The sequence below is a fragment of the Bradyrhizobium sp. LA2.1 genome, assembly GCF_040547725.1.
GTDB lineage: Bacteria > Pseudomonadota > Alphaproteobacteria > Rhizobiales > Xanthobacteraceae > Bradyrhizobium > Bradyrhizobium barranii.
The window spans coordinates 53,124-383,538 of sequence record NZ_JBEPQI010000008.1 but is presented as its reverse complement, the minus strand read 5'-3'; the positions used below and the strand labels follow the sequence as shown (position 1 = coordinate 383,538).

General features: G+C 64.2%; 312 protein-coding genes, 5 tRNA genes and 7 pseudogenes (1 of these 324 running past the window's edge). 151 read left to right on the top strand and 173 right to left on the bottom strand.

The features are described 5' to 3' along the window. The first annotated feature begins 97 nt into the window (after nucleotides 1-97). A complete protein-coding gene (locus ABIB95_RS18860; RefSeq protein WP_354241148.1) occupies nucleotides 98-439 on the top strand; it encodes a hypothetical protein in 342 nt (113 codons plus the stop codon). Next, entirely contained in the window at nucleotides 436-1,134 is a 699-nt protein-coding gene (locus ABIB95_RS18855) for a hypothetical protein (protein ID WP_354241146.1), read from the top strand. Before ABIB95_RS18860 ends, ABIB95_RS18855 begins: the two co-directional genes overlap by 4 nt. A 27-nt stretch (nucleotides 1,135-1,161) precedes the next feature. Here ABIB95_RS18855 and uvrA read toward each other — a convergent pair whose 3' ends face one another. The 6 genes from uvrA to ABIB95_RS18825 form a co-directional block, all read right to left on the bottom strand. After that, nucleotides 1,162-4,140 (bottom strand): excinuclease ABC subunit UvrA, encoded by a 2,979-nt coding sequence (gene uvrA / locus ABIB95_RS18850; protein ID WP_071913691.1) that lies wholly within the window; start codon nucleotides 4,138-4,140, stop codon nucleotides 1,162-1,164. A gap of 304 nt (nucleotides 4,141-4,444) precedes the next feature. Beyond that, complete coding sequence (locus ABIB95_RS18845) at nucleotides 4,445-5,200, bottom strand: outer membrane protein (protein WP_354241143.1); 756 nt, start codon at nucleotides 5,198-5,200, stop codon at nucleotides 4,445-4,447. Between the two features lie 145 nt (nucleotides 5,201-5,345). Continuing rightward, nucleotides 5,346-6,110, bottom strand: coding sequence for an outer membrane protein (locus ABIB95_RS18840; RefSeq protein WP_354241141.1), 765 nt, complete (start codon nucleotides 6,108-6,110; stop codon nucleotides 5,346-5,348). Nucleotides 6,111-6,299: 189 nt separating this feature from the next. Further along, nucleotides 6,300-7,052 (bottom strand): outer membrane protein, encoded by a 753-nt coding sequence (locus tag ABIB95_RS18835; protein WP_354241139.1) that lies wholly within the window; start codon nucleotides 7,050-7,052, stop codon nucleotides 6,300-6,302. 223 nt (nucleotides 7,053-7,275) lie between these two features. After that, the gene (locus ABIB95_RS18830; protein WP_354241137.1) at nucleotides 7,276-7,965 is read right to left on the bottom strand and encodes an outer membrane protein; all 690 of its coding nucleotides are present in this window, start codon (nucleotides 7,963-7,965) and stop codon (nucleotides 7,276-7,278) included. A gap of 233 nt (nucleotides 7,966-8,198) precedes the next feature. Then, entirely contained in the window at nucleotides 8,199-8,960 is a 762-nt protein-coding gene (locus tag ABIB95_RS18825) for an outer membrane protein (RefSeq protein WP_354241135.1), read from the bottom strand. Nucleotides 8,961-9,409: 449 nt separating this feature from the next. On the opposite strand from ABIB95_RS18825, the gene ABIB95_RS18820 reads away from it, so the two are divergent. The 3 genes from ABIB95_RS18820 (at nucleotide 9,410) to gyrA (ending at nucleotide 13,415) form a co-directional block, all read left to right on the top strand. Beyond that, the gene (locus ABIB95_RS18820) at nucleotides 9,410-9,907 is read left to right on the top strand and encodes a single-stranded DNA-binding protein (RefSeq protein ID WP_028153432.1); all 498 of its coding nucleotides are present in this window, start codon (nucleotides 9,410-9,412) and stop codon (nucleotides 9,905-9,907) included. 202 nt (nucleotides 9,908-10,109) lie between these two features. Beyond that, entirely contained in the window at nucleotides 10,110-10,508 is a 399-nt protein-coding gene (locus tag ABIB95_RS18815) for a DUF2306 domain-containing protein (protein WP_166096654.1), read from the top strand. 168 nt (nucleotides 10,509-10,676) lie between these two features. Next, nucleotides 10,677-13,415, top strand: a complete 2,739-nt coding sequence (gene gyrA / locus ABIB95_RS18810) for a DNA gyrase subunit A (protein WP_166096653.1) — start codon at nucleotides 10,677-10,679, stop codon at nucleotides 13,413-13,415. 88 nt (nucleotides 13,416-13,503) lie between these two features. Here the strand turns inward: gyrA and ABIB95_RS18805 are convergent, their stop codons facing one another. The 5 genes from ABIB95_RS18805 to ABIB95_RS18785 form a co-directional block, all read right to left on the bottom strand. Continuing rightward, nucleotides 13,504-13,698 carry a hypothetical protein gene (locus tag ABIB95_RS18805; RefSeq protein WP_283016573.1) on the bottom strand — a complete coding sequence of 65 codons (195 nt, stop codon included), beginning with the start codon at nucleotides 13,696-13,698 and terminating at the stop codon, nucleotides 13,504-13,506. Next, nucleotides 13,695-14,858: a PepSY-associated TM helix domain-containing protein gene (locus ABIB95_RS18800; RefSeq protein WP_354241132.1), complete on the bottom strand. Its 1,164-nt coding sequence runs from the start codon at nucleotides 14,856-14,858 to the stop codon at nucleotides 13,695-13,697. The genes ABIB95_RS18805 and ABIB95_RS18800 overlap by 4 nt, the downstream gene beginning before the upstream one ends. Before the next feature lie 4 nt (nucleotides 14,859-14,862). After that, nucleotides 14,863-17,265, bottom strand: a complete 2,403-nt coding sequence (locus ABIB95_RS18795) for a TonB-dependent siderophore receptor (protein ID WP_354241130.1) — start codon at nucleotides 17,263-17,265, stop codon at nucleotides 14,863-14,865. A gap of 370 nt (nucleotides 17,266-17,635) precedes the next feature. Further along, nucleotides 17,636-19,489, bottom strand: coding sequence for a potassium transporter Kup (locus ABIB95_RS18790; RefSeq protein WP_354241163.1), 1,854 nt, complete (start codon nucleotides 19,487-19,489; stop codon nucleotides 17,636-17,638). A gap of 192 nt (nucleotides 19,490-19,681) precedes the next feature. Further along, nucleotides 19,682-19,939 carry a hypothetical protein gene (locus ABIB95_RS18785; RefSeq protein ID WP_063983166.1) on the bottom strand — a complete coding sequence of 86 codons (258 nt, stop codon included), beginning with the start codon at nucleotides 19,937-19,939 and terminating at the stop codon, nucleotides 19,682-19,684. A 249-nt stretch (nucleotides 19,940-20,188) separates the two neighbouring features. Between ABIB95_RS18785 and coaD the strand changes: the two genes are divergently transcribed. From coaD to queA, 5 genes are all read left to right on the top strand, one after another. Beyond that, on the top strand, nucleotides 20,189-20,686 hold the full coding sequence (gene coaD / locus ABIB95_RS18780) for a pantetheine-phosphate adenylyltransferase (protein WP_085404698.1): 498 nt from the start codon (nucleotides 20,189-20,191) through the stop codon (nucleotides 20,684-20,686). 40 nt (nucleotides 20,687-20,726) lie between these two features. Then, on the top strand, nucleotides 20,727-21,302 hold the full coding sequence (locus ABIB95_RS18775; protein ID WP_135213705.1) for a peptidylprolyl isomerase: 576 nt from the start codon (nucleotides 20,727-20,729) through the stop codon (nucleotides 21,300-21,302). Between the two features lie 9 nt (nucleotides 21,303-21,311). Then, complete coding sequence (locus ABIB95_RS18770; RefSeq protein ID WP_354241128.1) at nucleotides 21,312-21,722, top strand: UCP034077 family protein; 411 nt, start codon at nucleotides 21,312-21,314, stop codon at nucleotides 21,720-21,722. After that, nucleotides 21,719-22,183, top strand: coding sequence for a peptidylprolyl isomerase (locus ABIB95_RS18765; protein WP_071913717.1), 465 nt, complete (start codon nucleotides 21,719-21,721; stop codon nucleotides 22,181-22,183). Before ABIB95_RS18770 ends, ABIB95_RS18765 begins: the two co-directional genes overlap by 4 nt. Before the next feature lie 143 nt (nucleotides 22,184-22,326). Beyond that, entirely contained in the window at nucleotides 22,327-23,400 is a 1,074-nt protein-coding gene (queA, locus tag ABIB95_RS18760; protein WP_354241126.1) for a tRNA preQ1(34) S-adenosylmethionine ribosyltransferase-isomerase QueA, read from the top strand. Nucleotides 23,401-23,500: 100 nt separating this feature from the next. Here queA and ABIB95_RS18755 read toward each other — a convergent pair whose 3' ends face one another. The 4 genes from ABIB95_RS18755 to ABIB95_RS18740 all read right to left on the bottom strand — a co-directional run bounded on the left by ABIB95_RS18755 (nucleotide 23,501) and on the right by ABIB95_RS18740 (nucleotide 27,647). Continuing rightward, nucleotides 23,501-24,538: an aspartate-semialdehyde dehydrogenase gene (locus tag ABIB95_RS18755; RefSeq protein WP_354241124.1), complete on the bottom strand. Its 1,038-nt coding sequence runs from the start codon at nucleotides 24,536-24,538 to the stop codon at nucleotides 23,501-23,503. 218 nt (nucleotides 24,539-24,756) lie between these two features. Further along, on the bottom strand, nucleotides 24,757-25,359 hold the full coding sequence (locus tag ABIB95_RS18750; RefSeq protein WP_208086976.1) for a PepSY domain-containing protein: 603 nt from the start codon (nucleotides 25,357-25,359) through the stop codon (nucleotides 24,757-24,759). Nucleotides 25,360-25,610: 251 nt separating this feature from the next. Next, the gene (locus ABIB95_RS18745) at nucleotides 25,611-26,357 is read right to left on the bottom strand and encodes a TetR/AcrR family transcriptional regulator (RefSeq protein WP_354078853.1); all 747 of its coding nucleotides are present in this window, start codon (nucleotides 26,355-26,357) and stop codon (nucleotides 25,611-25,613) included. Nucleotides 26,358-26,492: 135 nt separating this feature from the next. Further along, nucleotides 26,493-27,647 carry a patatin-like phospholipase family protein gene (locus ABIB95_RS18740; RefSeq protein WP_063983174.1) on the bottom strand — a complete coding sequence of 385 codons (1,155 nt, stop codon included), beginning with the start codon at nucleotides 27,645-27,647 and terminating at the stop codon, nucleotides 26,493-26,495. A gap of 243 nt (nucleotides 27,648-27,890) precedes the next feature. On the opposite strand from ABIB95_RS18740, the gene tgt reads away from it, so the two are divergent. Continuing rightward, nucleotides 27,891-29,039 (top strand): tRNA guanosine(34) transglycosylase Tgt, encoded by a 1,149-nt coding sequence (tgt, locus tag ABIB95_RS18735; RefSeq protein WP_063983175.1) that lies wholly within the window; start codon nucleotides 27,891-27,893, stop codon nucleotides 29,037-29,039. Here tgt and ABIB95_RS18730 read toward each other — a convergent pair whose 3' ends face one another. Beyond that, nucleotides 29,040-29,258 (bottom strand): hypothetical protein, encoded by a 219-nt coding sequence (locus ABIB95_RS18730; protein ID WP_063983176.1) that lies wholly within the window; start codon nucleotides 29,256-29,258, stop codon nucleotides 29,040-29,042. Nucleotides 29,259-29,481: 223 nt separating this feature from the next. Between ABIB95_RS18730 and cysK the strand changes: the two genes are divergently transcribed. Beyond that, complete coding sequence (cysK, locus tag ABIB95_RS18725; protein WP_063983177.1) at nucleotides 29,482-30,459, top strand: cysteine synthase A; 978 nt, start codon at nucleotides 29,482-29,484, stop codon at nucleotides 30,457-30,459. Nucleotides 30,460-30,462: 3 nt separating this feature from the next. Further along, nucleotides 30,463-30,702, top strand: a complete 240-nt coding sequence (locus ABIB95_RS18720; RefSeq protein ID WP_028152108.1) for a BrnA antitoxin family protein — start codon at nucleotides 30,463-30,465, stop codon at nucleotides 30,700-30,702. A 43-nt stretch (nucleotides 30,703-30,745) separates the two neighbouring features. Here ABIB95_RS18720 and ABIB95_RS18715 read toward each other — a convergent pair whose 3' ends face one another. The 5 genes from ABIB95_RS18715 to solA all read right to left on the bottom strand — a co-directional run bounded on the left by ABIB95_RS18715 (nucleotide 30,746) and on the right by solA (nucleotide 35,249). Continuing rightward, on the bottom strand, nucleotides 30,746-31,498 hold the full coding sequence (locus ABIB95_RS18715; RefSeq protein ID WP_085404707.1) for an amino acid ABC transporter ATP-binding protein: 753 nt from the start codon (nucleotides 31,496-31,498) through the stop codon (nucleotides 30,746-30,748). A gap of 11 nt (nucleotides 31,499-31,509) precedes the next feature. Then, nucleotides 31,510-32,352, bottom strand: a complete 843-nt coding sequence (locus ABIB95_RS18710; RefSeq protein WP_354241121.1) for an amino acid ABC transporter permease — start codon at nucleotides 32,350-32,352, stop codon at nucleotides 31,510-31,512. Then, nucleotides 32,349-33,092: an amino acid ABC transporter permease gene (locus ABIB95_RS18705; RefSeq protein WP_354241119.1), complete on the bottom strand. Its 744-nt coding sequence runs from the start codon at nucleotides 33,090-33,092 to the stop codon at nucleotides 32,349-32,351. Before ABIB95_RS18705 ends, ABIB95_RS18710 begins: the two co-directional genes overlap by 4 nt. A 98-nt stretch (nucleotides 33,093-33,190) precedes the next feature. Continuing rightward, nucleotides 33,191-34,003: a transporter substrate-binding domain-containing protein gene (locus tag ABIB95_RS18700; protein WP_028152112.1), complete on the bottom strand. Its 813-nt coding sequence runs from the start codon at nucleotides 34,001-34,003 to the stop codon at nucleotides 33,191-33,193. 76 nt (nucleotides 34,004-34,079) lie between these two features. Next, nucleotides 34,080-35,249, bottom strand: coding sequence for an N-methyl-L-tryptophan oxidase (gene solA / locus ABIB95_RS18695; protein ID WP_354241116.1), 1,170 nt, complete (start codon nucleotides 35,247-35,249; stop codon nucleotides 34,080-34,082). Between the two features lie 119 nt (nucleotides 35,250-35,368). Here solA and ABIB95_RS18690 point away from each other — a divergent pair, with 119 nt between their 5' ends. Next, nucleotides 35,369-36,334 (top strand): LysR family transcriptional regulator, encoded by a 966-nt coding sequence (locus ABIB95_RS18690; protein ID WP_354241114.1) that lies wholly within the window; start codon nucleotides 35,369-35,371, stop codon nucleotides 36,332-36,334. 55 nt (nucleotides 36,335-36,389) lie between these two features. Here ABIB95_RS18690 and ABIB95_RS18685 read toward each other — a convergent pair whose 3' ends face one another. Together ABIB95_RS18685 and ABIB95_RS18680 are read right to left on the bottom strand one after the other, a co-directional pair. Beyond that, nucleotides 36,390-37,817, bottom strand: a complete 1,428-nt coding sequence (locus tag ABIB95_RS18685) for a caspase family protein (protein ID WP_354241112.1) — start codon at nucleotides 37,815-37,817, stop codon at nucleotides 36,390-36,392. Between the two features lie 204 nt (nucleotides 37,818-38,021). Next, nucleotides 38,022-38,897, bottom strand: a complete 876-nt coding sequence (locus ABIB95_RS18680; protein ID WP_354241110.1) for a DMT family transporter — start codon at nucleotides 38,895-38,897, stop codon at nucleotides 38,022-38,024. 147 nt (nucleotides 38,898-39,044) lie between these two features. Here ABIB95_RS18680 and ABIB95_RS18675 point away from each other — a divergent pair, with 147 nt between their 5' ends. Beyond that, nucleotides 39,045-39,443, top strand: coding sequence for a RidA family protein (locus tag ABIB95_RS18675; protein WP_038955466.1), 399 nt, complete (start codon nucleotides 39,045-39,047; stop codon nucleotides 39,441-39,443). A gap of 59 nt (nucleotides 39,444-39,502) precedes the next feature. Here the strand turns inward: ABIB95_RS18675 and ABIB95_RS18670 are convergent, their stop codons facing one another. The 3 genes from ABIB95_RS18670 to ABIB95_RS18660 form a co-directional block, all read right to left on the bottom strand. Continuing rightward, nucleotides 39,503-40,048 (bottom strand): hypothetical protein, encoded by a 546-nt coding sequence (locus ABIB95_RS18670; RefSeq protein WP_354241108.1) that lies wholly within the window; start codon nucleotides 40,046-40,048, stop codon nucleotides 39,503-39,505. Further along, nucleotides 39,993-40,337: a hypothetical protein gene (locus tag ABIB95_RS18665; RefSeq protein ID WP_014495138.1), complete on the bottom strand. Its 345-nt coding sequence runs from the start codon at nucleotides 40,335-40,337 to the stop codon at nucleotides 39,993-39,995. The genes ABIB95_RS18670 and ABIB95_RS18665 overlap by 56 nt, the downstream gene beginning before the upstream one ends. Before the next feature lie 208 nt (nucleotides 40,338-40,545). Next, nucleotides 40,546-41,133, bottom strand: coding sequence for a formyltransferase family protein (locus ABIB95_RS18660; protein WP_354241106.1), 588 nt, complete (start codon nucleotides 41,131-41,133; stop codon nucleotides 40,546-40,548). Nucleotides 41,134-41,322: 189 nt separating this feature from the next. Here ABIB95_RS18660 and ABIB95_RS18655 point away from each other — a divergent pair, with 189 nt between their 5' ends. Continuing rightward, on the top strand, nucleotides 41,323-41,607 hold the full coding sequence (locus ABIB95_RS18655; RefSeq protein WP_354241104.1) for a hypothetical protein: 285 nt from the start codon (nucleotides 41,323-41,325) through the stop codon (nucleotides 41,605-41,607). Nucleotides 41,608-41,945: 338 nt separating this feature from the next. Then, nucleotides 41,946-42,179: a hypothetical protein gene (locus ABIB95_RS18650; RefSeq protein WP_354241102.1), complete on the top strand. Its 234-nt coding sequence runs from the start codon at nucleotides 41,946-41,948 to the stop codon at nucleotides 42,177-42,179. A gap of 5 nt (nucleotides 42,180-42,184) precedes the next feature. Here ABIB95_RS18650 and ABIB95_RS18645 read toward each other — a convergent pair whose 3' ends face one another. Next, nucleotides 42,185-42,487, bottom strand: a complete 303-nt coding sequence (locus tag ABIB95_RS18645; RefSeq protein ID WP_063983186.1) for a hypothetical protein — start codon at nucleotides 42,485-42,487, stop codon at nucleotides 42,185-42,187. Between the two features lie 203 nt (nucleotides 42,488-42,690). Between ABIB95_RS18645 and ABIB95_RS18640 the strand changes: the two genes are divergently transcribed. Then, a complete protein-coding gene (locus ABIB95_RS18640) occupies nucleotides 42,691-42,906 on the top strand; it encodes a hypothetical protein (RefSeq protein ID WP_354241100.1) in 216 nt (71 codons plus the stop codon). Between the two features lie 6 nt (nucleotides 42,907-42,912). On the opposite strand, the gene ABIB95_RS18635 is transcribed toward ABIB95_RS18640, so the two are convergent. Both ABIB95_RS18635 and ABIB95_RS18630 read right to left on the bottom strand, forming a co-directional pair. After that, nucleotides 42,913-44,958: an acetoacetate--CoA ligase gene (locus tag ABIB95_RS18635; protein ID WP_354241098.1), complete on the bottom strand. Its 2,046-nt coding sequence runs from the start codon at nucleotides 44,956-44,958 to the stop codon at nucleotides 42,913-42,915. 292 nt (nucleotides 44,959-45,250) lie between these two features. After that, nucleotides 45,251-45,475 (bottom strand): hypothetical protein, encoded by a 225-nt coding sequence (locus ABIB95_RS18630; protein WP_166096636.1) that lies wholly within the window; start codon nucleotides 45,473-45,475, stop codon nucleotides 45,251-45,253. 256 nt (nucleotides 45,476-45,731) lie between these two features. Here ABIB95_RS18630 and ABIB95_RS18625 point away from each other — a divergent pair, with 256 nt between their 5' ends. From ABIB95_RS18625 to ABIB95_RS18615, 3 genes are all read left to right on the top strand, one after another. Then, nucleotides 45,732-46,451: an outer membrane protein gene (locus ABIB95_RS18625; protein WP_354241095.1), complete on the top strand. Its 720-nt coding sequence runs from the start codon at nucleotides 45,732-45,734 to the stop codon at nucleotides 46,449-46,451. A 190-nt stretch (nucleotides 46,452-46,641) separates the two neighbouring features. Further along, a complete protein-coding gene (locus ABIB95_RS18620; RefSeq protein WP_085404720.1) occupies nucleotides 46,642-47,727 on the top strand; it encodes an AI-2E family transporter in 1,086 nt (361 codons plus the stop codon). A gap of 97 nt (nucleotides 47,728-47,824) precedes the next feature. Further along, entirely contained in the window at nucleotides 47,825-48,217 is a 393-nt protein-coding gene (locus tag ABIB95_RS18615; protein ID WP_028152127.1) for an NUDIX hydrolase, read from the top strand. A 136-nt stretch (nucleotides 48,218-48,353) separates the two neighbouring features. On the opposite strand, the gene ABIB95_RS18610 is transcribed toward ABIB95_RS18615, so the two are convergent. The 3 genes from ABIB95_RS18610 to ABIB95_RS18600 form a co-directional block, all read right to left on the bottom strand. Beyond that, nucleotides 48,354-48,596 (bottom strand): hypothetical protein, encoded by a 243-nt coding sequence (locus ABIB95_RS18610; RefSeq protein ID WP_063983193.1) that lies wholly within the window; start codon nucleotides 48,594-48,596, stop codon nucleotides 48,354-48,356. A 193-nt stretch (nucleotides 48,597-48,789) separates the two neighbouring features. Continuing rightward, nucleotides 48,790-49,032, bottom strand: a complete 243-nt coding sequence (locus ABIB95_RS18605; protein ID WP_028152129.1) for a hypothetical protein — start codon at nucleotides 49,030-49,032, stop codon at nucleotides 48,790-48,792. 673 nt (nucleotides 49,033-49,705) lie between these two features. Then, a complete protein-coding gene (locus ABIB95_RS18600) occupies nucleotides 49,706-49,996 on the bottom strand; it encodes a hypothetical protein (protein WP_354241093.1) in 291 nt (96 codons plus the stop codon). 97 nt (nucleotides 49,997-50,093) lie between these two features. Between ABIB95_RS18600 and ABIB95_RS18595 the strand changes: the two genes are divergently transcribed. Further along, nucleotides 50,094-50,462: a hypothetical protein gene (locus ABIB95_RS18595; RefSeq protein WP_049807936.1), complete on the top strand. Its 369-nt coding sequence runs from the start codon at nucleotides 50,094-50,096 to the stop codon at nucleotides 50,460-50,462. 87 nt (nucleotides 50,463-50,549) lie between these two features. On the opposite strand, the gene ABIB95_RS18590 is transcribed toward ABIB95_RS18595, so the two are convergent. Then, a complete protein-coding gene (locus ABIB95_RS18590; RefSeq protein ID WP_167541702.1) occupies nucleotides 50,550-50,720 on the bottom strand; it encodes a hypothetical protein in 171 nt (56 codons plus the stop codon). Between the two features lie 271 nt (nucleotides 50,721-50,991). Between ABIB95_RS18590 and ABIB95_RS18585 the strand changes: the two genes are divergently transcribed. Together ABIB95_RS18585 and ABIB95_RS18580 are read left to right on the top strand one after the other, a co-directional pair. Next, nucleotides 50,992-51,660, top strand: a complete 669-nt coding sequence (locus tag ABIB95_RS18585; RefSeq protein ID WP_354241091.1) for a hypothetical protein — start codon at nucleotides 50,992-50,994, stop codon at nucleotides 51,658-51,660. Nucleotides 51,661-52,042: 382 nt separating this feature from the next. After that, nucleotides 52,043-52,312, top strand: a complete 270-nt coding sequence (locus ABIB95_RS18580) for a hypothetical protein (protein WP_354241089.1) — start codon at nucleotides 52,043-52,045, stop codon at nucleotides 52,310-52,312. Between the two features lie 366 nt (nucleotides 52,313-52,678). On the opposite strand, the gene ABIB95_RS18575 is transcribed toward ABIB95_RS18580, so the two are convergent. Both ABIB95_RS18575 and ABIB95_RS18570 read right to left on the bottom strand, forming a co-directional pair. Beyond that, complete coding sequence (locus ABIB95_RS18575; RefSeq protein ID WP_354241087.1) at nucleotides 52,679-52,966, bottom strand: hypothetical protein; 288 nt, start codon at nucleotides 52,964-52,966, stop codon at nucleotides 52,679-52,681. Nucleotides 52,967-53,154: 188 nt separating this feature from the next. Next, a complete protein-coding gene (locus tag ABIB95_RS18570) occupies nucleotides 53,155-53,427 on the bottom strand; it encodes a hypothetical protein (protein WP_063983199.1) in 273 nt (90 codons plus the stop codon). 435 nt (nucleotides 53,428-53,862) lie between these two features. Here ABIB95_RS18570 and ABIB95_RS18565 point away from each other — a divergent pair, with 435 nt between their 5' ends. Beyond that, entirely contained in the window at nucleotides 53,863-54,099 is a 237-nt protein-coding gene (locus ABIB95_RS18565) for a hypothetical protein (protein WP_085404758.1), read from the top strand. A gap of 14 nt (nucleotides 54,100-54,113) precedes the next feature. Here ABIB95_RS18565 and ABIB95_RS18560 read toward each other — a convergent pair whose 3' ends face one another. Beyond that, nucleotides 54,114-54,392, bottom strand: coding sequence for a hypothetical protein (locus ABIB95_RS18560; RefSeq protein WP_354241085.1), 279 nt, complete (start codon nucleotides 54,390-54,392; stop codon nucleotides 54,114-54,116). 267 nt (nucleotides 54,393-54,659) lie between these two features. Here ABIB95_RS18560 and ABIB95_RS18555 point away from each other — a divergent pair, with 267 nt between their 5' ends. From ABIB95_RS18555 to ABIB95_RS18500, 12 genes are all read left to right on the top strand, one after another. Continuing rightward, nucleotides 54,660-55,934, top strand: a complete 1,275-nt coding sequence (locus ABIB95_RS18555) for a tyrosine-type recombinase/integrase (protein WP_354241083.1) — start codon at nucleotides 54,660-54,662, stop codon at nucleotides 55,932-55,934. Further along, nucleotides 55,934-56,494 carry a hypothetical protein gene (locus ABIB95_RS18550; protein WP_354241081.1) on the top strand — a complete coding sequence of 187 codons (561 nt, stop codon included), beginning with the start codon at nucleotides 55,934-55,936 and terminating at the stop codon, nucleotides 56,492-56,494. The genes ABIB95_RS18555 and ABIB95_RS18550 overlap by 1 nt, the downstream gene beginning before the upstream one ends. A gap of 60 nt (nucleotides 56,495-56,554) precedes the next feature. Beyond that, a complete protein-coding gene (locus ABIB95_RS18545) occupies nucleotides 56,555-56,758 on the top strand; it encodes a helix-turn-helix transcriptional regulator (RefSeq protein ID WP_354241079.1) in 204 nt (67 codons plus the stop codon). 51 nt (nucleotides 56,759-56,809) lie between these two features. Further along, the gene (locus tag ABIB95_RS18540; protein WP_354241077.1) at nucleotides 56,810-57,502 is read left to right on the top strand and encodes a hypothetical protein; all 693 of its coding nucleotides are present in this window, start codon (nucleotides 56,810-56,812) and stop codon (nucleotides 57,500-57,502) included. An 18-nt stretch (nucleotides 57,503-57,520) separates the two neighbouring features. After that, complete coding sequence (locus ABIB95_RS18535; protein ID WP_354241075.1) at nucleotides 57,521-57,688, top strand: hypothetical protein; 168 nt, start codon at nucleotides 57,521-57,523, stop codon at nucleotides 57,686-57,688. A 12-nt stretch (nucleotides 57,689-57,700) separates the two neighbouring features. Then, a complete protein-coding gene (locus ABIB95_RS18530) occupies nucleotides 57,701-58,003 on the top strand; it encodes a hypothetical protein (protein WP_354241073.1) in 303 nt (100 codons plus the stop codon). Further along, nucleotides 58,000-58,200, top strand: a complete 201-nt coding sequence (locus ABIB95_RS18525) for a cold-shock protein (protein ID WP_354241071.1) — start codon at nucleotides 58,000-58,002, stop codon at nucleotides 58,198-58,200. Before ABIB95_RS18530 ends, ABIB95_RS18525 begins: the two co-directional genes overlap by 4 nt. Nucleotides 58,201-58,211: 11 nt before the next feature. Beyond that, complete coding sequence (locus ABIB95_RS18520; RefSeq protein ID WP_354241069.1) at nucleotides 58,212-58,427, top strand: hypothetical protein; 216 nt, start codon at nucleotides 58,212-58,214, stop codon at nucleotides 58,425-58,427. Continuing rightward, the gene (locus tag ABIB95_RS18515) at nucleotides 58,424-59,092 is read left to right on the top strand and encodes a hypothetical protein (RefSeq protein WP_354241067.1); all 669 of its coding nucleotides are present in this window, start codon (nucleotides 58,424-58,426) and stop codon (nucleotides 59,090-59,092) included. The genes ABIB95_RS18520 and ABIB95_RS18515 overlap by 4 nt, the downstream gene beginning before the upstream one ends. A gap of 1 nt (nucleotide 59,093) precedes the next feature. Further along, nucleotides 59,094-59,978, top strand: a complete 885-nt coding sequence (locus ABIB95_RS18510; protein ID WP_354241065.1) for a hypothetical protein — start codon at nucleotides 59,094-59,096, stop codon at nucleotides 59,976-59,978. 160 nt (nucleotides 59,979-60,138) lie between these two features. Beyond that, nucleotides 60,139-61,755, top strand: coding sequence for a carbohydrate-binding protein (locus tag ABIB95_RS18505; protein ID WP_354241063.1), 1,617 nt, complete (start codon nucleotides 60,139-60,141; stop codon nucleotides 61,753-61,755). Nucleotides 61,756-61,861: 106 nt separating this feature from the next. Continuing rightward, on the top strand, nucleotides 61,862-62,065 hold the full coding sequence (locus tag ABIB95_RS18500) for a cold-shock protein (RefSeq protein ID WP_354241061.1): 204 nt from the start codon (nucleotides 61,862-61,864) through the stop codon (nucleotides 62,063-62,065). Between the two features lie 4 nt (nucleotides 62,066-62,069). On the opposite strand, the gene ABIB95_RS18495 is transcribed toward ABIB95_RS18500, so the two are convergent. Then, the gene (locus ABIB95_RS18495; RefSeq protein ID WP_354241059.1) at nucleotides 62,070-62,357 is read right to left on the bottom strand and encodes a hypothetical protein; all 288 of its coding nucleotides are present in this window, start codon (nucleotides 62,355-62,357) and stop codon (nucleotides 62,070-62,072) included. 226 nt (nucleotides 62,358-62,583) lie between these two features. Then, a complete protein-coding gene (locus ABIB95_RS18490; protein ID WP_354241057.1) occupies nucleotides 62,584-62,940 on the bottom strand; it encodes a hypothetical protein in 357 nt (118 codons plus the stop codon). A gap of 174 nt (nucleotides 62,941-63,114) precedes the next feature. Here ABIB95_RS18490 and ABIB95_RS18485 point away from each other — a divergent pair, with 174 nt between their 5' ends. Beyond that, on the top strand, nucleotides 63,115-63,495 hold the full coding sequence (locus tag ABIB95_RS18485) for a hypothetical protein (RefSeq protein WP_354241055.1): 381 nt from the start codon (nucleotides 63,115-63,117) through the stop codon (nucleotides 63,493-63,495). On the opposite strand, the gene ABIB95_RS18480 is transcribed toward ABIB95_RS18485, so the two are convergent. Continuing rightward, nucleotides 63,492-63,905, bottom strand: a complete 414-nt coding sequence (locus tag ABIB95_RS18480; protein ID WP_354241053.1) for a hypothetical protein — start codon at nucleotides 63,903-63,905, stop codon at nucleotides 63,492-63,494. The two genes, ABIB95_RS18485 and ABIB95_RS18480, sit on opposite strands and share 4 nt — an antisense overlap. Before the next feature lie 64 nt (nucleotides 63,906-63,969). On the opposite strand from ABIB95_RS18480, the gene ABIB95_RS18475 reads away from it, so the two are divergent. The 6 genes from ABIB95_RS18475 (at nucleotide 63,970) to ABIB95_RS18450 (ending at nucleotide 69,125) form a co-directional block, all read left to right on the top strand. Then, entirely contained in the window at nucleotides 63,970-64,275 is a 306-nt protein-coding gene (locus tag ABIB95_RS18475) for a helix-turn-helix domain-containing protein (protein ID WP_354241051.1), read from the top strand. Between the two features lie 75 nt (nucleotides 64,276-64,350). Continuing rightward, the gene (locus ABIB95_RS18470; protein ID WP_354241049.1) at nucleotides 64,351-64,905 is read left to right on the top strand and encodes a hypothetical protein; all 555 of its coding nucleotides are present in this window, start codon (nucleotides 64,351-64,353) and stop codon (nucleotides 64,903-64,905) included. A gap of 137 nt (nucleotides 64,906-65,042) precedes the next feature. Then, nucleotides 65,043-65,675, top strand: a complete 633-nt coding sequence (locus ABIB95_RS18465; protein WP_354241047.1) for a hypothetical protein — start codon at nucleotides 65,043-65,045, stop codon at nucleotides 65,673-65,675. After that, nucleotides 65,675-66,745 carry an AAA family ATPase gene (locus ABIB95_RS18460; RefSeq protein WP_354241045.1) on the top strand — a complete coding sequence of 357 codons (1,071 nt, stop codon included), beginning with the start codon at nucleotides 65,675-65,677 and terminating at the stop codon, nucleotides 66,743-66,745. The genes ABIB95_RS18465 and ABIB95_RS18460 overlap by 1 nt, the downstream gene beginning before the upstream one ends. A gap of 485 nt (nucleotides 66,746-67,230) precedes the next feature. After that, nucleotides 67,231-67,869, top strand: a complete 639-nt coding sequence (locus tag ABIB95_RS18455) for a hypothetical protein (protein ID WP_354241043.1) — start codon at nucleotides 67,231-67,233, stop codon at nucleotides 67,867-67,869. Continuing rightward, nucleotides 67,866-69,125, top strand: a complete 1,260-nt coding sequence (locus ABIB95_RS18450; protein WP_354241041.1) for a DNA-packaging protein — start codon at nucleotides 67,866-67,868, stop codon at nucleotides 69,123-69,125. Before ABIB95_RS18455 ends, ABIB95_RS18450 begins: the two co-directional genes overlap by 4 nt. Before the next feature lie 32 nt (nucleotides 69,126-69,157). Here ABIB95_RS18450 and ABIB95_RS18445 read toward each other — a convergent pair whose 3' ends face one another. The 5 genes from ABIB95_RS18445 to ABIB95_RS18430 all read right to left on the bottom strand — a co-directional run bounded on the left by ABIB95_RS18445 (nucleotide 69,158) and on the right by ABIB95_RS18430 (nucleotide 74,416). Then, nucleotides 69,158-69,898: a hypothetical protein gene (locus ABIB95_RS18445; RefSeq protein ID WP_354241039.1), complete on the bottom strand. Its 741-nt coding sequence runs from the start codon at nucleotides 69,896-69,898 to the stop codon at nucleotides 69,158-69,160. 65 nt (nucleotides 69,899-69,963) lie between these two features. Then, nucleotides 69,964-70,320 (bottom strand): 4-fold beta flower protein, encoded by a 357-nt coding sequence (locus ABIB95_RS47375; protein ID WP_502917842.1) that lies wholly within the window; start codon nucleotides 70,318-70,320, stop codon nucleotides 69,964-69,966. Nucleotides 70,321-70,532: 212 nt separating this feature from the next. Continuing rightward, a tRNA-Lys gene (locus ABIB95_RS18440) sits at nucleotides 70,533-70,608 on the bottom strand. Between the two features lie 327 nt (nucleotides 70,609-70,935). Beyond that, nucleotides 70,936-73,605 carry a glycosyltransferase gene (locus ABIB95_RS18435; protein WP_354241037.1) on the bottom strand — a complete coding sequence of 890 codons (2,670 nt, stop codon included), beginning with the start codon at nucleotides 73,603-73,605 and terminating at the stop codon, nucleotides 70,936-70,938. A 214-nt stretch (nucleotides 73,606-73,819) separates the two neighbouring features. Next, nucleotides 73,820-74,416, bottom strand: a complete 597-nt coding sequence (locus tag ABIB95_RS18430; protein WP_354241035.1) for a beta-1-3, beta-1-6-glucan biosynthesis protein — start codon at nucleotides 74,414-74,416, stop codon at nucleotides 73,820-73,822. A 222-nt stretch (nucleotides 74,417-74,638) separates the two neighbouring features. Here ABIB95_RS18430 and ABIB95_RS18425 point away from each other — a divergent pair, with 222 nt between their 5' ends. Then, nucleotides 74,639-76,303 (top strand): glycoside hydrolase family 17 protein, encoded by a 1,665-nt coding sequence (locus ABIB95_RS18425; protein WP_175627350.1) that lies wholly within the window; start codon nucleotides 74,639-74,641, stop codon nucleotides 76,301-76,303. On the opposite strand, the gene ABIB95_RS18420 is transcribed toward ABIB95_RS18425, so the two are convergent. Then, the gene (locus ABIB95_RS18420; RefSeq protein WP_354241033.1) at nucleotides 76,263-76,643 is read right to left on the bottom strand and encodes a hypothetical protein; all 381 of its coding nucleotides are present in this window, start codon (nucleotides 76,641-76,643) and stop codon (nucleotides 76,263-76,265) included. The genes ABIB95_RS18425 and ABIB95_RS18420 overlap by 41 nt on opposite strands. A gap of 146 nt (nucleotides 76,644-76,789) precedes the next feature. Beyond that, entirely contained in the window at nucleotides 76,790-78,160 is a 1,371-nt protein-coding gene (locus ABIB95_RS18415) for a hypothetical protein (RefSeq protein ID WP_354241031.1), read from the bottom strand. A gap of 171 nt (nucleotides 78,161-78,331) precedes the next feature. On the opposite strand from ABIB95_RS18415, the gene glmU reads away from it, so the two are divergent. Both glmU and ABIB95_RS18405 read left to right on the top strand, forming a co-directional pair. After that, nucleotides 78,332-79,699: a bifunctional UDP-N-acetylglucosamine diphosphorylase/glucosamine-1-phosphate N-acetyltransferase GlmU gene (gene glmU / locus ABIB95_RS18410; RefSeq protein WP_354241161.1), complete on the top strand. Its 1,368-nt coding sequence runs from the start codon at nucleotides 78,332-78,334 to the stop codon at nucleotides 79,697-79,699. 12 nt (nucleotides 79,700-79,711) lie between these two features. Beyond that, entirely contained in the window at nucleotides 79,712-79,897 is a 186-nt protein-coding gene (locus tag ABIB95_RS18405) for a hypothetical protein (RefSeq protein ID WP_208086891.1), read from the top strand. An 8-nt stretch (nucleotides 79,898-79,905) separates the two neighbouring features. Here ABIB95_RS18405 and ABIB95_RS18400 read toward each other — a convergent pair whose 3' ends face one another. After that, nucleotides 79,906-80,124 carry a hypothetical protein gene (locus tag ABIB95_RS18400; RefSeq protein WP_071913760.1) on the bottom strand — a complete coding sequence of 73 codons (219 nt, stop codon included), beginning with the start codon at nucleotides 80,122-80,124 and terminating at the stop codon, nucleotides 79,906-79,908. A gap of 220 nt (nucleotides 80,125-80,344) precedes the next feature. Between ABIB95_RS18400 and glmS the strand changes: the two genes are divergently transcribed. The 3 genes from glmS to ABIB95_RS18385 all read left to right on the top strand — a co-directional run bounded on the left by glmS (nucleotide 80,345) and on the right by ABIB95_RS18385 (nucleotide 83,994). Next, the gene (gene glmS / locus ABIB95_RS18395) at nucleotides 80,345-82,171 is read left to right on the top strand and encodes a glutamine--fructose-6-phosphate transaminase (isomerizing) (RefSeq protein ID WP_354241028.1); all 1,827 of its coding nucleotides are present in this window, start codon (nucleotides 80,345-80,347) and stop codon (nucleotides 82,169-82,171) included. Between the two features lie 89 nt (nucleotides 82,172-82,260). Continuing rightward, nucleotides 82,261-83,031, top strand: coding sequence for a DUF502 domain-containing protein (locus ABIB95_RS18390; protein WP_071913762.1), 771 nt, complete (start codon nucleotides 82,261-82,263; stop codon nucleotides 83,029-83,031). A 105-nt stretch (nucleotides 83,032-83,136) separates the two neighbouring features. Beyond that, nucleotides 83,137-83,994 carry an NAD(P)-dependent oxidoreductase gene (locus ABIB95_RS18385; protein ID WP_038955477.1) on the top strand — a complete coding sequence of 286 codons (858 nt, stop codon included), beginning with the start codon at nucleotides 83,137-83,139 and terminating at the stop codon, nucleotides 83,992-83,994. A gap of 28 nt (nucleotides 83,995-84,022) precedes the next feature. On the opposite strand, the gene ABIB95_RS18380 is transcribed toward ABIB95_RS18385, so the two are convergent. Continuing rightward, the gene (locus tag ABIB95_RS18380) at nucleotides 84,023-84,544 is read right to left on the bottom strand and encodes a P-loop NTPase family protein (protein WP_354241026.1); all 522 of its coding nucleotides are present in this window, start codon (nucleotides 84,542-84,544) and stop codon (nucleotides 84,023-84,025) included. 216 nt (nucleotides 84,545-84,760) lie between these two features. Here ABIB95_RS18380 and panE point away from each other — a divergent pair, with 216 nt between their 5' ends. Further along, a complete protein-coding gene (panE, locus tag ABIB95_RS18375) occupies nucleotides 84,761-85,690 on the top strand; it encodes a 2-dehydropantoate 2-reductase (RefSeq protein ID WP_354241024.1) in 930 nt (309 codons plus the stop codon). Here panE and recG read toward each other — a convergent pair. Further along, nucleotides 85,687-87,795 carry an ATP-dependent DNA helicase RecG gene (recG, locus tag ABIB95_RS18370; protein ID WP_354241022.1) on the bottom strand — a complete coding sequence of 703 codons (2,109 nt, stop codon included), beginning with the start codon at nucleotides 87,793-87,795 and terminating at the stop codon, nucleotides 85,687-85,689. The genes panE and recG overlap by 4 nt on opposite strands. Nucleotides 87,796-87,981: 186 nt before the next feature. Between recG and ABIB95_RS18365 the strand changes: the two genes are divergently transcribed. From ABIB95_RS18365 to ABIB95_RS18355, 3 genes are all read left to right on the top strand, one after another. After that, complete coding sequence (locus tag ABIB95_RS18365) at nucleotides 87,982-88,272, top strand: FAD assembly factor SdhE (protein ID WP_028147879.1); 291 nt, start codon at nucleotides 87,982-87,984, stop codon at nucleotides 88,270-88,272. Then, nucleotides 88,269-91,787, top strand: coding sequence for a transcription-repair coupling factor (mfd, locus tag ABIB95_RS18360; protein WP_354241020.1), 3,519 nt, complete (start codon nucleotides 88,269-88,271; stop codon nucleotides 91,785-91,787). The genes ABIB95_RS18365 and mfd overlap by 4 nt, the downstream gene beginning before the upstream one ends. A gap of 296 nt (nucleotides 91,788-92,083) precedes the next feature. Next, nucleotides 92,084-93,214, top strand: coding sequence for an acyl-CoA desaturase (locus ABIB95_RS18355; protein ID WP_354241159.1), 1,131 nt, complete (start codon nucleotides 92,084-92,086; stop codon nucleotides 93,212-93,214). A 55-nt stretch (nucleotides 93,215-93,269) separates the two neighbouring features. Here ABIB95_RS18355 and ABIB95_RS18350 read toward each other — a convergent pair whose 3' ends face one another. The 3 genes from ABIB95_RS18350 to ABIB95_RS18340 all read right to left on the bottom strand — a co-directional run bounded on the left by ABIB95_RS18350 (nucleotide 93,270) and on the right by ABIB95_RS18340 (nucleotide 97,932). Then, a complete protein-coding gene (locus tag ABIB95_RS18350; RefSeq protein ID WP_354241018.1) occupies nucleotides 93,270-94,493 on the bottom strand; it encodes a GGDEF domain-containing protein in 1,224 nt (407 codons plus the stop codon). A gap of 84 nt (nucleotides 94,494-94,577) precedes the next feature. Then, nucleotides 94,578-96,080, bottom strand: a complete 1,503-nt coding sequence (locus tag ABIB95_RS18345; protein ID WP_354241016.1) for an AMP-binding protein — start codon at nucleotides 96,078-96,080, stop codon at nucleotides 94,578-94,580. 4 nt (nucleotides 96,081-96,084) lie between these two features. Next, on the bottom strand, nucleotides 96,085-97,932 hold the full coding sequence (locus ABIB95_RS18340; RefSeq protein ID WP_354241014.1) for an extracellular solute-binding protein: 1,848 nt from the start codon (nucleotides 97,930-97,932) through the stop codon (nucleotides 96,085-96,087). A gap of 272 nt (nucleotides 97,933-98,204) precedes the next feature. Here ABIB95_RS18340 and ABIB95_RS18335 point away from each other — a divergent pair, with 272 nt between their 5' ends. Further along, nucleotides 98,205-99,029, top strand: a complete 825-nt coding sequence (locus ABIB95_RS18335) for an invasion associated locus B family protein (RefSeq protein ID WP_135213671.1) — start codon at nucleotides 98,205-98,207, stop codon at nucleotides 99,027-99,029. 96 nt (nucleotides 99,030-99,125) lie between these two features. Here ABIB95_RS18335 and hspQ read toward each other — a convergent pair whose 3' ends face one another. After that, nucleotides 99,126-99,458, bottom strand: a complete 333-nt coding sequence (gene hspQ / locus ABIB95_RS18330; protein ID WP_014495177.1) for a heat shock protein HspQ — start codon at nucleotides 99,456-99,458, stop codon at nucleotides 99,126-99,128. Between the two features lie 106 nt (nucleotides 99,459-99,564). Between hspQ and ABIB95_RS18325 the strand changes: the two genes are divergently transcribed. After that, entirely contained in the window at nucleotides 99,565-100,518 is a 954-nt protein-coding gene (locus ABIB95_RS18325; RefSeq protein WP_028147872.1) for an AEC family transporter, read from the top strand. A gap of 6 nt (nucleotides 100,519-100,524) precedes the next feature. Here ABIB95_RS18325 and ABIB95_RS18320 read toward each other — a convergent pair whose 3' ends face one another. Then, the gene (locus ABIB95_RS18320) at nucleotides 100,525-101,709 is read right to left on the bottom strand and encodes a UbiH/UbiF family hydroxylase (RefSeq protein WP_354241011.1); all 1,185 of its coding nucleotides are present in this window, start codon (nucleotides 101,707-101,709) and stop codon (nucleotides 100,525-100,527) included. An 87-nt stretch (nucleotides 101,710-101,796) separates the two neighbouring features. On the opposite strand from ABIB95_RS18320, the gene pcsA reads away from it, so the two are divergent. The 3 genes from pcsA (at nucleotide 101,797) to ABIB95_RS18305 (ending at nucleotide 104,351) form a co-directional block, all read left to right on the top strand. Further along, complete coding sequence (gene pcsA / locus ABIB95_RS18315) at nucleotides 101,797-102,564, top strand: phosphatidylcholine synthase (protein WP_071917447.1); 768 nt, start codon at nucleotides 101,797-101,799, stop codon at nucleotides 102,562-102,564. Further along, nucleotides 102,561-103,295, top strand: a complete 735-nt coding sequence (locus ABIB95_RS18310) for a TerC family protein (RefSeq protein WP_063983222.1) — start codon at nucleotides 102,561-102,563, stop codon at nucleotides 103,293-103,295. The genes pcsA and ABIB95_RS18310 overlap by 4 nt, the downstream gene beginning before the upstream one ends. Nucleotides 103,296-103,376: 81 nt before the next feature. After that, nucleotides 103,377-104,351 carry a quinone oxidoreductase family protein gene (locus ABIB95_RS18305; RefSeq protein WP_014495182.1) on the top strand — a complete coding sequence of 325 codons (975 nt, stop codon included), beginning with the start codon at nucleotides 103,377-103,379 and terminating at the stop codon, nucleotides 104,349-104,351. A 115-nt stretch (nucleotides 104,352-104,466) separates the two neighbouring features. Here the strand turns inward: ABIB95_RS18305 and ABIB95_RS18300 are convergent, their stop codons facing one another. Both ABIB95_RS18300 and ABIB95_RS18295 read right to left on the bottom strand, forming a co-directional pair. Beyond that, nucleotides 104,467-105,657 (bottom strand): acetylornithine transaminase, encoded by a 1,191-nt coding sequence (locus ABIB95_RS18300; protein ID WP_354241008.1) that lies wholly within the window; start codon nucleotides 105,655-105,657, stop codon nucleotides 104,467-104,469. 284 nt (nucleotides 105,658-105,941) lie between these two features. Beyond that, the gene (locus tag ABIB95_RS18295) at nucleotides 105,942-107,099 is read right to left on the bottom strand and encodes a tetratricopeptide repeat protein (protein ID WP_354241006.1); all 1,158 of its coding nucleotides are present in this window, start codon (nucleotides 107,097-107,099) and stop codon (nucleotides 105,942-105,944) included. 115 nt (nucleotides 107,100-107,214) lie between these two features. Between ABIB95_RS18295 and ABIB95_RS18290 the strand changes: the two genes are divergently transcribed. The 5 genes and pseudogenes from ABIB95_RS18290 to ABIB95_RS18270 form a co-directional block, all read left to right on the top strand. Then, a complete protein-coding gene (locus ABIB95_RS18290; protein ID WP_225048847.1) occupies nucleotides 107,215-108,165 on the top strand; it encodes a hypothetical protein in 951 nt (316 codons plus the stop codon). A gap of 42 nt (nucleotides 108,166-108,207) precedes the next feature. Next, nucleotides 108,208-108,975: an SH3 domain-containing protein gene (locus tag ABIB95_RS18285; RefSeq protein ID WP_166096616.1), complete on the top strand. Its 768-nt coding sequence runs from the start codon at nucleotides 108,208-108,210 to the stop codon at nucleotides 108,973-108,975. A 142-nt stretch (nucleotides 108,976-109,117) separates the two neighbouring features. Continuing rightward, nucleotides 109,118-109,549, top strand: coding sequence for a MerR family transcriptional regulator (locus ABIB95_RS18280; protein ID WP_071913796.1), 432 nt, complete (start codon nucleotides 109,118-109,120; stop codon nucleotides 109,547-109,549). Next, nucleotides 109,482-109,901 (top strand): carboxymuconolactone decarboxylase family protein, encoded by a 420-nt coding sequence (locus tag ABIB95_RS18275; RefSeq protein WP_014495189.1) that lies wholly within the window; start codon nucleotides 109,482-109,484, stop codon nucleotides 109,899-109,901. The genes ABIB95_RS18280 and ABIB95_RS18275 overlap by 68 nt, the downstream gene beginning before the upstream one ends. Beyond that, nucleotides 109,898-110,023, top strand: a pseudogene (locus ABIB95_RS18270) (hypothetical protein); the annotation flags it as partial. The gene ABIB95_RS18275 and the pseudogene ABIB95_RS18270, both read left to right, overlap by 4 nt. A gap of 206 nt (nucleotides 110,024-110,229) precedes the next feature. Here ABIB95_RS18270 and rimO read toward each other — a convergent pair. Beyond that, on the bottom strand, nucleotides 110,230-111,555 hold the full coding sequence (gene rimO / locus ABIB95_RS18265) for a 30S ribosomal protein S12 methylthiotransferase RimO (protein ID WP_354241004.1): 1,326 nt from the start codon (nucleotides 111,553-111,555) through the stop codon (nucleotides 110,230-110,232). Nucleotides 111,556-111,667: 112 nt separating this feature from the next. Between rimO and ABIB95_RS18260 the strand changes: the two genes are divergently transcribed. The 5 genes from ABIB95_RS18260 to ABIB95_RS18240 all read left to right on the top strand — a co-directional run bounded on the left by ABIB95_RS18260 (nucleotide 111,668) and on the right by ABIB95_RS18240 (nucleotide 117,620). Continuing rightward, nucleotides 111,668-112,258: an ANTAR domain-containing response regulator gene (locus ABIB95_RS18260; RefSeq protein WP_027559205.1), complete on the top strand. Its 591-nt coding sequence runs from the start codon at nucleotides 111,668-111,670 to the stop codon at nucleotides 112,256-112,258. Next, nucleotides 112,255-113,418, top strand: a complete 1,164-nt coding sequence (locus ABIB95_RS18255) for a CmpA/NrtA family ABC transporter substrate-binding protein (protein ID WP_354241002.1) — start codon at nucleotides 112,255-112,257, stop codon at nucleotides 113,416-113,418. Before ABIB95_RS18260 ends, ABIB95_RS18255 begins: the two co-directional genes overlap by 4 nt. Nucleotides 113,419-113,751: 333 nt before the next feature. Further along, nucleotides 113,752-115,533: a NirA family protein gene (locus ABIB95_RS18250; protein WP_354241000.1), complete on the top strand. Its 1,782-nt coding sequence runs from the start codon at nucleotides 113,752-113,754 to the stop codon at nucleotides 115,531-115,533. Next, nucleotides 115,530-117,137, top strand: coding sequence for a sulfite reductase subunit alpha (locus tag ABIB95_RS18245; protein ID WP_071913802.1), 1,608 nt, complete (start codon nucleotides 115,530-115,532; stop codon nucleotides 117,135-117,137). The genes ABIB95_RS18250 and ABIB95_RS18245 overlap by 4 nt, the downstream gene beginning before the upstream one ends. A gap of 330 nt (nucleotides 117,138-117,467) precedes the next feature. Continuing rightward, entirely contained in the window at nucleotides 117,468-117,620 is a 153-nt protein-coding gene (locus tag ABIB95_RS18240) for a hypothetical protein (RefSeq protein ID WP_014495196.1), read from the top strand. On the opposite strand, the gene ABIB95_RS18235 is transcribed toward ABIB95_RS18240, so the two are convergent. The 3 genes from ABIB95_RS18235 to pxpB are packed head-to-tail and all read right to left on the bottom strand — an operon-like array spanning nucleotide 117,621 to nucleotide 120,189. After that, complete coding sequence (locus ABIB95_RS18235; RefSeq protein ID WP_135213662.1) at nucleotides 117,621-118,391, bottom strand: LamB/YcsF family protein; 771 nt, start codon at nucleotides 118,389-118,391, stop codon at nucleotides 117,621-117,623. A 32-nt stretch (nucleotides 118,392-118,423) separates the two neighbouring features. Further along, entirely contained in the window at nucleotides 118,424-119,461 is a 1,038-nt protein-coding gene (locus ABIB95_RS18230; protein WP_071913806.1) for a 5-oxoprolinase subunit C family protein, read from the bottom strand. Next, complete coding sequence (pxpB, locus tag ABIB95_RS18225) at nucleotides 119,458-120,189, bottom strand: 5-oxoprolinase subunit PxpB (protein WP_071913808.1); 732 nt, start codon at nucleotides 120,187-120,189, stop codon at nucleotides 119,458-119,460. Before pxpB ends, ABIB95_RS18230 begins: the two co-directional genes overlap by 4 nt. A gap of 258 nt (nucleotides 120,190-120,447) precedes the next feature. On the opposite strand from pxpB, the gene ABIB95_RS18220 reads away from it, so the two are divergent. Both ABIB95_RS18220 and ABIB95_RS18215 read left to right on the top strand, forming a co-directional pair. Beyond that, entirely contained in the window at nucleotides 120,448-121,146 is a 699-nt protein-coding gene (locus ABIB95_RS18220; protein WP_071913810.1) for a ribonuclease activity regulator RraA, read from the top strand. A gap of 18 nt (nucleotides 121,147-121,164) precedes the next feature. Next, a complete protein-coding gene (locus ABIB95_RS18215) occupies nucleotides 121,165-121,569 on the top strand; it encodes a (R)-mandelonitrile lyase (RefSeq protein ID WP_354240997.1) in 405 nt (134 codons plus the stop codon). 142 nt (nucleotides 121,570-121,711) lie between these two features. Here the strand turns inward: ABIB95_RS18215 and ABIB95_RS18210 are convergent, their stop codons facing one another. Beyond that, nucleotides 121,712-122,068 carry a hypothetical protein gene (locus ABIB95_RS18210; RefSeq protein WP_354240995.1) on the bottom strand — a complete coding sequence of 119 codons (357 nt, stop codon included), beginning with the start codon at nucleotides 122,066-122,068 and terminating at the stop codon, nucleotides 121,712-121,714. A gap of 180 nt (nucleotides 122,069-122,248) precedes the next feature. Then, nucleotides 122,249-123,136 (bottom strand): DUF2147 domain-containing protein, encoded by an 888-nt coding sequence (locus tag ABIB95_RS18205; protein WP_354240993.1) that lies wholly within the window; start codon nucleotides 123,134-123,136, stop codon nucleotides 122,249-122,251. Nucleotides 123,137-123,360: 224 nt separating this feature from the next. On the opposite strand from ABIB95_RS18205, the gene ABIB95_RS18200 reads away from it, so the two are divergent. After that, nucleotides 123,361-124,347 (top strand): alpha/beta hydrolase family protein, encoded by a 987-nt coding sequence (locus ABIB95_RS18200; protein ID WP_354240991.1) that lies wholly within the window; start codon nucleotides 123,361-123,363, stop codon nucleotides 124,345-124,347. Nucleotides 124,348-124,363: 16 nt separating this feature from the next. Here the strand turns inward: ABIB95_RS18200 and ABIB95_RS18195 are convergent, their stop codons facing one another. Beyond that, the gene (locus tag ABIB95_RS18195) at nucleotides 124,364-125,146 is read right to left on the bottom strand and encodes a transporter substrate-binding domain-containing protein (RefSeq protein ID WP_354240989.1); all 783 of its coding nucleotides are present in this window, start codon (nucleotides 125,144-125,146) and stop codon (nucleotides 124,364-124,366) included. Between the two features lie 113 nt (nucleotides 125,147-125,259). Between ABIB95_RS18195 and ABIB95_RS18190 the strand changes: the two genes are divergently transcribed. Continuing rightward, nucleotides 125,260-125,763 (top strand): DUF1993 domain-containing protein, encoded by a 504-nt coding sequence (locus tag ABIB95_RS18190; protein WP_028158770.1) that lies wholly within the window; start codon nucleotides 125,260-125,262, stop codon nucleotides 125,761-125,763. On the opposite strand, the gene ABIB95_RS18185 is transcribed toward ABIB95_RS18190, so the two are convergent. From ABIB95_RS18185 to ABIB95_RS18160, 6 genes are all read right to left on the bottom strand, one after another. Then, complete coding sequence (locus ABIB95_RS18185) at nucleotides 125,760-126,296, bottom strand: hypothetical protein (protein WP_354240987.1); 537 nt, start codon at nucleotides 126,294-126,296, stop codon at nucleotides 125,760-125,762. The two genes, ABIB95_RS18190 and ABIB95_RS18185, sit on opposite strands and share 4 nt — an antisense overlap. Nucleotides 126,297-126,464: 168 nt before the next feature. Continuing rightward, nucleotides 126,465-127,454: a hydroxyacid dehydrogenase gene (locus tag ABIB95_RS18180; RefSeq protein ID WP_354240985.1), complete on the bottom strand. Its 990-nt coding sequence runs from the start codon at nucleotides 127,452-127,454 to the stop codon at nucleotides 126,465-126,467. Nucleotides 127,455-127,488: 34 nt separating this feature from the next. Beyond that, complete coding sequence (locus ABIB95_RS18175; RefSeq protein WP_354240983.1) at nucleotides 127,489-128,589, bottom strand: ABC transporter ATP-binding protein; 1,101 nt, start codon at nucleotides 128,587-128,589, stop codon at nucleotides 127,489-127,491. Between the two features lie 6 nt (nucleotides 128,590-128,595). After that, nucleotides 128,596-129,507, bottom strand: a complete 912-nt coding sequence (locus ABIB95_RS18170; RefSeq protein ID WP_063983243.1) for a carbohydrate ABC transporter permease — start codon at nucleotides 129,505-129,507, stop codon at nucleotides 128,596-128,598. After that, nucleotides 129,507-130,445: a carbohydrate ABC transporter permease gene (locus tag ABIB95_RS18165; RefSeq protein ID WP_085399008.1), complete on the bottom strand. Its 939-nt coding sequence runs from the start codon at nucleotides 130,443-130,445 to the stop codon at nucleotides 129,507-129,509. The genes ABIB95_RS18170 and ABIB95_RS18165 overlap by 1 nt, the downstream gene beginning before the upstream one ends. 148 nt (nucleotides 130,446-130,593) lie before the next feature. Further along, a complete protein-coding gene (locus ABIB95_RS18160) occupies nucleotides 130,594-131,934 on the bottom strand; it encodes an ABC transporter substrate-binding protein (RefSeq protein WP_354240981.1) in 1,341 nt (446 codons plus the stop codon). 485 nt (nucleotides 131,935-132,419) lie between these two features. On the opposite strand from ABIB95_RS18160, the gene ABIB95_RS18155 reads away from it, so the two are divergent. Then, entirely contained in the window at nucleotides 132,420-133,223 is an 804-nt protein-coding gene (locus tag ABIB95_RS18155; RefSeq protein ID WP_085399009.1) for a Spy/CpxP family protein refolding chaperone, read from the top strand. Between the two features lie 111 nt (nucleotides 133,224-133,334). Continuing rightward, a complete protein-coding gene (locus tag ABIB95_RS18150) occupies nucleotides 133,335-133,712 on the top strand; it encodes a response regulator (protein ID WP_354240978.1) in 378 nt (125 codons plus the stop codon). Between the two features lie 95 nt (nucleotides 133,713-133,807). Here ABIB95_RS18150 and ABIB95_RS18145 read toward each other — a convergent pair whose 3' ends face one another. From ABIB95_RS18145 to glk, 3 genes are all read right to left on the bottom strand, one after another. After that, a complete protein-coding gene (locus ABIB95_RS18145) occupies nucleotides 133,808-133,963 on the bottom strand; it encodes a hypothetical protein (RefSeq protein WP_354240976.1) in 156 nt (51 codons plus the stop codon). 146 nt (nucleotides 133,964-134,109) lie between these two features. Then, nucleotides 134,110-134,313 (bottom strand): hypothetical protein, encoded by a 204-nt coding sequence (locus tag ABIB95_RS18140; RefSeq protein ID WP_354240974.1) that lies wholly within the window; start codon nucleotides 134,311-134,313, stop codon nucleotides 134,110-134,112. A gap of 139 nt (nucleotides 134,314-134,452) precedes the next feature. Continuing rightward, entirely contained in the window at nucleotides 134,453-135,439 is a 987-nt protein-coding gene (gene glk, locus ABIB95_RS18135; RefSeq protein ID WP_071913829.1) for a glucokinase, read from the bottom strand. Nucleotides 135,440-135,695: 256 nt separating this feature from the next. On the opposite strand from glk, the gene pncA reads away from it, so the two are divergent. The 9 genes from pncA to ABIB95_RS18090 all read left to right on the top strand — a co-directional run bounded on the left by pncA (nucleotide 135,696) and on the right by ABIB95_RS18090 (nucleotide 146,360). Then, nucleotides 135,696-136,322, top strand: coding sequence for a bifunctional nicotinamidase/pyrazinamidase (pncA, locus tag ABIB95_RS18130; RefSeq protein ID WP_354240971.1), 627 nt, complete (start codon nucleotides 135,696-135,698; stop codon nucleotides 136,320-136,322). Between the two features lie 16 nt (nucleotides 136,323-136,338). After that, nucleotides 136,339-137,454 carry an alpha/beta fold hydrolase gene (locus ABIB95_RS18125; RefSeq protein ID WP_354240969.1) on the top strand — a complete coding sequence of 372 codons (1,116 nt, stop codon included), beginning with the start codon at nucleotides 136,339-136,341 and terminating at the stop codon, nucleotides 137,452-137,454. Nucleotides 137,455-137,605: 151 nt separating this feature from the next. Continuing rightward, on the top strand, nucleotides 137,606-139,639 hold the full coding sequence (locus ABIB95_RS18120) for an NAD(+) synthase (protein ID WP_354240967.1): 2,034 nt from the start codon (nucleotides 137,606-137,608) through the stop codon (nucleotides 139,637-139,639). Nucleotides 139,640-140,115: 476 nt separating this feature from the next. After that, complete coding sequence (locus ABIB95_RS18115) at nucleotides 140,116-140,931, top strand: sugar phosphate isomerase/epimerase family protein (RefSeq protein ID WP_063983251.1); 816 nt, start codon at nucleotides 140,116-140,118, stop codon at nucleotides 140,929-140,931. 29 nt (nucleotides 140,932-140,960) lie between these two features. Beyond that, complete coding sequence (locus tag ABIB95_RS18110) at nucleotides 140,961-142,598, top strand: ABC transporter substrate-binding protein (RefSeq protein WP_354240965.1); 1,638 nt, start codon at nucleotides 140,961-140,963, stop codon at nucleotides 142,596-142,598. Continuing rightward, the gene (locus tag ABIB95_RS18105; protein WP_354240963.1) at nucleotides 142,599-143,585 is read left to right on the top strand and encodes an ABC transporter ATP-binding protein; all 987 of its coding nucleotides are present in this window, start codon (nucleotides 142,599-142,601) and stop codon (nucleotides 143,583-143,585) included. Continuing rightward, nucleotides 143,582-144,574 carry an ABC transporter ATP-binding protein gene (locus tag ABIB95_RS18100; RefSeq protein ID WP_354240962.1) on the top strand — a complete coding sequence of 331 codons (993 nt, stop codon included), beginning with the start codon at nucleotides 143,582-143,584 and terminating at the stop codon, nucleotides 144,572-144,574. The genes ABIB95_RS18105 and ABIB95_RS18100 overlap by 4 nt, the downstream gene beginning before the upstream one ends. Next, on the top strand, nucleotides 144,574-145,503 hold the full coding sequence (locus tag ABIB95_RS18095; RefSeq protein WP_014495224.1) for an ABC transporter permease: 930 nt from the start codon (nucleotides 144,574-144,576) through the stop codon (nucleotides 145,501-145,503). The genes ABIB95_RS18100 and ABIB95_RS18095 overlap by 1 nt, the downstream gene beginning before the upstream one ends. Next, on the top strand, nucleotides 145,500-146,360 hold the full coding sequence (locus ABIB95_RS18090; protein ID WP_354240961.1) for an ABC transporter permease: 861 nt from the start codon (nucleotides 145,500-145,502) through the stop codon (nucleotides 146,358-146,360). Before ABIB95_RS18095 ends, ABIB95_RS18090 begins: the two co-directional genes overlap by 4 nt. A 33-nt stretch (nucleotides 146,361-146,393) precedes the next feature. Here ABIB95_RS18090 and ABIB95_RS18085 read toward each other — a convergent pair whose 3' ends face one another. Continuing rightward, a complete protein-coding gene (locus tag ABIB95_RS18085) occupies nucleotides 146,394-147,770 on the bottom strand; it encodes a SagB/ThcOx family dehydrogenase (protein ID WP_354240960.1) in 1,377 nt (458 codons plus the stop codon). Between the two features lie 95 nt (nucleotides 147,771-147,865). Then, nucleotides 147,866-150,112: a TOMM precursor leader peptide-binding protein gene (locus ABIB95_RS18080; RefSeq protein ID WP_354240959.1), complete on the bottom strand. Its 2,247-nt coding sequence runs from the start codon at nucleotides 150,110-150,112 to the stop codon at nucleotides 147,866-147,868. A gap of 917 nt (nucleotides 150,113-151,029) precedes the next feature. Here ABIB95_RS18080 and ABIB95_RS18075 point away from each other — a divergent pair. The 3 genes from ABIB95_RS18075 to ABIB95_RS18065 all read left to right on the top strand — a co-directional run bounded on the left by ABIB95_RS18075 (nucleotide 151,030) and on the right by ABIB95_RS18065 (nucleotide 154,496). Further along, nucleotides 151,030-151,899 carry a VOC family protein gene (locus ABIB95_RS18075; RefSeq protein WP_354240957.1) on the top strand — a complete coding sequence of 290 codons (870 nt, stop codon included), beginning with the start codon at nucleotides 151,030-151,032 and terminating at the stop codon, nucleotides 151,897-151,899. Between the two features lie 201 nt (nucleotides 151,900-152,100). Further along, nucleotides 152,101-153,951 (top strand): dihydroxy-acid dehydratase, encoded by a 1,851-nt coding sequence (gene ilvD / locus ABIB95_RS18070; RefSeq protein WP_354240955.1) that lies wholly within the window; start codon nucleotides 152,101-152,103, stop codon nucleotides 153,949-153,951. Nucleotides 153,952-154,172: 221 nt separating this feature from the next. Next, nucleotides 154,173-154,496: a hypothetical protein gene (locus ABIB95_RS18065; RefSeq protein WP_071913852.1), complete on the top strand. Its 324-nt coding sequence runs from the start codon at nucleotides 154,173-154,175 to the stop codon at nucleotides 154,494-154,496. Nucleotides 154,497-154,848: 352 nt separating this feature from the next. Here ABIB95_RS18065 and ABIB95_RS18060 read toward each other — a convergent pair whose 3' ends face one another. After that, nucleotides 154,849-155,370: a GNAT family N-acetyltransferase gene (locus tag ABIB95_RS18060; RefSeq protein ID WP_283016507.1), complete on the bottom strand. Its 522-nt coding sequence runs from the start codon at nucleotides 155,368-155,370 to the stop codon at nucleotides 154,849-154,851. 152 nt (nucleotides 155,371-155,522) lie between these two features. On the opposite strand from ABIB95_RS18060, the gene ABIB95_RS18055 reads away from it, so the two are divergent. From ABIB95_RS18055 to fabI, 4 genes are read left to right on the top strand one after another with little or no spacing between them, the layout of a single operon-like run. Then, the gene (locus tag ABIB95_RS18055) at nucleotides 155,523-157,745 is read left to right on the top strand and encodes a DUF3141 domain-containing protein (RefSeq protein WP_354240953.1); all 2,223 of its coding nucleotides are present in this window, start codon (nucleotides 155,523-155,525) and stop codon (nucleotides 157,743-157,745) included. A 29-nt stretch (nucleotides 157,746-157,774) separates the two neighbouring features. Next, on the top strand, nucleotides 157,775-158,737 hold the full coding sequence (locus tag ABIB95_RS18050) for a phosphate acetyltransferase (protein WP_354240951.1): 963 nt from the start codon (nucleotides 157,775-157,777) through the stop codon (nucleotides 158,735-158,737). A 5-nt stretch (nucleotides 158,738-158,742) separates the two neighbouring features. Beyond that, entirely contained in the window at nucleotides 158,743-159,957 is a 1,215-nt protein-coding gene (locus tag ABIB95_RS18045; protein ID WP_135213649.1) for an acetate/propionate family kinase, read from the top strand. Continuing rightward, the gene (gene fabI, locus ABIB95_RS18040) at nucleotides 159,954-160,742 is read left to right on the top strand and encodes an enoyl-ACP reductase FabI (protein WP_028147828.1); all 789 of its coding nucleotides are present in this window, start codon (nucleotides 159,954-159,956) and stop codon (nucleotides 160,740-160,742) included. The genes ABIB95_RS18045 and fabI overlap by 4 nt, the downstream gene beginning before the upstream one ends. Nucleotides 160,743-160,748: 6 nt before the next feature. Here the strand turns inward: fabI and ABIB95_RS18035 are convergent, their stop codons facing one another. The 5 genes from ABIB95_RS18035 to ABIB95_RS18015 form a co-directional block, all read right to left on the bottom strand. Continuing rightward, nucleotides 160,749-161,207 (bottom strand): MaoC family dehydratase, encoded by a 459-nt coding sequence (locus ABIB95_RS18035; protein WP_071913863.1) that lies wholly within the window; start codon nucleotides 161,205-161,207, stop codon nucleotides 160,749-160,751. Between the two features lie 13 nt (nucleotides 161,208-161,220). Next, nucleotides 161,221-161,871, bottom strand: a complete 651-nt coding sequence (locus ABIB95_RS18030; protein WP_166096587.1) for a 3-oxoacid CoA-transferase subunit B — start codon at nucleotides 161,869-161,871, stop codon at nucleotides 161,221-161,223. A gap of 4 nt (nucleotides 161,872-161,875) precedes the next feature. After that, a complete protein-coding gene (locus tag ABIB95_RS18025; RefSeq protein ID WP_063983266.1) occupies nucleotides 161,876-162,523 on the bottom strand; it encodes a CoA transferase subunit A in 648 nt (215 codons plus the stop codon). Between the two features lie 93 nt (nucleotides 162,524-162,616). Further along, on the bottom strand, nucleotides 162,617-163,213 hold the full coding sequence (locus ABIB95_RS18020; protein WP_354240948.1) for a hypothetical protein: 597 nt from the start codon (nucleotides 163,211-163,213) through the stop codon (nucleotides 162,617-162,619). Then, nucleotides 163,210-164,136, bottom strand: a complete 927-nt coding sequence (locus ABIB95_RS18015) for an alpha/beta fold hydrolase (RefSeq protein ID WP_354240946.1) — start codon at nucleotides 164,134-164,136, stop codon at nucleotides 163,210-163,212. The genes ABIB95_RS18020 and ABIB95_RS18015 overlap by 4 nt, the downstream gene beginning before the upstream one ends. Nucleotides 164,137-164,268: 132 nt before the next feature. Between ABIB95_RS18015 and ABIB95_RS18010 the strand changes: the two are divergent. From ABIB95_RS18010 to ABIB95_RS17990, 5 genes and pseudogenes are all read left to right on the top strand, one after another. After that, nucleotides 164,269-166,777 (top strand): annotated as a pseudogene (locus tag ABIB95_RS18010) (alpha/beta hydrolase). A gap of 9 nt (nucleotides 166,778-166,786) precedes the next feature. Continuing rightward, nucleotides 166,787-167,650 carry an alpha/beta fold hydrolase gene (locus ABIB95_RS18005; RefSeq protein ID WP_354240944.1) on the top strand — a complete coding sequence of 288 codons (864 nt, stop codon included), beginning with the start codon at nucleotides 166,787-166,789 and terminating at the stop codon, nucleotides 167,648-167,650. A 27-nt stretch (nucleotides 167,651-167,677) separates the two neighbouring features. Then, a complete protein-coding gene (locus tag ABIB95_RS18000) occupies nucleotides 167,678-168,028 on the top strand; it encodes a phasin (RefSeq protein ID WP_354240942.1) in 351 nt (116 codons plus the stop codon). 49 nt (nucleotides 168,029-168,077) lie between these two features. Continuing rightward, the gene (locus ABIB95_RS17995) at nucleotides 168,078-168,254 is read left to right on the top strand and encodes a hypothetical protein (protein WP_166096581.1); all 177 of its coding nucleotides are present in this window, start codon (nucleotides 168,078-168,080) and stop codon (nucleotides 168,252-168,254) included. A 176-nt stretch (nucleotides 168,255-168,430) separates the two neighbouring features. Then, nucleotides 168,431-169,120 (top strand): MarC family protein, encoded by a 690-nt coding sequence (locus ABIB95_RS17990; RefSeq protein WP_354240940.1) that lies wholly within the window; start codon nucleotides 168,431-168,433, stop codon nucleotides 169,118-169,120. Between the two features lie 13 nt (nucleotides 169,121-169,133). Here ABIB95_RS17990 and ABIB95_RS17985 read toward each other — a convergent pair. The 3 genes and pseudogenes from ABIB95_RS17985 to ABIB95_RS17975 all read right to left on the bottom strand — a co-directional run. Further along, a pseudogene (locus ABIB95_RS17985) lies at nucleotides 169,134-169,277 on the bottom strand (helix-turn-helix domain-containing protein); the annotation flags it as partial. Nucleotides 169,278-169,325: 48 nt separating this feature from the next. Further along, nucleotides 169,326-170,828 (bottom strand): multicopper oxidase family protein, encoded by a 1,503-nt coding sequence (locus ABIB95_RS17980; protein WP_354240938.1) that lies wholly within the window; start codon nucleotides 170,826-170,828, stop codon nucleotides 169,326-169,328. A gap of 422 nt (nucleotides 170,829-171,250) precedes the next feature. Continuing rightward, a tRNA-Ser gene (locus tag ABIB95_RS17975) sits at nucleotides 171,251-171,340 on the bottom strand. 458 nt (nucleotides 171,341-171,798) lie between these two features. Here ABIB95_RS17975 and ABIB95_RS17970 point away from each other — a divergent pair. From ABIB95_RS17970 to ABIB95_RS17940, 7 genes are all read left to right on the top strand, one after another. After that, nucleotides 171,799-173,904: a tyrosinase family protein gene (locus ABIB95_RS17970; protein ID WP_354240936.1), complete on the top strand. Its 2,106-nt coding sequence runs from the start codon at nucleotides 171,799-171,801 to the stop codon at nucleotides 173,902-173,904. Nucleotides 173,905-173,922: 18 nt separating this feature from the next. Next, nucleotides 173,923-176,202, top strand: coding sequence for a LodA/GoxA family CTQ-dependent oxidase (locus ABIB95_RS17965; RefSeq protein ID WP_354240934.1), 2,280 nt, complete (start codon nucleotides 173,923-173,925; stop codon nucleotides 176,200-176,202). Next, a complete protein-coding gene (locus ABIB95_RS17960) occupies nucleotides 176,199-176,615 on the top strand; it encodes a hypothetical protein (protein WP_014495276.1) in 417 nt (138 codons plus the stop codon). The genes ABIB95_RS17965 and ABIB95_RS17960 overlap by 4 nt, the downstream gene beginning before the upstream one ends. A gap of 173 nt (nucleotides 176,616-176,788) precedes the next feature. After that, complete coding sequence (locus ABIB95_RS17955) at nucleotides 176,789-177,763, top strand: tryptophan 7-halogenase (protein ID WP_354240931.1); 975 nt, start codon at nucleotides 176,789-176,791, stop codon at nucleotides 177,761-177,763. Nucleotides 177,764-177,773: 10 nt separating this feature from the next. Further along, on the top strand, nucleotides 177,774-179,981 hold the full coding sequence (locus ABIB95_RS17950; RefSeq protein WP_354240929.1) for a multicopper oxidase family protein: 2,208 nt from the start codon (nucleotides 177,774-177,776) through the stop codon (nucleotides 179,979-179,981). Between the two features lie 31 nt (nucleotides 179,982-180,012). Then, the gene (locus tag ABIB95_RS17945) at nucleotides 180,013-180,660 is read left to right on the top strand and encodes a DJ-1/PfpI family protein (protein ID WP_354240927.1); all 648 of its coding nucleotides are present in this window, start codon (nucleotides 180,013-180,015) and stop codon (nucleotides 180,658-180,660) included. A 115-nt stretch (nucleotides 180,661-180,775) separates the two neighbouring features. Next, nucleotides 180,776-180,967, top strand: a complete 192-nt coding sequence (locus ABIB95_RS17940; protein ID WP_028153368.1) for a hypothetical protein — start codon at nucleotides 180,776-180,778, stop codon at nucleotides 180,965-180,967. A gap of 58 nt (nucleotides 180,968-181,025) precedes the next feature. Here the strand turns inward: ABIB95_RS17940 and ABIB95_RS17935 are convergent, their stop codons facing one another. Further along, entirely contained in the window at nucleotides 181,026-181,250 is a 225-nt protein-coding gene (locus ABIB95_RS17935; RefSeq protein ID WP_028153369.1) for a hypothetical protein, read from the bottom strand. Between the two features lie 262 nt (nucleotides 181,251-181,512). Between ABIB95_RS17935 and ABIB95_RS17930 the strand changes: the two genes are divergently transcribed. Next, nucleotides 181,513-181,833: a DUF1476 domain-containing protein gene (locus tag ABIB95_RS17930; RefSeq protein WP_063986370.1), complete on the top strand. Its 321-nt coding sequence runs from the start codon at nucleotides 181,513-181,515 to the stop codon at nucleotides 181,831-181,833. 18 nt (nucleotides 181,834-181,851) lie between these two features. On the opposite strand, the gene ABIB95_RS17925 is transcribed toward ABIB95_RS17930, so the two are convergent. Next, nucleotides 181,852-182,442 (bottom strand): TIGR00645 family protein, encoded by a 591-nt coding sequence (locus tag ABIB95_RS17925; protein ID WP_063983282.1) that lies wholly within the window; start codon nucleotides 182,440-182,442, stop codon nucleotides 181,852-181,854. Between the two features lie 162 nt (nucleotides 182,443-182,604). On the opposite strand from ABIB95_RS17925, the gene ABIB95_RS17920 reads away from it, so the two are divergent. Then, nucleotides 182,605-182,895, top strand: a complete 291-nt coding sequence (locus ABIB95_RS17920) for a hypothetical protein (RefSeq protein WP_071913898.1) — start codon at nucleotides 182,605-182,607, stop codon at nucleotides 182,893-182,895. 31 nt (nucleotides 182,896-182,926) lie between these two features. Here the strand turns inward: ABIB95_RS17920 and ABIB95_RS17915 are convergent, their stop codons facing one another. Then, entirely contained in the window at nucleotides 182,927-183,055 is a 129-nt protein-coding gene (locus tag ABIB95_RS17915; protein WP_259257577.1) for a hypothetical protein, read from the bottom strand. 804 nt (nucleotides 183,056-183,859) lie between these two features. On the opposite strand from ABIB95_RS17915, the gene ABIB95_RS17910 reads away from it, so the two are divergent. After that, nucleotides 183,860-184,792 carry a septal ring lytic transglycosylase RlpA family protein gene (locus ABIB95_RS17910; RefSeq protein ID WP_354113827.1) on the top strand — a complete coding sequence of 311 codons (933 nt, stop codon included), beginning with the start codon at nucleotides 183,860-183,862 and terminating at the stop codon, nucleotides 184,790-184,792. A 66-nt stretch (nucleotides 184,793-184,858) separates the two neighbouring features. Here ABIB95_RS17910 and ABIB95_RS17905 read toward each other — a convergent pair whose 3' ends face one another. Beyond that, nucleotides 184,859-189,373, bottom strand: coding sequence for an IPT/TIG domain-containing protein (locus ABIB95_RS17905; protein WP_502917841.1), 4,515 nt, complete (start codon nucleotides 189,371-189,373; stop codon nucleotides 184,859-184,861). Between the two features lie 521 nt (nucleotides 189,374-189,894). Between ABIB95_RS17905 and ABIB95_RS17900 the strand changes: the two genes are divergently transcribed. The 4 genes from ABIB95_RS17900 (at nucleotide 189,895) to ABIB95_RS17885 (ending at nucleotide 192,200) form a co-directional block, all read left to right on the top strand. Next, nucleotides 189,895-190,440, top strand: coding sequence for a phage tail protein (locus tag ABIB95_RS17900; RefSeq protein WP_063983286.1), 546 nt, complete (start codon nucleotides 189,895-189,897; stop codon nucleotides 190,438-190,440). A gap of 105 nt (nucleotides 190,441-190,545) precedes the next feature. Beyond that, nucleotides 190,546-191,073 (top strand): phage tail protein, encoded by a 528-nt coding sequence (locus tag ABIB95_RS17895; protein ID WP_063983287.1) that lies wholly within the window; start codon nucleotides 190,546-190,548, stop codon nucleotides 191,071-191,073. Between the two features lie 40 nt (nucleotides 191,074-191,113). Next, the gene (locus ABIB95_RS17890; RefSeq protein WP_063983288.1) at nucleotides 191,114-191,662 is read left to right on the top strand and encodes a phage tail protein; all 549 of its coding nucleotides are present in this window, start codon (nucleotides 191,114-191,116) and stop codon (nucleotides 191,660-191,662) included. Nucleotides 191,663-191,672: 10 nt separating this feature from the next. Next, on the top strand, nucleotides 191,673-192,200 hold the full coding sequence (locus tag ABIB95_RS17885; protein ID WP_354240922.1) for a GNAT family N-acetyltransferase: 528 nt from the start codon (nucleotides 191,673-191,675) through the stop codon (nucleotides 192,198-192,200). Here ABIB95_RS17885 and ABIB95_RS17880 read toward each other — a convergent pair. Next, a complete protein-coding gene (locus ABIB95_RS17880; protein ID WP_166341882.1) occupies nucleotides 192,197-193,153 on the bottom strand; it encodes an alpha/beta fold hydrolase in 957 nt (318 codons plus the stop codon). The two genes, ABIB95_RS17885 and ABIB95_RS17880, sit on opposite strands and share 4 nt — an antisense overlap. A gap of 152 nt (nucleotides 193,154-193,305) precedes the next feature. Here ABIB95_RS17880 and ABIB95_RS17875 point away from each other — a divergent pair, with 152 nt between their 5' ends. From ABIB95_RS17875 to ABIB95_RS17850, 6 genes are all read left to right on the top strand, one after another. After that, nucleotides 193,306-194,568, top strand: a complete 1,263-nt coding sequence (locus tag ABIB95_RS17875; RefSeq protein ID WP_166341880.1) for a D-alanyl-D-alanine carboxypeptidase family protein — start codon at nucleotides 193,306-193,308, stop codon at nucleotides 194,566-194,568. Nucleotides 194,569-194,570: 2 nt separating this feature from the next. After that, the gene (tmk, locus tag ABIB95_RS17870) at nucleotides 194,571-195,257 is read left to right on the top strand and encodes a dTMP kinase (RefSeq protein ID WP_085401502.1); all 687 of its coding nucleotides are present in this window, start codon (nucleotides 194,571-194,573) and stop codon (nucleotides 195,255-195,257) included. Further along, nucleotides 195,254-196,300 (top strand): DNA polymerase III subunit delta', encoded by a 1,047-nt coding sequence (locus ABIB95_RS17865; protein WP_354240919.1) that lies wholly within the window; start codon nucleotides 195,254-195,256, stop codon nucleotides 196,298-196,300. Before tmk ends, ABIB95_RS17865 begins: the two co-directional genes overlap by 4 nt. Before the next feature lie 109 nt (nucleotides 196,301-196,409). After that, nucleotides 196,410-198,422 (top strand): methionine--tRNA ligase, encoded by a 2,013-nt coding sequence (metG, locus tag ABIB95_RS17860; protein ID WP_354240917.1) that lies wholly within the window; start codon nucleotides 196,410-196,412, stop codon nucleotides 198,420-198,422. Between the two features lie 12 nt (nucleotides 198,423-198,434). After that, nucleotides 198,435-199,211: a TatD family hydrolase gene (locus tag ABIB95_RS17855; protein WP_354240915.1), complete on the top strand. Its 777-nt coding sequence runs from the start codon at nucleotides 198,435-198,437 to the stop codon at nucleotides 199,209-199,211. Between the two features lie 13 nt (nucleotides 199,212-199,224). Then, complete coding sequence (locus ABIB95_RS17850) at nucleotides 199,225-200,022, top strand: MBL fold metallo-hydrolase (RefSeq protein ID WP_354240913.1); 798 nt, start codon at nucleotides 199,225-199,227, stop codon at nucleotides 200,020-200,022. A gap of 15 nt (nucleotides 200,023-200,037) precedes the next feature. On the opposite strand, the gene ABIB95_RS17845 is transcribed toward ABIB95_RS17850, so the two are convergent. The 6 genes from ABIB95_RS17845 to ABIB95_RS17820 all read right to left on the bottom strand — a co-directional run bounded on the left by ABIB95_RS17845 (nucleotide 200,038) and on the right by ABIB95_RS17820 (nucleotide 207,624). Beyond that, the gene (locus ABIB95_RS17845; RefSeq protein WP_354240911.1) at nucleotides 200,038-201,687 is read right to left on the bottom strand and encodes an acyl-CoA synthetase; all 1,650 of its coding nucleotides are present in this window, start codon (nucleotides 201,685-201,687) and stop codon (nucleotides 200,038-200,040) included. A gap of 23 nt (nucleotides 201,688-201,710) precedes the next feature. Then, the gene (locus tag ABIB95_RS17840; RefSeq protein WP_354240909.1) at nucleotides 201,711-203,600 is read right to left on the bottom strand and encodes a TRAP transporter large permease; all 1,890 of its coding nucleotides are present in this window, start codon (nucleotides 203,598-203,600) and stop codon (nucleotides 201,711-201,713) included. Between the two features lie 32 nt (nucleotides 203,601-203,632). Then, nucleotides 203,633-204,652, bottom strand: coding sequence for a TRAP transporter substrate-binding protein (locus ABIB95_RS17835; RefSeq protein ID WP_354240907.1), 1,020 nt, complete (start codon nucleotides 204,650-204,652; stop codon nucleotides 203,633-203,635). A 499-nt stretch (nucleotides 204,653-205,151) separates the two neighbouring features. After that, nucleotides 205,152-205,691 carry a 4-hydroxylaminobenzoate lyase gene (locus ABIB95_RS17830; RefSeq protein WP_354240905.1) on the bottom strand — a complete coding sequence of 180 codons (540 nt, stop codon included), beginning with the start codon at nucleotides 205,689-205,691 and terminating at the stop codon, nucleotides 205,152-205,154. Then, on the bottom strand, nucleotides 205,670-206,419 hold the full coding sequence (locus ABIB95_RS17825) for a nitroreductase (RefSeq protein WP_354240903.1): 750 nt from the start codon (nucleotides 206,417-206,419) through the stop codon (nucleotides 205,670-205,672). Before ABIB95_RS17825 ends, ABIB95_RS17830 begins: the two co-directional genes overlap by 22 nt. After that, entirely contained in the window at nucleotides 206,416-207,624 is a 1,209-nt protein-coding gene (locus tag ABIB95_RS17820) for an ABC transporter substrate-binding protein (protein WP_354240901.1), read from the bottom strand. Before ABIB95_RS17820 ends, ABIB95_RS17825 begins: the two co-directional genes overlap by 4 nt. Nucleotides 207,625-207,852: 228 nt before the next feature. On the opposite strand from ABIB95_RS17820, the gene ABIB95_RS17815 reads away from it, so the two are divergent. Beyond that, on the top strand, nucleotides 207,853-208,830 hold the full coding sequence (locus ABIB95_RS17815; RefSeq protein ID WP_354175580.1) for a LysR family transcriptional regulator: 978 nt from the start codon (nucleotides 207,853-207,855) through the stop codon (nucleotides 208,828-208,830). A gap of 144 nt (nucleotides 208,831-208,974) precedes the next feature. Then, nucleotides 208,975-210,171: a M24 family metallopeptidase gene (locus ABIB95_RS17810; RefSeq protein ID WP_354240899.1), complete on the top strand. Its 1,197-nt coding sequence runs from the start codon at nucleotides 208,975-208,977 to the stop codon at nucleotides 210,169-210,171. Between the two features lie 14 nt (nucleotides 210,172-210,185). On the opposite strand, the gene ABIB95_RS17805 is transcribed toward ABIB95_RS17810, so the two are convergent. Continuing rightward, entirely contained in the window at nucleotides 210,186-211,142 is a 957-nt protein-coding gene (locus tag ABIB95_RS17805; RefSeq protein ID WP_223153554.1) for a LysR family transcriptional regulator, read from the bottom strand. Between the two features lie 49 nt (nucleotides 211,143-211,191). Between ABIB95_RS17805 and ABIB95_RS17800 the strand changes: the two genes are divergently transcribed. Beyond that, nucleotides 211,192-211,785 (top strand): isochorismatase family protein, encoded by a 594-nt coding sequence (locus ABIB95_RS17800; protein WP_354240897.1) that lies wholly within the window; start codon nucleotides 211,192-211,194, stop codon nucleotides 211,783-211,785. An 82-nt stretch (nucleotides 211,786-211,867) separates the two neighbouring features. Beyond that, nucleotides 211,868-212,593, top strand: coding sequence for a pirin family protein (locus ABIB95_RS17795; protein WP_354240895.1), 726 nt, complete (start codon nucleotides 211,868-211,870; stop codon nucleotides 212,591-212,593). A gap of 39 nt (nucleotides 212,594-212,632) precedes the next feature. On the opposite strand, the gene ABIB95_RS17790 is transcribed toward ABIB95_RS17795, so the two are convergent. Next, entirely contained in the window at nucleotides 212,633-213,448 is an 816-nt protein-coding gene (locus tag ABIB95_RS17790; RefSeq protein ID WP_071914015.1) for a hypothetical protein, read from the bottom strand. Nucleotides 213,449-213,738: 290 nt separating this feature from the next. On the opposite strand from ABIB95_RS17790, the pseudogene ABIB95_RS17785 reads away from it, so the two are divergent. Both ABIB95_RS17785 and ABIB95_RS17780 read left to right on the top strand, forming a co-directional pair. Continuing rightward, nucleotides 213,739-213,897, top strand: a pseudogene (locus tag ABIB95_RS17785) (glyoxalase superfamily protein); the annotation flags it as partial. A gap of 15 nt (nucleotides 213,898-213,912) precedes the next feature. Beyond that, nucleotides 213,913-214,057: pseudogene (locus tag ABIB95_RS17780) on the top strand (ClpX C4-type zinc finger protein); the annotation flags it as partial. Nucleotides 214,058-214,407: 350 nt separating this feature from the next. On the opposite strand, the gene fsrB reads toward ABIB95_RS17780, so the two are convergent. The 5 genes from fsrB to ABIB95_RS17755 form a co-directional block, all read right to left on the bottom strand. Then, a complete protein-coding gene (gene fsrB, locus ABIB95_RS17775) occupies nucleotides 214,408-215,700 on the bottom strand; it encodes a siderophore utilization protein FsrB (RefSeq protein WP_354240892.1) in 1,293 nt (430 codons plus the stop codon). 497 nt (nucleotides 215,701-216,197) lie between these two features. Beyond that, nucleotides 216,198-217,604, bottom strand: a complete 1,407-nt coding sequence (locus tag ABIB95_RS17770) for a hypothetical protein (RefSeq protein WP_354240890.1) — start codon at nucleotides 217,602-217,604, stop codon at nucleotides 216,198-216,200. An 81-nt stretch (nucleotides 217,605-217,685) separates the two neighbouring features. Beyond that, on the bottom strand, nucleotides 217,686-218,144 hold the full coding sequence (locus ABIB95_RS17765) for a hypothetical protein (protein WP_028147544.1): 459 nt from the start codon (nucleotides 218,142-218,144) through the stop codon (nucleotides 217,686-217,688). Between the two features lie 207 nt (nucleotides 218,145-218,351). Beyond that, a complete protein-coding gene (locus tag ABIB95_RS17760; protein WP_354240888.1) occupies nucleotides 218,352-220,352 on the bottom strand; it encodes a primary-amine oxidase in 2,001 nt (666 codons plus the stop codon). 15 nt (nucleotides 220,353-220,367) lie between these two features. Continuing rightward, nucleotides 220,368-221,564, bottom strand: coding sequence for a serine hydrolase domain-containing protein (locus tag ABIB95_RS17755; protein ID WP_354240886.1), 1,197 nt, complete (start codon nucleotides 221,562-221,564; stop codon nucleotides 220,368-220,370). 178 nt (nucleotides 221,565-221,742) lie between these two features. Between ABIB95_RS17755 and ABIB95_RS17750 the strand changes: the two genes are divergently transcribed. Next, on the top strand, nucleotides 221,743-222,732 hold the full coding sequence (locus ABIB95_RS17750; protein ID WP_354240884.1) for a helix-turn-helix domain-containing protein: 990 nt from the start codon (nucleotides 221,743-221,745) through the stop codon (nucleotides 222,730-222,732). A 177-nt stretch (nucleotides 222,733-222,909) separates the two neighbouring features. Here the strand turns inward: ABIB95_RS17750 and ABIB95_RS17745 are convergent, their stop codons facing one another. The 5 genes from ABIB95_RS17745 to ABIB95_RS17725 all read right to left on the bottom strand — a co-directional run bounded on the left by ABIB95_RS17745 (nucleotide 222,910) and on the right by ABIB95_RS17725 (nucleotide 228,134). Continuing rightward, nucleotides 222,910-223,683 carry a MetQ/NlpA family ABC transporter substrate-binding protein gene (locus ABIB95_RS17745; RefSeq protein WP_354240882.1) on the bottom strand — a complete coding sequence of 258 codons (774 nt, stop codon included), beginning with the start codon at nucleotides 223,681-223,683 and terminating at the stop codon, nucleotides 222,910-222,912. 28 nt (nucleotides 223,684-223,711) lie between these two features. Then, entirely contained in the window at nucleotides 223,712-224,377 is a 666-nt protein-coding gene (locus ABIB95_RS17740; RefSeq protein ID WP_028147549.1) for a methionine ABC transporter permease, read from the bottom strand. Continuing rightward, a complete protein-coding gene (locus ABIB95_RS17735; protein ID WP_038942897.1) occupies nucleotides 224,367-225,506 on the bottom strand; it encodes a methionine ABC transporter ATP-binding protein in 1,140 nt (379 codons plus the stop codon). Before ABIB95_RS17735 ends, ABIB95_RS17740 begins: the two co-directional genes overlap by 11 nt. A gap of 234 nt (nucleotides 225,507-225,740) precedes the next feature. Beyond that, nucleotides 225,741-227,213: a DASS family sodium-coupled anion symporter gene (locus tag ABIB95_RS17730; RefSeq protein WP_354240879.1), complete on the bottom strand. Its 1,473-nt coding sequence runs from the start codon at nucleotides 227,211-227,213 to the stop codon at nucleotides 225,741-225,743. A gap of 114 nt (nucleotides 227,214-227,327) precedes the next feature. Continuing rightward, nucleotides 227,328-228,134, bottom strand: coding sequence for an enoyl-CoA hydratase/isomerase family protein (locus ABIB95_RS17725; protein ID WP_354240877.1), 807 nt, complete (start codon nucleotides 228,132-228,134; stop codon nucleotides 227,328-227,330). Nucleotides 228,135-228,254: 120 nt separating this feature from the next. Here ABIB95_RS17725 and nthA point away from each other — a divergent pair, with 120 nt between their 5' ends. The 3 genes from nthA to ABIB95_RS17710 are packed head-to-tail and all read left to right on the top strand — an operon-like array spanning nucleotide 228,255 to nucleotide 229,911. After that, a complete protein-coding gene (gene nthA, locus ABIB95_RS17720; RefSeq protein ID WP_063983312.1) occupies nucleotides 228,255-228,878 on the top strand; it encodes a nitrile hydratase subunit alpha in 624 nt (207 codons plus the stop codon). Continuing rightward, nucleotides 228,875-229,534, top strand: coding sequence for a nitrile hydratase subunit beta (nthB, locus tag ABIB95_RS17715; RefSeq protein WP_354240875.1), 660 nt, complete (start codon nucleotides 228,875-228,877; stop codon nucleotides 229,532-229,534). Before nthA ends, nthB begins: the two co-directional genes overlap by 4 nt. Next, a complete protein-coding gene (locus tag ABIB95_RS17710) occupies nucleotides 229,534-229,911 on the top strand; it encodes a nitrile hydratase accessory protein (RefSeq protein WP_354240873.1) in 378 nt (125 codons plus the stop codon). The genes nthB and ABIB95_RS17710 overlap by 1 nt, the downstream gene beginning before the upstream one ends. Before the next feature lie 149 nt (nucleotides 229,912-230,060). Here ABIB95_RS17710 and queC read toward each other — a convergent pair whose 3' ends face one another. After that, entirely contained in the window at nucleotides 230,061-230,774 is a 714-nt protein-coding gene (queC, locus tag ABIB95_RS17705; protein ID WP_354240871.1) for a 7-cyano-7-deazaguanine synthase QueC, read from the bottom strand. A gap of 137 nt (nucleotides 230,775-230,911) precedes the next feature. Between queC and mazG the strand changes: the two genes are divergently transcribed. Both mazG and ABIB95_RS17695 read left to right on the top strand, forming a co-directional pair. Further along, a complete protein-coding gene (gene mazG / locus ABIB95_RS17700) occupies nucleotides 230,912-231,766 on the top strand; it encodes a nucleoside triphosphate pyrophosphohydrolase (protein WP_063983316.1) in 855 nt (284 codons plus the stop codon). Between the two features lie 194 nt (nucleotides 231,767-231,960). After that, nucleotides 231,961-232,983: a DUF2278 family protein gene (locus tag ABIB95_RS17695; protein WP_354240869.1), complete on the top strand. Its 1,023-nt coding sequence runs from the start codon at nucleotides 231,961-231,963 to the stop codon at nucleotides 232,981-232,983. Nucleotides 232,984-233,061: 78 nt separating this feature from the next. On the opposite strand, the gene hflX is transcribed toward ABIB95_RS17695, so the two are convergent. From hflX to ABIB95_RS17675, 4 genes are all read right to left on the bottom strand, one after another. Then, complete coding sequence (gene hflX, locus ABIB95_RS17690; protein ID WP_354240867.1) at nucleotides 233,062-234,441, bottom strand: GTPase HflX; 1,380 nt, start codon at nucleotides 234,439-234,441, stop codon at nucleotides 233,062-233,064. Between the two features lie 11 nt (nucleotides 234,442-234,452). Further along, nucleotides 234,453-234,701, bottom strand: coding sequence for an RNA chaperone Hfq (gene hfq / locus ABIB95_RS17685; RefSeq protein ID WP_007591126.1), 249 nt, complete (start codon nucleotides 234,699-234,701; stop codon nucleotides 234,453-234,455). A 248-nt stretch (nucleotides 234,702-234,949) separates the two neighbouring features. Beyond that, the gene (gene ntrX / locus ABIB95_RS17680) at nucleotides 234,950-236,320 is read right to left on the bottom strand and encodes a nitrogen assimilation response regulator NtrX (protein ID WP_071914044.1); all 1,371 of its coding nucleotides are present in this window, start codon (nucleotides 236,318-236,320) and stop codon (nucleotides 234,950-234,952) included. Nucleotides 236,321-236,337: 17 nt separating this feature from the next. Beyond that, nucleotides 236,338-238,725, bottom strand: a complete 2,388-nt coding sequence (locus ABIB95_RS17675; RefSeq protein ID WP_085399562.1) for a sensor histidine kinase — start codon at nucleotides 238,723-238,725, stop codon at nucleotides 236,338-236,340. Between the two features lie 45 nt (nucleotides 238,726-238,770). On the opposite strand from ABIB95_RS17675, the gene ABIB95_RS17670 reads away from it, so the two are divergent. After that, nucleotides 238,771-239,055: a hypothetical protein gene (locus tag ABIB95_RS17670; RefSeq protein WP_063983321.1), complete on the top strand. Its 285-nt coding sequence runs from the start codon at nucleotides 238,771-238,773 to the stop codon at nucleotides 239,053-239,055. A gap of 167 nt (nucleotides 239,056-239,222) precedes the next feature. Here ABIB95_RS17670 and ntrC read toward each other — a convergent pair whose 3' ends face one another. From ntrC to dusB, 3 genes are read right to left on the bottom strand one after another with little or no spacing between them, the layout of a single operon-like run. After that, a complete protein-coding gene (ntrC, locus tag ABIB95_RS17665; RefSeq protein ID WP_028147560.1) occupies nucleotides 239,223-240,665 on the bottom strand; it encodes a nitrogen regulation protein NR(I) in 1,443 nt (480 codons plus the stop codon). A gap of 9 nt (nucleotides 240,666-240,674) precedes the next feature. Beyond that, nucleotides 240,675-241,850, bottom strand: coding sequence for a two-component system sensor histidine kinase NtrB (locus ABIB95_RS17660; RefSeq protein ID WP_247310340.1), 1,176 nt, complete (start codon nucleotides 241,848-241,850; stop codon nucleotides 240,675-240,677). After that, nucleotides 241,847-242,848, bottom strand: a complete 1,002-nt coding sequence (gene dusB / locus ABIB95_RS17655) for a tRNA dihydrouridine synthase DusB (RefSeq protein ID WP_354241157.1) — start codon at nucleotides 242,846-242,848, stop codon at nucleotides 241,847-241,849. The genes ABIB95_RS17660 and dusB overlap by 4 nt, the downstream gene beginning before the upstream one ends. 281 nt (nucleotides 242,849-243,129) lie before the next feature. Here dusB and ABIB95_RS17650 point away from each other — a divergent pair, with 281 nt between their 5' ends. Both ABIB95_RS17650 and ABIB95_RS17645 read left to right on the top strand, forming a co-directional pair. Then, nucleotides 243,130-244,311, top strand: a complete 1,182-nt coding sequence (locus tag ABIB95_RS17650) for a bifunctional 2-C-methyl-D-erythritol 4-phosphate cytidylyltransferase/2-C-methyl-D-erythritol 2,4-cyclodiphosphate synthase (RefSeq protein ID WP_354240864.1) — start codon at nucleotides 243,130-243,132, stop codon at nucleotides 244,309-244,311. 3 nt (nucleotides 244,312-244,314) lie between these two features. Then, nucleotides 244,315-244,926, top strand: coding sequence for a CinA family protein (locus tag ABIB95_RS17645; RefSeq protein WP_028161429.1), 612 nt, complete (start codon nucleotides 244,315-244,317; stop codon nucleotides 244,924-244,926). A gap of 49 nt (nucleotides 244,927-244,975) precedes the next feature. Here ABIB95_RS17645 and ABIB95_RS17640 read toward each other — a convergent pair. Further along, nucleotides 244,976-245,104 (bottom strand): annotated as a pseudogene (locus ABIB95_RS17640) (mechanosensitive ion channel domain-containing protein); the annotation flags it as partial. Continuing rightward, nucleotides 245,105-245,284: a hypothetical protein gene (locus ABIB95_RS17635; RefSeq protein ID WP_071914051.1), complete on the bottom strand. Its 180-nt coding sequence runs from the start codon at nucleotides 245,282-245,284 to the stop codon at nucleotides 245,105-245,107. Between the two features lie 466 nt (nucleotides 245,285-245,750). Between ABIB95_RS17635 and ABIB95_RS17630 the strand changes: the two genes are divergently transcribed. The 6 genes from ABIB95_RS17630 to ABIB95_RS17605 are packed head-to-tail and all read left to right on the top strand — an operon-like array spanning nucleotide 245,751 to nucleotide 250,898. Next, the gene (locus tag ABIB95_RS17630; protein ID WP_063986378.1) at nucleotides 245,751-246,458 is read left to right on the top strand and encodes a c-type cytochrome; all 708 of its coding nucleotides are present in this window, start codon (nucleotides 245,751-245,753) and stop codon (nucleotides 246,456-246,458) included. Between the two features lie 8 nt (nucleotides 246,459-246,466). Next, entirely contained in the window at nucleotides 246,467-247,723 is a 1,257-nt protein-coding gene (locus ABIB95_RS17625) for a cytochrome c (protein WP_354118263.1), read from the top strand. A gap of 8 nt (nucleotides 247,724-247,731) precedes the next feature. Continuing rightward, nucleotides 247,732-247,908: a hypothetical protein gene (locus ABIB95_RS17620; protein WP_166341619.1), complete on the top strand. Its 177-nt coding sequence runs from the start codon at nucleotides 247,732-247,734 to the stop codon at nucleotides 247,906-247,908. After that, nucleotides 247,905-248,474: a cupredoxin domain-containing protein gene (locus tag ABIB95_RS17615; RefSeq protein ID WP_354240862.1), complete on the top strand. Its 570-nt coding sequence runs from the start codon at nucleotides 247,905-247,907 to the stop codon at nucleotides 248,472-248,474. The genes ABIB95_RS17620 and ABIB95_RS17615 overlap by 4 nt, the downstream gene beginning before the upstream one ends. Continuing rightward, entirely contained in the window at nucleotides 248,461-250,083 is a 1,623-nt protein-coding gene (locus ABIB95_RS17610) for a b(o/a)3-type cytochrome-c oxidase subunit 1 (RefSeq protein ID WP_354240860.1), read from the top strand. Before ABIB95_RS17615 ends, ABIB95_RS17610 begins: the two co-directional genes overlap by 14 nt. Continuing rightward, nucleotides 250,083-250,898, top strand: a complete 816-nt coding sequence (locus ABIB95_RS17605; RefSeq protein WP_354240858.1) for a c-type cytochrome — start codon at nucleotides 250,083-250,085, stop codon at nucleotides 250,896-250,898. The genes ABIB95_RS17610 and ABIB95_RS17605 overlap by 1 nt, the downstream gene beginning before the upstream one ends. Before the next feature lie 110 nt (nucleotides 250,899-251,008). Here ABIB95_RS17605 and ABIB95_RS17600 read toward each other — a convergent pair whose 3' ends face one another. Further along, entirely contained in the window at nucleotides 251,009-251,479 is a 471-nt protein-coding gene (locus ABIB95_RS17600) for a type II toxin-antitoxin system RatA family toxin (protein WP_071914058.1), read from the bottom strand. Between the two features lie 6 nt (nucleotides 251,480-251,485). Then, a complete protein-coding gene (lipA, locus tag ABIB95_RS17595; protein WP_063983327.1) occupies nucleotides 251,486-252,442 on the bottom strand; it encodes a lipoyl synthase in 957 nt (318 codons plus the stop codon). Between the two features lie 130 nt (nucleotides 252,443-252,572). On the opposite strand from lipA, the gene ABIB95_RS17590 reads away from it, so the two are divergent. Continuing rightward, nucleotides 252,573-253,181: a DNA-3-methyladenine glycosylase gene (locus tag ABIB95_RS17590; RefSeq protein WP_354240856.1), complete on the top strand. Its 609-nt coding sequence runs from the start codon at nucleotides 252,573-252,575 to the stop codon at nucleotides 253,179-253,181. Between the two features lie 87 nt (nucleotides 253,182-253,268). On the opposite strand, the gene ABIB95_RS17585 is transcribed toward ABIB95_RS17590, so the two are convergent. The 17 genes and pseudogenes from ABIB95_RS17585 to ABIB95_RS17505 form a co-directional block, all read right to left on the bottom strand. Continuing rightward, a complete protein-coding gene (locus ABIB95_RS17585) occupies nucleotides 253,269-256,145 on the bottom strand; it encodes a valine--tRNA ligase (protein WP_354240854.1) in 2,877 nt (958 codons plus the stop codon). Nucleotides 256,146-256,295: 150 nt separating this feature from the next. Beyond that, complete coding sequence (locus ABIB95_RS17580) at nucleotides 256,296-257,030, bottom strand: PopZ family protein (RefSeq protein ID WP_223154042.1); 735 nt, start codon at nucleotides 257,028-257,030, stop codon at nucleotides 256,296-256,298. Between the two features lie 339 nt (nucleotides 257,031-257,369). Continuing rightward, nucleotides 257,370-258,761: a TolC family outer membrane protein gene (locus ABIB95_RS17575; RefSeq protein WP_071914064.1), complete on the bottom strand. Its 1,392-nt coding sequence runs from the start codon at nucleotides 258,759-258,761 to the stop codon at nucleotides 257,370-257,372. A 217-nt stretch (nucleotides 258,762-258,978) separates the two neighbouring features. Continuing rightward, nucleotides 258,979-259,635: a protein-L-isoaspartate O-methyltransferase family protein gene (locus ABIB95_RS17570; RefSeq protein WP_071914066.1), complete on the bottom strand. Its 657-nt coding sequence runs from the start codon at nucleotides 259,633-259,635 to the stop codon at nucleotides 258,979-258,981. Nucleotides 259,636-259,772: 137 nt separating this feature from the next. Then, on the bottom strand, nucleotides 259,773-259,949 hold the full coding sequence (locus ABIB95_RS17565) for a hypothetical protein (protein ID WP_094183926.1): 177 nt from the start codon (nucleotides 259,947-259,949) through the stop codon (nucleotides 259,773-259,775). Nucleotides 259,950-260,219: 270 nt separating this feature from the next. Then, the gene (locus ABIB95_RS17560; protein ID WP_354240851.1) at nucleotides 260,220-261,224 is read right to left on the bottom strand and encodes an ABC transporter substrate-binding protein; all 1,005 of its coding nucleotides are present in this window, start codon (nucleotides 261,222-261,224) and stop codon (nucleotides 260,220-260,222) included. Further along, nucleotides 261,221-263,326: an adenylate/guanylate cyclase domain-containing protein gene (locus tag ABIB95_RS17555; RefSeq protein WP_354240849.1), complete on the bottom strand. Its 2,106-nt coding sequence runs from the start codon at nucleotides 263,324-263,326 to the stop codon at nucleotides 261,221-261,223. The genes ABIB95_RS17560 and ABIB95_RS17555 overlap by 4 nt, the downstream gene beginning before the upstream one ends. Before the next feature lie 22 nt (nucleotides 263,327-263,348). Continuing rightward, complete coding sequence (locus ABIB95_RS17550) at nucleotides 263,349-264,365, bottom strand: SphA family protein (protein ID WP_135213606.1); 1,017 nt, start codon at nucleotides 264,363-264,365, stop codon at nucleotides 263,349-263,351. A gap of 61 nt (nucleotides 264,366-264,426) precedes the next feature. Continuing rightward, the gene (locus tag ABIB95_RS17545) at nucleotides 264,427-265,854 is read right to left on the bottom strand and encodes a DUF1254 domain-containing protein (protein WP_354240847.1); all 1,428 of its coding nucleotides are present in this window, start codon (nucleotides 265,852-265,854) and stop codon (nucleotides 264,427-264,429) included. A gap of 23 nt (nucleotides 265,855-265,877) precedes the next feature. Continuing rightward, on the bottom strand, nucleotides 265,878-266,897 hold the full coding sequence (locus ABIB95_RS17540; RefSeq protein WP_354240845.1) for a DUF1214 domain-containing protein: 1,020 nt from the start codon (nucleotides 266,895-266,897) through the stop codon (nucleotides 265,878-265,880). 11 nt (nucleotides 266,898-266,908) lie between these two features. Next, complete coding sequence (locus ABIB95_RS17535) at nucleotides 266,909-267,850, bottom strand: HlyD family secretion protein (RefSeq protein WP_354240843.1); 942 nt, start codon at nucleotides 267,848-267,850, stop codon at nucleotides 266,909-266,911. Next, complete coding sequence (locus ABIB95_RS17530) at nucleotides 267,850-268,089, bottom strand: DUF3302 domain-containing protein (RefSeq protein ID WP_014495358.1); 240 nt, start codon at nucleotides 268,087-268,089, stop codon at nucleotides 267,850-267,852. The genes ABIB95_RS17535 and ABIB95_RS17530 overlap by 1 nt, the downstream gene beginning before the upstream one ends. Nucleotides 268,090-268,121: 32 nt before the next feature. Continuing rightward, the gene (locus ABIB95_RS17525; protein WP_225048827.1) at nucleotides 268,122-268,613 is read right to left on the bottom strand and encodes a hypothetical protein; all 492 of its coding nucleotides are present in this window, start codon (nucleotides 268,611-268,613) and stop codon (nucleotides 268,122-268,124) included. A gap of 75 nt (nucleotides 268,614-268,688) precedes the next feature. Continuing rightward, a pseudogene (locus ABIB95_RS17520) lies at nucleotides 268,689-268,886 on the bottom strand (haloacid dehalogenase-like hydrolase); the annotation flags it as partial. 166 nt (nucleotides 268,887-269,052) lie between these two features. Further along, nucleotides 269,053-270,873, bottom strand: coding sequence for an arylsulfatase (locus ABIB95_RS17515; RefSeq protein ID WP_247310369.1), 1,821 nt, complete (start codon nucleotides 270,871-270,873; stop codon nucleotides 269,053-269,055). Between the two features lie 72 nt (nucleotides 270,874-270,945). Continuing rightward, a complete protein-coding gene (locus ABIB95_RS17510) occupies nucleotides 270,946-272,652 on the bottom strand; it encodes an arylsulfatase (protein ID WP_354240840.1) in 1,707 nt (568 codons plus the stop codon). A gap of 18 nt (nucleotides 272,653-272,670) precedes the next feature. Then, the gene (locus ABIB95_RS17505; RefSeq protein ID WP_354240838.1) at nucleotides 272,671-273,684 is read right to left on the bottom strand and encodes a formylglycine-generating enzyme family protein; all 1,014 of its coding nucleotides are present in this window, start codon (nucleotides 273,682-273,684) and stop codon (nucleotides 272,671-272,673) included. Nucleotides 273,685-274,194: 510 nt separating this feature from the next. Here ABIB95_RS17505 and ABIB95_RS17500 point away from each other — a divergent pair. Further along, entirely contained in the window at nucleotides 274,195-275,187 is a 993-nt protein-coding gene (locus ABIB95_RS17500; RefSeq protein ID WP_166341579.1) for a helix-turn-helix domain-containing protein, read from the top strand. Nucleotides 275,188-275,339: 152 nt separating this feature from the next. Here the strand turns inward: ABIB95_RS17500 and ABIB95_RS17495 are convergent. From ABIB95_RS17495 to ABIB95_RS17445, 11 genes are all read right to left on the bottom strand, one after another. Further along, nucleotides 275,340-275,414: transfer RNA gene (locus ABIB95_RS17495), tRNA-Asn, on the bottom strand. 132 nt (nucleotides 275,415-275,546) lie between these two features. Beyond that, entirely contained in the window at nucleotides 275,547-275,915 is a 369-nt protein-coding gene (locus ABIB95_RS17490) for a hypothetical protein (protein ID WP_071914099.1), read from the bottom strand. 210 nt (nucleotides 275,916-276,125) lie between these two features. Continuing rightward, nucleotides 276,126-277,820, bottom strand: coding sequence for a flotillin family protein (locus ABIB95_RS17485; protein WP_247310376.1), 1,695 nt, complete (start codon nucleotides 277,818-277,820; stop codon nucleotides 276,126-276,128). Between the two features lie 23 nt (nucleotides 277,821-277,843). Next, entirely contained in the window at nucleotides 277,844-278,503 is a 660-nt protein-coding gene (locus ABIB95_RS17480; RefSeq protein ID WP_354240835.1) for an OB-fold-containig protein, read from the bottom strand. A 10-nt stretch (nucleotides 278,504-278,513) separates the two neighbouring features. Then, complete coding sequence (locus tag ABIB95_RS17475) at nucleotides 278,514-279,677, bottom strand: PspA/IM30 family protein (protein ID WP_354240833.1); 1,164 nt, start codon at nucleotides 279,675-279,677, stop codon at nucleotides 278,514-278,516. 340 nt (nucleotides 279,678-280,017) lie between these two features. After that, entirely contained in the window at nucleotides 280,018-280,401 is a 384-nt protein-coding gene (locus ABIB95_RS17470) for a RidA family protein (protein ID WP_085401464.1), read from the bottom strand. 14 nt (nucleotides 280,402-280,415) lie between these two features. Continuing rightward, nucleotides 280,416-282,746: an acetamidase/formamidase family protein gene (locus tag ABIB95_RS17465; RefSeq protein ID WP_354240831.1), complete on the bottom strand. Its 2,331-nt coding sequence runs from the start codon at nucleotides 282,744-282,746 to the stop codon at nucleotides 280,416-280,418. Between the two features lie 134 nt (nucleotides 282,747-282,880). Next, nucleotides 282,881-284,122, bottom strand: a complete 1,242-nt coding sequence (locus ABIB95_RS17460; RefSeq protein WP_354240829.1) for an acetamidase/formamidase family protein — start codon at nucleotides 284,120-284,122, stop codon at nucleotides 282,881-282,883. A 46-nt stretch (nucleotides 284,123-284,168) separates the two neighbouring features. Further along, entirely contained in the window at nucleotides 284,169-285,791 is a 1,623-nt protein-coding gene (locus ABIB95_RS17455; RefSeq protein ID WP_354240827.1) for an amino acid ABC transporter permease/ATP-binding protein, read from the bottom strand. Next, nucleotides 285,791-286,708: an ABC transporter substrate-binding protein gene (locus tag ABIB95_RS17450; RefSeq protein ID WP_354240825.1), complete on the bottom strand. Its 918-nt coding sequence runs from the start codon at nucleotides 286,706-286,708 to the stop codon at nucleotides 285,791-285,793. Before ABIB95_RS17450 ends, ABIB95_RS17455 begins: the two co-directional genes overlap by 1 nt. Nucleotides 286,709-287,148: 440 nt before the next feature. Then, nucleotides 287,149-287,412 carry a hypothetical protein gene (locus ABIB95_RS17445; protein ID WP_085401479.1) on the bottom strand — a complete coding sequence of 88 codons (264 nt, stop codon included), beginning with the start codon at nucleotides 287,410-287,412 and terminating at the stop codon, nucleotides 287,149-287,151. A 262-nt stretch (nucleotides 287,413-287,674) separates the two neighbouring features. Here ABIB95_RS17445 and ABIB95_RS17440 point away from each other — a divergent pair, with 262 nt between their 5' ends. After that, complete coding sequence (locus ABIB95_RS17440) at nucleotides 287,675-287,869, top strand: hypothetical protein (protein WP_039148908.1); 195 nt, start codon at nucleotides 287,675-287,677, stop codon at nucleotides 287,867-287,869. 81 nt (nucleotides 287,870-287,950) lie between these two features. Here the strand turns inward: ABIB95_RS17440 and ABIB95_RS17435 are convergent, their stop codons facing one another. The 10 genes from ABIB95_RS17435 to ABIB95_RS17390 all read right to left on the bottom strand — a co-directional run bounded on the left by ABIB95_RS17435 (nucleotide 287,951) and on the right by ABIB95_RS17390 (nucleotide 301,489). Next, on the bottom strand, nucleotides 287,951-288,097 hold the full coding sequence (locus tag ABIB95_RS17435) for a hypothetical protein (protein ID WP_166341563.1): 147 nt from the start codon (nucleotides 288,095-288,097) through the stop codon (nucleotides 287,951-287,953). 189 nt (nucleotides 288,098-288,286) lie between these two features. Then, a tRNA-Cys gene (locus ABIB95_RS17430) sits at nucleotides 288,287-288,360 on the bottom strand. 56 nt (nucleotides 288,361-288,416) lie between these two features. After that, entirely contained in the window at nucleotides 288,417-289,178 is a 762-nt protein-coding gene (locus ABIB95_RS17425) for an ABC transporter ATP-binding protein (RefSeq protein WP_166341561.1), read from the bottom strand. Between the two features lie 7 nt (nucleotides 289,179-289,185). Beyond that, on the bottom strand, nucleotides 289,186-290,031 hold the full coding sequence (locus tag ABIB95_RS17420) for an ABC transporter permease (protein ID WP_502917839.1): 846 nt from the start codon (nucleotides 290,029-290,031) through the stop codon (nucleotides 289,186-289,188). A gap of 67 nt (nucleotides 290,032-290,098) precedes the next feature. Beyond that, a complete protein-coding gene (locus tag ABIB95_RS17415; RefSeq protein WP_354240822.1) occupies nucleotides 290,099-290,833 on the bottom strand; it encodes a tRNA-uridine aminocarboxypropyltransferase in 735 nt (244 codons plus the stop codon). A 510-nt stretch (nucleotides 290,834-291,343) separates the two neighbouring features. After that, entirely contained in the window at nucleotides 291,344-292,144 is an 801-nt protein-coding gene (locus ABIB95_RS17410) for a class I SAM-dependent methyltransferase (RefSeq protein WP_354240820.1), read from the bottom strand. Nucleotides 292,145-292,369: 225 nt separating this feature from the next. After that, entirely contained in the window at nucleotides 292,370-295,474 is a 3,105-nt protein-coding gene (locus ABIB95_RS17405; protein ID WP_354240818.1) for an efflux RND transporter permease subunit, read from the bottom strand. After that, the gene (locus tag ABIB95_RS17400) at nucleotides 295,474-298,623 is read right to left on the bottom strand and encodes an efflux RND transporter permease subunit (RefSeq protein WP_085401455.1); all 3,150 of its coding nucleotides are present in this window, start codon (nucleotides 298,621-298,623) and stop codon (nucleotides 295,474-295,476) included. The genes ABIB95_RS17405 and ABIB95_RS17400 overlap by 1 nt, the downstream gene beginning before the upstream one ends. Nucleotides 298,624-298,659: 36 nt before the next feature. Continuing rightward, the gene (locus tag ABIB95_RS17395) at nucleotides 298,660-300,048 is read right to left on the bottom strand and encodes an efflux RND transporter periplasmic adaptor subunit (protein ID WP_354240815.1); all 1,389 of its coding nucleotides are present in this window, start codon (nucleotides 300,046-300,048) and stop codon (nucleotides 298,660-298,662) included. Beyond that, on the bottom strand, nucleotides 300,038-301,489 hold the full coding sequence (locus ABIB95_RS17390) for an efflux transporter outer membrane subunit (protein WP_354240813.1): 1,452 nt from the start codon (nucleotides 301,487-301,489) through the stop codon (nucleotides 300,038-300,040). Before ABIB95_RS17390 ends, ABIB95_RS17395 begins: the two co-directional genes overlap by 11 nt. Before the next feature lie 647 nt (nucleotides 301,490-302,136). Here ABIB95_RS17390 and ABIB95_RS17385 point away from each other — a divergent pair. Both ABIB95_RS17385 and ABIB95_RS17380 read left to right on the top strand, forming a co-directional pair. Beyond that, entirely contained in the window at nucleotides 302,137-303,366 is a 1,230-nt protein-coding gene (locus ABIB95_RS17385) for a class I SAM-dependent methyltransferase (RefSeq protein ID WP_354240811.1), read from the top strand. Between the two features lie 96 nt (nucleotides 303,367-303,462). Next, nucleotides 303,463-304,497 carry a cysteine synthase A gene (locus tag ABIB95_RS17380; RefSeq protein ID WP_354240809.1) on the top strand — a complete coding sequence of 345 codons (1,035 nt, stop codon included), beginning with the start codon at nucleotides 303,463-303,465 and terminating at the stop codon, nucleotides 304,495-304,497. Nucleotides 304,498-304,673: 176 nt separating this feature from the next. On the opposite strand, the gene ABIB95_RS17375 is transcribed toward ABIB95_RS17380, so the two are convergent. From ABIB95_RS17375 to ABIB95_RS17360, 4 genes are read right to left on the bottom strand one after another with little or no spacing between them, the layout of a single operon-like run. Beyond that, on the bottom strand, nucleotides 304,674-305,411 hold the full coding sequence (locus ABIB95_RS17375; protein ID WP_063983419.1) for an amino acid ABC transporter ATP-binding protein: 738 nt from the start codon (nucleotides 305,409-305,411) through the stop codon (nucleotides 304,674-304,676). A gap of 11 nt (nucleotides 305,412-305,422) precedes the next feature. Next, nucleotides 305,423-306,943 carry an amino acid ABC transporter permease gene (locus ABIB95_RS17370; RefSeq protein ID WP_354240807.1) on the bottom strand — a complete coding sequence of 507 codons (1,521 nt, stop codon included), beginning with the start codon at nucleotides 306,941-306,943 and terminating at the stop codon, nucleotides 305,423-305,425. After that, entirely contained in the window at nucleotides 306,940-308,145 is a 1,206-nt protein-coding gene (locus ABIB95_RS17365; RefSeq protein ID WP_247310409.1) for an amino acid ABC transporter permease, read from the bottom strand. Before ABIB95_RS17365 ends, ABIB95_RS17370 begins: the two co-directional genes overlap by 4 nt. Nucleotides 308,146-308,164: 19 nt before the next feature. Then, the gene (locus ABIB95_RS17360; protein WP_063983422.1) at nucleotides 308,165-309,181 is read right to left on the bottom strand and encodes an amino acid ABC transporter substrate-binding protein; all 1,017 of its coding nucleotides are present in this window, start codon (nucleotides 309,179-309,181) and stop codon (nucleotides 308,165-308,167) included. 394 nt (nucleotides 309,182-309,575) lie between these two features. On the opposite strand from ABIB95_RS17360, the gene metC reads away from it, so the two are divergent. Together metC and ABIB95_RS17350 are read left to right on the top strand one after the other, a co-directional pair. Next, a complete protein-coding gene (metC, locus tag ABIB95_RS17355) occupies nucleotides 309,576-310,760 on the top strand; it encodes a cystathionine beta-lyase (RefSeq protein WP_038957187.1) in 1,185 nt (394 codons plus the stop codon). 156 nt (nucleotides 310,761-310,916) lie between these two features. Continuing rightward, complete coding sequence (locus ABIB95_RS17350; protein WP_354240805.1) at nucleotides 310,917-312,605, top strand: Na/Pi cotransporter family protein; 1,689 nt, start codon at nucleotides 310,917-310,919, stop codon at nucleotides 312,603-312,605. A gap of 9 nt (nucleotides 312,606-312,614) precedes the next feature. On the opposite strand, the gene ABIB95_RS17345 is transcribed toward ABIB95_RS17350, so the two are convergent. The 7 genes from ABIB95_RS17345 to ABIB95_RS17315 all read right to left on the bottom strand — a co-directional run bounded on the left by ABIB95_RS17345 (nucleotide 312,615) and on the right by ABIB95_RS17315 (nucleotide 324,027). Further along, nucleotides 312,615-312,953 carry a lipid-A-disaccharide synthase N-terminal domain-containing protein gene (locus ABIB95_RS17345; protein ID WP_071914138.1) on the bottom strand — a complete coding sequence of 113 codons (339 nt, stop codon included), beginning with the start codon at nucleotides 312,951-312,953 and terminating at the stop codon, nucleotides 312,615-312,617. Further along, entirely contained in the window at nucleotides 312,950-313,687 is a 738-nt protein-coding gene (locus ABIB95_RS17340) for a glycosyltransferase family 2 protein (RefSeq protein ID WP_354075493.1), read from the bottom strand. Before ABIB95_RS17340 ends, ABIB95_RS17345 begins: the two co-directional genes overlap by 4 nt. A gap of 65 nt (nucleotides 313,688-313,752) precedes the next feature. Next, nucleotides 313,753-314,598: a phosphatase PAP2 family protein gene (locus ABIB95_RS17335; protein ID WP_166341537.1), complete on the bottom strand. Its 846-nt coding sequence runs from the start codon at nucleotides 314,596-314,598 to the stop codon at nucleotides 313,753-313,755. After that, nucleotides 314,599-316,341, bottom strand: a complete 1,743-nt coding sequence (locus ABIB95_RS17330; protein WP_354240802.1) for an ArnT family glycosyltransferase — start codon at nucleotides 316,339-316,341, stop codon at nucleotides 314,599-314,601. Nucleotides 316,342-316,391: 50 nt separating this feature from the next. Further along, on the bottom strand, nucleotides 316,392-318,500 hold the full coding sequence (gene pbpC / locus ABIB95_RS17325) for a penicillin-binding protein 1C (RefSeq protein WP_502917838.1): 2,109 nt from the start codon (nucleotides 318,498-318,500) through the stop codon (nucleotides 316,392-316,394). Nucleotides 318,501-318,583: 83 nt separating this feature from the next. After that, complete coding sequence (locus ABIB95_RS17320; protein ID WP_354240798.1) at nucleotides 318,584-323,788, bottom strand: alpha-2-macroglobulin family protein; 5,205 nt, start codon at nucleotides 323,786-323,788, stop codon at nucleotides 318,584-318,586. Beyond that, entirely contained in the window at nucleotides 323,785-324,027 is a 243-nt protein-coding gene (locus tag ABIB95_RS17315; protein WP_155795229.1) for a hypothetical protein, read from the bottom strand. Before ABIB95_RS17315 ends, ABIB95_RS17320 begins: the two co-directional genes overlap by 4 nt. 164 nt (nucleotides 324,028-324,191) lie before the next feature. Here ABIB95_RS17315 and ABIB95_RS17310 point away from each other — a divergent pair. Beyond that, nucleotides 324,192-324,268, top strand: a tRNA-Arg gene (locus tag ABIB95_RS17310). Nucleotides 324,269-324,543: 275 nt separating this feature from the next. Beyond that, complete coding sequence (locus ABIB95_RS17305) at nucleotides 324,544-324,798, top strand: hypothetical protein (protein ID WP_228411358.1); 255 nt, start codon at nucleotides 324,544-324,546, stop codon at nucleotides 324,796-324,798. A gap of 147 nt (nucleotides 324,799-324,945) precedes the next feature. Here ABIB95_RS17305 and ABIB95_RS17300 read toward each other — a convergent pair whose 3' ends face one another. Both ABIB95_RS17300 and ABIB95_RS17295 read right to left on the bottom strand, forming a co-directional pair. Beyond that, nucleotides 324,946-325,164, bottom strand: a complete 219-nt coding sequence (locus ABIB95_RS17300) for a hypothetical protein (protein ID WP_166341428.1) — start codon at nucleotides 325,162-325,164, stop codon at nucleotides 324,946-324,948. A 266-nt stretch (nucleotides 325,165-325,430) separates the two neighbouring features. Beyond that, complete coding sequence (locus tag ABIB95_RS17295) at nucleotides 325,431-325,583, bottom strand: hypothetical protein (protein WP_014495428.1); 153 nt, start codon at nucleotides 325,581-325,583, stop codon at nucleotides 325,431-325,433. A gap of 188 nt (nucleotides 325,584-325,771) precedes the next feature. Between ABIB95_RS17295 and ABIB95_RS17290 the strand changes: the two genes are divergently transcribed. Further along, entirely contained in the window at nucleotides 325,772-325,930 is a 159-nt protein-coding gene (locus ABIB95_RS17290) for a hypothetical protein (RefSeq protein ID WP_028161343.1), read from the top strand. A gap of 100 nt (nucleotides 325,931-326,030) precedes the next feature. Here the strand turns inward: ABIB95_RS17290 and ABIB95_RS17285 are convergent, their stop codons facing one another. The 3 genes from ABIB95_RS17285 to ABIB95_RS17275 all read right to left on the bottom strand — a co-directional run bounded on the left by ABIB95_RS17285 (nucleotide 326,031) and on the right by ABIB95_RS17275 (nucleotide 327,521). Continuing rightward, nucleotides 326,031-326,813: a hypothetical protein gene (locus tag ABIB95_RS17285; protein ID WP_354240795.1), complete on the bottom strand. Its 783-nt coding sequence runs from the start codon at nucleotides 326,811-326,813 to the stop codon at nucleotides 326,031-326,033. A 173-nt stretch (nucleotides 326,814-326,986) separates the two neighbouring features. Next, nucleotides 326,987-327,223, bottom strand: coding sequence for a hypothetical protein (locus tag ABIB95_RS17280; RefSeq protein WP_085401256.1), 237 nt, complete (start codon nucleotides 327,221-327,223; stop codon nucleotides 326,987-326,989). 70 nt (nucleotides 327,224-327,293) lie between these two features. After that, entirely contained in the window at nucleotides 327,294-327,521 is a 228-nt protein-coding gene (locus ABIB95_RS17275) for a hypothetical protein (RefSeq protein ID WP_028150973.1), read from the bottom strand. Nucleotides 327,522-327,784: 263 nt separating this feature from the next. On the opposite strand from ABIB95_RS17275, the gene ABIB95_RS17270 reads away from it, so the two are divergent. Then, entirely contained in the window at nucleotides 327,785-328,132 is a 348-nt protein-coding gene (locus ABIB95_RS17270) for a DUF6481 family protein (RefSeq protein ID WP_071914157.1), read from the top strand. A gap of 137 nt (nucleotides 328,133-328,269) precedes the next feature. Here ABIB95_RS17270 and ABIB95_RS17265 read toward each other — a convergent pair whose 3' ends face one another. After that, nucleotides 328,270-328,512 (bottom strand): pentapeptide MXKDX repeat protein, encoded by a 243-nt coding sequence (locus tag ABIB95_RS17265; protein ID WP_028150975.1) that lies wholly within the window; start codon nucleotides 328,510-328,512, stop codon nucleotides 328,270-328,272. A gap of 297 nt (nucleotides 328,513-328,809) precedes the next feature. Between ABIB95_RS17265 and ABIB95_RS17260 the strand changes: the two genes are divergently transcribed. The 3 genes in view from ABIB95_RS17260 to ABIB95_RS17250 are tightly spaced (each overlapping or abutting the next) and all read left to right on the top strand, a layout consistent with a single transcriptional unit that may run on beyond the window. Next, nucleotides 328,810-329,832 (top strand): TRAP transporter substrate-binding protein, encoded by a 1,023-nt coding sequence (locus ABIB95_RS17260; protein ID WP_063983435.1) that lies wholly within the window; start codon nucleotides 328,810-328,812, stop codon nucleotides 329,830-329,832. Beyond that, complete coding sequence (locus ABIB95_RS17255) at nucleotides 329,829-330,383, top strand: TRAP transporter small permease (protein ID WP_354240793.1); 555 nt, start codon at nucleotides 329,829-329,831, stop codon at nucleotides 330,381-330,383. Before ABIB95_RS17260 ends, ABIB95_RS17255 begins: the two co-directional genes overlap by 4 nt. Next, nucleotides 330,380-330,415 carry the 5' portion of a TRAP transporter large permease gene (locus tag ABIB95_RS17250; RefSeq protein ID WP_063983437.1) on the top strand. It continues 1,323 nt past the right edge of the window, so the window shows 36 of its 1,359 coding nt (coding positions 1-36); its start codon is at nucleotides 330,380-330,382; its stop codon lies beyond the right edge, outside the window. Before ABIB95_RS17255 ends, ABIB95_RS17250 begins: the two co-directional genes overlap by 4 nt.

Below are 330,415 nucleotides of genomic sequence, written 5' to 3'. Positions count from 1 at the left end.
AACCGCCGCTGCCTGAACGGGTCAGATGCCGCCCTCGATACGAAGGCCATCCGTCAAAAGCGCGGGCGTCACCGTGCGGAGAAAATCGCGCTTACACTTGAGCTACGCGATTAGAGTACTCGCTCATGCCAATACCGCGGACAATCAGGCACTACTCCAGCAGATTTATGAAGAGCGCACGTCGCCCCTTATCCGTAGAGATGTCATTCTAGTCTTGGCAAAGTGGGGTGAGTGGTATTGGCTGTCGGACAGGAGAAATCGCTTTCGCGAACTAAGCGGACCCGAGCGGAGAGCCTTTATCGTCGCCTCATATATATTGAAAGACGAAGGCGACCATTGGCGGCGAAATATTGGTAAAGAGCTGAATCCGTTTGAAAAATTCATTATGGGATGGGCGGGGCAGAAAGCCAATCAGCCCAACTGGGATATCCCTTTATGATCGATGCCTCAACGTTCGCGATTTCTTACAATGCATTCTGGCACGCGAATACTCCGACGTGTGAGCACTTCATTCGGCGGCTTAACCTCAATGGACTTGATCGCGTGCACCCGCCGATGCCGGCCTCGAATACAACAAGTAGGCGCGCACTTATCGCCGAGTATGCTTTCTCACTGTTTGTCGAGCGGAGGAAGGCACAGATTGCCGAGAGCGCTTTCGATGAAAAGGTTGCTTGGTTGGATACTGTCAACCGACTCGCTCCGTATGCCATTCAAGGGCTCGATATACAGAGCGAATTGAGCGACGAAGAGGAGCAAGAGGTAGATAGGCTGACTAATCGGCTGGAGCTATTCTTTAATGCGTCTAGGCCGATTGTTTTGAGGCCGCAGTTCGCGGGGTGCGGTTATGTCGATGCCTCTGAGGGGGACGTGATCTTTGGTCAAACGCTTTTTGAAGTGAAGACGGTCGAACGTCCGGTGCGTAGTAGTGACATCAGACAGACGATAACGTACGCCGCGCTCAATGCGGCGTCCAACAAGTTTGCCCTTGATAGTGTCGGCCTATTCAATCCAAGAAGAGGCCAGTATTGCACGCTAGATTTGGAGCAAGTGTGTTTCGAGATCTCCGGGATGTCGGCTCAGGAGCTGTTAACCGTTATCATCCAAGCCCTCTCAAGCGGCGAAATATCTAGATAATTCGTAGCACGTGAGAGCGTTGAGCAATCACTCCGCCGCCTCGCTCGTGCTCCGCCGCTTCGGCTTCCGCGCCTTCTTCAGCACCGGCTCCAGAAACTTGCCAGTATAGCTCCGCGGCGCCTTCGCGATATCCTCCGGCGGGCCCCAGGCGACGATCTCGCCGCCGCCGTCGCCGCCCTCGGGGCCGAGGTCGATGACCCAGTCGGCGGTCTTGATGACTTCGAGATTGTGCTCGATGACGACGACCGTATTGCCCTGCGCGACCAGCTCGTGCAGCACCTCCAGCAGCTTCTTGACGTCGTGGAAGTGCAGGCCGGTGGTCGGCTCGTCCAGGATGTAGAGCGTGCGGCCGGTGGCGCGCTTCGACAGCTCCTTGGCGAGCTTGACGCGCTGGGCTTCGCCGCCTGACAGGGTCGTCGCCTGCTGGCCGACATGGATGTAGTCGAGGCCGACGCGGTGCAGGGTCTGGAAGGTCTCGCGCACGCGCGGCACCGCCTTGAAGAAGTCGGCGGCTTCCTCGACGGTCATGTCGAGCACGTCGGCGATGCTCTTGCCCTTGAACAGGACCTCCAGCGTCTCGCGGTTGTAGCGCTTGCCCTTGCAGACGTCGCAGGTGACGTAGACGTCGGGCAGGAAGTGCATCTCGATCTTGATGACGCCGTCGCCCTGGCAGGCCTCGCAGCGGCCGCCCTTGACGTTGAAGGAGAAGCGGCCGGGCTCGTAGCCGCGCGCCTTCGCTTCGGGCAGGCCGGCGAACCATTCGCGGATCGGCGTGAAGGCGCCGGTGTAGGTCGCGGGATTCGAGCGCGGGGTGCGGCCGATCGGCGACTGGTCGATGTCGATGATCTTGTCGATGTGCTCGAGGCCCTCGATGCGATCGTGGGGCGCGGCGCCTTCGCTGGCGTTGTTCAGCTTGCGGGCGATGGCCTTGTAGAGCGTGTCGATCAGCAGCGTCGACTTGCCGCCGCCGGAGACGCCGGTGACGGCCGTGAACAGGCCGAGCGGAATCTCGGCCGTGACGTTCTTGAGGTTATTGCCGCGCGCGTTGACCACCTTGATGGTGCGGCGATGGTTCGGCGGGCGCCGCTCCGGCACCTCGACCTCGAGCTCGCCGGTGAGATATTTGCCGGTGAGAGATTTCGGGTTGCGCATGATCTCGGCGGGCGTGCCTTCGGCGACGATGTTGCCGCCGTGCATGCCGGCGCCGGGGCCGATGTCGAGGACGTAGTCGGCGAGCAGGATCGCGTCCTCGTCATGCTCGACCACAATCACGGTGTTGCCGAGGTCGCGCAGGCGCTTCAGCGTGTCGAGCAGGCGCGCGTTGTCGCGCTGGTGCAAGCCGATCGAAGGCTCGTCCAGCACGTAGAGCACGCCCGTCAGTCCCGAGCCGATCTGCGAGGCGAGGCGGATGCGCTGGCTCTCGCCGCCGGACAGCGTGCCGGAGGAGCGGGACAGGGTGAGGTAGTTGAGGCCGACGTCGAGCAGGAAGGTGAGGCGCTCGCGGATCTCCTTGAGGATGCGGCCGGCGATCTCGTTCTGCTGCGTGTTCAGCGCTTCGGGCACGGTCTCGAACCATTCGCCGGCCTTCCTGACCGACAGCTCCGAGATCTCGCCGATATGCTTGCCGCCGATCTTGACGCAGAGCGCTTCGGGCTTCAGCCGGAAACCCTTGCAGCCCTCGCAGGGGACGTCGTGGAAATACTTTGCGAGCTCCTCGCGCGCCCACTCGCTCTCGGTCTCGCGATAGCGGCGGTTGATGTTGGTGATGACGCCCTCGAACGGCTTCTTGGTGTCGTAGGAGCGGACGCCGTCCTCGTAGGAGAACTTGATCTCGTCCTCGCCCGAGCCAAGGAGGATCGCGTTCTGCGTCTTCTTCGGCAGATCCTTCCATTTGGTGGTCAGCGTGAACTTGTAGTGCTTGCCGAGCGCGGTCAGCGTCTGAATATAGTAAGGCGACGACGACTTGGCCCAGGGCGCGATCGCGCCCTTACCGATGGGGAGCTCCTTGTCGGGGATGACGAGGTCTTCGTCGACATGCTGCTCGACGCCGAGGCCGCCGCAGGCCGGGCAGGCGCCATATGGATTGTTGAACGAGAACAGGCGCGGCTCGATCTCCGGAATCGTGAAGCCGGAGACGGGGCACGCGAATTTTTCCGAGAACAGGATGCGCTCGGGCCCGCTCTTGTCGTGGATTTTTGCGGTCTTCTTCTTCTCCTCGACGGGCGCAGCCGCTGCAGGTGCATCGGCGAACTCGACGACGGCGAGGCCCTCCGCGAGCTTCAGCGCGGTCTCAAAGCTTTCGGCGAGGCGCTGGCCGATGTCGGCGCGCACCACGATGCGGTCGACCACGACGTCGATGTCGTGCGGAAATTTCTTGTCGAGCGTCGGCGCCTCCGCGAGCTCATGGAAGGTGCCGTCGATCTTGACGCGCTGAAAGCCCTTCTTGAGCCATTCGGCGAGCTCCTTGCGGTACTCGCCCTTGCGGCCGCGCACGACGGGCGCGAGCAGATAGAGGCGGGTGCCTTCGGGCAGCGCCAGCACGCGGTCGACCATCTGCGAGACGGTCTGGCTCTCGATCGGTAGGCCCGTGGCGGGCGAATAGGGCACGCCGACGCGCGCCCAGAGCAGGCGCATGTAGTCGTAGATCTCGGTGACGGTGCCGACGGTCGAGCGCGGGTTCTTCGACGTCGTCTTCTGCTCGATCGAGATCGCCGGCGACAGGCCGTCGATCTGGTCGACATCAGGCTTCTGCATCATCTCCAGGAACTGGCGCGCATAGGCCGACAGCGATTCGACGTAGCGGCGCTGGCCCTCGGCATAGATGGTGTCGAAGGCGAGCGAGGATTTGCCGGAGCCGGACAGCCCCGTGAACACCACCAGCTTGTCGCGGGGAATCTCGACGTCGACATTCTTGAGGTTGTGCTCGCGCGCGCCACGGATCGTAATTGCGCGCAGGCTGGATCCCGCGTTCTGCTGTTGGCGCTTCGCCTTGATCACTTCATCCATCCGAGTTGCCCTCAAGGAATCCCAAAGGTGCGCGATCGCGCCAACAAAAAAGGCGCGCGTCGCCCGGAACCGGGATCGGCGCCGATGGGTATGGCAGCGAACGTAGGAAGAACGGGGACGGATTTCCAGTGGCGTGTGCGAATCGTCAACGGATTGTTGGCGCGCTGGCGGCATCTGGCAGGAGCAGGGCCCCCGGAACATGCGAAGGGCCGGCGCGAGGCCAGCCCTTCGTTCGCGTTTGAATGCGGATTTGGGGCAATCCGCACATGATCAGGACTTGGAGGTTCCTGTGGGAAGCTTTGTCTCAGTATTTGGCGACGACCGGGCCGCCCCAGCGGTAATTGATGCGGATCAGGCCCATGTCGATATCCTGGCCGATCCGGTCGGTGCGCTGGGCGAAGCCGCCGACGAGCGTTGCGAAGTCGGCGCTGTGATGGCCGAGGAAGACATGGTTGTACTCGCCGCCGACCGACCAATTCTCGGCAAAGCCCCATTCCACGCCGATGCCGATGGTGTAGCCCCAGCGGGTCTGGTTGACGCTGTTGAACACCGCGGCCGGGACGCCGGGGACGAAGGTGTCGTACTTGTCGTGCGCCACCGCGGCGCCGGCCTTGCCATAGAAGAGCAGGTTGTTGACGGCGTAGCCCATCTGGCCAGTGAACAGGCCGAAGCTGTCGATCTTGGTCTGGTTGGTGAACAGCGGCAGCGCCACGCTGACATTGCTGCCCTTGAAGTCGGCCCAGTTGCCCTGGCCCTCGATGCCGAACACCCAACGCGACTTCTGCCAGCGATAACCGAGCTGTCCGCCGACCGTGCCACCGCCCGCATTGTGACAGCCTTCGCCAACGGCCGGATCGACAGCGATGCCGAGCGCGCGGGTCACGCCCCAGCAGGCATGGGCCAAGCCGCCGCCGCCGTTGATGCCGGCATAGATGCCGCTCCAGTCGTAGACGGGAACGGCGGCCGTCGGCGCCTTGTAGATCGGGAGATCGGCGGCGGTAGCCGGCGCGACCGCGCCAAGTGCGAACAGGCTGACCGCAGCCAGCATCCACGTCTTCATGTCACGTCCCCAACTCGCCAAAGCCATTCGCGGACGCCTTGCGCGCGCCTCACGACTCCAAGACGGTTGGGTGCACCCTCGCGCGAAAACAAAAAGGCCGGCGCAAGGCCGGCCTTTCGTAACGCGATGACGTCGGAGGCGAAGATCAGTATTTGGCGATGAGGGGGCCGCCGAACCTGTAACTGACGCGGGCCGTTGCAATGTCAACGTCCTGGCGGATCCGATCGGCGCGCGAGAACGTGCCGTTGTTGAACGTAAAGCGGTTGTCGCGCGATCCCATGAAGCCGTGCACATAATCGACGCCGACCACGATGTTGGGCGTTACGCCGAAATCGAGGCCAGCACCAACCGCTCCGCCCCAGCGCGTTTCATTCGCCCTGTCGAACACGAAGCCGGTGGCGGTGGTGAAGCCTTCGTATTTGTCGCTCACAACCATCGCACCACCCTTCGCGTAGAACAGCACATCGCTCCAGGCGTAGCCGACCTGGCCGGTCACGAGACCGAAGGCGTTGATCTTCGAGCGGTCTGAGCCGACGCCGCCGGCAGCCAGGCTCGGTCCATTGGAGCCGCTAAGGTGAGCCCAGTCGCCCTGGCCTTCCACGCCGAACACCCATGACGCGCTTTGCCAGCGAAAGCCGGCCTGGCCGCCAGCCACGCCGCCGGTCGCGGTGTGGCAGCCCTCCGATGCGGGGGGAGTGACCGGCGCACCGAGGATGTTGGCGACGATGTCCCAGCACTTATGGCTCCAGCCGCCACCACCGTTGGCGCCGATGTAGAAGCCGCTCCAGTCGTAGACCACGGCGATCATCGGGGCAGGAGCTTTGGTGTAGGGGCTCGCCGCCAGATCGGCCGCCGAAACGGACGTGGTCATCGCGACTATGCCGGCGGCGGCAAGCATAAACTTGTTCAAGACGGACCCCCCAAGGCCAAAGTTGTTGCGATCTTCGATACAACCTTCGAGGTGCGACAGTCTGTCACCGGAGGGTCACAGCGCGCCGAAAAATGGAACTTGTCCGCAAACGCTCATGCCGTACGCGCGAAAACAAAAAGGCCGGCGCAAGGCCGGCCTTTCGTAACGCGATGGCGTCGGAGGCGACGGTTAGTACTTCGCCACGACCGGGCCGCCGAAGGTGTAGTTCACGCGGACCGTGCCCATGTCGACGTCCTGCTTGATACGGTCGATGCGGTCGTTGATGCCGAGAAACGTGAACGAGTTGTTGCGCTTGCCCATGAACAGATGGTCGTATTCGATCGCAACGGACCAGTTCGGCGCGAAACCGAATTCGAGGCCGGTGCCGACCGCGCCGCCCCAGCGCGTCTCGCTTGCACTGTCGAGGACAACGCCGCCGATTAGACCGTTGTACTTGGCGTGCGTGACGGCCGCGCCGCCCTTCACGTACCAGAGCACGTTGTTCCAGGCATAGCCGACCTGGCCGGTGAACAAGCCAATCCCATCGATCTTGGTCTGGTTGACCAGCGGGGGCGGGGCAAGCACCAAGCTCGTATTCGAACCCTTCAGGTTGGCCCAGTCGCCCTGGGCTTCAAGGCCGAACACCCAGTTGGCCGACTGCCAGCGATAACCGACCTGGCCACCGACGACGCCGCCGGTCGCATTGTGACAGCCTTCAGCCGTGTCCGGACCCGCAAAGCCGAAGATGTTGTTGACATCCCAGCAGTTGCGGCTCGAGGCGCCGCCGCCGTTGATGCCGAGATAGAAGCCGGACCAGTTGTAGACCGAGGCCACAGCAATGGGCGCCTTGGTGTAGGGGCGGGCCGCCAAATCGGCCGCCGAGGCGGGAGCCAACGCGCTGAGTGCGAACAGACTGGCCGAGGCCAGCAAAACCTTCTTCATTTCAATTCCCCAGTTTCGTTTCTCTTTGTCGGCAAAAAACGGCCGACCCAATGACCCAACCGATGTCATCGCTCTACACCATTGAAGCCGAAGGTTGTGTCACCGGGATGCCACAGCTCTCCCCGAAAACGCTGGGAATCGGTTGGCCTGGATCGGTACGCGCAAAAACAAAAAGGCCGGCGCAAGGCCGGCCTTTCGTAACGCGATGCGTTGGAAGCGAAGCTCAGTACTTCGCGACCACCGGGCCCCCGAAGTGATAGTTCACGCCGACCTGCAGGGTGTGGAAGTTGAGCGTGCCGGTGGGCAGGGCGCCCGAGAAGTAGGTCTCGCCGCCGAGGCTGCGATAGAGGTACTCGCCCTTGACCGACCACTGCGGAGCGAAGAACGCCTCGACGCCCGCACCAACGGTCCAGCCGGAGTGCCACTTGCTGTCCGACGCGGTCAAGCCGAGAGCGGAGAGGCTGATCTTGTTGTCGATCCAGGCGTAGCCGCCGGTGCCGTAGAACAGGACCTGATTGACGGCGTAGCCGATACGGCCGCGCATGGTGCCCATGGCATCGGTCTTCGAGCTCGCCGTTGCGGTCACAACGCCGAAGCCGGGAACAACAGTGGCGCCGGTCACCGAAGCGCTGACGTCAGCCCAGGAACCATCCGCCTCGACGCCGAACACGACGTTGCCAGTCTGCCAGTTGTAGCCGGCGGTGCCGCCGACGAAGCCACCCTTCATCTTCGGGTCGCCGGAACCGTTTTCCCAGGCGCCGCCGCCGACGATACCGAGGTAGAAGCCGGTCCAGTTGTAGACCGAGGCCACCGCCACCGGAGCCTTGGTGTAGGGGCGCGCCGCGAGATCAGCGGCCGAAGCCGGAGCAGCGAGAGCGAACAAACAGGCCGAAGCCAACAAAACCTTCTTCATTTTCAAACTAATCCCAGTCCCGGTTTCTGTTTTTGCCTTCCGTGCGTTCGGAAGGACATCGGACGCCGTGGTCCAACTGATGTCGTGCTTACACGAGCAAAGCCGCAAGTTGTGTCTCCCAAAAGCCACAATAATCGCAAAACGTAACGGTGACTGACCTATAATTCCCGTTGCCCACGCAAAAAGGCCGGCGCGAGGCCGGCCTTTGATCTCCAAGCGATTTCAGAGGGATGTCAGTATCTTGCGATCATCGGGCCGCCCCAGCGATAGTTCACGCGGACGAGGCCGATATCGACGTCCTGGCTGATGCGATCGGAGCGTGTGGCAACGCCGAGCGGGGCGAAATTGCCGGATCCGGTGAAGCCGATGGTGCGGTTGCCGAGGAAGATGTGGTCGTATTCGAAACCCACGGTCCAGTTCGGGGCGAATCCGAACTCGACGCCCGCACCCACGGTGCCGCCCCAACGGGTCTCGTTGGCCCGGTCGAACTCGAGGCCGCTGGCGACGTCGAAGCTGCGGTAGCGATCGCCGACGACGGCGCCGCCGCCCTTCACGTAGACCAGGACGTTGTTCCAGGCGTAACCGACCTGACCGGTAATCAGGCCGAAGGCGTTGATCTTCGAACGATCGCGCAGGCCGCTGATCGCACTGATGTTGTCACCCGAGAAATCGGCCCAGTTGCCCTGGCCTTCGAAGCCGAACACCCAGTTGGCTGACTGCCAGCGGTAGCCGACCTGGCCGCCGACCGTGCCGCCGGTCGCGTTGTGGCAGCCTTCGCCTACGAGAACGCCACCGCCGATATCGACGTCCCAGCACTTGTGGCTGGTGCCGCCGCCGCCGTTGATACCGATGTAGAAGCCGCTCCAGTCGTAGATGGTCGCGATCATCGGTGCCGGAGCCTTGGTGTAGGGACGCGCAGCGAGATCTGCCGCGCTTGCGGGAGCCGACAGCCCCAACGCGATTGCACCAGTAATACCAATCAAAATCTTATTCATTGCAGTCCCCCCAGTTTCTGACCGCTTTTCGAAGTCCCCGAAGCGGCTGATCAGGCGCGACGCCTATAAGAATCTAATTTCGCGGCAAGCGTAGCTTAGGCGGGAGGCGGAGTCCGTCTCCGGAATGCAACAGTCGGGCGGCATCTGAACTGCTTCTAACTTGATGAATGTTAAGCTGTTTCGCCGTCCTCAGGAATTCGGGGAAATTCCATTTGGCGCAGGCCGTCTTTGTGCAGCGCGGTGTCGTCTTGCCAATGCAACAAGGTGAGGGGTGTCATAAGAACAAATCTGGAACGAACCCGTCAGGGGTGCTATATATGGGGATAAGTGGAGGGGTGACGGGCCGATCCGTCCGCGCAAGCGTATAGGGTCGCGTCAACAGGTTGCAGAGGACGCGGGCGCGTCCCGGGCCTTCTAAAATTCAGTGGCATTCGGAGTGGAGAGCGGCGATGGCGGGAAGCGTCAACAAGGTCATTCTGGTTGGAAATCTCGGCAAGGATCCCGAAATCCGCCGCACCCAGGACGGGCGGCCGATCGCGAATTTGAGCATCGCCACCTCGGAGACCTGGCGCGACAAGAACAGCGGCGAGCGCAAGGAAAAGACCGAGTGGCATCGCGTCGTGATCTTCAATGAAGGGCTCTGCAAGGTCGCCGAGCAGTACCTGAAGAAGGGCGCGAAGGTTTACATCGAGGGCGCGCTCCAGACCCGCAAATGGACCGACCAGAGCGGCGCCGAGAAGTACTCCACCGAGGTCGTGCTCCAGGGCTTCAACTCGACCCTGACGATGCTCGACGGCCGCGGCGGCGGTGGAGGCGGCAGCTTCGGCGACGAGCCGGGCGGCGATTTCGGCTCCTCCGGTCCCGTCAGCAGCGCGCCGCGCCGTGCCGTTGCCGCCGGCGGCGGCGGTGGCCGCAACAGCGACATGGACGACGACATCCCGTTCTGAGACGGGCGGGGGCGCTTCGCCCCTGATGTCACCTTGCTCGCGTAGAGCGACAGGATTCCTTACCAATTGACGGGCAAGGCTCGGTTTTTGCGGGCTTGCCTCATGTGCTGCCTCAAGCCTTTGACGAGGCACGATGTGAATGGTATTAACTTGATGTTAATCCTATTCACATGGGTCGGCCGTCGATTAGAGGAAGCCCTGCATGAGCGTTGCGCCACTGCTTGAGGCTGCTCCGGCGATCCCGCTGCATGCCTTTGCCGCCATGGCCGCCTTCGTGCTCGGCCTCGTTCAGTTTGCCGCCCCCAAGGGAACGCTGCCGCACCGGACGATCGGCTGGATCTGGGTGGGGCTCATGGCGGTCGTTGCGGCATCGTCGTTCTGGATCCACCAGATCCGTCTGGTCGGGCCGTTCAGCCCGATCCATCTCCTATCGATCTTCACGCTGGTGATGCTGCCGCTCGCGGTGTGGCGGGCGCACACCCACCGGGTCGCCGATCACCGGCGCATCATGATCATGACGTTCGTCGGCGCGCTGGTCATTGCCGGGCTGTTCACGCTTGTGCCTGGACGGATCATGCACCGGGTCATTTTCGGAGCCTAGGACGTGGTTCCCGGCGGCTCATTCCGACTTCGCTCGAGGCAGTGGTGCTGAGCTCGTAAGTCTCTGGAAAAACAGTCGGAAAAACCGCTTCCCCAGACCTCGCAAGGGTGGTTATCAGGGGGGCGATGCGCTATATGATTCCCAGATAAAATCTCACCGGATTTCCCCTTGGCTGACGACGACAACAAGCCCGGCGACCAGCCGGCGCAACCCTCGGACATTCGTCCCGTTTCCATCTACGAGGAGATGAAGAAGTCCTACCTCGATTACGCGATGAGCGTGATCGTGGCGCGTGCGCTGCCTGATGCGCGCGACGGGTTGAAGCCGGTTCATCGTCGCATCCTCTACTCGATGAACGAGCAGGGGCACACGCCCGACAAGAAGTACGTCAAGTCGGCGCGCGTGGTCGGTGACGTGATCGGTAAATATCATCCGCATGGCGACCAGTCGATCTACGACGCCATGGTCCGGATGGCGCAGGACTTCTCGATGCGCGTGCCGCTCATCGACGGCCAGGGCAATTTCGGCTCGGTCGACGGCGATCCCCCGGCCGCCTATCGGTACACCGAAGCGCGACTGACGAAGGTGGCGTTGGCTCTGCTGGCCGACATCGACAAGGACACCGTCGACTTCCAGCCGAACTACGACAACAACGAAACCGAGCCGTCGGTCCTGCCGGCCAAGTTCCCGAACCTCCTCGTCAACGGGGCGGGCGGCATCGCGGTCGGCATGGCGACCAACATCCCGCCGCACAATCTCGGCGAGGTCATCGACGCCTGTGTCGCGTTGATCGACAATCCTGCGCTCACCATCGAGGAGCTCATCAACATCGTTCCGGGACCGGATTTCCCGACCGGCGGTGTCATTCTCGGACGCGCGGGCATCCGCGCCGCCTATCACCTCGGCCGCGGCTCCATCGTCATGCGCGGCAAGGTCGCGATCGAGACCATCCGCAAGGAGCGCGAGGCGATCATCATCACCGAGATTCCCTACCAGGTGAACAAGGCGACGATGGTCGAGCGCATCGCCGAGCTGGTCAAGGAAAAGAAGATCGAGGGCATCGGCGACCTGCGCGATGAATCCGACCGCGACGGCTACCGCGTCGTCATCGAATTGAAGCGCGACGCCGTGCCGGATGTGGTGCTGAATCAGCTGTACCGATTCACGCCGCTGCAGACGAGCTTCGGCGTCAACATGGTGGCGCTCGACAGCGGCCGTCCGCGGATCATGCATCTGAAGGACCTGCTGGCGATCTTCGTCGACTTCCGCGAGCGGGTCGTCACGCGTCGCACCAAGTTCCTGCTCGCCAAGGCGCGCGATCGCGCCCACATCCTGGTTGGTCTGGCGATCGCGGTCGCGAATATCGACGAGATGATCCGCGTCATCCGGACCTCGCCCGACCCGACCACTGCCCGCGACACCCTGATGTCGCGCGACTGGCCGGCACGGGACGTCGAGGACATGCTGACGCTGATCGACGATCCGCGCCACCGCATCAGCGAGGACGGCACGATCCGGCTGTCGATGGAACAGGCGAGGGCCATTCTCGACCTGCGCCTTCAGCGCCTCACCGCACTCGGCCGCGACGAAATCCGCGACGAGCTCGACAAGCTCGCCGGCGAGATCGCCGACTATCTCGACATCCTGCGCTCGCGCGCCCGCGTGCTGGGCATCATCAAGACCGAGCTTGCCGAGGTGAAGGCCGAGTTCGCGACCCCGCGCCGCACCGTGATCATCGAGCAGGAGGGCGAGGTCGAGGACGAGGACCTGATCCAGCGCGAGGACATGGTCGTCACCGTCTCCCACGCCGGCTACGTCAAGCGCGTGCCGCTGTCGGCCTATCGGGCGCAGCGCCGCGGCGGCAAGGGCCGCGCCGGCATGCAGACCCGCGACGAGGATTTCGTCAGCCGTCTGTTCGTGGCGTCGACGCACACGCCGGTGCTGTTCTTCTCGTCGCGCGGCCAGGTCTACAAGGAGAAGGTCTGGCGCCTGCCGATGGCCGCGCCGAACGCGCGCGGCAAGGCGCTCATCAACATCCTGCCGCTGGAGCAGGGCGAGCGCATCACCACCATCATGCCGCTGCCGGAGGATGAATCGACCTGGGGCAACCTCGACGTGATGTTCGCCACCACCGGCGGCAACGTCCGGCGCAACAAGCTGTCCGACTTCGTCGACGTCCGCCGCTCCGGCATCATCGCCATGAAGCTCGACGAGAATGAAGCGATCGTGGACGTGCAGATCTGCACCGAGCACGACGACGTGCTTTTGACCGGCGCCGGCGGCCAGTGCATCCGCTTCCCCGTCACCGACGTGCGCGTCTTCACCGGGCGCACCTCGATGGGCGTGCGCGGCATTGCGCTCGGCGAGGGCGACAAGGTGATCTCGCTGGCGATCCTGCGCCATGTCGAGACCTCTTCGGACGAGCGCTCGGCCTATTTGAAGATGCGCCGCGCCGTCGCCGGCGAGGCCACGACCGAGGAGCCCGCAGTGGATGCCGAGGCCGAGGAGACCTCCGGCAGCTTCCAGCTTCCGCAGGAGCGCTATATCGAGATGTCGGCGGCCGAGCAGGTCGTGCTCACCGTCTCCGTCAACGGCTACGGCAAGCGGACCTCGTCCTACGAGTACCGCACCACCGGCCGCGGCGGCAAAGGCATCGTCGCCATGAGCGTCAACAACCGCAACGGCAACCTGGTGGCCTCATTCCCGGTGGAAGACGCCGACCAGATCATGCTGGTCACCGACAAGGGTCAGCTGATCCGCTGCCCGGTCGAAGGCATCCGCGTCGCCGGCCGCTCGACCCAGGGCGTGATCGTGTTCGACACGGCCGAGGACGAGCACGTCGTCTCGGTCGAGCACATCACGGAAGAGGCCGAGAGCGGGAACGGCGAGAACGGGAACGGCTCGTAGATCGAGCCGCTCCTGTCGGGTGCCGTCTCCGGCTGACGGTTGCTGTCGATCGGACAGGACCGGCGTGCCACAACGCGCCGCTGCGGGCCTATGATCCCGGAAGCTGCGGCCGGCGCGATGCCTTCCAGCCGAGCACAGCCAGCGGAACGGCCAGTGCCGCCCAGGACAGCGCGTCCCAGCCATCGTCCCCGAGCAGCGCCGACGCCAGCCCGACGAGGGTGAGCACCCCGAGCAGGAACGGCCAGCGAAAGATCTCGTCCGCGGTGTGACGCTCGCGTTTCATGGGCGAAGCCCGGATGTCGCGACGACGGGCGGCCGGTCCTGCGCGTGCGCGGTGAGGCGAGGCGATTTGCGCTTGCCGAGCCAGAGATAGACGCCGCTTCCGAGCACGACGATGGCGGCGAGGTCGAGCAGCGCCCAGATGATCTTGAGCGGCAGGCCGCCGTAATCGCCGAAATGCAGCGGGCGCGACACCTGCAACGCCCTGAGATACCACGGCAGGCCACGCGCGGTGACGAGCTGCCCGGTTTCGGCGTCGAGCATCGCGGGCGTGAACAGGCGCGAGGTGATCGGCGTCGTGCCCTTGGTCCAGACGATGAAGTGCCGTGGTGTCCCGAACCGTGCGACCGTCGGAAAGATGATGCTGGCCGGCGTATTGCCGTCGAGCGCCCGACGTGCTGCGGCCATGACGTCGTCGACGTCGGCCCATTTCGCAAGCGGCGGCTTGCCCAAGTGCGGCGCGATCAGCTCCGGCATCACCTCCGCGCGCCAGGCGGAGAACAGCGGCAATGATATCGTGTTGATGACGCCGGTGACGCCGACGGCAAGCAGCCATATGAGAGTCACTCCGCCGATCAGATTGTGCAGGTCGAGCCATTTGACCCGCGACGCGCCGATATGACGCACCGTGCCGAAGTTGAGCCGGCGCATGAAGGGCGCGTAGAGCATGATGCCGGAAACGATCGCGATGACAAACAGCAGGCCCATGACGCTGAGAAACAGTTCGCCCGGCAACCCCAAGAACATGTCGCGGTGGAATATGCGGATGGCGCTCATCAGGCCGCCCTGCTGCGTGTCTTCGCCGATCAGTTCCGCGGTCCTGGAATCGAATGACAGCTTCAGGAAACGTTGGCCGGGGGGAGCTTCGGGCGTAGCCGAGAGGAACACGTTGACGACGTTGGCGCGATCGTCGTCCCAGCCGAGCACCTGGAGGTAGCGCTGCGGATAGCGCGCCTTGGCGGCGTCGACCAGCCGGCTTAGCGGAGCCTGCGGAGTATCCGCCGGGAGCTCTCGGGCCGAGGCTTCCGACTTGAAGAGCTCGTCGATCTCGTCATGAAAGATCAGTGGGAGCCCGGTGATGCAAAGCATCAGGAGGAATAGCGTGCAGACCAGGCTGGTCCATTTGTGGACCAGCGACCACCATTTGACTGACTGTGCTGTCATCCTCTCACCACCGGTAGGTCAGCGTCGCCAGCACCGTGCGCCCCAGCGCCCAGCGGCAGCCGCCGGCCGTGCATAACGAGACATAGGTCTTGTCGAACACGTTGTTGACGTTCACCGCCGCACTGAGGCCCTTCCACTGCTGATACCGCATCCCGAAATCATAGGACAGCACCGCATCGAACACCGTGCTGGCCGGCACCGTGGCGGCGGGCAGGAAGACGCCCGGCACGATGGTCGGAACCGTCAGATTGTTGGCGTTGGTCGTGTACATGTCGTGGACGTAGCGGACGCCGCCGCCGAAGCCGAAGCCGGTGGCAGGACCGCCCTGCACCAGATAGTTGGCCCAGAGCGAGGCGGTGTGTATCGGGACGTTGGCGAGCCGCTTGCCGAAATTGACGTCCTGGGGCGAACTGATCCGGTTGTCGAGATAGGAGTACTGCCCACGCAGGCTCAAGCCGGGCAGGGGGCTGCCGACGACGGATCCTTCGAACCCGCGCGAACTGACCTCGCCAACCTGCGCCGTGGTGTTGGCGGGAATGCCGGGGCCGCTGATGACCGTTGCCACGTTCTGCTGCTTGAGGTCGTAGACCGCGGCCGTGAACATCAGATTGGTCCCGACCGGCTGATACTTCAAGCCGCCCTCATACTGCTCGCCGGTGGTCGGCTTGAACGGCTGGCCGTTCAGCAGCGTGCCGACCGAGGTCGGCTGGAACGAGGTCGAGTAGCTGACATAGGGCGCAATGCCGTTGTCGAAATTGTAGATCGCGCCAATGCGGCCGGTTGGCTTCTGGTCGTCGTTCAGGACGCGAACGCCGGTGTTCTGGGCCAGTGTATTGCCCTCGGCCCAGTCGTAGCGGATTCCGCCAAGCACGGTGAGCCGGCCGAGCCTGGCCTCGTCCTGGACGTAGAGGCCGCGCTGCGACAGGTGCTGGTCGAGGTTCTGGAAGAGCGCCGTGGGGACGGCGATGTTCTGCGTGTAATTCGGCGCCAGGATGTCGAGCGTGTTGGTGGCCGCGAAGCGGGCGAGATTGTTGAAGTCGAACCGCTGGTAGTCGACCCCTGCGAGGACCGTATGCTGCAACGGTCCCATGTTGAACTTGGCCTGGAGCTGGTTGTCGGCAGCGAATGTGTCGAGGTTCTCGTTGGTCGAGAAGTAGCTCCGGTTGATCGTGCGGCCGTCGACCAGCCGGAGCGTGCCGCCCGCGCCCGTCGTCGTGAACCCGCCGGGCTGCACCTCGACATAGCTGAGCTCATTGTGCAGGTAGCGTACGTTCTGGCGCACCGTGAAGACGTCGTCGAAACGATGCTCGAACTCGTAGCCGGCGGTTGCCTGCTTGTATTTGAGAGTCTCGTAGTTGAGATCGCCGGCAAAGAAATTGCGCGGGATCTGCCCGAACGTCCCCGGCACCAGCGTGCCCTGGATCGGCAAGAGCGCGAAGGCACCACCCTTCGGGTCCTGCCGGTAGCTCGTCAGGAAGGTGATGGTGGTGTCGATACTCGGACGCCACGTCCAGGCCGGCGCGATCGAAAATCTTTGCTCGCCGATATTGTCGACCTGGGTGTCGGCGTTGAGGCCGATACCGGTGACGCGGTAGAGCAGCGTCTTGTCCTTGTCGACGGGGCCGCCGACATCGAAGGCGCCCTGGATCCGGTTGAACGAGCCGGTTTGCAGGGAGACTTCTCCGAACGGATTTTCAGTCGGGCGCTTGCTGACGAGGTTGAGGATGCCGCCGGGCGAGGCGGCGCCGTAGAGAATTGATGCCGGCCCGGTGATCACCTCGGCGCGCTCGAGCAAATAGGGATCGACCCGCGGCGCACCGAACGGTCCGCCCTGGAGCCGCAGCCCGTCCAGATATGTTTCGAGGCTGAAGCCGCGCGCGCTGACGTTCTGAAAGCGGAAATCGGTATCGTTGCTGAAATAGATTCCTGGCGCGTAGCGCAAGAGGTCGCGGATGCTCTGCGCCTGCCGCACATTCATTTCGTCGCGAGTGATGACGGCGATCGATGCCGGCGTCGACATGATCGATGAATCCGTCTTGGTCGCGCCAGAGGCGCGCGTTGCGACGAATCCGTTGGTCCCGGCATTGACGCGTGCTGCTGTTCCCACCAGCGCTTGGGGCTCCGGCTGTACTGTCGAACGGTTGGCCTGTTGAGCGGACCGCTGGCTCGCACTGCGCCGCGCCGATGCGTTGCGCCGGACCTGGACCGGACGTTGCGCGCGCTGAACGGGTGCGTCGACTGTCACCGGCGGCAACGCGGATGCACCGGATTGGCCAGTGTTCTGCGCGTTCACCGGCGTGACGGCCATCAGCAAGCAGCCGAGCGTGAGTGCGCTGGCTGTGCTCTTGAAAGTGTTCCTTAAAAAATAGTCCGCACGACCACGCAGGCCGTGTCCATCGCATTCCATGTCAGCGCCCCATCCGGCGATCGCCGCGCCGGCGGGATGATCCTTCTGACCTCACGCGACTTCGCACCCGCGCGCGTGTTAGATGGCGACATTGCGAGCGTCGAGTTGGACGAATTTTGAATCACTCGAAACGTCATAATTGGAGACATTCTTAGAACTTCTAAAAAAGCGAAGCTAACTGATCGACAAAACATTGGAATTTGTTGCTGCGTATGTCTGGTGATGGGCCAGACAAGATTGAGGTGCGCGCGAATGTCGCACACTCCCGGGTAAGCGGAGCGTGACGAGCTCTACCTGTCGGTGATCGGCATCTCATCGAGACGCGTGGTGCGAAGCCTGCCTTGCCCTGAACGGGCGATCCGCACGACGATCAGATCTCCAGCTCAGTGCCGAACTCCACCACCTGCCTCGTCGGCACGCCGAAGAACGCGGCGGAGCGTTCGGCGTTGCGCTGGAGGAAGGCGAACAGGCCTTCGCGCCAGACCCACATGCCCGGAATGTCCTCGCTCGGGATGATGGTCTCGCGGCCGACATAGTAGGTGATGTCGGAGAGGTCGATGCCGGGCAGCTTGCCCTGGCGGCAGGCGAGCGTCAGGCCGGCATAGATCGTCGGATTCTGCATGAAGCCGTAGTGCAGGACCGCGCGGGTGATACCGGGGATGATCTCGATCACCTCGGCGCGGTCTTCATCGGTGATGTGCGGGGATTCCTCGATCAGCACGGTGACGAGGACGATGCGCTCATGCAGCACGTGGTTGTGCTTGACGAATTGCGTCAGCGCCAGCGGCACGCCGCGCGGCGCGGATGCCAGGAAGACGGCGGTCCCGGGCAGTCTGGCCCTGCACTTGTTGACCGCGGTCTCGATCAGGTCCTCCTCGGGCTGGCGCAGCTTCGCGCGCGCCGCCTCGACCAGCCTCACGCCGCTGCGCCAGGTCAGCATCATGAAGGCGACGAGGGCCGCGAGCAGCAGCGGAAACCAGCCGCCCTCGAACAGCTTGATCGAATTGGCGGAGAAGAAGATCACGTCGATCACGAAGAAGAAGCCGTTGACGGCGACCACGATCCACGGCGAATAGCCCCACTGGATCGCGACCAGGGCCGCGAGCAGCGTGGTGATCGCCATCAGCAGCGACACCGCGATGCCGTAGGCGCCGGCGAGTGCTTCCGAGGTGCCGAAGCTCAGGACCGCGCCGAGCGTTGCGGCAGCGAGCAGCCAGTTCACCAGCGGCACGTAGATCTGGCCCATCGCGTGGCTCGTGGTGTGGCGGATCTGCATGCGCGGCAGGAAGCCGAGCTGGATCGATTGCTGGGTCAGCGAGAACACGCCGGAGATGATCGCCTGCGAGGCGATCACGGTCGCGAGCGCCGAGAAGGCGACCAGCGGATAGTGCAGGGCGTCCGGGCAGAGCTGAAAGAAGGGGTTCTCGATCATCGCGGGATCGGTGATCAGCAGCGCGGCCTGCCCAAAGTAGTTCAGCACCAGCGCGGGCAGGCAGATCGCGAACCAGGCAAGCCGGATCGGGAAGCGGCCGAAATGGCCCATATCGGCATACATCGCTTCACCGCCGGTCACCGCCAGGAAGGCGGCGCCGAGGATCGCGAAGGAGATGTGGAAGTCCTGGTGGATCAGGAAGTTGAAGGCATAGAGCGGGCTCAGTGCCGCGAGCACAGCCGGGGCCTTGACGATGCCGTGGACGCCGAGCGCGGCCAGCACGAAGAACCAGGCCAGCATCACAGGCCCGAAGATGCGGCCGATGAAGCCCGTGCCCTGCTTCTGGATCATGAACAGCCCGATCAGGATGGCGACGGTGATGGGCACGACGACCGGCGCGAGCGAGGGCGCATCGACCTTGAGGCCTTCGATGGCTGAGAGCACCGAGATCGCCGGGGTGATCGCGCCGTCGCCATAAAGGAGAGCAGCGCCGACGAGGCCGACCACCAGGAGATGCGCGCGCCAGGTGCCGGGCTGGGCGTGGCGGGCATGCAATAGCGCCAGCAGCGCGACGATGCCGCCTTCGCCGCGATTGTCCGCGCGCAGGATCAGAAGCGCATATTTCAGCGAGATGATCAGCAGCAGCGCCCAGAGGATCAGCGAGGCAACGCCCAGGACAGCTTCGGGAGTCACCGTAGCGCCATGGGCGGCCGCCTTGGCGGCTTCCTTCAGGGCGTAGAGGGGGCTGGTGCCGATATCGCCATAGACAACCCCGAGGGCGCCCATGGTCATGGCAATCGGCAGAGGGTCAGGGTGATGGCCGGAAACGACTGCGGGCGTACTGGACAAGGTCGACCCCCCGATGGGATCGCGCCCGCCGGGCCATTCCGACGGGCGCGAGCATCAGACAGTCTGCGACGGGACGTCGCAAATATCCATGGGATTCATCTCGGGGTTTATATGACGCGAAGCTGACAGCCCCGACTACGGGGTCCGGTCGGCGGTCACGAGGCGGGCCTCGCGGATATTGGCCTTGGTGCCGGCCTGCCGCAGGCAGGATGCCTCGAAGTTCGGCCAAGCCTGCTGCGAGCAGTCCCTGCCGACGGTGCGGATATCGAGGCGGTCGCTCTTGGCCAGCGGCTGCGGGACGCTTGCTTCGACGGACGGAGCGAAACCGGGAAGGACGGTGAGAGCGGCGGCAACAAACGCAGCAATAGCGATGGCCGAGATGGTCTTGATCATTGACGGTCCCCTGTGATGCGGCCGCTACGCCCAGTTGTGCGGCCCGTCATTCGTTGGGTGGATTAGTAACCATGGCCAGTTTCCGGACGTCTTCGCGGACGCCCGAAATGGTTTCGTTCGCACTTCGTTTTGTTTCATGGTCGTCCCGAGGACGAAACAATTCGGGGAATTCCGACTCGGCGCCGCCGAAAAACCGGCAGGGAACCCGTCTGGCTTGCCGGGCCGGGCCGGGCGCGGTAGGACGGGGACATGCCGCGTATCGCCTTCTATCCGGGTTCCTTTGACCCCATCACCAACGGCCATCTGGACGTGGTCCGGAACAGTGTCCCCCTGTGCGATCGGCTCGTGGTCGCGATCGGGGTCCATCCCGGCAAGAAGCCGCTGTTCTCAACTGAGGAGCGGCTCAAGATGCTCCATGACGTCTGCGGGCCGGTCGCGGCCCAGGTCGGCTGTACGCTTGAGGCCGTGACCTACGACGATCTTGCGGTCACCGCGGCACGCAGGCACGGCGCGACTGTCATGATTCGGGGTCTGCGCGATGGCACCGACCTCGACTACGAGATGCAGCTCGCCGGGATGAACGGCGCCATGGCGCCCGACGTCCAAACCGTGTTCCTGCCGGCCTCTCCGGCCGTCCGCCCAATTACCGGCACCTTGGTGCGTCAGATCGCGGCCATGGGCGGAGATATCTCGACCTTCGTGCCGCCGCTCGTCGCCAACCTGCTCAAGGCCAAATTCGCCGGATAACGGCGCAATTCGTCATCCTACTACCTGATCCGGAGTTCTCATGATCCGTCGTCTCGCAATTCTTGCCACGATCTTTGCCGCGCTCTTCAGTGCGGTCCCGGCGGTGGCGCAGCAGCTGCCGGCGAACCTCGACAAGGCCAACGCCATCGTCATCGACACCACCAAGGGCCGCATCGTCATCAAGCTGCGGAACGACATTGCGCCCCAGCATGCCGAGCGCATCAAGCAGCTCGCGCGCGAGGGCTATTACAACAACGTGCCGTTCCATCGCGTGATGGACGGCTTCATGGCCCAGACCGGCGACGGCGAGAAATTCAACGGCACCGGCGGCTCGAAATATCCGAACCTGAAGCAGGAATTCTCCAAGGTTCATTTCGCCCGCGGCATCGTCGGGATGGCGCGGCGCGGCGACAGCGTCGACAGCGCCAACTCGCAGTTCTTCATCATGTTCGCGGACGGCGGCAGCCTCGACAACCAGTACACCGTGATCGGCGAGGTCGTGCAGGGCATGGACGTCGTCGACAAGCTGAAGAAGGCACCGCCCGGTTCGGCCGGCGGTGCCGTCACCGATCCCGACAAGATGGTGAAGGTCCAGGTCGCCTCCGACATCAAATAGGATGGGACCATGCCGCGCTGTGGCATTAGGCTTCTGCTGGCTGCCGCGCTGCTGCTTTCAGGCGTTTCCGGCGCGGCCGCCGGGGACGCAGAGGTCAACACCATCCAGGACATCTTCCAGCACTTGCGGACCTGCTGGAAGCCGCCGCCGCCCAGCAAGGCTCGCCCTATCGACATCACCGTCGTCGTGAGCTTTAACCGGGCCGGAAACATTCTGGGCCACCCGAGGATTACCTATGAATCCGCGGAGGCCTCCGACAATGACCGGCTGCAATACCGGGTCGCGGTGATGGAGGCGCTGCAACGCTGCACGCCGATGCCATTTACCGATGCAATGGCCGGCGCCGCCGCGGGACGTCCATTCGCGATCCAGTTCCGTAACCGGAAGACTTCACCCCCAACGCAAGAGAGACGAGCATGAGCGTCACCGAAAACACCCTGATCCTCGAGACCACGCAGGGCCCCGTCACCATCGAGATGCGGCCCGATCTCGCGCCCGGCCACGTTGCGCGCATCAAGGAACTGGTCCGCGAGGGCTTTTACGACGGCATCGTGTTCCACCGCGTGATCGAGGGCTTCATGGCGCAGACCGGCTGCCCGCAGGGCACCGGCACCGGCGGCTCCGGCAAGAAGCTGAAGGCCGAGTTCAACAAGGAACCGCATGTGCGCGGCACCACCTCGATGGCCCGCGCCGCCAGCCCCGATTCCGGCGACAGCCAGTTCTTCATCGTCTTCGACGACGCCCGCTTCCTCGACAACCAGTACACGGTGTGGGGCAAGGTCACCGAGGGCATGGAGAACGTCGACAAGATCAAGCGCGGCGAGCCCGTCCAGAACCCCGACAAGATCGTCAAGGCGCGGATGGCCGCGGACGCGGAGTGACCGCTCAACCCTCATCCTGAGGAGCGCGGAACGCGCGCCTCGAAGGATGAAGGCCCCGCTGTTGCAGCTCGGCCTTCATGGTTCGAGACGGCGCTACGCGCCTCCTCACCATGAGGGTCTGACTGCGTGGCGCTGAGCCCGACATGCGCACTGATCTCTTCGATTTCGATCTGCCCGCCGAGCGCATCGCGTTGCGCCCGGCGAGCCCGCGCGACTCCGCGAAGATGCTGGTCGTGGAAGGCGGCGCGCTGCGCGACCAGCTCATTTCCGAGCTGCCGCAATGGCTGAAGGCGGGCGACCAGCTCGTCGTCAACGACACCAAGGTGATTGCGGCGCAGCTCAAGGGCCGCCGCATCGGCCGCGAGACCGAGCCCAAGATCGAGGCGACGCTGATCAAGCGCCTCGACGGCTCGCGCTGGCAGGCACTGGTGAAGCCGGCAAAAAAGCTCGTGGCAGGCGACCGCATCCGCTTCGGCAACGAGGGCAAGGTTTGCCTGCTCGGCCATCTCGACGCCGAGGTCGAGGCCAAGGGCACCGATGGTGAAGTGACACTGTCATTCTCGTTTCACGGCCCGGCGCTGGATCAGGCGATCGAAGATCTCGGCAGCCCGCCGCTGCCGCCCTATATCGCCTCGAAGCGCACGCCCGACGATCAGGACCTCGCGGACTACCAGACCATGTTCGCGGCCAATGAAGGCGCCGTCGCGGCTCCCACCGCGGGCCTGCATTTCACCCCGGCGCTGGAGCAGGCGCTGAGCGACCGCGGCGTCGGCATCAACCGCGTCACGCTGCACGTCGGGGCAGGGACCTTCCTGCCGGTGAAGGTGGACGACACCGAAGGCCACAAGATGCATGCCGAGTGGGGCACGATCTCCGCCGAGACGGCGGAGCGGCTCAACACCGCACGGCAGAATGGCGGGCGCATCATCGCCGTCGGCACGACGTCACTGCGGCTGCTCGAAAGCGCGGCCAGCGAGGACGGCACCATCCAGCCGTTCGCGGCCGAGACGTCGATCTTCATCACCCCCGGCTATCGCTTCCGTGCCGTCGATATCCTGCTGACCAATTTCCATTTGCCGAAGTCGACGCTGTTCATGCTGGTGTCGGCCTTCTCCGGGCTCGAGGCGATGCAGCAGGCGTATGCGCACGCGATCGCGAAAGGGTACCGGTTCTATTCGTACGGGGATGCGTGCTTGTTGTTTCGGGCGGAGCCGTAGGGTGGGTTAGCCGTAAGGTGTAACCCACCACTGCTCTGTCCGAGTGAACTGTAAAGAGGTGGATTACACCTTCGGCTAATCCACCCTACGGCACCTTCCGCTACGCCATCACGCGCTGCGGCAACAGCTCCGCGATCTGCACCGCGTTCAGCGCGGCGCCCTTGAGCAGCTGGTCCGCCGCCACGAACATCGAGATCGAATGCCCTGAGGGATCGCTGAGATCCTTGCGGATGCGGCCGACCAGGACGTCGTCCTGGCCCGAGGCGTCGATCGGCATCGGGAAGTAGTTCTTCACGCGGTCGTCGACGAGCTTCACGCCGGGCGCCTGCGCCATGATGGCACGGACCTGGTCCTCGCTGATCGGCTTCTCGCATTCGAAGGTGATGGCCTCGCAATGGGCGCGCAGCACCGGTACGCGGACGCAGGTCACGCCGATCGCGATCTTTTCGTCCTCGAAGATCTTGCGGGTTTCGTTGATGACCTTGGTCTCTTCGTCGTTGTAGCCGGTCTCGGGATCGACGGCGGTGTTGTGGTTGAAGAGATTGAAGGCGTAGGGGTGCGGCATCACCTTGGGCGTATAGACCTGCCCGTTGAGATTGGCGCGGGTGGACTCGACGAGCTCGTCCATCGCGGCGGCGCCGGCGCCCGAGGCCGCCTGGTAGGTCGAGATGATGACGCGCTTGATGCGGTTCGTCTGGTGGATCGGCCAGAGCGGCACCAGCGCGGTGATCGCGGCGCAGTTCGGGTTGGCGATGATGCCCTTGTGGTCGCGGATCCGGTTGGCGTTGATCTCGGGGATCACCAGCGGCACGTTGGGGTCCATCCGGAAGGCGGAGGAGTTGTCGACCACGACGGCGCCGGCCTTGACCGCTACAGGCGCGAACTTCTTGGAGATGCTGCCGCCGGCCGAGAACAGCGCGATGTCGACGCCCTCGAAGGCGCGCTCGGTGAGCTCCTCGATGACGACGTTCTGCCCTCGGAACGACACCGTCTTGCCGGCCGAGCGGGCGCTTGCGAGCGCCTTGAGCTTGCCGACGCGAAAGCCGCGCTTGTCCATGGTGGCGATGAATTCGGCGCCCACCGCACCGGTGACGCCGACAATCGCGACGACGGGATCGTTACTCACATTCTCCTCCATTGCATTGAGCTGAAGACAACAAAAAAGCCCCGGACCAGAGGTCGGAGCTTCGGTAGAGTGGATTGCGTTTAAGTCGACGACCTACGCGCGCACGCCTCCCCGGGCCCCGAAGGCCGTGGTGGTTTTAGTCGTGCGTTTGGTGGTCGTGAACATGGCGGCGACTTATGCGGGAGAGTTTCGCGCCCGTCAATGGCTTTTCGGCGGGATTGTGGCCGCCGCTACTTCGTCCGGGCGCCCGGCGGCTCCAGGATGACCTCCTTGAGGTTATCGCCGCTGATGACGACGATCGCGAAATTCAGCCGGCCGCGTTCGCGGACCAGTCCGCCGCTGATCGCCTTTCCCGAGGCCGCACGTTCGGCGACGTGCACGGCATCCGCAAGGCGGTGCTTGATGGCACCGAGCGCTGCGAGGTTGCTGCGGTCGTCGAGATCGAGTTCGGCGAGGGGGAGGGCGGCTTCGCCGCCGACGAGCTCGCCGGTTGCGGCGTTGATGGTGTGGCGCCAGATGCGGTCGTTGTGCAGTGTCTTCACCCGGTAGACCGGCACGCCGGAGGCTCCGTCGAAACTCACATCCGCCGTCGTGGCGCCGGCATGACGGGCTTCCGCAATCGCCATGGCCTGGCTGATCGAGATCGATGAGCTGCGGAATCGTTCGATTTCGCGGCTGACCGCTTGGCGGTCTGCTTCAGCATCACCATCTGTGTCGCCGTGAAGCGCGGTTGGCGTGCCCGTGGTGACGATCGCCTGCGCCGGCGCGGCAAGGAGCAGCGCGGGCAAGGCGATCGCAAGTAATCGCGCGGTCAATCGTTTGGCTGTCGTCATGCTCGAAACCCTCGGCCAGCGAGTGTGCCGGATGATCGTAAAGAATTCGCGGCCGACCTTGGGCATCGGCCGGCCGCGGAGCGTCGCAGCGGGCTGGACCCGGCACGGCGATCTTGGGCGGTACGGACCCCTTTGGGGCTGGTGAAAAAGCGGTCCGTATCGCTTATAACTAAACCATACCGTATCGTTTTGTTTTGGTCAACGACGCGGGCATAACCTCTAGGGGGAAACGTCGCTACCTCACGGAATTGTCAGCGGGACGGGCGCCGCCGCTGTGTGCCCTTTGCGGCGCTCTGGATGCGGTCCGCGGGTCCCAGCGCGCCGGCCAGGAACAGCTTGATCGCCGCGCGCATGCGCTTCTCGGCGGCCTTCAATTCCAGCGCCGTGCCGAACGTCGCCAGGCGGTGGGTGTGACCGACGACGACGTCGAGAAACACCTCTGCCGCGATCGTGGTGTCGTCGACGTCGAGTGCGCCCTGCGCCACCAGACGGTCGAAGAAGCGGGCCGTGGTGGCGACGGCCTTCAGCCAGCCTTCCTCCTTGCCGAGCTTGGCGATGTCGGGGAAGTTGATGGCCTGCGACGTCATCATGCGGCTGAATGCGACGGCATCGGGCCCGCAAGTGAAGGTGAGCATCTCCCGGCCGATCTCGACCAGCCGCTGCTCGACCGAAATGTCCGAGGCGCTGGAGAGCTGGGTCTCGGCGGCTGCCGATAGCGGCGCAAGCCAGCGCGCGATTTCGCGCCTCAGCACGGCGGCAAACAGGCCGCGCTTGTCCCCGTAACGGGAATAGACGGTGGGTTTGCTGACCCGGGCCGCTTCCGCGACCGCGTCGAGCGAGGTCGCGTCGAAGCCGCGATCAAGGAACAGGCGGGTGGCAACCTCGATCAGCCGCTGATCGCGCTCGATCGCAGCGGTTTTCGTCGGGCGGCCGCCGCGTGATTTCGGCAACTCGCGCCGTGGCGCTGCCGGTTTTGTCTTGGTCGCAGTCAATCCCATGCCCAATGATTCCTGCGCGCTTCTAGTCGTCGTCATTTGCTCTATATCGCGCGGGAGCGGGGGCGTCATCGCGAATCTGGCCGAATTGGCCATATCGTCAACGGTTTCGGCACGGTCTCGTTCCGTCACGAGAGATCACGGCAGCTTCGAAGTCCAGGCCTGGCCGGAGGCAGCCTTCTCGTATCCGTACTGATACAGCGCCCGCATATAGGCGGTGTCGAACCCTTCCGAAGGCGGCGCGGGGTAATCGCGCGCGATGTAGGAGAGGTGGAAGCCGAGATTGTTGCGCTTGGCGAAATCATAGGTCGAGAAGATGATCGAGCGCGTCTGCGACTGGGTGATCGACGACAGGCTGCGCGAGGCGACGTCGATGGTGCTGTTGGACACGAGCTCGAAATTGCGTTCGATCTTCTTGTTGACGAGGATGTAGATGTTCATCCGCGCGTTGCCGGGCAGGCGGTCCTGGGAGAGCAGGGCTTCCGGCAGCGTCAGCACCGGCGCCGTCACGCCGCCGTCGACATGCATCTCCTGAAATCTGCGGCCCTGGCCTTCGGCGTCGATCATGATAGGCGGAAACACCAGGGGAATGCTGGCGGAAGCCGCCATCACGTCGCGAAACAGTTTTAGCGCCTCGGGTGTTCCGACCGCTGCGATCTTGCCCATGTCCCAGATGGCGGTCCGCTGGGTGTCGAGATCGGTGGTCACCACCAGCAGCTTTCGGCCCTTGGCGTTTTCACGCGCGACCTGCGCCATGATCTCCGGACCGACATAGCGGGCGACGAGCTCGCGCAGCCGCGTGTTGCCGAACAGGCCGGATCCGAACAGCACACGCATGATGCTGGGATCGTTCAGGAGGCTCTCCGCGATGCCGCTGGTGTAGACCTCCCTGAGCGTGTCGTCATATTGCGAGCCGAGGAACGCAAAGGGTGCGATCAGGCCGCCGGTGCTCACGCCCGAGACGACCGAGAAGGTGGGACGGGTTCTGGCAGCGGTCCAACCGCTCAGCACGCCGACGCCATAGGCGCCATCGGCGCCGCCGCCGGAGAGCGCCAGATAGGACTTCGTCGCGGTGCTGGTGTCCTTCTCGAAGCTGAATTTCGTGACGGGCTCGTCGGCGTAGCGGCGCAGGCCGTCGATATCGAGCACGCGCGACGTGCTGGCCTCGGCGGCCGTATAGGGCGTGCGGGGCAGGGAGGTGCAGGCGCCGAGTGCCAGGCTGCACGCCAGAACCAGGAATCCGGTCAGGCGGGCGCCTGTCTGTCTGATCCAGCCGCGCGAGGGGCCGGACATTTCGGTCGAACATGAAGCGGAGGGCATTGTCGGTGGCTGGCGATCACGCAAATACTGCCGCCGGCAAAATTCACCGCGGCATCTCGTCCAGCCCCGCGCAAAAACTACACTGTATCGTTTTGTTTGGCAAGCGCGCCGGGCGATCAAGTCGGCGTCAAATGTGTCCCGGTCTGAGCCACAAGTCGGCTCTGGTGTGGTCCGAGCGGGTTGATCAGCCTCTTCCGACACGCAATAAGCACGACCATGAATCTTCCCGACACAGGTCTACCCAATCATTTCGAGCTGCTCGCCACCGATGGCGCCGCGCGCACCGGGCGCCTGACCACGCCGCATGGCGTGGTGCGGACGCCGGCCTTCATGCCGGTCGGAACCGCCGGCGCCATGAAGGGCATGCACTGGCGTGAGGTGCGCGAGGCCGGCGCCGACATCGTGCTCGGCAACACCTATCATCTGATGCTGCGTCCCGGCGCCGAGCGGATCTCGGCGCTCGGCGGCCTGCAGCGGTTCACCGGCTGGAACGGGCCGATGCTGACGGATTCCGGCGGATTCCAGGTGATGTCGCTGTCGGACCTGCGCAAGGTCACCGAGAACGCCGTCACATTCCGTTCGCATATCGACGGCGCCAAGGTCGAACTGTCACCGGAGCGCTCGATCGAGGTGCAGCGCTTCCTAGGCTCCGACATTGCCATGCAGATGGACGAATGCGTGCGGCTGCCGGCCGAGCGGGACGACATCGAACGGGCGATGCGGCTGTCGCTGCGCTGGGCCGAGCGAAGCAAGCGCGCCTTCGAGAGTGCGCCGGACGGCTACATGCTGTTCGGTATCGTGCAGGGCGGCGACGTGCCGCAGCTTCGTCACGCCAGCGCCGAAGGCCTCGTTGCAATCGGTTTCCACGGCTATGCGATCGGCGGTCTTGCCGTCGGCGAGCCACAGGCGGTCATGCTGGCGATGATCGACGAGACCGCACCGATGCTGCCGAGAGAGCGGCCGCGTTACCTGATGGGCGTCGGCACGCCGGACGACATCCTCGAAGCGGTCAAGCGCGGCATCGACATGTTCGATTGCGTGATGCCGACGCGCAATGGCCGCCATGGCGTTGCCTTCACGCGCTTCGGCCAGGTCAATTTGCGCAACGCGCGCCACGCCGACGATCCGCGTCCGCTCGACGCAGAGAGTTCCTGGCCGTCGGCGTGCAACTACGCGCGCGCCTACCTGCATCATCTCGTCAAGGCGGGCGAGACGCTGGGAGCCATGCTGCTCTCCGAGATCAATATCGCCTACTACCAGTTCCTGATGCAGGGCATCAGGGACGCGATCGCACACGGGACGTTCGACGAGTTCTACCAGCGTACGCGCCAGGACTGGGCGAGGGGCGACATCGCCCCGCGCTAGTCAGTTGCAGACGATCCGCTGCTTGACGGCGTGCTTGGTCACGAAGCCGTAGCCGCAATTGTCGCAGGTCCAGAGATAGCTGATCATATGGTCAGAGATGTAGGCGGATGCTTCGGCGGCGACCATCGAGTCGGCGCAGACGGCGCAGGTCGGCAACTCGCTGCAACGCGGGGCGCGGTGATGTGCGACGGTCGACAACACTTCAGCGATTGCTGACATCGTGGTGACCTCTCTGCTTTGAGACCTAAGTCTAACATAGACCGAATCAGTTGACGAGGTCGCAACACAAATGCGTTGGTTTTCTGATAATTACAGCTCACGCGATTTTGCGATGCAGCGTATTTAACATGTGCCGCATTGTCGCTTGCGTGTCGTCCCAAGCTGTCCGTTACTGCGCAAGAGACGCTGCAGAAACAGAAATTGTCGTCACAGGGAGTTCATCATGGACGCATCGTCCAACACGGGTGCAGCGCACCAGCCCGGCCGCGGCCGGATCTACTCTTCGATCGTCGAGGCCTTTGGCGACACGCCGATCGTGCGCTTGCAGCGGCTGCCGGGCATGCACGGCGTCAACGCGACGATTTTGGCAAAACTTGAATATTTCAATCCCGCCGCGAGCGTGAAGGATCGCATCGGCGCGGCCATGATCATCGCGATGGAGAAGGCCGGCATCGTCAAGCCCGACACCGTGCTGATCGAGCCGACCTCGGGCAACACCGGCATCGCGCTCGCCTTCGTCGCGGCCTCGCGCGGTTACCGGCTCAAGCTGGTGATGCCGGAATCGATGTCGATCGAGCGGCGCAAGATGCTGGCCTTTCTCGGCGCCGAGCTGGTGCTGACGCCGGCGGCACAGGGCATGAAGGGCGCGATCGCAACCGCCGAGGAGCTCCTGAAGACGACGCCGAATTCGGTCATGCCGCAGCAGTTCAAGAACCTCGCCAATCCCGAGGTGCACCGTCGCACCACCGCCGAGGAGATCTGGAACGACACCGGCGGCAACGTCGATTTCTTCGTCGCCGGCGTCGGTACCGGCGGCACCATCACCGGCGTCGGCCAGATGCTCAAGCCGCGCAAGCCGTCCCTGCGGGTCGTGGCGGTCGAGCCGGAGGAAAGCCCGGTGCTCTCAGGCGGCCAGCACACGCCGCACAAGATCCAGGGCATCGGCGCCGGCTTCGTGCCCGACATCCTCGACCGCTCGGTGATTGACGAGATCGTGAAGATCAACTCGACGACCGCGATCGAGACCACCCGGGCGCTGGCGCGGCATGAGGGCATTCCCGGCGGCATCTCCTCGGGCGCGGCGATCGCAGCTGCGCTCCAGATCGGCAAGCGGCCGGAAGCTGCGGGAAAAACCATTCTGGCTATAGTGCCGTCCTTCTCCGAGCGGTATCTTTCGACGGCTCTGTTTGAGGGAATCTAGGACATGACGGATCAACCGAGGCGGCCGCGCACGCTTGGCGATGCGCGGTCGGAGGCCGAGGCGGCGTTCAAGAAGGTGACCGCCAAGGTCGCCGTGGCGCCACCGAAACCGAACGTGGCGCCGGGAATCAAGGAGCAGGTCACGCTGCGCATCGACCAGGACGTGCTCGAGTTCTTCCAGCAGGGCGGTCCCGGCTGGCAGGACCGCATCAACGAGGCGCTGCGCAAGGCGGCGGGGAAGTAGCGCCTCCTGCCCAGGGGCGCCGAAGGGCGGCGCGCCGGCGAACTCAGAGGACCTGCGACAGAAACCGCTGCGTTCGCTCGTCCTTGGCCGCCGTAAACAAGGCTTCCGGCGGCCCGTGCTCGACGATCACACCGCGGTCGGTGAAGTAGACGTGATCGGCGACCTCACGCGCGAAGTTCATCTCATGGGTGACGAGGAGGCATGTCATGCCATCCTCGGCCAGCTCCCGGATGGTGACCAGGACCTCCTTGACCGTTTCCGGATCGAGGGCGGCCGTGACTTCGTCGAACAGCATGATGTCCGGCCGCATCGCCAGCGAGCGGGCGATGGCCACGCGCTGCTGCTGTCCGCCGGAGAGCTCGCCGGGATAGGTATCCTCCTTCCCCGCGAGCCGCACCTTGGCAAGCAGCGCCCGGGCGCGCGCTTCGACCTCGGCACGTTTCTGGCCGAGAACATGGATCGGCGCCATCATCACGTTCTGGAGCGCCGTCTTGTGCGGGAAAAGATTGTACTGCTGAAACACCATCCCGACCTTGCGGCGCAGCGCCAGCTTGTCGAGCCTGGGATCGGACACCTCGATGCCTTCGATCTGAATGCTGCCGGACGTGATCGGCTGGAGCGCATTGATGCAGCGGATCAGCGTGGATTTTCCTGATCCGGACGGCCCGATGATACAGATCACCTCGCTCTTTTTGACCGACAGGCTGATGCCTTTCAGAACCTCGAGAGCTCCGAACGACTTTCTGACGTCGACGCATTGGACGATGGGCTGATCCGGAGTCCAGCTCGTGGCCATGCTCTGCTCCCTCAGCGTATGCGGAACCGACGCTCGAGACGAGCGGTCCAGAGGTTGATCGGATAACAGTAGAGAAAGAAACACAGCAGCGCGAAACCGTAGAGCGGCGCGAACAGCTCCGGCCTGCCGCCTTCGGCGGCATGCACCTGCGCCGTCAGCGTGAGCATCTCCGAAACACCGACGATCGATGCCAGCACCGTCGACATCGCGACCAGCGCATAGACGTTCATCCAGGGCGGCAGCATGCGCTTGATGCACTGTGGCAGCATGATCAGCCACATCGTCTGGCGCCGTGTGAACGAGAGCGATTCCGCCGCCTCCCATTGCGTCGACGGAATGGAGCGGACGGCACCGCGCACGACCTCGGCGACATTCGCCATGACAGGCAATGCGAAGCCGACCGTTGCCTTGATCCAGTCCGGTAACGGGATGGTCGTCTTGAAGAGGGTGACCTGGAAGGGCACCAGAAACATGACGAAGAACAGCAGCACCAGCCAGGGCGCGTTGCGGAAGAATTGAGTCAGGAGCCAGCTGACGGCGGCGAGCGGTCGAAACTCCGACAACAACCCCAGACCCAGGCCAAGCCCGGCGACGGTCCCCAGCAGCATGGCGAGCAGGGAGATCAGGATGTTGAAGGCGAACCCGCGCAGCAGCAGCGGCGACCACTTCACGATGACTTGCAGCGGGGACAGCACCGCCGGACCGGTCTGCGCCCACGCGGTGGACGCGGCCATGATGGCGCAGAAACAGAGGATCGCGGCGGCCAGCGGGCCGATCCGAATGGAGATCCGGGTCGGCACGGGACGATACGGCAGAAGGACGGCAAGCCTGTGCTCGGGCTGGGCGCCTTTCATCGGGCATATCCCGGGATGCGCATCGCCCGCTCCCAGCGATGCATTAGCCAGACGAGGACGCCGACAAGGATGCCGTAGGTCGCCAGCAATACGACCATCATTTCGAAGACGTTCTGCGATTCCGACCAGATCTGCTTGACCGCATACAGCGTCTCGGGAACGGCGATCGCGTAGGCGAGGGTGGTCGTCTTGAGCAGGTTGACGAGGTTGTTGTTCAGTGCGGGAAGGCAGACGCGAATGGCCAGCGGAAGGACGATATGGACGTAAGCCTTAAGGCGCGTGTATCCGAGCGCCTCCGCGGCTTCCAGCGTCGTCCTCGGCACCGCCTCGATGCCGGAGCGGAAGATTTCGACGTTGAAGGCGCCCGCGAACAGCGACAGCGAAATGATGGCCCATTGGACGTTGCTCAGCAGCGGAACGCGCATGCCTGCCGCCTCGACGGCCGGGAGCATGGTGCCGAGGCCGAAATAGAAAAAGAAGATCTGGACCAGCGGCGGCGTGTTGCGGAACACCACCACGAAAGCATTGACGGGCAACCGCAGCAGCATCGACGGACTGCCCTGCAGCAAGGCGCCGACCGCGCCGATGACGAGGCTCAGCAGGATGGTCGTGACGCTCAGAAGCAACGTCATCTTGAGCCCGCCGAAATAGCGGTCCCAATCATAGGCATCGTAGAATACTGAGAAATTCAGCCCCGTCGTTTCGTAGAGCCGTTGAAACCAGTCGCCGATTGCGTGCATTTTGCGCGACACCAAACTGTTGAGGCGATGCCTCGTATCAGTGCATTGGCTCGACCTGTTCGGAGCGCAAGACGGATCTGGCGCTCCGCCTTACGCGTCTATTTGTCCTTGTATTGCTCGTGCATGAGCAGCGAATACTCGGTCGGCGTAATGCCCCACTTCTTTTCCGCTGCCACGATGAAGCCGGTCTTCATCCAGTCCTTTGTCGTATCTTCAAGCAGCTTCTGAAGGCTGGCATTGTCGAGCGCGACAGCGATCATCCATGGCGATGGCAAAATACCTTTCAGGGGCAAGTCGTAGTCCGCCTTCCACTCGTCCTCGAGCAGCTTGCCTTGCAGGAAGGTCTGATCGTAGACATAGCCGATGCAGTTGCCCTGCTTCATGGCGAACAGAGGCTTCTCCGAGCCGTCAAACGCAACGATTTCGGGGCCGTAGGATTTGGCAACGTCCTTGTTGTACCAGGCCCCCGACGTGGCACAGACGGGTTTTCCCTTGAGCTCGGCCCAGTCCTTGATGCCGGACTTCTTGTTGAGAAGGATGTTCACATAGTCCGAATAGTACAGCGGCTCGATGGCTTGAACCACGCGACGGCGCTCCGGCCTGTCCGACATGGTCGCGATCAGCAGGTCGACTTTTCCCTGTTGAAGAAATTCGATCCTGTTGGAGGCCGCGACCGGGACGAGTTCGAGTTTGACGCCGAGGCGCTTGGCAATGTCTGCGGCGAGATCCGGCTCGATGCCGACCACGTTTCCCGTGGGATCGCGGAAACCGAAGGGCTTGTAGTCAGCCTTGACGCCGACATTCAACGTGCCGCGCTGCTTGATGGCATCGACGCCATCGGCGGCTTGAGCGCTGCCAAGCATCAGCAGCGCCGCGATGCCTGTCATCATGGAACGGACAATGTCTCTCATCGGATGACGCCTCCAGGATTGTGATCACGACGCGCGTTGAGCGCGCTTGTTCAAGATACAAGGCTCGTGCCAAACGTCACGAAAAACGGGAGATGGAGAATGGGCTGAGGTCGATCGCGCTTCGACCGTCGGTCACCATCCCGGCGACGACGTTGCCGATACCTGCCGAGTGCTTGAAGCCGTGGCCCGAGCACGCCGAGACGACACAAATCCGGTCCTGGTCGGGATGGCGGTCGATGATGAAGCCCCGATCGGGCGTCACCGTGTAGATGCAGGCAGCCGCCTGCGCGACGCGCGGCGTGGCGCCGGCGAGCCGCCCCGCGACGTGCTTCCGGTACATTTCAGCCGATTCCGCGGGATCGACGGTGCGGTCGATGGCGTCGGCCGTCGTGTTGGTCTCGTACTGCTCGGTCGCGACCTTGAGACGATGATCGCCAGGCAGCGGCGGGAAGCCGTAGAGGTAGTCGATATCCGTCGCGCCGTGCATCCAGATGAACACAGGGGCGTCGGCGCGATACGCGCTGGTATCGTCGAGCTCGTACCAATGCAGCACCTGCCGCTTCACCGTAAGCACGCGATCAAACGGCGCGCCGAGCAGGTGGGAATTCCAGCCGCCTGCCGACACCACCACCTGGTCCGCCTCGAATGTGCCCGAGGACGTTTCCACCCGAACGGCGGAGCCGCGCTGCGCGATCGAGAGAACCTCGACTCCCGTGCGTATCGTTGCGCCGAGCTGCTCCGCGCGCGTCAGCTGCGCCTTGATGCAGCGCTCCGGAAAAACGTACCCTCCGCCGGGTTCGTAATAGGCCTTCTCGTTGCCCTGGAGATTCAGGAACTGCGGGAAGCGATGAGCCACCTCTCGCCCGTCGATCACTTCATGCGCGATGCCGAAGTCACGCGCGGCCCCAATCGAGCGCGCGACGAAATCCGGCTTGCCGTGGTGCGACGTCTCGCCGACACCGGGCGCCATGACGACGAGGCCGCATGGATTCAGCAGCTCGGCAGACGTCTCGGCTTCGAGCTCACGCCAGATCCGGTGGGTATCCAGCACCAGGGGCACGTAATCGCGGCCTTCGCCGACCGCCTGCCGGGTGATGCGGGTTTCGCCATGGCTGGATCCCATCGTGTGGGGCGGGGCAAAGCGATCGAGGCCGACCGCCTTTACCCCTCGCTTGGCCAGTTGATAGAGGGCCGCGCTGCCCATGGCACCGAGGCCGATCACCAGAATATCCGCTTGCTCGCTCATGGATCGGGACTGCTTAATTGTTAGGACGATCCGAAGTCTGCTTTCGGATACGGCTCTCCTACAAGGATAATTCATATAATGAAGGCAATTTGCATGTTAATATGACTTCTGCTTAAGCTATGGATATGACGCCACCTGTTCCAGACTTGCGAAGCTTGCAGATTGTCGCTGCCGTCGCGGAGTCCGGCAGCATGCTTCAGGCGTCCCGTCAGTTTGGGATGACGCAATCAGCGGTTTCTCAGGCTGTGCGGCGGGCCGAGGCCTCGATCGGCGTCGCGTTCTTCAACCGTAGCCGGAGGCCGCTTACACTGACGCGGGCGGGCCGCATCCTTGCTGGCCGTGTTCGCGATCTGAATCGCGACTTTGACGCATTACTCAGCGCACTCCGGGACGCAGCGAAACTGCCTGAGCGTGTCGATCTGAGGCTCGGCCTCATCGACTCCTATGCCGCCACGGTCGGCGCACACCTCGTCAAGGAGCTCATGACGGGCGAGGTCGCACTGAGTCTGTCCGTTTGGTCGGGCCTTGCTCACTCGCATGCCGAGGCGCTGGTCCACCGAACGATCGACGCGGCGATCACATGCGATGCGATGGATGACCTGTATGATATCGAGCGCTTCCCGTTTTACCGCGAGCCAAATCTGCTGGTGGTGCCGCGCGGATTGGAAGCCGAATTTGCTGACCTTGATTTGCGGGAGATCCTGACCCGGCATCGCCTGGTCCGGTACAGCGAACGCTCCTATGCAGGCGCTCAGGTCGAGCGCCACCTGAGCCGTTTGGGCATTCGCCCACCGCGGGCCTTTGAGTTTGACACCTCGGACAGCCTGGTCGCCATGGTCGCCACCGGGATGGGCGTGGCGATCACCACGCCGCTGTGTCTGTTGCAGGGGCTCGCTCACGCTGGTCAAGTCAGCGCTCTCCCTCTGCCGGGCCCCGGATTTTTTCGTGAGCTGCTTCTGGTGACCCGCCGTGGCGATCTCTCATCACTGGCGCCGCGCATCGCGGAGATGGCTCGGACGAGCATAACGATGCAGGCGATGCCGCGGATCCGGACGCTCGTGCCTTGGTTCACCCAAGATTACTAACAACGAAAAAGCCCGGCGCGAGCCGGGCTTTTTGTGTTTGCGATCTGGTCCCGCCTCAGCGGCGGAACATGCCGCCCATCATGCCGCCGACGACACCGCCGACGAAGGCCGCGCCGGCATCGCCGCCGCCGCTGTTGCGATGCTGAACCGGTGCGCTGCTCTGGGCCTGGGCCGGGGCAGCACGCCGGGCCGGCTTCGCGCTGTCGTCGCTCGCGGTGGCCGGCGCGGCCGCCACGATCTCGGACAGCAGGGCCTTGTGCTGGAGCTTGTTGAGGTAGCCCGTCGACGGGTAGCCGCGGGCGGCCTGCCAGCGCTTCAGCACTGAGCGGGTCTCGTCGGTGAAGGCACCGGTCACCTTGGTGTCGAAGCCGAGCCCGGTCAGGCGGCGCTGCACGTCGCGGCGCTGGCCCTTGTCGAGGCCGATCTGGTCCTCGGTGAGCTGGGTGGAGTCATCGGTGAAGGTGGCGGGATCGATCCCGGAGTTCAGATTGCGGGTCGCCGTGGACGGGCCGCTCTTGATCGCCGCAAGCCGCGCCAGCGCCAACGCCTTGAACTGGCCGTTCGGATAGGCCGAGAGATAGGCGTTGAGCTCTTCCGGCTTGTTGGATTCCTTGACCGAGCGCCAGTATTCGAGCTCGACACCGTCGGAGCTGCTCGCTGCCGCCGGCACGTTTCCGGAAGCGGTCGGGGCTGCGTTGGCAACCTGCGTCGGCTGCGACGGGTTGAGATAGACCGCGCCGATCAGGTTGGTGTGGCCCCAGGGCAGCTGGCCCTTGCGGGTCTCCTCGTTGACCTGGGCGCGCACCGAGGTCATCGCCTGCTGGATCTCGACGCCGGGCTTGGTGATGTTATCGATCAGCGCGCGGGTGAACGGGCTGTTGTTGCCCTCCTGGCCGTCGAGCGCGGTCTGGCCCGGGCCGGTGGCGAACGCGATCAGCGTGCCTTCGCCCGACTTCATCTCGGCAAGACCGCTCTGCACGTTGACGCTGCGCGTTGCCGAGTTCGACTTGATCTTGGCGGCGAACGGATTGTCGCGACAGGCGTCGAGGAAGACGAGCTTGACCTTGGCGTCGCCCATGGTCTGCTCGAGCGTCAGGTCGATATTGATGGCTGCGCCGAGCTTGACGTCCATCTCCGACTTGATGTCGGCGTCGACCGGCAGGAGGTAGTTGCTGCCGCTGACGGCGATGCCGTGGCCGGCGTAGTAGAACACTGCGACATCGGAGCCTTGCGCCTTGCGGCCGAAGTCCAGGAGCTTCTCCGTCATCTGGTCGCGGGTGAGGTTGGATCCTTCGATCACCTCGAAGCCGACATTGCGCAGGGTCGCCGCCATCGCCTTGGCGTCGATCGGCGGGTTCGGCAATTGTGCGACGTTCTTGTAGGAGCCGTTGCCGACGACGAAGGCGACACGGCGGTCGGCCTTCGCGGCACTGACCGACAGTGCCATGCACATCAGCGAAGCCAGCAGGGTGAGAGTGCGCATCTGAAATCCCCAACAGAATCGAATTGCAGGCAGCAACAAATTGGCAACGAACCTACACGAAGTGCCCGACTTCGCGCCACCAAAACGGCAGTACGTCGTATTCAACCCGCTGCTGTGTGGCCGAATGTGCACGATGGAATGACCCTCCAACGTGATCCAGATCACACGACCACTTCGTTTTTGTCGCGCGAGACAGCGCGAGGTTCACTGCGCGCGGGCGGGAACCGGGGCGGTCGGCTTCAGGTTCAGAAGATTGCCGCACAGGATCAGCGTCGCGCCGAGCACGGTCCAGGCGTCGAGCCGCTCCGAATACAGCAGCCAGCCGACAGTCGCGGTGAGCGGCACCCGCAAGAAGTCCATCGGCACCACGATGGTTGCATCCGCGTAGCGGAGCGCGCTGGCGAGGCAATAGTGCGAGAATGTGCCGCAGACCCCGATGACGAAGAGCCACCCCCAGAGAGTGGTTGACGGCCAGGTCCAGACATAGAACGTCGGCAGCAGGCCCACGACCATCTGCACGACGATCATCCAGAACAGGATCGACAATGCGCTCTCGGTCCGGGTCAGCGATTTCGCCAAGATCATGGAAATGCTGAAGCCGATCGCGGCCCCGAGCGCGATCAGCTGTCCCGGATTGATCTCGCCGGTGGCGGGCCGCACGATCATGACGACGCCGACGATGCCGAGCGCGATGGCGGCGATCTTCCACACGGTCATGCGCTCGGACAGAAACGTTGCGGCCAGCAGCGCAGTCCAGATCGGCATGGTGAATTCGATCGCGACGACCTGGCCGATTCCGATCAGCGTCAGTGCGTAGAACCAGCCGAGCTGCGCGAAATAATGGACCCCGTTGCGCGCGAGGTGCTGGGGCAGGCGTTTGGTCGCGACCGCCTTGAAACCGCCGGCCCGGTAGATGATCGGCAGCAGCAGCGTGAAGCCGATTACCGAGCGCACTTCCATAATTTCAAAAACGTTCAGCTCGCGCGTGGTCTCGCGGCCGGCAACCGCCATGACCAGCATCAGCGTCAGCCAGCCGGCCATCCACAGTGCAGCCATCGTTTTGGACGGTGTCGCGGTCATCGTTGCTGGTGCGGGCGATCGAGCCTGAGGGGAGGGCCGGTATCGGCGACATCGCCGGCGTTTGCAACGGCCAAAACTGCGGATGCAGCGATGCAGGGCGGCGTGCTAAGGCATCATTGAACAACAAGAAAAGGGAGATCTTCGCTCATGCAAATCTTGCAGCCGGCTGAATGGAAGAAACCGCGGGGCTTTTCTCACGGCGTGGTGGCCGAAGGGCCGGGCCGCTGGGTGGTGCTGGCCGGGCAGACCGGCGGCGACGAGACCGGCAATTACGCGCCTGACATGGCGGCGCAGGTCGCAACCGCGCTGAAGCGGATCATCAAGCTCCTTGGCGAGGCCGGAGCCGGTCCGGAGCATATCGTCCGCCTGACCTGGTACCTGACCAGCCGCAGCGAATATGAGGCCGCGGGCGCCGGCATCGGCGCGGCCTGGAAGGAAACACTGGGGCGCAATTTTCCGCCCTCGACGCTGCTCTACATCGGCGGTCTCGTGGACGAGCGCGCCAAGGTCGAAATCGAGGTCACAGCGTTCGTGCCGAACGCATAAAACGCATAAAAAAGCCCCGGCGGGAATCGCCGGGGCTTTTGGCTTGAACGCGGTCCGCCTTAGCGCGACAGCGAGATGTTGGCGCCGCGGAACTGGCTGTCCGCGCGCATCGTGACGCTCTGCTTGTTGCCGGACGTCTTCAGCGAGATGTTGGCGTTGAAGCCGGCGGTTGAGGCGACCAGCTCGTAGTTTCCGCCGGCACCGCGGCCCTGGAGCGAGCCGGAGATGTTGCGGCTGGCCTCGGACCAGCTGCCGCCAATAGTGCCGCCTTCAGCTCTGACGTTGGCGCCGAGATTGAACTTGTAGGCGTCGCTGGCGCAGGTCAGCGACATCTCCATCGTCGGTCCGATCGGGGCGTATCTGGCCCGGCAGCGGATCCGCTCGGTCGAGCCGTCATCGAGCGTGACGGTGCCGGCACCGCTCCAGCTCCCCGCCAGCGGGGCGAATGGGCCGGACTGGGCCTTGCTCTCAGAGTTGGCGATCCCCGCCGCAAACAAAACGGCGGCCGCGATCAGCAGCCGCCGGCTCACGACGCTGATCCCGAATTTCTTACTGGCGCGATGCTTCCCACCGCCCACTGCACGGTATGCCTGCAGATGCTCCATTCCACTTCCCCGATCCGGCGTTGCCGCTGAGTTGACCGTTGGCATATGCACCATTGATCGAAACTTTCACAAGTCCCCCGCTGCCGATGGTGCCGGAAACGTTAGCGCCGGGCGCGGTGATCTTGCCGTCGGCAACCGTCAGCATGGAGCTCGCGGTCGGCTCGCAGGTACCGCTCTTGGTCACGATGGTGACATGCCAGTTGCCGTCATAGGGGGTCTGGGCGAAAGCGGGAGCGGCGAGGGTGATAACTGAAGCGGCACAGAATGCCGTAATGCGACCAAAACGCATGAATTCCGTCCTTGAATCTGTCTGATATGCTGACGCTTATTCGGCCCAAATGTGACGGAAATTTGTTGCATTGCCAAAGCGAAAATTGTTCCAGTGGAAACAATAGTTTATTTGTGTTTCCGGCTCCAATTTTCGAAGCAGAATCAACGCGCCTTCACGTTAAGGGTAAACGTCAGGAGAGACTCAGGGGAAGGACTGCGGAAGGGACTCACGAAAGACTTGGCGCCAAGGTCGCGAACTGCTCGTCCTGAACCTTGGAGGGCAGTGCCTTGTGGACCTTGACGTAGTCGATCACGTCGGCTAGCAGCTTCAGGCCGAGCGGAGCGAGCGCGCGCTCCCAGAGCTCGCGAGCCGTCTCGCCCTTCTTGACGAAGCACCAGTCCTGGGCGGCGATGGCGCCGGCGTCCATGCGGTCGGCAAGATGATAGATCGTGCCGCCGGCGACCGGATCGCCTTCCTTGATGGTCCATTCCACGGCGGCTTTGCCACGGTGACGCGGCAGCAGCGACGGATGATAGCCGATTCCGCCGTACTTCGCGGCCGCCAGGGCGTCCTTGCCGATTCGGGCGTGGCTGTGGGCGGTGATGATCAGGTCGGTGTCGGGGCCGATTTCAGAGGCGACCACCAGCTTCGGATTGGCCTGGACCGCCACCTCGATGCCGGCCGCCCTGGCGCTCGCGGCGAGGCGATCCTCGGCGTCGGCCACGACGACCCGCACGATCGAGACGCCGTGCTCCCGGAGCATGTTCAGGGTGGTCACGCCGAAATGGCGGGAGCCGACGAGGGTAATGCGCATGGGTGTCCGATCCGTCTCGCAACTGCGTCATCCCCCGATAACACGTCGGTGCGTCCTGTCACCAGCCGCGGGCGGTTTGTGCCGGTTATCAACAATGCACCGGGCGCGGGGCGCGGCGGGCTCAGCGATTGCGCAGCCGGCCGTTCCGGTGCTTCCATGCGCGTATGGCACCGTATCAGGAGCGAGCGCATGCGAAGCGCGTGGTTTTTCCTTCTCGCGGGACTGAGCGTAGCCACGCCAGCGCGCGCCGGCGGGCAGTATCCGGCGGTCCCGCCCGAGGTCGGGGTGGCGCCGTTCATCGGTCCGACGTGGGATGCCTATCGTTGCGCCGAAGGGCCGGTCTATAATTTCTACCACGGCGCCTATTACGGCGAGGAGCCGCCCGCACTCTATCGCGGCTACGCCTACAGGCCGTACTACCGCTACAGCGCCTACCGCAGGCTGCCACGCAAGTATTTTTGCGTCACGGACTAGCGTTGCCGGGCGGCCACATCGACAGCAAATGATGTATCCGCCGGTTCCTCTGTTTCATTTCTAACATAAGCAGCCCCCGTGTGCCGCTAGAATGCGCCAACCGGGGCTGGCCAAATTTGATTCCGAATCCGTTTTCGAACCCGGCTTTGGCCGCTGGCGAGTGATCGCCAGCGGCTTTTCATGCCGGCGCCATCACGAAATCATCAAACGGTAACGCGTTCTCAACCTGCCTGTCGTATCGACGAATCCGTCGCGGATTTGTATTGCGTACCGCGACACCAAAAATGTCCCGCCGGCGTGGGTGCGCCCGCGTGGGCTTTTTTGCCGGGACCGATTTCATGCCGAGCGCAATTGAGCAGATCGTGGACGCCTATGTGCGGCTGAAGAACCGCCGTGGGCTGGACGAGCTGATGATGCACAGGCAGCGGCTCGCGGTCGATCTGAAGAGCAGGTCCGGCTATGATTTCAGCCTGCCGATCGGCAAGATCGACGAGGAGATCGCGATCATCGAGGACGGGCTCAGCCGGCTGAAGGCCCAGTCCGCAGATCCCCGCGGGATACGTCCGATCTGACGCGCTCAGTCGCGCCGGCCACCGTCGATGACGGTGAACAGCGGCCGTGCCTGGGTCGGCTCGACCAGCAGTTCCTCCACCAGCGCGGTTGCCGCATCGACATATTTGCGCGTCGGTTTGTCGAGCTCACGTTTGGCCTCGTCGTCGAGCGCGACCTTTGCGGCCTCGACCAGCTTGCGCATGCGCGCCGCATGGTCGTCGCCCGCCGTCAGCGTCGCGCGCGCCAGCGAGCGCAGCACGAACAGCTCGCCTTCGAGGCGGAGCAGGCGGTCGTTGAGCCTGGAGAGGACTGCGTTGAGATCGGCCATAGCTGCTGTTCGTCGCGGAGGATCCATCCTGATCTAGCGGCGATCGGTGAACGGAATCCAAACGCCATTGGCGCAATTGGGTTGATCTCCGGCGTCTCGCGGCAGCAGCGATGCCGCCGATGTGAGACATCGTGACGTTGCGACGCATCGTTCCAGCGTGGTTCCCGCACCACATGGTGCCCGGATGGACGTCTGGAGCACGTATGATGCGGTCTATCCTGGCTTTGGTCCTCCTGATTTCAATATGCGCATGGGCGGCTGCCGCGCCGGCGCATCATGCCCGCCCGCGCCATCACGTCGTCGTCCATCTGCCCGAGGACGCGCCGGTCCCGCCCGGCTGGTACAAATTTCCCGGGTGGCCGCCGATCCCGCCATCGGAGAACAGGAATCTCGATCCCTCCAATTTCGGCGGCGGTTGATCGAAGCTACGACGCGGTTCGGGCGAGATAGTCGCGGGCGAAGGCGAGATACCAGTCGAGGCAGGCGGGATTGGCCATCGCCTCCCTGTTGATGACCTTTTCGACGGGCTGGCCCAGCAGCAGCTTCTTGATCGGCAGCTCCTGCTTCTTGCCCGACAGCGTGCGCGGGATCTCTGCGACGGCAAAGATCTCGTTCGGCAGGAATCGGCGGGACAGGCCGGCCTCGATCGCCTTGTTGATCCTGGCCTGCATCGCAGCGTCGAAGGCTGTGCCCTCGCGCAGCACCACGAACAGCGGCATGTAGCTGTCGCGGCCGAGATATTCGAGGTCGACGACGAGGCTATCCAGCACCTCCGGCAGCGCTTCGATCGCGGAATAGAGCTCGCTCGTGCCCATGCGCAGGCCGTGCCGGTTGATGGTCGCATCGCTGCGGCCATAGATGATGCAGGAGCCGTCCGGATTGACCTTGAGCCAGTCGCCGTGCCGCCATACCGGCCCGCGGCCGCTGCCGTCGAAATTGTCCGGATAGGTCTCGAAATAGCTGGAGCGATAGCGCGCATCGCCCTTGTCGTTCCAGAAACGGAGCGGCATCGAGGGCATCGGCTCGGTACAGACGAGCTCGCCGACCTCGTCGATGACGGCGCGGCCCTGCTCGCTGAAGGCTTCGACCGCCGCGCCGAGCAGGCGGCATTGCATCGCGCCCGGCGTCTGCGGCAATTCGCGGTTGCCGCCGATGAAGGCGCCGGCGAAATCCGTGCCGCCGGAGATGTTCGCCCACCAGATTTCGGCCTGCGCCTTGCTGCCGTTGATTTTCGACAACGCCGCGAAGCGTTCGTTGAACCAGGCTTGCGTGTCGGCGCTGAGCGGCGAGCCGGTCGAGCCGAGGCAGCGCAGCCGCGCCAGATCGCCGGCCGCAGTGAGATCGATCTCGGCCTTGGCGCAGTTGGCGAAGAACGCCGCGCCGGCGCCGAAGAAGGTCGCTTTCGACTGTGCCACGAACCGCCAAAGCGTGGTCCAGTCCGGCTTGTCCTTGGTGCCGCCCGGGCTGCCGTCGAAGATGCAGCAGGTGGTGCCGCTGAGCAGGCCGCCGACCTGCGAATTCCACATGATCCAGCCGGTCGAAGAGTACCAGTGATAGCGCTCGCCGAACGAGTTCTCGTGGTAGGAGCAGCCGAGGTCGTTGTGCAGGCCCAGCAGCGCCAGCACCACGATGACGATTCCGCCATGGCCGTGCACGATCGGTTTCGGCAGGCCGGTGGTGCCGCTGGAATAGACGATCCAGAGCGGATGATCGAACGGCAGCCAAGCCGGCTCGAACGCGTCGATCGCGGCGCCTGTCCTTGCGACGATGTCGGCGAGCAGGGCGTCCGGCGCTGCGGGCAGGGCCTCGCTGTGCAGGATGACGTGCTCGACCGTCGGCAGCGATCGCCGCAGCTCCGCGACGACGTCTTTGCGATCATGCCGGCGGCCGGCATAGGTGACGGCATCGCAGGCGATCAGCACCTTCGGTTCGATCTGCTTGAAGCGGTCGATCACGGCGGGCGCAGCCATATCGGGCGCACAGACGCTCCAGACCGCGCCGATGCTGGCGCTCGCCAGAAACGCGATGATGGTTTCGGGGATGTTGGGCAGGTAGGCCGCGATCCGGTCGCCGGGCTGGATACCCCGATCCTTCAGATGCAGCGCGAGCGCCGCCGCCTTGCGCCGCAGCTCCGGCCAGCTCGTTTCGTTGAGCTTGCCGTCCTCGCCGCTACTGACGATCGCGGGCAGGCCGGCGGCGTCGGCGGCCTCGACATGCCGGAACACCTGCCGCGCATAGTTGACCTGCGCGCCGGGAAACCACACCGCGCCCGGCATCTTGCGCTCGGTGATCACGGCCGCAAACGGCGTCGGCGATTGCAGATCGTAATAGTCCCAGATGCTACGCCAGAAGCCGTCTAGATCGCGCACCGACCACTGCCGCATCTCCTCGTAATTCGCGAAGGAAAAGCCACGCTGCTCGGCGAGCCAGTTGCGGTAGAGAGCGATCTGGGGAACGAAAGGTGCGGTCATTGCGTGTCAGCTTCTATTGCGGGGCGGAAAGTCTATCCTGCGCCGCAGAGTAGCAGAAGCCATAGTTCGCGCAGACTGCGATGACGGCAGTAGTGGGTCTGCGAGCACCAGCAGCACGTTGGAGTGGCGCAACACGTTTACTTCAATGGATTCGTCATCGCGAGCGTCGCGAAGCAATCCAGACCGTCGCCGCGGAAAGCCTCTGGATTGCTTCGCTACGCTCGCAATGACGGCGTGGAGGCGGGCCGTCGCCTCAATTGGGCTACGGTACCGCGACCATCGCTGGCGCCTGTCACTGCACGCCCGCCCACCGCCTTCCGAACACCGGCGGTTTTGTCTTCACCGCTTGCCAGCCGAAGAAGTGATGCTTCCCCGACCAGGTGTGCACCACGCCGCTGCAGATGCTGCATTTGAAGCTGCCGGTGTGGGCTTCGCTGTGCTCTTCCCGTGTCGCGGTGTAGTTCATGCTGCAACCCGCGCAGGTGAATTCTTCGGTCGTCCAGATGCTGTTGGCCATTGCACATCAGTGTTTTTGAATGTTGGCGAGAAGCGTAGGTGCGGGGATTTGCATCGGCGTAAACTGACCTCGGGAAATCCGGTTAATCGCCGTTAGCCAAACCGGGCTCCGGTCGCGGCGTTGCAGGAGCTTCCCGGGTCTGACGAGCGCCCGTCAGTCCAAATCGCGCCGCCGATTGGTCCAAGCGCGCGCTTGATCCCACAGCTAGATTTCATCGTCGCCTCGGTCGGAGGGCGGACAATTTGGGGGTGAGATCATGCGGAAGAAACTGGTTTTGGCGTTTGCGCTGCTGTCATTGGCAACGCCGGCATTTGCAGCTGACATCATTGCGCCCGCGCCGGTCAAAGCGCCGGTGGCGGCCCAGATCTTCAGCTGGACCGGCTTCTACATCGGCGCGCATGGCGGCGGCGCCTGGAGCAAATGGACCGGCATCGACCCGACCGATCCGACAGCGACCTGGAGCTCGGCCACGGCCAGCGGCGGCATCGTCGGGGGCCAGATCGGCGGCAACTACCAGATCAGCAATTTCGTGATCGGCCTCGAAGGCACCGGCGCCTGGTCCAGCGTCACGCTCAATGCCGGCGGCCCGTTCGGCGGCGGCGCCGGCTTCAACCTGTCGCTGAAGAACGACTACATCGCCACGGTCGCCGGCCGTTTCGGCGTCGCCTTCGACCGCGTGCTGCTCTACGCCAAGGGTGGCGCGGCCTTCACCCGCGACAAGTATAGCGTCAACAACGGCCTTGCCGGCCCGCTCGCCGGTTCCGCCTCGGGCAGCTTCAATCGCACCGGCTGGCTTGCCGGCGGCGGCATCGAGTGGATGTTCATGCCGAACTGGTCGGTGCGGGCCGAGTACAACTATATGGGCTTCGGCACGATCACCGAGCAGCCGGTGACGACAGGCAATCTGGTGGCGACTCCAGCCAATGTGAAACTGAACATCCAGACCGGCACGGTGGGCGTGAACTATCACTTCTGAGCGGACGGAGCGCCACCGCTCGGCCGACTGGACCAACCCGTTCGGCGACAGCTGATGCCGCGCCGGGCGGCGCAGCGGTCCGATCCCTTGCGCAGCCGCGGGCCCGGTCGTCTTGACGCCGGATGCGCGGCTGGCAATAACGCTTTGCCGCGCAAGTGCCGGAACCCGCGTCAATGCCGCAAGGAAAGGCGTGCCCGTGAAAAGTCTCCGTCAGCTCCTGACGGGAGAGGACATCATCCAGCTCCTGATCCGGGTCGGCCTGCTTGGCCTGCTGATCATCTGGACCTTCCTGATCATCCGCCCGTTCGTGCCGATCCTGGCCTGGAGCGCCGTGCTCGCGGTCGCGTTCTATCCGGCCTTCAGCTGGGTCGCCAAGATCCTCGGCGGCCGCCCGAAGACCGCGGCCGCGATCCTCACCCTGATCACGCTCGGAATCGTCATCGGCCCGGCGACCTGGCTCGGCCTCAGCGCGGTGGACGGTGCGCGTGAGCTGGCGAAGCAGCTCGGCACCGGCGACCTCGCGCTGCAGTCGGCGCCAGAGCAGCTCAAGTCGTGGCCGGTGGTCGGCCCTTGGCTCTTTGATCTCTGGGATCAGGCCTACAACAACATCCGTGCGGTGCTGCGCGAGGTCGCGCCCTATCTCCAGCCGCTGGCGGGTCCACTGTTGTCGCTTGCGGGCGATGCGAGCCTCGGCACGCTCCAGTTTCTGGTCTCGGTGTTCGTCGCCGGCTTCCTGTTTCCGCATGGGCCGCGGCTGGTTGCGGCCGGGCGCGGCTTCCTGTTTCGCATCGTGCCCGAGCAGAGCGAGCATTTTCTCGAGCTTGGGGGCGCCACCATCCGCGCCGTGGCGCAAGGCGTGATCGGCGTCGCCATCGTGCAGGCGCTGCTCGCCGGCATCGGCTTCAAGATGGCAGCCGTGCCGAGCGCCGGCCTGCTCGCCTTCATCGTGCTGTTGCTGTCGATCGTGCAGATCGGCGCGTTCCTGGTGATCTTGCCGGTGATCATCTGGATCTGGACCGCCAAGGACGTCACCACGGCGCTGCTGCTCACGGTGTTTCTCGTCCTCGTCGGCTTCATCGACACCATGTTGAAGCCGCTGGTGATGGGGCGCGGCCTCACCACGCCGACCATCGTGATCTTCGTCGGCGTGATCGGCGGCACGCTCGCCCACGGGATCGTCGGCCTGTTTATCGGGCCGATCATCCTGTCGGTGGCCTGGGAGTTGATGATGGCCTGGATCAGGACCGAGGACCGGGCGGCGGCGAGCGAAAGCTGAGCTGCTCGCACGGGCTGTGGTCAAAGCGCCCCGCGAACTTGTCTATTCAACTAGACAAGTTACGATAGGGCGATTCTGTTTTCGATCTACGGCAGTAATGGCGAAGTCTTCCAAGCTGGTTGCCGCAAAACGCGGCAAGGTATTGTTGGTCAGACGGCGGTCGGACGGCCTGTGGATGTTCCCGGGCGGCCGCAAGCGTTCGCGCGAGTCCGACAAGGACTGCCTGCGGCGGGAGATCAAGGAGGAGCTGCCCAAGCTGAAGCTCGGCCGGATCAGCCTGTGGAAGGAAGTGACGGCCAGGAATAAGCGCTCCGGTCGCAAGATGAGCGACGCGATCTTCATCGCCAAGGGTGCCAAGGGCAGGCTCGAGATCGGCGACAAGAAGGAGATCGACCGCGCCGCCTGGCAGAAGCCGCGCGGCATCCGCCTGACGCCGACCTCGCGCTACATCCGCGATCGGCTGTTTCCGAGCAAGCCGCGGCGCCAGTGAGGAGGGGGGCCGCGTCTTCGCGGCGCTGGTGCGACAAATCGCCCGCTGGTCCACAACACGAGCCCGAAATCGACAGATCATCGTGCGGTCAGGTCGGCCTACGGTCGTGGTCTGATCGAGACGGCCCCAGCCGCCGCTATTGCTTGACCGCCAGCGTGTCCAGGCAGTGGTTGAGATAGACGGTGCGATCCCTGGGCAGCACCTTGTCGAGATCCGCCTTCAGTGCGCATTCGCGTTGCCGCATCTGCTCGGCCCGGCGCTTCTCGGCCGCCTCGCGATATTCGGGGGCAACCTTGTTGGGATCGACCAGCGCCTGCGCGCGGGCGGGAGCAGTCACGGCGAGCGCGATGGCGGCGATGATGATAATGAACTGCTTCAAATGAGCCTCCGTAAAAGGGCTCATGCTAGCGCGAGGGTAGCGAGGGCTCAAACGGCAAGTACGGTGGGACGACCGATAGCGCAGCCTGCGTCCGAGAGGCTGTCGGCGGAGTCGGTTTTTCAACGACCCGAAGTCGGCCAAGTGAAGTGGGGTAAGTGAAGTCGGCCAAGCGAAATCGGCCAGTGAAGTCCATTCACTTCGAGGCGTGGTCGATCTTGTGCCCGAGATGCCCGGTGTCGTGATCGCGACGCAACTGGCTCAGCGAGGTCTCGTTCAATTGATGCAAGACCTCGCTGAGCGGGGTCGCATCGGGATAACCGGCCGCAAATGCCTTTCCGTAGATCTTCCGCAACGTACCGACCAGCGTGTTGCCATGCTTCTTGCTGATCGCGCCATCCTTGTCCCGATGGCGGCCGTCCAGGCCCGGTTCCTTCATGTGGTCCTCCCTGTGCGGCGTCTTGAGCGCCTGGAGAGAGCGTGCTCCCAAACGAATTGGTTGGCAACGGTGCGGCGCGCGGGAGTTGAGCGGCGGTTCGCTCCATCGCGAGAGCGTCGCGTTCGCGCTTCGCTCTCCTAGCTGTGAAGCCGCGTCAGATCGCGGTGGGACGGTCGGCGTACTACATGAGCGGAAGCGGACTCGATTGGAGCCGATACGATGCGTCTTGTTTTGGCCCTGGGCCTCTCGATCGTCTTGTGCACGTCTGCAGACGCCGCGCACCGCGCTCGTGCGCACAATCCCGCGACACGCCATCCCCCGGTCGATCGTTTCGGCACGGAAGGGAATCCTCGCGTGCGCTTCGCGGTCCCCGGCTGGAGCGATGAAGCAACGGCGCGCTGGCTCAATAATGCCTCGTCCAACGTCGGCCGAGGCGGATAGCAACACCCGGACGTGGGTGCGGGAAGATCGGCGGAGCCGTGTGAACCAGTTCACACTCGCGCTTCGAGACCGGTGCTATGAAGGCCCCATTGCTTTTACCGATTGATATTTTGAAAACGCCCCAGCGCTCCCTACCAGGCGCTGGGGTTTTCATTTCGATCACGGTCACTGCTCGCGAAGCGTGATCGGACCGGGCGGATGATTTCTGAAAAGTGCCGAGGGGCGGGCGCGACTAAGCGGCTTGCTCCTCAAACGAGGTGTAGACCTGCCCAGCCGGATCGACGATCTGAACGTCCCAGCATCCGTCTTCGACAAGCTCTCTGGCCTTCTTGAGGGCGGCCGCGAGTGACAGCCGCTTGAGGCTGACGACGCCTGCCGTGTCGAAACCGCTGATTTCAAACATGCCGTTCCTCCGGTTTTCCTGAATCTTACACCTTTCGAGGTCGTTGTCTCCCGGCTTTTGTGGCAAGGCTCTTGGAACTGCAGGCAGCTGCAGTGTCCAGTGCAGCGCGGTGGCCGCCATCGTGCCATCGGCCGACCCTGATGGTCGTGGCGCTCCCGTCGCGTTCAGGCGTCATTCAGAGGGGGTGTCTATCTTGCCGCCTTGGAGGACCGCTTCGATGTTGATCACCACTATTGCGACAATCCTTGCTCTTCATGGCGGTGCAACGGCGCCTGCCGCAGCTGTCGAACGCCCGCTCGAGGTGCAGTATCGCGGCGTGCCGAGACATCCGCCGCCGTGCGGTGATCATTGGGATCAGAGCGCCCGCGACGGGATGTGCTATCCCAACGGCTATCTCCGTCCCGAAGACCAGGCGGCGCTGCAGGGATACTATCAGGGCCCGCGGCCTTACTATGGAATGCGCCGGCGTCCGGTGCCATGTGGCCACGGCGCTGACGTCGATATCCGTGACGGTGTCTGCTACCCCAACGGCACGGTTCCACTACAATTCCAGGACCGGCCAGAAAATTATTATCGGCGGTACTGAGAGACGGGCCGTCAGGCGCACGGCCGAGTTTGCTCTCGATCAGTGTGCTCTTGATGAGCTAGCCGCGGAGCCGGCCCAGCGCCACGACTAAGCGGCCTGCTCCTCAAACGAGGTGTAGACCTGCCCAGCCGGATCGACGATCTGAACGTCCCAGCAGCCGTCTTCGACGAGCTCTCGGGCCTTCTTGAGGGCGGCCGCGAGTGACAGCCGCTTGAGGCTGACGACGCCTGCCGTGTCGAAACCGCTGATTTCAAACATGCCGTTCCTCCGGTTCTCCTGAATCTTACACCTTTCAGGGGCCTTGTCTCTCGGCTTTGGTGCATCGAAGCAGGCTGCCGCGTGACTCATTCGGTCGCATAGCCCCCCGTAATCGGCCGGGGCGGCCGGGCCTGCCAGGCGGCCATGTCGCTAACGTGGAATTAATCCAAAATGCCCACAATTTTAGGCAGTTGTAGGTGGGTGCTGCGTAGAGGAGCCGTCGCGAGGACGTTCCGGCGTCGGCTTCCTTTTGCTCGCTCATTTGAGGTCAATGGACATGACCACGACATCCGAGGCGCAAGGCCTCGTCGAACAACTCGACCCCGCGGCGCTCGCGCTCGCAGTCGCAGCACTCGAGCCCGCAGCCCCGGAAGCTCCGGCACCGGCCAAGCGGTCCAGCCGGAAATCGGTCCTGGCACTGTCGGTGTGTGCCTTGGCCATCAATGGTGCGGCGGCGATCTATACATGGCCGGCTGATCTTTCGTCGCCGAATCTCAGCAGTCTGGCTGAACTGCTTCCGCGCCGGGAAGCGTCCGCGCCAAAGGCGGATCCGGTTGTCGCTGCCTTGAAGGACATTCAGTCGGCCCAGCAACAACACACGGCTTCGCTGCAGGAGAGCAACCACGCCTTGCAGCAAAATGCAGCCCTGCTGCAGCAGGATTCAATGGTGCTGTTGTCTCTGCGGCAGAGCATCACGGACGAACGGGTGGATGTGAGGAAGATATCTTCGCAGCTGTCCACGCTCATCGCGAAGGTCGATACGCTGCAGAATGCAATGATGTCGGACGTCACGTCCTCGATCCGAAAAGCGAACGCGCGCTATGGACTGTCGGCAGCGATGCGGAAGCGGATGGTCCGACAGTCGAAATCCGTGGGGCCGGTTTCGGTTGGAGGCGCTCCGCTGAGTGTGCCGGCTGCGACGTCGGCGCCGGAAAGCTGAAGACAGGTCAGGCAAATCACCTGACACTACCGGCCCTCAAGCTCACGCTGGCCGGTCTTCTTGTCACGCCAGGCAGGACACGATGGCAAGCACGACGTCGGCGCCCAGGTCCCCTGAGTACATCGTGAACAGGATGCCAGCGCCAAGAACAACAGCAAAGACCTTGAGAATAATCATTTTGAGATCCCCTCGTGGGTGACGCAAGGTTGGACCCGGATTGTTTCCTGAGTGCTTCGCGTGATGCGGCGAACGGTTTCATTCACCGAGGCGTTATCCGTGAGGGGCGGCTCGACTTAGAGGCCGCAACAGGGGCTGCTGCGCCCCGACGCATTTTCGAGACCAAGCCCGGGGGGCATCGCAATCGAGCTGGCGCGCGCCAACGGTGACTTCAAAACTCTCTCGCAAGGGCGAGCGCAAGGGTCCTCAGTTGCTCCGTTCCGACCTCCAGCCGGTTTCCCGATGTGAAATGGTGGCGGTGATATCGACGTCTCTGCCGGCGGACTGGCGCCAGGCAGCCACGCCGAAACACACCGTCAGCGTCAACGTCGTCAGCAATAGCAGCACCGACAGAAACTGGCTCACGCACACCCCCGGCAAGATCACGCGCGAAGGCGCGCACATCTGGTTGATTCGGAAAATGCAGTCCGACTGACCTAGGGAGCGTTTTCCCCAAGGTTGCAAACCCGTGGACCAAACACTCGTGGCCTTTGAGCCACCGCGACTCAGGAGCCGGCTCCCGCACGCACCAGGCTTCTGCGCTTCACAAGAATTGGCCGGCTATTGCCGTCGCCACGGGCTGGATGCTCGATGGCAGCCTCGCCGGCCTTCGTTCTATGATGGAGGCGATTGTCGGAGGCGGTGACTTTACAGCGATAATTGCTTGGATGGACCAGCGCCGTAGATCTCGTCCGACCGACCAAATTGGAATCGCAGCCCTAGATCTCGCGATGGAATTAGCTGGCAACGCAGCGAAGCGCTGACCTGCCAGTTCACGCTGGCGGCCCCCCTTTAGAATTCGCTAGTTGGGGGGGCTGCCGCTCTTGGCCTTGGACGAATGTTTCACTACCGGTTTGGCCGGCGTGGCCGGCTTCTTCGCTTCGTCGCCGCGGGCAGTTCCCCACGGATCGACTGCCTTCTGGTTGGGAACATTGCCGAGGGAGCGTTGATAGGCGCGCTCGGCCCGAATGTCGTCCGCCTTCTCGGCCTCCGTCTTGTCCTTGGACTCGCCGTACATTGGAATATGGTCCTGAGCCAATGCGGTCTGTGCGATCAGGGCAAACATGACAGCGGCGGCGATTTTGCGCATCGAGAAACTCCCGGTTCTGCGACTAGCATAACATCGCGCCGATTGCGGCATCAATGCATCGGAGTGGCGTCCGGTAACGGCTGATGACGCATCGCCGCCGGTTGAAGCGGTAGAGATAAGCCCGCCGGCTCACAAGGTCGGCGGGGTTCTCTTGCGGGGCAGGCTAGTCATCATCCGCCGACGAGCCGCTAGTTCGCTAGTTGAGCGCGCGCCTGTTTGACATTGCGTGAGACGACACGATCGTAGGCCGATAAAGCGGCATCGGTCGCTAACTCAACCATTTCTCGATAGGCGCCGTCGTTCGTTTGAGTGAAGCTTTCGCGGATTGCTCTGGCAAGCTGTTCGTCTGAAACGGCGTCTCCCGGGGCCGCTCGTCCGGTGAGTCGGCTATACAGATTCAAGCGATACACGTCGGCGGCGATTTGCCAGGCCCAATCCTCCAGTCCCAGTTGTTGAACCACCCGGTCGACCCCTTGCTCTACGCGCAGAAAAATTGGGGTAGTCGACGCTGGGCATAGAAAAAACTAACTCAGGTTAGAAAAAAATCTGCCCTACAAATTCAGGTGGAAGCCGCCGCTCGAGGCGCGCGCCGGTTCAGGCACCAACAAATACGCCGCCGGGCTCTAATACATTGTCCCGGCGGCGGTGTTCATTTCCAGCCCCGAGATGGGAACTAACAAAAACCTCGGATAGAGATTTTACGTACGAAACCTGGGAAGGTTTCAGGCTGCCGGTTCACGCTGGCGGGCCTTGGCAGGCCCTGCAAACTCCTGTTGATGTGGCCAAGGAAGCTGTCACATTACTTTGACAGACAGGTGCCAATTTGGAAGGCGCTGGGATTTCAGAGCCCAGACCGGAATACGCGGCGAACGCTGCCAAGCGAATATACTCCGCTTGTGCAGCGTTCAGTATCCTCTCAATTTCGGGAGTTCGGCGTGTTTGATGCTGAAATGACTGCGCTGCTCAGGGCGGTGCTCGATGAAGTTTGCGAAAATATTCCTGTAAGCGAGACGGGCGCCAGAGCGTACGTTGCTTCGAAGCTGCTCGATGCCGCGGCACATGGACAGTTCTCGACCGACGCGTTGAAAGCAGCGGGTCGCGAGGCCTTGAACCCACCAACGATGTGGCGCTGATTATCCGCTCCACATCACTCGATCACATCGTATTCGAAGGCGACGCCCTCCGGGTCGTTCTCCTCAAACCATCGTTCCGCGGCGCCCACCGTCGCGAAGACCTTGATGTGATCGATGTCGCCGACCTGCTTGGGGTGTTGCGCCGGCCCTAGTGGGGCTCTTTCGCGCGCATGGAGTGCATCTGCCCGGATCTGGCGGACGGGGAGGACGTGCTGCCGCTTGAGCGCGCCGGCCTCATGGCGATCGCGAGCAATTGCCGCGCTGCCATCCTCGACGCTCTGATCGGCAATCAATTTGCCAACACAGTGCCCTCACACGGCTTTTTCGGTCGGCTTGTGATTTCGCTTAAGTTATTGTTTCGGCTTGGTGAGCGCGCTGGGGCTCGAACCCAGGACCCCGTGATTAAAAGTTATGGTTTTCCGGATTTCACTGGCTTTCATCCTCTTTCACTGCGTTTCATAAATACCTGATACTATTGCGTTTTGTGCGAATTTGCCTTATCAATGGATTTCATGGGGGCTCGCGCTATTTCAGATTCTAGTGGCCCCGGAGTGGCCCGAATGCCTGCCAAGAAACACCGCAAAGAGCTTACCGCCACCATGATCGGCAAGCTCAAGGCACCTGGGGTAGGGCGCCTATGGGTCGCTGATTCTCTCGTGCCGGGGTTCGGCGTTCGAGTGACGGACAAAGGGATGAAAACGTTCGTTCTTCGAACGCGGTACCCTGGTGAGGCAAACGCCAGTCGCCGTGAGATCGGGAAGGTTGGTAAAATGGAACTCGCCGATGCCCGGGATAAGGCGCGGGCCTGGCTGAAGCTGATTGAGAAGGACAAAGACCCGGCTGACGTGGAGGAGGAACAGCGTCGGTTGCAGATCAGGAAGGGCGCCACGACGGTCAATGCCGTGCTGGACGCCTTCCAGAAAGACCACGTCGAGGGGCTTCGTAGCGGCGATCAAGTCAAGGCGGCCTTTACTAACCATGTCCGCCCGCGCATTGGCGACAGGTCCATCTACGACCTGAAGCGCAGCGATATCACCACCATGCTCAACGAGATCAAGGCCGATAGTGGTCCGGTGATGGCTGACCGCGTGCTGGCGCACGTTCGCAAGGCCTTCAATTGGCAAATGATCCAAGACGACGATTTCAAGTCGCCGATCGTCCGCGGCATGGCCAAAACGAAACCGAAGGAGCGCGCCCGCAAGCGTACCCTGGCAGACGACGAAATCCGGGACGTCTGGACCGCGCTCGACCAAATCGAACAGCCGGCCTGCTACCCGTCCTATGTGAGGTCGCTGTTACTGGCCATGACCCGTCGAAATGAGTCCGCCCGGATGCACACCGACGAGCTGGAAAGCGACCTGTGGACGATCCCCGGGGCACGATACAAGAACAAGCTGGACCACGTCATTCCGATCACGTCGGCTATCCGCGAGTTGATCGGCGATAAGCCCACCGGGTGCAACGCAAATTCGTGGTTCGTCTTCTCGACCACGCACGGCGCAAAACCTTTCAGCGGCTTCAGCAAGGCCAAGAAGGAATTGGACCGGATCATTGCCAAGATTCGGAAGGCGGAGGGCAGGGCGCCTATGAAGCAGTGGCAGCTTCACGACCTGCGGCGCACCGGGCGTAGCCTCATGAGCCGCGCCAAGGTCGACGCCGACCACGCCGAGCGCTGCATGGGGCACGTCATCGGCGGCGTGCGCGAAACCTATGACCGATACGAATATTTGGACGAAAAGCGGAAGGCGTTCGAGGCGCTGGCGTCCATGCTCGACATGATCCTCAATCCGCCGGCCGACAACGTCGTGCCGATGCACGTGGAAGCGGTCGGCTGATGTCGCAGGCGGATGAAATTTACGACCGTGCCGATGTGCGAATCTTAATCAGCAAGGTTGGCGCAGCCCTGCAAACGCCGCGGATGATCCCCGCCCGAGAACAAAATGAATCTGTGGCCAATATCTACAGTGCGGCTTACAATCTTCGTTCCGCGCTCCGGGAAGGCTTCCTGGCGCTCGAACAATCGCTCGGCGCTCCTAAATGGGGCGAAGCGTCGGACGCTGGTGGCCCCGACGACGAGCGACGTGAATTCATGCGGCGTTTCGAATCTGATCTCGATCGCCTGATCAATCTCGCAGATCGGCCAGGGGCGGCCACAAAAGGGGGAAGGCCCGAAGATGCGAGCCGCACAGTGGCCATGGCTCGAATTGCTGCTTGGTACGAACGAGAGAACGGCAATCCTCCGCCGCGGTCTAAAGAAACGCGCTTCATGGAATTCGCCCGCGAAATCTTTCGCCGAGCCAATGACCAACACGACGTCGCCGACCTTTCGGCGCACATTAACAAAGTCTTAAAATTGCGTTCAGAGGGATTAAACCTCGAAACGTGGGTGGGTTAGCTCCCTCCAAACACGTCAGGCAGTGGTGCACGGTGGTCTCCATCGAATTTCGGAGCCACCATGTCGCAGACCCTCCTGAGTTATCCGGACATCGTTAAGCGCGGCGTCGGCGCCAGCAAGGTCACGCTTTGGCGCTGGGAACGTGCGGGCCAGTTTCCGCGGCGCGTGGTCTTGTCACCACAGCGTGTTGCCTGGATCGAATCCGAAATTGACGAATGGATCGCCGCGCGCATTGCCGCGCGTCGCCAGCCCATCGCCGCGTGAGTGTTGACAATCAACATAGACGCAGACTTTCAGCACAGGACACCACCAAAAATGAACCAACCCTATTATCGTCACATGGAGCAGGCCGCCGCGACGATCTCTAACGCAGCGATCCGCAAAGCACTGGTAGGCGCGATCGAATTGCATCGCACCTTGGACGACGTGACCAAGGCGTCTGTCGTCGCGGTCCGCGAGAGCGCCGATCTCAGCCCAGCCGGCAAGACAAAGAAAGCGCGCGATGTCATCGGCTCCCGCGCTTGGGAAGTGATCAAAGCCAACATGGTCGCCCGCCGCCTCGCTGAGAGGATCGAAGAAAAGCGCGCCGCGGTGCAGCTTCCGGAGATCGACAAAACCGACGCGGCCGGCGCCATTCTTCGCAATCGCGTCCGTGACCAGCTCGCCGGCAAGACGCCCCAGGAATTGCGCGCTCTCATTCCGACCATGTCGCCGCTTTTCCTGACCACGATACTTGAAGCGCCCGAACTGATCGGCGCGGATGCGCAGACGGTCGACGTGGCGCGCACGCATGCGATCGAACTGGCGCATCCGGGCATGACTGCGACACTGGACGCCGAGCGCGACGCGGTGAACCTGCTCGTGAACGCCACCGTAGCCATGGCCAACACCTTCGGCGAACTCGGCGAACTACCGAATAAGACGGCGCTCAAACTCTTTTTGGACGAGCGCGTCGTCGACCGGCGGCACATCGCAGCCGAGGTCGAACGCCTGATCACCGAAGCGTAACCCACAGGAGCCAACCCAATGGTCAAGAACCTCAACGCCGATTCCGCCGCCCGCCAGATCACCGAAGCGCTTCGACCCGTCGTTGACGTGCAGATCACACCGACGCCGGACCCGCGCCAGAGCGCGCCCGCGAAGAAGCCGCTGCCGGCCGATCTCGCTCGCGCGCTGGGACAAACACAGTCTTAAGGAGCGGCACCAATGCAATACTTCGAAGCTGGAACGTCCTCATCGCCCCCGGCAAGCATTCCATCGATTGTCAAATTCGGCGATCCCATCTGGATTGAACTCGACGGCGGTATCGGTCGACGAAAAATCACAGTCCGGTCGTCAGCGAGCGACAGCGCGGGCGAAATTGCCGTCGATGCGATGGGATACCCAGGTGCAGGCGTACAGCAGATCGCCGTTCCCGCCAACGGCGTTGCGTCGCTGGGACCGGTGCTCGCACGGGTCATTGTCAAGGTCAGCGCGACGGCCGGCTACGTGCAGGTGTCGGTGTCATGACCAAGATCGGCGAAGTAAAAAACTGGAACGAACGCGGGTTCGGATTCCTCCGCGTCGATGGTCATGAAATTTTTTGTCATATTTCAGCTCTGCCGCGCGGCACGACGAGGCTCGATGTCGGCACTCATGTGGCCTTTGACATCGGCATCAACGAGCGCACCGGCAAGCCGATGGCCACGAACGTGAGGCTCGCTTGATGTGCGACGCATTGAAAAAGATCGTCCTCGACTTCGAAGCTGCGTTGCTGAATGGCATTCGCAGCGGCGCCAATGACGATGCGCTTCGCACGCTCCGCGACAGCGCATTCGACCGGCTCCGCGAAGTGAAGGAAAGCCCGGCGCCGCCGTGCCTGGAAGCCGTCTTCGACGTCGCCGGCGAGATCGGCCGCAAGCTCGATATGGCGTTGGAGACCATCCGGAAATGACCGCCAACAATCTCGTCGCGTCGAAAAAGCACAATTGCATCTTTATCGCTACGGACGCGGCGAGCTATGACGATTCCGGCGTCGTTGGTGCGATCAAATCAAAGGTCCGCGCCGTTCCCGAATGGCCAGCCGTGATCACTGGGCGCGGCAATTCGTTCGGCTTGGACACGGCCGCCCGTGAATTGACTCGGCGCGCCTCAAGCTTCGACGATCTGATCGGCATTTGCTACCGTGAACTTCCTCTGATCGTCGAGGAATTCAAACTAGACCGGCCTTTCGAACTCAATTTGGCCGGTTGGTTTTACGGTAAGCCGATGGTGTTTTTCGTCCGGACGCCAGGCGAGCACGACAGCAGCGGCATAGGTTTGCAACCGTACTTGTGCCTCCCTGTTGGACCAACGCTATTTGGCCCCTGGCCATCTGACGAACTGATCTCGGCAGCCAGCTTCGTCAAGCCGGATCCAGATGACACCCCGGAGAACATCGTTCGCGGACTCTGCGAGCTGATCAAACTACAGCGTCGTGTCCCGGCTGATGACGGCTTTTCGCGCGTCGGCGGCTTCGCTGAGCTGACCGTGGTGAGGCCGGATGGGATCGATCGGCGAATATTTCACCACTGGCCGGACGATCTGACCGGACAGCGAATGTCGACCGGAGAGCATTGAGATGGCGCAAATCGGCATTTTTCGCATGCGTGACGCCACCAAGGCGGCCGGCGACCAACTGCGCGCCTGGCAGGAACAAGGATTAATCTCGCCCAAAAATGCGGAGGAATTCGCCGCGGCGCTGAACTACGCCAGCAAAAATATGGAGGAGTTGAGCGACCAAGCGAAGGTTGCCGGCTCGCTGCTTCCCCAATTTCAGCAGGCAATGAACGACGCCGGCAACGCGCGGAAACAGCTAGACTCGCTGGCCGTCGAGGGTATGAGCGTCAACCGCGGGTTCTTCACCACGTTCGGACAGCAAATTCGCCAGGGAGCGAGCGCATGGGACGCGTTCAAGTCGTCTGGTCTCGATGCCCTTGGAAAGATCAGTGACAAGCTGATGTCCATGGCGGCGGAAAAGCTGTTCGCGTCTGCCTTCGGTGGCTCAACAGGCGGGCTCGCGTCATTGTTCGGTCTCGGCGGCGGTACGCCCACCATGTCAGCGCCGGGCGATCTCGGCGCCGGTACGGGCGGCCTGTCGTTTCCCATGTTCGCCAATGGCGGAACGCTGCGTGGCGGCTGGGGTGTGGTTGGCGAACGCGGCCCCGAACTGATCAACGTCCACAAAGGTGGCGCAACGATCATCCCGAACCACGTTTCCAAGCCATTCCTGCCCGGCTTCGCTGACGGCGGCACGCTGGACAGCAACGGCGGCGTGCGTCGTATGGGGTTCGCGGCGGGCGGCGACACGATCAGCGCGCCTGTTTCCATCAATATCGATGCCACCGGCGCCGACCAAGCCGGCTTGGCTCGCGTGGAAAATCAGATCGCGCAGCTCAAAGCGGAATTGCCGGGGAAGATCGTGGCGACCGTGACCGATGCGAAAAAGAAGCGAGTGTTGAGATGATCAATCTAGGAAGCCTTCCACCGGACATGACTGAGCCGCCGCCGGATGCACGCGGCTGGATCGCCTTCCAACCCTCGACTGGCCGATGTTGGCGAAAGGTCGACGGCGTGTGGCTCCGAATTGAAGAAGCACTAAAGCGCATCGAGGAAAAGAAATCCAAATGACCGCTCTTTCCAGTTATTCCACCGGCACCATTGCTGTTTCCGCGGACGGAACGACCGTCACCGGCACGAGCACTCTTTGGCTGAACACCGGCAACGTCAAGCCGGGTGATCGTTTTCAGGCGGGACACTTCGAGGCGATTATCACCGACGTTGTCGATGATACGCACTTGACCATTACGCCCTGGCCGGGTTCGACGCTCAGCGGTGCTTCCTATGTCGTTTGGAAAGTGTCGCAACAGCGCATCGTCGGCGAGACCTACGCGGCCGACGTGGCGAAGGCGGTATCGGCGTGGAACACGAGCGGCTTCTTCGTTTTTGTGGACATCAACCAGACCACTCCGGATCCGTCCCTCGGTGACGACGGGCAATATGCTTTCCAGCCGACGACCGGCAAGACGTGGGCAAAGGTTGCTGGCGTCTGGTCCTTCCTCGGCATTTACAAGGCGTTCCAGCTTAAGGGCGCGTGGAGCGGCGCAACGGCTTATGCAGCCGGCGACGTCGTGACGCTGAGCGGGTCGAGCTACGTTTGTATCCTCGACCACACCAACCACACGCCGCCGAACGCCACCTACTGGCAATTGCTGGCATCGAAGGGTGACACAGGTGCGACTGGCGCTACCGGCGCGGCTGGCACGAACGCACCCACGTACGGCGGCACATCGACGACGTCGCTCGCGATCGGCACGGGCTCGAAGGCATTCACCACGCAGGCCGGTCTTGCCTATACCAACGGCGCGCGGGTACGCGCGACTGCGACCGCTGGCGCGACGGGATGGTTGGAAGGTGTCGCGACTTATAGCGGCACGACACTGACGATCACCAGTGACAAAATCAGCGGCAGCGGGACTGGCACGGCTTGGAATTTCAATGTCGTCGGCGAGCCCGGCGCGGGCGATCTGTCGAGCGCGAATAACTTGTCGGACCTGGCGAACAAGGCGACGTCGCGAAACAACCTTGGCGCGGCCGGTGCAGTAAAGAAGCAGACCTTCACGGCAAGCGGAACATATACCCCGTCCGCCAATCTGCTCTACGCGATCATTGAATGCGTGGGCGGTGGTGGCGGTGGCGGTGGGTTGAGCGGCCGTGGAGGTACATCGAACTCCACGGCCGATGGCGGCGGCGCGGGAAGCCGATCAATCAAGTTCGCCAGTGCGGCAACGATCGGCGCTTCGCAGACAGTTGCCATAGGCGCCGCCGGTTCGGGCTCTACCGGGGCGGGTGGCGCTGGCGGCGACACTTCCGTCGGCACTCTTTGCATCGGAAAGGGTGGTAGTGGAGCAGTGGGCGGGAACGCCGCGCCACCTGGCGGATTGGGGGGTGTTGCTGGGACCGGCGATGTCACAAGTACCGGAGCACCCGGAGGGCCAGGAGCAATCGGCAATAGCGCTTACAGTATTTGGGTAAGCGGCGGCCCCGGGGGCAGCAGTCCTTATGGTGGCGGCGGTCGTGGACAGTCGAATACATCCGGTGGCGCAAGCGCCGTAAACGGTGAAACCGCGACCGGCTTTGGCGCGGGCGGCGCCGGGGCCGGTGTTGCGAACAGTTCGAGTTCTGCCACCGGAGGCAACGGCTCGCCTGGGCTCGTCATCATCACCGAATTCTGTTCGAGCTAGGCAAAAACTGTACGCGCAGCGGTCTGCGGCCCGCGCGTCGCGACAAGCCTTTCTTTTGTCGAAATTCGAGCACTACCTTTTGTTTTTGAAGAATGGAGAATTCAAAGTGGCTATGGGGACAGTGAAGTGGTTCAACCCGACGAAGGGGTACGGGTTCATTCAACCTGACAACGGCAGCAAGGACGTCTTTGTTCACATCTCGGCGGTTGAGAAAGCTGGTTTCACCTCGCTCGCAGAGGGCGCCAAAGTCAGCTTCGACGTCGTGAACAATCGCGGAAAAGATTCGGCGGAAAATCTACGGATAGGTTGATAGCCTATCGTTTCTCGGCAGCATTCGCCTGCTGTTCGACGGCGGGCTGATCGGGCTTGTTCTGGTTGAGCACATCGACGAACCGGGCGTGTAGAGTTAACTCACCCTTCGAACCGTCAAGCAGAACACGAAGGCGGTGCCGCGTTCCGCCAGATCCGAGAACGATGCCATGTCGGCCGGCCATTCGCGGACCGGCCGCGGCGGTCACGATGATCCGTTGCCCTTTCACCATCTCGTTTTTGACGAGTGTAAGGTCCGTTACGTTCGGCAGGTAACGTTTGTTTGGCGGCATGGTCAGTTAGGTTTCAGGCTTCTCAGCTACTTGCCGAGCGGACAATTTAAGCTCCAACTCGGTAAGCTGCTTGATCATGCGTTCAACTATCTCGTCATAGTCGGATGGCTTTAAATTCGCGACGCCACGGGTTGTGAGTTCGTCTTTAAGAAGTGCTGCCAACATAGCCTTAACGCTCAAATGCTCCTCCGAATAATTTGCGTGCGCAATCGAGCCTTTAGCTGGATCAACGACCGCGGCCGTTTAATGCCGGGAAAGGCGCCATCTTCCCGCACTTAGACGTGTCCGCCATCTCGCCAAAGGCTTCGGCTGATGATCCGTTGATTCGAATTCCAAGCGTTTGGAGGCCGGTCATGCCGCCTTGGGAATTGCGACCGTTAGCTTCCAAGCACACACACTCGCCGTTGCCGCTAGGGCACGGCGCAACGGTGCCGATCGCAGCATCCCGAATTGAATCTGGATCTTTGAACATCCGAGATTTGCTCGCCAGGATCGCGCGTTTCGCATCGTCTTGAGTGGACGCCGCGAATCCAGAGCAGTTCAAGAGGATCAACGCGGCTGCTGCCGTCCAAAAAAGCTTCATTGTAAATTCTTCCCTCAACCTCCAACATACAAGCGCAACCGTAGGACGAGCGCAACAGAAAAACTTTGTGGAAATAATGGGTTATGTCGATAGTCAACATGAAATAAGCCGCGCCCGTGCTATTCGCCGACCATGACCCTTTGGCCAGATCAGATTGCCTACCCTCCGAGGGGAATGAGTCGCGATGAATCGGCCCGCTACGTCGGCATCAGCAACACCACTTTTGACCGCATGGTACAGCTCGGCTGGATGCCCCGGCCGAAACGGGTTTTCTCACGGCTGATATGGGACCGGCTGCAGCTCGACGCCGCGTTCACAGATCTTTCTGAGCAGCAGGCGAACCCGCTCGATAAGATTCTTGCCGCCGAAGAAGCCTGGGAACGCAAATACGAAGCGCGGAAGGGGCGCCGCACTGCCGCAGAGGCGCAAGCCGCCGCGATCAGCAAACTGAACGACCTTTCGAAAGCGGCACTTGAGCAGGCCCGCACCGAGTTGAGGGCAAAAGGCAAAGAGGCGGCACGAGCTAAAGCCCGGCCGCCTCGCAACAAGCCCTAATGCGTCCTGCGCTTCCTGAGTTCGTCCCAACGCGCAGCAACGGTGCGCTGGTCCATGAAATAGTAGTGCCGATCGCGGCGACCGCGGCGGGCCGCGTGCCATCCGATGTCGCCTTCACTGTAGCCGAGCGCCGAAAGGCTCTGGCGCAGTCCGTCGACCGCGGCCTCGCGGGCTTCTACCCTGGTCATGTGGAAACCGTACCGGCGGGCCGCCGCAAGGGATTCGCTGATGCCAGCCGGGCTTGCCTCTTTGGCGAACGTCTGCACGGCCGCCTCGTATTGGCGACGCTCAAAGATGAATTCCATAAAGGCGCCGCCGTTGGAAAAGAAAGCACCCGGAAGAGTGTAGATGTGCGTGCTGCGGGAAAGATTAATCATGTTGAACATCCTTGGGTTCTCGATGTCGACCAACGTAGAGATTCGCGAAACTATAGTCAACGATTTTTATTGACTATGGTTCGCGCGTGTCGTTGTGTTGAAAATCAACATTGTCAGTGAGGAACAGATGCCGATTACCGGTGCTCAAATTCGAGCGGCAAGAGCTTTTCTGAAATGGACGATTGCCGACCTGGCTAAAGCGGCCGGCGTCGGAATTTCAACTGTCCAAGAGATCGAAAAGGTCGACGGCGAGCCGCGAATCGATTCGACTCTGCAATGGCGATCGGCTGCGCGCGACGAGGCGATCGAAAAGGTCCAGCGCGCACTTGAAAGCGCGGGCATCACGTTCTTGCCGGCGAACGCCCAAGGCGTGGGAATTCGGGGCCACCTTGACAAAAAATGATATTCATATATTGTGGCCGTCATGGCGACCACAACTGTATACGTTGACATTCTGAGCCGGCTCTTGGGAATTCCGGTGCCGACGATCACCACCTACATCCAGCGTCTACGCGAGGACGAAACGCTCTTTCGGCGCGGCAAACAGGGGCCCGGTGCGATTGAGCCGACTGCCGCCGAAATCGCCAATCTTCTTATCGCGTTGTGCGCTACGCCCTCGACGGGACGCAGAGCACCAAATCCATTGGATGTTGTAAGAACCGCCAGGGCGGCAATCCGCCTGACAAGTGGGGCGTTTTCTTCCCGATTGGCCGAGGACATCGCCCATTTTACGTTCGCGCGAGCTGAAACATTTGGCGAGGCGCTCGAAGCACTGATTGCCGACATGCGCGACGGCACTTATGCGGAGTGGAAGGGTGATGACTATCCGCGCGCCACTGTCAGGTTTCTGGACCACGGCGGACGCATCTTCGTAAATTTACAACGTCAGAATGGGCCCATGTCGTTTGTCGTATTCCGCAACGACGACGGAGACTTCGGTGGTCCGTGCCTGAACCAAATTGCCGAACTTGACCTGTTCGCGCTGGAAGCTGTTGGCCAAGCCATGAGATCGATCGTGCCAGCACCAGCCTAAACGAAACGGCCCCGGATCAAAGTTGATGATCGCGGAGCCGCGGACGTGTTCGTAAATTGCTTGGCAGCTTTTACCTATCACGTTTCGCGATTTTTGCAATCAGAACTTGGTTCGGGGCTCCATCAAAGGAGTCCACGATGAGTCTGAATCTACCAACGATCCACGAGACCTCAGTCGGCGATACGGCAAATTGGGTGCCGCTCACCGATGAAATCGCCGACCGCCTTCATGTCGGATATTGCCTCTGGATCGACGCTCTAACTGAGATCCGGCGCCGCATGGAATACCTGCGCGATCAGCACCGGGTTGGCTGGAATCCGTCGGCTGAATTGCAACAGCGATTGGACGATCTCAACGAACGAGACGAGGTGTACGCCGCGCATCACATGGACACCGCGCGTGCCTTCCTCGACGCGGCAGACGGCGACATCAACGCGACACTTCAGGACAGGACGAACCGGCGCACGGAACTGATTGCGGCGATAGTCCGGCTTCGCCATGCCTGGGAAAATGGTTGGCAGACGGCGGACGAGTGGACGCCCGAGGAGCGCAACGAACTGACCTGGCTGATGTACTGCAATCCTGAAATGAAAAGCCTGTACCGGATCGCCGAGCAGAACACGCTCTACTTCGTCGCAAAGCTAGAAGCGCTCCGCGCCAAGACGGATCGAGAGGCGCCGGCCCTTCCCGGCAGAAACCCTTATCGCAAGACGGGCGGCGGCAATCCCTACCGCGCCAAGGCGTTCAACCCATACCGCAGGAAGCACTGATGCCTTTGATCAAATCGTCGGGGGATTTCGTCCGGGGGTTCGTTCCGCCAGACTATGTCGTCGACGGGATATTCCAGCGTCGCTTCTGCTACTCCATCACCGGAAAGACCGGCAGCGGAAAGACCGCAGTCGGGCTTTTGCTCATGGCGCACATGATCGTCGGCAGGCCGCTCGCCGGCCGGGAGGTCACAAAGGGAACTGTGCTGTACCTGGCCGGCGAAAACCCCACGGACGTGCAAATGCGTTGGCTCGGTTTGACGCAGCAAATGGGAATCGATCCGGCGGCGGCCGACGTGCATTTCATCGACGGCGTCGTGCCCTTGTCGCAGAAGGTCGAAGAGATCAAGAAGGAAGTCACCAACAGCAAATTGGAGTTGACCGCTGTATTCGTCGACACCTGCGCGGCGTTCTTCGAGGGTGACGACGACAACAACAATGTCCAGATGGGCGACTATGCCCGGCTACTACGCTCCCTTACGGAGTTGCCCGGCGGGCCGGCGGTGTTCGTGCTGTGCCACCCAACCAAGCGCGCCGGTGACGATGATCTGATCCCGAAGGGTGGCGGCGCGTTCCTAAATGAAGTCGATGGCAACGTCGGCGTGCGCAAGGACGAAACCCTGGTGGCGATCGCGGTTCAGGGGAAATTCCGTGGACCCGAGTTCGCTCCGATGCACTTCGAGTTGGCAAGCGTGCTTCACCCGCTGCTTCGGGACAGCCGGGGCAGATCGTTGCCCACTGTGATCGCAAGAGCGCTGGACGGGGCTGCCCTGGCCGCCAGGGACGTGGCCAGCGAGCGGGACGAGGACGTTCTGCTTCGGACGATCGATAAGCACCCGCGCAAAGGTTATCGCGAAGTGGCCAAGGTGATGGCGTGCAGCGAAAGCCGCGTCTACCGGCTCGGCAAGAAGCTCGAAACGCAAAAGCTCATCAAAGCGGAGCGGAACGGATGGCTGCTGACCGGCGCCGGGGAAAGGGCTCTGAACGCCATGGAATCGACTGCTTCACCCCTGAAGCACCCGCCATTTCCGCCGCCACCCTGTCCAGTGCCCACGCAAGTGAAGCAGCAGTGAAGCGCCATTGGCAAAAAGCATTATGAATCAAACTGCTTCACACTGAAGCGCTAGTTGAAGCGGCCCGATACGATGGGGGGCGTTTTCGCCCCATCATCAGGTGCTTCGCTTCACTCCTACCCTAAGGGTGAAGCAGTGAAGCAGTGATCAAAATGAGATGGACAAATGACATCAAAATTGGATTGGCAAACGAGTGGACGTTCGGTTTTCGGCGGTTCGAAGCCGCTCGTGAATTCGCGCGCTCTTTCGCATCGAATCGCGCCGCCTTGCTCGTTCGGATTGGTCAAAGTCATCTTCAATTCGCACCGATCTTTCGGCCTTGTCGCACTTCGTTTCAACCGCTTTCATTCGCGCTCACGATATTTAATCACGGGGTCTGAATTGCAACGGCTTGCATTCGCTTACAATTTCCTGCGTTAAGTTGGAATTCACTTTGCGGGGCCACTATGGGGCCACATGGCGCAATTCGCGTCGGAAATTTGCAGATGAAAACGGGACCTAAATGCACCGTCTGCGCTCATGACGAGCGTTGGCGGATTGAACTGTTGCGTGCAGGCGGCGCCTCGCTCGATAGCCTGGCCACGAAGTTCAGACTGTCGAAAGATGCGATCGGCCGCCACTGGCACAACCACGTCAGCGCCGAAATGAAGGCGTCCTATTTGGTCGGGCCGGCGCAGCTCGCCGACCTGGCTGCGAAGGCGGCCGACGAGGGCGCTTCGGTGCTCGACCACTTCCGGGCGGTGCGCACCATGCTCATGTCCCAGCTAGCCGCGACCACCGAGGCAGGCGACGCCCGCGGCGCGGCAATCGTAGCGGGGCAGCTCGTCGGCGTACTGGAAAAGATCGGCAAAGTGACCGGTGAGATTGCCACGATCGCGCAAGGCACCATCAACATTCAGAACAACGTGGCGATCGTGAACAGCCCGCAGTTCGCTAAGGTACAAGCGGCCATCCTCCGAGCCCTGGCGCCCCATGGAGCGGCGCGCGCGGCCGTAGTGGCTGCCCTGCATGAACTCGATGCGGAGACGACCACCGACGGGCTGCGACCGGGCAGGGCACCCATGGTGATTGATGCCATCGCGCTGCCGCCGTGCCCCATACCGCTCCCGGAGCCCACGCCATGACCAGCATTGCCGCCGCACTCGCCGACGCCCTTGAGGACGGTGGGTGGCGCGCCAAGGCCAGGCCAAGCCAACTGCCGCCGCCCGGCGGTTGGAACGGGTGGATGATCCTAGCCGGCCGCGGGTTCGGAAAGACGCGCGCCGGGGCAGGGTGGGTGCACGATCTGGTCGAGACCCGCCAGGCCGGCCGCATCGCCCTAGTCGCGGCCACCGCTGCCGACGCGCGCGATACGCTGGTCGAGGGCGTCTCGGGACTGCTCAACACCGCAGCGCCGCGGAACAGGCCGATCTACGAGTCGAGCAAGCGGCGCTTGACCTGGCCGAACGGTGCAGTCGCAACCACCTTTTCCAGTGAGGAAGCCGACCGGCTGCGCGGTCCGGAGCACGACGCCGCATGGGCCGACGAGCTGGCGGCGTGGACGGACGTCCAAGGCACTTGGGACATGCTGCAATTTGGCCTTCGCCTCGGGAAGCGCCCGCGCTGGCTCGTGACGACGACTCCGAGACCGATCAAGCTCCTCAAGGAACTGTTGGCGCGTCAGGGCAGGGACGTCGTGGTGACGCGCGGGTCGACCTTCGAGAACGAAGCCAACCTTGCTCCGACGTTCCTGGCGGCCGTGCGCCAGCGCTACGAAGGGACGCGCCTTGGTCGCCAGGAGCTAAACGCCGAGCTGCTATCGGACAATCCCGGCGCCCTCTGGCAATTGGACTGGCTAGATCGCGACCGCGTGTCGGCGGCACCGGAACTGCGCCGCATCGTCGTGGCAATCGATCCGGCTGTTTCGAACAACGAAGGATCCGACGAAACCGGCATCATCGTCGCCGGCGTGGCGCGCGATGGCACGGTCTACGTGCTCGAAGATTGTTCGGGCCGCTACGCGCCACACGAGTGGGCCGCAGTGGCCATCGCCGCTTACCGCCGCCACAAGGCTGACCGGATCCTGGCCGAAGTGAACAACGGCGGCGCGATGGTCGAGGCGACGATCCGCGCGCTCGACTCGCGCGTCAGCTTCAAGGCGGTGCATGCGAGCCGCGGCAAGGTGGTGCGCGCCGAACCGATCGCCGCGCTTTACGAGCAGCGCAAGGTTCATCACGTCGGCGGCTTCGATGTGCTCGAAGACCAGATGTGCGCGTTCACGAGCGATTTCGATCGCGCGCGCGTTGGATACTCGCCGGATCGGGTCGACGCGCTGGTATGGGCACTCACCGAGCTGAGCGAGCCGGTGCACACGGTCATTCGGACGGAGCTGCGGATTTAGGGTTTCTGCACGCCAGATTTTGAGGTCTTACGTTAGAACGGAATGTCGTCGTCCATAGTTGACCCGGTTTCCGAGGGCCTTGGACCGGTGATCGCAAGTGGTGGCGCAGTCGACGGCAGGCGACGCGTTGCATCCTCGTGAACTCTCGCCTCGCCAACGGCGCGAATGATGTTGGATATTAGCTTGCCAGCGACGTCTACTGATGATCCTAGCGCTCCCGGCGTACCCAATAAAGTTACCGCCAAGACTGTAACGGCCAGAAGGTTGAGGCGCTTCTTCTCAAGAGCAGATTCGAAATCGGTCAAATGCTTCAGCAAGTCACGACGCTTGCCGTCGTCCATATCTTTGTTGTTTTCGACGAGTTCGCGCAGATTAAAAACATAGACGCGAATGGTCGATTTGAATTCGGGAGATAGCAGCACTGAGTCGCGCTTTGCCCGCGCGCTGTTGTTCAAAAGAATCTGCGTCAGGTAGTGATCGAGATCTGATCGAAATTCTCTATATACATCGGAATCAAACTTAGTTGCGCGGGGCACGGATAAGGCCGCCAGCGGTTGAATCTCAAATCGTTTCGCCGCCGCGACAACAACGTTCATAAACCCGTGTTGCGCTTCGGTCCGCTTGTGCCAATCGTTTTCGTCCTCGCTTAGAGTAGTTAAATATTCCGCGAGGCGCCGCCGCGTAATCTCAACGAATTGTGTAAACGCTTCTTGTGGATCATCGTCCGGAAGGTCGTCCATTTCGTCTTGAGTTATGAAATCGAAAATCATCATCTGTCGAACTCTCAATTCGATCTATCGAGGGATTACGGTTAGTCGATATAGAACGTCGCAATCGACTAACCGAACAGATCGTCAACGCTGTAGCTACTCCAGCTCAGCGACGGCAGGGCGGGCAGTGGAGGCAACGAAGGAAGCCCCCTCATGGGAGGCAAAGACGGTAGCGATTTTAGAGATGGGAGTGACCGCATTGGAGGTAGCGGCCCGCCAGAGGCGTTTTGAGAAAATGCAACACCGTGGCCGTTGTGGTCTCTAATCCAGCCCGACGATATCCGGCCAACATGGCGACCGGATGTTGCATAGAGTTCTTCTCCATTCAGGAAGCCGATTGGCTGACCGCTCCAAGTGTAAAATGTCCCGTTGTTATCGACGTAGTGCGTTGCACGACCGGCGCGATCGTAGAAATCCTGTGCCATCAAGTTCCGTCCTTCCTCTTCGAGGAGTGCTTCTAGCGCTCCGATCGACGAATCAACGAGCGATGGTGGCATGCCCCGTATGCACGTGAACGCGCATCATGCGGCTATCCGCATTATTCACAACTCGAACGAAAGTGGCCCCGGATGTGGCCCAAGGCAGGAAACACTTTGGGATTTGAGGCAAAAAATGCCAGCTAACCTATTGATATTGTTGGTGAGCGCGCTGGGGCTCGAACCCAGGACCCCGTGATTAAAAGTCACGTGCTCTACCGGCTGAGCTACGCGCTCCCATGGCCGCTGATGGCTTTCAAGATCGATCGCCATCGTCTTCGGACATTCGAGAAGCATGTCTTGCCGCTGCCTCAACTGGCGTCGCGGGGAAAAACCGGCTGTTTCCGGATCATGCTTTCGGCCCGCGCTGTGTAGGGGGATGGGGCGCTGAGGTCAATAGTGCGAGTGGCGGCCCAAACTCTTGGCGGAGGCGGGGATTCGCTCGCGGTATCCGCCGCTTAGGCCGGAATTTTCAACTCGATTGGCGGCCCGCTATCCACGCCGAACAGCGCCGGTGGCTTGCCGGCGCGGAGGTTTCACCCGCGCCGAGAGGCCGTTCGTTCGTCAGTTCGCTTCCCGCCGGACCTCGCTCGGCACCGGCTGCGGCGTGCCGGCGGGGGTCGGCAGGGCCACGGGGCGCAGGCCGATCAGCTCGGCGGTGCGGATCGCGCTGTCGCGCCAGAACTGGAACGAGTTGATGCGGCTGAGCTCGAGGATGGCGATCGCGACCGCGGCCAGGAATGGCAGGCTTTGCAGCACCAGGACGCCGGCGAAGATGTAGATCTCGGTGATCTGGCGATAGCTGTTGGAGGCGATCAACACGCCGGCGCCGATCACCAGCAGGGTGCCGATCACGGCCTCCCAGAACGCCTGAAACTCGATCGACATCCTGGACAGGCCGCCCTTGGAGGTGCGCGCGAACGCGATGTGCTCGGTGATCAACCCTTGCGCGACCGCGCGCGACACCGTCCATTGCACGCTCATCGCCGCGATCATCGCGCCCATCATCTGGCCGGGTTTGATCGCGACGCGCGCGCGGTACATCGACAGGAAGTGCGCGAGCGAGACGATGAAAGCGCCGATGATCGGCAGCGTCAGGATCTTGTCGGGGATGGCGATGTCGGCGAAGGCGACGATCGGAACCCAGATGAGGTTGAGCAGCGCCACCACCACGCCGAGGCTCTCGGCGCCGAGCCAGTTCAGCCAGCCCAAGCCATATTCGCGCTTCTGGTCGGGCGTCAGCCGGCTGCGGCCGGGCAGGAAGTTCCGCCAGTGCTTCTTCACGATCTGGAGGCCGCCATAAGCCCAGCGGTGACGCTGCTTCTTGAAGGCCTCGTAGGTGTCGGGGAGCAGGCCCTGGCCGTAGCGGTGATTGGTGTAGTGGGTGGTCCAGCCGAGTTGCTGGATCGCGAGGCCGAGATCGCTGTCCTCGCAGATCGTGTCGGATGACCAGCCGCCGGCCATGTCCATCGCGGCGCGGCGGATCAGGCACATCGTGCCGTGCACGATGATGGCGTTGGCCTCGTTGCGCTGGACCATGCCGATGTCGAAGAAGCCGGCATATTCGCCGTTCATGATGTAGTGCATGATCGACAGGTCGCCGTCGCGATGCTCCTGCGGCGCCTGCACGAGGCCGACGCGCGGGTCGGCGAAAGCCGGCACGAGGTCCTTCAGCCAGTCGGGATCGACGACATAGTCGGCATCGAGGATGCCGATGATCTCGGCATCGACAGCGGTGCGGTCCATCGCGATGCGTAGCGCGCCGGCCTTGAAGCCCTGCACCTTCTCGGCGTTGATGAACTTGAAGCGTTCACCGAGCGCGCGGCAATGGTCCTGGATCGGCTGCCAGAAGGCGGGATCGGGCGTGTTGTTGATGATGACGACGCATTCGTAGTTCGGATAGTTCAGCCGCGACAGCGCATCGAGCGTCTGCTTCAGCATCTCGACCGGCTCGAAATAAGCGGGGACGTGGATCGAGACCTTCGGGTAGTAATTCTCGGGAACGTTCTCGACCGGCTTGCTCTTGGAGAGCAGCCGCTGCGGCGGCCGGCCCAAGGCCACCGCCGCGATCTCGTCGACGCGCGCCATCGCGATGAGGACAAGGGGAACAAGCAGGATCATGCCGAGCGTGAGCGCGAAGGCCGAGCCGAAGATGAAATAGTGGTCGTTCCAGAACGCGAACACGGTCGCGGCCCAGGCGCCGACGCCGTTGGCGGTCGCCGACAGCAGGAACGCCTGCCTGGCGGTCGGCTGCTCCAGCCGCAGGATCGGCAGCGACAGGAGGATGCCGACCAGCAGCGCAATTCCCATCAGCTTCCAGTAGTCGGGATTCTCGACCGGTCCGGTCCAGGCGAATTTCGGCTCGCGGCTGGCGTTCAGGATGCCCCAGTACGGACCGACGCCGCCCTCGAAATATTTCCAGGGCTGATCGATGGCTTCGACGATGTTGTATTCCATGCCGATGGCTTCGGCGCGGCTGACGAAGTTGCGCAGGGTCAGCGCCTGCTGGAACGGACCGGGGTCGGCGTTGCGCAGGTTGTAGCCCTGGCTCGGCCAGCCGAATTCGGCGATCACGATGCGCTTGCCCGGGAACAGATTGCGCAGCAGGTTATAGCGGTCGACGGCCTGGTCGACCGCCTGGTCCGAGCGGAAGTTTTCCCAATAGGGCAGCACGTGGGCGGCGATGAAGTCGACGTTGGAGGCAAGGTCGGGATTGTCGCGCCAGATGTTCCAGATCTCGCCGGTCGTGACGGGCACGCGGACCGAGCCCTTGACCTTCTTGATCATGTCGATGAGGTCTTCGACCTTCTGCTCGCCGCGGTAGATCACCTCGTTGCCGACCACGACGCCGACGACGTTGCTGTTCTTGCGGGCGAGTTCGATGGCGGCCTTGATCTCGCGCTCGTTGCGATCCTTGTCCTTGTCGATCCAGGCGCCGACGGTGACCTTGAGGCCGAACTCGGCCGCGATCGGCGGCACCAGCTCGACGCCGCCGGTGGACGAATAGAGACGGATCGCGCGCGTCATCGTCGACAGCGTCTTCAGGTCGGCGCGGATTTTCTCGACGGTGGGGATGTTGTCGATGTCGGGGTGCGCCGCGCCTTCGAACGGGGCGTAGGAGACGCTGGGCAGCAGGCCCTTGAAGTCGGGCGCGGGTTCCTTGTCGCGCAGGACTCCCCAGATGCCGGCGTGAAGCACGGACACAAGCAACAGAACGGCGGCGACAACGCGCATCGCGGCTAAACCAAAAGGGGCTGAGGTGGCAGGGAAGCGGATCCGACCCCGAGATCCGACCGAGTCCGCGGCAAGTGGAGCATACCTCTGCCGCGCGGTTTCACAACTGTCATGGCCTCATGACCGTATGAGGGCATGACAGTTTCGAAATGTGCGGCAGTGCCAACCGCTTCTATCGCCGATCGTTCCTGAACGGCGGCTGAAACGATCGCGGCTATTTCGAGGGCGCCGGTGTCGGGCTGGCCGCAGGCGCGGGGCTCGCGGCCGGCTGCGGGGCCGGCGAATTGCCCGTGGTTGGCGCCGCCGGCTGGGAGGCGCTGGCTGACGCCTGCTGCGGCTGGGATGCCGGGTTGATCCAGCAGGCGTGCACGCGGCTGTCCAGGGTCTCGGCGACCTTGGGATCGATCTGGCCGCCAAAGCGGGTCAGGCAGCGGAAGGCGGCCTGGATGTGGCCGCCGGGGCAGCCGAAGCGGTCGTAGAGGTCGAGATGGCGGAACGCGGTATCGAGGTCGTCGCGCCACATCAGCCGCACCACGCGCCGGCCGAGCCAGACGCATTCGGGGTTGCCGGCCGGGCCGTTGATGACCTGGGCTGCTTCGGCGAACTCGTCGGTGCGGCGCTGGTTCTGGGCGGCGTCCTTGGCGGCGGCATCGGCGGGCTGGGTGGCTGCCTTGCCCTGGTCCGGGGCGGGCGTGCCGCTCTGGGCGGAGGCGCCACCGAGACCGACCATCACGACCAGGGAGGAGACGGCCAAGGTGGCGGCGAACTGCCGCAGGACCGCATTTCGTAACTCGAACACCCGTTGCCGCATGAATTCCCCAATATATCAGCTGACCGCCCGCGCCAGGACCTCGCGGACTCGCCGGTGATGGCGTCCAAATGGGTCCCCAATGCGGCGGCAAAGTCCTGCCGAGTCCATGACCTGAATTTGAAATTTTGTCCAGCAAAGTCACGATCCTAGGCCTCTGTCGAACGGCCGCAGGTAAATTCCTCGGGGGAGGGAAGGATCCATCCCGGACACACCCCTTGGCAGATGGCGCGTGAGCAGGTAATCGACGGCACCTCGCGGAGGACGGAACCGATTTCTCTTCGTACGCCACTGGCGCTTCTGCTCGTTTCACTGGGTGCGATTGCTGCCGTGTGGTGGTGGCTGGCCACGCCAATCACGCTCGCGCGCGCCCCGATCGACCCGGCCGACAAGGTCCAATGCGTCTCCTATGCGCCGTTCCGCGGGGAACAGTCGCCGCTGAACGCGTGGACCCATATCGAGGCCGACCAGATCGAGCAGGATTTGCGCCAGCTCAAGGAGATCACTGACTGCGTCCGCACCTATTCGATGGAGAACGGGCTCGACCAGGTGCCGGCGATCGCCGCCAAGGTCGGCGGGCTGAAGGTGCTCCAGGGCATCTGGCTCTCCAGCAACCGCGCCAAGAATTTTGAGCAGGCCGCGCTCGCCGTCCGCCTTTCCAAGGAATTCCCCGGCATCATCACCAGCGTCATCGTCGGCAACGAGGTGCTGCTGCGCGGCGAGATGACGACGGCGGACCTCGTCTCCATCATCCGCTCGGTGAAGGCGCAGGTCAGCGTGCCCGTCACCTATGCCGACGTCTGGGAGTTCTGGCTCAGGAATCGCGAGGTCTATGACGCCGTCGACTTCGTCACGATCCACATCCTGCCTTATTGGGAGGATGTTCCGGTGAAGGCGAAGTTCGCAGCGAGCCATGTCGAGGCGATCCGCGAGCGCATGGCGGTCGCGTTCCCCGGCAAGGAGATCCTGATCGGCGAAACCGGCTGGCCCAGCGAAGGGCGCATGCGCGAGGGCGCGCTGCCGTCGCGCACCAACCAGGCGCGCGTCGTCTCGGAAATCCTGGGCCTGGCGAAAGCGAACAAGTTTCGCGTCAATCTGATCGAGTCCTATGACCAGCCCTGGAAGCGCAAGCTGGAAGGCACCGTCGGCGGCTATTGGGGCCTGTACGACTCGGTGCGCCGGAACCTGAAATATCCGCCGGGCCAGCCGATCAGCAATTTCCCGTACTGGAAATGGTACATGGGCGCCGGCATGGGCCTCTGCGTGCTGGTGTTCGCGGTCGCCGGCCTCACGCTGCGCAGGCGGCCGTGGACGCCGCGCTTCTCGGCCTGGCTCGGCGTCGCGATCTCGGCGACGTCAGCGGGCACCCTGCTCGGGATCGGCGCCGACAAGATGTACTATGAGAGTTACGGCATCGGCGGCTGGCTGCACTGGGGCGCGCTGCTTCTGGCCGGCATCCTGTCGCCGATCTTCTGCGCGCAGGCGATGGTGATCGGCCGCAGCCTTCCGACCTTCCTCGATCTGCTCGGCCCGCGCGAGGGCCGCAAATGGTCGAAGCTCACCGCCGTGCTCGGCCTGACGCTGGCGGTGACCGCGGTGATCGCGGCGCAGACCGCGCTCGCCTTCGTGTTCGACTCGCGCTACCACGACTTCCCCTACGCCTCGCTGACGATGGCGGTGGTGCCGTTCGCGGTGCTGATGCTGAACCGGCCGCAGATCGGCCAGCGTCCGATGGCGGAATCGGTATTCGCGGGCCTGCTCACGCTGGCGGCCGCCTATGTGCTGTTCAACGAGGGCCGCGAGAACTGGCAGTCGCTGTGGACCTGCGCGATCTACTTGCTGTTCGCGTTCACGCTGTGGCGGGCGCGGGCCGAGCAAATCCAAGAATGAACAGGCCGATCGCAAGGCCCGACAGCACGACATTGTAGAGCACGATGCCGAGGCCGGCGGCGACGATGCCGGCGGTCAGCAGCACGATCGACGGCCGCATCAGGTTCAGCGTCGCAACCACCAGCGCGACGATGCCGAACACCGAATTCTTGAACAGTACCGTCGAGACTGTGCGCGCCTTGCAGATCAGCGTCTGCAGGCCGGCGTCACAGGCGAGGCCGACGGTCGAGTTCTCGATGCCGAGATAGCGCAGATAGATCGCATAGCCGACGGACACGAAACCGACGACGATCAGGAACTGCACCTGGTAGGGCGTGAGGCGGAAGGGCTTTTTTGTCATGGGCGCAATATGGTCGGGATGACGGGAGGGGGCAACAGGCGAGGTGGATATTTCTGGTCGCTTGCGCTGTTCGACGAGTCATTGGTCGACGGCCATTGACGCCCCAATTTGATGAGAGGCCGCAGTGATCTAACTCGTGCGCGTCCCTACCGCCTGAAGAACGACGACAGCGTCGATCCCGCCGAGGCCGTCTCCGGTTTCGCTGGTGCGGCCGGCGGCTGAGGCGCGGGTGCAGGTGCGGGCTCCTCGCGCTTCGACGAGCGTTTTGAGGAGTAGCTGCGGCGGCGCTTCTCCGGTTTGGCGGCAGGCGCGGGGGCCGGCGCGGTCTCGGCTTGCGGCACCGCGTCCAGGTTCTTCTCGGAGTTCTTCTCCTGAACCCGGTCCTGAGTCTTCTCTTGTCCCTTCTCCGCTCCGCCGCGCATCGAGAGCCGCTGGCCGTCGAACACGGTGGTTTCGCAATGGCGGTCGTTCTCGGCGAGGCCCGCGCAGAGCTTTGCAGCGGCTGCCGCATTGATGAGGGGGCCGGCGCCCAAACGGAGCTGCATGCCGAGGCCGGCATTGCCTTCCTTGATCATGATGATCGGCCGCAGCGCCGCGATCTCCGGATTGGACTTGGTCAGGCCGCGCCAGAGCGCGCGCAGGCCGTCGAGCGAGTTGGCGCCGCCGAGGTCGATGGCGAAGCGGGTCTGCTGGACCGCGATTGCAGGGGCCTCGCTCTCGGCCGTCTCCGGCGGCTTGGCTGGCGCCGCTGCGACCTCGGTCGTCGCCGGCGCCTGCTCGGGCTTCTTCTCGGCGGCCTTCTCAGTCGTCTCGGGCTGCGTCAGCTTCGATGCGGCGGGATCAGGTGGCGCCATGATCGACTTGGATGGCACCAGCGGAAGCATCGGCAGTGCCGACGTTGTCAGCGGCGACTGCGACACCAGCGACGCCATGGCGGCGTTCTGCGGCGGCGGGATCAACTGGTCCTTTGCGGCCTCCTTCACAGCGTCTTTTGTCGGCTCCTTCGCCTGGTCCTTCGCGGCTGCCGCGCGCGGCTTGTCACTTGGGGGAGCCGGCGTCGAGGCGACCGGCGCGACGGTCGGCGCCGCGGGCTGGGTGTCAGGCGCCGGCGCGTCCTGCGGTTTCGCGCCCTGCTTGGCGATGGCGCCGGTGACGGAATCCATCCCTTGCTCGAGCACGGTGACGCGCGAATAGAGCCGGTCACGATCGGTGTTCAGCGTCTCGATGGCGGAGGCGAGGCGGCGGGCCTCGTTCTGGCTCTCCTTGGTCAGCATCTGGAGCCGGTCGGCCTGGCGCGACAGATCGGCCGACGCAACCTGGTCACGGCGCCAGCCGAGCTGGGCCTGATTGGCCATCACGGCCATCACGACGGCGCCGACGGCAACCACGCCCCACGCGCCCAGCCGCCACATCATGCTGCGGTCGACCGCGCTTTCCTCGGCCAGAAGTCCGGAGAACAGCCCGCCGGTCTCCTTGGCCCCGAAGGCGTCCGCCAGTGGGTCGGAATCCTTTGCCATGAACGTTAAGTGCCCAGCCCCGAACTGCTTCCCCGAATCAATCAGGGAACATTAACAGGAAAACCCCGTCGCACTTGAATTCCGGGCGTTTGCGGGGGTAGCAAGGCGACAGCTCATGACGGCATCGGCCTGGCGCCGCCCGTTGATTCGGCCATGTTTGACAGGATTTCGATGACCGCCCGTTCCAGCCTCACGATCGTACTCGCCGCCGGCGAAGGCACGCGCATGCGATCGAACCTGCCGAAAGTGCTGCATCCGGTCGCCCACCAGAGCCTGCTCGCGCACGTGCTCGCCGCCACACCGAAGGGAACCGGCACCTCGCTCGCCGTCGTGATCGGCCCCGACCATCAGGCGGTCGGGGACGAGGCGAAACGTATCCGTCCCGATGCGCTCACCTTCGTGCAGGCAGAACGGCTCGGCACCGCGCATGCGGTGCTGGCGGCGCGCGAGGCGATTGCGCGGGGCGCCGACGATCTGCTGATTGCCTTCGGCGACACGCCGCTGATCTCGGCCGAGACCTTTGCGCGGCTGCGCGCGCCGCTCGCGAAGGGCGCAGCAATCGCAGCGCTCGGCTTTCGCGCTGCCGATCCCACCGGCTACGGCCGCTTCATCGTCGAGGGCGACCGTCTGGTCGCGATCCGCGAGCATGCCGATGCCAGCGCGGACGAGCGCAAGATCGATCTGTGCAATGCGGGCCTGATGGCGATCGACGGGCGCCGTGCACTCGCGATCCTCGACAAGATCGGCAATGCGAATTCGAAGGGCGAATATTATCTGACCGACGCGGTCGGCGTCGTTCGTGAACAGGGATGGGAGGCCGTCGTGATCGAGACCAGCGAGGACGAGGTGCGCGGCATCAACACCAAGGCGCAGCTCGCGGAGGCCGAAGGCGTGATGCAGGCGCGCTTGCGCAAAGCGGCGATGGACGCAGGCGTCACGCTGATCGCGCCCGAGACCGTTTATCTGTCCGCCGATACCGTGTTCGGCAATGACGTCACCATCGAGCCGTTCGTGGTGATCGGTCCGGGCGTGTCGATCGCCGACGGCACGGTGATCCATTCCTTCTCGCATATCGTGCAGACCACGCTCGGCAAGAACGTCTCGATCGGCCCCTATGCGCGGCTGCGACCCGGCACCTCGCTCGGCGACGGCGCGCGGATCGGCAATTTCGTGGAAACCAAGGCCGCGACGCTGGAGGCCGGCGTCAAGGTCAACCATCTCTCCTACATTGGCGACGCCACCATCGGCGCCAATTCCAACATCGGCGCCGGCACCATCACCTGCAACTACGACGGCTTCAAGAAGCACAAGACGGTCATCGGGCAGGGCGCCTTCGTCGGCACCAACTCATCGCTGGTCGCACCGGTGAAAATCGGCAACGGCGCCTATATTGGCTCCGGCTCGGTGATCACCCGCGACGTGCCCGACGACGCCATGGCGCTGGAGCGCAATCAGCAGACGATCCGGGAAGGCGGCGCTGCGCGCTATCGCGAGATGAAGACCGGCGGCAAGAAGCCGGAAAAGAAGCCGGAGAACTGAGCGCCAACTGCGGTGTCGTCTCGCTTTGTGCGCGATCTCTTCAGTTTTCTGATCGACACATTCGTCACGGGCATGGGGCGACTGCTGCTACGGGAGATGAACGAGTACGATCCGCCCGAGATTTTGGCCCTCGTCATCGGGCTGGCGTTCTGGGCGCTCGTCGTTTTCCTCGTGTATGCTGCGGTGCTGGGGTGGTGAGGCTTCCGCTACTCGTCGTCGGAGAATTCCGAGAAGATCGCGCGCGTCAGGCGCCAGCCGCGCGGCTTGGCGCGCTTGGCCGGCTCACCGGCAGCGTGCTTGACGAAGACGGGTTTGCTTTCCTTGCCGCGCTGGGGCGGGGGCCAATGCGCTAGATGCGTGCCCGTGGTTTCACTGGCGCGCAGGAACGTCGATGACAGACCTTTGCGGTCGGATGAGCCTTTCATGGCCTTATTCTCCTGTCCCGGAATCGTTGGCCAAACTTGTTGACAAGGAGTTAATGCGCGCGGTTTAAGGCCGGCCAATTCGACGCAGTCGAAGCCGGATGCGAAACGGTGCTGTCTCAATCAGCAATAATTATTGAGTATCTGGTTCCTTAGGAACTTCGCTAAAGACCGAGCGGATCGTTTAGGCGATTTTTCGACGATTTGGGGGATATTGATCCGCATGTGCGGGATTGTCGGCATTCTCGGGCGCACGCCGGTTGCAGAGCAATTGGTGGATTCGCTCAAACGTCTTGAATATCGCGGCTACGACTCCGCGGGCGTCGCCACGCTCGAAGGCAAGCATCTCGCGCGCCGCCGCGCCGAGGGCAAGCTGAAGAACCTGGAGAAGCGTCTCGAGGCCGAGCCGCTCAAAGGCACGACCGGCATCGGCCACACCCGCTGGGCCACCCACGGCAAGCCGACCGTCAACAATGCCCATCCGCACGCGACCGAACGCGTTGCCGTGGTCCACAACGGCATCATCGAGAATTTCCGCGAGCTGCGCGAGGAGCTCGAGAAGAAGGGCACGGTGTTCCACACCGAGACCGACACCGAGACCGTGCTGCATCTCGTGGACGATCTGCTCACGCGCGGCAACAAGCCCGTGGAAGCGGTGAAGCTGACGCTGGCGCGGCTGCGCGGCGCCTTCGCGCTCGGCTTCATCTTCGCCGGTGACGACGACCTCATGATCGGCGCCCGCAACGGCCCGCCGCTCGCGATCGGATATGGCGACGGCGAGATGTATCTCGGCTCCGACGCCATCGCGCTCGGCCCGTTCACCGACACGATCAGCTATCTCGAAGACGGCGACTGGGTCGTGCTGACGCGCAAGGGCGCCACGGTCTTCGACAAGGACGGCCACGCTGTCCAGCGCGAGAAGATCAAGCATGCCGCCTCGACCTCGCTGGTCGACAAGGCCAATTACCGCCACTTCATGGCCAAGGAAATTCACGAGCAGCCGGAAGTGGTCGGCCACACGCTGGCGCGCTATGTCGACATGGCAACCGAGCGCGTCTCGCTGCCGGTCAAGCTGCCGTTCGACTTCAAGAGCATCCAGCGCATCAACATCACCGCCTGCGGCACCGCGAGCTATGCCGGCTTCGTCGCGAAATACTGGTTCGAACGCTTTGCGCGCGTGCCGGTCGAGGTCGATGTCGCCTCCGAATTCCGCTACCGCGAGGCGCCGTTGCGGAAGGGCGATCTCGCCATCTTCATCTCGCAGTCGGGCGAGACCGCCGACACGCTGGCCGCGCTGCGCTACGCCAAGGCCGAGGGCGTGCACACGGTGGCCGTCGTCAACGTGCCGACCTCGACGATCGCGCGCGAGAGCGAGACCGTGCTGCAGACGCTGGCCGGTCCCGAGATCGGCGTCGCCTCGACGAAAGCCTTCACCTGCCAGCTCATGGTGCTGGCAAATCTTGCGATCGCGGCCGGCAAGGCCCGCGGCGAATTGTCCGACGAGGACGAGACCAAGCTCGTTCATGGCCTCGTCGAGATCCCGCGCCTGATGTCGGACGCGCTCACCACCGAGCTCCAGATCGAGAAGCTCGCGCGTGAGATCGCCAAATCGCGCGACGTGCTCTATCTCGGCCGCGGCACCAGCTTCCCGCTCGCGCTCGAAGGCGCGCTGAAGCTGAAGGAGATCTCCTATATCCATGCCGAGGGCTATGCCGCCGGCGAGCTGAAGCATGGGCCGATCGCGCTGATCGACGAGACCATGCCGGTCGTCGTCATCGCCCCCTATGACCGCGTGTTCGAAAAGACCGTCTCCAACATGCAGGAGGTTGCCGCCCGCGGCGGCAGGATCATCCTGATGACGGACGCAAAGGGCGCGGAGGAGGCGACCGTCGAGTCCCTCGTCACCATCGTCATGCCCGACATGGCGGCCGCGTTCACGCCGATGGTCTATGCCGTCCCCGTGCAGCTGCTCGCCTACCACACGGCGGTCATCATGGGCACCGACGTCGACCAGCCGCGCAACCTCGCGAAATCGGTGACCGTGGAATAGGCAGAAGGGATCAGGCCGGAACGCTAGGTAGTCTTCCAAAACCTGCTAGAAGACCCTAGCTTGAGTGCAGCGACCGACCTGGAACCCGAATGACCCCCCGCGACGACGCGCCTGCGCCGCTTGATCCCATCCCGGAACCGCATACCGGCCTGATGGGCCGCTTTCGCAATTATTTCCTCACCGGCCTCGTCGTGACGGGGCCAATTGCCATCACGCTGTATCTGGTCTGGTGGTTCGTCACCTGGGTTGACGGCGTGGTGCGGCCGTTCGTGCCGTTGGCCTACCGGCCCGAAACCTATCTGCCGTATGTCGTTCCAGGTTGGGGACTGATTGTCGCATTCTTCACGCTGACGCTGGTCGGCTTCCTCGCGGCCAATCTGATCGGCCGGACGCTGGTCGATATCGGCGAGACCTTCCTCGGTCGGATTCCGGCGGTGCGCGCCATCTATCGCGGCCTGAAGCAGGTGTTCGAGACGCTGTTCTCGGGCAAGGGCTCGAGCTTCCGGAAAGTCGGCCTGGTCGAGTTTCCGTCGCCGGGCATGTGGTCGATCGTGCTGATCTCGCAGTCGCCGAACGAAGAGGTCGCGCGCAGCCTGCCGGGGCAGGAGGAGCACGTCTCCGTGTTCCTGCCGTGCTCGCCGAACCCGACCACGGGCTTCTTCTTCTACGTGCCCAAGAGCAAGATCGTCGAAGTCGACATGAGCACCGAAGATGCCGCGACCCTGATCATGTCGGCCGGCGTGGTGCAGCCGGGCTCGGCGCCCGACCCGAAAAAGGCCGCCGCGCTCGCGGGCATGGCGAACGCCGCGCGCATCGCCCATGCGTCCGCGCTCCAGCCCCAGCCTGCGAAGGTGGAGTAGGGCCATTCCCGTTTCGGATGGCCGCATTCGCGCAAGCACTTTCGTCCTCTGCTAGTCTTCCGGTTGAATTGAGCGCCTCGCTCGGAATTCGACCTGGAGTGCATGATGACGAAGACCATTGCGATCCTCGCGCCCGGCGCCATGGGCAGCGCCGTGGCCCGCCGCCTTGGCGAAAACGGTGCGCGCGTGCTGACGTCGTTGAAGGGGCGTAGCGAGGCGACGCAAAAGCGCGCCGCGGACGCCGGCATGATCGGCGCCGAGGACGACGCGATCGCGGAGGCCGACATCATCCTTTCGATCGTGCCGCCGGGCGAAGCCGTGGCTTTGGCCGAACGCCTGGCGGCGCTGATCGTCCGGCGCGAGAAGAAGCCCATCGTCGTCGACTGCAACGCGGTCAATGTCGATACCGTCCAAAGAATCGAGGAGATCATCGGCTCGGCGCAGGCGCCGTTCGTCGATGGCGGCATCATCGGCTTCCCGCCGCAGCCCGGCGGCAAGAGCCCGGCCTTCTACCTGTCCGGCGAGTACGCCGGGGATCTCGCGGTACTGAAGGATCTCGGGCTCGACGTGCGGATTGTCGAGGGACCCGTCGGCGCGGCCTCCGCGCTGAAGATGTCCTATGCCGGTATCGTCAAGGGCCTGGCCGGCATCGGCTCGGCCATGGTGGTCGCGGCCACGAAGGCGGGCGCGGCTGACGCGCTGCGCGACGAGCTCGCGCTGAGCCAGCCCGCGGTCCTGGCCCGGCTCGAAGTCGCGCTGCCGGACATGATCCCGAAAGCCTATCGCTGGGTCGCGGAGATGCGGGAGATCTCGGGTTTCCTCGGGCCCGACCATCCGGCGAGCCAGATCTACGAAGGCTTTGCGCGCTGGTTCGAGCACCTCGCCGCGGACGCGAATGGCGAAGCGGTGGATGCGGCACTGCTGAAGGCCTTCGCAGCGCGTGTCGCGCAGAAGAAGGCCTGACCGTCCAGTCTGAAGTCACGGCGATGGATCACTCGCCGTGCACTGAAACCGACTCCAGAAAACCCTGGATGTCCCGGTCGCGTCTCAGGCGCACGACCGGGACATCGGGGCCATATTGAAGGCGCTCGGCCTCGATGACGGGCACGCGCTCGGTGTCGTAGCGCCACGCCTCCTTCATCAGTTTCCAGTCGAACTGTTCCGGACATCCCTCGGGCAGATCGGGTCGCGTCGTGTCGCGATCGAACGCGGAGCGCCAGAGAATGCGCCACTGGCAGAGCCAGCGTGGGCGGTCGATGACGACCAGGGTGTCGGCACGCGCAAGCGTGAGATCGAAGGCGAGCCCCGAGAAGCTGCCGTCGATGACCCATGCGTCGCCCGCGATCTGCTCCGCGACGCGTAGACGGAAGCTGGCCTTGTCGGATGGCTTCCATCCCGGCCGCCAGTAGAGCACGTCGAGATGCACCACGGGCAGTCCAAGCTTCCGCCCGAGACTTCGGGAGAGGCTCGTCTTTCCGCTTCCCTGAGAACCGACGACGATGACCCTGCGCATGAGCGCAAGGTTTCATAAAGTCGACCGCGGCGAAAGGGTGAGTCTTCTGAAGCGGCTCTATCCACTTCGTCATTGCGAGCGCAGCGAAGCAATCCAGCCTGTCTCCGTGGGAAGATTCTGGATTGCTTCGCTGCGCTCGCAATGACGGGGAGGAGACGCCGCACGCCCCGTCTGCTATTGTTTCTGCGGAGACAGATGGATGCAATCGGAGTTCGAATGAGAGTGCTGGTGATCGGCGCAGGCGCGCTTGGAGGCTATTACGGAGCTCGCCTGGTCCGAGCGGGCGGCGACGTGACCTTTCTGGTGCGAGCGAAGCGCGCCGAGCAATTGCGGCGGAATGGATTGCAGGTCGTGAGCCCGCATGGCGACTTTGCCGTGCAGCCGAAGATCGTCCTGGCTAACGATCTCAAGGAGACGTTCGACGTCGTGCTGGTCGGGGTGAAATCCTACTCGCTCGACGATGCGATGGCCCAGTTTGCCCCGGCCGTTGGCGCCAACACGATGATTCTGCCGATACTCAACGGATTGAAACATATTGACGCTCTGACCGCGAAGTTCGGTGCTGCGCGCGTCCTCGGCGGCCTGGCGAACGTCAGCGCCGGGCTCGACGCAGATGGTCGTGTCGTTCAGTTCATGGCCAATCAGACCATAGTCTTCGGCGAGACCAACGGGGCGCTGAGCGAGCGTGCCTTCGCGCTGGAAACATTGCTCCATGTCCCCGGCATCGACGTGCGCGCCAGCGAAGCGATCATGCAGGACATGTGGGAAAAGTTCGTCCAGCTCAGCACGCTCGCTGGCATCACTTGCCTGATGCGCGCAAGTATCGGCGATATCCTGGCGGTGCCGAACGGCGAGCAGTCCATTTTCCGGCTGTTCGCGGAATGCTGTGCCGTTGCAACGGCGTCGGGTTTTGAGCCACGCGCCCCGTTCATCGAGTTCGACCGGAAACTGTTCACCACCCTGGACTCGCCGCTCAAGGCTTCGATGCTGCGCGATATCGAGCGTGGTTCGGTCACCGAAGCGGAGCATATCCTGGGCGATATGGCCAATCGCGCCCGCACGCTCGGTATCGATACGCCGCTGCTGGATCTGGCCCGCGCGCATGTGGCGGCTTATGAGGTCGGGCGCCGAAGAGCAGCAGGCTAACCCGCCCCGATCAGCGGGATCGCCTCGTCGCGCTCGTAGAGATACAGCAGGCACCGCAGCGCCTCGCCGCGCTCGCCCTTCAGCTTCGGATCGTCTTTCAGGATCCGCAGCGCTTCGTCTCTAGCCTGGGTGATGAGCTGGCCGTGCACCTCCGACCGCGCGATGCGGTAGCCGGGCAGGCCGCTCTGGCGCACGCCGAGCACGTCGCCTTCGCCACGCAGCTTCAAATCTTCCTCGGCGATGCGAAAGCCGTCGGTGGTCTCGCGGATGACCTTCAGGCGTGCCTTCGACATCTCGCCGAGCGGCTCGCTGTACAGCAAGAGGCAGGTCGAGGCTTCCGAGCCGCGACCGATGCGGCCGCGCAGCTGGTGCAGCTGGGCCAGGCCAAACCGTTCGGCGTTCTCGATCACCATGATGGTCGCGGCCGGCACGTCGACGCCGACCTCGACCACGGTGGTCGCAACCAGAAGGCCGATCTCATGGGCGGCGAACTGGCCCATCACACGGTCCTTCTCGGTGCCCTTCATCTGGCCGTGGACGAGGCCGACGCGGTCGCCGAAACGCTTTTGCAAGCTCTCGAAGCGTTTGGTCGCGTTGGTCAGGTGCTCGGTGCCTTCGGCCTCGGATTCTTCGACCAGCGGGCAGATCCAGTAGACCAGCTTGCCCGCCTCCAAGGCCCGGCCGATGCTTTCCGTGACCTCATTGAGGCGGCTCATCGATATGGTGCGGGTCTCGATCGGCTGGCGGCCGGCGGGCTTCTCGCGCAACTCGGAGATGTCCATGTCGCCGAAATAGGTCAGCACCAGCGTGCGCGGTATCGGCGTCGCACTCAGCACCAGCACGTCGACGGCGGCGCCCTTCGAGGTCAGCGCGAGGCGTTCGCGCACCCCGAAACGATGCTGCTCGTCGACGACGGCCAGGGCGAGATCGCTGAAGATCACGTCGTCCTGGATCAGCGCATGGGTGCCGACGAGGAGATTGATCTCGCCGGCTTCGAGTTGCGCCAACAGCTCGCGCCGCTCCTTGCCTTTCTCGCGGCCGGTGAGGATGGCCACGCGCAGCCCTGCGCGCTCCGCGAGCGGGGCAATGGTCTTGATGTGCTGCCGCGCCAGGATTTCCGTCGGCGCCATCAGCGCGGCCTGTTTGCCGACTTCGGCGACGGCAGCGGCCGCCAGCAGCGCCACCACGGTCTTGCCCGAGCCGACATCGCCCTGAAGCAGGCGCAGCATGCGCACGGGCTGTTTCAGATCCTCGGCGATGGCGGCGATCGCTTCTCGCTGCGACGACGTCAATGCATAGGGCAGGGCGTCGATGATCTTGTTGCGCAAGTGACCGTCGCCGGCGTTGCGGACGCCGGCCGGGCGGCGCAATTGGGCGCGGATCAGGGCCAGCGCGAGCTGGCCGGCCAAGAGCTCGTCGAAGGCGAGGCGTGACCAGTAGGGCTTTTCGGGCAGGATGTCGGTGAGTTCGACCGGCTGATGCACGCGGCTGAGCGCCTCGGTGACCGTCGGAAAACTGCAGCGGCGCATCACCTCCGGGCTGATCCATTCCGGCAGGGCGGGCAGCTTCTGCAGCGCTTGCGCGACCGCGCGTCGCAGCGAGCCGAGCGCCAGACCCGTGGTCAGCGGATAGACCGGGTCGATGCCCGAGAGCTTCGAGATCGCCTCCTCGTCGAGCACGCGGTCGGGATGCACAATCTGCGGGATGCCGTCATACATCTGCAGCGTGCCCGAGACGTAGCGCTTCTCGCCCATCGGCAGCAGCTTTTCGACATAGCCGGGCTTGGCGCGGAAGAAGGTCAGCACGACGTCGCCGGTGTCGTCGCTGGCGTAGACGAGATAGGGCGCGCGGGCGTTGCGCGGCGGAGGCGGGCGATGGCGATCGACGGTGACCTCCAGCGTCACCATGGTTCCCTGGACGGCGTCGCGGATCTTTGGCCGCGCACGGCGGTCGATGACCTGGCTCGGCAAATGCAGCAGCAGGTCAACCAGGCGCGGCGTCTCGTTGCGGCTGAGCAGGTACTGCAGCAGCTTGTCCTGCTTCGGACCGACGCCGGGCAGGCTGGTCACGGGAGCAAACAGCGGATTGAGCAGGCTGGGGCGCATGAGAGCGAATCTAGGATCGTTTCGGCCCGTCATGCCCGGCTTTATGCCGGGCATCCACGTCTTTTTTCGCGGCGCCCACGCGGGCAGCGGGCCATGCCAAATCGAGGGCTGACAGGGGCGGTCCGAGTGGCTATATCACCCCGGCCCGGCACGTCCGGGCTTTCTGCGTTTGACTGGATCTGAGACATGACGGGAACGACACGATCGAGCAACGGGCTGGACGATCGCCGCAAGCGGCTTCTGTTCCGCTGCTGGCACCGCGGCACGCGCGAGATGGACCTGATCCTGGGCCGCTTCGCGGATGCCGAGATCGGCAATCTGTCCGACGACGAGCTGACCGAGCTCGAGACCCTGCTCGAAGAGTCCGATCCCGATCTCTATGCCGCCATCACCGGTGACAAGGTGCTGCCAGCTGATGTCACCGGCGCGCTGTTTGCCCGCATCAAGGCGTTCCCGATTACGGACGGCGATTTATGAAACAGGGGATGAAGTCGCCGGCCGAGCTGCTCACGCCCGGCCGCGCGCTGACGCTTGCCAATGTTGCCGAGGGCGCCGAGGGCCTCGTCATCTCCGATCTCGCCCGCGCCATCGCCGCGCGGCCGAAGAAACCGGCCGTCAGCCTTGCCGTGGTCTGCCGCGACGGCGGGCGAATGCAGCAGCTCGAGCGCGCGCTGCAATTCTTCGCGCCCGATTTGCCGGTGCTGACCTTTCCGGCCTGGGACTGCCAGCCCTATGACCGCGTCTCGCCGCATGGCGGCATCCTGGCGCAGCGCCTGACCACACTGGCGCGGCTTGCGCCGCTGACCGGCAGCGACAAGCCGCTGATCGTGCTGACCACGGTGAACGCAATCCTGCAGCGCGTCCCTGCGCGCGAACTCGTTGCCGCGCAGGCGCTGTCGGTTGCGCCGGGCAACGTGGTGCCGATGGACACCATCGTCGCCTGGCTCGAGCACAACGGCTACAACCGCTCCTCGACCGTGCGCGAGCCCGGCGAATATGCCGTGCGCGGCGGTATCCTGGATCTGTTTCCGGCCGGCCTCGACCAGCCGGTCCGCTTCGACTTCTTCGGCGACAGCCTGGAATCGATCCGCTCCTTCGACGCCGAGACCCAGCGCACGATGCTCGACATGCGCTCGCTCGACCTCGTGCCGATCTCGGAATTCCAGCTCGTCACCGACACCATCCGCCGCTTCCGCATGGGCTATGTCGCCGAGTTCGGCGCGCCCGAGCGCGACGATGCGCTGTACGAGGCCGTCAGCGAGGGCCGCCGCCATCCCGGCATGGAGCACTGGCTGCCGCTGTTCCAGGACCGGATGGACACGCTGTTCGACTATCTGCAAGGCGCAGCCATCGCGATCGAGCCTCAGGCCGAGGACGCCGTTCGCGAGCGTTTCAAGCAGATCCAAGATTACTACGAAGCCCGCCGCGATGCGATGGAGCATCCCGGCGGCGGTGCCATCTACAAGCCGCTGCCGCCCGACAGGCTCTATCTCACCGACGAGGAATGGACCAGGCGCGAAAGCGAGATGTCGCTGGTGCGGCTGACGCAGTTTTCGGTTCCGGCCGATGGTGTGACGATCGTCGATGCCGGCGCGCGCAAGGGCCGCGACTTCGCACCCGAACGCAATGACGCCACCGTCAACGTGTTCGAGTCCGTCGTCAGCCACGTGATGGCGCTGCATGCCCAGCGCAAGAAGGTCGTGATCGCGCTCTGGAGCGAGGGATCGCGCGACCGCATGACCTCGATGCTGCGCGACCACAAGCTGACCCACACCACCAGCGTCAACGCCTGGCGGACGGTGCAGGCGACCCCGCGCAACGAGACCATGCTCGCCGTGCTCGGCCTGGAGGCCGGGTTCGAGACCGATGAGATCGCGCTGATCAGCGAACAGGACATCCTCGGCGACCGCCTGGTGCGGCCGCGCAAGGCCAGCCGCAAGCTCGACAATTTCATCTCGGAGGTGACGAGCCTCACCGCCGGCGACATCGTCGTCCATGCCGACCACGGCATCGGCCGCTTCATCGGCTTGCAAACCCTCGACGTCGCCGGCGCGCCGCATGACTGTCTTGAGCTGCATTACGCCGCCGACGCAAAACTGTTTCTGCCGGTCGAGAACATCGAGCTGCTGTCGCGCTACGGCTCCGACCAGACCACGGTCGAGCTGGATCGTCTGGGCGGAAGCGGCTGGCAGACCCGCAAGGCGAAGCTCAAGAACCGCATTCGCGAGATCGCGGGCGAGCTGATCAAGATCGCCGCCGCGCGCCATTTGCACGAGGCACCAAAGCTGCCGGTGCAGCCGGGCCTCTACGACGAGTTCTGTGCGCGCTTCCCCTACGACGAGACCGAAGACCAGCTCGGCGCCATCGAATCGACCTTGAAGGACCTCGAGCTCGGCCGTCCGATGGACCGGCTGATCTGCGGCGACGTCGGCTTCGGCAAGACCGAGGTGGCCTTGCGCGCGGCCTTTGCCGTCGCGCTCGAGGGCAAGCAGGTCGCGGTCGTGGTGCCGACCACGCTGCTCGCCCGCCAGCACCACAAGACCTTCACCGACCGCTTCAAGGGCTTTCCGGTGAACGTGGCGCAGGCCTCGCGCTTGGTCCCGACCAAAGAGCTGAACCTGGTTAAGAAGGGCATTGCCGACGGCTCGGTCGATATCGTCGTCGGCACCCACGCGCTGCTCGGCAAGGCGATCAAGTTCCGCGATCTCGGCCTCGTCATCGTCGACGAGGAGCAGCATTTTGGCGTCACCCACAAGGAACGGCTGAAGGCGCTTCGCTCCGAGGTGCACGTGCTGACGCTGTCGGCGACGCCGATCCCGCGCACGCTGCAACTGGCGTTGACCGGCGTCCGCGAGCTCTCGATCATCGCATCGCCGCCGGTCGACCGCCTCGCGGTGCGCACCTTCGTCGCCCCGCACGATCCGTTGATGATCCGCGAGGCGCTGCTGCGCGAACGCTATCGCGGCGGCCAGGCGTTCTACGTGGTGCCGCGCATCGACGACCTCGCCGAGGTCAAGGACTTCCTCGACAAGAACGTGCCGGAGATGAAGGTCGCGGTCGCGCACGGCCAGATGCCGCCCGCGGTGATCGAAGACATCATGACCGCCTTCTACGACGGCAAGTTCGACATCCTGCTGTCGACCACCATCGTGGAATCCGGCCTCGACATTCCCAACGCCAACACTCTGATCGTGCATCGTGCCGACATGTTCGGCCTGGCGCAGCTGTATCAGCTCCGCGGCCGCGTCGGCCGCTCCAAGCTGCGGGCCTATGCGCTGTTCACGCTGCCGGCGCAGCAGAAGATCACCGCGCAGGCCGAGCGCCGGCTCACCGTGTTGCAATCGCTGGAGACGCTGGGCGCGGGCTTCCAGCTCGCCTCGCACGACCTCGACATCCGCGGCGCCGGCAACCTGCTCGGCGAGGAGCAGTCCGGCCACATCAAGGAAGTCGGCTTCGAGCTCTACCAGTCGATGCTGGAGGAGGCGATCGTCAACCTCAAGGCCGGCGTGTCCGAGCCCGCCGCCGACCACTGGTCGCCCTCGATCACCATCGGCATGCCCGTGCTCATTCCGGAAGACTATGTCGGCGACCTCTCGGTGCGGCTGTCGCTGTACCGGCGGCTCGCCGATCTCGACACCGAGGAGGAGATCGAGAACTTTGGCGCCGAGATGCGCGACCGTTTCGGCGTGCTGCCCGACGAGGTGCGCTATCTGTTCAAGGTCGCCGCGATCAAGGCGTTCTGCCGCACGGCCAATGTCGGGAAGATCGATGCCGGACCGAAGGGCGCGGTCATCGCCTTCCGCGACAATTCGTTCGCCCACCCCGATCGCCTGGTGTCGTTCATCCGCAGCTACGGCCAGGCCGCCAAGGTGCGGCCGGACATGAAGGTGGTGTTCCTGCAGGACTGGGAGACACCGGAAGAGCGTCTCGCCGGCACCACCGAGATCATGCGGCAGCTGGCACAGCTGGCGCAGAGCAAGAAGGCGGCGTAATTGTTCCGAGCGCCACCGGAGCGGTACTCGGATACAAGACAGCGGCATATGGCCACTTGCGGAATGATCGAACGACAGCCATGTTCGATTCGTCGAGTTCGGCCGACGATTTGGCCTCGCCGCTGATAGCGTGCCCGACTGATGACCTGATTCGTGTGACCCGCGACTGGTTTACCGGCCGCGGGTTTTTTGTACCGCAAAGCGGGGCTGCCCCGCCCATTGAAACTTCTGAGGTCGCGAGCGTGTCTATCAATATTGATTCAGGCCAGGAACACGGTGACGAACACGACGACGTCATGTATCCGCAGGTCCTGCCGTTCATATTGGTCCACGCGGGATGCGTCGCGGCGATCTGGTCGGGCGTCTCGTGGCAAGCCGTTACCATTTGCGCGGTTCTGTACTGGTTGCGCATGTTTGCGATCACCGCCGGCTATCACCGGTATTTCTCGCATCGGGCTTACGCGACCAGCCGGGTGTTTCAGTTCATCCTGGCCTTCCTGGCCCAGAGTAGCGCTCAGAAAAGCGTCCTCTGGTGGGCTGCCAAACATCGCCATCATCATCTTCACTCGGATACGGCGCAGGATGTGCATTCGCCCCGGCACAAGGGCTTCCTCTACAGTCATCTCGGCTGGATCTTCTACCGGCAGCACGATGCAACCGATCTGGTGAAAGTATCGGATCTGGCGTCGTATCCCGAGTTGATGTGGCTGCACAAACTGGAGCTTCTGCCGGCATTCGTGCTCGCGGGCCTCTGCTTCCTCATTGCGGGGTGGTCAGGACTCGTGGTCGGCTTCCTCTGGAGCACGGTGCTCGTGTATCACGGCACGTTCTGCATCAACTCCCTCGCACATGTTCACGGCCGCAGGCGGTATGTGACCGGTGATGATTCCCGCAACAACTGGCTGCTCGCTCTCGTCACGATGGGCGAGGGGTGGCACAACAATCACCACGCCTATCAGGCCAGTGCTCGACAGGGCTTCCACTGGTACGAGATTGATCTCACCTATTATATCCTGGTGGCATTGTCCTGGCTCGGGATTGTCCGGGATCTGAAGATGCCGCCCAAGCAGGTCCTGCGCAATGAGCACCGGTTGGGATCACGCGTGATCAAGCAGGCGGCCGAGCAGCTCGCCGCTCGCTTCAATCCTGAACACATCGCACAGGCGATCAAGACGTCGATCCATGAGACCGAATTGTCGGTCCGGGACGCGATCATTCTGTTGCAGCAGCGTGCCGATTTGCGTCTGTCCACCATGCCGACTCGCGACCAGTTGCTGGCTGAAGCGCAGCGCATGTTCGCAAAGACGATGTCGCTGGACGACATCGTCGACCGGGCCCACGAGCTCCTGAAAGAGACTGTCGGCTTTCTCCTGGCCACTCCCGCTCTGGCGGCCGCCCCGAAATCGGGCGCGAATGGTGGCGCTTAGCGCGACGATCCCCGTACAAGGGGCGCGCTCGTGATCAGGGATTGCTGACGCGCGACTACGACGCCGCGCGCGACGCGTCGGCTGAGAGACGCCCGAGCAGTGACCGCGCCGTATCCGACGGCGACAGCGAGTCCACGCTGACGACGGGATCGCTGCGCATCTCGTGCTTGCCATTGGAGGTGTGCCGCATCACCGCCGACAGGCGGCGGGCGATCATGTGGGCGGTACGGAAGTCGGTCTCCGCGAACACGACGATGACGGAGCCGTCTTTCTGCGCCACGCCAAAATCCATCTGCCGCATCAGGCGGCTCAGGATCCGCGCGGCGTCGAGCTGGGCGCGGGAATTGCCGGGCTCGAAGGCGAAGCGCGCCACGGAGAGGCCGCCGCCGCGGGCAAGAGCCTGCTCGACCGCCTTGGCGAAATCGCGGGCAAAAGCTTCCACCGTGAGCAGGCCGCTGCGCGGGTCGAGCCAGCCGCCGGCATCGATCGAGCGCAGCGTGCGGCTCAGTTGCGCTTCCATCGCGTGCTGGCGGATCAGCGGCAGCGCGTTGGCGGCGACCATCGCCGGCATGCCGGGGATCAGCTCGAGATTGGGCAGGTCGTAAGTCTGCGCGAGCTGGTGCGCGGTGACAACCACGGGCAGGCTGCGGAATCGGGTGTCTTCGGCGAGCACCGTGAGGAAGGCGTCGGTGACGCGCGCGGTAAAACCTTCGGCGAGTACGACGCCATCGATGTCGCGGGTGTTGAGATGCTTGGCCGCGGCCTCGATCGAGAGCGCGCCGACGACCCCGACGCGTTCGCCGAGCGCGACCGAGAGCGCAGGATAGGCTGCGCCGCGGCCGATCAGGAGCACCGTTGCATCGCGGGCCGGATCCCCCTCCGGCAACCCGACTTTCGCGTCCGGCAGCCGGCGCAGAACCGTCGCATGGAGAGTCCGTACGCGCAGCGCCGCGCGGAGCCGCGCGACGAGGCGGTCGGAATTGCCGCCGCGCGAGGAAAAGGGCAGGGCGTTCTGCGGCAGCGTGCCCGCAGCATCGAGCGCCACGAACGGCAGGTAGGGCGATTGGTCCGCGATCTTCCTGGCGAGCGTCGCCAAATGGGGCTCGTGCCCGACATGCATCGCGGCGAGAACCGCGGCCGGCTGCACCTGCTCGACCGCGCGCGCCGCGCTGGCCCAGTCGGCGTCGACGACGGGAAACAGACGGGCCTCGTCCAGTGCCGCAATGAAAGGCGGCCGCTGGGCGTTGGACACAAACAGGATCGGGCCCGCCTGGGACATCGCAAACTCTGATCACGCAACAGATGCTGCGCAATCTAGTCCGGTTGCCTTAATGCGGCGTCAATGGATGGGTCGAAACTGCGCTTAAACCGGCCCGGAGCGGTCGCGAAAAGCCTCGACCATCAGGGGGTTAAGCCCGAGTTCATTGAGCGCTTCGCGGGCGCGGGCATTGTCTTGCGCCCGTCCTGCGAGCCGGTGACCCGAGAGCCGGTCGGGCAGTGCGGTGAGCAGGGCGCCCTGGCCGAGCCGGCGCGCCCATTCCTGGAGGTCGTTGGACAGGAAGCGGTAGCCGCCGACGGCCATGATGCCGGAGGGCGGTGCGGTGATGCAGATCGCGCCGCTCGGACGGTCGAGCCGCGCGGCATAGCCGGTGTCGACATAATCGCGCGGCGGCTGCGCCGTCAGCGTGTCGCCGACCGGCTGCGGCGGCGCGTAGGCCGCGATCGGCACCATCGCTCCGCGCAGGCCGAGCGTGCCCCTGGGCGTCAGCAGGATCTCGCCGGCGATGGAGGAACCGGACTGCTCGCGCGGGGCGCCGTGCGGCCCGGGCATCACCGCAACAGGCATGCCGTCCTCGCCGCGGCGGGCGCCGAACAGCCCGGCCTCGCCGAACAGATAGACGTCGGTCAGCGGTGCATGCGGCGCGATCCAGGCATCGCTCGCCGCCACCTGCTCGGGCGCGCGCCAGAGGCCGATGACGTTGCGCAAGCTCGGCATCCGCGCCGCGAGATCGGCATCGCCGAGCCGCAGCGCGAGCTGCGCGGGGGCGATCAGCACCTCGCATTCGTGCTCGTTGATTTGCTGTTCCAGCACGTCGTTCTCGAAGGGATGATGCAGCGCCAGCGTGCCGCCGCAGAGCAGCCACACCGCGAGCGAGGAGGCGAGGCCCGCGAACGACATCGGCGTGAACGCCGCCATCACGGTCGCGCCCTGCTTGATGTCGGCTTCCAGCGACATCGCGAGCCCGCCGGCGATCAGGCTGAAATGCGGCCGCGGCACCGGGCGAAAGCCTTCCGCGGTGACGTCGAAGGAGATCATCGCCGCCTTGCGGCCGTCCTGGATCACGGCGCGCGTGGTGCCCGGCGGGCGGGCCAGCACGTCGTCGAGCGAGGCCATGCCCTCGGGCAGGTCGGCGCCGAAACCGCAGACGTAGCGGATCGAGAAGGCCTCCGCGGCGGCGTGCATTGCGAGGTCGGAATAGCTGACGCCGTCGACCTTGCTCATGGTGACGATGGCGCGCGCCGCGGTGCGGTTCAGCGCGGCGCTCAGTTCCGCATGGCGCCAGAGCAGCGGCAGCACCGCGACGACGAGCCCGGCGCGATGCGCGGCGAGCACTGTCAGCACGAACTCGACCGTAGCAGGCAGCTGGATCGCGATGACGGAATTGGCCGGCAGGCCCGATTCGACGAAATGCGCCGACAGGGCCTCGATGGCGGTGTCGGCCTCGGCGTAGGTCATCCGCCGCGGCTGGTGGCCGGTCACGCGGGCCTTGTTGAGGGGATCGAGCAGGGCGGGCGCGTGCGGTTGCCGCATCAGCGTGCGCTGAAACAGCGTGTCGAGCGTCGGCGATACGGCTGGCTGATTCACGGCGTCACTTCGCTTGCGGCTGCCCCTTCGACCACCAGGTCTCCGGCAGGTAGCCGGACAGCGAAGTGGCCTTTGGCCGTTCTATCCGATTCCAGCGCGCGATCCATTGCTCGGATACGTTAAACAGGGGGATTGTATAGAAACCGGAGATCAGGGCGCGGTCGAGCGCCCGCACAGCCGAGACGAAGGCCGTGTGATCACGGGCCTCGAGGAGAGCGTTGATCATGGTATCGACGGCGGGATCTTTGGCGCCCATGTAGTTGCGGGTGCCCGGATTGTCGGCGGCAGCGCTGCCCCAATAGAAATACTGCTCGTTGCCGGGCGACAGCGACTGGTCCCAGCGGTTCTGGATCATGTCGAACTCGTAGCCGAGCCGGCGCTGGTCGAACTGCACGGGATCGACCGCGCGAACGCTCGGCTCGATGCCGGCGCGCTTGAGGTCGCGCTGGAACGCGAGCGCGATGCGCTCCTGGTCGCGGGTCGTCACCAGCATCTCGAAGGTGAAGGGGGCTTTTGTCGCGCGGTTGCGCAGGACGGTGCCGTCGAGATCGTAGCCGGCGTCCGACAGGAGCTTGAGTGCGGCGCGCAGCGTCGTCCGGTCGCGCCCCGAGCCGTCGGTGACGGGCAGGCGGTAGCTGCCGTCCATGACGTCGGGCGGGATCTGCGCGGCGAAGGGCGTCAGCAGCTCGCGTTCGCGCGCATCCGCGGGCCGGCCATAGGCCGACAGGTCGGAGCCGGCGAAATAGCCGGCAACGCGCGAATAGAGTCCGAAGAAGTAGTTGCGGTTGACCAGCTCGAAATCGAACAGCAGCGTCAGTGCCCGGCGCACGCGGATGTCGCCGAAGATCGGACGGCGCGTGTTGAACACCAGGAATTCGGAAGGCTGCGGCACGCCGGGCTTGATGGTGTCGCGGATCACTTCGCCGCTTTTGGCGGCTGGAAAGTCGTAACCGTCGTGCCAGCGCAGCGGCTCGTGCTCGACGCGGAAATCATAGAGGCCGCGCTTGAAGGCTTCGAACTGGCCGTTGGCCTCGCGAAAATAGTCGAGCCTGATCTCGTCGAAATTGTAGAGCCCGCGATTGATGGGCAGGCCGCGACCCCAATAGTCGGGATTGCGGGTCAAGGTCACGCTGGCGCCGGGCTTCACCGCCATGATCCGATACGGGCCCGAGCCGATCGGGCCGGTCAGCGTCGTCTCCTCAAAGGTCGCGACATCCACTGCATGCTTCGGCAGGATCGGCATCAGGCCGAGGATCAGCGGCAATTCCCGGTCGTTGGCGCCAGCCAGGTCGAAGCGGACGGTGAGAGGGTCGGGCGCCTCGGCCTTGGCGACCTTGGCGTAATATTGCCGATGGTTGGGGCGGCCGTGATCGCGCAGCAGCTGCCAGGAGAACAGCACATCCTCCGCCAGGACCGGCTTGCCGTCGGAGAAGCGGGCGCGGGGATCGAGGCGGAACGTGACAAAGCTCCGCGCGTCATCGGTCTCGACCGATCTGGCGAGCAGGCTGTAGAGCGTGAACGGCTCGTCATTGCCGCGTGCGAGCAGGCTCTCGACCACGTAGTTCCGCACCGGCTGCACGGCCAATCCCCTGACGATGAAGGGATTGAGGCTGTCGAAGGTGCCGAGAATGCCCCAGGTCAGCCGGCCGCCCTTGGGGGCATCAGGGTTGGCGTAGGGCATGTGGGTGAAATCGGCCGGCATCGCCGGCTTGCCGTGCATCGCGATGGCATGGGCTTCCTCAGCCCCTGCGCCGCTTGCGGAGAGCGCGGAGGCGAGGACGAAGGCGAGAAGACCGAGGCGGATGCCAAGGCCCTCAAGAAGGCCCTCGAGAAGGCGCTGGAACATGGACATCGGCACACGTTGATTCGAGGACCTGCGGGCCTGAATCCTATCACAAGGAATTTCACGGATAGCAGGCCCAGGAGCGGTTCAAGGCGTGGCCAAAGACGCTTGTCGGCATTGATCTTTTCGTCGGCCACGTTAAGAAGGCACGCAATCGCGCAAGAGCGTCGAGCCCGTCACTTATCCGCCTCAATTGACGGGGAGAGAGCCGCGCCCAACGCGGCCAGGTTCGTCGCTTCGGAGCGGTTCGGGCACTTCCCGTTCAGAAAGGGTTTTCCGCAATGAATTTCCGTTACTTGGCCGCGTCCGTCCGGCCGCGCGGGCGACTTCTCGCCTTGTTGACGGCGACGGCATTGGCCGTTCCGTTTGCCGCTGAGGCCCAGACCCCGGCGCCGGCCCCCGGTGCCCCCGCCGCGCCCAAGGCGGCCCCGAAAGCTGCTCCGAAGGCTGCCCCCAAGGCTCCGGCGCCGGCTGCCCAGGCTCCCGCCCAGCCGGCTCCCGCGCAGGGCGCTCCGGCGCAGCAGGGCGCCGCGGCCCAGCCGGCCGATCAGCAGATCCAGCTGATCTACGCCCCCTGGACCAAGTTCTGCCTCAAGGGCCAGGACGCCAACGCCAAGCAGGTCTGCTTCACCGGCAAGGACGGCCGCATCGAGTCGGGCCAGCCGGTCATCGCGGCCGTGATCATCGAGCCGGAAGGCGAACCCAAGAAGATCCTGCGCGTGACGCTGCCGCTCGGCATGCAACTCGTGCACGGCACCCGCATCATCGTGGACAACAATGCGCCGTTGCAGAGCCCCTACGTGATCTGCTTCCAGAATGGCTGCATGTCCGACTACGAGGCCACGCCCGAGCTCATCGGCAACATGAAGAAGGGCCAGAACCTCGTTGTCCAGGCGATCAATGCGAACGGTGCGCCCTTGACGTTGCCGCTGCCGCTCGCCGGCGAATTCCAGAAGGCCTATGACGGTCCGCCGACCGATCCGAAGGTGTTCGAGGAAACCCAGAAGAAGCTTCAGGAAGAGCTTCAGAAGAAGGCCGACGAGCAGCGCAAGAAGCTCGAGCAGAACGGTGGCGCGCCCGGCGCGGCTCCGGCCGGTCAGAAGTAAGCGGGCTAAAATCCCGGACATGAAAAAGGCGCTCGGTTCGAGCGCCTTTTTTGCTGGCCGCTTGATGGCGGCAAAACTCAGTTCAAGCGCGCTGGCTCAGTTCAGCGACGGATTGCGCGGGCGATAGCCGCCGGTTTTGTCCTTGATGAAGATCTCGGCGACCTGGGAATGGCGGATCGGCTCGCCGGAATCGTCAGGCACCAGATTCTGCTCAGAGACATAGGCGACGTATTCCGACTCCGCGTTCTCCGCGAGCAGGTGGTAGAACGGCTGGTCCTTGTGAGGCCGCACCTCTTCGGGAATCGACAGCCACCACTCCTCGGTGTTGTTGAATTCCGGATCGATGTCGAAAATCACCCCCCGGAACGAGAAGATCCGGTGGCGAACGACCTGTCCGATCTGGAATTTGGCGGTCCTCGCTTTAATCATTCCCCGTCGATAGACCAGGATTGTGGCCGATGCTAGTGCCCTGATCTGGAATTGACCTTCGACTAAGGGGTGGATAGCCCCAAAATCTTCAGAAAACACTTCATCAATGATCGATATCCTCAATCTGGCGCTACCTTATTTCGGCTTGATCTTTGTTGGATTCGCTTGCGGCAAGGCCAAGTCGCTGCCGGAATCAGGCCTCGCCTGGATGAACTTCTTCCTGCTCTACGTGTCGCTGCCGGCGCTGCTGTTCGCGATCATGTCGAAGACGCCGTTTGCGGAATTGAACAACCCGCCGTTCCTGGTCGCGACCACGCTGTCCACGGTTGCGGCATTCACCCTGGCGCTTGTCGTGGGCAAGGTTCTGGGACGGCTGACGCTGCGCGAGGCGACGCTTGCGGGCCTCTCCGGCGGCTATGGCAATATCGGCTATATGGGGCCGGGGCTGGCGCTCGCCGTGCTTGGGCCGAAGGCCTCGGCGCCGACCGCGCTGATCTTCTGCTGCGACAGCATCTTCCTGTTCACGATCGTGCCGCTGCTGATCGAGCTCTCCGACCGCGACCATCCCTCGCTGGTCCATGCCTTCGGCGTGGTGCTGAAGCAGATCGTGCTCAACCCGCTGATCATGTCGGCCTGCTTTGGCGCCGCCGTAGCGGCGCTTCATATCGAGTTGCCGGTCGCACTCGATCGCACTATCACGTTCCTTCAGAACGCAGCCGCACCGACCGCGCTGTTCGTGCTCGGCGTGACCGTGGCGCTCCGCCCGTTCAACCGGGTGCCGTGGGAGGTGCCGGGCGTGATCGCAGTGAAGCTGTTGATCCACCCGCTCGCCGCGTTCGGCCTGATGCTGGCGTTCGGACCGTTCGCGCAGCCCTGGGCCGCGACCGCCGTACTGATGGCCTCGCTGCCGCCGGCGCTCAATGTGTTCGTGATCGCCCGGCAGAACGACGCCTGGATCGAATCCGCCTCTGTCGCGGTGCTGCTCGGGACCTTCGCGTCGGTGGTCACGCTGACCAGCGTGATGTGGGCGATCCAGACCGGCCGGCTGGCGTTTCCGTAAGCGAGCCTACCGCCGCCACGTCGGGGTCAGGCCCTCGCGCATGGCGAAGCGCCGCAGCGGGCCGATGGCGCCGAGCAGGTGCATGCCGACCGCGCGGACCGGCTGGAGCGGCAGGAAATCGTTGAGCAGGGAACGGTTGGCGATGTCGATCGCGAAAGTGCGGCTCAAGATATCCGGACGCCGCGCCCGGTCGTAGCGCTTGAGCACGTCGGGCGCGCCGGGATCCTGGCCCGCAGCGATGGCTTCGCCCGCGAGCCTGGCGATGTCAGCGGCATCGCGCAGGCCAAGGTTGAGGCCCTGGGCGCCGATCGGCGGGACCACATGGGCGGCTTCGCCGACCAGCGCGATGCGGTCGCGCCCGAAGGATTTTGGACGTTCGATCGCCAGCGGGAATAGGTTGCGGCCCGGCTCGACCGTCATGCGTCCCAAAATGGAATGCGACTGCTTCTCGATCGCGGCGGACAGCTCCGCGTCGCTCAAGCCGCGAAGCCGCTCGGCGTTGGCGGGGGCCGAGACCCAGACGATGCTGGAGCGGTCGCCGGGCAGGGGCACGAACACACAAGGGCCATGCGGCGTGTGGAACTCGGTCGAGACGTTGCGATGCGGGCGCGCGTGGCCGACGTTGAAGGTCAGCGCGGTCTGCGTCAGGTCGCGCCGCGTCACCGCGATGCCGGCGGCTTCCCGACACAGCGAGTGCCGGCCGTCGGCGCCGACCACGAGCCGGGCCGAGAGGAATTGACCGGACGCCGTGCGGACCGCGACGTCGTCGGCTTCGATGACGACGCTTTCGGCCTCGTCATCGCAACGGACGAGGTTAGGCAACTCGGCCGCGCGTTCTTCCATCGCCAGCATCAGCGAGCGGTTGTCGATATTGTAGCCGAAGGCGTCGAGCGCGATTTCGTGGCAGGAGAACCGGACCTCCGGCGCCCGGAACAGCCGGCCGGTGTCGTCGACGAGGCGCATGATTTCGAGCGCGGCCGCCTTGCCCTTGCAGCGCGGCCAGACGTCGAGGCTCTCCAGGAGATCGATGGAGGCGCCGAGCAGGGCGGTGGTGCGGTTGTCGGCGTAGGGCATGCGCCGCGCCACCAGCGCGGTCCGCGCGCCGGCCTGCGCCAGTGCGATGGCGGCCGCCAGTCCCGCCGGTCCGCCGCCGATCACGGCCGCGTCATGGAGTGTCGATGCATCTGTCATGGAACGACAATTGACATGCTGCGCGGCAAATTCAAGCCCGGCTATATTTCCTTGATTTTGTGGCGAATTGTGCGACCGCGCGCCGCAATGGCGGATGTGCAAACCGGTCTCATTCTGATAGCAGAAGCCATGGATACCCAAGAGGATTCCCTGAAGCCGAGACCGGCGATCCGCGCCGCGGCCTTCTCGGTGCACATCTTCACCGCATTCGGCGCGGCCATCGCGCTGCTGGCGATGCTGGAGGCCGTGCGCGAGCATTGGGCGGCGATGTTTCAGTGGCTGGGCGTCGCCCTGATCATCGATGCGATCGACGGGCCGATCGCCCGCCTGCTGAAGGTCAAGGATGTGCAGCCGAACTGGTCGGGAGACGTGCTCGATCTCGTGGTCGACTTCGTCACCTATGTGTTCGTGCCGGCCTATGCGATCGTGGCGAGCGGGCTGTTGCTGCCGGTGGCCGCGCCGCTGCTCGGCATCGCCATCATCGTCACCAGCGCACTATATTTCGCCGATCTGCGCATGAAGGCGGACGACAATCATTTCCGCGGCTTTCCGGCGCTGTGGAATGCGGCGGCGTTCTATCTGTTCCTGCTGCACTGGCCGCCGCTGGTATCGACGCTGCTGGTCGCGGCGCTTGTCGTGCTGACCTTCGTGCCGTTCCACGTGCTGCATCCGGTGCGGGTGGTTCGGCTGCGCTGGCTGACGATGTCGCTGATCGCGATCTGGGCCGTGCTCGGCCTCTATGTGCTGGAGATGGATTTTCGCGTCGGCACCGGCGTGACCATCGTGCTCTGCGCCATCGCGCTCTGGATCAGCTTCAGCGACGCCTTGATCCGCCTGGCAAGATCCTTCGCATGATGCACCTCCTCACTAGTCCTGAAGCCTGGGCCGCGCTGCTCACCTTGACCGCGCTCGAGATCGTGCTCGGCATCGACAACGTCATCTTCCTGTCGGTGATCGTGTCGCGCATCCCCGAGAAGCAGGCCCACCGCGCCCGCCAGATCGGGCTCGCGCTGGCGCTGATCTTCCGCATCATCCTGCTCAGCCTGCTGGTCTGGCTGATCGGCCTGACCGCGCCGGTGTTTTCGTTTTCGGGTTACGGCTTCTCCTGGCGCGATCTCATCCTGATCGGCGGCGGCCTGTTCCTGATCGCCAAGGCGACGCACGAGATCCACGCCGAGGTCGAAGCCGATGACGGCGAGGGCGATCGGGAGTCCGGCGGCAGCGCGTTCTTCTGGGTGATCGTCCAGATCATCGTCATCGACATCGTGTTCTCGCTGGACTCGATCATCACCGCGATCGGCATGGCGCAGGACATCGAGATCATGATCGCGGCGGTCGTGATCGCCTGCCTGATCATGTACATTTCGTCGGGGCCGGTGTCGCGATTCGTCGCCGAGCATCCGACCACCAAGATGTTGGCGCTGGCGTTCCTGGTGCTGATCGGCGTCGCCCTGGTCGCGGACGGATTCCAATTCCACATTCCGCGCGGCTACATCTACTTCGCAATTGCGTTCTCGGCGGCGGTGGAATTCTTCAACGTGCTGGCGAAGCGCAACCGCAGGAAAGTCCGCAAGTCGTCCGTTTAGCCGTTCCAATCTGGGTCGAGTTGACAAGGCGGGCGCGATGTCTTTCGCTCAGCGGCGAGAAGACCGAGAGGAGGTCAGGTGATGACCAAAGCCGTCCGTGTGCACAAGGTCGGAGGCCCCGAAGCCCTGGTCTATGAGAGCGTCGATGTCCCGGCGCCGGCTTCCGGCGAGGTGCGCATCCGCCAGCATGCGGTCGGGTTGAACTTCATCGACGTCTATTATCGCACCGGCCTCTACAAGGCGCCGGGGCTGCCCTTCATCGCCGGCAACGAGGCGTCGGGCGAGGTCATCGCCGTCGGGCCCGGCGTGACGCATTTTCATCCCGGCGACCGCGTGGCCTACTACCACAATCTCGGTGCCTATACCGGCGAGCGCAACATCCCCTGGGAGAAGCTGGTCAAGCTGCCCGACCACATCACGCACGAGCAGGGCGCCGTGCTGATGCTGAAGGGGCTGACGGTCTGGTATCTCCTGCACAAGACCTTCAAGGTCGAGCCGCATCACCGCGTGCTGATCCATGCCGCGGCCGGAGGCATCGGCTTGCTCGCCTGCCAATGGGCGAGGGCGCTCGGCGCGCACGTCATCGGCACCGTCGGCTCGCGCGAGAAGGCGGAGCTTGCGGAGGCCAATGGCTGCGACCACGTCATCCTCTACAACGAGGAAGATTTCGTCGCGCGCGTGAAGCAGATCAGCCGCAACGAGGGCTGCGACGTCGTCTATGACGGCGTCGGCAAGGCGACCTTCCCGGGCTCGCTGTCCTGCCTGAAGCCGCGCGGCATGTTCGTCTCGTTCGGCAATGCCTCGGGGCCCGTGCCGCCGTTCTCGATCGCCGAGCTCAACAATCACGGCTCGCTGTTTGCGACGCGGCCGAAGCTCAATGACTACGTCGGAACGCGCAAGGAGCTGCTGGAAGGCGCCGACACGCTGTTCGCCGCCGTCATCAACGGCAAGCTGCACGTGCCGATCAACCACGCCTACGCGCTCAAGGACGCCGCCAAGGCGCATATCGATCTCGAAAGCCGCAAGACCACCGGCGCGTCGATCCTGAAGCCGTAGCAAGTTGCTCCATCAAAGTCGTCATGCCCGGGCTTGTCCCGGGCATCCACGTTCTTTGTGCCGCGCTTCAAGGCGTGGATGGCCGGGACAAGCCCGGCCATGACGGCGAGGGCGTTTACGCCACCCGCCGTGCCGCGCCGGCCCTGGTCAAAATCCCGTCGAGACAATCAATCATCTCGACGATCTCGGCCCGCGTGACGTTCAGCGCCGGCATGAAGCGCAGCGTGTCGAGCTGCGGCGCGTTCAGGAGCACGCCGGCCTCGAACGCCTGCGCGACGATGCCTGGCGCGATCGGCAGCTTGAGGTCGAGCGCGAGCAGGAGGCCGCGTCCCCGCACGCCGCCGAGGCCGTGCCGGGCCGAGACCTTCTGCAACTCGCTTTCGAGCAGCAGGCCGGTCTCGGTGACCGACTTCAGGAAGTCGGGTTTGCAGACCTCCTCGAGCACTGCCAACCCAGCCGCGCACATGATCGGGTTGCCGTTGAACGTGCCGCCCTGATCGCCGTGCTCGAAGCAGGAGGCACGTTCGGTTGCCAGCAGGGCCGCCAGCGGCACGCCACCGCCGATGCCCTTGCCGAGCGTCATGATGTCGGGCGCGATGCCAGTGTGCTCGTAGTGGAAGAGTTTTCCGGTCCGGCCCATGCCGGTCTGGATCTCGTCAAAAATGAGCAGCAGGCCGTGCGCGTCGGTGAGCGCGCGCAGTTCCTTCAGGAACTGATCGGTCGCGGGCCACACGCCGGACTCGCCCTGGATCGGCTCCAGCATCACCGCGACGGCGTTGTCGTTGATCAGCTCTTCGACCGAGGCGATGTCGTTCAGCTTCGCCTTCTTGAAGCCGGCGACCTTCGGCTCGAACAGCGGTTCGAACGCCTTCTTGCCCGAGGCTGACATCGTCGCCAGCGTCCGGCCGTGGAAGCCGCCTGCGAAGCTGATGATCTCGAACGCGCCGTTCCTGTGCAGGCTGCCGTATTTGCGCGCGAGCTTGATCGCGCCCTCGTTGGCTTCCGCGCCCGAGTTGGCAAAGAACACCTGGTCGAACGCGCTGTTTGCGACAAGCCGCTCGGCAAGTTTCAGGCTCGGCTCGTTGTAGAAAGCCGGGCTCGGCGTCAGCAGCCGCTTCGCCTGCGCGGAAAGCGCATCGGCGATCGCGGGCGGGGAGTGACCGAGGCAGTTGACGGCCCAGCCCTGCACGAAATCGAGATAGCGCTTGCGGCTGTCGTCCCAGAGGTAGGAGCCCGCGCCGCGGACGAACACGGCCTTGGGCCGTGCGGTGATGTCCATCAGCGCGTCAAACGGATGCGTGGTCATGTCGAACTCCTCTGGAGGCGGGTGGAAATGGAGCGCAAAAAGCAGAAAGGCCGCACCTTGCGGGTGCGGCCTTTGCGAAAACTCGGCTGAATTCAGTGGTTCAGCGGCGTCGTCGGACATGGCGCACCCTCTCGTCGTCGCGGAAGCGACGGCGGAGCATTTCGGTGCGCTGATGGGTCCGAGCGTTGATCATGGGGCGGGTCCCTACAGCCGAAGGGCAGGGCTTGTCAAGCGGGCGTTTTGAAGAACACCCGTCCGGGGTGCATCGGCGAGATGGGAGCACGTCACTGAACGCCGTAGCGCGCAAAACTGTCCGCGATGCCGGCGTTGATTGCCTTGGCGGCCGCGATGTCTTGCTCAGCGCCTTCGCTGTCGCCCTTCTTTCGCTTCGCCAGTCCGCGGCCGTAGAGGGAGCCGTCGAGCTCAGGCTTTGCGCTCAGCGCCGCGTCGTAATCCGCAATCGCCGCGTCGAGATTGCCGAGCTTCAGATACGTGAGGGCGCGGCTGTCCAGCGTATAGGGGTCGTTGGGAGCCATCCGCAGCGACTGCTCGCAATCGGCCAGCGCCTCCTGCAGGCGGCCAAGGATCGCACGCGTCATGCACCGCGAATTGAACACGCCCGGATAGCTCGCATTGGCCTTGATCGAGCGATCGTAATCCTCCAGCGCCTGCGGATAGTCGTGGGTGTCGAAATACATGTTCGCGCGCGCAAAGAAATCGCGATCGTTGTTCGGACTGAGCTGAAGCGATTTTGCGAAGTCGACCGGCGCACGCGTACGGTCGCCGCGGTCGCGGAAGACGCGTGCGCGGTTGCCGTAGGCCGGGCCGTAATTCGGGTCGAGCTTGATCGAGAGATCGAAATCCGCCAGTGCGCGAGCGTCGTCGCCATGGTTGCGATAGGCAGTGCCGCGATTGAAATAGGCCAGCGCAAATTTAGGGTCGAGCTTGATGGCCTGATCGTAGTCGGCCATCGCATGCTCGTAGTCGTTCTTGTGGATGTGGGAATTGCCGCGGTTGTTGTAGTAGAGCGCATCGCGGGAATTCAGCCGAATGGCGCGCGTGTAGTCGGCAATGGCGTGGTCGGTGTCGCCGAGATCGTCATGGGCGATGCCGCGATTGTACCAGAGGTCGGCGTCTTTCGGATCGAGATCGATGGCACGGTTGAAGTCCGCCAGGGCACGCTCCGTGTCGCCTTTTCGCCGAAACATCTCGCCGCGATTGGCCAGCGCCCGCACATTCGAGGGATCGGCCTTGAGCACGGCCGAGCAGCCGGCGATGCGCTGATCCTCGTTTCCCCCGTCGTCGTCGCCATAGCACCATTGGCGTGCCTGCGCGGCTGACGGCGATCGCGCGGTGGCGGGGGCGGACAGGGCGAACACGGCCATTGCGATGCCGATCGCAGACAGCTTGAAGAGAATCCTTGACGTTTCAGTGTGTTTCATTGTTTTCCACATCGAAACCATTGCGCCTCTAGCGCGTTTGTGATCGAAGGACGCGACTTGGTTCGAACCGAATGCATCACGGATCAGACCAAGAAGGCGGGACCAACCAGATAGTTTGAAGACCTTGTCCGATACGCCTTACCCGATCGACCTCGACAGCATTCGCGGCGCGTTTCCGCCGGGCATCGAGGCGCCGTCCCTGCTGGTCGACTTTGCCGATTGGCTGAACGGGCGCCCGTGGGGCAGCGTCGGCCGTTTCTCGCTGCAAGGCCAGTTCTCCGATCAGGCGCCGATCTTCGACGGCAGTCCCTTGCGCGACAGGTTTTCACTGTTCATGCGGCTGCCGGATGGCTCGGCCGTCGGCGGCTGGTATGGCGCAGGTCTTGATCGCGACAACCCGCCGATCGTGGGGCTGGGCTCCGAGGGCGACTACGAGCTGCTCGCGCCGAGCCTCGACGGCTTGCTGGCGAAGCTGACGTCACAGCAATTTGACAAGGCCTGGAGCGATCTCAAGCCGCATGACGAGGTCGAGTGCCAGACCGACGAGCTCGCGAAATGGCTTGCGGGACAGCCGATCGGCGACAAGGCCGCGTGTGACGACGGTGCTGCAGAGCTTCCCGATTTCCGCGGCTTCGTGGAAAAATGGAGCCGGGATCGCGAAGACTATTGGGCCAATCATCGCTTGATGGCCGAGCTCGGCTGGCGGCTCGCCGCGCATCTGCCCAAGGGCAAGAAGCCCTGGGACAAGACCCGCTTCGAGGTCGCGATCGTCGGCAAGCAGTACGAGGCCCGCGTCCTGACCCTCGGCCCGCAGCCGTTCGAGGAGGCCGCCTCGATCGAATCGCTGCTGCGCGATCTGCGCGAGGAGATGCGCAAGGCACAGCCCGAGCTCGGGCTGTGGCACGCGATGAAATTCGGCCTCTATGTCGACGGCCGCGTCATGCCGAACTTCGAATACGATGTGCGTCCGATCATCGGCGGCGAGCCGGCGCAGCTCTCCGAAGCAAAGGCCGATCTCGCCCGCGCCCCGCGCCCGGAGCGGTGGGTGCCGAAATGGCTGGCGTGACGGAACACCGTCAGAATCCCGTCACGGAGCCGTGCAATCAGGTTGCTGATTGAATTAGCTTCTCGTCGGGGTAGTTCGCTGATGCGCGGCCTTTGTCACCGGTTGATTGTCGCGATCCTGCTGATGTCAGCGGCCTCGGCCGCAGACGCGCAAACCGAGCTCGTGGAAAGCGCCGTTGCCGACCTTCCGATCGTGCTGGCTACCGATCCCGCGCTCACGCGGCCTCACGTGATCACACCGGACGAAAAGAAAAACAGCGATGAGGCCGATGCTGGCGGCGTTATTCTCACCTACGTTTTTGAAACGAAGCTTCGCCTTCGGTCGGAGAGGTACTTCCTGGTTGTCTGCAGCTCCGGCGGTAGTGCCGACTACAATTGCGTATTTAACCTGATTGGAGGCGCGGGCGATCTCTATCAAGACCAGATCGAAGGCCTCCGATTCGAGATACCCGGCGACGGTTGCGTCTACGCCTCCGGTCACGTCAATACGATGTTCGACCATCGACGCAAGTACTGCCTTGACGACGACCGGTTGAAGGAGGTTAACCAGCCGTTTCATTACGTCGGCCTCAAGTCAAAGACGCTGCATGACTTGACGTTCTATTTCGATAAGGCTGCGACGAATGCGGTCGGCACCATTCCGAAGGGTGAGTTCGTTGAGGTGCTCGTCGCAAGCGACCGACGTGAGGAGGACTCGTCCGAGCGCTACCATTTCCTCGTTCGGAACAAGAATGGACTGACTGGTTGGGTCAGTCTGGCCGGAGGTCAGCAAGCGGAAGACATCGAGGGAATCTTTTTTGCCGGCGACTAGTCGCGTCGAACCGGTGTTCTTCTGCTGTCGCGCCGTCTTGACCTCGCGGGAACGGCACCTTCGATCCCCCTTGCGATCCCCCTTGACTTAGAGTGCGCTCGAAGGGGTATCTGTACGTGCGTCAGTACGAGAACGGGCACACATGAAGATCGGCGACCTCGCAAAACGAACCGGCTTGTCGACGCACACGTTGCGTTATTATGAGCGCGTCGGGCTGCTGCCATACGCAGACCGGGATCGTTCCGGCCAGCGTGACTTCGACGCATCGATCCTCACATGGATCGCATTCCTCGGTCGGCTCAAGACCACGGGAATGCCGATCCGGGACATGTTGCGTTATGCGGCGCTTCGTGATGAAGGCGATGCCACCGGGCCAGCCCGGCGGCAGATGCTGGAAATCCACCGGGAACAGGTTCGCACGCAGATTGCCGAACTCCAGGAATGCCTACTCGTCCTTGATACCAAGATCTCCGGTTATGCCGGCGATGAACAGAGGACGAAGGAAAATGACGCACGCCCAAACACAAGCCGAAAGCCGCTTCGATCGCGGCCAGCGGGCCCTGTCACGCATTGACGGCAGAGCCGGCGAAAAGGTCGTCGCCTCACTCGCCGACATCGCTCCGGATTTCGCACGATACGTGATCGAGTTTCCCTTCGGCGACATTTACAGCCGCCCGGACCTCGGCCTGCGCGATCGAGAGATCGCGACGATCGCCGCGCTGACGGCGCTCGGAAATGCCGCGCCTCAGCTCAAAGTGCATATCGAGGCGGGTCTGAACGTCGGGCTGTCTCGCGACGAGATCGTGGAGATCATCATGCAGATGGCCGTCTATGCGGGCTTCCCGGCGGCGGTGAACGGGCTGTTCGCAGCCAAGGAGGTGTTTTCCGCGCATGACGGACGGCAGGCGTCGGGGGAAGCGACGTGACGAACTTCGAATACGATGTGCGCCCGACCATCGACGGCGAGCCCGCCAAGCTGACCGAAGCCCAGGCCGATCTCGCCCGCTCCCGACGCCCGGAGCGCTGGGTGCCGAAATGGCTGGTTTGACGGAGCTGTAGCCCAGCGACGGTCTGCTCCCTGCAAGCTTGAGGCACAGAGGCTTCCACAGCGTCATGGCCGGGCTTGTCCCGGCCATCCACGCATTGCCCAGTGGCACGAAGAACGTGGATGCCCGGGACAAGCCCGGGCATGACGACCTTCTTCATATCCGGTTGCAGCGACCCGCAAGAGAGGTGACGCGATCGTTGGCGCCGTCAGAACCCCGCGACGCTGCCGTGCAGGTCGTATTGGTCGGCGCGCTCGATCTTCGCGGTGACGATCTCGCCGACGCGTAACGGGCGGCGGCTGGAGAGATAAACCGCGCCGTCAATCTCCGGCGCGTCGGCCTTGGAGCGGCCTTTTGAAACCGTCGGGCCGACCTCGTCGATGATGATCTGCTGGCGCGTGCCGACCTTGCGCTTCAGCCGGCGCGCGGAGATCTTCTGCTGGCGGGCCATCAGCGCGTTGTAGCGCTCCTGCTTGATCTCTTCGGGCACGGGGTTCTCGATCGCATTCGACGTCGCACCGGCAACCGGCTCGTATTTGAAGCAGCCGAGGCGATCGATCTCGGCCTCATCCAGCCAGTCGAGCAGATAGGCGAAATCGGCATCGGTCTCACCGGGGAAGCCGACGATGAAGGTCGAACGCAAAGCGAGATCGGGACATTCCTCGCGCCAGCGCTTGATCCGCGCCAGCGTCTTGTCCTGCGCTGCAGGGCGCTTCATCGCCTTCAGCACCTCGGGGCTTGCATGCTGGAACGGGATGTCGAGATAGGGCAGCACCTTGCCCTCGTTCATCAGCGCGATGACCTCGTCGACATGCGGGTAGGGGTAGACATATTGCAGCCGGACCCAGGCGCCGAGCTCGCCGAGCTCGCGCGCGAGGTCGAGGAATCTGGCGCGGACCTGGCGATCCTTCCACGGGCTCTCGGCATATTTGAGATCGACGCCGTAGGCCGAGGTGTCCTGCGAGATCACCAGCAGCTCCTTGACGCCGGCGCCGACGAGGCGCTCGGCCTCGCGCAGCACGTCATTGGCCGGACGCGAGACGAGATCGCCGCGCAGCTTCGGGATGATGCAGAAGGTGCAGCGGTTGTTGCAGCCCTCGGAGATCTTCAAGTACGCGTAGTGGCGTGGCGTCAGCTTGATGCCCTGCGGCGGCACCAGATCGAGATGCGGATTGTGGGCGGGCGGCAGCGCGCGATGCACGGCGTCCAGCACGCTCTCATATTGCTGCGGGCCGGTGATGGAGAGCACGCCGGGATAGGCTTGCTCGATCTGCTCGGGTTCCGCGCCCATGCAACCGGTCACGATCACCTTGCCGTTCTCGGCCATGGCCTCGCCGATCGCAGAGAGCGATTCCTGCTTGGCGCTGTCGAGGAAGCCGCACGTATTGACGATGACGATGTCCGCCCCGTCATGCTTGCGGGCGAGCTCGTAGCCCTCGGCGCGCAGGCGCGTGATGATGCGCTCGGAATCCACCAATGCCTTGGGACACCCGAGCGACACGAAGCTGACCTTGGGCGCAGCCGTCTGATCCATATCCAAATCTGCCTGATTGACAGGCCTGAGCTAGTCCCAATTGCCCATAATTACAACCCTTTGCATCGCCCTCCGGCATGCTATGGATGAATCGCCGGGTGGTGAGTGAGCTATGAGCGCCGAACAGTCGCCTAAAATCGTGATTGTCGACGAAAGCCCGATCCGGGCTGCGATCCTCGAGGAAGGGTTGCGGGAGGCCGGATTCACGCAGGTCGTCCATATCCGCGAGATGCAGAGCCTGCTCGCCCGTATTTATGCGGTGGATCCCGACATCATCCTGATCGATCTGGAAAACCCCAGCCGCGACGTGCTTGAGGCGATGTTCCAGGTCAGCCGCGCCGTGAAGCGGCCGATCGCGATGTTCGTGGACCAGAGCGATTCAGCCTCGATCCAGGCGTCCGTGGAGGCGGGAGTATCCGCCTACATCGTCGACGGGTTGAAGAAGGAGCGCATCAAGCCGATCCTCGACCTCTGCGTGTCCCGCTTCAACGCCTTCGCAAAACTCCAGGAGGAGCTGGAGCGCACCAAGTCGCAGCTCGAGGACCGCAAGATCATCGAGAAGGCCAAGGGAATTTTGATGAAGGTCAAGGGCCTCACCGAGGACGAGGCCTACGTGCTGCTGCGCTCCACGGCGATGCGCGAGAAGAAGAAAATCGGCGAGATCGCGCAATCGATCATCACCGCGTCGGAGATGCTGAAATGACCGGTCCCCTCCGCATCGGGTTCATCCCGCTGGTCGACGCCGCCGCCCTGATCGTCGCCGTCGACAAGGGCTTTGCTGCCGCCGAAGGGCTCGAGGTCGAGCTGTTGCGCGAGGTCTCCTGGTCCAACGTGCGCGACAAGCTCAATATCGGCCTGTTCGACGCCGCGCATCTGCTGGCGCCGGTCGCGATCGCGTCCTCGCTCGGGCTCGGCCACGTCAAGGTGCCGATCGCGGCGCCCTTCAACCTCGGTATCAACGGCAACGCGATCACGGTCTCGCCGGCGCTCCATGCCGCGCTGATGGAGGAGATCGACGGTGACCGCTTCGATCCGCTTGTCACGGCGAAAGCGCTGGCGAAGGTCGTCGCGAAGCGTCGCAAGCTAGGTGCCGATCCGCTGACCTTCGGCATGACCTTCCCGTTCTCGACCCACAATTACCAGCTCCGGTTCTGGATGGCGGCGGCCGGCGTCGATCCGGATGAGGATGTGCGCCTCGTGGTACTGCCGCCGCCCTACATGGTCGATAGCCTCGCCAATGGCCATGTCGATGCGTTCTGCGTCGGGGCGCCCTGGAACTCGGTCGCGGTCGATCTCGGCATCGGCCACATCCTGCATTTCGTCTCCGACATTCTCGTGCGCGCGGCAGAGAAGGTGCTGGCGGTTCGTCAGGTCTGGGCCGACAAGCATCCGGATGTGGTGGCAGCGCTGGTGCGCGCGGCCGTGAGGGGCGCCGAGTTCATCGAGAACCCCGCGAACCTGTCTGAGGCGGCGCGGATCCTGGCGCAGCCGGAACGGATCGGCGTCGATGCCGAAGTCATCCAGCGAACCCTCACCGGGCGCCTGAAGATTTCTCCCGACGGCACCCTCCGCGAGAGCGGTCGCTATCTCCTGGTCGGACGCGAAGGGGCAGGGCGCCCCGATCCGGTCCAGGCGGCCTGGCTCTATGCGCAGATGGTGCGCTGGGGGCAAACGGCGTTGACGCCTGACGGCGTCAAGACGGCGATGGCCGTGTTCAGGCCCGACCTCTACGACGCAGCCCTCGGTCAGCAATCGCCCGCTGAAGCCCCCGCGGCGTTCGGGGCATTTGCGGGCCCGGCCTTCGATCCCGGCAACATCCGGGGGCACCTGGAGGCCTTCGAGGTCGGACGCTGGAAGGCCTGATTCGGTCCTGCATCAATTTTGGGCGGACGAGATTATCGGCTAAATTTTGGGCCGCCTGCTCGAATTTCATGAGAGTTCCGGACCGCGATTTTCCGGGCTCGTCTGTATCCATATGAAATCAAAGAAATTTTCATTTCATCGAAGCTGGCACGCAACTTGTATGTTGCAGTGCGGCCAGCTTGTCACAGACGCCTGCTGAGCCAAGTCCCGCAGCAACGAAGCTGACCGGACCGTTGGGTGCGCAGCCGGCTTCTTGAGCCAGCCGAGTTCCTCGCGGGTCGCGCAATTTTCCGTCGATGCCACCCGGTGGCCGCAGGAGCTTCGTTACCGACCATGAAAATCGATACGCTCTCAGTCGACTTCTCCGACGAGCAGAAACGCTATCTCGAAGGCTTCACGACCGGTTTGCAGATCAGCCGGGTCGGTCGCGGTCTCGGCGGCAGCGCCAGCAAGGCCAATACCGAGGCCACGGGCCCCGACGCCGTCCACATCAAGGCGCAGGACAAGGTCATCGCAGCCGGCAAGAAGCTCGCCGACCAGGAGAAGTTCAAGCGCGACGAGCATCCCTTCGATGCCTATCCGCGACTGCGGCAGCAGGCGCTCGACAACGCGCCGCCGAGCCCGGCGGACAATTTCCGCTGGCGCTATTACGGCATCTTCTACGTCGCGCCGACGCAGGACTCCTACATGTGCCGGCTGCGCATCCCGAACGGCATCATGAAGCACTGGCAGCTGTCCGGCCTTGCCGATCTCGCCGACGATCTCTGCGGCCCGTACAGTCACGTCACGACGCGGGCCAATCTCCAGCTCCGCGAGATCCCGCCGAAGAACGCGATCAAGCTGATCGAGGGCATCCAGGACCTCGGCCTGTGCTCACGCGGCTCCGGCGCCGACAACATCCGCAACGTGACGGGGACGCCGACGGCCGGCATCGACCCGCAGGAACTGATCGACACGCGGCCCTATGCGCGTGAGTGGCACTACCACATCCTCAACGACCGCTCGCTCTACGGCCTGCCGCGCAAGTTCAACGTCGCCTTCGACGGCGCCGGCAGGATCGCGGTGCTGGAGGAAACCAACGACATCGCCTTCACCGCGTTCGAGGTGAAGGACGGTTTTGGCGTCGAGCCCGGAATCTGGTTCCGCCTCGGCCTCGGCGGCATCACCGGACACAAGGATTTCGCAAAGTACTCCGGCATCATCGTCAAGCCGGAGGAGGCCACCGCCGTCGCCGACGCCATCGTGCGCGTGTTCATCGATCACGGTGACCGCACCAACCGCAACAAGGCGCGTTTGAAATACGTGCTCGATGCCATGGGCCACGACGGTTTCCTTAAACTCGTCGAGGAGCGGCTGAAGACGCCGTTCACGCGCGTGCCGGAAGAGGCGTTTGCGCCGCGGCCAGCCGCGGACCGCATGGCGCATATCGGCGTGCACAAGCAGAAGCAGGACGGCTTGAACTGGATCGGCGTCTCGCTGACGCTCGGCAAGATCAGCTGCGATCAGATGCGGGGTTTGGCCAAAGTGGCGCAGGACCTCGGCGACGGCGAGATCCGCCTGACCGTCTGGCAGAACCTGCTGATATCAGGCGTGCGCGACGAGAATATCGAACTCGCCATTGCAGCGATCAAGCAGATCGGGCTCGCGGTCGAGGCCTCGCACATCCGCGCCGGCCTGATCGCCTGCACCGGCAGTGCCGGCTGCCGTTTCGCGGCTTCCAACACCAAGCGCAATGCCGCCGAGATCGGCGACTGGTGCGAGCCGCGCGTCGCCATGGACAAGCCGGTCAACATCCACGTCACCGGCTGCCATCATTCCTGCGCGCAGCATTACATCAGCGACATCGGCCTGATCGGAGCGCGCGTGCCGATCAACGACGAAGACACGGTGGACGGCTATCACCTCTTCACCGGCGGCGGGTTCGGTCCCGATGCGGATGTCGGGCAGGAGGTCTATCACGACCTCAAGGCCGAAGACGCGCCGAAGACGGTCGAGGGACTGCTCAAGGCCTATATCGCCCACCGCTCGTCGCCCGACGAGACCTTCCTGTCATTTGCGCGCCGCCATGATGGCGAAACGCTGCGCAAGCTTGCCGATGCACAGGTGTCCGCATGAACCAGATCACGCCTCCGCCGAAACTCGACATCATTCCCGCCAGCGCCCCGTTCTCCGACGCGCAGCGCTCGTGGCTCAACGGCTTCTTCGCCGGGCTGCTGTCGCCTGATGTGGCCACGCCGCTGTCGGCGGAGCAAGGCGCCGCCGTCATGCAAGCCGGCGACGGCGACGACGGTGAAGCGCCGTGGCACGACCAGACCATGCCGATTGCGGACCGGATGAAGCTCGCCGAAGGCCGTCCCGTGCGCCGCAAGATGATGGCCGCGATGGCGCAGCAGGATTGCGGGCAGTGCGGCTACAATTGCCACGATTATTCGGAGGCGATCGCCACCCGTAGCGAAGCACGGCTCAATCTCTGCGTCCCCGGCGGCAAGGAAACCGCGCGGATGCTGAAGTCGCTGTACGAGGAGCTGGACAAGGCGCCGGCGGCCAAGGCGGCCGACAAGGTGGATGCGGTGGCGGCGCCGGCCGTGACGGTGACGATCGCCGAGCCCGGCCGCTCGCGCGACAATCCGATCGCGGCGACATTCCTGTCGCGGCGCCTGCTCAACAAGGGGAAGTCGGAGAAAGAGACCTATCACGTCGAGTTCGATCTCGCGGAGAGCAAGCTCGACTATGTCGTCGGCGACAGCTTCGGCGTGTTCGCACGCAATGAGGTCGGCCTCGTCGATCAGATCATCGCGCTGCTCGGCGCCTCCCACACCACCAAGGTCAACGGCAAGACGCTGCGCGAGGTGCTGATCGACGACGTCTCGCTGTCGCCGGCGCCCGACACGCTGTTCGAGCTGCTCTCCTTCATCACCGGCGGCGCGCAGCGCGAGAAGGCGCGGGCGCTGGCGCAGGGCGAGGATCCCGATGGCGACGCCGCCACGCTCGACGTCATGGCGGCGCTCCAGAAGTTTTCGGGCACGCGGCCGCATCCCGAAGCCTTCGTCGAGGCGCTGGAGCCGCTCCAGCCGCGGCTCTATTCGATCTCGTCCTCGCACAATGCGACGCCGGGAAAACTGTCGCTAACGGTGGACTCCGTGCGTTACGTCATCGGCAAGCGCAAGCGGATCGGCGTGGCCTCGACCTTCCTCGGAGAACGCATCGCCGAGGGCGAGAAGCTGAAGGTCTATGTGCAGAAGGCGCACGGTTTCGGCCTGCCGCAGGATCCGAAGACACCTGTCATCATGATCGGCCCCGGCACCGGCATCGCGCCGTTCCGCGCCTTCCTGCTCGATCGCAAGGCGACCGGCGCGCCCGGCAAGAACTGGCTGTTCTTCGGCCATCAGCGCAGCGATTGCGATTTCTTCTACCAGGAAGAGCTCAACGCGATGAAGACCTCAGGGCTGCTGACGCGCATGTCGCTGGCCTGGTCGCGCGACGGCGAGAAGAAGTTCTACGTGCAGGACCGCATGCGCGAGGTCGGCCGCGAGGTGTGGACCTGGCTCGCCGAAGGCGCGCATCTCTACATCTGCGGCGATGCCAAGCGCATGGCCAAGGACGTCGAGCGCGCACTGGTCGACATCGTCGCGCAGTTCGGGGCACGTTCGACGGATGAAGCCGTCAGTTTTGTCGCCGAGCTCAAGAAGACGGGCCGCTTCCAGGCTGACGTCTACTAAGGCGCGAGCCGATCAGCGCAAATCGTCCCGGCGGCGCAACCGCCGGACGTCGCGCCGCTGGGCCGTTTCTACTGTGCATGGGGTTGTTTTCGATAATTTTGTTTGGAGGGGGCTGAAGGCCTCCGCCCGGCTGTCATCCCACCGTCATCCGGGCCGGTTCCAGCTGGCTCGGATCTTAACGAATAAGATTCTCGGAACGCTCGTGTGAAGAGAATTTGCGCCTGCGACGGGGCGCCTTCAGAGAACCTCCATCGCTATTTTCGCCGCCGTCTTGCCTCCCGCCAGGGTTGATCCTTCATACTCCCGCAAATGGGGCGTTGGAGATCGACCATGCGCGAACTATCGGCGGAAGCCAGGCTGCACTTCTACGCGCGCTCGCTCTCGCGTCGGACCGGGGCGAGCATGCACCACGTTGGGCTCTACAGCGCCTTCGCGGTCATCGCCGCCATCGTGTTCGGCACGCTTTCGGTGCACCCGTTCTGATTACGCCCCGCGCTTGAACGGCGCGACCTCGATCCCCGCATCCTTCAACGCCTGACGTAGCGTGCGCGCGATCTCGACGGCGCCGTGCGTGTCACCGTGGATGCAGACGGTGTCCGTGCGCATCTTGATCACCTTGCCCGTCACCGACACCACCGCGCCGTCCTGCACCATGCGCACTACACGGTCGGCGATCGCCTTGGCATCGTGCAGCACCGCGCCGGGCTTCTTGCGCGAGACGAGGTTGCCGTCGTCCTCATAGGCGCGGTCAGCAAATACCTCGTGCACCATCGGCAGATTGGCGTCTTCGCCGGCCTTCACCAGCTTCGAATTGGCGAGCACGACGAAGATCAGGCTCGGGTCGACCGCCCTAATGCCGGCGGCGATCGCCTTGGCCGTCATGTCATCCTCGCAGGCGACGTTGGAGAGCGCGCCGTGCGCCTTTACATGCGTCACCTTGTGGCCGGCTGCGGTCGCGATCGCCTGCAACGCGCCGATCTGGTAGGCGACGAGGTTCTCGATCTCGGAGGCTTTCAGGCCCGCGATCGGATGCCGGCCGAAACCGTGCAGATCGCGATAGCCGGGATGGGCGCCGACCGAGACGCCGCGCGCCTTCGCCAGCTCGACCGTCCGGCGCATGATGTCGGGGTCGCCGGCATGGAAGCCGCAGGCGACGTTGACCGAGCTGGCAAGGTCGATCATCGCGGCGTCGTTGCCCATCTCCCACGCGCCAAAACCTTCGCCGAGGTCGCAATTGAGATCGATCGTCTTCATGGGGTGCTCTCCGCCTCTGGTCGTCTTGTCGCTTACGGCTCCGCCGTGACCTGCCAGGTCCCGGCATCCATGGCGCTCACCGCATAGCCCGCGACATTAGCATCGCTGAGCGCCTCGATGTTCAGCTCGACGGTGTCGGAAGAGCGCAGGCGATCGGGCAGGTTGCGGATGAGTTGCCCGAACTTGCGCGCCTCCTCCTGCGCCTCGGCCATGGTGACCTCGAGGAAGCGGAACGCGGTTCCCGCCGAGGTCTGCGCGAGGCGGCCGACGTCGGCCGTGATCACGGTTGCGATCTTCGGATAGCCGCCGGACGTGCCGCGATCCATCATCAGCGCGATCGGCGAGCCGTTGCCGGGCACCTGGATACTGCCGTTGACGGTGCCGTCGGAGACGATGTTGTGGCCATGCAGATGCTTGATCGCCGGGCCCTCGAGCCGGTAGCCCATGCGGTCGGAGGTCGCCGAGATCTTCCACTCGCTGTCTAGGAACAGCGCCTTGTTGGCGTCGTCGAACTCGTCGTCCTGCGGTCCGAGCAGGACGCGGATCGGGCCTGTTGCAGGCTTCGGCAGCTCGATGCGCAGCTCGGGCGCGCCGCTTGCGGCATCAACTGTGAATTCATCGCCGGCCTGCAGCGGGCGCGGGTAGGGGCTGCCGAGGCCCGCGCGGGCGTTCACCGCAAGGCTGCCGAACACCAGTTCGCCTTTGATCCCGCCTTCGATCGCCAGATAAGTGAACGCGCCGCCGCGGGCAAAGCCCAGCGTCAGCGTCTCGTCGTCCTTGAGAGTCACTGACGTGTCCATAGCCACCGGCTTACCGGCGACGTCCGCATTGCGCGGCGCGCCTGATATCGCGACGCGCACGGCGCCGTCTTTGGCGGTGAATGTGGCGCCGAACGGGCCGATCTCGACCACGGCCGCGAACGGCTCGTTGCCGACCAGCGTGTTCGCGGCCGCCAGTGACAGACGGTCCATCGCACCGCTGACCGTCAGGCCGTAGCGCTGCGCGCCGTGGCGGCCGCCGTCCTGAACGGAGCTTGCGGGACCGATGCTGGCGATCACGAGCCGGCTCATGCGACCACCTGCTCGGCGATGATCTCGCCGGCCTCGGCGGCGCGATCCTGTTCCTCGAAGGTCTTGTGGTCGATGGCGAAAAACGTCACGCGATCACCGGGTTCGGTGAGAAAGGTCGGATTCCGGTGGAGTTGATAGGTTCTGACCGGCGTGCGACCGAGCAGGTGCCAGCCGCTTGGCGCGGCCAGGCACTGGATGCCGGCCTGGATGCCGCCGATCGAGATCGTGCCGGCGGGTGTGAAAAGCCGCGGGCTCTGCCGCCGCGACATGTGCAGGGATTTGTCGAGGCCGCTGAGATAGGACCAGCCCGGGGTGAAACCGATCATGGCAACGCGGTAGTCGCCGGCGACGTGACGGGCGACGATGTCGTCGGGCGTGGTGTTCAGCGCCTTGGCGACATCCTCGAGGTCGATGCCGTGTTCGCCGCCATAGGCGACGGGAATGCGCCAGCGCCGCGCCTTCGCGGCCGGCGGCAGCGGCTGGCTGGCGAGCGCAAGCAGCTTTTCGCCGAGCGCGTCGAAGCCGATCTTGCCGGGATCGTAATGCACCAGCAGCGAGCGATAGGTCGGAACGGTCTCGGTGATGCCGTCGATGGGGCTTGCTGCGAGCGCCTTGTCCAGCGCGAGCACGCGCTCGTTGGCGGCGTCATCGATGGTGCGGCTGAATTCAACCGTGACGGCGCTGTCGCCACTGGGCAGAAGGCGGGGCGGGGGAAGCGTCGCGGCCATGAGCTGTCGAAGGGCTGTCGAAATCGGGCTTCTCAGGAAATGCGGGCTCAGCCTTGAGTTCCGCTTTTCCCTGCTTCGCGTAAATGCGCCCGCAAGTCCAATAAATTAATGCAAGGGGAAACGATAAAGCGTTGTTATCGCGTCGCATAACAGCCCAGCGGCCCTGCGTTCTTGCTGGCTCTTTGGCCCTTGACGCAAGGGCTGCGGCTCGCAAGATGCGCGCGTTCTTTCCCGCCCATCCGGAGCTCGTTCTCGTCCATGTCGCTGTCCCCCGAAGCCCGCAAGACCCTCGCCGGCATCACCACTGCCACCATCACCACGGTCCTGCTGAAGAAGGGCCTGCGCAACGTGTGGATGCGCGGCGCGCGTCCGCTGCGTCCGGGCCTGCCGCGCCTGGTCGGGCCGGCCTTCACGCTGCGCTTCGTGCCGGCGCGCGAGGATCTGGCGACGCCGGAATCCTGGTCGTCGCCGATCTCGACCCGCACCGCGATCGAGGCGATGCCGGACGGCTGTATTGCCGTGGTCGATGCCATGGGCATCACCGATGCCGGCATCTTCGGCGACATTCTTTGCGCGCGCATGATGAAGCGCGGCGTGACCGCACTCGTCACCGACGGCGTGGTACGTGACGTCGAGGGCGTGCTCGGCACCAATCTTCCGGTGTGGTGCGACGGCTATGCCGCGCCGCCGTCGGTTGCAGGCCTCACCTTCGTCGGCTGGGGCGAGCCGATCGGCTGCGGCGGCGTTGCGGTGTTCCCGAACGACATCGTGGTCGCCGACCAGGACGGCTGCGTGCTGATCCCGCAGGCGATGCTCGATCACGTGCTCAATGAGAGCGTCGAGCAGGAGCGGATGGAAGCCTGGATCGTCAACGAGGTGAATAACGGCGCGGTGCTGCCGGGCCTCTATCCCATGAACGCCGAAACCAAGGCGCGCTACGCCGCCAGCAAGAAGTAACAGGAAACGAGGTATCCCATGGAAATCACTGTCGCAGGCACGCGGCCGACCCGCCGCGCGCCGAAGGAAAATTTTACGGGCACCGTGTTGCAGGACCCCGTGATCATGGCGCCGGCGCCGGCGCGGCTGAACTGCTCGCGCGTCACCTTTGAGCCGGGCGCGCGTACCAACTGGCACCACCATCCGCTTGGGCAGACGCTCTACGTGATTTCGGGCGTCGGCCGCGTCCAGACCAAGGGTGGCCCTGTCAAGGAGATCCGTCCCGGTGACACCGTCTGGATTCCGCCGGGTGAACTGCACTGGCACGGCGCCTCGCCAAACAACAGCATGTGCCACATCGCCATGCAGGAGGCGCTCGACGGCGTCTATTCGACCTGGCTGGAGCCGGTGACCGACACGGAGTACGGCGCGGCGCTGGGCTAATCTCTCGTGCCCCGGATGCAATGCAGCGCGTCAGCGCTGCGTTGCCGATCCGGGGCCCACAAGCTTCCTCAAAGCAAGTGCCCTTAGGTCCCGGCTCAGCGCAGCAACGCTGCGCGTTGCAGCGCGTCCGGGACGCGGCAAATCACATCCGCTCCGCCGTCCACGTGCCCGTGCACAGGCGGCCGCGCCATGTGCCGGAGCCTGAAGTGCCGCTGAGCCGGCCGAAGCCGACGGCGCGTTTGATCCCGGTGCTCAAGGTGACGTTGATGCTGCCGGCATCGGCCACGCGGCCGGATGCTGAAACCACAGCGCTGCTCGATGCGATCTGACCGTTGCTGATGCCGATCGAGACCGTTGCACCGTTACCGCAAGTCTCGCTCGATGATGAGATGCGGACATTCCATGCGCCGTCGAAGGTAGAGGTCGCCGCGCCCGCCTGCGTCAGCGGGACGGCGATGGCGACAATGCTGGCGAAGAGACCTTTGCGAAATCCGTTCATGACACGCCCCGTTGGTTGATCATGGGGGGATCGTGGCACGAGCGCGGAACCCGCGATGTGAGGGCTGTCACGTGCGCAAGGGGCTCCTTGAGGTGGCGCACTCCGCAAAGAGATCGCGGACAAAAGCAAAGGGGCCCGGATCGCGGGCCCCTCGTCTCGGTTCGAACGTCGAAGTCGGACTCAGTTCACGCGCGTCCAGGTCTGGCCGCCGCAGAACATGCCGCCGAAGGCGCAGCCCTGCACGCGCAGGCGGTCGGTGCCCTTCATCGCGATCGTGGAATCGTAGGTCGAGCCGGAGTTGGGATCGAGGATGCGGCCGGACCATTTCTGATCCTTGTTCTGGTCCTTGGCGGGTTTCATGTTGATGAGGACCTGTTCGCCGTTCTGGTTCGATTTGCTGTCGACCGAATAGCCGCAGAGATTGCTGCCGCATTGCTCGATGCGGACCTTGCCTTCCTTTTCCTCGGTGAGCCAGATGCCGAGCGGTGAATTGAGATCGCGCGCGGGCGCGGCTGCGGGAGCCGGGGGAGCGACGGCGGCGGCCTGAACAGGTGCGGGTGACGGGGCAGGCGCTGGAGGCGGCGCCGGGGGGGCAGCAGCCACGGTCGGGGCCGGCGGCGGCGCCACGGCGGGCGCTGCCTGCTGCTCGACCGGAGCGGGCGCCGGAGGCGGTGCTGGTGGCGGCAACACGGCCGCCTCAGCCGGCGCGTTGCTGGCGGTTGCAGACGGCGGTGGAGCGGGCGGGGGCGGAACTGGCGGCGGCGCTGCAGCGGCCGGCGCCTGTTCGGTTGCAGGCGGCGCGGCGACAGGGGCGGGAGCTGGCGCCGGAGCGGCCTGAGGTTGCGGATCAACCTTGGCCTGTTGCGGCGCCTGCTGGCCCGGGGTCGTCTCGTTCTTCTTGGCTTTCTTCGCCTTGCCATGGCCGGTGTTATCGTAGACGCCGGGGATCTGCACCGTGCCGCGGTCCGGATCGATGCGGATGGTGCGCCCGCCATATTCGAAAGTGTACTGCGCCTGCGCAGCGGTGCTCGCCAAAAGGAATGCGGCCGTGGCCAACAGCTTCCTCATTTCCGTCTCCTGAACAGCTGGTCCCCGTACCAACGCTTACGCGTCGGTTCGATCGCAAAAAGTGATCTAGATCACTGTCACCGTATGAGTCGTGGTCCGGCTGGTTCGGGTTCAATAACGTTGAACTCCGTCCAGAGTTGGACGGCGGCGCGGCGCAGCTCTGGACGGGGTATGGGATGGGCAAGTAAAACCGTTGTGGTTGAAGCTTCCGAAAGCACACGCAAATGCTACAGCTGCGCCTTGGCGAACTTGTTCTGATCGTAGTCGCTTGCCTTGCTGCGACACTGGCGCACGCGGCCGGGCTCGGGTTTATCGAAGTGCCGGCGGACGCCGGCGGCCCCGCGCTCACGGGCATGGTGTGGACACCTTGTGCGGCGCCGCCCTCCGAGGTCGTTCTGGGCGGCGGTGTCGTCCTGCCGGGTGTGAAGGATTGTCCGGTAGCGGGCAGTCGACTGCCGCTGATCGTCGTGTCGCACGGACGGCGCGGCTCGTTTTTGGGCCACGTCGACACGGCGACCGCGTTGGCCGATGCCGGCTTCGTGGTCGCTGCGATCAATCACCCAGGCGACACTGCCAGCGACAGCAGCCGGACCGATGAGTTCTCCGTCCTGGTCGAGCGTCCCGCCGACATGAAGCGGCTTACGGATTTCATGCTCGGCGCCTGGAAGGAAGCGGCGGTCCTGGACCCCAAGCGGGTTGGTTTGTTCGGGTTCTCGCGCGGCGCCTATACCGGTCTCGTCGTGATCGGCGGCAACCCCGATTTTGGCGCGCTCGCTCCGCTCTGCGATAGAGATGGAGCCACGACGCCAAAATGCCAGGCCATTCGCGATGGCCTTGTGCCAACAGAGGCGGCCGTACACGACCCCCGCATCAGAGCCGCCGTGCTGGCGGATCCGCCGCTTTATGAAGGCCTTTTCAACCGGGAGCGCCTCGCCAATGTGACGATCCCGCTTCTCTTATGGCGTTCGGCGTTCGGCGGCGACGGTGTCGTGCCCGCTTCAGTCGATACGCTGGAACAAATGCTTCCCGCGCGCCCTGACTTCCGGATCGTGCCGAACTCGTCGCACTTTTCCTTTCTTGCGCCATGTCCACCCAAGCTGGCCGAAGCCGCGCCGATCCTGTGCACTGATCCGCCCGGGTTCGACAGGGAAGCGTTTCACAGCGCCTTCAACGACGCGGCCGTGAGCTTCTTCCGCAAGCATCTGGAGTGACGGACAAGATCGGTCGCTAGTCGAACCAGGCGGCGTAGATCTTCCTGTAGCTGCCGTCCTCCATCGAGATGTGCAGCCACTGGTCGACGAAAGCCTTCAGCGCCATGTCGCGCTGGAGCCAGTAGGCCTTCTCCGAGAAGTCGAACGGCTTTTCGGGATGCACCGCGCAGAGCACGCCGGAATGCTGCTTCTGCTGGTAGCGGGTCTCGGAAGCGTCCGTCATCATCAAATCGGCGTTGCCCTTGGCGATCTCGTCGAAGATCACGGTGTTGTCGGGGAAGACGTTGATCTCGGCGTCCTTGATGTTGGCGCGCGCGAACCGCTCGTTGGTGCCGCCGGGATTGACGATGACGCGGGTGCCCTTCTTGTCGATGTCGGCGATGCTCTGGTACTTGCCGACGTCGGCGCAGCGTGCGATCGGCGTCTTGCCTTCGCGCATGATCGACGTCGAGAAGAAGCCCTTCTTCTGCCGGTCGAGCGTGACCGAGACGCCGCCCATGGCGATGTCGAACTGGTCGGCCTCGAAGTCCTTCATGAGCTTCGGCCAGGCCGTCGGCACGAATTCGACCTTGACGCCGAGCGCCTTGCCGAGTGCCTCCGCCATGTCGACGTCGAAGCCGCTGAACTGCTGCGTCGCCTTGTCCAGGTAGGTGAAAGGCTTGTAGTCGCCGGTCATGCCGACGCGCAAAGTGCCGCGCTTGACGATCTCGTCGAGGCGCGACGGCGCCGGCTGCTGCGCATATGCCGAAAAGTTCGCCAGCAGGACCGCGACCAAAGCCGCCACGATTCGAACGATCATCTCTTTTCCACCCATGCCCGAGCTGTCATTGTGCAGCTCTTGAAACTTGGATTTAGACCAGATGCCCGTCGCTGGCGAGGCGGAATTGAAGGGAATTTAGGGTGACGATCTCGATGTATGACGCCTCGGTCGGCGTCTTCGTGCCGTATCTGCGCAACCTGTCGGCACTGCTGGACAAGGGCGTCGCCTATGCGGAAAGCCGGAAGTTCAATCCGGCCGTCCTGCTCGGCATGCGCATGGCGCCGAACATGTACGATCTGGCGCAGCAGATAGGGGAGGCGTGCCGCCATGCCACGGTCGCGCCAGCCTTGCTGGCCGACCAGGAGCCGGTGGCGCTGCCGGCGCTGGAGCACGACATCGCCGGGCTTCAGGCGCGCATTGCGACGTCAATCGAGTTCATCGAAAGCCTGTCGCGCGCCGAGATCGATAGTGCGGCGGAGCGGAATGTCTTCTTCAGGCTGAAAAACGGGACCGAGCTGCCCTTCACCGGGCGGACGCTGCTGCTGACGTTCAGCGTCCCGCAATTCTTCTTCCACGTCACGACGTCCTACGACTTGCTCCGGCATGCCGGCGTCGAGCTCGTGAAGCGGGATTTTCTCGGCCCCCGCGAGCGCTAGGCTTCGCCCTTGCGCTCGTAATCGGCGAGCGAGCTGCGGCCGGCGATCTCGCTGCGCAGCTCCTCGAAGCGCCGATGTGCCTCGTCCTCGTGCGCGTCGACGAAATGCACTGCGGCTTCGCTCGTCATCGGGCCGCTGACCACGGGCGCGGACTGCTCGCCGATGGTCTCGTGGACGTAGAACTGGCCGTCATCGCCGCGATAGACCGTCCATTTCAGACGGATCGCCACCATCGGCCCCGGACCGACCTTGCTGTAGCCATCGGCATCGGTGTGCTCCGGCACCAGCGGCTGCTCCTCGACCACAGGATGCTCGTGCTCGTCGACCATCGCATGCTCGTCGACCACCACATGCTCGTCGACCACCACATGCTCGTCGACCACCACATGCTCGTCGGCGATCGGATGCTCGTCGGCGACGACCTGCTCACCGTCGACCACCATTTCGGTCTCGGTCTCGCGGACGGGCTCGGGGTGCTCCAAAATGCTGGCGATGGTTGCCAGCGCGTGGTCGGTCGGGTCGATCTCTGACAAGGGTTCATCCTCCAGCTCGACGCGGCCGGCAAGTCTGTCCCACTGCCGCCGCGGCCGGACTTATTACGCGGGTTTGATTAAGGCTGAGTTGGGGCTCGATCTGCACCAAAATGGGACGCATTCTGGCGTTCCGGAGGCGGGCGGATAACCGCCCGCCCGGAGGTCGGCTCAGCCGAGCACGTCCTGATTGATGATGTTCTGCCGGATGGGATCGCCGTCCAGCACACTCAGGATATTGCGAGCGGTCTGCTCGCTCATGCGGCTCACCGCCTCGACGGTGACGCCGGCGACGTGCGGGGCCATGATGACGTTGGGCAGCGCGAACAGCGCGTTGCTGACCGGCGGCGGCTCCACCTCGAACACGTCGACCCCGGCACCGGCAATCCTGCCGGAGACCAGGGCGTCGTATAGCGCGGCCTCCTTCACGATGCCGCCGCGTGCGGTGTTGATGAGATAGGATTTCGGCTTCATCCGGCCGATCCGCGCCGCATCGAACAGGCCGACGGTTTCCGGCGTCTTCGGGCAATGGATGGTGACGAAGTCGGCGTTGGGCAGCGCGGCGTCGAGATCGGCGATGGGCTCGCAGCCAGCGGCCTTGATCTCGGCCGCAGGCTTGTAGGGATCGTAGACCTGCACCTTCATTTCCATCGCCAGGCAGCGCTTGGCGGTGCGTGTGCCGATGCGGCCGAAGCCGATGACGAGCACGTTCTTGCCGTAGAGGTCGAACGGCAGCATGCCGAGCCGGTTGGCCCATTGGCCATCCTTGACGCAGGCGTGCATCTCATTGGCGCGCTTGGCCAGCGTCAGCATCATGAACAGTGCCTGCTCGGCGACCGAGGGCGAGTTGGCGCTGCCCGCCACCATCAGCGGCACCTTGCGGCGGGAGAGGGCGGGCACGTCGACGGCGTCGTAACCGACGCCGATGCGGGTCACCACCTTCATGTCCTTCGAGGCCTCGAGCTCGGTCTCACCGAAGGCGGTGGCACCCAGCGCCACGCCGTGAACCGGCGCGTGGTTCTTCAGCAAGGCTTCGAAATCCTTGGCCGAGATCAGGTTCGGAAACTCGACGAGCTCGATATCGTCCCGCTGGGTGAGGAGGGCGCGGGCCCCTTGCGACAAAGTTTGTGTAACGAAAATCTTCTTCTTGTTGGTCGCCATCGCTCCCCGCCTGCTTGCGTTTCTTGAGACGGCGTCACAGCACGACGCCGGTGTCTTCGTTTAGCAGGTGCATATTGTTGAGGTCCATCGCCAAACGCATGGGTGCCCCGTCCTTGGCGCCGGCGTTGGGATCGACGCGGCCGCAGACCGGCGTGCCGTCGAGCCCGAAATAGACCAGGGTCTCCATCCCCATCGGCTCGGTGACGTCGAGCACGGTGTCGAAGGTCTCTACGCCGGGCCCCAGATGCGCATGCGACTCGGTGAGGTGCTCGGGCCGGAGGCCGAGCAGCAGCTTGTCGGTGCGCGGCAGCGCGTTGTAGCGCGTGGCGCGGGCCGGTGGCAGCGCAAAGGCGATGCGGTCGGTCAGACGGATCTGAAGCGCGCCGCCGACGTCCTCCAGCCGGCACGGGATGAAATTCATCGCGGGCGAGCCAATGAAGCCGGCGACGAAGCGCGTCGCCGGCTTGTGGTAGAGCTCGTTGGGCGTGCCGATCTGCTCGATGCGGCCCTTGTTCATCACAACGACGCGGTCAGCCAACGTCATCGCCTCGACCTGGTCGTGGGTGACGTAGACCGTGGTGGTGCGCACCTTCTGATGCACCTTCTTGATCTCGATCCGCATCTGCACGCGCAGCTTGGCGTCGAGATTGGACAGCGGCTCGTCGAACAGGAACACTTTCGGATTCCGCACGATGGCGCGGCCCATCGCGACACGCTGGCGCTGGCCGCCGGAGAGCTGCTTCGGCTTGCGGTCGATCAGGTCGGTGATGTCGAGGAGGCGGGCGGCTTCCGTGACCCGCGCCTTGATCTGGGCCTTGGGAAAGTGCTTCAGGCGCAGCCCGAACGACATGTTCTCCGCGACCGTCATGTGCGGGTAGAGCGCGTAGTTCTGGAACACCATGGCGATATCGCGATCCTTCGGCGGTACGTCATTGACGACGTCGCCGCCGATCATGATGTCGCCGTCGCTGATGTCCTCGAGGCCCGCGATCATGCGCAGCGTCGTCGACTTGCCGCAGCCCGAAGGCCCAACCAGCACGATGAACTCATGGTCGGCGATGTCCAAGTCGATGCCGCGCACGGCTTCGACATCATCGTAACGCTTGACCACCTTCCGCAATGCAACGTCAGCCATGAGACATCAACCCTTTGTCGCGCCGGCGGTCAGGCCGGCGATGTAGTAGTCCATCAGGAAGGCGTAGATAACCAGCGGCGGAGCTGCGCCGAGCAGCGCGCCGGTCATGATCTGGCCCCAGTTGAAGACGTCGCCCTTGATCAGGGTGGTGGTGATGCCGACCGGGAGCACGAGCTGGTCGATGGACGTCGTGAACACCAGGGGATAGAGGAACTGCGCCCAGGACACCGTGAAGGCGAAGATGGTCGCGGCAATCAGGCCCGGCAGCGCGACCGGAATAAAGATCCGCGTCAGGGTCTGAAGCCATGAGGCGCCGTCGATGATCGCGGCCTCGTCGAGCTCCTTCGGGATCGAGGCGAAATAGCCGATCATGATCCAGGTGCAGAACGGCACCGTCAGCGTCGGATAGACGAATAGCAGCACGTACCATCGGTTCAGGAGCGTGATGCCGGTGATGTCCTGAACCAGCGCCAGCATCTTGAACAGCGGGATGAAGAGGAGGCTGTCCGGAACCAGGTAGGTCAGGAACACGCCGGTGGCGAGCGTCGTCGAGCCCCAGAACTTCATCCGCGCGAGCGCGAAGGCGGCAGGGATGCTGATCAGCATCGTGACGAGCACAACCACCAGCGACACGATGGTCGAATTCCAGAAGAACCGGAGGAATTGGTTCGACGTCAGTAGTTCGACATAGTTCGCCAGCGTCGGGTGGAACACCCACCACGGATTGGTCGCAGCCGAGATCTCCGCGCTGCTCTTGAGCGAGGTGATCACCATGTAGAGCGGCGGCGTCAGAAAGAAGATCGCAAACAGCACCAGGAAGAAATAGGACCAGCGCAGCGCCCAGGTACGGTCGCGGCTCATGCTGCCATATTTAACCTTGCGCCGGGGGCCGGCCTTGTCGATCGCTATTGTGCTCATCAGGATTCGTTCCCGCGTTTATTGACGTCGCGCAGGATGAAGATCGCTGCGACGGCGAGGATCGGGACCATGAACAGCGAGACGCTGGCGCCGAGCGGAATGTCGTTGCTCTCGATGCCGACCCGGAACGCATAGGTGGCAAAGATCTGGGTCTGGTCGAGAGGCCCGCCTGAGGTCAGGATGCGGACGATGTCGAAATTAGCGAAGGTGACGATCAGCGAGAACAGCGTCGTGATCGCGATGATGTTGCGCATCATCGGCAGCGTCACGTACCACATCTTCTGCCACCAATTGGCGCCGTCGATTGCGGCGGCCTCGTAGAGCTGGTCCGGCACCGATTTCAGCGCCGCCAGGTACATGATCAGGAAGAACGGCGCGCCGTACCAGACGTTGACGAGGATGACTGAAAAGCGCGCCCAGGCGGCATTGCCGAGCCAGTTGATGGGACCGATGCCGAAGAAGGAGAGCGTGTAGTTGAAGGCGCTGTAGGAGGGGTCGAACAGCCACAGCCAGGCGAGCGTGCTCATCGCCGGCGGGATCACCCAGGGCACCAGCAGCATGCCGCGCCATTTGCGCTGGCCCTTGGCCGGTATGTTGTGCACGAAATGCGCGACGATGAAGCCGATCAGCGCCTTGAAGAACACGGCGGTGATCGCGAAGATGCAGGACTGCTCCACCACCATCCAGAACGTCTCGCGCTTGAACAGGAAGGTGAAGTTGCCGAAGCCGACGAATTTTTGCATCGACTTGTTCAGCGTCGCGAGGTGGATCGAGAACAGGGCAGGGTAAAGCACGAACAGCGCGATCAGCAGGATCAGCGGCAGCGTCAGGAAGAACGCCACGGTCGATTTCCGCTTCAACGCATTGTGCAGGCCCGTCCGTTTGCGCGCGCTCGCCGTGCGGGCGACGCGACCGTCCTCAACGACGACATCGGCCATGTCAGTGTCCTTGGGTCAAGCTTCCTTGCGGAATGTCCAACGGCGGAGCCGGCACCCGCGTGTCGGCTCGATCTGCTCATTCCATCGAACGGTGGGGTGCCCTGGCGGCTCACGCGGGGATGCGTGAACCGCCGTGGCACACCCGGGCTTAGGTTCGCATGAAGCCTTCACACTCGCCTTCGCCCCAGGCGATTGCGGTCTCCAACTTTTCGCCCTGCGCAAAGCGCAGCGCCATCTTGGTCAGCGTGGCCTGCGCGTAGATCTGCTGGGCGATCTTCGGCGGCGCCGGAGAGGCCGCAATCGACAGTGTCTGATGATTGTAGGGATTTGGATAGTGATAGAGCGTGCCCTTCGGCGGGCCTACCTCGGCCCAGGTCTTCAGCGTCGTCATCTTCGCATAGGCCGGCAAATCGTAGCCGCCGCTCGCCGCGACGAACTTTTCGATCGATGACGGCTGTGACAGAAATGCCAGAAGGCTCTTGGCCGATGCCTTGTTCTTGGAGAAATTCCAGAGACCCCAGAAATAGGGCAGGAACGGCGCATACCGGCCTTTAGGACCGGAGGGGAAGCCGTGCGTCCAGCATTGCTCGGCGACCTGCGGCGCGTCGCGCTTGGCGACCGCCCAGGCGCTCGGCGGATTCATGATGAGGGCGCCGCGGCCGGAGATCAGCCATTTGTTGTTCGAGGCATCGTCCCAGGACGGTGCGTCCGGCGGCAGGAAGGCGATCAGCTTCTTGTAGTATTCGAGCGCCTGGCGAACCTCATCGGTCTTCACCGTGACATCGCCCTTGGCGTTGACGAGTTCGGCGCCGAACGACTGGAAGATGGCGCCCGCGGTATCGACGCTGTCGGTGGTCTCGCCGAGACCGATTCCGAATGGGAAACCTGCCTTCTGGCAGGCTTCCGCCGCCTTCAGGAATGTATCCATATTCCAGCTATCGGCCTTGGGCGGCGCGCCGACGGGGTACAGTTCCTGGACGTCGATCCCCGCATGCTTCTTCATGAGGTCGATGCGCGAGCAGGGCCCCTTGATCTGGCTCCCCGGGGTTGCCGGGACCGCAAGCCATTTGCCGTTGGCCTTGCCGAGATATTTGACCGTGTCGTTGACCTCACCGTTCTGCTTGATCGCCTCCTCGACCACGTCGTTCACCGGTTCAAACTGCTCGGCATACGCATGCGGCCACCAGGTGTACATCTGAAGAATGTCGTGACCGGATTTGGCCTGCGCTTCGGCCGCGACCGTCAACTCGATCTTCTTGTTGTTGCTGGTGATGTAGTCGATGGAGACTTCGACCTTCTCCTTTTCAGCCCATTCCTTGACCATGGCGGTGGAGGCGTCGTTGGCACCGGGCACCCAGTGGTCCCAGAAGCCGATCGAGAGTTTGCCGGCGGCGTAAGCGCCGCGGACATAGGGCGCTGTGATCAGCGCTGCGGAGGACATTGCAGTGGCGGCTACAAATTGACGTCGCGTCAGTGTCTTGCGTGACATCTCGTTTCCTCACCTGGATGTTTTATTGTTTTCGCGTTTCCTCTGGCATTCCGAGTTTTGTTTTTGATTTTTGGTTCGCGTTTCTTGGTGCTACCGCCTCGCCGTGAAATCGCGCGAAGCGCAGCAAATTGGTAGCGCGATCAGATCATGATTGATCCCGTCTGTCGAGGAAGCCGAACGGCTCGCCGTCTAGAACTAACGTTGCGTCCGGGAACGCGGCGGCGCCGTCTCGCGAAGCACACCCGGAGGTGAACCTCGGAGGCGCATTTTGCGACGCACACTTCGGGGCAAGGAGAGCGGGACATCTCGTGCGCAATTACGCCGCAGTTTCGAATAAGCCTTCATAACCGCTTCGCGCCAAACAGTTTTCGGGCGTGGACAGCAATTGGCTGCGGCTGGACCGCGAAGCGGCGAAAACGATAGAGTTGCAACCGGCGGGTGGCCCCGACCCGGACAGGACAATCGGATCGACGATGGAGACCAGAATGATCAACCCGGCGCCGCCTGCGCGGCTTCACCTGCGGCGATGGTTCGCGCTGGGCTCCGTGCTCGCGGTGCTGCTCGGCGCCGCTGCGGTTGCGCAGGCGCAAGGCCTGGTCAAGGGCGTTCAGGATGGAGCCGCGGCCGGCAACAAGGCGGCCGGGCCCGTTGGCGGCGTGCTGGGCGGTGCGATCGGCGGCGTGGTCGGTGTCTTCACCGGCGTGCTCGGCGTCAACAACCAGCCGGCTCCGGCTGCCAAGGACGCGAGCAAGGATGCCAGCAAGGACGCGAGCAAGGATTCCAAGCAGCCGGGCGCCGGCAAGGACAAGGGCGCCAAGGAGACCGCCAAGGCGGCCAAGGGCGCCAAGGCGAGCAAGGAAGCCAGGAATGCGCCGCAGGACAACAAGGACAATAAGGACGTCACCGTCCTCACCCAGCCCGGCGCGCCGCAACAGAGCGCCGAGCAGATCGTCGCCAACAGCGATTCCTATATCGAGCGGATCAAGACCGAGTTGAACCTGACGCCCGATCAGGAGAAGCACTGGTTCGGCTTCTCGAGCGCTATGCACTACCTGGGGCATAATGGCGCGGAGCGGCTCAACCTGCGGATCGCTCGCGCCAAGCGGGATCCGCCTGACGACATCATCGAGCAGATGCGCAACGAATCGCAATTCTTGATCGACCGCGCCGCCGACCAGCGCAACGTCGCCGATGCCGCCGAGCCGCTTTATTCGAGCCTCGACGACAAGCAGAAGCAGGTCTTCATCCAGGAGATGGTGCGCCTCAGTCACGAGCGCGGGCTGGATTAATCAAGTTGAATCCGATTGCGGGCGCCTGAATTAACGGCGCCCGCCACGAATTCGTGAATCCTCTCCGCATTTCGGGTATGGTTAGCTTCGTAAGCTGACTGCGGGGTTGATATGGCGGACGGACTCTCCGTTTTCCTGGTCGAAGACGAGGCGTTGATCCGGATGATGATCGCCGACATGGTGGAGGAACTCGGCCACCATGTCGTCGCAGAGGCGGACAATGTCCGGGACGCGAGCGCCTTTGCGATGACTGCGCAATACGATTTCGCCATCCTCGACATCAACCTGAAGGGCCTCTACGTCGATCCGGTCGCCGACCTGATCGAGCGCCGCGGCAAGCCGTTTCTGTTCGCCACCGGCTACGGGCCGGAGCTGCTGCCGTCCTTGCTCCGGCGGCGGCCGATCCTGCGCAAGCCGATTTCCCTCGACCAGCTCAAGGTGATGATCGATTCGCTGTTTCCGGACGCGGTCGCCAAAGTTCCTCACTGAGAAGGCTGCTCACCGAGAAGGCGCCGTACCGAGATCGCCAACGAAAATGGCCGCCCGTGAGGGGCGGCCATTTGGCGAAAGAATGTCTCGTCGTCTCAGATCAGGCCGGTGCTGAGGTCGATGCCGCGCGCCATCACGCCGAACGAGGCGACCAGGCCCATGCAGCAGAACAGCAAGATGATCTTGAACGAAGAATCGGCAAAACGGGTTTCGACGGCGACCGGGATCGCGGCAAGCGAAATCATGCTCATGTTCATTCCCCCCTTTGTTGACCCCTGAATTGCATCAGGTAAGGGAAGCTCTTAGAGCAAAAAGTTTGACGCGAGCTTGCGAGGGATCGTTAACGGAAGCGCAATCGCTCGCGTGTTTTCGCGAGCAGCGAGCGGTCCCGCAAGTCTCAGTTGCGGCCGTTCTTCAGCACGGTGGCGATGGTATGGGCCGTCATGGCGGCGCGATCAGAGGCGCGCTGCGCGGCCAGCCGGTCGCGGGCCTTTTCCGCGATCAGGAGCTCGATCAGGGCCAGCCGCTTGTCATCGTCGTCCGCCTCGGTCAGCAGGCGGTGATAGCGGTGATAGTCGAAACCGAAGTCCTGCTTACGCATGTCACGCCCCCGCAACTACGGGAATTGTTTCCCATCGGACACAGTCGGGCAAGCACGATCCTGCGTGGAACCGTGCCTTGGCTGCAATCAGCTGTGTATAGTTAACGGACTGGACGGCGTCGGAGCCGATCGCGGCTCATCAATCCGGATTGTGGTCGGCGAACATCTTCAGGCCGACGAAGCTCGCGTCGGGTTTCGTCACCAGCCTGGTCGGGATATTGCGCAAATAGTCCTGGAAGCGTCCCTTGGCTTCGAAGCGCGCCCGGAACGCGGAAGCGGCAAGGAACTCCGGAAAGCGCGGCACGATCCCGCCGGCGATGTAGACGCCGCCGCGGGCGCCGAAGGTCACCGCGAGATTGCCCGTGACTGAGCCGAGGATGGCGCAAAACATCTCCAGCGTCGCGCGGCTCAGTTCGCAACTGCCCTCCAGGGCGGCCTTGGTGATGGCGGCGGCGTCGCGGTGCGGCACCTGGGCGCCGTCGACCTCCGCCAGCGCCTCGTAAAGGTTTTGCAGGCCGGAGCCCGAAAGCGCGCCGCGCTCGATGGAGACATGACCGAGACGTCGGCGCATGGCCGCGATCACGCGCTCCTCGCGCTCGGTTTCCGCCGGCAAAGTGGCGTGGCCTGCCTCGGTGACGACCGCCAGCCGGGCGCCGTGGCGTTCGACCAGACAAGAGACGCCAAAACCGGTTCCAGGCCCAACCACCAGCAGCGGCTCTCCCGGGAGGCCGTCCTGGCCGCCGAGCGGGATCAAATCGGCAGGCTTCAGGGCGGGCAGGGACCAGGCTACGACCTCGAAATCATTGAGCACATGCACGCTCTCGAAGCCGAGGGCCGGCTGGAGCTCGTTGCCGTCGATGACCCACGGACTGTTGGTCATGACGCAGCGGTTATTGGTCACGGGACCCGCGACGGCCAGCACGGCTCGTTTGGGCTGCTTGCCGCCGGACCGGCGCGCAAGGACGTCGGCGATGGCTTCCCGGACGGTCGGGAAGTCAGCGACCTTCACATAGTCGATGGGCCCGGCCTGGTCGCCGCTGTCCGATGCGCTTTCGCTCAGCGCAAAGCGCGCATTGGTGCCGCCGATATCGGCGAGAAGAATCTGTCCTGTCTTGCCGATACTCATGACCTTGTGGCTGCCGCGCCCTGCAGGCTCGCGGGAACCGTTGCCTCCGCTCCATCCGATCCGCAATTTGCGAACGTTCTAGAATCCGTCCTTGGGTGAGCCTAGTCAACTCGGACAACGCCAAACCGTTGCATCCCAGGTGCGACGGGCGCGATATCGCCGCATGTGTCGATGGTTGCGAAGCCGCGCGGGAAGATCGACATTGGACGGATCGTTCGGCGCCCGTCGCGCCGGACGGCTGGAACGAGACCTTGCGATGCAGATTTCCGACCGCGACGTGCTGCTGGTGATCGACGTGCAGAACGACTTTTGCACCGGCGGAGCGCTCGCCGTTCCCGGCGGCGAGAAGGTTGTTCCGGCGATCAACCGAATTGCCGCAAAATTCACCAATGTGGTGCTGACCCAGGACTGGCATCCGGGCGATCACGTCTCGTTCGCACCGAACCATGCGGGCAAGCAGCCGTTCCAGACCATCGAGCTCGACTACGGCACCCAGGTGCTGTGGCCGACGCACTGCGTGCAAGGCACGGTGGGCGCTGAATTCCATGGGGAGCTCGAAATTACCAGGGCAAACCTCGTGGTGCGCAAAGGCTTTCGTCGCGGCATCGATTCCTATTCGGCGCTGTTCGAGAACGACCACCGGACGCCGACCGGGCTGCTCGGCTATTTGCGCGAGCGCGAGCTGAAGACCGTCTTCATCGCCGGTCTGGCGCTGGATTTCTGTGTTCGTTTCTCGGCGGAAGATGCCCGCAAGGCGGGGTTCGAGGTCGCCGTCATCGAGGATGCATGCCGCGGCATCGATCTCGACGGCTCGGTGGCCGCGACCCACCGGAGTTTTCGCGAGCGCGGTATTTCGATCGTCAGCCTGGATGCCTTGCTGTGAGGACCTTGAGATAGTCATGGTGGAGAAGGGCGGCAAACCGCTGGGTGGATCGGATCGTCCTCCGAATGATCCGCTGCTATGGCCATTTGCGGCGGCGCGGCTCGCGATGGACGCCTGCTTCTGGTGGCTGGAGCGCGATCCGCCGGAACAGGACGCGAGCAATCTGCCGTGGACGACACCCAACACGGTCGCCCTGGAGCTTGCGACCATGCGTCTGCGCGATTGCACGCGGACGCAATCCGGCCAGCCGGCACTGGTCTGCGCGCCCTATGCGCTGCATCGGGCCCTGATCGCCGACTTCGCACCGGGCCACAGCGTGGTGCAGTCGCTGCAGAATGGCGGCATCGATCGGGTGTACCTCACCGACTGGCGCTCGGCCTCGCCGGACATGCGCTATCTCTCGATCGACAGCTATCTCGGCGATCTCAACGTCGCCGTTGACGAAATCGGCGCGCCGGTCGATCTCGTCGGCCTGTGCCAGGGCGGCTGGCTGTCGCTGCTCTATGCGGCGCGCTTTCCCGCCAAGGTGCGGCGGCTGGTGCTGGTGGGGGCGCCCGTCGATCTCTCGATCGATTCCGCGCTGTCCCAGCTAGCTCGCAATGCGCCTGAGGCGCTCTACGACCAACTCGTGGCGCGCGGCGGCGGCAATGTCAGCGGCGACGAGATGCTGCGCTTCTGGACGAAGGCGCCGAGCCGCGACGACATTGCGGCGGCATTGCAGAGGGATCTCTCGGACGAGGAGGGCGCGGCACTGCTCGCGCGTTTCGATCGCTGGAATACCGAGACGCTCAACCTGCCCGGCACCTATTATCTGGAGATCGTCAACCGAATCTTCCGGGAGAATCGGATTGCCGGCGGCAACTTCACGGCGCTCGGCCGCGAGGTTGATCTGAGGGACGTCAAGGCGCCGGTCTTCCTGCTCGCCGGGCTCGATGACGACGTCGTGCCGGCCAGACAGGCGCTTGCGACCGCCGGTCTGCTCGGAACGCCGCCGGCCTTCATTGCCGCGGCCTCCGAGCCCAGCAATCATCTCGGCCTGTTCATGGGGGCGCGCACCCACGCCCATGCCTGGCCCCGGATCGCCGAGTGGCTGCGCAACGACCTCTCCGGAGTGCTGGCCCGCAGCGCCTGACCTTGTCAGGTGCCTTGGCCCGGCCGGGCCGGCGAACACGCAAATCCGTTATGCATGACGGCGGATGGCCTGCACGGGGCCCGGTCGATGGGTTACATATCATCCGGAACTGGCGGCTGCGGCCGCGACAAGATTAAGGGTACCGCGCTCGATGAGCTTCCACTCGATCTACGCCCACGGATTTGCGCGCGTGGCGGCCTGCGTCACCACCTCCCATGTGGCCGATCCCACGGCCAATGCGAAGGCGATTCTGGCGGCGGCCAATGCCTGTCAGCAGCAGTCGGTGGCGGTCGCCGTGTTTCCGGAGCTGTGCCTGTCCGGCTACGCGATCGAGGATCTCGTCAAGCAGGACCCGCTGCTCGATGCGGTCGAGCGCGGGCTCGCCTCAATCGTCGAGGCCTCCTCGGCGCTGATGACCGTCCTGATCGTCGGCGCGCCGCTGCGCTTTGGTCATCGCATCTACAATTGCGCCGTCGTCATTCATCGCGGCAACGTCCTTGGCGTCGTGCCCAAATCTTATCTGCCGACCTATCGCGAATTCTACGAGGGACGGCATTTCGCCTCCGGCGCCGGCATCGCCGGGGAGACGATCGCTTTTGGCGGGCTGCACGCACCGTTCGGCGTTGACCTCCTGTTCGCGGCCGAGGATGTTCCTGGCCTGATCATCGGCGTCGAGATCTGCGAGGACATGTGGATTCCGGTGACGCCAGCTTCCGAACTCGCGCTTGCCGGCGCCAGCGTGCTGATCAATCTATCCGGCAGTCCGATCACGATCGGCCGGGCGCGCTCGCGCGCACTGCTGTGCCAATCGACGTCGGCGCGTTGTCTTGCGGCCTACGTCTATTCCGCCGCGGGGGCAGGGGAATCGACCACGGACCTAGCCTGGGACGGCCAGACCTCGATCTATGAGAACGGCGTGCTGCTGGCCGAGGGCGAGCGGTTCCGCCAGGACGGCCAGATCACGCTGGCCGATGTCGATCTCGATCTGCTCAGGCAGGAACGCGCACTGATGGGCACGTTCGACGACAATCGCCGGCAACGCGAAGCCTTTTTCCGGAGGATCACCTTTGCCCTGAAGCCGCCGGCCACCGACATCGGCTTCCTGCGCAAGATCGAGCGCTTCCCGTTCGTGCCGAGCGACGAAGCCCTGCTCGAGCAGGATTGCTACGAGGCCTACAACATCCAGGTCGCCGGCCTCGTGCAGCGCATGCGCGCGACCGGAACCAAGCGCGTGGTGATCGGCGTCTCGGGCGGGCTCGATTCCACCCACGCCCTGATCGTCGCCGCCAAGGCGGTCGACCTGCTCGGACTGCCGCGCAGCAACATCCTGGCCTACACGATGCCGGGCTTTGCCACCGGCAGCGAGAGCAAGACCAATGCACTGGCGCCGATGAAGGCGTTGCAGACGGAGTGGCAGGAACTCGACATCCGTCCGACGGCGACGCAAATGCTGAAGGACATCGGCCATCCCTTCGGCAAGGGCGAGAAGGTCTACGACATCACCTTCGAGAACGTGCAGGCGGGCCTGCGCACGGACTATCTGTTCCGGCTCGCCAACCATCATGGCGGCATCGTCATCGGAACCGGCGATCTCTCGGAACTCGCGCTCGGCTGGTGCACCTACGGCGTCGGCGATCAGATGGCGCATTATAATGTCAACGCCGGGGTGCCGAAGACGTTGATCCAGCACCTGATCCGCTGGGTGATCGCCTCAAAACAGTTCAGCGACGACGTCAACCGGACGCTGGCGTCGATCCTGTCGGCCGAAATCTCGCCCGAGCTGGTTCCGGTCAAGCCCGGCGAGAAGCCGCAGAGCACGGAAGCTTCCGTCGGGCCCTACGAGCTGCAGGATTTCAACCTGTTCTACACGCTGCGGTTCGGTATGCGGCCGTCCAAGATCGCCTTCATGGCGCAGTACGCCTGGAATGATGTCGCCAGGGGCGAATGGCCGCCGGCGTTCCCGACCGATAAGCGCAAGGCTTATGATCTGCCGGAGATCCGGCGCTGGCTGGAAGTGTTCCTGCGCCGCTTCTTCGCCTTCAGCCAGTTCAAGCGCTCGGCGATGCCGAACGGGCCGAAGGTTTCGGCCGGCGGCTCGTTGTCGCCGCGCGGCGACTGGCGCGCGCCGTCGGATTCCAGCGCGGCGGCATGGCTTGAGGATCTCGAGCGGAACGTTCCGAAGTGATTGAGCAGGACTGCTGATCGGGCAGGGTAGCTCCAGAACGACTTCGCGCCGCGCGGCTCATAAAGCCGGCGGCGCGAAATTGCGTTCAATCTAGAAAGTGCCGAGGTCCGGAGTGCCTAGGAGTCCGGACCTCGTCACCTTGCCCCAGCCTTTGATCCCCCCGCCCCATGCGGTCCCCCAACCCCATGTAGCGCGATCAGAAGGTGATGCCCCTGGAAGGCCGCCGATCGATGCGCGCGATGTACGCGAAGTATGGTTAGGATTCCATTCCGGATCACTACGGACACGAACGCGCTTGATGCTGCACGCTGGTGCATTCGTCCGCATCTGCTGCGATCACTGCTGCCTGAATTCGATGCAGGCGATCGGCGGGGATGTCCACATCAGCGCATCGCCGCGGCACCTGCATTTCACGGGCCTGTCACTTAACTGGTCTAGCGCTGCTCCCGTCATCGCTGACGGTCAAGGAGCAAGCCATGTCGAAGCCGGTGCTGGGCGCAGCATTGTCCATCAAATCGATCCCTGCCCACCGCGACTGGCTTCTGGAACGGCAGCGCGATCTCGAAATCCAGGATTTTTTCCGCGCGGATTTGCTCGACGGCGATTGGCGGAGTGCAGCCAGCGAGATCAAGCAGATGCTCTCGGGCCATACCGGCCGGCTCGGCATTCACGGCCCGTTCTGGGGCTTCAAGATCGACAGCCATGATCCCTTGATCCGCAAGGCGGTGACGAAGCGCCTGCTTCAGGGCCTCGATGCCGCGGAATTCCTCGGCGCGACGCAGATGGTGATCCATTCGCCGTTCACGACCTGGGACCACAACAATCTCGACCTCTATCCCGATAACCGCGGCAATCTCGTCGAACGCGTCAAGACGACGCTTGCCGAGGTGATCGCGCGCGCCGAGACGATCGGATGCGAGGTCGTCATCGAGAACATCGAGGACAAGGATCCGCGCGACCGCGTGCGCCTCGCCAAGGCGCTCGAAAGCAACAAGGTCCGCGTCTCCCTCGACACTGGCCACGCCAACTATGCCCACATTTCCACCGGCGCTCCGCCGGTCGATTACTACGTCGAAACCGCCGGCGACATGCTGACGCATGTGCACCTCCAGGACACCGACGGCTTTGCCGACCGGCACTGGGCGCCGGGCGAAGGCAACATCCCGTGGGTGGCCGTGTTCCGCGCACTGGGCCGGCTGACCTCCAACCCGCGGCTGATCCTCGAACTCCGCAATCACGACGACGTTCGCGCCGGCGCAGCCCATCTGGCCGCGCTCGGTCTCGCTGAATAACCGGCATCACAAAGGTCAGGCTTATCGTCATGAGCAAACTCACCCGTCGCACCATCCTGAAGTCCGGCGGCGCTGCCGCGGGCACGCTTCTCCTGCCGCGCTTCGCGATCGGGCAGGCCGACAACCGTCCGTCGGTGACCATCGCCGTGCAGAAGGTGACGAATTCGAACGTGCTCGACGTGCTGCGCGAGCAATCGAACGTCGGCGAACGCGTGTTCTTCTCCTCGATCTGGGAGGGCCTGATCTCCAAGAACTGGCGCGGCAGCCTGGAGGCCGTGCCGGGCCTCGCTACCGAATGGCGCCGCATCGACGACCAGACGGTCGAGGTGAAGCTGCGCCAGGGCGTGAAGTTCCACAATGGCGACGAGCTGACGGCCGAAGACGTCGTCTTCACCTTCAGCCGGGAGCGCATGTTCGGCGAGACCGAGGCCAAGAGCCGCTCCACCATCCAGGCCTTCGAGAAGATCCCGACGCCGCGCCCGGGCAAGGAACTGCCTCCGGACGTGCCGGCGGTCGCCCGCCGCATCTGGCCGGACCTCGTGCGCGTCGATGTCGTCGACAAGTACACGGTGCGCTTCTACAATGCGACGCCCGACGTCACGATCGAGGGCCGGCTGTCGCGCTACGGCTCCGACATCATGAACCGCCGCGCCTGGGAGCAATCCGCGAGCTATCTCGACTGGGCGCGCAAGCCGATCACGACGGGCCCGTACAAGGTCGTCGAGCTCAAGCCCGACGTGTCGCTGACCCTCGAGGCGCATGACGAATATTGGGGCGGCCGGCCGCCGCTCAAGCGCATCCGTTTCCTCGAAGTGCCCGAGGTCGCGAGCCGCGTCAACGGACTGCTCTCGGGCGAATACCAGTTCGCCTGCGACATCCCGCCGGACCAGATTGCCGGCATCGAGAAGAACGCGGCGTTCGAAGTGCAGGGCGGCACCATTCTCAATCACCGCCTGACCGTATTCGACAAGAACCACGCCGTGCTCGCCAATCCGCTGGTGCGGCGCGCCTTCACCCACGCGATCGACCGCCAGGCGATCGTCGACAGCCTGTGGGCGGGCCGTACCCGCGTGCCGAAAGGCCTTCAGTGGGAATTCTACGGCGACATGTTCAACGCCGACTGGAGCGTGCCGGCCTATGATCCGAAGCTCGCGCAGGATCTGTTGAAGCAGGCCAACTACAAGGGCGATCCGATTCCCTATCGCCTGCTCAACAACTACTACACCAACCAGGTCGCGACCGCGCAGGTGCTGGTCGAGATGTGGAAGTCGGTCGGCCTCAACGTCCAGATCGAAACCAAGGAGAACTGGTCGCAGATCATGGAACGCGCGCCGACCCGCGCGGTACGCGACTGGTCGAATTCGGCTGCCTTCAACGATCCCGTCTCGTCGCTGGTCGCCCAGCACGGCCCGAACGGCCAGCAGCAGCAGATCGGCGAGTGGACCAACGCCGAACTGAACAAGCTTTCGGAGTTCCTGGAGACCTCGACCGACCGGGCCGCGCGCAAGAAGGCGTTCCACCGCATGCTGGAGATCGCCGAGCGCGAGGATCCCGCCTATACGGTGCTGCACCAGAACGCGACCTTCACCGCGAAGCCGAAGTCGATCAAGTGGAAGGCGTCGCCGGCATTCGCGATGGATTTCCGCGCCGGCAATTTCGAGGCGTAAATGGCGACGCCGCTGGTCAGCATCCAGGGCCTCAGCGTCGCCTTCAACGGTGTAGCGGTCCTGCGCGGCGTCGATCTCACCTTGCAGAAGGGCGAGGCCCTCGGCCTCGTCGGCGAGTCCGGCTCCGGCAAGTCGGTGACGTGGCTTGCGGCGCTCGGCCTCTTGCCGCGGCATGCAAAAGTCTCGGGCTCCGTGCGGCTCGACGGACGCGAAATCCTCGGCGCAGCCGCGGCTGAGCTTGACCGGGTGCGGGGCGGGCGGGTCGCCATGATTTTTCAGGATCCCGCAAGCGCGCTCAATCCGGTGCTCACCATTCGCAAGCAGCTCTGCGAGGCTTTGGCACTGCATCGCGATCTCTCGGGCGAGGCGGTGAAGGCCGAAGCGCGGCGGCTGCTCGATCTCGTCGGCATTCCCGATGCGGCGCGGCGGCTCGAAGCCTATCCGCACGAATTCTCGGGCGGCCAGGTCCAGCGCATCATGATCGCGATGGCGCTGGCCGGAAATCCCGATCTCCTCGTCGCGGACGAGCCGACCACGGCGCTCGACGCCACCATCCAGGCGCAGATCTTGGAGCTGCTCTCGACCATCCGCCGCGAGATGAGCATGGCGATGGTGCTGATCAGCCATGATCTCGGCGTCGTCGCGGAAAACTGCGACCGCGTCGCCGTGATGTATGCCGGCCGCATCGTCGAGCAGGCGCTCGCCAATCAGCTCTTTGCCGATCCGGTGCATCCCTACGCGCAGGGCCTGATCGGCGCACTGCCGCCGCTCGACGGACCGCGTCGGCGTCTCACGGCCATTCCGGGGACCGTTCCCGATCCCGCGCACATGCCAAGCGGCTGTGCCTTCGCGCCGCGCTGCGCGCTTGCGGCCGAGCCGTGCGGACTTGCCGTGCCGAGCCTGGCGCCGATCGCGAACGATCGCGTGGTTGCCTGCATCCGGGCTGAAGCTTCGCGCCGTGCGCTGCTCGGGATCGCCGCCGAATGAGCGCGCCGCTCGTCGAGGTGTCCTCGATCTCGCGCAGCTACGCGATGCGCTCCGGGATGTTCGGCCGCAGCACAGCGGTTCACGCGGTCGACGGCTTGTCACTTGCGATCCGCAAAGGCGAGACGCTCGGCCTCGTCGGCGAGTCCGGCTCGGGCAAGTCGACCACGGGTCGTATCGTGCTCGGTCTCGAGCCGCCCGATCGCGGCGAGGTGCGGTTCGACGGCAAGGCGATGGCCGCGCCAGGCACGAAGGCGTGGCGCGCGCAGCGGGCGCGCATGCAGATGATCTTCCAGGATCCGCTGGGGGCGCTGGACCGGCGGTTGCCGGTCGCAGCCCAAATCCGCGAACCCCTGGACATTCACGGTCTCGGCACGCCGGCCGAACGCGAGGAGCGTGTGCGCGAATTGCTGCGCGCGGTCGAGCTGACGCCGGCGCATGGCGCGCGCTATCCGGGCGCGCTCTCCGGCGGCCAGCGTCAGCGTATCGTGCTGGCGCGGGCACTGGCGACAAAGCCCGATTTCCTCGTCTGCGACGAGCCGGTCAGCGCGCTCGACGTCTCGATCCAGGCGCAAGTGGTGAACCTGCTTTGCGATCTCCAGGCGCAACTCGGGCTGACGCTGTTGTTCATCAGCCACGATCTGCGCGTCGTGCGGCAGATCAGCAATGTCGTCGCCGTGATGTATCTCGGCCGCATCGTCGAGATCGGCAGCGCCGATGATCTCTTCGCGCGTCCCGAACACCCCTATACGCAGGCGCTGGTCTCGGCGTCGCCGGCACCGGGCCGCCGCAGCGCGGGCCGCATCGTGCTGGCAGGCGATCCGCCGAACCCGGCGGCGCGGCCCCAAGGCTGTGCCTTCCATCCGCGCTGCCCGCGCGCTATCGCGCGCTGCGCGAGCGAGGTGCCGGCGCTGTCGGGCGTCGGCGGCAACAGGCAAGTCGCCTGCCATCTCGTGACGGGGCCGCAGGCCGAGACGCGGGACGCGGCCTGATGGGACGCTATCTCGCCATTCGGATCGGGCGCGCGGCGCTGACGATCGTGCTCGTCGTCACCTTCGCCTTCGTGGTGCTGCGGCTCTCCGGCGATCCTGCGCTGATGATCCTGGGACCGGAGGCGCCGCCGGAAGTGCTCGCTGCTTTCCGCAAGGCCTGGGGGCTCGATGATCCCATCTGGTTCCAGTACCTCGACTACTTCGGCGCCATTGCCAAGGGCGAGCTCGGCCGCTCCATGCGCGACGGGCGGCCGGCGATCGAGCTCGTGCTGGAGCGGATTCCGGCAACGCTGGCGCTGACGCTGCCGGCCTTCTTCTTCAAGGTGGCCCTCGGCATTCCCGCCGGCATCTACGCGGCGCTGCACCGCGGCTCGGGAATCGATCGCGCCGTGATGATGACGGCGGTCGCCGGCTTCACCGTGCCGAGTTTCGTCCTTGCGCTGCTGCTCGTGCTCGTGTTCGCCGTGCAGCTCGGCTGGTTGCCGTCGGGCGGGCAGGACAGCTGGCGTCACGCCATCCTGCCAATCGTGACACTCAGCCTCGGCGGCGCCGCGGTGCTGGCGCGCTTCACCCGCAGCGCCATGCTGGAGGTGCTGGGCCAGCCCTATATCCGCACCGCCTCGGCCAAGGGCGTGCCGTGGCGCAAGGTGGTGACGTCGCATGCGCTGCCGAACGCGGCGATCCCGACCGTCACCATTCTCGGCTTCATGGTGGGCACGCTGATCGCGGGCGCGGTCGTGGTCGAGAGCGTATTTGCCTGGCCCGGAGTAGGGCGCCTGCTGGTCGTCGCCGTCGCCAACCGCGACCTCGCCGTCGTGCAGTGCATCCTGTTGCTGGTCGCGATGACCATGGTCACGTCCAATCTGATCGTCGATTTCCTCTACGGCTTCCTCGATCCGCGCCTGCGCGCCAAAGGGGCGCATGCATGACCGACGCAACGCTGAAGGACACGGCTGTCCGCCGCCGCATCAGCCTTCCCGCGATCCCGGTCTCGGTTGCGCTCGCGATCAGCTGGATCGTCGCCATGCTGGTGATCGCGGCGTTCGCCGAGAAAATCGCGCCTTACAGCTTCACCCAGCTCGACCTCCGCAACCGGCTGGCTGCGCCCGGCAATGTCGCGCACTGGCTCGGCACCGACGAGCTCGGCCGCGACGTGCTGTCGCGGCTCCTCGTCTCGATCCGCATCTCGCTCCTGATCGCCTTCGGCGCGACCGCGATCTCGGCGGTCGTCGGCACCACGCTCGGTTTTCTCGCCGCGCATTTCCGCGGAGCCGTCGAGCAGTTCGTGCTGATGCTGACCGACTTCCAGGCCAGCATGCCCTTCCTGATCATGGCGCTCGCAGTGCTCGCCTTCTTCGGCAACTCGCTGCCGCTGCTGATCGGCCTGATGGGCCTGTTCGGCTGGGAGCGCTATGCCCGCATCGCGCGAGGCCTCGCCATCTCCGCCAATGCGCAAGGCTATGCCGCCGCCGTCCGCCAGCTCGGCGCGACGCCGTCGCGGATTTACTTGCGCCACATCCTGCCCAACATCGCCTCGACCCTGATCGTCTCGACCACGCTCGTCTTCCCCGAGGTGATCCTGATGGAATCCGGCCTGTCCTTCCTCGGCCTCGGCGTGCAGCCGCCGATGACCAGCCTCGGCAACATGGTCGGCTATGGCCGGGAGTACCTGACCCGGGCGCCCTGGATCATGCTGGCGCCGGCGACCACCATCGTGATCACCACGCTGGCCGTCTCCGTGATCGGCGACTGGCTGCGCGACCGGCTCGATCCGACCTTGCAATAGGGCGACTGGCCTGACGCCGTCGGACACCCGCTTCTAGCCTTGGACCTCCGGCGTCCTGCCGCGCCCGAGCGCGAATTGACCGACCGGGCCCTCGATATGGAATTCCAACTCCGTCATTTTCGCGAACAGATCGATGTTGGTGCTGCCAACGGCGCAGCCGCCGAGACCCATATCGGTTGCCGCCAGGTAAAGCGTCTGAATCAGGCTGCCGACATCCTTCAGGATCAGCGAATATGCGATTGAGCTGTATTTCCAGGAGATCCGCCCAAAACGCGCCGCGATCGTGATGAGGATTTGCGGCTGACCCGGCGCGTCCATGGCGAACTGGGCAGCCGCCAACTGCGCCTGGAGTTGTTGGGGGGAGGCGCTGATCGCGACGAGCGCGTGGCTCCCTGCATCGTAGTGGTAGAGTCCACTCGCAAGCCCGTCGCAGTTCGCGACGGTAAGGTATAATTCCAGCTCGTACGCGCTGCCCGCCGACGGATAAGGCCTTGTGCTGTAGGTGACGTCGGAACCGCCTTCGAAATACGGCTCGCTCTTCCATTCGGACAAAACGCGCGCGCTGGTGTCGAGGAACTGCGCGAGTTCGCCGAGCGTGACCGGATTCTTGTCGTCGAAATCCCGTGTTGAATGGCGTTCGCGCAACAGCTTCGGGAAACGGGAGCTCGACTCCGGGGAGGAGAATTTGCGCAGGTCAATCTTGCTGCCGGCCCAGGTCGGACGCACCGCCGGCGACGGCGGAACGACGCCGGCATATGTGAAAGCGGCGCCGACCGGATTGGCTTGCCGGCCCTCCGTGCTCCGCGTGTGAAATACCAGATCATGGAAATCCCAGAGAACGAGATTGCCATCGCCTTCATTCACCCGCAGGCCTTGTCCGTCGTTCGCATCGAGCTTGAGCAGGATCTGGCTGTCCAGCAACAGTTCGAGCAGATGGAGGGTGGAGGAAGCTATCTTCTGGTTGAGCTTGCCGATCTTCCGAGGCTGCGACAGCGCACCAAGGGTGGCGGCGATGGCAGGATCGCCAATCCGGAACAACGCGCCGGCGCGAGGCGATTCCAGCACCAGCTCGTTGCCGCGCCGGCGCAGAAAGGCAAAGCGCGATAGCACAATGGTGTCACGACTGCCCAGCTTCGCGCGCCGCGGCCAGTATTCGGGGACTTGGGGCTCGATGACCACGAAGTCCTGCGTGTTACGCGAAGAGGAGAGGCGGTATTCCAGAAGCCCCTGCCGGGCCAGGCGACGTACCAGGGCGTCGACGTCTCTCGCGAGGGCGCTCTTGCCCGCAAAGGACGCGAGCGGAAGGCCGGTGCTCAGATGTCGCGCGCAGTCCATCGCGGCCGCGCTGAATTGTCCGAGGTTGACGGAATAGTCGCCCAGAGAGGCGGCGATGTTTCCGTCAGGCTGCATCTGGAGGGAGAAATGATGGCTCAACCGGGCGGCAATGTCTGGCGCGATCTTCCTGGTCGGCTTTTTCCGGGGAGCGCGCACGAAAGAGCAGCCCTTCAGGTGTGTGGAAGGAATGAAGTCAGATCGCTTTCCGGTCGCGGCCGGTCCAACAATCCGAGCTTCACCGGCACATCGTAAAGGCGACCCGGTGCGAAACGGCGATAGAAATGACGCAGGCCGGGAACGAGCACTCTGACGACCGGAACCTCGACGTCGGGACGTGTCTGGTCGAGGACGAGGAAATCGTAGCCTGCACGGGCGGCGATCTCGACGCAGGCAATGACCTGGTCACGCGTATTGTCGTGAAGCTTGAGGCTCGGCGCTGGGGGGGCGATCGGGTGGTCGCTCGGTGTCAGGAACGGGTAGTCTTCCAGGCGCAGCGGCGTGACACCGTCGAGGGTCGGCTTCTCGCCGCTTGCGCCGCCCATCATGCCGACGGACATAAATTGGGTCAGTTCGGTGAGGGATCGCAGCAGCGCTATATGGCGGTCGAAATGCGCGCCGGAACCGAACTCGATATTCTCATGTCCATTCTGCATCCAGTGCATGATCGCCACGTAAGTCGGAATGCCGAGGTCCGTGGTGATGTCGAGCACCCATAGCTTGCGCCCGGCTTCCGCAAATTGAGCCTGGAGATCCCGAACATAGAAATCGTCGAATTGCCCGAGATCGACCTCGGCGCGCTGCACCCGGTTGTACCACCAGATCGCGTAGGCATCGCGCTCGATCAGTTCGAGGAAGCCCTGAACGATGGCTTCGTCGCGGGTGTTGCCGGCCGCACAGCCGTTGGAATCCGTATGAAAGCCGCCATAGAAGAAGTAAAGGAGGCCGGTCGGCAGATATTTGAAGCGTTTGTCGCGCAACGACGAGACCGGCGACCACTCGGTCCTCGTCGAGGGATCGAACGGCTCGGGCACCGGATGGGGATCGTCCGGCTGCTGCAGAAACCTGGTCTTGAACTGCGTTTCGCTGAAGAGCTGGACGTCGTTGGGAAGAAGCGCGTCGCCAGGCGCGAAATCGACAAAGCGGCGCGTCGTCCTGATCTCATCGCCCTGGAAAATGCCCGAATAGCGTTCGATCGATTCCATCAGCGCGCTGGCTTCACCCTGCTCGGCGGTCGAGCCCTTGCCAAAACTGCCGCCGCTCAATCCGGACCTGAGCTGGTCGATGCTGTGGGCCGGCGCGGAGAAATTGTGCTGGGCGAAGTAGTTGGTGTTCATCGGCAGATCAACGTCGATCCGCTCGAGCCGGGTCACCACCCCTGTCAGTGGACTCACATGCTTGCGGAAGCGCGACACCGTCGACCGCGACGTCACGGTGCGATATCCACCGCTGGTCATGACGAGTCTCTTGCCCTCGGCAATCTCGACCAGGGCCGGAGATCGGCGCGGGTTGTTCAGCTTCCTGCTGCCGCAGGTCGGACATTGCGGACGTCGCGTCACGTAGTGCTTGGCGATGGCGGCGCCGGTCAGGTCGAAGCTTGCGATGTGATCGCACAAATCGGTGCGAAAATCCGAGGCAATTGCCTTGGCGATCTCGACTGCCGCAAAATGGATTCCAGTCTTGCCGACGCTTTCTCTGACGAGAGGCGACATGGCAACCGCACGCGCCGGTCCCCGGTCAAGAAACCCCTTGATCTCCCGGTTGCGGATCATGCGATCGAACAGGCAGGTCCAGCAGGCGCTCTCGCCCGGTTTGAACATGGGCCCGACCAGCGGAAACGCGCCGGATGGCTGTACCAGCAACCAGGACGTCTTGCCGGCCACACGTTCCTGGTTCAGTTCAGCAAGTCGCCCGTCAAGATAATCGTTCACCAGCGTGATCGTGAGCTTCGGCGAGCGCTTGGCGATTTGAACGCCGAGCTTACCCAAGGCCGCGGTCAGCTCCTTGGCGCCTTTGACGTCAATCGAGTCGACCTGAACGGGGCAATTGCGAAGATTTTGTTCCGCGATCTCCAGGGGCATGCCGAGGCTTGCCAGGAAACCGCCGACGGCGTCGTCGAACGCTTTCGGGGTCCGCGCAACGACATATCGGCGATCGAGCAGCCGCTTGATTGCTTCCTCGATCTTGTCGGCCGGGAAGCGCTTCGAAAGCTGGCGAATGATCTCCGACCCGGCCTTGCCGTGTTGCCCGATCGCAGTGGCGAGGGCGCAGTAGAGCTCGCCGTGCAGGAAGAATTTGCGGTTCTCGGAATAGAGACAAACCGCATCGGGAGGCAGTACGTAAGCGGTGAAGTTCGGTGCAAATCGGAGAATGTCTTTGCGGGTCTGCCGCGCAACGCGGGTCTTGCGAGTTGCAGTCATTGAGTCAGCACGCTGATCCTGTTGCCGTCACGCTAGATCCCCGGCGCAAGATGGATCGTCGTGACCGCGCGCCGGCATTTTCCCAGAGAATTGAAGCGAATTCAGCTGTCACCCGCAAGCCGCCGATGCAGGCGTCGTAGCGAAATCAAGCAATTGGCCGGACCCTTTCTTGAGGCCGGCCAATGACCTATCAACCCGTGAATTTGACATTCGGAATGCGCCGGGGTCTAGCACACGCGGCAGCGGCCCCACGATGCGCAGCAACCCGCGCATGATACGGCGCATCCCACCACACCAACGCCACAGCCGACAGCACAGCCAACGGCACAACCCGCACATCGGCAACCGACGCCACATCGGCAACCACGGCAAGCCCGACAGCCTCCGCAGCCGCGGCAACCGCCGCATCCGCGCCATGCCAGCTGCACGCGGCTACCGGCGTTTTCCTTGTCGAAGAGATGGAAGGTGGCCAGGCTGACGTCAGCCATTTCCTCTTCATCGAGCGTGATTGCCTGGCCCGTTCCAAGGTGCGGCAATTGTTGTACGTCGGGTGTCGGCACGGCGGACGCCGATGCGCCTCCCGCCAGCGAGAACGTCAACCCTGCGGCTCCGAACGCCGGCACGGCGACTTTGCTTACTCGCTTCTTCCCTTTAGAAGTCTTCTTCGCCTGCCGCATGGTCGAACCTCCGAGCATTGCAAGAAGTATCCCAGCCGCGGTAAGTCTACGCCCAGGAAATAACGCGGGCAACAATTACGCGCACAAAAGCGCGGCGCTGCACGTTCGGGATGTATTCATCTTCATGAACGGCAATCGGCACGGCCGGTTGACACAACGCGTCAACGATCCACGCTCTCGGTGCGAGTGCAACTTGGTGCAGTGCCGCAATCGCATCCAGGTTTGAACGGAGAGATCGGCGTGGCGGATCAACTCGGACGTTTCGCTTGGTACGAACTGCTGACCACGGACGTCGCGGCGGCGGGCGCATTCTATCGCAAGGTCGTCGGCTGGGGTGTGACGGATGAATCGACTCCGGAACTGCCTTACACGGTGCTTCGTAGCGGCGGCATCCCGCTGGGCGGCCTTATGGATATCCCGGAAGAGGGGCGGAGATCAGGGGCAACACCGAGATGGATGGGGTACGTCGCTGTCGACGACCTGGACGGGGCTGCCGCGCAGATCAGGCGTCTCGAAGGCACGATCTTTGTGCCGCCGACCGACACCAATATTGGCCGAATAGCAGTCGCTGCCGATCCGCAGAAAGCGACGTTCGGGCTGATCGAGAAATCGACATATGGCCGATGGAAACCGGGCCGGCTGGACGAGCCGGGGCGCGTAGGCTGGCATGAGCTATTGGCCGCCGACCGGACCGTGATCTTCGATTTCTACAGAGAACTATTTGGTTGGCAGAAAGCCGACGCTCAAACCGATCCAGCGGACTGGTACCAATTGTTTTCGGCGGGGGGGCAAACGGTCGGCGGCATGCTGACGAAACTTTCGAGCGTAGCGCAGCCATGTTGGCTGCATTACTTCAATGTCGACGACATCGGCGCGGCGACGAAGCATGTGAATGCTGGTGGAGGCCGGATCCTCCAGGGTCCGATCGAATTGCCTGATGGCTGCTGGATCGCACGATGTGTGGATCCCCAGGGCGCCCTGTTTGCACTGCAGGGTGCCGGGGGGCATGCAGGCATCGAGCCATTCTCGGCCTCGGAAGTCGGGTGGTCCGCCAAGTGGGGCGGCATTGCCTCCCAGGGGAGAATTGTGCTGCCCAAGCCGAAGCGCTAGCTGCTGCAGCGTCCGTCCGGCGCTGGCGCGACCCTGCAATAACCCGCGCCGGGAGCAGGGGAGGCCTGCGCGGGGCCGATCCGGGCCGTTTCGGGGCAAGTTCCCGTTGCACGCGCCCAGCCCGTGCGCTATCCGGCCGGAAAGGCCTGAGGCGGCTTCCATTTTTCCGCCCGGCTGACCCAACCGAGGACGGAAACCGCCATGCCAGCCTATCGCTCCCGCACCACCACCCACGGCCGCAACATGGCGGGCGCCCGCGGCCTCTGGCGCGCGACGGGCATGAAGGATGCCGATTTCGGCAAGCCGATCATCGCGGTCGTCAACTCCTTCACCCAGTTCGTGCCCGGCCACGTCCACCTCAAGGACCTCGGCCAGCTCGTGGCGCGCGAGATCGAGCAGGCCGGCGGCGTCGCCAAGGAATTCAACACCATCGCGGTCGATGACGGCATCGCCATGGGCCATGACGGCATGCTCTACAGCCTGCCGTCGCGCGAGCTGATCGCCGACAGCGTCGAGTATATGGCCAACGCGCACTGCGCCGACGGCCTCGTCTGCATCTCCAACTGCGACAAGATCACGCCCGGCATGCTGATGGCCGCGCTGCGGCTCAACATCCCCGCCGTGTTCGTCTCGGGCGGCCCGATGGAGGCCGGCAAGGTCACGTTGCAGGGCAAGACCAAGGCCGTCGACCTCATCGACGCCATGGTGGCGGCCGCCGACTCCAAGGTCAGCGACGAGGACGTCAAGGTGATCGAGCGCTCGGCGTGTCCGACCTGCGGCTCCTGCTCGGGCATGTTCACGGCCAATTCGATGAATTGCCTGACCGAAGCGCTTGGCCTCGCATTGCCCGGCAACGGCACGGTGGTGGCGACCCATGCAGACCGCAAGCGCCTGTTCGTCGAGGCCGGCCACACCATCGTCGATATCGTGCGCCGCTATTACGAGCAGGACGATGCCTCCGTGCTGCCGCGCAACGTCGCCAACTTCAAGGCGTTCGAGAACGCGATGACGCTGGATATCGCCATGGGCGGCTCGACCAACACCGTGCTGCATCTGCTGGCGGCGGCCCATGAAGGGCAGGTGGAGTTCACCATGCAGGACATCGACCGGCTGTCGCGCCGCGTACCCGTGCTGTGCAAGGTCGCGCCATCGGTCGCCGACGTCCATGTCGAGGACGTGCATCGCGCCGGCGGCATCATGGGCATTCTGGGCGAGCTCGACCGCGCCGGCCTGATCGACACCTCGGTCTCGACCGTGCACGCGCCGACCATGAGCGACGCGCTGGAGCGCTGGGACATCAAGCGCTCCAAGAGCGAGTCTGTCCGCACGTTCTTCCGCGCGTCGCCCGGCGGCATTCCGACCCAGGTCGCCTTCAGCCAGGAGCGCCGTTACGACGAGCTCGATAGCGATCGCGAGAAGGGTGTGGTCCGCAACCTCGAGCATGCCTTCAGCAAGGATGGCGGTCTCGCCGTGCTCTACGGCAACCTCGCGCAGGACGGCTGCATCGTGAAGACCGCGGGCGTCGACGCCTCGATCCTGAAATTCTCCGGCCCCGCGCGCGTGTTCGAGAGCCAGGACGCCGCAGTGGAAGGCATTCTGGGCGGCAAGGTTGTTGCCGGCGAGATCGTGGTCATCATCTACGAAGGTCCGCGCGGCGGCCCCGGCATGCAGGAGATGCTGTATCCGACTAGCTATCTGAAATCGATGGGCCTCGGCAAAGCCTGTGCGCTCGTTACCGACGGACGCTTCTCCGGCGGCTCGTCCGGCCTCTCGATCGGCCATCTGTCGCCGGAAGCGGCGGAAGGCGGCAACATCGGTCTGGTGCGCACCGGCGACCGCATCGCCATCGACATCCCGAACCGCAGCATCAGCCTGGAGGTCTCCGATGAGGAGCTCGCCAAGCGCCGCGCGGCGGAAGAGGCCAAGGGCGATGCCGCCTGGCAGGCGACGGGCCGCAAGCGCAACGTCTCGACCGCGCTTCAGGCTTATGCAGCGCTCACCACCAGCGCCGCACGCGGTGCGGTGCGTGAGGTGAAGCGGCGTACGAAATAAGCGCTGCACCGTCCGCGCCTCGCGCGATGGTCAACAAGTTCTGAACGGCCGGCGCAAGCCGGCCGTTCGCATTAAGGATGCCTCGACGAAGTTCGGCAGCTCAAGATGTTGCAGCGTATAATGCTCGCGACCTTCGCAAATCCATTTTGGGCAACTGGGGCACCACCACAATGTCTCGTACTCTCGCTGTCGTTTTCTCAACGGTCGTCGCCGCGATTTCCATGACGAGCGCGGCCTCCGCCGGCTGCTACAATTGCTACGCGCCGCCGCCGTGCCAGACCTGCTACCAGCAGCAATACGTGCAGCCGCAATACCGCACCGTCGACGAGACCGTGATGGTTTCTCCCGGCGCGACCGTCGCGCACCGTACGCCGGCGCAGTACCGCACCGTGATGGTGCCGCAGACCGTGATGGTGGCACCGCCGAGCGTCCAGTACGAACGCGTCCCGCCGCAATACGCCACGCGCCAGCGCGTCGAGATGGTTTCGCCCGGCTATTCCTATTACGCCCCGGTGCAGATGGGCTGCGCGTCCTGCGGCTACTGAGCCGACGCAGCTACAAAGAGTTTCGGGCGGCGCACCCTCTGGGGGCGCCGTTTTCTTTTGTGCACCAGCAAACGAGGCCCGGAAATGGACGCGAATCCAACCGGGCCTCGCAACCAGCGACGCCCTGGGCGGTGTCGCCAGTGTCCGGGATTGCTGAGGGGCGGCGTGTGTCGGCGGCCGACATATCGCGAAGCTAGTCGAACAGGCTGACGCTCGCCTGACAGATCACGTGCGGCGGAAAATTCAGGCTTGGGGTGAGGGCGCGCGCTTGGAGGTGCCGGTACCAACGGACGGTGGCGCGACGCGCCGCCGCCATTTCTCTCGATGCTGGAGCTCTCGTGCCGGCCGCGTATTAGGACAGCTTCAATGCCATGTGAATTACACCGGGCTCGCGGATCGTTGCGGGCTTGAAGCCAAACTTGTCGAAGACGCGGAGCATCGCTGCATTCTCCGGTAGCACTTCCGCGGTCAACTCCGTCAAACCGGCCTCGCGGGCGATAGCGATCAGATGGTGCGTCAGCAGCCCGCCAACGCCGCGTCCCTGCCAGGCATCGATCACGACGAAAGCTGCTTCGGCCCGTCCAGGCTCGAATATGACGTAGCGACCACCGCCGATGATCATGCTGCGGCTCGCCTCTTCCGTGCACGCAACCAGTGCCACGTGGTTTCTGAAATCGGGTTCCATGAAAAAAGCGCGCTCCCGTTCGGAAAAATGACGCTTCGTCACAAAGAAGCGGCGTTGGAGCGATTGAGCGCTTGTCTCCTCGAGCGCGGCAAGCATGTCGGGCTCGTCCTCGGGACGAAGCGCCCGGATATCGACCAATCGTCCGTCGCGAAGTCTCTCCTGGCGGCTGTAATTTGCGGCATCCGGCACTTGAGCTCTCCCGCGGCCCGATTGCGGCGCGCCCCCGCGGGGCAGTTGGTCGATCCCGATTGACGCGAACACCGTCGCCAACCGTTGACCTAAATCAACGTCAGCGACCGCCGACCTTAATTGAATGACCTCGCGCGACGACGAGGTCGAACATGGCGATCAAAGACTTAAAGCTGCCTGATGGCCCAATGTCGGGGCTGGTCGCCTCGGCCGTGGAATACATGGTCGATGCGGGACAGCGCAGCGTCCTGTTCCTGGACATCATGCGCCAGCGCGGCGACCAGTACCGCGAGCACGTCGCCCAGACCGCGCCGCACGTCCTGCAATATGCCGCCGAACTGATCACGGACGGCCGGAAGCTGGACGAGCCCGTCAACTACGCACTGGTGCGCATCATTCCGCCGAAGGATGTTGAGATCGACATGAGCCGGCGTCCGTTCATCGTGGTCGATCCGCGCGCCGGCCATGGACCCGGCATCGGCGGCTTCAAGGCCGATAGCGAGATCGGCGTCGCCATGAGGGCGGGGCATCCCTGCTACTTCATTGGCTTCCTTCCGGAGCCGATGCCCGGGCAGACCATCGAACGCATTGCACGCGCGGAAGCCATCTTCATCGAGACCGTCATCAGCCGTCACCCGGACGCCGACGGGAAGCCCTGTGTGATCGGCAATTGCCAGGCCGGCTGGGCCGTCATGATCCTGGCGTCACTGCGGCCGGAATTGTTTGGGCCGCTGATCATCGCCGGTGCACCGCTGGCCTACTGGGCAGGCGTGCACGGCAAATACCCCATGCGCTATTCCGGCGGCCTGCTGGGCGGAAGCTGGCTCACGGCGCTCACGAGCGATCTCGGTGCCGGCAAGTTCGACGGCGCCTGGCTGGTGCAGAATTTCGAGAACCAGAACCCGTCGAATACGCTCTGGACCAAGCAGTACAACGTCTACTCCAAGGTCGATACCGAGGCGGAACGCTATCTCGATTTCGAGCGCTGGTGGGGCGGACACGTCAATCTCAATGCCGAGGAAATCCAGTTCATCGTCGACGAGCTCTTCATCGGCAACAATCTCGCAGCCGGCAAGATCGAGATGTCCGATGGCCAGAAGGTCGATCTGCGCAACATTCGCTCGCCGATCGTGGTGTTCTGCTCCAAGGGCGACAACGTCACCCCGCCGCAGCAGGCGTTGGACTGGATCCTGGACTGCTACGCCGACGTCGACGAGATCAGAGCTTACGGTCAGACCATCGTCTATACCGTTCACGAGAGCATCGGCCATCTCGGCATCTTCGTATCCGGCGGCGTGGCGAAGAAGGAGCACGCTGAGTTCTCCAGCAACATCGACCTGATCGACGTGCTGCCGCCAGGACTCTACGAGGCCACGTTCGAGGCCCGTGGCAACGAGACGCTCAATGCGGATCTTGCGGTAGGCCAGTGGGTGATGCGCTGCGAGGCCCGCACGCTGGATGATATCCGCGCGATGGGCGGAAATTCGCCCGAGGACGAGCGGCGCTTCGCTGCGGCCAAGCGTGTCTCGGAGCTCAATCTCGCGGCCTATCAAAAATTCTTGCGGCCGTGGGTGAAGGGCATGGTGACGCCCCAACTCGCGGAATGGGCCCGCAACGTGCATCCGCTGCGGCTGCAATACGAGGCGTTCAGCAGCCAGAACCCCTGGATGTCCACGGTCAAATCGGCTGCAGATCGTGTCGAGACAGACCGCAAGCCGGTTTCAAAGGACAATCCATTCCTGGCATTCCAGGAACAAATGTCGAAGCAGATCGTGCACACGCTGGATAGCTGGCGCGATGCGCAGGAGGCGCTGAGCGAGGCCGTCTTCCTCAACCTCTACGGCTCGCCGCTGCTCCAGGCCGCGGTCGGCGTCGACCCTAATTCCGTGCCCTCGCGCCACCGGGAGATGTCGCCGGAGCATCGCGCCATGCTCGCGGCACGGATCGCCGAGCTAAAATCGCACATCGCTGAGGGCGGGCTCCGCGAAGCGGCGCTCCGCGCGCTGCTTTATGTTGGCTCCGCACGCGGCATGGTGGATGAGAGGAGTATCGAGGCGTTGCGGCAGGTTCGGCGTGACCATGCCGGCGCCCGCATGACGCTGTCGGAATTCAAGACGCTGGTGCGTGAGCAGTTCTTCATGCTGCTTCTCGATCGCGAAGGTGCTCTCGCTGCGATCCCGAAATTGTTGCCCGACGACACCAACCAGCGGCGTGCGGCCTTCTCGGCGATGCGCGAGGTGCTGTCGGCGAGTGAGGACATCACCGGCGAGCGGGCCAACCGCCTGAAGCGCGTCGCCGCGCTCTTCGGTCTGGACGGAGAGGCGGAGTTGACATCGAACGTCGCCCCTTTCGATCCCAAGGCAAGGGCGTCGTAACGCGGATTGGCAGGATCGGGAGTGACATCATGTCGGCCGACACGACGCAAACCCATCCCGGTAGCAAGTACGATCGGTTAATTGCGGCGGCGAAGGGCGCGCCGCCAACGCCGACCATCGTGGTGCATCCCTGCGACGAGACCTCGCTGCGCGGCGCCATCGATAGCGCGAGCGCCGGCATTATCCGGCCAGTGCTCGTCGGGCCCGAGAGGAAGATCAAGGATACTGCCGCCCGGTGCGATCTCGATGTGTCCGGCTTCGAGATCGTTGATGCCGCGCACAGCGACGAATCCGCGACCAAGGGCGTCGAGCTTATCCATGCCGCCAAAGGCGAGCTGTTGATGAAGGGCAGCCTGCACACCGACGAATTGATGCGCGCCGTCACCGCCAAGACCGGTGGCTTGCGCACCGACCGGCGTATCAGCCATGTCTTCGTGATGGATGTGCCTGCCTATACAGAGACCATCTTCGTGACGGATGCGGCGATCAACATTTTCCCCGATCTCGACGCCAAACGCGACATCATTCAGAACGCGATCGACCTCTACAACCAGGCAGGGTTCGGCAAGACGCCGCGGGTGGCGATTCTGTCTGCCGTCGAGACGGTGACCTCGAAAATCCCTTCGACCATCGAAGCCGCTGCCCTGTGCAAGATGGCCGATCGCGGCCAGATCACCGGCGGCATCCTCGACGGCCCGCTGGCTTTCGACAATGCCATCGATCTGGAAGCCGCGCGGATCAAGGGCATCACATCCGAGGTCGCCGGGCGCGCTCAGATCCTGATGGTTCCGGACCTCGAGTCCGGCAACATGCTCGCCAAGAATCTCGCCTATTTCGCCAAGGCCGATAGCGCCGGGATCGTGCTCGGTGCGCGCGTGCCCGTCGTGCTGACCTCGCGCGCGGATTCGCCACGTGCGCGGATGGCGTCCTGTGCCGTCGCCGCGCTCTATGCTCATGCCCGGCGCCAGAAGGCGCCGACGGTTGCCGCGTGATCGCCATGGATACGATCCTCGTCGTCAATGCCGGCTCGTCCAGTGTGAAGTTTCAGGTCTATGCGATCGAAGGGGACGGTGCGCTTCGTCGTCAGATCAAGGGACAGATGGACGGTATCGGCAGCCGACCGCGTCTGCGGGCAAGTGGCCCGAGCGGCGATCCGATGGCCGATCGGGCTTATCCGATCGAGGCTGTGCCTGATGTCCCGGCGGCGATGGCCGTTGCCGGCGACTGGCTGCGGGACGAACTTCGCGTCACACCGATCGCGGTCGGTCACCGGGTCGTGCATGGTGGGCCGGACTATTCGCGGCCGGTCCTGATCGACCACGGTGTCGTGTCCCGTCTCGAACGATTTGTGCCCCTGGCGCCGCTGCACCAGCCCCACAATCTGGCGCCGATCCGTTCGCTGCTGGCGAATTTCCCGACGCTGCCGCAGGTTGCCTGCTTCGACACCGCATTTCACCGCACGCATGATGCCGTCGCCGACCATTATGCCATTCCGCATCAGCTTCATGCCGAGGGTGTCAGGCGCTATGGCTTTCATGGGCTGTCCTACGAGTACATCGCCCGGACGCTGCCGGGCGTGGCGCCCGATATCGCGAAGCGGCGCGTGATCGTTGCCCATCTCGGCAGCGGCGCGTCGATGTGCGCGCTCAAGGACGGGCGCAGCGTCGAGAGCACCATGGGGTTCACAGCGCTCGATGGCCTCCCGATGGGAACTCGTCCAGGGCAGATTGATCCCGGGGTGGTGATCTATCTTATCTCCGAGAAGGGGATGTCGGCCTCAAACGTGCAGAACTTCCTTTATCGTGACTGCGGATTGAAGGGGCTCTCCGGTGTCAGCAATGACATGCGCGAGTTGGAGGCGAGCGCCGACCCCAAGGCGAAGCTCGCGGTCGACTATTTCGTCTACCGGATCGGTCTCAGTGCCGGCATGCTCGCGGCCGCCCTGCAGGGCCTCGACGCCTTCGTCTTCACGGCCGGGATCGGCGAGAATTCGGCGAACATTCGCGCGCGCGTGGTCGAGCAGCTTGGATGGCTCGGCGGCACGCTCGATCCCGTCGAGAACGCGCGCAATTCCAGGCTGATCTCGCGTTCCGACAGCCGTATCCCCGTCTACGTCGTGCCGACCGACGAGGAACTGATGATCGCACAGCATACGCTGTCGCTGTTGATGAACGGACAATCGACCAATCCAAGACAAGAGAGGGTGTCATGATCCCCGTGTTCCCGGATACAAAGGTTGCCCTGAAGGGCAAGAAGGGCCTCGTCGTCGGCATCGCGAACGACCAGTCCATCGCCTGGGGGTGCGCGAGGGCATTTCGTGCGCTTGGGGCCGATCTGGCCGTCACCTACCTCAACGATCGCGCCAAGAAACACGTCGAACCGCTGGCGCAGGCGCTGGAAGCGCCGATCTTCATGCCGCTGGACGTGATGACGGAGGGGCAGACCGAGGCGGTGTTCGAGCGGATCACGAAGGAATGGGGGCAGCTCGATTTCCTGCTGCATTCGATCGCCTTCTCGCCGAAGGAGGCGCTCCATGGCCGCGTGGTGGACGTCGGGCGCGATGGCTTCCTTAAGACGATGGACGTCTCTTGCTGGTCATTCCTGCGCATGGCGCATCTCGCCGAGCCGCTGATGAAGAACGGCGGCACGATGTTCACCATGACCTATTATGGCAGCCAGATGGTGGTGGAGAACTACAATATCATGGGCGTGGCGAAAGCGGCGCTTGAAGCGGCCGTCCGCTACGCAGCCGCTGAACTTGGCCCAAAGGGGATCCGCGTGCACGCGATCTCGCCCGGCCCGCTCGCCACGCGCGCGGCGTCAGGTATCCCGGAGTTCGACGAGCTCATGGACAAGGCGCAATCCAAAGCGCCGGCGCGCAGCCTGGTCAGCATCGACGACGTCGGCAATGCCACCGCGTTCCTGGCGCTAGATGGCGCCAAGCTGATCACCGGGGGCGTTCTCTATATCGATGGCGGGTATCACATCATCGACTGACCGCCCTCAGCGATAGTGCAGCGCAATCAGCTCGGCGACGCAAGCGGGCTTCTTGCCGCCCTCGATCTCGATCACGAGATGATAGTTGACGCGCAAGCCATCCGGCGGCACGTCCTCGGTTTCAGCGACGGTGACCCGGCCGCGGAGCTTTGAGCCGGCCGGCACCGGCGCCAGATACCGGATGCGGTCCGCGCCATAATTCAGCGTATTGCGCAGCCCTTTCAAGCCCATCACGGATCGAATGAACAGGGGAGCAAGCGAGAGCGACAGCAGGCCGTGAGCGATGGTGGTACCGCCGGGCGCTTCCTTCCTGGCGCGGTCCTGGTCGACATGGATCCATTGCTCGTCACAGGTTGCTTCGGCGAATTTATTGATCCGATCCTGGGTCACTTCGATCCAGTCGCTCGCGCCGATCTCGGTGCCGACCGCGGATTTGATCTCGTTGAAGTCGCTGAATATCCGCATGGTCGTGACCTCGTCAGATCGTCATTTCAGGGATGTTGTCAGGAACGACCAATTCGGCCTCTGTCACCGCCATAACCTCGCCAACGCTGACACCTGGGGCGGTCTCGAGCAGCGTCGCCTTGCCGTCCGCAAAACCGATAACCGCCATGTCGGTCACGACCAGATGGACCGGGCGCGCCGAGGTCAGAGGCAAGTTGCATGTCTTGACGATCTTCGACTTGCCCTTCGCGGCATGTTGCATGGCGACGATGACCCGCTTGGCGCCGCTGACGAGGTCCATCGCCCCGCCCATGCCCGGTACCATCTTGCCCGGGATCATCCAGTTGGCGAGAAGCCCATGCGCATCGACCTGGAGGCCGCCGAGCACGGTGACGTCGACATGGCCGCCGCGGATCAGTCCGAACGACATCGCGCTGTCGAAGGTCGCGGCACCCGGCAGCGCGCTGATGGGGCGGCCGCCGGCGTCTGTCAGTGTCGGATGCGCCATGCCTTGTTCGGGAATCGGCCCGGTGCCGATCAGTCCGTTCTCCGACTGAAAGAAGACTTTCAAATCGGCCGGAACGTAATTCGCAACCAGGGTCGGAATGCCGATGCCGAGATTGACAAGGTTTCCGCTCTTCAACTCCCTGGCGACGCGTCGGGCGATGATGATCTGCGGGTCCATGATCTCACCCGTTGGTAATGAGGTAATCGACGAGCGGCGCTGGGGTCACGACGTGATCGGGCGCGATGACACCGACGGGCACGATGTTCTCTGCAGTGACGATGACCGTGTCGGCAGCCATCGCCATGACCGGGTTGAAATTGCGGGAGGTCAGTGCGTAAGCGAGATTGCCGAGATAGTCGGCGAGAAACGCGTGAACCAGCGCGTACTGCGCCCGCAATGCCGTCTCCAGCAGGAACGGCTTGCCATCCACCTCGATCTGACGCTTGCCTTCGGCAACCAGCGTTCCGACGCCAGTCGGCGTCAGCACCCCGCCGAGGCCACATCCGCCCGCGCGGATGCGTTCGACGAAGGTGCCTTGCGGCACGAGATCGACGGCGATCTGGTTCGCGAGCATCTGCTGCTGCGCTTTCGGATTGAGGCCGATATGCGTTGCCGTCAGCCTTGAGACCAGCGCAGCGTCGAACAGCTTGCCGACGCCTTTGCCGGGGGTGGCGGCGTCATTGCAGATCAGAGACAGGCCGGTCTTGTTCTGCCGCACGAGTTCGTCAAGCAGGCGCTCCGGGGTTCCGACGCCCATAAAGCCGCCGACCATGACGCTCGCACCGGCCGGGATCATCGCAACGGCTTCTTCGACGGAAACGGCCTTCATGGGCGGAACTCCGGTCGGCAGGCGCAGGTGGATACTGGACCGATGTTGGGGGCGGGCAGACTCTCGGCTTTGATCTGCGTCAAGGTTGCAAGGTCATTCGCGCGGGCCAACGCCGACGCCTGCAAGGGTCTCGTGCCAGAGCCTGCGCACCTCGGCGTGCCGCCGTTCGAGCGTCGCGCTGACGGCATCCCTGAAAGGTAGGAGGTCCGGGCCCTTCAGGAACAGGATCTGCGCCTGCAACAGCCGGCCGCTCTCGAATTCGATGCGGCGCAGCGCCATCACGAAGGGATCGTTCGCGTTCGCTTCCGTCGGCAGCAGGGCCGCCGGCCGGATCCCGGCATGAACCGCATGCGCGAGCGTCGCGAGGTGAATGGTCTGCGCGCGGGTGTGATCGGCGATGCCTTCGATCGGGGCGGGGAGCCAGGCCATCTCCCAGGATGCCGCCATGGAGCCCAGCGCGAGGTCCGGGACCCAGGCGGTCGCGCGCATGAGAAGCGAGACGATCTCGCCCTCGCGATAGAACTGCGCGTTCAATTCGGTCTGCCAGGCGGCATCGAATCTCGCGGGCAGGGCGACCGCGAATTGCCGTGCCAGCGCACCATGCGCAGAAACCAGGAACGCGGCGACCCGCGTCTGCTGGCGCGGCGGCACGCGCCCGTCGGCTTGCAACGGTCCGAAGAACGCGCTCATGTCGCTGGCCTCTGCACCGGGATCGCGCGCAGATGGTCATAGCCGGCGGGAAACGGCGAAAAGTCTCCGCCGGCATCTTCCGGCGCGATCAAGACCTGCTTGTTGCCCTGCCAGCGGCCAGCCAACACGTCCTCGGCGAAGCGCGCCAGCAGGTCGGCTGTTAATGCAGCCTTTTCGAGCGTGAAGGCATGATAGGCCCTCGGAATGATGACGAGTGCACTGTCAGGAATTTCCACACGCAACGTCTCGTGCAGCGCCCGCGGCGTGAGGAAGTCGAACTCGCCGTTCAGGATCATGGTCGGGACGGATATTGAGGAGAGCTGCGGCGTCAGCGGCTTGAAGTCGAGGAAAGACTCCATCAGGTTCTGAAGGGCGTACACGTCGTTGACCAGCCAGCCCTGCCGCTTCACGTTGTCGAGCTTGTCCAGCAGCGGCTTCAACCACTGATCAGACAGGTTCATCGGCAGCAACAGATCCTGGAGGTAGCCGGTGCCGCCCAGAATGAGGCCGGTGCGCAAGGCGTTGCCGATCAGTAGCAGTTGTGGCGAAAGCTCGGCGAAGCAGCTCATCGGTACAAGGCCCGACAGCCGCGCGCCATGCTCGATGGCATAGCGCAGCGCGATCAAGCCACCGAAACTGATGCCACTGAGGAAGACCGGACTGTCTCCAAGTTCGCCGATCAGGCGATGCAGCACGGCGATGTGGTCGTCCTGATCGATGAACAGCGCGGGCTTGTCGGAGACGCCCTGGCCGAGCAGGTCGAAGGTAGCGACCCGGAACCGCCTTGCGATCAGCGTGTCGCGATACGTGCCCCAAAGCTCGGAATACTGCGTCAGACCGTTGACCAGCACATAGGCAGGCGCATTCGCCGGTCCGTCGAGCTCATAGCGGATACGATATGAGCCATGACTGAGGAAGGGCATTGCGGGGACCGGTCAGCGTGACGATGACCACAATCCTCAACGCAGGCCTGAGGATTCCATTGAGCTAAATCAAACCTCAGGAGGAGGTCCAGCCTAGCGTTCGCGCAAAATACCGCCAGTAGGGAGTTCGTCATGAACGGGAGAAGCGCACTCAAGCGTTGCTTCGTTAGCCTGATCCTGTTGCTGGTCGGCACCGCGCTCGCGGTCGCCCAGCCGTTCACGCGGCGCTCGTCGCAGATGCAGCATGACGGGCTCAAAAAGACCTATGAGATCGCGAACTTCCGGCTTGGCGGCAAGTACGACCTGGCCAATCCCTCCAAATGGGAGAATGGCGGCGAGGGCGGCGTGACGCTGGAATCGCTCGGGGCAGGCAAGCTGCGTACCGGATACATCGCGATCGGCAACGCGCGGCGCAATGCCGCCGGTGAGATCACCAACGCGGTCGTGATCAATTCCTATTATTCCGGCGATTCCACCGATATGTACGAACAGTGGGTCAAGGGCGCGGCCCTGTCGGGCGGCGTCCCGATCATCGGCCCCGGACGGCCGATCGACACCGACCGCTACTACGTCATCATGGTCGACCCGCTGGGCACGTGGGGTGCCAGCAAACCGTCCGACGGCCTCGGCATCAAGTTTCCGCAGTACAGCTACTACGACATGGTGCAGGCGAACTACCGCCTGCTGCGCGACGAGTTGAAGGTGGCGCGCGTCGCGCTTGTCACGGGCGTCTCCATGGGCGGCACCCAGACCTATGTGTGGGGGGTCATGCATCCCGAATATATCGGCGCCCTGATGCCGATCGGCGGCACCACGCAGTCGGACGGTGAAGACCCCGTCGGCAACTGGACCTTCCAGATGATGACGGCCGCGATCGAGGGCGATCCGGTCTGGCAGGCGACCAAGGGCGACTACTACAATCTGCCCAAGGAGAAGCACCCGATGCCGGGTGTGGCGTTCGGTTGGTCGATTCTGGGCATGACGGGCTACGACTTCGGCTTCCGCACGACCCAGAACTGGGCCGCGGTCCAGCCCGAGATATTCTACTGGGATCCGCCGAACGAGAAGGCCGGTCTGAGTGTCACCAACCGTGCCAAGCTCTATGACGCCGTCGATCTCGTCTGGCGCAACCGGGTCGGTGAGACCCATAACGTCAATCCCTATCTCGGCCGCATCCAGTCGCGCACACTGGTGATGCACATCACCAACGATCTCTGGCTGAACTTCAAGCTGGCCCAAAAAGCTGTAGATCGCGTGCCGGGCGCGGACCTGATCGCGCAGGAGAGTCCGGTCGCCCATTACGGCGTGTTCCCGATCATCAACCAGCGCAAGAACGATCCGAAGTTCGTCGCTTTCATGGACGACGTCGCGGCTCTCGATCGCGCGGGGATGTTCGTCGACAAGAATTATCGCGTGCCGGGCGTCGCCCAAAACATCGATCCGAGCAAGTCCTTCTGGAAGGACTTCGTGACCTATCCCTATCCGGTCAAATACGCCAACGCCAAGGACAAGATCGGCAACACCTGGCAGATCGGTTACATGGATGAGTATGCCGGCACCGACAAGGATCCCAAGGTCCTCGTCATCATCCACGGCAAGGGCGCATTCGGCGGGCACTACGGCAACATCATGCAATATGCGCTGCGGAGTGGCTTGCGTGTGATCGTGCCGGACTTGCCGAACTACGGCATGTCCGGGCCCGGTAATCTCGATAAGAGCCCGGCGCGCACCATGCAGGATATGCGCGAGGTCATCTACGACCTCGTCGTAAACCAGCTTGGCGTCAAGAAAGCCTATTATCTCGGCCACTCGCTGGGTGGTCAGTTCGTCACGGGGGTACGCCCTGACCTGGCCGGATGCGGTGCAGGGCCTCGCGCTCGAAGCACCATCCGGACTCGAGGAATACCCGCGCGACATTACGATCGCGAAAGACAAGAAGGCACCTCTGTTCCAACCGGGACTCGGTCGCGACTTCGACAAGTGGAAGCAGATCTGGGACCAGACCGGCATCCTGGCGGCGGAGAAGGCCCGCGACGAGCAGAGCATTCGTGACTTCTTCTACTTCAAAAAGCGCAACCCCGACACCGGCGTGGTGTCGGCGGCGAAGAGCGGCTACTTCTTCAGCGATAGCGAATATGCGCGCTTCCATACCGAGCAGCGCGTCGGGCTTACCAAGGGCAACCCCAAGGAGCTCGAACAGTGGTGCAACGTCTTCATCTTCGACATCTATACGATCGGAGCCGAGCTCCAGCAGGATGATCCGAAGAACCTTTACGAGCGGGTCACCCAGATCAAGGCGCCGATCTTCCTCGCTTTCGGTGACAAGGAGCCGTTCATCCCGACGCCCGCCTTCAACGGGTTGACCGATCTCGGACGCGACGTCATCACGCCGTTCATGACGCGCATGACCAACGCCGGCAACCGGCCGATGCTCAAGATCTATCCGGAGACCGGGCACTTCATCCACACGGACAATCCGGTGGAATATTCCGCCGACGTCGTGGACTTCGTCACGAAGGGAACGGTCGACACCTCATCCCCCCTTGGTACAGATCGCATGATCAAGGGTTCCGTGGTATCCGCCCTGCCAGTGGCGCCAACACCTCCCGGTGCGGCACCAACCGCCGGTCTCAACAAATAGGATCGGTCTATGCCACGGGTGCAGGCGGGTGAAATCGAGCTTGGCTGGCGGGAGTGGGGCCGAGGCGAAGTGACCGTCGTCTTCATCCATGGCAATCTCGCCAGCAAGGACTGGATCGAGCTGGCTGCGCCCTTGTTTCCAACGGGCCTGCGTGTCATCGCCATCGACTGGCGCGGCTGCGGGGACAGCGACCGGCCGAAGCCTGCCGCCGATTATTCGAACTACTCCATGCAGCAGCATGCCGAGGACATGCTGGCTGCACTCGATATGCTCGACATCGGTTATTGCCATCTCGCGACGCATTCGACCGGCGGCATCATCGCCGCCCGCATGCTCTTGATGCAGCCGCAGCGTTTCGGGAGCGTGTTCGCACTCGATCCGGTGACGCCGCTCGGCATGGCTTTCAATGCCGACCAGATCGGCTTGTTTCGGGCGATGATGGCGAGCAAGGACCTGACACGGACGATCATGGCGAGCGCGGCGTCCTCGCTGTTCGTGCCCGAGAGCATGGCGCCGAACGCCGTGCCTCGATTTCGGGAGGGATTGAAGGACATTCAGGCGTTGTTCGACCGCATCATCGAGCAGACCTTTGGCGTCTCCGAGGGCATCTGGATCGGAACGCCTGTCAACCTCACGAAGGAAAGAGAGAGCAGAGAGCTCGAGTGCCGCATGCCGGAGCTGAAGCATCCGCATCTGGTGCTATGGGGCGAATGGGACGGTTGGATTCTGCCGGCCGATCTTCACGTCATGGCCGATGCGATGCCGGATTGCCGTCTCGTGATCGTGCCTCGCGTCGGGCACTCGATGAATCTCGAAGTACCCGCGCTCTACGCCGGCTATTTCGGCGCCTGGTTCGGAGGACTTACCCCGTAACTGCTAACACCTGAAGGGAGAGACGTCATGGCAGAGATCAATCTATCCGCAGATAACGTCCGTGCGGCGCTGACCGAGGCACTTGGCCGCCTGCGTAAGGCCAACGCCGACTATTTCGAGATGCTGGAGAAGGGGATCAGTTCGTCGCCACTGCCGATCGCGAACCAGGCGAAGGAGTTTTGCAGTTTCATGCAGCGCAATGTCACAGCGACCCTGGACCTCAGCGACAAGCTGGTCCATGCCAAGGATGTCCAGGACGCGCTCAAGCTTCAAGCCGATTTCTTCCAGGAGCAGATGCGGGCCCTGACCGACCAGACCAAGACCATGGGTGAGGCGGCGATGAAGGCGGCCGGCGGCATGTTCAGTCCGAAGAGCTGAGACTGCAACCACGGTACTGACAGACGCGGTAGCGTCAGAAAGGTCTGGTATGGCCGAGACCAACAAGCTTTCTGTCGAAAAGGCACTCCAGAAGTTGCTTCGCGACGAACCCTTGGAAACGGCGAGCGAGCAACGAGACGAAAAAGCCGAGGCGCTCAGGGAGGAGATCAAGCGCATGCGCGCGCAGAGATCGCGTCTTGAGCGATCACCCGGCAAGGACAAGTGAGATCCGGTATCATCGGATGATGCCCCCGGTTTTTCGTCGGCATGCTGGCCCGTGTCGCCAACAGCTGGTCGGTGGCCGTGCTGTTCGAGGTTCTGCGCAAGACGCTCGACAATCTGGCCGATTTCAAAGCGCCCGGCTTCACATGCCCGTAAGCCGAAGAGCGGAGCGGGCGCAGCATGCGTGATATCGCCACATCGGGGCCCGTTGCCGATTTCCTGTTCGGCTTCGGCGCGCTGTTCGCGATCATCAATCCCTACGGACTGGCCTTCATCTTCCTCGACAAGACGAGAGGTCTTTCTGAAGACGAGCGCGCGAGCCTTGCGCTGCGGGTTGCCGGATATGCCTTCGTGGTCCTGCTGGTGTCGCTGTTTCTGGGCAGCCAGATCCTCAACTTCTTCGGCGTGACAATCCCGGCGCTTCGGATTGCCGGCGGCCTCGTGGTCGCAGCGACAGGCTGGTCCATGCTCCACGCACCCTCGGGCCCGGCCGGACCTCACGAGGTCTCGTTCCCCGATCATGCGACCATGAAACGCATGGCCTTCTTTCCCCTCACAATTCCGCTGACGACCGGGCCGGGAACGATCGCGACAGCCATCGCGATCGGGATTAGCCGGACCAGCAGCCTCGATGCGATGTTCCAGTCATCGATCGTTTCGCTTCTGGTGGCGTTCGCCGTGACTGCCGCGATCTATCACGCCTACCGGAAATCGAGCGCAATGGCGCGTCTGTTCGGCGAGGAGGGCACCAGCGTGGTGACGAAACTGTCAGCTTTCCTGCTGCTCTGCATCGGCGTGCAGATCATCCTCACCGGCGTTTCCGAGGTCGCGCGGTCCATATTGGACAACGCTCCGCGCGCTATTCAATAGGTGGATTGCAGGTTTAAGCCTGTAGCCCCGCCAACTGGCGCCGGTTGAGCAGCACGATCTGACGCTGGGTATTGCCGACGAAGCCGAGAATGCCGGGCTCATGCAGTCACGACAAGGCGCGCGATACAGTCTCCAAAGTCAGGCCGAGATAGTTGGCCCCGAAACTGAAGATGTGTTGGTCACCTAATCGCCGTGTGCCGCGCTTTCAAGCGACGACTTCGATGACGCCCATCATGCCCTTGTCTTCGTGATCGACTGCATGACAATGGTAGACAAATCGACCGACGATTGCTGGATCGGTGAACGGAATGAGGACCTTGAGGGTGCCAGGTCTCTGGTCCGTTGCTGGCGGTACCGAAAAAGTGTCGCGCAGACTGTCATCGTGCCAGGAAGCGCCGCCTACTTCCGTCACCAGGAAGGGTGTCTGGTGAATATGGAAGCTGTGATACTGCTGATCCGTGTTGATCACCGTCCACTCTTCGGTATCGCCGAATTTGACGGTTTGGTCGGTGCGCGCCTCGTCGACAACGCGGCCATCAATCATGAATATCTTGCGGTCGCTGGTGCGCGAATAAGATAGCGTTCGGCGCCGCGCGATCGGCGCGATGCGAACGTCGTTTATCCATTGTGGCCCAGTGACCCGCTGGCGCAAGATATCATCGTCGATCTTCGCACTCTGCAACAAACCGCTGGAATGGATGACTGCCAGTTGCCGCACCGGTTCCGGCGGCCGCCAGGTTTCGTTCTGAAAAGAAATGGTTCGCATCGGGTATTCCCCTGCGGGCGGACCGATGACAAGGGCGTCAATCCGCTCGCCGGGGCCAATGAAAAGTTCGGTCATCTTGCGTGGCTGCGACAAGGCGTGCCCATCGGTTGCCACGACGTAAAGCGGCATGCCCTCAATACGCAATTTGTAGAAATCCGACGCTCCGATGTGCGCAATGCGCCAAAACTGCATTTCGCCGGCGCGCATGGAGATGGCGGGATTGATCTGACCATTGATCGAAACTATTTCGCTTTCGTCGTCACACTTGAAGTGCTTGATTAGAAAGAAGCGCTCCGGCAATCCGCGCAGCAGCGGGAAAAGTTCGTCAATGCCATCGACGACCAGAGCACCCGACATGCCGCCAATGATTTGATTATTGACGAACCCGTGCGCATGGGGGTGGTACCAGAACAAGCCCGGACTTTGCCGGCCGGACGCCGGAATGCGCACCTGGTATTGGAATGTTTCGCCGGGTTGAACGTGGACGAATACGTTATCGCTGTTGCCTTGGGGCGAGACGCTCATGCCGTGAAAGTGCAGGTTCGACGCGGTGCCGACACCGGCACAAATAGGGCCCAGGTAGCCAGGGCGATCGAACCCGGAGCTCAAATTGTTGCGGAAAGAGATCCGCAACGTGTCGCCCAGGCGTGCGCGCAGCGTTGGCGGCACATAGGCGCCATTGTAGAGCAGACCGGTAAACGCGCGATCGCCGAGCTGCACCGGTCCGGGCGCTGCCGCAATCGTCATATCGAGCACGCCGTTGACGCTGTGCATCTCGGGCGGCTGGATGAGCGGCTCGGGCGTTGGCGCTCTAGACTGCGAACGCGCCCCCGGCATCGATGGGCCAAGCGATAGCAGACCTCCGGCCGCGGCCGTCGCGCCAACGAAACGACCGGCGGCCTTGATGAACAGGCGGCGGTCGAGCGTCGAGGACTGGCGCATTGCATCCCTCATCACGCGCATGGCTACCGGAAGACGATCTTAGGTCTCTATGGGCCAAATTGTATTCTGCCATCTGCGTGTGAACCGGATGGCGGTGGCCAGTTAGCACGTGCCGAGACTTACCGCCTGTCACAGCTTCTTGTAGCCTCCCTTCGCAATTTGCCCTGGCCCTGCTGGGACCCGCACGTCTGCTCTTGCGTCGTTACCGGGGGACAAGCGGACATCAACAATTTCGGCCGCAAAACAGCACACCTCTTTACTGGACGCCGGCTTCCACCGACTTCCAATCTCTGGGCGCTCGCCATTTGCCATGTCTTCTTGCCCGCCAGATGCAGCACTTGGCGCGCGACTTTCCTCGCCCGGTGCCAAGCCGGGGACCGGATCGAGACTGTCGGTATAACTTGTTGATTGTGCTTGAGGTTTGGCGGAAGGGGTGGGATTCGAACCCACGGTACCCTTGCGGGCACGCCGGTTTTCAAGACCGGTGCCTTAAACCACTCGGCCACCCTTCCGGACAGAGAATGGTTGTCGCTTAACGCAGTCGACCGCGCAAGGCAACGCGAAGTTGGCGCTTGCGGGGGAAAAACAAGTCCGATGGGGAAACAGGCCGGGAAGGGCGAAGCTCGGCTTCGTCGAGCAGTCGTTCGGCGCGGATTCGCTCACGGTGTGGCTCGGCGTCGTCCCACGACGACTGGAATGCACGCTGCGCTCAATCACGCAGCGTTTGATGACCGGACACGTCCGATGGCCGGCGCTGAGCTTGAGCAACGCACTCGTGCTCGCATCCGCCTCATCCACACGACGCTTGGCCAGATCTGTCGTTTCGATAAAGGTTGTATGAAATAGATCACGCAACCCCGAAAAATATTCGCGCTTGCTTCGACGTTGAAGGTGCGTGTTTACGTGACATCACCCAAAAGTTGTGCTTAGTCTCCGGCCGCCTTCTTCGTCTTGCTGTCCGGGGGCTGGAATGGACACCGAAGCATTGACCGTTGCTTATGCGCGCGTGAAGGCGATCCTGGATGAAGCTGCTGGCGATAGCACCGCTGATTATGGTGGCGCTGGACGGTTTTGGGACAAGGGCGCACAGGCGCTGGAGGCGGCCGAGATCTTCGGCATCAAGATGGTTGCTCCAGTGCCGGAGGGCCACGCCTGCTGCATCCCGCCGCATGCGCGCAGCGACGCGTCCGGATTGATCAAGGGATTGCGCGGTGACGCACCGTTCGACGGTGGCCGGTTTCCGGCGCTTCCATGGGGCGGCAAGCGCGTCGCGCCTGCTGACGTCGACCGCATTGCCGACTGGATCGATGCCGGCTGCCCGGATGATGCGACCAGCGTCGCAGTCGAGCTTGCGCCTGGTAAGCCGGCGAAGACTGCGACGGTGAAGGTGAGCGAGATCGCCGAATTTGCGGTCGCTGCCGACGGCTATTCGCCGTCCGCGGATGCCGGCGAGCCCAGGCGGCGCATGAACATCGACTGCATGAGCGAGCCGCAGCTCGAACGCCTGCGCCGCGGCTTCCGCCGGCTTTACGATCTCGACCACTGGCCGGAAGACCGGCGCAACTACAACAACCAGGCGCTGATCCACCAGAACCATTGCCAGCACGGCTGGGAGCGCTTCCTGCCCTGGCACCGCGCCTATCTCTACGAGTTCGAGCAGAACCTTCAGGACTTCGAGCCCGGGCTGATGCTCCCGTACTGGGACTTCACGATGCCGGAGTACCGGCCGGAGGAGCCGGACAAGGGCCGCATCATTCCGAATTCGATGAAGGCCTATCTCACCGAGGAGGCGGCCGAGACGCTGTTGGCGGCGCTCGACCCGGCGCCGACGGCGGCGCAGAAGAAGGCGATCCTGGCGCTCGCGCATGACCGCGTCACCTTCACCTCACAGCACGGCTTCTTCTGCTACGTCATCAGCAAGATCGGCTATGCGGCCGTCACGCCGGATCCTGAGAATGCCAACCGCCAGCGCTTCATCGACGCGCTGCTTCAGTCGAACTCGCTCTGGTATCCGCTGCGCTATCCGGCCGAATATCCCAAGGGACAGACTATCAACCAGGCGATCAACTATCATTACCCGTCGGCCGACGACATCGCCCAGATCCTGAGCCTCAACAATTTCCGCGACTTCGGCGGCGGCAGCATCTACGACGCGGCGTTCGGGTTCCTCGACCAGAATCCGCACAACACCATGCACATCTGGACCGGTGGGCAGAATCCGGATGTAGGGCAGGCGACCTATGTCTGCAAAGATGCGCCGACCGCGGCGGCTACGTCGCAATCCGACGCCGAGACCACACGTCTGCGCGCGCTCGCCAAGCGCCGCAACGGTGCCGTACAGGTCGGCGGGCGCCGTTTCCACGCCCGCCCGGATCTTTATTCGCAGCCGCGCTCCGGCGACATGTTCAGCAACCTGACGGCCTCCTACGACCCGGTGTTCTGGCCGATCCACGTCAATATCGATCGGATCTGGTGGGAGTGGCAGAAGCTCAATCCGAATGCGCTGCCGGCCGATCTCGATTCCGTGCTGTCGCCGTGGAACTACACCATCCGCGACACGCTCGACATCGCGCCGTTCGGCTATGAATACGTTCGCAGCTCGCATTTCATGCCGGTCGGGCTCGAGGCGCCGGTCAGCCGCTTCGTGTCGCAGCCGATCAACGTGCCGCAGGCCGCGCGCAGCTTCAAACGCGCGGAGATCCGCCTGCATCAGGTGCCGCAACTGATGCGCTCCTGCTTCGTGCGCGCCTTCCTGAACGAGCCCGGCGCCGACGCCTCGACGCCGATCAAGGGCAACCCGCACTACGCCGGCTACATCTCGATCTTCGGACATGGGGCCTGCTACGGCGGTCCCGGCCATTGCGATATCCCGCCGCCGCAGCCGCGGCGCTTCGACCAGCGCGGGCGCAGCCACAACACGCCACGCGTCCATCGCATCGACGTCACGGCTGCCGCCAGGCAGGCGCTCAAGAAGAAGGGCCCGCTGCAGATCACGCTGGTCGTGATCGGCGGCGACTACCAGGAGGAGAGGGAGCTTCTGAAGCTGGAAGGCGTGTCGATCAGTTTCCTGGATTGAGAAAGCGGCGGGGAAGTCATGGCGACGTATCGAATCCATCCGGGCATCGGCATCGCGCGCCTGGGCAACAGCGACAGCGAATTCTACCTCGCGCCGGAGACGCCCGCGGCGATGCCGCTGGCTTGCGACAGTTTCGGCAATCCCCTGCACGGCCCCGACGGGGTCACACCGGTCCCGGTCAAGACATTCAAGGATGCGCAGGGCCGCGTGAAGCGGCAGGCCGCGCGCTTCCAGATCTTCGTCTATGACGACGAGTCCCCGGAAGGCAGGCCGCTGGCGCTCGGCGATGCCGTGGAGGGCGGCGGCAATCATGGTGTGCTCGTCGACATCCAGTGGCGCGTCTATGTCGCCAACAAGAAAGCCTCCTGGTACCCGTTCACCGAGCTCAAGGGCGAGCACGGTTACGCCCCCGGCAGCGCGCGCCGCAACGCCGACATCACCGGCCAGGACCGCGACCTGCTCATCATCGATCCCGGCCCGCGCAGCGTGAACGCGACCACCAACCGGCGCGCGCATTTCGATCGCTCGGGCGGCCCCGGCGGCTATGCCACCACGTTCCCGCCCAGGGGCCTCCAGCCGTTCGACATCGACACGCTGGGCGAGATGATGACCGACAACAAGGGCCGCCTGGTCGTGCTCGGCGGTCACGGCAATTCGGGCATGGACGTCAACGGCAGCTTCGGTCCGAAGATCGATGACTATGCCAACACCGACGGCTGGTACGACGACATCTCCGATGGGCCGGTGATGGCGCGGCTGATCATGTATTCGAAGCAGGTCGGCCAGACCCGCTACATCGACGTCGAGTTTCCTGCCTGGGTCGTGGTCGGCTACCCGCGCTTCGTCCCTGAGATCCTCGACATGATCACGATGGACGAGGTGCTGTACGATCTCTATGTGCGCCAGTTCGCCACCGATACCGGCATCTATGGGACGCTCGGCACCTATGACGATCCGCAGCAGATCCCGTTCCGCGACGAGGCGGCGCTGCGTCACTGGCAGGCCGGCCGTCTTGCCTGGAATCGCAACTACCGGCCGTGGTTCTATCGCGACATCTGGCCGATCCTGTTCCGGCCGGATGAATTCAGGTATCTGAACGATATCCTTCAGCAATCGAACTACCCGCACGATCAGGCGCAGCGCGGCACGTTCGATCCGGACAAATTATCAAAGACCCCGAAACGCGCGACGCGGCCGACGGCGACGGCGACACCGTCGGATGCACCGTTGCGCGATGCCAGTCAGGGCGAAGCGGTCATGGCGGTGGCGGCGGTCGCAGGTCCGACCCACTATTCCAAGGCCGACGATCCCTACGGACCGATGCGCCACTTCCTGTTCGATCTGTTGCGCCGTGCGGGCGAGGCCAATTCCTTCCAGGTGCAGGACCGGGCATCGTCGCGCGTCCATTCGCTGCCGCTGATGCCATTGCTGTGCGGCGACAATCCGCTGACCAACGAGACGCCGTCGAAGTTTCTTCATCTCACCGAGTACCAGCTCTTCATCCTCGGCCAGTGGGCGCGCGGCTGGTTCATCAACGAGAAGGAGGAGGGCTGGCTGCCCGACGGCTATTCACCCTTCGCGCCTTATCCGAAGACACCGCCGAAGACCGGCCGCGAGCTCGACCGCGGCGTGCTCAGCAACGTGCTCGGCGGCGCCTTTTGTCCGGGCGCCGAGCTCGGCTGGGTGATGCGCAACCCTTCGATCTACTGGGCGCCGTATCGCATCAACGCCGATCGCAGCGTCTCGGATTTCCTGCAGAGCGCCGCCCAGGCCAATCAGGACCACGGCACCGTGATTGCCGACCCGACCTTCAACGTCAACTCGCCGCTCAGCCAGGACAACGACTTCGAGACCGGTCTTCAGCCGGGGGACCTCACCAAATATATGGGTCTGCCCTGGCAGTCCGATTTCAACGAGTGCACCACGCAGCCGATCAACATCACCTACGCCGACTGGAACAATCTCTGGCCCGGCAGCGACAATGACGATCGCTTGCGGCGCGACGAGAAGACCTGGACCACATTGTGGTGGCCGGCGCATCGGCCGTTGCAGTCGTTCGAGATCGCCTCGGTCTCGAACGGAAAGCCCAATTACGTCTGGACCACGTGGAGCCGTGGCGTCCCGCAGACGCCGGTCGGCGACCTCAAGATGGTCACCGAGTGGTCGCTGCTCGGTTTCATCGTGCGCAATCCCTACGAGCCGGCCGTCAAGCCCGCCGACAGTTATCAAGGGCCCAAATACATCAGCGTCGAGCGAACAACCGGGTCGAGGCCCGATCCCAAAAGCGAGGCATCATGAGCGACAATCCATTCGTCGGACATTGGACCTATCGGAGCCTGCTCAATGATCCCGACGTCAACACGGCCTTCAACAATCTCGAATTCGGCCGCGGCACGATCGAGATCGTGGACGGGCCGATGCAGCTGCTGACCGGAACGATCGGCGGCCCGGGCTGGTCGCTCGCGCTGAAGGGATCGCGCGCCTACGGATCGCCGATGCAGGTACGTTTCCAGGGCACCGGCGTCGTCGGCGGCGAGGAATGGATCTACGATTATTGGGGCTCGCTGGTGCCGGCCTGGCCCAATGGCGTCGACCAGCGTCCGGCCATCGTCGGCTCGGTGATCCGGACCATCCCGCACAGCGGCGGCTCGCCCGGCACGGTGGCGCCTGCCGGCGTTGTGGCGTCGTTCTACGCAGTCCGGGCCGACTGACCTTGGCCGCGTTCGACATCATCGTTGCTGGCGCAGGTCCAGCCGGAACGGCCGCTTCCCGCGCGCTTGCGATGTGCGCGCCAGAGCTTCGGGTGGCCGTGATCGCGCCGTCCGGGCGGCGCGGGCGAGACGAAGGACGGGGCCCGGGACGAGACCAAGGACGAGGCGAGGTCTTGTCACCGTTGGTCCAGCCGGTGCTGCGGCAGCTGGGTCTGTGGCCAACTTTCCTGGCGCAGGGCTTTGCGCCGTCGCACCGCACGCTCACCTCCTGGGACCAGGCCGGCCTGACGTCGAGCGAATTGCTGCTGGAAGCGCGCGGGCCGTCATGGCGCGTTGATCGAATGGCGTTCGATGGCTGGCTGACGGCGGAGGGTTGTCGCGCGGCCGAGCGCGTCGATGCGAAGGTCTGTCATCTCGCGCGCGAGGCGGACGGCTGGTCGGTCGTTTGCGACGACGGCGACAGCCATTCGGCCCGGCTGATCATCGATGCGACGGGCCGCGCCCGCGCACTCGCCGACCGCCAGGGTTCGCGGGCGAAAGCGCAGGACCGCCTGATTGCGGCCTATGCCGAGGCGACGACATCGGGACCGGCCGCACCGGAACTGCTCGTCGAGGCCTTTGAAGACGGCTGGTGGTACACGATGGCACTCGACCAGGGCAGGCGCGCCTTTGCGTGCATGACCGATGCCGATCTCGCGCGTGGCCTCAGGCTGAACACGCCGGACGGCTGGCGCAGAGCTCTCGCCAGGACGCAATTCGTCTCGGCGCTCGCGAGCAAGATCATTCGGCTCGAGCAACCCCGCTTGATCCCTGCGGGCAGTCGGTACGCCGCAACGACTGCCGGCTTCCATTTCCTCTGCGCAGGCGATGCCGCAAGCGCTTTTGATCCGATCTCGGGCCACGGCGTGGTCAAGGCCATGCGCTCGGGCGTGTTCGCCGCCTATGCCGCCTGCGATTGCCTCGCGCGCGGTGATGCGGCCGCTCTCGATCGCTACGGCGCGTGGATCGCGCGCGAGGCTGCGGCCTACGCGACGACGCAAAGCGAACACTACGGCAGTGTCTCGCGCTGGCCCGAGCGCCCGTTCTGGCGGCGCCGGCATGCCGACGCACCTTCACACAATCCTTCGAGCAGTCTTCTGGAACAGTAGGGCGGACAACATGATGAAGAGCTTCGCGCGAATTGGTCTTGTCATCGCCGCGCTGGGACCGAGCCTTCCAGCATTCGCGGCGCCGGTTCCCCGTGCTTTCGAACCGCCGCCGACGCTGCCCGGACAGGGCAATGTCGTGGCCCTGGAGGCCGGCGTGGCGCCGGCCGTTGGCGGCTGCCGGCCGCAAGGATCGATCTCGCGCAGCGGCTCGATCGTCTCGGTGGTGCTCAACTTCGTGCGCGGCCGCTTCTTCATCAACAACCCGGATCCGACCGATCCGCAACCGGATGGCCTCGACCCCGTCGAGCTGCGCTCCTATGGCGGCTGCAAGTCGGGCCCGGCGATCTTCGTCAAGCCCGGCGATACGCTGCGCGTCGACCTCATCAACCAGCTCGCGAAGGACGACCCGAGCTGTTTGCCCAATCCGCCGGAGGGGCTGGGCTTGCCGGCGTTGGTCGGGTGCTTCAACACCACCAACCTGCACACGCACGGCCTGCACGTTTCGCCTGCCGGCAACAGCGACAACGTGCTGCTCAACATCGCCCCGCAGACGAAGTTTCCGTATGAGATCAACATCCCCAACGACCATCCGGCGGGGACGTTCTGGTATCACGCCCACCGTCATGGCTCGACGGCAGTGCAGGTGGCGAGCGGCGCCTCGGGCGTGCTGGTCGTCAAGGGCGAGCGTCCCTATACGCCACCGTCGCCGCAGAACCCGAAGCCGATTGCCGATATCGACACGGTCCTGCATGACGTCAACGGCGCCCCGTTCAAGGAGCAGCTCTTCCTGTTTCAGCAGATCGCCTATGCCTGCTTCGCCAACCAGCCGAACCAGCCCGGCGGCCCGTGGCAGCAGATCTACACCACGCAGGGACTCTACAACGCCAACAGTCCGGCAAATATCGCCAACGCGCCGTGGACGTGCCCGCTGGCGACGTCAGGCAATCCGGTAAGCCCCGGCGTCGTCGAGAACTTTGGCTTGCAACTGGACTCATCGTCGATCTGGGACACCAATGGCCGCTTCACCAGCGTCAATGGCATCGTGCAGCCGACGCTCACCGTGCCGGCGGGCGAGATCCAGCGCTGGCGCTTCGTGCATGCCGGCATTCATGACACGATCAACATTCAGCTCGTGCGCGCCACGCCGGTCGGCACAACGAACCTGATCGCGACCTCGGCGCTGAGCGGCAACCGCCAGCAGCAGAAGGCCGATCTTCTGGCCGCCTGTAACGCCTCGACGGGCACACTGATCCCGCAGTTCGAGATCGCATCCGACGGTCTGACCCGGACCAAATTGCGCACCGTGCACGCCTCGCAAGTCGGCGGCGTGCTCGAATCGAACTACATGCAGCCCGGCTATCGCAGCGACGTCCTCGTCGTATTCCCCTCGGACGGGGACTATTGCCTGCTCAACCAGGCGGCGCCGAAGGCTGAGCGCGTGTCCAACGGCAATGGCGGCGGGCAGGGGCCGACGACGCCGCAATTGCTGGCCTATGTCCATGTGCGCGGAGGGCAGCCCGTGACGGGGGACCTGCAGGCCTATGTCGGCAAGGCGCTATACGATGCCAATCCGACGCTGCCGGACGCCGTTCGCACCGGGCTGCGTGACGGCGATCTGCGGCCGTGGGCGCCGTTCGAAAACCTTGCGCTGCCGGCTGCCGGCAGCCAGCAGCAGCAGGCGGCCTTCGCGATCAACTTCCCGGCCTTCACGGTCAACAACGCCTCGTACGATCCCGACGTGGTGAACTTCACGCGCGAGGTCAACACCACGGACGATTGGCTGCTGTCCGCGCAAGGCGAGCCGCACATCTTCCATATCCACGTCAATCCGTTCCAGGTGATCGACGTCACCACCACCAACACCAACGGTCAGCAGATATCGATCTACAATCCCGACGGCACCTGCAAACCTGACATCGTGTATGCCGACAAGCAGCAACTGGCCAACCAGTATTGCGGCATGTGGCACACATTCCGCGACACGATCATCGTCGAGAACAACTATCAGATCCGCGTCAGGACGCGGTACGACCGCTACATCGGCGAGTATGTCCTGCATTGCCACATCCTGGACCACGAGGACGCGGGCATGATGGCCAACATCGCGATCGTTCCCGACCTCAACGCGCCGGGCGGCGGCCTCGGGATGGCGGGGATGCGCCATGCCAAGCAGCCGACGGCGACACCCGCGGCGACGCCCGTAGGCCACAAACATTGATCGTCACAGGAAGCAGGGAGGATTACGCGCGATGAAGATCGGCATCCCCGTCTACGACGGCGTCGACATGCTCGACGTCGCCGGTCCCTTCGAAATGTTCGACTGGGCGGACTTCGACGTCGAGGTCGTCGCGGCAAAGCCGGGAATGAAACGGTTTCGCAACCGGGGATTTCCGTTCGAGGTCGCAAAATCCTTCGCGGAATGCACCCAGTATGATGCCGTCTGGATTCCCGGCGGCGATCCAGACGCGCTCACTGAGATCATCAACGATCCGCACCGGACCTACGTCCAGTTTCTGACCGGGCAGGCCGCTGGTGCGAAGTACATGTGCTCGGTCTGCGAGGGAGCAATGCTGTTCGCGGCATCGGGCCTTCTCGACGACCACTGGGCGACGACGCACTGGGCTTTCCTGGAATGCTTCCCGACGCTGTTCCCGAAGGTGAAGGTTGCCGACGGACATCCGCGTTTCGTGCTGGATCGCAATCGCCTGACCGGAGCCGGAATATCCGCGGGCCTCGACGAGGCCCTGATGTTGATCTCGCTGCTCGGAGGCACGGAGCTGGCGCGTCAGGTTCAGCAAAACACCGAATACTATCCGGATCCGCCCGTGCGCAGCGCGATTCCCGCAGCGCCGCAGTGCCCGCTCACAGGCGTCAAGCCGCCGGGGTCGACGCAATAGGTCCGGCCGACCGAATGCATCATCTAACTATCTGATATGTTGAGACTTCAATCGGCCGCGTCGACTGCCGGGTTCAACTCATGGAACCGTTTCGTTGCTTGCGCGTTGTCTCCGCATGACCGAAGACCTTTCCTTCCGACGCAAACCCCTGACCCCTGAGCAGCGCCAGGCTCGTGATGCCGCACGCCGGATCGAGGCCGAAAAGGCCATGCGCGATCACGAGGAGGCCCAGAAGGCGTTTTACGCCAACAAGGAACGGCTGAGGGCCGAGCGGCTCGCGCGCGAAGCGGCCGAGGCGAAGGGCTGACCGAACGCGGTCTCCGCCCGCAATCTTCTGAGGCGATCTCCCAACCGGAGACCGGCCGCTAATGCCGGTTGGACATTCCCGTTGCGCTCAAAGCCAGCTTGAGCGCCTGAACGGCGCCGGCGAACGCGCCGCGGGGCGCTTGCGCCTCGATCGCTTCGGCCGCGATGCGACAATCGTCGGCGACCTTGAGCAACCCGCTTCGCGCGAGATCCATGGTGGAGAGGGCTGCCTGCTCCAGGCAGACCCGTTCAAGCCGTCGAAACTCCCGCAGCTCTTTGTTCATGCGCCAGCTCTCGATGTCCCCCGGCCCATCCGGCGCCGAGTCTGCTTAACGGACGGTAAACATCTCTGCCTAGCCGATTTGGCTGGCGCGGCGCTGGTGCGTGTCGTGCCCACGCCCGGGCTTGCGGCGCACCACCGCGCAGGCTTGACGGCCTCGGCCTTCCGGGAGGAAGATTCAAATGATCCTAAACTGACGAGAACCACGGAGACGTTCGCTCCCAGCCAGTCCGATTCTCCTCAGCGAAAACGCATTGGAGCTGACCATGACCACGTTCGACAAGCGCGAGCAGGGCTTTGAGGCCAAATTCGCCCACGACGAGGAATTCATGTTCAAGGCCACGGCCCGGTCCAACAAGCTGCTCGGGCTCTGGGCCGCGGGCCAGCTCGGGCTCAGCGGCGACGCCGCGGCAAGCTACGCAACGGCGCTGGTGACAGACAATCTGGAGAGCCAGAGCATCGACGATGTCGTGGGCAAGGTGTCCGGCGATCTTGCCGCCAAGGGTGTGGCGCGCGAGCAGGTCGCGCAGAAGCTTCAGGAGTGCCTGCACCAGGCGCTCGCGCAGCTCGAAGCAAGCAAACAATAAGAAGGCCGGCCGTTGCCCTCACTCGGCGTGCTTGCGCATTCCGGAGTCGCTGAGCCTGTCGACGTAGGCAATGCCGATCGCCGAGGCGATGAAGGTGATGTGGATCAGGACCTGCCACATCACGCCGGTCTCGGTGAAGCCGGCGCGGTTCGAGCCGAGATTGCCGGCCTCGATGAAGGTGCGCAGCAGCGCGATCGAGGAGATGCCGATGATGGCCATGGCGAGCTTGATCTTCAGGACGCTCGCATTGACGTGGCCGAGCCATTCCGGCTCGTCGGGATGACCCTGGAGGTCGAGCCGCGAAACGAAGGTCTCGTAGCCGCCGACGATGACCATCACGAGCAGGTTGGAGATCATCACGACGTCGATCAGCGCCAGCACGCTCATCATGATCTGCTGTTCGGTGAGGTCGATCGCGTGCCAGGAAAGATGCCAGAGCTCCTTGAGGAACAGCACGATGTAGACGCATTGCGCCACGATCAGTCCGAGATAGAGCGGCAGTTGCAGCCAGCGCGAGCCGAAGATGATCATCGGCAGCAGGCCCAAACGCGGCAACGGCGGGCGGGGTTCGGTGCGCAGTTCGGACTCGGGTCCAGGCTCAACCGACATTCAGGCAGCATCCTCGCGAGCTGAGATGATCTCGCTTCCATGTAACCCGACAAGATGGCCGGTGGAAGACGGCCGAGCCGCCGGCTGCGGCCGACAGATCGCGCAGTCTCGTGCTACCGTGCCGAACGGCCAAAGAGTCAGGGCTTGAATCGGGAGGCGGGGGTGTCTTGGAGCGGCTTCGGCAAAGGGCTCGGCGGCATCGCGGTCGCCGTCGCAATCGTGGTTGGCGCCGGTGGCGCGGAGGTCTCGGCGACGCCGCTGACGCCGTTTCGCTACGAGGCGCAGGCGCAACGTCATTGCCCGCACGACCAGGTGGTCTGGCTCGATTTCAGGAAAGGCATCTACTACGGCAAGGGCCAGAAGCGGTATGGCCAGGGTTTCGACGGCAGCTTCGTCTGCCTGAGCGAGGCCCGCGACAGCCTTTATCGCCGCTCGCTATTGGGCCTGCGCTGAGCAGCGCGTGATTCGGAAGTTTGGGGGACGGCTATTTCCGGTCCGGCAGCTTCACCGGCACGTGCGAGGAGGTGCTGATCACCCGGGGGCTTCCGTCGGGATAGGTGCGGTCGCCGCGGATCAGCGATTCCAGAACCAGAAAAAATTTCTCAGCAAGCATTTGCGTCACCCTCGTTGGTGATGGCCTCTTGAAATGAGTCGAGGCGCCGAACGCAGAAATTCAATCAACTAAACGGGAGCAGGGCAATACCGGACAGCGCTGTATGCTGCATCGCGGTGTAGTTGTGGTTAGAAAGAAGGAGACTGGTGGTGGTGCTCAGGCGAAGGCCAGTGCCACCAGGCTCGAGCAGAGAAGAAACAAGCCGCCGGCGGTCAGTGCCAGGAAGCCATCGGATACGAAGTCATGATTGCGCATGGGACACCTGCCGCTCTCGTGTTCGATGCTCGGTCGGATCGATTAAGATTGTCCGAACGTGCCGTCTTGAAAGAGGTGATCCTTGCCGTCCGCGCGAATGCCCTCAGGCCCTCGTGCGGTAACCTTCAAACGCATGGGCCAGGAAGATCCCCGCGCTTACCAGACCCATCAGTGCCGAAACCGTCTCGATCATCGTCAAATTCCAGTTCGCCCCTGCAACCGAGAAAACGCGTGCGGCCTTGCACAGTCAAAAGAATTCCAGTGAGCCACAAGACAATGGGGGTGGAGTGAGGATTTGGCGCAACAGAATGTCCAGGAGTGGCACAGAGCAGGGGGCCTGCGCTCCGTAGATCAACGGGGAGAAGCGAACGCCCCGTTTACCATCCCGGCGTGAACGCTGTGGGCTCCCCATTTCCGCCGTGTTCGGGTTGCGTTATCCTTACTGCTTCCGACGCGGTGGTGGGCCGCCTCGGATTTTGGGACCGGACAGCGCTCCCCCGTAGCCAAAGCGGGTTGGGTACGCCTCCGGCGAAGTGGTATTTGGGGCGCATGGGGATCCGACGGTCAGATTCGGTTTTGCGGGCCGCACGCGGTGTTGCCGCGGTCGCGACCTGCCTCGCGCTCGCCAATTGCGCCTCCTCGAACAAGTTCGCCAGCCGGGTCGATCCGAAGTATGGCGTCTCCTCGAGCCCGCGGGTCGTGGCGCTTGGGGATCCGGTTCCGAAAGGCGGCGGCACCTACCGCGTCGGTAAGCCCTATGTTGTGGCCGGCCGGACCTACGTGCCGGAGGAGGACGTCAACTACCGCGCCGAGGGTATGGCGTCCTGGTACGGCGACGATTTCCACGGCCGCCTGACCGCCAATGGCGAAGTGTTCGACATGACCTCGCTGACAGCGGCGCATCCGACCCTGCCGATGCCGTCCTATGCGCGGGTGACCAATGTCTCGAACGGCAAATCGCTGATCGTGCGCGTCAACGACCGGGGGCCTTATCACGGCAACCGGCTGATCGACGTCTCGAACAAAGCCGCTGAACTCCTTGAATTCAAAGGCAATGGCGTCGCCAAGGTCCGTGTCGAATACGTTGGCCGGGCGCCGCTGGAAGGCTCCGACGATCGCCAGCTGATGGCGACCCTGCGCACCGGGATCCCGGCGCCGTCGCCCTCGATGGTGCGGGTTGCCTCGGCAAGGCCCTTCGTGCCGGAGCTTCCGTCCTCGAACCGCGGCGCCATTCGCGGCGAGGTTCCGACGCCGGAAGGGCGGCCCTACAATCTCGGCAACACCTCCGCCGACATGGCGTCGCTCAACGCGACCTCGGAGATGTCGGCCTCGAGCCGCAGCCGGGGCCGGGGCCGGGCGCTCCAGAACGCGCGCGCCGTGTCCTATGACGAGGATGGCCGCTACGCGACCGAGAACGCTCCGTCATCGGCCGACGGCGCCGCCGAGGCCCGCAGCATCCTGAGCGGCCGCGGCCTCTACTAAGCAGGTACCAAGCCGGCAAATCCGGCGAGCGACGTAGCGCCGCTGGCACGTCGTCGCGCTCAGGGATCAGAATGGGATGCGCGCGCGTCCCGTGAACGTCCAGATCTGCGTGTTGCTGCCGATGCCGCCGAGTTCGGCGCCGAAGCCGACCGTGGTGCCGCCCGCCAGCCTTGCGCCGATGCCGCCCGTGACGCGGGCTGACCAGCCCTGGAGCAATGGTGTCGAAGCGAGCGGGATGCCGCCCGCAGCAACGATCGCGGCCGCATCGTCCTGCGTGAAGTAATAGTCGGCAAAGACGCCGGCATAGGGGACCAGCAGCACGCTATCGAGCCACGGCACGGGATAGGAGACCCTGTTGCCGGCAGACGCGCGGCCGCTCGAGAAGGTGCGGGCCGCCTGCTGGGTGCCGAGCGAGTCGACATAGGCGTTTTCCCGCTCCCAGATCGCGTAGACCTTGGCCGACGGTTCGATATTGAAATTGGCCCAGCTGTAGCTGCCGGTGAAGCCGGTCGCGAATATCCAACGTTTGCCGTTGAAGTTGCCTTGCGCCGTGCCGGCGGTGCCGTCATAGCCGATGCCGGAATAGGTCACGGCCACGTCGTAACGCAGCGTCGGGATGATCTTCCAGCCGAGATAGGCGCCGACGGTCCAGCCGTCGCCCTTCAGCTTTCCGTTGATGTCGGTCTGGGTGTAGCTGAAGTTCTCGTAGCCGCCGGTCACACCGACCAGCAAATTGGGTCTCGCCCGGTAGGTCAGTCCGGACAGCAGGTTGATCTGCTGGCCGAAGAGCGTGGCCTGGGTTGCACCCTGACCGATGTTGCCGGACGAGCCCCATTGATCGATGCCGCTGCCGCGCACGTCGATCCAGAACAGCCAGTCCTTCTGCTCCCTGAAGCGCGCAGCCGGTGCCTTGGTCGGAGCCGCCCGATCGATCGCGGCGAAGGCGTCATCGATCCGCGAGGAGCCGCGCCCGCGGCCGCGGCCGCCGGTCCGGCCGGAGCCGCCGTCGCCCGAATAGGAGTTCAAACTTTGAGAACCGGGCTGCTGACCGGATTTGGGCTTGTCGTCCTCATCGCCGTCGGGCGCGGCGGCGAAATTGACGCGCAGCCCGCCCGCGCCTGGCATGATGTACTGCCCGCCGTCGCTGAACCCTTCGGAAATCGCGGTGTCAATCGAACCGGAGATCGCCTGTCCCGAACTCTGCGCCACGATCTTGGTGACGTTGAGCTGGAGGGCGCGCAGCTTGGCGCTGTCGGCGGGAATGTCGACCGACTGGTTCAGAGCCGGCGATGTCGAGGCGTTGAAGGCCACACTGCCGTTGTAGGTCGCCGTGATGCTGTGATTGCCGACGGGGAGCGTGGTCGTGGCAAAGGTGGCGTCACCGGCCGACAGGGTAGACGTGCCGATCGGCGTGCCGCCGTCGTTGAAAGTGACCGTTCCCGTCGGCGTTCCGCCCGAACTCCTCACCTTGGCCGTGAACGTTACAGACTCGCCGTAGCTGCTCGGATTCTTCGACGAGGTGAGCTCCGTGGTGGTCGTCGCGGACAGATAGGTGAACCTGTCTGCCGCCGAGGTCGGCGACGTCCCTCCGGCCGTCGTCACGGTGACATCGACCGTGCCGGCGCCGGGCGGCGAGGTTGCCGTGATCGACGTTGCCGAATTAACCGTGAAGCTGGTCGCGTTGTTGGCGCCGAACTTCACTGCGGTGGCGCCGGTGAATCCGGTCCCCGTGACCGCCACGGAGGTGCTGCCGATCGCGGATCCGGAGCTCGGTGAGATTGAGCCGACCGTTGGTGCCGGCGTGTAGCTGAATTGGTCCGATGCCGATGTGGCGGACGTTCCGTCTGGCGTCGTCACGGTGACATCGACCGTACCGGCGCCGGCCGGCGAGACCGCGGTGATCGAGGTCGCGGAATTGACCGTGAAGCTCGATGCATTCGTCACCCCGAACTTCACGGCGGTCGCACCGGTGAAATTGGTGCCGGTGACGGTCACCGACGTGCCGCCTGCGAGCGGGCCGCCCGTCGGCGAGATCGACGTCACGGTCGGCACGGCGAAATAGGTGAACTGGTCTGCCGCCGATGTGGCCGAGGTGCCGCCCGTGGTCGTCACCCTGACGTCGACGGTACCGGTGCCGGCCTGCGATGTCGCGGTGATCGAGGTTGCGGAGTTGACGGTGAAGCCCGCCGCCGCGGTTGCACCGAACGTCACGGCTGTCGCGCTGGTGAAATTGGTGCCCGTGATCGTTACCACCGTGCCGCCGGCCGCCGGCCCCGACGTCGGCGAAAGCGACGTGACGGCTGGCGTGGCGACATAGGTGAACTGGTCGGCGGCGGAGGTGGCCGAGGTGCCGCCTGGATTGGTCACGCGGAGGTCAACGGTGCTGGTACCGGCGGGTGACGTCGCGGTGATTGATGTTGACGAATTGACCGTGATACTCGTTGCGGCGGTTGCGCCGAATGTCACTGCGGTGGCGCCGGTGAAGCCTGTGCCCGTGACCGTCACGACCGTGCCGCCTGTCTGCGGACCCGTAGTCGGTGAGATCGAGGTGACGGTCGGCGCGGCGGTGTAGGTGAATTGGTCAGCGGCGGACATTGCCGACGTTCCGCCCACGGTGGTCACTCTGACATCTACGGTGCCGGCCCCGGCAGGCGATGTCGCGGTGATCTGGGTTGCCGAATTGACGGTGAAGCCGGCCGCCGCCGTGGCGCCGAACGTCACCGCCGTTGCACCTGACAGATTGGCGCCGGTGATCGTGACCGTCGTGCCGCCGCCCAGGGGGCCGCCTGTCGGCGAAATCGACGTGATGGAGGGAGGGCCGGCATAGGTGAATTGATCAGCCGCCGAGGTCGCGGACGTCCCGCCCGGCGTCGTGACCCTCACGTCCACGACGCCGGTCCCGGGCGGCGAGGTCGCTGTGATCGATGTTGCTGAATTGAACGTGAAGCCGAGCGCGGCCGTCCCGCCGAATGACACGGCCGTGACGCCGGTGAAATTTGTGCCTGTGATCGTCACCACCGTGCTGCCGGCCTGCGAGCCCGCAGTGGGGGAGATCGAGGTGACGGTCGGTGAGGGAATATAGGTGAACTGGTCCGCTGCCGATGTTGCCGACGTGCCGCCGGCTGTCGTCACCCTGATGTCGATCGTGCTGGTTCCTGCCGGCGACGTCGCGGTGATCTGGGTCGCCGAATTAACCGTGACGCCAGTCGCAGCCGTTGCTCCGAACACCACGGCCGTCGCGCCTGAGAAGTTGGTGCCGGTGATGGTTACGGAGGTGCCGCCAGAGCCCGGACCCGAGGTCGGCGAAATCGAAGTGACCGTCGGTGCCGGAACATAAGTGAATTGATCGGCTGCTGACGTTGTCGATGTTCCGCCCACGGTCGTCACCGTGATGTCGACCGTACCAGTGCCTGCGGGCGATGTCGCGGTGATCTGGTTCGCGGAATTGACCGCTAAACCGGTTGCCGCTGTTGCGCCGAACGTGACCGCAGTTGCTCCGGAGAGGTTCGTGCCGGTGATGATCACGGTTGTGCCGCCGGTCTGCGGGCCTGATGCCGGCGAGATCGACGTCACGGTTGGCGGAGCAGCATAGGTGAACTGATCCGCAGCCGAGGTCGCTGATGTCCCGCCCGGTGTCGTGACCCTGACGTCAACAGCACCGGCGGCACCCGCCGGCGAGGTCGCCGTGATCGATGTCGCTGAATTGAACGTAAAGCCGGCCGCCGCGGTCCCGCCGAACGTCACGGCCGTGACTCCGGTGAAGTTGGTGCCGGTGATCGTCACCGACGTCCCGCCGGCGGTGGGGCCTGCGGTCGGTGAGATCGAGGTGACAGTCGGGGCGGCAATATAGGTGAACTGGTCTGCCGCCGACGTCGCCGACGTCCCGCCGGCCGTCGTCACTCGGACATCCACGGTGCCAGTCCCGGCCGGAGATGTCGCAGTGATCTGGGTCGCCGAATTGACCGTGACGCCAGTCGCGGCCGTTGTCCCGAACGTCACGGCCGTCGCACCTGTGAAATTGGTGCCAGTGATGATCACGTTGGTGCCGCCTCCACCTGGGCCTGAAGTCGGCGTAATCGAAGTGATGGTCGGCGCGGGGACGGGCAGATTGATCGTGAACGTGTAAGCGGTGTTTGCTATCGAACTGCCGGAGCAGCCCACGTTGAAATCGCTGCAGCCCGGCGCGTAATACAGGATGATCGAGTCCTGTCCGTTACCTGTCTTGCTGTTCAGCGTGATATCGATCTCGGCCTGGCCGGCCTTCGCGGATTGACCGTTTTGGTTCGGGTTCGTTGGATGAAATGTGTAAGTTGCCTTTGACGTGGTCGGATTGTAATCGGCCGCTGTGAGCAGTGGGCTGCCCGAATGGCCGGTCGAATTTGCGATCGGTGCATTGTAAAAGGCGTCTGTGCCCGCGACGGAATAGACGCCGTATACGACCGAGTCGTCAGCCGCGGCTGCGCCAACGGTCAAACACAGGCGATAGATCTGACCGACCGACGTGAAGTTGATGGTCACGCCCGACGTCGAATCCGTCGTTTGATCGCAAGCCGCGTCCGCCGCTGCCATCGCGCCGAGCATCACGACGGCCGCGATGCAGATGCGTTGAGCCGCCCGCCAGAGAGAGCGCAATATCCGCGAAGGCGTAGCTTCACCATCGCGTGTCGGGACCGCCAGTTCCCCGACTATCTCTGGAACGGCCACCGCAATTGCGTGACTCACCGGCCCCCCTTAGCGGCAGCTCTCGATAGAGCATCCGCCTAAAATCCCTGATTGTGAAATTATTCGCCTATATCGTTGCGTGCATTTGACGGGACGCGGTGCGCAACGCAAGCGAGCGAGCCAGCCAAACTGCTCAAACCAAGTCGCAAGCACTACTTTCCGGCGAACCGTTGCATAGCGGCAACAAAAGCGTGCTTTGATAGCAATCGACGGAAACGCTTCGCGTGTCAATTTATGGTTGCGCTTGCGCTTGACTGTCGACGCTGGCTGTTCAACAATCTCGGCGAGTGGGCCGCAATAAATTCATTCTTTAATTTAAGTGCCGCCGTCGTGGTTTGCATCATCACGCGACGGGTCGTTAGTTTTTTGGGGGAGGGGTCATGCCGTTACAGCCGGTTCTCGGACAGATCATGCCTTTTGCGGGCGCAGTGATTCCCAGAGGTTGGGCGCTGTGTAACGGTGCGCTGCTGGCCATCCAGCAAAATTCCGCGCTGTTCTCGTTGCTCGGCACCTATTATGGCGGCAACGGAGTGACGACGTTTGCACTCCCGGATCTGCGCGGTCGCGCGATCCTCGGCTCGAGTGGCGCCGGCCAATATCCCGTGGGCATGACCGGCGGATCGTATATGGCCAGCCTCAATGTGCAGCAGCTCCCGGCCCACAATCATCTCATTCAAGTGTCCGCAGCGGTCGGAGGAGGCGGACGCGGGAGCGTCCCTCCCACAGGCAACGTCTTCGCGACAAACTCACTGCCGGCGACCAACCCGACGAAGATTTTTGCCGCAGCCGGGAGCGGCGACACGCCATTGGCCACCGCCACCAATCTGGTGAACGAAGGCGGCAACCAGCAGCATAACAACATGCAGCCCTATCTCACGATCAGCTATCTGATCGCGACGCAGGGGATTTTTCCGTCGCGAAGCTGAGCGGCTGCACGGCCGCATTTTCGCAAACGTAGTCCGTCCACTTCAATTTTCCCATATTCGCGCATTCGCCGATCGGAACGGGCGCACACCAAAGGATCATATGCGATGGCAGATCCGTTTCTCGGCGAGATCAGGTTGTTTGGCTTTCCGCGGGTGCCGGACGGCTGGTTCGCCTGCAATGGACAGTCGGTCTCGATTGCCCAATTTGAGACGCTTTACGCCGTGATCGGCACCACCTATGGCGGCGATGGCGTCAACACGTTCAACCTTCCCGATCTGCGCGGCCGTGTGCCGATCGGACAGGGACAGGGGACAGGCCTTCCGAACTATACGCTGGGCCAGCCCGGGGGTGAGGAGAACCACACCCTGATCGAAGCCGAAATGCCGACCCACAGTCATGCGCTGATGTCCTCGACCGTGACGGCAACGGATGTAACGCCCGGGCCGACCCTTCATCTTGCCACGGCGTCAGCAGGTGAACTCTACGCACCGATTGCGAACGCCGGGACGTACTCCACGATGGCCCCCTGCGTCGCCACTTCGGGCAACAGCATCGGGCACAACAACATGATGCCGAGCGTGGTTGCCAATTACTGCATTTGCTACGCGGGCGTCTTCCCTTCGTCCGGTTAGGCCGCGCACGCATCCGTATTCAGTCTCAAGGAAAGACAACATGTCAGATCCGTTCGTCGGAGAAATCCAGGCTTTTACGTTTCCTTTTGCAGTCGGCGGCTTCAACAGCGCCTGGCTGCCGTGCGGCGGCCAGCTCCTGCCAATTCAGGGTCACAGTGCGTTATTTGCACTCATCGGTACCTACTACGGCGGCAATGGCACGACCAATTTCGCCTTGCCGAACCTGAACGGTTCGGTCGCGATCGGCCAGGGGCAAGGCCCGGGATTGCAAAATTATGTCGTCGGCGAGACCGTCGGCAGTTCGACGGTGACGCTGATCGGCGACAACATGGCGAGGCACACGCACGCCCTGCAACTCGGCAACAAGAGCGCGACAGGCGCTACGGCAGGTCCCGGCGCGGCGGGGACCACGGTTGCGATCGACCCGAACTTCACCGGCTTCACGGCGCCACCCGGCAGTCTCACCTTGGTGCCAAGCGCCGTCACACTCACCGGGCAGAACCTGCCGCACGACAACATGCAGCCGACCCAGGCGATCGTCTGGTGTATCGCCTATGCGGGAATCTTTCCGGCTTTCGGCAGCTCCTGAACGATCTTGAGTGCGCGACGGCATGATTGACGGCGCGCCGCTCGACATCGTCCCGGACGATCCGGCTCTTCGGCTTCGGCCCGCAGGCCCGAATGACGAGCCGTTCATCCGGCGTCTCTTCGAGGAGGTGCGGACAGGGCAGTTCACCGCGACCGGATTGTCCGGGCCGATCGTCGGCCAGATCATCGCGCAACAGTTCCGCGGCCAGGCGGCCGGCTATGCCGCGCAGTTTCCGGGGGCGATCTCGCTGATCGTCACACAGGACGCGACCGCGATCGGCCGGCTGCTGCTTCATTGCGAAAGCGAGCACTGGCACATCATCGACATCGCGCTGCTGCCGGCCGATTGCGGTCGCGGCGCCGGCACGAAGATCCTCGACGCTCTCGAAGCGAGCGCACGGCAGCAGGGTGTCGGTGCGCTGACGCTCTCGGTGCTTGCGGACAATTCGGCCGCGCATAGGCTTTACCTGCGGCGAGGATTTGCCGAGATGGGGCAGGCGGGCGCCGCCCATATCGCGATGAAAAAGGATCTCGCCTAACGCACGGTCACCTCGCGCAGGAACTTCAGCAGCGCGGCGTTGACCTCGTCGGACCGTTCCTGCTGGACCCAATGGCCGGCGCCCTCGATGATCAGCTTCCGCGTCAGATTGGGCAGCACGCGCTCGAGCTCGTTGACGCGCTTGGCGCCGATCAGGCCGGTGATGACGGCGTCTTTGGAGCCGGCAATGAAGAGCGATGGCTGATGGATCTGCGCATCCTGCCAGGGCGCGGTCAGCTCCCAATTGCGGTCGAGGTTGCGATACCAGTTCAGCCCGCCGCGGAAGCCGGACTTGCGGAAGCTTTCGGTGAAATAGGCGAGGTCAGCCTCGCTGAGCCAGTTGGGCAGCGGCTCCTCAGCGAGCGCGTGACCGAGAAAGCCCTTGCCCTCCTGGACGAACATCGCGGCGCTGGGATCGGCAAGGCCGCGGCCGCCGAGCACGATGCGCATGGTGCGGGCGATGTCACGCTCGAACTCGGCCTCGGCGACGCCGGGTGTCTGGAAATACTGCCAGTAGAAATTGGTGACGCCGCCCTGGCGCAGCAGATCGAGCGGCTTGCCGCGGCCGCGGAATGGCGGCGGCACGCTCAGGCCCGCCACCGCCGTGAAGATGTCGGGCCGGAACAACGCCGCATGCCAGGCGACCGGCGCGCCCCAGTCGTGGCCGACCACCATCGCCTTGCTCTCGCCGAGCGCGTGCACGAGGCCAACGATGTCGCCGACCGTGTCGAAGATCGAGTAGGCGGCGACGTCCGCCGGTGCCGCGCTCTGGCCGTAGCCGCGCATGTCGGGGGCGACGACGCGAAACCCGGCGTCCGCCAGCGCCGGGATCTGGTGGCGCCAGGAGTAGGATAGCTCGGGCCAGCCGTGGCACAGCACCACCAGCGGACCCTGGCCGGCCTCGCGGATGAACAGGTCGATCCCGTTGGCCTTGATCACGCGGGTGGACAACATCGCTTTTCCGCCTTGTTTCAGGGGTTTGGTCGGGAAATATCAGGTGCCACGATAGGGGCGCGCCGAGAATCGTGCAATCTCGGGTTCGGCGGCCAGCCCCGTGTTGTTCGCACCGGTTCCTGCTGTTAGAACGCCGCTCTCAGGGCTTCGCCATGGCATTTCGTCTTTTTCCGCTCCGTCGCACCCGGTTCTCCGCCGGTGCGCTGGCGCGCGGGCTGATCGCGGCGGTTCTGGTGGCGGGCATCGGCTGGGGCGGGGCTCTCTACGCCGCCAACCAGAGCATCCAGGGCGCCAAGAAAGCCGAGGATTCCGGCTTCGATGGCGACGCCCCCACCGCGATCCTGATCGAGGCTTCCAGCGGCAGCGTGCTGTTCGAGAAGAACGCCGACGAGCTGCGTGCGCCCTCCAGCATGATGAAGCTGATGACGGCCGAAGTCGTCTTCAATGCCATCAAGAAGGGCGACATCAAGCCGACCGACGAGTACCGGATCAGCGAGAACGCCTGGCGCAAGGGCGGGGCGCCCTCGGGCGGCTCGACCATGTTCGCCGCCATCAACAGCAAGGTTTCGGTCGACGACCTCCTGCATGGTGCGATCATCCAGAGCGGCAATGACGCCTGCATCGCGCTGGCCGAGGGCATTGCCGGCAACGAGAAGATCTTTGCCGCCGACTTCATGACCAAGCGTGCCCGCGAGCTCGGCATGACGAAGTCGACCTTCGGCAATTCCAACGGCCTGCCCGATCCCGGCAACAAGATGACGGTGCGCGAGCTCGGCATCCTCGCTCGCCACATCATTCTCGACTTCCCCGAATTCTACAAACTGTTCGGCGAGAAGGAGTACACTTGGAACAAGATCCGCCAGCCCAACCGCAATCCTCTGCTCAATTCGATGGAAGGCGCCGACGGTCTGAAAACCGGCTACACCAAGGAAGGCGGCTACGGCATGGTCGGCTCGGCCGTGCAGAACGGCACGCGGCTGATCGTGGTCGTCAATGGCCTGGAAGATCCTGAGGATCGCGCCACCGAAGCCAAGAAGATGCTGGAATGGGGCTTTCGCAATTTCGAGACCCGCACCCTGATCGCGGCCGACCAGCAGGTTGGCTACGCAAAAGTGTTTGGCGGCGAGAGCCGCTCGGTCAAGCTGGTCGCCAAGACGCCCGTCAAGGTAATGGTGCACAAGAACGGCAGCGACAAGCTGATTGCGCGCATCGTCTACAGCGGACCGGTGCGCGCGCCGATCGAAGCCGGGCAGAAGGTCGGCGTGGTCAAGGTCTGGCGCAGCGGCAATATCGCGGTGGAAACGCCCGTCTATGCCGCCGAAGCGATCGGCACCGGCTCGACCATGCGCCGCGCGATCGACGGTGCCAGCGAGCTCGTGATCGGTATGTTCCGCGCGGGCGCCGAGAAGCTCTGATCATGAGTGAGAGCGCAGCACAGCGGCCGTCCGGGCGCGGACGCTTCATCACCTTTGAAGGCGGCGAGGGCACCGGCAAGTCGACCCAGATCAAGAAGCTCGCCGACCGCCTCACTGCGGCCAGGATGCGGACTCTCGTCACGCGCGAGCCCGGCGGCTCGCCGGGTGCCGAGATCATGCGCCACCTGGTGCTGTCGGGGATGGGCAAGCTGCTCGGGCCCGAAGCCGAGACGCTGCTGTTCGCGGCTGCTCGCGATGACCATGTCCGCACCGTGATCCAGCCTGCGCTCAATCGGGGCGCCTGGGTGCTGTGCGACCGCTTCGCCGACTCGACGCGGGCCTATCAGGGCAGCCTCGGCCGCGTGCCGATGGGCCTGATCAACGCGATGCAGCGGGTCACGATCGGCGATCTCAAGCCGGACCTCACCCTCATCCTCGATTTGCCGGTCGAGATTGGATTGCAGCGCGCCGCCGTGCGTCGTGGTAGCGGCACACCTGACAGGTTCGAGGGCGAGCAACTCAGCTTCCACCAGGGCCTGCGCGAGGCCTATCGCAAGATCGCCGAGGACGATCCCGGCCGTTGCGTCCTGATCGATGCCAATTCCGATCCCGACACGGTTGCTGGACGAGTCTGGACGGCGCTGCGCGACCGTCTTCTCCCAACCCCTGCATCGGTGGTTTCCCTATGAGCCCGCGCCAGGCCGAACGCGAAACCGCCATTCCGCATCCGCGCGAGACGAGCCTTCTGTTCGGCCATCGCGAGGCCGAGACGGCGCTGCTCGCGGCCTATCGCAGCGGGCGCATTCCGCATGCCTGGTTGATCGGCGGGCCGCAGGGGATCGGCAAGGCGACGCTGGCCTATCGCATGGCGCGCTTCGTGCTTTCCAACGGTCAGCCGCTGGCGCCGTCCGTGCAGCGGGCCGAGACCCTCGCGATCAATCCTGATAACGCCGTGGCGCGGCAGGTTGCGGCCAGCTCGCATGGCGGGCTGTTGACGCTGGAACGCACCGCCAACGATCGCGGCGTGATGCGCACGGTGATCACCGTGGACGAGACGCGGGAGACGATCGGTTTCTTCGGCTCGACGGCCGCAGCAGAAGGCTGGCGCGTCTGCATCGTCGACACCGTCGACGAGCTCAATCCGAATGCCGCCAACGCGCTGCTGAAAATCCTCGAGGAGCCGCCGCAGCAATCGCTGTTCCTCCTGGTCAGCCACGCGCCGGCGCGCGTGCTCGCCACGATCCAGTCGCGCTGCCGCAAGCTGCGCCTGCGCCCGCTCGGCACGGATAATGTGATCGGCGCCGCAGCTTCGGCGGCCGACCTCGATCCGAACGATCCGGCGCTGCGCGAGGCCGCGGAGGCCTCCGAGGGCAGCGTCGCGCGGGCGCTGACGCTGCTCGGCGGCGATGCCCTGAAGCTGCAGCAGCGCACGGCGGCGCTGCTCGCGCGCCTGCCACAGGTCGATCCGCGCGAATTGCACACGCTCGGCGATTCGCTCGGCACCAGCGATCGAGTCGCGCTGGCGGCCTTCATCGACGGCATCGATCGCTGGATTGCAGAGCGCCTGCACTCCGACGAGGCCAATGCCAACCAGAATCTGCCGCGCCTTGCGCGCCTAGCTGAGGTATGGGAAAAGATCGTCCGCGCCGCGCGCGACACCGAAACCTACAATCTGGAGCGAAAGCCCTTGGTTTTCTCGGTGTTCGGCTGGCTGGCGGACGCAACGCGCTAGAGCATGATCCGGAAAAGTGTGCAGCGGTTTTCCGACAGGATCATGCTCCAAATAATGACCTAACGCAGGTTCGTTTCCAAATTTCGAGAAGCCGGTAAAGGAATTCGTCGTGGCCACGCGAGCTAAGAAAACCGCTAGAGGCAAGAGCAGCAAGAAGAAGGCTGCCAACAAGGCCGTGAAGAAGGCCGTGAAGGCGCTCGCGCGCAAAGCTGCCAAGAAGGTCAAGAAGACCAAGAAGGCTGCCGCCAAGAAGGGCGTGAAGAAGAGCGCTGCGAAGACGACAAAGAAGGCCGGCAAGAAGGCTGCGAAGAAGCAGGCCGTCGCCAAGAAGGCGGTGAAGAAAGCGGCCAAAAAGGCAGCTAAGTCTCCGGCGAAGAGCAAGGCTCCTCCGGCAAAGAAGGTCGCCAAGAAAGCGAAAGTGACCGCGCCTGCCGTGACTGCAGCACCGGCTCCTGTCGCCACGCCGCCGAAGGTTGTGAAGCCCAAGGTGTCGAAGCCGAAGGTGTCGAATCCTGAGGCGCCGCCCGCACTGAGGCCCGTCGCCGCTCCGCAAGCCGCAACTCCCGTTGCTGCGCCCGCGCGCGACAACGTCTTCTACATCTCGACCGCCATCGCCTATCCCAACGGCAGCCCGCATATCGGCCACGCCTATGAGGCGATCTCGGCCGACGTGCTGGCGCGCTTTGCGCGGCTCGACGGCAAGGACGTGTTCTTCCTGACCGGCACCGACGAGCACGGCCAGAAGATGGTCCAGACCGCGCAGAACGAGGGCCTGACCCCGTCCGCGCTCGCGACCCGCAATGCTGGCCGCTTCAAGGAGATGGACGAGCGTCTGAACGTGTCGTTCGACCGCTTCATCCGCACCACCGAAGAGCAGCACCATCGCTCCAGCCAGGAAATCTGGCGGCGCATGGAAGCGAACGGCGACATCTACTCCGACACCTATGCCGGCTGGTACTCGGTGCGCGACGAGGCGTATTACGCCGAGGACGAGACCCGCCTGAACGACGACGGCGTGCGCCTCGGCCCGCAAGGCACGCCAGTCGAATGGGTCGAGGAGAAGAGCTATTTCTTCCGCCTGTCGGCCTATCAGGACAAGCTTCTGAAGCTCTACGAAGATCATCCTGAATTCATTGGCCCGGACTCGCGCAAGAACGAGGTGGTGAGCTTCGTACGCGGCGGCCTGCGCGATCTCTCGATCTCGCGCACCACCTTCGATTGGGGCGTGAAAGTGCCCAGCGACGAAGAGCACGTGATGTATGTCTGGGTCGACGCGCTGACCAATTACATCACCGGCGTCGGATTCCCCGACGAGAGCGACAAGAACTGGCGCTACTGGCCGGCCGACGTGCACATCATCGGCAAGGACATCATCCGCTTCCACGCGGTCTACTGGCCCGCATTCCTGATGTCGGCCGGCATTTCGCTGCCGAAGAGGGTCTATGCCCATGGCTTCCTGTTCAACAGGGGTGAGAAGATGTCGAAGTCGGTCGGCAATGTCGTCGACCCCTTCAATCTTGCCGACCAGTATGGCGTCGACCAGATGCGCTATTTCTTCCTGCGCGAGGTCTCGTATGGCCAGGACGGCAACTACAACCACGATGCCATCGTCGCGCGCATCAATGCCGATCTCGCCAACGACCTCGGCAACCTCGCGCAGCGCTCGCTGTCGATGGTCGCCAAGCAGCTCGGCGGCGTGCTGCCGGAGCCGGGCGAGTTCAGCGACAACGACAAGGCGATTCTGGCGATGGCGGACGGCATGATCGCCGCATCGCGCGAAGCGATGGCGACGCAGCAGATCCATCACTGGCTCAACGCCGTGTGGGCCGTGGTCGCGGAGGCCAACCGCTATTTCGCGGGCGAGGCGCCGTGGGCGCTCGCCAAGACCGATCCTGTCAGGCAGAAGACAGTGCTCTATGTCACCGCCGAAGTCGTGCGCCAGATTGCGATCCTGGCCCAGCCGGCGATGCCGACCGCCTCGGGCTTGCTGCTCGACAGCCTCGGCATTCCCGCGGGCGAACGGAACTTCGCGATGCTCGGGGGCGCCAAACGGATCGCGCCCGGCTCGACGCTGCCGGCGCCGACACCGGCGTTCCCGCGCTACATCGAGCCGGCGGCCTAGGGCGTTCGGGCGATGCTGGTCGACAGCCACTGCCATCTGGATTTTCCAGACTTTGCGGAAGATCTCGACGGGATCGTCTCGCGTGCACGTGCGGCCGGCATCGGCCGTATGGTCACGATCTCCACGCGGGTGCGAAAGCTCAATCAGCTTCTGGCCATCGCTGAGCGCTACGACGACGTCTACTGCTCGGTCGGCACCCATCCGCACAACGCGGACGAGGAAGACGGCATCTCGCCGGGCGAGCTGATCGGGTTGACCGGGCATCCCAAGGTGGTCGCGCTCGGCGAGGCCGGGCTCGACTATTTCTACGACAACGGCGCGCCGGAGGCGCAGGCGAGGGGCTTCCGCGCGCACATCGCGGCGGCCCGTGCGACCGGCCTGCCGCTGGTGATCCACACCCGCGAGGCGGACGAGGATTGCGGCCGCATCCTGGAGGAGGAAGCGGCCAAGGGATCGTTTCGCGCCGTGCTGCATTGCTACACGGGCGGGCGCGAGCTGGCGCTGAAGGCGGTGTCGCTCGGGCTCTATATCGGCTTCACGGGCATCCTGACCTTCAAGAAATCGGAGACCCTGCGCGCGCTTGCGGCTGAACTGCCGTCTGACCGTATTCTGGTTGAAACAGACTCGCCCTATCTTGCGCCCGGCAAGTTCCGGGGCAAACGCAACGAGCCGGCCTATGTGGTCGAGGTCGCCAAGGTGCTCGCCGAAACGCGCGGCGTGTCGCTCGACGAGATCTCACGCCAGACCACCGAAAACTTCTTCCGCCTGTTCTCCAAGGTGAAATCTTAGGACTGGGAGCCGCATGACGCTGACGCTGACGATCCTGGGCTGCGGCTCCTCCGCCGGCGTGCCGCGCCCGGCACTCGGCTGGGGCGCTTGCGATCCCAACAATCCAAAGAACCGCCGCCGCCGCTGCTCGCTGCTCGTCGAGCAGACGTCGAGCCACGGCACCACGCGCATCGTGATCGACACCTCGCCCGACCTGCGCGAGCAGCTCATCGATACCCATGTCGACCACATCGACGCGGTGTTCCTGACCCATGAACATGCCGACCAGACCCACGGCATGGACGATCTGCGCTCCGTCGTGCTCCACATGCGCAAGCGCATTCCGGTTTATTTCAATCAGTCGACCGCGAAAGACATCATGGCGCGGTTCTCCTACTGCTTCATCTCGCCCGAGGGCAGCGACTATCCGCCGATCCTGCACCGGCATTCGATCGAGGCCGGCGAAAGCCGGACTATCAGCGGCAAGGGCGGGGACGTGACCATGACCGCCTTCCTGGTCCAGCACGGCCAGATCCCCGCGCTCGGCTATCGCATCGGCAATGCCGCCTACACGCCCGACCTCAACGACATCCCGCGCGAGAGCTGGGGCGCGCTGGAGAATCTCGATCTCTGGATCGTCGACGGCTTACGCTACACCCAGCATTCCAGCCATTTCAGCATCAACGATGCGCTGTCCTGGATCGAGCGCTTCAAGCCCAAGCGCGCCGTCATCACCAACATGACGGCCGACGTCGATTACGAGGTGATCCGGCAATCGCTGCCGGCGGGCGTGGTGCCGGCCTATGACGGCATGCGGCTCGACACGCACTGATCGCGCCGGCTCGGTTCAGGCCGAGATCGCCTTCGACGAGCCGACCTCGTTACGCAGCAGGAATTTCTGGATCTTGCCCGTGGACGTCTTCGGGATCGGTCCGAACACGACGGCCTTCGGCGTCTTGAAGCCGCTCATGTGCGTGCGGCAGAAGGCGATGATCTCGGCTTCGGTCGCGCTGGCGCCGTCCTTCAGCTCGACGAAGGCACAGGGCACCTCGCCCCATTTCGGATCGGGCTTTGCGACGACGGCTGCGAACAGCACGGCCGGATGCTTGTAGAGGATGTCCTCGACCTCGACGGAGGAAATGTTCTCGCCGCCGGAAATGATGATGTCCTTGGAGCGATCCTTGATGATGACGTAACCGTGCTCGTCGAGCACGCCGAGGTCGCCGGTGTGAAACCAGCCGTCCTCGAAGGCCTCCTTCGTCGCCTTCTCGTTCTTGAGGTAACCCTTCATCACGATGTTGCCGCGGAACATGACCTCGCCGATGGTCTCGCCGTCGCGGGGCACCTCCTGCATCGTCTGCGGATTGATGACGGTGACGCCTTCCTCGAGCGGGTAGGGCACGCCCTGCCGCCGCTTCATGCTGGCGCGCTCGGCGGCGGGCAGATCGTCCCAGCCGGGTTGCTCGGCGCAGACGGAGGCGGGGCCGTAGACCTCGGTCAGGCCGTAGACGTGCGTGAGCCTGATGCCGATGTTTTCTGCGCCTTCGAGCACCGCGACCGGCGGTGCGGCGCCGGCGATCAGGCCCACGACGCGGCGCGCGGCACTGCCCTTCGGCGCATCGGGTGCGTTGATCAGCGTGTTGTAGACGATCGGCGCGCCGCACATGTGGGTGACACCGTGAGCCTTGATCAGCTCGAAGATTTTGGTCGGCTCGACCTTGCGCAAGCAGACGTTGATGCCGGCGGCCGCCGCGATGGTCCAGGGGAAGCACCAGCCGTTGCAGTGGAACATCGGCAGCGTCCAGAGATAGACCGGATGCTGGCCGAGCTGGCCGGCGAGGATGTTGCTGACGGCGTTGAGATACGCGCCGCGATGATGGGTGACGACGCCCTTGGGATTGCCCGTGGTGCCCGAGGTATAGCTCAGCGCGATGGCGTCCCATTCGTCCTTGGGCGGGATCGCGGTGAAATCAGGATCGCCTTGCGCAACCGCCGCCTCATACTCGATCTCGCCGATGCGCTTGCCGCCCTTGAAAGCGGCGTCGTCGACGTCGACGACGAACGGCTTCGGGCCCTTCATCTGCGCGAGCGCGTCGGTGATTACAGTCGAAAACTCCGGATCGACCAGGATGATCTTGGCGCCGCCGTGATCGAGCTGAAACGCGATCGAAGGCGCATCGAGACGGATGTTGAGCGCATTGAGGACGGCGCCGGTCATGGGGACGGCGAAGTGCGCCTCGTTCATCGCTGGAATGTTCGGCAGCATCGCCGCGACGGTGTCGCCGACGCCGATGCCCTTGCCGCCGAGCCAGGACGCAAAGCGTTTGCAGCGCTCATGCGTCTCGCGCCACGTGAAGCTGCGCCCCTCATAGACCGTGCTGACATGGTTGGGATAGACGGCGGCGCTGCGTGCGAGGAAGCTCAGCGGGCTCAGCGGAACGTAGTTGGCGGGGGTCTTGTCGAGGCCGATATTGTACTGGTTCTGCCGCTCGCTCATCGAACCCTCCTTGACGCCGCGCTCTACAGGAATCCGATCGAGATCCAGGGGAAGATCGCGACGATAATCAATCCCACCAGCAGCGCCAGCAGATAGCCCCAGATCGGCCTGATGCCTTCGGCTGGATCGACGCGTCCGATGGCGCAGGCGGCATAATAGCCGACGCCGAAGGGCGGGGCGAATAGCCCGATACCCATGGCGAGAATGATCACCATGGCGTAGTGCACCTCGTGCACGCCGACGGCGCGGGCGATCGGAAACAATAGCGGCCCGAACAGCACGATTGCCGGAATGCCCTCGAGCACGCTGCCGAGAACGGTAAAGGCCAGGATCGACACGGCGATGAAGGTCGCAGGTCCCCCGGGCAATCCGGTCATGGCTGCAGCCAGCGAGCGCGAGAAGCCGGATTGGGTGAGCCCCCAGGCCATGCCGGTCGCCGTGCCGATGATCAGCAGGATCGCGCCCGACAGCGCCGCGGTCTCGACCAGCATGGGAAACAGCCGCCGCCAGTCGAAGCGGCGGTAGACGAGGAGACCGACCAGGGCGCCGTAGACGATGCCGATGGTGGAGACTTCGGTCGCGGTCGCAATGCCCTCGACCACGGCGTAGCGGATCACGAAGGGCAGCGCGAGCGCGGGCAGGGCGATGACGAAGGTCTTGCCGATCTCGCCACCCGTGGCGCGGCGGACATGGCTCATGTCCTCGTGGCGATAGCGCCACCACACCAGCATGCAGAGCGTGATGGCGAGCACGACGCCGGGCAGCAGGCCGCCGGTGAAGAGGGCGGCGATCGAGACGCCCGTGACCGAGCCGATCGTGATCAGCACGAGGCTCGGCGGAATGGTCTCGGTTTGGGCACCCGTAGCCGCAAGAAGCGCCACGAGGTCGCCGGGCTTGGCGCCGCGCTGCTTCATTTCCGGGAACAGCACGGGCGCCACCGCCGCCATGTCGGCCGCCTTGGCACCGGAGATGCCGGAGACGAGGTACATCGCGCCGACCAGCACGTAATGCAGGCCGCCGCGGACATGGCCGAGCAGGCTCGCCAGGAACGCGACCATGGCCCGCGCCATGCCGGTCATCTCGATCAGAAGCCCCAGGAACACGAACAGCGGCACCGAGAGCAGGATGAGGTGGCTCATGCCCTCGTCCATCCGCCCGACCAGCACCATCACCGGCGTCCGCGTGGTCAGCGCCAGATAGCCGTAGATCGCGAGGCCAAACCCGAACGCAATGGGAACGCCGGCAAAGACGCAGAAGCCGGCGACGCCGACGAAGAAGATGACGAGGTTGAGGTTGCCGAGCGGCCGCAGATAAGGCTGCGCCAGCCAGAACAGACCGACGATGACGGCAACCGATATCACCGCCGTCAGCACCATGCGGTAATCGGCGGCGCGCAGCAGCCGCAGCAGCGCGAACACCGCCATCAGGCAGATGCCGGCCGGCAACGCCGCGGCGCGCCACATGTTCGAGATCTGGAGCGCTGGCGTGGTGATGAAGCTTTCCTCGTAGGCGTACTCGGCGGATGGCCAGACGATCAGCGCCAGGAACGCCAGCGCCGCACAGGTCGCGACCACGTCCAGATAGGCGCGCAAGGCCGGCCGCGCGCTCGCGACGAGCGCCGTCATGCGCATGTGCTCGGAGCGGCGGAACGCGACCGCGGCGCCGAGCATTGCCAGCCACAGGAACAGGATCGAGGCGAGCTCATCCGACCAGATCAGCGGCCGGTGCACGCCGTAGCGCGCGACCACACCCGCAAACAGGATCACGATCTCCGCGACCACCAGAATGGCCGCGGGGATCTCGACGGCGAGGCCGAGGATGCGCTCCAGCGAGGCCAGCACGAGGGATCGGTGAGGGGGCTGAACGGCCACCTCGCCCACCACTCCGGTCGCCTCAACCTCGACATGAGCCATCTCGATAAGAACCTCGGCGGCCCCAACGCGCGTTACGACAACTTGCCGACGGCCTTTTCCAGGAGATCCCAGGCCTGGTCGCCATACTTGCCCTTCCACTCGGCATAGAAGCCGGCGGAGCGCAGCTTGTCACGGAACGGCGCCACCGCAGGCTGGTTGAAGGTCAGGCCCTTGCCCGCGAGCTCCTGCTGGAGGTTCGCATTCAGCTTGGCGGTATCCTCACGCTCCTTGACGGCGGCGGCGTTGATGTTCTTGGCGACGATGGTGCGGACGTCCTCCGGCAGCGCGCTCCAGGCGCGGCGGTTGGCCAGGAACCAGAAGCCGTCCCACATGTGGTTGGTCAGCGAGCAGTACTTCTGCACCTCGTACAGCTTGGCGGTCGAGATGATCGCCAGCGGGTTCTCCTGGCCCTCGACGATCTTGGTCTGGAGCGCGGAATAGACCTCGGCGAAATTGATCGAGGCGGGCGCCGCATCGAACGCCTTGAACATCGAGGTCCACAGCGGCGACACCGGCACGCGGATCTTGAAGCCCTTGAAATCATCAGGACCGTTGATCGGCTTGCTCGACGACGTGGTCTGGCGGAAGCCGTTGTCCCAGATCTTGTCCATGACCTCGAGGCCGGCCTTCTTGATCTCGCCGCGGACATGGGCGCCGAGGTCGCCGTCCATGGCCTTCCAGACCGTGTTGTAGTCCGGGAAAGCGAAGCCGATGCCGTTGATGGACGCGGCCGGCACCAGGGTCGACAGGATCAGGCCTGACAGCGTGAAGAATTCGACGCCGCCGGACCGGATCTGGCTCAGCATGTCGGTGTCGGACCCGAGCTGGTTGTTCGGGAAGATCTGGAGGTCGAATTTGCCGTTGGTCTCGGCCTTGATCGCCGCCGCCATCTCCTTGGCGCGCACGTTCAGCGGATGAGTGTCAGGCAGGTTGTTGGCGTATTTGTAGGTGAACTCGGCGCTCTGGGCGCGGGCCACATGGGGCGCACCGAGGCCGCCCAGGACCGCGGTCGCGGCGGAGGCCTTGAGAAGCGTGCGTCGGGAAAAGCTCATGGGTCTGCTTCCTCGGAAGTTTGTTGTTGTTCTGAGATGCAAACCTATACGGACGGAAGGCCTGAAGGTCATCTGCGATCTCGCGAGGTCTCGCTTATTGCAGCCGGGCACCGTCGCGGCAATATCGGCTTTCGGCAGATGGACCGGATTCAAAATCTGAAAAACAACCCCATGCACAGTAGCCGTCAAGAGCCGGGAGGCCAGTCGCCGCGCATCGCGGAAACGGACGGCAAGCGAAGGCGCGGTGTCAGGAATTCGATCTAAATATCTGATCTAATTGTATATAAAGATATTCCATAATATACCTTATGCGAATCGTGGATATGGCGATCCGGGCTGGGTACCGCTTGGCGCATGGTCGCCGAAATCCCTCCCCACCGTTCATGCCGCCTTGCTGGCCGTGGCGTCGCGGCGCATCGCCGCGCGCGGACTCAGCTGTGCATTCTTCTGAACGGGTGACGCTCGCGCACGGCGTCACCCGAGACCGTCCGGCCGGCGATTAGGACGGCGCGGCGAAGTCGTAGGAGATGCGTCCGGCGGGCAGATAGAACAGCGCGATGACGGCGCCGCCGCGCACCTCAGGATAGTGCCGGCTACCGGGGTCGGGCGCGGTCCAGCCGGGCCCTTGCCAGCCCTGCAGCCCCTTGAGTTCGGCGTCCTTGTCCAGCGGCACGACCAGGTTCAGTTCCCCGTATGGGTGACCGTGATATTGCCCGCGGAGGACGTCGTGGTCGTCCTCGTCCTTGAAGCGGCGCGGATCGGTGCTGTTCATGTAGACGGCCGTGATGCTGAACTGGAACGTTTCAGGCGTCGGATCCATGATGCGGCTGCGCCGGTAGTTCGGACCGTCGACCTCCTGGTTGGCCGCCCAGCCTTCCTCGACGCCGCGCTTAATCAGCCGCGCCAGGTCCTGGTAGAGCTGGCTGCCCTCGCCGTAGGTTTGGTTGAGCCACCGCTCCATCTCCGCGCCGGGCGTCATGTCCTTGACCTCGCGGAGAAACGGAATGCTGCGCGCAATCAGGTCGTCTCGGCTTGCCATGGCGTTGTCCTTTCCATTTGGGTTGCACTTTGTTCTTCAAAGCCCGCGAACGAGGCGAAGTCCGCGATGTCCGCGCGCGGCATCAGCCTGCCCGCGATTTGGTCCCTGGCACGGCCGATCGAAATGCCGCACACGACCATTTGCTCCGCCGGGATCGACAGCAGCGGACGCAGGATCCGGTGGTATTTCGAGAACGTCTCCTGCGGACATGACTGGAGCCCATGGCCTGCCGCAGCCAGCAGCACGTTCTGGATGAACATGCCGAGGTCGAGCCAGCTGCCGACCTCCAGGCGCCGGTCGATCGTGACGATCAGCCCGACGGGCGCGCCGAAGAACGCATAGTTCTTGGCGGTCTGGCCGCTCCTGGCTTTGATATCGGTCTGGGCGATGCCGAGCGAACCGTAGAACAACCGGCCGAACTCCTGTCGTCGTTGCAGGTAGGGTTCGGGCAGGTCACTGGCGTAGTATCTGTATTCCGACATATGCGCGTCGCGGGCGGTTTCGTGCGCCTCGCGCAGCGCCACCGAGACCCTGTCTTTGGCATCGCCCGCGAGCACGTAGACGTGCCAAGGCTGGATATTGGCGCCGCTTGGCGCAAACCGTGCCACGCCGAGAATCTGCTCGATGGTCCCTCGCCCGACCGGCGCGCTTGAGAAGTCGCGGCATGCAAAGCGACCTGCGATGATCTCGTCGATGCCGCTCTGCACGGCTGCGCCCTCGCCGATCATGGCTGCTTCAGGAGCGGACATCCGCCTTGCTCCATCGGCCGGAAGGCTTCCTCGCCCGGAATCGTCGCCAGCAGCTCGTAATAGTCGAACTTGTAATTGGACTGCTCGGGCGACTTGACGCGAAACAGATACATGTCGCGGACCAGCCGGCCGTCCTCGCGGATCCGGCCATTTTTCGTCATGAAATCGTTCACTGGCATGTCGCGCATCCTGGCGGCGACGGTCGGACCATCCAGCGTGCCTGCCGCCTGGACGGCCTTGAGGTAGTGGATCACCGCGCCATAGGTGCCGGCGTGGATCATGGTCGGGACCTTCTGGGTCTTTGCGATGAAGCGCTTCGACCACGCCCGCGTGCCCTCGTTCTGGTCCCAGTAGAACGCCGAGCTCAGCATCAGGCCCTGGGCGCTCTGGAGCCCGAGACTGTGGATGTCGGCAATGAAGACGAGCAGCCCGACCAGCTTCTGCCGCTGCGTGATGCCGAATTCGCCGGCCTGCTTGACGACGTTGATGAAGTCGCCGCCGGTGTCGGCGAGCGCGATCACGTCCGCCTTCGAGGACTGTGCCTGGAGCAGGAAGGACGAAAAATCCGGCGTATTGAGCGGATGTTTCACCGCGCCGATAACCTTGCCGCCCATGGCATCGATAACCTTGCGGCTGTCAGCCTCGAGCTGGGCGCCGAGGGAATAGTCGACCGAAATGAAGTACCAGGAGTTTGCGCCGAGACGCGACATCGCCCGCGTCGTTCCCTGCGACAGCGCATAGGTGTCGTAGGTCCAGTGAATTCCGGTCGGCGAGCATTCGTCGCCGGTCAGGCGCGACGTGGCGGCGCCGGTAGCGAGGAAGAGCTTCTTCTTGTCGCGTGTGATGCCCTGCACCGCCAGCGCGACCGCGGAGTTGGGCACGTCGAGGATCACCTCGACGTTTTCATTTTCGAGCCAGCGCCGCGCGATGGTCGCTCCCACATCGGCCTTGTTCTGGTGGTCTCCCGCGACGATCTGGATGCCGCGCCCCAGCACCTGACCGCCGAAGTCGTCGACCGCCATTTGCGCCGCGACCACCGAGCCCTGGCCGCCATTGTCGGCGTAGAGCGAGGACATGTCGGTGAGGACGCCGAGCTTGACCGGACCATCCTGCGCAAGGACCGGCGCCGTGAACAGCGCCAGTGCCAGTCCGAAAGCTCCGATCGACATCCCGCAGGATTTCATTGCCCGTCTCCTCCAAATTCGGCGTCGGGATCATGACGGGATCGCGCGAATGCGGAAGTGAAACTCTTGCAGAGTGATCCTGAACCGCCTTCAGATTGGTGGCGCGAATGGCCAGGCGTCGCGGTCCGGGCGCCCTGCTCGGTTGCGTCGGCTGCGCGCATGGCCTTAACTGGAATAGATCGCAGTTATGCAACGGGCGCGCGATCCGCCTGCGACGGTGTCCTGCACGTGGCTGTTTCCTTCAAGACCCTCGACCTGAACCTGCTCAAGGTCTTCGACGCCGTCATGGAGGAGCGCAGCGTGCTGCGGGCAAGCCAGAGGGTTGCGCTCAGTCAATCCGCCGTGAGCCATTCGCTCGCCCGGCTCCGCGAGATGCTGGAAGACGATTTGTTCGTGCGCACGGCGACCGGCATGCAGCCGACCGCGCGCGCATTGACGATGGCGCCACAGGTTCGCGAAGCACTGCGATCTCTCGAGGCGGCGGTCGAGCAGCCGCGCTTCGTTCCGGCGGCCTCCACAAGGCAATTCACCCTCGCCGCCAACGACTTCACCACGATGGTGCTGGCGTCACCGCTCCTGAAGATACTTGGGCTTGAGGCGCCGGCGATCGACCTGATCATCAAGCCGGTGACACGGATCGACCTTGCCGAGCAGATTGACCTTGGTCGCATCGACGTTGCGATCGGTGTCTTCTCGGATCCGCCGAGCCGCTTCCGGACGTCGCTGTTGTTCGAATACGACGACGTGCTGATCGTGGGCGGAAAGCGCAAGCTCGGCCGGATCGACAACGCGGCCCTGGCGCGCATGCCGCTGGTCGTTGTCTCCTTCGGCGGCGAGCAGGAGGGAGCGATCGGAGGCTTCATCTCCGAGCGCGGCCTCGCAAGGCGATCGGAAATGTATGACCGCGCGGCGCTCGAACGGGCATTGTCCGAAAGCGACCGGCCGCCGCGCATAGCTGTTTCGCTGCCGCATTTCCTGGCGCTGCCCGCCCTGCTCGCGGACTCCGAACTGGCGGCCATCGTTCCGCGGCCATTAGCGCGGGCATTCGAACGCGCGCATGCCATCACGACGTACGAACTGCCTTACGCCACAACCCCGGTCGAGGTCCGGCTGTTGTGGCACGAACGTATCGAGGGCGAGCCATCGCATGACTGGCTTCACGATATCCTCAGGCGTGCGACCGCGGATCTCAGGCGTGGACGCTAGCTGGAGACCCTCTCAGTCGTGGTTCCATTTTCCATCGGGTCGTTCGGTTGGGGCGCGAGTGGAAGGTTGTGCTAGACTAGGCGTCGCAGTCCTGAAGAGGTCAACGATACAAGGCGGTCTCAACCGCCGCTCAAGGAGCCCGTCATGCAGGAGAACGTCACCCGCGCGATCAGCTCGCGCGCCATTCCGTTCGACGCCGCCAAGCTCGACCGTCTCATGGAGGCCGCCGGCCTCGACGTGCTGGTCGTGACCTCCAAGCACAATGTGCAGTACCTGCTGGGCGCCGAGCGCGCGATCTTCTTCGACTACATGGACGCGATGGGTGTCAGCCGCTATCTGCCGGTCCTGGTCTATCCCAGGGGCGCACCGGACAAGGCGGTCTATATCGGCCATCGTCTGGAAACCCATCAGCGTGTCGTGGCTCCGCCATGGGTACCGCAGGTCCGGACCGAGTCCAACGGCTCGGTGGATGCCGTGACGCGGGCCGTGGGCCTGATCCGGGATGCCGGCGTGCCCTTGAAGCGGGTCGGGGTCGAGATGGCGTTCCTGCCGATGGATGCAGGAAGGGCGCTCGCTGACGCCCTGCCTGGCGCCGAGCTCAAGGACGCGCTGCTGGTGCTGGAGCGGCTGCGGGCGGTCAAGTCGGCCGATGAGCTGGCCAAGCTCAAGACCGCGTCCGAGCTCGTCATTGCATCAATGCTGGAGGTGATCGCCGCGCACGGCCCGGGCACCACCAAGCAGCAATTGTCGGACAGCTTGCGTGTCGCCGAGGCCAATCGCGGCCTGACCTTCGAATACTGCCTGCTCGCCTGCGGCAGCAGCCACAACAGGGCGCCGTCATCGCAGCGCTGGGAGCAAGGCGACGTGCTGTCGCTCGACTCCGGCGGCAATTATCACGGCTATATCGGCGACCTCGCCCGCATGGCCGTGCTGGGCGAACCCGACAGCGAATTGAAGGATTGCCTAGCCGAGATCGAGGCCGTGCAGCGCTCAGCCTTTGCCGCGGTCCGACCGGGCGCCCTGGGCGGCGACGTCTACGTCGCGGCCGAGCGGCAGCTTGCCCGGATCACTCAGCGCGACTTCACAGATTTCCTGGCCCACGGCATGGGTCTCGTTAGCCACGAGGCCCCTCGCCTGACCGCCAAGGGTCCGGTCCCCTACGACGACACCGACGCCCGGCTGCCGCTCGAAACAGGCATGGTGGTCTCGATCGAGACGACGATGAAGCATCCGAAGCGCGGCTTCATCAAGCTCGAGGATACGGTTGTGGTGACGCCTACCGGGTATGAGATTTTTGGCGAAGGTGGCCGGGGCTGGAACGTTGGTGGCAGTGCACTTTAGACGGCAATCCAACCTCAGACACTCTTCAAGGCGTCAGCAAACTCGGCCACGATCGCCTTCGTCAGGCGTCCGCTGAACCTGTCCTTCTGCCACAGCGCAGTCATCTCGACGGGCGACGACTCCCATCCGGTCATGACGCGGACGAGCGCTCCCGAATTCAGCGCCGCCTCCACCATGAACAAAGGCAGGTTCGCGACACCGAGTCCGGCGATCGCCGCCTCTACCAATATCGTTTGTCGGTTTGCCGCGAAGCCAATCCGTGGAGTCACCGTGACAGCAGCGCCGTCGTGACTTCGTAGATCCCACTCGACCAAATCATGACGGATCGCAAGTGCGGGGATCTCATTCAGGTCCTGCGGCTCTTTCAATGGCATCTGTGTGGCGAGAAAGCCCGGACTCGCGACCAGCACGCGCGGCAGAGAGGCGAACTTCTTGAACATCAGTCCGGAGTCGGCAACCTGCCCCATCCGCACGACTAGGTCGTATCCCTCCTCGATCAGCGAAACCCTTCGATCGGCCAAGGTCATCTCGATCATCACGCTGGGATGCCTGACCTTGAAGCGGATCAACGCTGGCGCCAGAACGGCCGTCGCGATGTCCGGCGGCAGCGACAATCGAACGGTGCCTGACAGTGCAACCCGCTCGTCCTGAACCTCAGCCACGGCCTCTTCGGCGAGGTTGAGCGCGGGCCGGGTGCGGTCGAAGAGCCGCTGTCCCTCTTCGGTCAGCGCGACGCCCCTCTTCGTCCGTCGCACCAGTCGGACGTTGAGCGTCTTCTCGAGGGCGGACAGACGCCGCGACAGCGTTGCCTTGGGAATGCCCGTCGCACGCTCGGCCGCCGCCAGCCCGCCGGCTTCGACGATGCGGGTGAACAGTGCGAGGCCGTCGAAATCTGAAAAGGCTGACATGTTCCATTTATGAAACATGAGGTGGGCATTTTTCAAGTCTGCCGCGGGGTTCGTTCCATCCATAGGTTCATCGGCGAGCGATGCCGCTCGTTCGACCGAGGGAGACCCCGCCATGCCTAACTATTTCACGCCTGAGGATTCCGCGCTTCTGCTGATCGACCACCAGATCGGCACCATGCAATTGATCAAGAACATCGATGTCGACCGTGCCCGACGCATGTCGCTGGCGCTGGCGAAAACCGCGAGCATTCTCGGCATCCCCACCGTCCTGACATCGAGCCAGGAAGATCGCTTGCAGGGTCCGCTGCTGCCCGAGCTGAAGCACATCCTTCCCGACGCCTTTGACAAGCGCGTCAAGCGCGAAGGCATCGTCAACGCTTGGACCGACGCCAACTTCAAGGCCGCCGTGGAAGCGACGGGTCGCAAGAACCTGATCATGGCGGGTGTCACGACCGACGTCTGCCTCGTCTTCCCGGCGATCGACGCCGTGGCCGAAGGCTACAAGGTGCAGGCCGTCATGGACGCCTCGGGATCGCCGTTCGAACTCTCGGAAGATATGTCCCGCCGCCGCATGCAGGACGCCGGCGTTGTCCTGACGGCAACCAACACCATGATCGCGGAACTGGCCCAGAACTGGGGCACGCCGAGCGGGCAGAAGCTGATCCATCTCCTGTTCACCGAGGTGTTGCCGCCGATCCAGTCGTAATCGATCCCAAGATCGACCTAAGCCGCCGGGGCCAAGGAGTAACAGCATTTCTTTCGTTGCGCCCATCAATGGGATCGGAATCGTGTCACCGGAGACCCATCAGGTCAGGTCACACGGGCCATTCCAGTTGCGCCGAATCCATCCAGGCATCTCGCTGGATCAACGGGACGATGCGGGCTTCGGCGGGCTTGGGGTCATCGACCACGCCCGGCTTCACCCCGGTCTCGTCGTGAGGATGCACGAACACCGCAACGACGAGATCATCAGCTACATGCGTAGCGGAAGGATGCTGCACACCGATTCCTCCGGCAGAAGCGAAGTCATTTCATCCGACCGGCTCATGGTGATGAATGCAGGTCGGGGCTTCCACCATGAAGAGAAGGTCGACGGCGACGACCAGATCGAAATGCTCCAGATCTTCGTTCGGCCCGAAACCGCAGATGCAGAGCCCAACGTTCAGTTCGTCGAGCTGGACGAGGCTGCGCGAAAAGACAAATGGCGGCTATTGACGGGGCCGGAGGGATCGGACGTTTCGACCTTCGTGCGGCAAGCCATCTACCTTTACGACATACATTTGCCGGCGGGGCGAAGCACTGAGCTTCCGTCGAAACCGGGTTTCGATCGCTGGCTCTACGTCTTCCGGGGCAGCATCGTCGCGGACGGGCACAAGGCCGATAAGCATACCGCGCTGATGTTCGCCGGCGACAGAGCCTCACCGAGGCTGGAAGCGAGTGAGGACGCCGACCTTATCGTTTTTCTCGTTGATCGAGACTCCAGATATTCGCGTGGGGGAACGATCAGCGGTTGAAGGCGGCCGTAGTTTGATGAATTGCGGCTGCCGCGCGCTCTAGCGGATGGGAAGCAAATCGATCTGGCTCTGCGCCTTCTTCACCGCCGCCGCGTACCAACCTTGGTTTGGCGCTTCCTTGGCGAAACATTTGGTGTAGGCGTCCATCGCCTGGTCTTCCTTGGCCATGGCGTCCTCTGGGGTGTTCCTGGCCATCATCTGCTTCCAGACTTTTTCGCAGGCCGGGATCTCGGCCGTCTTCACGGCGTCGGTTGCGGCGAGGAAGTAGACCTTGTCGCCCTGGATCGCGACGACGTCGATTTCATGCGGCGCGCCCTTCAGGTCGCCGTTGCCGCGCACGCCGAGCACGGCGACCGCGGCACTCGCGGATGCGGGTTTCGTGATCGGCAGCTCGGCATATTTGGCGAAGGCCGAGTCCTGGATGGCTTGATAGTAGAAGCGATCCGACTTGAAGGCTGCGGCGATCTCCTGCGGCAGGCCGTCCTCGCGGTGCTCGGCAAGCCAGTGCTTGAGCAGCGCGGTCGTCGTCACCACGGCCTGCATCTTGTCGCCCTCTGAGGCGAAGCCCAGCCCGTCGAGATGGCCGAAGCCCGAGTCGCCCTTGAACAGCGTGTCGGCGTTCGACTTGCCTTCCGCCGGCAGCCCCTTGATCGTGACCGGTCCGACCAGGCCGCGCAGCACACCGGTCAGCTCGTTGAGCGCCGCATCGTGCTGCTTGAAAGTCTCGTCGTTCTCCTTGGCTTTGGAGAATTTTGCGATGTAGCGATCGCGCAAATCGAGATAGTGCTGCTCGGGCGTGGCGGCGTCGGTGGGTGTCGCGAAAACGAGCAGGCAGAGCAAGACGAGCAATCTCATTGCAATTTCCGGAAGACTGGGAGCGATCTCCAGTCTTTGTGCCGGTGCCGGACGGGAAGGTTCATCGGCTCCTGAACTGCGAACGTGCGCGGCGGCCGGAGGTGTCGATGTACCCGTTTCAGGTTGACAAGAGCGGCCGTCCGGCGCCAAAATTCGATCGGGTCGATACACCCGCTGCCTGCGCCCTTTGGGGATGGTGAACGTATCAAAGTCGCCCTCACCCTCGCTATTGGCGAGCGGGTCGGCAAGGCAGGCACCGATCTTCTCCGTTCGCCGATACGGGTGCTCTCATGCGCGATTTCCGCGATGCGAAGGCTATGGCTCGTTCCTTGCGCGATGCCTTGAATGCCAAAGCCGTGCAAACCACTCACAGCGAAGCTTTGGAACTGATCGCGAAAGCGTTCGGGTACGAGAACTGGAATATTCTGTCGGCCAAGATTGATGCGGCGCAGCCGAGTCCTGGCGTGCAGAATCCTGCCCAGCAGGATCGTCCCATCTACTGTTCGTTCTGCGGCACGAACCAGCATGAAGTGAGCAAGCTGGTGGCTGGGCCGGCTGTCTTTATCTGCGACGAATGTATCGACCTATGCACCGATATCGTTGATGAGCAGCTGCTTCGCCTCATCGAAGGAGATGCAGACAGTGCTCGCGCCATGCCCACCGATCGACTGCTTCACTATGTGGAGCACGCGAACAAAGGGGTGGAGCGCAATCGGCTGTTGTCGCAGAACATCGAAAGGGTTTTTGCGCTTCGACAGAACGCTTCGGCGCCAAATGATGACGTGTTCAAGACATCCAACGTCGCTCGATTGAGAGGCAAGACGTCCGACGAACTGCTGGCGATGAAGAAATTCTCGCTCAGTCAGTTGAAGCGTTACGAGCAGGCGCTGCAGACAGCGGTTCCCATCGTCAACGAGCGGACCCGGTAAACGCACAGACGATCGGGCGGCACGCCGGCCCTACTCCGCCGGCGTGAGTTGCTGCCGGCTCAGGCGCATCGCCGCCGTCTCGCGCGCCCGGACGCGGGCGCGGCGCTTGCGCCACCAGATCACGACGCCGGTGACCGACAGTGCCGCCACCACGAGGCCCATGATCGAGATCAGGATGCGGCCGAACAGGCCGACGATACGGCCTGAATGCAGCGGGAATTGCGCCTGCACGAAGATGTCGGCGGCGGTGCCGACCCAGGGCAGCCGTTCGCCGATCGGACGGCCGTCCTCGCTGTCGTAATAGAGCTGGGCCGGCCCAACGCCGCCGGCGCCGTGGTCGTCGCCGGGATGGAAGAACGCCGCGGCATAGACGCCATGGGCCGGGCCGTAATTGATCGAGCCGACCGGGACTGTCCACCCTCGCCCCTTGCCGTCGGCCGCCGCGCGCGCAGCGATGTCGTCAAACGTCACCTTGGGCTCGATGGGATCGTCGAGATCGCGGTAGGGCCGCTGCTCATAGGGCGTCGGCGTGTAGTTCGACACCATCTTCATCATCGGCGAGAACACCTCGAAATAGAGGTTCAGCGAGAACGCCGTAAAGGCGATGATGAATAGCACGCCCCAGGTCCACAGGCTGAAGGCGCGATGGATGTCAAAATTGATCCGGTAGGCGCTGCCCGATGCCTTGATGGTCCAGGCCGGCGCCCAGCGCGCCCAGAAGCCGCGTTCGAGCTGGCGCGTGACCTGGGGCGCCCGCGCGGCCTTGGCGCGCCGTCGCGAGGGCAGCGTCAGATAGAAGCCGACGAAGCAATCGATGGTCCAGATGATGGCGATCACGCCGAGCACGCGCATGCCCCAGCGATCGCTGCCCCAGAATTCCGGGATGTGCATGGTATAGTGGAGCTTGTAGAGGAACGAGACGAAGTTTTCGCGCGTCACCGGCCACACCGCGCCCCAATAGCGCCGGCCGAGCTCGACACCGGTGTTGGGATCGAGGAAAATCTGGTTGTAGTCGATCGCGAAGCGTTTTCCCGTCGCCGGATCGATCCGCGGCATTACGAAGAACCACAGCGAGTGCCCTTCCTCCGGCGTCATGAAGAGGTAGACGACGCGTGCGCGAGGATCGCGCTGCTCGATCATCTTCGCGAGCTCGATCGAGGGAATCGCCGGGCCTTTGCTGGTGACATCGAACAGGTGGTGGTTCAGCACCTCGTCGATCTCATGATCCCAGGAGATGATCGCGCCGGTGATGCCGGAGAAGAACAGGAAGCCGGCCGTGAGCAGCCCCGCCCAGCGATGCAGCCTGCCAAATATCGCTCTCATCGTCTCGACTCTCATCAAGCGGGTCCGGCGCGCTGCGCCGGCGCTTCCACCGAGACCGTGGGAATTTGAGTCTGCGCCTGCACGGGCGCGAAGGGAACGCAGAGAGCGAATATGCTGACGGCGCCGAAGAAAAGCACTTGAAGCTGTCGAACACGCGCATTGGAGCACGAACGAAGTTGGAAGTCTGACACGTCTAGCGAGGTCCCGCGCACTGCCGGCTTTGCCGGAATGATTTTTGGACTCTCGCCCTAACGCGAGGGCATTCTCAGCGCGAGAGACGCAGAGTTAGAATCTATCGAGACCGGGGAATAAATCGTGCGACCAATGCGCCCATCTGCGCGTCGAGGCGCATCGCCGGCTTCTATGAGCGCTTCGATATGGAATGCTTCTAGAGTGAGAACACTCGCCGCTTGTCCGCAAACGCGTGGCAACGGCGGACTCGCTGCCGCGAGCGAATGGCTGCGACGACGATGCGACGGCTGACGGGAGCCGGCAATTCAACCTTGCGCGGCAATCATCGTGTTGAGCGCTTTAGCGCTCGGCGCAAACAGCACTGCGACGCCCTTGTAGCGGATAAATTGCTTCATCTGGAACGTCACGGAGGGGTCCCCCGCGAGCGGAACCTGGAACCGGGTCTCGGCCTTTGGATCTGCCCGGTTTCCGGTCAAGGCATCCTGCGCATTGGCTCCGTTCGGAAGGTGCATGTAGGCGTCGGCAAAGTCGGTCTGATGCATCCACCGCAGGATGGTATAGAATTGCTCGTTGATCCTGGCGAAGTAGAAAAGCCCTACGATGCCGCGGTCCTTCCCGTCGTCCTCCGTGCCCTCCAGATGAGGACCGTAGGAAAATCCGCGGCGTATGACGCGCGGCGGCCCCTTGGGGAAACGAATCTGATTGGCGAATTTCAGCGGATGATCGCGGCAATTGACAATGCGGATGTGAGCCCCGAGCGGGCATTTGACGCCGTTTGGATCGTCGCCATAGCCGAACGCATCGTTCAATTGGGGGGTCGACGGTGGTGCATCCGGAAAACGTGACAGCGGCGACCCGTGTCGCCAGCGCCCCATCATCTTGGCCGCGATCCATTCTTCGGCCAGTTCCGGGCCGACATGCGGCGCCGCCTGCGGTGCATTCGCCTTCAGGAATGTGTTGAAGGCCGCGACGTCCTGATAAAGCCACGACAGGCCGACGAACGATCCATCGCGCGCGAAGTCCTGCCACGGACCGGGCTTGAACGGTGCAGTGGGAAAATCGCTGTTCGGATAGCCGACGACGATCTCGCGACAATCGACGGCGTCGGAAGCCCTGGCAGCCGGCGCATCCTGCCAGTCAACATTGGGCGCGGTGATTCCATCGCGATAGCCAAAATGCAGGCGGCCGTCGGCTGGCCGACAGCCGGACAGCGCACCGTCGTCCCAACTGTCGAGCGCCAATTCCCGGACACCGAAGCCTGTCGCCGACTGCCGCACCTGCGCGAGGCAATCGGCTTTCTGCTCGGGCGTATCGAACCCGATATGGATGGCGAGATCGATATCGCTCGACTTGAACTTGCCATCCCACCATCCCGCCGGAGCGCTGGCGTCGAAGAAACCAAGCTGTGTCGCAATGCCGCCATCCGGCGCCTGCGCCGGGTCCACGAACGATACCTCGAATTGCTGCCGCCCCTGCGCGACGTCAAGGTCGGCGCGACCCGACATCAACGTCGCGATGCCGTTCCAACTGAACATGAAGTGGAACGCGGGACCCTCGGCGTCCGGGCCCGCTCCCACCGCGGCCCGCGGTATCCATTGCCGCAGGAAGGACTTCGCACCGCCGGCGTCGCCAAACCTAAACAACAGAACCGCGAGTAGCGGCTTGGCGGAGCTTCGAGCGACGATCGCCTGCAAATTGCCGAGATCCACCATGGCGCCTGTCCTGCAAGAACGGTCAGCCGATAGGCAGCCTCAAAGCCGGCCTATCCCGAAAGCGCAAATACGCTCTGAAAGCTATTTCCCGAGCTTTGCCAGAATGTCTGCGACAGTCATGCCGTCGTAAGCCGAGAACAGCCAGCCGGACGGGTTGCCGCTGATGTCGGTTGAGCCGTCGGTCGCAGTGCCCAGCGAGCGCGCGTTGTGGTTCTTCGAGAATTCGAAGAACGCATTGGGATCGTTGATGTCCAGGCCAGTCGTATCTGCCAGGGAAAATATCGCGGCAAATATCGGCGTGAGCGCTCGCCGGAAAAACTCCGTGTATTCCTGGTGCGTTCCCTCATATTCGGTGATGACCTGGATGTACTTGTCCTCGATGACGACGACCCGGGCGAAATGAACGATCCTGGACTGCTTCAGCGCCGCCGCGATGGCGGGCTGAACCTTCTCAGTGAAGCTCGCCTCGAGATTCCGCAGCTTTGCCAGGGTCTCGGCATCCTGCTTGATCGGCAGCGTGAGATTGAGTGCATGGGTCATGGGAAATTTCCTTAAAGAATACAACCTTAAGATGGTATCACTCTCGAAAGGAATTGGAAGCGATCTTTTCGACCTGCGGCCGCCCGTCGCGTCGCGGGCCCTACGAAAGGGGCAGCAATACTCCCCTGACAAATCGACCGCGAGCGCATGCGACCAGCGAACCAGCGCCGGTCGGCCTGCTGCGAACATTGTTGTCGCGCGACGAGTCTAGGCTTTGCCGGCGTGGCAGCACGAGCCGCCGGCGGCATCCTTCGGGTCGCCCGCCAGGACGCTGCGGCTGTTGCGCTCCGGCGGAATGTCGCCGGCGGCATTGGCCGAAAAGAATCCGGTCGGCTTCAGCATGAAGCCGGCATATTCGACCGGCATGATCGGAAAATCCTCGGGCTTGCAGACGTGGGTGTGGCCGAAGGAGTGCCACACCACGAGATCTGTATTCTCGATGTTGCGGTTCTGCGCGGCATAGCGCGGCAGGCCGTCGCCGCCGGCATGGACATTGGGATAATCGCCGCTGGCGTATTTCTCGTCCTTGTCGAAAGCGGTGACCCAGACGTGCTTCGTGGCAAAGCCGCCGCGCTTGCGCACGTAGCTGCCCTCCTGCGCCAGCATCAGCGGGCTCGGATTGACCACGAGCTTGTAGGCCGGCGCGTTGCCGACCGAATTGGTCTCGTTGGGATTGCTGATCTTCCAGAACCGGCCGGTCTCGCCGTTCGCAATGGCAGCCGCATCACGCTCGCGCGACAGGATGCGGGTCGTGGTATCGAACGCGTTGCCGTGCGGATTGTCCGCGCCCCAGGGCCGCGGCACGAATTCGTGCTCGGTGACCGTGTTGCCGCCGCCGTCGAGATCCATGTGCATGCGCACGTTGAAGAAGTGCTGGTGCGTGGGGCCGCCGAGATTGTCGTCGACCATGCCGCCCCATTTGTACTTTTCGCCGGATGGCACGGCGGCGGTCTGGATGATGCCGGTGAGCTTGGTCTCCAGCTGGATCGTGCCGTCCTGGTACAGGTACCAGTAGAAGCCATAGTCGTAATTGCCGACGGTGGCGAAGAACGAGATGACGAGGCGCCGTGAGCGGCGGACCTCGAACAGGCCGTTGCGGAATTCGTAATGCTTCCAGACAATTCCGTAATCTTCTTCATGCATGCAGATGGCGTTCTGCATGACGAAGGGCGCGCCCTTGTTGTCGGCGGCCGGCACGTCGAAATAATGGATGTTGCCGAGGCAGTCGCAGCCGAGCTCGAGCGCGTTGGCGAGCATGCCGAGCCCGTATTCCCCGGCATCGAACGCCGACTTCCAGAAATGGTTTGCGGTCGGATCGGCATAGGGCACCACCATCTCGGTGACGCTGGCGCGATGGATCAGAGAGCGCTTGCGTGCACCGTCCTGGTAGGCGAGCTGATGCAGCACCAGGCCCTCGCGCGGCGTGAAGCCGACGCGAAAACTCCATTTCTGCCAGTCGACCTTCCAGCCATCGACCTTGAAACTCGCGCCCTCCGGCTGCTCGATATGCAGCGGCTTGATGTCGGTGCGCGGGTTCTTGACTTCATGCGCGCCGTAATTCCGCTTCTTGCGCGGGATCGGCACGATCGGATCTGCGTCCGTGAGGTCGATGACCTTGCCGCCGATCAGGTCGACCACGGCGACTACGCCCTCGATCGGATGGGCGTAGCCGTTGTCCTGAAGGTGCTCGCGGAAAAAGCTGACGGCGCGCACGATACGGGCGCCGCGCTCGTACTCAAAATCGAAGAAACCCGAGGAGAACGGATCAACCTGGACCAGCTCGATATCCTTGTCGGTCAACCCGCGCCGGACCATCGCCGCGCGCCAGCCTGGATCGGCCTTCACCACGGCCTCGCACTTGAAAAATTCTTCCAGCATCACCGGCGGCTGCCCATAGGGCGCCTCGCGGTTCGGAATGACCTTGCGGCCGACGATCTCGTTGCGGCCGAGATCGACGATGTGCTCGATCGCCTCGCCCGTGGTGACGTCGAGCGTCAGCGCGAAGGCGCGGCGCCCTGCTCCGCCCGTAGCCAATTCCTGTTTGGTCGGCTCCTCCAGCCGGACGGTCGGGAAGCGGCAGTTCTCCGGCGAGGTCGCGGCGGCACGAACCAGCGTGCAGGCGGCCGTGATCTCTTCGGCTGTCAGAGGATCGAGCGGATGCGGTGCGGCCGCTTGAATCGGTGATTTGGCTTTGACGGTATCGAGCATGATGATGACCAGAAATCAGCGCGGGGCGAGATGCGCGGTGATGGCGCGGAAGGCGGCGAGCCAGCGGTGGTCGAGCGGAACGTCCATCGCCTTCGGCTGCGTCGCGAGCTTGACGATGACGGTGTCGGTGGCCGCGTCGATGTAGAGCCACTGGCCGTGAATGCCGATCCCCGCGAGATCGTTCCGCGACGGATCGATCGTGTACCATTTGCTGCGGTAGCGGGCGCCCGGGAAGATGTCGGCGAGGTCGCCGTCTTTCCACGCCTGGGGATCGCCGTTCTCGTGGATGTCGTCGATCCACCAGCCCGGCACCACCTGCCGTCCCTCGACCACGCCGCGGCAGCGGATCATTTCGCCGAAGCGCAGCAGATCGCGTGCGGTGACGGAAAGCCCGCCGGCGATGCGGCCCATGCCGTGGCTGTCGAGCGTGAGGGAGCCATCCTCCTCGGCGCCCATCGGCTGCCAGAGATAGTCGGAGAGGATGCGATGGTAGGGCATGCCGCAGGCGCGCTCGTAGACCCAGCCGAGCACTTCCGTATTGGTCGAGACGTAGTGGAACACCTTGCCGTGCGGCTTTCCTGTCCCGCGCAGCGTGGTGAGATAGGCGCGCTGATGGCCGGCCTCGACGCCCGGCGGCGGCACGTCCCAGCCCGAGGAGAAGCGATAGCGCGCGACGTCGCCGGCGGGGTCCTCGTAATCCTCCTCGAACTTGATCGCGACCGCCATGTCGAGGACGTTGCGGACGGTGCAGCTGCCATAGACCGAGCTCTCCAGCTCCGGCACGTAGCGCACCACCCTCGCCTCCGGATCGAGCAGGCCGCGCGCGGCCAGCACGCCGCCGAGCGTGCCGGCGATCGACTTGCTGATGGAGCAGATCAGATGCGGCGTCGTCGCGCTCATGCCGTCGCCGTACCATTCGTGGATCAGCGTGCCCCGGTGCATGACGAGCAGCACATCGGAAAAGGTCTCGCGCAGTGTGGCCTCGATCGTGGTCGGCTTGCCGTCCGGCGCGGTGAAGCTGAGCTTTTGCAGCTCGCGCGGCGCGCTTGCCATCGGTGTGGGATGCGCGGAGCGGCGAACCTCCGCGGTCGGCAGCACTTCGCGGGTGTGGGTGAAGCCCCAGCGGATGGCGGGAAAGCTGCGCCAGTTGGCGCGGGTCACCTGGGCCTCGGGCGTGGGCGGGCTGCCGCGCATGATGTCCGTCGGTCGCATCTCGATCCTCCGCAAGGCCATCCCGACTGCGATGTCGGAACGGCAAGGGAGAAGACTGCACACAGGCCGCATCGGGCGTTATCGAGATCCGGCAATATTTTGCTGGACAGCGGCCATGGCCGTGCCAGTCTGGCGTGGTTCTTGCTGGCTCCGGGCTACCAAATTTCGACGTGATGTCATGGCCTTAAGCGCAACTCTTCCGACTCCGGACTCGGCTGCAAACCTGTTTCAGGCGCGCAGTACCGACGTCGACGAGCATTGCGCCGCGCTCGGTCGCTGGCGCCTGTGCTACGACCAGATCAGCGCCGGCGCCTTCCGCGGCAGCTTCACGCAACTCTCCCTGCCCCGCCTCGAAGTCTTCCGCGAAATCACCAGCCAGCAAGTCCGCCAATACGGCCAGCTCGGTGCCGACAGTTTTGGCATCGGTCTGCCCTGGCACGGCGACGGCGAAGTCAATTGTAACGGGGCCAGTGTTGCAGGCTCCCAGGTCATCGCCAGCATCGATGCCGAGATCGACATGTGTACGCCGAAGGCCTTCGAGCTGCGCGGTGTCGTCGCCAGCGCGGTGCTGATCGCGGAGCGTGCGGCACGGCTCGATATCGAATTGCCGCGCGCCGTCTGGCACCAGTTGCGGGTGATCGAGATGGCGGCGGCGCCGGTTGCGCGGCTGCGCGCCCATCTCGTCGCCATTCACGAGACCATCACGGCCGCACCCGAACGGTTCGACGATCCGGCCGCGCGGCAGGCGCTGGAGGACGCCCTCCTCGTCGAGATCATGGACATGCTGCCGACGGCCCAGCCGAGCGATCCCGGCCGCAGCGCCACGGCGCGCAAGCGCACAGTGGATCGCGCCCGCGAGCTGATGCATGGCAGCGGCGATCGCTCGCTGTCGCTGCTGGAGGTCTGCAAGGCGGTCGGCGCGAGCCCGCGCAAGCTCGGCTATTGCTTTCAGGAAGTCGTGGGCACGAGCCCGATGCATTACTGGCGCGCGATGCGGCTGAACCGGGTGCGGCGGGACCTGAAGCGCGCCGGCGGCGCCGAGACGTCGATCTACGACGTCGCCGTACGACACGGCTTCTGGCACTTCAGCCAGTTCTCGCTCGACTACAAGCGCCACTTCTCCGAGCTGCCCTCGGAGACACTGCGGCGCGCGAGGCTTGTCGCCTGACGCGCGCGTCTTCTACTCTACGACTAGTCGTGGCTAGCAGCTCGCTTGCGGCCATCCTTCGAGATGCCCGCCTCTGGCGGGCTCTCGGGATGAGGTCGCGTTTTGCGGCGAGATATTGGACCCTCATGGTGAGGAGCTCGCGTAAGCGGGCGTCTCGAGCCATGCAGGCCGGGCACGTTACCAGGTCGGCAAATACGTACCCTTGAAGCGCGTCTCAAGAAACGCCTTCACGGGATCGGAGTGATAGACCTCGATCAGCTGCTTCACCCACGGCTTGTCCTTGTCCTCCTCGCGGACGGCGAGGATGTTGACCCAGGGACCATCGGGGTTCTCGCGCGCGATCGCATCGGTCGCCGGATTGAGGCCGGCCTGCACGGCGTAATTGTTGTTGATCGAGACGACGTCGACGTCCTGCAGCGCGCGCGGAAGCTGGGCGGCATCGAGCTCGACGAAGCGCAGCTTCTTCGGGTTCTCGGTGATGTCGGCAATGCTCGAAGCGACGTTGTTCGGATCCTTCAGCTTGATCACGCCGTGCAGCGCCAAAATCATCAGGCCGCGCGCGCCGTTGGAGGGATCGTTGGCGATCGCAACGCGGGCGCCTTCGGGCAGGTCAGCAAGTTTCTTGTACTTCTGCGAATAGACGCCCTGCGGCGAACCGATCGTGTTCGCGACCTTGACGATCTTCCAGCCGGTCTTGGAGATCTGGTTCTTCAGGTACGGCTCGTGCTGGAACGAGTTCGCCTCGAGGTCTTTCAGCGCCAGCGCCTGGTTCGGAATCACGTAGTCGGTGAACTCGACCACCTTGATGTCGAGGCCGCGCTCGGCGCCGACCTTCTTCACCACATCCAGGATCTCTGCATGGGGGCCGGCGGTAACGCCGACGCGGATGGTTTCGGCCTGAGCCGAGGTCGCGAGCAAGGCTGCAGCCGCAAGGGTTGCGAGAAAACGCATTGAAGTCTCCAGTTTCAGGGAATGTGTATCAGCGCTGCCGCAGCCGGCGGTTGACCCGGCGTGCGAGATAATCGCCCGCGCTCTGGACGAGCTGCACCAGCGCGATCAGAACGACCACGACGGCCAGCATCATCTCCGGCATGAAGCGCTGATAGCCGTAGCGGATGCCGAGGTCGCCGAGCCCGCCGCCGCCGACGGCGCCGACCATGGCGGAGTAGCCGAGCAGGCTGACCACCGCGAGCGTCAGCGCCAGGAGCAGGCCGGGCAACGCTTCGGGGATCAGCACCTTGAGAACGATCTGGATCGGTGATGCCCCGAACGAGGACGCGGTCTCGATCAGGCCGCCGTCGACCTCGCGGATCGCAGCTTCGACCAGGCGCGCGATAAACGGCGTCGATGCGATGACCAGCGGCACGATCGCTGCGGTCGAGCCGATCGAGGTGCCGGCAATGAGCCGGGTGAACGGGATGATGGCGACGACCAGGATGATGAAGGGCGTGGAGCGCGTCGCATTGACGACGATGCCGAGCACGCGATTGATGGTGGGCGCCGCGAACAGCTCGCCTTTCCGGCTGGTCGCGAGGAACACGCCGAGCGGCAGGCCGAAGGCGGTGCCGACCAGTGCCGCGATGCCGACCATGTACAGGCTTTCGCCTGTTGCCTGGACGATGAGGTTGATGAGTTCAGGCGACATAGCCGAGACGCTCCGCCGGGAGTTGATATTGAGAGAGCCAAGCGAGCGTGCGCGTCACCGCGTCCTCGCCACCGGGAATACCGAGGGTCAATGAGCCCACATGCTGGCCGCCGATCTCGTCGATGCGCGCCGACAGCAGCGCCACGTCGAGACCGAGCTCGCGGGCAAGCCGCGCCACCACCGTGTCGCCGGCCCCTGCCCCGCGCACCTGGACGCGGATCACGGCCTGCCCGCCGGCAGACGGCTCCGCCACGATCCGGCTCGCAAGCGACACCGGCAGGCTGTCGCCGATCACTTCGGCGAGGAAGGACTGCGTGATCGGATGTTTGGGATGAGTGAAGATGTCGGCGACATGGCCGCTCTCGACGACGTGGCCGGCGTCGAGCACCACGACCTCCTTGGCGAGCTGGCGCACCACCGACATTTCGTGCGTGATCAGCACGATGGTCACGCCCAGCTCGCGGTTGATGTTGGCGAGCAGATCGAGGATCGCGCGCGTGGTTTGCGGGTCGAGCGCCGAGGTCGCCTCGTCCGACAGCAGCACGCTCGGCCGCGTCGCCAGCGCACGGGCAATGCCGACGCGCTGCTTCTGGCCGCCCGAGAGTTCGGAAGGATAGCGGTCGTGCTTGTCGGCGATGCCGACCAGCGCCAGCAGCTCGGCGACGCGGGCCTTGATGTCGGCCTTGGCCCAGCCGGCAATCTCCAGCGGCAGCGCGATGTTGTCGGCCGCCGTGCGCGACGACAGCAGGTTGAAATGCTGGAAGATCATCCCGATCGAGCGCTGCGCCAGCCGCAATTCGCGGCCTGCCAGCGCCGAGATATCGCTATTGTCGACGATCACGCGGCCCGTGGTCGGCTTCTCCAGCCCGTTGATCAGCCGGACCAGGCTCGACTTGCCGGCGCCGGAGCGGCCGATGACGCCGGTGATCGAGCCGCGCGCAATCGCGAAGTCGATGTCTTGCAGCGCGTTGACGCCGGGCTTGCCGCGATAGGCCGGATAGATCTTCGAGATGCCCTCGAAACGGACCATCGCGTCGGCGTTCCGGGCGGCAGGTGAAATCGCTTCAAGCGTTTCGATCTTCTGTCCGATCGCGAGCGATTGGTGGGCGTTCATGGAGGCGGCCTTCATGCACAACGGTTCCTGCTGCCCCCGTGGGGGCATGCGGGAACCGGTCGCGTCAAGCGACGGAGAGTGAAATCGCCGTGAGGGTTCGGGTGGAACGCGCTGCACTGCAGCACGCACCATCGCCTTTTCAGGTCTTCCTTGCAATGTCAGATATTTGCGGGGAGTTGGACGAAGTTTTCCCAATCCCACCCCGGCGAAGAAAATTCGTCTGCCGGGGGTATGAGCTTCCGGCCCCGCTCAACTGATCTGCAACCAGGGCAGCACGATCAGCAGGAGTCCCGCGAAATAGAGCAGCCCGAACAGAAGCCCAAAGCCCCAGAACTGGCCCTTCCCGATATAGCCGCTGCCGAAATACATCGGCGCGGGCCCCGTCGCGTAAGGCGAGATCACGCCCATCAGGCCGAGCGAATACATGCAGAGCATGGCGAGCGTCGTGACCGGCAGGCCGGGAATGCCCGATCCGACCGCGAGCACCACCGGCAGCACGGCTGCGGCATGCGAGGTGATGCTCGAGAAGAAGTAGTGGATCCAGAAGAACAGCGCGACCAGCAGGAGCATCGCGGTCGACGGCGACAGCCCCGCGAGCGGTTTGGCGTATTCGGTCGCGAACCATTTGATGAAGCCGATTTCGTTGAGGCCCGAGGCCAGCGTCAGCAGCGAGGTGAAATAGAAGAACACCTCCCAGGCGCTCTTCTCGCTGACGATGTCAGCGAACTCGATCACGCCCGTCACCAGCATCAGCGAGATCACGATGAACACGACGGTGGTGGCGTTGACGAAGTTCGAGCCGAGCAGCGGCACGTGGATGTCCGGGCTCGAGCCCGCGATCCACAGGAACATCGCGAGGATGATCAGAGCCAGCATGATCCACTCGTTGCGCGACATCGGGCCCATCTCGCTGACCTCCCTGGCCGCCCATTCGGAGATCTCCGGGCTGTGCTTCACCTCGGGACGGCAGACCACATAGCTGAGCAGCGGCACGAGGATCATCAGAAGGATGCCGAGCGGCGCAAAGCCGACGAACCACTGCGCCCAGCTCACCTCGACGCCGGCGGTCCTCTTGGCGATCGCAAGCGCGGCCGCGTTGGGCGCGAGCGCGGTGAAGAACAGCGAGCTGGTAATCGCGGTTGCCGCAAACGCCGTCCACATCACATAGGTGCCGATCTTGCCGGCGGTCGGCCCAGGCTCGGAGCCGTAGATGCGCGGGATGTTGCTGATGATGGGATAGACGATGCCGCCGCTGCGCGCGGTGTTGGATGGCGTCGCTGGTGCCAGCAGGAAGTCCGACATTGCCACCGCGTAGCCGAGACCGAGCGTGTTGCGGCCGAGCTTCTGCACCAGCACCAGCGCGATACGGCGGCCGAGCTGGCTCTTGCGATAACCGATCGAGAATACGAAGGCGCCGACGATCAGCCACACTGTGCTCTCGGCAAATCCCGCCAGCATCCAGCGCAGCGATTTGCCGGGATCGGGATCGATATAGCCGGCGACGCCCGCGACCGTCAGCCCGATGAACCCGACCGCGCCGACCGGCATCGATTCCAGAATGAGCCCGGTGATGACGGCCGCGAACACGGCAAAATAGTGCCATTGATTGGCGTTGAGACCCGTCGGCACCGGCCATAGATAGATGGCCAGCCACACCACGAGCGGCGCGATCAGCTTCCAGCTAAACCCTTTTGCCTGGGGCGTCTGCGAGCTAGCGGCCATGGGCCCTCCCCCTCGATTGTCGTCGCATTGTACCGCCCGTTGGCCGAGCCGTTTTTGTCCTAGCGCGGCGTATACGGACTGTCCGCGGCGCGATCAATGGCCTGACTTCACGTTCTACCGCCCCTTGAAGCGCGGCTTGCGGCGGGTCAGGAACGCCTCGATGCCCTCCTTGTGGTCTTCGGTGAGATTCGCCAGCGCGAACTGGTCGACGTCCATGTGGCTGGCGAGATCGTCCAGCGCATGTGCCAGCCGGTTGACGGTCAGCTTGGTCATGGCGACCGAGAGCGGCGGCTGCGCGGCGACTTTCCGGGCAAGCTCCATGGCGGCATCGAACGCATGGCCGGGATCGGCCACCTGCTCCACCAAACCCCACTCGTAGGCCTCATCGGCCGAGATGCGCTGGTCGGCCAGGATCACCGCCTGCTTGGTGCGGGCCGGCCCGATCAGATGCAGCATGCGCGGAATGCTCTGCCAGCTCATGTTCATGCCGAGCCCGATCTCGGGCACGCGCAGATGCGCGTCGTGCCCCATCACGCGGAAGTCGAGCGCCACGGCCAGCGCGACGCCGCCGCCGACGCAAAAACCCTCGATGGCGGCGATCGTGATCTGCTCCATCTCATGCCAGGCATGGGTCAGACGCGGCCCGAGCTTAAGATGCCGCCGCAGCGTGCCGAGATCCATGTCCTTGCGCGAGCGGCCCTCGGCATCCTTGAGGTCGAAGCCGGCGCTGAAGGCGCTGGTGCTGCCCGTCAGAACCACGACGGACGTTGCGGCATCATCCTCGAAGCTGCGCGCGGCCGCGGTGAGCTGGCGCAGCGCCTCCGGCGAGAGCGCGTTGATGCCGTCGCCGCGGTCGAACCGCACCACCGCAATCCGCCCCTCCGGTCCGAGGCCCTTCTCGATCGTCACGAAGTTCGTCACCAATGTCTCCCTATCTGCGTTGCGGCGAGGCTAGCCTACATCCGGCCTCACGAATATGGGACCCGGTTGCGCCCCGGCGCATACTCGACAGGCAGGGACCATTGCGCCTATCTTTGCGCCATGAGCCACGATCACGACCATCATCACGACCATTCCGAGCTGTCGGAGACCGAGCTGCGCGTGCGCGCGCTCGAGACGATCTTGACAGAAAAAGGCTATGTCGAGCCGGCCGCGCTCGACGCCATCATCCAGGCCTATGAGACCAGGATCGGCCCGCACAACGGCGCGCGCGTCGTCGCCAAGGCCTGGACCGATCCGGCGTTCAAAAAGGCGCTGCTGGAGGATGGCTCGAAGGCCATCGGCACGCTCGGCCATGTCAGCCGCGTCGGCGACCATCTCGTCGTGGTCGAGAACACGCCCGAGCGACACAACATGGTCGTGTGCACGCTGTGCTCCTGCTACCCCTGGGAGATGCTGGGGCTGCCGCCGGTCTGGTATAAGGCTGCGCCCTATCGTTCGCGCGCGGTGAAGGATCCGCGCGGCGTGCTCGCCGATTTCGACGTCACGCTGCCCAAGGACATGGAAATCCGTGTCTGGGATTCGACGGCCGAGACCCGCTTCCTGGTGCTGCCGATGCGCCCCGCGGGCACCGAAGGCTGGAGTGAGGAGCAGCTCGCCGAACTCGTCACGCGCGATTCCATGATCGGCACCGGCTTTCCCAAGACGCCTGGAGCGCCCTCGTGAACGGCGTCCACGACATGGGCGGCATGGACGGGTTCGGCAAGGTCGAGGCTGAACCGAACGAGCCGATGTTTCACGAGGAGTGGGAATCGCGTGTCCTCGCCATGGTGCGCGCGATGGGCGCGGCGGGCGCCTTCAACATCGACACCTCGCGCTTCTATCGCGAGACGCTGCCGCCGCACGTCTATCTCTCGAGCTCCTACTACAAGAAATGGTTTCTCGGGCTCGAGGAGATGCTGGTCGAGAAGGGCTACCTCACCCGGGACGAGGTCGCCGCCGGCCACGCGATGCAGCCTGCAAAGGCGCTCAAGCACGGCAAGTTCGACCTCGCCAATGTCGAGCGCGTCATGGTGCGCGGCAAGTTCGCCCGCCCTGCTCCGGCGCCGGCAAAATTCAACATCGGCGATCGCGTCCGCGCCAGGAACATTCATCCGACCACGCATACGCGGCTGCCGCGCTATGTGCGCGGCCATGTCGGTGTCGTCGAGCTGAACCACGGCTGCCACGTATTTCCGGATTCGGCGGCGATGGAGCTCGGCGAAAATCCGCAATGGCTTTACACGGTGGTGTTCGAGGGCCGCGACCTCTGGGGCGCGGACGGTGATCCGACCTTGAAGGTTTCGATCGACGCCTTCGAACCCTATCTGGACCCGGCGTGATGAGCAGCACTACTGCGGCCGCCGCGACGGCGGCCATTCCGAGCATTCCGCGCGATGACGACGGCCCGGTGTTCCGCACACCCTGGGAAGCGCATGCGTTTGCGATGGCGCTGACGCTGCACGAGCGCGGTGTCTTCACCTGGCCGGAATGGGCCGCAGCCTTGGCCTCCGAGATCAAGCGCGCGCAAGCCGCTGGCGATCCTGATACGGGCGAGACCTATTACCTGCACTGGCTCGCCACGCTGGAAGGTTTGGTCGCAAGCAAGGGCGTCGCATCGGCGGAGACGCTGCACCGCTACCGCGACGCCTGGGACCACGCCGCCGACCGCACACCGCACGGCAAGCCGATCGAGCTGCGGCCGGAGGATTTTCGGTAGGTCGGTAAGAGGCACGCTCGTGCCAAGCCCTCCGCTGTCATTCCCCGCGAAGGCGGGGAATCCAGTAGGCCGCGGCCTCTCGACTCAAGCACGGTCTCTGGGATACTGGATCATCCGCTTTCGCGGGTGATGACACCGAATATGTGGCCTCAGCGTCCCGCCGCAAACTCTCGCCATCCCTTCGCCCGCAAACTGCATGCCGGGCACTCGCCGCACCCGAAACCCCACTCATGCTGCGCGCCGCGTTCGCCGAGATAGCAGGTGTGCGAGTGCTCGCGGATGAGATCGACCAGTCCTGCGCCGCCGAGCTCGTGGGCGAGCTTCCACGTCGCCGCCTTGTCGATCCACATCAGCGGCGTATGCAGCTCGAATTGCCTGGCCATGCCGAGCGAAAGCGCGGCCTGCATGGCGCGGATGGTGTCGTCACGGCAATCGGGATAGCCGGAATAATCGGTCTCGCACATGCCGCCGACGATGTGGGTGATGCCGCGCCGGTAGGCGAGCGCCGCGGCAAACGTCAGGAACACCAGATTGCGGCCGGGCACGAACGTATTCGGCAGGCCGTCGGCGCCCATCGCGATGGCGACGTCGCGCGTCAGCGCCGTCTCAGACACGGCCGCCAGCGTCGGGATCGACAGCGTGTGGCTCTCGCCGAGCCTTGCGGCCCAGTCTGCGCGCAGACCCTTGATGCCGTCGAACAGCCGGTCGCGGCAGGCGAGCTCGATGGCGTGGCGCTGGCCATACTCGAAACCCAGTGTCTCCACGCGTGCAAAGCGGCTGAGCGCCCAGGCGAGGCAGGTGGTGGAATCCTGGCCGCCGGAAAACAGCACCAGGGCGGTTTGTGATGAAAATGCGTCACTCATGGCCCGCGCTTTAGCACTGCGGGCGCTCCTCGCCAATCTGCCGCCAATCGGTGGAAATCGGCCTGTTCCGCCGCGCCGCGCTGGGAACGGCGGGCCGCTTTTGGCATAAGGCTTTGGAGCCAGGAGACTGCCCCGCAATGACCCCTTCCCGCGACATTTCCCGTCTGATCGAGATCATGGCGGCGCTGCGCACGCCGGTGACCGGCTGCCCCTGGGACCTCGAGCAGAATTTCGCGACGATCGCGCCCTACACGATCGAGGAGGCCTATGAGGTGGTCGAGGCCATCAGCCGCGGCGATCTCGACGATCTGCGCGAGGAGCTCGGTGACCTCCTGCTCCAGGTCGTGTTTCACGCCCAGATGGCTTCAGAACAGAATGCCTTTACCTTCGGCGACGTCGTGGAGGCCATCACCCGCAAGATGATCCGGCGCCACCCTCATGTCTTCGCCGACAAGGACGGCAACCTCGCCTCCTCCCACGTCAAGGAGGTCTGGGACCGCATCAAGGCCGAGGAGAAAGCCGAACGTGCGGCTCGCCGGCCGCCGGAGGAAACGCCGACGCACAAGTCGTTACTCTCGGGCGTCAAGGCCGGTCAGCCCGCGCTGACGCGCGCGATGGAGCTCCAGCGCAAGGCCTCCACCGTCGGCTTCGACTGGAACGACCCGCGCGCGGTGCTGGCGAAAATCCGCGAAGAAGCCGACGAGATCGAGGCGGCGCTCGACCGCAACGACAGCGAGGGGCTGGCGGAGGAAACCGGCGATCTGATGTTCGCACTCGTCAATCTCGCCCGCCACGTCGACGCCGATCCGGAAGCCGCGCTACGCGCGACGAATGCAAAGTTCGAGCGGCGCTTCGCCTTCATCGAGCGCGCGCTTGAGGCGCAAGGGCGGACGCTCGAGCAGGCGTCGCTGGCGGAGATGGACGCGCTGTGGAACGCGGCGAAGAGTGAGGGGAAACCGGTATCAGAGACTCGCTCGCAGGCCCGCCGCTAGCGTTGTGGCCTGCTCCATCGGTGTACCCGCAAGGATCGAAGCGGTCACGAAGGAGATATAGGTCAGCATCTTTTCCCGAATGCAGCGAGGCGGTCATGGCGGATCGCAGTCAAGCCATGAAACCGTCACGACAAGCAGTCTAAAGTTGAGCAACGGAGCCCGCGCAGCCGAAAATCCCACCTCAGGTGAGTGCGATGCCATTAAAGCACTATTCGGTCCTCAAAGGACGCCCGATCGCGATGCGTTTCGGCACCGGCCAGTCGCCGCACTATCAAGTCCATGTCGTGGCCGACAACGCGGATTTCCGCATCGCCGTCAATGTGCAGTCAGCCGACGGAAGCGAAGTCGAGTTCCTGGTGCGATCGCACTTTGTCCATCCGATCACCGACCATCTCGCGGCGTTGCCGGAGGGCCTGCACCCGCAGCCGCCGAAGCCGGCCAGCATCGCGCTGGACTTCATTCGCGGCAATCTGATGCAGCCCCAGGAGTTGATCCCGCTGCCGCTGTCCGTGCCCGGACCCGACAATGACCTCAACGAGAAGCTCGACCAGTTCGTCCAGCGCGCGCTCTCAAACGAAAGCGCGATGGTGTACGCATTCGGTGAGACATGGGGGCCGGAAACGAAGGCGGACAATTTTTTCGGCTTCCGGCCGGGTCGCGGCATCCACGACATCCATATGAATCAGGGAAACCCAATCGGACGGTTCTCGGGCGACAACGGGCCATGGCAAGACGGCGGGCTGGTGTTCGAATTCCCGGATCAGAAGCTATGGACGGCGGTCTTCCTCAAATTCCAGACGCAGGCCTGGCACACCGACGACAAGACCGGTGACCCCATCGATCTCGGCGCGCCGACACAGCCGCCAGATCCGACCGCTCCTCCGACCGGGCAAATGCCTGACGGACTCGTGCGCATCATCGCAGCACTCGTCAATGCCTTGAAGACGCCCGAGCGGGAAGTCGTCACGCTGCTCAATACGGCCGATCGCGACATCGATCTCACCGGCTGGATGCTGGCCGACAAGCAGAAGAACAAAATGGCCCTGTCAGGGAAGATCGACGCCGGCGGCACGCTCGCCATCGTCGTGCAAAAGCCGATGGAATTGTCGAACCAGGGCGGCATCATTTCGCTGCTGGACGAGCGTGGGATCAAGATCCACGGCGTCGCCTATACCAAGGCGCAAGCGAAGAATCCGGGCCTGACCATTCCATTCTAGCGTTACGCGTCTCAACCCAGAAACGCGGATATGGTCGATATCGCACGCAGGCTGGTCGGGCGCACCGCGCCCTTCGGATCACGCCACGCGCGGCACGGCATCGAACCGGTTCACTACGATATCCCGCTTGGTCTCGTCGACCCGCACCGTCATGTCGAAGCGGCCGTCGTGCAGCTCTTTCGCCAGCACCTCCGCATTTCGATGCAGCCAGCTGATGCCGGCGCCGTCGGCGGCGTCGATGGAGAGATCGAGCGTGGTGCGTTTTGCGGCGAGCCGTTCCTCGATCGCGGCGAGCAGCGCGTCGATCCCCTCGCCTGACACGGCCGACACCAGCATCGCCGGGTGATCCTCCGGCCGGCGCGCGGCGATATTCAGAAGCTCTTCGCGCTTGTCAGGCTCGTAACGGTCGATCTTGTTCCAGACCTCGATGATGCGGCCGGAATCGTCGGGGTTGATGCCGAGCTGGCGCAGCACCGCGTCGACGTCGCTCTGCTGGGCCTCTGCATCCTCGTGCGAGATGTCGCGCACATGCAGGATGACGTCGGCTTCCAGCACCTCCTCCAGCGTGGCGCGGAAGGCCGCGACGAGCTGGGTCGGCAGGTTGGAGATGAAGCCGACGGTGTCGGACAGCATCGCCTTGCCGCCATGCGGCAAAGTGAGCGCGCGCAGGGTCGGATCGAGTGTTGCGAACAGCATGTCGGCGGCCTGAACGTCGGCGCGCGTCAGGCGGTTGAACAGCGTCGACTTGCCGGCATTGGTGTAGCCGACCAGCGCGACGACGCGATACGGCACGCGCTGGCGGCCGGCACGATGCAGCCGCCGCGTCGCCTGCACCTTCTTCAGTTCGCCCTCGAGTTTTGAGATGCGCTCCTGGATCAGGCGACGGTCGGCCTCGATCTGTGTCTCGCCGGGACCGCCCATGAATCCGAAGCCGCCGCGCTGGCGTTCGAGGTGGGTCCAGGAGCGGACGAGGCGCGAGCGCTGGTAATTGAGATGCGCAAGCTCGACCTGGAGCGAGCCTTCCTTGGTCTTGGCGCGGCGGCCGAAGATTTCCAGGATGAGCCCGGTGCGGTCGAGCACCTTGGCGTGCAATTCCTTCTCGAGATTGCGCTGCTGGATCGGCGCCAGCGCGCAATCCATCACCACGAGCTCGACATCGAGGCTCTTGGCCAGCGCGGCGATCTCCTCGACCTTGCCCTTGCCGATATAGGTCGCGGGGCGGATCTGGCTGATCGGCGCGATGATGGCATCGGCAATGACGAGGTCGATCGCCCGCGCGAGGCCGGCGGCCTCATCGAGCCGGGCCTCCGCGTCACGCTGAACATGGCTTTCCGATTGCGTGTCGGTACCGCCCGCACGCACACGCAAGTAGGGACCGATGACAAGCACCCGCCCCGTCTGCTTCGCCCCTGCCGACCGCGGACGGTCGGCCTCCCCGTCGAAATTCCGGGGTTCCAATCAGATCACTCTCAAGCCGGCTGATCCTCGCCGCCTTCGAACAACTGGATCGGAGCGCCCGGCATGATGGTCGAGATCGCATGCTTGTAGACAAGCTGCGAGTGACCGTCGCGCCGAAGCAGCAAACAGAAATTGTCGAACCAGGTCACGATGCCCTGGAGCTTCACTCCGTTGACCAGAAAGATCGTCAGTGGCGTCTTGGTTTTGCGAACGTGATTGAGGAAGGTGTCCTGTAGGTTTTGTGCGCGGTCTGCCGCCATTGTTTTTTTCTCGCTTTGAGTTTCTTTTTATTGCGCCGGTTGCGGCCCTCTTTGTGACATTCGGGGCCTCTTCCGGTTGCTATTCCTCATGAGATCCCCCTCGGAGGAACAGCGGTTCGATTAGAGGACAGGACGGGTTATTAGGCAAGCCGCTTCACGCGGCAGGCCACGCCCAAATGCCCCGAAAAACTACGGAAATCGATGATTTTCCTCGCTAATCCCTGAGGTGCGGCCGCGACGTCGCGGTGTCAGCCGACACCGAGCGCCTTCAGCTTCCGGTGCAACGCCGAACGTTCCATGCCAACAAACTCAGCCGTGCGAGAAATATTTCCTGAAAAACGGCTGATCTGTGCAATCAAATAGTCGCGCTCGAACACTTCGCGCGCTTCGCGCAGCGGCAGCCCCATGATGTGCTCGCCATTGTTGCTGGTCGGCATCGCCGGCACCATCGAGCCGACGTCCTGCGGCAGCATGTCGGCGGTGATGATCACCTCCGGTCCGCCCGCGGCCAGAATCATGACTCTCTCAACGTTGTTGCGGAGCTGGCGCACGTTGCCCGGCCACACATGCGATTGCAGCACCGCCATCGCGTCCTGCCCGATCTGCCGCTTGGGCAGGCCGCTGCCGGCCGAGATCTGCTCCATGAAATAGTCGATCAATTCCGGAATGTCCTCGCGCCGCTCCGAGAGCGCGGGCACGCGGATCGGCACCACCGAGAGCCGATGATAGAGGTCTTCGCGGAAATGACCGGCAGCGATCTCCTCTTCGAGATTTCGCGCCGTGGAGGAGATGATGCGGACGTCGACCTGCACCTTGCCGGTGCCGCCGACGCGCTGGAACGACTGCTCGACCAGCACGCGCAAAATCTTGTTCTGGGTCTCGCGCGGCATGTCCGCGATCTCGTCGATGAACAGCGTGCCGCCATGGGCTTCCTCGAGCGCGCCGGGCTTGCGCGCCTGCTCGCCATTGGACTGCTCGACGCCGAACATCTCGTGCTCCATGCGCTCCGGCGTGATCGCGGCGGCATTGATCACGACGAACGGACCATCGGCGCGGCCCGAGGCCGTATGCAGCGTGCGCGCGGTCAGCTCCTTGCCGGCGCCGGCCGGGCCGACGATCAGGATGCGGCTGTTGGCCTTGGCCGCGCGGTCGATGGTCTGGCGCAGCTGGTTCATGCTCGGCGAGCGGCCGACGAGCGAGCTTGCGCTCGGCGCGAGCTGCTTCAGCTCCTTGACCTCGCGCTTGAGCCGCGAGTTCTCGAGCGCTCTGTTCGCGACCAGGATCAGCCGGTCGGCCTTGAACGGCTTCTCGATGAAGTCGTAGGCGCCGCGCTTGATCGCGGCGACCGCGGTCTCGATGTTGCCGTGGCCGGAGATCATCACGACCGGCAGATCGGCATTGTCCTTCTTGACCTGCTCCAGCAACTGCAAGCCGTCGAGCTTGGAGCCCTGGAGCCAGATGTCGAGAAACACCAGATGCGGCCTGCGATTGGCGATCTCGGCGAGCGCCGTATCGCTGTCGCGGGCGGTCCGGGTCACGAAGCCCTCGTCTTCGAGAATGCCCGCAACGAGATCGCGAATATCGGCCTCATCATCGACAATCAGAATTTCACTTGCCATGGTTCGCGCCTGTCTTGTCAGATGCCTGTTGAGGCTTCGATCTTCGTTGAATCATTGGTCATTTCAGCCGGCTCTTTGGTTTCGGCGGCCGGCGGTTTTGTTTCGGGCGGCTTGGCGATGTCCGTGACCGCGTTTGCGGCCGACGATGCCTGCACGGTCCCCTCGCTCTTCGCGGGGGCACCGGAGATCGCAAAACGCATCCGCATCCACGCGCCGCGCTGGCCCTCGCGGAAATCGGAAGCGTCCTTCAGCTCGATACGCCCGCCATGGTCTTCGAGCACGCGGCCGACGATCGCCAGGCCAAGGCCGGTGCCCTTGGCCCGCGTCGTCACATAAGGCTCGAGGAGGCGCGAGCGCGCGACCTTGGGCAGGCCGATGCCGTTGTCGATGACGTCGATCAGCACGTCCTCGCCCTCGCGCGAGACCACGACGTCGATGCGGCCCTTGCCGTAATCCTTGCCGAGCTCCTCCGGCGGCACCTGCTCGACCGCCTCGGTGGCGTTCTTGACGATGTTGGTGACCGCCTGCGAGATCAGCCGCCGGTCGAACTGCGCGCGCAGCGGATCTTCCTTGAATTCGGCCTCGATATCGATCTCGGGATGGGCGACCTTCATCAGGAACACCGCCTGCCGCACGGTGTCGGCGACGTCCTCGCCCTCCATCACCGGCTTCGGCATCCGTGCGAAACGCGAGAACTCGTCGACCATGCGGCGGATATCGTCGACCTGGCGCACGATGGTATCGGTGCACTGCTCGAAGATCTGCTTGTCCTTGGTCTCGGTGATGTCCTTGCCGAACTTGCGGCGGATGCGCTCGGCCGAGAGCTGGATCGGCGTCAGCGGATTCTTGATCTCATGCGCGATGCGGCGCGCGACGTCGCCCCAGGCCGAGGTGCGCTGCGCCGAGACCAGCTCGGTGATGTCGTCGAGCGTGATGATGTAGCTGTCGTGCGGCTGGCTGGTCTTCTCGGCGCTGACGCGGACCGACAGGTTGCGCTCGGTGCCGTCGCGCGTGATCGTGATCTGGCCCTGCACCAGGCGCTGGGTCCCTTCCCGCGCCGTCTTCATCATCTCCTCGAGCTCGGGCAGCACGTCGGAGAGCGGGTGGCCGAGCGTCTCGGCTTCGGAGTGCCCGATCAGCTTCTCAGCGGAGCGGTTGAGGATGCCGACGCTGCCCGAATTGTCGACGCCGATGATGCCGGCGCTCGCCGAGGACAGCACGGCCTCGATGAAGCGGCGGCGGCTGTCGATGAGATCGCTGGCGTTGACGAGCTCGTCGCGCTGGCTGCGCAATTCCTGCGTCATCTTGTTGAATGTCTCACCCAGCTGGGCGAGGTCGCCTTCCGACTGATGCACGGGCACCTTCACATGGAGGTCGCCGGTCGAGACCGTGTGGGCGGCGTTCATCAGCCGCCGGATCGGGGCCACCAGCGAGTTGGCGAAGTTGAGGCCGATCAGCACCGAGGCCATCAGGATGGTGAGCGCGATCACCGCGAACATCAGCGCGAAGGCGACCTGGATGCCGAGCCGGCGCGACTCGATCTGGGCGTATTCGGCGACGCTGACCTCGGTCTGCTTGAGCTGGTTGACGACGTTCGGATCGAGCGGCCGCGCGACATAGAGGAAGGTGTCGCTGAAGGCGCGCAGGCGGATCACCGCGGCGACGAAGCTCGCATCCGGCAGCACCGCGATCTCGGGCTCGGATTCGTTGACGTTGCTGAGGAAGTCCGGCGCCGGCGGCGAATAAGCGAGCCGCATGCCGGTGTCGGCCGATTCCAGGATGTTGGTGTTCTTGTCGATGATCATCGCGCCCGGCAGATTGCGGGAGCCGGCGCTGGCGGTCAGCAGCTCGCGGAACGAGCGGCGGTCCTGGTCGTAGAGCGGCCGGGCGTGGGCGATGTCATTGGCCATGCCGAGAATGTCGCCGCGGATCAGCTGCGCGTGGTCCTGCATGTAGGCCCGCGCGATCGTCAGCGAATTCTGAATCACCTCCTTGGTCGGACCGGAGAACAGCCGGTCGAGGCCGCGCTCGATGGTGACGTTGGCGACGACGGCGACCAGCACCGCCGGCAGCACCGCGACGATCGAGAACAGGCTGACGATCTGGACATGGAGGCGTGCCGCCGCCCGGCCCCGCCGACGCGCCAGGATCAGCTGCCAGAGCTCGCGGACGATGATGCCGACCAGCAGCAGGATCGTGGCCGCATTGATCAGATAGAACGAGCGGACCACCTCCGGCGTCGGCTCGATCCTCGTGAGGCCGGTCAGGACCAGGAATGTCAGGAGGGCCGACAGCAACGCCATCGCCACGGCAAGGGGCGCCAGCCAGCGTCGCACCGACCAACGCCGGGGCTCTTCCGCTGGGGCCGTGTCGAAGTGTGCGGCCGAGGTATCTGCGCTGGTCATTCCGGCAATGGTGCTGAAAACGGGGTCCGCGGCGGGCGGATACTGATGTATTCGTACCACATTGTTGCCGAATTGCGACAATTCCGCGGCGCCCTCGCCGCGACGGACCGGCGCATCCACAGGCCGCTGTTCTGGCAAACCTCGCTTGCGGGAACGGATTCCCGCCCCTGCGGCTTGACCGCCATGGACAGGTTCTTTCTCGCGATGATGGTGTCGGCCGTGCTGCTGCTGATCGTAGCCGCCGACCTCCTGGTCAATGGTCTCGGGGTGCAGCAGCCGCTGGCGAACGTCGCCAGCGCCCAGCCGGTCTCGGCGCGGCTGATCAGATGAGCGCGACGCAGCGCTCGGCGGTTGAATAACAATTCATACGTTCCAGCGGAACGTTTCGGCCTGATTCGGACTTTTGCTCACCGCGTTAGCCACAACGGCCAGCGCGATCCGGACAGGCTCAGCTCCGCTTTGGTAGGGGGAGCTGAGCCACGGTCCATTCGGGAAGACTAACCCCCGCTCCGGTACACCTGGATATCGAGGTCCCGGATCTTCTTCCGCAGCGTGTTGCGGTTGAGACCGAGCAAATCGGCGGCGCGGATCTGGTTGCCGCGGGTGGCGGCGAGCGCGGCCGTGAGCAGTGGCACCTCGATCTCCTTGAGGATGCGGTGATAGAGGCCCGGCGGCGGCACGCCGTTCGGGAAGCCCTGGAAGTGCGAGGACAGATAGGCCTCCACGGCGCCGCCGAGATTGTCGACGCCCTGCTGGACCGCGGCACCCGGGCTGACCGTGGGCGGCGCCAGCTCGCCGTCGATGACGGAGCCCGTGATCACGTCCTGCGGGTAGAGCGCGGCGAGGCGCCGGGCGAGATTCTCGAGCTCGCGCACGTTGCCGGGCCAGCGGTGCTGCTTCATCCGCTCCAGCGCCAGCGCATCGAGCTTCTTCGGCGGCAGGCCGTCCTTCTCGGCCAGCGTGAAGAAGTGCCGCACGAGGTCCGGCAGGTCTTCGATGCGCTCGCGCAAGGGGGGCAGCCGCAGCGGCACAACGTTGAGGCGGAAGAACAAATCTTCGCGGAACAGGCCCTGCTGGATCAGGACCCGCAGGTCCTTGTTGGACGCCGCGACGATCCGCACGTCGGTCTTGATCGGGGTGCGGCCGCCGACGGTGGTGTATTCACCCTGCTGAAGCACGCGCAGCAGGCGGGTCTGCGCCTCCATCGGCATGTCGCCGATCTCGTCCAGGAACAGCGTGCCGCCCTCGGCCTGCTCGAACCGGCCCGAGGCGCGGGTGTTGGCACCGGTGAAGGCGCCGCGCTCGTGGCCGAACAGTTCGGACTCGATGAGGTCACGTGGGATCGCCGCCATGTTGACCGCGACGAACGGGCCGTTGCGGCGCTTGCCGTAATCGTGCAGCGCGCGCGCCACCAGTTCCTTGCCGGTGCCGGACTCGCCCGTGATCATCACGGTGAGGTCGGTCTGCATCAGACGCGCCAGCACGCGGTAGATTTCCTGCATCGCCGGCGAGCGGCCGACCAACGGGATCGCCTCCATCTCGGCGTCCTCGTCCGGCGTCGAGACCCGTTCCTTCGGCTCAGCCAGCGCACGGCCGACGATGGCGATCAGCTCCTTCAGGTCGAAGGGCTTTGGCAGATATTCGTACGCCCCGCGCTCGGAGGCGCGGATCGCGGTCATGAACGTGTTCTGCGCGCTCATGACGATGACGGGCAGATTCGGCCGCATCTTCTTGATCCGCGGCAGCAGGTCGAACGCGTTCTCGTCGGGCATCACCACGTCGGTGATGACGAGATCGCCCTCTCCCTGGCTAACCCATCGCCACAGCGTTGCGGCATTGCCGGTGAGCCGGACTTCATAGCCGGCGCGGGATAGCGCCTGATTGAGAACCGTGCGGATGGCGGTGTCGTCATCAGCAACGAGAATGCTACCTGCGGGCATCGTTAATCCTCATTTCGCCCCCTGTGACGCAGACGACGACTTCCCGGCAGAGCCGTCGCGGCTGCTTTGATCGGCATGTTTGACCGATGTGGAATACATCGGCATCAGCACGCGGAAGGTGGTCTTGCGCGGCTGAGACTCGCATTCGATGATGCCCCCGTGATCTCCGATGATCTTTGCGACCAGCGCCAGGCCAAGACCCGAGCCGGTCTGCTTGGTGGTCACGAAGGGATCGAACAGGTTGGGCAGAAGATCGTCCGGCACGCCTGGTCCGTTGTCCTTCACGCAGAACTCAAGCGGCAGCGATACACGGGATTTTTGACCGGGGACTGACAGGCGCACGCCGGGACGGAACGCGGTGGTGAGCTGGATCTCGGCGTCGGGGACGTCGATCAGCGCTTCGGCGGCATTCTTCACGAGGTTGAGGAACACCTGGACGAGCTGATCCTGGTTCGCCAGGACCGGCGGCAGCGAGGGATCATAATCCTCGATGAAGCGGATGTTGCGGGCAAAGCCCGACTGCGCCAGTCGCTTCACGTGATCGAGCACGGAATGGATGTTGACGGGGCCGCGCACCACGGGGCGCTCGTCGCCGAACACCTCCATGCGGTCGACCAGCGTCACGATGCGGTCGGCCTCGTCGCAGATCAGCCGCGTCAGCATGCGGTCCTCGGACGAGGCCTGCTGCTCCAGCAGCTGCGCCGCGCCGCGGATGCCGGAGAGCGGATTCTTGATCTCATGCGCGAGCATGGCGGCCAGCGCGATCACCGAGCGCGCGGCGCTGCGATGGGTGAGCTGGCGGTCCATCTTGTCGGCGATGGAACGCTCCTGGAGCATCACCACGATATGGCCGGGCCGCTCCGTCAGCGGGGCGACATGCAGATCGACCTGGCGGTCGCCGCCCATGCGCGGCGTGCCCAGATCGACCTTGTATTCGTTGACCGGCGAGTTGGACGAACGAACCTGGTCGATCAGCGCCAGCAAGGGGCTCCCGAACGGCACCAGCTCTTTCAGCGACTGCCGTTTCAGGAACTGCGTCGAGATGTCGAAGAAGGCTTCGGTCGCGATGTTGGCGGCGACGATCTTGCCGTCCGGCCCGATCATGAGCACGGGATTGGGCAGCGCATCCAGGATCGCATCGCTCTCGGACGGAAGCGGCCGGCGATAGTCAGCAGCTGAGCTCATGCAGCAGCGCTCCATGCGAAATCGTCGAAGGCATCTTGCAGCGACTGGTGGACGAGGCGCGGATCCTCGGAGGTGAGGATCTTCTGGCGCCAGGCTTTCAGCTTCTCGGCCGGTGCACGGCTCACATCGGCCGCGACGTCGAGCGCCCAGCCGAGATGTTTTCGCGCGTGCCGGAGGCCGATGCGCAGGCCGTAGAGCGCGCAGACGCCCTCATAGAGCGTGCGGACATAATGCAGCTGGGTCTCGAGCGACGGCGCGGCTTCAACCGCCCCGCCCTTCAGGCGGCGGCCGATCTCGCCGGGCAACCAGGGCTGCCCCTGCGCGCCGCGGCCGATCATCACGGCATCGGCGCCGGAGGCCTCCAACGCCGCGAGCGCCTTCTCGTAAGTGGTGATGTCGCCGTTGACGACGAGCGGAATGGAGATCGCTTCGCGCACCGCGCGGATCGCATCCCAATCGGCCTCGCCCTTGTAGAACTGACAACGGGTGCGGCCGTGCACGGTGACGAGCTTGATGCCGGCGGCTTCCGCACGCCGCGCCAATTCCGGCGCGTTGCGGGTGTGATCGTCCCAGCCGAGCCGCATCTTCAGCGTTACCGACACCTTCACCGCCGCGATCGTCGCATCGATCAGGCTGACGGCATGGTCGAGATCGCGCATCAGGGCGGAGCCGGACTGGCCGCCGGTGACGTGCCGGGCCGGACAGCCCATGTTGATGTCGATGATGTCGGCGCCTCCGGCTTCGGCGATCCGGGCCCCTTCGGCCATCCAATGCGCCTCGCAGCCGGCGAGCTGGACCACATGAGGCCCGATCCCGGTCGCTTCGCAGCGCAACCGTGACATCTTGTGGCCATTCGCGAGCTCATCGCTGGCGGTCATTTCGGACACGACCAGACCGGCCCCGAGCTCGGCGGCGAGCCGACGGACGGGCGAGTCGGTGACCCCCGACATCGGCGCCAGGAAGACTGGGGTGGCGACCTCGATATCGCCAATTTTCAACGGCTTAGAGCCTGATACTGCCGAGCCGGTCACAGGGGTCTCGTTGCGTAGGCAGGGCCTCATCGCGCCTGCCATGACCTATCTTGCGCACAATTCTTGTGCAGTCAAGCGTCATGCCTACAGTTTAGACAGTTCTGCAAATCTTTCAAGTGCAGTGCAGCAAAATGCTGTTTCCCACAATCCGGGGAAACCCCTTTTTTTGCGGGCCTGCCGTGCTAGAGGCATGCGGCAATCACCCCACTCCCCGACTCTCTTCATCACCAACTGAGTATTTGAGTCCTATGGCGAAATCACAGCGCACCGCAGTCGTCCTCGTCGCGGCCGGACGCGGCCTGCGGGCTGGCGCCGGTGGTCCCAAGCAATATCGCGAGATCGGCGGCGTCCCCGTGATCTATCGCGCCATGGAAGCCTTCAGCCGGCACCCCGACGTGTATGCCGTGCAGCCGGTGGTGAACCCCGACGACAGCGCCATGTTCACGGCAGCGGTCGCAGGTCTCAGCCACGAGCCGCCGACCAATGGCGGCGCGACGCGGCAGGCCTCCGTGCTCGCAGGGCTCGAAGCACTCGCCAGGCATAAGCCCGATATCGTGCTCATCCACGACGCCGCGCGCCCCTTCGTCTCGGCAGGCGTGATCTCGCGCGCGATCGAGGCGGCCAGCCGCACCGGCGCTGCGCTCCCCGTCGTTCCCGTCACCGACACCATCAAGGTCACCGGCGAGAGCGGCAATGTCGAGGACACGCCGGACCGCGCAGCCTTGCGAATCGCGCAGACGCCGCAATCCTTTCGTTTCGACGTCATCCTCGAGGCGCATCGTCGCGCGGCGAAGGACGGGCGCAGCGATTTCACCGACGATGCCGCGATTGCCGAATGGGCGGGATTGACGGTCGCAACCTTTGAAGGCGATGTTGCCAATATGAAGCTCACCACTCCCGAGGATTTCGTGCGCGAGGAAGCGCGCCTGGCCAGCCTGCTCGGCGACATCAGGACCGGCACCGGCTACGACGTGCACGCCTTCGGCGAAGGCGACCACGTGATGATCTGTGGCGTGCGGGTGCCGCACACCAAAGGCTTCCTCGCCCATTCCGACGGCGATGTCGGCCTGCATGCGCTGGTCGACGCCATCCTCGGCGCACTCGCCGACGGCGATATCGGCTCGCACTTTCCGCCAAGCGATGCGAAATGGAAGGGGGCTTCCTCCGACCAGTTCCTGAAATACGCCATCGAGCGCGTTGCGCAGCGTGGCGGCCGCGTCGCCAACCTCGAGGTGACGATGATCTGCGAGCGGCCGAAGATCGGCCCCTTGCGCGACACCATGCGCGCCCGCATCGCCGAGATCTCCGGGGTCGATATCTCGCGCGTCGCGGTGAAGGCGACCACCAGCGAGCGGCTCGGCTTCACCGGCCGCGAGGAAGGCATCGCGGCCACCGCGAGCGCCACCATCCGCCTGCCTTGGAGCGTCTAGGTCATGGGCGGCAGCGACGCACGCGCCCTCTCCCGCTCGCTGCTCGATCTGTGCCGGATGCGCAAGCTGACGATCGCCACCGCCGAGTCCTGCACCGGCGGCCTGGTTGCCGGCGCGCTGACCGACATTCCCGGCTCCTCCGACGTGATCGACCGCGGCTTCGTCACTTATTCCAATGACGCCAAGCGCGCGATGTTGGGCGTCGAGGCGAGCACGCTCGCGAATTTCGGCGCCGTCAGCAAGGAGACCGCAACCGCGATGGCGGTCGGCGCGCTGGAGCGTGCCGGCGTCGATCTCGCCGTTGCCATCACCGGTATCGCCGGCCCCGGCGGCGCCACGCCCGGCAAGCCGGTCGGCCTCGTGCATTTTGCGGTTGCCGCGCGCGACGGCCGCATCGTCCATCGCGAGCATCGCTTTGGCGCGATCGGCCGGACCGCCGTGCGCCAGCGCTCGGTGGTCGAGGCATTGCGCATGCTGATGGATCTCGCCCGCGGCCCGAAGGCCCAGCCCAAGCCCCGGCGCGCCGCCGCGGCAACCCGCCTGCGTCCCCGCGTGACCCGCTCGCCGCGCCGGCATGCGGTGAAGCGCAGAACGCCGCGGTCACCGCGCGGCTGAGCCACTTCATGCCGCCGCCAGCAGCGCGCTCGCGCTGTGATTGATGATCGCCACGTCCCACACCGACCTCGACGTCGGCGCCGATGTGGAAGGGCCGGAACAGCAGCAGCATCACGCCGGCAGCGAGATTGGACAGCGTGCCCTGTAACGCCAGACCGATCGCGAGCGATATCGCGCCCTATTGTTCCTGGCGCTTCGTCCGACAAATGACAGGGAGCTTCTGCTCAATCGCCTTCGCCAGCACCGTGCCGCGGGTCCGGCCGAGCTCTTTCGCTATCAGCGCAATCGGCTTGGTGCCTGCCAGTACCTTCAGCCTGCCAAGGTCTTCTTCGCTCCATGCCTGCTTCCAGCGTCCCATCTCCCCGATCCCGCGATAAGGCGCCCGCGCCCGACTCGGATTGTAGTCGAACCTTTCGCGAAGGGCAGAGCTCGCGGTGCGCCGTTTCCGGCAAGGGGTGTTGCATCATCGCGGTGCGTTTTGGCACAAACTGCACTTGTCGCCCGACGGGAAGATGCACTCTGATGATAGGTTGTCTGCCCGGCCCAAGCGGCAGAACATCCGCGCGCGCGAACGGATTCCACATTGCCGCGCTTTCCGCTTGTGAAGCAAAGCTCGGGCGGAATACGCCGCGAGATCGCAGCGTTTTGTCCAGTTTTCAAAAAGCACGCAATTCTTGTCGAATTCGATCAGGATCGCAAATGTGCAACCGCGGCCAAACGGCATCGCTCATGTCCGATCTTGCGCGCGACAGTATTGGCGCAATAATGCGGCTCTACGCTGTGGCCAGGAATCAACCCGGTCCTGCTTTCTGGAGGGCGACGGCGTGTTCGCTCGCGACACTGCACTGGCAATCGCCATTGCTACCTTGGCCGCCATTGATGGTACTGCCGCACAAACTGCCAACCAGCCGCCGGATACGATGGCGGCGCGGGTGGAGGCGTGCACGCCCTGTCACGGCAACAAGGGCGAAGGCACCAGCGACGTCTATTTCCCGCGGCTTGCCGGCAAGCCGGCCGGCTATCTCTACAACCAGCTCCTCGCCTTCCGCAGCGGCCGGCGCAAATACCCGCCGATGAACTATCTGCTGGAGTTTCTGCCTGATCCGTATCTGGAGGCGATGGCCGAATATTTCGCCAGCGAGCATCCGCCGCTGCCGCAGCCCGCGCCAAGCGAAGTCAGCAAGGAAGTCCTGGCGCAGGGCGAACTGCTCGCGACCAGCGGCGATGCCGGTCGTAACATACCGGCGTGCGTGAGCTGTCACGGCCCCGGCCTCACGGGCATGCAGCCCGGCATCCCCGGTCTGCTGGGCTTGCGCGCCGCTTACGTCAGCGCGCAGCTCGGGGCCTGGCGCTACGGCACGCGGACGGCAAAGTCGCCGGACTGCATGCAGCTCGTCGCCGGCCATCTGACAGAAGCAGATGTTACCGCCGTTGCGGCCTGGCTCGCGACGCGACCCGCGCCCACCAACCCGGCCCCCGTCCCGAAAGGCACCTACGCGCTGCCGTTCGGCTGCGGCAGCCAGCCCAACTGACGAGGCGCATGATGGGCTCAAGACTGTCGATCACGCTGCTTTCGATCAAGCTCCTGGCCCTCGCCGCGCTCATCACGGCCGCGCAGGCGCAGGACAAGGCCGGCGACGTCATTGCGCGGGGTGAATATCTCGCCCGCGCCGGCGATTGCACGGCCTGCCATACTGCGGCCGAGGGCCGGCTGTTTGCCGGCGGGCGCCCGATGCCGACCCCGTTCGGAACGATCTACACCTCCAACATCACGCCCGATCCGGAGACCGGCATCGGCAAGTGGAGCGCGGACGATTTCTACAGAACCATGCACAACGGCCGTTTCCCGGATGGCGGGCTGATCTATCCGGCGATGCCGTTCGCGTCCTACACAAAGGTGACACGCGCCGACAGCGACGCGATCTTCGCCTATCTGCGCTCGATTCAGCCGGTGAACCAGAAGAACAAGCCGCACGAGCTGCGCTTTCCCTATGACAACCGCCAGCTCATCCTCGGCTGGCGCACGCTGTTCTTCCGCGAGGGTGAGTTCAAGCCCGACCCCACCAAGTCGGCGGAATGGAATCGCGGCGCCTATCTGGTCGAGGGGCTCGGTCATTGTGGCATGTGCCATTCGCCGATCAACGCACTCGGCGGCACCTCGCAATCGGACGCCTTCAAGGGCGGCCTGATCCCGATGCAGAACTGGTACGCGCCGTCCCTCACCTCCAACCGTGAGGCGGGTCTCGGCGACTGGAGCATCAAGGACATCACCGACCTGCTCCAGACCGGCGTCTCCATGCGCGGCGTGGTCTACGGCCCGATGGCCGAGGTCGTGCACAACAGCCTGCAATACCTCAACGACGAGGACACGCGCGCCATGGCGGTGTACCTCAAGGGCATCGCGGAGCCCTCGCCGCCGCCGGCGCCGAGCTCGGCGTTGCCGACCACCGAGAGCAGCCTGCTGATCAGCCTCGGCAAGACCGTCTACGACAAGAACTGCGCGAGCTGTCACGGCCTCCAGGGCGAAGGCAAGCCGCCGCATTGGCCGCCGCTCGCCAACAACCAGTCGATCGAGATGCAGTCGGCGGTCAATCCGATCCGCATGGTGCTCAATGGCGGCTATCCGCCGGGCACCAAGGGCAATCCGATGCCCTACGGCATGCCGCCCTTCGCCGGCCTCCTCTCCGACAACGAGGTCGCCGCCGTCGTCTCCTACATCCGCACCGCCTGGGGCAATCGCGGCACGCCGGTCTCGGCGCGCGAGGCCAACGAGCTGCGCTCCGCACCGCTGAACTGAGAGGCGTCATGTTCAATTCCGATCCGCCGACCAGCCCAGCCGCCGCCGACCAGGCCGTCGAGGAAGTCGTCTCGCAAGGACCGTCCGGCGCGATCGTGCTGGCCGGCATCGCCACGGCCTGCGTGGTCGCGATGTGGTTTGCCTTCTATCTCTTCGTCTTCCTGCCGCGCGGATCGCTGCAATGAGCGCAGGGGACACCCACACCCATGGCAGCGCCGAGGTCGCGGCCCGCGTCGAGCGGCGCTGGGCGACCATTGCCGTGATAATCGTCGTCGGCATGGCGCTTCTGGCAGCCTTCGCCGGCATCCATCGCGCCACCATGCCGCAGCCGCGCGTCGAGACCACCGATCCCTCGCGCATTCATCTATCCGGCGAATTCGTCGAGAGCAATCTCGGCAGCGTGCTGGAGGCCAATGGCAATGTGACGGTGCGCGCGATCGGCCAGCAATATTCGTTCACGCCGGCCTGCATCGTGGTGCCCGTGGACACGCCGATCACGATGCGCGCCACCAGCGCCGACGTCGTCCACGGCATCCTGATCCAGGGAACCAACGTCAACACCATGCTGGTGCCCGGCTACATCTCCGAACAATTGATGCGCTTTACGAAGACTGGCGACTATCTGATGCCCTGCCAGGAGTTCTGCTCCTTCGGCCATGAGGGCATGTGGGGCAAGGTCAAGGTGATCGACAAGGCCGACTTCGCCAATCGTGCGAAGGGTGGCGGGAGGCTGAGCTGTGTTGGTCAATAGGAAGCTCATCCTCGCCCATTTCTGGCTGGCCTTTGCCGTGTTCGGCTTTGCGCTGACACTCGGCGCCTGGCAGATGTTCATCCGCAGCCCGATCGGCACTTGGCTGTCCAATCCCGAGCTCTATTACCGCTCGCTGACCGCGCACGGCACGGTGATGGGCTACGTCTTTCCCACGCTCGTCGCGATGGGCTTTGGCTATGCCATCAGCGAGTCCGCGCTGGAGCAGCGCCTCGTCGGCGTGCGCTGGGCCTGGACCGGATTTTGGCTAATCGTGATCGGCAGCGTCATGGCGATGGTCCCGGTCGCGCTCGGCCGCGCCTCGGTCCTCTACACGTTCTATCCGCCATTGATCGGCAACGTATTCTATTACCTCGGCGTCGTGCTCGTGGTGGTCGGCTCCTGGATCTGGGTCGCCTTGATGGCGATCAATCTGCGCGTCTGGCGGAAGGCCCATCCCGGCGCACCGGTGCCGCTGGCGATGTTCGCCAATGTCGCGGGCTCCTATCTGTGGGCCTGGACCGCGGTCGGCGCCGCCCTCGAGCTGTTGCTCCAGATCATTCCCGTCGCGGCCGGCCTGAAGGCCACGATCGACGCGGGTCTTGCCCGCGTGTTCTTCTCGTGGACGCTGCACGCCATCGTCTATTTCTGGCTGATGCCGACCTACATCGCCTATTACACCATCGTGCCGCGCGCGATCGGCGGCCGGGTTTATTCCGACAGCATGGCGCGGATCTCCTTCATCCTGTTCCTCGTGGTGGCGATGCCGATCGGCATGCACCACACCTTCGCCGATCCGCAGGTCGGCGCCGGCTTCAAGTTCATCCATTCGGCCTTCACGGCGCTGGTCGCGCTGCCGACGCTTCTGACCGTGTTCACGATCTGCGCCTCCGTCGAGATCGCCGCGCGCCTGCGCGGCGGCCGCGGCCTATTCGGCTGGATCAAGGCGCTGCCCTGGGACAATCCGATGATGCTGGCGCTGGCGTTCTCGTTCGTCATGCTCGGCTTTGGTGGCGCCGGCGGCCTGATCAACATGAGCTATCAGCTCGATGCGTCGATCCACAACACGCAGTGGATCACCGGCCATTTCCACCTGATCTTCGGCGGCGCCATCGTGATCATGTATTTTGCGATCGCCTATGATCTGTGGCCGCATCTGACCGGGCGCGAACTCATCGATATCCGCCTGATCCGCACCCAGCTCTGGCTGTGGTTCATCGGTATGATCATCACGACCTTCCCGTGGCACTGGGTCGGCATTCTCGGCATGCCGCGCCGCATGGCCTATTTCGACTTCGGCGATCCCGCGATCGCGCCGCAGGCGCTCTCGGTCACGTTCTCGGCGATCGGCGGCTTCATCCTGCTGACCTCGGGCATCATGTTCATCGTCATCCTGGCGCGTGGCATGCGTGCGCCTCTGGTTGACGCCGGCCCCTACCGCTTTGCGGTCGCCGTGCACCAGCCGACGACGGTGCCGGTTGCGCTCAACACCCACGCGCTGTGGGTGGCACTGATGATCGCCCTCACCCTCACCAATTACGGCTATCCGATCCTGAACCTGGCGCTGAGTTCGGGAACGTCGGTGCCCGCCGTCTATGTGGGAGCGCAGTGATGACCACGCGCGACCTCTTCACCCTCCGGAACAGCCATTTCAGGATTGGCGTCGGCATCACCGCCGCGATCCTGATCGTGACCGCAATCGTCGGCTTCATCGTGCTGCCATTCGCGCAACCCTGGGTGCAGTTCGCCAGTGTCTGGGACGCGATTTGCAGCGCCGCAGGCGTGCCACAGCGTGCGCCGAACGTCAGGGCGCCCGAGCAGAGCAAGCAATTGTCGGAGGTCGTGCTGACCTCGCGTACACTGGCACGTCCGAGCCAGGAAGCGATCGGCCGGGGCGCAACGCTGGCGCAGCGCTGCGCGATCTGCCACGGCCCGACCGGCATCAGCCGCGCGGATTCGCCCAATCTCGCCGGCCAATATGCCGCCGTGATCTACAAGCAGTTGCACGATTTCCACTCGGGCGCGCGCACCAATGCCGTGATGTCGCCATTCGCCGTCAATCTGACGGACCAGGAGATCGCCGACCTCTCGAACTATTACGCCTATCTGCCGCGGCCGGCAGCCTATCACCCGACGCCGCAGCTGCCGAAACCGAGCATCGTCATCTACGGCGCGCCGATGCGCGGGATCGCGCCCTGCGGCTCCTGCCATGGCAGCCTCGACAACAAGACCGGAAGTCCGTGGCTCGAAGGCCAGTCCGAAGCTTACATGAAGGCGCAGCTCCAGGCCTTCGCGTCCGGCGAGCGGCGCAATGACATCAGCCAGCAGATGCGCAACATCGCGCGCGCGATGACGCCGCAGGAGATCGAGGCGGCCGCGGCGTACTACGCCTCGCAGCCGCCGGATGTAGTGAAGGCGGTGGATTGAGCCTCACTGTCATTGCGAGCGCAGCGAAGCAATCCAGAATCCCTCCGCGGAAAGACCCTGGATTGCTTCGTCGCAAGGGCTCCTCGCAATGACGGCGGAGAGAGTACGCCTTACGACGACGCCAGCTTTGGCCGGCCGTAGATCGCATCCGCCCGCTTCTCGAATGCGATGGAGAAGCGCGCGAACGCGGCATCGAACATCGAGCCCATCAGCATCGCCAGCATCCGGCTCTTGAACTCGTAGGCCAGGAAGAATCCGACGTCGCAGACGCCCTCACCCTTGGGCTCGAACGTCCAGCGGTTCTCGAGGTTGCTGAACGGGCCTTGCAGATATTCGACCCGGATATTCAGATTGGCGCGGTCGAGAGTCACGCGGCTGGTGAAGGACTCCTTGACCAGCTTGAACGACACCGTCATGTCGGCGACCAGCACCTCGGTGCCGTCGGGTTTGGCCATCCGCTGGCGGATCTTGAGCGCGCTGCACAGCGGCACGAACTCCGGGTAGCGCTCGACGTCGGCGACCAGATCAAACATCTCGGACGCGCTGTGATGGACACGGCGCTTGCTTGAAAATTTGGGCATGGCGGTTCAGCGGGCAGTCGCGGCCCGTGCGGCCTTCAGTCTCGCAAAGTCCTCGCCGGCATGATGCGACGAACGGGTGAGCGGGCTCGCCGACACCATCAGGAAACCCTTGGTGTAGGCGACCTTCTCGTAGGACGAAAACTCGTCGGGCGGCACATAGCGCATCACGGCGTGGTGCTTCCGGGTCGGCTGGAGATATTGCCCGATGGTCAGGAAGTCGACGTCGGCGGAGCGCAGATCGTCCATCACCTGCTGCACCTCGTGGCGCTCCTCGCCGAGGCCGACCATGATGCCGGACTTGGTGAAGATGGTGGGATCGAGCTCCTTGACCCGCTGCAACAGCCGGATTGAGTGGAAGTAGCGCGCGCCGGGCCGCACCGTGAGGTAACGCGACGGCACGGTCTCGAGATTGTGGTTGAACACGTCGGGCCTCGCCGCGACGACGATTTCGAGCGCCCCCTCCTTGCGCAGGAAGTCGGGCGTCAGGATCTCGATTGTGGTCGAGGGGCACGCGGCCCGGATCGCACGGATGGTCTCTGCAAAATGCTCGGCGCCGCCATCGGCCAGATCGTCACGGTCGACGGAGGTGATGACGACGTGGGCCAGCCCCAGCTTGGCGACGGCTTCGGCGACGTTCTGCGGCTCGGCTGCATCCAGCGCATTGGGCATGCCGGTCTTGACGTTGCAGAAGGCGCAGGCCCGGGTGCAGGTGTCCCCCATGATCATGAAGGTCGCGTGCTTCTTGTCCCAGCACTCGCCGATGTTCGGGCAGCCCGCCTCCTCGCACACCGTGTGCAGGCCGTTGGCGCGCACGATGTTGCGAGTGTCGGCATAGCCGCGGGTATTGGGGGCGCGCACGCGGATCCAGTCCGGCTTCGGCGGCGAAGCGGAATCGGGGCGATTCACCTTTTCAGGGTGGCGGGGGCGCAACGGGTTCGAGATGGTGTCGACAATAACGACCATGGGCTGTCCGGTCTGTTCAGGTCCTACCTAGTCGGTCTGGCTGCCTGCCGCAACCCGGCTCGCGCCGCTTCAGGGATCATGGCAGATATGGGCAATATCCTGCTCTGTTCTCAGGCGATTCTCACCTCGAATGGCTCCAACCTCGAAAGCCTCACCACCGCGGCTCGGCAAAGCCCTGAAGCGTGCGTTTTTCGGCCGCAGCGTCCACGAGGTCGCGTCCGATTTGATCGGGGCCACCATGCTGGTCAATGGCGTCGGCGGCCTCATCGTCGAGGTCGAGGCCTATCATCATACCGAGCCGGCGGCGCACTCCTACAATGGCCCGACGCCGCGGAACCAAATCATGTTTGGCCCGCCCGGCTTTGCCTATGTCTACCGCTCCTACGGCATTCACTGGTGCGTGAACTTCGTCTGCGAGGAGGAAGGCTCCGCCAGCGCCGTGCTGATCCGCGCACTGGAGCCGACGCATGGCCTGGCGGCGATGCGCCGCCGCCGCCATCTCCAGGAGGTGCACGCGCTGTGCTCGGGCCCCGGCAAGCTGACCGAGGCGCTGGGCATCACCATCGCGCACAACGCCCTGCCGTTGGACCGGCCGCCGATCGCGCTGCATGCGCGGACAGAGGAGGTCGGGGTGGTGGCCGGCATCCGGATCGGCATCACCAAGGCCGTCGAGCTGCCCTGGCGCTATGGCGTCAAGGGCTCGAAGTTCTTGAGCAAGCCGTTCCCGAAGGAGGCCTAGAACCCGTTCCGATGGAACGGGCTCTAGATTCTAGTTTTGACGCGTTTTCTTGACGCGAACCGGTTTCCACTTCGCTCGAAGACCGCTCTACGACGCCTGCTTCAGCCGCTCCAGCGCCTCCAGCAGCTTGGCCTTGCGGGCCAGTGCTGCCTCGCGCTTTTCGCGCTCCTCATCGACGACCTCTTCGGCCGCGTTGGCGACGAACTTCTCGTTCGCCAGCTTGGACTCGGCGCGCTTGATGTCGGAGTCGGCCTTGCCGATCTCCTTGTCGAGGCGCGTGCGCTCGGCGGCGACGTCGATCACGCCCTTCAGCGGCAACGCAACCACCTCGCCGCGCACGAGAAGCTGGACCGCACCATCAGGTGCGCGGTCGGCGAAGGAGATGTCGGACAGCCGTGCCATGCGCTTGATGACGTCGGTCCAGCGCGGCGCGCGTTCCTTCGTCTCGGTCGAGGCGCCCGCGAGCACCAGCGCCGTCAGCGTTGCCGGCGGGATGTTCATTTCGGCGCGCACCGAGCGGATCTGCGTGACCAGGTCGATCACCCAGCCGATCTCGGCTTCCGCCTTGGGATCGGTGAAGTCGGCATGGTCGAAGATCGGCATGATCAGGACCGGCGAGATCAGCGGATCGGTCGGCCCGGCAGCCGCGGCGAGCATCGCGAGTTGCTCCGGCGTCGGCTCGGACGGTTTCAGCGGCCATTGCGCCAGCGCCAGCAGGCCGTCGCGCTTGGCCGTCACCTCCCACAGCTCTTCGGTGATGAAGGGCATGAAGGGGTGCAGCAGCTTCAGGATCTCGTCGCGCGCCCAGGCGACCATGGCACGGGTTTCGTCCTTGGCGGGGCTGTCCGGACCGAGCAGTACGGGCTTTGCGAGCTCGACATACCAGTCGCAATAGACGTTCCAGACGAAGCGGTAGATCGCACCGGCCGCATCGTTGAAGCGATAGGCTTCGATTGCCTCGGTCACCTCGCGCGTGGTGTGCGCGCTCTCATGCGCGATCCAGCGGTTCAGCGTTTCCTTGGCCTTCGCCGGCTCGAAACCTTCGGGCACGGCGCAGTGGTTCATCTCCGCGAAGCGCGACGCATTCCAGAGCTTCGTCGCGAAATTCCGGTAACCCTCGACGCGGCTGGTGGCGAGCTTGATGTCGCGTCCCTGCGCCGCCATGGCGGCCAGCGTGAAGCGCAACGCGTCGGCGCCGTATTCGTCGATCAGGTTGAGGGGGTCGATGACGTTGCCCTTCGACTTCGACATCTTGGCGCCCTTCTCGTCGCGGACGAGGGCGTGGATGTAGATCGTCGAGAACGGCACTTCCTTCATGAAGTGCAGGCCCATCATCATCATCCGGGCAACCCAGAAGAAGATGATGTCGAAGCCGGTCACCAGCGCGTTGGTCGGGTAATAGCGCTGCACTTCCGGCGCGTCCTCGGGCCAGCCGAGCGTCGAGAACGGCCACAGCGCCGAGGAGAACCAGGTGTCGAGCACGTCCTCGTCACGCGTGATGAAGCCTTCGCGCTTGTTGCGGTCGAGCGCCATCTCGCGGCCCTGCTCGGCCGTGATGATCTCCTGCTCGACGTAATAGCCGAGCGCGTGGCTGACGGCCTCCTCCTCGGTTTCGGCGACGAACACCTTGCCATCAGGGCCGTACCAGGCCGGGATCTGATGACCCCACCACAGCTGGCGCGAGATGCACCAGGGCTGGATGTTCTCCATCCACTCGAAATAGGTCTTTTCCCAGTTCTTCGGCACGAACGTCGTTTCGCCCGAACGCACCGCCGCGATCGCGGGCTTTGCCAGCGTCTTGGCGTCGACGTACCACTGGTCGGTCAGATAGGGCTCGATCACGCTGTTCGAGCGGTCGCCGTGCGGCACCATGTGGGTGTGCGGCTCGATCCGCTCGACGAAGCCGAAGGATTCCAGCCGCTCGACGATGCGCTTGCGCGCCGCGAAGCGGTCGACCTTGTGAAACTCCTCGGCGAACTGCGAAGCGCCTTCCGGCAGGTGGCGCAGGTAATCCTCATTGTCGACGAGGTCGAGGCAACCTTCCTTGTCGATGACGCTGATCCGGCCCAGGCCGTGGCGATTGCCGACCTCGAAATCGTTGAAGTCGTGCGCCGGCGTCACCTTCACCGCGCCCGAGCCCTTGTCCGGATCGGAATATTCGTCGGCGACGATCTTAATCTTGCGACCGACCAGCGGCAGGATCACGTTCTTGCCGACCAGCTTCTGATAGCGCTCGTCATCGGGATGCACCGCCACGCCGGTGTCGCCGAGCATGGTCTCGGGCCGCGTGGTGGCGACGACGATGAAGCTCGAGGGATCCTCGGGGCTGAACGTCTTGCCCTCGATCGGATAGCGCAGATACCACAGGCTGCCCTTGACCTCGGTCTGCTGCACTTCGAGGTCGGAGATCGCGGTCAGCAGCTTGGTGTCCCAGTTCACCAGCCGCTTGTCCTTGTAGATCAGGCCGTCGCGATGCAGCTCGACGAACACCTTGATGACGGCCTTCGACAGGCCCTCGTCCATGGTGAAGCGTTCGCGCGACCAGTCGCAGGAGGCGCCGAGGCGCTTGAGCTGGTTGATGATGGTGTCGCCGCTCTCGGCTTTCCACTGCCAGACCCGCTCCAGAAACTTCTCGCGGCCCATCTCGCGGCGGCTGGGCTGCTGGCGCTCCATCAGCTGCCGCTCGACCACCATCTGGGTGGCGATGCCGGCATGGTCGGTGCCGGGTTGCCACAGCACGTCGCGGCCGCGCATCCGCTCGAACCGGCACAGGATGTCCTGGAGGGTGTTGTTGAGGGCGTGGCCCATATGCAGCGAGCCCGTCACGTTCGGCGGCGGGATCACGATGGTAAAGGGCACTGCGTCGCGGCGGTCGGGGCGGCCGGCCCTGAAGGCAAGGCTGTCCTCCCACACGACGGACATGCGGGCTTCGATATCGGCGGGCTGGTAATTTTTCTCGATCATGGGCTGCTAGAAAGCCGCGCGCGGGGGGCAAGTCAACGAAAAGGTCCGGGAGAGGATCAACGGAAAGCTCGGCGGCAAAACGGCTTTCCGGCCGGTCGGCAGGCCAAACAGGCGCATAAGAGGGGCTTTATGAGGGCTCGGGAGCCGCCCTCACCTGCCGCCGCGCGAGACCCGCTCGATTTCGGCCTTCACGATGCGTTCAACGAGGCCCGGCAGGTTGTCGTCGAGCCAGGATTTCAGCATCGGACGCAGCATCTCCTTGACCAGATCTTCCAGCGTCCGCGCATTGCTGCTGAGCACCGTGTGGGCCAGGGAGTTGAAGGCGGATTCGACCGCCGAGACCGTCGATTGGGCCAGGATCGGCTGTTGGGGCGGTACCGGCGGCGCATCGTAGTCCACCGCCGCATAGGACGATGACGGCATCAGGCGCAGCGGCGATTCGGCGAATTCCAGATCGTCGCGCGGCTCGACCTTGCGGAAGCTCGGCGGCGGCGGAGGCGGCGTCGGCTCCGGATCCACCGCCATCTCGTCGGTCAATTCGAGCACGTCGGGTTCAGGTTCGGGCTCTGGCTCAGGTGCACGGACCTCGGGCGCAGGCGTAGCCGCGTCCAGCCCCGCCAGCAGAGCATCAATATCGTCCTGGTTATTGGATGCATCCGCCGCAGGTGCGGGCGGCGGCGGCGCTGGAGCCGGCTTCGCAACCGGCGGCGGCGCGGGCTTCTCGGCAGCAGGTTTCGCGGGAGCGACCTTGGATGGCGGAATGTCGTTCATTGCTGACGGCTTCGGCGCAGCTGCAGCGGGCGCTGGCTTGGCAGCTTCGGCCGGCGGCGGCTTGGCCTCATCGTCGGCAATGATGCGCCGGATCGAGGCCAGAATCTCCTCCATCGAGGGTTCTGTGACCTTTGCAGGCTGCGTCATCTCCGACTCCACATCATCAACGCCCTCGCATGCGTCGTTTTACACCAAGCACGACAGGATTGGCCGGTTCCGCAACGGACGCCCCAACATTTTCGTCGCGGCGGCCCGACTTGTCCCCAGTTCACGGCTCAACGTGCGGCGGTGCGCCCCTGCCCTCGGCACTCAAGCCTTTACGCACACGACATCAGGTGCCGGGCGAATCGACCCGCATCTTCTTGGCAAGGCTATGTCAGGGATTTTGATGATTGCAAGCAAAGCACCAGTCGGCCTCGGCTGTTTGCGAGGCCGACCGGATGACTACGGACCTTAGCGTCCGTCAGGCGTGCGCACGCCGGCCCAGCTGTCGCGGACCTGATGGTAGTGAACGCTCGCATCATAAACCGTGGTCGCAAGGCCGAGGACCTGCGGCGACAGACGGCCGATGGCGGCCAGAACCTGATAGGACGCGACCACGCGGTCGTGCTGTGCGGTCACCAGCGCGACGCGCGCGTTGACCAGCGCCTGCTGCGCGTTGAGCACGTCGAGGGTGGTACGCTGACCAGCCTTGGCTTCTTCGCGCACGCCGTTCAGCGCGATCTCGGACGCCGTGACCTGCGCCTGCGCGGACTGCACCTGGGCCTTGCCGGCCTGCAGCGAACCCCACCACTGCACGACCGTCGCGCGGGTCTGGTCGCGGGTGGTTTCGAGGTTGAGACGCTGCTGCGCCAGGTTTTCCTTGGACTGGCGGATCAGCGAATATGTATTGCCGCCATCGTAGAGCTGCCAATTGGCCTGCGCGATGGCGGACGCGTTGAACGACCTGTATTGAATCAAGGACTGTTCGTTCCCCTGCGTGGCCCCCACCTGCAACGCGATCGTCGGCAGCAGCGCGCCTTCGGCGACCTTGACCTGCAGAAAGTTGACGTCGATGCCGAACATCGCGGCCGTGACGTTGGGATGTTCGATCAGGCCGAGCTCGACTGCCCCGGCGAGGCTTGCGGGCAAGAAACGATCCACCGGCGAACCGGGCGCGAGGTTCGTCGGCTCGTTGCCGATGATGCGGCGGAAGTTCGCGCGCGTCGTGGTGAGATTTGCTTCGGCCGTGAGGGCCTGCGTCTTGCCAGCCGCCAGCTGCGCTTCCGATTGCGCAACGTCGGTGCGCGTCACTTCGCCGACGTTGAAGCGATCACGCGTCTGCTTCAGCGTCTGCTCGAGCACGCGCACGTTGCTGCGCTGGACTTCGAGCGTAGCCGCATCGCGCAGATAGTCCATGTAGATCGAAGCGCCCTGAAGCAGCACGCTCTGATCCAGGCTGCGCAGCGCTTCGCGGGAGCCGGAAACCTGGCTCTCGGCGGCGCGCGTCCTGTTGCCGGTGATGTTGCCGTTATAGAGCGTCTGCGTGACGGTCACACCCACGCTGCGCGGCACGCTGGGCCCGTTGATTGGTGTGTTACCCGGCCCCGGCGAACTCAACGTATCCTGATATTGATAGCCGCCGTTCGCCGTCAGCGCGACCCTGGGGCGATAGCCCGACAACGCCTGAGGCACGTTCTCGTCGGTCGAGCGCACCTGGGCGCGCTGTGCGTTGAGCTGCGGATTGTTCTGATAGGCGCGCACCAAGGCGGCCTCGATCGTGTCCGCCAAGGCAGGCGTCGGCCCGGCAAGCGCCAGCAGCAGGACCGAAACCGCAGCTCCGGTGAAGAGCTTCACCCCATGCATCCCTTAAATTCCGTTCATTCTAACGCCCCGCTCGTGCCCGCGAGCTAGGATACCGTCTACCGAGTGGAGTCGTTGCCCCTCAGCAACATAGGCCGCCAATTGGCGCAACGGAACCACCTGAAGGTAGTTCCCGGTGGAAACTCTTCACGTGCAGCATCCGGGCCACACTTCTGATTCAGAACGGGATTTTAACGGGCCAAAGCCCTCAATCGGGCGTTCAGAAAACGAAAGCGGCGGCCCGTTCCAACCCGGGAAGGACCGGAGCTGCGGCATCGAACAGCGCCCTATGGCCGAATTCACCGTGGGTATGGGTCACGATCATGGCCCGGGGGGGCGTGGATTGGGCCGACACCCCCACGAGGCGCCCGCCCTCCTTGAGCTGCCCGAGCAGCGCCTCAGGCGTCACCTCGAAGGCGCCGTTGAGGATAATGACGTCATAGGGAGCGGCAGAGGGATCCCCTTCGGCGCAGGCTGCGGCCTTGCACGTGACGTTGGCGAGGCTGGCGCAAGCATCCTTGGCCTTCGCGGCCAGGGCCGAATCACACTCCGTCGCGGTGACCTGACGGGCGAGCCCCGCCGTCAGCGCGGCGAGGTAGCCGGTGGCGCAGCCGACCACCAGCACGTTGTCCCCCTCGCCGATTTCGGCGGCCTGGAGCAGCTTGCCGGTCAGTTGCGGCTTGATCAGGAACCGCTTGGCCCCGCCTTCGCTCACATCGAGATCGAGGTCGAGATAGGCCAATGCCTGCCTGGCAACCGGCACGAACGCCTCGCGCGGAACTGTGAGCATCGCGTCGAGAATACGGCGATCGGTGACGTCATTGGTGCGCACCTGGCCATCGACCATTTTTAGGCGCGCGGTCGAGAAACCGGACATTTGCGGACCCTGCAATGCGGACGATGCCGCGGACGAAATTTGGCGGCATCTTTGGAACAGGCTCCGCGAAAACGCAACACGTCCGTTGGCCCGGCGGACCAGGCTGCGCAACCCGAGGCGTCAAGGTGATCGATGAGCTATTCGATCGTGACTGCGAGGCGGCCGATCAATGCGGCGACTTCGTCGAGCCGCGCCGAATCGTGCGCCTCGACGGCGCGCGCGAGGCAGGCCAGGCATTCATCATCGCTGAGCTCGGGAACGTCCGCCGGCAGAATCGAGGGGGCCATTTCGGAACGGTCGAGGACGTCTGGCATTGGAATCACCTCCGTAAGGATCCGGCGCCTGCCAAGCTCGATTTGAATTGGGTCGAATTGGCGTCGCCCTCATGACGCGACCGCGCCCGACACACACAACTGCTTGAGTGCGATTCTGCGCTGGGGCGGATATCACCTGAAGTGGTGCCGCGGGTACATTAGAATGCGGGCGCAGGATATTGAAAACACATTGAAATATGATCTGGATGCTGGGCAGGCCGATGCATGGCCCGAAGGGAGTGTCCGTGCGAGCCTGTGCCCCCTGCAAGTTCAGGCGACGGTTGCAAGGTAGAGCTGCGTGTCGAAATAGTCTGCGGCCCGCACGGGTGTGGTGACGCCGGCATCCGTCATGAAGAAGTCACTGACCTGCTGGAGCCATTTCACGACGGTTCCGTCAGAATAGAGCCGCTTCCATTCGCGCGAGGAATAGAGCTTCTGGGCCTTGAAGGCTTCCGCGATGTCGGCGGGACGCGACTGCCCGTAATGTGTCTGGAGCGCCTCCGCTGCGGCCGCCGGGTTGCGCACCATGTGGTCGTTCGCTTCCGCCCAGGCGCGGATGATCCGGGCCAGCACGTCCCTGTTCCCCGCATAAAAATCCATCCGCGCGGCCCAGCCGCCGAGCACGGCGGATTGCGGGTAGAAGGCGGAGGCGTCCACCAGCTTGACCGCATCCGGCAACGCCTCGCGGACGGCAATGTTGAACGGCACCCAGAGCGCAACGGCCGGCACCTCGCCGGCAATGAAGGCCTTGACGGCGGCGGCCATGCTGCCGTTGACGATCTCGACCTCGGACGGGTTGACGTTGTTGGCCCGCAGCGCGCGATCGAGAAAAATGTGCGCCGTGGTCTTCATCGTCGTCGCGATCCGCTTGCCCCTGAGATCTGCCATCCCCTTGACGCCGAGCGCCGGCCGGACCCAGAGCTGCGCGGTCGCGACCTCAATGTCGTTGATGAGAAAGCCCCGGCCGCGGCCGAGCGCCAGATAGTTGGAGATGACGCCGCCGGCCGAGAGGACGTCGAGCTCACCCCGCGCCATCGCCTCGAAGACCTCAGGTCCGGTGTTGAACTCGTGCAATTCGAAATCGATCCCCTCGCGGTCGAACGAGCCGCGATCGAGCCCGGTCCAGATGTGTCCGTCCACGGCGACCACGTGGAGATAACCGAGCCGAATTCTACTGCGCGCCTGCGCGATGGCTGGCGCTGCGTGCATTGACGCGGCCGCCAGCGCCGCGCCGTGCCGCAGCAATTGCCGGCGATTGAGACCACAGATGTTCATGCCGCCGCTCCCGCATTCCGGGCCGCGGACCGAAATCGCTGGGCATGAAATAGCGCGACGCTATCCTTGGGATAGTCGTGCAGGAAGGCCGACAGCCGGACCCGCGTCGTCTCGGCCGCGCCGTCCTGCGCGATCGCCGCAAAGACTTCATCCCAGCGTCGACACATCGCAACGTCGGCTTCATCGGCGTGCGCCAGCTCGCCGCGGAGCTCACTGACTTCGATCGCGTCGGCAAATCCCTTCGGTGTGATACTGTCGACGCTGCGGAACAGGAACCTATCGCCGACGCTGGCGCGGACCGCCGCACTGACCAGCACGCGCGTGCCGTAATTCTTGTTCAGTCCCTCCAATCGCGACGCCAGGTTGATGGTGGCGCCCAGCGCGGTGTAGTTCATCCGGTCGCTCGAGCCGATGTTGCCGACCACGGCGTCGCCGACATGCAGGCCAAAGCGGGTGTCGTAGGGCGGCCAGCCCTCGCGGCGAAACTCCTTGTTGAGCGCTTCGTTGGCCGCAAGGCATGCCAGGATGGCGCGGCAGGCATTGACGGTGTGGTCGGGATCGTCGGCCGGCGCGTTCCAGAACGCCATCACGGCGTCGCCGATATATTTGTCGACCGTGCCCTGGTGCCGCATGATCTCATCCGACAGCACCGCGAAATAGCGCGAGGTGTGGATCATCACCTGCGACGGGTCGGCGCGCTCCGTCTTGGCGGTAAAGTCGGCGACGTCGGTGAACAGCACCGTGACCTCACGCCTAGAGCCGCCGAGGCTGAGCGAAGAGCCGGTTTCGATCAGCTGCCGCACGATCTGGCGCGGGATGAAGCTCGCAAAGCTGCGGACCACGCTGCGCATCGTGAACACCGAGCGGCCAAGCTCCTCGATCTCGGCGATGACGGAATGGACGCGCGGCCGCTCGGTAATCTCGAACCGCTGGATCGCGTCGGTCTCGTCGGCCAGTTTGCGCAGCGGCTGCGCCATCAGCGATCCCAGCCAGAACGCGAATGGCAGCGTGGCTCCGACAAAGGCCAGCGCCAGCGCGAACAGCGTGCGGCGCTCGTCGATGATCTGCGCATAGAACTCGTCGAGCGGCGCGACCATCGCCATCCGGATATTGGCCGAGCCGGCCGTCTCGAGCCTGTGGACGGCCGCGACATAGGTTCGGCCCGACGCGTCGGCAAAGAACTGCTGGGCCGCCCCGCCGTCCCGCCAGGAGCGGATGACCGGCACGAGCGCGGGCAGCCTGAGCGCGCCGATCTGTGGCAGGTCGTCCTGCCGCTCGGGAATCTCCGCCATCAGGCGGTTCATCTCGGGATGACCGACGATGCGCCCGGCATCGTTGAACAGGAACGCCAGCCCTGATTGGCCGAGCTTCTGCTCCGCCAGCATGTCCTCGAACCGGTTCAGCAGCAAATCACCCGCAATGACGCCGCGGCGCCCTTCCCTCAACGGCGTCCTCAGCGTGTAGCCCGGCTCGCCCGTGGCGTAGAAGACGTAAGGGCCGGTCAACAGCGTCTTGTCGTTCTTGAACGCCTCGACATACCAGGGCCGCTGCCGCGGGTCGTAGCTCGCGGGTCCGGCGACCTCGGCAACCTGAATGAGGTTTTCGGAGAGATATTGCGTGACAGGCGCGGCTCCCGCCGTGCGCGAGATCACGACCAGCCGGAAGGCAGCATCGTCATCGACATTCAAACCCTTCCGGAACGACGGCTGCGCCCGATCGATCACGTCCATCTCGATGAACGAGCCGTCCTCGTAGCCGACATAGAGATTGAAGAGCTGCGGGTTGCTGCGCAGCATCGCCGCCATCAGGCTGTAGAGCCGCGTATTGTCCGCGATGTCGGCCTCCTGGATCGGCGGCAGGCCGGACAGGATGTCGAGATTGTCGCGGACATTCTTGAACTGCTCGTCGATGTGATCGGCGCCAAGCTGCGCCACCTTCTCGATGAAGCCAGAGGCGGCCGTCCTGGTGATGGCGGTCACGCGTTCGAAGCTGAGATAGACCAGCGTCAGGCCCACAAGCAGCACCACGCCCACGAACACCGTGATGATCGATGTCTGGTAGCCAATGCGAAATACGCGTTTGCTGGTTTTCTCTCCGGTCATCGGAGCTGCTTGAACGCCTCCATCAGTACTTTCGAACGATGGGCTTCGTCGCCGCCGGCGCGGGCGCTGCCGGCGAGACCGAGAAAGTAACCCAGGTCGACCAGCTGTTCGGCCGGTTCTCTGTCTCAAGGTCCTTGTAGCCTCGGACATTGAGATAGCCCTGGTAGCCGTCGGACATCGGGATCATGAAGCCGATCTGCGGACCGATGCCGACCGCCTGGCCGCGGAAGCCACCGAGCTTGGCGCCGGGACCGCTATCGTCGGTGATCTGCTGGAAGAAATAACCGGCGATGCCGATGTGAACGTTCTTGCTGACGAACTGCGAGGCAGCCCAGTCGACATGAAAATCCATGCCGTTCTGATACTGGAGGGCCCCGTTCATGAAACTATAGGTGAGGCCGCCGACGATCGAGAATTCGTGTCCGGTCTTCGGATCGAGATAGGTGTAGCCGGCACCAACGTCGATGGCGGGGAAGCCAAAACTCAGATTGGCGAGCCGGCTGGAATCATAGGTGCCGCTCGGGATGTTGCCGGTGATGTAGACCAGCTCGTTGTGGACGCCCTGATTCCATTTCAGCGTGCCCTGGTAGAACACGTCGGTCAGCGTCGTGCGGTTGTCGGTGGCGCTGCCCGAGATCGTATTGCCGCGCGGACCGGTCAGCGTCGCATCGATGCCGGCGCCAATGTTGCCGGGCGCGGTGAGCACGGTGAAGCCGGCTTGGCCGCCGAGCACCGGCATCGGCGAGGTGTAGGTGATGCCCATGACGAGCGCGTCGGCATGTGCGTTGAGGCCGGCGGTCACCGAGCCGGGTATCCCGCCGCTGGTGACGAAGTTCTGCCCTCCTCCGGCCTTTTCGTTGAGGTGAAGGTAGATCGTCGAGTAGGCCCATCCAGGCGTTACGGGAACGGCGGCCAAGCTGCCGAAGATGCCCGGAAGCCAGAAGCTCACGCCGCCAGAAGCGGCAAGCGCAGGCTGAGCGGTGAAGCTCGCCAGCGCCAATGCAGTCCCGAGCCCGGCTTTGCGAATGTGTCCCGTCACGTCGCGTCTCCCTATTCTCGTCACGTCTTCCACCCGAACGCATCACGCTCGCCTAATTGCACTACTTTTTGGCGCCCCCGATCGTGGCGGCGACACGCTCGGCATCGGGCAGTTTCCAGCTGTGGTCGAACAGCGGCTGCTCGGGCCCGTAGAGGCGGAATAGCAACTCGAACTTCCGCGCCGGATCGGTCGGCACCCAATTGGCTTCCTTGCCCTCCGGCGCCTTCGGGCCGAAGTAGACGTCGACCGAACCGTCGGCATTCTTCTGGATGCCCGGGCTGATCGAAGCCCGGCTTGCGCTCGGCATGTTGCGCACCAGCGCGTGCGTCTCGCGGTCGTAGACGGTTGCGGACCAGTATTGCTTGACCGGCGCGTTGGCGGGCACCGTCAGGCGATAGGTGGCGGCGCCGTCGAACGGCTGGCCATCCCTGTCCTTGTTGGCCAACAGGTAGAACTGCGCGGTGCCCAGTCGCTTGATACCGGTGAAGCCAAGCGTGTAGGAGACGCCGCGCATGTCGACTGGATAGGTGTTCGGATCGGCGTATCCAGTGCTCGCCGCCTTGACCATCTCCGCTACCGCAGCCGGGAACCAGCGGATGCCCGGGTTGATTACGGCGAAGCCGGCGTCGTAGCGCTGTTCGAGTATCGCATGGGCCTCGCGGGCGGCCTGATCGAGCAGCGCGACGGTCTTCTGATCTGGATTGAAAGCCTTGCCCTTCTCGATGCCGATGCTCGCGAGCTGGTCGATCATGGCCCGATCGCGATCGAGCCACGGCTCGTTCTGCACCACGCGGTCGAGGCTGCGGTAGAAGCTCGCATCGAAGGGAATCGTGGAGTCGAACAGCACGTCGTAGGCGTCAGTGAAGTTGGTCTGCGGCGGATCCTTCGCCTGCGCGAAGGGATAGACCTTGACCTGCTTGCCGTAGGAGACCGACTTCGCCACGTCGGCATCGCCGTGGCTTGCGAGATTGGAGCGCAGCAGCGCGAAGCCGCTGAACGTGTCCGACTGAAGCGAGATGTAGCCCGCGGGCGCGTCGCCCTTGTAACCGGGCGGCAGGATCAAATATTTGCCGCCCTGCCCCTTGTCGGCGCCTTCCGGACCTGCGTCCTCCAGCGGCATCTGCCACGCCGTGACGATGTTGCCCGCGATCGAGCCGCCTTGCGCCGGCGGAATGTCGATCACGACCGGGCCATCCTTCACGTTCCAGAACGACATCAGATAGATCGAGTCCGGATTGGGCGTCAGCGTCTGGTTCTTCCAGTTCACCGGCTTCGACCAGTAGATGATCTCGTTCGGCTTTGCCTTGGTCGTCCCAAGCATGGTCTGGAGCATGAGATCGGCATTCACCGCCGGCATGCCCCAGATCATCGCCTCGACTGCGCGACGCTGGATAGTGCGCGCGGCGAGTTCATCCGGCGACAGGCTCTGCGCGTGCACATTTGCGGCCATCAGCATCGCGGCGACGACCCCGGTGATCAAATGTCTCATGACAACCTCCATCTGTTCGCCGTTCAGCTCACGGGCTTCGGCTCCGGGAATTTCCACTTGCCGTTCAGGACTTCGGGGCGCGGCCGATAGAGCCGGACGGTGTAATTCCAGCCCTTCATGATCGGCAGGCAGTTCGGGATCTTGCCGTCACAGCCACCGAACTGGACCACCGTGGCGCCGTCGGCTGATTTCGTCGCCGTCAGATTGTTGAGCGAGTAAGCGTTGTAGGGGTTCTTCTCGAAATAGCCCTCGGCGTTGTAGAGACTGATCGACCAGAAGCCGTCCACCGGCACATTGCCGGGGACGGTCAGCTTGTAGACGGTGCTGCCGTCGTTCTTCTCGGGGGTGACGCTGAGATAGGTGGCGTCCTTGTCGGGATTGCCGCCCCATCCCGCGGCGGTCGCGATCAGGTGCCGGATCGGATCGACCTGCCCCTTGGCGCCAAACGCATTCTTGAAGCCGCCTGCGGTTGACGACAGCACCAGGAGGGCGTCCCGCACCTTCTTCTGACTGACCGTATCCCAATTCGGTATCTCGAACTTGCCGGGCGCCTTTTGGCTGATCGTGACGGCGTCCTGGACTGCGCGGACCTTCTCGACATCCTTGGGATCGTTGGGATCGACGAGGGTTCGAAGCCCGATCAGCGCATAGCGTGTGCCGACCCTCTTCCGATCGTAGGTGTAACTTCCGGCGCGATACTCTATGTCGCCGACGATGTAGTGATCCTCGTTGACCACCATCAACGACCGGAACCGCTTGCCAGCGTCCGGCAACTTGATCGTTACCGGTCCCGCATCGAGATCAACGACGGCCATGGAGTACAGCGTGTCACGATTCGACCGGATGACGCCCTGCTTATCAATCGCCATCGGCTCGCGATGGTGAAACAGCTTACCGATGCCACCGGCGTCCTTGACGCCGTTGCCGAAGTACAGGTCGGATTCCGCGCGCCCAAAATTATCGACCGTCACCGGGACCGGCGACTGCGCCTGCGTGGCCGAGGTGAGGATGAGGAACGAAGCCGTCAGCACTGCTCTTTTCATGCGCCCTCTCGCTAGAACGGATTGACGTAATTCAGGATCGCGACCTGCCGCAGGATCACGCGGCGCACGACATGGGTCGGTTTGACGTGATCGGTGTAGATCGCAGCCGTTCCGGCGCTGCCGGCCGGCAACCGTTTGACGAAATCGGCGTCGTCGAGCTTGACGCGCACGACGAAGGGGGCGGCCTCGATGGCTTTCGGCAGGACTGCCGTGCCCGATGTCTGCACCTGTCCGGTCGCGATCGCCTGGAGCACGCTCTCGACCTTGCCGGAGTAGATCTGCCCGGGTGCGAATTTGAATGTGGCCTCGACCTCCTGGCCGGGCGCCACGTAGCGCGCATCGTTTTGGTTGATCTCGATGCCGATGATGGTGCTTGAGACGTCAATGAACGCCATCACCGGCGCCAGCGGCAGGTTCGCCACGCGCGCGCCCTTGCGCAGCGCGAGATTGGTGACGTAGCCGTCGGCCGGCGCGCGCACCACTGTCTTGTCGAGATTCCACTGCGCGGCCTCGAGCTGGCCGGAGAGCTGGTCGGCCTCCGATTGCCGCTGTTCGACATCGAAGCCGCGGCCAGCGTCGCGCTCGTAGAGCTGCGTCATCTGGCCGAGGCGCGTCTTGGCCAGCTTGAGCTGCGCGTCGATCGCCTTGACCTGCGCCGCGTAAGGCGTCGGGTCGATCTTGAACAGGACATCGCCTGCCCTCAACGGCGTGTTGGCGAGAACCGGAACATCCGTCACCTCGCCCGCCACATCAGGCACGATCGAGACTGCATTGCGCACGACCAGCGCATTGCCCTGCGGTGCGCCCCACCCCATCGGGATCAGCAGTCCGAACAGCAGCAGCACCAGCACGATCGCGGGCGACGCCTTCCAGAACAGGTTGAAGCGTACGATCCCGAAATGCACCAGCAGGAACAGCAGCACCAGATAGGTATTGAAGAGCGCGACACCCATCACGCATCTCCCGCCTTGCGTGCGGGCACGTCGAGATAGGCCCAGATCAACGCGATCGGCCACAGCGCGAAGCCGAAGAACAGCGTGATCCAGCCGGCGACAGTCACTGCCTGCGCATGAGGATGGTTGCGCGACTTCGCGATGTGGCCGGGCAGCCAGCCCGCGATACAGACCACGCCGATCGCGCTGGCGAGCAGGATCACCAACACGATCCAGGCGAAGATGTCGTAGCCGCTCATGACCGCCGCCTCATTGCGTCAGTGACGTGCCTTCATTGGCAGTAGTCCCAAAAACCCTGCGTGCGGGATGGATCGGTGTAGTACCAGCACATCCCCGGCGCGGGCGCAGCACCCGCCCAGGCCACAGCCGTGGCCGCTGTCACGAAGCCGATCGCAGCACCGGCGGCGATCGCGCCGCCCCTCGGCCAGTGGTAATAGCCGGGTCGCGCCCAGCCGCCGCGCCCGGCCACGGCCGTGGTGCTGCGGACGGCGACGTTGCCGCGCGGTCCGACCACTGCGGTCCGGCCGCGATAGGCGGCGCCTCGGGGGCCGACCACGGCGCCGCCGCGATGGACCACGGCACCACCACGTGGGCCCATGGCGGCCCCGCCGCGGCGAACAGCGGCACGCACCTCGATCAGATCGGATGGTCCAGTCGCGCCCTGCTGGATTGCTGCTGGCTGGAGCGGCGCCGCCGACACCGTTCCGACCGGAAGCGACGCGCCGGTTGCCAACGCCAGCAGGCAGTTCGTCCACCGAAACATGCGCATATGTCCAGACATCCTTGTCCCTCCCTTTGTTATTGCTGTCGTTGATGCAGCTTCCCGCACGCGTCCTCGTCATTGCGACGCTTCCGCGGTGCCGCGTTCGGACGCAAACACCGTCGTCCAGTCCTTTGCCATGTCGACGACGGTCCAGCCGCGCTGCGTGGCCTCGTCCCAGGCCTTGTCGAGCTTTCCGATCTTGGACTCCCTGTCGTAGGAATATTCGCGGGCCGCATCGGTGTGATGGACGATGCCGACGAAGCGCGCTCCGCCGCACTCCAGACCGCGACAGCATTGATGGCGGCGAAACCGATCAGAAACCCACGCCGGGTGGCAGATGCGAGGGAAACGGGCATTCTGGATCTCACAGGCGCAAGTGAGTAACTACGAAGGTGGCACCGGCCCGCAACGACGCGGGCCGGTGAGGATGGGGTGTCAGCTATTTGACTCCGCGTTGCTGGAGCTGCTGTTCGATCATCTGATTGACGCCCGAGCGTATCTTGTCGATGCTCTGGGCGCGTTGTCCCGCCCTGGCGCGGTTGTCCTTGATCTCATCGAGCTGCTCTTCAAGGATCGTGGCCGGTACGAAACTCGGTGGGAACGACCGCGGCGGAAAATCCTTGAAGGTCATGACGAAGGCGCCGACGTCGTCCATCGCGCCGTAGACCTGCCCGACATGGTTGAGTTGCCAGTCCCAGAATGTGTTCGAGGTGATGTCAGCCCGCTCGAACGGATCCTGAAGCAGGTTGAATATCTTCTGGAGGCGTAGCTTGGTGAAGGGCTCGGCCCAGACGCCCAGTGTGCCGGGCAGACGCTGCTCGGCGTAGACATACTTGTAGTCGCCCTTGCGCAAGGCCACGAGCAAGCCGTCATCATCCGAGTAGAAGAACTTGTCACGAGCGCTCTTGGTGCCGTTGTTGTTACCGGCCGTGCCACTGACGTTGCGCAGGAATGCGGTCTGGTCGAACCCGTCGAGATGGACCTTGTAGTTGATGCCGTTGGCGGTGTACCCGGCGCTCAGCTTGTTGACGATGTCGGGCTCACCTGCCGCCGAGCACAACGTCGGAATCCAGTCGTTGTGGCTCATCAGCTCATTGGTGACCGTGCCCGGCTTGATGACGCCCGGCCAGCGCACCAGGCACGGCACGCGGAAAGCGCCTTCCCAGTTGGTGTTCTTCTCGGAACGGAACCAGGTCATCGCGCCGTCCGGCCAGCTGTTCATGTGAGGACCGTTGTCGCTGGAGTAGACGACGATTGTGTTGTTGGCGATCCCCATATCGTCGAGGGCTTTGAGCAGAGTACCCACCGTATCGTCATGCTCCTGCATGCCGTCGATGTATTCGCTGTCGCCATGCGTGTAGCGGCCGCGATGATCGGTACGCACATGGGTGCGCAAATGCATGCGCGTGGCGTTGAACCAGCAGAAGAACGGTTTGCCGGCGGCCTGTTGCCGTTTCATGTAGTCGATGGCCGCGGCCGACGTCTCGTCGTCGATCGTTTCCATGCGCTTCTTGGTCAGCGCGCCCGTATCTTCGATGGTCTGTTTGCCGATCTTGCCGAAGCGGGGGTCTACGGTCGGATCGTCGCGGTCTGCCGCCTTGCACCTCAGCACGCCTCGGGGGCCGAACTTGGCGAGGTAGCTGGGGTCTTTGGGATAGTCGGGTAGTTCCGGCTCCTCCTCGGCGTTGAGATGATAGAGATTGCCGAAGAATTCGTCGAAGCCGTTGACGGTCGGCAGCGACTCGTTGCGGTCGCCGACGTGGTTCTTGCCGAACTGTCCGGTGCCATAGCCGAGATTTTTGAGGAGGCCGCCAATCGATGGGTCGAGCTGGCTCATGCCCATCGGCGCACCGGGAAAGCCGACTTTGGTCAGGCCGCTGCGAATGCCGTGTTGGCCGGTCAGGAACGCCGCGCGACCCGCCGTGCATGATTGTTCGCCGTAATAGTGGAGGAACTTGATCCCCTCGCGTCCGATGCGATCGATGTTGGGCGTCTCGTAGCCCATCAATCCGTTGGAGTAGGCGCTGATGTTGGCGATGCCGATATCGTCGCCCCAGATCACGAGAATGTTGGGCTTGCCTGCCGCTGGCTGAGCTGCCGCCGGCGCGCGAGAGGGCGCTGCTTGCTGCGCTTGCGCCAGTGCTTCCGAGGTCAGCGTCGCTGCTGCGACGATCGATGATGTTCCAAGGAGCAGATTTCTGCGGTTGATCGTTTGTTCAGCGTCGGAGGAATTGTTCTTGTTCTTTAGTTCGCCGCTCATTTCTACGCTCCCTGTGTTTCATTGGTCGTTCACGTCAGCCGCTCGGCGTTGCTGCCAGGCGGTCACGCCACGCTATTGCGTGACTTGAAAACTCCTCTGCATCTTCTCGACGATCTGATCGATGCTGAAGCTCGACGGCCGCTGACTCGGGGGAAATTCCTTGAAGGTGGCGAGGAACTCCCCCACAATTCTAGGCGCAGCAATGAACACACCCGCGCCGTCCGTCATGAGCCAGTCGTAGTAGGTGTTCGACGTGATATCCGCGCGCTCGTAGGGGTCCGAGCGCAGATCGAAGATTTTCGGCACGCGCAATTTGGTAAACGGCTCGGCCCAAATTCTTAATGTACCTTGCGCACGCTGCTCTTCGAAGACGACTTTCCAGTTCTCGTAGCGCAGAGCCACCACGTCGCCATCATCGTCGAAGTAGACAAACTCCTTGCGCGCGCTGCGCTCCTGCTGACCCGTGAGGTGGGGAAGCTGGTTATATCCGTCGAGATGGACCTTGAACGTTTTGCTTCCGGCCTGGTGCCCCCTCAGCAGCTTGTCCTTGATATCCGGTTCGCCCGCGACCGCCAGCAGGGTCGGCATCCAGTCGAGCGCGCTGATCGTCTCGTTCGAGATCGAGCCGGGTTGAATTCGTCCTGGCCAGCGGATCATGCACGGCACGCGGAACGCGCCCTCCCAGTTGGTGTTCTTTTCGCTGCGGAACGGCGTCGTTCCCGCATCCGGCCAGGAGTTCTGATGCGGCCCATTATCCGTGGTGTAGATCACGACGGTATCGTTACCGATGCCGAGATCGTCGATAGCCTTGAGCACCGTTCCGATCGTCGCATCGTTTTCGATCATGCCGTCGGCGTATTCGGTCCTGGCCGTCAGCCCGGGCGGGCCACGATGGGACTCCCGTACATGCGTGCGAAAGTGCATTCGGGTCGTGTTGAACCAGCAGAAGAATGGCGTGTTGGCCTTCGCCTGACGTTGCATGAAATCGATGGCGGCAGCCGATGTTTCGTCGTCGATCGTTTCCATCCGTTTCTTGGTGAGTGCGCCGGTGTCCTCGATGGTCTGCTTGCCGACCTTGCCCCAGCGCGGATGTTCGGTCGGATCGTCGCGATCCGACGCCTTGCAACGCAGCACGCCCCGTGGGCCGATCTGGTCCCGCATACCGGTCGGATAAAAGCGGTTCTCCGGATCTTCCTCGGCGTTGAGGTGGTAGAGATTGCCGAAGAATTCGTCGAAGCCGTGCACGGTTGGCAGATATTCATTGCGGTCGCCGAGGTGGTTCTTGCCGAACTGCCCGGTGGCGTAACCAAGCGGCTTCAACTCTGCGATGGTCGCGTCTCGCGCTTGCAGACCCACGGTCGCGCCGGGAATGCCCACCTTTGAAAGGCCGGTGCGCAGCGTGCATTGGCCAGTGATGAACGAGGACCGCCCCGCCGTGCAGCTCTGCTCGGCGTAATAGTCCGTGAACATCATGCCTTCTTTCGCGATGCGGTCGATGTTCGGCGTGCGATAGCCCATCACACCAAAGGAATAGGCGGAGACATTGGTCTGTCCGATGTCGTCGCCGAAGATCACGAGGATGTTCGGCTTGCGGCCGGACGCCGATGAAGCCGCCGGGCTCGCGGCTGAACCCGGCGCCGCTTTCTGCGCTTGCGCCAGTGCCTCCGATGTCAGCGTCGCCGCGGCGACGATGGACGAAGTTCCCAAAAGCAGTTTTCGGCGATTGATCGACTGGTCAGCCCCGGACTGGGTGTTGTTCTTCTCCAACTCGCTGCTCATGCGATACTCCCTATCTTGCTATGTTGCAGCAGACCCTTCTTGTTCGCGATGAACAACGAGAGGCGTCCGCATCACGCAGCGGAAGCCGACATGGCTGGTTGAAGTATCGATCGGCTCGGCGTGGCGCGCCGCGGGGCGGTAGCGACGGCAATAGTTCGGCGCGCAGAGATGCGAGCCGCCCTTCAAGACTTTGCGCGGGATGCGGATGTCGGGTTGACATGGATCAAAGCTCGCCTCCTCGCGGCCGCCGAGGGGATTTCTGGGAATGCAGCAAGGCTTTGCGGTATCGGCGGCATGCTTTGACGACCACCAATCCGAGGTCCACTCCCAGACATTGCCGATCATGTCGTGGAGGCCGTAGCCGTTCGGCGGGAAAGCCATGACCGGCGAGGTACGCTTGAACCCATCCTCGCCGAGATTCTGGACCGGGAAATTGCCCTGCCAGACGTTAGCCATGTGCTTGCCGCCCGGCATCAGCGCATCCCCCCAGGCGAACTCCTCGCCGTCGAGGCCGCCGCGCGCGGCGAACTCCCATTCCGCTTCCGTCGGCAGTTCCTTGCCGGCCCAGCGGGCATAGGCGGCTGCATCGCTGTAGGAGACATGCACGACCGGATGGTCGTCGAGGCCCTTGATGTTGCTGCCGGGGCCGTAAGGATGGCGCCAGTTGGCGCCGCGCGTGAAGGACCACCATTGGCTCCAGTCGGTGAGATCGGTGATGCGCGGCAGCGGCTCGAACACCAGCGAGCCGGCGTAGAGCATCTCCTTCAGCGCGCCGGGATAGTCCTTGGGGTCGGGAACGATCTGCGCCTCGGTGACGTGGCGGGTCGCGTTGACGAATTGTTTGAACTGCCGGTTGGTGACGGGGGTGCGGTCGATCCAGAAACCGTCGACGGAGACGCGGTGGCTCGGCGCCTCCTCGGGATAATGATGGTCGGATCCCATACGGAAGGTCCCGCCGGGAATGAAGACCATCTCGCCGGTCTTCACGTCGTCCGGCAACCACTCGCAGTGATCCGTATCCGCCCGCAGCATCGTGGAAACTCCGATACGAGTATTCCACCCGATACTATGGCGCGGACTTCAGCAGGCGTCGACGAGAGCATATTGCCCGGCAGTCTGGACGCATTGTCTGGTCCCCTCTTCTTGGCGCCGAGGGTGTGAGATAGGTGTCGTAGACTTGCGTCAGCATCTCTCCCTCTTTTGCGTACATCCTTCGAGTGCGCGGCAACACTATACCGCCTCCCCCGCCCCGCGGTTCGCAGAGCGATCGTCGCCGATATCGCCTAGGTTGCAAATGGTATCCGAAGATTGGATGCCCGTGATGTGCAGTTTGTGCCAAGACGTCGCGCCGATCGGTGAGGCTTAACGACACATGTCGCAAATTCCTCAATCCACAGTGTCATTTGGCGCGCAGCTCGCGTCAAATTCGGCGATAATTTACCTCAAAGCGCGAACTCGGACTGTCGTACCCACTTCGCGTTGTAGTGGTGTTCAGCCGCCGCCTGCCGCAGAATTGTCGCGCTTGAGTAACAGGGTGGCGCCATGGGCCAATTCCTTCTGGTTGATTCGCGTAAGCTCGACGGCTTCGAAGGTCTTCACCAGGCCGTTCACGGCTCGCACGTCGATGTCATGCAGCTCGGGCGCGGGCGATTGCGCGGATCGCTCTCCCATGTCGGCATCGGCGATTTCTCGCTCAGCATCGGCACCTTCAGCGTCGGCATGCGTACGCAGCGTGTCGCCAGCGACGACAAGCTGATCATCGGGATGCTGCTCGCGGCCGAAGAGCGCGTCACCCACTGGTCCTTCGACATGCGCCTCAACGACGTGCTCGTGATTCCGCCGCTGCTCGAGCATGACGGAATCTTTCACGGTGGATCCGCTTACGCCGCCATGCGCTTCGACATCAACGAGGTCGCATCGCTGTTCGGCGGCGAAGCGAGGCTGAGCAATCCCGACACCTGGCGCAGGCGCGACCATTTCCGGGCGGCCCCCGATAGCGGCGCGATCGCCGCACATCGTCTGGTCCGGATCATGTCACATCTGCGCACCTACAGGAGCGGCCTGACGCCCTCGACCGCCGATTTCTGGAAGCGATCGATCGTCGAATGCATGGCGGCCAACGTGATGTCGTCGCTACCGCCCGACGACACCGGCTGGCTGCCTTCGGCGAGGCGGCTGATCCGCCGGGTCGAGGAGTATCTCGACGAGGCCGGCACGCGCCCGGTGCATGTCTCGGAGATCTGCGCCGCTCTCGGGGTGTCGCGCCGCACCCTCCATCGCGCGTTCCAGGAGGTGTTCGGCTTGGGCCCGGTCAGCTTCCTCAGGCACAAGCGGCTGTGTGCCGTTCATTCCATTCTGCATGAGAGCGTGCCGGGCTCGACGACCGTGGCCGCTGTCGCCATGCAGCAGGGCTTCTACGAGCTCGGGCGGTTCTCGCAGTATTACCATGCGATGTTCGGGGAACGTCCGTCGCAGACCCTGGGAGGACGAACTGTCCCTCGCCTGAGGGTTCAACCCTCTGAGCATGAATTATAGGCGCCCGGTTCGGCTGTGCTGGGGGACGGCTAGGGTCCGACCGATTCCCTCTCCACCGGCCGATTGCACAGCCGTGCACCGGCCCCAACGCGGTGGCCGCGGGTGGTGTTGCGCAATTGCAACGCAAGTAAGGCTTTGAATTTGCTGGATTTTGGCTCCCCGGGCTGGATTCGAACCAGCGACCATCCGATTAACAGTCGGATGCTCTACCGCTGAGCTACCGAGGAAAGGGCGAACCAGTCGTTCGCGCGCGGCTGCGTATAACAAAGCCGCTTGCGCTTGCAAAGGACGAATTCGCGATCTTGCACAATGCGCCGAGGAAGGGCCGCCGCCCCTCCCCTGGCTCACGTCAGGTCAAGCTATTCGGCGACGAAGGACGTGGTCTTGGTTCCGGAGTCGTAGCGCAGCCGAAGCGCGGTGATCTTGCAGAGGTTGACGTTCTTCCAGAGCACGGATTCGTCATAGTTCTGCCAGTCGACGCGGATGTTCCAGACACATCCCTCGTCGTCCTCTTCGAACTCGACATAGGTGCTCGCCTGGTTCTGCAAAACCTTTTCGAGCTCGTTCTCCCATTCGTCCAGGCCGTCGTCCGGCGCGTTGAAGCCCAGGAATTTGATGGCATAGCCGGTCTCGTTGACGACGGTGACGTTGCGGGCGTCGGCCGCGAACGACGGCGTAGCGGCGATCGCAAGACCGATCGCGATCAGTCCGGACAGAAAATACTTCATGTGAAATTCCCCCGATCGAAAGAGGCTCCGGTGCCTGACGTCGATCCGCGCAGGCACCGCGGCAACAAATGGCGTTGCCTCGAAGAATTCACCCGGAGCGCGATCGAGTGGTTCAACACGCGATCGATCGACGCTCCGGAGCGTGCGCGACGCGAGACGCGCACGGGCAGTTCATATCGATTCGAATTCTCCGCAGCAATGAACCGGCGTTCATAGATCGGCGGTGTTTGTTTTCTCCGGCACGGGCGCCGGCACTGCGGCGCCGTTGCTCTTTCCCGTCACGGCGCCGACCAGCGCTTTCACGGGATCCTCGCCCGGCGCAAACCCGCTCTGGCGCAGGATCTCGTCGATCATCGGACGCAGCGCGTGCACCTTGAGGAGCTCGCCCGCAAGCCCTTCGCCGAAGCCGACATTGCCGCCGCCGGTGCCATTGCCGCCGAACGCGCCGCCGGTGTGCAGGATGCGGACGTCCTTGAGATTTCCGATCGGCTTCACCATCTCGGCTAGCGCCGAGGGCATGGTCTCGATCCGCTTCTTGGCGAGCTCGAAGTCGATGACGTTGGCACCGAGCTTGTTCTGCGCCTCATTCTTGAGCGTGATGATTGCGGCTTCGGCCTCGCCGATATTCCTGACGCCGACAGCCTTGATCTTGTTGGACTCGGCTTCCGCGGTGGCCAGCGTCTTGACGGCCTCGGCGCGATCGAGCGAAGCCCTCTTCTCGGCTTCGGCGGCGACGATCAGCTCGGTCGACTTGCGCTCGGCCTCGGTGCGCGCGGCGAGCACCTGGGTGAGACGGGCACGGTCGGCGACCTCGACCGCGCGGGCGGTCACCACCTTTTCCTCCGCGGAGACGGCGACCGCTTCCGCGGTCTTGGCCTCGGCGACGGCTTCCGAGGTCTGCTTGCTCTTGGCCGCGATCTGGATCTCGTTCTCCTGCGTGGCGATCTGGATTTCGCGCTGCGCGTCGGTCTTGCGCTTGTTGATGGCGAGATCCGACTCGATGACCGCGGTTTCCTTGACCTGCTTGGCGCCGGCCTCCTTCTCGGCCACGGCGCGGTCGGTATCGATGCGGGCGTTCTCCTCGGTCAGGCGCGCCGTCTGCGTCGCAGTCGCCACCTCGGCGCGGGTGCTCGCGGTCTTGTTGGCGATGTCGCGCTCCTGGGAGAGCTCGGCCTCCTTCTTGGTGCGCTCGATGGTCAGGGTCTGCTGCCGCGCCTCGAGGTCCTTTTGCGCAATCGCCACCTCGTTGTCGCGCACGATCGAGTTGCGGTCGCGCCGGCGCGTCTCGGTAACGGTCTTCAGCTGGGTCAGACCTTCGGCGTCGAAGAAGTTCTCCGGGTTGAAGAATTTGACGTCGGTCTGGTCGAGCTTGGTCAGCGACACCGATTCAAGCTCGAGACCGTTGGATTTCACGTCCGATTCCACGGTCGCCTGCACATGCTTGACGAAGTCGCTGCGCTTCTCCTGCAACTCCAGGATGGACATGGTGGCTGCCACCGAACGCAGGCCGTCGACGAATTTTGCCTCGACCTGGTTGCGCAGGGCTTCGGCGTCATTGGTCAGCGCGCCCAGCGTCTGGCTCGCGAGCGCAATGCTCTCATCGTCAGGACGGACGCGCACGTAGAACTCGGCGACGATGTCGACGCGCAGGCGGTCCTTGGTGATCAGGGACTCCCGCTCCTTGCGCTCGACGGTGAGCCGCAGCGTCTTCAAATTGACGCTGGCATAGGAGTGGAAGATCGGCAGGATCATGGCGCCGCCGTCGAGCACGACCTTCTTGCCGCCGAGGCCGGTGCGCACGAAGGCCTCGTCGCGGGTGGCGCGCTTGTAGAGGATGGTGAAGACGATCCCGAGGACGACGATCAGCGCGACGCCGATCATGGCCGGGACTGCAATGTCGAACATGACTTTCTCCGATAAATGACTGGTCAGCTGCTTAGAGGCGGCTTGGAAGGTTTCAGTTCATCGTCGGCCTTCACCGCCACGAAGCGGGTGCCGGCGCGATCGACCGGCAGGACCATGGTTCCCTGCGGCAGGGGCAATGATGACGGTGCGGCGACCGCCCACACGAAATGGCGGTTGCCGTGGATGTCGGCGACGCTGACGCGGCCGGGCGGCCCCTGATCGAGCGGGCCGATCACGACCTCGCCGACGCGGCCGACGAGATCGCCGAGGCCGACGGCATAGCTTTCATCCTTGGGAATGACCCGCGCGATGCCCCTGCTTGCGGCGCGGACCAGCGGAATCGAGACGGCGACCGCTCCGACCGACGCGAGCGTTGCCGGCAAGGGACCCGCCACCATCCGCGCGATGTCCTGGATCAGGAAGCCGGAGATGGAGAACGCGCCGAGCAGCAACAGCAGGAAGATCAAGAGCGGCACGCCGCCGACATTGATCCAGGAGATGGCGTTGATCACGCCATTGTCGCTGGGGTGACCAAAATCGATGTTGGTGCCGAGCATCTCGCTCAGCGAGGCCCCGACCAGCATCGAGACCACCTCGATCGAGCCGACGATGAGGATCATGGCCGCCGCGATCGCGAACGGCCTGACCTCCGGCGACATCACGTGTTCGAGCAGAGCGCTCATGACACATTACTCAGGAGCGCGACTTCAACCGCGCCAGCCGCGCTGCAATCTCCTTCTCGCGATGCAACGTGCTGAGCTCGTCGATGTCGCTTGAGTACGGGATGGAGGCCGGAACGCCGGTGGCGCGCGCCACCGCCCTGCCCGCACGCAATGCCTTCGCCGCCGCCGAGGCACCGCCGGACTTCCGGGGCGACGTCGAGGCCTGATGGCTTGCCTGAGCCTCGCTCTTTTCGAGATCGGCGCGGCGTTGCTCGGCATCCTGGAGCGCTGACAGCACGGCGCGCAGCGACGTCACGCACTGCTCGATCTTCTCGTTGTTCTCGTCGATGGCGCGGGAGAGCACCTCGAACTGCGCCTCGAGGTCCATCTGCCGCGCGATGCCGGCGCGGGCGAGATCGTCCCGGCAATCAGCAATCGCACCTTCGATCTTGGGCGCAAGATCGGTCATCTCGCGTTCGATCTCGGTGCGGCGCGCGTTGAGACGGTATTCCTCGGCGCGCGCGGCCGCGAGCGCATCGCGCGCTTCGCTCTCCGCGCGCTCGATCTCGCGGATGGCTTGGCCAACCACGTTCAGCTTGTTCTTCCCCTCCGCCTGCTCGATCGCGTCATAGGCGATCCCGGCGATCAGACGCCCGACCCGGGACAGGAAGTTGTCGGGGGCGGCAGCGATGGTATCCATGGCGTTCTCCTCCTCTGGCAGATTGTTCGGCGTGACGCCGTAGTGAACTTCGAAACCGTCGTCGGTGCGGATCAGGTGCGCGGGAGCGCTCTGCCCCCAACCCTCGGCATAGCCGGCATAGTCGAAGGGCACGCTGAAGCGCCCTTCCACGGTTGCAATCGAAATGGTGGCGGGGCCCTTGATCTTGGCGAGCTTGTCGTCGAGCGGCAGGCGGCGGCCCTGCGCGGCGCGATAATCGGCGCGGTCGCGCAGGCCCAGCGTCACTAGCCGCGACGGCAGCGCGGTTTCTTTCCGGATCGGCTCATAGGCATGGGCATGGAGCAGGACGACGTTGGAGCCGACGTTATGGCTCCGCGCCACCTCATCCAGGATCTCCATCATGCGGTCATAGGCCCTGAACGTCGCCTCCATGGCGGCCTTGGCGGCCGGGTCAGGGGCAAGCCTGTAACGCAGCGCGGACGGCGCGTTTTTGGACGACGGGCTCATGGAAAGCACTAAAGCACCATTTTGGTGCTTTAGAAAGGGGAAGTATGATCACGTTCCACTGATCCTAGGGCACTCTATGGATTGGTCGCTGGCGGCCGTTGGTGCGTTCAAGGCGGCGGATCACTCCTAGATCACCGCCGATCAAGACTTCTTGCACGCGCGGGTTGCAATTTGAGACGAAGTGGAGGGAGCGTTTGGCGACTGCCACTCTCGTGTCCCGGCCGCGTTGCAACGTGGAACGTTACGGCGCCAAGCCGGGACCCGGAAAGCCGCACCGTAGCTGTGGCATGGGCCCCGGCTCTGCTGCGCATCAGTTCGTGCCGCAGCGACCGGGCTGCGAAAGCCGAGCTCACGGCCGCCGGCACACCAGGTCGATCTCGATCAGCGCATCATAGGCGAGCCCGGTGACGCCGACACACGTGCGAGCCGGCAAACGATCCGGTGCGAAGAAGCTGCGATAGGTCTCGTTCATTGAGGCGTAGTCTTCCTTGAAACGCGTCAGATAGATCCGCGTCATCACGACGTGCTCGAGGCCGAGATCGAGGCCGGCGAGCACCACCTTCAAATTCTCCATCACGGCCCGCGTCTGCGCCTCTATGCCGTCGGGCAGCACACCCGGCGCCTGCGGCGTGTCCGGCATCTGGCCGGTGACGAAGACAAACCCGTCGGTCTCGACGGCGTGGCTGAAGGGCGCGACCGGCTTCGGTCCGCCGCTGATCATGTGGAATTTCACTTGAGGTGTCCTTGTTAAGGCAAGTCTCGGAACAGGCGCTTGCTGAGGATGGCGTGCACGCCCCAATTGCCGTCGACGACCTGGGTGACGCCGAAATCAACGGCCGCCGACATCAGCGCGATCGCCTCGTCCTCGCTGAGGCCCTTCACGTTCATCAGGAAGCGCCGCATTTTCCGGAACGCATCCTTCATGGCGAGGTCGAGCGAGGATTTTGTGTAGACTTCGCTTTGGCCCTGCGCGCCGAACTCGGCGAGATAGTTGGGATGGCTGAAGCCGGTCAGCACCCAGTCGGTCTCGGTCTCGATCAGGGGATAGGAGAGATCGGCAAAGGGCTGGCCGGCCAGATCGGCCTTCTTATGCAGGATCATCTCGAACGTCCCTGTCATCGAACATTCGATCGCGGTGCCGCTGAGTTCGCCGTCCCCCTGGGTGGCATGGGAATCGCCGACCGACAGCAGCGCGCCGGGCACGGAGACCGGAAGGTAGACGGTCGACCCCTTCCCCAGTCGCCAATTGTCGAGGTTGCCGCCGAAATAGGACGGCGGCACGGAGTCGACGAAATCGACCTCGCGCGGCGCCACCGCGATCACGCCGAAATGCGGCCTCAGGGGAATGCGGATGCCGTCGAGTACGGCATGCCGGCGCTTCACTGTGGCAGGCGCGACGGGGACGCCGGGATAGTCGTAGGTGGCGTGCACGACGCCGAAGGGGTCGGTCTGTGGCTCCCAGCGATAGGAATAAAGCGCCCGGGCGTGCGGCTCCTCGGGATCGTCGAAGATCTCGTAGATGGTGACGACCTCGCGCGGCTTGGGACCGCCGAGAAACTCGTTGTAGTGATAGCCCCACCAGGCCGCGACCGAGGAGCCGAACACGCGGCCGGCATGGTTCGGATTGCGGCTCGCACGCGGCACGATGTCGAGGATGCGCACCTCCAGCACGTCGCCGGGCTGGGCATCCTTCACCGCGACCGGCCCCGTGCAGATGTGCACGCCAAATCCTTCGCCGGCGCCGCGGCCGAACACACTCGCGTCCATCGGACCAGCGCCGCGACGATCGACGTTCTTCTTGTCCCGTGTCCAGCCGAACACGCTTTCAGCACCGGCATCGCCCGCGATCATCATCTCGGGCGCGTCGGAGGCGTGCTGCGTCAGCGTCTCGATGGTGATGGTGTCGCCCGAGGCGATCTCGATTTGCGGCGATAGCGAGCGGCTGAAAAAACCCCAATGGACGCGGCTGGCTTCGACCGGCAGATGGTGATGCCTGCGTTCCGCGGTCGTCCGCTCCTCAGTGCCGGCGCAAGCAGCGGTGCTGCGTGCTTCGACTCTAGAATGCACGCGGAGCTGCGCCAGGGCCTCCTGCGGCCAGCCGCGCTGGCCGGCGATGCCGTGCTGCAAGGTCGCCCGCTCCGCCTCCTGCTGGCGGAATTCGCGCGGCGGCAGGCCGAAGCGATGACGGAAGGCGCGGCTGAAATGTGCGGAATCGCCAAAGCCGTAGGCATAGGCGATCTCCGAGATCGAACGATGCGCCTCGGTCGGATTGGACAGATCGGCCCAGGCACGCTGGAGGCGGCGCTCCCGGACGTAATGGGTGAAATTGTCGCCGACCGTCTCGAACAGCTTTTGCAGGTAGCGCTCGGAAATCCCCTCGGCCTGCGCGACGCGCGCCGGTGCCAGTTCGGGATCGTCGAGCCGCCGCTCGATGGTCTGGCAGATCCGATGCAGCAGCGCGGCCTGCGTCGCGCTCGATCCGGCATCGGACGTCGAGGCCGCCAGTTGATGCGCGAGCGTCAGGAGCAGATCAACGAGCGACTGCGCGACCGAATTCCACTCGGCATCGCTCAGCGTGTCGAGCGTGCGCGCGGTCGCGTCCAGCAGACGCGAGAACACATCGGCAAAGCCGCTGGGTGGAACCACGCGGGGCTCGCCGAGCCGCGGCTTGCCCGAGAGGCGTCCGTGCAGCGCTTCGGAGGTCACCGACAGCACGATGGCCCGCATGTCACGCTGGAACACGATGCTCCAGTCCCCGCTCCGCGGCAGCAGGACGAGATGGCCGACCGGAACGATGCGGTGGCCGCCGGCGCTCTTCAGCACCATGCCGTCCTCGACCGGGATCAGCGCGATCGGAAGGTCTTCATTCGTTTGCGATAGCGGCGCGACGCTTTGCGCGCCAGCCGCCATCCGCGTCAGCGCAACACCTGCGGTGTGGCGATGCGATGCCGTTGCGTGTCCGTCAAAGAAGGAATGGCCGGTCGCCGGTTGCAGGCCGACCGCCGCCAGCACATCCCGCCAGGCTTCGGGGCGGTCGTCTTGCGCGTAGGACTCGCTCGTGAACGGCCGGAAGCTCATCGGATCAACCCAAATTGCAGTTGATCGAAGCAACCTCTGTGCCAGACGAACGCGGTCATCCGTCGCAGCAACGGGCCGCAAATGACGTTCGCCGCTCATCCCCTCATCCCGAAAACTCGCTGTGTCTCAATGCATTAGTCGCAGCGAAAGATGTTCTTGCGGATCGTGCCGTGGACGCCCCAATTGGCATCCACCACTTGCGTGACGCCGAAATCGGCGCCGACCGACAGCAGCGAGATCGCCTCGTCCTCGCTGAGACCGTGTACGGTCATCAGGAACCGCCGGAGTTTTCTGAACGCATCGCGCATCGCACGGTCGAGGCTCGAGTGATTGGCAATCTCGGTTTGTGCGTCGGCGCCGAGCGCGGCCAGATAGTTCGGATAGGTGAAGCCGTAGAACGACCAGGCGTGATCGGTCTCCAGCATCGGATGGTCGAGGCCCTCCAGACTGGTGCCGGCCAGATCAGCCTTCTTGTGCAGGATGAACTCGAAATCGCCCGTGAGCGAGGTCTCGATCGCGGTGCCGCCGAGCTCGCTGTCGCCTTGCGCGGCGTGGGGATCGCCAACCGAGAAATAGGCGCCGGGGACTGCGACCGGATAAAACATCCGCGCGCCCTTGCCGATGCGCCAGTCGTCGATGTTGCCGCCGGTGTAGCTCGGCGGGATCGAGCTGACGAAATCGGCTTCCGACGGCGCGAGGCCCATGGTGCCAAAATGCAGACGCGCCGGCACCTTCACACTTGCGAGGACGTTCTCGCGCTTCTTGATGGTGGCGTGATCGACGCGCACGCCGGGATAGTCGATGGTCGGATGCACGATGCCGTCTGGGTCAGTTTGTGGCGTCCAGACGTAGTTGTAGACGGCTTTCGCATAGGGCTCGCCTGACGTGTCGAGCTCGAAGATGGTGACGACCTCCCGCGGCTTCGGCTCCTCGATCAAATCGTGATAGTGAAAGCCCCAATTGGCGGCGACGTTGGAGCCGAAGCAGCGGCCGGCGTGGCAGGCGCTGCAGCTCGGCCGCGGCCTGATATCGAGGATGCGCACTTCCAGGATGTCACCGGGCTCGGCGCCTTCGATCGCGACCGGTCCGGTGAGAAGATGCACGCCAACCCCCTCGCCTGCGCCGCGGATAAACGGACCTTCGACCGGCCCGGAGCCGCGGCGCGCGACCGCCTTGTGCTCGCGCGTCCACTGGAACACGCTCTCGGCGCCTGGATCGCCCTGGATCATGCGCTCGTAATCGTCATTGGCGTGATGGGTCAACGTCTCGATGGTGGCGCGGTCTCCCGAGCGCAGCGTCAGGGCCGGCGCGACTTTCTTGGAGAAATAGCCCCAGTGGACGGTTTTCGGCGAAACCGGCAGCGTGAAATGCTTCATGAGGTGGCCTCTTCGGGGAACGCGGTCTTGAACGTAGGGGCAGCGCTCATTGCACGGCCTCCGGAGTCTTGTCGGCTTCCATCACGCTGAGGAAACGCGCCGTCAGCGGATTGCGGGGATTGGTGAGCACCTCGTGCGCCGGTCCCTCCTCGATGATCGTGCCGCCGCTCAGGAAAGCGACGCGGTCGGCGACTTCATCGGCAAAGCGGATCTGGTGCGTCGAGATGATCATGGTGAGACCGTCGTCGATGGCGAGCCGCCGGATCACTTCCAGTACCTCGTTGACGAGCTCGGGATCGAGCGCCGAGGTCGGCTCGTCCAAGAGCAGCACGCTTGGATTGGGCGCCAGCGCGCGGGCGATGGCGACGCGCTGCTGCTGGCCGCCGGAGAGATGTCGCGGCAGCGCGTCGGCGCGATGCGAGAGACCGACGCGGTCGAGCAGCTCGGTGGCGCGACGGTCGGCGTCGATCCGGGTCATACCGTGGACCCAGCGCAAAGGCCCGGCGATGTTTTCGCGCGCCGACAGATGGGCGAACAAATTGAACTGCTGGAACACCATGCCGACACCGACGGTTGCCCGCTCGTTGGCGATGGCCCGGGGTGACAGCAACTTGCCGTCGTCGTCAAAGCCGAGACGGCGGCCGCCGACGCGCACGGTGCCTCCGTCCCAGCTTTCGAGATGGTTGATGCAGCGGAGCAGCGTGCTCTTGCCCGAGCCGCTGGGGCCGAGCAGCGCGACCACTTCGCCGACGCGAACGGTCAGATCGAGGCCGCCGAGCACCTTTTGCGTGCCGTAGCTTTTGGTGAGATCCTTGGTCTCGACCGCGATGTTGTTGCGCGCGATCGTCGCGGAACGCCGCGTGCGCTCCTCTCTGGTCAGAGCAAGCGGCGGCGTGTCGGTCAGCTCTGCCTGCACGGGTTCGGGATCGGCGACGGTCGCCCCCGCGAGCTCCAGCTTGGTGCCGAGATCGACGCGACGCCAGGGCAGATAGTCGGCGAGCTTGCGCTGACGCCCCTTGGCGCGATCGAGATCGAGCAGCCATTCGACGAACAACTGGATGACGCTGATGGCGAAGGTCAGCACGAGGTACAAGAGGCCAGAGGCGAAGAAGATCGAGAAGAAGTCGAAGGTCGAGGACGCAAGCTGCGTCGAGCGCAAGGTCAGCTCCTGGACCGCGACGACGGACGCCAGCGAGGAATTCTTCAGCGCACTGACGGCCTCGTTGCCGAAGGCCGGGATCATGGTGCGGATCGCCTGCGGCGCGATCACCCTCCACATCAGGATCCGCGGCGTCATGCCGAGCGCCTGGCCGGCCGTCACCTGCCCGCGGTCGACGCCGAGCACGCCGGCGCGCAGCATCTCCGCGATGAACGGCGCCTCGTTGCAGGCGAGCGCGAGGCCGGCCGCCAGCACCGCCGGCAGCTTGATGCCGATATGCGGCAGCGCATCGTAGGCGAACACCATCTGCAGAATCAGCGGCGTGCCGCGGAAGATCACGGTGTAGGCCCTGGCGATCGCCGCCAGGGGCCAGAAGCGCGAGAGCTGCATGCCGGCGAGGATCAATCCGAGGATCAATCCGCCACCGAGCCCGAGGGCAGTCACCTCGAGGGTGAGCTCGATGCCCTCGAGCAGATACGGCATGCTCAGGTAATGGAGAAACAGCGACATCAGTCGGCCGTCAGAATGTCCGGTTCCTTGAAGTTGTTCACATCGAGCCCGTGCTTCTTCAGAAGCTCCATATGCGTACCGGCCTTCTGCACCTCGATCAGTGCGGCCAGCACGGCGTCGCGGAATTTCGGCTTGTCCTTCGGGACGGCGATGCCGACCGAATACGGGATCGTCACCGCGACCGCCTTCTCCAGCTTGTCCGGATAGGCCTTCACCGCACTGTCGACGGTATTGACGTCGTTGATGTAGGTGTCGGCGCGGCCGGCCAGGATCGCCTGGATGCAGTTGGCGTTGTTGTCGTAGAGCTGGATTGTCGGCTCGGCCTTGCCGGCCTTCTTGCATTCCGGGATCAGGGCCTGGATCAGGGGCACCTCGACATAGCCGGTGTTTTCGGCGGCCGCCGTGCCGCACATCGACATGTTGATGCCGTTGATGCCCTTCGGATTGCCCTTGGCGACCAGCACGCCGTCGAACACTTTCGAGTAGGTGATGAAGTCGGCGGCCTTGGCGCGCTCCTTGGTGGCGTAGATGTCGGAGATGACGATGTCCGCCTGGCCGGCTGCGAGTGTTGTGAGGAGTGCTGCGAACGTCACCGGCTTGTAGGTCAGCTTGAAGCCGAGGCATTCGCCGATGGCTTCGCCAAGATCGATGTCGAAGCCGATATATTTGCTGGGATCCTTCGGGTCGATCGTCTCATAGCCCGGCGTGTGCGGGTTGATGGCGTTAACGAGGGTCTTGCCCTTCCAGTCCGGATATTTCTCCTGGAGTGCGGCGCAGGCGGCGGGCGCGGCGGCCTGCGCGCTCAGCGGCACCGCGGCGACGAAGCCGAAAGCGATGGTTGCGCCGAGCGCGACCTTGCGCCATGGCAATGATGCGCGTGCGATCCCCCGTGCATGGGGCAATACCCGTGTCTCCATCTCCAGCTCCTTCGAATTGTCATGGCACTGGCCATGTTCCAGATCTCGGGAACGAGCCTAGGTGGAGTGCGGACGGGAAAGCTTGTCCGCGGGCGTACAAAAAATTGGATGAATGGGGCCCGCGAATTGGGCAGCCCGCTGCACAAAAACTGTTCGTGCGTCAGGTGTCCTGCAGCACGCAATTCCGAATTCGGGAGAACCAAATGATCTCGGACAAAGCAATGATCTGCGCGGCAGGAGAATCAATCAGTCAGGATATTTGACATAGATATGACGTTCGCTGACGTAAATGAGGCGCAGGGCAGACGCATCTGTGGACGACATCCACAGCATCTCACCGCTTTCCACAGCTTGTCCGCAGCATATCCACAGGCCGACTATGCCGGATTCGCGAGACCGCACGAGCCACTTGCTGCGCACAAACCCACAGGGCGGCCATGTCAGCCGCCTGCCTGGTCGAAAACGGTGCGGCAAGCCTCGCTCAAGCTTGAGCGGTTACGGCGCAGACACGCCGTGATGGCGCGGACGTTGGGGATCTCGCCGGCGCAGAGCCGGTAGACGTCGGGGGTGCAGGCCCGGCGCTGCTCCGGCGTTCCCTGCTGTGCATTGGCGGCGGAGGCGAACAGCGCCAGGAATAGCCCGACCGTCGAGGCGCGGCGCGCCCGGCTCTTCGCACCCGCAAACCGCAAGAACCTTGCCTTCATGACCAAGTCTCCCGTCTGCCTTGCCCGCCCCCGGCCTTCGCTGGCCGATGTCGTGCCGAGGGGTAGGAGAAATAAATCGCGGGGGATGTGATCTCTTTCACACTGCGGCCAGACGGGAGGAACGTACGGTTCCGCGGGGATTTTAAGGAATCGCTAACCAATCGGAGCCCGATCGCCGGGTCGCTAAAATGCGAACGATCGGCTCAATCGGGTAACAAACCGGCTTTGCGACATTGCGCCATCCGCGTTCTGCGAGGGTGCGATGAGCGAAGCCGAATTCAACTTGCTGCTGGATGCCGTCCGGGACGCCATGGTCTATCAAGATTTCGCGCCCGAGCCGGAGGAGGAATTCGTGCCCCGCTCGTGGTCGTACGTCGCAACGCCCAAAGCCGCCAATGACAATGAGGGCGCCTGGCCCCTTCTGCCGTTTCCGGACGGCTGGTACGCGGCCTGTTGAGACCACTTTCAACGTCAACCGAGGCGCCCGCTCCCGCGGGCGTTTTGCTATCGGCCATGCGCCGGAATGGCGCGGGACCGATCAGGTCTTGACCCGCTCCTCGCCGTCCTGCGGCGCCCGGTCGGGTGCGGCAGGCGGAAAGATGCTGTCATAGATCGCACGGGCCTCGCGAATGAGGCGAGCCCGTTCCAGCTCGGATTTCGGGATAAATCGGACGACGTCGCTCACGTGCTCTCCAGCTCCAGGGGTTCGTGACGCATCACTTCGCAGATGCGAAGTCTATGCCATCGGGCCTGAATCCGGGTGTCCGCCAAGCCCCGGGCAAACCCGGTGTGCACGGCCTGGCAGGCCTCAATCGCGCGCTCGGCGGAACGCGCGGTGAGCCAAAATTTATGATGAAATATCAGGAGGTTGTTATGGAGGCCACGACCAGAATTGAACTGGTGTACACGGTTTTGCAGACCGTTGCGTAACCACTCCGCCACGTGGCCCCGTAAGGGCGGAGCAATATAGGGGATCAATGGCTTAGGCAACCCCGACCGGGCGTTTACGCCTTGGCCCCGCCGGGGCCGGCGAGATATTTCGCAAGAATCGCATCGGTCGGGCCGGCCGCGGTGATCCGCCCCTCCTCCAGCAGGATCGCGCGGTTACAGGTGCTCTGGATCAGCTCGATGTCGTGGGAGGCCAGCACCAGGATGCCGGCACGGGCCACGATCTCGTCGAGCCGCTGCCGCGCCTTCCAGCGGAATTGCTGGTCGCCGACGCCGATCCATTCGTCGAGCAGCACGATCTCGCCTTCCACGGCGGTTGCGACCGCGAAGATCAGGCGCAGCATCATGCCGCTGGAATAGGTCCGCAGCGGCAGGTCGAGCCGGTCACCGAGCTCGGTGAACTCGGCGATCTCCGCCCGCCGCGCATCGATCTCGGAGCGCCGTGCGCCGATCACGAGACCGCGGCGCACGATGTTCTCGTAACCTGTCGCTTCCTCGTCGAACCCGGCCGACAGGTCGAACAGCGACAGGCAGCGGCCGAGCACGTCCACGCTGCCCGCGGTCGGATGATAGATGCCGGCGAGAACCCGCAGCAGCGTGGTCTTGCCGGCGCCGTTGGCGCCGATGATGGCGACGCGGTCACCGGCGCGGATGTCGAGACTGACGTCGTTGAGCGCGGAGACGATGTGCGGCACCGCCGGCGTCCGGCGCAGCGTCACCGCGCTGACGAAGCGGCTGCGCAGCGAACGGTCGCGGAACGACAGCACCGGAAAGTTGACCGAAACATTGCGAAGCACGATGTGGGCAGCAAGGCTCATGCGCGCCTCACAGCCAATACGCCACGCGGTGGCGGTATTTTGCGTAGCAGCCGAAGGCGATGACGGCTACGACGATCGCATAGATCGCCCCGAGCAGCCATTGCTGCGGATCGGTCGGCTGCGACAGCAGCGGCCTGCGCACGAGGTCGAGCAGCGTCGCGAACGGATTGGCGCGGATCAGCCAGTAGAACGCGGTGCCGCGCAGGGCGTCCTCGGTCCAGATGATCGGCGTCAGGAAGAAGATGAATTGCAGGCCGCTGACGATCGCCGTGCCGATATCGCGAAAGCGCGCGCAGAGCATGCCGAGTGCGACCGAAGCGCAGAGCAGAACGATGAGCAGAATCGCAAAGCCGGGCACCGCGAGCAGCGTGCTCCCATGCAGCGGCCAGGGCATCACGATGTAGAGCAGCACCACGATCACCAGATGATGCGCGAAGATGAGCACGTTGCGCGCGATCATCTGGAGCACATGCACGATCAGCGGCGCCGGCACGGCCTTGATCAGGTGGCCCGACGCCACGAAGATGCTTGAGCCTTCCTGGAGCGTCGTCGCGATCAGGGTCCAGACGATCAGGCCGACGGCGAAGGGCGGCAGGAAACCGGCGATGTCCTGCTTGAACAGTGCGGCGTAGACCGTGCCGACACTTGCGATGGTTGCTGCCAGCGTCAGCGTGATCCAGAGCGGGCCGATCACGGTGCGCCGGTAACGCAGCGAGATGTCCATCAGCGCGAGCGTGCCCCACCGATCGGGCCGCGCCGCCTGTGCAAGGATTTCCTTCGCCGCGGCCTGAATGCGACTGCCCCTTCCGCTTCCGGCTTTCCGATGCTGCGAAGATAACAGTTCGCGGCCCATCGGCCGATCGTCTCTACCCGCCCGTCTCGCGCGGGGCAATCAACCGTACGGAGGATTTAAGCGCGAGTCAGCTGCGCTTGCTGCGCCGGACACCGCGCCGGCGGTCCTTGACCGGCGGTTTTGGCGCCAATTCCGGCATTTCGGCCTGAACCTCGCGGTAGCGCGTCAACATCCGTTCAAAACCGGCATTGAGCGTCTCGGCGATATCGGGGCGCTTCTCAAGACTGGCCAGGATGGTCGCGGCCGCCTCGATGGTCGACAGCCCGTCTTTCCGCGGCTCCTTGCGCAGGCGTCCGTATCGGGAGGGATGCGCCGGGTTGAGGATCACGCGCTGGCATTTGAGCATCCAGGGATTGCGCCACCACAGCGCCTTGGCCTGGCTCCAGGTGCCGTCGAGCAGCACCACGCCTTCGAGCTTGCCGAGGATCGAGCGCTGGTTCTCCGCGACTTCGCCCTTGCGGTTGAGCGCCAGGATCTCGCCCTCGGTCTCCAGATCGGCCGCGCGCGCCGAGCCAAGATAGAGCACGGCCCAGTGCGAGGCGTTCTCGACCGGCCGCGCCAGCGCCTTGGACAGGCTCGACCAGGACAGGCCGACCCGCACCGTGGCATCGGCAAAGTGCTTCGCAAGCAGCCGGGCGGTGCCGAGCGCCCTGTCCTGCTCCTGCGGATGCTGGAGGATCAGGAGCGAGAGCCGGTTCTTGATGGGCGTGACACTGTCGCAGATGCACAGCGGCATCGGCTTCTGGCAGTGCGGGCATTCGGGGATCGGATCGGCCGGCGCGGCGGCTGTGGGGTTCGACATGGTCGCCGCTATACGCTTGAAGCGGCGGTTCAACAACTCTCTTGCCGGGAGTGGCGCCGCCATAGCCCCGAACCTCGGCACACGACAAAAAGACCACCCGAAGGCGGTCTCGTTGCGTTGGTATGCCGAATGCGTCGACCGCTCTGCTAGACCGGCGTTCCGGCAGCGTCTCTCCAATACACAGTATCATCCGCGGCCACGTTGGCGACCCAAATCGGCTTGTTGAGGTCGGTGTCGTAGAACTGAGCACCTACGTCGACATGGGCTTTGGGGCGGGGATTGGGAGGCGATGGTCATGAAGTGTGGTGGTCGGGCCGTAGTACACGGTCCAGTTGGCTGCCGAATGACGTTATCGCTCGGACTTGGTGACGTCTTGGAGGGTACGATCGTTCTACAAGGTTGCTGCGTTGCGTGACGTTCCGCGCTCGAAGGCCCTTCGTCCCGTGCGCTCTTTCGTCTTCGCAATGAGGTGTACGGCGGCTTGAGCCCGACGTGACTTGGCTGTCGGGCTCACGGCACGGGGCGTTTGCGCATGAACGCCGTCAAGACCGTCTTGAACGGAGCCGGCGTGCAGTGCTGAACCGCTAGCAACAGCGAATAAAGCAGCTTCGATCCGAAATAGTAGGCCGGCTCCGCGTCCCACGGGATCACATACAGATCGTATCGGGAGGCGGGAAAATGCCGTTTGAACGCGCTGGCAGTGTTCAGCCGATAGACGGCCGGGAAGACATCCTCGCCCTTGCGGTCGTCCTGGGCCGACTGGATGATGCGGGCATGCAACCGGTCGGGGATCATCCGGTTGGCGAGTGCGATGTATCCATAGCGGTTGGGCGTTCGCGCGCAGATCCAGCCGCCCGGCTTGAGCACGCGGTCGAGTTCACGGGCGGCTCTGGCAGGATCCTGGAGATGCTCGAACACGAAATCCGATACGATCACGTCGATGGATTGATCGGCGATCGGAAGCTCTCCGTCGGGTGTGATCACGAACGCCCGATCCAGCGCCTTGTTGGTCGTTACGGCCGGGTCGACATCCACCCCGACGAGCTCGCGCACCCGTCCCTTCAACGACCGCAGACTGCGCCGGTAGGCGACCGAATCCTCGCTCTGGCCGGCGCCTCGCCCGGCGCCAAAGTCCAGCACGACGGAATCCGGTCCAACCAAGGCCCCGACCCGCTGCCAGAACTGAATCGTGCCATCGACCCGAGAGAATCCACCCGCCGCAATCTCCGGGAAAAAGTGCGATCCGACGGTATTAGCCATTTGGCCAATCACTCCAAAGCAACACGAGCCAACCGATTTCCGCTCGCCCACAAGGTTTCCCAAGCACGTCACACATTCTCGGGGCGGGATTCCGTTCGAATGCAACAGCTTCGGGCGGCGCGACGAGCGAAGGCCGCGCCCGTCTCCGTTCTGTAACGAGCTTTGTTGACAGAAATGAGAAGTAACAGCCTTTATGAGAACAGATGTTAATTTGACAACATCAAATGTTAGGGGATCGAGCCGACTGACGGTGTCGGAACGTGCGCGATACTTGGCCTATTCCGCCGGTGCGGCCAGCGGGCGCGGCTCGGAACGGCGGCGCAGGCGGTCGATCAGCAGGTAGATCACGGGCGTGGTGTAGAGCGTCAGGATCTGCGAGACGAACAGGCCGCCGATGATGGTGATGCCGAGCGGACGGCGGAGCTCCGTGCCGGGACCGGTCGCGATGACCAGCGGAATGCCGGCGAACAGCGCCGCCATCGTCGTCATCAGGATGGGGCGGAAGCGCGCCTGGCAGGCCTCGAAGATCGCCTCCGCCGAGGACAGGCCGCGCTGGCGCTCGGCATCGAGCGCGAAGTCCACCATCATGATGCCGTTCTTCTTGACGATGCCGATCAACAGGATGATGCCGACGAAGGCGATCACCGTCAGCGGCGTGTTGGTGAGCTGCAAGGCTAGCAGCGCGCCGAGCCCTGCGGACGGCAGCGTCGAGATGATCGTCAGCGGATGGGCCAGGCTCTCATAGAGCACGCCGAGCACGATATACATCGCCACCAGCGCGCCGAGGATCAGCAGCGGCTGGCGGCCGCTGGTCCTGGCGAAATCACCGGCATTGCCGTCAAAACTGCCGCGAATGCCTTCCGGCATGTGCAGCTCCTCGATCGCGCGCTGTACGTTCTGGGTCGCGGTCTGGAGCGGCACGTCCGGCATCAGGTTGAACGACACCGTGGTCGAGGGAAACCCCTGCGAATGGTAGACCGCCAGCGCAGCGAGCCCGCGCGTCGCATGCACCACGGCCGACAGCGGCACCTGCGCGTCATTGGCACCAGCGACATAGATGCGATCGAGGTTGGATGGGTCGACCTGGAATTTCGGGTCGATCTCCAGCACGGTCATATACTGGTTGCGCTGGGTGTAGATGATCCCGATCTGCCGCTGCGAAAATGCGTTGTTGAGCGCGTTGTCGATATCCTGGACCTTGACGCCGAGCGCCGAGGCCTTCTGGCGGTCGATCGAGAGCGTGAGCTGAAGCCCGCCGGGATCGCGGTCGCTGGAAATATCGGTGATGCCCTCGACGCTCTCCATGCGCTTGGCCACGATCGGCGCCCATTTCTGGAGCAGGCTGAGATCGGTGCTGGTCAGCGTGTACTGGTAGTCGGAATCGCTCTGCCGTCCGCCGGCGCGGACGTCCTGGGCAGCGAACATGAACAGGCGGATGCCGGGCACCGGGTACAGGGCGCGCCTGAGACGGTCGATCACGACCTGCGTCGAGACGTGGTCACGCTCCTCCGGCGGCTTCAGGCTGATGAACATGGTGCCGCGGTTCGAGGTCGCTCCCCCTGGCCCGCCCCCGCTGCCGACCGTCGAGCCGATGCCGGCCACGGCCGGATCCTGCATCACGATGTCGGCGAGCCGCTGCTGCAGGCCGAGCATGGACTGGAACGAGATGTCAGCCGAGGCGCGCGTCGCACCGATGACGAAGCCGGAATCGTCGGTCGGGAAATAGCCTTTGGGGACTTTGATGTAGAGCGTCACCGTCAGCGCGATGGTGGCGAAGAAGACCAGCAGCGTCAGCAGCGGATATTGTAGCACGGTGCGCAAGCTGCGGGCGTAAAACGTGACGACGCGCGACAGCGAGCCTTCGATCAGCCGATCGAACAGCGTTGCGGTCCCGGACGTGGTCTGCCGGATGTAATGAGCGCAGATCATCGGAGTGACCGTCAGCGACACCAGCGTCGAGACCAGGATCGCAAAGGTCAGCGTTAGCGAGAACTCGCGCAGCAGGCGGCCGACGATACCGTCCATGAAGATCAGCGGCGTGAAAGCCGCGATCAGCGACAGGCTGATCGAGACCACGGTGAACCCGATCTGCCGGGCGCCAACGAGCGCGGCCTGGAGCGGCCGCATGCCATGCTCGAGATTGCGGTACATGTTCTCGATCATGACGATGGCGTCGTCGACCACGAAGCCGACCGAGATCGCCAGCGCCATCAGTGACAGATTGTCGATCGAGAAGCCCGCGACCCACATCCCGGCGCAGGTTCCGGCCAGCGCCAGCGGCACGGAGATGCCGGCCGCGATCGTCGGCGTCAGCCGCCGCAGGAACACGAACACCACGACCATCACGAGGACGGCGGTTGCCAGCAACGTCCACTGCATGTCGAGCACGCTGGCGCGGATCGTGCTGGTGCGATCGACCAGCGTGGAAATATCGACACCCGCCGGGATCCATTGCTTCAACGCCGGGATCAGCGCCTTCACCCGGTCGACGGTGTCGATGACGTTGGCGTCGCCCTGCTTGGTGATCTGGATCAGCACCGCCGGCTGCTTGTTGAACCAGGCGATCGAGCGAGCGTTGCGGACGGAGTCCTCGATGTCGGCGACGTCGGACAGCCGGACGAAATTGCCGTTCGAGCTCTTGATGATGATGTCGCGGAACTCTTTCGCCGTCCGCATCTGCTTGTTCAGCGACAGCGTCTCGCTCTGGCGCTCGCCGTTGAAGATACCGACGGGACCAAGCGGATTGGCATTGATGATCGCAGTCCTGACGTCGTCGGTGGCGATGCCGGCGTTGGACAGTGCGACGGGGTTGAGCTGCACGCGCACCGCCGGCTGGTCGGCGCCGCTCACCGTCACGTCGCCGACACCCGGCACCTGCGAGATGCGCTGCGCGAGCACGGTATCGGCGACGTCGTAGATCGCGCTGGCCGACAGCGTCTTCGAGGTCAGCGCCAGCACGAAAACGGGCGCGCCGGCCGTGTTCGCCTTGCGGAAGCGCGGCAGCGTCGGCAGGTCGCTCGGCAGGTCGATCAGCGCCGCGTTGATCGCTGCCTGCACGTCGCGTGCGGCCTTGTCGATGTTGCGGCCGATGTCGAACTGGAGCTGGATGCTGGTCGTGCCGAGCGACGACGTTGAGGTGATCTGGTTGATGCCCGCGATCTCGCCGAGCCGGCGCTCCAGTGGCGAGGCCACCGTCGCCGCCATGACGGACGGGTCGGCGCCGGGCCGGCTGGCCGACACGAAGATGGCAGGGAAGTCGACGTTCGGGACCGAGGCGACGGGAAGGAACTCGTAGGCGACGACACCCAGCAGGAACAACCCGATCGACAGCAGCGTGGTCGCGACGGGGCGGCGGATGAAGGGCTCCGAGATCGATGCCATCACTGCATCCCCTCGGTCGCGCCCGCGACCGGCGGGCCGCCGGATTCAGCCGGCGGCAGCGCCTGCTCGAGGCGGCGGTTGATGCGGTCTAGCGCCAGGTAGATCACGGGCGTGGTGTAGAGCGTCAAAAGCTGGCTCAGCAGCAGGCCGCCAATGATGGAGATGCCGAGCGGAAAGCGCAGCTCGGCGCCGGTGCCGCTCTCGATCGCGAGCGGCAGCGCGCCGAACAGCGCCGCCAGCGTCGTCATCATGATCGGACGGAAGCGCAAGAGACAGGCCTGCACGATCGCCTCGTTCGGCGACATCCCCTGCCTGCGCTCGGCCTCGAGCGCGAAGTCGATCATCATGATCGCGTTCTTCTTGACGATGCCCATCAGCAGGATGATGCCGATCAGGCCGATCACCGAGAGGTCCTGCCCGCACAGCATCAGCGCCAGGATCGCGCCGACGCCGGCCGAAGGCAGCGTCGACAGGATGGTGATCGGGTGGATGTAGCTCTCATAGAGCACGCCCAGCACGATGTAGATCGTGATCACGGCGGCGAGCAGCAGCCATGGCTGGCCGGCGAGCGCCTTGGCAAATTCGGCGGCATCGCCGGCATAGACGCCGACGATGCTGTTGGGCATCTCGATCCGGGTCTCGATGGTCTTCACCGCCTCGACGGCGTCGCCGAGCGCGGCGCCCGGGGCGAGGTTGAAGCTGAGCGAGATCGACGGGAATTGCGCCTGGTGCGAGATCGCGAGCGGCGCCGTGGTGCGCTTCAGCGTCGCCACGGCGGAGAGCGGCACTTGGGCGTTGGGCGCGCCCACGATGCTGCTCGCCGCGCCCGGCAGATACAGCTTCGACAGGATCGAGGGATCGCGCTGGTACATCGGCAGCGCTTCCAGCACCACGCGGTACTGGTTGGCCTGGCCGTAGATGGTCGAGATCTGGCGCTGTGCGAACGCGTCGTTGAGCGTGTCGGTGATTCCTTGCAGGCTCACGCCGAGCTGTCCGGCCCGGGTCCGATCCACATCGAGCTGTGCCCGCAGGCCGCCCTCCTGCGCCTCCGAGGAGACGTCGCGGAACAGCGGATCGCGCCGCATCTCGGCAACGAGCTTGCGCGCCCATTCCGACACCAGCGTCGCATCAGTGCCGGTCAGCGTGTACTGGTATTGCGAGCGGCTCGACTGGGTCGAGATCTGCACGTCCTGCACCGGCTGGAAATAGACGGTCATGCCGGGGATGGCCGACACCCGTTCCTTCAGCCGGGTCACGACCGCGCTGACGTCGTCGCGCCGCTCGCCGCGCGGCTTCAGGGTCATGACCAGGCGCCCGACATTGGTGGTCGGGTTGACCGAGCCCGCCCCGATCACCGAGACCACGCCGACCACATCAGGGTCGGCCTTGATGGCATCGGCCGCCTCGGCCTGGCGCTTCTGCATCTCGGTGAACGACACGTCGGGTCCCGCCTCCGTCACCGCCGTGATCGAGGCGGTGTCCTGAAGCGGCAAAAAGCCCTTTGGCGCGACGACGTAGAGGACAAGGGTCGCGACCAGGGTCGCAAATGTCACGAGCAGCGTGGCGCGCTGGCGTTCCAGGACCCAGAGCAGCGTCCGGTGATAGAACTCGACGGTGCTATCGATAAAGCGGCTGATCGCGGCCAATCCCGGCACCGCCAGTTCCTCATGGGCGTGCTTGAGCAGGCGCGAGCACATCATCGGCGTCAGCGTCAGCGAGACCACGGCCGAGGTCACGACCGCGATCGTCAGCGTCAGTGCGAATTCGCGGAACATGCGCCCGACGAGGCCGGACATGAACAGCAGCGGGATGAACACCGCGATCAACGACACCGTCAGCGAGATCACGGTGAAGCCGATTTCGCTGGCCCCCTTCAGCGAGGCCTCCATCGCGCTGTCGCCGTTCTCCATGTGGCGGACGATGTTCTCGATCATGACGATGGCGTCGTCGACGACGAAGCCGGTGCCGATGGTGAGCGCCATCAGCGACAGATTGTCGAGGCTGAAGCCGGCGAAATACATGATGCCGAAGCTCGTGATCAGCGACAGCGGCAGCGCGACGCCCGCGATCAGTGTGGCCCGCAGCGAGCGCAGGAACAGCAGCACCACCAGCGTCACCAAGACGACGCTGAGGATCAGGGTGAACTGCACGTCGCGGACCGAGGCGCGGATCGTGACGGTGCGGTCGGAGACGATGGTGAGGTTCACGCCGGCCGGAATGGCGCGCTGGACTTTTGGGATTTCCGCCCGGATCTGGCTGACGACATCAATGACGTTGGCGCCGGGCTGGCGCTGGATGTCGATGATGACCGCCGGCGTGCCCTGGTACCAGCCGCCGGTGCGGTCGTTCTCGAGGCCATCCACGATCTGCGCGACGTCGCCGATCGTGACCGGGGAGCCGTTGCGGTAGGCGATGATAACAGGCTTGTAGGCGTCGGCAGCGGCGATCTGGTCGTTGGCGGCGATGAGGTAGGATTGCTGCGCGCCGTCGAGCGAGCCTTTTGGCCCGGAGACGTTGGCATTGGAGATCGCGGTGCGCAGATCCTCCATAGCGATGCCATAGGCGGCAAGGCGCGCCAGATCCGCCTGGATGCGCACGGCCGGCTTCAGCCCACCTAGCACCGAAACCCGGCCGACGCCGGAGATCTGGCTCAGCCGCTGCGCCAGAAGCGTGTCGGCGATGTCGCTCATCGCCCGCAGCGAGATCGTGTCGGAGCGAAGCGCCAGGGTCATGACCGGTGCGTCCGCCGGGTTCACCTTGGCGTAGGTCGGCGGATAAGGCAGCGTCTTGGGCAGCACGCCGGCCGCCGCGTTGATCGCGGCCTGCACGTCCTGGGTCGCGCCGTCGATGTCGCGGTTGAGATCGAACTGGAGCGAGATCTGGCTGACGCCGAACGAGCTCGTCGAGTTCATCGCCGTCAGCGACGGGATCTGGCCGAGCTGCCGTTCCAGCGGCGCGGTGATCAGCGAGGCGATCACGTCGGGGCTCGCGCCCGGAAGCTGCGTCGACACCTGCACGGTCGGGAAATCGACCTGCGGCAGCGCCGAGACCGGCAGCGAGAAATAGCCGAGCGCGCCCCCGATCAGCAGGGCGATGCCGAGCAGCGAGGTCGCGATCGGGCGGCGGATGAAGGGTTCGGAGACGCCCATGGGATATGCCTGCCGCTCAGGCGGCTGTTGTCGGGATCATGGCTGCTTGGCTCCAGGTTCCGATGCCCCCGGCCCCGATGCTGGTCCGGTCTGCCCCTTCTGGTCGCCTTCACTGCTGCTCCGCTTGGCGCGGTGCTCGCCGTCCTTGCCCTGTCCGTCCTTGGCCTGCCCATCCTTCTTCTGGCCGTCCGGGCCGCGCGTGCGCTTGCGCGGGGCGAGATCGGCCGACGGTGTCTGGTCATCGCGGCCGACGACCACCTTGGACCCGTCGGACAGATTGGCAAAGCCCGTCGTGACGACCTTGTCGGTCGGCGACAAGCCGCTGGCAATGACGGCGTCATGCTCGTTCTGCTGGGTCACGGTCACCGGCTTGGCGGAGACGACATTGTCCTCGCCGATGACGTAGCTGAAGGTGCCGATCGGTCCGCGCTGCACCGCCGATGTCGGCACCACCAGCGCCTGCATCAAGGTCTCGACCTTGAGGCGGACATTGACGAACTGGCCTGGCCAGAGCTGGTAATTGGCGTTGGGGAATTCCGCCTTGAGCTTGAGCGTGCCGGTGGTCTGGTCGACCTGGTTGTCGATGCCGGTCAGCTTGCCGGTGTCGATCACGGTGATGCCGTCATTGCCGAACACGTCGACCGCGAGCGTGCCCTTCGACGCCGCTGCGTTGACGCGCATGATCTGCTGCTGTGGCAGGCTGAACCACACCGCGATCGGCTGCAATTGCGTGATCACCAGGAGGCCGGTGGCGTCGGCGGCGTGGATGATGTTGCCCTGGTCGACCTGCCGCAGGCCGGCGCGGCCCGAAAGCGGCGCCACGATCTTGGTGTAGCTCAACGTCGCCGCCGCATTGTCGATCGCGGCCTGGTCGGCTTTGACCAGCGCCTCGGTCTGCGCGACCGCGGCGCGCTGGGTGTCGGCCTGTTGTTTGGAGCCCGCGTTGGAGGCAGCTAACTGCTCGTAGCGCGTAAGGTCGATGCGCTGGTTGGCGAGCTGCGCCTCGTCCTGCGCTTTCTTGGCGACGGCCTGATCATACGTCGCCTGGTAGAGCGCGGGATCGATCTCGCCGAGCACGTCGCCCTTCTTGACGTCCTGGCCCTCGGTGAATTTCACGGCGATCAGCTTGCCGTCGACCTGCGAGCGCACGGTCACGGTGTTGAGCGCGCGGATCGCTCCCACGCCGTCGAGATAGACCGGGACGTCCTGGATGCGGGGCGTCGCCGCCAGCACCGGCACCGGCAGATCGGGCCGCTGGTTGCGGCCATTCGCCTGCTGCGGCTGCTGGTGCCAGACGGTCCAGCCGAAATAGCCGAGCCCGCCAAGGATGGCGAGCGTGATCAGGGTCATGACGAAGCCGCGGCCGCGCGATTTCTTCGCCGTCCCTTCTTTCGCGCCTTCCTTCGTATCCGGCTTAAAGAGCATTGACCGGTTTCTCCATTCGCGGCTCCCAGCCGCCGCCGAGCGCCTGATACAGGCTGACGATGGCGAGAAGCCGTGCGAGTTGGGCCTGCCACAACGCATCTTCGGCCTGAAATAGTGTCTGCTGGACGTTCAGCACAGTCACGATGTCGGCCGTGCCGGCGCGCAATTGCTGCTCGGCGAGATCGAAGGCGCGCTTCGACGAGGTAACGACATCGCGCTGCAATTGTAGCTTGATCGTGGTCTGCTTGATCGAATACAGCGCGTTGTCGACGTCCGCAAACGACTGGATGATGGTCTTGCGGTAGGTCTGGAGCAACTCGTCCTGCCGCGCCTTGGCGAATTCGAAATTGCCGAGGATCCTGCCGCCGTCGAAGATCGGCTGCGTGGCGCTGCCGACGAGCTGGAAGAAGGCCGCATGCGGCTGGAACAGCGAGACCAGCGCCGAGCTCTGATAGCCGCCATTGCCGGTGAGCTGGATCGTCGGAAAGAACTGCGCGCGGGCATTGCCGATGTTCGCGGTCGCCGAGGCGAGCTGTGCCTCCTGGCGGCGGATGTCGGGCCGCTGCGTCAGGAGCTCCGACGGCAGGCCGGGCGTGACGCGCGGGATCGCGATCTTGTTCAGCGAGCCGCCGAGCACCCGCACGCTCTCCGGCGGCCGCGACACCAGCACGGCGAGCGCGTTGACGTTCTGGTCGAGCGTCTGGCGCAGCGGCGGCACCAGCGCCTTCTGGTTGGCGACCACGCTCTCCTGCTGGGCGACGTCGAGATCGGTCCCGGTGCCGGCCTTGCGGCGCTCGCGGATGGCATCAAGGATCCGCTGCGCGCTGGCGATATTGCTCTGGGCGGTGCGCAGCCGGTCCTGCGAGGCCAGCACCTGGAAATAGGCGTTGGCGACGCCGGCGAGCGTCGTCAGGGCGACGACGTCACGATCGAACCGGTTGGCATTCGCCGTCTCCTCCGCCGTTTGCAGCGCATCGCGGTTCTGGCCCCAGAACTCGAGCTGGTAGCTCGCGCTCAGCGACGCCGAATAGTTGACGACCTCGCGGCCGCCGATGGACAGGCCCGAGGCGCTCGAACCCGAGGTGCGTGAATAGGTTTCCGATCCGCCGCCCGACAGGCTCGGCAGCAGCGCTGCGCCCGCCTGCCGCGCCTGGGCGTCGGCCTGGACGATGCGCGAGACCGCGGCGGCAATGTCGAGATTGACGGTCTGCGCCTCCTCCATCAGTTGCGTCAGCTCCGCAGAGCGAAAGCCGCGCCACCAATCCAGCGACGGCGGCGCATCCGGCTTGCCCGCGTATTTGTACTGCGCGGGAACATCGAGTGCGGGATCAGGCAAATCCTGCGTCAGCACGCAGGCGCCTGAACTGGCGGCAAGGCACGCCACGGCAGCCCATCGCGCCGCGCGCGACGTCCGGAACGTAAGGCCGGGAGATCGCCTCATGGCGACCGCAGGACCATCCTGTGTCACATCCACCCCCCGCCGGGCAGATAGATCCGCCACCGCAGAGCCGGATTAACCGATTCGTGGCGGAACGGCCGGGGGCGTTTGTGTAACTCGTTCACAGCCGTGATGCTTTCTGCGGAACCTGAAGTTCATACTAGCGGGGCGCGGAACAGGGGGACAGTCCCGCACCTGCGAAATGCGGCCTCGAATGCGTCGATGTCGAACTCACGCAAATACAAAATATGCCTGTGTCACAGGGCTTTTTTGTATTCCAACCTCGGCCCGGGGCGCATTCAAGCTTACCAAGATTTCATGTGATATTGCTGCCACGCCGACGCCAGGGCTACCGGTCCCGCCAGGCGCTCCACCGAAACCTGCGCCGCGGCGCACCGCAGCTTCCCGACCTTGGCTGAGCGCACAGCGCGCTATGATCGGGTGCTGGCCCGCAATTGCGCTGTGCACACGGCGGTGGACTGCCGGAGGTACCCCGCCAGCCCCTTGGCGACCGGCGCAGCGCGCACCTATATCATGCGCATGATTCGACGCTGACCGTTTGCGGGGCGCCCTCGGGTCCAGCGATATGAGGCGTATGGGGGCGCCTGGCTCGCGGTCGGACAGTATCCGTTCAGGTGATGGATCTGCCGATGTCGCATACCATCTCGGTGACGTCAGACACCATAGACACAGTGCTCGCCGATCTGCCGCGCATCGTTCGGCTCGCACTCAGTTTTGGCGCGCGGCTGCGGCGAGGAACGCTCGACGTCACCCTGCCCGACGGACGCGTGATCCGCCTCGGCGGCCAGGAGCCGGGCCCGAATGCGGCGATGCGGCTGCACAATTACGGCTTCGCGTCGCGCCTCATCAACGGCGGCGACATCGGCATCGCGGAGGCCTATCTCGCCGGCGACTGGGATACGCCGGACCTGACGCAATTCCTCTACCTGTTCTGCGTCAATCACGATCTGATCCAGGCCATGCTGAACGACAAGCCGCTGATGCGGTTCGTCCAACTGCTGCAGCACTGGTTCAACCGCAACACCCGCCGTCAGGCGCGGCGCAACATCCATGCCCATTACGACATCGGCAACGCGTTCTATTCGGCCTGGCTCGATCCCGGCATGACCTATTCCTCGGCGCTGTTCGAGGAGAGCACCTCCGATCTCACGGCAGCCCAGACCAACAAATACCGCCGGCTCGCCGAGGCGCTCGACCTGAAGGCTGACCAGACGCTGCTCGAGATCGGCTGCGGCTGGGGCGGCTTCGCCGAGTTCGCCGCAAAGACCTTCGGCACGCGCGTGGTGGGCCTCACGATCTCGACCGAGCAGCGCGATTTTGCGCAGAAGCGCATTCACGAGGCGGGCCTTGCCGACAAGGTCGAGATCCGTCTTCAGGATTATCGCGACGAATGCGACCGCTACGACCGCATCGCCTCGATCGAGATGATCGAGGCCGTCGGCGAGCAGTTCTGGCCGAAATATTTCGCCCAGTTGCGGGACCGGCTGCTGCCCGGCGGCCTCGCCGGCATCCAGGCGATCACCATCCAGGACAGGCTGTTCCAGAGCTACCGGCGCGAGGTGGATTTCATCCAGCGCTACGTCTTTCCCGGCGGCATGCTGCCCTCGCCCGCCGTGCTCAAGTCGCTCGGTGACAGGTTCGGCCTGCCCGTCATTCGTGAGCGCATCTTCGGGCAGGATTATGCCAAGACGCTGGCCACCTGGCGGAATAACTTCCAGACGGCCTGGCCGGGCCTCGTGCCGCTCGGCTTCGACGACCGGTTCCGGCGGCTGTGGGAGTATTACCTGTCCTATTGCGAGGCCGGATTCCTGTCCGGGAATATCGACGTCCGGCAAGTCATCTTCGCAAAGCAGCAATAAGGGTTTGCGGGGTCGGCTTGCAAGGGTCGCTTGTAAGGCCCGCCACCCTACTTTAGGGTCGCGCCCACCCTATGATCCAGCCGGTAATTGCCTGACATGACCATCAAAAATGACGTTGTCGAAGCCATCGGCAACACCCCGCTCATCAAGCTCAAGCGCGCCTCCGAACTGACCGGCTGCACCATTCTGGGCAAGGCCGAGTTCATGAATCCGGGCCAGTCGGTGAAGGACCGCGCCGGCAAATGGATGATCCTGGAGGCCGAGAAGCGCGGCGAGCTCAAGCCGGGCGGTCTCGTGGTGGAGGCGACCGCCGGTAACACCGGAATCGGCCTCGCGGTCGTGGCGAGCGCGCGCGGCTACCGCACGCTGATCGTGATCCCGGAGACGCAGAGCCAGGAGAAGAAGGATTTTCTGAAGCTGTGCGGCGCCGAGCTGATCGAGGTGCCGGCCCTGCCCTATGCGAATCCCAACAATTATCAGCATGTCGGCCGCCGGCTCGCCGACGAGCTGCGCAAGACCGAGCCCAATGGCGTGCTGTTCGCAGACCAGTGGAATAACCTCGACAATGCGAAGGCGCACTACGAGTCGACGGGTCCCGAGATCTGGGAGCAGACCGGCGGCAAGGTCGACGGCTTCGTCTGCTCGGTCGGCAGCGGCGGCACGCTCGCCGGCGTCAGCCGCTATCTGAAAGAAAAGAACAAGAACGTGAGGATCGCCTGCGCCGATCCGCATGGCGCCGGCATGTTCGAATATTTCCGGAGCGGCGACGCCAAGGCGACGCCGGGCGGCTCGATCACGGAAGGTATCGGGCTCAACCGTGCGACCGCAATCGTCGAGAGCGCGAAGGTGGATGACGCCTATCTCGTTCCCGACGCGGAAGCCGTCACGGTGATCTACGAGCTGCTCCAGCACGAAGGCCTGTGCCTCGGCGGTTCCACCGGCATCAACATCGCCGGCGCGATACGACTCGCGAAACAGCTCGGGCCCGGCAAGACCATCGTCACCGTGCTCTGCGATTCCGGCAGCCGCTATCAGTCGAAGCTGTTCAATGCCGACTTCATGCGCGCCAAGAACCTGCCGGTGCCGGAATGGCTGGAGAGGCGCAGCAACATCAAGCCGCCGTTCGTCTAGGCCGGGAGGGTTGCGGCCGCCCGGATTACGAAGTCCGGCTCAAGTTGAGCCAAGCGGCGGTGCCGTAGCCGTAGGGTGGGCAAAGCGAAGCGTGCCCACCATGCTTGCCGCGATCGCCGAGGGATGGTGGGCACGGCGCGACGCGCCTTTGCCCACCCTACGAGGTCAGCGCAAGATCACCGCAAGATCTGGCTCAAGAACAGCTTCGTCCGCGCGTGCTGGGGAGCGGCGAAGAACTCGTTCGGCGTGTTGGCCTCGATGATCTGGCCGGCATCCATGAACACGACGCGGTTGGCGACCTCGCGGGCGAAGCCCATTTCGTGAGTGACGACCAGCATGGTCATGCCCTCCTCGGCGAGGTCGACCATGGTGTCGAGCACTTCCTTGACCATTTCGGGGTCGAGCGCCGAGGTCGGCTCGTCGAACAGCATCACCTTGGGGTTCATCGTCAGCGCGCGTGCGATCGCGACGCGCTGCTGCTGGCCGCCGGACATCTGTCCAGGAAACTTGTTGGCCTGGTGCGGGATCTTGACCCGCTCCAGGAATTTCATCGCGTTGACCTCGGCGTCCCTCTTCGGGATGTTGCGCACCCAGATCGGCGCCAGCGTGCAGTTCTCCAGCACGGTCAGATGCGGGAACAGGTTGAAGCTCTGGAACACCATGCCGACCTCGCGGCGGACCGCATCAACGTGCTTCAGGTTCGGCCCGAGCTCGATGCCGTCGACGACGATCTCGCCCTCCTGGAATTCCTCGAGCGCGTTGATGCAGCGGATCAACGTCGACTTGCCCGAGCCTGAGGGGCCGCAGATCACGATGCGCTCGCCCTTCTTGACCTCGAGGTCGATGTCGCGCAGCACGTGGAACTCGCCGTACCATTTGTTGAGGCCGGAAATCTTGACGATGGGGTCGGACATGATGACCTCGATCAGTTGCGACGGTGGGCGTTGAGGCGATGCTCGACGAAGAGCGAGTAGCGCGACATTCCAAAGCAGAAGATGAAGTAGATAATCCCGGCGAACGCAAAGCCGGTGAACGCGGTCGACGGCGTCGACCATTTCGGATCCGAGAACGACGCCCGGAGCGAGCCCAGCAGGTCGAACAGCGCCACGATCGAGACCAGCGACGTGTCCTTGAACAGCGAGATGAAGCTGTTGACGAGGTTCGGAATGACGTGGCGCAGCGCCTGCGGCAGCACGATCAGCGAGGTCGTCTTCCACCAGGACAGGCCCAGAGCGGCCGCCGCTTCGCCCTGCCCGCGCGGGATCGCGGCCAACCCGCCGCGGACGTTCTCGGCCTGATAGGCGCCCGTGAACAGCGAAATGCCGATCAGCGCGCGCACCAGACCGTCGACCGTGAAATTGCCCGGCAGGAACAAAGGCAGCATGTAGGTTGCGAAGAACAGCACGGTGATCAGCGGCACGCCGCGCCAGAACTCGATGAAGGCGATCGAGAAGATCCGGATCAGCGGAATGGTCGAGCGGCGGCCGAGCGCCAGCGCGATGCCGATCGGCAGCGAGGTGACGATGCCGGTCACGGAGACCACCAGCGTCACCAGAAGCCCGCCCCACAGATTTGTGCCCACGATCGGCAGGCCGCCGTGATCGAGCCCCATCAGCTTGATCACGACCGCGATGCCGATAAAGGTGGCGATGCTGGATGTCAGCGCCCGGCTGCCGGTGCGAATGCCGCCGCCGAGAACGAAGGCGATCAGGGAGACGATCGCCGCCGTGATGGCGAAATCGGCCCAGACCTGCTGGCCCGTTCCCTGGAGCTGGTCACGGAGCCAGGTCAGCGGAAAGATCAGCCAGTAGATCGCGCTGCCAACCAGCACGATGAGATTGCCGGCCAGCCAGAAGAGCGGTGCGATGGCCGAGGTCTTGGCGAGACTGAGCAGAGCCTGCCCAGCGCCGATGATGCTGTCGTCGAACAGTTGCAGCAGGCCGGCCGTCCAGCTCAGGCCGAACCCGGTAATGCCGCCGCCGTGCAGCAGAAAGAACGCCACCACGGGAAAGGCGAAGAAGAACAGACCGGCGTTCAGTCCCTTCGCCGGCAGGCGCGGAATGAGCAGCGGCAGAAGCAGAGCCGCCGCCAGGATCAGCGAAAGGTTGACCCGCCAGCGCTCGGCCTCGGGATAGAAGCCGTAGATCAATTGCGGCAGCTTGGCCTGGATGAAGGGCCAGCAGGCGCCGACCGTAAAGCCGGCATTCTCGGTCAGGCACGCCGTGCGATCCTTGCCGCTCCAGACCGCATCGACCATCAGGAACCTGACGGAGGGAATGATGGTGAACCAGAGCAGCAACGCGCCCACGATCGTGAGCAAAATGTTGGTCGGCGAATTGAACAGGCGGGTCCGCACGAGGCCAATGAAGCCCGTGGTCTTCACCGGCGCAGGCCGCTCAGTGAGCAGGTCCTGGCGGACGTAGGCGGACGAGATGATGTCGCTCATGCGCCCAGGCTCCGGCTGACGCGCCAACCGTAGACGCTCATGACGGCGCTCGTGAGCAGCGAGATCAGGAGGTAGACGCCCATCGTCATGGCAATGATCTCGATCGCCTGCCCGGTTTGGCTCAGCGACGTGCCGGCGAACACCGACACCAGGTCAGGATAGCCGATCGCGACCGCGAGCGAGGAATTCTTGGTGAGGTTGAGGTACTGGTTGGTCAGCGGTGGCACGATGACGCGCATCGCCTGCGGCACGACGATCAGGCGGAGCGTGGTGCCGCGGCTCAGGCCGAGCGAGGATCCCGCTTCCATCTGACCGGAGTGGACGGACAGGATGCCGGCGCGCACGATCTCGGCGATGAAGGCCGCGGTATAGGTCGACAGCGCCAGCGTCAGCGCCACGAATTCCGGGATGACTCTTGAGCCGCCGGCAAAATTGAACCCCTTGAGCTGCGGCAGCTCGAAGGTGAAGGGCAGGCCGAACACCAGCACGGCCGCGAGCGGCAGCCCGAACAGCAGGCCCAGCACATAGGGCCAGATCCGGATCATCTGACCGCGCTGAAATAGCGCCCGCCGCGCATAGAAGCGCAAAACCAGCGAAGCGACGATGCCGAGGACCAGCATCGCCAGGAATGGCTCGAAGCCGCCCTCACCGATCGGGCGCGGAATGACGAGCCCACGGTTGCTGATGAAGGCGATGCCCAGCAGCGAAATGCTCTGCCGCGGATTGGGCAAGGCCGCGAGAACCGCCAGGTACCAGAACAGGATCTGGAACAGCACCGGCAGATTTCGGCAGATCTCGACATAGATCTCGCCGACGCGCGACAACAGCCAGTTGGGCGACAGCCGGCACAGCGCGACGATGAAGCCGATCACGGTGGCGAAGAAGATGCCCACCACCGAGACCACGAGCGTGTTCAAAAGCCCGACCACGAACACGCGCAGGAATGTGTCCGAGCCGGTGTAGGAGATCAGGGTCTGGTTGACGTCGAAGCCGGCATTGTTCCGGAGGAAGCCGAAGCCGGCGGCAATGTGCTGGTTTTCGAGGTTCGTCCGGGCGTTGGAAACGATCTCATAGCCAATCCAGCCCAGGATCGCCGCGAAGGCAAACTGGACGGCGACGCCGTTCCAGCCTGCCTTGCCGCCCAGAACACGCCTGATCTTCAGCGCGATCTGGGCCGGCGGTTTTCGAGCCTCGGTGCTCATCGCCGCGGATCAGGCGGGATCAGCGGATCGGCGGCGCGTACTGAAGACCGCCCTTATTCCAGAGATTGTTGAGGCCACGGCTGATGCCGAGCGGCGAACCGGCGCCGACGTTGCGATCGAACACCTCGCCGTAATTGCCGGTGGCCTTCACGATCCGCACCACCCAGTCCTTGGTCAGGCCGAGCTGTTCGCCGAAATTGCCGTCGCTGCCGAGCACGCGCTTCAGCTCCGGATTTTCCAGTTTCGCCTTCTCATCGACGTTCTTCGAGGTCACGCCGAGCTCTTCCGTGGTGACCAGGGCGAACAGAGTCCATTTCACGATGTCGAACCACTGGTCGTCGCCGTGACGCACCATCGGCCCGAGCGGCTCCTTCGAGATGATTTCGGGGAGCACCATATGGTCGTTGGGATTGGCAAGCTTGAGGCGGTTGGCGTACAGGCCCGACTGGTCGGTGGTGAAGACGTCGCAGCGCCCGGCTTCATAGGCCTTGACGGTCTCGTCGTTGGTGCCGAACGCGATCACCTCGTACTTCATGTTGTTGGCCTTGAAGTAGTCGGCGAGGTTCTGCTCGGTGGTGGTGCCGGTCTGGACGCAGACCGAGGCGCTGTTGAGCTCGAGCGCCGAATTCACCTTGAGCGACTTCTTCACCATGAAGCCCTGCCCGTCATAATAGGTCACGCCGGTGAAGTTGGCGCCGAGCGAGGTGTCGCGCGAGATGGTCCAGGTGGTGTTGCGCGAGAGCACGTCGATTTCGCCGGATTGCAGCGCCGTGAAACGATCCTTGGCGGACAACGGCACGTACTTGACCTTGGTCGCATCGTTGAAGATCGCGCCTGCGATCGCGCGGCAGAGGTCGACGTCGAGCCCGGTCCAGTTGCCCTTGTCGTCGGGCGAGGAGAAGCCGGGCAGGCCTTGGCTGACGCCGCAGGACAGCATGCCCCGGTCCTTGATGGTCTTGAGCGTTTGCGCATCGGCGGCCTGGGCGGAGAGGCCGGCGGCGACAGCGAGAGTGAGAGCCAGAGTTACGCGTTTCATGGGCTGAAGGCCTTTCAAAGTCGTCTCAAGGTCAGGAATGGCGTCTTTGGGATCGTCTCCGCCAGGGCTAGCCGCATCAAGACTAGCCTTGCAAGAGTCATGCTGGAAAACCTTGCCGAACACTCGCCCATCCCGGGAGGCCATACCTTAATCCCCCGCCGCAGGCGCCCGCCGTTATGGCTGTGACGCAAGGTCCGGTCAGACGATGGATCGAAGGTCGCGGCAGCCCCTCAACATGCGGCGACTGAATAGCACCCGCGCATCTCAGAACGACTGGCGAGCCGGGTCAAGGGGTTGACGGGACTCTTCTGTGTTCTGTTATTAACGGCAGCGGCCTTCGGCCGGCCCGCGGGCGCGGCGCGCCCGGTGGAAACGCGGTTTTGAAAGCAGACGCATGGATTCCTCGCACCCCTCCCAACAGCACGCCGAAACCCGGCTGGTGACCTCCGGCCGCGACACCAAGGCGCAGAAGGGGTTCGTCAATCCGCCGGTGTTTCACGGTTCAACCGTGCTCTATCCGACCGCCGAGGACCTGCACGCCCATCGCGGCGAGTTCCAGTACGGCCGCCACGGCACCCCCACCACCAGGGCGTTCCAGGAGACGCTGATGGCACTGGAGGGGCCGCAATGCGCCGGCGTCGGCATCGTGCCGTCAGGCCTGTCGGCGATCTCCACCACCCTGCTCTCGGTGCTGAAGACCGGCGACCATCTGCTCGTCTGCGACAACGTCTATCGGCCCTCGCGCAATTTCTGCAACGGCATGCTCGCGCGCCTTGGGATCGAGACCACCTATTTCGATCCGCTGATCGGCGCGGGCATCGACAAGCTGTTCAAGCCCAACACCCGCGCGGTGCTGGTGGAAGCGCCGGGCTCGCAGTCGTTCGAGATGCCGGACATCCGCGCCATCGCCGAGGTCGCGCATGCGCGCGATGCGCTCGTCATCGACGACAACACCTGGGCGACGCCGCTCTATCATCGCTCGCTCGACCAGGGCGTCGACATCAGCATGCAGGCCGCCACCAAATATATCGGCGGCCATTCCGACATCATGTTCGGCACCATCTCGGCCAACGCCAAGGCCTGGCCGCAGATCGCCGAAGGCATCCGCCTGCTCGGCGTCTGCGCCGGCCCTGACGACGTCTTCCTCGCGCTACGCGGCCTGCGCACCCTGTCGGTACGATTGGCGCAGCATCATCGCTCGGGGCTCGACATGGCGCGCTGGCTCGCGGCCCGACCCGAGGTCGCGCGCGTGCTGCATCCGGCGCTCGAAACCGATCCCGGCCATGCGATCTGGAAGCGCGATTTCACCGGCGCGTCCGGCCTGTTCAGCATCGTGTTGAAGCCCGCGCCGCAGAAGGCCGTCGACACCATGCTCGACACGCTCAAGCTGTTCGGCATGGGCTTCTCCTGGGGCGGCTTCGAGAGCCTCGTGATTCCCTTCGATTGCGACGCCTATCGCACCGCCACCAAGTGGTCGCCGGGCGGCCCGACCCTGCGACTGCACATCGGCCTCGAAAGCGTCGACGATCTCAAGTCCGATCTCGATCGCGGCTTCGCTGCCCTCAAGGCGGCAATGTGAGCCTGCTCACAAGGCATCGCGCCTCGGGACGCGGCAATCGCGCGCCGCGGGAACGCGCAACCGCCGCAAACGTTAACGCGGATGCGCCAACAAAGGGTTTGAACTGCTGACGTTTGGCGCTAGCCTCACCAATCGACTCCAATCCGGACGCGGAGCATGGGAACGTTGGTTCTGCTCGATCTGATGGGCGGCGTGGCGCTGTTGCTGTGGGGCCTGCACATGGTCCACAGCGGGATTCTGCGCGCCTTCGGCCCGGACCTGCGGCGGCTGCTCGGCAAGGCGCTCGGCAACCGATTCAACGCGTTCGCCGCCGGACTAGGCCTCACCGCGCTGCTCCAGAGCAGCACGGCGACGGCGCTGATCACCAGCTCATTCGCGGCAGAAGGCCTCGTCAGCCTGGCTGCCGCGCTCGCCATCATGCTGGGAGCCAATGTCGGCACGACGCTGATCGTGCAGGTGCTGTCGTTCAACATCGCAGCCGTTGCGCCTGTCCTGTTCGTGCTCGGGCTCGTCGCCTTCCGCTCCGGCCCACGGTCGCGGATCAAGGATATCGGGCGCGTCTTCATCGGCCTCGGCTTGATGCTGCTTTCGCTGCACATCCTGCTCGACACGCTGGCTCCGGCCGAGAACGCGCCGGGTGTTCGCGTCATGATGTCGGCGATCACGGGCGATCCCGTGCTCTGCATCGTTATCGCCGCGCTCGTCACCTGGGCGGTGCATTCGAGCGTCGCCAGCGTGCTGCTGATCATGTCGCTGGCCTATTCGCAGTTCATCACGCCTTACGCAGCCCTCGCGCTGGTGTTGGGGGCCAATCTAGGCAGCGCCATCAATCCCGTGTTCGAGGGCGCCCGGCGCGACGATCCCGCGAGCTACCGCCTGCCGCTTGGCAATCTCGCCAACCGCGTGATCGGGATCGCGCTGGTGCTGCCGTTCCTGAGTGGGATCGCCGAGCACATGCACGCCTGGCAGCCCGATCTCGCCAGGATGACGGCGGCCTTCCACATCGCCTTCAACGTGGGCACCGCCGTCATCTTCATCGGCCTGCTCGACATCATGTCCCGGCTCCTGACCCGGCTGCTGCCCGATCGCGTCCGGGAAGACGATCCGGCCCGGCCGCGCTATCTCGACGATAGCGCGCTGGAGACGCCGTCGCTGGCGCTCGCCGACGCCGCGCGCGAGACCTTGCGCATGGGCGATCTCGTCGAGGTCATGCTGCGCAAGGTGATGGCGGCGATGATGACCGGCGACCGCGTACTGGTCGACCAGGTCACGAAGATGGACAATGTCGTCGACAGCCTCGACGAAGCCATCAAGCTCTATGTGACGAAGCTGATGCGGGGCAGCCTCGACGAGAGCGAGGGGCGGCGCGCGATGGAGATCATCTCCTTCGCCATCAACCTCGAGCATATCGGCGATATCATCGACAAGAGCCTGAGCGAGCTCGCGACCAAAAAAATCAAGCGGCGCTTCCAGTTCTCGGCCGAGGGCGCCGAGGAGCTCGCCGCCTTCCACAAGCGCACGATGGACTCGCTGCGGATCGCCTTCGGCGTCTTCATGTCGGGCGATGCCAACGAAGCGCGCAAGCTGCTGGTGGAGAAGACCACGCTGAAGAATACCGAGCTCGCCGCCGTCGAGCGTCATCTCGACCGCCTGCGCGAGGGCCGCCCCGAGACCATCGAGACCACCTCGCTGCATCTGGACGTGCTGCGCGACCTGCGCCGCATCCACTCGCATATCTGCTCGGTCGCCTATCCGGTGCTCGATGCCGCCGGCGAGCCATATCGCAGGAGTGAGGCGGATACCGCCCTGCCCACCTCCGGCGCGGCGTCGGCGTTACCGCGCTAGCGGCGCGTCTCAGCGTTCCAGCGTCCTCGAGGCGCGGCCGCGGTTCTTGATGATCAGCATGATGTTGCGGATGTAGATGATGGTCGCGAGCGCCTGTCCGAGAATGATGACGGGCTCGCGCTTCACGACGCCGTAGACCAGCGTCATCAGGCCGCCGCCCATCGAGCAGAACCAGAACGCCATCGGCACCACGCTGTTGCCGGCGCGCTCACTCGCGATCCACTGCACCAGGAAGCGCGCGGTGAAGAACAGCTGCGCGACGAGGCCGAACGCCAGCCAGAAGTCGAACTTGGCGACGAAGACGTCGTAGAGATAGTTATTCAACGCCTGACCGTATTGGATGATCATGCCTTTACCTCAGTCACATCTGGTGTCGGCTTCTTGCGGCGGATCAGCCACCACACGCCGACGAGATCCATGATGCCGATCCACAGCCGGTCGAAGAAACCATAGTTTGACACGCCGGAACGGCGCGGCCGGTCGATCACGTCGACATAGGCGATCTCGTAGCCCTCTCGGCGCACCAGCGCCGGCAGGAAGCGATGCAGCCCGTCGAAATAGGGCATCATCAGGAACACGTCGCGCCGGAACGCCTTCAGGCCGCAACCGGTATCGCGCGTTCCGTCCTTCAGGATCGCATTGCGGACGCCGTTCGCCACGCGCGACTGGAATTTCTTGAATCCGGTATCCTTGCGTCCGACACGCTGACCGGCCGCGAGACCGACGCGTCCCGCCCCCTTCTCGACCGCCGCGATCAGGTCCGGCAGGAAGGCGGGATTGTTCTGCCCGTCGCCGTCGAGCGTCGCCACGATCGCGCCGCGCGCTGCGCGCACGCCGCTGCGCACTGCTGCTGACTGGCCGCCTGATCTGGCATGGCGAAGCTGCCGGAGATTGTCCCGCTGCTGCATGATCGCGCCGAGCCGTTCGCCGGTCGCGTCCGTCGAGCCGTCATTGACGTAGATGATTTCATAGGCCCAGCGGCCGTCGAGCGCCGCGCCGATCTCCTCGATCAGCGGCGCGATGTTGTCGGCTTCGTTGCGCACGGGAACGACGATGGAAACCGAAGGCTGGGACGACGACAAATCGAAAGCTCGTGGTTGGAATTGGCCTGCCCCGGGGAACCGGCGGTCCCGGCAGGCAGCCGCTTTTATGGGGCGGATGCCCCGTGGGCAACCCTTTTGAGGCGGCCCGAGACCGCCCCTGCAAGAGGCACAATGGTGCCGTCGGCGCGGATGGCAAAGCCGAGCCTCCGGGCCGCGAACCAGTAGCGCACTGCCATGGCGCCGACCATGCCGACCAGAGCGCCGGCGACGACGTCGCTCGGATGATGCGCGAGCAGCACCAGCCGGGTCAGCAGGATCACGATTGCGTAAGTGAACATGAACACGCGCAGGCGCGGCCACAGCGCCGAGACCGCAAACGCCAGCGCAAACGCCGTGACCGCATGACCCGACGGCAGGCTGGCATAAGCCCCCGTTCCCTCGAACGGGATGAAGTTGAACGGATCGGCCTTGCCGCTCACGAACGGACGTCCGCGACCGATGAGATATTTCAGGATCTCGGCAACGAACACGGACAGGGCGACAGACAGAAACATGAACTGCAGCCGCGTACCGAGGCCGAGCAGCAACCCACGACGGGTGCCGTGCAATCCCGCTGCAACGAGCGCCAGGAGCACCAGCGTCCCCCCGAGCACCGAGAGCACATACTCGTCCTTGCCGAAATCGGTGAGGATGCGGATCGGCCACAGGCTCGGCGTGCCACGCACCGGCATCAGCTGGATCTCGGTCTGATCGAACGCGAGCATCAGCACGATAATCAAGGCCGCACCGGCCGCGCTGAGCCAAAGCGAATGCCGCGCCAGCTTTCGCGCGGCTTCGGCGCGGCATGAATGCGAAGGCGTACGGACGAGCTGCGCCAGGGCACGGCCCGACACCGCGAGCAATTGCGCGGGATAGCCCGGGCGCGGCGTGATGTCGGCTGGCGCCGGCATCTACTCAGTGCCTTCCGAGCGGAAGATCGAGATCGAGATCGCGCGCCCTTGCGAGAAATTATAGCCGTCGATGCGCGTACCGACCTTGTAGCGCAGCCCGATCGCCTCGGCCCGCTGCACGAAGCTGCGCTCCGAGCGCTGCTCGATCAGCGCGAAGCGACAGCTCCCCTGGCGCAGGAAATCCGCCGCGCCCGAGCCGTCTGTGAGCAGCGTCTGCGTGCCCGTCAGGAACACGAGGCTCGGCTCGTGATAACCGGCGGCGGCTGCCTTCGGCCCGATGCAGGTGACGTTGCGAAGCGCGCGTGCGATCTCGATGCTCGGAAACAGCGGGGTCAGCGACGGCAGCACGATGCCGTAGACCACGACCGCGAGCATCAGCGCTGCGACCAGTGCGTTGAGCAGCGACCGCTCGGCGCGATTGGTGTCGAACAGCCACCAGGCGAACAGACCGAAAATGAGCGAGGCCGCAATGAACGGCCAGGCCACGAACGCCGGTTGCCGCGTCAGCATGACCGCGCCGACGACGGCGATGATCGAGGCGGCAGCGGGAATCGCGAACCACCAGGCCGAGCCGCGCGCGAGCCACGAGCGCGACAGCACGTTGCGTTCCAGCGCACCGACGGTGAGGATCGCGATCGCCGGATACAGCGGCAGCACGTAATGCGGCAGCTTGGTCAGCACCGCCTCAAACACGATCCAGGACGGGATCAGCCAGGCCAGCAGGAACTGCGCGCCGGGCTCGCGCCGGGCCCGCCACACCGCCGGCGCCGCCATCGCCGCAAGCGGCGCGCCCGGCCAGAATGTGATCCAGAACAGTGCCAGGTACAGTCCGGGCGGCGCGCCATGGGATTCCTGGGCGCCGATTTTACTCAGCATGTCGCCGCCGACGGAATCGGCGAAGAAGGCATCGCCCGCGCGCCAGAAGATCGCGACGAACCAGGGCAGCACCAGCACCAGCATCCACATCAGGCCCCAGAGCGGACGCAGCTTCCACAGCCACGAGGCATCGCGGTCCTGGATCGCGAGCGCGACGATGGTGAGGCCTGCGAACATCAGGATCAGCGGACCCTTGATCAGGATGCCGACCGCGAGCGCGGTCCAGAAGATCGCGGGCCAGCTCCACGGCGGATGGGTCTCATCCTCGGCGCGCTGCCACGACAGATAGGCGCGCGACATCGCGCCCATCGCGGCGGTCACGCAGAACAGCAGCATCGCGTCGGTCTTCGCCAGCCGTGCTTCGACGCCGAGCAGCACGGAGGCACACATCAGGAGCGCGGCAAGCACAGCGGCGCGCCGCGTGACGAAGCCGAGCGCGGCCCAATAGGTCATCAGCACGGCGCCGATGGCGCCGATCAGCGACGGCAGCCGGTACACCCAGATCCGCAATTCGGCCTTCGGCAGCTTGAGCGCTGATGCGGCTTCAACTGCGGCCGATTGCAACCAGTAGATGCCGACCGGCTTCTTGTAGCGGACGTCTTCCTGAAAACGGATGTCGACATAATCGCCGCTCTCGACCATCTGCTTGGTCGCTTGCGCAAAGCGCGCCTCGTCGCGGTCAACAGGCGGAATCGTGAAGAAGCCCGGCAGGAACAGCAGCAGCGCACACAGCAGCAGGAAGCCGACCGCGCGGGCGTGACTGGCCGTGGCGTAGTCCAGCATAAGCACGAGCCGGCTGCCCGGATTCACGGGCGCTTTCGGCTCGCGGGGTGCTCCAAAACGGGGGCTGGGATAGGTCTCGGCCATTGGTTCCGCTTACGCTGAAACCGTCATTCGGACAACCGGTTAAGGCGGGGTCATTGAATTCGAATGACAACTGTGTCCGCGGCGCCAGTGGCGTCGATCACGGTGAGCCGCGCAAAGCCCGGACCGGGCGGATCGATCAGGCGCTGGCGGCGCCCGTCGATCTCGCCGAGTGATGTTCCATTAACCATGATGGTCATGGGAAGGACGCCGCCAGCGACCTTCACCGGCATGGCTGCACTCCCCTCGCCGCCGGAACGGTCGACATCGATCCGCGAGCCGTTCAGCGGGAACTGGATGTGCAGCGCCTGCTCGCTGCCGGTCCGCACCAGGTCCCCGACCGGGCGGAACCGCTTCAGCGGCAATGGCAACTTGGCGTTGCTGGCGACCAGGGTTCCCTTCGGCGGCTTCGGCAACGGGGCCAGCGTCTTGCCGGTGCGGGCGAAGGCATCGAACAGGATCGGGGCTGCGGCCACGCGGCCGATCAGGCCGGGAACCGGCGCGCCGTCGGGCCGGCCGACCCAGACGCCGATGGTCATGCGGCCGTCGAAGCCGACCGACCAGGCGTCGCGATAGCCGTAGGAGGTGCCGGTCTTGAACGCGATGCGGTTATGGGCGGCATTTTCGGGCGGAGGCGTGCCCAGGAGCACGTTGCCGACCTGCCAGGCTGCGACCTGGTCCAGCAGCCGCAGCGGTTCCTGATCGTCCCGACCGGTCATGAGGTCGCGCAACGGCATGGTGGTGCCGAGCCGGGCGAAGCCCGTATAGAGCTGGGTGAGGTCCTGCAGTGTCACACCGACGCCGCCGAGTCCCATCGCGAGCCCCGGCGCCTCGTCCCTGGGCAGAACCAGATTGCCGCCGGCCTGTCGCAGCCGCGACGACAGCCGGCTCGCGCCGACGCGGTCGAGCAGCACGATCGCCGGCACGTTCAGCGACAATTGCAGCGCCTTCTTCACCGGCACCGTGCCCTGAAACGTCATGTCGAAATTTTCCGGCGCGTAGGAGCCGAAGCGGACGGGCCGGTCGTCGATCAAGCTGTCGGGGTGGACGAAGCCGTCCTCGAAGGCGAGCCCGTAGATGAAGGGTTTTAGCGTCGACCCCGGCGAACGGACGGCGCGGGTCATGTCGACCTGCCCCGCCCGGCTCTCGTCGAAATAATCGGCCGAACCGACGCGAGCGAGCACGTCGCCGCTCTCATTGTCGACCACGATGATGCCGACCGAGATATTGGGCCCGAGCGCAATGGCGCGGTCACGCGCCAGCGGTTCCAGCACCTTCTGCAGATTGGCGTCGAGCGTCAGCTTGATGACCGGCGTATCCTTGATCGTCGAAAGCGCCGTGTCGGAGGCATGCGGCGCGAGGATCGGCATCGGCTTGCGCAGTTTTGGCACGAGCACGGCCTTGGCCTGCTTCGCGTCCTCAAGGCTGACCACATGTTCCTCGACCATGCGGTCCAGCACGCGGTCGCGGGCTTTACGTGCGGCCTCGGGATAGCGATCGAGCCGGCGCGTCTCCGGCGATTGCGGCAGCGCCACCAGCAGCGCGGCCTCGGCCAGCGAGAGCCGCTTCGGTTCCTTGCCGAGATAGGCGATCGAGGCTGAGCGGATGCCTTCGAGATTGCCGCCGTAGGGCGCCAGCGCGAGATAGAGGTCGAGGATCTCGGCCTTGCTCATGCTGCGCTCGATCTCGATCGCCCGCACGATTTGCCGCAGCTTTGCATAGAGCGAGCGTTGCCGCCGCGGCTCCATCAGCCGCGCCAGCTGCATCGAGATGGTCGAGCCGCCCGAGACGATGTGGCCGCGCGTGGTGAGCTGTAGTGCGGCGCGCCCGAGAGCGAGTGGGTCGAGACCGTTATGCGCGTAGAAGCGCTGGTCCTCATAGGCGAGCAACAGCTTCAGATAGGTCGGATCGACGTTGGCCCTGGCATCGACCGGCAGCCGCCAGCGGCCGTCGGCCATGGCATAAGCGCGCAGCAGTTTTCCGTTGCGATCGACGACCGTGGTGGAGACCTGGCGCGCCTCGTCGAGCGGGAGCGGGCCGAGCGCGTAGACCCAGGCGACGAAGCCGATGATGGTGAGGATGAAGGCGAAGGCGGCAGCCGAGAGGACACGATGACCCCAGCTCCGCACTCCGTCATGGCCGGGCTTGTCCCGGCCATCCACGTTCTTTTCTTCGGCACGAAAGTCCGTGGATGCCCGGGACAAGCCCGGGCATGACGACTGAGTATGAGGCGTCACCTCGCTCATCACTTCGCCGCCCGCACCTCGACGTTACCCGTCCCGGTCCGGCCGTAGCGCGAGGGATTGTACATGTCCTCGACATAGGCCTGCGGCAGCACGTATTTGCCGGGCGAGATCGCGCGCACGACGTAGGCGACGGTGAAGACCGACTTGGAGTCCGAGGCGCGATCGACCGCCGCCGTGAAGCGGTCGTCACGGAACTCGGTATCTTCAGGCTCCTCGCCGTCCTCGATCCAGTCCAGCGTGCCGCTGTCGCCCGACGACACCAACTTCGGATTGTCGATCTCGAGGCCCGCGGGCAGATAGTCGGACACCATGATGTGGCCGTACTCGGGCTTCGCTTCGGTGATCTTCAGCACCACGGCGAAACGCTGGTTCTGCTTGACCTTGCTGATGTCGGCGGGCTTGCCGTCAAGCGTGAAATAATTGCGCTCGATCTTGAAGCCGTTCGATGCAGCCGGCTCCGGCGTGACCGGCGAGCCCGACACCGAGACCACCGCCTGGACCGGCGCATCGCCGGTGTTGGTGATCTTCAGCGGCTTGCCCTCCAGCGTCACGGCCTTGTAGCTGCGGTACAGCGCGGTCTTGACCGGCTGGCCGTCAACTTCCATCGACAGGTTTTCCTTGGCCAGCGCCCGCGCCGCCAGCACCAGCCACGCATTCTCCTGCGTGGAGGTGTAGGGCGTCAGGCCGCGCGCGGTCTCGACCCGCGACACCGCCTGCGTCAGCGTCGCCTTCGGCGCGTTGCCCTCGCTGGCGAGCGAGACCAGCGCTGCGGCATCGCGAAGCTGCGAGCCGTAGTCGGTGCGGCCGAACTCCAGCACCGGCTTCGGCGCGAGGCTGTCGAGCGCGGCGCCGTAGACGCGTTCCGCGCGGTTGCGGTCGCCGACCAGCGCGAGCGCGGCCGCAAGCTGCGACTTCGCGATCGGGGTCGCGAGGTTGGAGAGCTTGGTGTCGGCGAGGTAGCGCAGATCGCCGATCGGAGCCGCGCCGTTACGCGCGAGCACGTAGAGTCCGTAGGCGAGATCGCGCCCCCCGTCCTTCTCCGGCTCGTTACCGTTCACGACCGAGTTGCGGATACGGTCGAGCGCGTTCTTGAACAGTACGTCCGGCACCGCAAAGCCCTTTTCGCGGGCGCGGGTCAGGAAGTCCGTCACGTAGGCGTCGAGCCAGGCGTCGTCGCCTCCGGCCGACCACAGGCCGAACGAGCCGTTGGAGCCCTGGCGCGCCAGCAGCCGCTCGATCGCATCGCGGATGCGCTGGTCGACCTCGGTGTCCATGGCCAGATGCGCGCCGGCGGCGAGCTCGTTGACATAGAGCAACGGCAAGGCACGGCTCGTGATCTGTTCGGAGCAGCCATAGGGGTAGCGGTCGAGCGCCTTGAGGATCGTTGCGGCGTCGAGCGCCGTCGACAGGCTGGCCGAAACCGAGACGCTGCCGGTGCCCGGGACGAGATCGGAGAACATGTCCGAAGTCAGCGTCAGGCTTTCACCCTTCGCCAGCGTCCGGATCGAACGCCGCGCCAGCACCTGCGTCGCCGCCTTGACGTCGAGCGCATAGTGACGCGCCAGAGCAAGGCCGTTCGGTCCCTTGATGTCCACGTCGAGCGTCGCCTGCCCTGCTGCCGTCGCGTCGATTGCGAGCGTAAACGCGTTGCGCTGCTTGGCGGCGAGCTTGACCGTGGTTGCGGGATTGCCGGTCATCTTCACCGGGCCGCCGGTCTTCACGTTGATGACGTAGTCGCCGGCCTGGCCCTCGACATTGTCGATCTCGAGGTTGACCGTGCCGTGGTCGCCATTGAGCAGGAAGCGCGGCAAGGTCGTGGTCAGCACCACGGGATCGCGGATCACGACATCCGTGTTGGCACGGCCGAGCTTGGTCGCGGTCCACGCCACCGCCATCACGCGCGCGGTGCCGGCGAACTCGGGGATGTCGAAGCTCACTTCGGCGGTGCCGTCGGCGGCGACCGTGACGATGCCCGAGTAGAGCGCGAGCGGCTTTTGCGCGGGCGGAGAGCCCTGCAATTCGCCGGCGCCGGCATCGCCGCCGGACTTGATCTGTCCGCGCGTGCCCGACATGCCGTCGATCAGTTGCCCATAGAGATCGCGGATTTCCGCGCTCAGGCGGCGCTGGCCGAGATAATAATCGTCCGGCGCCGGCGGCTTGTAATTGGTCAGGTTGAGGATGCCGACATCGACCGCGGCGATGACTATTTTGGCGTCCTCGCCCGGATTGAGGCCGTCGAGCTTGACCGGGATCTTCAACGTCGCATTCGGCCGGACCAGTGCCGGCGGCGTCAGCTTCACCTGGAGCGTGCGGGTCTGCTTGTCGATGCCGAACCATTTCAGGCCGATCGCCCGGCCCGGCATGCGTTGCGCAGCCGCATCGAGCGGCCGGCGCAGCGTCGCCACCACATAGGCGCCGGTGCCCCAGTCCTTGCCGACCGGCAGCCTCACCTGCGCGGTACCTTCCTTGACGTCGATGGTCTGCGTCGTCAGCAGGCGGTCGCCGAGCACATTGACGGTGAGCTTGCCGGCGCTGCGGACGTTCACCGATACCGTCATGGTGTCGCCGGAGGCATATTGCGGCTTGTCGATCGAGGTCTCCAGCAGGTCCGGCGTATCGGCGCTGCCGTCGGAATACCAACCGACGTCGAACTGCACCGAGGTCACCGGACCGTCGGCGTCGTTCGACTTCACATCGAGCCGGTAGCGGCCGGGCTGCGGGCTCAGCGAAATCCGCGACGGCTTGTCGGCAGCGATCGTCACGTCGCCGTCGGAAACGCGCGACGTCGATTTGACCGGCTCGTACTCCCAGTAATTGTTCTGGCGATACCACTGGTAGCGCGACTCCATCTTCAGGAGCTCGTAGCGCAGGCCGTCGCGGCGCAGCCTCTCGCCTTCGGGCGAGACGAACACGACATCGAACTCCGCCTTGTCGCCCTCGGCGACGTTCTTGTCGCCGAACAGCGGCTTGATGCCGATCATGGCGTTGGCGGGCGCGACCGGCAGCACGATCTTGCGCTCGACGGCGCGGCCGCCGGTCTCGACCATGCGAACGAAGATCTGCGCTTCCTGCGAGCGCGTCGAGGCGGGCTGCTTGTCCAGCGTCACCGGGAAGGTGGCAACGCCATTGGCGTCGGCTTCCGGCAAATTCTCCAACGGCGTGCGCTCGTTCGAGGTGGTCTCCTCGTCGGCGACGCCGAACTGGTAGCCGGCAAAGCCCGGGCGTTCGCTCGCGGGCGCGACCAGCATGTCGCCTTCGAGCTGGAGGCCCGAAGCCGGCGCGCCATAGAGGAAATGGCCGTCGGCCTTGAGCTCCACCGGAGCGTTAGCTTTGATCAGCTTGTCCTTGGCGGACAAGTCGAATTCGATCCGGTCAGGGACGTAGTCCTCGACCATGAAGGTGGTTTCGCCGACCGACGAGCCCTTCGGATCGGTGAAGGCACGCACCCGCCAGGTCCCGGTCGGGACGGCCGAATTGAGCGGCACGGACAGCGTACGGCCGCCGGCGCCCTGGTCGGCCAGCACGGCGCGGCGGAATTCGACGCCGTCGGGGCGCTCGATCACCAGCGTCAGCGGCCCGCCGGCAACGGCATTGCCCTGCCCGTCGCGCAAGAGCGCGGTGAGATAGACGGTCTCGCTGGAGCGATAGACGCCGCGCTCGGCGTAGACGAAGGCATCGGCGCCCGATGGCACCGCCCGGCCCGAAACGCCGCGGTCGGACAGGTCGAAAGCCGAGGTCTTCAGGCTCAGGAAGGCGTAGTCGGCCTTCTCGCCGGTGACCGTCAGCATCGCCGGCGACAGGCCGCCCTCGCCGCGCGCGAGCCCCGCCTCGAACAGCACATGGCCGCCGTCGTCGGTCTTGCGGGTCGCCAGGATCTCGTTGTTGCGGGCGACCAGCCGGACTTCGGCCTTGCCGACCGGGTCGGTCGAGGCCAGTGAATTGACGAAGACGTGGATGCCGTCATTGCCGGAATAGGCGGTGACCCCGAGGTCGGAGACGATGAACCATTGCGTCGCGAGCTGGTAATCGTCGTCCGAGCCCGGCCCCTTGGCCGCGGCGGTCATCACGTAGACGCCGGGCTGGAGCTCGCCGAGCGCCTGGTCGACCGGGAACGCGGTGGTGACGTCCTGGTTCAGCGTCATCGCGGTCGCAAGCTCGCCGGTCCAGACCTTGACGCCGCGCTCGCCGCCGAGATCGGCGAGCTGGTAGCGCGACAGCGTCTTCTGGAAATCGCTGTCGACCACCGTGTTGATCAGGTTGCGGTCGCCGATCCGGAAGACGTTGACGTTGACGGCGGGCGTGTTGACGCTGACCACGGGAATGCCGCGCTGGCCGGTCCGCGGCAGCACATAGGCGCGGCTGGTGAAGCGCACGAACGGCTTGCGGTCGCGCACATAGACGTTGAACTCGGCCGATTTCGGCAGGCCCTCCTTCACGGTGGACGGCAAGCCGGCGCGCAGATTGATGTTGTAGCGCTCGCCGTGCTTCAGCCCGTCGACGCAGAGCTGCTTGCCTTCGGCCGACAGCGCCGGCTTGTCCTGGCCTGCCAGCGCGAGGTACGGCGCGAAATCGGTGCGCTTGGCCAGCTCCTCCGAGAACTGGAAGCAGGCGCGCGGGCTCGCCGAATCCGAGTCCACGGTATAGTCGAGCAGCCGGAAGCCGTGCTCGTCGCGCATCTTCTCGTATTGGCCGCGGACGTCGGCGACCTCGCGCATGTCGAGCGACAGCCGCAGCGCGTCCAGCGCCGGCCGCCACAGCTTGCGTTCGGCCAGCGACTTGCCGAGCACGGCGAGCGCATCCGCCTCCTCGCCCGGATTGCCGGCGCGCTGGTAGGCGATGTAGGCGGCGGTCGAGGCCCGCTCCAGCAGGAACGTCTGCTCGCTCGAGCTTTTCGGCGAGATCTGGAAGATCACCTTGGCGAGCCGCAGCCAGTTGCCGGTATCCTCCGGCGTGGTCGCGGCGATCTGGCCGAGCACCGACAGCCCGGTGCGGAAATCATTGCGCCGGAAGGCGGCGTCGGCGTCGGTGCGCAGCGTCGCGCTGGTCTTGGCGACCGGCCCCGCCTCGCTCTTGATCTGGGCCTCCAGCTTGATCGCGGAATCGGCGAGGTCGTCGCGCTTGAACGCCTTGTCGGCGGCCAGCGCTGCGCTAAGGCCGAGCGCCAGCGTGGCGCAGAGTGTGACGGCGCGAACAAGACCGATCATAGTGGACTCCCGGAAATCGCGGCGAACGCCGCGTGAGCATGAAATGCGCGGAAAGGTGACCGACTCAAGGCGATGGAACCAAAGGTGCAAATCGTCGCATTCGCCATGACAAGGCAAGCCCTGAGGAGACCGATCGAGATATCACCGCGCACGCCGTCCTGATGGCGCAGCCATACCTGACCGATCGACCGGCGGCCGTGTCCCGGAAGCTGGCCAGCGTTCCCGGCGATGTAATCCATCGTCCAGTCCGCTGCCGCTCAACCCGGCACCCTGACACCCCACCGTTCCGCTTAGTCGCGGCGTTGAGGAAAACGGTTCGGTTCAGACTTGGCGAAGCTGCGGATTTTTCATATTTGGCGTGATAGAAGACCGGCAAGGTGGTAGCCGAGGCCGGCATCAAGACGGTCCCATAGCTCAACTGGATAGAGTAGCGGATTTCTACTCCGCGGGTTGCAGGTTCGAGTCCTGCTGGGATCGCCATTCATCACTGGATTGACGAGGCCGATGGAGCCGACTTCCGGTATCGGCCGCCCGCTCACCGGAGACGTCTTCAAGAGCCTCGCTGTTCTCGTCGATCCCGTGGACGATTTCGATTCGCGCTGCCGGAATTTCGGTGCCGCTTGATCGACGTGACGGACGCACAGTTACCTATCCTCATTACTTCACGAATACGTGGGTACCCTCGCCCCGGTCTTTGAACCGGGCAGACGAACCCTATCTATGCGCCGGGCGACGTGCGCCCGATAGGGAATTCGATGCTGCCAACCGAGTGGACGAGAATGGCTATCGCATCTGCGGTTGCCGTGATCGCGATGTCGTATTTGGCAATCGACGCTGGCGTCGTGAACTCCAGCGTGATCACACGGCGCATCGAGACGGCGCGGGCTTCCATTGCGGACGCGGCGGCCAGTCAGCATCAATTCGCCTTCGCTATTCAGGCCTGGGCGCGTCCAAGCCGCGAGAAGGCGGACTCGGAGCCACATTTGGAGCACTGCCTGGCGATCGATTGAGTCAGGCGCAGCACCAGATCAGCCGACGCCTAAGCGGCCTTTCTTTTGTTCACGGTCCGACTCCGCTTCGTTCCAAAAGCACGAATCGTCATCGCAAAAATCGGCAGCGCGCATTCATTAATGCCGCGTTTCGCTGGCTCGGTTCGTTCATGCATCCAAGGTCACGAGCACGGGCCGCAATCGGTACGCATCGATCGCGGCGTTCGACAGCAGCAGCCTGCGCCGCTCGCCGCGCAGCATCAACCGGTCGATCCTGTTCAGGATGAAGCGGGCTGAATCATTGGGCTCACCGGTGAGCAGGCCGGATTGGTCGAGATATTTCCAGGCGATCTCGAAAGACTGCGCGCGCAATTCGGGGTCTGTCATAGCCGGCCAACGTCGACGGGGAACGGATGTTCCTAACCGCGCAACGTCAGTCGCAGCGAACCACGGCGCGACGAAATGCGTAGCGCCGCGAACGAGATCACGACCAGCACGTTGGCTGCAACGAAATGGAGTGGTGCCGACCCGCCAGCCCCGGTCGGCTTTGAAGGGCCCCGTGCTTGTCCCCCGAGCACGGGGCTTTCTCATGCAGGCCAACCAGCGTCCCGACCTCGGCCGGCCATTGACGCGAGATCTCGCCGAGGATGCGATTAGTCCGTCTGCTCGTCGCGCCGGTCGCGGGCGAGCTGATGCCAGGCCAGAGCCAGTTGGATCAGTCTCTGCCGGTCGGCGCCGTCGGCGGACGCCGCGGCCCGCTTCATCGCCGCCTCGGCTTCGTGCTGTGGGTCGTACTTGGGGCACATGAGGCCGAACCTAACCGACCGATATGGACGGACCGATGGCAATTTCGTCCGTATGAATGCGGGGTGGCTTCGCGTCGTCCGAACCCACCCTGACGCATCTGTGAACTGCGTCACAGCCTGCAACCGGCGTCTCGGCTAAACAGAACTCAACCGCTCGCACCGCCGCGAGAGGGCATGGGTGGTCCATCATGACACAGGAAGCAGCAGCCGAGGCTCACGTCCCGACGCGACGCGCAAGGCCCGACCTATTCGGCGCCACGTTTCTTGCCACCATCGGTATCGTGATGCTGGCCTGGATCGCAGGCTTGGTCTGGGCCGCGATCGCGTTCTTCAACTGGCTGGTGTGACGCGCGAAGCGATCAGTATCGCTTCAGCAAGCAATTCGTTGCCCAGACAAAAGGAGGCGGGCCTGCGCCCGCCTCCTTGTTTCAGACCTTGCCTGCAGCCTCAGTAACACGCGCGAGGATCGGCCTGCACATACTGGCCGCTCGGATAGCGGTAGTAGCAATTGCCCTGGGCGAAATAATAGCCGGGCCGCGAGGCAGCCGTGGCGCCGGCGATCGCGCCGGTGGCGCCGCCGATCACGGCACCCGCGGCCGCGCCCGAGGCGTTGCCCGAGATCAGGCCGCCCAGCACGCCGCCGACGATGGCGCCGCCAAGTGCGCTTGCGCCGGGATCAGCCGATGGCGGAGGCGGCGGCGGTTCGTAGGCGACGGGAGGCGGCGCAGGAGCATAGCCCACCGGCATGTCGTCGAAGTAATCCTCGGAGATGTAGGCCGGCGGGCCGGCCATCCGCTGCGGATAATAGTACCAGACGCCGCCGACGTCCCACCACCAGCCGGAGCGGCCGTTGCGGACCTCGTGGCGCCAGCGCCCGCCATCCCAGGCGCGATTGCCGCGATAGGCGTGTCCGCCCCAGTCGCGCTCCGGTGCGGGGCCCCTGGCGTAATTGCGTCCGGGCGGCGGGCCGCCTGCTCCGTGTGGGCCGGGACCGGGGCCGCCGGCGTGGGGCTGGCCGCCGGGCTGTTGCGCGGGCCGGGCCGCCTGCTGCGGCGGGGGGCCCTTGCGCATGTTCTGATTGTTCTGGGGCGGCGCGCCCGCGCCGGGCCCCGCAGGCGTCTGGGCCTGGGGTCTTGGCGGCAATGAGTCCTGTGCCTGCGCCGAAAGCGCGACAAGGGACATGGCCGAAACCAAGGGAATAATGATCTTCATGCGGCTGGACGCACTCATGCGTGCTTAACCCCCTACTCTCGCGATTGCCGTGGTGCCTAGCGCGATAGACGATTCGCCTCGCGCCTGGCTGATGCCGGCGGACATAACTGACCTGCTTTGGTCGGCTAAGTCCCGTTACAAATGATTAAGATCACGGCAATTTTCGGCCTTGGGGGCGCGGCGGAACCGCTCTAGCGCGCCGGCTCGATCACATTGCAGTTGGTCCGCCCCGACATCAGGCAGTCCTGCATCTTGCTGGCCGCGGTGAGATCGCGGGCGAGCCACCAGCCGACACCGAGGATCACGAGCGCGATGATCAATCCGGCAATCGCACCACGACGGTTGTCGCCGGATTGAGGTTTTGCGAGGGATTTGGGCTTTTTGCCCGGTTCGGGCTTGGATTCGGGCTTGGACTCAGACTTGGACATGACTGGCCGATCGCAGGGGGGAGCCGGCTTTACCACCTCTGCGACGTCGCGTCACATCCCGGTCGATCGTTCAGCCCCGGGTCTGCCGGATCGCATCCTTGCGCGAGGTTTCGACCGCCGGAGTGGCCCGAGGTGCGCAGGTCGTCAGCAAGAATGCGGTCTGGGTGCATTCCCAATCCGCGCCGAGGACGGCACTTTCGATCGGCTTAGGGCGGGCGAGCAACAGTGCGACGCCAGCCAGGGCGACCACCGCGACGGCGATTGCGAGCGCCTTCGGGCTCAGTCTTGAGATCATCATGCCCGTGCTCCGTCTCGTACCGGGCGGACGCTAGGCGCCGCTCCGTGTGGTCCTCTATGAAGGACATCACAATTCGGCAGTTTTTCGGGGCTACGAGAGATCGTCGGTGGTGGCGATTTTTCGTCTACCTGATCGGCTGCGATTATGGGTGGCTTCGCGACGCGCGCCGATGTACACGCTTCTGCGTCGCGTGGTGCCTGCTATGCCCAGCCGACGTACCAACAGTCACCGATGTAGGATTGAAAGCGAGGAAGGCAAGGCCCGTGAGTGGATTTAGGGAACCCGGGTTTTCAGACCGGCAAAAGGCGGCGCAGGAAGCGCGCAAAAATCTTTTGAACAAATTCAAGTCGCAGCCCGGGCTGGATGATCCGGCGGTGGCGGCACGTCGTGCTGAGCGCGAGGCGCTCGCGGCCAAGCGCGCAGAGGCAAAGGCCGCGCGCGAAGCCGAGAAGGCCGAGCAGAAGCGTATTGCGGAAGAAGCTGCAGCGGCCGAAGCCGCGCGTATCGCCCGCGAAGCGGAAGAAGCGATCGCCAAGCAGGCTGAAGTCGAGGCCGAGCAAAAGGCCAAGCGCGACGCCCGCTACGCTGCCCGAAAGGCCAAGCGGAAGTAACGTTCGCAAGTCACGTTCAACTCACGTCGCGTTCAAGTGAAGTTGAACTGAAACATCGCTGGGGGCGGTCCATGTGACCGCCCTCGGACTTCCAAGCGCGCGGCTGCCTTCGCAGACGCCGCGACGACGGCGGAAGATCAGTTCTTCTTCATCATCCCGTCGTCTTTCTTCATCCCGTCCTTCGACATGTGGTCCTTCTTCATGCCGTCGTCCTTGGACATGGTGTCCTTCTTCATGCCGTCCTTGGACATCGTGTCCTTCTTCATCATGCCGTCGTCCTTGCCCATCTTGTCCTGGGCAAAAGCGGCCGGCGACAGCGCGAGGCCAAGCGACAGAGCGGCAGCCGAGACGCCGAGCACGATGCGGGTGCGAATGGTCATGAGTGATTTCCCTTCGAGATGGTGTTTGTCAGCGACGGACGCCGCTATCTGATCTCGACGGATTGCCCGCTGGCGTTGTTACGCGCCCACTGACAAAATTTCTGCGGGCCGGCTGCGAGGATGTTCCGTGTGCACTGCAGCAAGGCCGGCACTTGCCCCGGCATTCGGTCTCGAACTATCAGATGAGAGAATATTGGGTGAGAGACCGGCTAGGATGGACCTATGCGCTGGTCTCAAGGACCCAGCCCACCTCACACCAAACAAGAACCGGCCAAGGGCCGTCCAAGGGGATACACCATGCTCACGCGCCGTCATCTGATCGCGACCGCCGTCGCCGCACCCGCCATTCTTCGCTTCGGCACTGGTACCGCGCATGCCGCGACCACGCTGAAGATCTCGCATCAATTCCCGGGAGGGACCATCGACAAGGGCGACTTCCGCGACCGGCTCTGCCGCATGTTCGCGGCTGAAGTCGCCAAGCGCAGCAAAGGCGACATCGCCGCAGAAATCTATCCGAACTCCTCGCTGATAAAGACCAACGCGCAGTTCTCCGCGATGCGCAAGGGCGCGCTCGACATCAGCCTCTATCCGATGCCTTACGCCGGTGGTGAGCTGCCGGAGACCAATATCGGCCTGATGCCGGGCCTCGTGACCACCTACGACCAGGGCATGCGCTGGAAGAAGGCGCCGGTCGGCAAGGCGCTGACCGACTTCCTCGCCGACAAGGGCATCATCCTGCTCACCTGGGTGTGGCAGGCCGGCGGCGTCGCCAGCCGCTCCAAGCCGATCGTCGCTCCTGAAGATGCCAAGGGCATGAAGGTGCGCGGCGGCTCGCGCGAAATGGACATGGTGCTCCAGACCGCCGGCGCCTCGGTGCTCTCGGTGCCGTCGAACGAAATCTACGCGGCGATGCAGACCGGCGCCTGCGATGCCGGCATCACCTCCTCGACCAGCCTGATCTCGTTCCGGCTCGAAGAGGTCGCGAAGTCGCTGACCTCCGGTGCGGGTGCCTCCTACTGGTTCATGCTCGAGCCGCTGATGATGTCGAAGGCGATTTTCGACAAGCTGCCGAAGAACCAGCAGGACGTCCTGCTCGCCGTCGGCACCGAGCTCGAAGCCTTCGGCCGCAAGGGCGCGCAGGACGACGACGTCGAGGTCGCTAAGGTCTACGAGAAGGCCGGCGCCAAGGTCAGTGCGCTCGATGCCGCCACCGTCGGCAAATGGCGCGACATCGCCCGCGACACCGCGTGGAAGGATTACGGCGCCAAGACCGCGACCGCCGCCAACCTGCTCAAGCTCGCCTCCGACGTCGGCGCATGAGCCACGGTCCGCTTCCGGATCGTGACGACCAGGCGAACGCTGCCGCAAGGACCGGCCTTGCGGCGGCGATCGATCGCGGTCTCGCCGTCCTCAACAGCATCATCGTCGTGTTCGCAGCGATCGCGCTGATCGCGGCCTGCGCCATCCTGAGCTACAGCGTGCTCAGCCGCGCTCTGTTCAAGGCCGCCAATTACTGGCAGGACGAGGCTGCCGTATTCCTCCTGGTCGGCGCCACCTTCATGACGGCGGCCTATGTGCAGCAGAACCGCGGCCATATCGGCATCGAGGCCTTTGTCGGCCTGCTGTCGCCGCTCGCGAACCGGATCAGGCTCTGGCTGGTCGATGCTGCGACGTTCCTGTTCTGCGCCTTTTTCGCCTGGAAGTCCTGGACGCTGACCCATGAAGCCTATGTCGACGGTCAGGTCTCAAACTCGATGTGGTCGCCGCCGCTCGCCATTCCCTATTCGCTGATGGCGCTCGGGATGAGCCTGCTCTGCATCCAGATCCTCGTGCAGCTTGCGCTGCCTTTCGCGGGAGCCAGGCGTCCATGAGCGTTTTCGGTATCGGCCTCGCCTACGGTATC

What these genes read in the sequence shown, in the direction of transcription:
- ABIB95_RS18855 (WP_354241146.1), top strand. Translation starts at nt 436, where the DNA reads ATGATCGATGCCTCAACGTTCGCGATTTCTTACAATGCATTCTGGCAC.
- uvrA (WP_071913691.1), bottom strand. Translation starts at nt 4,140, where the DNA reads ATGGATGAAGTGATCAAGGCGAAGCGCCAACAGCAGAACGCGGGATCC.
- ABIB95_RS18845 (WP_354241143.1), bottom strand. Translation starts at nt 5,200, where the DNA reads ATGAAGACGTGGATGCTGGCTGCGGTCAGCCTGTTCGCACTTGGCGCG.
- ABIB95_RS18835 (WP_354241139.1), bottom strand. Translation starts at nt 7,052, where the DNA reads ATGAAGAAGGTTTTGCTGGCCTCGGCCAGTCTGTTCGCACTCAGCGCG.
- ABIB95_RS18830 (WP_354241137.1), bottom strand. Translation starts at nt 7,965, where the DNA reads ATGAAGAAGGTTTTGTTGGCTTCGGCCTGTTTGTTCGCTCTCGCTGCT.
- ABIB95_RS18825 (WP_354241135.1), bottom strand. Translation starts at nt 8,960, where the DNA reads ATGAATAAGATTTTGATTGGTATTACTGGTGCAATCGCGTTGGGGCTG.
- ABIB95_RS18820 (WP_028153432.1), top strand. Translation starts at nt 9,410, where the DNA reads ATGGCGGGAAGCGTCAACAAGGTCATTCTGGTTGGAAATCTCGGCAAG.
- ABIB95_RS18815 (WP_166096654.1), top strand. Translation starts at nt 10,110, where the DNA reads ATGAGCGTTGCGCCACTGCTTGAGGCTGCTCCGGCGATCCCGCTGCAT.
- ABIB95_RS18805 (WP_283016573.1), bottom strand. Translation starts at nt 13,698, where the DNA reads ATGAAACGCGAGCGTCACACCGCGGACGAGATCTTTCGCTGGCCGTTC.
- ABIB95_RS18800 (WP_354241132.1), bottom strand. Translation starts at nt 14,858, where the DNA reads ATGACAGCACAGTCAGTCAAATGGTGGTCGCTGGTCCACAAATGGACC.
- ABIB95_RS18795 (WP_354241130.1), bottom strand. Translation starts at nt 17,265, where the DNA reads ATGGAATGCGATGGACACGGCCTGCGTGGTCGTGCGGACTATTTTTTA.
- ABIB95_RS18790 (WP_354241163.1), bottom strand. Translation starts at nt 19,489, where the DNA reads ATGACCATGGGCGCCCTCGGGGTTGTCTATGGCGATATCGGCACCAGC.
- ABIB95_RS18785 (WP_063983166.1), bottom strand. Translation starts at nt 19,939, where the DNA reads ATGATCAAGACCATCTCGGCCATCGCTATTGCTGCGTTTGTTGCCGCC.
- coaD (WP_085404698.1), top strand. Translation starts at nt 20,189, where the DNA reads ATGCCGCGTATCGCCTTCTATCCGGGTTCCTTTGACCCCATCACCAAC.
- ABIB95_RS18775 (WP_135213705.1), top strand. Translation starts at nt 20,727, where the DNA reads ATGATCCGTCGTCTCGCAATTCTTGCCACGATCTTTGCCGCGCTCTTC.
- ABIB95_RS18770 (WP_354241128.1), top strand. Translation starts at nt 21,312, where the DNA reads ATGCCGCGCTGTGGCATTAGGCTTCTGCTGGCTGCCGCGCTGCTGCTT.
- ABIB95_RS18765 (WP_071913717.1), top strand. Translation starts at nt 21,719, where the DNA reads ATGAGCGTCACCGAAAACACCCTGATCCTCGAGACCACGCAGGGCCCC.
- queA (WP_354241126.1), top strand. Translation starts at nt 22,327, where the DNA reads ATGCGCACTGATCTCTTCGATTTCGATCTGCCCGCCGAGCGCATCGCG.
- ABIB95_RS18755 (WP_354241124.1), bottom strand. Translation starts at nt 24,538, where the DNA reads ATGGAGGAGAATGTGAGTAACGATCCCGTCGTCGCGATTGTCGGCGTC.
- ABIB95_RS18750 (WP_208086976.1), bottom strand. Translation starts at nt 25,359, where the DNA reads ATGACGACAGCCAAACGATTGACCGCGCGATTACTTGCGATCGCCTTG.
- ABIB95_RS18745 (WP_354078853.1), bottom strand. Translation starts at nt 26,357, where the DNA reads ATGGGATTGACTGCGACCAAGACAAAACCGGCAGCGCCACGGCGCGAG.
- ABIB95_RS18740 (WP_063983174.1), bottom strand. Translation starts at nt 27,647, where the DNA reads ATGTCCGGCCCCTCGCGCGGCTGGATCAGACAGACAGGCGCCCGCCTG.
- tgt (WP_063983175.1), top strand. Translation starts at nt 27,891, where the DNA reads ATGAATCTTCCCGACACAGGTCTACCCAATCATTTCGAGCTGCTCGCC.
- ABIB95_RS18730 (WP_063983176.1), bottom strand. Translation starts at nt 29,258, where the DNA reads ATGTCAGCAATCGCTGAAGTGTTGTCGACCGTCGCACATCACCGCGCC.
- cysK (WP_063983177.1), top strand. Translation starts at nt 29,482, where the DNA reads ATGGACGCATCGTCCAACACGGGTGCAGCGCACCAGCCCGGCCGCGGC.
- ABIB95_RS18720 (WP_028152108.1), top strand. Translation starts at nt 30,463, where the DNA reads ATGACGGATCAACCGAGGCGGCCGCGCACGCTTGGCGATGCGCGGTCG.
- ABIB95_RS18715 (WP_085404707.1), bottom strand. Translation starts at nt 31,498, where the DNA reads ATGGCCACGAGCTGGACTCCGGATCAGCCCATCGTCCAATGCGTCGAC.
- ABIB95_RS18710 (WP_354241121.1), bottom strand. Translation starts at nt 32,352, where the DNA reads ATGAAAGGCGCCCAGCCCGAGCACAGGCTTGCCGTCCTTCTGCCGTAT.
- ABIB95_RS18705 (WP_354241119.1), bottom strand. Translation starts at nt 33,092, where the DNA reads ATGCACGCAATCGGCGACTGGTTTCAACGGCTCTACGAAACGACGGGG.
- ABIB95_RS18700 (WP_028152112.1), bottom strand. Translation starts at nt 34,003, where the DNA reads ATGAGAGACATTGTCCGTTCCATGATGACAGGCATCGCGGCGCTGCTG.
- solA (WP_354241116.1), bottom strand. Translation starts at nt 35,249, where the DNA reads ATGAGCGAGCAAGCGGATATTCTGGTGATCGGCCTCGGTGCCATGGGC.
- ABIB95_RS18690 (WP_354241114.1), top strand. Translation starts at nt 35,369, where the DNA reads ATGGATATGACGCCACCTGTTCCAGACTTGCGAAGCTTGCAGATTGTC.
- ABIB95_RS18685 (WP_354241112.1), bottom strand. Translation starts at nt 37,817, where the DNA reads ATGCGCACTCTCACCCTGCTGGCTTCGCTGATGTGCATGGCACTGTCG.
- ABIB95_RS18680 (WP_354241110.1), bottom strand. Translation starts at nt 38,897, where the DNA reads ATGACCGCGACACCGTCCAAAACGATGGCTGCACTGTGGATGGCCGGC.
- ABIB95_RS18675 (WP_038955466.1), top strand. Translation starts at nt 39,045, where the DNA reads ATGCAAATCTTGCAGCCGGCTGAATGGAAGAAACCGCGGGGCTTTTCT.
- ABIB95_RS18670 (WP_354241108.1), bottom strand. Translation starts at nt 40,048, where the DNA reads ATGGAGCATCTGCAGGCATACCGTGCAGTGGGCGGTGGGAAGCATCGC.
- ABIB95_RS18665 (WP_014495138.1), bottom strand. Translation starts at nt 40,337, where the DNA reads ATGCGTTTTGGTCGCATTACGGCATTCTGTGCCGCTTCAGTTATCACC.
- ABIB95_RS18660 (WP_354241106.1), bottom strand. Translation starts at nt 41,133, where the DNA reads ATGCGCATTACCCTCGTCGGCTCCCGCCATTTCGGCGTGACCACCCTG.
- ABIB95_RS18655 (WP_354241104.1), top strand. Translation starts at nt 41,323, where the DNA reads ATGCGAAGCGCGTGGTTTTTCCTTCTCGCGGGACTGAGCGTAGCCACG.
- ABIB95_RS18650 (WP_354241102.1), top strand. Translation starts at nt 41,946, where the DNA reads ATGCCGAGCGCAATTGAGCAGATCGTGGACGCCTATGTGCGGCTGAAG.
- ABIB95_RS18645 (WP_063983186.1), bottom strand. Translation starts at nt 42,487, where the DNA reads ATGGCCGATCTCAACGCAGTCCTCTCCAGGCTCAACGACCGCCTGCTC.
- ABIB95_RS18640 (WP_354241100.1), top strand. Translation starts at nt 42,691, where the DNA reads ATGATGCGGTCTATCCTGGCTTTGGTCCTCCTGATTTCAATATGCGCA.
- ABIB95_RS18635 (WP_354241098.1), bottom strand. Translation starts at nt 44,958, where the DNA reads ATGACCGCACCTTTCGTTCCCCAGATCGCTCTCTACCGCAACTGGCTC.
- ABIB95_RS18630 (WP_166096636.1), bottom strand. Translation starts at nt 45,475, where the DNA reads ATGGCCAACAGCATCTGGACGACCGAAGAATTCACCTGCGCGGGTTGC.
- ABIB95_RS18625 (WP_354241095.1), top strand. Translation starts at nt 45,732, where the DNA reads ATGCGGAAGAAACTGGTTTTGGCGTTTGCGCTGCTGTCATTGGCAACG.
- ABIB95_RS18615 (WP_028152127.1), top strand. Translation starts at nt 47,825, where the DNA reads ATGGCGAAGTCTTCCAAGCTGGTTGCCGCAAAACGCGGCAAGGTATTG.
- ABIB95_RS18605 (WP_028152129.1), bottom strand. Translation starts at nt 49,032, where the DNA reads ATGAAGGAACCGGGCCTGGACGGCCGCCATCGGGACAAGGATGGCGCG.
- ABIB95_RS18600 (WP_354241093.1), bottom strand. Translation starts at nt 49,996, where the DNA reads ATGGCGGCCACCGCGCTGCACTGGACACTGCAGCTGCCTGCAGTTCCA.
- ABIB95_RS18595 (WP_049807936.1), top strand. Translation starts at nt 50,094, where the DNA reads ATGTTGATCACCACTATTGCGACAATCCTTGCTCTTCATGGCGGTGCA.
- ABIB95_RS18590 (WP_167541702.1), bottom strand. Translation starts at nt 50,720, where the DNA reads ATGTTTGAAATCAGCGGTTTCGACACGGCAGGCGTCGTCAGCCTCAAG.
- ABIB95_RS18585 (WP_354241091.1), top strand. Translation starts at nt 50,992, where the DNA reads ATGGACATGACCACGACATCCGAGGCGCAAGGCCTCGTCGAACAACTC.
- ABIB95_RS18575 (WP_354241087.1), bottom strand. Translation starts at nt 52,966, where the DNA reads ATGCGCAAAATCGCCGCCGCTGTCATGTTTGCCCTGATCGCACAGACC.
- ABIB95_RS18555 (WP_354241083.1), top strand. Translation starts at nt 54,660, where the DNA reads ATGCCTGCCAAGAAACACCGCAAAGAGCTTACCGCCACCATGATCGGC.
- ABIB95_RS18550 (WP_354241081.1), top strand. Translation starts at nt 55,934, where the DNA reads ATGTCGCAGGCGGATGAAATTTACGACCGTGCCGATGTGCGAATCTTA.
- ABIB95_RS18545 (WP_354241079.1), top strand. Translation starts at nt 56,555, where the DNA reads ATGTCGCAGACCCTCCTGAGTTATCCGGACATCGTTAAGCGCGGCGTC.
- ABIB95_RS18540 (WP_354241077.1), top strand. Translation starts at nt 56,810, where the DNA reads ATGAACCAACCCTATTATCGTCACATGGAGCAGGCCGCCGCGACGATC.
- ABIB95_RS18535 (WP_354241075.1), top strand. Translation starts at nt 57,521, where the DNA reads ATGGTCAAGAACCTCAACGCCGATTCCGCCGCCCGCCAGATCACCGAA.
- ABIB95_RS18530 (WP_354241073.1), top strand. Translation starts at nt 57,701, where the DNA reads ATGCAATACTTCGAAGCTGGAACGTCCTCATCGCCCCCGGCAAGCATT.
- ABIB95_RS18525 (WP_354241071.1), top strand. Translation starts at nt 58,000, where the DNA reads ATGACCAAGATCGGCGAAGTAAAAAACTGGAACGAACGCGGGTTCGGA.
- ABIB95_RS18515 (WP_354241067.1), top strand. Translation starts at nt 58,424, where the DNA reads ATGACCGCCAACAATCTCGTCGCGTCGAAAAAGCACAATTGCATCTTT.
- ABIB95_RS18510 (WP_354241065.1), top strand. Translation starts at nt 59,094, where the DNA reads ATGGCGCAAATCGGCATTTTTCGCATGCGTGACGCCACCAAGGCGGCC.
- ABIB95_RS18505 (WP_354241063.1), top strand. Translation starts at nt 60,139, where the DNA reads ATGACCGCTCTTTCCAGTTATTCCACCGGCACCATTGCTGTTTCCGCG.
- ABIB95_RS18495 (WP_354241059.1), bottom strand. Translation starts at nt 62,357, where the DNA reads ATGCCGCCAAACAAACGTTACCTGCCGAACGTAACGGACCTTACACTC.
- ABIB95_RS18490 (WP_354241057.1), bottom strand. Translation starts at nt 62,940, where the DNA reads ATGAAGCTTTTTTGGACGGCAGCAGCCGCGTTGATCCTCTTGAACTGC.
- ABIB95_RS18485 (WP_354241055.1), top strand. Translation starts at nt 63,115, where the DNA reads ATGAGTCGCGATGAATCGGCCCGCTACGTCGGCATCAGCAACACCACT.
- ABIB95_RS18465 (WP_354241047.1), top strand. Translation starts at nt 65,043, where the DNA reads ATGAGTCTGAATCTACCAACGATCCACGAGACCTCAGTCGGCGATACG.
- ABIB95_RS18460 (WP_354241045.1), top strand. Translation starts at nt 65,675, where the DNA reads ATGCCTTTGATCAAATCGTCGGGGGATTTCGTCCGGGGGTTCGTTCCG.
- ABIB95_RS18455 (WP_354241043.1), top strand. Translation starts at nt 67,231, where the DNA reads ATGAAAACGGGACCTAAATGCACCGTCTGCGCTCATGACGAGCGTTGG.
- ABIB95_RS18450 (WP_354241041.1), top strand. Translation starts at nt 67,866, where the DNA reads ATGACCAGCATTGCCGCCGCACTCGCCGACGCCCTTGAGGACGGTGGG.
- ABIB95_RS18445 (WP_354241039.1), bottom strand. Translation starts at nt 69,898, where the DNA reads ATGATGATTTTCGATTTCATAACTCAAGACGAAATGGACGACCTTCCG.
- ABIB95_RS47375 (WP_502917842.1), bottom strand. Translation starts at nt 70,320, where the DNA reads ATGGCACAGGATTTCTACGATCGCGCCGGTCGTGCAACGCACTACGTC.
- ABIB95_RS18435 (WP_354241037.1), bottom strand. Translation starts at nt 73,605, where the DNA reads ATGCGCGTTGTCGCCGCCGTTCTGTTGCTTGTGTCCGTGCTTCACGCC.
- ABIB95_RS18430 (WP_354241035.1), bottom strand. Translation starts at nt 74,416, where the DNA reads ATGCGGCAACGGGTGTTCGAGTTACGAAATGCGGTCCTGCGGCAGTTC.
- ABIB95_RS18425 (WP_175627350.1), top strand. Translation starts at nt 74,639, where the DNA reads ATGGCGCGTGAGCAGGTAATCGACGGCACCTCGCGGAGGACGGAACCG.
- ABIB95_RS18420 (WP_354241033.1), bottom strand. Translation starts at nt 76,643, where the DNA reads ATGACAAAAAAGCCCTTCCGCCTCACGCCCTACCAGGTGCAGTTCCTG.
- ABIB95_RS18415 (WP_354241031.1), bottom strand. Translation starts at nt 78,160, where the DNA reads ATGGCAAAGGATTCCGACCCACTGGCGGACGCCTTCGGGGCCAAGGAG.
- glmU (WP_354241161.1), top strand. Translation starts at nt 78,332, where the DNA reads ATGACCGCCCGTTCCAGCCTCACGATCGTACTCGCCGCCGGCGAAGGC.
- ABIB95_RS18400 (WP_071913760.1), bottom strand. Translation starts at nt 80,124, where the DNA reads ATGAAAGGCTCATCCGACCGCAAAGGTCTGTCATCGACGTTCCTGCGC.
- glmS (WP_354241028.1), top strand. Translation starts at nt 80,345, where the DNA reads ATGTGCGGGATTGTCGGCATTCTCGGGCGCACGCCGGTTGCAGAGCAA.
- ABIB95_RS18390 (WP_071913762.1), top strand. Translation starts at nt 82,261, where the DNA reads ATGACCCCCCGCGACGACGCGCCTGCGCCGCTTGATCCCATCCCGGAA.
- ABIB95_RS18385 (WP_038955477.1), top strand. Translation starts at nt 83,137, where the DNA reads ATGACGAAGACCATTGCGATCCTCGCGCCCGGCGCCATGGGCAGCGCC.
- ABIB95_RS18380 (WP_354241026.1), bottom strand. Translation starts at nt 84,544, where the DNA reads ATGCGCAGGGTCATCGTCGTCGGTTCTCAGGGAAGCGGAAAGACGAGC.
- panE (WP_354241024.1), top strand. Translation starts at nt 84,761, where the DNA reads ATGAGAGTGCTGGTGATCGGCGCAGGCGCGCTTGGAGGCTATTACGGA.
- recG (WP_354241022.1), bottom strand. Translation starts at nt 87,795, where the DNA reads ATGCGCCCCAGCCTGCTCAATCCGCTGTTTGCTCCCGTGACCAGCCTG.
- ABIB95_RS18365 (WP_028147879.1), top strand. Translation starts at nt 87,982, where the DNA reads ATGACGGGAACGACACGATCGAGCAACGGGCTGGACGATCGCCGCAAG.
- mfd (WP_354241020.1), top strand. Translation starts at nt 88,269, where the DNA reads ATGAAACAGGGGATGAAGTCGCCGGCCGAGCTGCTCACGCCCGGCCGC.
- ABIB95_RS18355 (WP_354241159.1), top strand. Translation starts at nt 92,084, where the DNA reads ATGTATCCGCAGGTCCTGCCGTTCATATTGGTCCACGCGGGATGCGTC.
- ABIB95_RS18350 (WP_354241018.1), bottom strand. Translation starts at nt 94,493, where the DNA reads ATGTCCCAGGCGGGCCCGATCCTGTTTGTGTCCAACGCCCAGCGGCCG.
- ABIB95_RS18340 (WP_354241014.1), bottom strand. Translation starts at nt 97,932, where the DNA reads ATGTCCATGTTCCAGCGCCTTCTCGAGGGCCTTCTTGAGGGCCTTGGC.
- ABIB95_RS18335 (WP_135213671.1), top strand. Translation starts at nt 98,205, where the DNA reads ATGAATTTCCGTTACTTGGCCGCGTCCGTCCGGCCGCGCGGGCGACTT.
- hspQ (WP_014495177.1), bottom strand. Translation starts at nt 99,458, where the DNA reads ATGATTAAAGCGAGGACCGCCAAATTCCAGATCGGACAGGTCGTTCGC.
- ABIB95_RS18325 (WP_028147872.1), top strand. Translation starts at nt 99,565, where the DNA reads ATGATCGATATCCTCAATCTGGCGCTACCTTATTTCGGCTTGATCTTT.
- ABIB95_RS18320 (WP_354241011.1), bottom strand. Translation starts at nt 101,709, where the DNA reads ATGACAGATGCATCGACACTCCATGACGCGGCCGTGATCGGCGGCGGA.
- pcsA (WP_071917447.1), top strand. Translation starts at nt 101,797, where the DNA reads ATGGCGGATGTGCAAACCGGTCTCATTCTGATAGCAGAAGCCATGGAT.
- ABIB95_RS18310 (WP_063983222.1), top strand. Translation starts at nt 102,561, where the DNA reads ATGATGCACCTCCTCACTAGTCCTGAAGCCTGGGCCGCGCTGCTCACC.
- ABIB95_RS18305 (WP_014495182.1), top strand. Translation starts at nt 103,377, where the DNA reads ATGACCAAAGCCGTCCGTGTGCACAAGGTCGGAGGCCCCGAAGCCCTG.
- ABIB95_RS18300 (WP_354241008.1), bottom strand. Translation starts at nt 105,657, where the DNA reads ATGACCACGCATCCGTTTGACGCGCTGATGGACATCACCGCACGGCCC.
- ABIB95_RS18295 (WP_354241006.1), bottom strand. Translation starts at nt 107,099, where the DNA reads ATGAAACACACTGAAACGTCAAGGATTCTCTTCAAGCTGTCTGCGATC.
- ABIB95_RS18280 (WP_071913796.1), top strand. Translation starts at nt 109,118, where the DNA reads ATGAAGATCGGCGACCTCGCAAAACGAACCGGCTTGTCGACGCACACG.
- ABIB95_RS18275 (WP_014495189.1), top strand. Translation starts at nt 109,482, where the DNA reads ATGACGCACGCCCAAACACAAGCCGAAAGCCGCTTCGATCGCGGCCAG.
- rimO (WP_354241004.1), bottom strand. Translation starts at nt 111,555, where the DNA reads ATGGATCAGACGGCTGCGCCCAAGGTCAGCTTCGTGTCGCTCGGGTGT.
- ABIB95_RS18260 (WP_027559205.1), top strand. Translation starts at nt 111,668, where the DNA reads ATGAGCGCCGAACAGTCGCCTAAAATCGTGATTGTCGACGAAAGCCCG.
- ABIB95_RS18255 (WP_354241002.1), top strand. Translation starts at nt 112,255, where the DNA reads ATGACCGGTCCCCTCCGCATCGGGTTCATCCCGCTGGTCGACGCCGCC.
- ABIB95_RS18250 (WP_354241000.1), top strand. Translation starts at nt 113,752, where the DNA reads ATGAAAATCGATACGCTCTCAGTCGACTTCTCCGACGAGCAGAAACGC.
- ABIB95_RS18245 (WP_071913802.1), top strand. Translation starts at nt 115,530, where the DNA reads ATGAACCAGATCACGCCTCCGCCGAAACTCGACATCATTCCCGCCAGC.
- ABIB95_RS18240 (WP_014495196.1), top strand. Translation starts at nt 117,468, where the DNA reads ATGCGCGAACTATCGGCGGAAGCCAGGCTGCACTTCTACGCGCGCTCG.
- ABIB95_RS18235 (WP_135213662.1), bottom strand. Translation starts at nt 118,391, where the DNA reads ATGAAGACGATCGATCTCAATTGCGACCTCGGCGAAGGTTTTGGCGCG.
- ABIB95_RS18230 (WP_071913806.1), bottom strand. Translation starts at nt 119,461, where the DNA reads ATGAGCCGGCTCGTGATCGCCAGCATCGGTCCCGCAAGCTCCGTTCAG.
- pxpB (WP_071913808.1), bottom strand. Translation starts at nt 120,189, where the DNA reads ATGGCCGCGACGCTTCCCCCGCCCCGCCTTCTGCCCAGTGGCGACAGC.
- ABIB95_RS18220 (WP_071913810.1), top strand. Translation starts at nt 120,448, where the DNA reads ATGTCGCTGTCCCCCGAAGCCCGCAAGACCCTCGCCGGCATCACCACT.
- ABIB95_RS18215 (WP_354240997.1), top strand. Translation starts at nt 121,165, where the DNA reads ATGGAAATCACTGTCGCAGGCACGCGGCCGACCCGCCGCGCGCCGAAG.
- ABIB95_RS18210 (WP_354240995.1), bottom strand. Translation starts at nt 122,068, where the DNA reads ATGAACGGATTTCGCAAAGGTCTCTTCGCCAGCATTGTCGCCATCGCC.
- ABIB95_RS18205 (WP_354240993.1), bottom strand. Translation starts at nt 123,136, where the DNA reads ATGAGGAAGCTGTTGGCCACGGCCGCATTCCTTTTGGCGAGCACCGCT.
- ABIB95_RS18200 (WP_354240991.1), top strand. Translation starts at nt 123,361, where the DNA reads ATGCTACAGCTGCGCCTTGGCGAACTTGTTCTGATCGTAGTCGCTTGC.
- ABIB95_RS18195 (WP_354240989.1), bottom strand. Translation starts at nt 125,146, where the DNA reads ATGATCGTTCGAATCGTGGCGGCTTTGGTCGCGGTCCTGCTGGCGAAC.
- ABIB95_RS18190 (WP_028158770.1), top strand. Translation starts at nt 125,260, where the DNA reads ATGTATGACGCCTCGGTCGGCGTCTTCGTGCCGTATCTGCGCAACCTG.
- ABIB95_RS18180 (WP_354240985.1), bottom strand. Translation starts at nt 127,454, where the DNA reads ATGGCGACCAACAAGAAGAAGATTTTCGTTACACAAACTTTGTCGCAA.
- ABIB95_RS18175 (WP_354240983.1), bottom strand. Translation starts at nt 128,589, where the DNA reads ATGGCTGACGTTGCATTGCGGAAGGTGGTCAAGCGTTACGATGATGTC.
- ABIB95_RS18170 (WP_063983243.1), bottom strand. Translation starts at nt 129,507, where the DNA reads ATGAGCACAATAGCGATCGACAAGGCCGGCCCCCGGCGCAAGGTTAAA.
- ABIB95_RS18165 (WP_085399008.1), bottom strand. Translation starts at nt 130,445, where the DNA reads ATGGCCGATGTCGTCGTTGAGGACGGTCGCGTCGCCCGCACGGCGAGC.
- ABIB95_RS18160 (WP_354240981.1), bottom strand. Translation starts at nt 131,934, where the DNA reads ATGTCACGCAAGACACTGACGCGACGTCAATTTGTAGCCGCCACTGCA.
- ABIB95_RS18155 (WP_085399009.1), top strand. Translation starts at nt 132,420, where the DNA reads ATGATCAACCCGGCGCCGCCTGCGCGGCTTCACCTGCGGCGATGGTTC.
- ABIB95_RS18150 (WP_354240978.1), top strand. Translation starts at nt 133,335, where the DNA reads ATGGCGGACGGACTCTCCGTTTTCCTGGTCGAAGACGAGGCGTTGATC.
- ABIB95_RS18145 (WP_354240976.1), bottom strand. Translation starts at nt 133,963, where the DNA reads ATGAGCATGATTTCGCTTGCCGCGATCCCGGTCGCCGTCGAAACCCGT.
- ABIB95_RS18140 (WP_354240974.1), bottom strand. Translation starts at nt 134,313, where the DNA reads ATGCGTAAGCAGGACTTCGGTTTCGACTATCACCGCTATCACCGCCTG.
- glk (WP_071913829.1), bottom strand. Translation starts at nt 135,439, where the DNA reads ATGAGTATCGGCAAGACAGGACAGATTCTTCTCGCCGATATCGGCGGC.
- pncA (WP_354240971.1), top strand. Translation starts at nt 135,696, where the DNA reads ATGCAGATTTCCGACCGCGACGTGCTGCTGGTGATCGACGTGCAGAAC.
- ABIB95_RS18125 (WP_354240969.1), top strand. Translation starts at nt 136,339, where the DNA reads ATGGTGGAGAAGGGCGGCAAACCGCTGGGTGGATCGGATCGTCCTCCG.
- ABIB95_RS18120 (WP_354240967.1), top strand. Translation starts at nt 137,606, where the DNA reads ATGAGCTTCCACTCGATCTACGCCCACGGATTTGCGCGCGTGGCGGCC.
- ABIB95_RS18115 (WP_063983251.1), top strand. Translation starts at nt 140,116, where the DNA reads ATGTCGAAGCCGGTGCTGGGCGCAGCATTGTCCATCAAATCGATCCCT.
- ABIB95_RS18110 (WP_354240965.1), top strand. Translation starts at nt 140,961, where the DNA reads ATGAGCAAACTCACCCGTCGCACCATCCTGAAGTCCGGCGGCGCTGCC.
- ABIB95_RS18105 (WP_354240963.1), top strand. Translation starts at nt 142,599, where the DNA reads ATGGCGACGCCGCTGGTCAGCATCCAGGGCCTCAGCGTCGCCTTCAAC.
- ABIB95_RS18100 (WP_354240962.1), top strand. Translation starts at nt 143,582, where the DNA reads ATGAGCGCGCCGCTCGTCGAGGTGTCCTCGATCTCGCGCAGCTACGCG.
- ABIB95_RS18095 (WP_014495224.1), top strand. Translation starts at nt 144,574, where the DNA reads ATGGGACGCTATCTCGCCATTCGGATCGGGCGCGCGGCGCTGACGATC.
- ABIB95_RS18090 (WP_354240961.1), top strand. Translation starts at nt 145,500, where the DNA reads ATGACCGACGCAACGCTGAAGGACACGGCTGTCCGCCGCCGCATCAGC.
- ABIB95_RS18085 (WP_354240960.1), bottom strand. Translation starts at nt 147,770, where the DNA reads ATGCAGCCTGACGGAAACATCGCCGCCTCTCTGGGCGACTATTCCGTC.
- ABIB95_RS18080 (WP_354240959.1), bottom strand. Translation starts at nt 150,112, where the DNA reads ATGACTGCAACTCGCAAGACCCGCGTTGCGCGGCAGACCCGCAAAGAC.
- ilvD (WP_354240955.1), top strand. Translation starts at nt 152,101, where the DNA reads ATGCCAGCCTATCGCTCCCGCACCACCACCCACGGCCGCAACATGGCG.
- ABIB95_RS18065 (WP_071913852.1), top strand. Translation starts at nt 154,173, where the DNA reads ATGACGAGCGCGGCCTCCGCCGGCTGCTACAATTGCTACGCGCCGCCG.
- ABIB95_RS18055 (WP_354240953.1), top strand. Translation starts at nt 155,523, where the DNA reads ATGGCGATCAAAGACTTAAAGCTGCCTGATGGCCCAATGTCGGGGCTG.
- ABIB95_RS18050 (WP_354240951.1), top strand. Translation starts at nt 157,775, where the DNA reads ATGTCGGCCGACACGACGCAAACCCATCCCGGTAGCAAGTACGATCGG.
- ABIB95_RS18045 (WP_135213649.1), top strand. Translation starts at nt 158,743, where the DNA reads ATGGATACGATCCTCGTCGTCAATGCCGGCTCGTCCAGTGTGAAGTTT.
- fabI (WP_028147828.1), top strand. Translation starts at nt 159,954, where the DNA reads ATGATCCCCGTGTTCCCGGATACAAAGGTTGCCCTGAAGGGCAAGAAG.
- ABIB95_RS18035 (WP_071913863.1), bottom strand. Translation starts at nt 161,207, where the DNA reads ATGCGGATATTCAGCGACTTCAACGAGATCAAATCCGCGGTCGGCACC.
- ABIB95_RS18030 (WP_166096587.1), bottom strand. Translation starts at nt 161,871, where the DNA reads ATGGACCCGCAGATCATCATCGCCCGACGCGTCGCCAGGGAGTTGAAG.
- ABIB95_RS18025 (WP_063983266.1), bottom strand. Translation starts at nt 162,523, where the DNA reads ATGAAGGCCGTTTCCGTCGAAGAAGCCGTTGCGATGATCCCGGCCGGT.
- ABIB95_RS18020 (WP_354240948.1), bottom strand. Translation starts at nt 163,213, where the DNA reads ATGAGCGCGTTCTTCGGACCGTTGCAAGCCGACGGGCGCGTGCCGCCG.
- ABIB95_RS18015 (WP_354240946.1), bottom strand. Translation starts at nt 164,136, where the DNA reads ATGCCCTTCCTCAGTCATGGCTCATATCGTATCCGCTATGAGCTCGAC.
- ABIB95_RS18005 (WP_354240944.1), top strand. Translation starts at nt 166,787, where the DNA reads ATGCCACGGGTGCAGGCGGGTGAAATCGAGCTTGGCTGGCGGGAGTGG.
- ABIB95_RS18000 (WP_354240942.1), top strand. Translation starts at nt 167,678, where the DNA reads ATGGCAGAGATCAATCTATCCGCAGATAACGTCCGTGCGGCGCTGACC.
- ABIB95_RS17995 (WP_166096581.1), top strand. Translation starts at nt 168,078, where the DNA reads ATGGCCGAGACCAACAAGCTTTCTGTCGAAAAGGCACTCCAGAAGTTG.
- ABIB95_RS17990 (WP_354240940.1), top strand. Translation starts at nt 168,431, where the DNA reads ATGCGTGATATCGCCACATCGGGGCCCGTTGCCGATTTCCTGTTCGGC.
- ABIB95_RS17980 (WP_354240938.1), bottom strand. Translation starts at nt 170,828, where the DNA reads ATGCGCCAGTCCTCGACGCTCGACCGCCGCCTGTTCATCAAGGCCGCC.
- ABIB95_RS17970 (WP_354240936.1), top strand. Translation starts at nt 171,799, where the DNA reads ATGGACACCGAAGCATTGACCGTTGCTTATGCGCGCGTGAAGGCGATC.
- ABIB95_RS17965 (WP_354240934.1), top strand. Translation starts at nt 173,923, where the DNA reads ATGGCGACGTATCGAATCCATCCGGGCATCGGCATCGCGCGCCTGGGC.
- ABIB95_RS17960 (WP_014495276.1), top strand. Translation starts at nt 176,199, where the DNA reads ATGAGCGACAATCCATTCGTCGGACATTGGACCTATCGGAGCCTGCTC.
- ABIB95_RS17950 (WP_354240929.1), top strand. Translation starts at nt 177,774, where the DNA reads ATGATGAAGAGCTTCGCGCGAATTGGTCTTGTCATCGCCGCGCTGGGA.
- ABIB95_RS17945 (WP_354240927.1), top strand. Translation starts at nt 180,013, where the DNA reads ATGAAGATCGGCATCCCCGTCTACGACGGCGTCGACATGCTCGACGTC.
- ABIB95_RS17940 (WP_028153368.1), top strand. Translation starts at nt 180,776, where the DNA reads ATGACCGAAGACCTTTCCTTCCGACGCAAACCCCTGACCCCTGAGCAG.
- ABIB95_RS17935 (WP_028153369.1), bottom strand. Translation starts at nt 181,250, where the DNA reads ATGAACAAAGAGCTGCGGGAGTTTCGACGGCTTGAACGGGTCTGCCTG.
- ABIB95_RS17930 (WP_063986370.1), top strand. Translation starts at nt 181,513, where the DNA reads ATGACCACGTTCGACAAGCGCGAGCAGGGCTTTGAGGCCAAATTCGCC.
- ABIB95_RS17925 (WP_063983282.1), bottom strand. Translation starts at nt 182,442, where the DNA reads ATGTCGGTTGAGCCTGGACCCGAGTCCGAACTGCGCACCGAACCCCGC.
- ABIB95_RS17915 (WP_259257577.1), bottom strand. Translation starts at nt 183,055, where the DNA reads ATGCTTGCTGAGAAATTTTTTCTGGTTCTGGAATCGCTGATCCGCGGC.
- ABIB95_RS17910 (WP_354113827.1), top strand. Translation starts at nt 183,860, where the DNA reads ATGGGGATCCGACGGTCAGATTCGGTTTTGCGGGCCGCACGCGGTGTT.
- ABIB95_RS17905 (WP_502917841.1), bottom strand. Translation starts at nt 189,373, where the DNA reads ATGCTCGGCGCGATGGCAGCGGCGGACGCGGCTTGCGATCAAACGACG.
- ABIB95_RS17900 (WP_063983286.1), top strand. Translation starts at nt 189,895, where the DNA reads ATGCCGTTACAGCCGGTTCTCGGACAGATCATGCCTTTTGCGGGCGCA.
- ABIB95_RS17895 (WP_063983287.1), top strand. Translation starts at nt 190,546, where the DNA reads ATGGCAGATCCGTTTCTCGGCGAGATCAGGTTGTTTGGCTTTCCGCGG.
- ABIB95_RS17890 (WP_063983288.1), top strand. Translation starts at nt 191,114, where the DNA reads ATGTCAGATCCGTTCGTCGGAGAAATCCAGGCTTTTACGTTTCCTTTT.
- ABIB95_RS17880 (WP_166341882.1), bottom strand. Translation starts at nt 193,153, where the DNA reads ATGTTGTCCACCCGCGTGATCAAGGCCAACGGGATCGACCTGTTCATC.
- ABIB95_RS17875 (WP_166341880.1), top strand. Translation starts at nt 193,306, where the DNA reads ATGGCATTTCGTCTTTTTCCGCTCCGTCGCACCCGGTTCTCCGCCGGT.
- tmk (WP_085401502.1), top strand. Translation starts at nt 194,571, where the DNA reads ATGAGTGAGAGCGCAGCACAGCGGCCGTCCGGGCGCGGACGCTTCATC.
- ABIB95_RS17865 (WP_354240919.1), top strand. Translation starts at nt 195,254, where the DNA reads ATGAGCCCGCGCCAGGCCGAACGCGAAACCGCCATTCCGCATCCGCGC.
- ABIB95_RS17855 (WP_354240915.1), top strand. Translation starts at nt 198,435, where the DNA reads ATGCTGGTCGACAGCCACTGCCATCTGGATTTTCCAGACTTTGCGGAA.
- ABIB95_RS17850 (WP_354240913.1), top strand. Translation starts at nt 199,225, where the DNA reads ATGACGCTGACGCTGACGATCCTGGGCTGCGGCTCCTCCGCCGGCGTG.
- ABIB95_RS17845 (WP_354240911.1), bottom strand. Translation starts at nt 201,687, where the DNA reads ATGAGCGAGCGGCAGAACCAGTACAATATCGGCCTCGACAAGACCCCC.
- ABIB95_RS17840 (WP_354240909.1), bottom strand. Translation starts at nt 203,600, where the DNA reads ATGGCTCATGTCGAGGTTGAGGCGACCGGAGTGGTGGGCGAGGTGGCC.
- ABIB95_RS17835 (WP_354240907.1), bottom strand. Translation starts at nt 204,652, where the DNA reads ATGAGCTTTTCCCGACGCACGCTTCTCAAGGCCTCCGCCGCGACCGCG.
- ABIB95_RS17830 (WP_354240905.1), bottom strand. Translation starts at nt 205,691, where the DNA reads ATGGCAAGCCGAGACGACCTGATTGCGCGCAGCATTCCGTTTCTCCGC.
- ABIB95_RS17825 (WP_354240903.1), bottom strand. Translation starts at nt 206,419, where the DNA reads ATGATCGGCGAGGGCGCAGCCGTGCAGAGCGGCATCGACGAGATCATC.
- ABIB95_RS17820 (WP_354240901.1), bottom strand. Translation starts at nt 207,624, where the DNA reads ATGAAATCCTGCGGGATGTCGATCGGAGCTTTCGGACTGGCACTGGCG.
- ABIB95_RS17810 (WP_354240899.1), top strand. Translation starts at nt 208,975, where the DNA reads ATGCAGGAGAACGTCACCCGCGCGATCAGCTCGCGCGCCATTCCGTTC.
- ABIB95_RS17805 (WP_223153554.1), bottom strand. Translation starts at nt 211,142, where the DNA reads ATGGATGGAACGAACCCCGCGGCAGACTTGAAAAATGCCCACCTCATG.
- ABIB95_RS17800 (WP_354240897.1), top strand. Translation starts at nt 211,192, where the DNA reads ATGCCTAACTATTTCACGCCTGAGGATTCCGCGCTTCTGCTGATCGAC.
- ABIB95_RS17790 (WP_071914015.1), bottom strand. Translation starts at nt 213,448, where the DNA reads ATGAGATTGCTCGTCTTGCTCTGCCTGCTCGTTTTCGCGACACCCACC.
- fsrB (WP_354240892.1), bottom strand. Translation starts at nt 215,700, where the DNA reads ATGAGAGCGATATTTGGCAGGCTGCATCGCTGGGCGGGGCTGCTCACG.
- ABIB95_RS17770 (WP_354240890.1), bottom strand. Translation starts at nt 217,604, where the DNA reads ATGGTGGATCTCGGCAATTTGCAGGCGATCGTCGCTCGAAGCTCCGCC.
- ABIB95_RS17765 (WP_028147544.1), bottom strand. Translation starts at nt 218,144, where the DNA reads ATGACCCATGCACTCAATCTCACGCTGCCGATCAAGCAGGATGCCGAG.
- ABIB95_RS17760 (WP_354240888.1), bottom strand. Translation starts at nt 220,352, where the DNA reads ATGCTCGATACCGTCAAAGCCAAATCACCGATTCAAGCGGCCGCACCG.
- ABIB95_RS17755 (WP_354240886.1), bottom strand. Translation starts at nt 221,564, where the DNA reads ATGCGACCGACGGACATCATGCGCGGCAGCCCGCCCACGCCCGAGGCC.
- ABIB95_RS17750 (WP_354240884.1), top strand. Translation starts at nt 221,743, where the DNA reads ATGGCCTTAAGCGCAACTCTTCCGACTCCGGACTCGGCTGCAAACCTG.
- ABIB95_RS17745 (WP_354240882.1), bottom strand. Translation starts at nt 223,683, where the DNA reads ATGCGTTTTCTCGCAACCCTTGCGGCTGCAGCCTTGCTCGCGACCTCG.
- ABIB95_RS17740 (WP_028147549.1), bottom strand. Translation starts at nt 224,377, where the DNA reads ATGTCGCCTGAACTCATCAACCTCATCGTCCAGGCAACAGGCGAAAGC.
- ABIB95_RS17735 (WP_038942897.1), bottom strand. Translation starts at nt 225,506, where the DNA reads ATGAAGGCCGCCTCCATGAACGCCCACCAATCGCTCGCGATCGGACAG.
- ABIB95_RS17730 (WP_354240879.1), bottom strand. Translation starts at nt 227,213, where the DNA reads ATGGCCGCTAGCTCGCAGACGCCCCAGGCAAAAGGGTTTAGCTGGAAG.
- nthA (WP_063983312.1), top strand. Translation starts at nt 228,255, where the DNA reads ATGAGCCACGATCACGACCATCATCACGACCATTCCGAGCTGTCGGAG.
- ABIB95_RS17710 (WP_354240873.1), top strand. Translation starts at nt 229,534, where the DNA reads ATGAGCAGCACTACTGCGGCCGCCGCGACGGCGGCCATTCCGAGCATT.
- queC (WP_354240871.1), bottom strand. Translation starts at nt 230,774, where the DNA reads ATGAGTGACGCATTTTCATCACAAACCGCCCTGGTGCTGTTTTCCGGC.
- mazG (WP_063983316.1), top strand. Translation starts at nt 230,912, where the DNA reads ATGACCCCTTCCCGCGACATTTCCCGTCTGATCGAGATCATGGCGGCG.
- ABIB95_RS17695 (WP_354240869.1), top strand. Translation starts at nt 231,961, where the DNA reads ATGCCATTAAAGCACTATTCGGTCCTCAAAGGACGCCCGATCGCGATG.
- hfq (WP_007591126.1), bottom strand. Translation starts at nt 234,701, where the DNA reads ATGGCGGCAGACCGCGCACAAAACCTACAGGACACCTTCCTCAATCAC.
- ntrX (WP_071914044.1), bottom strand. Translation starts at nt 236,320, where the DNA reads ATGGCAAGTGAAATTCTGATTGTCGATGATGAGGCCGATATTCGCGAT.
- ABIB95_RS17675 (WP_085399562.1), bottom strand. Translation starts at nt 238,725, where the DNA reads ATGACCAGCGCAGATACCTCGGCCGCACACTTCGACACGGCCCCAGCG.
- ABIB95_RS17670 (WP_063983321.1), top strand. Translation starts at nt 238,771, where the DNA reads ATGTATTCGTACCACATTGTTGCCGAATTGCGACAATTCCGCGGCGCC.
- ntrC (WP_028147560.1), bottom strand. Translation starts at nt 240,665, where the DNA reads ATGCCCGCAGGTAGCATTCTCGTTGCTGATGACGACACCGCCATCCGC.
- ABIB95_RS17660 (WP_247310340.1), bottom strand. Translation starts at nt 241,850, where the DNA reads ATGAGCTCAGCTGCTGACTATCGCCGGCCGCTTCCGTCCGAGAGCGAT.
- ABIB95_RS17650 (WP_354240864.1), top strand. Translation starts at nt 243,130, where the DNA reads ATGGCGAAATCACAGCGCACCGCAGTCGTCCTCGTCGCGGCCGGACGC.
- ABIB95_RS17645 (WP_028161429.1), top strand. Translation starts at nt 244,315, where the DNA reads ATGGGCGGCAGCGACGCACGCGCCCTCTCCCGCTCGCTGCTCGATCTG.
- ABIB95_RS17635 (WP_071914051.1), bottom strand. Translation starts at nt 245,284, where the DNA reads ATGGGACGCTGGAAGCAGGCATGGAGCGAAGAAGACCTTGGCAGGCTG.
- ABIB95_RS17625 (WP_354118263.1), top strand. Translation starts at nt 246,467, where the DNA reads ATGATGGGCTCAAGACTGTCGATCACGCTGCTTTCGATCAAGCTCCTG.
- ABIB95_RS17620 (WP_166341619.1), top strand. Translation starts at nt 247,732, where the DNA reads ATGTTCAATTCCGATCCGCCGACCAGCCCAGCCGCCGCCGACCAGGCC.
- ABIB95_RS17615 (WP_354240862.1), top strand. Translation starts at nt 247,905, where the DNA reads ATGAGCGCAGGGGACACCCACACCCATGGCAGCGCCGAGGTCGCGGCC.
- ABIB95_RS17605 (WP_354240858.1), top strand. Translation starts at nt 250,083, where the DNA reads ATGACCACGCGCGACCTCTTCACCCTCCGGAACAGCCATTTCAGGATT.
- ABIB95_RS17600 (WP_071914058.1), bottom strand. Translation starts at nt 251,479, where the DNA reads ATGCCCAAATTTTCAAGCAAGCGCCGTGTCCATCACAGCGCGTCCGAG.
- lipA (WP_063983327.1), bottom strand. Translation starts at nt 252,442, where the DNA reads ATGGTCGTTATTGTCGACACCATCTCGAACCCGTTGCGCCCCCGCCAC.
- ABIB95_RS17590 (WP_354240856.1), top strand. Translation starts at nt 252,573, where the DNA reads ATGGCTCCAACCTCGAAAGCCTCACCACCGCGGCTCGGCAAAGCCCTG.
- ABIB95_RS17585 (WP_354240854.1), bottom strand. Translation starts at nt 256,145, where the DNA reads ATGATCGAGAAAAATTACCAGCCCGCCGATATCGAAGCCCGCATGTCC.
- ABIB95_RS17580 (WP_223154042.1), bottom strand. Translation starts at nt 257,030, where the DNA reads ATGGAGGAGATTCTGGCCTCGATCCGGCGCATCATTGCCGACGATGAG.
- ABIB95_RS17575 (WP_071914064.1), bottom strand. Translation starts at nt 258,761, where the DNA reads ATGCATGGGGTGAAGCTCTTCACCGGAGCTGCGGTTTCGGTCCTGCTG.
- ABIB95_RS17570 (WP_071914066.1), bottom strand. Translation starts at nt 259,635, where the DNA reads ATGTCCGGTTTCTCGACCGCGCGCCTAAAAATGGTCGATGGCCAGGTG.
- ABIB95_RS17565 (WP_094183926.1), bottom strand. Translation starts at nt 259,949, where the DNA reads ATGCCAGACGTCCTCGACCGTTCCGAAATGGCCCCCTCGATTCTGCCG.
- ABIB95_RS17560 (WP_354240851.1), bottom strand. Translation starts at nt 261,224, where the DNA reads ATGAACATCTGTGGTCTCAATCGCCGGCAATTGCTGCGGCACGGCGCG.
- ABIB95_RS17555 (WP_354240849.1), bottom strand. Translation starts at nt 263,326, where the DNA reads ATGACCGGAGAGAAAACCAGCAAACGCGTATTTCGCATTGGCTACCAG.
- ABIB95_RS17545 (WP_354240847.1), bottom strand. Translation starts at nt 265,854, where the DNA reads ATGAGACATTTGATCACCGGGGTCGTCGCCGCGATGCTGATGGCCGCA.
- ABIB95_RS17540 (WP_354240845.1), bottom strand. Translation starts at nt 266,897, where the DNA reads ATGAAAAGAGCAGTGCTGACGGCTTCGTTCCTCATCCTCACCTCGGCC.
- ABIB95_RS17535 (WP_354240843.1), bottom strand. Translation starts at nt 267,850, where the DNA reads ATGGGTGTCGCGCTCTTCAATACCTATCTGGTGCTGCTGTTCCTGCTG.
- ABIB95_RS17530 (WP_014495358.1), bottom strand. Translation starts at nt 268,089, where the DNA reads ATGAGCGGCTACGACATCTTCGCCTGGATCGTGTTGGTGATCCTGCTC.
- ABIB95_RS17525 (WP_225048827.1), bottom strand. Translation starts at nt 268,613, where the DNA reads ATGTTTCGGTGGACGAACTGCCTGCTGGCGTTGGCAACCGGCGCGTCG.
- ABIB95_RS17515 (WP_247310369.1), bottom strand. Translation starts at nt 270,873, where the DNA reads ATGAGCGGCGAACTAAAGAACAAGAACAATTCCTCCGACGCTGAACAA.
- ABIB95_RS17510 (WP_354240840.1), bottom strand. Translation starts at nt 272,652, where the DNA reads ATGAGCAGCGAGTTGGAGAAGAACAACACCCAGTCCGGGGCTGACCAG.
- ABIB95_RS17505 (WP_354240838.1), bottom strand. Translation starts at nt 273,684, where the DNA reads ATGCTGCGGGCGGATACGGATCACTGCGAGTGGTTGCCGGACGACGTG.
- ABIB95_RS17500 (WP_166341579.1), top strand. Translation starts at nt 274,195, where the DNA reads ATGGGCCAATTCCTTCTGGTTGATTCGCGTAAGCTCGACGGCTTCGAA.
- ABIB95_RS17490 (WP_071914099.1), bottom strand. Translation starts at nt 275,915, where the DNA reads ATGAAGTATTTTCTGTCCGGACTGATCGCGATCGGTCTTGCGATCGCC.
- ABIB95_RS17485 (WP_247310376.1), bottom strand. Translation starts at nt 277,820, where the DNA reads ATGTTCGACATTGCAGTCCCGGCCATGATCGGCGTCGCGCTGATCGTC.
- ABIB95_RS17480 (WP_354240835.1), bottom strand. Translation starts at nt 278,503, where the DNA reads ATGAGCGCTCTGCTCGAACACGTGATGTCGCCGGAGGTCAGGCCGTTC.
- ABIB95_RS17465 (WP_354240831.1), bottom strand. Translation starts at nt 282,746, where the DNA reads ATGAGCTTCCGGCCGTTCACGAGCGAGTCCTACGCGCAAGACGACCGC.
- ABIB95_RS17460 (WP_354240829.1), bottom strand. Translation starts at nt 284,122, where the DNA reads ATGAAGCATTTCACGCTGCCGGTTTCGCCGAAAACCGTCCACTGGGGC.
- ABIB95_RS17455 (WP_354240827.1), bottom strand. Translation starts at nt 285,791, where the DNA reads ATGTCGCTGTTTCTCCATTACCTGAGCATGCCGTATCTGCTCGAGGGC.
- ABIB95_RS17450 (WP_354240825.1), bottom strand. Translation starts at nt 286,708, where the DNA reads ATGGAGACACGGGTATTGCCCCATGCACGGGGGATCGCACGCGCATCA.
- ABIB95_RS17445 (WP_085401479.1), bottom strand. Translation starts at nt 287,412, where the DNA reads ATGAAGGCAAGGTTCTTGCGGTTTGCGGGTGCGAAGAGCCGGGCGCGC.
- ABIB95_RS17440 (WP_039148908.1), top strand. Translation starts at nt 287,675, where the DNA reads ATGAGCGAAGCCGAATTCAACTTGCTGCTGGATGCCGTCCGGGACGCC.
- ABIB95_RS17425 (WP_166341561.1), bottom strand. Translation starts at nt 289,178, where the DNA reads ATGAGCCTTGCTGCCCACATCGTGCTTCGCAATGTTTCGGTCAACTTT.
- ABIB95_RS17420 (WP_502917839.1), bottom strand. Translation starts at nt 290,031, where the DNA reads ATGGGCCGCGAACTGTTATCTTCGCAGCATCGGAAAGCCGGAAGCGGA.
- ABIB95_RS17415 (WP_354240822.1), bottom strand. Translation starts at nt 290,833, where the DNA reads ATGTCGAACCCCACAGCCGCCGCGCCGGCCGATCCGATCCCCGAATGC.
- ABIB95_RS17405 (WP_354240818.1), bottom strand. Translation starts at nt 295,474, where the DNA reads ATGGCATCGATCTCGGAGCCCTTCATCCGCCGCCCCGTCGCGACCACG.
- ABIB95_RS17400 (WP_085401455.1), bottom strand. Translation starts at nt 298,623, where the DNA reads ATGGGCGTCTCCGAACCCTTCATCCGCCGCCCGATCGCGACCTCGCTG.
- ABIB95_RS17395 (WP_354240815.1), bottom strand. Translation starts at nt 300,048, where the DNA reads ATGCTCTTTAAGCCGGATACGAAGGAAGGCGCGAAAGAAGGGACGGCG.
- ABIB95_RS17390 (WP_354240813.1), bottom strand. Translation starts at nt 301,489, where the DNA reads ATGAGGCGATCTCCCGGCCTTACGTTCCGGACGTCGCGCGCGGCGCGA.
- ABIB95_RS17385 (WP_354240811.1), top strand. Translation starts at nt 302,137, where the DNA reads ATGTCGCATACCATCTCGGTGACGTCAGACACCATAGACACAGTGCTC.
- ABIB95_RS17380 (WP_354240809.1), top strand. Translation starts at nt 303,463, where the DNA reads ATGACCATCAAAAATGACGTTGTCGAAGCCATCGGCAACACCCCGCTC.
- ABIB95_RS17375 (WP_063983419.1), bottom strand. Translation starts at nt 305,411, where the DNA reads ATGTCCGACCCCATCGTCAAGATTTCCGGCCTCAACAAATGGTACGGC.
- ABIB95_RS17370 (WP_354240807.1), bottom strand. Translation starts at nt 306,943, where the DNA reads ATGAGCGACATCATCTCGTCCGCCTACGTCCGCCAGGACCTGCTCACT.
- ABIB95_RS17365 (WP_247310409.1), bottom strand. Translation starts at nt 308,145, where the DNA reads ATGAGCACCGAGGCTCGAAAACCGCCGGCCCAGATCGCGCTGAAGATC.
- ABIB95_RS17360 (WP_063983422.1), bottom strand. Translation starts at nt 309,181, where the DNA reads ATGAAACGCGTAACTCTGGCTCTCACTCTCGCTGTCGCCGCCGGCCTC.
- metC (WP_038957187.1), top strand. Translation starts at nt 309,576, where the DNA reads ATGGATTCCTCGCACCCCTCCCAACAGCACGCCGAAACCCGGCTGGTG.
- ABIB95_RS17350 (WP_354240805.1), top strand. Translation starts at nt 310,917, where the DNA reads ATGGGAACGTTGGTTCTGCTCGATCTGATGGGCGGCGTGGCGCTGTTG.
- ABIB95_RS17345 (WP_071914138.1), bottom strand. Translation starts at nt 312,953, where the DNA reads ATGATCATCCAATACGGTCAGGCGTTGAATAACTATCTCTACGACGTC.
- ABIB95_RS17335 (WP_166341537.1), bottom strand. Translation starts at nt 314,598, where the DNA reads ATGCCGGCGCCAGCCGACATCACGCCGCGCCCGGGCTATCCCGCGCAA.
- ABIB95_RS17330 (WP_354240802.1), bottom strand. Translation starts at nt 316,341, where the DNA reads ATGGCCGAGACCTATCCCAGCCCCCGTTTTGGAGCACCCCGCGAGCCG.
- ABIB95_RS17320 (WP_354240798.1), bottom strand. Translation starts at nt 323,788, where the DNA reads ATGATCGGTCTTGTTCGCGCCGTCACACTCTGCGCCACGCTGGCGCTC.
- ABIB95_RS17315 (WP_155795229.1), bottom strand. Translation starts at nt 324,027, where the DNA reads ATGGATTACATCGCCGGGAACGCTGGCCAGCTTCCGGGACACGGCCGC.
- ABIB95_RS17305 (WP_228411358.1), top strand. Translation starts at nt 324,544, where the DNA reads ATGCTGCCAACCGAGTGGACGAGAATGGCTATCGCATCTGCGGTTGCC.
- ABIB95_RS17300 (WP_166341428.1), bottom strand. Translation starts at nt 325,164, where the DNA reads ATGACAGACCCCGAATTGCGCGCGCAGTCTTTCGAGATCGCCTGGAAA.
- ABIB95_RS17295 (WP_014495428.1), bottom strand. Translation starts at nt 325,583, where the DNA reads ATGTGCCCCAAGTACGACCCACAGCACGAAGCCGAGGCGGCGATGAAG.
- ABIB95_RS17290 (WP_028161343.1), top strand. Translation starts at nt 325,772, where the DNA reads ATGACACAGGAAGCAGCAGCCGAGGCTCACGTCCCGACGCGACGCGCA.
- ABIB95_RS17285 (WP_354240795.1), bottom strand. Translation starts at nt 326,813, where the DNA reads ATGAGTGCGTCCAGCCGCATGAAGATCATTATTCCCTTGGTTTCGGCC.
- ABIB95_RS17280 (WP_085401256.1), bottom strand. Translation starts at nt 327,223, where the DNA reads ATGTCCAAGTCTGAGTCCAAGCCCGAATCCAAGCCCGAACCGGGCAAA.
- ABIB95_RS17275 (WP_028150973.1), bottom strand. Translation starts at nt 327,521, where the DNA reads ATGATGATCTCAAGACTGAGCCCGAAGGCGCTCGCAATCGCCGTCGCG.
- ABIB95_RS17265 (WP_028150975.1), bottom strand. Translation starts at nt 328,512, where the DNA reads ATGACCATTCGCACCCGCATCGTGCTCGGCGTCTCGGCTGCCGCTCTG.
- ABIB95_RS17260 (WP_063983435.1), top strand. Translation starts at nt 328,810, where the DNA reads ATGCTCACGCGCCGTCATCTGATCGCGACCGCCGTCGCCGCACCCGCC.
- ABIB95_RS17255 (WP_354240793.1), top strand. Translation starts at nt 329,829, where the DNA reads ATGAGCCACGGTCCGCTTCCGGATCGTGACGACCAGGCGAACGCTGCC.